Genomic DNA, 461373 nt, shown 5'->3' with positions numbered 1-461373 from the left:
GTGCGGCGGTCATCGACAGCAGCGGCAAACTGATTGGTCGCCTGACGATTGATGAGATCGTTGATGTGGTTTACGAAGAAACCGACAATGATTTGCGCCGGATGGGTGGCTTGAGCGCAGAAGAAGATGTGTTTGCCCCGGTGAGTAAAGCGGTTAAAGCGCGCTGGGCGTGGCTGGCAATAAATTTGTGTACCGCGTTTGTCGCCTCACGCGTTATCGGCTTGTTTGAACACACCATTTCCCAACTGGTGGCACTGGCTTCTCTGATGCCCATTGTTGCAGGTATCGGCGGTAATACCGGTAACCAGACTATCACCATGATTGTGCGGGCGCTGGCGCTGCAACATATCCAGCCGGGGAACTTCTCCTTTTTAGTGTTACGTGAACTGGGCGTTGCCTTGTTTAACGGGATTATCTGGGGCGGTGTAATGGGATGCGTGACCTGGCTGCTTTACGACGATATGGCGTTGGGCGGTGTGATGACGCTTGCGATGGTACTCAATCTGCTGGTGGCATCGCTAATGGGCGTGCTGATCCCGATGATCATGATGCGTCTGGGCAAAGACCCGGCTGTCGGTTCAAGCGTGCTGATTACCGCTATCACCGACACCGGTGGTTTCTTTATATTCCTGGGGCTGGCGACAATATTTTTATTGTAGCCACAGCCACTTGAACTTCTCCTGTGGGTAAACTTTCCGCCCATCTTGCCGATAAGATCTGTAAATTCCGCCTTAGCATCGTTATATTATGCGCTACATAACGAAACCAAGTGGAGTAACAAATGGCTAAGCAATGGGTACGTCTGGCATTAGGTGCCGCGTTGAGCGTCACAATGGCAGGGCAGGCATTTGCCGATAACAGCAAAATTACCGTTTTCGCCGCGGCATCCTTAACCAATGCGATGCAGGATATTGCTACGCAATATCAGAAAGGTAAGACTGTTGAAATCGCATCTTCTTTCGCCTCATCTTCAACGCTCGCGCGCCAGATTGAAGCGGGTGCTCCTGCTGATTTATTCATTTCTGCTGACCAGAAATGGATGGATTACGCAGTAAGTAAAGATGCTATCAAAACTGACACCCGCGAAACGCTGCTCGGCAACAGCCTTGTGGTCGTTGCACCGAAAGCCAGTAAAATTGGTGATGTAGCCATTAACGCGAAAACCGATTGGGCTTCATTACTGAAAGGTGGCCGTCTTGCTGTTGGCGATCCTGACCATGTTCCTGCTGGCATTTACGCTAAAGAAGCGCTGCAAAAGTTAGGCGCGTGGGATACCCTATCGCCAAAATTAGCTCCGGCAGAAGATGTTCGTGGCGCACTGGCTCTGGTTGAACGTGATGAAGCACCACTTGGTATCGTTTACGGTTCCGATGCGGTTGCCAGCAAAGGCGTGAAAGTAGTGGGCACTTTCCCGGAAGACTCCCACAAGAAAGTTGAATACCCAATTGCCATTGTAAAAGGCCACGACAACCCAACCGTTAGCGCGTTTTACACCTATCTGAAAGGACCGGAAGCGGCGGCTATCTTCCAACGTTACGGATTTACGACTATCAAATGATATTGACCGATCCCGAATGGCAGGCGGTACTGCTGAGCCTGAAAGTCTCCACCCTTGCGGTGCTATTTAGTCTTCCTTTTGGGATCTTCTTTGCCTGGGTGCTGGTGCGTTGCCGGTTCCCGGGTAAAGCTTTACTCGACAGTATTATCCATCTCCCATTAGTTCTCCCCCCTGTAGTCGTTGGTTATTTATTGCTGATTGCGATGGGTAGACGTGGCGTGATTGGCGCCTGGATTTACGATGTTTTCGGTATCACCTTCGCGTTTAGTTGGCGCGGTGCGGTGCTTGCCGCAGCGGTGATGTCCTTCCCGCTGATGGTGCGAGCGATTCGCCTTGCGCTTGAAGGTGTAGATATGAAACTCGAACAGGCTGCTCGCACATTAGGTGCCGGGCGCTGGCGAGTGTTCTGCACCATTACGCTCCCTCTGACGTTACCCGGCATTATTGCCGGAACCGTGCTGGCATTTGCGCGTTCACTCGGTGAATTCGGTGCCACAATCACCTTCGTTTCAAACATCCCCGGCGAAACGCGCACCATTCCTTCGGCGATGTATACCCTGATTCAAACCCCTGGTGGCGAAAATGCAGCGACGCGATTGTGTGTGATTTCCATCGTGCTGGCGCTGGTCTCTTTGTTGGTAGCCGAATGGCTGGCACGACAGAGCCGTAAACGGATAGGGGCATTCTAATGCTGGAGCTGAATTTTGTTCAGACGCTGGGCGACCATCGTCTGGCGATTAACGAAACCTTGCCGGGACAGGGGATTACTGCGGTATTTGGCGTTTCAGGCGCGGGGAAAACCTCACTGATTAACGCCATTAGCGGCCTGACTCGCCCGCAAGAGGGGCGAATCGTTCTTAATGACCGCGTGTTAAGTGATGCCGAAAACAAGCGTTTCCTGGCTCCTGAAAAACGTCGCATTGGCTATGTTTTTCAGGATGCGCGTTTGTTCCCGCACTACCGTGTGCGCGGCAATTTGAAATACGGTATGCACCGATCCGCCGCCGGGCAGTTTGATAAATTAGTCGCTTTACTGGGTATTGAACCTTTACTGGAGCGCTTTCCTTGGAGTTTGTCTGGTGGCGAGAAACAGCGTGTAGCGATTGGCCGCGCTCTGTTGACGTCGCCAGAGTTGCTGCTGCTGGATGAACCGCTCGCCTCGTTGGATATCCCGCGTAAGCGCGAATTGCTGCCGTATCTGCAACGCCTGGCGCGTGAAATTAACATTCCGATGCTATATGTCAGCCACTCGCTGGAAGAGATCCTTCATCTGGCGGATAAAGTACTGGTGCTCGACGGCGGAGAAGTGAAAGCGTTTGGCAATCTGGAGGAGGTATGGGGTAGCAGTGTTATGCACCCATGGTTGCCAAAAGAGCAGCAAAGTAGCGTGCTGAAAGTGACAGTGTTGGAACATCATCCGCATTACGCGATGAGCGCGTTGGCGCTGGGCGACCAGCATTTATGGGTGAATAAACTGGAAAGCCCATTGCAGGCAACATTGCGCATTCGCATTCAGGCGTCAGATGTTTCATTGATTCTCCAGCCGCCGGTCAACAGCAGTATTCGTAACGTGCTGCGTGCCAGGGTTGCACAGTGCTACGACGATGAGGGGCAGGTTGAAGTGCAGTTGGAAGTGGGTTCAAGAACACTTTGGGCGCGTATTAGCCCGTGGGCGCGGGATGAGTTAATGATTAAGCCAGGCCAGTGGTTGTACGCGCAAATTAAGAGTGTTTCGATAACCGCGTGATTTTGTCGAATGACGAGACTGTTTTGTAGGGTGGATAAGCGAAAGGGTCATCCACCCTTTTCATAAAACTAAATCAAATGCTTATAAATCGTCTCGGCAATGCCTGTTTCCAGGTTAGTACCAATCACCAAATCCGCGCGTGCTTTAATCGCGTCATCAGCGTTACCCATCGCCACACCCAAACCTGCGCTTTCCAGCATGCTCAGGTCGTTAAAGTTGTCACCAAAAGCCATCACCTGACTCATAGATAAACCTTGTGATTCAACCCATTTCGCCAGGCGATTGCCTTTACTGTTACCGTTTTGCGCCACATCGACCTGATCGTGCCAGGACCATTCGCACGTCAGTCCAAGCTGCTGCTCAACGACCTGGGTAAAGTTTTGCAGTTTCACCGTATCTTCATCGGTAAGTGCAAATTTCCAGATTGCATCAACTTCATAAGCCGCTTCGCGCAGTGAATTCACATGGCGGAACACAGGACGTTGCGATTCAGGTAAAGATTTTGCCCAGTTTTCGGCACGCAAAACGTGGCCGGTTGGCTCTTGATACAGCATGGCATCATCAACATACATCAGCCCATGAACGTTGTGGGTATCCAGTAAGTCAATCAACTGATTGGCCTGCTGCGGTTGTAATGGATCGGACTCAAGAACCTTTTTCGCATGATAATCATACAAATAAGTGCCATTACAGCAAATTGCAGGTGTATCCAGGGTCAGTGCCTGATAAAAAGGATGGATGGCAACGTGATGACGGCCCGTCACGATGACAACTTTCACGCCAGCGTCACGTGCGCGTTGTAAAGCTGTCAGTGATTCAGGAAGAATGGTTTTTTGCGGTGTCAGCAATGTGCCGTCAAGATCAAGGGCGATTACACGATAAGTCATTTAGGGTTCCAGTCAAATTCAGAATCATAAGGCTTGTGTCGATGTTACACCGCTTGCCGCGTTGTTCAAAATGGCAACACGCACTACCCTTGTGACTATTACTCAAGACGTTGGGAGGAGAGAGATTTCATGAAACAAACAGTCTATACCGCCAGCCCGGAAAGCCAGCAAATTCACGTCTGGCAGCTTAACCCAGGTGGTGAGCTTACGCTTGTGCAGGTCGTTGATGTCCCAGGCCAGGTTCAGCCAATGGTTATTAGCCCTGACAAACGTTACCTGTACGTGGGTGTGCGCCCTGAGTTTCGCGTTATCGCCTATCGTATTACACCAGATGACGGCTCGCTCACCGAGGCGGGTGTCACTGCCATTCTAGGCAGCCCAACGCATATTTCTACCGACCACCAGGGCCGCTACCTGTTCAGCGCTTCTTATAATTCAGGCAGCGTGAGCGTTGTTAGTCTTGCCAATGATGGCCTGCCAGGTGAAGTTGTTGATGTAATGGAAGGGCTGGAAGGTTGCCACTCAGCCAATATCACCCCTGATAACCGCACACTTTGGGTTCCGGCACTGAAACAAGATCGCATTTGCCAGTTTACCTTGTCTGACGATGGCCATCTGGTGGCGCAGACCCCGGCAGAAGTCACCACCGTGGAAGGGGCTGGTCCGCGCCATATGGCGTTCCATCCAAATCAAAAATATGCTTATTGCGTCAATGAGCTCAATGGTTCTGTTGATGTCTGGGAACTGAAAAACGCTAACGGTAAAATTGAATGCGTGCAGACGTTGGACATGATGCCTCCGGGCTTCTCAGATACGCGCTGGGGCGCAGATATCCACATTACACCAGATGGTCGCCATCTCTACACTTGTGACCGTACTGCCAGCATCATCACGGTATTTAGCGTGTCAGAAGATGGTAGCGTTCTTGCGGTGGAAGGCTATCAGCCGACTGAAACGCAACCACGTGGCTTCAATGTAGATCACAGTGGTAAATATCTGATTGCAGCAGGCCAGAAATCGCATCACATCGCGGTTTATCAAATTACCGGTGAACAAGGTTTACTGGAAGAGAAAGGCCGTTATGCAGTAGGGCAAGGGCCGATGTGGGTTGTGGTAAACGCAGTATAAATTTATAATTATGCTGATAAAAAAAACCTCGCGATTGCGAGGTTTTTTATTTTGTGCACAGCGCTGATTTTACTCGGCAACCACCGAGCTACCTACGCCACGGTTGTTGAACTCCCATAGACGGTTAGCATTCGCATCATTCAAATCGCGTTGGATTTCGCCTTTCTCGCCTTTAGTACCGATATTGCCAGCGAATGGACGCTTAGAACCAGCGGCATCGCCCCAAGGTTTTGCACTGTTAAAACCTTCATTAATCACGCTGTCACGGATAACAACCTGACCGTTAGAGGTCTGGCCTGCGGTATAACCATTTTCACTTGCTTCAACATCCCAGGCGCGGCCCAGTTGTGCGACGTTATCGCCTGCTGCAGTGAAGCGGCTATTGATCGCCAGGAAACCGTAATAAATATTCGGCAGTGTAGCTGGCGCAAACACGGTCCCTTCTTTTGTACGGCTGTTAACCAGACGGAAGTCGGTATTTTCGAACACCACAGCACCACGACCTGCAACCACATCCACATCACCTTCAATGTAGCTGTTAGTCACTAATGTGCGTGTCTGGCGGTCATTTAACAGGCGGTTTTGCACATCGCTGTTAGTGACGAAGAAGGTATTCTGGCGGCCCAACAGGTGAACATTGTTCAACTGTACTTTATCGCCATCAGTACGCAGTGCTACAGCCTGATGATTACCGGCATCTACGCTGTCACCCAGAGTGTTAGCGATAGTCAGGTTTTGCATCTGCAAGCCGCTGTTCTGAGACCAGACAGCAGCAGAACACATAATACCTACGGTGGCATTACGCTTGTTCTGGCAGCTATCAAACATGTACCAGGCAGGTTTACCCGGCATATATTTACCACCTGGGTTAACTGCACGACGCCAGGTATTCGCATCGATTTCAGAATCCAGTGGCATAGTGATTTTCACATCACTTGCATTATCGGTGGTGCCGTACAGCGTTACGCTGCCAGAAGCGGCCGGAATATAAACTGTGCCAACATACTCACCTGGCTGAATAGCGATGTATTGACGGGTGTTGCTATGTTTCATGATGGCTGCATCAACGGCAGCCTGGACAGATGTATGGGTCACACCTTCGCCACCGGCTGCACCAACAACAAAGTCAGGCTGCTGCGGAATACGAATGGATGACGGAGTCCAGGGGGCTTCATTTTTATTTTTAGATGAGAAGTAACGTGCCTGAACAAAGTTCTGGGCTTCATCGGACGATAAAACTGGACGAGATTGGGTGCCTGGTGCCACTTGCGTGGACGGTTTATCTTCTGGCGGTGTAGAGCTACAAGCCGATAGCGCCACAGCAAAAGCGAGCACAGCTGCCCGACGAGAAACAGAGAAGGTGTTCAAGGGTTGCTCCTTGCAGTGCAAATTTAAAAGGGGATCTTAAAGCCTGCTTTTTTATACTAAGTTGGGGGAAACTGGAAGCCGATTGTGCAAATCGGCTTCATATACCCGTCATTCTTCGAGTTGCAAGGTTGTTGGCTACGCTCAATGGCCCGAATCACTTACTCAAGTAAGCTCATCGGGACTCTTTCTCTTGCCGTCTACCTGCAACTCGAATTATTTGGGTATAAAAAGATAGGGTTAATTAAACTTCGCGGTGATTGAAGCGCTGCCTAATGAATGGAAATGGACGTTGTAGCCCACCATTGCCCCGGATGCATTTTCCGTCACCTCTAGCTTTTCAACATCAAGCGCGTGAACTGTGAAAATATAGCGGTGTACTTCACCCTTCGGTGGTGCTGCACCACCATAACCCGGTTTACCAAAGTCGGTGAGTGTCTCCACAGCAGGTTCTGGCAGTTCAGACAGGCCTGAACCTGCACCTTGCGGCAGAACGCGTGTATCGGCTGGCAAATTGATTACCACCCAATGCCACCAACCTGAACCAGTTGGTGCGTCAGGATCGTAGCAGGTCACGACAAAGCTTTTGGTTCCCGTAGGAACATCATCCCACGCTAAGTGAGGCGAAATATTATTGCCATCGTAACCCATTCCATTAAGTACCTGACGCCATGGGAGTTTATCCCCATCGTTGAAATCCTGACTGACCAGTTTCATCTCAACTCCTCGCGTTTAGATATTCAGTAACTTCAGCAACTCTTCGGCCGCAATCGCAGAAGATGCCGGGTTTTGCCCGGTAACTAAGTGCCCGTCGACTACAGCATACTCGCCCCAGTCATCGGTGCGCTCATATAAGCCACCTGCTTTCTTCAGTTCATCTTCTACCAGGAAGGGCACCACTGAGGTTAAACCTACACCTTCTTCTTCGCTATTGGTAAAGCCGGTGACCCGTTTGCCTTTGACCAACGGTGAGCCGTCGGGTTTTGTTACTTTGCGCAAAACCCCAGGGGCATGGCACACCGCAGCAACGGGTTTGCCAGCGGCCCAAAATTGCTCAATCAGTTTGATGGAATGGCCATCTTCGGCGAGATCCCACAACGGGCCGTGGCCGCCAGGATAAAACACCGCGTCAAAATCATCTGCATGGATGTTTTCAAGCTTTTCGGTGTTGGCTAACAGTTTTTGTGCGGCGGTGTCGCTGCGAAAACGGCGCGTGTCGTCGGTTTGCGCATCCGGTTCATCGCTTTTGGGATCAAGCGGCGGTTGCCCACCTTTTGGTGAAGCAAGGGTGATTTTCAACCCGGCATCGTGAAAGACATAATACGGCGCGGCAAACTCCTCAAGCCAAAAGCCTGTGGGTTTACCGGTGTTGCCGAGCTGATTGTGCGAGGTTAAAACCATGAGGATTTTCATCTGAATCTCCCTGTTTGGGACGTGAAAAGATCCTCGAAGTGTAGTGCATACCCGTAAGGCTTGCTGGCTCTCAGCTTCTGAAAAATGCCGGATTTTGTACCGCAAGCGTTACGGCTTGGATCAATTTATCCAGTTGCTCAGGGTTGATAACGTACGGCGGCATCAGGTAAATCAGCCTGCCGAACGGGCGAATCCAGACACCTTGTTCAACAAAGAATGCCTGAAGGGCCGCCATATCTACCGGATGAAGAGTTTCTACCACGCCAATGGCGCCAAGCACGCGAACATCTGCCACCAGTTCACAGTCGCGTAAAGGTTTCAGCCCTTCCAGCAACTGCTCTTCAAGCGCTTTGACCTGCTGCTGCCAGTGGCCATCTTCGAGTAACGCAAGGCTTTCGGTCGCAACAGCACAGGCCAGTGGGTTGCCCATAAACGTTGGGCCATGCATAAAGCATCCGGCCTCACCGTCGCTAATGGTTTCTGCGACCAGGCGGGTAGTGATAGTTGCAGAAAGTGTCATTGTGCCGCCCGTCAGCGCTTTGCCGAGGCACATAATATCCGGTGAAATTCCCGCGTGTTCACAGGCAAACAGCTTGCCTGTACGGCCAAAGCCGGTCGCAATCTCATCGGCAATCAGCAAAATGCCTTCGCGATCGCACATGCGGCGAATACGCTTTAGCCATTCCGGATGATAGAACCGCATACCGCCAGCCCCCTGAACAATAGGCTCAAGGATCACTGCTGCAATTTCCTGGCGATGAGCGGCCATTAAACGTGCAAATGGCACGATGTCCATCTCATCCCATTCATCGTCAAAACGGCAATTTGGCGCGGGAGCAAACAGGTGCTCAGGCAGGTAACCTTGCCAAAGGCTGTGCATCGAATTATCCGGATCGCACACCGACATGGCACCAAAAGTATCGCCGTGATAACCGTTGCGGAAAGTGAGGAAACGCTGACGAGGTTCGCCTTTGGCGTGCCAGTACTGCAATGCCATCTTCATTGCGACTTCTACGGCGACAGAACCGGAGTCTGCAAGAAATACGCATTCGAGGTTTTCCGGCGTCATGGCGATCAGTTTACGACACAATGCCACTGCGGGTGGGTGCGTGATCCCGCCAAACATGACGTGCGACATCTGGTCAATCTGGTCTTTCATTGCCTGATTTAAGCGCGGGTGATTGTAGCCATGAATTGCCGCCCACCAGGACGACATCCCGTCAACAAGGGCTTTACCATCAGCAAGTTGTAGTTCGCAGCCTGTTGCCGCCACAACCGGATAAACCGGTAACGGTTTAGTCATGGAGGTGTAAGGGTGCCAGATATGTTGTTGGTCGAACGCTAAATCAGCAGGGGTCATAGGGTGACTTGTAAACCATTTGAAAAAGATTTAGGTTTACAAGTATAACGTCAATCAATGGCTAACAACACCCTTTTTGGAGACGCCCCATGGCTCACCACGCACGCTGGTCAATGTCGCAGGTCACTGCTTTATTTGAAAAACCTTTCCTCGAACTGATGTTTGAAGCACAAACGGTGCATCGTCAGCACTTCGATCCCCGCCACGTTCAGGTCAGTACGCTGCTGTCGATTAAAACTGGCGCATGCCCAGAAGACTGCAAATATTGCCCGCAAAGTGCGCGATACAAAACCGGGCTGGCTTCCGAGCGCTTGATGGAAGTTGAGCAAGTGTTGGACTCCGCACGTAAAGCGTTAAATGCGGGTTCTACTCGTTTCTGCATGGGCGCTGCCTGGAAAAACCCTAACGATCGCGATATGCCGTACCTTGAACAAATGGTGCAGGGCGTGCGCGAGATGGGGCTTGAAACCTGTATGACGCTCGGCACATTAACCGATACGCAAGCACATCGCCTGGCGGCAGCAGGGCTTGATTACTACAACCATAATCTCGACACCTCGCCAGAATTCTACGGCAATATCATCACTACGCGTACTTATCAGGAACGTCTTGATACGCTCGATAAAGTGCGTGATGCCGGGATTAAAGTCTGCTCGGGCGGAATTGTCGGTTTGGGTGAAACGGTAACCGATCGTGCCGGGTTGCTGCTGCAATTAGCCAATTTGCCAACGCCACCAGAAAGCGTGCCAATCAACATGCTGGTGAAAGTCAAAGGTACCCCGATGGCAGATAACGAGGACGTCGATGCGTTTGATTTTATTCGCACTATTGCTGTCGCGCGTATCATGATGCCGACCTCTTTCGTACGGCTTTCTGCCGGGCGTGAACAGATGAGCGAGCAGACTCAGGCCATGTGCTTTATGGCTGGTGCAAACTCGATTTTCTATGGCTGCAAACTACTGACTACGCCAAACCCGGAAGAAGACAAAGACCTGCAATTGTTCCGCAAGCTTGGGCTTAATCCGCAGCAAACAACCACTCATGCAGGCGACAACGAGCAGCAACAACAACTAACCGATCAATTGCTCAACGCGGATACGGAGAATTACTACAACGCGGCGGCTGTATGACCTGGCAGCAACGCATTGATAGCGCGCTTGCCAGGCGGCGGGAAAACAACAGTTTTCGCACCAGGCAGGCCAACCAACAAGGTAGCGGGCGCTACCTTGTTCAAAACGATATCCGTTATCTAAATTTTTCCAGTAACGATTATCTGGGAATCAGTCACCATGCTGAAGTGGTTAATGCCTGGCAGCAGGGTGCTGAGATTTACGGTATTGGGAGTGGTGGTTCCGGGCATGTCACCGGGTATCACGAAGCCCATCAGCGATTTGAACAGCAGTTAGCTGACTGGCTGGGTTATCCGCGCGCATTACTGTTTATTTCAGGTTTCGCGGCTAACCAGGCGCTTATCGCGGCACTGACTGAAAAATCAGACCGGATTGTTGCCGATAAACTTAGCCATGCTTCACTTCTGGAAGCCGCAATGCACAGTCCAGCGCAGTTACGGCGTTTTGCCCATAACGATATCGCATCGTTGCAAACGCTGTTGGCCTCGCAAACTGACGGTCAACAACTGGTTATTACCGAAGGAATTTTCAGCATGGACGGAGATGCCGCTCCGTTGGCTGGAATTGCGCAGGCTACCCGGGAAGCACAGGGCTTGTTGATGGTTGACGATGCCCATGGCATTGGCGTGATAGGTGAAGAAGGGCGCGGTAGCTGCTACCAGCAACACGTCAAACCAGACTTGCTGGTCGTAACGTTCGGCAAGGCATTTGGTGCAAGTGGGGCCGCAGTTCTGTGTAGTGAATCGATGGCTGATTATCTGCTGCAATCCGCCCGGCATCTTATTTACAGCACCTCTATGCCACCTGCACAGGCGTGTGCGTTATCGGCAGCATTGAATGTTATCCGCCGTGAGGATTCCCTGCGTGCTCAATTACACGCCAATATTGCCCATTTCCGTGCGGGAGCCGCACAGCTACCGCTGCAATTAATGGCCTCACAAACAGCCATCCAGCCATTGATCGTGGGGGAAAATCAGCCTGCGGTGAACCTTGCCACTACCTTACGCGAACGCGGATTCTGGCTAACAGCGATTCGTCCACCAACCGTGCCACCTGGTACGGCGCGGTTGCGTGTGACGCTTACTGCAAGCCACACCAGCGAAGACATCAACAAGCTTTTGGAGGCGCTGTATGACGCGACTCGTTGATAAAGCGGCTATTGCCGCAGCATTTGGCCGCGCGGCAAGCACCTACGACAGCCACGCCGAATTGCAACGCACCAGCGGAGACTTGCTGCTGAGAATGCTTGAAGGCCGTCAAATCAGCAACGTGTTGGATGCTGGATGCGGTACGGGTTGGTATAGCCGCGCCTGGCGTGAAAAAGGCTGCCATGTTACGGCGCTGGATCTCTCCCCCGCGATGCTGAACCATGCTGCACTTCAAGGTTCAGCTGATAACTATCTCGAAGGCGATATTGAAGCCATCAACCTTGCCGACCAGCAGGTGGATCTTGCATGGAGTAACCTCGCGGTGCAGTGGTGCAATGATTTGCGCAGTGGTTTAAGTGAGCTTTACCGTGTCACTCGCTCGGGCGGTTGCCTGGCATTTACTACGCTTGCGGCAAATTCACTTTGCGAACTGCATACCGCCTGGCAGGTGATAGATGAACGGTCTCATGCCAACCGATTTATGACATTTGAGCAGATTCAGGATGCGTGCGAAGGGTGGCGCTACAGTCTAGAAATTCATGAAATCAGCCAGTCTTACGATAGCGTATTGAGTGCCATGCAATCGCTAAAAGGTATTGGTGCGACACATCTTCATGATGGACGTAAAGCATCGCTGATGACCCGCCAACAATTACAAAAATTAAGTCTCGCCTGGCCACAGAAACAGGGTCAATTCCCTCTGACCTGGCAACTCGTTTGTGGAGTGATTGAACGTGATTAAAAAATGGTTTGTAACCGGAACGGATACGGAAGTGGGTAAAACTATTGCCAGCTGTGCTTTGCTTCAGGCCGCAGGAGATGCGGGTTACCGTACTGCAGGATATAAGCCGGTGGCCTCTGGTAGTGAAATGACTGCTCAGGGTATTCGTAACGGTGATGCGCTTGCCCTACAGCGCAACAGTAACGTCAAATTAAGCTATGCACAGGTCAACCCGTTTGCGTTTTTGGAGCCAACATCGCCGCATATCGTTAGTGCGGAAGCATTGCAGCCCATCGAATTTTCGCAGATGTCAGCAGGCCTTGAAGCGCTTGCTTCTCAGGTCGACTGGTTACAGGTTGAAGGGGCGGGAGGTTGGTTTACACCACTTTCAGCAACAACAACTTTTGCAGATTGGGCAATACAAGAGCAGTTGCCTGTAATTTTGGTCGTGGGGGTAAAACTCGGCTGTATCAACCATGCCATGTTAACTGCGCATGCAGTGCAAAATGCGGGTCTGCGCCTGGCGGGCTGGATTGCTAATGACGTTCAACCTACCGGGAAGCGCCATGCTGAGTATCTCGCAACGTTACGTGATGTTTTAAAAGCCCCCATGTTAGGTGAAATCCCGTTCTATCCGCATATAGACGATGAAACCTCGCTCGGTCGTCACCTGGATATCTCCCTTCTTTCACAGTAATTCGCAAATCCACAGCTCATTTTTGTAACGCCCGATAAATCTTGCGGGCGCTCTTCCAGATACCGCTAATTTTCAAATCTTCTCCTTGAAGAAAAATACCTCGCAGGTAAATTGTTTCTCAATTTAAAGTTGTCATATGACAACTTATTTGCGAGTATGGACAGGAGGTTTTATGAAGCGGCGTATACACCCCAATAAGGACATTGAAGCAGCATTAAGTTATGCCGAATGTCAGGGCTGGCAAGTGCGGCCCGGTGGGGCACATTGTTGGGGGAAAATGTATTGTCCGTGGAACGACAAAGCCTGCCGCTGCAGTGAGTTTTGCATTAGCTGCATCTGGAGCACACCGCGCAGTGCTTATAACCATGCAAGGCAGATACGTCGTGTCGTCGATAACTGTAGCCAGCAAGGCTCGCCACCTGCCATCAGACATTAATTTTCAAGGAGCAGAATATGTCAGAATTTAGCTTCACGTTGATTTTCACCCTGCCAGAAAATGGCCAGAATCCGGAACAATGGATTGAAGCTTTGGGTGCGCAAGGTTGCGATGACGCGCTGGTTGGTGTGGGTGTCACAGGGCGAATTGCACTGAATTTCATCCGCGAAGCATCGGATGCAAAACTAGCCGTTGTTTCAGCGATTCAGGATGTAAAACGCATTATTCCAGGTACTGCGTTGGTCGAAGTGATGCCAGATCTGGTTGGGTTAACAGATATTGCTGAGTTGCTGGGGTTTTCACGGCAGTATATTCGCAAAGTGATGGTAAGCCGCGAGGCTTTTCCGCAACCAGTACATGACGGTAAAACCGCTATCTGGCATTTGGAACCGGTGCTGCGTTGGATGCGTGAAACAGGAGTTTCAAAAGTACCTTTGCCACTGGTGGAGTTATCTGCTGTAACCCGGCAATGCAACTTACAACGGGAGCTCGCCAGTCTTGATAGAAATATGCAGAAGCAACTTGGTAAGTTGTGACGGCAGAACCTGAGAGGCTGTTCATGCCGTCGTTCGGCGCACCATCATGGATCTATCCAACTGGATACCAGCTTATCATCCAGAAGCGCGACATTTCCCTGAGCAACATTACGGCCCCGGTGTAGTAAGCAGAAACGGTCCGCCACACGGCGAATGAACGATAAGCGTTGCTCTACCAGCAATATTGTCAGGCCAAAATCACGGCTCAGACGGCGGATAATATTGCCCAGCTCATTGATAAAACGTTGGCCGCTGCCAAAAGTGGGTTCATCAAGAATCAGCAGTTTTGGTTCTGTCACCAGCGCTCTTGCCAATGCCAGTTGCTGCTGAAGATCGCTTGATAGCTCCCCACCGCGCATGTGCCTTAAGCTGTACAGTTCAGGGAACAGTTCATAGATCATGCCTGGAATGCTACGGGAACGCACGCGAGCAGCCAATAGCGCAATTTGCAGGTTTTCCTCAACGCTTAGTTGGGAGAATATTCGGCGGTCCTGCGCGACATAACTCATTCCCAGTGCGACTCGGCCTTCTATAGGTTGGGTGAGAAGATCCTGTGGTGGATGGCCTGCTTCAAGCCAGGTCATACTGCCACTTTGTACTGGCAAGTAACCCGTAATACAGTTTACAAGCGTTGTTTTCCCCATCCCTGGTGCGCCAAGAACACAGGTGCACTCTCCAGGTGCCAGCTCAAGATCCAGATTCCACAGGATATGGCTTTCACCGTAAAACTGATTAACAGCACGCAGGCTCAACATCGACATTCTCCTTCTGGCAGGGTTAACGACCCAGGCTGCTTCTGCAACACGAAGCAAGAGTTACAAACTTTGCAATTACCTTGCCATTAACTCGTTTGCTGACCAGAACAATGCAACTTTGAGAAAAGCCTCATGAAAATGGTTGAATAAGCCTTCGGCTTCTACGACTCGGAAATCAGAATGCACTTTGTCGGTGCCTGATTTTTGGTGTGTTTGGTGCAACACCAGACTACTGCTCCATAGAAATGCGCAATTCGTGAGCAGGATCATAAGAAATGGCAGGCATCAGGTAAGTCCAAAAAGAGTAAAAATAATGATGAAAAATATTTTTGGGCCCCGGCACAGAGAATTTATGGTTTTTTGCGGTGTGCGCTGCAAAAGGGCTGAGAGCACTTATCCACTATTCCTGTGGATAACCATGTGCATTAGAGTTAGAAAACTTGTGGTAAGCGAGAGCCGGCGCGGGTTGCGCATGAATTGGCGCGAAACCAGACTTTCTTAAATAACTGCTTTAAATCAATCAGTTGAATAAAATCAATCGTTGCAATAAAAGTGCCACAGATGTTCCTTACGCTTTTATGACACTGCTTGACAAATGTTAAAAGGTAAAAAAATCTGGGGATAACCATTTTGGTCAGCTGAAATATCTGTGAGTAGAGTATTTTACCGGCAAACCAGACGGTAAAGCGGGGAAGTATCTTAAACGCGCTAGTGAGGAACTGGTTTTTCATCCAGTATTATTTTCTGGCAAAATTTTCTGTGCCGAGTAAAATTATCCTCCGGCCCGCTCGTTTCTTCATCAGGTAGCCTCTTCATGAGTAAAGCGTTCAAATTAAATTCAGCATTTAAACCTTCTGGCGATCAGCCAGAGGCCATTCGTCGCCTTAAAGAAGGTCTGGAAGACGGGCTTGCCCATCAGACTTTATTGGGTGTGACGGGCTCTGGTAAAACCTTTACCGTGGCAAATGTGATTGCTGATTTACAACGCCCCACTATGGTGTTGGCTCCTAACAAAACGCTGGCCGCGCAGCTGTATGGTGAGATGAAAGAGTTCTTTCCGGATAACGCGGTAGAGTTCTTCGTCTCTTATTACGACTACTACCAGCCAGAAGCCTACGTCCCAAGTTCCGATACATTTATCGAGAAAGACTCTTCGGTTAACGAACATATTGAGCAGATGCGGTTATCGGCAACCAAAGCATTGCTTGAGAGGCGGGATGTGATTGTGGTGGCGTCTGTGTCGGCAATTTACGGCCTGGGCGACCCGGATTTATATCTGAAGATGATGCTTCACCTGACCAAAGGGATGATCATCGATCAGCGCTCTATAATACGTCGCCTGACTGAACTGCAATATACCCGCAACGACCAGGCATTCCAGCGTGGTACTTTCCGTGTGCGCGGTGAAGTGGTTGATATCTTCCCGGCCGAATCAGACGACCTGGCATTACGCGTGGAACTATTCGATGAAGAAGTAGAACGGTTGTCGCTGTTTGACCCCCTGACCGGGCAGGTTGACCAGGCCATCCAGCGTTTCACAGTCTATCCAAAATCGCACTACGTCACACCGCGTGAACGTATTCTGCAAGCCATGGAAGAGATCAAAGTTGAGCTTGCAGATCGTAGAAAAGTGCTGCTGGCGAATAACAAATTGCTTGAGGAGCAACGCCTCTCGCAACGTACCCAGTTTGATTTAGAGATGATGAACGAGCTGGGATACTGTTCTGGTGTCGAAAACTATTCGCGGTTCCTTTCGGGGCGCGGTCCTGGCGAGCCACCTCCTACGCTTTTCGATTACCTGCCAGCAGATGGTTTGCTAATTGTTGACGAGTCCCACGTGACAATTCCGCAAATCGGCGGAATGTACAAAGGTGACCGTTCGCGCAAAGAAACACTGGTGGAGTATGGCTTCCGTTTGCCATCAGCACTTGATAACCGCCCGCTGAGATTTGAAGAGTTTGAAGCTCTGGCACCGCAAACAATTTATGTTTCGGCAACACCAAGCCATTACGAGTTAGAAAAATCGGGCGGCGATGTTGTCGATCAGGTCGTCAGACCAACTGGCTTATTAGACCCGATTATCGAAGTTCGCCCGGTCGGTACTCAGGTTGACGATCTACTTTCTGAGATTCGCAAACGCGTTGAGGTTAACGAACGCGTGTTGGTCACCACGCTTACCAAGCGCATGGCCGAAGACTTAACCGAATATCTCGAAGAGCACGGCTCGCGGGTGCGTTACCTGCACTCAGATATCGATACCGTAGAGCGTATGGAAATCATCCGTGATTTGCGCCTTGGCGAGTTCGACGTGCTGGTGGGCATCAACTTGCTGCGTGAGGGGTTGGATATGCCTGAAGTGTCGCTGGTAGCGATTCTGGATGCCGATAAAGAGGGCTTCCTGCGTTCCGAGCGTTCGCTAATTCAGACCATTGGCCGTGCGGCACGTAATATCAACGGGAAAGCGATTCTGTACGGCGACAAAATCACAGCATCAATGGCTAAGGCTATCGGTGAAACTGAACGTCGCCGTGAAAAACAGCAGCGTTACAACGAAGAAAACGGTATTACGCCGCAAGGACTGAACAAGAAAGTCGTCGATGTCCTTCAGCTTGGTGAAGGCATGGCGAAAACCAAAGGCCGGATGAAGAGTAAAGCTCGCAGCGTGATTGAAGATGATGAAATCATCCTGACGCCAAAAGCCTTGCAGCAGAAAATTCACCAGTTGGAAGGGAAGATGCTGGAGCATGCGCAAAACCTGGAATTTGAAGAGGCCGCGCAGATCCGTGACCAGCTCCATCAGTTGCGGCAGTTGTTTATTGCAACGTCGTAGTAAAAACGCCTTCGTGAAGAAGGCGTTGTTTTATCCGAGCTGCTGAATAGCTTTTTCCAACGCCTGGCGTAGCAGATGCCGGTCGTGGCGATAACGAATATCAACCGCTTCCAGCGGCTCTTGAATGACTAGACGATCGGTAATTTCAGATACGTCGGTCTGCGGGCCAACCACCACCGCATCAACAATACGTTTCCCGATGCGCTGCTCCATGATGTCCAGTGTCTGCCCAAGCGACAGGCTGGCGGCCGCGGTGCTTAGTTCTTTACCCAGATTGCCGATAAACACTACTGGTGCAGGAGTCCTGCGCAATGCTTGATCCATATCTTCCAGCAAAAGTATCGGCATTAAGCTTGTGTAAAAACTACCGGGGCCAATCAGAATAAGATCTGCTTCGGAGATAGCCTGAACAGCTTCGCGGGTAGCATGCGCTTTTGGGTATAGCGATAACTCCTGGGGAGGTGAAGAAAGCTGGTCAATATTCACTTCACCATAAATAAAATGGCCATCTGCGTCTGTTGCCATCAAATCCACAGGGTGTTCAGACATCGGGATTAGAAACGCATCCACTTTTAGCAGGTTACGAATTAAATTAATGGCTTCTAAAGGCCTTACGCTTAGGTGATCCAATGCCTTTAACATCAAGTTTCCTAGGTTATGCCCGGAAAGTTCACCATTACCGCCAAAACGGTACTCAAACATAGCAGAAGCAACGCTTTGTTCAGTAATTAACTGATTTAAACAGTTGCGCATATCGCCCCAGGCAATGCCTCCCTCAGAGCGCCTGATACGACCTGTCGAGCCACCATTATCGGTTGTGGTAACAATGCCGGTTAAGCGTGAACCAAGAGAGGATAGGGATGACATAACCCTGCCCAGACCGTGCCCACCGCCAAGGGCGACCACCCGGTCTAAATCCGCAAACGTACGATTGCGCATAACTATTCCTTATGACGAACTATCGAAATAAGGTAGCGCAAAAGAGTGCGGAATACGATTCAGCCTCGGAGGATAATGATGTATATCAAAGCAAAAGTTCACTTTTCGCGTAGTCTGTGGCGAAATTGAACGATTAGCTCGCTATATATATATTTATATAACGAAAGCTGCTATGGCGAATAATTGCCCCACGCGCTACTATCGTTCTAAACACACTAAGCCTCTGGACCTAAGTCGAAAGATACGGTGCTTTGGCCGTGACCTTGAGTCACCAGGGTGCAGAAAGAAATGACTGCATCTCCCGTATTTGGAAGGTGTACATGGCTAGCCAACTTACCGATGCATTCGCTCGTAAGTTTTTTTACCTGCGTCTATCTATTACCGACGTTTGCAATTTTCGTTGCAACTATTGCCTGCCAGATGGCTACAAGCCTCATGGTGTGGCGAACAAAAGTTTCCTCAACGTCGATGAAATTCGCCGTGTAACCCGCGCTTTTGCCGCCCTGGGTACTGAAAAAGTACGCCTGACAGGTGGTGAACCCTCTTTGCGTAAAGACTTCACTGACATTATCGCCGCTGTGCGTGAAAACCCCGGTATTCGCCAGATTGCGATGACCACAAATGGTTATCGCCTTGCGCGTGATATTCAGCAGTGGCGTGATGCCGGACTGACTGCGGTGAATGTTAGCGTCGATAGCCTCGATGCCCGCCAGTTTCACGCCATTACCGGGCAGGATAAATTCCGCCAGGTGATGGATGGCATTGATGCCGCTTTTGCCGCAGGTTTTGAACGTGTAAAAGTGAACACCGTGCTAATGCGCGATGTAAATCACCACGAACTCGATACCTTCCTTGCGTGGATCAAAACCCGTCCAATCCAGCTACGCTTTATCGAGCTGATGGAAACCGGCGACGGCGGCGATCTGTTTCGTAAACACCACATTTCGGGCAAAACCATTCGCGACCAGCTTCTGACTCGCGGCTGGGTTCACCAGCTTCGCAGCCGCAGCGATGGCCCGGCGCAGGTCTTTTGCCATCCGGATTATCAGGGTGAAATTGGCCTGATCATGCCGTATGAAAAAGATTTCTGTGCCAGCTGCAACCGTCTGCGTGTGTCATCGGTCGGCAATTTGCATCTGTGTTTGTTTGGCGAACAGGGCATTTCCCTGCGCGACCTATTAGCGGATGACGGGCAAATCGACGAGCTTGAGGCGCGCATCGCTGAAGCTTTAACGCACAAGAAACAGACCCATTTCCTGCATGACGGTGATACCGGCATCACTCAAAACCTGTCTTATATCGGCGGCTAAAACCCGCTGTACCCCAATAATTTTGGGTATAAAAAGGAAGATAACAATGAGCCAGATAAGTAGCGAATTTGTCCCGGTAAATATTGCCATTCTGACCGTCTCAAGCCGCCGTGGCGAAGAAGACGACACCTCCGGTCATTATCTGCGTGAAGCGGCAACTGACGCCGGCCACCACATTGTTGCCAAAGCGATTGTGAAAGAAAACCGTTACGCGATTCGCGCTCAGGTTTCCCAGTGGATTGCTGATGATGAAGTTCAGGTGGTGTTGATTAACGGTGGCACTGGTTTTACCGATGGTGACCAGGCTCCAGAAGCATTACTGCCGCTGTTTGACCGCGAAATCGAAGGTTTTGGTGAAGTGTTCCGCATGCTCTCTTTTGAAGAAATCGGCACCTCAACGCTGCAATCGCGCGCGCTGGCAGGCATCGCTAACCGTACGCTGATTTTTGCTATGCCAGGTTCAACCAAAGCATGTCATACCGCGTGGGAAAATATCATTCAGCCACAGCTGGATGCCCGCGTGCGCCCTTGTAATTTCCACCCACATCTCAAGAAATAAACTATGTCGCAACTGACTCATATTAATGCGCAAGGCGAAGCGCACATGGTTGATGTTTCCGCCAAAACTGAAACGGTGCGCGAAGCACGTGCTGAAGCGTTTATCACTATGGAAGCTGCAACGCTCTCCATGATTATTAAAGGTAGTCACCACAAAGGTGATGTATTTGCCACGGCGCGTATTGCCGGGATTCAGGCTGCGAAGCGCACCTGGGATTTAATCCCCCTTTGCCACCCGCTGATGCTCAGCAAAGTCGAAGTGAATTTAGCCGCTGAACCAGAACATAACCGCGTGCGCATTGAATCTGTATGCCGTTTGACGGGTAAAACCGGCGTGGAAATGGAAGCGCTGACTGCCGCATCGGTCGCTGCGTTAACCATCTACGATATGTGCAAAGCCGTGCAAAAAGATATGGTGATTGGCCCGGTGCGTTTGCTGGCAAAAAGTGGCGGCAAGTCTGGCGACTTTAAGGTTGAGAGCAATGATTAAGGTCCTGTTTTTTGCCCAGGTGCGTGAATTGGTCGATTGTGACCAACTGCAGCTAGACGCCACTTTTGGCGATGTTGAACAGCTGCGTGAGAGCCTTGCAGCCAAAAGCGAACGCTGGGCGCTGGCTCTGGAGTCGGGGAAATTGCTCGCCGCCGTGAACCAGACGCTGGTGAGTTTCGACCATCCACTTACCGACGGTGATGAAGTCGCTTTCTTCCCACCGGTTACCGGAGGCTGAAATGGAAAACACCCGAATCCGCGTAAGCCATGAAAACTTCAACGTTGGCGACGAGTACCAATGGCTTGCTCAGTGCGATGAAGATGGTGCGGTAGTGACCTTCACCGGCAAAGTGCGCAATCATAATCTTGGCGATAGCGTGAGTGCGTTAACTCTCGAACACTATCCGGGTATGACGGAAAAAGCGCTGGCTGAAATTATCGAAGAAGCGCGCCTTCGCTGGCCGCTGCAACGCGTAAGCGTGATTCACCGCATCGGGGAATTATGGCCTGGCGACGAAATTGTTTTTGTCGGTGTTACCGGAGCTCATCGCAGCTCAGCGTTTGAATCTGCACAATTCATTATGGATTATCTGAAGACGCGAGCGCCGTTCTGGAAGCGTGAAGCCACAGTTGACGGCGATCGTTGGGTCGAAGCGCGTGAGACTGACAAGCAAGCGGCAAAACGCTGGTAACAGGCACCTTCGCGCAGTTGTGTTAATCTTAAGGCACAGGCTTTAAAGCCTGAAATTCGGTCAACGTAATTCACTTAAGGAAGCATCATGGATCGATTCCCACGCTCCAATGGCACCATCGTGCAGCAGGCCCGTACCGGCTTGCAGGCATATATGGCACAAGTTTATGGCTGGATGACCTGCGGCCTGTTACTGACGGCATTTGTCGCCTGGTATGCGGCGAATACCCCAGCAGTAATGGAATTCGTTTTTTCCAGTAAAATCACTTTCTTCGGGCTTATCATCGTGCAGTTGGGTTTAGTGTTTGTGCTCTCGGGCATGGTGCATAAGCTCAGCGCAGGTATGGCAACCAGCTTGTTTATGCTCTATTCGGCATTAACGGGCCTGACGCTTTCCAGCATTTTTATCGTCTATACCTACTCGTCCATTGCCAGCACCTTCGTCGTCGCAGGCGGGATGTTCGGGGCCATGAGCCTGTACGGTTACACCACCAAGCGTGATCTCAGCGGTTTTGGCAATATGCTGTTTATGGCGCTGATCGGTATTGTGTTGGCTTCACTGGTGAACATGTGGCTGAAAAGCACGGCGCTGATGTGGGCTGTAACCTATATCGGCGTGATTGTCTTTGTTGGTCTGACGGCTTATGACACCCAGAAGCTGAAAAATATCGGTGAACAAATTGATACCCGTGATACGCAAACTATGCGCAAATATTCAATTCTTGGCGCATTGACCCTGTATCTCGACTTCATCAACTTGTTCTTGATGTTGTTGCGTATTTTCGGCAACCGCCGTTAATTTCGATGATTATGTAGGGTGGATGCGCGTAAGCGACATCCACCCTAATTCTTACGAACTCTCCTGAATATTCTTCTCGTTCTTCACTCGCATCTTCTTCGCCCGACTCTCAAGCCCTAAATAGCAAACAATCGCCAGCAGCAGTGGTGCGATAAAATAGAGCATTCGATAGGCGAGCAGGGCGGCAATAATAGTGCCGTTGCTAACATGCTCCCCTGCCAGTAGCGCGATAAACACCGCCTCTAGCACGCCGATCCCGGCAGGAATATGCACAATTACCCCGGCAATACTGCTGACCAAAAGCACGCCTAACACGAAGAAGTAATTCACATCCTGACCAAGCAATAGCCAGATAATCGCGCCCATAACCATCCAGTTGGCACCTGAAATTGCCAGTTGCAACAGAGCAAACTTAAATGATGGCAGCACCAGGCGCTGGCCTTTTATCGTCATATGGCGATGTTTAGCAAAGGCGCAGAACCACAAATACACCGCGATGATCGCCAGTAGAACGGCACCTAAAATCCGTAATGTCGTCTCATCGATGTACCAGTGCTCCGGTAGTTGCACCACGCCGACGGTAAAAATCATGCCGGCCAGCAGAATATAACCGAGCCAGTTAGTCGAAATACTTAACGAAAAAATGCGCGTAATAGTGGCACTGGGCAGACCAAGCCGTGAATAGAGCCGGTAGCGCATGCCAATGCCGCCAACCCAGGTGCTCAACGTTAAGTTAAAGGCATAACAGATAAAAGATACCAACATCACCTGGCGCTTTGCCAGTTTATGCCCGCAATACGACCGCGCCAGTAAATCGTAACAGCCGTAAATCAGGTAGCTCAAAATGACCAGACCGACTGCGCTAAACAGTGCCAGGCGGTTGTAGTTGCGGATAACCTTCCAGACTTCTTCCCAGTCAACCTTCGTTGCATACACCGTCAGTAGCACGATAACGGCGATGAAAAATAGCCAGGTGAGTATCTTCTTCGCTTTGCGCCATTTGGGATGCGAGTGCGACATCAGTATTTCACCCCCGGATTATCTGTCTCAACCCGATCCTGCGTTTCCATATGTGGTTGCGCTGGTGGCATCACTTGCGCAAGTTTTGGCGTATGTGCGGGTAACCAACCGACCATCGCCGGGAAGTGGCGCAAGAAGTGGAATGCCAGCACGCTCTTACCCAAATTCCACCAGGTGCGTTTTGGCAGCATCGACTCAACAACCGGGTGGCAATCTTCGGCAATCAACCCGGTTAGATTGGCACGCAGCGTGTCATTGAATGTGCGGTCGTGAATAATCAAATTCGCTTCAAGATTTAGCGACAAACTCAGCGGGTCAAGGTTGCTGGAGCCGACCGTTGCCCAATGGTCATCCATGATGGCGACTTTGCCGTGCAGGGGGCGGCGGTGATATTCAAAGATTTTCACACCGGAACGCACTAAGTAGTTGTACAACAGGCGTGCGCCGACTTTGACAATCGGCATGTCAGGCTCGCCCTGCACAATCAATTTCACCGAAACGCCACGACGAGATGCAGTTCGCATTGCGTGAAGCAGCCTGTAGCCTGGGAAGAAATAGGCGTTGGCAATAATCACTTCACGCTTCGCTTTACTGAGCATTTTCAGGTAATAACGCTCGATATCATCGCGATGCTGGTTGTTATCACGCCAGACAAACAACGCTTGTGCTTCACCGGGCGTCAGGTTTTCTTGTGCCGGATTACGGCGGCGTCGCCACCAGTGGCGTTTATTGTCGTGGCCGGGCAGGTTAGAAATCACGTACTGGTGAATATCATCCACCACCGGTCCTTCAACTTTGACCGAGTAATCTTGCTTCGCCTCCGGGCCGTAATCACTCATCTGTTCCGCGGAATAATTAATACCGCCGACAAATGCAATGATGCCATCCACGACCACGATTTTGCGGTGCATACGACGGAACAAATTAGTACGCATGCCAAACACCAACGGGCGCGGATCGTAATAGCGGAACATCACTCCGGCGGTAGTCAGTTGGCTGACAAAATCATCGCTTAAATCTGGCGAACCATAGCCATCAAGCAAGACTTCGACACTCACGCCACGACGGGCAGCAGTAAGCAAAACTTCATGTAATTGCTTTCCAACATCATCTTCAAACCAGATGAATGTCTCGAGGATCACTTTGCTGCGTGCATTTTCGATGGCTTTAAATACCGCCGGGAAAAACTGGTCACCGTTTTCGAGTAATGTAATTCGGTTCCCGTCACGCCAGTTATTTTTCATATATGAATCTCCACGGCTAATGGCGCATGGTCGGAGAGATGCCGCCACTGTCGCAATGGCAGCGCCGTTGGTTCACTCGCGGACGCATTTTTCACATAAATTCTATCGAGGCGAAGTAGCGGAAAGCGGGCAGGGAAGGTGCGTGCCGGGCGGCCAGATGCGCGGGTAAATACCTCATCCAATCCGGTTTGCTTTAATTGCCGGTTAGCGCGTTGCTGCCAGTCGTTAAAATCGCCAGCCACTATTACTGGCTCGCCTTCTGGCAGTTCATTCACCAGTTGGCAGAGCATATTGAGTTGCGCCTGGCGGTGAGCGTCATGCAAACCGAGATGCACACAAATAACATGCGCACGAATATTGGCACCCGGTAGGTTTATCTGGCAGTGCAGCATGCCGCGCTTTTCGTGGCCTTCTACAGAAATATCGCGATTTTCATACTGGCTGATAGGGAAGCGAGATAATACGGCATTGCCGTGATGGCCTTCGGGATAGACCGCGTTGCGACCATAGGCAAAATCGCTCCACATTGTATCGGCGAGATATTCGTAGTGGCTGGTATCCGGCCAGTTATCAACATGCAGTGAGTGTGCTTCGTGAGCCCCCATCACCTCCTGCAAACAGACAATGTCAGCAGAAACTGCACGTACTGCATCACGCAACTCCGGCAAAATGAAACGTCGGTTGAGTGCGGTGAAGCCTTTGTGTGTATTAATTGTGAGCACTTTAAAGGATAGGTGCTGAGACTTATTACTCATGCTTCTCCCGGCATTGTTAACATCCTGATGAAAATAAAGTGTAGTCTCTGTCACAAATAGGTGCCGGGTTACGGAATTTTCCGCATACTGCGGTACTCTGAATGACAGGAAATAGCGGCCAGGAGAGAAATAATGAAATGGCAACAACGTGTACAAGTGACAACAGGCCTAAGCTGCTGGCAGATAATGCTGCATCTTTCTGTGCTTTGTTTACTGCTCGTTGGCTGGAAAACTGCCTCCCTCATACCGGTCGGGATTGGCTTATGTTTGCTGTATGCAGCAACAGTAATTTTAATGTTCGCCCTCCAGCGTGTACGCTCTGGGCGGTTACGTGACATTGGTGATTTTCTTGAAGAGCTGACTACCACCTGGTATTTCGGCAATGCGATGATCGTGCTGTGGCTATTATCACGCGTGGTCGAAAACAAATTTCTGCTGGCAGGCGCAGGCCTGGCAATGATTGCCGGGCCGATTATTTATTCACTGCTGGTTAAAGATAAGGCATCAGGCGATTTTGCGCCGAAACATCCAGTACGCCGCTGAACCCGTTGTGGCCGCTATAACCAATAGTGGCCACACACTTCCCCACACAATGTCAAAACTCGCGTTCTTCAAATAAATCTGCTTAGTGATATCGGTGAAATGCCGTATCGGATTTACCCATGTCAGATTCTGCAACCACACTGGCATATTCTCGACAGGCGACACATAGCCTGACAACAAAATCGCCGGCATCATAAAGACAAATACCCCGATAAATGCCTGCTGTTGTGTTGAGCACAGGGACGAGATAAGCAAACCAAACCCCACCAACGACAAGCCATAAATCAGCATCGTGAAGTAAAACAGCAGCAGCGAGCCGGAAAACGGAATGTGATAACCCCATATCCCAACCCCTAGCACGATGGTTGCCTGGCCAATCGCCACAATTTGCGCAGGCACCGCTTTGCCGACAAATATTTGCCAGGTTGCCAGTGGGGAAACCAGCAGTTGGTCAAGCGTGCCTTGTTCACGTTCGCGAGCCACGGAAAGCGAGGTAACAATCATCACGCCGATGGTGGTGATCATGGCAATCAGCGACGGCACCACGAACCATTTGTAATCCAGATTAGGGTTGTACCAATTGCGAACCACCAATTCGCTGTTATTCGGTTTTGGCTGCCCAGAGACCAGTTCCTGTTGGTAATTCTTGACGATCTGTTGCAGGTAATTTGCCGCAATCTGCGCGCTATTGGAGTTACGCCCATCGAGAATAATTTGTAGTTTTGCCGGTTGCTGGCTGGCGATATCGCGTGAAAACTCTGCCGGGAAGCGAATCAGCAGCAGCGCTTTTTGGTTGTCGATTGTCGGCTGGATCTCCTGCGGGCTTTTCAGCAGCAATACATGGCTAAATGCTTTAGCACGGGCAAAGCGTTGGGTGAGTTCAACCGAATGGCTGCCGTTATCTTCGTTATAAATCGCGATAGTAGCGTTAGTGACTTCAAGCGTTGCGGCAAACGGGAACAGTACGACCTGCAATACCACAGGCAAAATCAAGATCGCTCGCGTTTGCGGTTCGCGTAGCAGGGATTGCAGTTCTTTGCGAATCAGTGTCCAGAGTCGATATAGCATCACTTTCCCCATTAACAGGCTATTTTATTTGCCATTTTGGGTTTGATCAGTGCTCGGAATCCTCACGTACTTCATGTACGCTCCGGTTCCTCCGCGCTGTCCGCGCCCAAACTGGCTGCAACAATTACGCCTTTAGTCAGTTGTACCTAATCAAGGCGGCGCTTGGTTTTAAGTGCCGTCAGGCCGATAAACATCACCGCCGAGGCAATTAAAAACAACACGTTGATGACTAACACGGTCGTAATATTTCCCGCCAGAAAGAGGCTTTGCAGCGTACTGACGAAATAGCGCGCCGGAATGATATAAGTCACCGCGCGGATAATCGCCGGCATACTGTCAATCTGGAAGATAAAGCCAGACAGCATAATCGACGGTAGAAACGCGGCGTTTAACGCGACCTGCGCTGCATTAAACTGGTTGCGAGTAATCGTGGAAATCAGCAGCCCCATGCCAAGCGTGCTCAGTAAAAATAGGCTGGTGATAAAGAACAGAATCAGCAGCGAACCGCGAAAAGGCACGTCAAGAATAAACACCGATACCAACATACACAGCAGCATCGCCAGCATACCCAGCACGTAATAAGGCAGCAGTTTGCACAGCAGCAACTCGGTGCGTGTCACTTGGGTTGAGAGTAGCGCTTCCATAGTGCCGCGCTCCCATTCGCGCGCTACCACCAGCGAGGTCAGGATCGCGCCGATCACCGTCATGATGATGGTAATGGCTCCAGGAATAATAAAATGCTGACTGATAGCCGCCGGGTTAAACCAATAACGTAGTTGCACGTCAATTAACGGCTCAAACTTTTCACCGCGATCTTCCGCCCGCTGTTGCTGCCAAATTTGCCAAATCCCCTCCATGTATCCCTGCACGAAGTTGGCGGTATTGGGCTCGCTTCCGTCGGTAATCACTTGCACAGGTGCCGTAGCCCCAGCTCGTGCCATGTTCTGCGCAAAATCAGTAGGGATAACCACCAGACCGCGAATTTTCCCTGCCTGCATCAGTTGAATAAGATGCTGGCGGTTGTCGCTAATGGTTGGGTCGATATAGGGTGAGGCCGTAATGGTATGGGCGAAATCCAGCGCTTCTTCGCTTTGCTGCTCCAACAGCACACCAACCCGCAGACGGCTGGAGTCGAGGTTGATGCCATAGCCAAAAATAAACAGCAACAACAGTGGGATAACCACTGCAATCAGCCAACTGCTTGGGTCACGCACGATTTGGCGTGTTTCTTTCACGCACAGAGCGCGTACGCGCCGCCAGGAAACGGCTTGATTATGCTCGCTCATTTTCGTGCTCCTTATCCCATTGATGGATAAGCGTAATAAATGCCTGCTCCATAGTTGGGTCAGTTTGCTCGTCGTCGGCGGCTTGTTCTTTCAGGTCATCCGGTGTGCCGCTGGCTATTAACTTACCGCGATACACCAGCCCGATGCGGTCACAGTATTCGGCTTCATCCATAAAGTGCGTGGTCACCATAACGGTCACGCCTTTTTCCACCATGCTATTGATATGCAGCCAGAACTCACGGCGGGTGATTGGGTCAACGCCCGATGTTGGTTCATCAAGGAACAAAATATCTGGCTCGTGCATCAGCGAACAGGCCAACGCCAGACGCTGCTTAAAGCCGAGGGGTAGCGCATCTGTTGAGCTGTTCATGATGGGTTTTAGACTGAAAGCTTCACTCATTCGGTTAATTTTCTCCTCCTGAGCTTTGCCGCGAAGGCCATACACGCCGGAGAAAAATCGCAGGTTTTGTTCCACGGTAAGGTTGCCGTATAACGAAAATTTCTGTGCCATATAGCCAAGATGCTGGCGAGCTTTTCCTGAGCTGGTTTTTAAGTCCATATCCAGCACCAGAGCCTTGCCTGAAGTTGGCACCAGCAGGCCACACATCATTTTAAAAGTGGTGGATTTTCCAGCACCATTTGGCCCTAACAGGCCAAAAATTTCCCCGCGCTGGACGGTGAAATCAACGTTATCCGTGGCAGCAAAATCACCGAATTTTTTGGTGAGTGATTCGGCTTTGATAACGGTTTCCCCAGACTTTCCTTCCACAGTATGCAGAATTTTCCCTAGCGGAGATTCCTGGGTTGCCGCGCCGCCTAGCAGGTCGATAAACGCATCTTCAAAGCGTGGCTCGGTTTGTGAAATATTTTCTGGCGGCACATTCAGCGCCTGGGTGAGTTGTTCAACGGAGGCGTCTTTGGCGAGTATCAGACGCACCGAACGGCCCTGAATCACGCCATCGCTGACCTGCGGCAATTTAAGCGCACGTTGCAGCAACTTGCGGTTATTCTCATCACTATGAGTTATCAGCAGCGAGCGTCCAGCCATTTGCTGCGTCAGTTCTTTAGGGGCACCGTGATACAACAGCTCGCCTTCGTTCATCAGTAGCACATCGCGGCACTGTTCGGCTTCGTCGAGGTATGAAGTACTCCAAAGAATCAGCATGCCGTCGCCTGCCAGTTCATGCACCATTTGCCACAATTCACGGCGTGAAATCGGGTCGACGCCAACGCCGGGTTCATCAAGCAGTAGTACTTTTGGCTGGCCGACTAGTGTGCAGGCGAGGCCGAGTTTCTGCTTCATCCCGCCGGAGAGCTTCCCTGCAAGCCGCGTGGTAAAAGGGCCAAGGGCGGTAAATTCCAGCAGCCGCTTAAAGGTTTTTTCGCGTTCCTCCCCGGTTACACCACGTAAGTCGGCGTACAGCGTCAGGTTTTCCATCACGGTTAAATCTTCGTACAGGCCAAACTTTTGCGGCATGTATCCCAGAACCGCATGTAACGCGCGGTCATCTTCTATGGGATCGAGGCCGATTACGCTGGCATTCCCTTCGCTTGGTTTTAACAGCCCCGCCAGCATGCGCATCAGCGTGGTTTTCCCCGCGCCATCTGGGCCGACGAGGCCTGTCACTGAACCAGTATGAATCTCGCACTCAAGGCGTGCCACAGCCGGTTTTTCCTGGCCGGGGAACTGCTTCATTATCCCTTGCAGGCGAATGATACCGTCCTGGCTACTCATGTGCTTTCTCGTCATTGAATTTCACGGTGACCGGCATTCCCTGGCGCAGGGCGTCGTCGGCATCGGTGACAATAATTCGCAGGCGATAAACCAGGTCGGTGCGTAAATCAGGTGTTTCAACAGTTTTCGGAGTAAATTCAGCTGTTGGGGAGACAAAGCCAATCTTGCCGTGATAGGGCTTATCCGGGCGACCATCGGTGTAAACCAGCAGTTCTGTGCCTGGTTTTGCCTGATTCAGACTCACCTCGTTGACGTAAGCCCGCACCCAAACCGGGCGGGTGAGGGAGAGGGTTAACACGGTGCTTCCGGCGTTCAACATGGTGCCAGGTTCAACCGCGCGGGTCAGCAGCGTGCCGTCAGATGGCGCGATGAGTGTGGTGTCTTGTAAATCCAGTTGCGCCTGAGCGAGCTGCGCTTTCGCCTGTTGCAAGCTGGCTTGTGCCTGGGCAATTTCCTGTGGGCGGTTACCGGTGCGGTACTGGCTTAACTTATCGCGCGCGGCTTTCAGCGTCGCTTTCGCCTGGTCGCTTGATGAACGGGCATTTTCAAGTTCGTTGGCAGAAATAACCCGGCGCGCCCACAAACCTTGCTGGCGCTGATAAAAGTTTTGCGCGTAATCAAAAGCGGCCTGTGCCTGGTTTACCTGCGCTGCGGCCTGAGCTATTTCTTCGTCACGGTAACCGGCGATGATCAAATCAAATTTTGCCTGGGACGCTGCGACATTCGCCTGCGCTTGCAGCAATGAGTTTTGATACGGCCCTTGATCCAACTCGCCCAGCGTTTCCCCGGCTTTGATTGCATCACCTTCGTCAACCTGTAACGCCGCAAGACGCCCGCCAACGCGGAAGCTCAAATTAACGGTGCGAATATCCACGTTTCCATACAGTGTCAGGCCTTGGTCTTGCTGGCTTTTGTACCAGTACCAACCGCCAAGTCCCGCCGCGATAAGCGCCACCAGCGCCACAATAATTATTGGCATTTTACTTTTCATTGCTGGCATTTCCTCGTTCCATTGATAACCCCTGCAAAATGAAATCGATATGGCTGCGTACCACATCGCTGATTTGTTTCACGTTCTCTTTATCAAACGTTGGCCACCCGGCGCGCAGCAGAATGGTTTCTCGCCCGAGTCGAAAAGCCAGTATCTGTCCGAGCAGCGCATGGGTATGCAGAATTGTTTCAGTATCATCCGGGTGGCGCCCGGTATATCGCCCGACCAGGCATGTCAGATGCGTATGCATTGGTGCAATCACTTGGTCGTGAATCAGTTGATAAGCGGGAGTCGGCGAGAGCTGTTCGCGGGAAATAAACTTGCTGAGGTTTAGTGTTTCATCGGCGGTCAGCAGGACAATCATATGTTCGCAAGCTGTATGAATGAGCTCGCGAATTTGTGATTTATCGGGCTGTGGCTGGTTGAGAATAGCCTCGGCGCGTTCGACATGAGGCTTGAAATTTTGCGTAATAAAGTCGGCTATCCATTGCGCGGATGCCATATACAGCTCTTCTTTTGAACCAAAATAGTAGGTGATGGCGGCAATATTTTGCCCGGCAAGGGCGGCAATATCGCGAGTGGTGGCGTGTAGACCATACTCACCAAACTGGGCGATAGCGGAAGCAATCAGCGTATTTTTTGCGTGCTCGCCGCGGGAAGTTGCAGGCGTCGGTGTTGCATTCATACCGACCTCTTAAGAAGTTAATCAATCGATTGATTAAGAGTAGGCTCCTGATACCCAAGTGTCCAGTTCCCAACAATTATCTTGTGAATGTGTCGAAAAATAGAATTTGTGCGCAAAGTCACAAAACCTGTTACACTGCGCGGCTTACGGCACCGTGGTTTGTGCCCCTCTCTCGCGCCAGAATGACTGGCGTCATATGAACCCCTGGAAACTACACCGCACCTCGCGGTCAGGGCGATTCTGGAGTACCTATGTCTTTTGATTCTCTCGGCCTGAACGCCGATATTCTGCGTGCAGTGGAAGAGCAGGGCTATCGTGAGCCTACCCCTATTCAACGCCAGGCGATCCCGGTCGTCTTAGCAGGTCGTGACCTGATGGCCAGTGCCCAAACCGGCACCGGTAAAACAGCTGGCTTTACCTTGCCGCTCTTGCAGCGCCTGGTCGACAATCAGCCGCATGCCAAAGGTCGTCGCCCGGTTCGTGCGCTCATCCTGACGCCAACTCGTGAGCTTGCCGCTCAGATTGGCGAAAACGTGAGTGACTACAGCAAGTATTTAGATATCCGTTCGCTGGTGGTTTTCGGCGGCGTGAGCATTAACCCGCAGATGATGAAACTGCGCAGCGGTGTAGATGTACTGGTGGCAACACCTGGCCGTCTGTTAGATCTGGAACACCAGAACGCTGTGAAACTCGATCAGGTAGAAATCCTGGTGCTGGATGAAGCTGACCGCATGCTGGACATGGGCTTTATCCACGATATCCGTCGTGTGCTGGCTAAATTGCCTGCGCGTCGCCAGAACTTGCTGTTCTCCGCGACCTTCTCTGATGAGATTAAGGGTCTTGCTGAAAAGCTGCTGCATAATCCAGAAGAAGTGTCTGTTGCGCGTCGTAACACCGCATCCGAGCAAGTGACTCAACACGTTCATTTCGTTGATAAGAAACGTAAAAGAGAACTGCTGTCTCAGATGATTGGTGAAGGTAACTGGCAGCAAGTGCTGGTGTTTACCCGTACCAAACATGGTGCAAACCACCTGGCAGAACAGCTGGGCAAAGACGGTATCACCGCAGCGGCTATTCACGGTAATAAGAGCCAGGGCGCGCGTACACGTGCATTGGCTGACTTCAAAAACGGTGGCATTCGTGTGCTGGTGGCAACTGACATCGCCGCGCGTGGTCTTGATATCGAAGAACTGCCACATGTTGTGAACTACGAACTGCCAAACGTACCGGAAGATTACGTGCACCGTATTGGCCGTACTGGCCGTGCAGCAGCAACGGGTGAAGCGCTGTCTCTGGTTTGTGTTGATGAACACAAACTGTTGCGTGATATCGAACGCGTGCTTAAACGTGAAGTTCCGCGTATGGCGCTGCCAGGTTATGAAGTGGACCCATCCATTCCAGCCGAGCCTATCGTTAACGGTCGCCAGCAGCAACGTGGTGGCGGTCGTGGCAACGGCGGTGGTCAGGGCCAGGGTCAACGTCGTGGTGGCAATGCCGGTGCATCATCCGATCGCAGCAGCGCACCACGTCGCCCATCACGCCCACAGGGTGATGGTGCCGCTAAACCTGCTGGTGCAAACGGCCGTCGCCGTCCAGCTCGTAAGCCTGCGTCCGCATAATTAATTAGGCTTTGCCAACTCATAAAGAGGCGCTAACATAGCGCCTCTTTTTTTACCGGAAAAACGCTATGCGTGTACTACTCGCGCCGATGGAAGGGGTTCTCGACTCGTTGGTTCGTGAACTGCTGACAGAGGTCAATGACTACGACTTGTGTATCACCGAGTTCTTGCGTGTGGTCGACCAGCTTTTGCCGGCAAAATCCTTCCATAAACTTTGCCCAGAACTTCATCAGTCGAGCCGTACATCATCCGGTACGTTAGTGCGTATTCAACTCCTGGGGCAACATCCACAATGGCTGGCTGAAAACGCTGCGCGTGCGGTGGAGCTAGGTTCCTGGGGGGTTGATCTTAACTGCGGCTGCCCATCCAAACTGGTGAATGGTAGCGGCGGCGGTGCCACACTGCTCAAAGACCCCGATCTGATTTACCGTGGTGCGAAAGCGATGCGTGAGGCCGTGCCTGCGCACTTACCCGTAACCGTTAAGATTCGACTCGGATGGGACAGCGATGCGCGGCAGTTTGAAATTGCCGATGCGGTGCAGCAGGCCGGTGCTACTGAACTTGTTGTTCACGGACGTACCAAAGAAGATGGCTACAAAGCCGAGCGTATTAACTGGGCAGCAATTGGTGAAATCCGCAAACGGTTATCGATTCCGGTGATTGCCAACGGCGAAATCTGGGACTGGCAAAGTGCGCAAGATTGCATGGCGGCAACGGGCTGTGATGCCGTGATGATCGGCCGCGGCGCGTTGAATATCCCCAATTTAAGCCGCGTGATTAAATACAACGAGCCGCGTATGCCATGGCCGGATGTAGTGAAACTTCTGCAAAAATATAGCCAGCTCGAAAAGCAGGGCGACACCGGTATGTATCACGTTGCGCGCATCAAGCAGTGGCTGGGGTATTTGCGTAAAGAATATGTTGAAGCGACGGATGTTTTTGCTGAAATTCGCACATTGAAAACATCGAAAGATATTGCATCATCTATTCAACGGCTTTGATTTGTATTTGAAGTATCCAGCATAATTGTGACTAGCATTGCAGACCCTGGAAAACGAAATGTTTATGGCATTAACGCTTTGGTGTCATCACCAGAATTAATCGGCTAATAAGGTTTAAAGGCATTGCATTGTTCGGCATGGGTGTCGGCATCGACTATGCTCAGTTTTGTTAGACCTGAGCATAGTGCGGGTACTGTTGCATCACAAAAATGGTAGCAATGTCTACAGCACAATCTCTCGCTGAAGTTTCTGCAACGCGGATCGTTATTCATGATGATATTCCCGCTTAATTGGCATTGACCTTTAGTTCCATCAATCGGGCAAAAGTGATTGCAGTGGGTATGGTTAAGCTTGCTCATGGTTAATACCTTTATTTGCAATGAATTTTCCATGCAGAAAGATAATCAAGGGCATACAGCATGAAATTTCTTATAGCCTGGGAGAGTTGGTTAGCTCTTAGTGATGAATATAAATTAAGGGTTTTCATAATCAATAATTCCGCATATTAAAACCGGAATTATCCCGGTGCATAAAACTAATACGTTCGGCAATGAAACCTTCTGTAATAAAATTGAAATTGCGAATGACTCCATACTGCACACCCATCAACAATAATATTCTGTCACCGGTTAATATAGTTCACACCAACGCCAAAGGGTTCGGGTAAGTCATAACCTTTAACTCGCGTATTACCACCACAAATAGGTAAAAATTCAGCGGATTTATTTGTAGAGAGTGAGTTGTAAAAAAAGTACAGGGAGAGAAATCTTACCCCAGGGATTAATATTAAAAATGCTGGATTTTTCTTTATCAATGAAAGTATTAAATAATGTTGTCATTATAATAAGGTGAAGAGAGTGATTCAGATTTATCACTATAATTATGGAGCGCATTGATATCGTAAGGATCATCAGTGTGCGGAATAACCATTTCTCCCTCGTTACTTTGGGAGGCGTTAAAGTTATTGGGTTGTTCCGCCAGAATGTTATTCGATGTCAGTAGAAGAATGACAAACAAAACAAAACTTTTCATAACCCCTCTTTCTATCTACCGCTTAAGCGATGGAATGCATTGAATGTGGTATGCGGAGGAAATACATTTCCTCTGCGCGTTCTACGTGCGCAATACGGTATCTGTGCGGTGGTACGGAAAAAAAGTTTTTGAAGGCGCGCGTGAGAGATTGTTGTGATTCAAACCCATAAAGATAGGCTAAATGGATAATTGACCCATCGTTTTGTTTGAGTCTGCGGGCTATCTCCGTCAGTTTACGGTTGCGGATGTATTGGCCTAATGAATAGCCAGTCTCTTTTTTAAACATCCTTTGCAAGTGCCACTTCGAATAGCCTGAACGATCTGAAACCCTTTCAATTGACATTGAAGCTTCCAGGTTCTCTTCTATCCAATCCAAAATGCAATCAATTGTCATTGCATCGTTGTTTCGTCTGGACATCACTACAACTCCAGTCAAGCTAAAAATCGCTTTTCAATTTGATTAGTTGGCTTCTAATTTGATTGAGATATTATTACCACGCTAACCATTTGTCAATGTTATGAATGCTCTGACGAAAACAAAGCTTAAGATCTGATATACCGTGTTCCTACAGGGAGGCATTAAGCCGCGATCTTCGTCACGATTTTCAATACATTCATTTGAGTGATATTTCGAAGCTGATAGAGTGTCCCAGTTGGATTGTTACTGCTGCGGCAGGCAAAACCTGATTTTCTGGCTCCTGCCGGATGTCAGGTTTTTTTGTTTCTGGGGTACTGATGAAAATCGCCAAAATACTCAATAACAATGTAGTGGTGATTCTTGACGAACACGGACGTGAACAAGTGGTTATGGGGCGTGGTCTGGGCTTTCAGAAGCATATCGGCGACACCCTGGAAAACGACAAGATAGAGAAAGTGTTTGCCCTGAAAAGTGATGAACTGGTAGCGCGTTTAGGTGAGCTGTTAAGCCAAATCCCGCTGGAAGTGATGACTACCTGCGATCGCATCATCGAGCTTTCGCGCCAGAAGTTGGGGAAGTTACAAGATAGCCTCTACATCACGTTGACCGACCACTGCCATTTTGCCATCGAGCGGCAAAAGAAGGGGGTGACAATCCGTAACGTGCTGCTTTGGGAAATTAAGCGCCTTTATCCCAAAGAGTTTTTGCTGGGTCAGGAAGCCGTAGAGCTGATTGGAAAACGGCTTAATGTGCAGCTCGCTGAAGATGAGGCCGGGTTTATCGCGCTGCATCTGGTCACCGCGCAGCTAAACAGCGAAATGCCCGAAGTGATGCATGTTACCCGGGTCATGCAGGAGATTTTGCAAATCGTAAAATACCAGCTACGGTTTGAGTATGACGAAGATAGTTTGAGTTATCAGCGCTTTGTTACGCATCTTAAGTTTTTCGCCCAGCGGATGCTAAGTCGTAACGTGGTGGCAGATGATGACTTAACCCTCCATGCGGCGGTGAAAGACAATTATCCCCACGCATGGCGCTGTGCTGAAAAAATTAGCCGTCATTTGGTGACTGAATACCAGCGCGAACTGACGACGGAAGAGATTATGTTTCTCGCTATTCACATTGAGCGAGTGCGTAAAGAGAGCCTTAAAGCTTCATAAAAGCGCGTCGTAAGACGTGTGATAAAAACGGATTGTTACTGCTGCGGCAGGCAAAACCTGAGCACTGGCTTCCCTTCACGGGAGGCTGGTCTCAGGTTTTTTTTTACTCAAGACACACATGCCGAAAGGTGAAAGGAAAGCATTATGGGATATCAAGAGGTTGCCAAAGACATTCTGACCCATGTTGGTGGGCGCGAGAATATAGCAAGCCTGGTGCATTGCGCTACACGGCTGCGTTTTAAGTTAAAAGACCAGAAAAAAGCCGCAGCGGAGGCGCTCAAAAAAAATCCTGGCGTCATTATGGTGGTGGAAAGCGGCGGGCAATTCCAGGTGGTGATTGGTAACCACGTCCATGATGTTTACAACGCCGTTTGCGCTGAAGCGGGGATTACGGAAGATACGGCCCAACAAGAACAAGAATCAGGTGAAAAAGTCACTCTGCTCAACCGGTTGATTGATATTGTCTCGGCAGTTTTCACCCCGTTTATTGGCGTGATGGCGGCCTCCGGTATTCTCAAAGGCTTACTGGCTATGGCGGTGGTGTTCGGCTGGTTGGCGACCGACAGCGGTACTTACAAACTGTGGTTTGCGGCAAGTGACGCACTGTTTTATTTCTTCCCGCTGGTGCTCGGTTATACGGCAGGCAAGAAATTTGGCGGAAATCCATTTATTACCATGGCCATTGGTGGTGCGTTAACCCACCCGGTGGTGATGCAGGCACTAGATGCGGGTGCTGCGACTGAATATTTCCTCGGCATACCCATTACTTTTATTAACTACAGCTCATCTGTTATTCCCATTATTTTTGCTGCATGGGTAAGTTGCTGGGTGGAAAAGCAGGGCAACAAGCTACTGCCTTCTGCAGTGCGTAATTTCTTTACCCCACTGTTTTGCCTCGCGATTACCGTACCGCTGACTTTCCTGTTGATTGGCCCGGCGGCAACCTGGCTTAGCCAGATGCTGGCGCATGGATATCAGGCGATTTACGCCTTTGCCCCTTGGCTTGCAGGTGCGGTGATGGGTGCTATCTGGCAGGTGTGCGTTATCTTCGGCCTGCACTGGGGCATGGTGCCGCTGATGATTAACAATTTATCGGTATTTGGGCACGACACACTGTTGCCGCTACTGCTTCCGGCGATTATGGGCCAGGTTGGCGCATGTCTCGGTGTCTTCCTGCGAACTCATGATACACGCCTGAAAATGCTGGCGGGTTCAGCGGTGAGTGCCGGGATCTTTGGTATTACTGAACCTGCAGTTTATGGCGTCACGCTACCGAATCGTCGCCCGTTTATTTTTGGCTGTGTAGCAGGAGCGTGTGGTGGTGCCATCGTTGGGCTCAGCCACAGTAACGTCTACTCATTTGGCTTTGCCAATATCTTCACCATCGCGCAAATGATTCCGCCAGGTGGTATTGATGCCAGCGTTTGGGGCGCGGTTATTGGGATGGTTCTGGCTTTGGTGCTGGCTTGCGCGCTGACCTATATTGCGGGATTACCTCGCAGCGAAGCCACAGAGAATGTCGCGACGAACACGAGTGAAAACGACATTCTTGCGCCAATGAGCGGCACCGTTCTGGCGATGGATCAGGTCCCTGATTCTACCTTCGCCAGTGGTTTGCTCGGTGAGGGGGCGGCAATCATTCCACTCACTGGCAAGGTTATCGCACCTTTCTATGGTGAAGTAGCTTCGCTATTCCAGACACGTCATGCCATTGGTTTACTTAGCAATAGCGGTATTGAAGTACTGATTCACATTGGTATTGATACGGTAAAACTGAATGGTCAGCACTTCACGACCCATGTGAAAGTGGGGGACAAAATTAAGCCAGGCGACCTGCTCATTGAATTCGACAGACAGGCTATCCTGGATGCTGGATACGACCTGGCCACGCCGGTGATTATCAGCAATAGCGATGAATACACAGCAGTGACACGCTTAACTAATAGCCATTCAATTGATTCGGGTATGCCGTTCCTGACGGCCACTCGCTAAACAAAGGAGAAGTAGATGAAAGCATTTCCTGAGAAGTTTCTGTGGGGCGGCGCGATTGCCGCAAATCAGGTAGAAGGCGCGTGGCAGGAAGACGGGAAGGGAATTTCAACGTCCGACGTTCAGCCGCATGGCGTATTTGGTGATGTCGCCGAACGCAAACCAGGTGATTTTGGCATTAAAGATGTCGCCATTGATTTCTACCACCGCTATCCAGACGATATCGCGCTGTTCGCAGAAATGGGCTTTAGCTGCCTGCGCGTCTCTATTGCCTGGACGCGTATTTTCCCGCAAGGGGACGAAACTCAGCCAAATGAAGCGGGCCTTGCCTATTACGACCGTTTGTTTGATGAATTGGCGAAACATAACATCACGCCAATGGTGACGCTGTCCCACTATGAAATGCCGTGGGGCCTGGTGAAAAATTATGGCGGTTGGGGCAATCGTGAAGTCATCACATTCTTTGAGCGTTACGCCCGCACAGTGTTCACTCGTTACCAAAACAAAGTAAAACTGTGGCTGACCTTTAACGAAATCAACATGTCACTGCATGCGCCAATGACGGGTGTTGGGCTAAGTGAAAGCAGCAGCAAAGCAGAAATTTACCAGGCGATTCACCATCAACTGGTTGCCAGTGCGTTGGCCGTGAAAGCCTGCCACGAAATCATTCCTGATGCGCGTATCGGTAACATGCTGCTTGGTGGCCTGGTTTATCCACTGAGCTGTAAGCCAGAAGACGTGCTGGAAACCATGCAGGAAAACCGCAACTGGTTGTTCTTTGGTGATGTGCAGTGCCGGGGCGAGTACCCGGGCTATATGCTGCGTTACTTCCGTGACAACGGCATTAAGCTTGAGATCTCAGATAGCGACCGCGAAGCGCTGAAAACCACCATCGACTTTATTTCGTTCAGCTATTACATGACGGGTTGTGTCACTTCTGATGAAGCTCTGAATGAGAAGGCGCGTGGCAATATCCTCAATATGGTGCCAAACCCGCACCTGCCGAGTTCTGAGTGGGGCTGGCAAATTGACCCAGTTGGCCTACGTATATTGCTCAACAAGCTGTGGGATCGTTATCAGAAACCGCTGTTTATTGTTGAAAACGGCCTCGGTGCTAAAGACAAACTCGAAGCCGATGGCACAGTGCATGACGACTACCGCATTAGCTACCTCAACGACCACCTGGTGCAAGTGCGTGAAGCAATTGAAGATGGCGTGGAAGTGCTGGGCTACACCTGTTGGGGGCCAATTGACCTGGTGAGCGCATCGAAAGCCGAGTTATCTAAGCGCTATGGCTTTATCTATGTCGATCGCGATGACCAGGGCAACGGTACCCTTGAGCGCCGCCGTAAGAAAAGCTTCAACTGGTATAAAGAAGTGATTGCCAGTAATGGGGCAAGTCTGAAGTAGGCCGGATAAGCTAGTGCCATCCGACATTTGGCGGATGGCACTTATTTTAAATAAACTTATCCCACCAGGCGCTTAATAAACCCACGAACCCACATCAGCGCCGCGTCACTGTTATGGCGCTGATGCCATAGCAATGCCACATCAAACGGGGCCATCTCCAGCGGAACTGGGCTGCTGCATAATCCCCATGTTTTCTGCCAACTCTCACAAAGCCCCTGCGGCACGGTCGCAAGCACAGGCATCATGCTTAACAAACCCGGTAATGCGGAGAAATGTGGTGTGGTGTAGCTAATCTCACGTTTTAGACCCTGCCTGGCTAACAATGTGTCGATATGGCTACTGGAGGCTTCACGGTAACTCACCAGGACATGTTGTTGCGCGGCATATGTCTCAGCGCTTAGCGGTGCCTCAAGCTGTAGCTGAGTGGGATTCCAGAGAGTGACAAACTCCATTGCACTCAACTGTTCACGCTCCATCCATCGCGCTGACTGATTCGCCACGCTAATGATCATATCCAGTTCGCCACCTTCCAGACGCTGTGCATCAGTGAAAGGATCGCTTGCCACCACGTTAAGGCGCACGCCCGGGGCATGCTCGCGCAACGCAGGAACCAGTTGCGGCATCAGCCACATCTCTACCCAATCGTTCATGCCGATGGTAATGGTTGCTTTCGCATGCGCAGGGTTGAACTCTGCCTGTTGGAACAGTGCGCTCTGCAATTGCTCCAGCAATGGCATCAGCTCGGTGTGCAGTTCTGTGGCCCGTGCAGTTGGTTGCATGCGATGCCCGCTACGAATAAATAGTGGGTCGTCAAACATCTCACGTAGACGAGCGAGCGAGCCGCTCACCGCAGGCTGCCCCAGGTGCAGCTTATCAGCCGCCAGCGAGACACTTTGTTCGCGAAATAAAACCGCGAAGGCAATCAGCAGGTTGAGGTCAATTTTGCGAAAATCACTTTCTTTGATAGTCATTATTTCTCCAATCAATTGGAGTGATAATAATGCTTCGCCACCAGAGTTCGCAAGTGCGGGGGATTTAAATCGAAGGAAGGGATAAGCAAAGGGGTGCCACCATGGTGGCACCCGCAGATATCAGAAAATCATTTTAAACACGCCAGTCACGACCAGTAAGCCAATAATAAAGATAATCAAAACTGCCCATAGAATAATTTTCATCAATGCTTCCTATTTTATGACTCGTGTTTAAAGAGTATAGGCAAGGATGGAAAACGTGGGGGGAGTGACCTCCCCTTGAGCGGAAAATGAGAATAGTTGAAGGCAATTAGATAAGTGGTTTACGCGCCGCCAGCAGAAAAATCATCGGGCGTTCTTTTTCTTCATCAAGCGCTGGGTTTTGCGCGATTTGCTCGGCACTCGGGCCCCACTCATCAAGTTTCTCGATGACAAAACCGCGAGCGGTCAACGTATTTATCCAGCTCGAAAGTTTGCGATGCTGCTTTTTAACACCGTCGGCAAACCAGTTACTAATGCGCTCGCCTTCTTGCTGATAGTGATTCACTGGCCAGGATTTTTGCCCGCTCTGGTCAGCCAGCCAACCCTGTTGCATTGGTGCGGTATAAATTGGATGTTCTGCTGAAAACACCAGCATGCCACCGGGCACCAGCGCCTGATGAAGCGTTGCAAACAGCGCGTCTATATTTTCCAGGTAATGCAGGGCAAGTGAGCTGTAAAACAGATCGACACTTTGTGGCTCAAGCTGCAACTGTTCGAGATCTTCACGGCGATACACAATACCTTCGCCAGTTGTCATCTCCCGAGCCTTCTCCAGCATTTTTACGGAGACATCCAGCCCCAGTACTTTTGTGGCACCCTGGTCATGTGCGTAACGGCAAAACCAGCCGTAACCGCAACCTAAATCGACCACCGATTTGCTTTGCAATTCAGGTAACAGTATTTGCATTGCTGCCCATTCAGGTGCGCCATCCAACCCTTTAATCGAGCGGTCGAGCGTGGCGTATCCTTCAAAAAAAGCCGGGTTATCATAGATATTTTGTGTCATTGCAACTCCTGTTCGCAAAGCCGTGATTGGCAGGCTATCAGCAGGTAGAAATCTGCGTTGCTGAGCTGATAGTGAGACATTGAACTGCTCAAATTATACCTTTAGAAAATCCATGCCTCTGGGTGTAATTTCATTCTTTCTGTGACCATAACCAGAATAGCAAAGCTGCCGCACTGATTCCTGCACCTAACGCGCATACTGCGTACCAACCCGAAAGCGAGTAAAACTGGGTTGAGGCAATGGCGCCCAGTGCGCTGCCCAAAGAATAAAAGCACATATAGGCCCCGACCAGGCTGCTGTGTCATTAGGTATTGCGGAAAATATAAGACTCTGGTTTGTCACGTGTACCGCTTGTACGGCGAAATCCAGAACTATGACACCAACAATTAGTAACAGGAGGGATCTTTCGGCGAATGCAATGGGTAACCAGGAAAGCAGCAATAAGATCAGTGATAACCCCGTAGTACGTTGTCCCATGCCCCGATCGGCCCACTTCCCGGCTTTTGACGCAGCTAATGCCCCAGCAATACCTGCCAGGCCAAACATACCTATTTGAGTATGTGAGAGCGATTGCGCGCTTAGCGGTAATACCATGGATGTCCACAATACGCTGAAAGCGGCAAAAATAAGCAGGGCAAATATCCCTCTGGCTCTTAGCGTTGGTTCAGTTATAAAAAGCATAAATACTGACTTTATCAGCACCCAGTAAGAACTCTTAACCCGTGGCTGTGGCAAGGAGGGGATTGCTTTGTAAAGTACGCCAGCCATCATCAGCATGAGGCAGGCAGCGCTCAAATACACGGCACGCCACCCAGCAAGGTCGGCAATGACACCTGATGTAAAACGAGCCAGGAGAATGCCCAGTACCACGCCACTTGTCACAGTACCGACGGCTTTTCCTCTCTGATGTGCTGCCGCCAGCGAAGCCGTATAGACCACGACTATCTGAACGACCACTGCCATTAATCCGACAAAAACCATCGCCCCCAGAAATGTTGCCCAGTTTTGAGAGAAACCAGCAATGAATAATGCTGTCGCTAAAAGCACCATCTGGGTAATGACGAGATATTTACGATTAACGATATCGCCAAGGGGAACGATAAAAAGTAGGCCAGCCCCATATCCGACCTGAGTCATTGTCACAACCATACCGATCGCAGCTGACTGTACGCTGAAGCTTTTTGCCATAGATTCGAGGAGAGGCTGCGCAAAATAAACATTCGCGACGGCAAGCGCAGACGTCAATGAAAAGAGAAATGTTAGAGCTGGTGTTAACAAAGGAGCAGCCAGCGCGTGATTTTGACTATTATTTTTTGTTTTAGAAACAGTACTGCCAGCTGTTATTTCTTTTTTAATGACTGATACGACTGGTTTCATATTCATAGCTAGTTTCCAGTGACATTGTAGTTGCTTTTAGCAACCAGATTATTTGTTTTTATCAGTGGTGGTTTTATTTTGCAACCAGTTTGTTATGCGATTATGCTCTCGAAATATAAGTAGGCGATTAAAAGGAAGCTCAAATGGCTAAACAGGAATCACTCACAGGCAGCGAATGCCCTGTCGCAAGGACTTTAGAGGCGATTGGCGAGCGATGGTGTTTGATGATAATTCGCGAGGCATTTGACGATGTTCGCCGGTTCAGCGAGTTTCAGAAAAACCTGGGTCTGGCAAAAAATATTCTGGCTGCGCGGTTGAAGCAGTTGGTCGAACTTGGGGTGCTTGAGATACGTCCAGCTTCAGACGGTAGTGCCTATAAAGAATATGTGCTCACAGAATGCGGACGTTCCGTCTTTCCTATCGTTGTCGCTATGCGCCAGTGGGGCGAGCGTTACATGTTCGAAAAAGGAGAGACGCACTCTGTGTTGCTGGATAACGAGCTTGAGCAGACCATTTTGCCACTAGAAGTACGTTCCGCTCGGGGGAAAAAACTCGAGGCGGGAGACTGCCACAGACGCCTGGTGGTCAAAACCGCAGACAGCGCATAAAGAAGATGTAGTAACTATAATTATATTTAGCATGATAATAATAAGTGACATAAATCAATTTCAAATTGTATCCCTTATTAACCTTATGTGTATTGCCACTGATACCTAAACTTTTCATTCCCGGAATACGTAACCTGAGCCCTTTCTATTACTCTGTGGCTAATTATGACTTCCTCACGTTTCCCTCTCGCGGCGACTGGCGTCGCGTTAATGCTCGTTTTGTCTGGCTGCGCGCCAATGCATGATGACGATGCACCTCTCGCTCAAAAAACTCCTCCACAACAGCTAGATACTAAACTTCCGCCTGAGTTGGCTCACGGCTGGCCGGGCAGCGATTGGTGGCGTGGTTACCACGACAGCCAGATAGACAGTTTGGTAGAACGCTCACTCAAAGACTCACCAGACCTCGCCGTGGTGCATCAGCGCATTAAACTTGCCCAGGCTCAGACGCAAATGCAGGAGGCAAGCGACGGGCCGCAGATGGATTTCTCAGCCAACATTGAGCGCCAGAAAATGTCTCAGGAGGGGGTGATGGGGCCATTTGCCCTGACTGATCCCGCCGCGGGTACTACAGGCCCGTACTACACCAACGGTAACTTTGGGTTGACCGCCAGTTGGGATCTGGACTTGTGGGGTAAGAACCGCTCGGAAGTGGAAGCTAAAGTGGGGGTTATGAGGGCGAAACAGGCGGAACTGGCCCAGGCGAAACAGGTTATTTCGGCAAATGTCGTGCGTTTGTATTGGGATATGCAGACCCTGTTGGCATTAAAAGATGTGAAACAACAAATGCTTGCTGCGCAGAAGAAGATAGTAGATGTAGAAACAAGTCTGTATGCCGAAGGGATTAACTCATCTGTGGACGGCGTAGAACCCAATATCGATTTTGTGAAAACTCAGCAGCAGATTGATGAAATAGATGGGCGTCTCAACATGGCTAAAGCGCAGCTCGCCGCAATTACCGGTGATGCCCATGCCGCATCAAATATTAAACGGGTACCGTTGCCGAGCGTGAAAAGCCACGTACCTGATCACATGGGTTATGAACTGTTAGCACGTCGCCCAGATCTTCAGGAGGCGCACTGGTACATCGAATCCTCACTGAGTAGTGTTGATGCAGCAAAAGCCGCTTTCTACCCGGATGTAAACCTGAGTGCCTTCTTGCAAAATGATGCTCTGCACTTGAGTGATTTGTTCCGCGGTTCCGCTCAGCAAATGGGCGTGATAGGGGGCTTTACGCTGCCAATCTTCGACAGCGGCCGTCTCAATGCCAACCTCGATATTGTGCGCGCGGAAAGTAATTTGTCGATTGCCAGCTACAACAAAGCTGTTGTTGGAGCGGTAAACGATGTGGAGAAAGCAGCCAGCCAATTAAATGCTATTGCAGCTGAAAACCAGCATCAGGTTACCGTTTTGCAAGACACGCAAAAACTCAAGACGCTAGCTCAAGCTCGTTATAAAGCCGGTATTATTTCCGGTGCGAAGATGAGTGCCGCGTTGCTTCCAGATCTCTCCGAGCAGGCTAAAGCCATTCAACTCCACGGCCAGTGGCTGAACGCTGATGTGCAGTTAGTCTCTGCATTAGGTGGTGGTTATCGAGCAGGAAAAGCGTAACGAACACATATTTTTCTCCACCTCCTATAATTACGTACAGGTCAAAAAGTAGTCTGGAGGTGGTGATGTCTGGGGCTAATAAAGTCGTTATCGTCACGGCGTCGGATTCAGGAATTGGCAAAAAATGCGCGTTGCTTCTCGCGCAGCAGGGCTATGACGTGGGTATTACCTGGCATTCCGATGAACAGGGCGCGCAAGAAACAGCAGAGATGGTCAGAGGTTTTGGGCGACGAGCCGAAACGGTGCAGCTTGATTTAGCCAACCTCCCACACGGAGCCGCAGGTATTGATGCGCTGATTAGCCGCTTCGGACGTGTCGACGCGCTGGTGAATAATGCGGGAGCGATGAGCAAAAATCCTTTCCTTGATGTCACTCTCGAAGAGTGGCGTAAGCTTTTTACTGTCGATGTAGACGGCGCATTTCTCTGCTCGCAAAAAGTGGCACGGGCGATGATTTCGCAAGGTGAGGGTGGGCGAATCGTGAATATCACCTCTGTTCATGAGCACACGCCGCTTCCTGAAGCCTGCGCGTACACGGCGGCAAAACATGCGTTGGGTGGGTTAACTAAATCAATGGCAATGGAGTTGGTTCACCATAAAATTCTGGTCAATGCCGTGGCGCCTGGAGCCGTCGCCACGCCGATGAATGACATGAAAGAAGGTGACGGCGCGGGGAGCAAAATCCCGGAAATCCCGCTAGGGAGAGCGGGGGATACCGAGGAAATAGCCAGCCTGGTTGCATGGCTTTGTTCAGAAAGCGCCAGCTATACCACCGGGCAATCGTTTATCGTCGACGGTGGTTTTATGTTTGCCAACCCGCATTTTAAACCGAAAGGTTAGTCTTGCTGTTTATTCTCGCGGTGTTTAAACCACAAGCGCACCAGCCACACTAAGGCGACCACGCCGAGCAGCCAAATCCAGTGCTTAATATGTTGGTCCAGGTTATGCAGCCATGGGCCAACAACTTCACCGCCCACGTAACCCAGGGTGGTGAAAAGCGTTGCCCAAATTAATGCGCCAACAATATTAAGAGGCAGGAAAATTTTCGGGGGAAGGCGGCTGGCTCCGATTAAAATCGGCCCAATCACACGAAAACCGTACATAAAGCGCGAACCTATCACAAACCAGTAAGGGTGGCGGTTAATCAGCTTCTGCGCCTTAGTGATTTTCTTCTGATGCTTTTTAAAACGCTGTGAAATTGAGCCACCAAAACGCCTGCCAACCAGATATAGCAGTTGGTCGCCAATCATGCCGCCGAGTGCGACAGACAGCACCACAAGCGGGAATTTGAGCAGCCCCTGGTGTGCTACAACACCGCCTAGCAGCGTAATTGTTTCCCCTTCCGCCATGCTACCCACAACCAGTGCGGCATAGCCGTAATGCTCAATCAGATTATTAATATCCACAATGATGAATCTAACTCCTTGTTCTTTTACAACATCAGTATAGCGGCTGTTGCGCCACATCTGTGTGCAGCCGGTGACTTATGTTCCGGCTATTTCGTTGTCGCTAATGCTTATTCTGGGGAATATGTCATCACCTGATAAGGCACACCGCCACGACAGGCGGCGTGCTTTCTTGCTTATTGCTGCTCAGGTCGGAAATTTACCGACTTTTGTTTTAGCCAACGCTCGCCTAAAGAAAGCATAACAATCAATACAAACCCCGTTCCGCTGAATAAATACAGTGAATAAACCACGCCAAAATACTGCGCACAGTAACCTGCACCTATGGAAACCAATGCCGTTACCATCATTTGTAACCGGTAACTTTTTGCCATTGCGGCCGAGATATGAACCTCATCAAACTTCTTCAGGATGGTATAAATCGCCAATGAAAACACCACGTTTGAGAACAGGTGAGCCATAAAAATGAACGCCAGCGCCAGATATTTTGACGGTGAAAAGGGGACTAAACCGTAGCAGATGATAAAGGCGAACAGACAACTGACCATCAGCACATTACTGCTACTGTTTTTCTCAAATTTCTCAGGATTTAAGATTAATGGGCCCGCTAACTGCCCGAGACTACGGGCGAAAAGTAACGCCAGTGCCATGCTTTGCGCTTCAGAACCTGAAAATGTTGGTGGAACCAGTGCGGGTAGCAGTGCCATGGCAGGGGCTGCAGCTAACGCCAGCAGGGGTAAAAGTAAAATCCCACGCCGCTGTACGCCTGACAATGTTCGCCAATTAATCTGCGCTTGTGAGGGGGAAACTTTAATGAAGGTTTTAGCGAAACGTGACTGCGACAATCTTAACAATATTAGTGCGATGACAAAGCTTAAAGCATCGAGAGCCAGTAGTGACATTACGCTGATATGCCCTAGCAGCAACAGACCCAGGCAAACGCCAAAAATCACATAGCAGGCGAAAATGATGGTTTCGAGTGTGGTGGCAACCGGCAGTTCTTTCTCGGTCAGTCCCGTTTTAAAAATCTTACTGATTGCCGGGAATGTCATCCCGATAGTGAATGCTGAGGCGGTCTGAGCAATGAGAAACAGCGGAATAGAACCCGTCATTACAGCGCTGAGTGGCGCGAGAAGACCTAGCATACCCAAACATTCCCCCACTATCAGAATCTTGAAGGGGTTTGCACTTTGGCAGTAGCGCTCGCCTATTTTGCTGCCAATTAAACCAGGAACGGTAGAAAGAACGTAGGCGAGGGCTAGTGAGGTTGTCGGTGCTGCCAGGCGAATGAGTTCGCTGAAAATGACGATGTAGGTTATGCCATTTCCGATAGATGAAACAACAAAAGAGAACCCAAGAAGTAGTAGCCACGGCTTGTCAGCCAGGGCCTGGTATAGTGCTTTTAGCATGATTGTTTCCGTAATAATCCAATAAGTGCACATTTCTCAACAGAGGTGAGAAATGACAAAGTCATCGTGTAGATACAGGCTTATTGGTTACGGAATTACATTGGGGAGCTGTCCTGATAAAGCATTATTGGGCGGTGTTATTTAAATATGACTCTTTCGCCGTTTCGTCAACGTGGCGGCATAAATTTTGCTATTTGCAGCATGCAGATATTTTCAGATGATTAAAAAACAATCAAGCCGCTGTGCATTATACTTTGACTGTGCTCAATCGATTTTTTTGACATGTCAGGAGGCGTTATGAGTCATGTCTGGGGGCTTTTTTCCCATCCTAATCGTGAAATGCAGGACATAAAACGCGAGAACGAAACGGTAACGCATCACTACACTCACCATGTATTAATCATGGCAGCCATTCCGGTTATCTGTGCGTTTATCGGCACAACCCAAATTGGCTGGAATTTTGGTGATGGTACCTTCGTTCAATTAACGATGTTTAACGGCTTCTATCTAGGAGTACTGTTTTATGCCCTGATGCTGGCTGGTGTGGCCGTCATGGGGCGGGTCATCTGGTGGATGGCGCGTAACTACCCGCATCGTCCGTCGCTTGCTCGTTGCATGGTGTTTGCAGGTTACGTAGCAACTCCGCTGTTTATCAGCGGCTTAGTCGCATTGTATCCATTGGTGTGGTTGTGCGTGCTGGTAGGGGCCGCAGCCCTTATTTATACCGGATACCTGTTGTATGTAGGGGTGCCTGAGTTCCTTGGCATCAACAAAGAAGAGGGGATGAGCTTTTCCAGCTCAACACTCGCCATTGGCGTGCTGGTGCTTGAGGTACTGTTAGCCCTGAGTGTTATTCTTTGGGGTTATGGCTACCGTCTATTTTGATACTTGTTTACGAATCAATAGTGGCAGTTTTCAGGGGCGTCAGCGTATTATGCTGGCGCCTCATCTATTCATACGCGCTGTGAAGAGATTCGAAGGACACATTATTTTTTTGAATAATTACAGAAGTGTCACCATGCCGACAAAAATCCGTCTATCGTTGCTCAGCCTTGCGCTGATGATTGCCGTACCATTCGCTTCCCAGGCTGCGAATAATACCACCGTACAACAGGTCAGTGCCGGGCAAGAGATCGCCTCTGGCAGTGCCATGATCGTCGATCTGCAAACTAATAAAGTTCTCTATTCCAGCCATCCTGATCTGGTACGCCCGATTGCCTCAATTACCAAATTGATGACGGCGATGGTAGTGCTTGATGCGAAGTTACCGATGGATGAAATGCTGAGTGTCGATATTAGCCAAACGCCGGAAATGAAAGGAATTTATTCCCGCGTGCGCCTGAATAGTAAAATCGACCGTAAAGACATGATGCTATTGGCATTAATGTCTTCAGAAAACCGTGCGGCAGCGAGCCTGGCACACCATTATCCTGGTGGCTATAACGCATTTATTCGCGCCATGAATGCTAAAGCGAAATCTCTTGGCATGACACATACACGTTATGTTGAGCCGACCGGGCTTTCGATTCACAACGTCTCTACGGCACGTGACTTGTCTAAGCTGCTGATTGCCTCGAAGCAATATCCGATGCTCGGCCAGTTGAGCACCACTAAAGAAGATATGGCTACTTTCAGCAATCCGCCATACACGCTGCCATTCCGTAATACCAACCATTTGGTTTATAACAATAAATGGAATATCCAACTGACCAAAACCGGCTTTACCAACAATGCCGGACATTGTTTAGTGATGCGCACCATGATTAACAATCGCCCGGTGGCGCTGGTGGTACTGGATGCGTTTGGAAAATATACGCACTTTGCGGATGCAAACCGTCTGCGTTCCTACCTGGAAACTGGCAAGGTGACCCCAGTTCCAGGCTCGGCATTAGCGTATAAAAAGCAAAAGGCTGCGCAGATGGCGAGTAACAGTATTCAAGGCAACGCGATCGACGATTAAGGCATTTAAAATCATTCCCTAAATAGTTCGAGTTGCGGCGAGGCGGCAAGTGAAAGAGTCCCAATGAGCTTAGTTAACTAAGTGATTTGGGCGAATGAACGCAGCCAACGCAGTAGCAGTTTGAACTATGAAGGGAATTTCGGCAGCGTCCTGTCTCCTGCATTGAGCGGACGCTGCATAATTATCGTATCCCGCCATCCGCCAAGCTTAAACCCCACACTACGTAATTGACCGACCACTTCGAAACCGAGTTGACTGTGCAGGCGACATGAACCGGTATTGTTCTCGCCATCGCCAATTACCGCCACCATTTGCCGCCACGGCCCATTTTCACAACGCTCTATAAGATGGCTTAAGAGTTCGCGTCCAATACCTTGCCCGGTCATGCTGGCGTCGATATACACTGAATCCTCAATTGTGAAACGATACGCCGGACGAGGGCGATAGGCAGTTGCGTAGCAATAACCCACCACAATTCCGCTATACAGTGCCACCAGCCAGGGAAGTTCCTGCTTGCGTATGGCTTGCAAACGTTCTTCCATTTGGCTGAATGTTGGAGGAGACTCCTCAAAAGATCCCCGACCGTGCAGGACGTGCCATTCATAAATAGCAGTGATGGATGGGATATCATCGTTAGTGGCATCACGAATCTGTATCCGAGCGGACGGCATTGTTTCGAGGACAGACATTTCTCGCTCCTGTACGTAAAAAATCAAAGTGGCATGAGGTCACACCACTTTTCGTATTTTAATTTAGTACGAAAAACAAGCGAAAAACAGCGCGAGTTCTGGCAGTTGACAGCTTCACTTAATGGGGATCGTGGTGATGCGTATGGCTACAAGCCTGCTCTTCCCACCACTTGTGCTTTGTAGTTTTGCCAATCCCTGGGTTCATGCTGTTGGTCGGGTCATTCGCCTTATAAAATTGTTTTAAACTTTCAGGTGCTTCATACAAATGTCCGACATTATGTTCTGCCGGATATTGCGCACCACGTGTACGCAGCAACTCAAGCATCTGCTCCTTCAATGCATGAGCATCAACCCCTTTCTTAACAATGTAATCCTGATGGAAAACATGGCACATAAAGTGGCCGTAATAGAGGCTGTGGCTTATCTGGCTGCTGATTTCTGGCGGTAGATGCTCAAACCAATCCTGGTCGTTACGACGCAGGGCAATATCGAGTGCCAGAATGTCTTCCACTTCATTGGCGTGCACTGCGTGATAACGCACGGCGGCACCGGCGGCGGCAAAACGATGTAAAAAGGCTTTCGCCCCTTCGGTTGGTGTGCAGACGAAAAAGCCACCTTCAGCCTGCTCGAAATAGCTCTCCAGCCAGTTACGGGCCTCGGCAATGCCTTCCCCAGACATTTTCAATAACAGGTGGTGTTCGTATTTACTGCGCCACTCTTTCATACGTGGAGGTAAGTGGCTTGGGCTCCAGCCGCTCAGGCGTTGCAATACGCGGTCAGTGAAGTGGGGTTTTATAAACGGGACTTTTTCAATCCACACATCGGTGCGGCCTTTCAGGGTGAAGAACAGCGGCATTTTATCGGTGCCGAGTTTGTCGATCATCATGAAGGTGTCTTTGCCATACACTTCGGCAATATCGTAAATATCGCGATGCATGTATTCACCCGCCACCGGCAGGTTTTCAAAGTTGGCCAGAATATGGCGGCGTATTTCAGTCAGCACTTCTGGTTTATTGGTGCCGATGTAAAACACTTCGTTTTGTTTTTCTGCCACAAAAGTATCGAGGCGCACAGCAAATACCGCGAGCTTTCCGGCGCAGCCAGAGGCTTCAAACAGGCGGCTTGGGTCGGCGTTAAAGCGCGATGGGGTATCAGCGTCTACATCACGTACACGCTCGGCATAATCCTTATCAGAGGCCTGGCGTTGGTCATGGAGCACATTTTCAGGTTTGACGCGCTCATCATCGAGCTTGCCAAGGATTTGTTCAGGCGTCACACCCAAGTCGATTCCCAGGTGGTTGACCAGCGTTAATTTGCCTTGTTCATCAATACGGGCATATAGCGCCATCTCGGTATATGCCGGGCCACGTTTGACCAGTGAACCACCGGAGTTATTACAAATCCCGCCAATTACCGACGCGCCAATGCACGATGAACCAATCACTGAATGGGGCTCACGACCTAATGGTTTTAGGGCTTTTTCTAATTGATAGAGCGTACTTCCAGGGAAGGCCAGCACCTGCTTTCCGCCATCTAACAGCTGCAATTTATCCAGGCGCAACGTGCTGATAATGACAATTTCGCGGTCGTAATCGGTGCCGTTCGGCGTTGAGCCTTCGGTCAGGCCAGTATTGGCGGCTTGCATCAGGATAATTTTATCGGTGCTGACGCAAACGCTCAGAACACGCCATAACTCAAGCAGTGTTCCGGGGAACACTACTGCCAGCGCATCGCCCTGGCCTGAACGAAAACCCTTACGATAACGTGCCGTTTTTGCCGCATCGGTTAATACATGTTGGCTGCCCACCAGACGGTTCAGCTCATTTATAAATGTTTGTTTTTGGGATGGCGTAGGGTTAGACATTTATCCGCTCCTTGGGAAAATATTGACGACTACAAGCATAGCTCGCAAATCGATAATGAATCGTCTTAAAGGTTCGAAAAATCAGCACATAACACCGAAGCGACACTTCTTACAGCAGTAACCTTGTGGCACACTGCTCGTCTTATCACTTCGTGCGGCCCTCTGTGGCGGCTTGAGCAAGAGAGTAATGTCGATGAAATGGCTCTGTTCTGTAAGTATTGCAGTTAGCCTTGCGCTGCAACCCGCGCTGGCTAACGAAATGTTTGGTCCACACCCGTTAACACCTGAGGCGCGTGACGCATTCGTCACTGATTTGCTGAAGAAAATGACCACCGACGAGAAAATCGGCCAGTTGCGGTTAATCAGCGTTGGGCCAGATAACCCGAAAGAAGCCATTCGCGAGATGATCAAAGATGGGCAGGTCGGGGCGATTTTCAATACCGTGACTCGTCATGACATCCGCAGCATGCAAGACCAGGTGATGAGTCTTAGCCGCCTGAAAATCCCATTATTCTTTGCTTACGATGTGGTTCACGGCCAACGTACTGTGTTCCCAATCAGCCTCGGTTTAGCTTCTTCTTTCAATCTTGACGCCGTGAAAACGGTGGGCCGCGTCTCTGCTTATGAAGCTGCAGATGATGGCCTGAACATGACATGGGCACCAATGGTGGATGTGTCTCGTGACCCACGCTGGGGCCGTGTCTCCGAAGGTTTTGGTGAAGATACTTACCTGACTTCCATCATGGGTCGCACCATGGTTGAAGCGATGCAGGGCAAAAGCCCGGCAGACCGTTATTCGGTCATGACCAGTGTGAAACACTTCGCGGCCTATGGCGCAGTTGAAGGCGGCAAAGAGTACAACACCGTTGATATGAGCCCGCAGCGACTGTTCAACGATTATATGCCGCCATACAAAGCCGCACTGGATGCCGGCAGTGGTGGTGTGATGGTGGCGCTCAATTCCCTTAACGGCACTCCGGCCTCTTCCGACTCATGGCTGCTGAAAGATTTGCTGCGCGATGAGTGGAAATTTAAAGGCATTACCATTTCAGACCACGGTGCCATTAAAGAGCTGATTAAACACGGTGTGGCGAGCGATCCGAAAGACGCAGTGCGCATAGCATTGAATTCCGGCATCAACATGAGTATGAGCGATGAGTACTACAGCAAGTACTTGCCGGAGCTGGTGAAAAGCGGCGATGTGCCAATGGCTGAACTTGATGATGCCACGCGCCATGTGCTTAACGTGAAATATGATATGGGCTTGTTTAATGACCCATACAGCCACTTAGGGCCGAAAGAATCTGACCCTGAAGACACCAACGCTGAAAGCCGCCTGCACCGTAAAGATGCTCGTGAAGTTGCACGTGAAAGCATGGTGTTGCTGAAAAACCGTCTGGACGTATTGCCACTGAAAAAATCCGGCACCATTGCCGTGGTTGGCCCGTTGGCTGACAGCAAACGTGACATGATGGGGAGTTGGTCAGCTGCAGGTGTTGCCGATCAAACCATCACGGTACTTCAGGGCATCAAAAGTGCCGTGGGTGACAAAGCCAAAATCGTGGTTGCCAAAGGCGCTAACGTCACTGATGAAAAAGGCATTGTTGATTTCCTGAACCAGTACGAACCAGCCGTTACGGTTGATACCCGTTCTGCACAGGCGATGATCGATGAAGCGGTTAATACTGCGAAATCTGCTGATGTTGTTGTAGCTGTTGTTGGTGAGGCTCAGGGGATGGCGCACGAAGCCTCTAGCCGTACCGATCTGGTGCTGCCACAAAGCCAGCGTGATTTAATTGCCGCGTTGAAAGCGACCGGTAAACCGCTGGTGCTGGTGTTGATGAACGGCCGCCCTCTGGCATTGGTGAAAGAAAATCAACAGGCTGATGCGCTGCTGGAAGCCTGGTATAGCGGCACTGAAGGCGGGAACGCGGTGGCCGATATCCTGTTTGGCGATTACAACCCGTCAGGCAAATTGCCGATGTCCTTCCCACGTTCTGTCGGGCAGATCCCAACCTATTACAGCCACCTGAATACAGGGCGTCCGTACAATCCGGAAAAACCAAACAAATATACATCTCGCTACTTTGATGAAGCGAACGGCCCGCTGTTCCCATTCGGTTATGGCCTGAGCTACACCACTTTCAGCGTGTCTGATGTGAAAATGTCTGCACCATCAATGAAAGCGGATGGCACAGTCGAAGCTTCTGTTGAAGTGAAAAACACCGGCGACCGCGCAGGCGAAACCGTGGTGCAGATGTATTTGCAGGACGTCACCGCATCGATGAGCCGCCCGGTCAAAGAGCTGAAAGGCTTTAAGAAAGTTTCACTCAAACCTGGTGAATCGCAGACTGTAAGCTTCCCGATTGATGTTGAAGCGCTGAAGTTCTGGAACGCGCAGATGAAACATGTTGCCGAACCTGGCAAGTTTAATGTGTTTATCGGTCTGGATTCTGCCCGTGTGAAACAGAGCGAGTTTGAACTCAAGTAATTACCCTTCATATTTGAAGCTGCACCTGCGTTGGCTGCGCCCATTCGCCCCAGTCACATAGTTATCTATGCTCCTGGGGATTTATGGACTTGCCGCAACTCCAACTATTTTGGGTAATGGCTATAACACCCCCCATCAAGAGCCGGTTTTCCGGCTCTTTTCTTATTCTGCACCTCATCCCTCACCAACCTGTCAATTCTCGTCTAAACTTTTGCGAGTTCATGATTTTTAAGCAAAGAAAAACAGTGAGGAAGCACGATGAACGTATCAGCGCGTTGGGGCATGGCGGGGTTAGTCTTACTGGCCGCAGGGGCACAAGCTGCGGAGCCGGTGAAAGTAGGTTCAAAAATTGATACCGAAGGCTCACTGCTCGGCAATATCATTTTGCAAGTACTGGACAGCCACGGTGTCAAAACGGTCAATAAAGTGCAGTTAGGCACCACCCCGGTCGTGCGTGGCGCGATTACGGCGGGTGAACTGGATATTTACCCGGAATACACCGGTAACGGGGCATTTTTCTTCAAAGATGAAAAAGATGCTGCATGGAAAAATGCGCAGCAAGGTTATGAGAAAGTCAAAAAGCTCGATGCTGAAAAAAATCATCTCGTGTGGCTGACTCCTGCTCCCGCGAACAATACCTGGACCATCGCAGTACGCAAAGATATGGCCGAAAAAAACAAGCTCACCTCGCTTGACGATCTCAGCGCGTACCTGAAAAAAGGCGGTGAATTCAAACTTGCGGCTTCCGCCGAATTTATCGAACGCTCCGATGCGCTTCCTGCCTTTGAAAAAGCCTATGGCTTTAAACTTGAACAGCCGCAACTGCTCTCGCTGGCTGGCGGCGACACGGCTGTGACCATAAAAGCTGCGGCGCAGCAAACCTCTGGCGTGAATGCGGCAATGGCCTACGGCACTGATGGCCCGGTGGCGGCACTTGGCTTGCAAACGCTGAGCGACCCGAAAGGTGTGCAGCCAATTTATGCGCCAACGCCTGTTGTTCGTGAAGCGGTACTAAAGGCTTATCCGCAGATGGACGAGTGGCTAAAACCGGTATTTGCATCACTTGATGAGAAAACCTTGCAGCAGCTTAACGCCAGCATTGCAGTCGAAGGGCTGGATGCCAAAAAAGTGGCTGCGGATTACCTGAAGCAAAAAGGCTTCGTGAAGTAGGTTACTGATCTTCTGGTGGATGTCGCTTACGCTAATCCACCCTACAGGTTGAAGTAGGCCGGATAAGCGCAAGCACCATCCGGCAAGACAATAATTACAGGATGTCTGTTTGCTCAAAATTCATAATCGCGTCCTGTTACTGCTGGTGATTTTGCTGGTGGTAGCAGGCGCAGTTCTGCCATTTATCAACTTTGCACCCAACCGCCTGGTTTCCGGGGAATCTATCGCGCTTAGCCGGCTTCCTGAACATGTTGGTCTGATTCTCTCTCTCCCAGTACTTATTCTGGCATGCCTGACTCTGGCACCTTCCCGGCGACTGTCATTAACACTGACGCTTATCACGGGCGAGCTGTTGTTTATCGCCATATTGTGGGTGATGGGTCACACCGCCTCGCAATTTGCTGAACAAGGGAGCGCGCTTGCGCGAACGTCTCCCGGTAGCGGGTTATGGCTGTCTTTAACTCTGTGCCTGCTGCTTTGTGCCGATACCATCAACCGCCTGACGCCCACAGCGCTCTGGCGTTTACTGCTCAATTTGCAGGTCTGGATCGTACCGGTAGCGCTGCTGTGGAGCGGGTACTTTGCCGATCTTTCGCTGCTTAAAGAGTATGCCAATCGCCAGGATGTGTTTGATGATGCGCTAACTCGCCATCTGGCTTTATTGCTAGGGACTTTGCTACCCGCTCTGATAATTGGCGTGCCGTTGGGCGTGCTGTGCTACACCCGTCCGGGCTGGCAGTCTTCGGTGTTCTCCGTGCTTAATGCGATTCAGACGGTACCGTCTGTTGCACTGTTCGGGCTGTTAATTGCACCTTTGGCAGGGCTTGTGAAGTTAGCTCCGTGGCTCAGCTCGCTTGGCGTGAGCGGGATTGGCGTGGCTCCGGCACTCATTGCACTGGTTTTATACGCACTGCTGCCATTGGTGCGTGGTGTCGTCGCAGGTTTGCAGCATGTCCCGCGCAATATCATTGAAAGTGCCGAAGGTATGGGCATGTCACGCTGGCAGATTTTCTGGCGGGCCGAAGTGCCGCTGGCGTTGCCCGTTTTGCTGCGTAGCTTGCGTGTTGTTTGCGTGCAAACCATTGGTATGACGGTGATTGCAGCTCTGATTGGTGCCGGTGGGTTTGGGGCGATTATTTTCCAGGGATTACTCAGTAGTGCGCTGGATTTGGTCTTGCTCGGTGTGATCCCAGTTATCGCGCTGGCGGTCATACTCGACGCGCTTTTTAAACTGTTTATCTCATTACTTGAGGAAAAACAGCCATGATCGAATTTGAAAATGTCAGCAAGTTCTTCCAGGGTGAAGCCGCTGTGAGTGACTTGACGCTAAACATCAAGGAAGGCGAGTTTACGGTACTGATTGGCACTTCCGGTTCCGGAAAATCCACCACGCTTAAGATGATTAACCGCCTGGTTGAACACGATACCGGGTGCATTCGCTTTGCGGGAGAAGAGATCCGCAGCTTTGACGCCAAAGTGCTGCGCCGCCGTATGGGGTACGCGATTCAGTCTATTGGGCTTTTCCCTCACTGGAGCGTTGCGCAGAATATTGCCACCGTTCCGCAGCTGCTGAAATGGCCGAAAGCACGTATCAGTGCGCGTATCGACGAATTACTTGCTTTACTCGGTCTGGAAGCGGAGCAATTTCGTGACCGTTACCCACATCAACTTTCCGGTGGGCAACAACAGCGTGTGGGGGTAGCGCGTGCGCTGGCCGCCGACCCGGAAGTGTTACTGATGGATGAGCCGTTTGGTGCTTTGGACCCGGTAACACGCGGTGCGCTTCAGCAGGAGATTATTCGCATCCACCAACTGCTTGGACGCACCATCGTGCTGGTGACGCACGATATCGATGAGGCACTGACGCTGGCTGACCGCATTGTGCTAATGGACGGGGGAAAGGTGATTCAACAAGGTACACCGCTGGAGTTGCTAACTCACCCAGCGACAGATTTTGTGCGCGACTTCTTTGGGCGAAGCGAGTCAGGCGTGCGGTTGCTATCGTTGCGCCAGGTTGCGGACCGCGTACGAACGCAGGAACGTTTAGAGGGCGAACCGATCAGTGAAATGATCACTCTGCGTGAGGCGCTATCGTTGTTTGTTGACCGCCAGTGCCAACAGTTGCCGGTAGTTAATCAGCAAGGCGAGCCCTGTGGCGTACTGCATTTTAGTGATTTAGTGCGTGGTGAAGAGCTGCGAGGTGAAAATGCGCCTGTTACGTGACCCGCTACTGTGGCTGATTGCACTCTTTATCGCACTGCTGGTGTTGATGCCATACAGCAGCGCGTTGTTCAGTTGGCTGTTTCCAGAGCTGGAAAGGCCGCTTTATCAGCAAGATAGTTTTATTGCGCTGGCGTTAAAGCACTTCCTGCTGGTCGGGGTTTCAAGCGTAGTAGCGATTGCCGTGGGTGTAGGCTTGGGTATTGTTGTGACTCGTCCGGCGGGGCTTGAATTTCGTTCATTAGTCGAAACCATTACTGCTGCAGGGCAAACATTTCCTCCGGTAGCGGTACTGGCTATTGCGGTTCCTGTGATGGGGTTTGGTCAGCAGCCTGCGATCATCGCCCTGGTGCTATATGGCTTGCTGCCGATTTTACAAGGAACATTGGCTGGAATTGGCTCAGTGCCGGAAGCGACTAAAGAGATTGCGTTGGGTGCCGGAATGAGCCGCTGGCAGATGTTGAGAAAAGTTGAGTTGCCACTGGCAGCGCCGGTGATTCTGGCAGGGATCCGCACTTCGGTGATTATTAATATTGGTACTGCGGCGATTGCATCCACCGTGGGGGCCAGCACGTTGGGCTCGCCGATAATCATTGGCTTGAGCGGTTTTAACACCGCTTATGTGATTCAGGGGGCTCTGCTGGTCGCGATGGCGGCAATTGTTATTGACCGCCTGTTTGAGCGTCTTTTGCGCTACATCACGCGTTATGAAGGATGACGATATAACCCATCAGCATCACGCCGCCAATTCCGCCGATAGCCATTACCAGCATGCCGCCTACCAAGGCTATTTTACTTAGTTTCATCTTTATGTCCGCTCCATACGTTACGCAGGCGATTATAAGATGAAGCGGGCTTGTTAATGAACTATTAACTTTGCCTTATGCGCGTTCAGTCGACTGCCCGTTGCTCATGAGTGGGAAAATTTGCATTCCTGCACAGCGCCAAAGCTCCAGTTGGTCGAGCTGATTGGTGGTCGGCGTATCACCACACCACACTAGCAATGTCTGTTGAGCAAAAAGCTCAGGTCGCAGTTGATGCAGCGGGTGCGCCAGCACATCAATCCGCCAGCCTTGCTGGATTGCCATCCACGCAGCCATCCACAAGCGTGTGGTATCGGGCGTGTCCCAACCTACAAGTAACGCATCTTTTCCGCTGCGTTTGCGCGCTGAGGCAAGGCATAGTGCAATGTAGTTGATCAGTGCGCCATCCAGTAGGCTAAGTAAGGTATTCAATGTGACTTGATGGCATTGCAGGCGGCGACGAAGGGGAGTGTAAAGCTGGTGGACGAGGGTTTCTGCGGGGTAATCACGGCCAATGTCAGCCATCCAGGTACGCAATCGGTTCGGGCTGCCGCTTTGCAAATGGTGGAGCAGCAGTTCCTGGCGCTCACGCCAACCACTTTCCAGATCCTGGCGCTCGCCGCCCAATAAGGCTTTCACCTTGCCGACCTGAACGCCATTTTCAATCCAGCGTTTGATTTCACGGATACGTTCGATGTCGTCATCATCAAACAAGCGATGCCCGCCATCCGTGCGCTGAGGTTTTAATAACCCGTAACGTCGTTGCCAGGCACGCAATGTCACGGGGTTAATATCGCAAAGCACAGCCACTTCACCGATGGTATAAAGCGCCATGTTAAATCCACTGTCTGCCCGGGAAGCCCCCGTATAACTGTAGTCAGTGGACCCAGGTTTGCAGGATTATTTAGTCGTCGAAATACCAGTAGCCCTGATTAACCAGCTCAGTCAATACGTTAACAAATTCCTGGTTCTCTAACGCATCGCCCAGCTCTGTTTGACCAAGGGTGGTGTAACGGCACAATGCGTCCGCTGCTGCTGGAACAGGTGCTTCCATTGCTTCGCTATTCACGAAGAACTCACCGTCAACATTCAGCACTCGTAAACCGCTCAGACGTGTCAGGCTTTCACCGCCCAGTAACGCATCAAGGATTTCATCTTGCTGATATGGCGGCTCTGCTGGAGCAACATCCAGTTCGTGGCGCGGTGTGGTAACAAAGCGGCCGAACCACTGTTTGAAATCTTCAGGCTGGCTGATGACTTCCATCATCATGTCACGCAGGCGATTAAGCTCGTAGCCTTCAACTTTGCCAGGATGTTCGCGGACGGTTAAGTCAGGATCGCTATAGTGCTCGCCACCCAGATCGTTTTCCAACGCGTAATCAGCAAAGCTGCTGATCAAATCACGGCCATTTGGGCCACGGAAACCAACGGAATAGTTGAGTGCAGTTTCGTGCGTGAAGCCATCGTGTGGGAAGCCCGGTGGAATGTACAGAATGTCTCCACGTTCCAGGTCTTGATCAATGATTGGCTCGAACGGATCAACGTGCAGCAACGCGGGATGTGGGCAGAACTGGCGCATTGGCAGTTTGTCACCCACTCGCCAGCGACGGCTCCCCATGCCCTGAATAATAAACACATCGTACTGATCGATATGTGGACCAACACCGCCACCAGGTACGGAGAAAGAGATCATCAAGTCGTCTAAACGCCAGTCTGGCAATACGCGGAATGGGCGCACCAGTTCAGCAGAAGGCGCATGCCAGTGGTTCACGGCTTGCGCCAGTAATGACCAACCGGTATCACCGAGATTGTCAAAATTCTCGAAAGGACCGTTGGCTGCCTGCCATTGACCATTGGTATGGCTAACCAGTCGGCTATCCACCTCTGCTTCCATCGCAAGACCGGCTAATTCATCCGGGGTAATCGGATCGACAAAATCAGGAAACGCATTTTTTAAGATGACCGGCTTTTTTTGCCAGTATTTCTCTAAGAACTCAGGCCAGTCTAAATTAAGTTGATAATCCATTTTTTGATACCAGTGGAGGATAAACGGGCTCGATTATAGAGAAGAGCGGCTACAGGCCGCCTTGTCATGAGTCAAGGCAAGCGGTAAGAGGGCTTAGAAAAAACAATACAGCCTCACGGTAAAAAGTGGGACAATAGTGGCTGTTTATATAGTAGAAGTGGTTTTTATGGCCTTGTCCTCCGCTCAAAAAGAGCAAATCGCCGCCTGGTATAAGGCGCTACAACAGCAGATCCCAGACTTCATTCCGCGCCCACCGCAACGGCAAATGATTGCCGAAGTGGCAAAAACGCTTGCGGGTGAAGCCGGGCGACATCTGGCGATCGAGGCTCCCACCGGCGTGGGGAAAACGCTTTCATACCTGATCCCCGGTATCGCTATTGCGCGCGGCGAGCAAAAAACCCTGGTGGTCAGTACGGCAAACGTTGCCCTTCAGGATCAAATATTCAGCAAAGATTTGCCGCTGCTGCGCAAAATCATTCCCGATCTGAAATTTACCGCCGCGTTTGGCCGTGGGCGTTACGTTTGCCCGCGCAACCTTGCCGCTTTGGCGACAGACAACGCCTCACAGGGCGATTTGCTGGCTTTTCTCGAGGACGAGATGGCGCCGACCAGCAAAGACGAACAGCAGCGTTGCGTAAAACTGAAAACCGACCTTGATGCCTATAAATGGGACGGGTTGCGTGACCACACTTCGCAAAATATTGAAGACGATCTCTGGCGGCGCCTAAGCACTGACAAGGCCAGTTGCCTGGGGCGCAATTGCCACTGGTATCGTGAATGCCCGTTCTTTGTGGCTCGCCGTGAAATAGACGACGCCGAAGTGGTGGTCGCCAACCACGCGCTGGTGATGGCCGCGATGGAAAGTGATGCGGTGCTGCCCGAAGCCAAAAACCTGCTGCTGATTTTAGATGAAGGCCACCATTTGCCGGATGTGGCGCGTGACGCGCTGGAAATGAGTGCCGAAGTTACGCCGGGTTATAGCCGTTTGCAGTTCGATCTCTTCACCAAATTGGTCGAAACCTGCATGGCGCAGTTCCGCCCAAAAAGTCCACCGCCGCTGACTAATCCAGAACGTTTGACCAATCATTGTGACGAAATTTTTGAGCTGCTCAGCTCATTTAACAGCATTGTTTCATTGTGGTTGCCGGGCGAAAAAGAGGCTGAGCATCGTTTTGAAATGGGTGTGCTGCCCGAAGAAATTATGGTGATCTGTAAGCGACTGGCGAAGCTGATGGAAGGGCTGCGCAGCCTGTCAGAGGCCTTGCTTAACGATCTTGGCGAAAAAACCGGAACGCACGATATTGTGCGTTTGCACCGTTCACTGCTGCACATGAACCGGGCGTTAGGCTATTTCGAAACGCAGAGCAAATTGTGGCGGCTTTCGGCAATGGAAAAGGCATCGGGAGCGCCGGTGTCGAAGTGGGTGACGCGTGAAATCCGCGAAGGGCAGCCACATCTGTATTTCCATTGTGTGGGCATTCGTGTTTGCGATCAGTTAGAAAAACTGGTCTGGCGCAACGTTCCACATGTGATTGTGACCTCGGCAACGTTGCGCTCGCTGAATAAATTCGACCGACTGCAAGAGATGAGCGGGCTGGATGAAGATGCGGGCGATCGGTTTATTGCGCTGGATTCCCCATTTAACCATGTCGAGCAGGGTAAGCTGGTTATCCCGCAGTTAACCGTTGAACCGACCATGGAAAATGAAGCTCAACACTTGGCTGAGATGGCCGCATTTTTCCGTGCTGAACTGGCGAAAGGCGAGCATAAAGGCATGCTGGTGCTATTTGCCAGCAACCGCGCAATGCAGGTGTTCCTGACACACGTCACCGATTTGCGTCTCACATTACTGGTGCAAGGGGATATGCCACGTTACAGGCTGGTGGAACTGCACCGTAAACGTGTTGAACAGGGCGAAACCAGCGTGCTGGTTGGTTTACAATCCTTCGCTGAAGGGCTTGATTTAAAGGGTGATTTACTCAGTCAGGTACACATCCATAAAATCGCTTTCCCACCTATCGACAGCCCAGTGGTGCTGACTGAGGGGGAATGGTTAAAAACCCTGAAACGCTATCCTTTTGAAGTACAGAGTTTACCAAGTGCTTCATTTAATCTTATCCAACAAGTTGGGCGTTTAATTCGTAGCCATGGCTGTTATGGTGAGGTAGTGATTTATGACCGCCGCCTGTTGACCAAAAATTATGGTCAACGTTTACTGGGTGCGTTACCGGTGTTTCCGATCAGTCAACCCGAGGCGCCAGCAGCTAAACTGATTGATACAATGCCGAAAAAGACGGTGCGGCGCAAACGTGTGAGCAAGAAATAGAAAGGAGACTCTGAGTGGATTACCGTAAGATCATTAAAGAAGTCGGGCGCGGTAAAAACCACGCACGCGATTTGGATTTTGACACCGCTCGCGGCTTATATGCCCATATGCTCAGGGGAGAAGTGCCGGAACTGGAGCTGGGTGGAGTGCTGATTGCATTGCGCATCAAAGGGGAAGGCGAGGCGGAAATGCTCGGTTTCTATGACGCGATGAAGCACCACATGATTTCACTTACGCCTCCTGCCAACAAACCGATGCCAATTGTTATTCCTTCTTACAATGGTGCGCGCAAACAAGCTAACCTCACGCCATTGCTGGCTATTTTGCTTAATCGCCTTGGATTTCCGGTGGTTGTACACGGCGTTAGCCACGATCCAACTCGTGTATTAACAGAAATCATTTTTACACTGATGGGCATTGAACCAACGTTACATGCGGGTCAGGCGCAAGCCAAACTGGATTTACATCACCCGGTTTATATTCCTGTCAGTGCGCTTTGCCCACCGATGGAAGATCAACTCGCGATGCGCTGGCGTATGGGTGTACGTAACAGCGCGCATACACTTGCCAAACTCGCGACACCCTTTGAAGAAGACGCCGCATTACGTCTTGCCAGCGTTTCTCATCCTGAATATGTCCCGAAAGTAGCAAAATTCTTTGCCGATATTGGCGGCCGTGGCTTGCTGATGCACGGTACAGAAGGGGAAGTGTATGCCAACCCGCAACGCTGCCCGCAGATAACGCTTATCGACAGCCTCGGCTCGCGCGTAGTGAGTGAGCGTCAGACGGAAGTCAGCGACGAAGAAGTGATGCTGCCTACTGGGAAAGAACCGGAAGTGACCGCCCGCTGGATTGAACGTTGCGTTGCAGGCGTTGAACCCGTACCGCAGTCATTAAAAACACAAATGGCATGTTGTCTTGTGGCAACGGGTGAAGCTGTGACATATGAGGAAGGTTTAACCCGCGTTAATCAGCTCTTCTGATTCATGGTTGTTTGACAGAAAAAAGACAAAAAAAAAGCCCGCGATAAATGGTCGCGGGCAACAAGGGTCATAACAGAGTCAAACAGGGTGGAGCAGAGCTCCAAAATGAGGGTGTATCAGGGCAATACAGCAGTCTTACTTGTAGATAACCGCAGTACCGCTCATTTTGCCGTTAGTGTTAGCTGAAGTGATGGAATACGCACTTGCACCAGCTTCTTGTGCTTTTGCAGCCAGTTTTGCTTCCAGGCCATCCAGTGTTGTTGCGCCAACCGCTGAAACCACACCCACTTTATTTAAGTTCTGAGCTTCAGATGGGTTGATGGATTGTGCAGCGAAAGCACCGAAAGAGAGAGTAGAAAGGGCGATGGCCGCTAAAGCATATTTGATGGTTTTCATAATTAATTCTCGCAGGTTATTCTGTTTAAGGTGACGTTGTTCCGTCGATGTGATTATGGTCACACTTTTGAGCAGAATAATAAATCGAATAGAATTGACCACCTTATTCAAAATTTTTGAATCTAAGCTAACTCATTGAAATGAGTAATGATTAGCACGCGAATTATCATCCATGTTTATGTGACACAAATCCCGCTTCGCTTTTCGCATCTTTTGCTACTCTTTTTTGCCATCACTGGTGAGCTCTGTTGTGCAATCGCTTGCGCGTAGTTTTTGTTATTAATTTGGGATTTACCCTTTTCGCCTGCTAACTTGCTTTTATAATGAAGACGTTACTTAACCGGATACCAGAAGAGGTTAGATGGAGATTAAGCTGCACTCCAACGCCACCACCACGCCGCGAACTCGCAAGTACATTCAGAAATCTGATAAATCCGACAGTGAGCTGGCGGAGGAGCTGAATATATCTGTCGATACCGTCAGGCGTTGGCGTAAGCGAGATGACTGTTTTGACAAATCTCATCGGCCTAATACCATTCATCGTGCTTTGAGCCATGAGCAGGAGGCGATGTTAGTTTTTCTGCGCGTGCGTTTGTCACTTTCCCTCGATGAACTGCTGGAAGCAGCACAGCTGCTGGTGCAGCAAGGGATTTCCCGAGCAAGTGTCAGCCGGACACTGCAAAACTGGCAGCAATCCCGTTTATCAAAACCTGATTTGAAACAACCTGTCGGCCATTTGCGTCTGGATGTCTTCCCGCTGCCACAAAGCATTAGCCATAAGCACGGCGCTTTGCTGGTGTTTAGCGACCCGGTATCGGGTTTTATTGCCGTAGCGCTGCGTGAGCGTGATGATGAACAGTCGCTTGATGCGCTGGTGGGCTTTTTGCAGCAGGGTTTGTTGTTGCAGGTGCGTTCCATCACGGCAAAAACGACGCCGCTTTCTCAACACCTGGCAGAAAAACTCGGGGTTCCGCTCTATGAGCCACAGTCAGAAGCCTGGCAACAGCAGGCGGCGAACGGTGAGTGGGGGCGGCCGTTGGAGCAACTTCTTAACGGCGAGCGTTATGATAAGCGTTTGGGTTTTGGTGCGGTTTTACTGGAGTTTGAAGATTTGCTGAACAAGAGAATTATCCGCAGCCGACTAAAGAATCTCACCCCGGCTGCGTGGCTAAAAACTCGTTAGTTAATCAGGCTCAGCGCATGGTCGAGGATTTTCTCCCCGTTGACCATGCCGTAATCCATCATATTAATGGTTTCCACGCGCTTATTAAGCGGCGCGGCAATCTGTTTGCAGTCTGCGAGCTTATAGGCGATTTGCGGGCCAAGCAGTGCGCAGTCAAAAGTAGTAATCGCATTTTTAAAATCGCTCATTCCTTTCGCCTGAATCTCCACTTCAAGCTGGCGTTTCACCGCCGCTTCCTGCATTCGTTTCACGACCAGACTGGTCGACATGCCTAAATCACATACCAGTAGAATTTTTTTCATTTGTCTTTCCTTTACTGATGTCGAGTAAGAATTGCGTCAGTAACAGAGCAGGGCGGCCGCTGGCTTGGGTAAATTTCCCACGGCTTAGCGCGGTTCCACTGACATCCAGATGTGCCCACGCTACCTGATGGCAAAACTTACTTAAAAAATGGGCAGCGGACACGGCGATTGCCGCGTTATTCGGTGGGGTATTCGTGAGATCGGCAATATGGCTTTTAACCTGGGGATCAAAACTTTCATCCAGCGGTAGCGGCCAGACTCTGTCCTGAGTAAGGTCGGCAGCCTGTTGCAGTTGCTGGCTGAGTGCCGGGTTATTGCTCATCAGGCCGGAGATATCGTAACCCAGCGCTTTCACTACCGCTCCCGTCAGCGTGGCGACGTCAATTAATGCCGCCGGGTTAAAGCGTGTGGCGGCATAGCTAAGGGCGTCGGCCAGTACCAGGCGGCCTTCGGCATCGGTATTGATAATCTCGACACTGTGCCCAGCATGGGATTTCACAACGTCGCCGGGGAGCATCGCGTCAACGCCCGGCATATTTTCGGCCAGCGCCATTACCGCCACAACATTGAGCGGCAGTTGCAGCGTTTTGACTGTCTCCATCAGCCCGAACACCGTCGCCGCACCACACATATCATATTTCATGGTGCGCATCCCTTCGCCCTCTTTGAGCCACATCCCGCCGGTATCGAAGGTAATGCCTTTGCCCACAAATGCGTAAGTCGGTGCGCTTTGCGCCGCACCTTGCCAGCGCAGAGTCACCAGGCGTGGCGGGTTATGGCTGCCTTTCCCGGTGGCATCCAGGCAACCCATACCCAATTCACGGATGGCGTTTTCATCGAGGATTTCACAGTGCGTTTGTGGATGAGCGGAAGCCCAGTCTGCGGCCTGCTGCGCGACATCCTGCGGGCGGCAGTCGTTGGCTGGCGTATCGGCAAGGCGGCGGGAAAGTAACATGCCCTGAGTAATGGCCTGGGTTTGTGCCGCCAGTTCAGTTGCTTGCGGGCTGTGCTCTGCGGTTAATAACCAAAGTTGCCGGTTGCTGACGGGTTGTTTTGCTTTGTAACCCAACTGCGGCAGTTGATAGAAACGGTTGATCACCGCCACTAAAAGCGTGCGTAGGCGGGCAAACACGAAACGATTTGCCAGATCAAAACCGGAAATATCAATGGCGATAGGATGTGAAGCCGGGCTTACCAAAACGGCATTCAGATATTCCGTCAATTGGCGCAGCACGTCGGGGCGTTCGATGTCAGCCGAAGATAAAAGCGTCAGTTGTTGGCAAAGGCTACTTAAACCGAAGGTGGTGGTTTGCGATTCACTGGAGAGCGCCATTTCATCAAGCAGCGGGCGCAGCGCTTGCGGCCACGCATTGGCGTGAGTTTTCCACAATATTAAATGCGCATCTGTCGGACATTGCGTATGGGTTGTTAACTGGCATTTCATACGATCACCTCGGCGGTAATACGTTCGATATAGGCCTCAAGCCACGCCTGGTCTGCTGGGCGAATCAGCGTGTGTTTTCCTTCGCGTGTCGTCAAAAATACCGCTGGCGTTTGTGTTGTCGTGGCGACGGAAAACGAGAAGTTATCAATGGTCGTGGCTGCACCGTATTCACCACGGTTATTCATACACACCACCGACAAATCACCGGCGCGACCATAGCGAGCAATCAACTGGCTTTCGAGGTCGTAAACTGCTGATTCAGCCGCCTGTTGCGGTGACATTCCACGCCCCATGCGGCTGACAATTTCATAGCTGATGCAGCCTTTCATCAGATCTTCGCCAAGGCCCGTTGCTGTTGCTGCACCAATCTGGCTGTCGGCATAAAAACCGGAGCCAGAAACCGGGGAATCACCAACTCGGCCAGGGCGTTTCATAAACAACCCGCTGGTGGAGGTGGCGACACACATTTGCTGATTTTGGTCGAGCGTAATAACGCCGACGGTATCGTGACCGGTATACGGACTGAGACCGCGATCGAGGGTTTCACGTTTACGTTTCAGGTAATGCTGGTGGGCACGGTCAGTCAGCATGTTTTTGCGCTCAAAACCTTGCGCGAACGCCCAGGTTTGAGCACCTTCACCGACCATAAAACTATTGAAGCGCTCACGGCTCAGCGCTTGGGCCACAAGAATTGGGTTGGCGATGTCGCGAATGCTGGCGACCGCACCGATGGCAAGCGTTGAACCGTCCATAAACGCGGCGTCTAGTTCAACTTCACCTTGTTCGTTAGGTAAACCGCCGTAACCAACTGATTTATAGAATGGGTAATCTTCAACGCAGGTTACTGCGCGAACCGCAGCGCCACTGGCGTCGCTGTTCCCTTGCAATAACTGCGCGGCTTCACTGACTCCTTCCAAGGCCATACGCCAGGTCGCTATCACGCCCCAACTTTTCGATAACGTCATGTTTTACTTACTCCGCGGCGGGTTTAGTGGTGACAGAAATTTCCGGGGTTTCATTTGCACGGTATTGCTTGTCCACGACTTTAAGGAACGGCAGGTAGATGATGGCGCCAATCAAAAGATTGATGAGCTGAATAACAGCGCCACTGAGGTGCCCTGTAACGATAAATCCGCTTAATACAGGCGGCAGCGTCCACGGGATATATACCCCGGTGGTGGTGGCGACCCAACCAATCGACATGGTGATGTATTGCACCGTCACGAGCACTAGCGGTACCAGGTTGAATGGGATAAGCATTATCGGGTTCATGATTACCGGCAGGCCAAACAGTACCGGCTCGTTAATGTTGAAAATGGAAGAACCGGCAGCGAGACGCGAAACATTCTTAATATGCTGGCTGCGGGCAAATAACAGCATAGCAATCACTAGAGACAAGGTGGCTCCCGCGCCACCCATCCAAATCATGTCGTAGAACTGCTCAGTGACCACATGCGGAGGCAGCAAACCTGCCTGTGTTGCGGTCAGGTTCTCCATTTGGTTTTCCATCCAGAATGGACGCAGGATGCCGTTGACCATCGATCCTGAGTTAATCCCTACTGACCACAGGCTGGTAATGCTAAAGCAAGTAAACAACGCGCCAACATAAGAGGTCCCGAAGTGGCGAATTGGTGTAGCCAGCACTTCGTAAACAAACTGGTGAATAGTGTGGTAGTCCGTGCGGGCGAACAGCACGCGAATCGCGAGCGCAATCACCAGAATCAGCAGTGATGGAATCAAAGCCGCGAACGATTTTTGTACCGCAGGTGGCACGCCATCCGGCATACGAATCACCCAGTTGCGGCTTAGCATCCACGCAAATATTTCAGTGCTGGCAATCGCGCCGAGCATCGCGACAAACAAACCCTTTGAACCCAGCCATTCCATCGGAATTAGGTTGCCAATTTCCGGGGTTTTAGCGAAGGGGGTAAGAATCAGGAAGCAGGAGAGAGACAAAATCCCGGCGGACATTTTGTCGATGTCATAGCGCTCCGCCAAACGATAAGCGACCAGGAAACTAATGAACACCGCCATAGTCGAGAAGATGGCATTAAACGGGATTTCGATAGTTGCAGACCAACCCTCACCAAAAATCGACGCCATAAATTGTTGATAGGCAGTGCTTGGGAAAGAGGAAATAACCAGCAGTATTGAACCGACAATAATAAAAGGCATAAACGAGATATACGCATCGCGAATGGCCCCGAGGTGGCGCTGTTGCGCCATTTTCCCTGCAAGTGGCATCAGCTTTGCTTCTATTGCGGCCATCAGGTTTTTCATTGTTACCGCTCCGTAAGTCATCACAAGAGACAATTCTTGTGCTGCATACAGTAGACATTGTTAGCGGCTAATAAAGTGAGTTAATTCACAGATGATTAATAAAAGTATCAGGTGATTGCTTATGTTGGGTTAACGAGTAAAAGCGACCCGTAAGTCGCTTTCAGAAGGTACGATTACATCAATCCCAGAAGTTTAGGAATAAACAAGGAAATTTCCGGGATATAGGTAATCATCATCAGTGAGACGAATAGGGCAGCGTAGAAGGGTAACAGCGGTTTAATGAGGTTCTGGATTTTAACCCCAGTGATGGAGCAACCGACAAACAGCGCACTACCCACTGGCGGCGTCAACAGCCCGACACAAAGGTTTGCCACCATCATGATACCGAAATGAACCGGGTCCATACCCAACTCTTGGGCAATCGGCAGGAAGATTGGTGTGAAAATCAATACCGCAGGGGTCATGTCCATAAAGATGCCGACAATCAGCAGGACAATGTTGATAAGCAGCAGAATAATCAGTGGATTATCTGAAATGCCCATTAGCGTGTCGCTAATCATGTACGGGATATCGGCGTTGGTCATCGCCCAGGACATGCCGACGGAGAAGCCAATCAGTAACAGCACAATTGATGTCGTGACGACAGAATCAAGAATGAGTTTCGGTAAATCGCGCCATTTCACTTCACGGTAGATAAGAACCGAAAGCACAAAGGTATAAACCACCGCGATTGCCGATGCTTCTGTAGCGGTGAAAATACCTCCGAGAATGCCGCCCATCACAATAATGACCAGCAATAAACTTGGCAAAGCATCGAGGAAGGCTATCGCCGCTTGCTTGCAAGTTGGGCGTTCTGATACCGGATAACCGCGTTTTTTAGCAATAATCCAGCATACCACCATGATAGACAAACCCATCAGGATGCCAGGCAGGTAACCTGCCATAAACAGTGATGCTACTGAAACACCGCCGGCAGTCAACGAGAAAACAATCAGCACGTTAGAAGGCGGAATCAGCAGACCGGTAATACAAGATGAAACGTTAACCGCCGTTGAAAATGCCGGATCGTAACCCTCTCTTTTCTGAATCGGCGAAAGTGTGCCGCCAACAGCTGCGGCTGCTGCCACCGCTGAGCCAGAAATGGAACCGAACATCATATTAGCTAACACATTCACGTGGCCTAATGATCCAGGCACACGGCCAACCATAATCTGGGCCAGATTAATTAAGCGTATCGCAATTCCCCCGCTGTTCATCAGTGTTCCGGCAAAGATAAAGAACGGAATTGCAAGCAGCGCGAAGCTATCCAGACCGTTTGCCAGGCGTTGCGACACGGTAATGATGGCAACATCCCACGGGAACATCAGAAGCATCGAGGCAACAGTCGCAATACCGATGGCGAAGGAGATTGGTAGGCCAATAAATACCAGTACGAAGAATGCACCAAAGAGGGTGAGGGCAATGTAACTTTCCATTATTTGACCCCTTTGCCAGCTAATGTCTGGACGTCGCTACAGATAAAGTACAATGAATAAAACATCATGATGGCTCCGCTCAAAGGCAGCACGATGTAGACATATCCCATCGGAATTTGCATGGCGGCGGAAAGTTGCGCGGTCGCCAATGTCTTATCAATCAGTTTCAGTCCGCCATTAACAATTACCAGACCTGAAAAAAGCAAAATCAGGGTATTGATAAGAATATTCAACAGTGGCTTTTTCCCATCAGGAAGCATCATGTTGAGGAAATCGATGGACAAATGGCGCTGCGCCCCCACGGTATAGGACGCGCCTAATAACCCGACCCAAATCATCAGAAAACGGGCGAGTTCATCGGTCAGTGTGCTGGGTTGGCTGAGGACATAACGGCTAAAAACTTGCCAGACTACGCATACCACCAGGGCTATCATCACCAATACTGAAATAGTGGCAATAGTCCGGTCTACCGCAAGCTTTATGGGCTTAAGTATCATTTTGGTTTACCTGAAAACGAGCTTTTGGTTATGCCGGGCGCTTACTGCACGCCCGACATGTTCAAACTAAAAACTTAAGGGTTATTGTGCGGCGGCTTCAAATTTCTCGAGCAGCGCAGCCTGTTTCGGATCTTTCGCAAAGTCGTCATACAGCGGCTTCACAACGGCACGGAACGGGGCTTTATCGACACTGATGATGGTGGCACCCATGGCTTTGGCCTGAGCACGTGAATCGCTGTCCACTTTTTCCCAAAGTTTTTGCTGATAGGCTTCTGAATCTTTGGCGGCTTTCATCAGAATTTGCTGCTGGTCTGGCGTGAGTTTGTTCCAGGTTTTGGTGGAGATCACCAGGAAGTCCGGAATGGAGGTATGTTCGTCTTCAGAAAACACTTTGGCAATTTCAATATGACGGGTCTGAACCCATGATGGCACGTTATTTTCTGCGCCATCGACAACGCCTTGTTGCATAGCGGTGTACACTTCGCCAAATGAAATTGGTGTCGGGGAGCCGCCCATTAACTCAACCATTTTCAGTGTGGTTGGACTCGCCTGAACACGAATTTTCAGCCCTTTTAAATCTTCTGGTTTGGTAATAGGTTTTTTTGCATAGAAACTACGCGTGCCGGCAACATATGCGGAAATAGCAAAGAAACCTTTCTCCTTGGTCGATTCCATAATTTCTTTTCCGACTTCACCGAAGACCACTCGATTAAAATGTGCCTGGTCTTTAAAGAGGTACGGTAAATTATAAATCGCGTAAGTATTATCGAATGATTCCAGATCGCTTGCTGAACCTTTGGTCATATCCAAAGCGCCGTTCTGTAACAGTTCCAGAGTTTCTCGGGCGCTGCCCATTTGGCTACTTGGATATATCCGAACGCGCATATTGCCGTTTGAAAGCTGTTGGACCTCTTTTGCCATTTCTTCAAAAGCTTGATGGACGACATGGCTGCGGTCCAGGTTGTGAGCGAGTTTTAAGGTCACTTTTTCAGCGGCAATAGCGCCACTAGCGCACAGTGTTAATAATGAAGCACCCAGTAGATGGCGAGATAATGATGACAATTTCATAACAAATAGCTCCCTGCAAAATTGAAATGATGAATGTAGTCGTTACATGCATTGCTGTATGACAGCTTATTGTATTTGTCCGATATCTATGAAGGACTGACTTCACACTTTTGATTTTTATATGCGAATAATCCTGTTTTTGTGTTCTGACGCATTAATTTATTAAGCATGCTAATAATTACAATGAAATGGTATTTGTGAGGGTGTGTGATTATCGTCCAAAAGCAAGGAATGCTCGAATGGAATGCTCGGAAATAGTTGTGTATTTATTAATGGCTGGGGAAAGGCGAATAGTAATTGCACTAAAATAATAACGGCTTCCTGTAAAGGAAACCGTTATTGAACATATCCCGGAGATAATCGTTTGGGGCTATTTATAAATAGTTGCGCTACCAAACATCTTATTTTGACCGCTAGCTGAGTTAACAACAAAGCCTTTTGCCCCTTCTTCTTTCGCTTTCTCTCCAAGCTTGGTTTGTAGATCGTCAAGGTTGCTTGCACCGGTAACAGTGACTGTTCCTGCGGGGCGAAGCTGACCAGTGTTTCCCGCAGACAATTCCTGGGCTGCCATGGTTGCAAACGGTAATGCCGCAAGGGTGACAACCGCAGAAAAATACAGAAATTTTTTCATAATCACATCCTCATCGCTTTTGGGAGCCGATTTAAAAACCATCGGCACTAAAAGTGTAGGTGCAATGTGGTAAACAATAGCCGCAAAAAACTGATGGACTTGTGCTTGTTTTTTGAACAACAAAACTTGACGAAATACTTACAGATCAGTGAGATACAGGTTCATGATTTTGCTGATTTTATCGTGCGTCAGGGCGAATCATATCGAAGCGGTGAGTCTCATCAATCGTGTAATAAGCTGATGGTCCGCCCGCTCGTAGCACGGGTTTTGCCAGCGCGGTCTGGTAAATGCCATCTTTAAGCAGTGATTCATCAATATGAACCGCGACCACTTCACCAAGTACCAGCCAGGTATCAATTGCCGTACCGTCGGCAGTTGTAAGCTGAATGCACTGCGACAAACGGCATTCAAAGTTGACCGGGCTTTCGGCAACGAGGCTTGCTTTGACTTTACGCCCTGCAACGGCGGTTAGCCCTGCGCGGAGAAACTCATCTTCACCGTGGGGTACTGAGGCAGAAGTTTCATTCATCTGCTCTGCCAGTTCACGCGTGGCGAGGTTCCAGACGAACTCTTTTGTCTCAACGATATTGCGCACGCTGTCTTTCCAGCCGCTGCTGGCAAAACCGATAATCGGTGGACGATAATTAAAACAGTTAAAGAAACTGTACGGTGCAAGATTGCGCACGCCCTGCTGGTTGTATGAAGCAATCCAGCCGATAGGGCGTGGGCCGATAATGGCGTTAAGCGGGTCATGTGGCAAACCGTGCCCATCGGCAGGTTCGTAGTAATAGCGTTTAGACATAGTGCACCTTATGTTGATTTATCTCAGGCGAAAATCACGCGGTGTATTTACCCCGCAGGGTTCACAGAGTATCTTACGCGCCCACACAAGGAGAAGCCGCAATGAAAACCCCTGCCACCATTAAACCAGGTTTGCACCCACGCAACCGTCACCGTGACCGTTATGATTTCCCCGCGCTGACACAAAGCAGCCCGGCACTCGGCGCGTTTTTACGCCCAGGCCCTCACGGTGAAACCACGGTTGATTTTGCCGATCCTCTGGCGGTGAAAGCGCTTAATCAGGCGCTGCTGGCGCATTTCTATGGTGTGAAACAGTGGGATATTCCTGAAGGTTTTCTTTGCCCTCCCGTTCCAGGCCGTGCTGATTACATTCACCATCTGGCTGATTTGCTGGCTGACAGTAATGGCGGTGTGGTGCCTTCTCAGGCTTCAGTGCTGGACGTGGGTGTTGGCGCAAACTGTATTTATCCGCTGATTGGTCAACACGAATACGGCTGGCGTTTCACCGGAACAGATGTGGATCCTGAAGCGCTGACCAATTCAACGGCAATTATTGATGCCAACCCAGGGCTTACACGCCTGATTCGTTTGCGTCGCCAGAAAACCCCAGGCGCCATTTTGCCAGGTGTGATTCATAAAAATGAAATGTTTGATGCCACATTGTGTAACCCGCCGTTCCACGATTCCGCGCAGGCGGCACGCAGTGGCAGCGAACGTAAACGCGTCAACCTTGGCCAGGCTAAAGATGGCGCGCTGAACTTTGGTGGCCGCGAGCAAGAGCTGTGGTGTGAAGGCGGCGAAGTGGCATTCGTCAATCAGATGGTTGAAGAAAGCAAAGCATTTGCTCGCCAGGTTCAATGGTTCACCTCGCTGGTTTCTCGCGGCGAAAACCTGCCGTTGATTTATCGTGCGTTGCAGGAAGCAGGTGTTGAGAAAGTCGTGAAGAAAGAGATGGCCCAGGGTCAGAAGCAAAGCCGCTTCGTCGCCTGGACCTTTATGAATGACGCACAACGCGCTCGTTGGGCTGCTACGCGTTACAAGTAGTCAAATTGTAGGGTTGGCAGGCGGCAGCATCCCCGCCGCTGCCTGTGACTCCTGAAGCGCCTGAGCAGCATCGCCGCCAGGCTGTTTCACCTGCACGGTTTGCACGGGCGGGCGAACCCCCGCCGCATCGAAGTGCTTTTTCACCATCCCATCTAACGCAAATCTTACCGTCCACTGTTTCAGTGGTTGGGTGGTAAACGATACGCGCACCGTAAAGGCCTGGTTGGTCAGCCCGACAATACCCGCAAATGACGGCTCTCCAATCACCAGCATACGAATCTCATCCTGCTTCATCAGCTCATCAACGGCTTCTTTCAAAATACGATTGGCTTTATCGACATCTTCTTGCCTGTCGACATCATAGTTCGCGACAAACGAACCGATACCTCGCACAAAGTTGGCGAAGGTGGTTATCGAGGACCACGGAATGATGTGATAAGCACCGGTATCCTGGCGCACGCCTACGGAGCGAATTGACATACGTTCAACGGAACCGGTAATCGGCCCGATGGTGACTAAGTCACCGGTATTCATCCCATTTTCAAACTGTATGAAGACGCCGGTAATAATATCTTTCACCAGGGTTTGCGCACCGAAACTGATGGCTAAACCCAATGCGCCAGCCCCGGCTAGTAATGGGGCAATATTCACTCCAATCTCTGAAAGCAAAATCATGATAGTGATGGTGCTGATAACCACCGCCAGAGCGTTGCGGAACAGGGTTAACAGCGTGCGGGTACGCGCGCTGGGCATCGGGCGGCCATGAATATCCGACGCCAGACGGTTTTCAATCAGGCTTGCCAGCAATGTCCAGCCAACGGCTGAAAACAGTAAGATGAGCACGATACGAATCATAATATCGATAGTTTTCTCACCGGTATCGTTGGCAATCCACGCCCAGAAATCAAACAGCCCCCAGGCGTTGAGCAGCAACATTACCGCCACGCAAACCGTCAGCACTCGCGCCAGTTTCAGCGAGGCAGATATCCAGCCGTTGAGGCGTTTTTGCAGCTCAGGGTAGTTGCGCTGCACTTGTGGTGACAGCGTGATGGTTTTCGCCAGCCAGCGCGAAAGCATGCCAGAGACAAAGGCGGCGATGCTGATAATGGCGAGGCTATGAAGTGACGCCGCCATCATCCATTTCAGGCTGTTTCCCGGATCGAATAACGAAAAGAAAAACAACGCTACAAAGTAGGCACTTGCCAGCCAGTGCCACACCAGCGCGAAGGCTCGAATAAACAGACTAAAAAACGCCATTGAGCGGTCGGCCAACTGGATCAGGTTTTGTTGGATCTGGCGTTTATTATGGAAAATCAGATACAGCGCCCAGAGCGTGATGCACAGCATGATCCCCACATTGGCGATTGCACCTGCCTGCACATTCACCTGGTTGGAGATAATCGGCACCGCGACCAGAATGCCGTAACCAATCAGGCTGCTTAAGCCCGCGAGGCGAATATTCCAGTATTTTGCGCTTTGGTCGGTCACCGGGAATGGGCGCAGGTCGGGGAAGCGTGGGCAGAAAATCAAACGCAGCGTCGCTTTAAAGAACTCGATCAGCGCAAAAGCATTCAGAAACAGCCCTTGCTGACGGGCGATGGTGCGATTGCCCGCGTTCATCATGTCGCTAAATATTTGCCCTACGAAAAGAGTCAGCGCCAGTAATAACAAATCAATAATAAACGCGCCGATGATCATGAGCGGCAGATGGAACCAGCTTGAGCGGTCGCGATTCTTTTTGCGGCCCCATTTCCCCATACGCGCCCAGACTGGCGTCATGCAGGCGCGAATCAGCAGGTAAAAGGCAAAGACCGAGACAACCAGCATCGTAAAGTGGGTCAGGGCGTTATAAAAAGTTTGCGGGTTAAATGCTTTGTGCGGGGCGCCTGCGATATTGCGATGCAGCTGAGCGAAGCGTTGGGCAAGCTCACCGCCATAATAGCGGCTTACATCGGTCACATTTTCGAGAACGGTTTTGTCTTCACTCAGTTGTTCTGGTGGAACGATAGCGGGCACGGGTTCTGGCGGTGGCGTGGCGGCCACTTTGCGCAATTGCCCAATCAGTTCATCACGCGACTGCGAGTTATCCAGCACATCGGCCAGGGCTGAATAGGCTCTCTTTTTTTCTTCGAGATTGGGTTCAGCGGGCGGGGTGGTCGCGTTCTGTTGAGCAGACGCAGCAACTGCCGCAGCCGGTAGAGTGACGGCCTGCGTTTGAAAGCTAAACATGCACAGCAGTAGCAAGAGTAGCGGCACGGCGTTCCTCCGAACTGAAAAGTCAGACAAAGGAATAAGTATAGAGCGCGGGGATTTGTGGTCGGGAAAACAGGAATTATCTGGAGGGTCGCCCCTCACCCCGGCCCTCTCCTGGGGGAGAGGGTTAGGGTGAGGGAGAAAACTCAGGAAACGTGCTGCAAGAATTCCTGCAAACGCTGGCTTGGCGGGTTATCAATCAGCTCTTGCGGATTGCCATCCTCAGCGATGCGGCCTTTATCAATGAAGATCAGGCGTGAAGCAACTTTGGCGGCAAAGCCCACTTCGTGAGTCACGATAACCATCGTCATACCTTCTTCAGCCAGATCCTGCATAACCTTCAGCACTTCGTGACGAAGTTCAGGGTCAAGGGCTGAGGTTGGCTCATCAAACAGCATCATTTTTGGCTTAACTGCCAGCGCACGAGCAATCGCTACACGCTGTTGCTGTCCACCGGAAAGCTCTGATGGATAGTGATGTGCACGCTCTGCGAGACCCACTTTTGCCAGCAACTCTTTCGCCAGTTTATCGGCGGCATCTTTACTTAAGCCACGCACACGAATCGGGCCAAAGGCGACGTTTTCAAGCGCAGTCAGGTGTGGGAACAGGTAGAACTGTTGGAACACCATTCCTGCTTCCTGACGAATCAGGCGCTCATCAACTTTCGGATCGTTGACCTTAAGGCCATCAACAAACAGGTCACCGCTAGTGATGTCTTCAAGTTTGTTGATGCAACGCAGCAGCGTAGATTTACCTGAGCCTGACGGCCCGATAATGACAACCACTTCGCCCTGTTTGATATCGAGATCGATGTTATGTAGCACCTGGGTTTTGCCAAAGTGCTTAGAGACGTTTTTAAATTCAATCATAGGATTTTCATCCTTCTTTCAAGGCGACGCAGCACGAAGCTCAGCACCAAAGTAATAATCAGATAGAAGACCGCAACGGCGCTCCAGATCTCCAGTGCACGGAAGTTCCCGGCAATGATTTCTTGCCCCTGACGGGTCAGCTCAGCTACACCAATAACGATGAACAGCGAGGTATCTTTAATGCTGATAATCCACTGGTTACCCAATGGCGGCAGCATACGGCGCAGCGCCAGCGGCATAATCACGTGGCGAATGGTTTCGCGCTTAGATAGGCCGAGAGCCAGGCCTGCTTCCTGAAAACCTTTATGAATCGACAGCACCGCGCCACGGGTAATTTCCGCAATGTAGGCACCGGAGTTGATCATAATGGTGACAACCGCTGCGCTGAACGGGTCGATGCGCAAGTCGGGGATGGCCATTGGCAGGGCGAAGTAGATAAACATCACCTGCACCACAATTGGCGTGCCGCGAATCACTTCAATGAAAACTAATGCGATGTGGTTGGCAATCCAGCCGCCGTAAGTACGGGCGAAACCAGCGACCAGACCAATTATCAGACCGCCAAACAACCCGATGACCGAAATCAGCAAAGTCATTTTGGCGCCTTCAATCAAAAGCGGGATTGCAGGCCAAATGGCACTCCAGTCGAACTCCATGATTCTTTCCTATTGTTAACCCTTCATACTTCAAGCTGCCACTTTGTTGGCTGCAATCACTCACCCGAATCACTTACTTATGTAAGCTCATCGGGACTCGCTCTTTTGCCGCCGCGATGCAACTCGAATTATTTGGGTTGTTATACCGTGGTTCAAAAATAGCAGGGGCGAAAATGGTCGCCCCTGAGTTACTCATAAAACTTTAGAATTATTATTTTGGCTCAGTGCCGAACCATTTTTTGTAGATTTCGTTGTACTTGCCGTTCTCTTTCAGCGTTTTCAATGCACCGTTAACTTTCACACGCAGGTCGTCGCTGCCTTTAGGGAAGGCGATACCATATTGCTGTGCTTCCAGAGACTCACCAACAGCTTTGAATTTGCCCTGGCCTGCAGTTTTGATGAAGTACAGGATGTTTGGCGTGTCATGCAGAACTGCATCAGCACGGTTGGTGCCCAGTTCCATATATGCGTTGTCGATGTTCGGGAACTGACGCAGGTCTTTAGTTTTGATGTTGGCTTTCGCGTAATCAACAGAACCGGTGCCGCCCTTCACTGCAACCACTTTACCGTCGAGATCTTTGACGCTTTTAACAGTGTTGTTGTCAGCTTTAACCATCACTAACAGGCCGCTTTTGTAGTAGCCGTCAGAGAATTCGATCGCTTTTTTACGTTCTTCAGTGATGGTGATACCCGCCAGCGCCAGGTCAATATTTTTAGTTTGCAGCGCAGGAATGATGCCGCTGAAATCCATTGGCTTGAGGGTGTAATCAAGTTTTAATTCTTTTGCTACTGCATCCCATAAATCGATATCAAAACCGACGTATTTGTCGCCTTGTTTAAATTCGAAAGGAACGAATGCGGTGTCGGTCGCAACGACCAGTTGCTTCTCAGCAGCGTGGGAAGAAACCGCAAAAGCCAGGGTGAGTGCAGCCAGTGAAACTTTCAAAATCGACTTCATAGCATTTCCTTGTTTATCCATGGGGCAATCCCCTGCATCAGTAAGCCGCAACATGGAAAAATCATGCCAGGTTTTCAACCTACTGTTTTTGCAAGGATGTGAATATGTAACATTGCACAATAAGGGTTGCAAGCGGGTTGCAGCGCACCGTAATGGTGCCCAATTATGGTGCGTGAAGTATTGCGAGAGGGCGAAGTGTAGTTTTACCGCATATTAAGGCGGCAAAACAATCGCCCGTTAACGATTGTGTGAAGTGATTATTACAATTTAGTAACTTATGCGGCAGGGATAAACAATTTCATGCGCTAAAATAGTGCAACCATCCTCCTTGAAAAAGGAGGATGGAGTAACAAACTGCTAGCAATTATTCGATATTTGACTCGATAAACCACAGGAACTTATCCAAATCGCGCGATGCGGCAGTCAGAATATCGGCAGTATCTTCGTCTTTCGCTTCACTAATTGCCTTACGCACATCGTTTGCCACAATCGCGTAACGGTCAGCCAACTCTTTCAGGTGATCTTGCACGCTGTGAATATCCAGCGGATAGCTCTTCAGCGGGGTTTTGCTATTAATGACCTGTGTGGTACCCAGTGCGACACCACCGAGCTGAACAGCGCGTTCTGCCATGGTATCAAGGTGGTCTGTGAGTGCTGTACGGAAGCCGTCGAGCATTTCATGAACGGCAATAAAGTTAGCACCACGCATGTTCCAGTGCGCTTGCTTGGTAATTAACGACAAATCAATGAACTGAATGACCTGGCGATTAAGCAGCTCAACGGTAGCTTTCTTTTCGCTGTCTGCAACATCATTACGGGTATGCAGTAGGTTAGTAGATTTGGTTTTTACCAGTTTAGCGGTAGTCATAATCTTTCTTCCTCTTGATGTTATGTCTAATTGAATTACCGGAAATAAGTATAGCACCGGATTTTGATTTTAATGGAGCAGGTTATACCTATCAGACAAATAGCATTTTCAGGATGGATTTTAGTAACTGATTGTTAGTAGTGGATTTTAAACTTATTGTTGCAAGGCGTTACTTAAATAAACAAAGCGTGATTATTAAATGGGAATAATTTTTGTTTGTATCTAAGAATAAGTCTAAATATTAATACTTGATTGCGAGAGAATATTTACCGTGGTCACAATAACCACGGTATATAATATGGGTAATTAATTTACGTCAACGCTGGTAATCTGAGCTTCACGTTTGATGGTCAGTGTTGAACCGATGGACGCTGCGATAATTGACAGTAGTGCAAGCCATTGTACAAGCGTCAGATGTTCACCAAGGAAGAGCATGCCAGACAGCGCCGCAAGTCCAGGCTCCATGCTCATCAACGTACCAAAAGTGCGTGTGGGTAAGCGTGTAAGAGCGATCATTTCCAGAGAGTAGGGCAGAGCCGTCGATAAAATCGCGACACCCAGACCGAGCGGTATTAGTGACCAGTGCCAAAGCGCTTCACCCGCCTGCCAGGCGCCAATTGGGACAAAAATAACAGCCGCGATTAACGACCCGAAAGCCACTGTTGCCGGGCCGTGATCGGCCCCCGCTTTTTGGCCAAATAGAATGTAAATCGCCCAGCAAGCACCTGCACCCAAAGCAAAAGCGGCCCCCGCTAAATCAACGCTCGAAATCGACTGCCCGAGCGGCAGCAGGAACCACAAACCCAACACCGCAAGAATTACCCAGACAAAATCAACGGCACGGCGCGAAGCAAACAACGCTACGGCAAGCGGGCCGGTGAACTCCAGGGCGACGGCAATACCCAAGGGAACAGTCTGAATAGATAAATAGAAGAGGTAGTTCATTCCACCAAGAGCCAGGCCATACATCAGCAAGGGGAAACGTTGCTCTGCTTTAAAACGCAAACGCCATGGTTTGAAAATCACCACCAAAATTAGCGTACCCAACGCAAGACGCAGTGCTGTAACACCTGGCGCACCAACCAATGGGAACAAAGATTTCGCAAGTGAAGCGCCACTTTGAATTGAGGTCATAGCAATTAAAAGAACGACGATGGGTAACCAAACTGGGGTTTTACGTGGCGATAGCGGCATCCTGCTTCCTGTCAGTCAGTGTCTAATTCGGTCAAGAAAATAAAAGTAACCCCAGTGTAAATGAATAAGTTATGGCTGGTTGAGAATTCATTGAAAAAAATAATTGTCTGATGCAGTACCATAACAGCCTGATTGCGTAAGTTTTGTTCAGGTGAGTTTAAGAATTATCTGGATGACGATGTTGCGATTCATGCCAATAATTAGCGCGTTTTTGGTTAAAAGCGCTGCAAATTGAAGGGACTACGATGTAATGGAAATGTTCTGTTACAGGAAAGGAATCGTTAGACAACGTAAATGTCGCAGAGTTTCTTACACAATTTTGATATATTAAAAACTTAGAAGTTACTTGAAGCACATTTGAGGTGGATTATGAAAAAAATTGCATGTCTTTCAGCACTGGCTTGTGTTCTGGCCGTTTCCGTTGGTACCGCATCTGCAGCTAGCACCGTAACTGGTGGCTACGCACAAAGCGATATGCAGGGCAAAGCTAACAAAGCTGGCGGTTTCAACCTGAAATACCGTTATGAAAACGACACCCCGCTGGGTTACATCGGTTCTTTCACTTACACCGAGAAAAACCGTAGCGAAGCTGACGTTTATAACAAATCACAATACTACGGCATCACTGCTGGTCCAGCTTACCGCATCAACGATTGGGCAAGCATCTACGGTGTAGTCGGTGTTGGTTACGGTAAATTCCAGACTACTGGCGCAACTGATACAAACACCAGCGACTACGGTTTCTCCTACGGCGCAGGTATGCAGTTCAACCCAATTGAAAACGTTGCTCTGGACGTTTCCTACGAGCAGAGCCGCATCCGTAATGTTGATGTTGGCACCTGGATCGCAGGCGTGGGTTACCGCTTCTAATTTCACTTTAACTAGTGAAAATAAAAATCCGCCCATAGTGGCGGATTTTTTTATCTCTGCAATTTGAGTTAGCGCGTTTTAGTTTCAAACACATCCGTCTGCAAATGAGTATAGTCCACCTTCTTAAGCTTAAAGTTGGTGATGTAGACAGGCCCCGCGTTCTGCTCAGAAATGAACTTGTACTTTGGCGTTAACTCTTTGGTTTTAATCCCCGTCCAGGCTGAGAAGAAATTCAGGAAATCGTTCGCTGAACGCCGTGCTTTTATCTGGCGATGTTCTTTATCATCACTTGATAGCACCATAAACGGCACCTGGAAGTTTTGCTGGAACTCATCATCATGCGCCAGATATTGCACCTTGGTGCCGCGTTCTTTGATGGCAAGACCGTGATCGGAGAAGTAAGCCATCGAGAAACTTTCACCGCTATTTTGCAGCTGCTGATAGAGTTGTTTTAGCAGGTCGTCGGTTTGCGTCATGCTGTAGATATAACAAGAGGTCTCTTTCGACTGAACGAAATCTTTATATTTACCCTGAGTACGGTCGCAAGCCTGTGGGTGTGAACCCATCAAATGCAACACAATCAGCTGTGGAGTGGTGCGCGGGGTGGCAAATACTTGTGCCGTCATCTTAAGCAGCGCTTCGTCACGGGTGTTTTTATCCGCTTCAAAATCCCCACTTTTCAGGAACTGTACTTCATCAGCACGCTTGGCGATGCTGGCGATGGCAGTGTCGTATTCACCAATTTGCCCCTGGTTTGAGAACCACCAGGTCTGGAAACCAGCACGGTTTGCCAGCGTAATAATGTTGTCCTGATATTGCGGTTTGCCATCAATGACGCGGTTAAGCGTCATGCCCAGCGATTTCTGTGTGGAACCACTGGCCGATACATAATCCATGAAGATATTGCCATTCACCTTGCTTGCGAACGGGGTGTTATCCCAGTGACCGCCGAATGCACCTAACGCATCGCGACGCGCGCTTTCACCAATCACCACTACATAAATTTGGTACTTTGGTTTAACCGCCAGCACATTCCAGGTGTCCTTCATTTGTGAGAAGGCCTGCATACGAGTTTGTTCGTCAATGACTTCCTGGTTGTTAACCACTACATCTTTAACAAAGCGGAATACTGGATAACCAGAGTCTTTGATTTTGAACACGCCACCGTAAGCCAGGTTTTGTACTGGTGCGACAAAGAAGCAGACCACGCTCACCACCAGACATAAACTGTCGAAATGGCACCATGATCTTTTTTTCGGTGTGACTTTGCGCCGTACGGCGATAACACCGAGCACCAGAATAAACACCGACACCAAATAGCTGTACCACGGGAAAATAGTCATCAATTCCGTGGATTCTTCGAAGTTGGTCGAATGCAGGGCAAGCAGGGTATTAAAGTTCGGCGAGCCGTAGGCCTGACCAAAAGGGAAATACATTGCAGCAATCAGGCTGCAAATCGCCAGCAAACCTTTTTGTAATTTGGGCGCGCTGCGCCACAACAGCATTAATACGCAACTAAATGCGACTGCGTAGAGAATGCTAAATTCATAACCGAGTGCGAAGTTAATCAGTAATGACTGCAGGAAATAAAAGCCAGTCCACGGATTGAGCGCAATTGCGCGGGTCGTCAGGGTATCTTTAACCGTTAAATTCATGTTTATCGAGATCTACTAAACGCCATGCGAAAACCCTGGCGACGAGGGTAAGAACCTGCCTGACAGACGGAAAAGAAAGGAAACTGGACCGCATCTGCGGGCCGCTTCATGTTCAGGGCTGCAAGAAGATAGAGCGGTACGATAAGAAGATCAACTGATAAGCGAAATGTGTTTTGCGAAGCCGGTAACAAATCCGACAAATGATAGGGTTAAAGCCCGAAAACGCGGGATACTCACTGAATCTATTTAAATGAAAAATGACAAACAGGCGAAAGAAACCATTCAGAGAGACTGAAGGAGAAGAAGGCAGGGCGACTGCCTACGACTTCGGTTTTTCGCCCTGCTGTGGTTTCCCGGAAACCCAATCACACAACATATTGAGCAGCATTAGCCGCACTTGAAACGGGGAATGTGTAAACACGCTCATACACCTCTTAAATTCGTTCATTTTTTCCTCCTCTTAACATCTGCTGCCCTTAGATCCTTTAAAGGCTGACTGCATTACATACAGATATAGCATAGGCTATATTGTATAGCTATTGCTAATTCGTTAAATTTTTGTGCTTCCGAGCTGCTGGTTTACAATGGGGCCAAATGTCGTCATTGGACGATGCCGTGCCACTGTTAGAGGAAGCATCATGAGCCGTACTACGGGCCAAAAAAATAAACAGAAAGTGATGCCGTTGGTAAATGTTGAAGAGCATGTCGAAGGCTTTAGGCAGGTGCGGGAAGCGCATCGCCGTGAATTAATTGATGATTATGTTGAGCTGATTTCTGATTTAATTCGCGAGGTTGGAGAGGTGCGCCAGGTTGATATGGCCGCACGTCTGGGAGTCTCCCAACCTACGGTTGCAAAAATGTTAAAAAGACTCGCCTCGGTTGGGCTTATTGAACAAATTCCATGGCGCGGTGTGTTTCTGACTCCGGAAGGGGAGAAACTGGCGCAAATGAGTCGTGAACGTCATCAGATCGTCGAAAACTTTTTCCTCGCGCTGGGTATTAGTGCAGAAACTGCAAGAATTGACGCCGAAGGTGTTGAGCACCACGTTAGTGAAGAGACGCTGGAAGCATTTCGCCTGTTTAGTGAGAAGCGAGGGTTCACGCAGTAATGTTGCTCAACCTGGTTCGTCCCTTTGCGCGCGACCGCTTTCTTCATCTATTGCTGCTTGTCGGTGTGGCGCTGAGTTTTGTTGCGCCATTTCAGCCGAAGAGTTGGGTCCATGCTATCGACTGGCACACCATCATTACGCTCGCAGGTTTAATGATGTTGACCAAAGGCGTGGAGCTAAGCGGTTATTTCGATGTGCTGGGCCGCCGCATGGTGAAGCGTTTTGATAACGAACGAACCCTGGCGATGTTTTTGGTCAGCGCAGCGGCTCTGCTTTCTACATTTCTGACTAACGATGTCGCTCTGTTTATTATTGTTCCGTTGACCATTACGTTGAAGAAACTATGTGCGATACCGACCAGTCGGCTCATCATATTTGAAGCCCTGGCGGTGAATGCCGGGTCGCTGCTCACACCGATTGGCAATCCGCAGAATATTTTGTTGTGGGGGCGGTCGGGTTTATCGTTTGGCGAATTCACCTGGCAAATGGCCCCGCTGGCGCTGGCGATAATGGCCAGTTTGCTTGTGTTGTGCTGGTTCTGCTTCCCCACTAAAAAGCTTATCTATCAGACTCACGATAAACGCCATGACTGGCAGCCGCGATTAGTGCTGAGCTGCTTGGTACTTTACGTTGTATTTATTGTTTCACTGGAGTTAAAGCAGGAGATCTGGGGACTGGCTGTGGTGGCTGTAGGCTTTTTGCTACTGGCGCGCCGGGTGTTACTGAGTATCGACTGGAGTTTGCTGCTGGTGTTTATGGTGATGTTTATCGACGTTTACCTGATAACGCAGTTGCCGGTGTTACAGCATGCGCTGGCGGGGATTAATCAGCTTTCAAGCGGCGGGTTGTTTGCTCTGGGCATAGGTTTATCGCAATTTATTAGCAATGTTCCATCGACCATTTTACTGCTCAATTACGTTCCGGCCTCGGTGTTACTCGCTTTTGCGGTAAACATCGGCGGTTTTGGCCTACTACCGGGCTCGCTGGCAAATCTGATAGCTCTGCGCATGGCTAACGATCGCCGCATCTGGATACGCTTTCACTACTATTCATTGCCGATGCTGTTGTGGGCGGCTGCGGTAGGTTACGGTCTGCTGGTGCTACTAAAACAACTGTAGGGCGGCAGAGGAGAGGGGCTTTACCGCCCCTCGCTTCGTATTACGCGTTAAACGGCGCTTCTTTCTTCAACACTTTTTCAATCACATCCAGCACACCTTGCTGGTTGCAATGCCCAGCCTGAAAAGAGGCAATTTGTTTGATTTTTTCAGGGGCATTTGCCATCGCAAAACCATATTTGGCCTGGCGCAGCATTTCTATATCGTTGCCGCCGTCGCCAAAGGTCACGACTTCGCTGTCATCAATACCCCATTTTTCCTGCAATATCCGCAAGCCATTGGCTTTATGAATACCTGGAATAATCAGATCAATCGAGCCGTGACCGCTGGTGACTGGGACCATCACACCATCAAGAATTTCAGACAGGGAGTTCATGGTGTCATCTAATAGGCTATCAGGCAGATTCAGCGCGAACTTAAAGAACACATCGTCAAGATTCGCGAAGTTTTCTACCAGCTCCAGGCGGTGATAGTAGCTACGCGCCATGGTGATAAAGGCATCGTCATAGCTTTTCAGGGTATAGCCGTTACGTTTGCCACAGGCGATGATATCCACATGCGGCAGTGTCAGCAGGTGGTCAATAACCGTATTGAATTGTTGCTTTGTTAGCTCGCCATTGAAGGTGTCTTTTTCTTCACTCACTACCCAGCCGCCATTATCGGCAACGAACGAGATCTCGTGGGCAATCTCCGGGAAAAATGAAATCAACTGGAAATACTGGTTGCCACTAGCGACCACAAAACGAATCCCTTGCTCTTTCATCTGTGCATAAAGTTCAGCAAAGCGTGCGCGGTTGTACTCTTTGTTATCGTTCAGGAACGTACCATCCATGTCGACGGCAATTAATTTCACACTCATCGAACTCTCCCTTCAAGCGAGTTAGTAACAAGGTCTGTAGGTTTTGCGACCGCTTTCGCGACCAGGGCTGCGACGACCATCAAACTTAATACGACTAACATGGCAAGGCGCAGGCCGTAATGCTCACCGAGGAAGCCAAGCAGCGGTGGCCCCACCAGGAATGCAATATAACCCGATGCAGCAACCACGCTTACGCGAGTCGCCGGATCTGGGCCGGTATCGCCTGCGGCCGAAATGGTTAATGGGAAACCGAGCGAGGTGCCCAATCCCCATAAAATGACAGAAATACCCGCCACAAAGGCGTTATCGACAAAGATGATTAGACCAATACCCAAAATGCCCATCAACGCGCAGGCCCGCACTACCGTCACGCGGCTATAACGGTCAATAAACCAGCCGCCTGTAAAACGCCCGACTGTCATGCCCAGAGTAAAGCCGACATAAATCATCGAGCCAGATGTTGGGTTAAAGCCATGGCCATCCACCATCAAAAGCGGCAGCCAGTCATTCGCTGAGCCTTCGGCAAACGCCATCGCCAGCACAATGGTGCCGATTAATATCAGTTGGAGATCTTTATAAAAGGGCGGGTGGGGCTCGTGCGGGTTTTCTGCATCTAAGGCTGTGTTGCTCTTACCTACTCCATGCGGAATGGCGGTAATGGCAATAACAATTGGCGTAATGACGAGCAGGCCAATGACCAATAAGTGCCCATAGGCGCTGAAATTGAGGGCAGTTAAACTCATGCCGATACCCGCGCCTACAAGAGTGCCGAGGCTATAGAAACCATGCATCATCGGTAACACGGTCTTTTTCAGCAACCCTTCAACAATGGCACCTTCGACGTTCATCGCCACTTCCGCTGAACCAAGTCCGGCTCCCAAAATGGCTAAGCCCAGAGCAAATAGCACCGGTGAGGAAAGGTATAGCGCAATGCCCATAACCAGCATGCCGGTTACCATTAATGTCATACCACTGCGGATGATATTGCGAGTCCCAAAACGCTTAACCAGCCAGCCGGAGCATAAAATTCCGCTCATCGAGCCCACCGATAGGCCAAACAGCACAATCCCCATACCCGCAGTCGAAACACTTAACGTGTCGCGAATGGCTGGAGTTCGTGTGGCCCAGGAGGCCATAACCAGACCGGGCAGAAAGAAGAAGGCGAACAGCGCCCAGGTGCGAAGTTGAGTGGCTTTGCGATGGCTAATGGCGGCGGACATAGAAATACCGGTTGGCGGTGAATACAAATTACACTAGCAAGTTTGTGTACATTTGTACATATTGCCTGGTAAACTCTTTTAGTTAGTTATTACCGAGCGAAAATGATGAGCAAAGCCCCAAGGCGCAACGATCCAGACCGGCGAGCCCGCATTGTGGAAGCCACGCTGGATATGCTGGTAGAACACGGTATTAGCCATATCACGCACCGTAAAATTGCCGAAGCAGCGGGCGTTTCTTTAGGGTCAATGACCTATTATTTTGACGGCATCGAATCGCTACTAAGTGAAGCGTTTACGCAGTTTGCATATCAGATGTCGGACGATTACCGTCACCGCATGGAACAAGCCCGCAATCGTGATGAAGCCTGCGAGGCGATAGTCGATATGATTTGCGGGGAGAAAATTGCCACTTCGTACAACATGCAGGTGATGTATCAGCTTTACGCTTACGCCAACCGCAACCCGGCGCTAAAAATCATCATGCAGGACTGGATGTGCCGCAGCCAACAAGTGCTGGAAGCCTTCTTTGACCCGATTACCGCGCGCGCGTTGGATGCTTTTATCGAAGGTATGACGCTACATTATGTGACCGACAGGAATCCGCTGAGTCGTGAAGACCTCAGAAGAATGCTGGCGAAAATTGTAGGCTAGAGTTTGAATTTCAAACCCGTTATGTCGTTGTTGTGCCCGCCGTCATGTTGATCACCGTTGCTGTCATTGCACCTGCATGATCTGACGCCAGAAAAGCCATAAGTTCCGCTACTTGTGAAAGCGTTGGCAGGCGTTTCAACATGGTGCTTTGCGCCGCACCTCCCACCCACTGCTCCACGGTTAACCCCATTGCTTGCGCCTTAGAAGCGAACACTTCGTTGGTGTAGGAACCTGCCTCAACCGCGCCGACAAGCGCATGCGAACGCACGCAGAGAACTCGAATATTTTTGGGAGCAAGTTCGCAGGCAAGAGCTTTGACAAACGCTTCAATACCCGCGCAGCCGACAATATGGCCAGAGTGACCCGCAATCACCATTACGCCTGCGGGAGGGACAACCGTCAGGATACTTCCCGCTCGTTCGCCACCCATATGCGGAGCAACTGCTTTTGAAATGTTGAATTGAGCTGTGAGGAACGGGTCAAACCCTTGTCTAAATTGCGCCAGGGATAATTCAATAACACTCTTTCCCTGGTCATGCACAAAACCGGTTGTGTTTATCACCACATCAAAGCCACCGGTCTGCTGGGCCAGTTGTGCAATTCGCTCGATAGTTGATTGTTCATCGAGCACGTCGATATTGAATGTTTCGGCGCTACCTCCCGCTGCGCGGATATCATCAGCAATCTGGTGCAACCTTTCCTGGCTGCGTGCGCCCAAATATACATGCGCCCCCTCGCGCGCTATCACATGCGCAACCGCTCTGCCGATGGCACCACTACCACCGAAGATCACCACGATTTTGTTTTTAAGTAGCATCACGAATCCTCGCTCATCAACTCTCAATCTTCAAATTATGAACGATGGATTTAAATTTGGTGGTGATTAAAGCGTGAATGGAACAGAGGATGGTAAGAAATTGATTTGAAAGAGAACTCAAATTTCAGGCAATAAAAAACCCATCAACCTTGAACCAAAGAGGCGGGGTTGATGGGCTCCACAAATTGGGGACATCAAAGAAAAGCAGTGGCACTAATTAAGACTTTGCCCCAGGCAAAAAGTTCGCACTGTCATAAAAAAATCTTTTTTCTTTGTCTGCGGCACCGATCACAAACCGGGCCATATGATTACGATAAGCGTCCCCGCCAGCGTTAACAACACGTTAGCGATAGCGTAAGTCCCGGCGTACCCAAGTGCTGGAATGTTGCTGCGCGCAGTGTCGCTGATGATTTCCATCGCTGGTGCGCAGGTACGTGCACCCATCATTGCCCCAAATAGCAATGCGCGGTTCATACGTAAAACATATGCACCGAACAGGAAGCAGATAACAACGGGCACCAGGCTTACGATAAGTCCAGCAATCAACATTTGCCCGCCAACGGCACCCAGGCCGTTGCCAATGCCGCTACCGGCGCTTAGGCCGACGCCGGCCATAAACACCATCAGGCCAAACTCTTTCACCATATTCAGCGCACCTTGCGGGATATAGCCGAATGTCGGGTGGTTGGCTCGCAGGAAGCCAAGCATGATACCTGCGAATAGCAAGCCTGCGGCGTTGCCGACGCCAAAACTGAACGAGCTGAACTGGAAGGTGATCATGCCAATCATCAGGCCAATAATGAAGAAGGCACAGAAGGCGAGCAGGTCAGTTATCTGGCTGTGAATCGAGATAAAGCCAATACGTTCAGCAACGGTTTTCACGCGACGGGCATCACCGCTGACCTGTAAAACATCACCTTTGTTCAGCACGATATTATCGTCTATTGGCATTTCAATCTGGCTGCGGATAACACGGTTTAGGAAGCAGCCGTGGTCGGTCAGCTTTAATTGCCCAAGACGGCGGCCGACAGCATTGTGGTTCTTCACCACAATCTCTTCAGTAACGATGCGCATATCCAGCAGGTCGCGGTCGAAAACCTCTTTACCATTACGGAAACTTGGATCGAGGCGTGAATGCGCATCCGGGTAACCTACCAGTGCGATTTCATCACCCTTTTGCAGCACGGCGTCACCATCCGGGTTTGCAAGGATGCCGTTACGGCGGATACGTTCGATGTAGCAACCGGTCTGGCGATAAATTCCCAGCTCACGCAGGTTTTTACCATCAGCCCATGCAACCAACTCAGAACCTACGCGATAGGCGCGAATAACAGGAAGGTAAACTTTACGTGCGGCATCGGTGTCCAGGCCACGTTCGCGAGCAATTTGCTGCGCGCTGGTCTGCAAATCCTGGTGCTGGAGTTTTGGCAGGTAGCGTGCGCCAACAATCAGACTCACCAGGCCGATAAGATAGGTCAGTGCGTAGCCGAGGCTCAAGTTGTCGAGCGATGTGGCTAACTGGGCTCCGGCAGCACCGGAATGGCGCAAGGTATCACCTGCACCGACCAACACTGGCGTTGAGGTCATTGAGCCTGCGAGCATCCCCGCCGTGAGGCCAATATCCCAGCCAAAGAGTTTCCCCAACCCTAAGGCAAGCAACATGGCGGTTCCCACCATCACCAGTGCCAGCATCAAGTAATTTTTGCCATCGCGGAAGAAAATTGAAAAAAAGTTTGGCCCAGCTTCCACTCCGACACAAAAAATGAACAGCATAAAACCCAGATTTAGGGCGTCTGTGTTAATGGAAAAATGTTGTTGGCCGAGTAATAAAGAGACTACTAAAACACCAATGGAATTACCCAGTTGGACTGGACCAAGGCGTAATTTACCCAGGCATAAACCTAAGGTCAGAACAACAAATAATAACAGGATGTAATTCCCGCTTAACAAATCTGCGACGTTTATATTCACGAAGGATAACTTCTTGTTTACTAGTAACTTGTTGAAAGAAATGGTTTTTTGCGTTAGGGTTTCTACTAATTACGACGCAATTTAATGTATTTCTAGTGCATTAAAATATCCAGTGCGCAGACCTGATAATAGCCGTTAGTTTAATCTTTATGAAGTTTTACGGCTAGTAAGAATATTGTGCTAATTACACTATCTATTTTTTTAGCAGGGATGGCTGAGACTTTATCTGACTGGGGCAAGGTTCGGCGTGCGGAGCTGAAAATTTAAGTTCGATACAAGCGATCGTCAGGGGGATGTGTGTTCATGCGTGGACAACGTTGGTTTGGAGTCATTTGCTGCTTCGTGTTGTTTGTTGGCGTATTTCTCTCGCAGAAACTAAGTGCTGCCAGCAGCTACCCGGGTGACAGACATTCCGAGTGGGGATTGTTATTTTTTATCCTGCCGGGTGTCATTGCTAGCGTGTTTTCACGCCATGGGCGAGTGATCAAACCGCTGATGGGCGCAGTGCTGGCTTCACCATTTTGTCTGTTAATCATTCATTTTTGGTTGTCGCCAACGCGAACGTTCTGGCAAGAAATGGCCTGGATGTTTAGTGCTGTGTTTTGGTGTGCTCTTGGAGCATTGTGCTACTTATTTGTACGTAGTGTGCTCCGCCGTCAGCGGCGATAAAAAAACCGGCTCATTGAGCCGGTTTTTTTATATCTAAATTTTTTCAGCTTATTGCGCGTTCTGGAACAAGCTTAGGTGTTCTTTAGCATACGCTTCAAAATCAGTGCAACCGCCAATGTGTTTCTGGTCGAGGAAAATCTGCGGTACGGTTTCAACAGGTTTACCAACAGTTTTTTCCAGGTCGGCTTTGCTGATGCCCTCAGCATGGATATCAACATAACGGAAGTTGAAGTCGTCACGCTCAGCGGTCAATTTCTCAGCCAACTCTTTAGCACGAACACAATATGGGCAGCCAGGGCGACCAAAGATTACTGCAAACATGGAATCTCCTTTATTTTTTGTGGCCGATACGTACCGGCGAATGGCAACTATAATGCCGCTAACTGTTGCGAATGGAAAGAAGGTCTTACCTGTTAGTCTGATATTCCTCGCCTATATACCCGTCATACTTCAAGCTGCTGGTGCGTTGGCTGTCCTCGCTCACCACGGTCACTTACTTGAGTAAGCTCCCGTGGATTCCCTGCGTTGCCGCCTGCCCGCATCGTGAATTATTTAGGGTATAAAATGTAGATTACAAAGATGCAGCCTGAAATATGTCGGGTGTATAATGAATCGATAATTGCTTTGGAGACAAGTGGATGCGTTCACTCGGTGCGTTACCGAAACCTGTGTTAATCCTCGAAGTTATCGGTATCGCTTTTTTACTGCTGTCATATCTTTCCCTGAACAGCTACGTGACTTTACCCGCACCCTTTGGGAATGCCACGGCGGCTATCATCATGGTATTTTTAGGCATTGCGCTGATGCTCCCGGCGGCAGCATTTATGGTTTGGGCGATGGCTCAAAACGTTGCGCCGCTGCTGACCAAACGCCAGGCCCCACTCGATAAATCTCATTCAAACAAGCCAAAGGATAAACGCGATGACGCCGACCATTGATCTGCTGCGTTCACACCGTTCCATTCGTCGCTTCACCGACGAGCCGATTACAGACGAGCAGCGTGCAGCGATTGTTGCCAGTGCCCAGGCGGCCTCGAGTTCCAGTTTTTTACAGTGCACGTCGATTATTCGCATCACGGATAAGTCGCTGCGTGAGCAACTTGTTCCGCTGACCGGTGGCCAACAGCATGTGGCACAAGCGGCAGAGTTTTGGGTATTTTGCGCCGACTTTAACCGCCATTTGCAAATTTGCCCCGAAGCGCAGCTCGGCCTTGCAGAGCAGTTGCTGCTTGGCGTTGTTGATACAGCAATGCTTGCACAAAACGCGTTTACTGCAGCTGAGTCGCTGGGTTTAGGTGGCGTTTACATTGGTGGTATTCGTAACGGCATTGAAGCCGTAACGGAATTACTGGCTTTGCCAAAGCACGTGCTGCCGCTATTCGGCCTGTGTCTTGGCTGGCCTGATGAAGATCACGGTATCAAACCGCGTATGCCAGCCGCGATGCTAATGCATGAGAACAGCTATCAACCAGTGGATGAAAACGTTCTGGCTCAGTACGACGAAGAGATGGCGCAGTATTATCTCTCACGTGGCAGTAACACGCGCCGCGACACGTGGAGTGACCATATTCGTCGCACCATCATTAAAGAAAACCGTCCTTTCATTCTCGATTATCTGCATAAGCAGGGTTGGGCAACGCGCTAGATCATTAAGCGGTGGCACCTGCCACCGCTAATCAATACATTTTCACTATCAATCAGCCGCCTAAACGGTATTGGTTGAGGGTACTTATCAGTCGGTATAACAGTTTCAGAATTTTTACTCTGTTACTTCGACCTTCTGATAAGGAACTCCCGATGCCGATGACAACACTTGATAACTCCCCGTATTACGCCGCAGATATTATTCGTTCTCGTATTAACGGGCTTGTGCCACGCGTGGCTTTCATTCTGGGTTCTGGCCTTGGCGAGCTGGCTGAGAAAATCGAACAGGCGGTTGTGTTCCCATACGATGAGTTGCCTGGTTTCCCGGTTAGCACCGTGCATGGCCATGCGGGTGAGCTGGTTGTCGGTACGCTGGCGGGTGTTCCTGTCGCTTGCATGAAGGGGCGCGGTCACTTCTACGAAGGGCGCGGTATGTCGGTGATGACCAACGCGATTCGTACATTCAAACTGCTCGGTTGTGAAATTCTGTTCTCCACTAACGCCGCCGGTTCATTACGCCCTGAAGTTGGCCCTGGTCAACTGGTGGCGCTGAACGACCATATCAACACCATGCCTGGCACACCGATGGTTGGTCCGAACGATGACCGCTTTGGTGAGCGCTTCTTCTCGCTGGCGAATGCTTATGACGCGGACTACCGTGGTGTTTTGCAAAGCGTGGCAAAAGAGCAGGGCTTCCCGTTGACTGAGGGTGTGTTTGTTTCTTACCCTGGCCCGAACTTTGAAACAGCAGCAGAAATTCGCATGATGCAAATCATCGGAGGCGATGTGGTCGGTATGTCTGTGGTGCCTGAGGTTATCAGCGCGCGCCATTGCGGCCTGAAAGTTGTTGCGGTTTCGGCAATTACTAACCTCGCTGAAGGCCTTGGCAGTGTGCAGCTCTCCCACGCGCAAACACTGGCGGCGGCGGCACTATCACGCCAGAACTTTATCAATCTGATTTGCGGTTTCCTAGGCAAACTCGCCTGAGGCACTTCCAACACACCGGGTAAAACACATGGCTATTAACTCTATGGCGATTAAACATCGCTTGAAAATCATGTTGTTTTTGCAGTACTTCATTTGGGGAGCCTGGCTGGTCACGCTGGGTTCGTACATGATTAATACCCTCGGATTCCGAGGGGCTGATGTGGGCATGGTGTATAGCACCAAGGGTATTGCTGCGCTATTAATGCCAGGTATTGTCGGTATTATTGCCGACAAATGGCTGCCCGCGAATCGTGTCTATGCTCTATGCCACCTGGTGTGTGCGCTAATGCTTGCCTGGGCGGCCAGCATTAATCAGCCGGGGTTGATGTTCTGGGTTATGTTGGGCAACGCCATGGCGTTTATGCCAACAATTGCACTGTCGAATACTATTTCTTATGCCAGCCTCGAAAAAGCAGGGCTGGATACTGTCAGCCATTTCCCACCGATCCGCGTCTTTGGCACTATTGGGTTTATTGCGGCAATGTGGACCGTGAGTCTGATGCGCTTTGAACTTAGCAATATTCAGCTTTATATCGCAGCTGGGGCGTCATTAGCGCTGGCTCTCTACTCACTAACTTTGCCAACTATTCCAGTGGTGAAAGGTGGGATCTCTCGTACTTGGGTAAGCCGTCTGGGGCTTGATGCTTTTGTATTGTTCAAGAACCCGCGCATGGCTGTTTTCTTCTTATTCGCCATGTTGTTAGGTGCAGTACTACAGATAACGAACACTTTCGGCAATCCGTTCCTGCATGATTTCGCCCGCAACCCTGAGTTTGCCAATAGTTTCGTGGTGCAATATCCGTCGATTCTGTTGTCTGTTTCTCAGATGTCGGAAGTGGCATTTATCCTGACCATTCCGTTCTTCCTGCGCCGTTTTGGTATCAAGCAGGTGATGTTGATGAGTATGGTGGCCTGGGTGCTGCGTTTTGCACTCTTTGCCTGGGGTGACCCATCGGCGTTTGGTTTTGTATTACTGCTGCTTTCGATGGTGGTGTACGGCTGTGCCTTCGATTTCTTCAATATCTCCGGTTCTGTGTTTGTAGAACAAGAAGTGGATTCGCGCATACGTGCTAGTGCTCAGGGGCTGTTTATGACAATGGTCAACGGAATTGGCGCCTATCTCGGTGCGATTCTCAGCGGATATGTCGTCGACTACTTCAGCGTTGATGGAGTCAAAGACTGGACCACAATCTGGTTGGTGTTTGCCGGATATGCGTTAGTACTGGCGGTTATCTTCCACTTTAGTTTCCAGTATCGCCATAACCCAACGCTTAAGGCTTCGGCACCGGTCGCACATTAACAGTCGGCCGGATTACATCGAGCAGCAGGAGTGATAACGTATGGGGCTGCCAGAACATAGGGAGCCCCATGACTATTTCACAGCGAACTTACCGTACCGACTTAAAACTTCTGCGCTATTTCCAGGCAGTGGCGGAAGAGTTGCACTTTGGCAAAGCGGCCTTGCGGCTAAACATGTCCCAGCCACCACTGAGTTTTCATATCAAAGAGCTTGAGTCTCAACTCGGTACCGTTTTGTTTATTCGTCATTCACGGAGTGTTGCGTTGACACATGCGGGAGAAATCTTGCTTGAAGAGACCCGTCGATTGCTCGACAGCGCAAACCTTGCATTGGCCCGGGTAGAACAAATTGGGCGTGGTGAAGGCGGGCGCATTCATCTGGGAATTGTTGGTACGGCGATTTGGGGTGGATTACGTCTTGGGTTACAACAGTTTATCGCCGATTTTCCGGCCATTGATATTCTATTTCGCGAGAAGTCGCCGGGAGATCAAATCTCCTTGATTGAGCGTCACGAAATTGATGCCGGTATCTGGCGTATGGAAACCAATCCTCCCCCGGGTCTACGAAGTGAAAAACTACATGACGCTACGTTCCTCGTTGCTTTGCCAGAAAAACATCCGCTGACGAAACAATCCGCCATTGATATTGAGTCACTGCGTCATGAGCCATTTGTCACTATGACTGCGGTGCATTCTGACTGGACTTTTTTGCAAGGTGTCTGTCGCGAAGCGGGTTTTTCGCCTCGTATTGTCAGAGAAGCTGTTGAGCCGCAGACCGTACTGGCGCTGGTCAGCATCGGCATAGGGCTGACTATTATGGCCGATAGTTACGCGCAGATGAGTTGGCCGGGCGTCACCTTCCGTCCGCTGACAAAAGCGATCCCGGCAGATCTTTATGTGGTGTACGATCCGCATCATCTGGCATCTACAACGCGTCATTTAATCGACGTGTTAAAGCAGTCGCCAGACACATTGCCCGTTCGTTGAAACCAGATGGCAGTGATATGATAGTTGCGCTGTCATTATTGGACTGGAAACGCTGAGGTGCAGGGTGAAAATCGCCATTTTATCCCGGGATGGAACGCTTTATTCTTGTAAACGCCTACGTGAAGCGGCGTCACGCCGTGGTCATGCAGTCGAAATTATCGATCCCCTTTCTTGTTACATGAACATCAATCCGTCTGCACCATCAGTGCACTATAAAGGTCGCCAGCTTCCCCATTACGATGCGGTAATTCCACGTATCGGCTCCGCGATCACTTTCTACGGCACGGCGGTATTGCGCCAGTTTGAGATGTTAGGTAGTTACCCGCTCAACGAATCAGTTGCCATTACGCGCGCGCGTGACAAGTTGCGATCGTTGCAGTTGATGGCGCGTCAGGGGATTGACCTGCCGGTCACAGGGTTTGCTCACTCTCCAGATGACACCAGCGATTTAATTGATATGGTAGGCGGTGCGCCGCTGGTGGTGAAACTGGTGGAAGGCACCCAGGGAATTGGTGTGGTGTTAGCCGAAACGCGCCAGGCGGCGGAAAGTGTAATAGACGCGTTTCGCGGTCTGAATGCCCATATTCTGGTGCAAGAATATATAAAAGAAGCGCAAGGCAGGGATATTCGTTGCCTGGTAGTGGGTAATAAAGTCGTTGCCGCAATTGAACGCCAGGCAAAACCGGGAGATTTCCGCTCCAATTTGCACCGTGGTGGGGTAGCGAATCAGGTCTCAATTACGGAACGTGAGCGAGAAATCGCCTTACATGCGGCGGCGACCCTGGGTCTGGATGTCGCAGGGGTGGATATTTTACGTGCTGAACGTGGCCCGCTGGTGATGGAAGTCAACGCTTCACCGGGTCTTGAAGGCATTGAAAAAACCAGTGGCGTGGATATCGCGACGCTGATGATCAAGTGGATTGAGCAGCAAGCACAGCCAGGATTTTGCCTGAAAACTGGCGGCTAAATTCGAGCGAATGCGCCATTGGGCGCATAAAATTAGTATGAGCCGCCATTTTTGCGTAAGCTATGGCGCGACTTAATCACTCCCTTTAAAGAGGCTACGGCATTTATGGATTCACTCGTTGTCCCTACTCTGGACATCTTACGCCGCTGGCTTGATGAAATCGGTGTGACCATTTTCGAGTGCGATACTTGCCAGGCGCTCCATCTGCCGCATATGCAGAATTTCGATGGTGTCTATGATGCCAAAATCGATCTGGTCGACGATATCGTTTTGTTTTCAGCGTTGGCTGAAGTAAAGCCATCTGCTTTACTGCCACTGGCATCCGATCTGTCATCAATTAACGCAAGCTCGCTAACCGTGAAAGCGTTTTTAGATATTCAGGATGATAACCTGCCAAAATTAGTGGTTTGCCAGTCATTGCAGGCGTCGGTGGGAATTACCCGCGAACAGTTTGCGGCTTTTGTGAAACAGAGCGAAGAGCAAATCTCGATGGTGATTCTGGAAGCCTGCGCAAACCAGCTGCTCTATATCTCTGAAGAAGAAGAGCAAGACGGCACCATTATTCAAACTCACTTTCTTCACTAATTGTTTCATTCTTAACCGCAGCGGCTACTATACCCGCTGCGTTCCACGTTTTTTTATTCTGCCTTCTTAGCCTCCGACCAGAATTATTCTCGCCACTCCTGCCAGTTTTGCGCCATACCATAGATGTTTTATGGTTAAAAAATTGATAAAAGTCACTTTTCTGCTTGGGCTATAGTCTCGAAGTCTGGCTACAGTTATTCTTGCGGGACGCTACAAGCGTGCAACATCTGCAGCAAGGCGTCTGTACTTTTTTTACTGCAGTTTGCATAGAGATGCATGATTCTTGCATGTGCCAGAAGCGAGAAGAAAATGCGTAAAAGTATGATTGAGTAAATTATGCTCGCGAAAGCGGGAATTAGACTTTTTCAGAAGGAATCACATATGTTTACCCAACGTAAAAAATTGTTGTCGGGTGTGGTGGCAGGTGCGCTGATGACAGCGCTAATGGCTGTTTCTGCTACCACATTTGCTGCGGAACAAAAGACGCTGCACGTTTATAACTGGTCTGATTATATTGCGCCGGATACGCTGGCAAACTTCACCAAAGAAACTGGCATTAAAGTGGTTTACGACGTTTTCGATTCTAACGAAGTGCTGGAAGGGAAGTTGATGGCGGGGAGCACCGGTTACGACTTAGTGGTACCGTCTTCGCAATTCCTCGAGCGCCAGGCTCAGGCCGGTATTTTCCAGCCTCTCGATAAGAGCAAACTGCCGAACTATAAAAACCTCGATCCGGAAATGCTCAAGCTGGTGGCCCATAACGACCACGACAATAAATACGGCATTCCGTACATGATGGTAACCACAGGTATCGGCTATAACGTCGAGAAAGTGAAAGCGGCATTGGGCAAAGACGCTCCGGTTAATAGCTGGGATCTTATCCTGAAACCAGAAAACCTTGAGAAGCTGAAAAGCTGCGGCGTTTCCTTCCTTGACGCACCAAGCGAAGTTTACGCATCCGTGTTGCATTACCTGGGCAAAGATCCTAACAGCACCGATCCGAAAGATTACACCGGTGCGGCGAATGATCTGCTGCTGAAACTTCGCCCGTCTATTCGTTATTTCCACTCATCTCAATATATCAATGACCTGGCTAACGGCGATATCTGTGTAGCGATCGGTTGGTCCGGCGATATTCTCCAGGCAGCAAACCGCGCCAAAGAAGCAAAAAATGGCGTGAATATTGCTTATACCATTCCTAAAGAAGGGGCGATGGTGTACTTCGATATGTTCGCAATGACGGCTGATGCGAAAAACAAAGACGAAGCGTACCAGTTCCTGAACTATCTGATGCGCCCGGATGTGGTGGCGAATATCAGTAACCACGTTTATTACGCGAACGCGAATAAAGAGTCGCTGCCATTGCTGAACGCGGAGATTCGTGACAACCCGGGGATTTACCCACCGGCTGATGTGCGCGCCAAGCTGTTTACTCAGGGCGTGCAATCACCAAAAGTTGATCGTGTAATTACCCGCGCGTGGACTAAGGTTAAGACAGGCAAATAATACCCGTCATACTTCAAGCCGCAGATGCGTTGACTGCACCCGTGCACCCCAGTCACATAGTTATCTATGTTCCTGGGGACTTACGGCCTGGTCGCCTTTGGGCAACTCGAATTATTTTGGGTATAAGTGTTATCTAATTAGATTTGCAACGCAGCGGCGCACCGAAATAGTGCATGCGCCCCAACACGGACAGAGGCACAAGCCTCTGTCACGTCATTGGTACGGCAACCGGGTCGTACATCTTTTTGTTTATGCCGGAGAGCAACATAATTGAACGACGTCACTCCTCGTCCGCATGCGAAAACGCGTAAAGCGCTCACCCCGCTGCTTGAAGTTCGCAACCTCACTAAGTCCTTTGACGGGCAACATGCCGTTGATGATGTCAATCTCACTATTTATAAAGGCGAAATTTTTGCACTGCTCGGGCCGTCTGGTTGTGGCAAATCCACGTTGTTACGCATGCTGGCAGGTTTTGAACAGCCAAGTGCCGGGCAAATCATGCTCGATGGCGTGGATTTATCGCACGTGCCGCCGTACCAGCGTCCGATCAATATGATGTTCCAGTCGTATGCGCTTTTCCCACATATGACCGTGGAGCAGAACATTGCGTTTGGCCTCAAGCAAGACAAACTCCCGAAAAGTGAAATCACTCAGCGCGTACAGGAAATGCTGGCGCTGGTGCATATGCAAGAGTACGCGAAACGTAAACCACACCAGCTTTCTGGCGGGCAGCGCCAGCGTGTGGCGCTGGCAAGGAGCCTTGCAAAACGGCCAAAACTCTTGCTGCTTGATGAGCCAATGGGCGCACTGGATAAAAAATTACGCGACCGTATGCAACTCGAAGTGGTGGATATTCTTGAGCGCGTGGGGGCAACTTGCGTCATGGTAACCCACGATCAGGAAGAAGCGATGACCATGGCGGGGCGTATTGCTATCATGAATCGCGGCAAGTTCGAGCAAATTGGCGAACCGGAAGAAGTGTATGAGTACCCGGCAACCCGCTACAGCGCTGAATTTATCGGCTCGGTGAACGTCTTTGAAGGGTTGCTTAAAGACCGCCAGGACGATGGTCTAGTGATTGATAGCCCAGGGCTTGTACATCCGCTAAAAGTTGACCCTGATATTTCTGTTGTCGATGGCGTGCCGGTCTACGTCGCCCTGCGCCCGGAAAAGGTCATGCTGTGCGAAGAACCGCCTGCCGACGGTTTCAACTTCGCGGTCGGTGAAGTGGTACACATTGCTTATCTTGGCGATCTGTCGATTTATCATGTGCGCCTGAAAAGCGGCCAGATGATCAGCGCACAGTTACAAAACGAGAACCGCAATCGTAGAGGGATGCCAACATGGGGCGATGAAGTTCGCCTGTGTTGGGATGCTGAAAGTTGTGTCGTTCTGACTGTTTAAGGGGGCGAAATGAGCACGATCACGGAACGCCCGGCTGAGCCACCGGCAAGCAGTTTTAAATTGTGGCTGGGGAAATTGCAGATGCGCCATGGCCGCAAGCTGGTTATCGCTTTGCCTTATCTCTGGCTGATTTTGTTGTTTATGCTGCCATTCTTGATTGTCTTCAAGATTAGCTTTGGTGAAATAGCCCGTTCAATTCCACCCTATACCGACTTAATCACCTGGGCTGACGATCAGATAACCTTCGTACTTAATCTGGCGAATTATCTCCAGTTAACCGACGATCCGCTCTATGCCGAAGCCTATTTGCAGTCGCTGCAAGTGGCAGGTGTTTCTACCATTTGTTGTTTGCTAATGGGCTATCCTTTGGCATGGGCGGTGGCCCACAGTAAGCCATCAACCCGCAATATTCTGTTGCTGCTGGTTATTTTACCTTCATGGACATCGTTCTTGATCCGCGTTTACGCATGGATGGGGATCCTGAAAAATAACGGTGTCCTGAACAATGTGTTGATGTGGTTAGGCGTTATCGATCAACCGTTGGTGATTCTGCATACCAATCTGGCGGTTTACATCGGTATCGTTTATGCCTACTTACCATTTATGGTATTGCCGATTTATACCGCGCTGACACGACTCGATTATTCATTAGTGGAAGCCTCCTTGGATCTGGGCGCACGTCCGTTGAAAACGTTCTTCAGCGTCATCGTACCTCTGACTAAAGGCGGCATTATTGCCGGTTCGATGCTGGTATTTATCCCGGCGGTAGGCGAGTTTGTTATCCCAGAACTGCTCGGAGGGCCAGATAGCATCATGATTGGTCGCGTATTGTGGCAGGAGTTCTTCAATAACCGCGACTGGCCGGTGGCGTCAGCGGTGGCGATCACCATGCTTATCTTGCTGATTGTGCCGATTATGTGGTTCCACAAATACCAGAATAAAACGGCGGGGGACCACGCATGAACAATTTACCGATAGTGCGCTCACCCTGGCGCATTTTGATTTTGGTGATCGGCTTCACCTTCCTTTACGCGCCGATGCTGATGCTTGTGATCTACTCATTCAACAGCTCAAAACTGGTGACGGTATGGGCGGGATGGTCAACGCGTTGGTATGTTGAGTTGTTCCAGGACTCAGCAATGATGAGCGCCGTTGGGCTTAGTTTGACCATTGCGGCGGCTGCGGCCACGGCGGCGGTTATTCTCGGAACAATTGCGGCAGTGGTAATGGTGCGTTTTGGTAAATTCCGTGGCTCGACGGGGTTTGCTTTCATGCTCACGGCACCGTTGGTAATGCCTGATGTCATCACCGGTCTTTCATTGCTGCTGCTGTTTGTGGCATTGGGTCACGCTATTGGTTGGCCAAGCGATCGGGGCATGCTAACCATCTGGCTTGCGCATGTTACCTTCTGTACCGCGTATGTTTCGGTGGTGATAAGCTCGCGTTTAAGAGAGCTGGACCACTCTATCGAAGAAGCAGCGATGGATTTAGGGGCGACACCGCTGAAAGTTTTCTTTGTGATAACCGTTCCGATGATAGCTCCAGCGATTATCTCTGGTTGGTTGTTGGCATTCACTTTATCCCTTGATGACTTGGTTATTGCCAGTTTTGTTTCTGGGCCAGGGGCAACAACCTTGCCGATGCTGGTATTCTCAAGCGTAAGAATGGGAGTGAATCCTGAAATTAACGCATTGGCGTCTATAATTTTGGGAGTCGTCGGGGTTATTGGTTTAATAGCCTGGTGGTTTATGGCTCGAGCAGAAAAGCAACGTCTGCGTGATATCCAGCGTGCAAGGCGTACAGCTTAGATAATTCGGGTTGCAGCCAGCACCCTTGCAACTTAAAATCTGCAGCGATAATTCCCATAGTGCCGCGTCAGACGCGGCACTATGTCGTATGGAACACGAGGTTTGCGGAAATTCTCAGGAAACGAAGTCAAACACAAGCTAAATTGAACGCTCCCACTTTAGTGCTGGTGGCGGCAATTGCTATTCTTTCAACGCGTGTCCTCGATCTTATGTTGCTTTTCAACATGCTCGGGGTTCGTGGCGTTATTGATTTTGTTCACCGCAGTGTGCAAACGTGGAACTTGACGCTGATTTTTCTCGGCAGTCTGGTGATGCTGTGTATCGAATTACGTTGTGCGTTTGTCATTATGAAAGGGCGTAATTGGGGGCGCTGGGTATTTCTTGCCACGCAAGTTATTGCAGTTGGATATCTGTGGTCGGCGTCGCTTGGTTGGGGGTACCCCGAGCTATTCAGTATCCCTGGTGAATCAAAGCGTGAAATATTCCGTTCGTTGATGACGCAAAAACTTCCCGACCTGTTAGTGCTATTTCTGCTGTTTATCCCCACGCGGAGCCGGCTTTTTTTTAAACTTCAATAACCGCGTAGTGCTACAATCTGTGCCCCCGGTTTCCAGGACTTAATTATGTATTGCGCGCTCTATCAGGCAAATCGCTGCCGCTCTTGTCAGTGGATTGAACAGCCGATTTCCGAACAGCTCACCGCCAAAATGAACGAACTTCAGCACCTGCTGGAGGGTATTGTGGTGCATGACTGGCGTGAGCCGATGAGTGGCCCTGAACAGGCATTTCGCAATAAAGCCAAAATGGTGGTCAGCGGCAGCGTAGAAAAACCCTTGCTGGGGATGCTGCATCGCGATGGAACACCGGAAGATTTAACCGAGTGCCCGCTTTATCCTGCTTCATTCCAGACGGTGTTTGCCGTACTGAAGCCTTTTATCGCCCGTGCTGGCTTGACGCCTTATAACGTGTCGCGCAAACGTGGCGAGTTGAAATACCTGTTGCTGACTGAAAGCCAAATAGATGGTGGCATGATGCTGCGTTTTGTTCTGCGATCAGAAGCTAAGCTGGAACAACTGCGTGCAGCGATACCCTGGTTACAACAGCAGCTTCCGCAGCTCAAAGTGATTTCTGCCAACATCCAGCCAGTGCATATGGCGATTCTGGAAGGCGAGCAGGAGATCCCATTTACTGAGCAGCAGGCGCTGGAAGAACAATTCAACGGCGTGCCGCTGTTTATCCGTCCGCAAAGTTTCTTCCAGACCAACCCGGCCGTTGCTGCTTCATTGTATGCAACTGCACGTGACTGGGTGCGCGAATTGCCAGTCAAACATATGTGGGATTTGTTCTGTGGAGTAGGCGGGTTTGGCCTGCATTGCGCCACGCCGGAAATGAAACTAACGGGTATTGAAATTGCGCCAGAAGCGATTGCTTGTGCGCGCCAGTCGGCGGAAAAACTCGGGTTAACGGATATTCATTTTCAGGCGCTGGATTCAACGAAATTTGCCACCGAGCAGCAAGATATTCCTGACCTGGTCTTAGTGAACCCGCCAAGGCGCGGTATCGGTCAGGCGCTGTGTTATTTCCTCAATAACATGGCCCCGAAATACATTATCTATTCAAGTTGTAATGCGCAGACCATGGCGCAAGATATCTCGTCACTGGCGGGTTATCGTGTAGAGCGCGTGCAGTTATTCGATATGTTCCCGCACACGGCGCATTACGAGGTTTTGACGTTGCTGGTGCGCGGGTAGTTTTCCCCTCACCCTAACCCTCTCCCCAGGGAGAGGGAACTGTCTGGTATCTCCCTCTCCTGTGGGAGAGGGCAGGGTAAGGGCAATATTTACTGCGGGAACCACTGATCACTAATCTTCTGATAAGTCCCGTCAGCTTTAATCGCTGCCAGCGCGGTATTCAATTTGGTCAACAAAGCCTGGTTGTCAGGGCGTACAGCAATACCCAAACCTGTGCCAAAGTATTCTGCATCAGTAACATGCTCGCCAACTGTGCCTAATTGCGGGTTTGTTTTCAGCCACTCGTTTACCACTGCAGTGTCACCAAATACCCCATCAATACGGCCGTTTTTCAGGTCAATAATCGCATTCTGGTAGCTATCGTAAGAGACGGTTTTAATTTCCGGATGTTTGTCCTGGAGATATTTTTGGTGCGTGGTCCCATTTTCCATACCAATACGTTTGCCTTTAAGCTCTTCAAAGGATTTGAATGCACCTTTTTTGGCAATGACGACGGCTGAATTAGCGTAGTACGGCGTGGTGAAAGAAACTTGTTTGCTACGCTCAGGCGTAATATCCATACCTGAAATTACCGCGTCATATTTACGGAATTTCAGCGACGGAATCAAACTGTCAAATGCATGGTTAGTGAAGGTGCATTCTGCCTGAATTTGTTTGCATAAAGCTTTAGCCAAATCGATATCGAAACCGACAATCTGATTGTTGGCATCAAGTGATTCAAATGGCGGATAAGTGGCCGAAGAACCAAAGTTGATTTTGTCTGCGGCAGCCACGTTGAATGCGGCTGTAGCGAACATTGCGGCCAAAATAAACTTCTTCATGTGTGTTGCTCCCGTCTGTCATGTTTTGTTGTATTCGCCGTTTCCCGGCGTCAAAAAAGCATGCCACCAAGTGAATTTATATGCAATAAAAATGTATAATTATATTTATACGGGCGTAAAAAAGGCGGGGAAGTCCCCGCCTGATTCGACTGATTTTTACGTTTTAGTTACGGCGTTCAAATGCCAGCGCACGGCGTTCTATCACACGCATCAACAACGTTAATAGTCCGTTAACCACCAGATAAACCAAGCCCGCAGCCCCGAACACCATCACATCGTAAGTGCGACCATATAGCAGTTGCCCGTGGCCCATCACTTCCATCAGCGTAATGGTGTACGCCAGTGAGGTACTTTTAAACACCAGAACCACTTCATTCGAATAAGAAGAAAGTGCGCGTTTAAATGCATAAGGAAGCAAAATGGCGAGCGTATCTTTCTTACTCATCCCTAATGCACCGCATGACTGCCACTGGCCTTCAGGAATGGCACGGATTGCTCCGTAAAACAGTTGAGTAGTGTATGCCGCACTGTTTAACGACAGCGCAATCAACGCACATAGCCATGGCTCAGAAAGCAGATGCCACAGAACAGGGTAGTTCTGAATGGACGGGAACTGACCCGGGCCGTAGTAAATCAGGAAGATTTGCACCAGCAACGGCGTACCGGTAAAGAGAGTGATATAGGCACGCACAATGTAAACCAGTACCGGTGTTTTCAGCGTCAAAACGATGGTGAAAAGCAGCGATAAAACCAACGCGACCACTATAGATGCCGCGGTGAGTGTCAGACTGGTATGCAGGCCTTTAAACAGCTCCGGTAAATACTCGAGCATCAGCCGGGTCTCCGTTCAAAACGCGTCGCTCTCAGGTCAATACGTTTGAGAACATACTGGCTTATGAGGGTGATCACGAGGTAGATCGCGGCGGCAACCACATACCAGGTAAACGGCTCCTGAGTACGAGTGGCAATACTCTTGGTCTGTAGCATCAAATCGTTAACGCTTATCAGCGATACCAACGCGGTATCTTTGAGCAATACCAACCACTGATTACCTAAACCTGGCAGCGCATGGCGCCACATTTGCGGCATCACCAGGCGGAAGAAAATGGCCGCCTTCGACATGCCTAATGCCTGGCCAGACTCCCATTGCCCAACTGGCACGGCTTTAAGTGCGCCACGCAAAGTTTGTGAGGCGTAAGCCGAGTAGAGCAGGGAAAGGGCAATGACGCCGCACAGGAACGGGCTGACATCGAAATTCTCAATCTGCAATTGGATAGGAATTTGTGCAAAACCGAGGTTGAGGACAAAACCATCTGAGAGAATCAGCAATAACTGGGAGGAGCCGAAATAAATAAACAGCACCACCAGGATTTCAGGCAGACCGCGTAGCACCGTAACCAAAGCTGAACCCAGCCAGGCTATCGGACGCCATTTCGCAGACTCCCATACGGCAAAAATCATCGCCAGAGCCAGGCCGATGATCAGCGCACAAACGGCAAGGCCGACGGTCATCCCGGCGGCGCTCGCTAAAGGAAACATTTCGTTCATTCAGATTACTTCTGGAACCATTTTTCGTAGATGGTCTGGTATGTACCATCTTTCTTCACTTTTTCCAGCGCGGTATTGAACTTCGCCTGCAAATCAGTGTTGCCCTGACGAACCGCGATGCCCAAACCGGTACCGAAGTAGCCTTTGTCTGTCACTTTGTCGCCAATCGCGGCCAGTTTAGGTTCTGCTTTCAGCCACTCAGTCACCACAGCTGTATCACCAAATACCGCATCGATACGACCATTTTGCAGGTCCAGCTTCGCGTTCTGGTAGCTATCGTAAGGAACTACGGTGATTTCTGGATGTTTATCCATGATGAATTTCTGGTGCGTAGTACCGTTCTGCACGCCAACTTTCTTGCCTTTAAGGGCAGCGATATCAGCCACTTTGCCTTTCTGACCGACAAACAGAGCTGAGTTATCGTAGTAAGGGTTGCTGAATAGAACTTGTTTTTCACGCTCAGGAGTGATGTCCATACCCGCCATGATTGCGTCGATACGACGGAATTTCAGGCTTGGGATCAGGCTATCAAAAGACTGGTTGGAGAATGTGCAAGTAGCATCAATCTCTTTACACAGCGCATTAGCCAAATCGACATCAAAACCAACGATCTTGTTGCTGGCATCCATAGATTCAAACGGAGGGTAAGAAGCTTCCGTTGCGAAACGAATAGTTTGTGCAGCCGTCGCGGAAAGGCTCAGGCTGGCTAATAATGTGGCAAGCAGAACTTTTTTCATGGTTATTTTCCCGGATACATCAGTGTGACAGATAGAATTTAAACGCTTCGGTCTGTGGTTTTGCGAAGCAACTCGCATCACCTTGTTCGACGATGTGGCCATTTTCCATATACACCACGCGACTTGCGGTTTTACGCGCAACTTCCACTTCGTGGGTAACGATGACCTGAGTGATGTTGGTTTCAGCCAACTCACGAATAATGCTGACGATTTGTGCGGTGATTTCCGGGTCCAGTGCTGCGGTCGGTTCATCAAACAGCAGAATCTGTGGTTCCATCATCAATGCTCGTGCAATCGCGACACGCTGCTGCTGACCACCAGAAAGGTGGAGCGGGAAACGGTCCTGATAAGGTTTCAGGCGTAAACGCTCAAGCAGTTTGTCGGCACGAACGCGTGCTTCATCTTTGCTGATACCCAGGACACGACAAGGCGCTTCCATCAGGTTTTGCAACACAGTGAGATGAGGCCAAAGATTATATTGCTGGAACACCATGCCAACGTTGCGACGTAATTCGCGAATGGCTTTATCGCCAGGCGCTTTTGCAAAGTCAAAATGGTTGTCTGCAATGGTGAGTTGCCCAGAGCGCGGCATCTCAAGCAAATTGAGTACGCGCAGAAGCGAGCTTTTACCTGCGCCACTTGGACCAAGCAGCACCAGCGTTTCGCCCTGTGGGCAACTAAGGGTGATATCGAACAGCGCCTGATGAGCGCCATAAAAACAATTAATGCCGTTTAGTTGAATACTCATGCGCATAAGTTGAATAGCAATTGAAGCCGCAAAGGGTACCTTTAACAGAATAGTTATGCAATCTTTGTGCGTTAAAACCTAAAAATAACTACTCCCATGCATTAAAGGTAGCACAATATAGCGAGGCGGGAGGGAGGCAAGAATAAATGTCGGAGTTATGCAAAAATTCCAGACTATTTACAAGGGTTACCTTTCCCGCCAGATGGTGAATGTAAATATTAGTTTGTTTCTATCGCCTGACGCAGACTGCCTGAAGGCGCATGGCTGTTCTCGCCTAAGTAACGCACGTCATCAACTGCCCAACATTGGCCCTCACGAATCATCAGCACTTCGTCTTGCCAGCTTTGACTGCCTTTCGTGAGTTTTACACGCAGCGGAATATTGCGTGCATCAGTATTAAGAATGGTTGATGCGGAGGCAACTTCGGCACTGTCTGCGCCATCGGCATTGCTGGTGAACATATTGCTTCGCATAAACTCATTCTGCGCGTTCGGTGAGGCGCTGGCTTTTTGCATTTGTTGTGCCAACGCGTCACTCATATAAGGACGTAAGCCGGTAATCGCGCTGCTGCCCTGGGTTTTATGGCTAATTTGGTAATCGTAAAACTGTTGCGCCACGCTATCCGGGCCACCATCAATACAAGGGCCGCTGCGGGTGCCAATATCTTTAAAAGCGGGAGTGACGCTGGTGGTACAGGCCGTGAGTAACATCGCGCACGGAAGAAGAACCAAAACTGAGCTGCGCATTTATATTTCCTTATCTTCTCAGGAGGACTAACTTAGCATAGCGTATCGCTGTCAAAATGCGTGGCGGGTTTATGCGCTAAGATGTTGATACAAAGAGAGGAGAGGCTTATGCAATTTACAACAACCCCTACGCTTGAAGGGCAGAGCATCACGGAATATTGTGGCGTGGTGACTGGGGAAGCGATTCTGGGTGCCAATATTTTCCGTGATTTTTTTGCTGGCGTGCGCGATATCGTCGGTGGCCGTTCCGGTGCTTACGAAAAAGAGTTGCGCAAAGCGCGTGAGATAGCGTTTAGAGAATTGCAGGAGCAGGCAGAAAGCCTGGGAGCTAACGCCGTGGTGGGTATTGATATCGACTACGAAACAGTGGGCAAAGATGGCAGCATGTTGATGGTAAGCGTCACCGGCACTGCGGTGAAAACGAGTCGATGAAAGGTCGCCTAGCCGCATTTTTAATCGCGCTTTTGCTCGCGGGGTGTGCCAGCAAGCCTGAAGTTGCTGAAAAAACCGTTGTCGACAAAGGCGATTTTAAAGTCGACACCAGCCACACTGCACGGGCTGCCTATCCACGTGTGAAAGTGTTGGTTATTCACTATACGGCAGATGATTTTGCCGGTTCGTTATCCACTTTGACTGACCAAAATGTCAGTTCCCACTACTTGATCCCCGATACACCACCCACCTCCGGCGGCAAACCGGTTATCTGGCAACTGGTGCCTGAAAGTGAGTTAGCCTGGCATGCCGGGGTGAGTTTCTGGCGTGGCGCGACGCGGATTAATGACACGTCGATTGGTATTGAACTGGAGAATAAAGGTTTTACGCGCCAGGGCCGCGTAAAGCAGTTTTATCCGTTCAACCCGGCGCAGATCTCGGCGCTGGAGAGATTGGCGAAAGTGATTATCGCTCGTTATCAAATCCAACCGCAAAACGTGGTCGCACATGCGGATATTGCCCCGCAGCGTAAAGTTGATCCTGGCCCACTATTCCCGTGGCAAGAACTGGCGCAGCAGGGTGTAGGTGCCTGGCCGGATGCTAACAGAGTGGCCTTTTATCTGAATGGCCGTGGACCATACCAGCCTGTGGATAAGCGAGGTTTGCTCGATTTGCTATCGCGTTATGGTTATCAGGTGACGCCTGAAATGTCGTCGGAACAGCAAAAAAGAGTGATTCAGGCTTTCCAGATGCACTTCCGGCCAAAAGAATATTCGGGCCTGCCGGATGCGCAAACTGAATCCATTGCACAAGCGTTGCTCGAGAAATACGGCCAGGGTTAGTCCCTGGCAGCAACTCGAAGAATGGTGGATCTAGCGGTGCAGCGTACCGTGGTCACGTAACCAAAGCGCCGTACGACGAATACCTTCATCAAGGGTGACAATCGGTTTATAGCCTAGTTCGGTTTCAGCTCGACTCGTATCCAGCGTTAAATCAAAATTCAGCTTCGACACACCGTAGTGAGTCAGCACCGGTTCTTTTGCTGACTTGCTACCCAGACGCTCCATGCTGCGGGCAATGACATCCAGCATAGGGTAGGGCACAGAACGAATCCGGCACTTAATCTCTAACTCATCAATCAGTTTCTGCACGATAACGCGTAGCGGGCGAGCTTCCATATTCGTGATGTTGTACGCCCTGCCTGACGGTTGCGTTTCGCACTGCGTGGCAAGCCACATCGCATGCACCGCATTTTCGATATACGTCATATCAACCATCGCTTCGCCGCCGCGTGGCAACAGTACGCTGCCGTAGTGGCGCATCATCTGCACCAGGCGTGGGAAAAAGACTTTATCATGCGGGCCAAATAAGCTTTGCGGGCGCAGAATCGTGAAACGTGTATGGGGGTTTGACTGCGCTAACAGTTGAATCACTTCTTCGCTGGCGGCTTTGCTGCGCGCAAATTCGTTAGCAAAACGCACCGGACGAAACTCTTCGCTGATATTGCGATGGTGATGGTAATCAAAATAGAGCGACGGCGAGGAGATATGCACGAAGTTGCGCACGCCCCAGGCAACGGCCCATTCACCTAAACGGCGAGTGGCGCGGACATTGGCGAGATCGAATGCTTCCTGCGTTCCCCACGGAGAAGTAAAGCTTGAACAGTGCCAAAGCGTATCGACATCGGCCAGCATCAATTTGGCTTGCGAAGAAACCAGATCGGTTAGGTCCGCATGAACAAACTCTGCACCCATTTTTTCCAGCAGTTTGCCCATGGCCTCATTACGACCAGTTGCCCGGACGCTGATGCCTTTTGCGCGAAGAAATTCGACCGCGTTTCGGCCTAAACCGCTGGTGGCGCCCGTTACCAGTACCTTCATGTCGACCAACTCATGATAATTGAGATTTACGCTGCGCATTTTTCCGTGAAATGGCGGCGCTTGCAATGGGGAAAGCCAAAGATTAGGAGGAGTTAACGATGTTTCTCTGACAATTGTTCGCAAACCTGGCAAATCCGGCGGGCCATACCCCGAAAAATGAACAGATGAGCGGGGATCATTATCAACCAGTAGAACAAACCTGCGCTTCCATGGGGGTGCCACCAGGCACGAACATCCAGAGTTCGATACTTACCGTGGTCACGCAGCGTGAAGGAAAGCCGCCCAAGTCCTGGCGCTTTCATACCAAACAGCAATGTAAGCTCTTTTTGTGGCTCAACAATAATCACTTTCCAGCTATCTACATGGTCGCCTACTTCAAGCATTGGCCGCTCAGGGCGACCCTTTGCCAGCCTGTGGCCCACCAGCAGGTCCATATAGCCGCGCGTTTTCCACAGAGCGTTGCCGAAGAAATACCCCTCTTTTCCACCTATCTGATTAACTACTTGCCACAAATCTGCCAACTCAGCGCTTGTTTTTAGCGTGCAGCCCGCTTGCTTGGGGAAGTAACCGTAATCTGGTCGCCAACGCGCAAATGCCTGGGCGTCATAACCCCAGTCCTGCGAGTTAGCGAGTTTGTGTTCATCTTCAAGCGTTGCACGAACGGCATCATCAAAGGTAAGTAGCTTTTGCGGGATCAACGCGCGAAGTTCACGATCGTCGGCCAGAAGATCGTGCTTCAACCCTTGGATCAGCGCTTTAGCAATCGTTGGTGGCACCGAGGTGATCATGTTGAGGAACCACGCTGAGATCCAACTGGTGGGTAACGGAATAGGGATAAGTGGGCGATGTTTACCGCTAATTGCCATAAAGCGCTCGAACTGCTGCTGATAGCTCAGTACTTCCGGACCCGCGGCTTCGAAAACACGATTTTCCTGTGATGGATGATTGAGCAGTTCAGTTAAATAATGCAGCAAGTTTACGAGTGCGATTGGTGTGGTGCGTGAGCGTACCCAGCGTGGGGGCGTGAGTACCGGTAGGTTATAAACCATATCGCGCATGACTTCGAAGGCGGCAGAACCTGCGCCAACAATAATGCCAGCCCGAACTTCAGTTACCGGAACTCCTGCATCACGCAGAATATCGGCGGTGAGCTGGCGAGCACGAAGGTGTGCGGAATCACCGTCACCTTCGGCAGCCTGCAGTGAACTCAGAAAGATAAGCTGTTTTACCGGATGTTCTCGTAGTGCATCACGCAAATTGAGCGCAGTCTGGCGTTCATGGGCAACAAAATCAGCACCGTCGCCCATGCTATGTACCAGGTAGTAAAGGGTATCGATGTTTTCCAGAAGTGCGGGAAGCGTTCCTGGCCACTGTAAATCGACATGGCGACAAACGACCCCCGGCCAGGGTTGTTTCTCCAGCCACTCGACACGTCTTGCCGCAGCAGTAACATGATGCCCGGCAGCGGCAAGCTTTGGCACCAGATGTTGGCCTATGTAGCCGCTAGCACCGAGCACCAGAATGTTTTGTGGCTGTGTCATCGTCCGTGACCTCTGTTTAGCGTTGTAAAAAAGTCTGCCAGTGAGAAACCACTTCGGCCAACTGATCACGGTTCACATCTAGGTGAATCACCAGGCGAGTTACCGGGCCTGCACTCATCAAAACACCGCGTTCTTTCATGAATTTACCGAGGCTTTCTGCTTGTTCAACCGGCACGCGTACAAACACCATATTGGTATCCTGACGAGAGACATCAACACCGATTTCACGCAACTCGCCTGCCAGCCAATGGGCGTTGTCGTGATCCTCTTTCAGGCGCTGCACGTTATTCTCCAGCGCGTATAAACCCGCTGCCGCCAGAATTCCAGCCTGACGCATGCCGCCACCGACCATTTTACGCCAGCGCGTCGCACGCTTAATGTACTCATGGCTGCCGACTAACAGTGAACCAACCGGTGTTCCCAGACCTTTAGAGAGGCAAATCGTGAAGGTGTCGCAATAGCGCACCACTTCTTCAAGCGTGCAGCCATATTCCACCACGGCGTTAAAGATACGCGCACCGTCAACGTGCAAAGCCAGGTTGTGATTGCGGCTAAATTCCCAGGCCTGCTTCAAATACTCACGCGGCAAAACTTTGCCGTTATGGGTGTTTTCGAGGCTAAGCAATTTGGTGCGTGCAAAGTGGATATCGTCAGGTTTGATTTTCGCGGCCACTTTATCAAGCGGCAGCGAACCGTCCGGGTTGGCATCAATAGGCTGCGGCTGAATACTGCCTAAAACCGCAGCACCACCGGCTTCGTAGAGATAATTGTGCGCAAGTTGCCCAACAATATACTCTTCACCACGTTCGCAATGGCTCAGCAGCGCCACCAGGTTTGCCTGAGTGCCGGTTGGCAGAAATAGCGCGGCTTCTTTGCCGCTGAGTTTGGCGGCGTAATCTTGTAGTTCGTTGACCGTTGGGTCATCACCGTAAACGTCATCGCCAGTGGGTGCTGCCATCATGCGTTTGAGCATTTCTTCGCTCGGGCGGGTTACGGTGTCGCTGCGCAAGTCAATCACGGTGGATCCTTATTATTGTTCAAAATTATCCTTACTTTTACCGGAACCAGTTCGTTTTCGCCAGTTCGATAACTTCATCCCCACGCCCGCTAATGATGGCGCGCAGCATATACAGACTGAACCCTTTGGCCTGTTCAAGTTTGATTTGCGGTGGAATCGCCAGCTCATCTTTCGCCACCACGACATCCACCAACACCGGGCCATCAATACTTAAAGCGCGTTGCAGGGCGTTGTCGAGATCGGCGGCTTTTTCCACCCGAATACCAGTGATTCCGCAGGCATTGGCGATACTGGCAAAGTTAGTATCGTGAAGTTCCGTGCCGTCTGTCAGGTAACCGCCAGCTTTCATTTCCATTGCCACAAAACCCAGCACGCTATTGTTAAACACCACAATTTTGATGGGCAGTTTCATCTGCACGACCGAGAGAAAATCTCCCATCAACATGCTGAAACCGCCATCGCCGCACATGGCGATAACTTGCCGGTCGGGTGCCGTCGCTTTTGCGCCCAGCGCTTGTGGCATGGCGTTCGCCATTGAACCGTGGGTAAACGAACCAATCAGGCGGCGTTTACCGTTCATTTTCAGATATCGCGCAGCCCACACGGTGGGTGTGCCAACATCGCAGGTGAAAATGGCATCTTCATCAGCATACCGGCTGATTTGCTGCGCGACATATTGGGGATGGATGACGTTGCCGTCACCGGGTTGAGCCAGTTCATCGAGGCTTTCACGCGCTTCGCGATAATTATCCAGCGCTTTATCAAGGAAACTGCGGTCGGTTTTTTCTTCCAGTAGCGGAATGAGTGCCGCAAGGGTGGCTTTAATATCGCCGACCAGCGCCATATCCACTTTACTGTGCGCGCCGATACTGCCGGGGTTGATATCAATCTGAATGATTTTTGCATCGGTCGGGTAGAAGGCGCGATAGGGGAATTGGGTACCGAGCAGGATCAGCGTGTCGGCGTTCATCATGGTATGGAAACCTGACGAAAAACCGATTAGCCCGGTCATGCCAACATCGTAAGGGTTATCGTATTCAACGTGTTCTTTGCCACGCAGCGCGTGAACAATCGGCGCTTTAAGCGTGGCCGCAAACTGCACCAGTTCTTCATGCGCACCCGCACAACCGCTGCCGCACATCAGCGCGATGTTGTCGTTATAACGCAGCAGCTGTGCCAGTTTTTTGAGTTCGTCATGTGGTGGCACAATAATCGGCTGCGGTGCCGGGTACCAGTGGGTACTGGCGGTTTCCGGGGCAGGTTTAAGCGCCACATCGCCGGGTAAAACCACGACCGAAACGCCACGGTTCAATACCGCTTTACGCATCGCAATCGCCAGTACCTGTGGAATTTGTTCCGGGGATGACACTAGCTCGCAATAATGACTGCATTCGCGGAATAACTCTTCGGGGTGGGTTTCCTGGAAATAGCCACTACCAATTTCGCTTGATGGAATATGCGCTGCAATAGCCAGTACCGGAACGCGATTTCGATGGCAGTCGAACAGGCCATTGATTAAATGCAGATTACCGGGGCCACAGGAACCCGCACACACCGCCAGTTCACCTGATAGATGGGCTTCTGCGCCTGCGGCAAAAGCGGCAACTTCTTCATGTCGTGTCGGCATCCATTGAATAGTGCCCATGCGGTTCAGACTGTCGCTTAGTCCGTTGAGGGAGTCGCCCGTGACGCCCCAGATTCGTTTTACGCCTGCACTTTCAAGTGTTTTTGCCAGGTAAGCTGCTACGGTCTGTTTCATTGGTTCTCCTTGTCACGATTCAGTTAACGTAAACAAGCTTAGTCAAGGAAACAGAAGAGGCTGGGCAGAAAGTGCCACTCAGAGTCTGAGTGGCATGAGTGGATCAAGCGAGAACTAAGTCCCCTTGCGGGTGGCAGCAACAAGCCAGCACATAACCGTTGGCAACTTCTGCGTCGGTCAATGTCATGGTGCTGCTTACGATGTAATCACCGGACTCAACTTTGGTTTTACAGCTGCCGCACACACCAGCACGACAAGCTGCATTCACTTGCACTTTATTGCTTTCCATTACCGCCAGCAGCGAGCTGCCCACCGGCGCGTAGAACTCGCGCAGCGGTTTTAGCGTCGTGAACTTCAATCCACTTTCGACAGGTGCGGCGACCGGCGTAAAGAATTTCTCCGCATAAAACGCGCTCACGCCCAATGCCTGAACTTCTTTTTCCACCCATTCCATATACGGAGCAGGGCCGCAGGTCATGACGGTGCGCGAGGTAATATCCGGCACGCAAGCCAGAATTTCGCGAGCGATGCGCCCGGAAATGAAACCGTGCGTCGCGTTATTCTCGGCCACCAGTGTCACCGGGTAATCACGCCATTCATCGGCAAAAATCACATCTTCTGGCGTTCGAACGTTATAAATAACCTGCACGTCGGCTTGTGGACGGTGCTTTGCCAGCCAGCGGCGCATCGACATAATTGGCGTTACGCCACAACCAGCAGCCATCAACAGATAGTGGTCTGTCGGCAGGTTTTCGCAGGTAAATTCCCCTTGTCCTTCTGACAGCCACAGGTAGTCGCCAGGTTTTACATCCTGGGTCAGCCATTGCGAACCAACGCCATTTTCGATACGGCGGATAGTCAGCGTGACGAATGGGCTGAGTCCTGGCGTGGATGAAATGGTGTAAGCCCGTAGCGTTTCATCGCTATCACGAATACTCACCAGCGCATATTGCCCGGCCTTGTAAGGATAAAAGTCGTGATTGATCAGCGACAGCGTCCAGACATCCGACGTTTCCTGATGAATATGATGCACCTGCATGCGGTACGGGCACAGTGGCGTTGGCATTGTCATGACTTCTCCTTATGCGCCCATCAGCTGTTTAATATCGTCTTCAACGGTGGTAATGGCGCGCAGGCCAAACTTCTCATTGAGCACAGCCAACAGATTTGGCGTCAGGAAGGCCGGTGTAGTAGGGCCGGCGACAATATTGGTCACACCGAGCGACAGCAGGGTCAGCAGGATAACAATCGCTTTTTGCTCAAACCAGGAAAGCACCAGGCTCAGCGGCAGGTCGTTCACGCCACAACCGAGTTTTTCAGCAAGCGTTACAGCAAGAATGATTGCTGAGTATGCATCGTTGCACTGACCGGCATCGATCAGGCGCGGCAGGCCTTCGATATCGCCGAAGTCCAGTTTATTAAAGCGGTATTTACCGCAGGCAAGCGTCAGGATCAGGCAGTCTTTTGGCACGCTGGTGGCGAAATCGGTGAAGTAGCTACGCTCGCCGCGTTCACCGTCGCAACCCCCTACCAGGAAGATGTGGCGCAGTTTTTCACGGCTGACCAGGTCAATCAGGGTATCGGCAGCGCCCAGTAAAGTCTGGCGACCAAAGCCCACGGTGATCAGATGTTCGATTTCGCTGTATGGGAAGCCCGCCATTTGCGTAGCCTGGGTGATGACTGATGTGAAATCATCGCCTTCGAGGTGGCTTACACCCGGCCAGCCGACAATGCTACGCGTCCAGATGCGATCAGTGTAGGAGCCGACTTCCGGATTGATGATGCAGTTTGAGGTCATCACGATTGGGCCAGGGAAGCGGGCGAATTCGCTTTGCTGGTTCTGCCAGCCGCTGCCGTAGTTGCCGACCAAATGTTTGAATTTACGCAGTTCCGGGTAACCATGGGCTGGCAGCATTTCGCCATGGGTATAGACGTTTACGCCGGTACCTTCAGTTTGTTCCAGCAGGTTATACAGATCTTTCAGATCGTGGCCGGAAATCAAAACACATTTGCCTGCGACCGGGCGCACGTTAACTTGCGTAGGTGTTGGGTGACCGTATTTCTCGGTTTCCCCCCGGTCCAGAATGCTCATCACTTTGAAGTTCATCTGGCCGATTTCCATGGAGCACTCAAGCAGTGCGCCCATGTCAGCAGGCCAGGTGCCGAGCCACGCCATAATTTTGTGGTATTGCGCGTAGATGTCGTTGTCGTACTGGCCGAGAACGTGGGCGTGTTCCATATAGGCAGCAGCACCTTTCAGGCCGTACAGGCACAGCAAGCGCAGGCCGAGAATATCGTCACCAATTTCTGCTTTGTCGCGGTTTGGCGCGAACTCAGCCGCCTGGCGTTGCAGGTCGCCCAAATCGTTGCTGACAAGTTGCAGTTCAGCCATTGGATTGGTGACGGTAATGTTTGGGTTAATCGCGAGGGTGCTAGCTTTCAGGCTTTCGCGCGCGATTATGGCTTCGCGGGCATAGCCAACGATGCGTGGGGAATCGAAGTTGACGTTGGTCAGCGTTGAGAAAAAGGCACGCGGTGCAAAGTGATCAATTTCATGACTGATAATGCCAACTTCACGTGCGGCCACTGCCCATGCGGATAAACCCTGAAGTGTTGCGATCAACAAATCTTGTAGGTCTGATGTTTCAGCCGTTTTCCCGCACATGCCCTGAGCATAAGAGCAGCCGTTGCCCGCAGGGGTGCGGATTGTTTGTTCACATTGCACACAAAACATGATCGTACCTTTTAAAGTTATATTTGATATACATGTTTAAGGTTATGCTCAGTGCAACACAGGGAAAAGGTATTTCTTATACAACTTAAAAGGAGATTGATTTAGCGCAAATTTGGCGGCAGAAACCTACCGCCAATGAGGTATCAGGAGGCGAAAAATGCCATGAGAAGCGGGGTCAGTAAGCTGAGGATGAACCCGTGAACAATCGCCGCTGGAACAATTTCCAGCCCTCCGCTGCGCTGTAAAACAGGCAGGGTGAAGTCCATCGACGTTGCGCCAGACAACCCGAGGGCGGTTGAGCGGCTACGGCGTACCAGTCCGGGAATCAACATGATGGCAATTAGTTCTCGCGCCAGGTCATTAAAGAATGCTGCACTACCAATTACTGGCCCGTAGGATTCCGTCATCAAAATACCCGACAGTGAATACCAGCCGAATCCCGATGCCATCGCTAAACCAGTTTTAATCGGTAGGTCGAGAATAAAGGCGTTGATAACACCACCGGCAAGTGAGCTCAATGCCACGACTACAGCCACGATCATACCGCGCCGATTAAGCACAATCTGTTTTAACGTCATGCCGCTATTACGCAGTTGGATACCGACCAGCAGCAACAGGAATATAAGGGTGTATTCACTGGCGTCGGTCGCGTGATGCAGAATTGGCCAGCCAGTCAGGCCAAGCAGAAAACCAGCTATCACCACGAAGCATAGTTTTAGTGATTCCAGCGCCATCGCAATTCGTGAAGGGAGTTTTTCTTGCTCGTGATTGTGTCGCCATGGCATGGAACGCTCAAGCCAAAGCAGTGCAGCAGCATTGCAGAGCAATAACACCACAACAGTGACCGCAGCGTAATGAAGGATTGCCAGCAGGTTACTTGCCAGGTTATCGAGAAATGCGAGGCTGATGCCCATGAAAAATAAAATCACATACACAATCCAGCTCAATAGGCGATTAATGAGCTTTAACAGACTGGTTTGTTTCAGAGGAATCAGATAACCGATAATCAGCGGCACTAAGATAATTAACAATCCCGAAAACATGGTGCGGACAATCCTTGCGATAGAAGTAACGGCGTATGTCACACTACCCAAAGAAAGAGAATGAGTAAAGCTACGAAAAAAAAGGATTTTTATGCAGGTTGAGAATTTGGAGTAGGGCAAGTAAATACAGCGCCACCAGCCAAATTGAAGCCAGTGACGCTTGAATCAAATTAGTTACGTTTTTCCAGCAATGTCCGGTAGATAACGCCACCCAGGATACCGCCAATGATTGGCATCACCCAGAACAGCCACAGTTGCTGTAATGCCCAACCGCCCTGGAAGATAGCAACGGCAGTACTACGTGCTGGGTTCACAGAGGTATTGGTGACTGGGATGCTAATCAGGTGAATCAAGGTTAACGCAAGGCCAATAGCAATAGGTGCAAAGCCCGCTGGTGCAAACTTATCAGTTGCGCCATGGATCACAATCAAGAAGCCGCAGGTCAAGACGATTTCAATAATGATTGCTGACAGCATGGAATAATGGTCTGGCGAATGTTCACCATATCCATTAGAAGCAAAACCGCTTGCCGCTGCATCAAAGCCACTTTTGCCGCTGGCAACTAAATAAAGAATACCGGCTGCAACAATACCGCCAATCACTTGCGCCACAATATAACCAATAACATCTTTAGCTGGGAAACGACCGCCAGCCCACAAGCCCAGAGTGACTGCTGGGTTAAAGTGGCCGCCGGAAATATGACCTACGGCATAAGCCATAGTTAATACGGTTAAACCAAATGCTAATGCCACACCGACAAAACCAATCCCTAGCTCAGGATATGCCGCTGCCAACACTGCACTCCCACAACCACCGAATACCAACCAGAATGTGCCAAAGAATTCTGCCGCTAATTTCCTAAACATAACCACCTCTGCATTTCAAAAACAGTGAATCCCGGGTGATGTAAATAAAGGCATCTACCCGATTATTGTTTGTTACAACCGTTTAAGACGTAACGTAAATAATAAAAGAGCAGCAATGTTAATGATTTCACTTAGTTAGAGCCACACTATAAAATCCTAAAAAATTGATTTAGGGCAATGAGATGGCATTCCTTTCAAGAATAAACACGTTGGAAGTATAGAAGAGTTTTTAATAAAGTAAGAATTGTCTTGTATTAAACGCACTTTTTATCAGTTGGTGGAATTACAAGTGATAGCAATAAAATTATTTGTTTATTTTTGGAGCGAATAAAAATGGAAAAATTAATACTATCCTGCTATGCCACAAATAACTCGATGGGCTAACCTGTCGCCAGAGGGGGAAGGGTATATACTCGAGCTATGCAGGCTGTGGCGTGTAGCTAAAGGAAAGCATTAACCAATCTGGAGGGAATATGTTTCTCGAGCGTGTAGAAATTGTCGGATTCAGGGGTATTAACCGTCTATCGTTAATGCTTGAGCAAAATAACGTGTTGATTGGCGAAAACGCATGGGGTAAATCCAGCTTGCTGGATGCGCTCACTTTGTTGCTGTCACCGCACGAAAATCTCTATCACTTCGGTCGTGACGATTTCTATTTCCCTCCGGGCGATTTACAAGGCCGGGAACACCATTTACATATTGTGCTGACCTTTCGGGAAACAGCACCTGGTCATCATCTCGGACGGCGTTACCGCTCTCTGGCGCCTGTATGGGTGGAAGGGAATGATGGCTTCCATCGCATCATGTATCGTCTGGTCGGTGAGCTTGCTGAAGATGGCACAATTCTGACGCTACGCAGCTTCCTTGATAACAACGGCCACTCCGTTGAGCTTGATGATATTGATACGCTTGCCCGGCAAATTATCCGTCTTAACCCCGTGTTACGCTTACGTGATGCGCGATTTATGCGCCGCCTGCGCAACGATAGCATCCCGGTAATGCCAGACACTGAGATGACGGCCCGTCAGCTTGATTTCCTCGCTCGTGAACTGGTGTCTCGCCCGCAAAATCTCACAGATGCACAGTTGCGCCAGGGGTTGTCGGCCATGGTGCAATTGCTTGAACACTATTTTTCCGAGCAGGGTGCTGCCGCACATCAGCGCCTGTTACGACGTCGCTCGCACGATGAGCAACGAAGCTGGCGTTATCTGGATGTCATCAACCGCATGATAGACAAACCCAATAGTCGTGCTCATCGCATGATATTACTGGGAATGTTTTCAACACTTCTGCAAGCAAAAGGTACCGTAGCGCTGGATAAAGACGCGCGGCCCCTGTTGCTGGTGGAAGATCCCGAAACGCGACTGCACCCTATTATGTTGTCAGTGGCCTGGCATTTATTAAACCTGCTGCCGCTGCAAAAAATCACCACCACCAATTCTGGTGAATTGTTATCACTCACCCCGGTTGAGAATGTCTGTCGCCTGGTGCGTGAATCTTCGAAAGTTGCCGCCTGGCGGCTCGGTCCTGGCGGAATGAATGCTGAAGATAGCCGCCGCATTGCGTTTCACATCCGTTTTAATCGGGCCTCATCACTGTTTGCTCGCTGCTGGTTGTTAGTCGAAGGGGAAACAGAGGTGTGGGTGATGAACGAACTGGCGCGCCAGTGTGGGCACCATTTTGACGCCGAAGGGGTGAAGGTCATTGAGTTTGCACAGTCTGGCCTGCGCCCATTGATTAAATTTGCGAGGCGTATGGGTATTGAATGGCACGTGCTGGTTGATGGCGATGAAGCGGGCAAAAAATATGCGTCTGTGGTGCGCGGCATTCTTGAAAATGATCGTGATCAGGAACGCGACCATCTGACGACATTGCCTGCGATGGACATGGAGCATTTTATGTACCGCCAGGGGTTTGCTGATGTTTTTCACCGTGTGGCACAGCTTCCGGAAAACGTGCCGATGAATATGCGGCGCATTATTGTAAAAGCCATCCACCGTTCTTCTAAGCCTGATTTAGCTATTGAAGTGGCGATGGAGGCGGGCAGGCGTGGCGTTGATGCCGTGCCGTCGTTGTTGCGAAAAATGTTCTCACGCGTGTTATGGCTGGCACGTGGCCGGGCTGATTAGCCCGGCAGTTGCTTAATAAAACTGCTGCTCAATATGCGTTGTCATCTCATCTAACAAGCTGTAGCGGCGGCGATACTCCGCGCGTTTTTTGCTGGCGATATCCTCAAGGGGTTTGCGCGCCACGCTCAAAGGCATGCTAAAGAAACCTTCTGGCAATAACTCACCGCTCATTGATTGCCAGAAGCTGTCGTAATCAGCATGGATTTTATCTTTCTTCTTTTTCGCATAACGCCATGAGCGATAGATATGCGAGCTGTTGCTCACCGCCAGGATTTTTTCCGCTCCCAAATGGCGTGCAAGTTGGCAGGCAGCTTCAAGAACCAGGCGTTTTGGGAACAATCCGTGACACGCTTTCGTGGCGACCTGGATATATTCATGGGGTATGTCGCTTTGGGCGCCCTGCAATCCGCCGATAAACAGTGTCTTTTGGCCCTGATGCTGGCACAAAGTGAAGGTTAATCCAGCAAGCGCAATCCCATCCTGACGGGTGAAAGTCAACGTCGCTTCACCTTCTTTGTCGAGATTGGCGATGGCGCAAAAATTCAGGTAGTAGAAGCATTCATCTTTACCCATTATGGTTGCCAGGTGGGCACCTTTTTCTGAAAAGTGCTGCTGTAGTAGGGTTACAGGCAAGGCATTGGTTAGCTCGTTGTAGTGGAAAGACAATGCATTCGCCACAGCCTTGCGGTTAAAATTCGTTGTTAAATAAGGGCGATGGGTTTGGCAGGGTAAACCAGGCTGCACGTTAAGCAGTTTTTCAAGCCAGGGCTGATGAGATAAATCGCTCAGTAAACGTGCCGTAGCCCATGGATTTACCAGCGACCGCAGGACAAACTTGCGGCGGTAAGCCGGATTTTTCCACGCGCTACCAGGCGTCCACTGTCCCTTTGCCAGACAAAGAAATAGCTGCCATCCACTAAGTTGCGGTGTTGAAATAAGTTCGTCTACGGTAATTGGCGACATGATTGAAACCTGGTTGATAAAGAATGGTGTAATTTCACCACTCTTAAGTTCAATGAATGTTCAATCAGTAGCCATAGAGCCGTAGACTCGCGGTTTTTGTTGAGACTTTATTTAATTAGCCAGTCAGTTTGCAGGATACCTATGAGATTCAAGGGAAAAATAAAAAAACGTTATTGGCTTCTGGGCCTGTTGGTATTGCTGTTCGTCATTTGGCTCTGGAAATTTCTGAATGCGCCAGCGCCGGTTTATCAGACCATGATTGTGCGCAAAGGCGAGCTGCAACAAAGTGTGCTGGCAACGGGTAAACTCGATGCTTTGCGTAAAGTTGACGTGGGTGCTCAGGTGAGTGGGCAGCTCAAAACGTTGTCGGTAAATATCGGCGATAAAGTGAAGAAAGATCAGCTGTTGGGAGTTATCGATCCCGAACAAGCACAAAACCAAATTAAAGAAGTAGAAGCGACGTTAATGGAACTGCGTGCTCAGCGTCGCCAGGCACAGGCGCAGGCTAAACTCGCGCAAGTGACGTTAAGCCGCCAGCAGGCACTGGCCAAAACACAGGCAATATCACAACAGGATTTGGACACCGCCGCGACCGATCTGGAAGTCAGGCAGGCACAAATCGGCACTATTGATGCGCAAATTAAACGTAATCAGGCCTCATTAGATACGGCAAAAACTAACCTTGATTACACGCAAATAGTGGCGCCAATGGCGGGTGAAGTGACGGAAATCACCACTAAGCAAGGTCAGACGGTGATTGCTGCTCAACAAGCGCCGAACATTCTGACACTTGCCGATCTCGGCACAATGCTGGTGAAAGCTCAGGTTTCTGAAGCTGACGTGATTCACCTGAAGCCCGGCCAAAAAGCGTGGTTTACCGTGCTTGGCGATCCGCTAACGCGCTATGAAGGGCTGCTAATTGATATTTTGCCGACGCCGGTTAAGGTCAACGACGCGATCTTTTATAACGCCCGTTTCGAAGTCCCGAACCCTAAAGGTGTGCTGCGTCTGGAAATGACGGCGCAGGTGCATATTCAGCTTGGTGGCGTGAAAGACGTGTTAACCATTCCACTTGCCGCACTAGGCGAGCCGGTTGGCGATAACCGCTATAAAGTTTCGGTTTTACGTAATGGTGAAACCCGTGACCGCGAAATCACCCTCGGTATGCGTAACGATACCCAGGCGCAGGTTGCCACAGGCCTCACCGAAGGTGAAGAAGTTGTGATCGGCAAAAGCACCGCCGGGAGTGCGCCATGACAGCACTGCTTGAGCTACGGGATATTCGCCGTAGCTATCCGTCGGGAGACGAACAAGTTGAAGTGCTTAAGGGCATCAATATCACTATTGAAGCCGGTGAGATGGTGGCGATTGTCGGGGCATCAGGCTCTGGCAAATCCACGCTGATGAACATTCTTGGTTGCCTCGATAAACCCAGCAGTGGCAGCTACACAGTGGCCGGGCAGGATGTCGCGCTGCTTGATAGCGACGCACTTGCCACATTACGCCGTGAGCACTTTGGTTTTATCTTCCAGCGCTACCATTTGCTCTCGCATCTTAATGCGACCCAAAACGTCGAAGTGCCAGCGGTGTATGCCGGTACGGCGCGGGTTTATCGCCAGCAACGCGCACGAGCGTTACTGATGCGTCTGGGGCTTGCTGAGCGCGTTGACTACCTACCTTCCCAGCTTTCAGGCGGACAACAGCAGCGCGTCAGTATCGCCCGTGCGCTGATGAATGGCGGGCAAGTTATTCTTGCTGATGAACCAACTGGTGCACTCGATAGCCATTCGGGTGAAGAAGTGATGGCGACGCTCAAGCAACTGCGTGAGCAGGGGCATACGGTCATTATTGTGACCCATGACCCGACGATAGCCGCGCAAGCACAGCGTGTTATCGAAATTCGTGATGGGGAGATTATCAGCAATCCTCCTTCTGTGGTCCAACAGGCAGGCGCGCCGAAAGAGGTGAAACCTCAGCCTGTAAACTCGGCATTTCAGCAAACGCTAAGTAGTTTCCGTGAAGCATTTACCATGGCCTGGCTTGCGCTGGCGGCGAACAAAATGCGCACGCTGTTGACGATGCTTGGGATCATTATCGGCATCGCTTCGGTGGTGTCGATTGTGATTGTCGGGGATGCGGCAAAGCAGATGGTGTTGCAGGACATTCGTTCGATAGGCACCAATACGATTGATATCTATCCTGGTAAAGATTTTGGCGACGATGACCCGCAATATCAGCAGGCGCTGAAATATGACGATCTGGCAGCAATAAGCCAGCAACCGTGGGTCAGCTCAGCCACACCTGCGCTTTCAAGCAACTTACGTTTACGTTATGGCAATGTTGATGCTGCCGCCAGCGTGAACGGTGTCAGCAGCCAGTATTTTAACGTCTACGGCATGACTTTCAGTGAAGGTAACACCTTTAACGAAGAGCAGCTGGCAGGGCGCGCACAGGTGGTGGTGCTCGACAGCAACACCAAACGTCAGTTGTTCCCCGATAAAGCCAAAGTGGTGGGTGAAATCGTGCTGGTGGGGAATATGCCCGCGACGGTAATTGGTGTAGCGCAAGAGAAGCAGTCGATGTTTGGCAGCAGTAAAATTCTGCGTGTCTGGCTGCCGTATAACACCATGGCCGGGCGAGTGATGGGGCAAAGCTGGCTCAACTCTATCACGGTGCGCGTCAAGGAAGGCTACAACAGCCATGAAGCTGAGCAGCAGCTCAATCGTTTGTTGCAGTTACGTCACGGTAAGAAGGATTTCTTTACCTACAATATGGACGGCCTATTGAAAACGGCGGAAAAGACCACACGTACTCTTCAGATGTTCCTGACTTTGGTGGCGGTCATTTCGTTGTTGGTAGGTGGTATTGGCGTGATGAACATCATGCTGGTGTCGGTAACCGAACGCACCAAAGAGATTGGTATTCGCATGGCGGTTGGCGCACGAGCCAGCGATGTATTGCAGCAGTTCCTGATTGAAGCGGTGCTGGTGTGTCTGGTGGGCGGTGCGTTAGGGATTTCGTTATCTCTGCTGATTGCCTTTACGCTGCAACTGGTGTTACCGGGCTGGGAAATTGGTTTCTCGCCGATGGCATTGTTAACCGCATTTGCCTGTTCGACTGCGACGGGAATTATTTTTGGCTGGCTGCCAGCGAGAAATGCCGCAAGATTGAACCCGATTGATGCGCTGGCGCGTGAATGATTTTAATCTGAGGTATTACGTTTGGTTATAAAAATGCCAGCGTACAAGCTGGCATTTTGATTTAGGCATGTACACAATGAAACAAAAGGTCAGGCGACCGCGGCTTCGAGCTCCAGAGGTACAATCAAGCTAGCGTGATTGCCTTTTGGCCCCTGATGTACATCAAACCTGACTGTTTGCCCGGCTTTAAGCGTTCTGTAACCATCCATCTGAATGGTGGAGTAATGAGCGAAGATATCTTCGCCGCCGCCTTCAGGGCAGATAAAACCGAACCCTTTGGCGTTATTGAACCATTTAACTGTACCCGTCTCCATGCTTCTACATCCTTCGAAAATCTTATAAGTGAGATGGAATGAACCGGTGGGTGAGGGCGGGCTGTTCAAAACCTCGCCAACTCACGCTTGTACAATGTAGATAATTTAACCATGTCGTCAAGCGTTGCACGGGGGGGATCGATTGAAAATGAATCAAAAATTTGAAGCAGTTAACGCTATTGTGATTAATGTGACACAGCTCTCGATCACGATTTACTGTCCCTTTTGAACTCAATGAGTCACGTTAACTGAAAGCGTATTACACTCAACCTATGGGCTTCGCCTTAATGATAACGGGCGATTTAACATGATGACGATTTGCAATGGGTAAGACGAACGATTGGTTGGATTTTGACCAGCTAGTGGGTGATAAACTGCGCGAAGCGCTTAAACCACCCTCCATGTATAAAGTAATGTTAATGAACGATGACTACACGCCGATGGAATTTGTTATTGACGTGCTGCAAAAGTTCTTTTCTTATGATGTAGAACGTGCGACGCAATTGATGCTCACTGTGCACTATCAGGGTAAAGCTATCTGTGGCATTTTTACTGCAGAAGTAGCGGAAACCAAAGTCGCGTTAGTGAACCAGTATGCAAGGGAGCATGAGCATCCGCTGCTGTGTACGCTAGAAAAAGCCTGAAGAAGGCAAAATTTGGGGGAGGTGCCTATGCTCAATCAAGAACTGGAACTCAGTTTAAACATGGCTTTCGCCAGAGCGCGCGAGCACCGACATGAGTTTATGACTGTCGAGCATCTGTTACTGGCTTTGCTCAGTAACCCATCGGCTCGTGAAGCGCTGGAAGCGTGTAGCGTAGATCTGGTGGCGCTGCGACAGGAACTCGAGGCCTTCATCGAACAAACCACACCGGTTCTGCCAGCCAGTGAAGAAGAGCGTGACACTCAACCTACGCTTAGCTTCCAGCGCGTGCTGCAACGTGCGGTGTTCCACGTCCAGTCTTCTGGTCGCAGTGAAGTGACTGGCGCAAACGTGCTGGTGGCTATCTTTAGCGAGCAGGAATCCCAGGCAGCGTACTTGCTGCGTAAACATGAAGTCAGCCGCCTTGATGTGGTGAACTTCATCTCTCACGGTACACGTAAAGACGAACCTAATCAGGCACCCGGTGCAGAAAATCCGGTCAATGAAGAGCAAGCAGGCGGGGAGGAACGTATGGAAAACTTCACCACCAATCTCAACCAGCTTGCACGCGTGGGAGGGATCGATCCGCTGATTGGTCGCGATAAAGAGCTCGAGCGCGCCATTCAGGTTCTGTGTCGTCGTCGTAAAAACAACCCGCTGTTAGTGGGTGAATCGGGTGTCGGTAAAACCGCGATTGCCGAAGGGCTTGCCTGGCGTATTGTGCAGGGCGATGTTCCGGAAGTGATTGCCGATTGCACCATTTACTCGCTGGATATCGGTTCGCTGCTGGCGGGCACAAAATACCGTGGTGACTTTGAAAAACGTTTCAAAGCGCTGCTTAAACAGCTTGAGCAGGATCAGAACAGCATCCTGTTTATTGATGAGATTCATACCATCATCGGTGCGGGTGCTGCATCGGGTGGGCAGGTTGACGCCGCAAACCTGATTAAGCCGCTGCTCTCGAGTGGCAAGATCCGCGTTATCGGTTCTACCACTTATCAGGAGTTCAGCAATATCTTCGAAAAAGACCGTGCTTTGGCGCGTCGCTTCCAGAAAATTGATATTACTGAGCCAAGCGTTGAAGAAACCGTTCAGATTATTAACGGCTTGAAACCGAAGTACGAAGCGCACCACGACGTGCGTTATACCGCAAAAGCGATTCGTGCCGCGGTGGAACTGGCGGTGAAATATATCAACGATCGTCATTTGCCAGATAAAGCCATTGACGTTATCGACGAAGCGGGTGCTCGCAGCCGCCTGATGCCGGTGAGCAAGCGTAAGAAAACGGTCAATGTTGCTGATATCGAAACCGTGGTCGCCCGTATTGCGCGTATTCCGGAGAAGAGTGTTTCAGCAAGCGATCGTGACACACTGCGAAGCCTTGACGATCGCCTGAAAATGCTGGTGTTTGGCCAGGATAAAGCCATTGAGGCGTTAACCGAAGCCATCAAAATGAGCCGTGCCGGTTTAGGGCATGATCATAAGCCAGTGGGTTCATTCCTGTTTGCCGGGCCTACGGGTGTCGGTAAAACCGAAGTGACCGTTCAGTTGGCGAAATCGCTTGGTATTGAGCTGCTGCGCTTTGATATGTCGGAATACATGGAACGCCATACGGTGAGCCGTTTGATTGGTGCACCTCCAGGATACGTTGGTTTCGACCAGGGCGGCCTGCTGACGGATGCGGTCATTAAACATCCTCACTCTGTGTTGTTGCTTGATGAAATCGAAAAAGCGCACCCGGATGTATTTAACCTGTTATTGCAGGTGATGGATAACGGTACGCTGACAGATAACAACGGGCGTAAAGCGGATTTCCGTAACGTGATTCTGGTGATGACCACCAACGCCGGTGTGCGTGAAACCGAGCGTAAGTCTATTGGCCTGATTCGTCAGGACAACAGCACTGATGCAATGGAAGAGATCAAAAAGATCTTTACCCCGGAATTCCGTAACCGTCTGGACAACATTATTTGGTTCAACCATCTGTCTACCGATGTGATCCACCAGGTTGTCGACAAGTTTATTGTTGAGCTACAGGTGCAGTTGGATCAGAAAGGTGTCTCTCTGGAAGTGAGCCAGGAAGCGCGCGATTGGCTGGCAGAAAAAGGCTACGACCGTGCAATGGGCGCTCGTCCAATGACGCGTGTTATTCAGGACAACCTGAAAAAACCACTCGCTAACGAACTGTTATTTGGTTCACTGGTGGATGGGGGCCAGGTATCTGTGGCACTGGATAAAGAGAATCAGAAACTGATTTATAATTTCCATAGTGCGCAGAAACATAAACCGGAAGCGGCTCATTAATTTATCCGTATGACGGAATAAAAAAAGGCCAGGTCATCGACCTGGCCTTTCTATTACTAATTTGTACTTAATTGTTCACGCCGCCTGTTGTTGCCGCAGCGCTAAATAAAACTATCAGCGACTACGGAAGACAATGCGGCCTTTGCTCAGGTCGTACGGGGTCAGCTCTACAGTGACTTTGTCACCCGTCAGGATGCGGATATAGTTTTTACGCATTTTACCGGAGATATGAGCGGTAACCACGTGCCCGTTTTCCAGCTCAACGCGGAACATGGTGTTAGGTAACGTATCAAGTACGGTACCCTGCATTTCAATATTGTCTTCTTTGGCCATCTAATCCTCGAGGGTATCACTACCATAGTTTTGAACCGGCAAGATAATGCCCAAGTTCACGTATCATGTAAAGAATTGTTGGTGAAATCACCAGCGAAAGTGCAATTTGCGCATTACCCAAAACCCACTCAAAAGCTGCACTAATGGCGCTTAGGATGAGGGCTGCGAAGAGATAAACGATGGGTTGTCCCTGTTAAAGCTAATCCCAAACGGCGGCGGGGTAATGAGCAGAGCTCACTCTGCGGGGCTAATTATAACACTCTTAACAGTAATGTGCCGTAAACATTATCGTTACGACAGGATTTGTGGCACCCAACAATAAGATGCAAGTTGTTGTGGACGAAATATGGACAGATGTTCCAGATATTCACGGCGAGGAATTTCAATTGCTCCTAGCGATGCGGTATGGGCATTAAGTACCTGGCAATCTATAAGTTTGCCGCCATAACTTAGAAAGTGTTGGCAGAACACCAGCAGCGCCGTTTTTGATGCATTTTCCCGGCGACTGAACATTGACTCTCCACAAAACAGAGAGCCTTGCGCTACACCATATACTCCACCCACCAATTCTTTATCTTCCCAGACTTCTATCGAATGAGCATGGCCCAGTTCATGGAGTCGTTTATAGGCGTCGATGATTTCAGGTGTAATCCAGGTTCCTTCGTCGCGATCGTCTGCGCACTCGGCGATAACACGCTCGAATGCGTGGTTCAGCGTCACTCGGTACGGGGAGTTGCGGTGGAAACGCTTCATGCTGCGACTCAGGTGAAACTGATCCGGGAAAAGCACCGCGCGCGGGTCTGGCGACCACCATAAAATAGGGTCGCCTGGTGAAAACCAGGGAAAGATGCCCCGCTGGTAAGCCATCAACAAACGAGCCGGGCTCAAATCGCCCCCGAGCGCCAGTAACCCATTAGGTTCACGCAACGCGCCTTCCGGTGAAGGGAAGGCGATTGAGTCACGGGAAAGCTGAATAAGGCGCATGACTTGTGAACTCCGCAGTACAGCAATAATTATTGATAATAGACTAAGTGCTCATCCCATTAGGGCTATTTAATTTGCCATTTTGAAACTAGGCTGTGCTCAGAATGTTCCTGCGCGCTGTCCCTGTTCAAACTGACTGCAACAATAACGCCTATTGGGATGGCATTCATTACATAGACTACAAACGCTGATGGAAATGATAATAACGCCCACCGCTGGCCATCAAATCCGGGTGATTACCTTGCTCAATAATTTGCCCGTTATCCATCACAATTATGCTGCCGAAATTGGCCAGCCCACGCAGGCGATGCGTCACCATCAGCACGGTTTTTTCTTTAGTCACTTCAGTCAGCAAATCAAGTATCTGGCGTTCAGTTTCCGCATCTAAACCTTCGGTCGGCTCGTCGAGTAAAAACAGCGGGGCATCATGCAGCAAGGCTCGGGCAATCGCCAGACGGCGCAACTCACCACCTGATAACTGCCTGCCACCTTCGCCAAGCCAGCTATTAAGGCCCGCGTCGTCTAACAACTTCTCAAGACCTACACGCGTCAGGGCACGACTCAGTTGTTCATCGCTTGCCTGGGGGGCAGCGAGCAAAAGGTTGTCGCGCAGCGTGGCACTAAATAGATGGACTCGCTGAGAGACGACGCTAGTAGCCGAACGCAAAGCCGTTTCATCAAACTGGCTTAACGCTTCGCCATTAAGATTGATCTCGCCTTGTTGTGGTTCCCATGCACGGGTAAGCAACTGAAGCAGCGTTGATTTACCACAGCCTGTGCGCCCGAGAATCGCGACATGTTGCCCAGCCTCGATTCTGAGAGAAATGTCTCGCAACGCCATTTGAGACTGTTCAGGATAGGCAAAGCTAACGTTGTTAATATCCAAAGCTACGCTTTCAGGGATGGAGTGAGGTTGTTCGGTGAAAACGACTTCTGGTTTTTGACTGGTGATTTCAGTTACGCGTAACGCGGATGCGATAACCTGACCTAAATGTTGAAACGCTCCGGTCACCGGGGCCAGTGCCTCAAAGGCGGCCAGGGCACAGAACACAAACAACGCAATAAGCGCACCAGGTGTTGTATTTCCACCTACACCAGCCGCAGCCATCCACAGCATCAATATGACGGCAACACCGCTGATAAGCAGCATAACGGCTTGTGAAAGAGCTGTAAGCTCCGCCTGGCGGCGCTGTGCTTCTTGCCAACTGTCTTCAGTCGCTTCGAGTTGCTGGCGATAGCGCTGGGTAGCACCAAAAATGGTTAATTCTGCGTGGCCCTGTAGCCATGCTGTGAGTTGCTGACGGTATTGTCCACGTTGGACGGTAATCGCCTCACCGGTTGATTTTCCCGCGTAATAAAATAAGGGCGGTAATATGAGTAATGTCGCAAGCAAAACACCGCCGAGCGTTAGAGCTAACTGCACATCCAGGAAGCTCAAACCAAACGTGACAACGGCAATGACGACAAATGCACCGACCATCGGCGAAATCACGCGCAGGTAAAGGTGATCAAGGGTGTCGACATCCGCAACTAGGCGATTAAGCAATTCACCCTGACGAAAATGAGCAAGCCCAGCAGGGGAGAGTGGAAGCAGTTTGCTAAAAGTGGAAACGCGCAGATGCTGAAGCACGCGGAACGTCGCATCGTGGCTGACTAAGCGTTCAAAATAGCGCCCTGCGGTACGCGTAATTGCGCCACCACGTACACCCGCGGCAGGCAACATATAGTTAAAACTATAAATACCTGCAACGCCGACCACAGCCGACGCGGAGAGGAACCAGCCTGAAAGCGTAAGCAGCCCAATGCTTGCCAGCAGTGTGATAATCGCCAGCACCACGCCAAGTGTCAGTAGCCATTTATGACGGCAATAAAGCGCCAGATAGGGCAGTAAAGCGCGCATTAAATCTCCTCCTGGCGATGAGCCAGTAACGTAGCAAACGGGCCTTCCTGAGAGGCAAGCGTTGCGTAATTTCCTTGTTGCACGATACGACCCTCACGCATCACCCACACTTCATCCCAGTCGCTGATGTAGTCCAATTGGTGCGTTACCATTAACGTCGTTTGTTGGCGGGAAGCGTCACTCAAAGCATCCATCACTCGCTGCTCGCTGTGAGCGTCCAGGCTTGCGGCTGGTTCATCCAGCAGTAACAATCCGCATGGCATCAGCAAGGCTCGTGCTACGGCAACACGTTGTGCCTGGCCGACCGATAAGCGCGCTGCGGCTTCGCCAAGCGGTGTATCAATACCTTGCGGTAACAACGGCAGGAATTCGCTGATAGAGGCTTTTTCCAGTGCAGTAGCTAATTGTTCAGAGCTCGCATCTGGAGCACTCAACAGCACGTTTTCACGGATGGTTAGAGCCGGAAGTTGTGGGTTTTGCCCAACCCAACTGAGTTGTTCGCGCCACCATTTAGGGTCAAGCTCTGAAAGCTCAACACCGTTGATTAGCAAGTGCCCTTGATAAGGTAAAAAACCAGATAACACATTGAGCAGTGAGCTTTTACCAGCACCACTTTGCCCAACCAAAACGACGCGTTGGTTGGCTGAAAGGGTGAAATTCAGAGGCCCTGCAAGAACTTTTTCTTCGGTCGACAGGATAACTAAATCACGCGCTTCAATGCAGATTGGCTCGTTGCAATTAAATTGCGCACTGCCTTTTTTACGTTCCTGCAATGGCGCATCGAGGAATGTCATCAGACTATCAGCTGCTCCCACGGCTTGTGCTTTAGCGTGATAGAAAGTGCCTAAGTCGCGTAGCGGCTGGAAAAATTCAGGTGCCAGAATCAGCGCCAGGAAACCCGCAAACAGCGTCACGCCAGTACTATAATGGCCAAAGTTCAGCTCGCCAAGGTAGGAGAAACCAAAGTAAACCGCGACCACGGCAATAGACAGCGAGGCGAAAAACTCCAGCACGCCGGAGGAGAGGAACGCAAGGCGTAATACTTCCATTGTCCGCTGGCGGAAATCCTGCGAAGCAACGCGGATATTCTCTGTTTCTGCATGGCCTCGGTTAAACAAACGCAAGGTTTCCATGCCGCGAAGGCGGTCAAGGAAATGGCCACTAAGGCGAGCCAGCGCATGGAAGTTACGGCGGTTCGCATCAGCAGCGCCCATACCTACCATCGCCATAAACAGCGGGATTAGCGGTGCGGTGCAGAGCAAAATCAATGCGGCGACCCAGTTAAATGGGAAAATTACGATTAAAATTAGTACCGGAACCATCACTGCAAGCGACATTTGCGGCAGGTAACGGGCGTAATAATCGTGCATATCTTCAATCTGTTCGAGAACCATCGTTGCCCAACTGCCGACAGGTTTACCCTGAATCCAGGCAGGCCCTGCTTCGTGAACGCGATCGAGCACTTTACGGCGTATTTCCTGCCGAATGTGCAGCCCGGCATAGAAACCGACCTTTTCACGCAGCCATACGACCCAGGCTCGTAATACAAAAATCAGAATCAGGATAACGAACAACAGAAGCAAAGCTTCACGCGGTATGTTTTCCATAATCATATGCTGCAACATCCTGGCTAAAATCCAGGCCTGTGCAACGATCAACAGCCCACTGACCAAACCCAAAAAACGGGAAAGCCCCAGCCAGCGGCGCGAGATAATGCTTTGTGTTTTTAGCCAGCGGCTAAGTTCTTGTTGACGGGTTTTATTCATGGTTGCCAGTGCAGGTAAATGATGAATTATCAGGCAAAATTTGCGGGCAATGTTACAACGCAGGCAAAAGAAAGGCGACTTATTCAGTCGCCTTTACGTATCTTCAAACTGTCGCTATGGGTTACGAGAGTTACTTATTCTGTTCAGCGAGTCCGTCCAGGTAACGCTCAGCATCTAATGCAGCCATACATCCTGTGCCTGCAGAGGTAATTGCCTGGCGGTAGATATGGTCCATAACATCACCAGCTGCAAATACACCAGGGATGCTGGTTTGCGTGGCATTACCGTGGATACCGGACTGCACTTTGATGTAACCATTCTCCAACTCTAGCTGACCGTCAAAAATCCCAGTGTTCGGGCTGTGACCGATAGCAACAAACAGACCCGCAACTTCTAACTCTTCCGTCTGGTCAGTATTATGCGCATCGCGCAGACGCAAACCACTAACACCCATTTGATCGCCAGTTACTTCATCCAGCGTGCGGTTAGTGTGAAGTACGATATTGCCGTTCTTCACCTTATCCATCAGTCGATTAATCAGGATTTTCTCAGCCCGGAAGCTGTCACGGCGGTGAATTAAATGCACTTCAGAGGCAATGTTTGCCAGATAAAGCGCTTCTTCAACTGCGGTGTTACCACCACCGATGACCGCCACTTTTTGATTGCGATAGAAGAAACCATCACAGGTAGCACAGGCAGAAACACCACGGCCTTTAAATGCCTCTTCTGAAGGCAGACCCAGGTAACGTGCTGAGGCGCCGGTTGCGATGATCAATGCATCACAGGTGTATTCACCGCTGTCACCCGTCAGTCGGAATGGACGATTCTGAAGATCAACTTTAGAGATGTGATCAAACAGAATTTCGGTTTCAAATTTGGTTGCGTGCTCGTGCATGCGCTCCATCAGAGCTGGGCCAGTCAGGTCATTTGGATCACCCGGCCAGTTCTCGACTTCAGTCGTAGTGGTCAATTGGCCACCTTTTTCCATCCCGGTAATTAAAACGGGCTTGAGGTTGGCGCGCGCCGCGTAGACTGCTGCGGTGTAGCCCGCAGGGCCGGAGCCAAGAATTAGCAATTTACTGTGTTTAGCGGTGCCCATGAGATCCTCATTGTTCGTTGGCAGACAATCGAGGGATTGTAGGGAATTTGGCGGGGTAAAAAAAGGGTGCAGCGATTTTGTTAACTATATGTGCAATAGCTGTACTCAATCAGCCGTAGAACAATTCACTGAAAGCGCATAAAAATCCATCTGAACAGGGTAATTAGTCACGCAGGTAAAGTGATGAATAATCGTCAACTGTCCCGGATATATGGCACGTTCCACTAAATTTCGATGTTTTGCTTTGACAATCCGCTAAGCATTTGCGAAAACATTCGAGGAAGAAAAACATTTGGTATGAGAGCTGCAAAATAATCACGCATACCTGATGCAATTTTACCGGGTTATTGAAATCTACTCATGGCGTGGACAGACGCCATAAGTGATGTCGATGGCGGCCATTGGGCACCGGTCTTCTCACGTACACTCGGAACATTGACGTTGCCCGGGTTATGGCAGGTGAAGGAAGGAACACAGAGAGACAATAATAATGGTAGATAGTAAGAAGCGCCCTGGCAAAGATCTCGACCGCATCGATCGTAACATTCTAAACGAGCTGCAGAAGGATGGACGTATTTCCAACGTCGAGCTTTCGAAGCGAGTAGGGCTTTCACCGACTCCGTGCCTTGAGCGCGTGCGTCGCCTGGAACGACAGGGTTTCATTCAGGGCTACACAGCTCTGCTGAACCCGCATTATCTGGATGCATCACTTCTGGTTTTTGTTGAGATTACTCTGAATCGTGGCGCACCAGATGTGTTTGAGCAATTTAACGCCGCTGTTCAAAAACTTGAAGAAATTCAAGAATGTCATTTGGTATCCGGTGATTTCGACTACCTGTTGAAAACCCGCGTACCTGATATGTCAGCGTACCGCAAATTACTAGGCGAAACCTTGTTGCGACTGCCGGGTGTGAACGATACCCGTACCTATGTGGTCATGGAAGAGGTCAAACAGAGCAATCGTCTGGTTATTAAGACCCGTTAACACGGGCCAGGTGCAAAATCTGCGTATTTTGGTTACACTCCTGGTAATTCATACAGCAACAGTGCCGGGAATGCCCGGCACTGTTGCTCTCCATAGTTATTAAGGACCTGGAGAGTCTTACTTGAGCCAGGAATACACCGAAGAAAAAGAAGTTACATTGAGGAAACTCAGCAGCGGGCGTCGGGCATTAGAAGCCTTACTGCTCCTTGTTGCCATTTTTGCCGTCTATTTGATGGTGGCGTTGCTCAGTTTTAATCCTTCCGATCCCAGTTGGTCACAAACCGCATGGCATGAACCTATCCATAATTTAGGTGGGATGCCAGGTGCGTGGTTGGCCGATACACTGCTGTTTATTTTTGGCGTAATGGCCTACACCATCCCGGTTATCATTATCGGTGCGTGTTGGTTTACTTTCCGCAATCGGGATAACGAAGAGTTTATTGATTATTTTGCCGTTTCCTTACGCCTGATAGGCGTGTTGGCTATGGTTCTTACCGCCTGCGGCCTTGCTGCAATTAACGCCGATGATATTTGGTATTTTGCCTCCGGTGGGGTAATTGGTAGCTTGCTGAGTACAGCAATGATGCCATTGCTTAACAGCAGTGGCGGCACTATTGCACTGTTGTGCGTGTGGGCGGCAGGGTTAACGTTGTTTACTGGTTGGTCTTGGGTCGGGATCGCTGAGAAAATTGGTAGCGCGACTTTAAGCGTGCTGACGTTTGCCAGCAACCGCACTCGTCGGGATAACACCTGGCAGGACGATGATTACGGCGACGAAGAAGAAAATGATGACGAACACGCGCCAGCAGTAGAAAAGCGTGAGTCTCGTCGTGCGCGTATTTTGCGTGGCGCACTGGCCCGCAAGCAACGCATCTCAGAAAAATTCGCTAATCCAAACGCACGCAAAACAGATTCAGCGCTGTTTTCTGGTAAGCGTATGGATGATGCCGAGGATGATGTTCTGTTCTCGTCCAACAAAGCCACTCAGCCGGAAGATGACGTACTGTTCTCTGGTAATAAAGCAACGCTGCCGGAAAGCGATGAGTACGATCCGTTATTACACGGGCAGTCTATCGTTGCGCCAGTCGCTGCTGCGGCCGCTATGGCGAACCCAGCTTACGCCGCCCCGGTGATGCCGACAGGTACCGTATCTCCTGTTGCTACGCCTGCGCCGGAAGTAGTAGAGACTCCGGCTATTGCCTGGCAGTCGGCACCGACTACGGTAACACCTGAGCCTGTGCTTGCGCCGACACCTGAAAGTTATCAAGCGCCTCGCTCCGCGGAACAATACAACCCTCAACAGGTGACCAGCCATTGGTCAGAGCCAGAAATGGTGCAGCCTGTTGTTGAACAAGCTCCGGTTCAGCCAATTTATTATGATCCAACCCCAGCGCAACCAATTGTTGAGCCTGAGCCGGTTGAAGAGATAAAACCGGCCGTTCGCCCGCCTCTCTATCATTTTGAAGAAGTCGAAGCGAAACGTGCTCGTGAGCGTGAACAACTAGCTGCCTGGTATCAACCGGTTAATGAGCCAAAACCTGATCCTTACGGTTATGACAGCTCTCCTGCTTTTGCCTCAACGTCTGTAACCGATTCTTCACGCTTTGAAGCGACAGCTATTCCTCAGGGCTTCTCTGGCGTTTTGCCTGAGATTCCTGTTGTAGCGGCTCCATCTGTTCCTCAAAGTGTCAAAGATGCGGCAAAAGTTGCGAGTGCTGTGGCTGCCTTTAGTCCGGTATTCAGCATTGCCAGCGATGCGCCGCGCCCTCAGATTAAAGAGGGGATTGGCCCTCAGTTACCACGTCCAAATCGTGTACGTGTGCCGACACGTCGTGAACTCGCCTCTTACGGAATTAAGTTACCGTCGCAGCGTATGGCTGAAGAAGAAGCGCGTCGCCAGAATGGTATGGATATTGAAGAAGACTATGCTGACGATGCCGAAGAAATGGAACAGCATGAACTTGCTCGCCAGTTTGCAGCCCAGCAACAACAGCGTTACGGCGAAGAGTATGAAGACGACTCTTTGCAGCAAGACGAAGATGAGGCTGAGCAGGTTGAATTAGCGCGCCAGTTCGCTGCACAACAGCAACAGCGTTATTCAGCACCCCAGCAGCAACCGAATCAACAACAGCCAAATAATGTTCCGTTCTCATTGGATGATTTTGATTTCTCGCCAATGAAAACGTTAGTGAACGATGGACCTAGTGAGCCATTGTTTACGCCGGGTCACGTTGAAGAACCGGTTCCTGTGCAGCAATCGCAAAATTGGCAGGCTGTTCCGCAGCCGCATGTCCAACAACAACCGACACCTGCACCAGTTACCGCCCCGTCATTCAAAGAGAGTTTGATCCATCCTTTCTTGATGCGTAATGGTGATGACCGTCCGTTGCAGCGCCCAACCACGCCGTTGCCATCTCTGGACTTGCTGACGTCTCCACCTGCGGAAATTGAGCCAGTAGATACCTTTGCTCTTGAGCAAATGGCGCGTCTGGTTGAAGCTCGTCTTGCGGATTATCGTATTAAAGCCGATGTGGTGGATTACTCTCCAGGCCCTGTAATCACGCGCTTTGAACTTGATTTAGCGCCGGGAGTTAAAGCTGCACGTATTTCTAACCTGTCTCGTGACCTGGCGCGTTCGTTGTCGACTGTCGCGGTGCGTGTTGTAGAGGTTATTCCGGGTAAACCATACGTGGGCCTGGAATTACCAAACAAAAAGCGCCAGACCGTTTACCTACGCGAAGTGCTCGATTGTGCCAAATTCCGTGAAAGTACTTCGCCGCTAACAGTGGTGTTGGGCAAAGACATCGGCGGCGAGCCGGTGATTGCCGATCTTGCAAAAATGCCTCACTTGCTGGTAGCTGGTACGACCGGTTCCGGTAAGTCCGTTGGCGTTAATGCCATGATCCTCAGCATGTTGTATAAAGCCACACCTGACGAAGTGCGCTTTATTATGATCGACCCGAAAATGCTTGAGTTGTCAGTGTATGAAGGCATTCCACATCTGTTAACTGAAGTCGTAACAGATATGAAAGATGCTGCCAATGCATTGCGCTGGAGCGTTAACGAAATGGAACGTCGTTACAAGCTGATGTCCGCGCTAGGCGTGCGAAATCTGGCGGGTTATAACGAACGCGTGCTGGAAGCTGAACTTATGGGTCGCCCAATCCCAGATCCATTCTGGAAGCCGGGCGACAGCATGGAAGTTTCTCATCCAATGCTTGAGAAACTGCCGTATATCGTCGTGCTGGTAGATGAGTTTGCCGACCTGATGATGACGGTCGGCAAGAAAGTGGAAGAGTTGATCGCTCGTTTGGCGCAGAAAGCGCGTGCTGCGGGTATTCACTTAGTGCTGGCTACTCAGCGCCCATCTGTAGACGTGATTACCGGCTTGATTAAGGCCAATATTCCTACGCGTGTGGCGTTTACCGTGTCGAGCAAAATTGACTCCCGCACTATTCTTGACCAGGCCGGTGCTGAGTCACTGCTGGGGATGGGCGATATGCTCTATTCCGGGCCAAACTCTACGCTGCCAGTGCGTGTGCATGGTGCGTTTGTTCGTGATCAGGAAGTGCATGCAGTTGTTCAGGACTGGAAAGCACGTGGCCGCCCACAATATATCACCGGTATTACTTCAGATACCGAAAGTGAAGGCGGTGCAGGTGGCGGTCTTGACGGTGATGAAGAACTCGACCCGTTATTTGATCAGGCTGTCGCGTTTGTGGTTGAAAAGCGTAAAGCTTCAATTTCTGGTGTTCAGCGCCAGTTCCGCATTGGTTATAACCGTGCGGCGCGAATTGTTGAGCAGATGGAAGCGCAGGGTATCGTGAGTCCACAGGGGCATAATGGTAACCGCGAAGTGCTTGCGCCACCGCCATTTGAGTAACCCTGTGCAAAAGAGTAGTGATTGAGACTCTTTTGCAAAGATGGGTAAATTACCGGAAAATCAGCTTATTCTTCTGTTGCTACAGAATGGCTCTCGACTAGAGTGGGCAGCAGAAATGCCACTGTGTATTCGTTTTGTGGTGCGTGTATTTAAAGGGATCATAATGAAAAAAATCGCTATTACTTGTGCTTTGTTGACCGCTCTTACCGCAACCGCTGCCTGGGCTGATGCCGCAGGCGACCTGAAAACGCGTCTGGATAAGGTCAGCAGCTTCCACGCCAGCTTCACGCAGAAAGTGACCGATGGTAGTGGCGCGGCTGTTCAGGAAGGCCAGGGGGATTTGTGGGTTAAACGTCCAAACCTTTTTAACTGGCACATGACTCAACCTGATGAAAGTATTCTGGTCTCTGACGGCAAAACATTGTGGTTCTACAACCCGTTTGTTGAGCAAGTCAGTGCGACCTGGCTGAAAGATGCCACCGGTAATACACCGTTTATGTTGATTGCGCGCAACCAGAGCAGTGACTGGCAGCAATACAACATTAAACAAAGCGGTGATGATTTTGTACTGACTCCAAAAACCAGCGCCGGCAATCTCAAGCAATTCACTATTAATGTCGGAAGCGATGGCACTATCCATCAATTCAGCGCGATTGAGCAAGACGATCAACGCAGCAGCTATGCGCTGAAAACCCAGCAAAATGGTGCGGTTGATATGAGCAAGTTTACGTTTACCCCGCCTGCTGGCGTGACGGTGGACGACCAACGTAAGTAGAGGTATGAGTGAGCAACCTGTCGCTCGATTTTTCTGAGAATACCTTCAAACCTCTGGCTGCGCGTATGCGGCCAGAGAACCTCGCGCAATACATCGGCCAACAACATCTGCTCGCTCCAGGCAAACCGCTTCCTAAAGCAATCGAAGCGGGGCATCTCCATTCGATGATTTTATGGGGACCTCCAGGTACGGGCAAAACTACGCTTGCTGAAGTGATTGCTCACTATGCTGACGCCGATGTAGAACGCATTTCGGCTGTCACTTCAGGCGTCAAAGAAATCCGCGAAGCCATAGAGCGTGCGCGCCAGAATCGCAACGCGGGGCGGCGAACGATTCTATTTGTCGACGAAGTCCATCGCTTCAACAAAAGCCAGCAAGATGCTTTTTTGCCGCACATTGAAGACGGCACGATTACGTTTATCGGCGCAACCACAGAAAACCCGTCATTTGAACTGAACTCAGCACTGCTTTCGCGTGCACGCGTTTATTTGCTTAAATCGCTGACCACTGAAGACATTGAAAAAGTCTTGAGCCAGGCGATGAGCGATTCTGCGCGTGGGTATGGCGGGCAAAACATTGTCCTGCCCGATGACACGCGTCTTGCTATTGCAGAACTGGTCAACGGTGATGCCCGGCGTGCATTGAACACGCTGGAAATGATGGCTGATATGGCTGAAACCGATGCGAGCGGCAACCGCGTTCTACAAATTGCGCTTTTGACCGAAATTGCTGGTGAACGCAGTGCGCGATTTGATAATAAAGGCGACCGTTTTTACGATCTTATCTCCGCCTTACACAAGTCGGTGCGGGGTTCTTCACCTGATGCAGCTCTGTACTGGTATGCGCGTATTATCACCGCGGGTGGCGACCCTTTATATGTCGCTCGCCGTTTGCTGGCGATTGCCTCGGAAGATGTCGGTAATGCTGACCCTCGTGGCATGCAGGTCGCTATTTCTGCCTGGGATTGCTTTACCCGCGTAGGCCCTGCCGAAGGTGAGCGTGCTATCGCTCAGGCAATTGTTTATCTGGCCTGTGCGCCGAAAAGTAATGCGGTTTATACAGCATTCAAGGCGGCCATGGCGGATGCCCGTGAACGCCCGGATTATGACGTTCCTGTCCATCTTCGCAATGCACCAACCAAGCTGATGAAAGAGATGGGGTACGGTCAGGAGTATCGTTATGCTCACGACGAAACCAATGCCTATGCTTCCGGCGAGGTCTACTTCCCGCAGGAAATGGCACAAACGCGCTATTATCGGCCGACAAACAGAGGTCTTGAAGGCAAGATTGGCGAAAAGCTGGCCTGGCTTGCTGAACAGGATCAAAATAGCCCGACAAAACGCTACCGCTAAAGCAGACGTTGCGGTAAGGTTAGGAAAACTATCACTGTGGTTGCAATCTGTGGCCGCATCCCCTTCATTTAATTCGATAAGCACAGGATAAGCATGCTCGATCCCAATCTACTGCGTACAGAGCCAGACGCAGTCGCTGAAAAACTGGCACGCCGAGGCTTCAAGCTGGATGTAGAAACGCTGCGCTCTTTAGAAGAGCGTCGTAAAGTATTGCAGGTGAAAACTGAAAATCTGCAAGCTGAACGTAACTCGCGATCGAAATCCATTGGCCAGGCGAAAGCGCGTGGAGAAGATATCGAGCCGTTGCGTTTGCAAGTCAACCAGTTGGGTGAAGAGCTGGATGCAGCGAAAACTGAACTTGATATCCTGCTTGCAGAGATCCGCGACATCGCGCTGACGTTGCCTAATATCCCGGACGATTGCGTGCCGATGGGTAAAGATGACAGCGAAAACGTTGAAATCTGCCGCTGGGGTGAGCCGCGTAAATTCGATTTTGAAGTGCGTGACCACGTGACGCTGGGCGAAATGGCTAAAGGTCTGGATTTCGCATCTGCTGTTAAACTGACCGGTGCTCGTTTTGTTGTGATGCAAGGGCAAATTGCTCGTCTGCACCGCGCCCTGAGCCAGTTCATGCTTGACCTGCATACTGAGCAGCATGGTTATATTGAGAACTATGTTCCGTATCTCGTAAACCACGACACGCTTTATGGTACAGGCCAATTGCCTAAATTTGCTGGTGACTTGTTCCATACTCGTCCGCTGGAAGAAGAAGCTGATGCAAGCAACTACGCGTTGATCCCAACCGCAGAAGTGCCGTTGACCAACTTGGTGCGTGATGAAATTCTCGATGAAGATGCTCTGCCGCTGAAAATGACCGCACATACCCCATGCTTCCGTTCTGAAGCGGGTACTTACGGTCGTGACACGCGTGGTCTTATCCGTCAGCACCAGTTCGATAAAGTTGAGATGGTGCAGATTGTGCGTCCGGAAGACTCTATGGAAGCACTGGAAGAGTTGACCAGCCACGCGGAGAAAGTGCTGGAGTTATTGAATCTGCCATACCGCAAAGTTTTGTTGTGTTCTGGTGATATGGGCTTTGGCGCGGTCAAAACTTATGATCTGGAAGTGTGGTTGCCTGGGCAGGATACTTACCGTGAAATCTCCTCTTGCTCCAACTGCGGAGATTTCCAGGCGCGTCGTTTGCAGGCTCGCTGCCGCAGCAAATCAGATAAGAAAACTCGTTTGGTGCATACCCTGAACGGTTCTGGTCTGGCTGTAGGTCGTACACTGGTTGCGGTACTTGAAAACTACCAGCAAGCAGATGGTCGTATCGAAGTTCCGGAAGTGCTGCGTCCTTACATGAAAGGGCTTGAGTACATCGGCTAATGTATTAGTGCTATTTAATTGCTTAAAAGCGCCTGCGGGCGCTTTTTTTATGCCGTAAATATTCTCATTCCCATAGATAATCTGCCTTTATTGACACCAGACAATAACAAATACCCCTATATGAGTATTATCTCTCCCAGAAAGAGAGTGGTGATTATTAATACAATTCATTCGGCGTCCTTATCAATTGATGGTTTCAGATTACATGATGTAACTGGACTACCAATTGTGGCCCTGACATAAACCAATACACTCCTTTCTCTTTTGGGCTGAGCAATGGATACGCATGCCGCAATTTAGTCAGCAACCGTTGCCAGCTTGTTTAAATGTGAGCACTAAACAAGTGGGTCATTATGAAAGAGAAAACTTCTAATGCGGTCCTTACCGCACAAGTGAGTCGCCGTAAGCTGGTGAAAACTACAGCTATCGGTGGTCTTGCTGCTGCGAGTGGAGCATTAACACTTCCCTTTAGCCGCCTGGCTTTTGCACAGACTGCCGCTGATACACAAACAGATGCTGAGAAAGTTATCTGGAGCGCCTGTACAGTAAACTGCGGTAGCCGTTGCCCACTTCGTATGCATGTGGCGGATGGCGAAATCAAATATGTTGAGACAGACAACACCGGTGATGACAACTACGAAGGGTTGCATCAGGTCCGCGCGTGCCTGCGTGGTCGCTCAATGCGTCGTCGCGTCTATAATGCCGACCGCCTGAAATATCCGATGAAGCGTGTTGGTGCGCGTGGAGAAGGGAAGTTTGAGCAAATCAGTTGGGATGAAGCCTACGATACCATCGCCAATAGCATGAAAGGCATTATCAAAGAGTACGGCAACGAAGCTATTTACCTGAATTACGGCACCGGTACGCTGGGTGGCACCATGACCCGCTCCTGGCCACCAGGGTCAACATTAATCGCCCGTTTGATGAACTGCTGCGGCGGTTATCTCAATCATTATGGCGACTATTCAACTGCACAAATTGCCGCTGGCCTGAACTATACCTACGGCGGTTGGGCGGATGGCAATAGCCCATCTGATATTGAAAACAGCAAATTAGTCGTGCTGTTTGGCAATAACCCTGGCGAAACGCGTATGAGTGGCGGCGGGGTGACTTACTATCTTGAGCAGGCTCGCGAAAAATCTAATGCTCGCATGATTATCATCGATCCTCGTTACACCGATACTGGTGCCGGGCGTGAAGATGAGTGGATTCCAATTCGTCCGGGTACTGATACCGCCCTTATCTCAGCTTTAGCATGGGTAATGATCACTGAAAATCTGGTTGATCAGCCATTCCTCGATACATACTGTGTCGGTTACGACGAAAAAACTCTTCCAAAAACGGCTCCTGCTAACGGACATTACAAAGCCTATATTCTTGGCGAAGGAGCCGATGGCCAGGCCAAAACGCCACAATGGGCGGCCCAAATTACCGGTATTCCTGCCGACCGCATTATTAAACTTGCTCGTGAAATCGCCACCGCGAGACCTGCTTTTATTAGCCAGGGCTGGGGGCCACAACGCCACTCAAACGGTGAACTGGTTTCACGTGCCATCGCCATGTTGTCGATCCTGACGGGTAATGTGGGAATCAATGGCGGTAATAGCGGCGCACGCGAAGGCTCTTATAGCCTGCCATTTGTGCGTATGCCGACGCTGGAAAATCCGGTGCAAACCAGTATTTCGATGTTCTTGTGGACGGATGCCATCGAGCGCGGCCCAGAAATGACCGCAACTCGTGACGGTGTGCGCGGCAAAGATAATCTCGATGTGCCAATCAAAATGGTCTGGAACTATGCCAGTAACTGCCTGATTAACCAGCACTCAGAAATTAACCGTACTCACGATATCCTACAAGACGACAAGAAATGCGAAATGATTGTGGTGATCGATAACCACATGACTTCCTCTGCTAAATACGCAGATATATTGCTGCCTGATTGCACCGCATCTGAACAGATGGACTTCTGCCTCGATGCGTCATGCGGCAACATGGCTTATGTGATTTTTGCCGATCAGGTGATTAAACCTCGTTTTGAGTGCAAAACTATTTATGAGATGACTACTGAACTGGCAAAACGCATGGGGGTTGAGCAACAGTTCACAGAAGGGCGCACGCAAGAAGGCTGGATGCGTCATCTCTATCAGCAGTCTCAGGAAGCGATTCCTGACCTACCGAGTTTTGATGAATTCCGAAAAGTTGGCATCTTCAAGCAGCGTGACCCTGAAGGCCACCACGTGGCGTATAAAGCCTTCCGTGAAGACCCAGCGGCGAATCCACTGACGACACCATCAGGGAAAATTGAAATCTATTCTGAACAGTTAGCCGAAATTGCAGCCACCTGGCAACTTAATGAAGGAGACGTCATCGATCCGCTACCAGTTTACAGTGCGGGCTTTGAAAACTTTGGCGATCCGCTGGCCGAGAAATGGCCATTGCAGATGACGGGCTTCCATTACAAAGCGCGTACCCACTCAACCTACGGCAATGTGGATGTGTTGAAAGCAGCCTGTCGTCAGGAAATGTGGATCAACCCAATTGATGCACAGCAACGTGGGATTAAGAACGGCGACATAGTGCGTATCTTCAATGGGCGTGGGGAAGTTCAAATCAATGCGAAAGTGACACCGCGCATAATCCCTGGCGTTGTCGCGATGGGGGAAGGGGCCTGGTATAGCCCGGATGCCAATAAAGTTGACCACTCGGGTAGCATTAACGTGTTAACCACGCAGCGGCCGTCGCCACTGGCAAAAGGCAACCCATCCCACAGTAACCTCGTCCAGGTCGAGAAGGCGTAAGGAATAGCTGATGACTACCCAATACGGATTTTATATAGACTCGAGCCGCTGCACTGGTTGTAAGACCTGCGAGCTGGCTTGTAAAGATTACAAAAATTTAGGCCCGGACGTCAGCTTCCGTCGCATTTATGAATATGCTGGCGGTGACTGGCAACAAGACAACGGGGTTTGGCAGCAAAACGTCTTCGCCTACTATCTGTCGATTGCTTGTAACCATTGTGAAGATCCGGCTTGTACCAAGGTCTGCCCAAGCGGTGCGATGCATAAGCGTGAAGACGGTTTTGTGGTCGTTAATGAAGATGTTTGTATTGGCTGCCGCTATTGCCATATGGCCTGCCCATACGGCGCACCACAGTACAACGCTGAAAAAGGTCACATGACTAAGTGTGATGGCTGTCATGAGCGTATTGCTGAGGGCAAGAAGCCTGTCTGTGTCGAATCCTGCCCATTACGTGCGCTAGATATGGCACCGATTGCTGAACTACGCGCGAAGTATGGTGAACAGGCAGCCATTGCTCCGCTGCCATCAGCACATTTCACTAAGCCAAATATTGTCATTAAACCTAACGCCAACAGCCGCCCATGTGGGGATAAAACCGGTTATCTGGCAAACCCGAAGGAGGTGTGAGATGGGTAACGGATGGCATGAATGGCCACTAATGGTCTTTACGGTTTTAGGGCAGTGCGTCGCGGGTGGTTTTATTGTTATGGCATTAGCATTGCTGACCGGTGTTTCCGACCGTGTACAGCAAAAGCGTGTGCATTGGGCAATGATCGTGCTGTGGGTGTTGATGGGCATTGGTTTTATGGCCTCAGTACTGCATCTCGGCTCACCACTACGCGCCTTCAACTCGCTTAATCGCATCGGGGAATCAGCACTCAGTAATGAAATTGCCAGCGGCTCAGTCTTCTTCGCGGTGGGTGGTTTCTGGTGGCTGGTTACCGTGCTGGGCAAAATGCCGCAGGCACTGGGTAAAATCTGGATGATGCTGACGATGATTCTGGGTGTGTTCTTTGTCTGGATGATGTGTAAGGTCTACCTGATTGATACCGTACCAACCTGGTATAGTGTTTATACTCCGCTCAGTTTCTTCCTGACGATGTTTATAGGTGGGCCGCTGCTCGGTTACTTACTGCTACGCGTTGCAGGCGTAACGGGTTGGGGAATGCGTCTTCTTCCTGCAATTTCATTGCTGGCTGTTGTAATAAGTACCGTGGTTGTGATGTTACAGGGTATGGATTTAGCGACAATCCACAGCTCAATCATGCAGGCATCTGCACTGGTTCCTGAATATGGTGCATTGATGTCATGGCGCTTGTTGGTGCTGGCGCTTGCATTAGCTTGTTGGATTATCCCGCAACTTAAAGGTGGCCAGGCAAACCCTGCAGTTCTGACATTCGCCTTCGTGTTGGTTATTGTTGGTGAGCTAATAGGCCGCGGTGTGTTCTACGGTCTGCATATGACGGTTGGTATGGCTATCGCAAGTTAATGCCATCGCGATTAAATGCGCTTTCGGGCGCATTTAATCTTTTCGGATAAAAAATATCATGCAATTTACCATGAAATTTTTCATCCAACCCGCTTCGATTCCCAATACCTGATCCCATCAAAAACAGAGAGATAGCATTTCGTCTATATGCTTTGCTCACAAGTAAGATAAGTTTTTCAAATCGACAGTTTTCAAATCGTGCCAGGCCCCGTCAGCACTCGATTGACAATCATTTTTCCAGTGGCATGATGCGCACAAATTATTCTCTTCCTCGCGGTTTCTACATGTCCACCTATACCCGGCCAGTGATGCTTTTGCTCTGTGGTCTGATGCTTTTGACCCTGGCGATAGCGGTTTTAAATACGCTGGTTCCACTTTGGTTAGCTCACGAAAATCTTCCAACCTGGCAAGTCGGGATGGTGGGTTCATCGTACTTTACTGGAAACTTGGTGGGTACTTTGCTGACCGGATGGCTAATTAAACGTCAGGGTTTCAACCGTAGCTACTATCTTGCCTCGCTGATTTTTGCTGCGGGTTGTGCAGGATTGGGGCTGATGACCGGTTTCTGGAGTTGGATGATGTGGCGTTTCATCGCGGGTATCGGCTGTGCGATGATTTGGGTGGTGGTTGAAAGCGCCTTGATGTGCAGCGGCACTTCTCACAATCGTGGGCGCTTGCTGGCAGCCTACATGATGGTTTATTACGTTGGCACGGTGTTAGGCCAATTGATGATCAGCAAAATGCCGACCGATTTAGCCAGCGTCCTACCATGGGTGACGGCGCTTATTTTAACCGCGATTCTTCCGCTGTTGTTTACTCGCATTGTGAATGATCGGAGTGAAAACCAGGAAGTGACGCCTGTCTGGCCAATGCTGCGCCTGCGACATGCACGTCTTGGCGTGAACGGCTGCATTATTTCCGGGATCGTACTCGGCTCCCTTTATGGGTTGATGCCGCTGTATCTAAACCATCAGGGCGTCAGCGATGCCGGTATTGGTTTCTGGATGGCGGTGATGGTCAGTGCAGGTATTGTCGGACAGTGGCCGGTAGGGCGCCTGGCAGATCGTTTTGGCCGTTTACTGGTGCTGCGTGTTCAGGTATTTATTGTGATTCTGGGTTGCTTGGCAATGCTAAGCAATGCGGCGATGGGGCCTACGTTGTTTGTGCTAGGCGCGGCAGGGTTTACTCTTTATCCAGTAGCAATGGCTTGGGCCTGTGAGAAAGTTGAGCACCATCAGTTGGTAGCAATGAACCAGGCTCTCCTGCTCAGCTATACCGTAGGTAGCTTGCTTGGCCCAACGTTTACCTCAATGTTGATGCAAAATTTCTCGGACAATTTGCTGTTCGTTATGATAGCAGGCGTCGCGTTTGTCTACTTACTCATGCTGCTACGCAAAGCAGGGCCTCATTCAACACCAGTTGCCCACGCCTGAAATTGAAGATACAAAAAAGCCCCTCGAAGGGGCTTTTTGCATTGAGCGACGAATCGGATATCTAAAACTTAGTACATCACCTTGTGACCATACTGTTCCAGAATGCCTTTTACGCGTTCCATTGTCTCTTTCTTCGGCGGGTGTACGCCATCAAGTTTGTACTCTTCACCCATCGCCACCCATTTGTGTTTACCCAGCTCGTGGTAAGGCAGTAATTCGATCTTCTCTACATTACCCATATCACGTGTGAACTCACCCAGTCGATGTGCTGAGTCGTCATCGTCAGACCAGCCCGGTACCACAACATAGCGAATCCAGACGTTAACGTTCTTATCAGAAAGGTAGCGTGCAAATTCCAGCGTACGATGATTAGAGACGCCAACCAGATTCTGGTGAATTTCGTCGTTCATCTGTTTTAAATCGAGCATGACCAGATCGGTCACTTCCAGCAATTCATCAATTACCGGATCGTAGCGGCGCACAAAACCGTTGGTATCAAGACAGGTATGAATCCCTTCTTTACGGCAGGCCCGGAACCAGTCACGTACGAATTCTGCTTGCAGAATAGCTTCGCCGCCTGAGGCCGTTACACCACCACCAGATGCATTCATAAAGTGGCGATAGGTCACCACTTCTTTCATCAGTTCTTCAACACTGACCTCTTTGCCACCATGCGTATCCCATGTATCACGATTGTGGCAATACAGGCAGCGCATCAGGCAGCCCTGGAAAAAGGTAATAAAACGAATACCGGGACCATCCACGGTACCGCAGGATTCAAAGGAATGAATTCGGCCAATTACTGACATTGCGGTGTTCTCTCCAGTATTGGTCCATGCCTTAAAAGCAGGAACCAGGTTGAGCGCGGTCGAATAGAGTCTTGCCGCGTCGAATCAATTTTGCGAGATAACCTAAACGTAGCAGTTATCTTGCAAAACTGGTTCTGACATAAGAAAAGGCCCCACCGAGGTGGAGCCTTCATTGTACGCCTTTTCAGACAAACCGTGAATTACATGGTTTGAGTGAAGGTGCGGGTAATAACGTCCTGCTGTTGTTCTTTAGTCAGGGAGTTAAAACGTACAGCGTAACCAGAAACACGAATGGTCAGCTGAGGATATTTCTCAGGGTGTTCCATCGCATCCAGCAGCATTTCACGGTTCATTACGTTCACGTTCAGGTGTTGACCACCTTCGATGGACGCTTCGTGATGGAAGTAACCATCCATCAGACCCGCGAGGTTAGTTTTACGAACTTCGTCGTCTTTACCCAGTGCGTTAGGAACGATAGAGAAGGTGTAAGAGATACCATCTTTAGCGTAAGCAAACGGCAGTTTAGCAACGGAAGTCAGAGAGGCAACAGCACCTTTCTGGTCGCGACCGTGCATTGGGTTAGCACCTGGACCGAATGGAGCGCCAGCGCGACGACCGTCTGGGGTGTTACCGGTTTTCTTACCATAAACCACGTTAGAGGTGATGGTCAGAACAGACTGAGTCGGGATAGCGTTACGGTAAGTAGTCAGTTTCTGAATTTTCTTCATGAAACGTTCTACCAGGTCAACAGCGATATCATCTACGCGAGAATCGTTGTTACCGAACATTGGGTATTCGCCTTCGATTTCGAAGTCTACAGCCAGGCCGTCTTCGTCACGAACAGGTTTAACTTTCGCGTATTTGATTGCAGACAGGGAGTCAGCTGCAACAGACAGACCCGCGATACCACAAGCCATGGTGCGAACAACGTCACGGTCATGCAGAGCCATCAGAGACGCTTCGTAGCTGTATTTATCATGCATGTAGTGAATGATGTTCAGCGCGGTGACGTACTGTTTAGCCAACCAGTCCATGAAGTGATCAAGACGGTCAAGAACGTTATCGTAGTCCAGAACGTCAGCCATGATTGGCGCTTCTTTAGGACCGATCTGAATTTTCAGTTTTTCATCAACGCCGCCGTTGATTGCATACAGCATGGTTTTCGCGAGGTTAGCGCGAGCACCGAAGAACTGCATTTGCTTACCAACAATCATTGGGCTTACGCAACATGCGATTGCGTAGTCATCGTTGTTGAAGTCAGGGCGCATCAGATCATCGTTCTCGTATTGCAGAGAAGAGGTATCGATGGAAACTTTAGCTGCGAACTTCTTGAAGTTCAGTGGCAGTTTTTCAGACCACAGAATAGTGATGTTCGGCTCCGGAGACGGCCCCATGGTGTACAGGGTGTTCAGGAAACGGAAGCTAGATTTGGTAACCAGAGTACGGCCATCTACACCCATACCGGCGATAGATTCAGTCGCCCAGATTGGGTCACCAGAGAACAGCTCATCATACTCAGGGGTACGCAGGAAGCGAACCATACGCAGTTTCATGACCAGGTGGTCAATCATTTCCTGTGCTTCAAGCTCAGTAATTTTGCCTGCTTTCAGGTCACGTTCGATGAATGCATCCAGGAAGGTGGAAACACGACCGAAGGACATTGCAGCGCCGTTCTGAGATTTAACCGCAGCCAGGTAGCCGAAGTAAGTCCACTGAATTGCTTCTTGAGCATTTTTAGCAGGACCAGAGATATCGCAGCCATATTTAGCAGCCATTTCTTTGATCTGACCCAGAGCACGGTGCTGTTCAGAGATTTCTTCACGCAGACGGATTGTTGCTTCCAGATCTTCGCCGTTTTCCAGTTTGCTCTGCAGAGAGTTGAACTGAGCGAATTTGTCTTTCATCAGGAAGTCGATACCGTACAGTGCTACGCGACGGTAGTCACCAATGATACGACCACGACCGTAAGCATCCGGCAGACCGGTGATTACGCCTGATTTACGGCAGTTCAGGATGTCTTTGGTATAAACGTCAAACACACCCTGGTTGTGAGTTTTGCGGTATTCGGTGAAGATCTTCTTAAGCATTGGGTCAAGTTCACGACCGTATACTTTGCAAGAACCTTCAACCATTTTGATGCCACCAAACGGAATAATTGCACGTTTCAGTGGAGCATCAGTTTGCAGGCCGACGATAGTTTCGAGGGACTTGTTGATGTAACCAGCATCGTGGGAGGTGATGGTGGATGCGAGGTCAGTGTCGAAGTCAACAGGCGCGTGAGTGCGGTTTTCCTGTTTAACGCCTTCCATAACGTTGTCCCACAGAGCGGTAGTTGCATCTGTAGCACCTGCCAGGAAGGACTCGTCGCCCTCGTAAGGGGTGTAGTTTTTCTGAATAAAGTCACGCACGTTGACTTCATTCTGCCAGTCGCCTTTAGCAAAACCTTCCCAAGCGGTGGCTAACTTTTCATTAAGTTCGGACATTTAACACCTACCTTCTAATGTGGATTTCTTATTCCCTACACGACAGTTAGCACTTAGTGCTTATCGCCACCGCGCAGATAAATTACCCAGTACGTCAACCCAACCAGTAAACCACCACCGATGATGTTCCCGATAGTTACGGGGATTAAGTTATCGGTGATGAAGTTCAACACGGTCAAGTGTGTGAAATTGTCCGGAGACGACCCAACTGCGGTCCAGAATTCCGGGCTTGCAAAGTTGCGTACTACGATACCCATAGGGATCATGAACATGTTTGCGATACTGTGCTCAAAACCACTAGCAACAAACATGGCGACCGGGAGGATCATAGCAAACATCTTGTCCATCAAACTGCGACCGGAGTAGCTCATCCAGACAGCCAGACAGACCATCAGGTTAGCTAAAATACCGAGGCACACAGCTTCAATAAAGGTGTGATGCATTTTGTGGTCCGCGGTTTGAAGCACATTCAGACCCCACGCACCATTTGCTGTCATATACATGCCTGACAACCAAATCAACACCACAAACATCAAAGCGCCGCACAGGTTACCGATATAAACGTTAACCCAGTTCTTGGCTAACTGACCCCAAGTGATACGTCCACTGGCTTTAGCAACAACGATTAACACTGTAGAAGTGAAAAGGTCTGCACCGCAGATGACACACAGGATAAGTCCTAAGGAGAAGCAAGTACCGCCAATCAGTTTTGCAATACCAAACGGAATTGTTGCAGTACCGGTAGTAGCAGTGATGTAAAAGACAAAGGCAATCGAGATGAACATACCCGCGGTTATCGCTAAATAAAACGTGGTTAGCGGGTGTTTTGTTGCTTTATAGACGCCAGCATCTTCGGCAACTTTCGCCATAGCAGCTGGGAGCAATAGATCAAAAGGGTTGTCAGCTTTCACACTAACTCTCTCTTATTTAATTCGGCGACGAGATACTAACAAAGCATTATAGAGTAAAATTTGATATGGATCATATCTCGCCAAGCTTATAGGCCTGAAAAAAGCAGGTTTTTAGCTATTTTTCAGTTCAGATTATTGATTTTTATGATAAAAATAAAGTTTAAAGTTTATAGTGTAATTTGATATTTAACCTCGAAGCTCCTGTGTTTGATTAATTAGAATGGAGTATTTCAGTAATTTGGCAACATTATTTGTAGTTTCACTTAATAATATTTCACCAATATTTAACTATTGAGTCACAAGTGAAATTATTACGCTGCCAATAAATACACGGGGCGATAAAAATCGCCCCGTAATATAGCGTAAACATTATGGTTTACGCACCTTTGAGTTTCTTTTTGTTACTTTATTTCCAAAATGCCGCTTTTGCGCGTTGCAATTTTTCATACGCGCTTAACAGCGCCTGATGAGCAGGGAAGGCTTTTAAATCGCTATCTACAGCTTGCAGGCCATAGAATGCAGCTTCGCCACTCAGGGCAGCACTCGCCGCTTCAACAGTTTCTGCACCGTACATGCGTACGAAGGCATTCAGGTATTGCAGCGGCTGGCGGTCTTCTTCCATTGCCAAAAGCAGTAATGTTTGCAGGCAGCGGTAATAGTTTGCACGTTCGGCGCTGAAAATAGACGCATTGAATTCCATTGTCCATTCAGTCCAGATAAGCGCTTGTTCGGTATCGCCGCCAGCCAGAGCCAGCATGGCTTTTAACTCGCCAATACGCAGCGTGTACCAACCGTTATCTTTACCTGTCGCCAGACCCAGCAATTCGCGCACACGGGTGAAGTCATCGTGGCCTTCTTCATCTAACTGAGAAATCAGGCCCAGATAATCTTGTTTCTCCCACTCGCTACCCGGCAGAGCCAGAATCGTATCGCGCAGGTGATAGCCCATATTGTTGTTTGCGAGCAGCAGGTCTTCAGCCGGGTAAATATCGGACATGCCTGGCACGATGATGCGGCAAGCATAAACATCCAGATGCTGATAATCAGCGATGTAGACTTCCTGGTCTTCTGCATCAAAAATTGCCATCAACGTGGCGAACTCTTCTTCTGTTGTGCCGGAGAAGCTCCAGTCAACAAATGGATAGTCAGCATCTTGCTTGAACATATCCCAGGAGATCAGACCGCTGGAATCAATGAAGTGAGTTTCCAGGTTTGCATGCTCAGCCACTTCTTCGTCGTCAAAGGTTGGTGGAGTAAACACATCCAGGTCTTTCAGACCGCGGCCCTGAAGCAGTTCTGTCACGGTACGTTCCAGCGCAACACCAAAATCAGGGTGAGCACCAAACGATGCAAAGCAAGTGCCGTTAGCTGGGTTGAACAATACCACACAGATAACGGGGTATTTGCCGCCTAATGAACCGTCATACGCGAAGATTGGGAAACCTTCGGCTTCAAGGGTAGCAATTGACTCAACCACGCCCGGATAACGAGCCAGCACTTCTTGTGGAATTTCTGGCAGGCTGATGCTTTCGGCAATAATACGGTTCTTGATGTGGCGCTCGAACACTTCGGAAAGTGCCTGAACGCGCGCTTCATTGGCAGTGTTACCTGCGGACATTCCGTTTGATACGTACAGGTTGCCGATAATGTTCATCGGAATGTAAACGGTTTCTTGATCTGACTGGCGGGTGAATGGCAGCGCGCAAATCCCACGCTCTTCATTACCTGATTGCAGGTCGATAAGCATACCTGCAGTCACTTCGTTTTCTGGATCGTAAAACGCGCGCAGGCGATCGTCGAGAATACCTTCCGGCAGTTGCTCATCTTCTGGGATTGGGAACCACTTCTCGTTTGGATAATGCACAAATGGGCCATTAGCGATGGTTTTGCCCAACCAGAAATCAGCAAAGAAATAGTTAGTCGAGAGACGTTCGAAATATTCACCCAGTGCTGAAGCTAAAGCAGCTTTTTTAGTTGCACCTTTACCATTGGTAAAGCACAGCGCGCTGTCTTTATCACGGATATGCACTGACCAGACGTTCGGTACAGGGTTTAACCAGGAGGCTTCTTCTATATTAAAGCCAAGATCGGCGAGTTTGGTCTGAAAGCGAGCGATGGAGTCTTCCAGAGCGGCATCTTTGCCAGGAATAAAGGTTTGAGTCATGAGGTTTCACTTTTGTCGTACGCAAAGCGCGCAATGATACGGGTTTTAGCAGACTGACGCCATCGTCAGCAGCATGCAGGCGGTTCTAGCATAACAGGCTATGCTTATTGTCAGTAACCTACTGTTATGGCGGTATAAATGAAGTCCTTTGATCTCCAGCGGATGGCATTAAATGACGTTCCCCTCGATTTTCTTTGGGAAGTCGCTTTACGCAGTCTCTACACCTTTATATTGGTATTTCTATTTTTGAAGATAACGGGGCGGCGCGGTGTTCGGCAGATGTCGCTATTTGAAGTATTGATCATTCTGACACTCGGCTCTGCGGCAGGCGATGTGGCGTTTTATCATGATGTCCCCATGTTGCCCGTCTTGATTGTGTTCGTCACGCTGGGGCTGCTTTATCGCCTGGTGATGTGGTTGATGAGCCACAGCGAAAAACTTGAAAACCTGCTTGAAGGCAAACCTTCGGTTCTGATTGAAGAAGGCGAGTTTGCCTGGGAAAAAATGAAGTCGCAAAACATGACTGAATTTGAGTTCTTTATGGAACTACGATTGGTGGGTGTTGAACATCTTGGGCAGGTACGGCTAGCCATACTGGAAACTAACGGTCAAATCAGCGTCTACTTTTTCCCCGATAAACTCGTCAGGCCGGGGTTACCTATTTTACCCGAACCCTGCTGCGAACGGTTTCTTAAAGTCCCTGAAGATGCAGATTACGCCTGTATTCACTGCAGCGAAGTGGTGACACTTAATGCCGGGGATGAAACGCCTTGCCCACGTTGTGAACACAAGTTCTGGGTCAAAGCCTGTACCGCCACGCGAGTGACGTGACGGGTGGTTATCGGGCATTTAATTCAGCCACTAGTTGATTATGTTGTGTGATTTTGCGCACATTACCCAGCCATGCCTGATTAACCGTTGCAGCCTCTGCATCTGAGTGATAAAACCGATAGCGTGATAAAACTTATTGCTTTAAGCGTGGTGAGGGGAAATGGCTCAGGTATACAATTTTAGTTCCGGCCCGGCAATGCTGCCGGCTGAAGTGCTTCGTCGTGCGCAACTTGAACTCTGCGACTGGCAAGGCTTAGGCACCTCCGTAATGGAGATTAGCCATCGTGGTAAAGAGTTTATTGAGGTCGCTGAAGAAGCTGAAAAAGATTTTCGTGATCTCCTGCAAATCCCCTCAAACTACAAAGTTTTGTTCTGTCACGGCGGTGGTCGCGGCCAATTTGCTGGTGTACCGTTAAACCTGCTGGGCGACAAAACTACCGCTGATTATGTTGATGGCGGTTACTGGGCGAGCAGTGCTGTAAAAGAAGCGCATAAATACTGCACTCCGAATGTTATTGATGCCAAAGTTACCATCGACGGCCTGCGTGCCATCAAACCGATGAGCGAGTGGCAGGTTTCTGAAAACAGTGCCTACCTGCACTATTGCCCGAATGAAACTATTGACGGTATCGCGACTCATGAAACGCCGGATTTCGGCGATAAAGTCGTGGTAGCTGACTACTCATCCTCTATTTTATCGCATCCAATGGATGTCAGCCGCTTTGGTGTGATTTACGCAGGCGCGCAGAAAAACATTGGTCCTGCGGGTTTGACGTTAGTTATTGTGCGTGAAGATTTGCTCGGCAAGGCGCATAAAGCGTGTCCGTCAATTCTTGACTACACCGTGCTAAACGAAAACGACTCCATGTTTAACACCCCACCTACGTTTGCCTGGTATCTTTCCGGCCTGGTATTTAAGTGGCTGAAAGAGCAGGGTGGCGTCGAAGTAATGGACAAAATCAACAAAGCAAAAGCTGAGTTGTTATATGGTGTTATCGATAAAAGCGACTTCTACCGTAACGATGTTGCTTCAGCTAACCGTTCGCGCATGAACATTCCGTTCCAGTTAGCTGATAGCGCACTTGATAAAGTCTTCCTGGAAGAGTCGTTTGCCGCTGGTCTGCATGCATTGAAGGGCCACCGTGTTGTGGGTGGAATGCGCGCATCCATCTACAATGCGATGCCGCTCGAAGGCGTACAAGCGTTAACCAATTTTATGGTCGACTTCGAACGTCGCCACGGTTAATCGTTGCTCGTTGTTATTCTCCCCGCGACTTGCTTCGCGGGGTTTTTATTCTGTTTGAGTTGAGAGTATTTTCCCCATGCTGGAATCCCTGACGTTACAACCCATCGCCCTTGTCGACGGCACAATTAATCTTCCTGGTTCAAAAAGTGTCTCTAACCGAGCTCTGTTGCTGGCAGCGCTGGCTAATGGCACCACTGAACTGACTAATTTGCTGGATAGCGACGATGTGCGTCATATGCTTAACGCGCTGAAAGCACTGGGCGTGAACTATACGCTTTCTGCTGACCGCACGCGTTGCGAAGTGACTGGCATGGGTGGTCCACTGCAAGCGTCAGGCGAGATGGAACTGTTCTTAGGAAACGCAGGTACGGCGATGCGTCCACTGGCGGCGGCACTGTGTCTGGGCAGCAATAACATCGTGCTGACGGGTGAACCGCGCATGAAAGAACGTCCAATTGGTCATCTGGTTGATGCATTACGTCAGGGTGGTGCTCAGATTGATTATCTGGAGCAGGAGAATTACCCGCCGCTGCGTTTGCGTGGCGGTTTTAGCGGCGGCCAGGTTTCGGTTGATGGTAGTGTATCCAGCCAGTTCCTGACGGCGCTGTTAATGACTGCTCCACTGGCGGCAAGCGACACCGAAATCACCATTAAAGGTGAGCTGGTATCGAAACCGTATATCGATATCACCCTACACCTGATGAAAACTTTTGGTGTTGAAGTCGAAAACCGTGATTACCGCAGCTTTGTTATTCGTGGCGGCCAGCAGTACATTTCACCGGGCGCGTATCTGGTGGAAGGCGATGCATCTTCTGCTTCTTACTTCCTCGCGGCTGGTGCAATTAAAGGCGGTACGGTAAAAGTCACGGGTATTGGCCGTAACAGCGTACAAGGCGATATCCGCTTTGCTGATGTGCTGGAAAAAATGGGTGCAAAAATTACCTGGGGCGATGATTTCATCTCCTGTGAGCGCGGGGAACTTAACGCCATTGATATGGATATGAACCATATTCCAGATGCTGCGATGACAATCGCAACGGCGGCCTTGTTTGCCAGAGGCACTACCACGCTGCGTAATATTTATAACTGGCGTGTGAAAGAGACTGACCGCCTGAGCGCGATGGCAACAGAGTTGCGTAAAGTCGGAGCGGTGGTGGAAGAGGGCGAAGATTACATTACTGTGACGCCACCTGCTCAGCTCCAAGTTGCTGAAATCGGCACTTATAACGATCACCGTATGGCGATGTGTTTCTCGCTGGTGGCGTTGTCAGACACACCAGTAACTATCCTTGACCCGAAATGTACCGCGAAAACTTTTCCGGACTATTTTGAGCAGTTAGCGCGTATTAGCACCCTCAAGTAATGCACCACCATTTGCTCCGGTAACGTTGAGTGCCGGAGTAAATTCTCAATATCCCGCATAAGATCAACTCCGTTTTCGTACCTCCGCTTTTATTGCACCTGCTTGTACCACTGTTAATCTCACGTCCGATTTGATCAACAAATCGATGATTTGTTTCATGTATAGCTCATCAACGGAAGATAACTATGAAGACTTTCAAAAAGGTAGTATTGGCAGTGTTAATGGTGGGATCTTTGGTAGCGTGTAAGAACATGAATGGCGATAAACTGGTATCGTCCGGAATGTCGGCCTTCAAAGCCGCAACACTCAGCGATGCGGATGTTAAGGCAGTGGCAAACCAGTCCTGTAAACAAGCAGATAGTGAAAACCAACTCGCGGGTAAATCCAGCAAATATGCCAAACGCTTGAACAAAATTGCCAAGGCCCTTGGGGATCAGGTCGACGGTACACCAGTAAATTATAAAGTGTATTTGACCAGCGATATAAATGCCTGGGCGATGGCCAACGGCTGTGTACGTGTCTACAGCGGCTTAATGGACATGATGACCGATAACGAAGTTGAAGGTGTTCTTGGTCATGAAATGGGTCACGTAGCCTTGGGTCATTCAAAGGAAAAACTGCAAACGGCCTATGCCACTATGGCGGCCAAGGACGCAGTTTCTGCAACCAGCGGAGTGGCATCACAGTTATCTCAGTCACAACTTGGTGATTTAGCCGAAGCGGCGGTTAATGCGACGTTCTCGCGCAGTGAAGAGTCAGAGGCTGATGATTTCTCATATGATCTCCTAAAAAAACGCAAAATCAATACTCAAGGACTGGCAAGCAGTTTTGATAAGCTTGCAACGCTTGATGGTGGTACATCGAAGTCTATGTTTGATTCACATCCACCATCAGCTGAACGTGCGCAACATGTCCGTGACCGCATAGCAGCAGATAAAAAATAAACTACCTCTCTGAATTTGGGGCTGGTTTTTTCCAGCCCCACCTCAAGTTGCGCAATTCTTCTACACTCAGCCTCATTAACTACGATAATTGGCAGGAAAGATAACGGTCAGTAATCTGGCGGCGTATAATATGCGGCGTTGATATTTTAGATCCGCAATTCCAGCGAGAGGAGAGTACGATGACGGCACCCGCCCCGGTAATAACGATTGATGGCCCAAGCGGCGCAGGAAAAGGCACGCTTTGTAAGGCCATGGCGGAAGCGTTGCAATGGCATCTTCTTGATTCTGGAGCCATTTATCGAGTTCTGGCATTAGCGGCTTTGCATCACCAGGTTGACGTTACATCTGAAGATGCCCTGGTTCCACTGGCGGCACATCTTGATGTGCGCTTTGTTGCCAACAATGGCGAGCTGGAAGTCATTCTTGAAGGAGAAGACGTCAGCGCGGAAATCCGTACGCAGGACGTGGCAAATGCAGCTTCTCAGGTTGCCGCTTTTCCTCGTGTACGTGAGGCGTTGTTACGCCGTCAGCGTGCGTTCAGAGAGGCTCCTGGCCTGATTGCTGATGGACGTGATATGGGAACAGTCGTTTTCCCTGATGCACCGGTAAAAATCTTCCTTGATGCCTCATCTGAAGAGCGTGCCCAAAGGCGTATGCTGCAGTTGCAGGAGAAGGGCTTTAGTGTTAACTTTGAGCGCCTTTTGGCAGAAATTAAAGAACGTGATGATCGTGACCGTAACCGTGCAGTAGCACCGTTAGTGCCAGCCGCAGATGCGTTGGTGCTGGATTCAACCAGCATGTCAATTGACGAAGTCATCAAACAAGCGCTGACATACGCGCAGAAAATTTTAACACCAGCTCAATAGTCAATATTGTGCTGGTGTCTGTTTTGTCATATTTGTCATGATATTGCCATAGTGGTATCCTGACATATCGGGTAGATTTTTACCCCTGTAACCTAAACCCTGTCGGCATGGAGCCAATGGCGGGGTATGTGAAACAACCCCATTCGGCGGGATGCTAAATGGACGTTAAACTAAAGAACCTTGAAGATTAACAACATGACTGAATCTTTCGCTCAACTCTTTGAAGAATCCCTTAAAACAATCGAAACCCGTCCGGGTTCCATCGTTCGCGGTGTTGTAGTTTCTATCGATAAAGACGTAGTACTGGTTGACGCCGGTCTGAAATCTGAATCTGCAATTCCGATTGAGCAGTTCAAAAATGCTGCTGGCGAACTGGAAATCCAGGTTGGTGACGAAGTTGATGTTGCTCTGGACGCTGTTGAAGATGGCTTTGGCGAAACTCTGCTGTCCCGTGAAAAAGCTAAGCGTCACGAAGCTTGGATCACGCTGGAAAAAGCTTACGAAGAAGCTGAAACTGTGGTCGGTATCATCAACGGCAAAGTTAAGGGTGGCTTCACTGTAGAGCTGAACGGTATTCGTGCGTTCCTGCCAGGTTCACTGGTAGATGTTCGTCCGGTACGTGACACTCTGCACCTGGAAGGCAAAGAGCTTGAGTTCAAAGTCATCAAGCTGGACCAGAAGCGTAACAACGTTGTTGTTTCTCGTCGTGCAGTTATCGAATCCGAAAACAGCGCAGAACGTGATCAACTGCTGGAAAACCTGCAAGAAGGCATGGAAGTTAAAGGTATCGTTAAGAACCTTACTGACTACGGTGCATTCGTTGATCTGGGCGGCGTTGACGGCCTGCTGCACATCACTGATATGGCATGGAAACGCGTTAAGCATCCAAGCGAAATCGTGAATGTTGGCGATGAAATTACCGTTAAAGTACTGAAGTTCGACCGTGAGCGTACTCGTGTGTCTCTGGGTCTGAAACAACTGGGCGAAGATCCATGGGTCGCAATCGCTAAGCGTTATCCAGAAGGTACCAAACTGACTGGTCGCGTGACTAACCTGACTGATTACGGCTGCTTCGTAGAAATCGAAGAAGGCGTTGAAGGCCTGGTTCACGTTTCCGAAATGGATTGGACCAACAAAAACATCCACCCATCCAAAGTTGTTAACGTTGGTGATGTAGTGGAAGTTATGGTTCTGGATATCGACGAAGAACGTCGTCGTATCTCCCTGGGTCTGAAGCAGTGCAAATCTAACCCATGGCAGCTGTTCGCTGAAACCCACAACAAGGGCGACCGCGTTGAAGGTAAAATCAAGTCTATCACTGACTTCGGTATCTTCATCGGCCTGGACGGTGGCATCGACGGCCTGGTTCACCTGTCTGATATCTCCTGGAACGTTGCAGGCGAAGAAGCAGTTCGTGAATACAAGAAAGGCGACGAAATCGCGGCTGTGGTTCTGCAAGTTGACGCAGAACGTGAGCGTATCTCCCTGGGTGTTAAACAACTCGCAGAAGATCCGTTCAACAACTACGTTGCACTGAACAAGAAAGGTACTATCGTTACTGGTAAAGTAACAGCAGTTGACGCGAAAGGTGCTACAGTTGAATTAGCAGATGGCGTAGAAGGCTACCTGCGTGCTTCTGAAGCTTCCCGTGACCGCGTTGAAGATGCAACTCTGGTTCTGAGCGTAGGCGACGACGTTGAAGCTAAATTCACCGGCGTTGACCGTAAAAACCGTGTTGTGAGCCTGTCTGTTCGTGCTAAAGACGAAGCTGACGAGAAAGATGCAATCGCTACTGTTAACAACAAACAGGAAGATGCACCGAACTTCTCTAACGCTATGGCTGAAGCATTCAAAGCAGCTAAAGGCGAGTAATCGTCCGAGCACTAAATCAGGGCGGCTACGGCCGCCCTTGTTCGATTGATAGGTGTAAGTTAATTTTCCTGAAAGGAAACCGGAGGAATCATGACCAAGTCAGAATTGATAGAAAGACTTGCAACTCAGCAATCTCACATCCCTGCGAAAGCTGTAGAAGATGCAGTTAAAGAGATGCTGGAGCATATGGCCTCTACTCTCGCCCAAGGTGAGCGTATTGAAATCCGGGGTTTCGGCAGTTTTTCCTTACACTATCGCGCACCTCGCACCGGACGTAACCCTAAAACTGGCGATAAAGTGGATCTGGAAGGCAAATACGTTCCGCACTTTAAACCAGGTAAAGAATTACGTGACCGCGCCAACATTTACGGCAATTAAATCTTCGGATTTGATTCTTAAGAACGGCACCTTCGGGTGCCGTTTTTTTATATCTGAATGGGCTGTTTTCGAGGCCACTCGCAAAACTCTGTAATATTTTTTCATCCAGCATTAAAGCTCTGGAACCCTTCTCGTAGAGTTAAGAACCCCCTACAGACGCCAATACCAGGATGCCTCAAACTCCTTGTAACAAGGAGGTGCATGTGAGGAATCTAACAGGGTTCTGCTTTTGCTCAATTATCGGCATCGCGCCATTAATGTGGTTAGCCGCTATCCCACAATTTCCAGTTATAGCCGCGCTGCTCGCTGCCTCTTTATGCATTGCCTTTATTCCGTACCGCTTAGCGCGTTATGTCGCGTTTATTCTGCTGTGCTTTTGCTGGGCGCTAATCAATGCAAAAGAAAGCCTGGCACCCTTCGAAAAGTGGACAGGCAAACCCGTAACTGTGGAGGCGGTTATGGACCGCAGCGATGGCAAAGAGAATCATGAGTTGAGAATAGTATCGTTGGAAGGGCTAAGAGTTTTCCCATCTGTTGGTATTCGAGTTCGGGGAGAATACTTCCCGAATAGCACATGCGCAGGACAGCGCTGGCGCATGAAAGTGCATCTGCGCCCTGTGCACGGGCAACTCAATGTTGGGGGTTTTGATAGTCAACGCTATGCGCTTGCTCAGCGCCAACCGCTCAGTGCGCGTATTATCTCGGCCCAAAGCGTGACAGGAAGCTGTAATTTGCGTGCCCGTTGGCTTGCTCATGTCACCGCCATAACCCAGTCGTTGCCTTATCAGGGCATCATTCTGGCGCTGGTATTTGGAGAGCGGTCTGGAATGAGCGACGAGCAAAAGAACCTGTTGCGCCAGACGGGAACCGCACATCTGATGGCTATTTCAGGGATGCATATTTCACTGGCAGCGATGATGGGGTGGTTAGTTGCACGTTTAGTGCAACTGAGTTTCCCGGCGCACCGTATTCATTTCAGGTTACCGTTAATCGCCAGTGTTTTCGCCGCAGGGATTTATACCTGGCTTGCAGGAGGAAACCCACCCGCGATAAGGGCATTCATTGGCGTAATCATATGGCTATTGCTCCGGCTAAAAGGCAGAAACTGGTCTGGTTGGGAGGTCTGGCTCTGCTGCATAAGCGGGATTTTGATATCCGACCCACTGACGGTTTTGTCAGATAGCTTTTGGTTATCGGCACTGGCCGTAGCCGCACTGATTTTTTGGTATCAGTGGATACCACTACCTAGAAGCCTGAAGACCGCAAAATGGTTTTATCGATATCCATTAGCCTTATTGCATCTGCAAATTGGCATCATGTTTTTACTGATGCCGCTGCAGATATTAATTTTCCATGGGATGAGTCTTAGCGCATTGATCGCGAACCTATTCGCAGTGCCACTGATTTCATTTGCCGTGGTCCCAGCGTTGCTGGCAGGCCTGGTCATTACCGATATTCCGTGGGCAGGAGAATATCTCTGGTGGGGCGTCGATCGCTTGCTGGCTCTACTTTTCAAGGCTCTTTCTCTGCTGCCTGAAGGTTGGCTGGACGTTGATAAACGGTTTCAGGTTCTGAGTTTGAGTGGTTGGCTAGCTGTTGTTATTCATCGTTTAGCCTTGTGGCGCAGTTCGTGCCTGTCAATAATGGCTCTGATGGTGTCATTGGTTATGCCCACTTTGCGAACAGAAGAAAAAGATGGTTCGTGGCAAGTCACTATGCTGGACGTAGGGCATGGGCTGGCAATTGCTATTGTCCGGCAGGGAAAAGTATTTCTGTACGATACCGGCAACGCCTGGCCTGACGGTGACGTAGGCCAGCAAATTATTATTCCCTGGTTGCGCTGGCACCATTTATCGCTCGAACAAGTGGTCATCAGTCATGAACATCTTGACCACCGTGGTGGTTTGCCCAGTTTGCAACGTGCATGGCCAGCACTAAAAATTCGCAGCCCGCTGCGCTGGGAAGGGCATCACTCATGTTTTCAAGGGGATCAATGGCAATGGCAGGGTTTACAATTTACCGTCCAGTGGCCTCCTGCACAGCCAGCCATGAAAGGTAATAATGGTTCATGCGTGGTGATGGTCAGTGACGGTAACGTTCGCATTTTATTAACCGGAGATGTGGAAGCGGAAGCGGAATTAGCTATGCTGAAGAGGCGATGGGGTACCTTATATGCTGATATTATTCAGGTCCCTCATCATGGTAGCCGTACATCTTCGAGTGCACCTTTGTTACGTGCCGTCGCTGGAAGTGCTGCGTTATCTTCTTCATCGCGCTATAACGCCTGGCATTTGCCATCTGCAAAAGTAGTTCAACGTTACCAGTCGCAGGGGTACAAATGGTATGACACCGCGCAATCGGGCCAACTCACTATCGACATAAATAGTGATAAATGGCAAATCAATAGCTTCAGAGCACAAATTTCACCCCGTTGGTATCATCAGTGGTTTGGTGTATCTCGGGATAATGGGTAGAATATGCGGCTATTTCATCAAATGCTGGTTCGACTTAATGCAGAACGATAAAGATCTCTCCACATTGCAGACCTTCCGCCGTCTATGGCCGATGATTGCGCCTTTTAAAGCTGGTCTGATCGTGGCTGGGATTGCGTTAATCCTCAACGCAGCCAGCGATACGTTTATGTTATCGCTGCTCAAACCGTTACTGGATGATGGTTTTGGTAAAACGGATAAATCCGTTTTGTTATGGATGCCACTGGTTGTCATCGGGCTTATGGTGATGCGCGGTATCACAAGCTATGTCTCAAGCTACTGCATTTCCTGGGTTTCAGGGCAGGTAGTAATGAACATGCGTCGTCGCTTGTTCAGCCATATGATGGGAATGCCAGTTTCGTTCTTTGATCAACAGTCCACAGGTACACTGCTTTCCCGTATTACCTACGACTCTGAACAAGTTGCGTCATCTTCATCTAGCGCATTGATAACAGTTGTACGTGAAGGCGCCTCCATCATTGGCCTATTCGTGCTGATGTTCTGGTATAGCTGGCAGCTTTCGCTGATCCTGATAGTCCTTGCGCCTATCGTTTCCTTTGCTATTCGCATGGTCTCCAAACGTTTCCGTAATATCAGCAAAAATATGCAAAACACGATGGGGCAGGTAACGACCAGTGCAGAGCAGATGCTGAAAGGCCACAAAGAAGTATTGATTTTTGGCGGTCAGGAAGTGGAAACCGAGCGTTTCAACAAAGTCAGTAACCGTATGCGTCGCCAGGGTATGAAACTGGTATCTGCTTCGTCTATTTCTGACCCGATTATTCAGCTGATTGCATCTCTGGCGCTGGCGTTCGTGATTTATGCGGCAAGCTTCCCAAGTGTCATGGAAACGCTGACAGCGGGTACTATCACCGTTGTGTTCTCTTCTATGATTGCCCTGATGCGCCCACTGAAATCGCTGACTAACGTCAACGCCCAGTTCCAGCGCGGTATGGCGGCATGCCAGACTCTGTTCTCAATTCTCGATTCCGAGCAAGAGAAAGACGAAGGAACTCGCGTCATTGAACGTGCGAAAGGTGATGTTGCATTCCGTGACGTGACCTTTACCTATCCTGGTCGTGAAATACCTGCTCTGCGTAAAATCGACCTGACCATTCCAGCTGGTAAAACAGTGGCACTGGTGGGGCGTTCCGGCTCAGGTAAATCAACAATCGCCAGCCTGATGACGCGTTTTTACGATATTCAGGAAGGTAGCATTACCATTGATGGCGTAGATATTCGTGAATACACCTTATCTTCTTTGCGTAACCAGGTTGCTCTGGTTTCACAAAACGTCCATTTGTTTAATGACACGATTGCCAACAACATTGCTTACGCACGTACTGAACAGTATAGCCGTAGCGATATCGAGAATGCCGCGCGCATGGCCTACGCCATGGACTTCATCAATAAAATGGAAAATGGCCTCGATACTGTCATTGGTGAAAATGGCGTGTTGCTTTCAGGTGGTCAGCGTCAGCGCATCGCTATTGCCCGTGCATTGTTGCGTGATAGCCCAATCCTGATTCTGGATGAAGCGACCTCTGCGCTGGATACTGAATCAGAACGTGCTATTCAGGCGGCACTTGATGAACTCCAGAAAAACCGTACTTCGCTGGTTATTGCTCACCGCCTATCAACCATCGAACAGGCTGATGAGATCGTGGTTGTTGAAGATGGCCGTATCGTGGAACGTGGCCCACACGCAGAACTGATTGAGCATCGCGGTGTTTACGCGCAATTGCACAGGATGCAATTCGGCCAATGATAGAGCGCATTTGGTCGGGGAAATCTCCTCTCTACCTTTTGCTCTTACCGCTCTCCTGGCTTTATGGCCTGGTGAGCGGTGCTATTCGTCTTAGTTATCGATTAGGTTTTAAAAAAACCTGGTGTGCGCCGGTACCTGTGGTGGTCGTGGGTAACCTGACTGCCGGAGGTAACGGTAAAACGCCGGTTGTTATCTGGCTTGTCGAACAGCTACAGGAGCGCGGAGTTCGCGTTGGTGTTGTTTCTCGCGGTTATGGCGGTAAATCTGAGCATTATCCGTTGTTACTTGACCAGAACACGACGACGTTGCAGGCAGGCGATGAACCCATCCTTATTTATCAACGCACTGGTGCTGCTGTAGCGGTTGCGCCCCGTCGAAATGATGCTGTGCAAATGCTGGTGGAAAAAGTACAGCCACAGCTGATTATTACAGATGACGGCTTGCAGCATTACGCCCTCGGGCGTGATAAAGAAATTGTGGTTGTTGATGGTGTCAGGCGGTTCGGTAACGGCTGGTGGCTTCCTGCCGGTCCAATGCGTGAGAGAACGGGGCGCCTTGCTTCTGTCGATGCAATTATCACCAATGGTGGCAATGCTCAGGCTGGTGAAATAGCCATGACGCTGCGCCCGGGCGATGCGGTTAATTTACTTACTGGTGAGCACCGACCTGTACACACACTGGAAAACGTGGTCGCCATGGCAGGAATTGGCCATCCGCCTCGTTTTTTTGCTACTTTGCAGCAATGTGGCGTGACTCCAGTTAATACGGTTAGCCTCGCAGACCATCAGGCTCTGAGTGAAAGTGATGTGGTTAAATTAGTCCAGCCGGGGCAAACCTTACTGATGACTGAAAAAGATGCAGTTAAATGCCGTGTTTTCGTTACAGGGCACGATAACTGGTGGTATTTGCCGGTCGACGCACATCTTGCACAACCCCAGGCCGACGAATTATTGCAGTTACTATTGGCGCTGGTGCGATAAGTCTACGTTACTGCATCAGCATTTGAGTTTGCTGACGACAGGTATCCTCCATGTCTGTACCGCAACTGACTTTACGTGCCGCACGTCATCTGCACCTTGCGGCACAAGGCTTATTAGTAAAGCCTCGTCGCCGTGCTAAACCCGCCGATGTTGTTGCCACTATTTCCCGCATGTCCCTTCTGCAAATTGATACCATCAATATTGTTGCGCGCAGCCCTTACCTGGTGCTGTTCAGCCGATTAGGCAGTTACCCACAAACCTGGCTTGATGATGCGCTGGTGAATGGTTATTTGATGGAGTATTGGGCGCATGAAGCCTGTTTTTTACCGAGAAAAGATTTTTCGCTGATACGCCACCGCATGCTCAATCCCGAAAAAATGGGCTGGAAATACCGCGCGGAATGGATGGTGGTGCACGCCGATGAGATCGAAAAACTCTTAACACACATCGAGATCAATGGCCCGGTGCGTTCTGTCGATTTTGAGCACCCTCGCAAAGGTGCCAGCGGCTGGTGGGAATGGAAACCGCATAAAAAGCATCTTGAAGGCCTGTTTACCGCAGGGAAAGTGATGGTGGTCGAGCGCCGCAATTTCCAGCGTGTATACGATCTTACCTCACGGGTGATGCCGAACTGGAATGACGATTTGCACCTCATACAGCAAGCCGATGCCGAACAGCAAATGCTGGAAAACAGCGCGCGCAGCCTTGGCATTTTTCGTACTGAATGGCTGGCTGATTATTATCGCCTGAAGCATGTCTCAATCAAGCCACTGCTAGCTCAATGGCAGGTAAAGGGCATCGTCATTCCCGTTGATGTCGAGGGAATTGGCGAAATGTGGTTGCACCGCGATCTATGGCCTTTGCTGGAAAAAGCTGAGAAAAATACCCTGCGCGCCACTCATAGTGCGGTGCTATCGCCGTTCGATCCTGTCGTCTGGGACCGCAAGCGTGCAGAAGTGCTGTTTAACTTCTCTTATCGCCTCGAATGTTATACCCCGGCGATTAAGCGCAAGTTCGGATATTTTGTCCTGCCGCTGTTACATCAAGGCGCGTTGGTGGGAAGAATGGACGCCAAAATGCATCGCAAGAGTGACGAGCTGGAAATTATCAGTCTCTATCTTGAAGAAGGTATTAAGCCTGAGCAATCATTGATTAACGGCTTACACAAGGCACTAAACGATTTTGCTCATTGGCAGGGTGCAACCTTGATTCGCCTCGGGAATATTCCCGCCACGTTAGCGGCATCCTGGGGTGAAGGCTGGGAAATTAGCCCGGAGAGCGAGTAAGTTATGTTATTCTGCTGCCTTTGATGGCAGCCATTCTGGAGTAACCATGGATCATCGATTACTTGAAATCATTGCTTGTCCTGTTTGTAACGGCAAGCTCTACTTTAATCAGGAAAAGCAGGAGCTTATCTGCAAACCTGATCATCTGGCGTTTCCACTGCGCGATGGTATTCCAGTGCTGCTGGAGACTGAAGCTCGAGTTCTGACCTCTGACGAGAAAAATCCATGAGTTTTGTGGCCATAATTCCTGCTCGCTACGCGTCTACACGCTTGCCGGGAAAACCGCTAAAAGATATCAATGGCAAACCGATGGTCGTTCACGTTATGGAACGTGCTCGCGAATCGGGTGCTGAACGTATCATTGTGGCAACCGATCATGAGGATGTTGCTCGTGCAGTGGAAGCCGCGGGCGGCGAAGTTTGTATGACTCGCGCTGATCATCAGTCCGGCACCGAGCGTCTTGCTGAAGTCATTGAAAAATGCGGTTTTAGCGATGACACCGTGATTGTGAATGTGCAGGGCGATGAGCCAATGATCCCACCGGCGATCATTAGCCAGGTTGCCAGCAATCTTGCGAACAGTCAGGCGGGTATGGCAACGCTTGCTGTGCCAATCGACTCCGCTGAAGAAGCGTTTAACCCGAATGCAGTAAAAGTGGTGATGGATGCGCAGGGTTACGCGCTCTATTTCTCTCGTGCGACCATTCCATGGGACAGAGACCGCTTTGCACAATCGCGTGAACAGATCGGTGATTCCCTTTTACGTCACATCGGTATCTACGGCTATCGCGCAGGTTTCATCCGCCGCTACGTGACCTGGGAGCCAAGCCAGCTTGAGCAAATCGAAATGCTCGAACAGTTGCGCGTACTGTGGAATGGTGAAAAAATCCATGTTGCGGTTGCGAAAGAAGTCCCGAGTATTGGTGTTGATACGCCGGAAGATTTAGAACGTGTACGACAAGCGATGATTTAATCTGCAGGTATCAATGCTTAGAAAAAAACCGGTGCTGAGCGCCGGTTTTTTATTATCTGAAGGCATATTGATCTGAGGTGATGACAACTTTCGTGCGCAGGCTCATTATAAAACCACCAGTGTTGTCAGGGGTAATGAGTCATGGAGTTGCTACGCAAGGAATTGAGTCATCTGCTGGGTGAAAAACTAAGCCGGATTGAATGTATCAATGAACAGCCAAATAGCACCTTGTGGTCGCTGTATGACAGTGACGGCAATGCGATGTCATTGCTGGCTAAAAGTTTTAGTACTCCGGGGCTCGCAGCTCAGCTAGCCTGGAAAATATCCATGCTAGCGCGTTCCGGAACGATTCGCATGCCTGTGGTTTATGGCGTGGTGACTCATGACGAGACGCCGGGGCCAGATGTGCTGTTAATGGAGCGTCTACGGGGTGTTCCTGTTGAAGCGCCAACTCGCACCCCCGATCGTTGGGATCATCTAAAAGATCAAATTGTTGAAGGGCTTCTCGCCTGGCATCGCGTCGATAGCCGTGGATGTGTCGGCAACGTCGACAACACACAAGAAAATATCTGGCCATCATGGTATCGGCAGCATGTTGAAACATTGTGGGCAACCATCAATCAATACCCCAATAATGGCCTGACGATGCAAGACAGGCGCATTTTATTCCGCACCCGCGAGTGTTTGCCGCGTTTATTCGAAGACTTTAACGACAACTGTGTACTGGTGCATGGCAACTTTACGCTTAGCAGTATGTTAAAAGATGGGCGTAGCGATCAGCTTCTGGCGATCGTCAATCCTGGAACCATGCTTTGGGCGCCGCGTGAATATGAAATATTTCGTTTGTTTGAGCCCGGCCAGTCAGAAAGCCTGCTGTGGCATTATTTACAACGAGCTCCGGTTGCGGAGTCATTTCTGTGGCGACGTTGGTTGTATATTCTGTGGGATGGCGTAGCGCAATTACTACAGACGGGCCGACTTAATCGACCCGCCTTCGATGTGGCTGCGAAAAACTTACTTCCCTGGATCGCCTGACGGCCCTTTCAACCACTGCCATATGCGACCGAGGGTTTCGTAGCCAACACGGTCGCTATGCATTAACCAAATTGGCGATGGAATTATGCGCTCCCAAGGATTTAGCGGTGATTCAATTGCCAATTGGTTAGCTGGTGCAGGAATAGGGTGCAAACCGGCATTGCGGAAGAAAATCATCGTCCTTGGTAGGTGGGAAGCTGAAGTCACCAATAAGAATGGTTGCTGGCCAATCGTTTTTGCCACCGCAGCGGCTTCTTCCTCAGTATCTTTTGGTTCATCAAGGGTAATTATTTGCGAGCGCGGTACACCTAAACTTTCGGCAACTCGCGCACCCGCTTCAGCGGTACTCACCGGGTTGGTCATTGCTCTGGCGCCCGTGAAGATCATTTTCGCACCTGGATTTGCCTGCCATAAGCGCACCCCTTCGGCCAGACGAGGCAAACTATTGCTAATGAGATTGGAACTTGGTGCCCATTCTGGGTTCCATGTATAGCCGCCGCCGAGTACCACGATATAGTCCACTTTCTCAGAACCACGCCAGGTTGGGTAGGTATCTTCTATGGGTTTGAGCATTTTGTCGGCCACCGGTTGCAGGCTAATTAGCAGTAAAACTAACCAGCTCACGCTTAATAGCGCTTTGGCGCTTTTTTGCCAACGAGTGAACCACAACAAGCAAAGTGCCACCCCCATCATCAATAATAAAAAAGGGAGAGGCAGCAGTAGCCCACCAATAAATTTTTTCAGGATAAAAAGCATGAATTATGGGTCCTTTTTAGCCATATAGTAGGCAAACGCTGGTGATATTACACCAGACGGGTTCATTCCTGGCGCAGCTGTGCCAAAATACCCACTTTCTCGTATGAACCCTTTTCCCCCATGGAGCCGTACCCGTGCGTGACCGCAATTTTGATGATATTGCTGAGAAGTTCTCACGCAACATTTACGGTACAACCAAAGGACAGCTCCGCCAAGCCATCTTATGGCAAGACCTTGATGCTTTGCTGGCAACCATGCCTGAAAAAATCCGCGTTTTGGATGCGGGTGGCGGCGAAGGGCAAACGGCGTGTGGTCTTGCGCAGCGGGGCCACGAAGTTCTGCTTTGTGATGTTTCCGCTGAGATGATTTCCCGGGCTCAGGCTCAGGCCGAAGAGAAAGGTGTGAGCGACAACATGCATTTCGTTCATTCCTCCGCTCAAGATATTGGCCAACATTTGGAAAAACCGGTTGATCTGATATTGTTTCACGCGGTGCTGGAATGGGTCGTAGATCCGCAAGCCGTACTCAAAACATTATGGGATTGCCTTGCACCCGGCGGTGCATTATCCCTGATGTTCTACAATGCTAACGGCTTGCTGATGCGGAACATGTTTGTCGGCAACTTTGAATATGTTCTTCAGGGTATGAAAAAGAACAAACGGAAAACGCTTTCGCCTGACAATCCGCTACAGCCAGAACAGGTCTATCACTGGCTGGAGCAAATTGGCTGGCAGATTACCGGTAAAACCGGTGTGCGAGTATTCCACGATTACTTGCGTGATAAGCATAAACAACACGATGGTTTTGAGAATTTGCTTGAACTGGAAACGCGTTATTGCCGCCAGGAACCTTTTGTTAGCCTCGGCCGCTATATCCACGTGACAGCAATCAAGCCGCTTGAGCCAAGGAAAAATTATGAGTGATGTTTCCCAGACAGTGCCGGAGCTGGTTGCCTGGGCCAGGAAAAATGACTACTCGATTTCGCTACCTACAGAGCGTCTGACGTTTCTGTTGGCGATCGCGACCCTAAACGGTGAGCGGCTAGACGGCGAAATGAGTGAAGGCGAGCTGATTGACGCTTTCCGTTACGTGAGCGAAGGCTTTGATCAGACCAGCGAAACAATTAACGTTCGTGCCAACAACGCCATCAATGACATGGTGCGCCAGCGTTTGATCAACCGTTTCGTCAGTGAAATCAATGAAGGCAATGCCATTTATCGCCTTACGCCCCTCGGTATTGGCATTACCGATTACTACATCCGCCAGCGTGAGTTTTCAACGCTGCGTTTATCTATGCAATTGTCGATAGTTGCAGGCGAATTGAAACGTGCAGCCGACTCTGCGGATGAAGGCGGTGATGAGTTCCACTGGCACCGCAACGTTTTCGCGCCATTGAAATATTCCGTCGCCGAGATTTTTGACAGCATCGATCTCACACAGCGCATCATGGATGAACACCAGCAACAGGTTAAAGATGATATCGCGCAACTGCTGAACAAAGACTGGCGTGCGGCCATCTCCAGCTGCGAAATGCTGTTGTCGGAAACTTCTGGCACGTTGCGTGAGTTGCAGGACACCCTGGAAGCTGCGGGCGATAAATTGCAGGCAAATTTATTGCGTATTCAAGATTCGATTCTGGGCCGCGACGATCTGCACTTTGTTGACCGTCTGGTGTTTGATCTGCAAAGCAAACTCGACCGCATCGTCAGTTGGGGCCAGCAGGCTATCGACCTGTGGATTGGCTATGACCGCCATGTTCATAAATTCATTCGTACCGCCATCGATATGGATAAAAACCGCGTCTTTGCGCAACGCCTGCGTGTGTCGGTTCAAAACTATTTCGATGCGCCATGGGCTCTGACCTACGCTAACGCCGATCGTCTGCTGGATATGCGCGATGAAGAAATGACGTTGCGTGACGATGAAGTTATGGGCGAACTGCCAAGTGATCTGGAATTTGAAGAGTTCAATGAAATCCGTGAACAACTCGCCGCAATGATCGAGGCTGCACTTCAGGTCTACAAAACCAGACAAGTGCCACTAGATTTAGGCGTTGTCATGCGGGACTATCTGGCGCAATACCCACGCGCACGCCATTTTGATGTGGCGAGAATCGTAGTCGACCAGGCAGTACGTCTGGGTGTGGCTGAAGCAGACTTTACTGGCTTGCCGCCACAGTGGCAGGCAATTAACGATTACGGAGCCAAGGTACAGGCGCATGTCATCAACAAATATTGAAAAAGTGATGCCAGTAAAACTGGCACAGGCGTTGGCCAATCCGTTATTTCCAGCACTCGATAGCCAACTGCGCGCAGGTCGCCATGTTGGGCTCGATGAACTGGATAATCATGCTTATTTGATGGACTTCCAGGATGAACTGGAAGAGTTCTATACCCGTTATAACGTGGAGTTGATTCGCGCGCCGGAAGGTTTCTTCTATTTGCGTCCGCGCTCCACCACATTGATCCCGCGCTCAGTGCTATCTGAGCTGGACATGATGGTGGGTAAGATTCTCTGTTACCTCTATTTGAGTCCGGAACGTCTGGCGAACGAAGGTATTTTTACGCAGGCTGAGCTGTACGATGAGCTGCTGACGCTTGCGGATGAAAACAAGCTGCTTAAGCTTGTGAATAACCGTTCTACTGGCTCAGATCTTGACCGTCAAAAGCTGCAAGAAAAAGTCCGTGCCTCATTAACGCGTTTACGCCGTCTTGGTATGATCTGGTTTATGGGCCATGACAGCAGCAAATTCCGCATTACCGAATCAGTATTCCGCTTTGGTGCCGATGTACGTGCTGGCGACGATGCGCGTGAAGCGCAACTCCGCATGATCCGTGATGGTGAAGCGATGCCGGTAGAGACTCGTTTGCAACTCAATGATGAAACTGAAGAGTCGCAATTGGCTTCAGATAACGCGGAGGATGAACAGGAATGATTGAACGCGGTAAGTTTCGCTCACTAACGCTGATTAACTGGAACGGTTTCTTCGCGCGTACTTTTGATTTAGATGAACTGGTGACCACGCTTTCTGGCGGTAATGGTGCCGGTAAATCCACTACTATGGCGGCGTTTGTAACTGCGCTAATCCCGGACTTAACACTGTTGCACTTCCGTAACACCACCGAAGCGGGGGCTACATCAGGTTCACGTGATAAAGGTCTGCACGGAAAGTTAAAAGCTGGTGTCTGCTACTCCTTGCTCGATGTGGTCAACTCACGTAATCAGCGTGTTGTGGTCGGTGTGCGTCTGCAACAAGTGGCTGGCCGCGACCGTAAAGTCGATATTAAGCCGTTTGCGATTCAAGGTTTACCGTCCTCTATTCAGCCGACTCAGTTGCTGACGGAAACGCTAAACGAACGTCAGGCTCGCGTTCTGAGTCTGCAAGAACTGAAAGATAAAGTGGAAGCCATCGAAGGCGTTCAATTTAAACAGTTCAACTCGATTACTGATTACCACTCGCTGATGTTCGATTTGGGTATTGTCGCGCGTCGTCTGCGCAGTGCCTCGGACCGTAGCAAGTACTATCGCCTGATTGAAGCCTCGCTGTATGGCGGGATTTCCAGTGCCATTACTCGTTCACTGCGTGACTACCTGTTGCCAGAAAACGGCGGTGTGCGTAAAGCCTTCCAGGATATGGAAGCGGCTTTGCGTGAAAACCGTATGACGCTTGAAGCGATTCGCGTCACCCAGTCTGACCGTGACCTGTTTAAGCATTTGATTTCTGAAGCCACCAACTATGTGGCTGCGGACTACATGCGTCATGCCAACGAACGCCGCATTCATTTAGATAAGGCGCTCGAATTCCGCCGTGAATTGTTGACCAGCCGTAAGCAACTGGCTGCTGAACAATACAAACATGTCGAGATGGCGCGTGAGCTTGCTGAACACAGCGGCTCGGAAGGGGATCTGGAAACAGATTACCAGGCGGCCAGTGACCACCTGAATCTGGTGCAAACGGCGATTCGCCAGCAGGAAAAAATCGAGCGTTACGAAGCTGATCTCGATGAACTGCAGATGCGCCTCGAAGAACAAAATGAAATTGTTGCCGAAGCCTCAGAGCAGCAAGAAGAGAACGAAGCCCGCGTGGAAGCTGCCGAGCTGGAAGTCGACGAGCTGAAAAACCAACTGGCCGATTACCAGCAAGCACTTGATGTGCAGCAGACGCGTGCTATTCAATACCAGCAAGCATTGCAAGCACTTGAACGCGCGCGTGCGCTTTGTCACTTGCCAGATTTGACTGCTGAAAGCGCGGAAGAGTGGCTGGAAACATTCCAGGCGAAAGAGCAGGAAACAACTGAAAAACTTCTGACACTTGAGCAGAAAATGAGTGTGGCACAAACGGCGCATAGCCAGTTTGAGCATGCTTATCAGCTAGTCACTGCTATTAATGGTCCAGTGAGCCGTAGTGAAGCCTGGAATGTTGCGCGTGAATTACTACGTGACAGCAATAACCAGCGTCACCTGATGGAACAAGTTCAGCCGCTCAGAGCGCGCCTTAATGAACTTGAACAACGCCTGCGCGAACAGCAAGAAGCCGAACGCATGTTTGCTGAGTTCTGCAAGCGTCAGGGCAAACACTTCGATCCTGAAGATTTGGAAGTGTTGCACGAAGAACTTTCTGAACGCATCGAGACATTACAGCAACGCGTTTCTGACGCCAGCGACCAGCGTGCCAACTTGCGTCAGGAACAAGAGCAGATTCAGTCTCGTATTAAACGCCTCCAAAGCCGCGCGCCAATCTGGCTTGCGGCACAAACCAGCCTCACACAGTTGTGCGAGCAGAGCCATGAGCAGTTTGAAAGCAGCCAGCAAGTTACTGAATACATGCAGCAACTGCTTGAGCGTGAGCGTGAAGTTACGGTTGAGCGTGATGAAGTTGGTGCGCGTAAACGTGCTATCGACGATGAAATTGAACGTCTTAGCCAACCTGGTGGCGCTGAAGATCCACGTTTAAATGCCTTGGCTGAACGCTTTGACGGCGTGTTGTTGTCAGAGATTTATGACGACATTAGCATCGATGACGCACCGTACTTCTCTGCGTTGTATGGCCCATCGCGTCACGCAATCGTGGTGCCAGATTTGTCACTGGTTCGTGATCAACTGGATAATCTCGAAGATTGCCCGGAAGACCTGTATCTGATTGAAGGGGACCCATCTTCATTCGATGACAGCGTGTTTACCGTTGAAGAGCTTAATGCTGCTGTTCTGGTAAAAACTGCCGAGCGCCAGTGGCGTTATTCTCGTTTGCCAGTGTTGCCTCTGTTTGGCCGTGCAGCACGTGAGAATCGCCTTGAAAACCTCCATGCCGAGCGTGAAACCCTGGCGGAACGTTTCGCGACTTTGTCGTTTGATGTTCAGAAATCTCAGCGTTTACACCAGTCATTTAGCCGCTTTATTGGGCAACATTTGGGTGTGGCATTTGATGATGATCCAGAAGTGGAAATTCGTCAGCTCAACACTCGTCGTGGTGAAGTTGAACGCGCTATCAACAACCACGAAAATGAAAATCAGCAACAGCGTCAGCAATTTGAACAGGCTAAAGAAGGGGTTGATCAACTTAACCGTCTGTTGCCTCGTATCAGTTTGCTCAATGACGAAACTCTGGCCGATCGCTGTGACGAAATTCGTGAACGTCTGGATGAAGCAGATGAAGCTGCGCGTTTCCTCCATCAGTTCGGTAATCAGTTGGTTAAACTCGAAGCTGTGGCTTCGGTATTGCAAAGTGACCCTGAGCAGTTCGAACAGCTAAAAGAAGATTATCAGTACGCGCAACAAGTTCAGCGCGATGCGCGCCAGCAGGCGTTCGCATTGACCGAAGTGGTGCAGCGTCGTGCGCACTTTGGTTACTCTGACTCAGCCGCTATGCTCGATGGCAATAGCGATTTGAATGAAAAACTGCGTAACCGCCTTGAGCATGCTGAAGCTGAGCGTACCCGTTCGCGTGAGGCACTACGTAGCCATGCACAGCAACTGAGTCAGTTCAGCCAGTTAATGGCGTCGTTGAAAAGCTCCTTTGACACCAAAAAAGAGCTGTTAACCGACCTGCATAAAGAGCTGCAGGATATCGGCGTTCGTGCGGATATCGGGGCAGAAGAACGTGCACGCGCCCGCCGAGATGAACTGCACACGGCGTTGAGCAATAACCGTTCACGCCGTAATCAGCTCGAAAAAGCGCTGACCATGTGTGAAGCGGAAATGAACAACCTGATCCGCAAGCTCAAGCAACTTGAGCGCAGCTATTTCGAAATGCGTGAGCATGTTGTCACCGCGAAAGCAGGCTGGTGTGCCGTGATGCGCATGGTGAAAGAAAATGGCGTAGAGCGTCGTTTGCATCGCCGCGAGTTGGCCTATGTCACCGGCGACGAGCTTCGTTCAATCTCGGATAAAGCGTTGGGTGCTTTGCGCCTTGCTGTTGCGGATAACGAACACCTGCGCGATGTGCTTCGTATGTCAGAAGATCCAAAACGACCTGAGCGCAAAATTCAGTTCTTTGTCGCGGTTTATCAGCATCTGCGCGAACGTATTCGTCAGGATATTATCCGTACCGATGATCCTGTCGAAGCTATTGAGCAGATGGAAATTGAGCTGAGCCGTCTGACGGAAGAATTGACCTCTCGTGAGCAAAAACTGGCAATCAGTTCGCGCAGTGCGGCGAACATCATTCGCAAGACGATTCAGCGCGAGCAGAACCGTATCCGTATGCTTAACCAAGGGTTGCAAAGCGTCTCCTTTGGCCAGGTAAACAGCGTGCGTTTAAATGTGAACGTGCGTGAAACGCATGCAACATTACTGGATGTACTGTCAGAACAGCATGAGCAACATCAGGATCTGTTTAACAGCAACCGTCTGACCTTCTCGGAAGCATTAGCGAAACTGTATCAACGCCTGAATCCGCAAATTGATATGGGCCAGCGGACGCCACAAACTATTGGTGAAGAGCTGCTCGATTATCGCAATTACCTGGAAATGGAAGTTGAAGTAAACCGTGGTTCAGATGGCTGGTTGCGTGCGGAAAGTGGCGCATTGTCGACCGGTGAAGCTATCGGTACCGGTATGTCTATACTGGTAATGGTTGTTCAGAGTTGGGAAGAAGAGTCGCGCCGACTGCGTGGTAAAGATATCTCCCCATGCCGTTTACTTTTCCTCGATGAGGCGGCACGACTGGATGCGAAGTCAATTGCTACGTTGTTTGAGCTGTGTGAGCGACTTGAAATGCAACTGATCATTGCAGCGCCAGAGAACATCAGCCCGGAAAAAGGCACCACCTACAAGTTGGTACGTAAGGTTGTTCAGAATCATGAACACGTCCATGTTGTAGGACTCAGGGGCTTTGCACCACCGCCTCCCGAGCCGGTTGCCGGCACAATAGAGGCATCATAAAAATCGCGGGCTACGGCCCGCGTTTTCTTTTCTCAGAATTCTTAATCTTTAATTTTATTTACATTTATACGGGCAAATAATATTCGCTGTTTATATACTGATTATTAAAACCCAGCGACAAAAGCTGGGTGATGTAAAAACAGGTATAAACAGGGGGCAAGGGATGTTGCTAACAAAATTGCACGGTTTTAAGCTGTCAGCGCTCGGTTACGGGCTGGCACTGAGTTTCGCTCCACTGTTTATGGCGCAGGCCGATGAGCCAGCGGTCGTTCCTTCTGACAGCTCTGCTGTGAGCATTGAACCTACCAGCTCGCCAGACCAACCATTACCGCAATCTGCTGCTACCGCTACCATGGTGGGAGTGTTGCCGCTAAATTCTACCGGCATGTCTGCCGCACAAAGCCGTTCTCAGCTCGTGGCGCATTTACCTGCGGGCTACACCCCGGTTTATCTAAATGCGTTGTCTGCATTTTACGCTGCCCGCGAGATGAAACCGATGTGGGAGAATCGCGATGCCGTGAAGGCCTTCCAGCAGCAACTTGCCGAAGTTGCCATTTCTGGCATCCAACCACAGTTTACTACTTGGGTAGAACTGCTTACCGATCCGTCTGTCACGGGGTTATCGCGCGATATTGTATTGTCTGATGCGATGATGGGTTATTTGCAATTTGTTTATGGCATTCCGACGGAAGGCAATCGCTGGTTGTACAGCGCTAAGCCTTACAAGCTGCAAACCCCGCCTATCTCGGTAATTAACCAATGGCAAGTGGCGGTAGATCAAGGGACGCTAGTCAGTTTTGTTGAAACGCTAGCCCCTCAGCATCCGCAATACGCCAAGCTGCACCAGTCGTTGGTGCACTTACTCACTGACTCGCGCCCATGGCCTCAATTGACCAGCGCTGAAACTCTGCGTCCCGGCCAGTGGAGCAATGATGTTCCAGCGCTACGGGAAATACTCGCGCGTACTGGCATGTTGCAGGCCGAACCTTCGATTCCCCTTCCTGAGCGCGACAGTGCTTCTAAGAATGCGGTTGCCGTTAGCCCGTCAGCTATTCAGATAGACGGCGAGCAAACCACGCAACAGACGCCAGATGCAGTGGCTGGGAAGAAAAAGAAATCAACTCCAGCGGTACGAAGTGCCTACAGCAAAGAGCTGGTTGAAGGTGTAAAACGTTTCCAGAAGTGGCAAGTCTTGGGTGTTGATGGCTCAATCGGGCAATTAACACGCGACTGGCTGAACGTCACACCGCAACAACGTGCGTCGCTGGTGGCGTTAAATATTCAACGTTTGCGCTTACTTCCGAAGAAACTCGATACTGGCATTATGGTCAATATTCCTAACTATTCGTTGAGCTATTACCTTAACGGTAGTGAAGTATTGGCTTCGCGGGTGATTGTTGGGCGACCTGATCGCAAAACGCCAATGATGAGCAGTGCGCTTAATAATGTGGTCGTTAACCCGCCGTGGAATGTTCCACCAACACTTGCACGCAACGATATTTTGCCCAAAGTGCGCCAGGACCCAGGCTATCTCGACCGTCATGGTTACAGTGTGCTTCGCGGTTGGAGTAATAATGCAGAAGCAATCGACCCATGGCATGTTGATTGGGAAACTATTACTGCCAGCAACTTGCCTTTCCGCTTCCAGCAAAAACCTGGGGTACATAACTCGTTAGGGCGTTACAAGTTTAATATGCCGAGTTCTGATGCTATCTATTTGCATGATACGCCAAACCACACCTTGTTCCAGAAAGATGCGCGAGCGTTGAGTTCAGGTTGTGTACGAGTCAACAAAGCCTCTGAGCTGGCAAGCATGTTGTTGCAAGACGCAGGATGGAACGATGCCCGGATTTCAAGTCAACTGAAAGATGGCAATACTAAATACGTGAATATTCGTCAAACCATCCCGGTGAGTCTCTATTACCTGACTGCTTTTGTTGGTGACGACGGACGCACACAGTTCCGTACAGATATTTACAATTATGATCTCACCGCGCGATCAGGCGCACAAATCCTTTCAAAAGCTGAACTATTAATACGCTAAATGCAGTAATTCTAATGAATTAGCGGTCGTAATAATTGCTTAGCCCTTCCGGGTCCTCTACAGGGCCCGGTTTTACTGGGTTTTGCACGCCTTGACTCGCTTTGTTTTGGCGGTTAAGGTGCCCAGCAGTGCGCCCAAAGTGCATATTATTCGATCGTTTTTTACCTGTAGACCTGGACATCATGGACAAATTTGACGCAAACCGCCGCAAGCTGCTGGCGTTGGGTAGCGTGGCTTTAGGTGCCTCGCTGTTACCAACACAAGCGTTTGCCATGCTATCAACACCGCGCCCACGCATTCTGACTCTTAATAACCTGCATACCGGGGAGTCATTGAAGGCTGAATTTTTCGATGGTAAAGGCTATATTCAGGATGAATTAGCAAGGCTTAATCATTTCTTCCGTGATTATCGCGCAAACAAAATCAAATCCATCGACCCTAAATTATTTGACCAACTTTATCGCCTGCAAGGTTTGTTAGGAACCAACAAACCGGTGCAACTGGTATCTGGTTATCGCTCCCTGGACACGAACAATGAGTTACGTGCCCACAGCCGAGGTGTAGCTAAAAAGAGCTATCACACCAAAGGCCAAGCAATGGATTTTCATATTGAAGGGATTTCGTTAAGCAATGTTCGCAAAGCAGCATTATCTATGCGCGCTGGTGGTGTAGGATACTACCCAAGCAGCAACTTTGTGCATATTGATACCGGGCCACTAAGGAACTGGTAAAACAACGGAATCCGGCGAGTGTTGCCGGTATTGGAGCGTCATGAATTATCACATTATTCCGGTCACCGCATTCGCCCAAAACTGTTCTCTGATTTGGTGCGAAGAAACTCAGCAGGCAGCATTGGTTGATCCAGGCGGTGAAGCCGAAAAGATCAAACAGCAAGTTACTGCGAAAGGCGTGACAATTACGCAGATCCTGTTAACTCATGGCCATCTTGATCATGTTGGAGCCGCTGCTGAACTGGCTGAGCATTATGGTGTTCCTGTGGTTGGGCCGGAAAAAGAAGACGAATTCTGGTTGCAGGGTTTGCCGGCACAAAGCCAAATGTTTGGCCTCGAAGAGTGTTTGCCGCTGACGCCAGATCGCTGGCTGAACGAAGGCGACACGGTGTCGGTAGGGAATGTGTCCCTCCAGGTTCTGCATTGCCCGGGCCATACACCTGGCCACGTTGTTTTCTTTGATGCTCAATCCCAGTTACTGATTTCCGGTGATGTGATTTTCAAAGGTGGAGTGGGGCGTAGCGATTTCCCGCAGGGCAATCATGCAGCACTCATCGACTCAATTAAACGTAAGCTATTGCCACTGGGCGATGGTGTGACGTTTATTCCCGGTCATGGGCCATTATCGACACTCGGTTACGAACGCCTGCACAACCCCTTCTTGCAAGACGAATTACCTGTCTGGTAAATCAGGCCGGAGAAATAGAAAGAGCCGCATTGCGCGGCTCTTTTTTTATCTATTCTGGCTTACAGTACAGCGACAATCGCTTCGCACAGTGGCGCCATGTTGTCTGGCGTCATACCTGCTACGTTTACTCGGCCGGATGCTACTGCATACACACCAAACTCTTCACGTAAACGCAGTACCTGCTCTTTAGTCAGGCCGCTGAACGAGAACATGCCGTTCTGGTTGATGATGAAGCTGAAGTCGCGATTAGCGCCTTTCTCTTGCAGGGTATTTACAAACAGGTGACGCATACGCTGAATACGTTGGCGCATGTCGGACAGCTCTTGTTCCCAAAGAGTACGCAGGGCATCGTTGCTAAGAATCGTTGCTACAACCGATGCACCGTGAGCTGGTGGGTTAGAGTAGTTCGCACGAATCACAGATTTCATCTGGCTGAATGCACGGTCAACGGTATCTGCATCAGCAGCAACCAGCGTACAGGCACCTACACGCTCATTGTAGAGGCCGAAGTTCTTAGAGTAGGAACTTGCCACAATCAGCTCTTGATGGCTTGCTGCGAAGATACGCAGGCCTTCTGCATCTTCTTCCAGACCACGGGCAAAGCCCTGGTATGCAAAGTCAAACAGCGGTAACCATCCTTTGGCCAGAGACATCTGTGCCAGGACTTTCCATTGCTCAGCTGTTGGGTCGATACCGGTCGGGTTATGGCAGCAACCGTGGAACAACACCACGTCGCCAGCTTGTGCAGCTTGCAGGCTGTTGACCAGGCCATCGAAATTCAGAGAGTGGTTCTGTGCATCGTAATAATCATACTCGCACACTTCCAGGCCAGCGGAGTTAAAGACGCTTTTGTGGTTCGGCCAGCTTGGGTTGCTCACCCACACACGTTTGGTTGTGGTGTTTTTAGCGAGGAAGTCAGCGGCAACACGCAGCGCGCCAGTACCACCAGGGGTTTGTGCCGTACGAGCGCGCTTGTTAGCACTCAGAGCATTGTTTTTCCCGAACAGCAATTCCTGGGTGCAGCTACCAAACTCTGGAATACCGTCGATGCCGAGGTAGTTCTTGGTGTTCTCATTTTCCAGCAGATACTGCTCCGCCTTCTTAACACAGGTTAAAACCGGAGTTTTACCCGTTTCATCTTTATAAACACCAATGCCGAGGTTAATTTTTGTCGGACGGTCATCGGCGCGAAACAGATCGGCCAAACCAAGAATTGGATCAGCTGGAGCAGCGGTAATGTTCTCAAACATGACGAGTTTCCATTGTGATATCGAGGGAGTAACGCTCTCAGGTTAACTGCTGTTTTAGCAAATGCCAACCGTTTGCAACAAAAAGAAACAGCCCCCGTCACAAGATAAGTTTTTCTACTTTTCAGGCATAAAAAAACAGGGCCGAAGCCCTGTTTTTAAATCATCCTTGCAACAACGTTGCCGGATAATTAGAACTGGTAAACGATACCAACTGCTGCGGTGTTGTCAGAAGCTACACCCAGTTTATTGTTGTCATCGATCTGGTTGATGATGTAATCAACATAGGTAGACATGTTTTTGTTGAAGTAGTAAGTAGCGCCTACTTCAATGTAGTTGATGTAAGTTTCGCTACCAATACCTTCGATATTTTTCGCTTTAGATTTGTAGTAAGCAACGGATGGACGCAGACCGAAATCGAACTGGTACTGAGCTACAACAGAGAAGTCTTGAGTTTTGTTAACAAAATTGTCGTTAACAACGGCTGCATTATGGGTTTCACCGTAAAGTGCTGCCAGGTAAATGTTGTTCGCATCGTACTTCAGACCAGTAGCCCACTGCTCAGCTTTCTGACCAAGGCCATCAGCTTCTTGACGATTCGTGCGATCTGCTGCGCCGTAACCACCAACAATACCGAAACCTTCGAAGTCATAGCTCAAAGAAGTTGCCCAGCCGTCACCGTTTGCACGGTTCACGTCAGTACGTTCGTTTTTGCCCAGATACTGAACGCCGAAGTTCAGGCCGTCAACCAGACCGAAGAAGTCGCTGTTACGGTATGTAGCCAAGCCACCTGTACGACCGGAGAAGAAGTTATCGCTTCCGCTGGTGTCGCCACCAAACTCTGGCAGCATATCGGTAACACCGATTGCGTCATAAACCAGACCGTAGTTACGACCGTAGTCGAAAGAGCCTGCATCACCGAATTTCAGACCAGCGAAGGCCAGACGGGTTTTGTTGCCATTCTGCGCGTCAGCACCTTCAGAGTTGTTACCCTGGAAGTTGTATTCCCACTGGCCGAAACCGGTCAGTTGGTCGTTGATTTTGGTTTCCCCTTTGAAGCCAAGACGTGCGTAGGTTTTGTCGCCGTTGGCTCCGTAGCTATTTGCACCATTGTCTTTAGAGAAATAATGCAGGCCTACCGCTTTACCGTATAAATCAACTTTGTTGCCGTCTTTGTTATAGATTTCTGCAGCGTTAGCTGCACCGGCTACCAGCAGAGCAGGGATTACCACTGCCAGAATATTGCGCTTCATCATTATTTATTACCCTCATTAGGTTTTTTTGTAACACCTGCCACTGCCGTCAATAATTCTATACGGAACTATTGATGAGAGTTTGGTGTCTTTCTGTATCTGTCAGGCATCTTTCCATCCATGAAACCGTTTCGCTAGTCTGAAAGTGCTACAAACATCGAGAGTGAGTTACAATAAGAAACTATGTGTAACTAAATGTGTATTTCATGGAACTTTGTGAACTAACTCAAACTTCTTAGCCGCTTCGTATGAAATTCGACCTTTCCATTCCTATATATATGAATTACTTATGTTTAATCCGTATAAGGAGAAACTTAGTGAATTCTTCGCTTACATTTGCACATTTCTCGAGTGTTTTTTGGATGTCCAGACGCCTGTGTAAATTTTGGCCGAATGTGCTAAGTCAAACATCAGAATGAGGATGCAAGCGGAAAGTAAGGTTATTTTGTGTTTGTCTGTTTCATGGACACAATTGGTAACGGGCAAGTTGCAGGAAGGGGTTGAAATTGACGTTTGTTTAACTTTCGTTGAAGAAAAAAGACGTTTGTACGACAGGCAGAAAAAAGGCCAGCAATGCTGGCCTTAGAAAAACGACTACTTAGAAGCTTGCGTTACGCGGTGTACGTGGGAATGGAATCACGTCACGAACGTTCTGAACACCGGTTACATAGGCAATGAGGCGCTCAAAACCAAGACCGAAGCCCGAATGTGGAACGGTGCCGTAACGACGCAGATCGCGGTACCACCAGTAGTCTTCTTTATTCAGACCCATCTCAGCCATGCGCGCATCCAGCACATCCAGACGCTCTTCACGCTGAGAGCCACCGATGATCTCACCGATGCCCGGAGCTAATACGTCCATTGCGGCAACGGTTTTACCGTCTTCGTTAAGGCGCATATAGAACGCTTTAATATCTTTCGGGTAGTTTTTCACAACTACTGGCGCTTTGAAGTGTTGTTCAGCAAGGTAACGTTCATGCTCGGAAGAAAGGTCAACACCCCAGTAAACTGGGTTTTCGAATTTCTGGCCACAATTCTCGAGAATTGTAACTGCGTCGGTGTAATCAACTTGGGCAAAGTCAGCATCGATGAAACGCTGTAAACGTTCTACTGCATCTTTGTCAACGCGCTCTGCGAAGAACTCCATGTCATCCATGCGCTCATCAAGCACCGCTTTGAAGACATATTTCAGCATGGCTTCAGCCAGACCTGCTACGTCGTCCAGATTTGCGAAAGCGACTTCCGGTTCTAACATCCAGAACTCAGCCAGGTGACGGCTGGTGTTAGAGTTTTCAGCACGGAAGGTTGGGCCGAAGGTATAAACCTTGGACAACGCGCACGCATAGGTTTCACCGTTCAACTGACCCGATACGGTCAGGAACGCTTCTTTACCAAAGAAGTCTTTATCGAAATCGACTTTGCCTGCGTCAGTGCGTGGCAGGTTTTCCATATCCAGCGTAGACACGCGGAACATCTCGCCTGCGCCTTCGGTGTCTGAGGCAGTAATCAGTGGTGTAGAAACCCAAAAATATCCTTGCTCATGGAAGAAGCGATGCAGCGCCTGGGCCAGAGTATGACGAACGCGTGCAACAGCACCGATCATGTTGGTACGCGGACGCAAATGGGCAACTTCACGCAGATACTCAATACTGTGGCGTTTTGCCGCCATCGGGTATGTATCAGGATCGTCAACCCAACCGGTCACTTCAACTTCAGTTGCCTGAATTTCAAAGCTCTGACCCTGACCGAGAGACTCTACAACTTTACCTGTGACAACGACTGAACAGCCAGTGGTCAGGCGCAGTACGTCTTCATTGTAATTAGGCAGAGTATTATTAATGACGGCCTGTACAGGAGAGAAGCAGGAACCGTCATAGACGGCAAGGAAGGAGATACCAGCTTTTGAATCTCTACGAGTACGCACCCATCCGCGCACGGTGACTTCTTGGTCAACGGCTACACGGCCCTGGAGTACGTCGGCTACAGGCACAACGCTCATATTTTTCTCTCTATTAAATAGTCAGTGGCAAAAAATAATTACCCACAAACGGGGGGTTATCTATGTTACCTGTAGCGAGCCTACAGACAAGCAGAAAAATCAAAGGAGATGAAGAAATACAATAAAGAAAGGAACCCATAAACAAGTTGAATATTGTTTATGGGTTTTATCAGGACTAACTGGCTTTCTTAACCTGTGGCAAATCGAAGGCTTTACGCAATGCGCGGACGAACGCTTTATCATGGCAAATCGTTTTGCCCGGGCTGTCAGAAAGTTTCGCCACCGGCTTGCCGTTACACTCCACCAGCTTGATAACAATATTCAGCGGCTTCACCTGTGGAATATCGCAGGTCAGGCGAGTACCGATACCAAAACTTAAATTGATGCGCGCATCGAAGTGGCGATACAACTCAATAGCTTTTGGCAAATCCAAATTATCAGAGAACACCAATACTTTGGTTTTAGGATCGATACCCAGTTTCTGATAATGAGCGATAGCTTTTTCGCCCCATTCGACCGGATCCCCGGAGTCGTGGCGCAATCCCTGGTACTGGCTGGCAAACGAGAGGTCAAAGTCGCGCAAGAAGGCATCCATAGTGATGCAATCCGTTAATGCGATACCGAGTTTGTCAGGGTACTCGTCAAGCCATGCCTGAAGTGCTGCACGTTGACTGTTCGCCAGCGTCGGGCTTATTTGCTGATGTGCCTGGAACCACTCATGTGCCTGAGTACCCATTGGGGTTAAATCCAGGCGGTGAGCCAGATCGTAATTGCTGGTGCCCACAAACCACGCTTCTTGTTGCAGACGGCTGACGATAGCCTCCTGCACTTCACGCGAGAAGCGGCGGCGGGTCCCAAAATCCATCAGACGGAATGTGGAAAGGTCGATATCCGCTGTCAGTTCTTTGAATTGAACCAGCTTACTTTCCAGACTCTCTAGCGCCATTTGCGGCGTGACGCCAGGTGAACGGTGTTGATGCACCACCTCACTGATCACGGCCAGCAGCGGCACTTCCCACATAATCACTTCCAGCCAAGTGCCGGTCAGACGAATGTCTAAATGACCATTGTTATTGCGGATATGGACTGTCGAGGGGTCGTAGCGAAAAGTACGCAGCCACGCAAGATAATCTGCTTTAAAGAACGGCAGACTTTCCAGGAAGGTAAATTCCTCGTCGCTCAGCGCGAGGTGCTGCATTAAATCAACCTGTTCACGGATGTCATCTGCATAAATGCCCAGCAGATCGTCACCGCGGCAACGGAACTCGGCCGCGACGCTCACGTCGTGATAACGGTGGAAAACCGCCTGCTGCATATGAAGCTTATAGGCGTCAGTATCCAGAAGCGTTTGCAAAATCGGGGAAGCGTATCGTGTCATGGCGCGTTGCAGCATCCTCTCACAGGAGCGTTTCCATCAAGGGCTAAGCAGATAAAAGACGCAGGAGTATACCCTGATTATCTGTTTATTAAACCTGGATCACAACATACGCTGGGAATCTGGTCGATGGCGATTCGTGCCACTTGTTATATATATGTAGCAATTCGAGTGAATTGCCCAGAAAAGTTGAAGATTCTGCATAGCAACATTCAGGCAACAGGGTATAGACTGAACACCGCAAACTTACGGATGATGTATAAGGTTTTTTATGACACAACAGCCACAAGCCAAATACCGCCACGACTACCGTGCGCCGGATTACACGATTACCGATATCGATTTGACCTTTGACCTTGATGCCACAAAAACCCTGGTCACTGCCATTAGCCAGATTACCCGCCAGGGCGCCGCTGGTGCGCCGCTGCGTCTTGATGGTGAAGATCTGACGCTGGTTTCAATTGATGTCAATGGTGCTACCTGGGACGATTATCGCCAGGAAGAGGGCGCATTGATTCTTGAATCGCTGCCAGAAGCCTTCACGCTGACCATCGTTAATGAAATCAGCCCGGCAACTAATACCGCGCTCGAAGGGCTTTATCTTTCAGGCGATGCGCTTTGCACTCAGTGTGAAGCTGAAGGTTTCCGCCACATTACCTGGTATCTCGACCGACCAGACGTTCTGGCACGTTTCACCACCAAAATCATTGCCGATAAATCCAAATATCCTTTCCTTTTATCTAACGGCAACCGCATTGCCGAAGGTGAACTGGATAACGGCCGCCATTGGGTTCAGTGGCAAGATCCATTCCCGAAACCGTGCTACCTGTTTGCGCTGGTGGCGGGTGATTTCGATGTATTACGTGATTCCTTTAAAACGCGTTCTGGCCGCGATGTCGCGCTGGAGTTGTTCGTCGATCGCGGCAATCTCGACCGTGCAAGCTGGGCGATGACCTCGCTCAAAGCATCGATGAAATGGGATGAAACCCGTTTCGGTCTCGAATACGACCTCGACATCTATATGATTGTTGCTGTCGACTTCTTCAATATGGGCGCAATGGAGAACAAAGGGCTTAACGTCTTTAACTCCAAATATGTGCTGGCACGTGCTGAAACGGCGACCGATAAAGACTACCTCGATATCGAACGTGTTATTGGCCACGAATACTTCCATAACTGGACCGGCAACCGCGTGACCTGCCGCGACTGGTTCCAGCTAAGCCTGAAAGAAGGGCTGACTGTTTTCCGCGATCAAGAATTTAGTTCTGACCTTGGTTCACGTGCAGTAAACCGCATTCAGAATGTGCGCACCATGCGTGCTGCGCAGTTTGCTGAAGACGCAAGCCCGATGGCGCATCCGATTCGCCCGGACAAAGTCATTGAAATGAACAACTTCTACACACTGACGGTGTACGAGAAGGGTTCAGAAGTTATCCGTATGCTGCACACCTTGCTGGGTGAAGAGAACTTCCAGAAAGGGATGCTGCTGTACTTTGAACGCCATGATGGCAGCGCAGCAACCTGTGATGATTTCGTGCAGGCGATGGAAGATGCGTCGAACGTTGACCTATCGCACTTCCGCCGTTGGTACAGCCAGGCCGGTACGCCAGTAGTCACCGTGCATGATGATTACGACCCGGAAAACGAGCTGTATACACTGACCATCAACCAGACTACGCCGCCAACTGCTGAGCAGCAGGAAAAGCACCCGTTACATATTCCGTTCGACATTGAACTGTATGACAACGAAGGCAAAGTGATTCCGTTGCAGAAAAATGGTCACCCGATTCACCATGTGCTGAATGTGACTCAGGCAGAGCAGACATTTGTTTTCGATAACGTCTATTTCCAGCCGGTTCCGTCTTTGCTGCGTGAGTTTTCAGCGCCAGTGAAACTGGAATACAAATGGAGCGACCAGCAGCTGACGTTCCTGATGCGCCATGCGCGTAACGATTTCTCTCGTTGGGATGCTGCGCAAAGTCTGCTGGCGACGTACATCAAGCTGAACGTCAATCGTAGCCAACAGGGCCAGCCGTTGTCGCTGCCGCTGCATGTTGCTGATGCGTTCCGTGCGATTTTGCTGGATGAGAAAATCGACCCGGCACTGGCGGCAGAGATTCTGACGCTGCCATCACAGAATGAAATTGCCGAACTGTTCCAGAAAATCGACCCGCAGGCGATTGCCGCCGTGCATGAAGCCTTAACGCGCACGCTGGCAAATGAGCTGGCTGATGAGTTCCTGGCAGTTTATAACGCCAACAAACTTGATGCTTATCGCGTAGAACATGCGGATATCGGCAAACGCGCGCTGCGTAATACTTGCCTGCGTTATCTGGCCTTCGGCGAGAAACAGCTTGCTGAGCAACTGGTGCGTAACCAGTTCGCAAGCGCTGATAACATGACGGACTCTATTGCTGCTTTATCTGCATCGGTTGCGGCGCAATTGCCTTGCCGTGTAGAACTGCTGGCCGCATTTGATGAGAGATGGCATCAGGACGGTCTGGTGATGGATAAATGGTTTGTGTTGCAAGCCACAAGCCCGGCAGTAGACACGTTAAGCAAAGTGCGTGAGTTACTGAACCACCGTTCGTTTAGCATGGGTAACCCGAACCGGGTCCGTTCTCTGATTGGTGCATTTGCTGCGGGCAACCCGGCTGCGTTCCATGCACTGGATGGTAGCGGCTATCAGTTTATGGTGGAAATGCTCAGCGAGCTTAACCACCGTAACCCGCAGGTTGCATCACGCCTGATTGAGCCGTTGATTCGACTGAAGCGTTACGATGCAAAACGTCAGGAAATGATGCGTGCGGCGCTGGAACAGCTGAAAGGGCTGGAGAATTTGTCAGGCGATCTGTTCGAGAAGATTTCTAAAGCGTTAGCTTAATATCACTTTTATAAGGTGGATGTCGCTTACCGCTAATCCACCCTACAAAAGTTTGAGTAGGTCGGATTAGCGTAAGCGACATCCGACATAATTTAACCGGTGCGCACCACGCGTGCCGGTTCTTCTATAACCTGCCGTTTCATCACTCGCTCTAACACCTGAGCTTCCAGTTCAGCCAGCCGGACAGAGCCGAGCTTACGGGGACGTGGCAAATCAACCGTCAGATCCAAACCGATCTTTCCTTCTTCAATCAGTAACACTCGATCTGCCATCGCAACGGCTTCGCTAACATCGTGCGTCACCAGCAATACCGTAAAGCCATGTTCCTGCCACAAAGAGACAATCAACTCCTGCATTTCGATACGCGTCAGGGCATCCAGCGCACCCAATGGTTCATCAAGCAATAACAGGCGTGGGCGATGAATTAGCGCTCGAGCCAGCGCCACGCGTTGTTTCTGGCCGCCGGACAGGGCAGCCGGCCATTCGGTAGCGCGATTGGCAAGCCCAACGGCTTCCAGCGCTTTCATTGCCGATTCTTTCCAGTTTCCTTTCAGACCCAGACCGACATTGTTAATCACCGACTTCCACGGTAACAGTCGCGCATCCTGGAACATTAAGCGCGTTTCATCCTGGCTTTCGCGCAGTGGTGCGTTTCCGGCAATCAGCGAACCACCGTTGGCATTTTCCAACCCTGCCAACAAACGCAGCAACGTACTTTTACCGCCGCCACTGCGCCCAACTACTGCAACAAATTGCCCGGCAGGAATATGTAACTCCAGCTCATCAAGAATCGTTTTATTACCGTAGCGTTTGGTCACGCTGTTAAGGAGCAGGGGAGTCCCCTGGTTTAAACGGGCAGTATTCATGCGTTCTCCTCCTGCAACTGATAAGCCGGATGCCAGCGTAGCCAGACACGTTCGAGTAATTGCGCGCTGATATCAGCGAGTTTGCCGAGCAGGGCGTAAAGAATAATAGCGACGACGACGACGTCGGTTTGCAAGAACTCACGGGCGTTCATTGCCAGATAACCAATTCCTGAGTTGGCAGAAATAGTCTCGGCCACGATTAAGGTCAGCCACATTAAGCCGAGCGCAAAACGAATACCGACCATAATCGAAGGTAACGCACCGGGCAGAATCACCTGGGCAAACAGGCTAAAGCCTGACAACCCATAGCTGCGGGCCATCTCCAACAAACCCTGGTCGATATTACGGATGCCGTGCCAGGTATTGATGTAAATCGGGAACAGCGTGCCGAGTGCTACCAGGAAAATTTTCGCTGATTCATCAATGCCGAACCACAAAATCACCAGCGGAATCAGTGCCAGGTGCGGAACGTTACGCAGCATCTGAATCGAACTGTCCAGCAGGCGCTCTCCCCAGCGAGACAGGCCGCTTATCAACCCGAGCACTAACCCCAGAGAACCGCCAATGCTAAAACCAATCACCGCACGCCATGAGCTGATAGCCAGGTGCTGCCATAATTCACCGCTGGCTGAGAGGTTCCAGAATGCAATTACCACCCCTTCCGGAGAAGGGAGGATGCGCGACGAAAGCCAGCCTGCGCTCGAAGATAGTTGCCAGATTGCGATAACCGCAACCGGCAAAAACCACGGTGCCAGCCTCAGTAACAGTTTATGCGTTGAAGGGGTCATTGGCTGCTCCTTAGCTTTGCGCCACTTTGCGCGGAATAAAGTCATTGGCTACCACTTCGCCCCTTTCATGAACCAGGCGCGGTTGTGGAATTTGTGGAATCGCGACATCCAGATGCGGGAACAGCAACTCCCCAACACGATAAGCCTCTTCGAGATGCGGGTATCCCGATAGAATAAAGCTGTCGATACCAAGCGCTGCGTATTCGTTGATGCGCTCCGCAACGGTTGGGCCATCACCTACCAATGCAGTACCCGCACCGCCACGCACCAGGCCAACGCCTGCCCATAGATTCGGGCTAATCTCCAGGTTGTCGCGTTTGCCGCCGTGCAACGCCGCCATGCGGTGCTGGCCGACGGAATCGGTACGCGCAAATGCTGCCTGCGCTTTGGCGATAGTTTCATCATCCAGCTGAGAAATCAGGCGATTAGCGGCATCCCACGCTTCTTCGTTGGTTTCACGCACAATCACATGCAAGCGAATGCCGAAACGTACCGTGCGGCCATGAGCTGCGGCTTTCGCACGGACTTGCTCAATTTTCTCTTTCACCAAATGCGGTGGCTCGCCCCAGGTCAGATAGAGATCCACTTGTTCGGCGGCAAGATCCTGCGCTACATCCGATGATCCGCCAAAGTAAAGCGGTGGGCGAGGCTGTTGCACAGGCGGGAATAACAGTTTTGCCCCTTTGACCTGAATATGTTTGCCTTCGTGATCTACCGTTTCGCCTTCCAGCAAACGACGCCAGATATTGGTAAATTCTGCGGAGGCTTCGTAACGCTCTTTATGATTGAGGAACACGCCGTCTGCAGCTAACTCTTCAGGGTCGCTACCAGTAACCAGGTTAAATAAAGCGCGCCCGTTGGAAAGTCGGTCGAGCGTTGCGGCCTGGCGTGCAGCCACGGTTGGCGAGGTCACGCTTGGACGCAGCGCGACCAGAAATTTCAAACGCTGCGTCACGGGAATCATAGATGCGGCAACCAGCCAGGCGTCTTCACAAGAGCGGCCTGTTGGGATGAGTACGCCGGTAAAGCCAAGTCTGTCCGCAGCCTGCGCAATCTGTTGCAGGTACCCGTGGTCAACCGGGCGCGCTGCATCATTGCTGCCTAAGTAGTGGCCATCGCCATGGGTAGGTAGGAACCAGAACATATTTAAACTCATGATTTATTTCCTTAATCCCCTTCATACTTCAAGTTGTCTCTTTGTTGGCTGCGTTCACTCACCCTAATCACTTACTTAAGTAAGCTCATTGGGATGCGTTCTCTTGCCGCCGCGATACAACTCGAATTATTCGGGTATTTCTGTGGTTAGGGTTGCCAGATGCGGGTGCGAATATCGACTTTCTTAGGCACTAAATGGTTGTCATAAAACAGATCTGCGGTTTGCTGCTGTTTTGCCGCAGTCTCGGCGCTGACAGGTGTAATCACCGTTGGGGGGCGGTGATCGAAATAGGTGGCAATCACGTTTTCCGGCAGCCCCATGGTTTTTGCCAGCAGCGCAACGCTTGCATCGCGTTGGCTACGGGTTAACGCATCGGCGTCGCTAAATGTTTTCAGAACGTGTTGCAGGAACGGACCGTTTTGTTCGGCATAAGGGCGTGAAGCAAGATAGAAAGAACCCGTCTGATTCAGCTCGCTGCCGTCGGTTAACACGCGCACGCCACCGTTTAACAAGACTGCAGAATAGTAGGGGTCCCAAATTGCCCAGGCATCAACGTTGCCCTGCTGGAATGCGGCACGCGCATCCGCTGGCGTTAAATAAGCAGGCTGGACATCGGTAAATTTCAGCCCAGCTTTTTGCAGCGCTCGTAGCACCAGGTTGTGGGAGCTGGAACCTTTCTGGAAAGCAATTTTGTGCCCTTTAAGGTCCGCCACGGTTTTTATTGGGCTGTTTTCCGGCACCAGAATCACTTCGGCTTTTGGTTTTGCCGGCTCAGACCCGACATACACCAGATCTGCGCCCGCAGCCTGCGCGAAGATTGGCGGAATATCGCCGGTGCTGCCGAGATCGATGCTGCCGATGTTCAGCGCTTCGAGCATTTGCGGGCCCGCCGGGAATTCAATCCACTGGAATTTTGTGTTTGGATACTCTTTTTCCAGCAGCTGGTGGCTTTTCGCCAGCACCATGCTGACCGAGCCTTTTTGATAACCAATGCGTAGCTGCTCAGGCCCAGTATCAGCCGCATGAAGTGTAGCGCTCAGGCTTAATGTTCCTGCGAGTGCAAGCCACGGAGCGGTTCGTTTCAGAAAGTTAAACATGAGCAACTCCTTGCGTCTTAAAAGGGGAGGAGACAATGAAATCCCGGCGGTGCAGAGCCTGCCAGAAGGTTTCCAGCGAGTTATCGAGGCGTTGTTGTAAGTTGTTGCTGAACACCGGTTTGTGCTGGTAATCCGCAATCTGGCTGTCATCAGCAAACACGCCATGCAGGATTTCCTGAGCTTTTAGCGCATTAAGGACAGGCTTTAATGCGTAATCTACTGCCAGCATGTGCGCCACCGTGCCACCAGTGGCTAAAGGCAGAACGACTTTCTTATCCAGTGCACGTTCAGGCAGCAGGTCGAGCAGCGTTTTCAGAGCGCCAGAAAATGAAGCTTTATAAACAGGTGTTGCGATGATCACGCCATCGGCTTGCTGCAATTGCTCAATGAGCGCTAAAAGAGCCGGACTATCGAAACGTGCGTACAGCAAATCTTCAGGCGCGAAATTCTGTAGATGCCAGTGACACACCTCGATATCCAGAGCGCTCAGTTTTTCGCGGGCATATTCCAGCAGTGCACTAGAACGGGATGGGAAGCGCGGGCTTCCAGCAAGGGTAATCACACGCATATCGTTTCCTTATAACTAATTGTTTGCTTTTAGATAACATTGATAACAATTGACTGTGATATTCGCGCAGAACTCTTATTCCACTAAATGATTTATCTGGAAAAGAATTGCTAAAAAACGCATAACAACAGGGCGTAAGGGAAACGATTGCGCTGATTCAGCCTTTTTTGTCACAGGTCAATTCCATTCAATGACGTTATCGACGATAATACGGCCCCGGTTTGCATACCGGGAATCCAGGAGAGTTCATGTACTACCCCTTCGTTCGTAAAGCCCTATTCAAGCTCGATCCAGAGCGCGCTCATGAAGTGACATTCCAGCAATTGCGTCGTGTATCAGGTACACCTCTCGAATGGCTGGTGCGGCAAAATGTGCCGTCGAAACCTGTCACTTGTATGGGATTGACCTTTAAGAACCCATTAGGCCTGGCTGCAGGTCTGGACAAAAATGGTGAGTGCATAGATGCGTTGGGTGCAATGGGCTTTGGCTCCATTGAAATTGGCACTGTAACGCCTCGCCCACAGCCTGGAAATGACAAGCCAAGAATCTTTCGTCTTGTAGAGGCTGAAGGATTAATTAACCGTATGGGTTTCAATAACCACGGTGTTGATAACTTGGTTGAGAATGTCAAAAAATCCCATTTTGATGGGGTTCTTGGCATCAATATTGGTAAGAATAAAGACACTCCAGTTGAACAAGGCAAAGATGACTATTTGATCTGCATGGATAAAATTTATCCGTACGCGGGTTATATAGCGATTAATATTTCATCACCAAATACCCCTGGATTACGCACGCTGCAATACGGCGATGCGCTGGATGATCTGTTATCTGCAATCAAAAATAAGCAGCAAGCGCTTCAGGAATTGCATCATAAATATGTACCTGTGGCGGTGAAGATCGCGCCGGATCTTTCTGAAGAGGAGTTGATCCAGGTAGCTGATAGTTTGGTACGCCATAATATTGATGGGGTAATTGCGACCAATACGACATTGGATCGCAGCCTGGTTCAGGGCATGAAATATTGCGATGAAATGGGTGGCTTAAGTGGCCGTCCGGTTCAGTTAAAAAGCACAGAAATTATTCGCCGCTTGTCGCAAGAATTAAATGGTCACTTGCCGATTATTGGCGTTGGCGGTATTGATTCATTGATTGCTGCACGCGAGAAGATGGCAGCGGGTGCCTCTTTAGTACAAATATATTCCGGGTTCATATTTAAAGGCCCACCTCTGATTAAAGAAATTATTTCAGGTTTGTAATCTCTGAATGTTTTACTTTCGGACAACCGGGGCTTTATTTTGAGTCCCGGTTGTTTTATATTCCGTCATTGTTGCTAATTTGAACATATTGGTCTTTTATTAATGTGTTCATTTACGAAGCGGTGATAAGGATATTTCTAATCGCAGGTATATGGGGATAAGGGCAAATAATTATGCGGATTAAACCGGACGATAATTGGCGTTGGTATTATGATGAGGAGCATGATCGTATGATGCTCGATTTAGCCAATGGCATGCTTTTCCGTTCCCGTTTCCCTCGTAAAATGCTTACTCCCGATGCCTTTGAAAATACTGGGTTTTGTGTTGATGATGCAGCTCTATTTTTCTCTTTCGAAGAAAAATGTCGTGATCTCATATTAAGCAAAGAGCAGCGCGCTGAACTGGTATTAAATGCACTCGTAGCGATTCGTTATCTCAAGCCGCAGATGCCAAAAAGCTGGCACTTTCTCTCTCATGGGGAATGCTGGCAGCCAATACCTGGCGATGCAGCCTGTGTGTGGTTAAGTGACGATATGCAGCAGGTGAATCTGCTGGTGGTAGAAACAGGTGATAACGCTGCACTTTGTTTATTAGCGCAGCCAGGCTTGCAACTTGCTGGCCGTACCATGCAGCTCGGTGATGCGATTAAAGTGATGAATGACAGATTAAGGCCGCAACCAACAAGTCTCGCCCTTAACCTTGATCAGGCAGTTTAGTTTCCCGCTAACTCTACATCTCCTGCAGGAATACAACTACAGCAAAGGATTGTGCCATCATCATTGATAGCATTTTTCTTCAACGCTTTGACTTCCCCACTGACTAACTTTATCCGGCAGCTGCCGCAAATCCCGGCCCGACAAGAATAGGGCACGCGAATTCCTTGTTGTTCGAGTTGTTCTAGTAAAATTTGTTGGTTGTTACCGCGAAATTGTTGGCCCTGCCAGTCAATCGCCACCATGCTTTCTTGCTGCTCTAAAGGCTCAAGAGTTTCTTCGGTCACTCCTGCGCCATAAACTTTCGCAGGTTTTGTCGCCAGTACTTCGAGTTCATCACCCACACGAATCACACCGCTATTGCGGGCAATCAGATTTTGGCCGAAATCGACATCACCATTATCCAGTGCGGTCCGGAATTTTTGTAATGTCGCGAGAGGTTCACCGCTCGGGTGTTTTCGGCCACGCTCCGGGCTGACGGTGGTGAAAATACAGCGGCTACAAGGTTTGGCGACATCAAATGTTACGCCGCCAATCCGTACTACTTGCCAGCTATCTTCGTCCCAGGCTTGTGCGCCGGTGACTACAATATTCGGGCGAAATTGTGTCATTTTTACACTCGCCGGGCAGCGATTTTGCAAATCGCGCAGCGATGCTTCATTTGCCAGCAAGAATGGGAAACCGTCGGCAAAAGAGAGTGGTACCTCTTCATGACGTTTAACGCGGCGCGTTAAATTTTCACCCAGCCAGCGCAGTTGTACCGGGCGTGAGAAAAAACCGCTCAGCCATTGGTTGATATCATCGGGAGCAATTTGCGCGGTGAAATGGTTTCCCCAGACTTCCGTTGGCGCGGCCTCAGGCCGGAAATCGCTAAAGCGTATTGTGGCGGAACTGCCGTCTGGCGCGCTCAAAAATAGACCATCGTGAATAATGGCCGGAGTAAATAGCACCATCTGCGGGAACTGGCGTGCGGTAATAAAAGTGCCGTCAGGTTCTGTCACCATAAAGATGCGGTCAAAAGCTAAACCGCTGGTAGTTGCCTGAGCATGGGAGAGCGCAAGGCCGCGCATCGATTTCACCGGGTGAATATAAAGCTGAGATAGGGTGATCATGATACGCACGCGCTCCTTGCATAAATGAAGAAAAAGAGAATATAAGAGGCCAACTTTATGACATGCGTGGCGGATTGGCTATAATGCGCCACAATTTTCTTTTTATACCTGATTAAGTGACGATATGAATTCTCTGTTTGCCAGTACGGCGCGTGGGCTTGAAGAGCTATTAAAAACTGAACTGGAGGGCCTTGGTGCGCAAGCATGCCAGGTGGTTCAGGGCGGCGTACATTACCAGGGGGACTCACGTCTGCTCTATCAAAGCTTGATGTGGAGCCGTCTTGCGTCCCGCATTTTGCTGCCATTAAATGAATGCAGTGTTTATAGCGACCTGGATTTATATCTGGGTGTACAGACCATCGACTGGCCTGCATTGTTTGGCTCGGATGCCACATTTGCAGTGCATTTCAGTGGTCTGAATGACGTTATCCGTAACAGTCAGTATGGCGCGTTAAAAGTGAAGGATGCGATTGTTGACTCCTTCACCCGTAAAAACTTGCCGCGTCCGAACGTTGAACGTGAACAACCAGATCTGCGCATTAACGTTTGGCTGAACAAAGATACCGCCAGCATCGCGCTGGATTTAAGCGGCGAAGGTCTACATCAGCGCGGTTACCGCGATAGCACTGGTGCTGCTCCTATTAAAGAAACGCTGGCATCAGCTATTGTTATGCGTTCAGGCTGGCAGCCGGGTACTCCGCTGCTCGATCCAATGTGCGGTTCCGGCACGCTGTTGATTGAAGCTGCGATGATCGCCACCGATCGTGCGCCTGGTTTACATCGCAAACATTGGGGCTTCCTTGGTTGGGCGAACCATGATTTCGATCTGTGGAAAGAGATCACCACCGAAGCACAGGTTCGCGCTCGCAAAGGCCTTGGCGAATATACTTCGCGTTTCTATGGTTCGGATAACGATTCACGCGTTATCGAACGCGCTCGTGCCAATACCCGTCGTGCGGGTCTGGGCGATATCATCAGTTACGAAGTCAAAGACGTGGCTAAATTAACCAATCCGCTGCCGGAAGGCCCGGTTGGTACGGTTGTCAGTAACCCGCCATACGGCGAGCGTCTGGATAGCGAACCTGCGCTGATTGCATTGCACAGCCTGCTTGGCCGCAATATGAAAAACCATTTTGGCGGCTGGAATTTGTCACTGTTTAGCGCATCTCCGGATTTGCTTAGCTGCCTGCAACTGCGTGCCGAACGCCAGTTTAAAGCGAAGAACGGCCCGCTGGATTGTGTTCAGAAAAACTATCAATTATCTGCCACCAGCACGGGTGCGCAATCAGGCCAGATCGCTGATGATTACGCGAACCGCCTGCGCAAAAATATCAAAAAACTCGATAAATGGGCGCGTCAGGAAGGCATCGAATGCTACCGAATTTACGATGCCGATTTGCCAGACTATAACGTTGCTGTTGACCGCTACGGCGAGTGGGTTGTGGTTCAGGAATACGCGCCGCCTAAAACGGTTGATGCCAATAAAGCACGTCAGCGTCTGTTTGACGTGATCGCTGCAACAATGTCTGTACTGGAATTGCCATCCAACCGACTGATCCTGAAAACCCGTGAACGCCAGAAAGGGAAAAGTCAGTATCAGAAAATGGATGAGAAAGGCGACTTCATGGAAGTGAGCGAATATAACGCTCGTCTATGGGTCAACCTGACTGACTATCTTGATACCGGTTTGTTCCTCGACCACCGTATTGCGCGCCAAATGCTGGGCAAAATGAGCAAAGGGAAAGATTTCCTTAACCTGTTTGCTTATACCGGCAGTGCGACAGTTCACGCAGGTTTAGGTGGTGCTAAAACGACGACCACCGTCGATATGTCTCGTACTTACCTGGAGTGGGCTGAGCGTAACTTGCGTCTTAACGGCTTGAGTGGCCGTGCACACCGCCTGGTTCAGGCTGATTGCCTGGGCTGGTTGCGTGAAACCGATGAACAGTTTGATCTGATTTTTATCGATCCACCGACGTTCTCAAACTCAAAACGTATGGAAGAATCTTTTGATGTCCAGCGCGACCATATCGTGTTGATGAAAGACCTTAAGCGTCTGTTGCGCCAGGGCGGCACCATTATGTTCTCCAACAATAAACGTGGCTTCAAAATGGACTTTGACGGGCTGGCTAATCTGGGCCTGAGTGCTCAGGAAATCACGCAGAAAACCTTGTCACCAGATTTTGCCCGTAATCGCCAAATTCATAACTGCTGGCTCGTTACTCACGTAGCCAAGGATTAATTGTCATGTCATTGATTAGTATGCACGGTGCCTGGTTGTCGTTTAGCGACGCACCGTTGTTAGATAACACCGAACTCCATATCGAAGAAAACGAACGCGTCTGTCTGGTTGGCCGTAACGGTGCAGGTAAATCCACACTGATGAAAATCCTCAACCGTGAAGTGCCGCTTGATGATGGGCGCATGGTTTACGAACAGGATTTGATTGTCGCGCGTTTGCAACAAGATCCTCCGCGTAATGTCGCGGGCACGGTTTACGACTTCGTTGCAGAAGGCGTGGAAGAGCAGGCCGAGTACCTCAAGGCCTATCACGATATCTCCCACAAAGTGATGACCGACCCGAGCGATAAAAACCTCAATGAAATGGCGCGTATCCAGGAGATTCTTGATCACCAGAATCTCTGGCAACTGGAGAGCCGCATTAATGAAGTGCTCGAACAATTAGGTCTGGAAGCTGACACTGAACTGTCGGCACTTTCTGGCGGCTGGTTGCGTAAAGCGGCACTGGGCCGTGCGCTGGTGAGTTCTCCACGCGTTCTGTTGCTTGATGAGCCAACTAACCACCTGGATATCGAAGCTATCGACTGGCTGGAAGGTTTCCTGAAAGAGTTCCAGGGCAGCATTATTTTCATCTCGCACGACCGTTCATTTATTCGCAATATGGCGACGCGTATCGTCGATCTTGATCGCGGCAAACTGGTTTCTTACCCTGGCGATTACGATCAGTATCTATTGGCAAAAGAAGAAGCACTGCGTGTTGAGGATCTGCAAAACGCCGAGTTTGATCGCAAACTTGCGCAGGAAGAAGTGTGGATCCGTCAGGGCATTAAAGCACGCCGTACGCGTAACGAAGGCCGTGTGCGTGCCTTGAAAGCGATGCGTAACGAACGTAGTGCTCGTCGTGAAGTGTTGGGCAGCGCCAAAATGCAAGTTGGTGAAGCGGCGCGTTCCGGCAAGATAGTCTTTGAAATGGAAAACGTGTTTTACCAGATCGCTAACAAAAACCTGGTGTCGGATTTCTCAGCCCAGGTACAGCGCAGCGACAAAATCGCGTTGGTGGGGCCAAACGGCTGTGGCAAAACCACATTGTTGAAACTGATGTTAGATCAGTTGAAAGCGGACAGCGGGCGCGTGCATTGCGGTACCAAGCTTGAAGTGGCGTACTTTGACCAACACCGCGCGGAGCTTGATCCTGATCGTACGGTAATGGACAACCTGGCGGAAGGTAAGCAAGAAGTGATGGTGAACGGCAAGCCACGCCATGTACTGGGTTACTTGCAGGACTTCCTTTTCCACCCGAAACGCGCCATGACTCCGGTTCGTGCGTTGTCTGGTGGTGAGCGTAACCGTCTTTTACTGGCGAAGTTATTCCTAAAACCTAGCAACTTGATGATTCTCGATGAACCGACGAATGACCTGGATGTCGAAACGCTCGAATTACTTGAAGAGTTGATTGATGGTTACCAGGGCACGGTTATGTTGGTGAGCCACGATCGTCAATTTGTGGACAACACTGTTACCGAATGCTGGATTTTTGAAGGCGAAGGCAAGATTGGTCGTTACGTCGGTGGTTATCATGACGCCAAAGGCCAACAGGCATCTGCGCAAACTTTACGCCACTCTGTGGCAGATAAGGCGCAAAACAACCAGCCTGCAAAGGCGGAAGTTGTTAAACGTGCAAGTAGCAAGCTAAGCTATAACCTGCAACGTGAATTAGAGCAATTACCACAACGTCTTGAACAACTTGAGGCGGAACTGGAAGCTATCCAGGCTAAGGTCGGGGATGGTGATTTTTTTAACCAGCCACACGATGTCACACAAAAAACATTGAGCGACCTGACCACGGCAGAAAAAGCACTGGAAGAGGCTTTTGAACGCTGGGAATATCTCGAAGCTCTGAAAAACGGCGCGTAACACAAGGAGACACGATATGTGTGCCACGCATCATCATCGTTCACACATATTATGCTCACAATGTGACTTACTGGTCGCGCTACCAGTATTGGAGGACGGCCATAAGGCCGTCTGTCCACGTTGTGGTACAACACTTCTTACTCAGTGGTCCTCACCACGTCAACGTCCTACAGCTTATGCGCTGGCAGCTCTGTTTATGTTGCTACTTGCCAACCTATTTCCCTTCATCAACATGAAAGTAGCAGGACTCAGCAGTGAAGTTTCGCTGCTTGAAATTCCAGGCGTCATGTTCAATGAAGACTACGCGAGCCTCGGCACTTTCTTTATGGTCTTTGTGCAGGCGGTGCCTACGTTCTGTTTAATCACGATTTTGTTATTAGTTAACCAGGTGGCATTACCACTAACTCTTAAAAAGCGCCTGGCACGAATCCTATTCCAGCTAAAGTCCTGGGGTATGGCCGAAATTTTTCTTGCTGGCGTCTTGGTGAGTTTCGTCAAATTAATGGCTTATGGCGATATTGGTGTCGGGAGCAGTTTTATTCCGTGGTGCCTGTTCTGTGTGTTGCAACTCCGGGCTTTCCAGTGTGTGGACCGGCGTTGGCTGTGGGATGATATTGCGCCTGAGCCGGCGATTTCGGTGCCGCTTAAAGTCGGTGTATCAGGCCTTCGTCAGGGGTTGCGTTCTTGTTCATGCTGCACAGCAATCGTGCCAGAGGATCAGGAAATTTGTCCGCGCTGCGAAACCAAAGGGTATGTTCGTCGCCGTCATAGCTTGCAATGGACACTCGCTCTGCTGCTGACTTCAATTATGCTTTACCTACCCGCAAATATATTGCCCATCATGATAACTGAAGTACTGGGCAGCAAAATCCCGTCGACGATTATTGCCGGGGTTATTTTGTTGTGGAGCGAAGGCTCTTATCCAGTGGCTGGAGTTATTTTCATCGCCAGTATTTTGGTTCCGACACTGAAAATGTTAGCGATTGCCTGGTTGTGCTGGGATGCTAAAGGCCACGGTCGGCGTGACAGTGAAAGAATGCATTTGATCTACGAGGTGGTCGAATTTGTCGGGCGTTGGTCAATGATCGATGTGTTCGTTATAGCAGTATTATCGGCCCTGGTGCGTATGGGAGGATTGATGAGTATCTACCCGGCGATCGGAGCCGTGATGTTTGCATTAGTAGTGATTTTGACAATGTTTGCAGCGATGACCTTTGACCCTCGCTTGTCCTGGGATCGCGCACCGGATTCAACTCATGAGGAGTCGTCTGAGCATGGAAAATAAAAGCGGGGAAGCAAAAGTAGCAAAGGTGAAAAATTGGTCCCCGGTATGGATTTTCCCTATCGTAACCGTGCTAATCGGCGCGTGGATCTTATTTTATCACTACAGCCATCAAGGGCCCGAAGTCGCGCTGATTACCACTAATGCCGAAGGCATCGAAGGTGGGAAAACCATGATTAAAAGCCGTAGTGTTAATGTGGGCGTGGTGGAAAGCGCGGTGCTGTCAGACGATTTGCTTCATGTCGAAATTACAGCCCGGCTGAATTCGGGCATGGAAAAACTTCTGCATAATGACTCGGTGTTTTGGGTCGTTAAGCCGCAAGTCGGGCGTGAAGGTATTTCCGGGCTTGGTACTCTGCTCTCCGGTGCATATATCGAACTGCAACCGGGCAATAAGGGGTCGCAATCTGCTAAATATGATTTGCTGGATGCTCCTCCATTGGCACCACCTGATGCTAAAGGTATTCGCGTTACCCTCGACAGTAATAAAGCAGGGCAGCTTTCTCCAGGTGACCCGGTGCTGTTCCGTGGCTACAGAGTTGGTTCAGTAGAAACGAGTACCTTTGATGCGGCGAAACGTAGCATCAGTTATCAGCTATTCATCAGTGCGCCGAACGATCGCCTGGTGACCAGTAACGTACGCTTTTGGAAAGACAGCGGTATTGCCGTTGATATGTCTTCGCAAGGTATGCGCGTAGAGATGGGGTCTCTTACAACGCTGTTTAGCGGCGGTGTAAGCTTTGACGTACCAGAAGGCTGGGAGCTTGGTAAACCTGCGAAACCGGGTAGCGAGTTCAACCTCTTCGACGATCAAAAAAGTATTCAGGATTCTCTGTATACCGATCATATTGACTACCTGATGTTCTTTAAAGATTCAGTGCGTGGCCTGCAGCCAGGAGCACCAGTTGAGTTCCGCGGTATTCGATTGGGAACCGTGGCTAAGGTGCCATTCTTTACCGATGGGATGCGCCAGAAGATCAATGATGATTTCCGTATTCCGGTTCTGATCCGTCTTGAACCTGAGCGTTTGCAAAATCTGGTCGGTGATGATGTTCACATTCAGGACAACATGACAGCCCTGATTAAACGTGGTTTACGAGCGTCTATGAAAACGGGAAGCATTGTTACCGGGGCACTGTTTATCGACCTGGATTTCAATCCTAAAGCGCCGCCGGTAACCGAATTACCGACATTTGCGGGTTACCCGATAATCCCAACGATGAGTGGTGGACTGGCGCAAATCCAACAACGCTTGTTGGAGACACTGGATAAGATTAACAACTTGCCGCTCAATCCGATGATTGAACAAACCACCAATTCGCTTGCGGAAAGTCAGCGAACCATGAAGCGCTTGCAGCAGACGCTCGATAATCTGAATAAGATTACCGCGAATAAGTCTATGCAATCTTTGCCTGAAGATATGCAGTCAACACTGCGTGAACTTAATCGCAGTATGCAGGGCTTCCAGCCGGGTTCTGCGGCCTACAACAAGATGGTGGCCGATATGCAGCGTCTTGACCAGGTTCTGCGTGAATTGCAACCTGTACTGCGCACGTTGAACGATAAGAGCAATTCGCTGGTCTTTGAAGCGAAGGATAAAAAAGATCCCCAGCCGAAGAGGGCGAAAGAATGAAAAAATGGCTCCCACTCTTTGCTGCATTGGCTCTAACGGCCTGTAGCAGCAGCGATAATGGAAAGACCTATTACCAGCTACCTCAGAGCTCCGCACCTGCCATGCAGGCTGTGAGCCAGCCTGGAACTCATTTATTGTGGGTAGAGCAGGTTGCAGTTCCTGATTACCTCGCCGGCAATGGCGTGGTTTATCAGACCAGTGAGGTGCAGTACGTCATTGCCTCCAGCAATTTGTGGGCAAGTCCGTTGGATCAGCAATTGCGAAATACTCTTGTCAGCAATCTGAGTAGCGCGTTACCTGGTTGGGTGGTGGCATCACAACCACTTGGCAACGATCAGGATACTCTGAATGTTAACGTGACCGGTTTTCACGGACGTTATGACGGGAAAGTAATTGTAAGTGGCGAGTGGTTGCTCAAACATCAGGGGCAATTGATTAAACGTCCGTTCCATGTTGAGTTGAAGCAAGAAGCTGATGGTTATGATGCCATGGTGAAAACCTTAGCTCAGGCCTGGCAGCAAGAAGCGAAAAGTATCGCTGGTGAGCTGACTCGCTTTAACTAATCATCTCAGTAGCACAAAAAAGCTGCGTCATTCGCCTACAAAGCGGAACGCAGCTTTTCTTTTGGCATTAATTTGTTAGCCATGCGTTCTCACACTTTTTGTACAAAACAAAACTCTTGTAGCTCACATTTATGACATTGGCGTGAATTTTGCGCATTGACGATAGAGCCTTTAGGAGTTATTGCTTATATGTGGTTGCACGTTTTGTGGCCACTGTTTTCTTTCCACCAGATTATATAGAAATGAGGGAAACGAGGCATGAAGAGACAAAAACGAGATCGCCTGGAACGGGCTCATCAACGTGGTTATCAAGCAGGTATCGTCGGACGCTCCAAAGAGATGTGTCCCTATCAGACACTGAATCAAAGGTCGTACTGGATGGGAGGCTGGCGAGAAGCCATGGAAGACAGGGCGGTTACCGCGTAATCACTGTCTCTTTAGAAGAAGAAACCTCCGCATAGCGGAGGTTTCGCGTTTATACCCGTCATCTTTCAAGCCGCAGGGGTGTTGGCTGCACTCACTTACCCGAATCACTTACCTAAGTAAGCTCATCGGGATAAACTCCCTGGCCGCCTATCTGCAACTTGAATGCTAACGGGTATAGAGGACTAGAAAGCGGTAGTGTCTTTGAACAGACCGACTTTCAGATCGGTCGCGGTGTAGATCACACGGCCATCAACCAGCACTTCACCATCAGCCAGGCCCATAATCAGGCGGCGATTGATAACGCGTTTGAAGTGAATACGGTAGGTGACTTTCTTCGCTGTAGGCAAGATCTGGCCCGCGAGTTTAACTTCACCCACGCCCAGTGCACGGCCTTTACCTTCACCGCCTAACCAGCCGAGGTAAAAACCTACCAGCTGCCACATCGCATCCAGACCCAGGCAACCAGGCATTACTGGATCGCCGATAAAGTGGCAACCGAAGAACCACAGGTCAGGATTAATATCTAATTCTGCTTCAACGTAACCTTTATCGAAGTTACCGCCGTCTTCGGTCATCTTGACGACGCGGTCCATCATCAGCATGGATGGCGCAGGCAAACGTGGGCCTTCAGCACCAAACAGTTCGCCACGACCAGAGGCAAGAAGATCTTCTTTTGTATAGGATTCGCGTTTATCTACCATGTTTACAGTAAGCCTTATTGTAATGAAGCACGCATGTTAGCTAACACGTGTACGCTCAACAAGTCCGATCAGTTTTGATTGAACCAATTGAGCCAACGCAGTGGCCATGGATAGCGGTGCCGAATATCTTGCGCGGATGCCTGAGCGATTCGCTCTTGTACCGCGCGCATGAGTGTATTTTGCCCTTCGCCATCCCATGGCAGATTTGTTAATAAGGGTAGTGCATCAGTGACATCATCGATGGCCCAAATGGTGAATTGCCCTTGTTCTACAGCATCCAGAACGTCCTGGTGCAGGCAAAGGTGACGCACATTGGAAACAGGAATAATCACCCCTTGCTTGCCGGTAAACTCGCGTTGCTGGCAAATACGGAAGAAACCTTCAATCTTCTCATTCAGGCCGCCAACCGGTTGTACACGACCAAACTGGTCGACTGAACCCGTCACTGCGATGTGCTGATAAATCGGTACATTCGCCAGCGCACTGATTAATGCACACAGTTCGGCCATTGAGGCGCTGTCGCCATCCACCTCACTATAAGACTGTTCAAAAGTCAGAGATGCAGAGAAGGGGATTTGTTGGTCAAGCTGCAGTTCAGACATCAAAAATGCCTGCATGATCATCATGCCTTTCGCATGAATATTGCCGCCTAACTCAGCTTTGCGTTCAACGTCAGTAAATTCACCATCACCGACATGCACCACACAGCTGATACGGGAAGGTTCACCAAATGCACGTGGATGCCCTGGGAACTCAATCACCGACAAGGCGTTGATCTGGCCAACCATTTCCCCTTCGGTTTCGATGAGGATTTGCTCAAGCAGAATTTCATCCTGCATGCGTTCAGCAAGATAACCTTCACGCCATTCACGCTGTGCCAGCATTTGCGTCAGTTCTTCAGCACCGAAGCTGTCTTCTTCAGTGAAGGCTGCGACTTCGCGCAACTGACGGCTTATCCATGATGGACACAGTGGCAGCGTTTCCTGGTCGCCGGTATAACGCACGGCTTCACGGATTAACGCTGGCCATGCATCAGTTGCAGGGGCAGGCAGAGATTTTGATTTGGCGACTGCGTAAATCCACTGGCACCACAACGCCATATCGTCAGCAGAAGCAATCTGCAGGTTTTCTTCAAATTCGCTATAAATCGCCGAAGTAGCCAGCTCAGGTTCCATATCCTGGAAGTCTGCCAGCGATTCGCGCTCGCCAACCAGAACCAGTTTCAGGCTCAATGGTAACGAAGGAATATTGATTGGAAGAGGACGCGTTTCGTCGGGTGAAATCCAGTCGAAGCGACCCTGAATGACCATTTGCTTCAGGCGCAGCCACAACAGCGGTTGTGCTAATACGCTACGCAACGATAGCACCAGAATGCCACCGTTGGCACGGTGAACCAGGCCCGGAGTCAGAGTAATTTCACCTGCAAACTGACGCACGCAGCCAAACAGCTGGTCCGCTTCAATCCAGTCGGCAGCGACAACATCAGACAGTCCTGCAAAATTGTCTTCTGCGGACTCGGCCGGCCGTAACGTTGCCTGACTGCCTTCTACTAGGTAGTGGCCGCCCGTCAGAGCGTTGTCTTGCGACCAGCACTCACGTGCTGCTTCGGTAATAAGATTAAGGTATTCGGCTTCTTCAGCGGCTTTTACCAGCATCAGATCGGCCGAGGCTACCGGTTGGCTGAGCTGCACCAGTCCGTACGACAGACGGGGTTGCACAGCGGAGAAAGGGGCAGTTTCGGAATCATAAGGCTGTGCGAAAATTTCCTGATAGCTTTCGGTATCAGGTACAAGAGCACGCCATTCAAGTCGATTAGTCGTCAAAGTCGCTATTTATTAATTAGATGTCAAAGGCGCGATTATACAAGAATAGGGAAGGTAGCACACGGTTTATGCGGAGCGGCAAGTTTACTTAGCTCACAGCTTTCATTTTTCAGGTAAGCGAAAATAAAAAAAACTGTTATTCTGAAATGAGTTACACGGTCACACTGAGATCGCAATGAAATATCAACAGTTGGAAAATCTCGAGAGCGGCTGGAAGTGGAAGTATCTGGTCAAAAAACACCGCGAAGGCGAATTAATTACACGTTACATCGAAGCTAGTGCGGCGAAAGAAGCCGTTGATGAACTGTTACGCTTCGAAAATGAACCTGTGCATGTGTTGAGCTGGATTGAGAAACATATGAATCCAGAGCTTCATAATCGTATGAAGCAAACTATCCGCGCGCGGCGTAAAAGGCACTTTAATGCCGAGCATCAACATACCCGTAAGAAGTCCATCGACCTTGAATATTTGGTTTGGCAGCGGTTAGCAGGGCTTGCTCATCGACGAGGGTGTACCCTCTCAGAAACTATTGTGCAATTGATTGAAGATGCTGAGCGTAAAGAGCAATACGCCAATCAGATGTCATCGCTCAAACAGGATCTCCAGGCTTTGCTAGGCAAAGAGTAGAGGGGCGGTTGTATTGACCCTGAGCTCTGCTTTTCGGTTCTGTGCATTCACCAAAGAATAAAAACAAAAAACCCCGCCTAAGCGGGGTTTTTTTATAACGGTAACTTATGCCGCAGGCTGAGTTACAACGTCTTTGATACCTTTAACTTCGATCTCTACGCGACGATCTGGAGCCAGGCAATCAATCAGTTTAGCTTTAGGAGCTACGTTATCACAGGTGTTGCCAGTAACTGGGTTAGATTCGCCCATACCGCGTGGGGAGATCTTGTTAGCTGGGATACCTTTAGAGATCAGGTAATCAACAACAGACTGTGCACGTTTGTCAGACAGTTTCTGGTTGTACTGGTCAGAACCGATACGGTCGGTGAAGCCCAGAACTACAACAGAACCATCTTTCGGGTCGAGGTTGCTCAGCTGAGTATACAGCTGATCCAGTGCCTGCTGACCTTCTGGTTTCAGAGTTGCTTTGTTGAAGTTGAACAGAACATCAGACTTCAGAGTGAAGTGCTTGGTCTGTACTTCTGGAGCTGGTGCTGGAGCTGGAGCTACTACTGGAGCTGCAACTTCGCCCTGACCGAAACGGTAAGAAACACCCAGGCTCAACAAGCCGTTGTCTGGACGAGTACCAACGGTAGCAGCGTCACCAATGTTGTTAGTCCACTGGTATTCCAGACGGGTAGCGATATCGCGGGTAACTGCCCACTCGATACCACCAGCAGCCAATGGAGATACGCCAGTGTCGTGATCGCTTACACGGTTACCAGCAGCATTCATAGCTGTAGAATCTGCACGCCATACCATACCACCCAGACGAGTGTAGATGTCCAGATCGTCAGTGATTGGGTAGCCCAGTTTAGCGGTCAATTGAACGCCTTGCGCTTTGAAAGCACCGTTTTCTACGCTGCCTTTATATGGCATACGACCTAACCAGTCATAACCCATTTCAAAACCAACGTACGGGTTAACCTGGTAACCACCGAACGCACCAGCACCCAGTTGGCTGTCATGAGTTGGGCCATTACCGATGCCGTTATCATAGCCGTTCTGGTTAGAGAAACCGGTGTCGTGGAATTGGGACCAACCCAACTTACCACCTGCATACCAGGTGTTATCTTTCGGTGCGGCCTGCGCTACGGTAGCGAAGCCAGCCAGTGCCACTGCAATCGCGATAGCTGTCTTTTTCATTTTTTGCGCCTCATTATCATCCAAAAAGGCCATGAGCTTTAAAATCGCTCTAAAGCCCAGGGTTAAATCCTTCGCCCGAGTTTATGCTCACTTGTTACTCTACCGATCAATCGGTGTTATGAAGAGCAACCCTGGCGAGCTAAAGTCTACAACGTAGTTTAAAACTTACAAGTGTGAAGTCCGTCAGGCATATGAAAAAAAACGACTTGTATACACATTTTCTAACATTTTTGCGCGTAATTCACACTCTAAAGATTTGCTGGAAGGCCGCCTGGAGCGGCTTGGGACGCGGATTCTTGATAATTCACAATGAATTGTCAAGGGTTCATAAAAAGTTCCAAGAATTCTCTTAAATTTACTTAATGATACAAACTAGAATGAATTTTTAGCTCACTTCGTGGTCGACACCCTGTTTCCGAGATACGGGTCGGTCGCATAATGAAGCCGATTGCATTCCCCATTTCGGCAGCAGATGACAATTGCAAATGCTCTTCATCCGTCAATTCTTCAGGTAACCAACCGATAACAACGCTGTAATTTCCTGTCTGCAATGCTTTTACCATAGCATCTACGGTGAAAAGTGGATCTAACTGGCTCACTTGCATAACTTTTGCCAGCGGAAGACCTGCCGATTGTAGCCACTGACGACTTAATTTCTGCTGTGGTGTTAGCCACAGCTGCCAACGTGACTGTTGCCCCAGTTGTTGAAGCAGTGGCAATAAAACCAGTTGTGTAACCCATGGCTGATCTTCGCTGTAGATCACTTCACTGATCAACCCTTTAATGTTGTTACCCGCAGATGACTGGGCCGTAGAAGGCACAGCATTTGTAACAGTGGCAACCTGAGTTCGAACGTTATGTGAATGCATCGTTAATCCCGCCTGATGGGTTACTGTATGGATATACAGTAATGCCTGTTTGGATAAAGATCAATCTAAATTTCGGAAAGTGTCTCGCAATTTCATCATGTAATTCGACGGAAAGTGAGAATGTGATTGCGGTGAGTGATTAGGTTACTTATTTTCGTATTACAGGGAGCGCTAATAAACCGTATCGATAAATTACTGCATGATATTTAAGGATATATTCATGAAAAGAAGATCTTATGCGAGGATTCATCAATCTAAAGAATACTTATCCCCACTGGGAGAAATTGGCTGCCGGTCACTATTTGGTGGGTATAGCTTGATGGTACAAAACGTTGTGTTTGCCATGGTTTCAGAAGGGGAGCTTTATCTGCGAGCATGTGAACAAACGGAAGTCTATTTTGTTAAACGAGCCTCGCAGCCTCTGCTTTACAATAAACGTGGACGTACTATCGAACTCAATTATTACCGCGTTGATGAGGGGTTGTGGAGCGATCGTGAAAAGTTAGTTCAACTGTCAATGGATGCTCTATTCAGTGCCCGGCGCGAAAAATCCCGGCAGCGTGCTCAGCAAAGGCTTAAAGATTTACCCAATTTAACGCACAGTCTGGAGATGATGTTGTGGGAAGTCGGTATTGCTGATGTGCGTACCCTTCATGCCTTCGGCGCAAAGCGCTCTTGGATAAAGCTCAGAGGCGTTAAGAAAGGGCTTGGCGTACAGGTATTGCTGGCATTAGCTGGCGCTATTTGCGGAATTCATGAGGCCGCACTCCCGGCGGCAACACGCCAGGAGTTGGTCGAGTGGGGACATCATTACGAGAAACGCCAAAGACGTTAATTGTGTTGTTGTGACACAAGTTGTTGAAGGCGCGATATTTCTGGTAATAGCGCAACCAGCAGACCAATCTGCTGAAGCACCAGTGGCTCTTTGGAGTCTGGTTGCGGTTCAAGTGTGGTTATACGTTCAGATAGTCCCTGAAGTGCTTTTTGTACTCGCTCTTCATCTGCTGGCAGGTGATGAAGTGCATCGTCGACGTAGCACACAGCATCATCAAGCAGTAGCAAAATATCCTCGTTGATCAGTTTTTCACGATGTGCACCCAACGCTGAGATATAGCTGTTGAAGGTGTGATTCAGACACAATAGGCGAAATGCTGTTTCCCGCATCTCCGCTGAAACACGCGGTTCAGACGACATATTCGACACAACTGAAGCCAGTTCAGCATCTTTATTATGTGCGTCCCGGCGTGCAATACGGTACTCAAGCCTATTGTCACGACCCTGGTGATATTGCTCAAGAATCGCATCCAGATAACGGCAGTTAGCGTTAAATGCACGCTCCACCACTAATGGCAACCGGCGAAAACGCCAGTCAGGCCAAATGAAACTTACGGCGGCCCAGGCGATGGCACATCCTAATAAGGTATCGAAGATACGTGGCATTGCGACTTCAAATCCTTCGCCCAACAGGTTGAAACAGAGCAACACCAGCAAGGTGATAAACATGGTGGCGTGCGCATATTGCACATTGCGAAAAGCAAAGAAGAGCACGCCAGTAATCACAATTAAAACAAGCTGTCCTTCAATTGATGGCACAAAGAACAATACCGGAAGCCCGACGGCCACACCCACCAAAGTACCAATAATACGCAAAGCCAGGCGTCGGCGAGTGGCGCTGTAGTTAGGTTGGCAAACGAAGAGACTGGTCAAAAGTATCCAGTAGCCATGTTTTAACCCGGTGAATTGAATAAATGCATAGCCGACGCACAGTACAACGGACATGCGCACCGCATGGCGGAATAACGCTGATTCTGGTGTTAAATTGCGTTTTAATCGCTGCCAGATATCTCCAAAGCCAGTTAAGCGATCATCCAACAGGCGGTTTTCAATATCGCTGTGCGGAGCGGCGAGGGCTTGTTCAGATTCAATAGTGGCTAACTGAGCATCAATGGCGCGCAAATTACTCACCAGGAAGCCAAGTGCTTTTAATTCACTCGCCAGATACTGATCCGTTTTTAATCTCTCAATTGCGGCGTCAAGATGGGTAAACGCGCGCTCGAACCGTGGGTCATGTTGATATTTCACGCGTAATAAAACGGAGCGTGAAAGCTGCAAGCAGGCCTGAGATTGCATAGTTAACAGGCGTTGAAAGCGAAACATAATGTCGCTGTAGCGAAACTTATCGCGCAGTGCTTGGTACTGGATGTGGGAAGAGCTGGCGCGCTCGTGAATATCCTGAGCGACAAAATAGTAGTGCAGAGTCCGCCGAGTGCCTCTCTGTCCACGATCTCCGCGTAAGCGTGTCAGCAACGAACCTTTGGTTTGATTCAGCACTGTCACAAGCTGGCTATTTGCCATCGCGAGCTCAAGCATTGGTGCCTGGCTTTCTTCTTCGATATCCGGGTCAAATAGGGTTGCTTTGACTTCGAGATAACGCGCGAGGCTTTCATAACAGCGAGCCAGGTTATCCTGAAGCGGTCGAATTGGGAATATAAGATGCCCGGCAAGCGTCAGTAAGTTGTACCAGATGGCACCTGCCAGCAGCAAAATGGGTTGTTGATACCAGTGATCGTACAAAGAAATGCCGAGCATGGTATAGATGGCGATAAGCAACGCCCCAAATGCGATAGTGGCGTACCGCTGACCTAACCCACCCAGAAGAATGAACCCGCTGGTAGAAACCATTAGCCCAATACCAAACAGCACAGGCCATGGATATAACAACTCCACCGAAGCGGAAGCGATGAAGAAACTAACCAAAGTAATCAGAAGATTACGTAAACGGCCGGTGAGACGGTCATCTAAATCTGCAAGAGCTGCTGCAACAACGCCAAGCGTTAACGGAATAGTTAGCTTGACCTCGCCCAACCACCATGGGAACGCAGCAGTGCCTGTAAGCGCAATGAAAATACGTAAGTTATAGAGCCAGGTGCTGTTCCAGGTATAGCGGCGCAAAATTGGGCTAAGCATTAATACTCACTATTCTTGTCAAATTTACTGGAAACGACGTCGTGCATTAGCTTCACGCGCAGCCTGTGCAGTTTCTACAGAAACGACACGGCGACCCACAGGCCAAAGTGCAATCGCTGCTATCTTGAAGTTAGCGATTCCTACAGGAATGCCGATAATAGTGATGCACTGTGCAATCCCGGTACAGATGTGCAGCACACAGAGCCACCAGCCGAAAAACACCAGCCAAAGAATGTTTAGCAGCGTACCGCCGGTGTTCAGGATGGCGCTTTTACCCTGCGGATTGAGATCATCAACATGGACAGCTTCGTTGCCGTACGGAACGAATGAGAGTTTAGTTATCTCCCAGCAGGAACGAGTCAGCGGGAGAGTGAAAATAAAAATGATACTGACGAGAGTGGCCAGCAACCAAGAGAGAGTGGTGAGAAAACCACCCAGTACAAAGTTCAATACATTAAGGACTGTACGCATAATCACTCTTTGTTGGTATGAATGTTGATAAATGAATAACCACAGCAATTGTAACGCGTTTTTACTCTGGAGCGTCATTCCTTCGGCGGGTAAACTTAACCACAACCATTTTTTGGATCAGGCAAAGCGTAATGGAATTGAAAGCGACCTCACTTGGCAAACATTTAGCACAACATCCCTACAATCGGGTGAGATTACTGACTGCGAGTGTAGAGGTAAAGGGTGATCGTCATGAATACCTTATTCCATTCAATCAGTTAATCGCAATTAATTGCAAGCGCGGTCTGGTTTGGGGCGAGCTGGAATTTGTCTTGCCCGATGATAAAGTCGTGCGTTTGCATGGTACGGAATGGAGTGAAACGCAACACTTCTATCATCACCTGAACGAACTGTGGCAGAACTGGAGCACTGAAATGAGCGAAGTGGCAGCTCAGGTGCTACAACAGCAATATGCCGAAATAACACGCAGGGTTCAGCAAGAGAAATGGTTTAAACGCAGTGATATGCAGGCGTTACAGCAAAATGTTCGCGCTGCGTTTTCAGCGCTACCGCTGCCATTAGCACGGCTTGATGAATTCGAAAATTGCCGCGAACTTTGGTTTCATTGTAAAGCCTGGCTTGAACAAGGTGATACGCGCCGCCATCAACGCAATACCGCTTTTACCAATCACATGCTGGAAAAGTATGCTGATTTTTTCCAGCACATCGAAAGTTCTCCGCTGAATCCTTCTCAGGCTCGTGCTGTCGTCAATGGCGAAGATTCGCTATTAGTGCTCGCGGGGGCGGGGAGTGGCAAAACCTCCGTTCTTGTTGCACGTGCCGGTTGGCTATTACAACGCGGCGAAGCCAGTGAAGAGCAAATCCTGTTGCTGGCATTTGGGCGCAAAGCTGCGCAGGAGATGGATCAGCGAATTGCCGAACGCTTGAATACCGATGCTATCTCCGCTCGTACGTTTCATGCTCTTGCACTGCATATCATTCAGCAAGGTAGTAAAAAAGTACCGCGGGTTAGCGAACTGGAATCCGATACTTCGGCACGTCACAAATTGCTAATTGAAAGCTGGCAACAGCAGTGTCGTGAGAAAAAAGCGCAGGCAAAAGGCTGGCGTGAGTGGTTACGAGACGAGCTGCAATGGGACGTGCCGGAAGGGGAATACTGGAAAGATGAACGATTGGCAAAGCGTCTGGCAAGCCGGTTAGATCGCTGGTTGGGATTAATGCGTATGCATGGTGGTTCGCAGGCAGAAATGATTGCCGAGGCGCCTGAAGAGATCCGCGATCTCTTTGCCAAACGCGTCAAGCTGATGGCCCCTTTACTGAAAAGTTGGAAAACTGCGCTGAAAGCTGAAGAAGCAGTCGATTTTTCAGGCTTGATACATCAGGCTATTAATGTGCTGGAAAAGGGGCGGTTTATTAGCCCGTGGAAGCATATTTTAGTGGATGAATTTCAGGATATCTCGCCGCAGCGTGCAGCACTGCTGGAGGCACTCAGAAAACAAAACTCGCATACTTCTCTATATGCGGTGGGTGATGACTGGCAGGCAATTTATCGATTCAGTGGTGCAGAAATGTCGCTGACCACCGCTTTTGCTCACCATTTTGGCGATGCAGACCAGTGTGCGTTAGATACCACTTATCGCTTCAACGATCGTATAGGTGAAATAGCGAATCTGTTCGTACAGCAAAATCCGCATCAGTTGGCTAAGCCATTAAATAGTCTATCTAAAGGCGATAAAAAATCCGTCACATTATTGGCTGATGACCAGCTCGAAGCGCTGCTGGATAAGATGAGCGGGTATGTGAATCCGCAGCAGCGCATTCTCGTTCTGGCCCGTTACCATCATTTACGCCCGGCGATTCTGGAAAAGGCAGCAACACGCTGGCCAAAACTCGCCATTGATTTTATGACTGTTCATGCCAGTAAAGGGCAGCAGGCTGACTACGTTGTGGTGTTAGGCTTACAGCAGGGTAAAGATGGTTTCCCGGCTTTGGCTCGAGAATCGGTAATGGAAAAAGCATTATTGCCGCAGCCGGAAGATTATCCAGATGCTGAAGAAAGGCGATTATTGTATGTGGCGATGACGCGGGCCCGTCATCGAGTCTGGCTTTTATTCAACAAACAGGAGCCGTCCAGTTTTGTCGATATCCTGAAACATCTTGGCGTGCCCGCAGCAAACCGACCGTAATTACTTCAGTCGTTCTGCCAGATAACGTGCGTAATCGGGGATTAAAATTTCAACTGCCTGATTAAAGCCCGGCGACTGAATAATAAAATCGGCGGTTGATAAGTTAGTTGCAACAGGTATGTTCCACACAGTTGCCAGACGTAGTAATGCTTTAACGTCAGGATCGTGTGGAACTGCATTAAGCGGGTCCCAGAAGAAAATCAGCACATCAATTTTCCCTTCGGAAATCAACGCACCGACTTGCTGATCGCCGCCCATCGGGCCACTAAGCATAGCGTTGACATCAAGACCGCTGCCACGCTGGATGAGATTTCCGGTGGTGCCGGTCGCGTACAACACGTGATGTGAAAGATTAACTTTATGGCGCTCCACCCATTTCAATAAGGCGTCTTTACAGTGGTCATGTGCAACCAGCGCAATATGTTTTTTTTCCCCCAGGGTGCGGGTCGTTAATTCCATTGGTTAATCCTGATTGATTTATATTGGCTACAGCTTACTGGAAGCCACTGATGCTGCAAGAGAAGGGTGTCAAAAATGCGGGGTTTGGAAGCCAATTATTGCGTTGGATTATCTTTTGCCCATTGCAAGAAACGGTCGCGGGTAGGTTTATCTGCTTGTAGAAACCAATATCTGAGGCGCTGCTCGATTAACGTATCGGATTGACGAGGCGGAGCGTCGAGTTCAGATGTTTTCGAGAGTAGTTCGCTGTCGTCTGCCATCATCGTGGCGAATCCTTTTACCGCCGCCGTTTTCCCCGATTTGTTGTAAACCTGAGTATCCCGCTCGTAGTCGATTCCCTGTGATGCGTTTTTAACCGGCAAAATATCCACTTTCGATGGGATGACTCCAGCATCACCATCGAGCAGCTGAAGATGAGGTGCCAGGTCAAATTCATCGCTGTCTTTATCATTTTCAATACGTGGAATATTGAAATTTACCTGGCTGACTTCTTTGGTATCGAAACTCACCACTAAAGGTGGGGAAATATAAAGGCGCTGTTCTCGCGTATTAGTTCTGATATTTTTTTCTACACGAAATACTAACTGATGCGGACCATTGTCCAACTCAATGCTATCAGCACCTCTTAGCAAAGAACTGGAAACTTTTTTCCCATCCAGTACCAGCAAGTCGATCTCTGTTGATAGGCGCAGAGTTGTCGCCCTCGATTCACAAGGCAAAAGAAGGACCCAACATAGTGCGATTAAGAACACGGTTCTCATCAATTTCTCCTGCCTGAGGGTAAATAGGACCATCCCTTACTGAATGTTTCAAAATTTTTCATACGGGTGCCTCATTAACATATAGACATATTCCCAATAATTGCTCTACTACCTGCGTATGGGAAAGATGGTGAGACAGTAACGGATGGCATACACTTTTGATTACTGAGTCCCAGCGGAGAGAGTGATGAAACAGGCTGATATCGAAACTATTCTAAAAGATACCCGAACAATTGCGCTGGTCGGTGCCAGTGATAAGCCAGATCGCCCAAGCTATCGGGTGATGGCGTATTTGCTCGATCAAGGATATGAAGTGATCCCTGTGTCCCCAAAAGTGGCGGGTAAAACCCTGCTAGGGCAGCAAGGTTATGGCTCACTTGCGGAAATCCCTAAGAAAGTTGATATGGTCGACGTGTTCAGAAATTCGGAAGCAGCATGGGAAGTAGCACGCGAAGCGATAGCCATTGGCGCCAAAACGTTATGGATGCAGTTAGGCGTGATTAATGAGCAAGCTGCTGTCCTTGCACAAGATGCCGGTTTAAACGTGGTGATGGATAAATGCCCGGCGATTGAAATCCCGAGACTAGGTCTGGCTAAATAATAAAAACCCCGCGATTGCGGGGTTTTTGCTAATTACGCAGGCGAGGTGCCTGAAGCTGTTGCCGTATCGAAGCCGCCAATTCATCCATCGACGGTTGTTCGGGATGCTCGTCTTGTGACTCCCCACTTAACTGGGCTTCAGCAAGATAGGTGTGCACGGCCTGGCCATCATCATCTTCCATCACTACATGATACCAGGGGGCACTACGGAGGACATCATTGTCGGCCAGTTCATCTTCTGCCGGTTCATCCAGAGAATATTCCGGGTCGATATCGACCACTACCCCAAGATAACCCAACAAAGAGTGTCGTACTTGCTGGCCTATGCCGAATTTGCTGGCAATCATAGTCACCTCCTGAGAAACATTACCTGCCATTAATGTGCGGGCAAGTTTTTGTAATTCAAGTTACATGATGCGACAGGCAAACCCTTTCAGATACAGCCCTTCCGGGTAGGTGGCGATCACTGGGTGATCGGCGGCCTGACGGAACTGCTCTATAAATTGTACATCACGCCCGGCATCTACGGCGGCATCAGCGATGATTTTCTGGAATAAATCTGTCGTCATTAAACCAGAACATGAGAACGTCATCAGAATGCCACCCGGATTCAACAGCTGAATTGCCAGCATATTGATATCTTTGTAGCCACGGCAGGCACCCATCAGCTGGTTCTTATTCTCGACGAATTTTGGTGGATCCATAATGATAACGTCGAACTTCTCACCCTGATCGCGGTATTTGCGCAGCAGTTTGAATACATCATCACGCACGAATTCAGCTTTGCTCAGGTCGAGTTTGTTCAGCTCAACGTTTTGCTTCGCAACATCTAATGCATCCTGAGATGTATCAACACTGACAACCTGGCTGCAGCCACCCATTAATGCGGAAACTGCAAAACCGCCGGTGTAAGAGAAGCAGTTCAGCACGCGCTTATCTTTCACGTACTGGCGAGTTGCAAAGCGGCTATCGCGCTGGTCAAGGTAGTAACCCGTTTTATGGCCGCCTTTAATATCGACCAGCAACTTCATGCCGTGCTCTTCGATTGGCAACAAATCAGGTGGGAGTTCACCGCTTACTGGACCTTGCGTCAGTTCCATTCCTTCTTTCTTACGCACCGCAACATCGGAACGGTCGTAAATAGCGCATTCTGGATAGAGATTTTGCAAAGCAGCAATCAGCGCAGGGCGTTGATATTCCGCGCCAGCGGAAAGTAATTGCAGCACAAGGAAGTTGCCGAAGCGGTCAATCGTCACACCTGGCAAACCATCAGATTCGCCAGCAATCAGACGATAACTATCCAGTCCGTCACGAGCCGCGAGCCATTCACGCCAGACCTGTGCCTGCTGCAAACGACGAGTGAAGAAATCGATGTCGATGCTTTCATTAGCATCGAAAGTCCAGACGCGTGCACGAATTTGCGAAGATGGTGAATAAGCGGCGCGTGCCAGCCATTTGCCATTGCTGTCGACAACATCAATTGTTTCACCGAGATTGGCTTTGCCTTCCATGCGTGCAACAGCACCAGAAAACACCCACGGATGACGGCGCAATAACGATTTTTCGCGCCCTTTGGTTAACACTAAACGTACACTCATAATTTGCTATGCTTTCTTGCTAAGAATTTGGCGCCATTTTCCGGGTTAGACCGGCTAAATGCAACGCAAGAACCCGAAACGGAGGAAGTTATGGCCACAGTATGCACACTTGCCTGGGTCCACGGCCTGGTTCAGGGGGTTGGGTTCCGCTACAGCACCCAGCGTGAAGGGTTAAAACTGGGATTAACCGGTTATGCCCGTAACATGGATGATGGTAGCGTTGAGATATTAGCCTGCGGCGAAGCGCAGCAGGTTGATAAACTTATCGCGTGGCTAAAAGCGGGAGGGCCACGCAGCGCTCGGGTCGATAAAGTGCTGACTGAGCCGCATCAACCCGATTGCCAATGGAGCGATTTCAGTATTCGCTACTAAATGCACTTCACTGGTTTTGGCAGGCCAGCAATTTTTGTTGCCTGCTTAGCCGGCCCTTTTGGGAACAAACGGTACAGATAGCGGCTATTGCCTTTCTCTTCGCCAAATTTGTTAGCCATCGCTTTGACTAACATACGAATCGCCGGGGAGGTATTAAATTCGAGGTAAAACTCGCGCACGAATCTCACTACTTCCCAGTGTTCAACTGCAAGGGTAATACCTTCATTGGCGGCGATTGCTTCGGCAAGCGGCTCACTCCACTCCTGGCTGTTTTTCAGATAGCCATCGGCATCTGTTTCTATTTCTCGGCCTTCAAACATCAACATAATTATTCTTTGCTCCAGACAAACTGGCGGCAGTGTAGCAAATTTTGGAGTATCAGAAAAAACAAAGCCCCGCGATAGCGAGGCTTTGGATAGGGAACAAGCAACGATTAGTCGCGGCTTGCGAAGCCCAGGATGCTCAACAGGCTGATAAAGATGTTGTACAGGGAAACATACAAGCTCACCGTTGCGCGGATGTAGTTGGTTTCACCGCCGCGGATGATATTGCTGGTCTCAAACAAAATCGCGCCAGAAGAGATCAGAATAAATACCGCGCTGATTGCCAGATGCAGAGCAGGCAGTTGCAGGAAGATGTTCGCAACCATACCCACCAACACCACGACTACGCCTGCCATCAGCATACCGCCGAGGAAGGACATGTCTTTTTTGGTGGTCAGCACATAAGCCGAGCAGCTAAAGAACACCAGCGCCGTACCGCCTAATGCCATCCCAATCACATCGCCCATACCGGCAGAGATGTAGGAATTAAGCATTGGGCCGAGGATGTACCCCAGGAACCCGGTGAACGCGAAGGCAGCAAGGATACCCGTCGGTTTATCAGCCAGACGGTAAGTTAAAAACATCAGACCATACATACCAACCAGCGTCAGAATCAGACCTGGAGATGGCAGCATCAACACGGTGCTTGCGGTTGCGGTAATCGCAGAGAACGCCAGCGTCAGGCTGAGCAAGAAATAGGTATTACGCAGTACCTTGTGGGTACTTAGCAGTGACGAACGGTCACGCGAGGAAGTAATTATGCGATCCATTCAGAAACTCTCTCTTATTACAGGTGTATATGGTGACTGAGAATAATAGCCTCCTTTATTGCAAGGAAGCCCTTTTACCCATCTTTACCTTGCTCTGATTTAATTCACAGATTCGATATCTGTCATAAAACTCACTTATATGTGGCTGAAAATTATTGCTTTAATCATTTCGAATGCTAAGAGTGTTAACCGTACCGTCGTTAATAACTCAAATAAGGCGTGTTTAATGAAAGCAAATAACCACATCACAATTATCAGATCGTTTGTCGCTATTGGCGTAGCGTGTGCAATTTCTGGAGCCTGGGCTGCCAATGTGCCAGCAGGAACAGAGTTGGCAGCAAAACAGGAATTAGTTCGTAACAACGGCAGTGAGCCCGCCTCGCTTGATCCTCATAAAGTCGAAAGTGATGTTGAGTTCAATCTTATTAGTGACTTCTTTGATGGGCTAGTGGCCGTGCGTAACGATGGTTCGATTGAACCAAGGCTTGCTGAAAAATGGGAAGAGAAAGACAACACCGTCTGGACGTTCCATCTTCGGCCAGGCCTTAAATGGTCCAACGGTGAGCCGATTACTGCCGAAGATGTAGTCTGGAGCTGGCAACGCCTGGCTGACCCAAAAACAGCCTCCCCATATGCCAGCTATCTCGGTGGTATGCATATCGCGAATGCTGCGGAAATAGCACTGGGAAAACAAACTCCTGATACTCTGGGTGTTAAAGCGCTCGATACCAACACGCTACAAATTACTTTGACACAACCGACGGCTGCTTTCCTCGCCATGTTGGCGCACCCGTCTTTGGTACCAGTCGATAAAACGGTAGTTGAGAAGTTTGGTGATAAGTGGACGCAGCCGGGTAATTTCGTTAGCAGCGGTGCATATACACTTTCACAATGGGTAGTGAACGAAAAAGTTATTGGCTTGCGTAACAAGCAGTACTGGGACGACAGCCACACAGTCATCAATAAAGTGACTTATTTGCCGATCGCGTCTGAAACTGCGGATATCAATCGCTATAAAGCGGGAGAGATAGACATTGTTTATACTTTGTCGCAAACACAGTTCGGCTCGTTAAAAAAATCCATTCCTGACCAGGTTCACGTTACGCCCAAACTGGCGACATATTATTACGAATTCAACACCACCAAAGCGCCTTTCAATGATCAGCGTGTACGCCGGGCACTGAACATGGCGCTCGATAAAGACATTATTGCCGAAAGAGTATTAGGACAGGGGCAAATCCCAGCATGGGTGGTTAGCCAGAAGAAAATTGGCGGTGTGGAGATAAAATCCCCTGAGTACGCAAGCTGGACCCATGAGAAACGCGTTGCCGAAGCCAAAAAGCTGCTTGAAGAGGCGGGATTCAATGCTTCGCATCCATTGAGCTTTAATTTGCTCTACAACACCTCTGAAAACCATAAGCGTATAGCCATTGCGGTCAGCTCGATGTGGAGCAAAAATCTGGGTGTTGAAGCGAAGCTGCAAAATCAGGAATGGAAAACCATGCTCGATACCATGCACAACGGGACTTTTGACGTCGTGCGCTATGCGTGGGTTGCTGATTACGACGATGCCTCCACCTTCCTAAATACCTTCCGTACCGGTAATAGCGAGAATAACTCAAAGTATAGTAATGCGGCTTACGATGAGGCGCTGAATAATGCGGCTAAGGCAGACAATCTTGCAGATCGCGGCAAGTTCTACCAGCAAGCCGAAGACCTGCTGGCGAAAGATGTGCCGGCCATTCCTGTTTATCACTATGTTTTAGCCCAATTAGTGAAACCTTTTGTTGGCGGATACGCACCAAACAACCTCGGCCAGTACTTTACTAAGGATATGTACATCAAAAAGCACTGATGGTGGGGCAGGACCAACGATAAAGTCGCTGTAAACCTGCTATTAAACCAATCAAATTGTTGGAGTTTTACCCAAACAATACCGAATTGGTGATTAATCAGGCGAACGAACAAAATCGTGCTTTACATGAAGTATGGGGATGTTTATAGTTCGCCTCGTTGGAAGCGTGGCCGAGTGGTTGAAGGCACCGGTCTTGAAAACCGGCGATCCGAAAGGGTTCTAGAGTTCGAATCTCTACGCTTCCACCAACATTTTAGCCCCAGCTTAGAAATAAGCTGGGGCTTTTTCGTTTCTGTTTGTTGGTGTTTCAAACAAATAAACCATATTTGATGATTTTTCAGGCGAACGAACAAAATCACTCTTTACATGCAGTTTGGGTATGTTTATAGTTCGCCTCGTTGGAAGCGTGGCCGAGTGGTTGAAGGCACCGGTCTTGAAAACCGGCGATCCGAAAGGGTTCTAGAGTTCGAATCTCTACGCTTCCACCAACATTTTAGCCCCAGCTTAGAAATAAGCTGGGGCTTTTTCATTTCTGTCGCTTATCACTCCAGACTTACCCTTTCATCATCAACGCTCCACCCACCAGTCCTGCAACCAGCACTTTTTAAATCCTCTACAAACGGGTAAAGCGGATATTGTTACATCGACGCTTTTAGTCACGCCATAGCGAGCAGAAGTCATTGATTGCACCAGTGCGTATGCTGGTTTGCGTTCAGTCATCGCGGCGCGACGCAGGACTCCATGCTAAGCAAAGATGCTAACCGTTCAGCGCTATGATGACGATGCAACGTTGGTCACCGCAGCCGTCAGCGGGCAAGCATACGCCGTTGCAACTTCAGCGACTCTCGTCAATCAGATAAAAAACAGAATCCAAAACTGAATTTTGAACCAAAGATGACGCTGACCGTTTTTGATTTGGCGATTGGGCTGCAAAAAAACCAGCCTGAGTTAAAAGAAAAACTTAATGCGTGGATTGAAACCAATATTAAAAATGGAAAGTTAAATGCTATATACGAAAAGTATCATGGCGAACCAATTCCGCAAGAAATATTGAATCGCTAAGATATATATGCAATTTATAGTCAGGCTGTAATTGCAGGCGTAATATTGCTTGCACCCATATTTAAGCTAGCTGGATATATCTGGCAGTTAACAGTATGGGCGCTATTTACTCTATCAATACGAATGTTCCAAATCCATATTATCAGTAAGAGTCATCACTTCTTGTCGGTGTTCTAGTAAAATATTAACCAGTTCGCTATCAAGAGAATTATTTTCGGCTTCCTGATGAAGGATTTCGCTCACTCTCTTCGCAGGCATTGCAGTGCGATATGGGCGGTTTTCAGTGAGTGCCACAAACACATCGGCTACCGAAATAATCCGACACTCTTGCCCAATCTCATCACCAGCCAGACTAAATGGATAACCATAACCGTTGGGTTTCTCATGATGTAGTGCTGCCCAACGCGCTATATCAGTGATAGCGCCGATGGATGAAAGCAGCTCAAAGGTATGATAACTGTGGCTTTTTAATATCGCGATATCTGCATCATCAAGTTTGCCTTCTTTGTGTAATAAACTCATCGGAATGGCCAGTTTCCCGATATCATGCAGATAGCCTGCCAATTCAATTTTCTTACACTCAACTTCAGAATAATGGCATTTCTCAGCAAGAAATCTGGCAACAATTCCCACGTGCAGTGAGTGGCGACAAGTGAAATTACAATGCATATCAATAATGGTATTCAGCAATAAGCCAAAATCCATTAGCTCATCGAGGCTGATTGTTTTATCAGCTATCGGTGAGTACATTCTCAAGAGATGTAATGGCAATGGTCTGGTTAATGCCAGCCAAAAATAGGTTTTATTTGCCAGGCGAAGAAATGCATCAACGACTAACGGATGAAAACGTGTTTCTACTTCATCTTTTATCAATTCAACGCAGCGTTCAACTGGCGACTCATGCCCACTATTTCTTAATTTAAGATATTGAATATCGATGCGGTCAGCCAGGTAAATGATATGGCTGGCGAACGGAATGCGCTCATCATCCTGATACTCACCCTGCCCATAACCCCATTTCCTATGGTGATGGAGGATGATTGATGCTTTATCCGCCAATAAAGGAACCATCTTAAAAATGGAAGCACCATAGGTTGCATGAGCGTGGCTATAAGGTTCTTGATCATCGATGGCGATTAAATAATCTTTCTTTACCAGACCACCAATATCATGCAGCAATGCAGAAATAAAAACATCTTCGCGGTATTTAGGCACTAGCTTGAGCTCAGCCGCCAGTTCATTAGCGATGAACGCCGTCCGTTTATGATGACCGTTCAATTCAGGTGCACTGGTTTCAATCGCTAATGCGATCGTTGATAAAACCTGAAAGAGATTTATTTCCACATTTATTCCTGTTGCACACAAAAAGAAATACTTGTTGATATATAAAATAAACATCCTGCCATTAACGATGTTTTATTTTATATAGACAAGTTTCATTAAGTAATGATGTGTTTATCTAAAGCATTTTATTGTTAATCGTGTTCACATTTTTTTGACAAAATGTTTTGTTTTCATCATGGAAAATATAAATTAGCCGCGGCTTTAGATTGTTGCGCGGTGATTTAAACCAATAACGAAATGAAAAGCAATGCGTAAGTTGCTGATGATACATGAGCTTGATAGAGACGTTCTAATACAGCAGTAATTTGCGCAGCTTATGACTACAGAATTAATTAGTGCCGGGAGCAGCTAATCACTGCTCCCGGCAAGCATCAGGATTTAGGGAAAATCCAGACATGTTCCTCAGGTAATGCCAGATGGCAGTGCTGGGGATCGCGAAGGCTGGTGCCATAGGCGCGAATGACAAAATCATCGCCCGAAGTACGGAACAAATACTCCCAGCGATCGCCAAGATACATGCTGGTCAGCAACGGGAGTTCAAGTTGGTTTTCGCCAGGGCCGTCAACCAGCATTACGCGTTCCACGCGGATAACAGCCGTCGCTTCCTGACCACTTAGCACACCTTCACCAGCTTGTCCCCACAACATCCAGCCTTTGCCTTCGATACGCGCTTTTCCATCACGTACCTCGGTGACTTTGCCGTGCAGACGGTTGTTACTGCCCATGAATTCTGCGGTAAATAGGGTCTTTGGTGAGCCGTACATTTCCTGTGGAGTACCTTGCTGTTCAATTTTGCCGTTATTAAGCAACAAAATTCGGTCAGATATCGCCATCGCCTCATTCTGATCGTGCGTGACCATGAGGGCTGACAAGCCCAATTTGATAATCAACTCGCGCAGGAATACACGAGCTTCTTCACGCAATTTGGCATCAAGGTTTGATAGTGGTTCATCAAGCAGAATCACCGGCGGGTTGTAGACCAGCGCTCGGCCAATCGCTACGCGCTGTTGCTGACCACCAGAGAGTTGATGCGGATGGCGTTTACCCAGATGCCCAAGACCAAGTTGGTTCAGCACGTCTTGTACGCGTTGAGTGATTTCAGCGGCAGCGACTTTGCGCAGCTTCAGCGGATAGGCCACGTTTTCGAATACGGTTTTGTGCGGCCACAGTGCGTAAGACTGAAATACCAGCCCAAGGTTGCGCTCTTCAGCAGGGATCTCGCTACGCGGTGTGCCGTCGTAAACTTTGTTTTGCCCAATGGTAATCGTGCCCTGGGTGGGTTTTTCCAGCCCGGCAACGGCGCGTAATAATGTGGTTTTGCCGCTGCCTGATGGCCCGAGCAAAGAGACCACTTCGCCACGTTTCAGATTCATGGAAACACCCTTTAGTACCGGGTTATCACCGTAGGTTAAGTGCAGGTTCTCGACCGTTAATTCAATCATGCAATTTGACTCCAAAACGAAGGGCAATCCCCAGACCTACCACCACCAGCAGGATGTTAATAAACGAGAGAGCGGCAACAATATCAATGGCTCCGGCGGCCCACAGGGAAACCAGCATTGAGCCGATGGTTTCTGTGCCTGGCGCAAGTAGGTACACGCCGGTTGAATATTCGCGCTCAAAAATCAGGAACATCAGCAACCAGGATCCAATCAGACCGTAGCGCGATAACGGAATAGTGACGTGGCGAGTGATTTGCCCGCGTGTCGCACCGGTGCTGCGCGCAGCTTCTTCCAGTTCTGGCCCGACTTGCAGCAACGTTGAGGAAATCAACCGCAGACCGTACGCCATCCATACGACGGTATAAGCCAGCCAGACGCTGAAAATGGTACTGCGCAACGAACGCAGCCACACCACCAGGTTATCGCGCAACCACTGCGACCACGGCATTCCGGAAAGCCAGCCGGATTTGAGTGCATTGTCGAGCCACATCGGCAAAAACAGGAAAACCCACAGGAATGCCAGACCCGCCAGTAGCCCTGGAACCGCGCGTGGCACCAGCACGCTGTAGTCGAGGAAACGCGTGATGTTGTCTGGTTTGCGGTGCATAGCGATGCCGATAAACAGATAACAGGCAACAGCCAGTGCGCCGCCAATAACACCAATCGCCATCGAGTTAACAATGGCGCGCAGCAGGTTTGGCTGCTCCCAGATAGTGCGGAAAGTTTGAAACGACAGTTCATCCCAGATGGATACGCCTACGCCCCAGTTAGAAATAAACGCGCGCAGCATTACGCCAATTAACGGTACACCGATAGTCACTGTTAGCCAGAATGCCACTACCGCACCGGCTACCCAGCGCCATTTCCCCAGTGGCAATGCGCGTGCCTGTGATGCTTTGCCTTTAACCGTTACGAAGCGGTTAGCGGTACGCATCAGGCGACGCTGCAACATCACCAAGGGAATGGTGATACAAATCAGCACCACGGCAACCGCGGCCATCAGGTGATAGGAAGGCGTGCCGAGTTTATTGGTCAACTGATAGAGGTAAGTGGCCAGAACCATATTGCCTTCCGGGTCGCCCAGCACCAGCATCAGGCCGAACACTTCCAGTCCAAGGAAGAACAGCAACACGGTGGCGTACAAAATAGAAGGGCGCACCATCGGCAGACTCACGGCGGTCATTACCTGTAACGGCGAGGCACCGGCTATACGAGCAGCTTCTTCGACATCAGACCCCACGCTGCGCAGTGCTGAGGAAATATAGAGATATGCGTGTGGGACATGCGTTAGCCCGGCGATTACCACGATGCTCGACATGTCGTAGATATTCCACGGCACGAAACCAAGAATGGATTGGGCCCACAGCGAGAAGAACCCTACCGGCCCGGCGGCAACCACATACCCAAACCCCAGAACCATCGGCGAGACAAAAATAGGCACCAGGATCAGCGGTTCAATCAAACGTCTGCCTGGCAAATCGGTGCGCACCATCAAGAACGCCAGAATTCCACCCAACGGGATGGCAATAACCACAAGGCCGATGGCCAGAATAAATCCGCTTTTCAGTGCCCTGTAGAAATCAGGATCGGTAAAGATGAAGCCAAAAGATTCCAGGCTCCACTCTTTTGACGGCGAAAAGAACGGTGCAGAGAGGAAACTTTGTATCACGATGAACGACAGCGGTATGTAGATAACCAGCGCTGTTATTAACACCACAATGCCGCGTGGCAGGCTGTGCCACTTTCTTAGCAATGCACTCATACGACTTCCTTTTTTCAACGACTGATTTACCCCAGTCATTCGCGCTACAGGCAGGCGGCAATCGAGCAAATCCCGAATCACTTACTCGAGTAAGTGATTCGGGTGAGCGAGTGCAGACAACTCACCTGTAGCGTGAAATGCGTAGGGGAAATTTACTTAGCTGCGGCAGTGCGCCACTGTTTGATGTAATCCAGACGTTTTTTCTGTTGCAGATATTCCAACAGCGTTTCATCCACAGGGATTGGTTTGAGTGCACTACCTAACATTTTCGTCATGCCGTCGATATCATTTTTGCCTTCGATATCGTTGCGGATGGACGGGATGTCTGCCTGATTGGCCAGGATGCTTTGCCCTTTTTCAGACAGAACGTAGTCCAGCCACAGTTTCGCGGCATTACTGTTTTGCGCTTGCTGACTGATGAACGACACGCGCGACAGCACCAGGGTGTAATCCTTCGGATAGGAAATTCCCAGAGACGGGTCGGTTTTGGCGCGGGCTTCAGCGTAGGAACCCAGAATGTTAAAGCCGATCAGGTTTTCGCCTGATGAGACCCTCTCCATCATGGTGCCGGTGGACGACTGCACAGACAGGCCGCCTTTAGCGATATCAGCCAGAGTTTTGAAATAATTCGGGTCGGCTCTGAAATCCTGTACAGAAAGCATGAAGCCGAGACCGGATTTCTCAATGTCGTAAGTGGTGACTTTTTTGCTGAATTTATCAGGCTGGCTGGCGATAAGTTTTGCCAGAGCGGTGTGGGAATCTGGCACTTCATTCGCCGGAATCAAACGTTTGTTATAGATAAACACTACCGGCTCGTAAGTTGTTCCGTAGGCTTTGTCTTTCCACACAGCCCATTTCGGCAATTGACCTTGCTCAGGGGATTTATATTCCTGTGCATAGTCGACTGCTAGTTTCAGCGCGGTGTCCATCGAAGAACTCCAGACCACATCGCCGCTGGTGCCGCCCGCTGCCTGTTCGCTGATATAACGGTTATACAGTTCGGTACTGTTCATATCGTTATATTCAACTTTAATACCAGGGTATGTAGCCTCAAACCCCTGAATCAGCGGGCCCGCGGCTTTGGTATCGGTGGTTGAATAGATGACCACTTTGCCTTCTTTAGTCGCCGCATCAACGACTTTTTGGTAGTCAGCCGGGTAGCCTTGAGGAAGTGCAGACATTGCAGAGCAGGACATCAGTACAGCGGTAGTGATTACAGAGAGATGTATTTTATTTAACATTATTATTAACCTTTAGCTGCGTTTGGGTAACTAATGGTCAACATAGCGCATGGGGTTTGACAGACAATGGGGGGGAGTTTTTTAACTTTCCGAATTGTGATTCGGGGCTTTTTTTAGGCAATTAACACCATTAAAACCGCGAATGCGTGCGGCTATATCGGATGACGCTACGCTGATTCACGCTACAAAAATATGCATTTACCCACCGTTGGCGGTGGGATAGGCCGTAGGCGTTATCCACCAATTTTGCGGTATAGACGTCGCGGATGACCGATATTTCCGTATTGCATCTCGACGCCGATAATACCCATCTCCACGCAATACTCGAGATAACGGCGCCCGGTGGTTTTACTAATCCCTACTTCTTCTACCACTTGTTCTACCGACCAACTGATATCAGGTCTGCTCGTAAAAATGCGCTGAACTTTCTCCAGCGTGTTCGGCTCAATTCCCTTCGTGGAAGGGGCTGAGGCCGCATTGATGGCGGGTAGGTTATACAATCGGTCCAGCGCATTCTGATCAACCGTCTTCACATGACGCAACGTTTTGACCAGTTGCATAAAGCGCTCCAGCGAACTGCGCAGGCGGTGAAATGAGACGGGCTTAATGATGTAGTCAAACGCGCCGCTGCGCATCGCCTGGCTGCAAGTTTGCATATCGCTGGCAGCAGTAATGAAAATCACCGAACAGTCGAAGCTCTTAAGCAGCGGGCTGTCTATCAAATTTACCCCCTGGCCATCCGGCAAAAAGTTGTCGAGCAATATCAGTCGTGGCTGATGTAACTCAAGCAGGGATCGCGCCTGCTCAAGTGTCGCGGCAATTCCCACGACGCGCAGGTGAAAATTTTGCTTAATGAAATCGCGATGCAAACCAGCAAGGTGGGGTTCATCTTCCACAATGACGACATCAAATGAGTTGCTGTTATTCATGGTTTTACCCTGCTCAAACATTTACCGGAAAGGGGATAAAAACAGAAAATATTGTACCTTGCGGCGTATTGTCTGTGATTTCGATACTGCCGTGAGCTTGATGGACGTAACTGGCAACCAGATATAGACCGATGCCATGTTCTGAGCCTGCCATCTCATGAATGCTTGACGGTTTAGTGGTGACGCCTTGCTCAAAAAGGTGGGGTTTTAGTTCGTCATTCACACCGCAGCCCTGGTCGGCTACTTCAATCACCAGTTCCTGATTCCTGTCTGAAATATAGAGCTCCACAGGCGCTGAATGTGTTGGGGCTTTCAACATGGCGTCCACGGCGTTATCGAGTAAATTGCCGATTACCGACATGAGTTCAGTTTCACCCATTGTCGCGGGAATCCGGGTTAACTGGCAGGCCGGGTCAAATTTAAGCTCAATACCTTTTTCGCGTGCGCTGACGTATTTCCCTAATAACAGGCCACAAAGGGCAGGGGAGGTGAAATGCGATGAGACAAAATCCAGCACATTCTGTGCACCCTCGGATTGCGCCTGGATATAGCGTATCGCATCGTCATAGCGCTGCATCTGCAACAAACCGGCGAGTGTTGCAGTCCAGTTCAACTGTTCATGGCGCATGATGCGCAGGTTGTCTGCGTAGCGCTTCACCTGGCTTAATTGGCTGCTGAGAGTGTTCATATCGTTTTTGTCGCGGAAGCTAAAAACCCAGCCGCTTTCAGCCCCTGGTTCGAGTTCAATCGGTACACGGTTAACAATCACCTGCCGTTGATTCAGCACGGTTATTTGATCGTGATGGCTGTTATTTTCTGTCACGCCATGTTGATTAAAAAATGTCGGTGGCGTTTGTAATATCTCTTCGAGTGGTTTGCCGAGTAGTTCATTTTCAGGCTGGCGAATATCCAGCAACTCGCGCGCGGCACGGTTAATTAATATCAGCTGCCTCTGCGCGTTAACGGCAAATACACCTTCATACATCGCTTCGAGCAACGCTTTTTGTTGGAGCACTAGCAGAGCAATATCCTTTGGCTCCAGCCAGAACATTTGTTTTTTGACATTGCGGGTGAATATCCATGAAAAAATAAACAGCAGAATCAATAGCAGCAGACCATATAAACCCGCTTGCCAGAGCCGGTTGGCATTAATATTGGCGATATATGAAGTGAGATAACCAACAGAGACAATACCAATCACTTGGTTTTTAGCATTAAAGATTGGTGCCTTGCTGCGTAATGAAACACCGATGCCACCTTTACGCATAGAAATAATCGTTTTGCCTTGCAAAACTTCGGCGTTATCTCCACCAATCATTGGCAGGTTAATGCGTTCCGGGGATTCAGAGTGGTAAAGATGCTGTTCGCGCGCATCGCCTATCACAATGTAACTGGCGTCACTTTGTTTACGTAATGGCTGGATTAAACGGGCAATTGCAGCCATGTCACGGGTTGCTACCATTTCCGCCAGCCCCGGTATCAGTGCGATTTCACTGGCCTGAACACGTGCGCGTTGACCCAGGTCATGTTGTATTTGCCGGTCCATAAAGTGGAACAACATCACGCCCAGCAAAGCTAATAGCAGGCACGAAAAGAGCACCAGAGATAAAAAGAGTTTTACCTGAAAAGGTAGTCTACGCTTCATATAACCTGCCGTAATGGAAATAACGAAAACAGACTTGGGAAGCGTATCATGCAAAAAACACTGTTGTACTCTGGCAAGAGGTGAGTTGTGAAGTCACCAGAGAAACAATCATTAATTCTCACATATAAATCAGGGTTAATGGCCATATGAACTCCCATCTTTTAATTTTTATTAATCAGACAGGATTAACCTTATTAAAACCTTAGTTTGCGATATTAATTGCGAGAGGCTATTCGGGGGATTTTACAATTACTGGTAGTCAGAAACTCATAGCCAGGCCGATACCATAACCCGTTGTGTTATTACCGAACATATAGCGAGCCACCACGCGAGTTCGGGTAATAAAAACATTATACTTACTGCTATCAAGTTCAAAGCCCAGCCCCACAGACGAAAGACTATTAAAACCGAGTTGGCCGCGTTGATCGCCAAGATATTCAGTATGTGCCCCTTCGAGCACATAGCGAACCGGGCTTTGAAGTAACGTCCAGTCAAATAAAGGTGCCCGACGACGCAGATAAAGCCCCAGATTTTCCGTGCTGGCGTGCCCTTTGACGGCACTTGAGGTATTACCGAAGGTTTGCAGGCTCATTCCGGAATAGCGCAATTCAATATCGATGTCCTGAGGCCTGGAAAATAGCTCGTAGTCGAGCATCAAAGAGCCTCCCAGACCATACGCATTGAGGCGCCCACCATCAAGAAAATCAAAATCATTATCTCTACGCTGCTCAAGCACGTAAGTGCCAACCCGTAAATCACTCACCATGGTGCCCAGCATGACATTGGCAATAGGGCGCAGTACCAGATTTCCCCCGCGTTTATCGGTATAAAGATGAAAATCCCAGCCAATACCTCCACTTGCGGTAACACTGTTCCATTTTGTTGGGATCTTGCGGCTTTCTTCACCGTTGGTCAGGATAAATTGCGGGTCATAACGGCTGTAGCTCATCGCCCCTTCAAGATAAAGGGGAAAGGATTCACTGAGTGTTGCTCCGCCCCCAAATTGGGTGATGGAAAGTTCATGGCTCTCGTTGTTACCGCTGCCAATATTAAGATCGCTGGCGGTGATGTCGGGCACAACGGTGTAGCTCATTAGAGTGAGAACCGCATCTGCGCGCTGCTTAAGACGATTGCCGTCTAATGCAAAACAAACCGGGCTGAACAGCAGTGCCGCCAGCAGGATGTGAGCGCCAGGTAACGGAACAGTCATAAGTGACTTGTAGCCTCCGATGGTCTTGACGACATGACAGGCAGAAGTAAGCAAACATAAAAGTCCTGCTAACAGACCCAGCTTTAAAGTTTAGAACTGATAACTGTAATTGACACTAGTAAACCAGAGATAAGGTGGGCATAACTCCTCGCGAGGATCTCAGGTGAGTGTAATAGCGCTAGTACTTCAAGCCAGCGGATTGATAAACAACATTAATCAACAGTCATTAGAGATGATGTATTTTATCGTAACCACTTACATGATGTGCCATTAGTGGATCGTATGTGTTGTGAACAATATTTGTTATAGCCAATTCTATTTTGACACTACAATTTGTAGCAGGTAGGTTGCGCTTTCGCCAATGTCTGGAGGGATTATTGAGGTCTGGCCCTGGTGATTTTTTGGGTATTTAGAGTGCAGGAAAATATAAACAGAAAAGATTTATCTTAATCGCGTAAAAATTAATCAACTTCGGTTTTAACCATCTTTTCAATCAAATGCAGGCTTTCAGAAATATGATGGAGAATATTGCCCGTATCAAAAAGTATTGCAAGCCATAGCAGGATAACCAGGGCAAGTGCGCCCATCGCAGAATAATTGAAAATTTCATTACATTATTGGTAATAAGGGATTACTGATACTAATTATAGCAATCTGACTACAACCTCAATTAAACAACTCATCTTTTACAAAATTATGCAGAAAAGCGGGACGAATCCCGCGCTTTACACTTATTGTTTCTGATATCGCGGAGCAGGAATTCCTGTCCGGGAAGCAGCGAAAATCGCCAGTCGTGCAGATTCGTAGGCTTCCCATAAAGCCAGATCGTGCAGTGGTGGCACCGTCACCTCCTCGCCTTGATCCAATCCCACCAGTGCGGCATCAACCATATTTTCAGCGGTCATAATAGAATCCGGGGCCAAATGATCCATTGATACACCTGAGACTTCCCAGATTTCCGTTGCGGTGACCGCAGGCAATACCGCCTGAATGCGCACATTGCTGCCCGCAATCTCTTGCTGCAAACCACGCGTGAAATTCAGCACATAGCCTTTGGTGCCGCTATACACGGCGCTCCCCGCGATGGCGTGGAGTGAGACGACTGAGGCAATGTTGATAATGGTGCCTCTATTTTGTGCCTGGAAACGGCCGAGGACGGCGAGGCTTAGACGAGTGAGCGCGGTGATATTGAGCATTATTTCTGTCTGGTGTAATTCAGCGCTGCCTGCGGTGAAAGGAGCAAGGTGCGCGGTTCCGGCATTATTGACCAGCACACTGATTCGCTCGTTACTGCGCAGCGCTTTTTCAACCACCTGAATACCGCTTTCTGCCGCCAGATCGGCCGGCAGTATCTGGACGGTGATGCCATGCAGAGCTTCAAGCTTACTCGCCAGTTCGCGCAAACGTTCTTCACGGCGTGCGACTAATAACAGGTCGTAACCGCGAGCGGCAAACCGCTCTGCGTATATCGCACCAATACCTGAAGATGCGCCCGTGATGACTGCAACAGAAGGGGAAGTGGTCATGGTAAAGCCTCGTCGTGAAAGTTGATTTTTGGTTTCATAATGAAACTAAATTAAAGTTAGGCTTATTGGTTCTATAATGCAACCACATTGCGTGCATTTTTTTATTTCTGCATTGAGATGAACGCTTGCTGGTGGATTATGGGATTAATAATAAAAGGGAATCGGCGAATAGTGGATGCCGTTGCACTAGTCGCCCAGGAAACCTCGTTCTTAAACTAACTCAGGGCGCTGTGCTATCACCTCATCAGGCGCAAGCGTGCGGCCATCCTGCGCTTGTAGCTGGAGTTTACGCAACGGCTGTTGGTGTACATCATCAACAAGCACGCTGCACTTTTCATGGCTATCAAACAAGTAATCACCTCCCCATTGGGCGAGGGCAACCAGCACGGTTTGCAATGCTCGTCCTTTTTCGGTCAACACATACTCATTCCAGGCGCTGCCGTCAGTGGCAGGACGCACGGTCAAAATACCTTGTTCCACCAGATGTTTGAGTCGCTGAGTCAGCATGTTTTTGGCGATGCCGAGGTTTTTCTGGAACTCACCAAAACGTGTCAGGCCGTTTAAAGCATCGCGCACGATAAGCAATGACCACCAGTCACCGATGATATCCAGTGAACGGGCAACCGGGCAGACGCTACCCTCCATACTTTTGCGTTTCATTAATCCTCCACAGGCTTAGGGCCTTTATTAGTTTTATTATAAAACCTCCTGCCGGGCTTGAGTAGTTTTCCTTCAACTTACTGTTTTGCGAGCGGCCCGGAAGGCGGTGTCAGTTTTTTCTGCCAAACTGAATGCGGCACTTTTGTGCAATAGCATCTTGAGGATGAAGAGATGAATAAAAAAACGATTACGGCATTACTGGCAATGGCTTACTTCGCTCCTGCGTTGGCTCAAGCCGAAACAGCACCACAGGGTTACCAGCTTCAACAGGTTTTACTGATGAGTCGTCACAATCTGCGTGCGCCGCTTGCCAATAATGGCAGCGTACTGGAACAGTCGACTGCGCAATCATGGCCCGAGTGGGACGTGCCAGGCGGTCAACTCACCACCAAAGGTGGCGTGTTGGAAGTGTATATGGGCCATTATTTGCGTGAATGGTTTGCGGAGCAGGGGTTGGTGACCAGCGGTGAATGCCCAACGCCACAAAGCATTTATGCCTACGCGAACAGTTTGCAACGCACCGTTGCGACAGCACAGTTCTTTATCACTGGTGCGTTCCCTGGTTGCGATGTGCCTGTCCATCACCAGGAGAAAATGGGCACGATGGACCCAACGTTTAATCCGGTCATCACCAATGGTTCACCAGAGTTTCAACAAGCAGCTGTGAAGGCGATGGAAACCCAGCGTGAGCAGTACAAACTGGGTGACAGCTATCAGCTGCTTGAGCAAATAGTTGCTTTTAAAGACTCGCCGAGCTGTAAAGAAAAGCAGCAATGCGATCTCACGGCTGAAAAAGATAAATTCACTGCTAATGCCACTGAGGAGCCAGGAGTCAGTGGCCCACTAAAAGTGGGGAACTCGCTGGTAGATGCGTTCACATTGCAATATTACGAAGGGTTCCCACTGGATCAGGTTGCCTGGGGGCAAATCAAAACGGATCAGCAGTGGAAAGTGTTATCGCAGTTGAAAAATAGCTATCAGGACACGTTATTCACCTCGCCACAGGTTGCTCAGAATGTGGCGGCACCGCTGATTAAATATATTCAGAAAGCGTTGGCGGGAAGTAATAATAAAGGGCCAAAAATCACTTTGCTGGTGGGGCATGACTCGAATATTGCATCGCTTTTGACGGCATTGGATTTCAAACCTTATCAGTTGCCTGAACAGTATGAACGCACGCCAATTGGCGGGAAAATTATGTTCCAGCGCTGGCATGATACGAATAACAATCGTGAATTGATGAAAGTCGAATATGTGTATCAAAGCGCGGAACAACTACGTAAAGCTGATGTGCTAAGTCTGCAGCAGCCTCCGCAGCGGGTTACGCTCCAGCTTAATGGTTGTCCAACTGATGCGAATGGTTTTTGTCCGTGGGATAAATTTACGCAAGTATTGGCGCAGAGCGTGAAGTAGGGAAGTTACTGTCTCCCCCGCGTGCTGCGGGGGAGGTAGTGCAGACTAAACGTTTCTGCGTTCTATCGTCTGTTCGCCCCAAAATAGCGAATCTTTATCTGTTTTTTCAAATGCCAACGCCAGTACCTCGTCGTTGCCATCTTCCCAAATTTTCTCCGCCATTTTTTCGTCGTATTTAGCCACTTCAAAAATAGCCTCAGCGATTTCAGGAGAGGTGTTACGTAAACTCGCCCATTCACCTACGTGATGAACTTTTGATTGTTGATTCTGCATGTACTCCTCCAGAATTATTTAACCATTTAGTTTAACGGCAAGGCCCGCTACGTGTTCACCTTGATAGCGAGCAATGGAAAGCTCTTCCTGGCTTGGCTGACGCGAACCATCAGCCCCGGCAATGGTTGTTGCACCATACGGCGTCCCGCCACGAACCTGAGAGACATCAAACAATTCTTGCGCGGCATAGCCGATGGGAACAATGACCATCCCGTGGTGAGCAAGAGTTGTCCAGGTTGATGAGATAGTGTGTTCCTGGCCGCCGCCGGTGCCTGTCGAACTAAACACGCTGGCAAGCTTGCCGTGCAAAGCGCCTGATGCCCATAAACCACCAGTTTGGTCGAGGAATGTGCGCATCTGGCCGGCCATATTGCCAAAACGAGTGGGAGTGCCAAAAATAATAGCGTCATAATCGGCAAGCTCTTGCGGTGTGGCTTGCGGGGTATTTTGCGTCTTACCCCCGGCTTTTAAGAAAGCTTCACCTGACATGGTTTCCGGGACTCGCTTCACCGTTACTTCCACGCCATCTACTTTCTGTGCACCCTCTGCCACAGCACGTGCCATGGTTTCGATGTGTCCGTACATTGAGTAATAAAGCACCAGAACTTTAGCCATTTCGCTTCACTCCTACCTATGACGCAGCGATTTGCTGCACTCATCTAAAGATATGTGCTGTGGCCCAGAGTGCAACTCAGAGACCTGTTTCCTTGATTCTGCACAAGAGGGGGGCCTATTTTCGTAAAATTACGTCACATTTTCATTAGGTGACTATTTCATTAAAAATAAGAAAGTCTTATGGATTAAGCGGCAAAAAAATCACCCATTTTGGCGATTACATGTTGCAAAATATTACGGTTAACTGGTCAATTGCCCTGACTGCACTAAGCTTAGTTCCACGTAGCGGTACTTAAGCTGCGCGGTGAAAGAATCTTCTTTGACTGAATGCAATATGATGACTTAACTATTTCACCAATCCGGAGGTTAGAAATGGCAAACCATCGTGGTGGTTCAGGTAATTTCGCTGAAGACCGTGAAAGAGCATCAGAAGCAGGTCGTAAAGGTGGCCAGCATAGTGGCGGGAATTTCAAGAATGACCCGCAACGCGCCTCAGAAGCAGGCCAAAAAGGGGGCAAAAATAGTCACGGCAAAGGCAGCAGTAAGTAGTCACTCGCCAGACTAACCCCAACCGCCGGTTTTCACCGGCGGTTTTATTTTGACTATCCCATTGCATGGCTCAGCACCTCATCGCACACTATCCGGCTTGCTTATATCGTCCAGGTCATGTCATGTCCGCCTTACTTCGTCGTTACCAACTATCCGTTAAACCTCAAGAAGCGATTTTGATCCTCATCACCATGTTCTGGGGAGGAACTTTCCTCGCCGTGCAATATGCAATGACAATGAGCGGGCCATTCTTTTTTGTTGGTGTACGTTTTGCGACGGCCGCGTTAGCTGTTGGGTTGCTGTCAATAAAATCGCTGCGTGGCCTGACCTGGCTTGAAGTGAAGGCAGGTGTATTTATCGGCGTTTCTATTGCCATCGGTTACAGCATGCAAACCTGGGGTTTGCAGACTATTCCCAGCAGTAAATCAGCGTTTATCACGGCGATGTATGTCCCGCTGGTGCCTGTGCTGCAATGGATTTGTCTCGGCAAAATGCCTGGGGTGATGTCCTGGGTGGGTGTGGTGCTGGCATTTATTGGCTTGGTCTTCCTGGCCGGGCCGGAAAATACCTCACTCACGCTCGGTGCGGGCGAAATTATCACGCTGATAAGCGCTCTTGCGATTGCCGCAGAAATTATCCTCATCAGCGCCTGGGCGGGCAAAGTGGATATTAAGCGTGTCACCATTGTCCAGCTCGCTACTGCCTCGATTGTGGCGTTTGCCACTATGATCCCCGCTGGGGAAAGCGTGCCATCGTTTACCCCCGGTTTGCTGGTGATTGCATTAGGGCTAGGCATTTTCAGCGCCATTATTCAGGTGACTATGAACTGGGCGCAACGCAGTGTTTCACCCACCCGCGCGACGGTGATTTACACCGGCGAACCGGTATGGGCGGGGATTTTCGGGCGTATAGCAGGGGAGCGCTTACCCGTTTTAGCTCTGCTTGGCGGCGCATTGATTGTGTTGGGCGTGCTGGTGAGTGAGTTGAAGCTTAAACGTAAGAAGAAAGAGGTATCGTTATCAGTTTTGTAGGGTTGCGCCATCCACCCACTACGGCAGTTGTGTCGGATGACGCTTCGCTTATCCGGCCTACGGAATGACTGTACTTTGGCCGATAACCACCGGGCGGCGGCTCAGAATAGCGTTCAATATAATCGCGCCGAACGTGGCCGTGCCAATCCCGCCAAGCGTGAAGCCGCCCAGTGTTAAGGCGAAATCTCCGGCGCCCAAAACCAGTGTTACCGCCACCATAATCAGGTTGCCGTTCTGGCTTAAATCAACATTGTGCTGCACCCAAATGCGTGCGCCTGCAACGGCAATCAAGCCAAATACCACGATAGACGCACCGCCAATCACCGGGCCTGGAATGGTGTGAATCAGTGCGCCAAATTTTGGTGAAAAGCCCAATAACATGGCGATGCCGGACGCGGCGACAAACACCAGTGTTGAGTAGACTTTGGTTACCGCCATCACGCCGATATTTTCGGCGTAGGTTGTTACGCCGCTGCCGCCAACGGAACCCGAAAGCATCGTTGCAAGGCCATCGCCAACAAAGGCTTTGCCGATATATGGGTCCATATTTTTTCCCGTCATCCCGGCGACGGCTTTCAGGTGCCCAAGGTTTTCGGCCACCAGAATCACTGCAACGGGAGCAATCAACATCATCGCCTGTGCGTTAAATGTCGGGGAGGTGATTTGCGGAATGCCAAACCAGGCGGCCGAACTTAACAGGGCGAAATCGACCGGTTTGCCAAAGCCAAACCCATTCGCCAGAACCGCATAAATGGCGCAGGCGAGGATCAGGCCAATGAGAATCAGCAAGCGTTGAATCATGCCACGGGTAAACACTGCGACCAACCCGATACACAACACCGTCATGACTGCCATCCAACTATCAAAACTGCTGGCTGAAACGCCGCGCACCGCGATTGGCGCGAGGTTAAGGCCGATTGCCATCACCACCGCACCGGTAACAACCGGTGGCATTAAGCGCTCAATCCAGGCTGTTCCGGCCTTCATCACCACAAAACCAATCAGCGTATATACCAGGCCGCAGGCGATAATACCGCCGAGCGCAACGCTCAAATGTGGGTTCAGCCCTTGCCCGTTAAACCCTGTAACGGCTATCACTACACCAACAAACGCAGCACTTGAGCCTAAATAACTCGGCACCCGTCCGCCAGTCACCACAAAGAACAACAATGTCCCAATACCCGACATCAGTATCGACAGATTCGGGTCAAGCCCCATCAGTAGCGGCATTAGCACCGTGGCACCAAACATCGCTACCGCATGTTGCACACCCATCACCAGCGTCTGGCCGAGGGGGAGTGTTTCGTCTGGAGCTACCACACCACCTTCTACCGCAGTTTTTTTATGCCATTGTGGAAACCAGGTATTCGCCATATTTATCTCCAGCAGATATCGTGTCGGCTAACAGGCAGGCCGCATCAGTTGATGGTAGCCACGGTCAAACCACACCAGGCCATGGGTATCGTCGTTACGTTCAAGGGCAACTAATTCACAAAATAAAATGTCATGCGTACCAACACTGACGACCTGGCTAATGCGGCAGTCGAACGACACGAGTGCGCCTTCCAGTTGCGGGCAGCCGGTTACACCGTGCCGCCAGCGAGCCGCGGAAAAACGTTCGGTCATCGCTGTCTTTCCACCAAATAAATTCGAAAGATCTTCATGCCCTGCCGCCAGCGTGTTCACACACAGCGCCTGATTGCGGCTAAAAATCGGCCATACGGAAGCGCTACGATTCAGGCAAACCAGCAATGTTGGTGGCTCATCCGTTACGCTACATACCGCCGAGGCGGTAAACCCGGCGCGTCCGGCAGGACCATCGGTGGTGACGATATTCACCGCCGCGCCAAGGCACGACATCGCATCGCGAAAGGCTTGTTTTTCGATCATCTTTAACTCCTCAGGCGAGAACACATGCTTCTTCAAATGCTAAACGTGGCAAGCGTGAATGGGTTTTCGCCGGGTCACCGTAGCCAATATTAATCAGCAAATTGCTTTTCCAGCCGCTTGTGGCAAAAAACTCGGCATCCACTTTTTCACGGTCAAAACCAGACATTGGCCCGGTATCTAAACCGAGTGCCCGGCAGGCAGAAATCAGATACGCCGCCTGCATCGAGCTATTGCGAAACGCGGTTTCCTGCGCCAGTTCCGGGCTTGAGGTAAACCACGCGCGGGCATCGGCGTAAGGGAATAGTTTCGGCAGTTGCTCAAAGAATGCCGGGTCCCAAGCCACAATCGCAGTGACGGGGGCTGTCATGGTTTTTTCGATGTTGCCCGCAGAAAGAGTGGGTTTCAGGCGCGCTTTCGCTTCAGTACTGCGCACAAACACAAAGCGGGCAGGCGAACAGTTGGCTGATGTTGGGCCAAGGCGCAGCAGGTTATAAATCTCAGCAATTTGTTCATCACTCACAGGGGTATCCAGCCACGCGCTGTGGGTATGTGCGCCAGTGAACAAGGTTTCCAGTGCCTCGGACGTAATAGCATGACTCATACAATTTCCTTGTGATAAGCAGGTTCGGTTGCCAGCAAACTCAGTAGTCGCTGGTTAAAATCACTGGCCGCGGTGACGTTACAGGCGTGACCACCCCACGGCATGATTTCCAGCAGGCTGTCTGGTAGCGCGTGGTGCAATTCTTCAGAACAATTCCACGGCACCAGCAGATCGTCACGGGAACAAATCAGCAGCACCGGCTGGTGGATATGTGCCGCTGTGGCATGAAAGTCAGCGGCCTTCAGCGCATTCAGGCGGCGAGTAAGATTTTCTTGCCCTTGAAAGTGCGCGTTATGCATCGCTTCTTCGGCTTCCAGCCGTGGCTGGTTGGCGGCCATCCAGTCTGCCGGGTAAAGAAACAGCGGTTGAGCCTGCAAATAAGCCCCTGGTCCGCTATCGTGCAACAGCGTTTCGCGAACCGCAAAGCAGCGCCGGGTATGGGCATTGAGCTGCAACCAGCCGTTGATTATCGCCAGCTTGTCGATGGCTGCGGGGTAATCCAGCGCCAGCTGCATCGCGACCAGACCACCCAGCGCATGTCCAAGCACGTTGTAATGCACGATGCCCTGTTGCAGCATGGCGGTGTGGATTTCATGTGCCATATCCGCGAGGCAATAATCATTGGGCAACGGCTCTTTATTCACACCAGTGCCGCGCTGGTCATAAACCACCAGTTGGTAGTGTTCAGCCAGTGCCGCACGTTGTGGCAGCCAGTAACTGCCCATGCCACCGAGCCCGGCTATTAGCAGCAAGACCGGGGCGTTGGGGAAGGGCGCTTGAGTCAGCTCAATCTGCATAAGCTATTTCCCGATGTGCGCGATGCTTGCGATTTCGACCAACGCATCTGGTTTCACCAGACCACACTGAATGCAGAACCGTGCAGGCTTATCACCTGGGAAAAACTCGGCATACACTTCGTTGATGGCGGCGTAGTTCGTCCAGTCGGTAATAAAAATGGAGTTAAACGTCACGTCGTCCATGGTGCCGCCTGCGGTTTCAATCACCGACTTAATGGTTTCCAGCACATGGCGCGTCTGGGCTTTAGCGTCGCCGACATACACCACATTGTTTTGTTTATCGAACGGCAGCGTACCGGAGACATACACCACGCCATCGGCGAGGGTGCCTGGCACAAACGGTGCGATAGGCGTTGTGGTTCCTGGCGGAATGATTACGGATTTCGGCATGGGTTATTCCTTATCAGGCAATGCGGGCGAAGGATTGTGGCTGCAAGGCCTGGCAAAATGTGCCGACGTCGCTTACCCAACCAAAGAAGGTTTCGATATTGAATAATGCGGCCTGCTGCACAAAAGTAGGCCCGGCCTGATGGGTGGCATCGGCAAGCACCACGCCAAAATATTCAAGGAAAAACCCGTCGCGCAGCGTCGACTCCACGCAGACGTTTGTGGCGATACCGGTGAATACCAGGTGGCGAATGCTGCGCGAACGCAAGATGCTGTCGAGCTGCGTGTTAAAGAAACCGCTGTAACGAGGCTTGGGCAGAACGATGTCACCTGCCTGTGGTACCAGTTCGTCCACCAGCTGGTAGTCCCAGCCGCCTTTTGCCAACAGCGTTCCCTGTAATTCCGGCTGCTTGCGCATGGTTTTCAATGCATTGGATTTATGGAAGTTTGGCGAGCCTGGGCCACCCGCTTCGACGTAATCGCTATCCCAACCGTTCTGGAACCAGACAATCAACATCCCCGCTTCACGAGCGGCGGCAACAGCAGTTTTGATGTTTTCGATAACCGGTTTCGTTGCCGAAACATCGAACCCGGCAAGATCGAGATAGCCACCTTTGCTTGCATAAGCGTTTTGCATATCCACGACAATCAGTGCCGTCTGTTCAGGTGCGAATGTAATGGCTTCCGGGCGTGCATCAAGGGTGATGTTTTTCATTACGCCACCTCGCGAGCGGAAGGGGAAAGATGGGCGCGCGACTGCATCAGCGGCTGGATTTTTTCGCCAAAGGCTTCAATACCACTCAGGAAATCATCAAAGGTTAGTAGTACCCCTTCAGCGCCCGGCACGGTCGCCACTTCATCCAACAGGCGGGCGACCGTGGCATAAGAGCCAACCAGGGTGCCCATATTGATATTCACCGCTGAAGTGGGGTCAGCCATTTGCCGCACGTTAGTATTAGTGCCTGAACGGGTGTCTTTCTGGCTCTGTTCAGTGAGCCACGCCAGCGCTTCTTCGTCGGCACCCGCTTTGTAATGCTCCCATTTCGCGCGAGCGGCTTCGTCGGTTTCATCGGCGATGATCATAAACAGTACGTAGGAGCCGACATCGCGCCCGGTTTTCTCCGCCGCTTCCATCATGCGCGCGGCGGTAGGGGCAAAAGCAGTTGGCGTGTTAACGCCTTTGCCAAAGCAGAAGTTATAGTCGGCGTATTCGGCGGAGAACGCCATCCCCGCGTCGCTTTGCCCGGCGCAAATCATTTTTACCGGTTGAGCAGGGCGCGGGCTTAAACGGCAGTCGTTCATGGTGAAAAATTCACCTTTTAAATCACTTTGCCCGGTTCCCCACAAATCGCGCAGCACGGTGGCGTATTCGGCGAGGTAGTCGTAGCGGCGTGCGAAGTATTCGTCCCCCGGCCAGATCCCCATTTGCTCGTATTCAGGTTTTTGCCAGCCGGTGACCAGATTGACGCCAAAACGGCCAGGGGCGATGGAGTCAATGGTCGAGGCCATGCGCGCCACAATGGCGGGTGGTAAGGTTAGCGTGGCGGCCGTGGCGTAGATTTGAATTTTGGAGGTCACCGCTGCAAGGCCTGCCATCAGGCTGAACGACTCGAGGTTGTGATCCCAGAACTCCGTTTTGCCGCCAAAGCCGCGCAGTTTGATCATCGAAAGGGCAAAGTCGAAATCGTAGTATTCCGCTTTTTGCACAATCGCTTTATTGAGCTCAAAAGTGGGCATGTATTGCGGCGCGGTGGTAGAAATTAACCAGCCGTTGTTACCGATAGGAATGAATACGCCAATTTTCATCGCAGACCTCTCATCACAGGTGATATACCCATCATCCTTCAAGCCGCAGCTGCGTTGGCTGCAAACGCTCGTCCCAGTCACTTACTCAAGTAAGCTCCTGGGGACAATCGTCCTTGCCGCCTTGCTGCAACTCGAATGCTAATGGGTATTGATTTGTCATTTCAGTCTTTGCAAACCTGATGCCAGGTTAAGAAAGTCATTTGTTATCATTGCGTTATTTATTGGTTACTGTTTTTAGGTGATGAAAACCAGACTGTTTGGTCAAAACTGGTGCACAAAAAACAGGCGTTCGTGCGCGTTCAGGGTGCATACAACGCGCACTTCTGGCGTGGTCTTTGCTATGCTGTCGGGCAAAACAGAACGATGAGAGGGCGCATGGCACAAGGTGCGGCAGCAACGAAAGAAACCGGACGGCGTTCAAAAGCGGTAGCGGCGAAAAAGCAGGCTATTCTGGCGGCAGGACTGGAGTTCTTTTCCCAATTTGGCATTCACGGCACCAGCATCGAACAGGTAGCTGAGCGTGCGGAAGTGTCAAAAACAAACCTTCTCTATTATTACCCTTCCAAAGAAGCACTCTATATTGCAGTGCTTAAGCAGATCCTTGATATCTGGCTTGCCCCTTTGCGTGCATTTCGCGAGGATTTGCAGCCGCTGGTGGCGATAGGCGAATACATCCGGTTAAAACTGGAAGTTTCTCGAGATTACCCGCAAGCCTCGCGTCTGTTCTGCCTTGAGATGCTGCAAGGTGCACCATTGCTGAAAGAGGAATTGACTGGCGATTTGAAAGCGCTGGTTGATGAGAAATCGGCAATTATTGCCGGTTGGGTTGAGAACGGGAAGTTGGCGGCGGTCGATCCGCATCATCTGATCTTTATGCTGTGGGCCACCACACAACACTATGCTGATTTCGCAAGCCAGGTTGAAGCAGTGGCAGGTAGCAATTTAAACAATGAAGTATTTTTCCGCCGCACGGTGGAAAACGTGCAGCGGATGATTATTGAAGGTATTCGAGTGCGTTAATTCGCGCTTGAATGGAAGACACAGCTCACATCGCCTTCTTCGCACTGGAGCGTGCTTTTCAGCAGTTCAGTGCGTTCGCGGGTTTTATCCGTCATACATTGCGCGTGAACCATCGGTGCGACTGATGCGCCGTCAGCACCAGAGGTTAAGAATGCACAGTCGGCGTCGCGAAACGCTATCCACGCATTTTGCGCCGCTTTGAGCTGGGTTTTCTGTGTGTCCGTGGCGAGTTTCATCGCCTCTTTGTAAGCCTGATTAAGTAAATCATCCTGCTTTTTATATTCGTTACTGGCGCATTCGTTGAGCCCAGCTTGTGAAGTTGCCGAGTCGCAACTATCGGCCAGAACGTTTGCGCTTAGCAACAGGCCCATCATCAGTAAACAAAAGCGTTTCATCATCAATCCTCGAAGAAAAGGGCCTTTGTAGAGGTGGATGACGCTTTCGCTTATCCACCCCTACAAGACCTTGCAAATTGTTCCCGAAAGCTTAGTGAAACCTTAGCCGATTGTCATCAAACTGGCGTTACCGCCTGCTGCTGCCGTGTTCACGCTCAGTGAGCGTTCAACGTATAAACGCTCCAGCAACAGGTTAGTTTCGCCGCGTGCGAAGCCTTGCACCGAAACAATGGCCCCATCCCGCGCCGCTACCTTTTCACACAATGCGCGTAACTGGTCGGAATCACCGTGGTAAATCACCGCATCAAACGGCTGGTTCAGCAACGTATCTTCTTTCGCGAAGTCGATATGCTTCTGTACCAAATCCGGTAGCGCTTTTGCCAGTTCGCGATGAAGTTTGTCATCAGCCCATAGCGCACGGCTGCCCACACTTGTGACCGCTGCCAGTTGCACCAGTACATCCTGCTCATTATCTGCGATACACAACACGCGTTCACGCGGCATTAATGCGTAAGTGTTACGTTCACCCGTTGGCCCCGGTAACTGGCGTAACGTGCCGCTTTGTGCCAGTTGCGCGAAGCGTGCGCAGATAGCAGGCAATTCGCCTTTTTTTACCGCCCATTGTGCGAACGCTTGATGAGCTTCCTGAAGGCTGGCTTTAAGCGTGGAATCCACCGGTAGCTCAGCATCCTGGCGGTTAAAGGTAGTTTGCAGCGCGTTGTCCGGGCGGTTTGCCAGCAGGCGATACAGATACAGTGGGCCACCGGCTTTCGGACCGGTGCCCGATAAACCTTCGCCACCAAATGGCTGCACACCGACGACTGCACCGACCATATTGCGGTTGACGTACATATTGCCGACATGTGCAGAACCGGTAACTTGGCCAATGGTCTCGTCAATACGCGTATGTACACCTAGCGTCAGGCCATATCCCGCCGCATTGATTTGGTTAATCAGCGTTTCCAGGTTGCTGCGGTTGTAACGCACCACGTGCAATACCGGGCCAAACACCTCTTTTTGCATCTCATCAAAGCTTTCTAGCTCAATTAATGTAGGCGCGACGAAAGTACCGCTCTGCCACTCTTTCGCATCCACGCTGTTTTCACGAGCCGCCTGGAATACTTTGCGGCCTTTACTGCGCAGCGTTTGAATATGCTTCTCGATATTCTCTTTTGCTTCGGCGTCGATAACCGGGCCGATGTCCGTGGTTAAGCGGCCTGGGTTGCCCATGCGGCATTCCGCCATGGCACCGCGCAGCATTTGCAGCGTGTGCTCGGCGACATCTTCCTGAATGCACAGTACGCGCAGTGCGGAACAACGTTGGCCTGCGCTATCAAAGGCCGAGGCCAGCACATCAACCACCACTTGTTCGGTAAGCGCTGAAGAATCGACGATCATCGCGTTCAGACCGCCGGTTTCTGCAATCAGCGGCGTCGGGCGACCTTGTGGATCAAGGCGGTCGGCAATATTGCGTTGTAGAAGCGTCGCCACTTCCGTGGAGCCGGTAAACATCACGCCACGTACGCGGGCATCGCCTGTTAACTGTGCGCCAACGGTTTCACCACGGCCTGGCAGAAGTTGCAGCACGCCTGCAGGCACACCGGCTTCCAGCAGAATATTAATACCGAGGGCGGCAATCAGCGGGGTTTGCTCAGCCGGTTTTGCCAGCACACTGTTACCGGCGGCGAGGGCTGCAGCAATTTGCCCGGTAAAGATAGCCAGAGGGAAGTTCCACGGGCTGATGCAAACGACTGGGCCCAGTGGACGGTGAGTTTCGTTATCGAAATCATCGCGTACCTGGCCTGCGTAGTAGTGCAGGAAGTCTACGGCTTCACGCACTTCGGCAATGGCATTGCTAAAAGTTTTACCGGCTTCACGCACCAGAACGCCAATCAGCTTCTGCATCTGGCCTTCCATCATCACGGCCGCTCGCTCAAGAATCGCGGCGCGTTCTTGTGGCGGGGTGGCGAACCAGATTGGTGCATTGTTAACGGCACTCACGAGTGCTTGTGAAACCTCTTCGTGCGTGGCTTCACGCGTATAACCAACGACATCTGTCGGTTCCGCTGGGTTTTTCACTGCCACCATATCGCCTGGTGTGACGGCATTCTCCAGAATCGGCAGTGCCTGCCATTTTTGTGCCGCACTATTAAGCAGGGCAGAGGAGAGGGAGGCGAGGCGATGCTCGTTCGCCAGATCCAGGCCGCTGGAGTTGGTGCGGTTCGCGCCGTATAGCTCTTTCGGTACAACGATTTTTGGATGTGGCAGACCGAGTTGGCCTTCTTTAACCGCGATAGCTTCAATGGCGGTAACCGGGTCGGCAACCAATTCATCTAGTGGCAAGGTGTTGTCGGCAATACGGTTAACAAACGAGGTGTTCGCGCCATTTTCCAACAGGCGGCGCACCAGGTACGCCAGTAGCGTCTCGTGGGTGCCAACAGGTGCATAAATACGGCAAGGGCGGTTCAGTTTACCATCGGCAATTTTACCCACCACTTGATCGTAAAGTGGTTCACCCATGCCGTGCAGGCACTGGAATTCATACTGGCCTGGATAGTAGTTCTGCCCGGCCAGATTGTAGATTGCTGCCAGCGTATGGGCGTTGTGTGTCGCAAACTGCGGGTAAATCAAGTTTGGTACTGCCAACAGTTTTTTCGCGCAGGCGAGATATGAGATGTCGGTGTAAACCTTACGGGTATAAACCGGGTAGCCTTCCAGGCCGTCCATCTGGGCGCGTTTGATTTCGCTGTCCCAGTACGCACCTTTCACCAGGCGAATCATCAGGCGGCGACGGCTGCGGGTAGCGAGATCCACCAGGTAATCAATCACAAACGGACAGCGTTTTTGGTACGCCTGAATCACAAAACCGATACCGTTCCAGCCGGCCAACTCAGGTTCGAAGCAGAGTTTTTCCAGCAGATCGAGTGAGATCTCCAGACGATCGGCCTCTTCTGCGTCGATATTAATGCCGACATCATACTGGCGTGCCAGCAGCGTCAGGAATTTCAGGCGTGGGTACAACTCTTCCATGACGCGATCGTACTGCGCACGGCTGTAGCGCGGGTGCAGTGCGGAAAGCTTGATGGAAATGCCAGGGCCTTCGTAAATGCCACGCCCGTTAGAGGCTTTACCAATCGCGTGAATCGCTTGCTGATAAGAAACCATATAAGCCTGTGCATCGGCTTCAGTAAGTGCTGCTTCACCCAACATATCGTAGGAGTAGCGGAAACCCTTCTCTTCGAGTTTACGTGCGTTAGCTAATGCTTCGGAAATGGTTTCGCCGGTCACAAACTGCTCGCCCATCAGGCGCATCGCCATATCCACACCTTTGCGGATTAACGGCTCACCGCTTTTCCCGATGATGCGGTTCAGGGATGTCGACAGACTCGCTTCATTGTGGGTGGACACCAGTTTGCCGGTAAACAGCAGACCCCAGGTGGCAGCGTTCACAAACAGTGATGGGCTACGGCCAATATGCGAGTGCCAGTTGCCGTTGCTGATTTTGTCGCGGATTAACGCATCGCGCGTCGCTTTGTCCGGGATGCGCAGTAATGCTTCGGCCAGACACATCAACGCCACACCTTCTTGCGATGAAAGTGAGAATTCTTGCAGCAAACCTTGTACCATGCCCGCCCGGCCTGATGCGCTCTTCTGATTACGAAGCTTTTCAGCGAGTTGGTACGCCAGTTTGTGAGTTTGTTCCGCAATATTCAGAGGCAAACGCGCCTGTTCCAGAATCATCGGCACCGCATCGGTTTCCGGGCGGCGCCAGGCTGCGGTAATAGCTGCGCGAGTTACGGACTGAGGAAGAATTTGTTCTGCAAAATCAAGGAACGGCTGGTGTGTTTCTTCAATGTGCGGGGCAGCCTCTTCGCTTTCATTCGCGGCACCAGCCAGCATGGCCGGAAGTTCTGGCAGTTCATCGTTATTTTCCAGGCGTTCGAGATAATTAAATATCGCCTGTTTAATTAGCCAGTGTGGTGTGCGGTCAATACGTGAAGCGGCGTCTTTTATACGCTCGCGGGTAGCGTCGTCCAGTTTTACGCCCATGGTGGTGGCCATGTCAGTAACTCCCATACCCGTTATCACTCGGGTAAATATTGAAGGGTTGATAAAAGTTATCGGGCAATATCTATCATGTTGCAACTTTGTGCAACCTTGTTAAATGTGAGCCAGATAGCAAGCTGGGAAATAGATTGAATTGTTAAATTTGGAATTAGAAAACAAGCGGGCTAATTATTCGCAGACAGGGTGAATTAACTGACAGAGTTAACACTTTCTAAGGGTGCAACCGTGAAAAGCGTGAGCGAGTGCAACCTGGTGAAAAAAGCTATTTTTTGTACGGTGAATTTATTGTGAATAGTGTGTTAAAACGCTTGTGAATAAAAAATACTAACCCCCCTAAATAATTCAAGTTGCAGGAAGGCGGCCAGGCCGTAAGTCTCCAGGATCATAGTTAACTATGTGACTGGAGCGCGCGGGTGCAGCCAATGCATCTGCGGCTTGAAGGATGACGGGGGAAATAATCTGGAGAACTTGCATGAACATGAGTACACCAATGCTGGTGACCTTCTTTATCTATATCTTTGGCATGATATTGATTGGGTTTATCGCCTGGCGTTCAACGAAAAACTTTGATGACTACATTCTGGGCGGTCGCAGCCTGGGTAGTGTGGTTACTGCATTATCAGCGGGCGCATCCGACATGAGCGGCTGGCTACTGATGGGATTGCCGGGTGCCATTTTCCTTTCCGGTATTTCGGAAAGCTGGATTGCCATCGGTCTTACGGTTGGCGCATATATCAACTGGAAACTGGTCGCCGGACGCCTGCGTGTTCACACCGAAGTGAACAACAACGCGCTGACGCTGCCAGATTATTTCTCCGGGCGTTTTGAAGATAAAAGCCGTGTTCTGCGCATTATCTCCGCGTTAGTGATTCTGCTGTTCTTCACCATCTATTGTGCATCTGGCATCGTGGCCGGTGCGCGTCTGTTCGAAAGCACCTTTGGCATGAGCTACGAAACCGCACTTTGGGCGGGTGCTGCGGCAACCATCATTTATACCTTTGTCGGTGGGTTCCTGGCAGTAAGTTGGACGGACACCGTTCAGGCGAGTTTGATGATCTTTGCTCTGATCCTGACACCTATCATGGTGGTGATTGCGGTTGGTGGCTTTGACGATTCGATGGCGGTTATCAAGCAAAAGAGCATTGAAAATATCGATATGCTCAAAGGGCTGAACTTCGTCGCGATTATCTCTTTGATGGGGTGGGGTCTGGGCTACTTTGGTCAGCCACATATTCTTGCGCGCTTCATGGCGGCAGATTCACACCACACAATCGTTAAAGCGCGTCGCATTAGTATGACGTGGATGATTTTGTGCCTGGCGGGCGCGTGTGCTGTAGGCTTCTTTGGTATCGCGTATTTCAACAACAACCCGGCGCTTGCGGGTGCGGTAAACCAAAACGGCGAGCGCGTATTTATCGAGCTGGCGCAACTTCTGTTTAACCCATGGATTGCAGGCATCTTGTTGTCAGCAATTTTAGCGGCAGTTATGTCAACGTTAAGCTGCCAGTTACTGGTGTGCTCCAGCGCAATTACCGAAGATTTGTACAAAGCATTCTTCCGTAAAGATGCGGGGCAAAAAGAGCTGGTTTGGGTCGGGCGCTTTATGGTGCTGTTAGTCGCTCTGATTGCCATCGCGCTGGCGGCTAACCCTGAAAACCGTGTGCTTGGCCTGGTCAGTTACGCATGGGCAGGCTTCGGTGCCGCGTTTGGCCCGGTTGTGCTGTTCTCGGTAATGTGGTCACGCATGACGCGTAATGGTGCGTTGGCAGGAATGATCATTGGGGCGCTGACTGTTATCGTCTGGAAACAGTTCGGCTGGTTGGGGCTGTATGAAATCATCCCAGGTTTCATCTTCGGCAGCATCGGTATTGTCGCGGTCAGCCTGCTTGGCAAAGCGCCAAGTGCGACTATGCAAAAACGCTTCGAACAAGCGGACGAAATTTACCACTCCGCGCCACCAAGCAAATTACAACCTGAGTAATTCACAACATCCATTGAAGGCCGCTTATCGCGGCCTTTTTTACAGCTGTACACAAATATCCAAATTCTCTGCTTGTGTTTATTTTTGCGGTAATGATAATCACAATCGTTCTGGTTTACTTTTCTTTACGCCATTTGACCTGAGTTCACAGTTGGGGTGTCAGTAATGTTTGTCCCGTTTCTCATTATGTTACGCGAAGGCCTGGAAGCCGCGCTGATTGTTAGCCTGATTGCTAGCTATCTGAAGCGTACTCAACGCGGCCAATGGATTGGCGTCATGTGGATTGGTGTTGTGGCGGCAGCTGCGCTATGCCTGGCGCTGGGCATCTTCATCAACGAAACCACCGGTGAATTCCCGCAAAAAGAGCAGGAGTTATTTGAAGGCATCGTGGCAGTCATCGCGGTCTTCATCCTGACGTGGATGGTGTTCTGGATGCGCAAAGTATCGCGCAATGTGAAAGGGCAGCTCGAGCAGAAAGTGGACGAAGCGCTGCACAGCAAAGGCAACCACGGTTGGGCGCTAATTTTAATGGTGTTCTTCGCGGTCGCCCGTGAAGGTCTGGAGTCAGTATTCTTTCTGTTGGCAGCATTCCAGCAGGATGTGGGCATTATGCCGCCACTCGGCGCGATGCTTGGCCTGGGTACCGCGATTGTGCTCGGCTTCTTACTTTACTGGGGCGGTATCCGCCTGAACCTGGCCGTGTTCTTCAAATGGACCAGCCTGTTTATTCTGCTGGTGGCCGCAGGGCTTGCAGCGGGTGCAGTACGTGCTTTCCACGAAGCGGGACTTTGGAATCACTTCCAGGATATCGCTTTTGACCTCAGTAATGTTCTTACCACTCATTCTCTTACCGGTACGCTGCTCGAAGGTATTTTTGGATATCAGGAAACACCGACCGTAAGCGAAGTAGGAATGTACTTTATTTACCTGATCCCCGCGCTGGTGCTGTTCTTAATGCCACCGCGTTTGAGCGCTCAGGCGACAAATAACGTTCGTTAAATATCTTGCGGCAGATTATCGCCACTTAGTTACAACATACTCTTGTTTTATAGGGATTGGTCATGACTACACATTTTCGCCGTAAAGCCTTGCATGCTGCGTTGTTTGCGTTTGCTTCTTCTGCCTTTGCCGTTCAGGCGGCTGATGTTCCTCAGGTAAAAGTTACTGTGACTGATAAACAGTGCGAACCGATGAACATTACGGTAAACGCCGGTAAAACCCAGTTCATCATTCAAAATAACAGTCAAAAAGCGCTGGAGTGGGAAATTCTGAAAGGGGTGATGGTAGTTGAAGAGCGTGAGAACATTGCACCTGGTTTCTCACAGAAAATGACGGCTAACCTGCAAGCGGGTGAATACGACATGACCTGTGGCTTGCTAAGCAACCCTAAGGGCAAGCTTATCGTTAAAGCGGCGGGCGATCAGACTGCACCGAAAAACGACCTGATGGCATTGGCCGGACCAATCACCGAATACAAAGCTTATGTGACTGCGGAAGTTGCAGAGTTGGTTAAAGGTACAAAAGCCTTTACTGACGCAGTGAAAGCCGGCGATATCGAAAAAGCCAAATCTCTGTATGCGCCAACTCGCCAGCATTACGAGCGTATCGAACCTATTGCTGAACTGTTCTCTGATCTCGACGGCAGCATTGATGCCCGCGAAGATGATTACGAGCAGAAAGCCAATGATCCAAAATTCACTGGTTTCCACCGTCTGGAAAAAGCGCTGTTTGGTGACAACTCCACTAAAGGCATGGAAAAATATGCCGATCAGCTCAACAGCGACGTGCTGGATCTGCAAACACGTATTTCTGAGCTGGCATTCCCGCCAAGCAAAGTTGTCGGCGGTGCTGCGGGCCTGATTGAAGAAGTCGCGGCCAGTAAAATCAGTGGTGAAGAAGATCGCTACAGCCACACTGACCTGTGGGACTTCCAGGCAAACGTTGATGGCGCACAGAAAATTGTTAACTTGCTGCGCCCGTTGCTGACTAAAGACAATGCGCCATTGCTGGCAAAAGTGGATGCCAACTTCAAGAAAGTGGACACCATTCTTGCTAAATACCGAACTAAAGACGGCTTCGAGACTTACGACAAACTGACCGATGCAGACCGCAATGCGCTGAAAGGGCCGGTAACGGCGCTGGCAGAAGACTTGTCACAACTGCGTGGCGTACTAGGTCTGGACTAGTTTTTATGGAAGATAAAAATAAAAACGGCGGGCATATTCCGGCTCGCCGCCGCTTACTGAAAGGTTTGGGCGCGCTCGGTGGCGCCCTTGCCGTTGTGGGCGGATGCCCAGTGGCACATGCGGCGAAACAAGAGACTTCTCCTGGCACGTTACCACCAGATGCGCGCATGGAAAAACAACCGTTTTACGGTGAACATCAGGCAGGTGTACTGACGCCACAGCAAGCGGCCATGATGTTGGTTGCATTTGATGTGTTGGCCAGTGATAAAGCTGACCTTGAGCGTTTATTCAAGTTGCTGTCTGCGCGTTTCGATTTCCTCACTACAGGTGGCCCTGCTCCGGATACCCCTAATCCACGGATGCCACCGATGGACTCAGGGATTCTTGGTGCGCAGATTTACCCGGATAACCTGACTTTCACCCTCTCTGCGGGAACATCGTTGTTTGATGAGCGCTTTGGGCTGAAAGGGCAGATGCCGAAAAAGCTGCAAAAGATGGAGCGCTTCGCTAATGACTCGTTGGATGCCAGCTTGTGTCATGGTGATTTGCTTCTCCAGATTTGCGCGAATACTGCGGATACGGTTATCCATGCCTTACGAGATATCATCAAACACACGCCGGATTTGCTAAGCGTGCGTTGGAAGCGCGAAGGGTTTATCTCCAACCATGCAGCGCGTTCACGCGGCAAAGAGACGCCTATCAATTTGTTAGGGTTTAAAGACGGTACGGCGAACCCTAACAGCGAAGATAAACCGCTGATGAATGATGTGGTGTGGGTGACGGCAGATCAGCAAGAACCAGCATGGGCGGTAGGTGGCAGCTATAAGGCCGTGCGTATTATTCAGTTCCATGTTGAGTCCTGGGATCGAACGCCGCTAAAAGAGCAGCAGACTATTTTTGGCCGCGATAAACACAGTGGTGCCCCGCTTGGCATGAAGAATGAGCACGACGAGCCCGATTACGCAGCCGACCCTGACGGTAATATGATTGCGCTGGATGCTCATATTCGTCTGGCGAACCCGCGCACTAAAGAGACGCAGTCCAACCTGATGATGCGCCGTGGTTACAGCTATTCACTGGGTGTATCAAAGTCTGGGCAACTGGATATGGGATTGTTATTTGTCTGCTTCCAGCATGACCTTGAGAAGGGCTTTTTGGCTGTGCAGCAACGTCTTAACGGCGAAGCGCTGGAGGAGTACGTGAAGCCAATTGGCGGTGGGTACTTCTTTGTATTGCCGGGTGTTGTGGATAAGCAGCACTATTTAGGGCAAGGGCTTCTGGAAGCTTAATTCTGTAATCTCGAAATCATTTCATCCTAAGCATCTCCTTCTTCTACATGAGAAGGAGATGCTTAACTTTCTCTTCTGACTATCTGAGAGAGGGGGCGTTGTACGCTTACTTGAAGCACGTTTTTTCCTACAATTCTTCCCCTGCTAATTTTTCATTTGCTAACTATTTGCCTGCCAGGTATTCATTCAATTTCTATATGACTACCCCATTGATATAAAAGTGTAATATTTTTATGTCATAAATTTGATAAGCGCATGACGAAACGCGAATGTTGATTTAAAGTAAAATAAAAGTTGCAATTTAGATAATTTTTGATGTAATTAAAGCACGAGCGGTAGTTCCCGGCTGTGAATCTTAATCACAATGGAGATCGCGAATGGTAGGGTCCTGTACTGGCCGATTGAACAAACATCTTACCCGCACAAATCAGCGCGGAGGCATCTCCTCCGGCTTCGCTATCTTCACCGCTAAAAACCCTGAATCCACAACCAATCAATGTATTAACGATGCGCTAAGCGGCGTAATTCGTCTAACTGGTGCATCCTCTCAACCGGCAGTTCATGGCTTAAAAGGAAGCCAAACCTCATCCGTTAGTGAACATAATCGCGCACTGTGTTGTGGCGCGGGAAATGAAACCAACTGTAAGGTGCCATCCATGGGAAGACAGAAAGCAGTGATCAAAGCTCGTCGCGAAGCAAAACGTGTGCTGAGACGGGATTCGCGTAGCCATAAACAACGCGAAGAGGAATCGGTCACAACGCTTGTGCAGATGAGCGGCGTTGAATCTATCGGTATGGCAAGAGATTGCCGTGATAACTCACCGATTGCGGCGCGAAATGAGGCTCAGGAGCACTATCTTAACGCCATCGAGAAAAAGCAGCTGATATTCGCCACCGGTGAAGCCGGGTGCGGCAAAACGTATATCAGTGCGGCGAAAGCCGCTGAGGCCCTGATACATAAGGATGTCGACAGGATAATTGTCACCCGCCCGGTCCTGCAAGCTGATGAAGATCTCGGTTTCTTACCCGGGGATATTTCGGAAAAATTCGCTCCTTATTTCCGCCCGGTGTATGACATCCTGGTGCGACGTTTAGGGTCGTCTTTTATGCAGTACTGCCTGCGTCCCGAAATTGGCAAAGTAGAGATTGCGCCGTTCGCCTATATGCGTGGACGTACCTTCGAAAATGCGGTGGTTATTCTTGATGAGGCGCAGAATGTCACCGCAGCGCAAATGAAAATGTTCTTAACGCGCCTTGGGGAAAACGTGACGGTCATCGTCAATGGCGATATCACGCAATGCGATTTGCCACGGGGTGTTAAGTCCGGCCTGAGTGATGCTCTGGAACGTTTTGAAGAAGATGAAATGGTAGGTGTGGTCCGCTTTGGCAAACAAGATTGTGTGCGCTCGGCCCTTTGCCAGCGCGCATTGAATGCCTACGACTGATTTCCGGTGTGAAAGAATTGTAAAGCCCAAACTCTGTTTGGGCTTTTTTCTTTGCGCGAATTATTTACCCAAAATGTGAAGGGTATCAAAACGGATAGTCAAGGAGAGACAATTTTGGGCTCCGCAATATTATTCCCCGCCGACGTGTTGCCGTATACTTCTCTCAACAAGAAACAATCAGAACTTTCCAATCAGTCCCTTTTGCAGGCGTGGGTTGTGCTGATTTCAGACATGCAGGCTATTGCAACGTGAGGAATTTATTATGACTAAAAGACGTATCTACCTATTTTGTTCTGCCGGGATGTCCACCTCATTGCTGGTATCAAAAATGAAGGCGCAGGCAGAGAAGTATGAAGTGCCTGTAATTATCGAAGCCTGGCCTGAAACTCTGGCTGCTGAAAAAGGCAAGGATGCAGATCTGGTATTACTTGGACCACAAATCGCTTATATGCTGCCAGAAATTCAGAAAGTATTACCCGGTAAACCGGTAGAAGTTATTGATTCAGCAATGTACGGCAAAATTGATGGGTTAGGCGTGCTGAAAGCAGCAGTCGCATCGATCAAGAAAGCAGCAAGCAACTAATTTTTTATTTTGTTTTATTTTTCCGTCAAAGAACGACCTTACACAACCTGGCCGCAAGAATCTTGCGGCAATAAAGGAAATTCCAAATGAGTAAAGTCATTGATTCACTTGAAAAGATATTGCTTCCTTTCGCAGTGAAAATTGGGAAGCAACCGCACGTCAACGCAATTAAAAATGGTTTCATCAAATTAATGCCATTGACCCTTGCCGGGGCCATGTTTGTATTAATCAATAACGTATTTCTGAGTTTTGGCGCTGGTTCATTTTTTTATTCTTTAGGTATTCGTTTAGATCCCTCAACCATTGAAACCCTTAATGGGTTAAAAGCCATTGGCGGCAACGTATATAACGGTACGTTAGGTATTATGTCGCTAATGGCTCCTTTTTTCATTGGTATGGCGCTTGCTGAGGAACGTAAAGTTGACCCTCTTGCGGCCGGTTTATTATCCGTTGCCGCATTTATGACCGTTACACCCTATAGCGTAGGTGAAGCTTATGCAGTGGGCGCTAACTGGTTAGGTGGTCAGAATATTATTTCCGGTATTGTTATTGGTCTGGTTGTCGCGGAGCTATTTACTTTTGTTATCCGCCGAAACTGGGTAATTACTTTGCCAGATAGTGTGCCAACTTCGGTATCACGTTCATTCTCTGCGTTAATTCCAGGTTTCCTGATTCTGTCTATTTTCGGGATTATTTCCTGGGTGCTGGCGAATCATGGTAGCAACTTCCACCAGATCATTATGGATTCCATCTCTACGCCGCTGGCTTCGATGGGTGCGGTAGTGGGCTGGGCGTATGTTATCTTCAACTCCCTGCTGTGGTTCTTCGGTGTGCATGGTTCGCTGGCGCTTACCGCGCTGGACAACGGCATCATGACCCCATGGGCGTTGGAAAACATCGCTCTCTACAACCAGTATGGTTCAGTTCAGGCTGCGATTGATGCAGGTAAACAGTTCCACTTCTGGGCGAAACCAATGCTCGACTCCTACATCCTGTTGGGTGGTTCTGGTGCGACACTGGGCTTAATTATCGCAATCTTCATGGTTTCACGTCGCGCCGACCACCGTCAGGTTGCGAAACTGGCACTGCCGTCAGGCATCTTCCAGATTAATGAACCAATCCTGTTCGGTCTGCCAATCATCATGAACCCAGTTATGTTCATCCCGTTTGTGCTGGTTCAGCCGATTCTGGCAGCTATCACACTTGCGGCTTACTCTCTGGGAATTATTCCACCGGTTACCAACCTTGCTCCATGGACGATGCCTACCGGTCTGGGCGCCTTCTTCAACAGTAACGGTAGTATCGCAGCATTGTTAGTTGCGCTGTTCAACTTAGGTGTCGCGACATGTGTCTACATACCGTTCGTTATCCTGTCTAACAAAGCACAGGCTGTAATCGAAGAAGAAGAAAGCGAAGAAGATATTGCTAACGCACTGAAATTCTAATCTTAATTTTTGTACCCAAAATAATTCGAGCGGCAGGAAGCCAACGCACATGCGGCTTGAACTCTGAAGGGTAGTAGTTTTGGTTGGGGATGGCCCCCTATCCCCAACCACTTTAAATATACCGGGAGATTGAAATGTTTGATTTGGATAGCGCAGTCGATAACGAAGTGGATACCGACGATCTTGAAGAAGTGGTGATGGGTTTAATCATTAACTCAGGTCAGGCTCGCAGCCTTGCATACGGCGCACTGAAAATCGCGAAAACAGGTGATTTTGAAAAAGCCAGGGAGTTGATGGCGCAGTCTCGTGAAGCACTGAATGCAGCGCACCTGGTGCAAACCAAATTGATTGAAGGTGACCAGGGCGAAGGCAAAACTAAAGTTAGCCTGGTGCTGGTTCATGCACAGGATCACCTGATGACTTCTATGCTGGCGCGTGAGTTGGTTACAGAACTTATTGAGCTTCACGAAAAAATAAAATAAGTTGGAGTCCCTATGCAGCCACCGGTAATCAGTATGGAAATCAACACGGCACGCGAGAGCCAGCTTTTTGATGGTCAACATTTCCACATGTTCATCCACAACAAAGTCGAAAGTGTCTCCGGGCTGCACCAGCATGATTATTACGAATTTACGGTAGTGCTGACAGGGCGTTATTATCAGGAAATCAACGGTAAACGTGTGCTGCTGGAAAGAGGGAGTTTTGTTTTCATTCCACTCGGCTCTTATCATCAAAGTTTTTATGATTTTGGTGCGACCCGAATTTTGAATGTTGGTATTAGCAAGGCTTTTTTTGAACAACATTATTTACCGTTATTCCCAGCATATTTTATTGCGTCACAGGTTTATCAAATTAAGAATGAATTTTTGACTTATATTGAATCTGTGACTGCTTCATTAAACTTCCGTCAGGGTGAGTTTAATGAGTTTCTTGAAATGGTGACGTTTTATATTGTGAACCGTCTGCGCCATCATAAAGAATCTGAGTCCGGCGGTGATATTCCTGGCTGGCTGAAAAATGCTGTTGAGCAGATGCATGGCAAGTTGATGTTTGGCGATAAAGCATTAGTGAATATGGTGGAGTTGTCCGGTAAGTCACAGGAGTACTTAACCCGTGCTACACAGCGCCACTATGGCAAAACACCGATGCAAATTATTAATGAGATAAGAATTGATTTTGCTAAGAAGCAACTGGAAATTACCAACTATTCTGTCACCGACATTGCTTTCGAGTCAGGTTATAGTAGTGCCAGTATGTTTATTAAAAACTTTAAGAAGTTAACGTCATTTACACCGCAGCATTATCGGAAGCAGTTATACAGCATTAAATAGTCATTATTCATTTCCATTGTGAATGTATTAGTGAAGGTTGGTCAATATACCCCATATTATTAGTGCGGCATATAACCTTCAATAATACATCTATATCGCTGTCTTAATTTACAGTGCAATAAACTTGTACCGGAGTCCTCATGAGTAAAAAATTGAAAGTCGTCACAATCGGTGGTGGTAGCAGCTATACCCCTGAATTACTCGAAGGTTTTATTAAACGTTACGAAGAATTGCCGATAACTGAATTATGGCTGGTTGATGTTGAAGCCGGAAAAGAGAAACAAGATATTATTTTCGATCTCTGCTTGCGTATGATTGAACGCGCGGCAGTGCCAATTGCACTGTATAAAACCCTCGATCGCCGCGAAGCGCTGGTAGATGCCGATTTTGTTACCACGCAATTGCGTGTCGGGCAGCTTAAAGCCCGTGAACTTGATGAGCGTATCCCGCTAAGCTACGGCTATTTGGGCCAGGAAACTAACGGTGCGGGTGGTTTGTTTAAAGGTCTGCGTACTATTCCGGTGATTTTCGACATCATTAATGATGTGAAAGAGATCTGCCCAGACGCATGGGTTATCAACTTCACTAACCCGGCTGGCATGGTCACCGAAGCAGTTTATCGCCACACTGACTTCAAAAAATTCATCGGTGTTTGCAACATTCCAGTGGGCATGAAAATGTTCATTAAGGATGTGTTGAAACTCGCACCAACGGACGAACTGAACATTGACCTGTTCGGCCTGAACCACATGGTCTTCATCAAAGATGTCATTGTTAACGGGACTTCCCGTTTTGATGAACTGCTTGATGGCGTGGCGTCCGGTACGCTAACCGCAGGTTCGGTGAAAAACATCTTTGATCTGCCATTCAGTGAAGGTCTGATTCGTTCACTTCGACTGTTGCCGTGCTCTTACTTGCTTTATTACTTCAAGCAAAAAGAGATGTTGGCCATCGAAATGGGCGAGTTCTACAAAGGTGGTGCACGTGCCACGGTTGTTCAGAAAGTCGAAAAGCAACTGTTCGAGCTTTATAAAGATCCGGCCCTGAATGTGAAACCAAAAGAGTTGGAACTGCGTGGCGGAGCTTACTACTCTGATGCGGCTTGTGAAGTTATCAGCGATATCTATAACGACAAGCAAAGCGAGCATTACGTTAACGTGCCACACCACGGGCATGTTGATAATATTCCTGCTGACTGGGCGGTTGAAATGACCTGTACCATCGGCCGTGAGGGTGCTACCCCAAGCTCGCGCATCACTCATTTTGATGAAAAAGTGCTGGGCCTGATTTACACCATCAAAGGGTTCGAAGTGGCAGCCAGTGAAGCCGCACTTAGCGGAAACTTTAATGATGTTCTGCTGGCGTTAAATCTAAGCCCGCTGATTCATTCTGATAAAGATGCCGAGAAAATTGCCCGCGATATGCTGTTAGCTCACGAAGCTAATCTGCCAAACTTTGCAGAAGCTATCGCTGCACTTAAATAACTGGAGGCCTTCCCTGCAAAGGGAAGGCAGCTTACCGAGGCGACAATGGATAAGTTATTAATTGTTAACGCGGATGATTTTGGGCTGTGTAAGGCGCAAAACTACGGAATTATCGACGCATTCACCAACGGTGTAGTGACGTCTACCACCGCGATGGTTAACGCCGCAGGTATTGAACATGCTGTTGCACTCAGTGCAAAACATGCAGGTCTGGCTATTGGGATGCATTTTGTACTGACGTTGGGTCGACCGTTATCTGCAATGCCAGGCCTGGTTGATGAAAAGGGCAAATTGGGTAAATGGATTTGGCAGCGAGCGGAAGAAGACACTCTGCCACTTGCGGAAATTGAGCAAGAATTGGCGTGCCAGTTCGCGAGATTCATCGAATTATTTGGCCGCAAACCTACGCATCTCGACAGCCATCACCATGTACATATGATCCCGCAGATCTATCCGATAGTTGAAGCCTTTGCGAAAGAGCAGGGCGTGGCAATCCGTTTTGATTACGATGCTGCCATAGCTGGCGGGCTTGAGTGCCGGGGAGTAAAAACGGCGGAAGGTTTTGACAGTGGTTTTTATGGTGAGGCGATATCGGAAACGTTATTCCTCGATACACTCGACCGCTCCATGGCGCGTGATGAGCAATCGTTAGAAATAATGAGTCACCCTTCCTTTATTGATAACACCATTCTTAACAGCAAATATTGCTATCCGCGTCTTGCTGAACTGGATGTTTTGACTTCTGCGTCGTTAAAATATGCGATTGCGGAACGTGGTTATCGGTTGGGTTCGTTTGCGGATTTATAATCCGCATGAGTTCACTTTAATCTGGCGGGTGGCGTGCTGCGCTTACTCGTACAGCGAAAGATGTAGACAGTTGATCTTAGCCCGAACTTAGGTTCGGGTTTTTTTATGGACAAAGCGGTATCGGATGACAAATTATGGACGAAAAAAAAGTCTGAACGTGAGTTCAGACTTTCTCTTTAAAGATGGCGGTGAGAGAGGGGCTGACTGCGCTGCGCTTGCCCTACGGGCGTCATGGCTGCAAGCATCCCTGACGTCCAAATGCTGGCGCATTTGTCGAACCTCGGGTCGAGGGTTCTCGCCCATCTCTCCACGGGTTTCGGGCGAAAAAAAAAGCCCGCATTTGCATGCGAGCTCTTCTTTAAAGATGGCGGTGAGAGAGGGGCTGACTGCGCTGCGCTTGCCCTACGGGCGTCATGGCTGCAAGCATCCCTGACGTCCAAATGCTGGCGCATTTGTCGAACCTCGGGTCGAGGGTTCTCGCCCATCTCTCCACGGGTTTCGGGCGAAAAAAAAAGCCCGCATTTGCATGCGAGCTCTTCTTTAAATATGGCGGTGAGAGAGGGGTTCGAACCCTCGATACGTTGCCGTATACACACTTTCCAGGCGTGCTCCTTCAGCCACTCGGACACCTCACCGTTTTGAATCTGTTGCCAATATCATGGGGCAACGGGGCGCTACTATAGGGAGTAGACCGCATTCGGTCAAGTTTAATCTTCTGTTTCTATACCGTTTGGTCAAGGCGTGAACGATACCTGGACTTTAAGTTAGCGTCATTCATTCGCGATATTAGCAGTGCCGAATTACGGGCGAAAAAAAAGCCCGCATTTGCATGCGAGCTCTTCTTTAAATATGGCGGTGAGAGAGGGGTTCGAACCCTCGATACGTTGCCGTATACACACTTTCCAGGCGTGCTCCTTCAGCCACTCGGACACCTCACCGTTTTGTTGTTCCCTGACATCTGGAACGGGCGCTAATGTAGGGAAAAGAACGGCCTGCGTCAATTCACTTTTGAGTAAATCTGGTGCGTTCAGCCAAACTTCAAGCAACTTGCTTCTTAAAACAGCATTACACGCTGATTTTTTATTACATTCATCTCATGTATTGTTTAGGGCTGCGCGTAAGCCTAAGAATAAATGGAGAAAGCATGGACATTATTTTTCATCACCCAACATTTAATACGCAACTTTGGCTGGAAGGTATGCAGCAGCAACTTCCTGGAGCCACGGTTCGCCAATGGCATCCTGGTGATAACCAGCCTGCGGATTACGCCCTGGTGTGGCATCCCCCGGTGGAAATGCTCAGTGGGCGCGAGACGCTGAAAGGGGTATTTGCATTGGGAGCAGGTGTAGACTCCATTCTGAGTAAGCTTCAGGCTCATCCGGATATGCTGCCAGCAGGTGTTCCGCTATTTCGTCTGGAAGATACCGGTATGGCGCTGCAGATGCAGGAATACGCGGTGAGTCAGGTATTGCACTGGTTCCGTAGGTTCGATGATTATCAGGCATTAAAGCTGCAGTCAAAATGGCAGCCGCTGGATGATTATCGCCGTGAAGACTTCACTATCGGCCTGCTTGGTGCGGGTGTACTGGGTGGGAAAGTAGCAGAAAGCCTGGCGGCCTGGGGGTTCCCGGTGCGTTGCTGGAGCCGCAGCAAAAAAGAGTATCCGGGCGTAACCAGCTTTGCGGGCGCTGAACAATTGGGTGACTTCCTTAAAGGCACTCGTGTGTTGATTAACCTGCTGCCGAATACTCCGCAAACTGTGGGCATTATCAACAGCCAGTTGCTCAATCAACTAGCGGATGAGGCTTTCGTTATGAACCTTGCGCGTGGTGTGCATCTGGTTGAAAGTGATCTGCTCGCCGCTCTTGAGAGTGGAAAAGTGAAAGGGGCCATGCTCGATGTCTTCGCCAAAGAGCCACTTCCTGCGGAAAGCCCGCTATGGAAACACCCGCGAATTGCCATAACACCTCATCTGGCAGCCGTTACCCGTCCTCAGGAGGCAATGGAATATATTGCCAAAACGATTCGCCAGATTGAAAACGGTGAGTCGCCGAGTGGTCAGGTTTCATTGCATCACGGTTATTAATGCACAGCCCGGCTTGAGCCGGGCTAAAAAACCACGGTGATAACTGCTATCCTTGCGAGAAAGACATATAAGGAGAGAGCCATGTATCCCGTTGACCTGCATATGCACACCGTCGCCAGCACCCACGCCTATAGCACCCTTTATGACTACATTGCGATTGCTAAAAGCAAAGGTATCAAGTTGTTTGCTATCACCGATCACGGCCCGGATATGGCTGATGCGCCTCATTACTGGCACTTTGTGAATATGCGCATCTGGCCGCGAGTGGTCGATGGTGTCGGTATTTTGCGTGGTATCGAATCTAATATAAAAAATACCGCTGGTGAAATTGACTGCACCGGGCCGATGTTGGACTCACTGGATCTGATTATTGCTGGTTTCCATGAGCCTGTTTTCCCGCCTCAGGATAGTGCTACTCACACCGAAGCGATGATTGCTGCAATGGCGAGTGGCAATGTCCACATCATTAGCCACCCCGGCAACCCGAAATTCCCGGTCGATATTCCTGCTATAGCGCAGGCGGCAGCAAAATATAATGTCGCGCTGGAGCTCAATAACTCCTCATTTACTCATTCACGTAAGGGCAGCGGCCCGAACTGCCGTGCGATTGCTGCCGCAGTGCGTGATGCCGGTGGTTGGTTATCGTTGGGTTCAGATTCCCACACTGCCTTTACCCTTGGGGATTTTGATGAGTGTCGCAAAATTCTGGACGAAGTTGAGTTCCCGGAAGATCGTATTCTGAATGTTTCAGTCGCCCGTATGCTTGGCTTCCTCGAAGCTCGCGGTATGGCGCCAATCGAAGAGTTCGCCACACTTTAATTTCTGTTTTTAATCTCTACTAAATGGATCGTTAGCATGAATGAGTTTTCAATTATTTGCCGCATTTTAGGATCACTTTATTATCGTCAGCCTCAGGATCCGCTTCTGGTTCCGTTGTTGACGATGATCCGCGAAGGCAAACTAGCAGAGCACTGGCCGCTGGAGCAAGATGAGTTACTGACTCGTCTGCAACAGAGCTGCGATCCTCAACAGCTGGCTGCTGATTACAATGCGCTGTTTGTTGGTGAAGAGTGTAGTGTGCCGCCTTATCGCTCAGTATGGGAAGCTGGCAGTAATGAGGGTGATGTGCGCGAGTTTCTAAAACAGCGCGGCATGCCGCTTGCCGAAACACCTGCCGATCATTTTGGTACTTTGTTGCTGGCAGCCTCCTGGCTTGAAGACCAGTCACAGGAAGATGAGTTTGAAGCGCAAGTTCGCTTGTTTGATGACTATCTGATGCCGTGGGCTGGCACTTTCCTTGGCAAAGTCGAAGCGCATTCTACAACGCCGTTTTACCGCACACTGGCGTTAATTAGCCGTGAAGCCATTCAGGCAATGCGCGATGAACTTGAAGAATCCGACGATGAGTAATGTGATTTAAATCACATATAAAGTGCAACTTGGATTTTTAGTTTACAAAAAATGTGCGGCAGATCGTGGTCGAACTATAAGGCTCTGCTATGATGTGCCGCTATGAACATACTTATCTCTCTTGCATTGACCACCGGTATTCTCTCTGGCCTTTGGGGTTGGGTTGCGGTGAGTCTTGGTTTAATCAGTTGGGCAGGTTTCCTTGGTTGCACCGCATATTTTGCGTGTCCGCAAGGCGGTATCAAAGGTCTTTTCATTTCTGCATGCACATTATGTAGCGGCGTATTATGGGCTCAGGTCATCATTCACGGTAGCGCGGTAGCGCCTCACCTGGAGATTTTGGGCTACATGGTTACGGGTGTTGTGGCATTCCTGATGTGTATTCAGGCCAGGCATGTATTGCTCTCGTTTGTGCCGGGCACATTTATTGGTGCTTGCGCGACCTTTGCAAACCAGGGTGAATGGCGGATTGTCGTGCCTTCTTTATTGCTCGGTCTGGTGTTTGGTTTTGCGATGAAAAATAGCGGACTGTGGCTTGCAGCACGGAAAACGAAGTCTGAATCTCAAGTGATAGCCGAATAAATAAAAAAAACCAGCCGAGGCTGGTTTTTTATTATCTGTTGATCATCAAGATTCAGGAGGGACGGACATCTCTCTGTATTTAGCCAGTATCGGATTGTTAATATCTTTTGGATTTTCTAAATCCCACAAGCCGCGATTAATACCATCATTAACCAGATAAATAACCCCTGTTTCTATTGCTGACATCAGACACATCATTACAGGTTCATTGGTGGTGTAGCCGATTTCACCTTCCAGTAATCGTTGATAATCAACGAAACGGAATACCCCGGCCTGAACTTCATAAGACAAAATTGTTTTGCTGGTATTGACCGATGACAATACTTCACCGGTACTAACATTTACTACTCGTAAGTTCACTGCTATTTGATCAAGCTGATATTGTGTCTCGCCACCGATACCAAAGTAGCGTGCACCAACACCGCCCGATTTCACGTTGCTTTCATAACCGATAATTGAACCTTCAACCATCACGTTTGCCGCTATTAGAGAATCTAGTGGTCTACGGTTGTTCTCTGCAACGGTGCCATTTTCCTGTGCTGCACGAATGATCTTACGTTCGTTTAACAGGTTTTGCAGGCCCTGACGTTCCAATGGAACAAACCAGCGTGAATCTTTTAAAGCAGTAACCAACATAGAGGTTGCGCTCTGTGGTACCGCGGTTGAGAAGTTACTTGCAGGATAGGGTTTAAATTGCCCTGTTTCATCCTGAATATTATAAACCGAGACAAACAGCTTACCTTTTGTCGGTGGTAAGTGGGTTAAGTCACGGTAACTTTGTGCCCGAGGCAAAAGTGTAGGTTTCGCAGCTTCTTTAGGTGGTGCGGTTAAACAACCACTTAATAAACACACTGCTACGATGAGAAGTAAGCGCTGCATAATGTTTATCCTTAAATACTTTTTTGTCGTTTAATGCCCACTAAAAATTAGTAGCGTTGTTTTGTAATCCTGAAACATCAATTGTTGAAACCTGGCCAGTTTTACGGTCAGTGACGTTAAGTCGTAACTGCCCATCAACGTTAGCAATATCTACGATAAAGTCGTTTGTGACCATCCTGCCCGGTTTCCCGGTATTTATATTGGTCAATAGCCCACCGAGCAGTTGCGACTGAATAGCGGAAGTAAAACTATCCAGTGCGGAAGGCGCGGTATAACCAAAATCACTTGAGCTAGGGTCTTTATAGGAATTCTGAGCCTGTGCCTCATTAAGTAAAAAGGACCCATTATTGGGGTTACCACCAAAATTAGGGTTTATAAACTGAAAAGTCATATTTCCTCCCCAGGACAAAGGGGATATCAGCAGTAAAGATAAAACTGCATGAGTGATACGCATGACAGCCTCCTAAAATTCGTCGCTGGTTAAATCACCGGTACTCAATAATGCTTTATCAATTTGCCGGCGTTTAATTGCTTCATCAGTCTGGATTAATGCAATAGTGACATTTCGGTCAAAATCACGTTTTGAGGGGAATAAAAAAGCCTGGTAGATGACATCCTGATCAACAGTAATGGTTATCCAGCTTCCCCAACGGGCACTGGGCCGCTCATTTATCGTTAAGTTTCCGGTAAAACTGCTTTCCCACTTGTCACTAAAGGCACGATAAAACTCATGCCCTACAGATGAAACGGTGTGATCCGTCAACAATCCAGGAACTTCCACTTCTACGGCGCGAGCACCCCCGGAGGCGCAGACTAATACTGACGCCAGCAGTAAAGCAGCTTGTAATTTCATCGCCTTATCGCCTGAGATTATCGTTTGCCCAGGAAACCGCCTGAGTGCGATTTTTTACGGATATCTTTTTGAAAAGGTTATAGAGATGTGTTTTGACCGTATTTTCACTTATAAATAGCGACTGAGCGATTTCGATATTCGAGGCACCAATACGCAATTTATTAAGTATTTCCTTTTCACGGTGAGTCAGAAGGGAGGACTCAACATTATTGAAGCGATAATTCCCTGAGTGATTAATAAGATAGCTGGCTAACTTTTGCGAGAAGTAGCATTCCCCATCCATTACACCACGGATACCTTCTACCACGCGCGGTTCTTCCTCTGACATATAAAATACGCCATTAATATGTGGCCAGTTTTCTATGTCTCGGAATTGATACTCTTCAGGAGTGTTTAATAACAACAACTTAATGCTGTTATGTTTACGACTTAAGTTATCTTGCCAATAGTTAATCAGCTTTTTATCAGCCTCTACCATATCGAAAAGGACCACAACATTTCCAGCGACATCTTCAAGAGAGCGTTGAATATTATGAAGTTTCCCATTTATAGATAGTGAGGATTTTAAATGCTGTAATAACGCAGTAGCTTGTAGCGAGGGTTTTGTGATCAACAATAAACTTTGAGCACTTAACGCCTGACTATTTATTGTATGGACTTCATTAAACATGATGAAACTCCGTCCGAGTTTGCGCATCAATCAGCTGAATTAACAGAAAGTTAATTCACCAGAGGTACTGATAGGTGCTGCAGTGCTGTGTTTGAAATTAATATAACACTGTCAAATATCGTTAAGTTACGATCTGACTTAATGTGTTAAACAAAATGTTACTGCTGATTTCAATCTAGCGGTTACTAATCTTAAAGCAAGTGTTAAAGATGTTACAAAATGTAACTGTAGATATTCAAATGTTTCGGCTTGAGATTTTTTCTATTTAGTTTTAGCACTAAAGTTGTACATAAATTATAAATTGCATAGTTTTAAAAATCATACAAATAACTTTATTTCGTTGATTTGTATGGGTTATATATTTTTTTCTTTATGCGTTTTGCAACTTAACACATGTAAATTGTTGGCATTACATTCGCAGTTGTTAGCAGTCTTAAGAAAACTCATTACCGTGACATGGGCACGCTAAAAATTGCCAAATAGCAGTCTTTCAAACCAACCAGACGGCAAATCCATGCTTGATAAATGTGATGAATTTAAAAAACATACGCTAATTAAAATAATCGTTTTTGAACCCTTTGTTGTATTTGGTTTTTTTTATTCCACTAATACTTTGTAATGAGTGGAAATATAAAAATACAACATGCGGGTGAGATATTTTAAATGTTTCGACGGACATACTCATTTCCGTAACGCAGAGATAACATTTCTTCTCAACGTTAACGGCAAGTGTGATGAGTGAGTTTTATTAGTAGAAGTATTTAGACCCAGGGTGACAACATGAAGAACAGATCGTTACTTGTGATGTTAGCATTGTTGGGAGCGCCTGGTTATGTTCTTGCAAATAATCCCGATCTTGCCAGATCAGAATATAACTTTGCGATGAACGAATTAAGTCGAACATCGCTAAATCAGGCAGCAATTATTGGTCAGGCTGGCAATTACAATAATGTCAACGTTGACCAGCATGGAAGCAAGCAATTAGCACTGGTCTCTCAGACAGGTTCTTCTAACAGAGCTAATGTTGAACAATCAGGGAGTTATAATCTTGCTTATATCTCACAAGTTGGCAGTGCCAACGATGCGAATATTGAGCAAACAACTTCGGGTAATACTGCTTTAATTAAACAGATAGGCTCTGGTAATAAAGCAAATATTATCCAAACGGGTACTGGTTATACCGCAGTTGTAGTGCAAGTAAGGTCACAAATGGCAGTCCGTGTTGTCCAAAGATAATACACTAGCTATTTGGGCTTAAATTATCAATCCGATGGGAGTTTCACCATGAACTTTATTAAAGTAGCAGCAATCGCAGCAGCATTGGTGGTTTCGGGAAGTGCACTGGCTGGTCAAATCTATCAGGGCGGACATGGTAGTAGTGGTGGCTATGGTAATTATGGCGATACCAATCAAGGTCTAACTGTTACTCAACTTGGTAATTTTAACGGCGCTAACGTTAACCAAAGTTCAAAATCCAGCAGCCTTGATCTACTGCAAAGCGGTAATAATAACCAGGCTAATCTTGTTCAGGCAAGTACTCGTGCCGACCTGGATGTTAAACAATTCGGCAACTTTAACGGTGCCAATGTGACACAAGCTACAACTGGCGCTTCGGCAGCTGTAACTCAGTCTGGCTGGGGTAATCAGGCCAATGTCTATCAGCACTAATTGCTAAACTAGACAAAAAAAGAACAGGGCCTTTATGCCCTGTTCTTTTTATTGGGGGAAACCATGCACACATTAGTTTTATTAGTCGCGCTCAGTAATCAGCTTGCTTTCGATACTCAGCAGCAGGGAGATATGTACACCATCGTGCCTGTCGCTACGCTCACTCAAGACTGCCAGTGTTCCTACAAATTTACCGCGCTACGTTCCGGCTCAGGAGGGCAAAGCAACAGCAGCCAAAGCGGGAACATTTTTATAAAAGCGAATGAACCTGCCCGGCTTACACGGATGAGTATGAATATCTCTCCTGGAGATAATGTGACCATTACGGTGACCGTGTCGGATGGAAAAGATATTCATCTGGAAAAAGAGTGGGCTCCGCCGGGCAATGTTTAATAAATGTAGCGGTTATGTGGATTTTATTTCTTATATATACCAGGTTTTAACTGTAGCGTTCACCGTTTTGTGCCGATAACCCTCATACCACTTCAGTTGAGGAGTCCGTAGCGTGAAAACAGTAAGCTTGAGACGTTCATTTCTTTTGCCTGTTTTTGTTCTTGCTTTCCCTTTACTTAATGCTCATGCCAGTGGTGGTGTGATTCATTTTCAGGGGGCAATAGTAGAAGAAGGTTGTCGTTTATCGAATCAGGAACATTCTGTTAAATTTTCCTGTACCCAAAACGGGGAGCCAGTTGTTCAGACCATCGCACTTAATAAGCTGAATAATTATACGGCTGGTGGCGATGCTCCGTTTTCTACCAAAATGCGCTACATTGACGCGCAACATCAACTGGCAGTTCTGGAAATCACATACCGTTAGAATCCGCGGCCTGTGATTAGCAGGCCGTTGGAATCGATGTATGAATATTTATTTCCCAGTCATTTTGATACTATTCCCCGCCGTTGATGAATTCATTGCGCGCAAAATATAAGCGGCTTAAGAAAAATCCCGTAAAATTAAGACTTATTTTATAGTCGGCATAAATTCGAAGATATATATCTGACGGGACGTCGCAGATGATTGATGGTACAGAGCATGAAGTTAGCGTTTAACGTTGTCGACTGGCAGGCCAGTGCACCAGGTTTGTCTGAACATGATGACTGGCAGGCATGGGGAAAAACCGCAGCTATTATTGATGTTTCATCCCCGCTTGCCAAAAGTCGCCATCTACCTATGATGACCGCGCGCCGTCTGGCATCAGGTAGCCGTCTTGCTGTTGACTGTGCCCTTGCTATTTTGTCCCGACAAAATGTTGATGCGCTGGTCTTTTCCAGCCGCCATGGTGAGCTGGAGCGAAATTTTCGGATTTTAACTGCATTAGCGTGCGAAGAGAGTCTCTCACCAACTGATTTTGCGATGTCAGTACACAATTCAGCGGTAGGGAATACCACGATTGCGGCCCAACAAGCACTGGTTTCGTCCTCTGTTTCCGCAGGCTTTGACAGTTTTGCGCAGGCATTAATCGAAGTGGCATCGCTGCATCACTGTGGGTATCAACGCGTGATGTTGGTGGATTTCGATGGGCTGATTCCTGATTTTTATCACTCTCATCTTCCAGGTGAGACGGTCAGCATGCCATTTGCGGTGGCACTGTTGCTGGAAGCTGGATCGCAGATCCAGTGTGAAACAACACCGAGCCAAACCCCTGGTGCGCAAGGTTTACCGCAGGGGCTGGCATTTTTGCACGGCTGGCTCAGTGGCGAGCAGACATTCACTCTTCTTGGTGAACGGCTGTGCTGGCGTTGGAGTCGTCATTAATGTGGGGGCGCATAGAGTGGTGCTGGCGCGTGCTGATGACCGGTTGGTTGTTCATTCTATTTGGTAGCGGTGGCCTGGTATTGTCACTGGTATGGTTTAACTTGTTGTTACTGTTTGTTCGCGATAATGGCAAACGCCGTCAGATTGCTCGCCGTAGCATCTCCGCCAGTTTCCGGCTATTTTTACGCATCGGACGCGGGCTGGGCGTGTTTGATTATCGCTTCGAAAATTGCGCGCAATTAGCAAACGACCATGGATGCTTGATAGTCGCTAACCACCCGACGCTGCTCGATTATGTGTTTATTGCTTCTCAGGCACCGCATATTGGTTGCCTGGTGAAAGCAAGCCTGGTGAACAATCCCTGTTTTCGCGGCGTGATTAAAGCCGCGGACTATCTGGTTAATAGTCAGGGCGAAACATTACTTCCTGAAAGCCAGAAACGCATAGCGGCAGGGGAGGCGATTCTGATTTTCCCGGAAGGGACGCGTACCCGTCCGGGTGAACCGCTGGTTATCCAGCGAGGTGCTGCGAATATTGCTGTGCGTTGTAGATGTGAATTGCGTTTGGTGCATATTCACTGTGACCAGCGTTATCTGGACAAACACAGCCGCTGGTACCAGATACCTCAGCGCAAGCCGATGATTACTGTGAGTGTCAAACAGCGGATCGACAGCCAAAGCTTTATGGAAAATCAAGACGATGCCCCCACGATTGCGGCGCGCCGTCTTAGCCAATATTTAAGTCAGGAATTGGTTCCTGACCCTTTTTAAAAGTCTACTCAGATAGACTCTAAGACTCGGATGGTGATATGCAATCTCTAGAGACCGATATTAAACAACTCATTATCGACACCCTGAATCTCGAAGAGATAAGTGTCGATGAGATTGAAAGTGAGGCTGCGTTATTTGGTAACGACGGCCTTGGCCTTGATTCCATCGATGCTCTGGAATTGGGTCTGGCGGTTAAAAAACGTTATGGTGTGGTGTTATCCGCAGAAAACGAAACGATGCGTGAACATTTTTACTCGGTCGCGAATCTGGCCGCATTTATTAATAGTCAAAACCCTGCGCACAGCGCCTGATTGAAACCACGAGTACGCTATGAATAAAGAAGATATTTATCAGGAAGTCACCGGGTTACTGGTTAAGTTATTTGAACTCTCTCCTGAGCAAATCACCCCGCAATCTCGTCTTTACGAAGATTTGGATCTCGATAGTATCGATGCGGTAGATATGGTTGTGCATCTGCAAAAACGCACCGGTAAAAAAATCAAACCGGAAGATTTCAAAACGGTTCGTACCGTACAGGATGTCGTAGACGCAGTTGAGCGTCTGCATAGCGGGTCTTAAAGCGTGCTGGCAAAACGTGCGCTAAGTATTGTCGGAGGGCTAGCCGTAATAGGTTGGCCCTTTGCCGTCTGGTTAGCCCTTTCGTATCCAAAATTACATATTTTGCTGCCTATTCTGGCGTTGTGCTTTGTACTGCGCTTGTGCGCATTGCGTGGCAAAACGGGTGCTTTGAGTCGTGCGTTCAAAGGGCTGGCCATTGCGGGGGCGGTGTTATCTATTGCCAGTATTTGGATGCGTGAAGCACAGCTGTTGTTGTGGTATCCGGTGGTGGTCAATGTGGTGATGCTGGCACTATTTGGTGCCTCACTGTGGAGTAGCCAGTCTTTGATTGAACGCCTGGCTCGTTGGCGTGAAGGGGATCTACCGGCTGCAGGTGTGCGATATACCCGTCGCGTAACGCAAGTATGGTGCATTTTCTTTATCCTGAATGGCAGCATGGCACTATTCACCTGCCTTGCGGGTAACATTCACTGGTGGACATTGTGGAATGGAATGGCGAGTTACCTGCTGATGGGGGCGTTATTTGCCGGTGAATGGTTGGTGAGGCAGCGGGTGAAACGTCGCTATGAATAATCCTTTACCTCTGAAGCTGTGGCTAAGCGGTCGCCATCCGCAACATATTGTGGCGTTTGAAGGGCCGCAGCTTCGGACGCAGGCCGATTTAATCAATGATGTTCAGCGTATCTATGGCTGGCTAAAAACGCAGCCTGGCGATCGCTGGGCGCTTTGCCTTGATAACAGCTACGCCTTTATTACCGCGCTTTTGGCGACACTGCATGCGGGTAAAACACCTGTGATCCCTGGACATTGCCGGGAAGCACAGCTTCGCGAACAGCAAATGCATTTTTGCGGCGTCATTAGCGATGTGCCACTCAACCTCAGCTGTACGGTGATAAACCCGCAAACCCTGGCGTATCCGGCAGTCCAACCCTTTGAACCGGTTCCTGTCGATGCTGGTGTGGTGCTATTTACCTCGGGGTCTACTGGTGAGCCTGCGCAGATTTTTAAAACGCTACAAGCGTTGGATGAAGAGATCGCCTGGCTTGCGGCATTGTGGGGCGAACAGATTCGCGATTGTCGCGTGGTGGGCTCGGTGTCACACCAGCATCTCTATGGTTTTACTTTCCGTGTGATGCTGCCAATGGCGCTTGGTCTTGCCGGTGATGCTGCAATGATTCACTTCCCTGAGCAACTGGTGGCGCATTCGACCCATCCTTTATTGTTTATCAGCAGTCCGGCATTTTTAAAACGCCTCGATGCGAACCTCACGGCTCCGACTTTTAAAAGCGTGATTTCTGCCGCCGGGAAACTCGATGACGATACCGCGAAAAATGCACGAGCGTGGCTTAAAACACCGGTATCAGAAATTTATGGCACCACCGAAACGGGTGTGCTGGCGTGGCGGCAACATTCGCAAATCTCGCCCGAATGGCAGCCCTTCCCGGAAGTGCGTTTTACCCCGCACGGTGATGGCTGGCAGGTTGAGTCAGCATTGATTCATCACCGATGCGTGCAGTTAGACGATATTCTCGAATTTGGCCCGCAGGGGAGTTTTCGCTTATTAGGTCGCCGCGATCGCATTGTAAAAATCGAAGAAAAGCGCATTTCACTGAGTGAAATTGAGCGCCGATTACTGGCGCTCCCTGGTATTGAGGATGCCGCTGTCGTTCCCATTACGCGTGGTAACCGAATTGCGCTGGGCGCGGTCGTGGTTGCTTGTGAACAAACGGCTAATAAACAACTCTGGCGTGAAGCACTCCGCGCCTGGCTTGAGCCAATAGCCATTCCTCGTTATTGGCGCATCGTCGAGCTTATTCCACACAATAGCCAAGGCAAGCGTTCGTGGGTGCAATTACAGGAGTTATTTGATGAAACCCGTTGAGTTACAGCGCTCGCAGCCCGAAGCAGGAAAACTGTGCCTACGTTTAGCTGTTCCGGCGACGGTAGGCTGGTTCGCAGGCCATTTTCCCACTCAACCATTATTACCTGGCGTGGCGCAGCTCGATTGGGTCATGGCTTATGGAGTCACACTTGCGCCGGGAATGCGCTTCTGTTCGATTGATAGCGTTAAATTCCAACGCCCGATTGTGCCGGGAAGCGAACTTGAGCTGAATCTGCAATGGGATGCTACGCGCTGTGTGTTGAGTTTCACTTATACCCTGTTAAGCGAAGAGGGTGGTGTTGCTGCCAGCAGCGGGAAAATTAAGCTATGTCCATAACAGCCTCGGCTTTTCACCCTTGTGTGGTGATCCCATGTTATAACCACGGCGCGACAATGGCGGTGGTGCTGAAACGTCTGCAACCTTTTGCACTGCCGGTGATTATTGTTGATGACGGTAGTGATGCTGCAACCAAGCAGGAACTGGCGCAGTTAACTGGCGTCACCCTTATCCATTTGGAAAACAATCGGGGAAAAGGGGAGGCAGTCATTACCGGCCTTAAAGCGGCGTCACAGGCAGGGTTTAGCCATGCTATTCAACTTGATGCTGACGGGCAGCACTGCATTGAAGATGTCCCTCGTTTTTTAGATGAAGCGCGCAAGCATCCTGATTGCCTGATTTCTGGAATGCCGGAATACGATGATTCTGTTCCAAAATCGCGTCTTTACGGGCGCTATGTCACGCACGTTTGGGTGTGGATTGAAACTCTGTCACTGTCTTTAAAAGACAGCATGTGTGGTTTCCGTGTTTATCCGTTGGCGGCAACGCTTGCGGTTATTGCGAAACATTCCCCAGGTAAACGCATGGATTTCGATACCGAAATTATGGTGCGTTTATATTGGGCTGGGACCAACAGCCATTTTTTGCGCACGCGAGTGATTTATCCAGTAGATGGCCTGTCGCACTTTGACGCACTTCGCGACAATCTGCGCATCTCGTGGATGCATACGAGACTCTTCTTCGGCATGTTACCGCGCATTCCGGCATTACTCTCGCGCCGTCGAAAGAGCACTCATTGGGCGCAAGTGCCAGAACGTAAGGGGCTGGCGGGAATGCGCTTAATGCTGAATATCTACCAACGTCTGGGGCGGCGTGCATTTAACGCATTGCTCTATCCGGTGGTGGCGTGGATGTGGTTAACCGGCGGCACGCAGCGAAAGGCATCACAGCAGTGGCTAGCTCAGGTTCGTCAACAGGCACAATGCCTGGGCGTTACACTGCCAGCCGGGTTAAACAGCTATCGCCACTTCTTACGCTTTGGCGATGCAATGCTAAACAAAATTGCTGCCTGGCGCGGCGATATTCTCTGGGGGCGTGATATCGAGTTTGCCCCCGGCAGCCGTGAAGTTTTACAACCGCAGGCCGGGCAGGGGAAGTTAATCCTCGCCGCACATCTGGGTGATATCGAAGCCAGCCGCGCACTGGCTCAGGTTGAGGCCGGGCTTGTGATTAATGCGCTCGTCTTCACCGATAACGCTCAACGCTTTCGTCAGATTATTGAAGAAATTGCTCCACAGGCCGGTGTGAATCTGCTGCCGGTTAGCCATATTGGCCCGGAAACTGCCATGCTTCTACAAGAAAAACTCGATGCCGGAGAGTGGGTGGCGATCGTCGGTGATCGGGTTGCTGTTAATACGCAACGTGGCGGTGAACGGCGCGTATGCTGGAGCCAGTTTATGGGCAACCTGGCCCCTTTCCCGCAAGGGCCGTTTATTCTTGCCGCCGCATTACGATGCCCGGTCATTTTGATGATGGTTTTGCGTGAACAGGGCAAACTGCGCATTCATGCTGAGAACTTTGCCGATCCTTTGGTGTTGCCACGTGCAACTCGGCAACAAGCACTACAAGAACATATTGATAATTACGCGCGCCGTCTGGAGTGTTATGCACTGCGTTCGCCGCTCGATTGGTTTAATTTTTATGATTTCTGGCAATTACCTCCAGAAAAGGAGTCCGGATGTTAAATGACCCACGTTTTACTGTGGAGGTCAGCATCAAAGTCCCATTCCATGATGTCGATGCGATGGGAGTTGTGTGGCATGGCAACTATTTCCGCTACTTTGAGGTGGCGCGCGAAGCATTGCTCAACCAATTTGATTATGGCTATCGTGCCATGAGTGAGTCTGGCTTTGTCTGGCCGGTTGTCGACACTCGAGTTAAATACCGTGATACGGTGAAATTTGAACAACAGATTCTGGTGCGCGCAACGGTACTCGAGTATGAAAACCGCCTAAAAATCGGCTATGAAATTGTTGATGCCCAAACTGGCAAACGCGCGACTTCGGGTTACACCATCCAGGTTGCCGTTGAGGCAACAAGCGGAGAACTTTGTTTCGTCTCCCCTCAGATACTTTTTGAACGCATGGGCTTGAGTCATGAATAAGATTATTTTAATGGCCTTGCTGTGTATCAGCTTTATGGCGAACGCAATTACCCTCGATGACGTGCAACGTAGCTTTGCATCGCAGCCGGTGGTGCGGGCTAAATTCCAGCAAGACCGTCAAATTAGTGGGATGGCGCAACCGCTGCATTCCAGCGGTGAAGTGTTGATCGCTAAAAGCAAAGGTTTGTGGTGGCAGCAACAACATCCATTCCCGATGACGCTGGTCCTTGATGATAGCCACATGGTGCAGGTCATGGGCAGTCAGGCCCCGCAAATCATTACCGCAGACAGCAACCCGCAAATGTTCCAGTTCAATCATTTGCTACGCGCTCTATTCCAGGCCGACCGTAAAGTGCTTGATGAAAACTTCTCCAGCGCTTTTACCGACCAGGGCAATGGCAAATGGCAACTGGTCTTAACGCCGACTACGACGCCGCTCGATAAGCTGTTTAGTACGATTACCCTGGAAGGCGATAAATACCTTAATCGCATTGCGCTGAATGATTTGCAGGGCGATTTTACGGAAATCACCTTTAGCGACCACCGACTAAATCCACGAAAATTGACTCATGAAGAGCAGCAGCGCTTCGCTTTCTAATATGCATCGTCGTCTGGCATGGGGTTGGCTTGCGATAGTCACTGTGCTGGTGGTGTTGCTCGCAACGTTGTTGCCAAAGGCTCGGCTCGACAGCAGTGTGCTGTCGCTGCTGCCTGCCAGCAGCCTCGGTAAAGTTCCGCCACAAATCGAGAACGGTTTTTTGCAACGTCTCGATAGACAAATGATGTGGATGGTCAGCCCCGGCAATCAACCCGATCCAGCTGCCGCGCAATGGTGGCAAACGCAACTGCAACAGCAGCCATTCCTTGCGGGTGTGCAGGGGCCGATGGATGCAAAGGGTCAGCAGGAGTGGGGGAAATTCTACTTCGAGCATCGCAACGGCCTGGTTGATAACCAAACTCGCGATCGTTTACAAAATGGTGGCGAAGCCCAGGCTCAGTGGGTGTTGTCGCAACTTTACTCGGCGTTTTCTGGCGTCAGTGGTAAAGAGCTGACAAACGATCCGTTGATGCTGGTGCGTGGGTCACAACTGGCGCTGCAACAAACGGCCAGTCAGATGCGATTGATGAACGGCTGGCTGGTGGCACGTGATAAACAAGGACGTTACTGGTATTTGCTACACGGTGAACTAAAAGGTTCATCGTTTGATATGCAGCAGGGGCGCGAAGCGGTTGAGCAACTGCAAGCCTTGAAGCAAAACCTGAAACAGCACTTCCCGCAGGCTGAAGTGATGTCGCGTGGCACACTTTTCTACAGTGATTACGCAAGTCAGCAGGCAAAGCATGATGTTTCAACGCTTGGCCTGGCAACGGTGATTGGCGTGTTGCTACTGGTGCTTGCGGTGTTTCGCTCGGTACGGCCTCTACTGTTGTGTGCCACATCGGTTGCTATCGGAGCACTGGCTGGCACCGCTATCACACTACTTTGCTTTGGTGAACTGCACCTGATGACGCTTGTTATGAGCATGAGCATCGTTGGTGTTTCGGCCGATTACACGCTCTATTATCTCACTGAACGCATGGTGCATGGCCGAGAAAACTCGCCCATCACGAGTTTACGCAAAGTGCTTCCTGCTTTACTGCTGGCGCTGGCGACAACCGCTATTGCTTACCTGATTATGATCCTCGCGCCGTTCCCCGGCATTCGCCAACTCGCCGTCTTTGCCGCCAGTGGTTTAATTGCCTCCTGCCTGACGGTCGTGTGCTGGTACCCGTTTGCGGTGCGCGGCTTGCCGGTTAAGGCTGTGCCTTGTAGCCGGTTACTTACTGCCTGGCTTGATGCATGGCAGAACAAAAAAGCAGTGCGCGTTGGCGTGCCGCTCGCCTTGTTGGTGGTTAGCCTCACAGGAATTGCCTCCTTAAAAATCAATGACGATATCGCCAGTTTCCAGGCATTGCCGCAGGATTTGGTAAGTGAAGAGCAGGCCATTACCGCTTTAACCGGGCAGGGTATGGACCAGAAATGGTTCGTGGTTTATGGCGATACCGCCGAGCAAACGCTGCAACGCCTGGAAAAACTGGCTCCTGAACTTGCAGAGGCTAAAAAGCAAAAAGCTATCGAGAGCTATCGCCTGATTCCTTTAGCCTCTCTTGAGCAGCAACAGGCGGATTTGCTTCTGCTGCGCGAAGCCGCCCCTATATTGCAAAAACGTCTTGCCGAAAGCGGCATTCCGGTGACTGCACCTAATTTACAGCAGATGGCAGTGACTCCGGATCTTTGGCAAAAAAGCGTGATTAGTAGCGGCTGGCGCTTGTTGTGGGTATCGCTGCCTGACGGTAAAAGCGGCGCGCTAGTGCCGGTAAATGGCGTTCACAATAGTGAATTACTTGCCAACATTGCAGCAAAGTTGCCTGGCGTAAGTTGGGTCGACAGAAAAGTGATGTTTAATGAATTATTCAGCCACTTCAGTAGTTTGTTGACTATTTTACTGGCTGCGGCAGTCGTGGCGATTGCCATCAGCTATGTGCTGCGACTCGGTGTAAAACGCGGGTTATTAAGTGTTGTACCTTCGCTGTTATCGCTGGGTTGTGGGCTTGCAGCACTTGCCTTCAGTGGACATACATTAAACCTGTTCTCACTATTGGCGCTGGTGTTAGTCCTCGGGATTGGCATCAATTACACGCTGTTCTTTAGTAACCCACGCGGCACCCCGTTGACGTCGCTTCTGGCAATAAGTGTGGCATTGCTGACCACACTCTTCACATTAGGCATGTTGGTCTTTAGCCAGACACAAGCCATCGCAAGCTTTGGCATTGTGCTCAGTTGCGGCATCTTCTGTGCATTCCTGACAGCCCCCTTAGCCCTACCTACTCAGGGAAAGAGAGAATAATGAAAATACTACCTACACTGGCATTGTTGCTTGGCTCCTTATTATTGAGTGCGTGCAGCACAACAAAACCAGATAGCTCAAGGCCGCAGGCCTGGTTAAAAGCCGGCACTTTAGTGACGTTGCCCCCGCCTGGGATTTCGCCGTCAATTACCCAACAACAATTGCTGACTGCGCAAGTCAAAGGCAAAACCCAATCATTGATGGTGTTGCTCAATGCCGACCAGCAGAAAATCATGCTGGCTGGTTTGTCGCCGTTAGGGATTCGTTTATTCCGGCTGACCTATGACAGTCAGGGCGTGAAAACCGAGCAGTCATTGACGCTGCCAGAATTGCCTCCAGCAAGTCAGGTTCTTGCCGATATTATGTTGAGCTACTGGCCGATAAGCGCCTGGCAGCCGCAGTTACCTAAAGGCTGGACATTAAAGGATATCGATTCCCGCCGCGAACTGCGAGATGACCAGGGGGAGTTGATTGAGACAATCCATTATCTGATGCGTAACGGCAGTCGTCAGCCGGTGAGTGTGCACCACCATCGTTTCGGTTATGTCATCAGCATTCAGCATCTGGACAGCTAATTATGATTACTCTATCTGCTGCCGGAATGGTCAACGCGTTAGGTAACAACCTTGACGAAATCGCAGCAAATTTGCAGGTCAACACGGCACCAGGTATGGGGCCAGGTACCGATGACTGGTTGCAGCAGGGCGAATGTTGGGTCGGGCGTGTTTGTGGAGAATTACCAGAAATAGCGCCAGAAATGGCGCAGTACAACAGCCGAAATAACCGTCTGTTATTGGCTGCTCTGGCGCAAATTCGCCCGCAGGTGGATGACGCCATTGCACGATACGGAAACGAGCGCGTGGCAGTCGTGTTGGGGACCAGTACTTCAGGGCTTGATGAAGGTGACCGTATGGTCAGCGGCAGCCACGAAGGTTCTCCACCCGCTTCTTATTATTACGGCCAGCAAGAGCTTGGCGATCCCTCACGTTTTCTGAGCGACTATTTGCAACTGTTTGGTCCGGCGTTGACGATTTCAACCGCCTGTTCTTCCAGCGCGCGAGCAATGATTACCGGTAAAAGGCTAATTGAGTCGGGAATGGTGGATGCTGCGATTGTGGGTGGCGCAGATACCCTCAGCCGCATGCCTATCAACGGTTTCAATAGCCTGGAGTCATTAAGTAACGTGCGCTGCAAGCCGTTTAGCGCCGAGCGCAACGGCATTACCATTGGTGAAGCCGGTGCATTGATATTACTGACCAAAGAGCCGGGTAAAGTCTGTTTACTGGGAGTGGGTGAGTCGTCTGATGCCTGGCATATGTCAGCCCCACATCCGGAAGGTCTTGGGGCTATTCGCGCAATTGAAATGGCGCTGCGTGAGGCCAGAATCGGCGCGCATGATATTGGCTATATTAATATGCACGGTACTGCCACGCGTCTGAATGACGAAATCGAGGCGAAAGTGGTAAATCAACTTTTTGGCGAAAGCGTGCCTGCCAGTTCCACTAAGCACCTTACCGGGCATACGCTAGGCGCTGCGGGTGCTTGTGAAGCGGTGCTCTGTTATTTGCTGCTAGCACGCGACTTACTGCTGCCTGCACAAGATTTCACTGACGCGCATCAAGACATGAGCCTTGCGGCCTGTGGTCTACTCACCGCGCCAAAACCATTCCTCAAACCGATAATGCTATCGAACTCATTTGCTTTTGGCGGCAATAATGCTTGCCTGATTTTTGGAGTTTCTCATGACTGATTTTCTTGCCCCACAACACTACCTGCCGCACGAAGCACCCATGTGCTTGCTTGAATCGGTAGTGGCGGTGGAACAAGAAAGTGCGCATTGTCGGGTCACGGTGAGAAACCCTGGTGTGCTTGCACCTTGTCTAGATGCCGAAGGCAATTTACCGGGCTGGTTTGCTATTGAATTGATTGCCCAGACGGTCGGCGTGTGGTCAGGCTGGCATGCGAAAAAAAACGGTGAAGAAGAAAGCCTGGTTGGAATGCTGCTGGGTGGGCGGGGAATACGCTGCCCGGCAGGCATTTTCCCACAAGGTACGCTACTGGAATGCCACGTCACGCTGCTGATGCGTGATGAGAAGATTGGTAGTTTTGAAGGACAAATTCTCGCGGACGGCAACGTACTGGCGAGCGGGCGAGTTAATACATATCAGCCTGATAATAATGAATTAAAACAATTATTTTGATGGGATAGCAAGATGACACAGACGGTATTAGTAACCGGCGCTAGCAAGGGGATTGGCAAGGCGATTGCTCTGGGGCTTGCCGCCGATGGATTTGCGGTGGTGGTGCATTACCATCGTGACGAAGCGGGCGCACTGGATACGCTTGAGCAAATTACGGCTCAGGGCGGAAAAGGGCGCGTGATGCAGTTTGATAGCTCAGACCGTAGCCAATGCCGCAGTGTCCTTGAGGCTGATATCGAAACCCACGGTGCATATTGGGGGGTGGTCAATAATGCGGGTATGACTCGCGATGGCGCATTCCCGGCGTTAAGCGATGAAGACTGGGACGGCGTGATTCGTACCAATCTCGACAGCTTTTACAATGTGATACAGCCGTGCGTCATGCCGATGATTGGTCTGCGCAAAGGTGGTCGCATTATTACACTTTCTTCGGTTTCTGGCCTGATGGGCAACCGTGGTCAGGTGAACTATAGCGCGGCAAAAGCGGGCATTATCGGCGCAACTAAAGCGCTGGCGATAGAACTGGCAAAGCGCAAAATCACCGTAAACTGTATTGCTCCGGGTTTGATTGATACCGGCATGATTGAGATGGAAGAGGCGGCGCTTACTGAAGCAATGCGTATGATTCCATTGCAACGTATGGGCCAACCCGAAGAAGTGGCGGGGCTTGCGCGTTACCTGATGTCACCTATTGCGGGCTACGTTACGCGCCAGGTTATCTCCATCAATGGAGGTATGCTGTGATTAAGCGTGTAGTAGTAACCGGAATGGGTGGCGTGACGGCATTTGGCACTAACTGGCAGGATGTAGCAGCGGGCTTGAAGTCTGGTAAAAACGCGGTCCGTCATATGCCAGAGTGGCAGGTTTACGATGGGCTGAACACCATGCTCGGTGCGCCGGTCGATAATTTTACTTTACCGGAGCACTACACGCGAAAGCGTATACGGGCGATGGGGCGCGTTTCGCTGCTGGCGACCAGGGCCACGGAACTTGCGCTAATTCAGGCGGGTTTGCTCGACGACCCTATTCTTACCAGTGGCGAAACTGGTATTGCCTACGGTTCTTCGACCGGAAGCACCGGGCCGGTGAGCGAGTTCGCTACCATGCTCACTGAAAAACACACCCGTAATATTACCGGCACCACTTATGTGCAGATGATGCCACATACCGCGGCGGTCAATACCGGATTGTTTTTTGGCTTGCGTGGACGGGTGATCCCAACCTCCAGTGCTTGCACGTCAGGTAGTCAGGCGATTGGTTATGCCTGGGAAGCGATTCGCCATGGTTACCAGACAGTGATGGTTGCGGGGGGAGCAGAAGAGTTATGTCCTTCGGAAGCGGCGGTATTTGATACGCTTTTTGCCACCAGCCAGCGTAACGATCGGCCAAAGAGCACACCGTCCCCGTTTGATAAACAACGAGATGGGCTAGTAATTGGTGAAGGTGCGGGGACATTGATCCTTGAAGATCTCGATCATGCCCTGGCACGTGGCGCGACAATCTATGCTGAAATTGTCGGCTTTCATACCAATTGTGATGCAGCACATATCACGCAGCCGCAGAAAGAAACCATGCAAATCTGTATCGAGCGCGGCTTGGTTTCCGCTGGGCTTGAGGCTCGCGACATTGGATACATTAACGCCCATGGCACCGCAACCGATCGTGGTGACATTGCGGAAAGTCACGCTACGGCGGCAATTTTTGGTGCCAATACGCCTATATCTTCACTGAAAAGTTATTTGGGCCATACGCTCGGTGCATGTGGTGCGCTGGAAGCGTGGATGAGTATCGAGATGATGCGTGAAGGTTGGTTTGCCGAAACACTCAACTTGACTGAACCTGATGAGGCGTGCGGCGAGCTCGATTACATCATGGGTGGAGCGCGCAAAATCGACACTGAGTTTGTGCAGAGCAATAATTTCGCCTTTGGTGGAATTAACACGTCACTGGTGATGCGCCGTTGGTAGTCAACGGCTATCACCTGGCATTTGCCGATGCGGCGTGTTTAGCGGGTGATGTACTCGCTACACGCTGGATGTCACCTGAATTGCTGGAAGAGGCACCCGTGGGGTTACGCCGCGCAGAATGGCTGGCTGCCAGAATTTTGCTGGCGATGCTGCTCAATGACGGCCCGTTACCGAAATTAGATCGGGGCGCTCACGGCAAACCGTTTCATCCGGCACTGCCTGCTTTTAATATCAGTAACACGGGTTCATCTGTTGCGGTGCTGGTGGGTGAAGGAGATGTGGGTTGCGATATTGAGTTCATTCGCCCGCGTGCGCGTTTCATGGCGATTGCCCGGCATAGTTTTGGTGCGCCACTTTGTGATTGGCTAGAATCGTTGCCTGAAGATGAAAAAATGGTGTCGTTCTGGCGCTTGTGGACGGCGCACGAGGCGGTGCTCAAGCAGCGTGGAGGAACGGTCTGGCAAATGAATCAGCTCAATTTACCGCTGGAGTCACTTTGCCCGCCAGACCGATATCTTCATCATGCTTGCGTCGAAAACCGGCTGATCGCGTGTTGCGGCGAGCAGCCGTTTCCCGATAGTTTTGCACCCGTAATGATTATTGTCTAAGCGCCCAGATGTGATAAACCCCATCAATCAATTCTGCGCCCTCTAGTTCTTTCTCAAAACCTGGGAATTTCTCTCCCCACTGGGCAATACTGCGAATGTATTTCAGCCACGGACCGTCCGCTGCGCCGAAGCTTTCACCAGGCATCACAATCGGAATGCCCGGAGGGTAGGGAATCACCCCGACGGCAGAAATACGGTTCGGTAATTGGTCGATAGGTAAATGGTCTGCTTTGCCTGCCATATGTTGTTGGAAGGCAATGCGCGGGCGTTTTGCCGGAACGGGAATATTGCTAAATGCCTCTGCCTGCAGTTTGTCCATCTGGCTGGTTTTCATGTAGTTAAACATCTCATCGCACAGATCTTTTAGCCCCATACCCGCATAGCGCGCGGCGTCGGCACTGATAAGGTCGGGCAAGCAGCGTTTGAGTTGCGTGTTGTTGTCGTAGTCATCTTTAAACTCCAGCAACACGTTAATCAGCGTGCCCCACTTGCCTTTTGTTACGCCGATTGAGAACAGGCACAGCACCATAAAATCGGTGGTACGCGAGGGGACGATCCCACGCTCGCCAAGGTAGGCGGTCACCATCGCGGCAGGAATACCTGACTCAAGTAAGTTGCCATCATCTCCCATCCCGGGAGCAAGGATCCCGGCTTTGATCGGATCAAGTAAACACCATTCATCTTCCAGTTGCTCAAAGCCGTGCCATTTATCGCCAGGCTTCAGTGTCCAACAGGCGGGATCGGTGGTGAGTTGCTCACGTGAGGCTTGAACAAACTGTACTTCAGCACCGGATGCATCGGTAATGGTTGGTGCATTCCACGGGGTGAAAAACCACTCGCCTTTTTTGGCAAACGCAGCATGCACTTTCGCCAGCGCAAGACGGAAATCCACAGCTTCAACGATCACTTCCTGGGTCAGCGCTTCACCCTGGCCGCCATCCATCATCGCAGCACCAATTTCGTTGGAGGCGATAATCGCATACAGCGGGGAAGTAGTGGCTTGCAGCATATATGACTCGTTAAACCGCGAATGCTCGACGGGCTTTTTGCCGTTGCGAATATGGATGTATGAGGCTTGCGACAGTGCTGCCAATAGTTTGTGTGTTGAGTGAGTAGCAAAAACCGTTGGCCCATTGCGGTCAAAATCTTTCGGATCTCCACGCATGGCAAAGCGACCTTTGTACATCGGATTGAAGCGGGCATAGGCATACCATGCTTCGTCGAAGTGAATCTGGTCAACGCTTTGCGCCAGCAACTCCTGCGCCGCTTCGGCGTGATAACACATACCGTCATAAGTACAATTAGTCACCACGGCGTAAACGGGTTTATCGCTCACTACTTCATGCTTGAGTGGGTTGGCATCAATGGCTGCACGAATGCTTTCTGGCGTGAACTGGCGCTTAGGAATCGGCCCGATAATGCCAAAACGGTTGCGCGTCGGCACAAAATATACCGGCAGCGCTCCCGTCATCACTAACCCTTGTTCGATGGACTTATGGCAGTTGCGATCGCATAGCGCAATCTCCAGTTCGCCAACTACGGCCTGCATAATGGCGCGGTTAGAACCGGAGGTGCCATTCAACACCGAATAGCTTTGATGTGCACCAAACACCTCGGCTGCGTAAGTTTCTGAGGCTTTAATTGGTCCGCTGTGGTCAAGCAACGAACCCATGGCTGCGCGTTCAATACCGGTATCTGTGCGGAACAAGTTCTCACCGAAGAAATCGAGAAACTCTCGTCCAACCGCCGATTTAGTAAAAGCAACGCCACCCTGATGCCCCGGCGCCGCCCACGAGTATTCCGGGTTTTCCAATGTGTAATTAAACAGTGCGCGGGTGAAAGGTGGGAGCAGTTGCTCGTAATAACGCTGGATCAACGAACGTGCACGGGCGGCAATAAATTCGGCAGTATCTTCGTGCATCCAGACGAATTCATTCACCAGCCGCATGGAATCGAGCGTTAATGTATCGACGCAAGAGTGCTCGGCCATTAACAGCACCGGCACACTCTTATTGCGGCGGCGAATAGTTTGCAACAACGAGAAAGCCTGGCTGTGGGATTCGTCGTCATTGCCGCCTGAAGTCCAGTCCACAAAGATGCAGCACAGTGAGGCATCGGAGGTGACCGTTGCGATACCATCTTCAAATGTTGCCGCTGAAATCACGGCAAAGTTGCTCTCTTCCAGAGCCTCAATTAGCTCTGCCACTGCGCGCCCGTTGGCGGTGTTAACGTCCTGAATACTGCTATCGACCACCAGAATTTTACGTTTTTGATGCGTGCCTAAATCAAGCATAGCGCTCTCCAGTTAGTCGTTAACCACAGGTTTATCCAGCGGGTAGGGGTTTTTATGACGACGGTTGTAGTTAACGGTGTACATCGCAGTAATCACCATGATGGCGACAAACGACCACATCACTTCGGTCGCACCAGTGCCAACGACGGCCCAAATACAGTAAATGAAAGCAATCAGCGTGATGAACAGGAACGGCAAACGTTGGTTGCCCAAATGCCCCTGACCGACCAGCATTAAAGCCGCGCAGGTGTAGATATATGGCACCAGAGTGAATATCACTGAAACTGACGAAACGACGGCAAATTGCGATGTGGCATCAGGTGAAATACTGGCAAGCTGGAAGATGGTCATCAGCACGCCAACAATCAGCAAACCTGCGACCGGAGTCTGATCTTTATTCACTTTGGCAAAAATAGGTGGGAACAGACCATCGTCGGCGGCGGCTTTGGCCGTTTGCCCGGCGAGTAGCGTCCAGCCGCCGAGGCTGCCTAAACAACCCGCTGCGGCACAGAACGAAACAATAGCCCCGGCAGTTGGCCCCATCGCCATGCGTGCGGCATCGCCAAATGGCGACGCAGAAAGTCTCAGCTCGGCGTTAGGGATCATGCCCATAATGGCAGTACTGGAAAGCACGTAACAAACAGCGGCTATCAATACCCCACCAATGGTGGCGATGGGTACGTTGCGTTTGGGATTTTTCACTACCGCTGCGGCAACCGAGGCGCTCTCAACACCGATAAATGACCACAGCGTGACGCTTAAAGTACTCTGAATCGCGCCAAAAGTGCCTTTGCCGCTGACGTTCCAGGCTTCCATATAGGTGTCGCTTTTAAACCAGAACCAGCCGAGCACAGCGACGGCAACGATCGGGATCAGTGCCAGAATAGTGGCGACTGCCTGCACGCGGGTGATCATTTTCGGGCCAACAATATTGAGTCCGACAAACAGCCACAAAATGGCAATACAGGTCACGGTAAGCGGCCAGGGCTGGTTGAGCATCGGGAAGAAATAGCTGAGATAACCGACGCCAATCACCACCATCGCGACGTTACCTATCCAACAAGCAAGCCAGTAAAGCAGATTGGTTTGATAGCCGAGGAAGGGGCCAAATGCGCGGCGGGCATAAGCGTAAGAACCACCGGGGCTGTCATCAAGTGATGACATTTTGGCGTACACCATCGACAAAGACAGTGCGCCGATAATTGTCACCATCCAGCCAAAAATGGCAATCCCGCCTGTTGCTGCAAGGTTTGCCGGAAGCAGGAAAACCCCGGAACCCATGATATTGCCTGCCACCATTAACATCACCGGGACCAACCCGACTTTTTGCGCTTCACTAGCCATAGAACCTCTCCTGAAACGAAAGTAACTACTGAAATGCATAAAACGCACATTTCAGATCCCATTTTTCGCAGCGAAAACGCCTTCTACAGATGCGGCTGCAGATAAAAAATGTGTCAGGTCTAACGGATCTTTTTAGTAGATAACGAGAAAAAATCAGAGGTTAGGTGATGTCGTGAAATCCTCAGGAAGTGATATACGTCTGCTGTTCGGTAAGTTTAGACTACTATCAAAGACTAACTGGAGAATTCCCAATGAGTGAAAGAATGTCGGTGATACAAGGTGATATCACCTGCGTTGAAGTTGACGTGATAGTAAATGCCGCAAACCCATCCTTGATGGGAGGCGGTGGTGTTGATGGGGCTATTCATCATGCCGCAGGGCCTTCTTTGTTGGCAGCTTGTGAAGTTATTCGTCGCCAGCAGGGTGACTGCGCGCCAGGACATGCTGTCATTACCGAGGCGGGAAATATTCCGGTTAAGGCCGTGATTCATGCAGTTGGCCCGGTATGGCAGGGCGGTGAAAAACATGAAGCTGAATTACTTGAACAGACCTACCGCAATAGCCTCGACTTAGCGGCAGCTAATAGCTATCGCACTATTGCGTTCCCGGCGATTAGCACCGGTGCGTATGGTTATCCTAAAGAGCTGGCAGCGAAAATAGCCGTTGATACCGTCTACCGTTATATCGGCCTGCGCCCGTTACCCGAACAGGTAGTTTTTGTCTGCTTTGACGATGAAAACACCCATATTTACGAGCAACTACTTGCCCAACTCTAAAGTGAATAATCCTCACACCACTCGTCTGGGTCGAGCGATTGCCCCGGCTACAGCTGGGCATCCAGGCCTTAGCGGGATTCATCCGCTTGCGGATAGCCTTGATGCGTTTGCCGCGCGCTATCTGCTGTGCGGGATGGCGGAGAAAACCCTCGATGTGCAGTACTACATCTGGCAGGACGATATGTCCGGGCGGCTGATGTTTAGTGCATTATTGGCGGCGGCAGATCGCGGAGTGAAAGTTAGACTGTTGCTTGATGATAACAACACCAACGGCCTTGATGATACTTTAGCGCTTCTGAACGCCCATCCTCAGATAGAAGTTCGTCTTTTTAATCCCTTTTCATTTCGCCTGTTTCGCGCCATTGGCTATTTGACCGACTTTGCCAGGCTTAACCGTCGTATGCACAACAAATCATTCACTGTTGATGGTGAAACCACGATTATTGGCGGGCGAAATGTGGGGGATGCGTACTTTGGTGTGGGCAAACAACCGCTGTTTTCAGACTTAGATGTGCTGGCCGTGGGTCCGGTTGTCGAGGATGTCAGCCAGGATTTTGAGCGCTACTGGAACAGCCAGTGTGTCTCAACCTTGGAAAAGGTGCTCGATGTTGATAACGATGCCTTACAGCAGCGGGTACAACTTCCTGACGACTGGCGTGATGATCCGACGGCGCGTCGTTATCTTGATCGACTGACAACCAGCCAGTTTGCCACCAATCTGGTCGCCCGCACGCTGGAAATGTATTGGGCGAAAACACGCTTACTCAGCGATGACCCGCGTAAGGGGCAGGGCAGAGCCCGCAACCACACGTTACTGCCGCAACGCCTGATGAATGTGATTGGTATGCCTGAGCGTGAGATAGACATTATTTCAGCCTATTTTGTGCCCACTCGCGCTGGCATTGCGCAAATCTTGGGGCTTGTGCGTAAAGGGGTAAAAATAGCAATCCTGACTAACTCACTGGCCGCCAATGATGTGGCGGTAGTTCATGCTGGTTATGCGCGTTGGCGCAAAAAACTGATGCGCCACGGGGTCGAGCTTTATGAGTTAAAGCCCGAACAAGATGTCCTGCGCAGACCACATGACCGTGGCTTAACAGGGAATTCAGGTTCCAGCTTGCATGCCAAAACGTTTAGTGTGGATAAACAAAAAGTGTTTATCGGCTCCTTTAATTTTGACCCACGTTCCGCAATGCTCAATACCGAGATGGGTTTTGTGATTGAAAGTGAGGCGCTGGCACAGGATATTCACCAGCGTTTCACCCAAAGTCAGAAAGAGAATGCCTGGGCGCTGCGTCTGGATAAGTGGGGGCGAGTGAATTGGGTGGAGCACAGTGAAGGCAAAGAGATTGTCTGGAAGAAAGAACCGCACACCCGCTTTTGGCAGCGGGTGTTGGTGAGGTTGGTTTATCGACTACCGATTGAATGGCTTTTATGAGAAGTGTCGGATGTCGCTACGCTAATCCGACCTACAGTTTCGGTTTTGTAGGGTGGATTAGCGTAGCGACATCCACCATTTTGAAGTGAACCCTCAGCGCTAACTCGTCACCTTAACCGCCACATTCTGCGGCTTGCCGGAGAACAGGAAGCGCAGCAACGCAATGCGCAGGTGGATTTCATACAGAATCACCGCGACACCAATCACGAAAATTAACCCGGTGATAAAGCCCAGCGCATTTGAAGCAATATGCGGTGTGATGTACGCGCCAAAGAACAGCGTCAACGGATGGTGCACCAGGTAAATAAACAGTGAGGCATTCACGAAATAGGTGACACGCTTTGAATGGAAATTTAATAGCTTATGGCCAAGGGAGAACACTACGTTGACCATCCACAAACCCAGCACCATGGTAATCACGCTCTCAGTTTCATACATCCAGGCGTCACCGCTACCGTAACGTTGGTTAAGCAGATAGGCGAAAAATGCCAGTGCCGCTCCTACCGCACACCATGGCGACGGTGTGGTAAATAGCGCTTTTAACTGTGGGCGTACAAACACCAGAGCCCCAAGCATGAAGAATGGTAGATAAAACAGCGTTTGCATCACTACGAAGTTAAATAATCCATCACTTAATATCGGTGAGTAAATAATAAAAATAGTCCGGCGAATAACGCCGTATAGAATACCGAACCCCAGGAAGGCGACTGAGAGCTTTCCTAAAGTAATAGAAGATGGAATATTTTCTGATTTTTCAGCAATGCGTGCTTTCATCTGTTGAAACAAAAATAAACATACGGTTGTAAGTACCACCATCACTAACAAGAACCACAAATGAGAAACCAGCTCCCAAACCAGGGTGTTGTATTTTTCATAGGGAGTGAGGCCGGGCCAATTTTTTGCTTTGTCATTAACGTGTTGCAGCATTAAAAATTGCGGCAGTGTGAGCAATGGTATCGCGGTGAGCATCGGGATGCCGACCCGCTCTACACGCACTTTCCACCAGCGTTTAAGCGGGTAGCGCAAAAAAAGCATGTAAGAGAAATATCCCGAAATGACAAAAAACACCTGCATACGAAATGCGTGAATAAAATCATTAAACAGGGTTAAACCCCACGATGCTTCGGTGCTATTGACGTGCCAGTGATGGCTTGAATAGATGAGCGAGATATGGAACGGGATGCCTAAGAGCATTAACCAGGCCCGGATAGAATCCAGGAAAAACTCGCGTTGTTGTGGTGCTTTACTCATAATACTCCAAACATTATCGGACGAATCGCCTTATCCTTAAGAACATATCCCAATAGGCTTAAAGTCCCGAACGGTATCAATTCCGTGGCAACCCTACACTAACCATGACATCCTGTCTCCAGGATGGATGCTGAAAGCGTAAGCAGTTGTCTTTTTTTGCTTAAAGGCTGAGCCGGCGCGCTGAACAATGCGGGTATTTGGTTGTCGGAAAGCAGAAGTTTCCATTAAAATGGATTGGATTGATTTAAGCACACAAAGGGGGATGTGCTGGTTAATATGAAACATAAACTAAAAATGATGAAAGTGTGTGGGCTCGGTGCTGCAGTAATGCTGTCACTTTATACCACCTCAGTTTGGGCCTTCAATATCGATGATGTCGCAAAACAAGCGAAAACATTAGCGGGCAAAAGCTACGAAGCACCGAAAAGCAATCTGCCTTCGCTCTTCCGCGACATGAAATATGCGGATTATCAGCAGATCCAGTTCAATCACGACAAAGCCTACTGGAGCAAGTTAAAGACCCCATTTAAGCTTGAGTTTTATCATCAGGGTATGTACTTCGACACCCCTGTTGCTATCAATGAAGTGACGGCAACTGCGGTTCATAAGATCAAGTACAACCCGGATTACTTTAATTTCGGTGATGTGAAACACGATAAAGACACCGTGAAAGATCTCGGCTTTGCCGGGTTCAAAGTGCTCTATCCGATCAACAGCAAAGATAAGAACGACGAAATTGTCAGCATGCTCGGGGCGAGTTACTTCCGTGTGATTGGCTCAGGTCAGGTTTATGGCCTGTCTGCTCGTGGTTTGGCTATTGACACTGCTTTGCCATCTGGCGAAGAGTTCCCACGTTTCCGTGAGTATTGGATTGAACGCCCGAAAGCTGGCGACAAAACGCTGACCCTCTACGCGTTGCTCGATTCCCCACGTGCAACCGGTGCGTATCGCTTTGTGATTACCCCAGGGCGCGACACAGTGGTGAACGTACAGTCAAAAGTTTATCTGCGCGATAAAGTTGGCAAACTGGGCGTGGCACCACTGACCAGTATGTTCCTGTTTGGGCCAAATCAGCCGTCACCAAGCACCAACTTCCGTCCGGAATTGCATGACTCCAACGGTTTGTCTATCCATGCCGGTAACGGTGAATGGATTTGGCGTCCGCTGAATAACCCGAAACATCTGGCGGTGAGCTCGTTTGCAACCGAGAATCCAGTTGGCTTTGGTTTGCTGCAACGTGGCCGTCAGTTCTCTCGTTTTGAAGATATTGACGATCGTTACGATCAGCGACCAAGTGCATGGGTTGCGCCGCAAGGTGATTGGGGTAAAGGTCGCGTTGAACTGGTTGAAATTCCAACCAATGACGAAACTAACGACAACATCGTTGCTTACTGGACTCCGGATCAGCTCCCGGAACCAGGCAAAGAGATGAACTTCAAATACACTATTACCTTCAGCCGTGATGAAGACAAAATGCATGCGCCTGATAACGCATACGTTGCGCAGACTCGCCGCTCAACCGGTGATGTGAAGCAGTCGAATCTGATTCGCCAGCCAGACGGCACTATTGCGTTTGTCGTGGATTACGTCGGCGCGGACATGAAAAAACTGCCGCAAGATACGCCGGTTACCGCGCAAACCAGCATTGGTGACAACGGTGAAATCGTTGACAGCCAGGTACGTTACAACCCGGTCACTAAAGGCTGGCGTTTGACTGTACGTGTGAAAGTCAAAGATGAGAAGAAACCGACTGAAATGCGTGCAGCGCTGGTCAATGGTGATCAAACGTTGAGTGAAACCTGGAGCTACCAGCTACCTGCCAATGAATAAGTTTACTGATACCGCGTCTGATTATATTGATGCACTCCCGCTTTCTGCTGAGCAGAAGGCGGCTCTTCCTGCATCAGATCTGCAAGCGGTGCATGAAGCGCTTGATGCGCAAGGGCACCACTATGACAGAGCCGATGATTCCCCTTTAGCCTCGGTAAAGGCCCGGCTTGAAGCAAGCTGGCCTGGATCGTTGGGCGGTGATCAACTGATTGAGGACGAAGAGGGGCGCACCCAGCTGCAGGCAATGCCTAAAGCTACGCGTTCTTCTATGTTCCCCGATCCGTGGCGCACCAACCCGATTGGTCGTTTCTGGGATCGTTTACGCGGGCGGGAAGTAAATCCTCGCTACATGTCGAAAGAAGAGGCTGAAGCTGAGCAGAAATGGCGTACCGTCGGAACAATCCGCCGTTACATTCTGCTGCTGCTGACCATTTCTCAGACGGTGGTTGCAACCTGGTATATGAAGACAATTCTGCCTTACCAGGGCTGGGCGCTGATCAATCCATCCGACATGATCGGCCAGGATCTTTGGGTGTCCTTTATGCAGCTTCTGCCGTATGTGCTGCAAACCGGCATTTTGATCCTTTTTGCGATTCTGTTCTGTTGGGTTTCAGCCGGTTTCTGGACTGCGCTGATGGGCTTCCTCCAGCTACTGATGGGCAAAGATAAATACAGTATCTCTGCCTCAACAGTGGGTGATGAGCCAATCGACCCGGCGCATCGCACCGCGTTGATTATGCCAATCTGTAACGAAGACGTAGACCGCGTATTTGCGGGCCTGCGCGCGACGTGGGAATCGGTAAAAGCAACCGGCCAACAGCAGCACTTCGACGTTTACATCTTAAGCGACAGCTACAACCCGGATATCTGTGTTGCCGAGCAGAAAGCGTGGATGGAACTCATCAACGAAGTGCAGGGCGAAGGGCAGATTTTCTACCGTCGTCGTCGTCGTCGTGTGAAGCGTAAAAGTGGCAACATCGATGACTTCTGTCGTCGTTGGGGTAATCAGTACAGCTACATGGTGGTTCTGGATGCCGACTCAGTAATGAGCGGTGACTGTCTGACTAACCTTGTGCGTCTGATGAATGCTAACCCGAATGCGGGCATCATTCAGTCTTCACCAAAAGCGTCAGGCATGGACACTCTGTATGCGCGTTGCCAGCAGTTTGCGACACGTGTATACGGGCCGCTGTTTACAGCGGGTCTGCACTTCTGGCAATTGGGTGAATCCCACTACTGGGGCCACAATGCGATTATCCGCGTTAAGCCATTCATTGAGCACTGTGCGTTAGCACCGCTGCCAGGTGAAGGTTCATTCGCCGGTTCCATCCTCTCTCATGACTTCGTAGAAGCAGCGCTGATGCGTCGTGCGGGTTGGGGTGTGTGGATTGCCTATGATCTGCCGGGTTCTTATGAAGAGCTGCCGCCGAACTTACTGGATGAACTCAAGCGTGACCGCCGTTGGTGCCACGGTAACTTGATGAACTTCCGTCTGTTCCTGGTAAAAGGTATGCACCCGGTACACCGTGCGGTGTTCCTGACGGGCGTTATGTCTTACCTGTCTGCGCCGTTGTGGTTTATGTTCCTCGCATTATCAACTGCCTTGCAGGTGGTGCATGCGCTGACAGAACCGCAATACTTCCTGCAACCGCGCCAGTTGTTCCCGGTGTGGCCGCAGTGGCGTCCGGAGCTTGCGATTGCGTTGTTCGCGTCCACCATGGTGTTGCTGTTCCTGCCGAAGCTTCTGAGCATCATTCTGATTTGGTGCAAAGGCTCGAAAGAGTTCGGTGGCTTCTTCCGCGTAACGGCTTCTTTGTTGCTTGAAGTGCTGTTCTCCGTGCTGCTGGCACCGGTGCGTATGCTGTTCCACACCGTGTTTGTGGTGAGCGCGTTCCTCGGTTGGGAAGTGGTATGGAACTCTCCACAGCGTGATGACGATTCAACCCCTTGGGGCGAAGCGTTTATGCGCCACGGTTCTCAGCTTCTGCTGGGTCTGGTGTGGGCAGTCGGCATGGCGTGGCTGGATTTACGTTTCCTGTTCTGGCTTGCACCAATCGTGTTCTCACTGATTCTGTCGCCGTTTGTGTCGGTGATTTCGAGCCGTGCGACCATCGGTTTGCGTACCAAACGCTGGAAGTTGTTCCTGATCCCGGAAGAGTATTCTCCTCCACAGGTGCTGGTGGATACCGACAACTACCTGAAGCTGAACCGCAGCCGTACGCTGGATGATGGCTTTATGCACGCGGTGTTTAACCCGTCGTTTAATGCCCTGGCAACCGCAATGGCAACGGCGCGTCACCGTGCCAGCCAGGTGCTGGAAATCGCCCGTGATCGTCACGTTGAGCAAGCTCTTAACGAAACGCCTGAGAAACTTAACCGCGACCGTCGCTTGGTGCTGTTAAGCGACCCGGTAACAATGTCTCGTCTGCATTACCGTGTGTGGTCTAACCCGCAGCGTTATTCCTCATGGGTTGATAACTACAAAACGGTTAGTCTGAATCCTGAGGCATTGCCGACTAAATAACGGGTAATACGCGTTATCAATGCCGACCTTCGGGTCGGCATTTTTTTGCGCTCAAGCGATGGGCAGTTATACTCAGCCGGAAAAATCAGGAGAGAAGATTTGTTTAGAGCGATTGTGGTCGTAATGATGGCGTGTTTGCTGAGTGGTTGTGGCAGTATTATCAGCCGTGCAGTTCCGGGGCAGGGACATGGTAATCAGTATTACCCCGGAGTGCAGTGGGACGTGCGTGACAGTGCATGGCGCTATATTACAGTGCTCGACTTACCATTTTCGCTGGTCTTCGACACACTGTTGTTGCCCATTGATGCCAGCCATGGGCCATACGAATAAACGTTTTATCGTTCATCCCATTCATCAGCCGCAGTTTGCCCTTCCTCGGTATCCAGCGGCGGCTCAAGTTGAAATTCACCTTCGTCCCACTCATGCAGCGTGTTTTCCTCAATCCACTCCTGGCGTAACTCGATTTCATCGTAGTCACCGTCGAACACACTTTGGGCTGCCTCACCACTGAGCATCGGTAAACAATCGCCATCTTCGCTGTCATCTGCGAAGAACTCAGCTTGCCACATAATGTCGCCATCCTGAAGAATGTACTTTTGGATGTTCAATTGCTGAACACTGGCACTCTCTTCTTCAAGTTCCGGATTATCTACAAGGAAAAGCTCGCGTGCGGCATCAATGGCCTCTTCCAGCGTCGCGTACAGACTCATATTCATCTCCTTTTGTTACAGGTCAGGGAGCGCGCTACAGCGCAATTTCAAGTTAATTGTTGACGCTGTTTGCAAAGTTGCAAGTATGAGATTTAATCCTCGTCGTACTTCGAGGATTAGAGGGTCACTCTTCCAAAATACGGGTACGAGCGGTTGGGCGGCGTAGGGTAATCCATGAGTAAAGCGCGTTGAAGAGTACGACACCTGCGGTGACTAAAAACACCGTGCGGAAGCCGTAACTGGCTGAGACTGCCGCCCCAACTAACGGGCCGGTAACGTTGCCAATATCACGGAAAGATTGATTGTAACTAAAGATACGCCCGGCAATCTGGTTGCTGGAGTTATAGATAAGCAGAGTTTGTACCGCAGGCAATAGCGCGCCGTCGGCGGCACCGAGCAGGAAACGCAACACGCCCAATTGCCATGGCGTTTGTACCATCGACATTGGAATGAGCAGAAGCACTGAGATAACCAGTGCGCAGATTAAAATCCGCTCCGGCCCGATTCTATCCCCCAGTTTCCCTAAGCGCGGTGCACTTATCAACGCCGCCACACCAGGAACAGATGCTATCATACCGCTGATAAACGCCAGGTTGCTGACATTACCCGCCAGCTCGCGCACGTAGAGCGTTAGAATCGGGGCAATCGAACCGGTCGCGACCTGAATAATCATGGTGGTGACAAACAGGCTCAGCACCAGTTTTGGGTTTTTAAGTGAAGTGAATACCTGGCGCGCGTGCAGCATGTCTTTTTTGTTCACGGGGGTGAATTGTTCGCGAATACAGAAGAGCGTAAAGACAAAGCAGGTAAACAACACGGCTGCGGTAATGAAAAATACCGGTCGTAAGCCGTAAGTATCCGCCAGAAAACCACCGATCATCGGCCCGAGAAGCGCACCACTCACGCCTCCCGTTGATAATGTGCCCAGAGCCCAGCCACTTTTATGGCGTGGGACCTGTGTGGCAATCAGCGCATTGGCGTTAGGCACAAACCCGCCCAACAAGCCTAGCAGTGCGCGAAGCGCCAGAAACTGCCAGATATTGCTCGCAAAGCCCATCAGCACCATCACGATGGACATACCCAACGCTGAACGCAGCAGCATGATTTTGCGGCCTTTACGGTCGGCAAGCCCGCCCCAGAAAGGTGATGCAATCGCTGAAAACAAAAAGGTGATGCTGAAAACGATACCGGACCACATGTTTAATGCGCTGTGGCCTGTTACGCCAAGGTGTTCGACATACAAGGGTAGGAATGGCATTACCAGACTAAATGCAACACCAGTCAGAAAACATCCAAGCCATGCGACGGTAAGATTTCGTTTCCAGTTGATGGTGGTGCTCTCGGCGAGAGTCATAACGCTCCAAATTGGGCAGAAAAGATATGCGGGGAATTATTACCTTACTAATTATGCGCCTGTTGGCGTTGGAGTGGCAACATTTCTGAAACACAATTTTAGAACGAATAAAGGCGACCAGAAGCCGCCTTATGACTTTAATGAAGGATAGCTAGTAGCGTGAAGGCGTGCCTTCAGGGCGCGTTTTAAAACGACGGTGTAGCCACATATATTGCTCAGGCGCCATCATGATGCATTCTTCGATGATTTTGTTCATCCACAGCGCTGTGCCTTCCGGGGTTTCCAGCGGTGGTGAAAACTCCGCAGGCAGAATAATCAGCTCGTAGCCTTTTCCGTCAGGTTTGCGGCGCGGCACCATCGGGACAATTGCTGCACCCGACATACGAGCCAGAGTATAGGTACCGCTGGTTGTAGCCGCTTGATCAACGCCAAAGAATGGTACAAAAACGCTACCGCGTGGGCCGTAGTCATGGTCAGGTGCGTACCAGATAATCTCGCCCTGTTTTAGCGCCCGGATCATGCCTTTGAGATCTTTACGGTCGATCATACTTTTGTTTGAACGCATGCGGCCCCAGGTTTGCAGCCAGTCCAGCAGGGGATTGTCATTCGGGCGGTAAACGCCAATGCCCGGCGTATTCATGCCGAACATGCGCGCGCCTAATTCAAGCGTCAGGAAGTGAATACCAATCAGGAGTACGCCGCGGTTGGCTTCTTGTACCGCATGAATCTGGTCGACGCCGCTAACGTCGCACCAGCGCTGGATACGCCATGTTGGCCAGAACCAGGCGATACCAGTCTCCATCAAGCCAAGGCCTACGGACTCAAAGTTTTTTTCCAGATAGTGTTCTCGCTCCTCGACGGTTTTGTTCGGGAAGGCGAGCTCAAGATTGCGGCGTGTAATTCTGACGCGACGTTTCATAAAGCGTCTGGCGAGTTGGCCAAGGCCACGGCCAAGTCGATAAATCACAGGGTAAGGGAGGAGAGTAATTAAGTAGAGTAAGCCAATCCCAAACCAAATTCCCCAATATCGGGGATGAAGCAATGCGCGCGAGAATTGCGGTAAGTTCGTCATGTAAAACCTATTGTGACGGCAAATGCCGGATCTTCTTGAGTAAGACTATTGTGACACTTTTTGAGAGTCAGCCAAAATCAACGGGTGCGGAGTGACTGATAATCAATCAATTGTTGATTGCGGTGCGGCTAGATGAAGAAAATGTAGCGCAAAATGCGTGGATGTAAATTAACGATAATTGCTTTATGATGCTGCCCAGTTTTTTTCTTATCAACGATAGCCGAGCGAACACCATGCCAGTGTTACACAACCGTATATCGAATGATGAACTGCGCGTGCGTATGTTGGCTGAAACCGAGCCACGCACCACAATCTCATTCTATAAATATTTCCATATCGAAGATCCTAAAACCACGCGTGATGCTCTGTATCAGGCTTTTACCGCGCTAAATGTTTTTGGCCGTGTCTATCTCGCCCATGAAGGGATTAACGCGCAAATCAGCGTACCGCAAAGCCGTGTTGAGGTATTCCGTGAAGCGCTTTATGCCTTCCATCCGGCGCTCAATGGCGTGCGTCTGAATATCGCACTTGAAGATGACGGCAAGTCGTTTTGGGTGCTGCGCATGAAAGTGCGTGACCGTATTGTTGCCGATGGGATTGATGACCCGTCGTTTGATGCCAGCAATGTCGGTTCTTACCTTAAAGCGGCAGATGTCAACGCCATGCTCGATGACCCTGAAGCCGTATTTATCGACATGCGTAACCATTACGAATATGAAGTAGGCCATTTTCAGGATGCTTTAGAGATCCCGGCTGATACGTTCCGTGAACAGCTGCCGAAAGCGGTAGATATGTTGCAGGATGACAAAGAAAAGAAAATTGTCATGTATTGCACTGGCGGGATCCGCTGCGAGAAAGCCAGCGCCTGGATGTTGCACAACGGTTTTAAGAACGTCTATCACATCGAAGGTGGGATTATCGAATATGCGCGCCGCGCGCGTGAGCAAGGTATCCCGGTGCGTTTTGTCGGCAAAAACTTTGTCTTCGATGAGCGTATGGGCGAGCGTATTTCCGATGATGTGATTGCCCATTGCCATCAGTGTGGGGTTTCTTGTGATAGCCACACCAACTGCAAAAATGATGGCTGTCATCTGCTATTTATTCAGTGTCCATCCTGTGCAGAGAAGTTTGCAGGCTGTTGCAGCGACATTTGCCGCGAGGAGCTAGTGCTGTCACCAGAAGAGCAGCGCCGTCGCCGCGCTGGTCGTGAAAACGGTAATAAGATCTTCAATAAATCGCGTGGTGCGCTCAATACCACGTTGGGGATCCCTGATCCCGAGTAACTTTTCTGGTGGATGTTGCTTATGTGAATCCACCTGCCAAAAGCACTTCGTAGGTCGGATTAGCATAAGCGACATCCGACGTTACGTGGTTTTAATTAAAGCGCGAAAGCGAGAATGGTGTCAGGTCGAAGCCAGGTTCTTTGCCCAGAGCGAACTTGCAGGCAATCTCCCCCAATACCGATGCAAATTTAAACCCATGCCCACTCAGCCCGGTGATCACCAGTGTATTGTCATGGCCTGGTAGGGTATCAATAATAAAATCTTCATCTGGCGACATATCGTAGGTGCAGGCTGCGCCGTGCATGCAGACACCCACGCCCGGCATGACCTGGCGTAAGAAACTGAATACTTCACTGCCATCGGTTGCGATAGCGCCAAATGGTTTGCGATGCTGCGGTTCACTGATGACTTGTCCGCCATTATGTTTCCCGAGTTTCAGCTCGTTATCTTCTCCGGCAGGGAAACCATAGTACTGGGTACCATCGGGTAACTCGGCCGTGAATGCAGGGAAATTGTTCTTTTCGCTGTAACGTCCGTCAGCCTGATGCCAGCTAAAGATTTTGCGCACAGGCGTAACCGGCAGTTCGGGTAATAATTTAGTGACCCAGGTTCCTGCGCTCACCAAAAGTTTATCGGCGGTAAACTCGCCTTCTGGGGTATCGACTACCACACCGTCTGCGGTATGGCGGATGTCCGTCACCGGGCAATTAAATAACTGCGCGCACCCACCCTGGTTTGCCAGACGGATATAAGTTTCCACCGCCAACTCGCTGCGCAGCACACCAGAATCTGGCTCAAATAAGCCAAGATAGTTTTCTGGAACGGTAATTTGTGGCCAGCGTGTCATCACTTGTTCAGCCGTCAGTGTTTCAAGCGGTAGTGACCAGCTTTGCGCACTGCTTTGCACCGTTGAGATAAATGCTGAATCCGCAGGGCCGAGGTTAATCACACCTGTGCGATGAAAGACTTTCTCACCACTAATTTCCTGCAACGCATCCCATAATGTCTGGGCGCGTAACACCAGTGGGACATATTTTTCCCCTTCGCCATAGGCATGGCGCATCAGGCGAGTATCACCATGATGGCTACCTTGCTGGTGGGGAGGGTGGTTGCTGTCGATCATAAGCACGTTTAAGCCGGAGTGAGTGGCATAGCATCCGGCGGCTGCGCCAACGGAACCACTACCGACGATGATAAGGTCATAATGCATGATGCTTTTCTCTTCTCTCTGGCAAAAAGTATATAGCAGGTTAATTAATTCTCGGCCGACTGGCAATTGAGCGAAACCTGAATAATAAAAAAGGCACCTTTAGGTGCCTTGCGTTATTTGAGTAGCATCGACAATCAATGCTTACGATAATCGTTTACCTGGTAATCACTAGATTCAATCTTAGCAATCCCGGCTTCTAAAATAGAAATAAATTGCCGGGCAACATCCGTGGTCAGCCATAAAGTTTGACCGATTTCAGTTTCGTCGTGCTTTTGCGTATTCGAGGTCAGGTAGTGCAGGCGAAGCATCAGCGCATCGTAGCTATCAACGGTGCTGATGTCCCATCCGATAAGGGGATGGGTCTGGATAACATCACTATTTTTTTCCATCATAACCCCTTTTATACGTGTGTTTGAGACAACGGTTCGTGAGGTTTAATGCTTGTTTAATGTGAAGCCAGTTAAGTATATCAATGATTAAGCTATTTCGACGGAGAAATAAATACCCTGCAACACTTTTTTTACAACAAAGCGCTTAATTGCACAATAAACCGCCATGATATTCTTTATTGAATCAGATGATTCTGGGTAATGTACAAGAAGGGAAATTATTTAAATGAGCGAATTTCATACAATTAAAAAAAACCGGATGGCGACACCCGGTATAAAGATAACAACGAGGGAATTTTTACCTGAAATGAGCGGCAAAATGATCTAAAGCCAGCCCATTCCCATTATGTTTTTTAATCCGCAGCAAACCAGTCGTCAGCGCTTTCCCAGGTCTCTTGCAATATTTCGCTAATGCGATCGCGGTCTTCTTTGGTAGCCCCTAAAACTGACAGGTTATTTGCAGCGGCATAACGCACCTGAACGTGGTTAACGTTTTCAGGATAGTGTTGAGTAATACGGCGTGAAAATTCATTGGCAAGCGCATCAATAGCGCCTGGTGGCAGAGATGTAGTTTTGGCAATAGTGACTTCAATACGCATAACAGCCCCCTGTAGAACCCGTCATACTTCAAGTTGCCCCTTTGTTGGCTGCGTTCACTCACCCGAATCACTTGCCTATGTAAGCTCATCGGGATTCGTTCTCTTGCCGCCGCGATGCAACTGGAATTATTTAGGGTTAATAATATACTGGATATTTATACAGTCATATCGCCAGTGATGCAACAGGGGGCGGTAAAAATTATGCTTTAACTGACCAGGCTACTTTCTCACCGGCCAGGAATGGCACGATGCTGTCATCGGATGTTTCGATGGTTTCTGGCATTTCAACCGGAGTGCGAACCAGTTCGATAGTCTCTTGGTTAACAGGTAAACCGTAGAAACGCGGGCCATTGAGGGATGTGAACGCTTCGAAGTGCTGCATTGCATTCATCTCTTCAAATACCGTCGCGTAAGCACCCAAAGCAGAAGGGGCGTTAAAGCAGCCAGCACAACCACAGCTTGCTTCTTTGCGATGGCGTGCGTGTGGTGCGGAGTCAGTCCCCAGGAACACACGGTCGCATCCGCTTGCAACCAGTTCGCGTAACGCTTCCTGATGCACACTGCGTTTTAAAATAGGCAGGCAGTACAGGTGAGGGCGCACGCCGCCAACCAGCATGTGGTTGCGGTTAAACATCAGGTGTTGCGGGGTAATAGTTGCACCTAACAGGGAATTGCCTTCCTTCACATACTGTGCGGCATCTTTGGTGGTGATGTGTTCAAACACCACTTTCAGTTCCGGCAGTTGCTTACGCAGCGGTTCCATGACAGTTTCGATAAAGCGTGCTTCACGGTCAAAAATATCAATGTCAGCGTGAGTTACTTCACCGTGAATCAGCAGCGGCATACCGATTTTTTGCATACGCTCAAGCACAGGTAGGATTGCGGCGGTGCTGGTCACGCCATGGCTTGAGTTAGTTGTCGCATTTGCCGGGTAGAGTTTTGCCGCAGTAAACACACCTTCATTAAACCCGCGTTCAACTTCGTTCGGGTCCAGAGAATCAGTCAGGTAGCAGGTCATTAAAGGCTCAAAACTATGCCCTTGCGGTACGGCGTCGAGAATACGCTGGCGATAAGCGATGGCAGCTTCAACCGTTGTCACTGGCGGCGCCAGGTTTGGCATCACAATCGCGCGACCATAAATTTCGCTGGTATAAGGCACAACCGTTTTAAGCATCTCACCATCACGAAGGTGAACATGCCAGTCATCTGGGCGGCGAATTTTTAATACCTGAGGTAATACGGTCATGAAAGTGCTCCGGCGTAGGAAGGAAATAACGATGATTTATGCCGGGCACAAAGGATAAGCGCAAACGTTTAGCTTTGCACCATTTTCGTTGAGATTTTCTTGGGGAGGATGTGCCTCCCCAGTGTTTCAGAGCTTACTCGGTGAACGGGATAATGATTTCGCCTGGTTTGATCTCAATCCCTTTGGCATATTTCTTCGCCAGTTTTTCGCCTGCACTATTATCTTCACTCAACACGTAAGCGGGCTGTTGGTTGAAGTAATTGCGTAGCGACTGATTGAGATATGGAATCAGTGTCTGGACAATCGTCTGCATTTTCTCAGGCTCGACGGTTGCATCTACCACTTCCATTTCTTGCAAATAGATAGCACCTTGCTCTTTATTAAAGGTCGGCAAGGCTTTGAGTTTAAGTTTGATATTAGCTTTTTGATTGCCGAACAAAGATGTCATATCCAGTTTGGCATCGCCAGTCAGGGTGATTTTGTTCGGTTCTTCGCGGCCAATCGCACTGGCTAAATTAGTTAAGACAATATGGGCATCGGCAACGCCTGGCAGGCCAATATCTTTAGAGAAATTATTTCGTTTGTGCAGCGCCTGGTTGATTTCCTGTTCGCTGACGGTGTATTGCGTTAGCTGGTTACAACCCACCACTAATCCGCTGAGCATCAAGGCTGCGGCTAATACTATTTTTTTCATGAATATCCTTAACATGCTGCATCGGTCACAGATCCTGACATAAAGCATCATGATGTACTAGTACCGGGCGTGCTACAGGAAAAGGCTTAATTTTTTATTCGACAGAATAAGTTTTTGAACCATGAGATAAAGGCGGGTTAACTTACCCGCCGTAGAACCATTAACAATCTTTAAATGGCGTGGGATGACAGCAGGTTAATTTGCGTCTGTTTGGCCATATTATCCCGGTATGCCGCGACACGACTCGGCCACTCAATTCCGGCAACCAGCGTCAGGTTACGCAGCAGTGGGAAGAGGTGGATATCGTCATCAGACAACTCACCGTTGACGGCATTGGGCTGCACGATAAGTTTATCGAGCTTACGTAAATCATCGCTGATTTTTTTGGTCAGACCCGGTGAATGCGTCAGATGGTCAGTAAAAGAACCGATCATTGCCTCTTTCTTCTGTGCGAAGTAAGCCCGGGCTGCAGGTATGGCAAACTCATCAAAAGGCGCTTTCGCAATACGCGGCAATAACAGGTGTTGGACATAGCTATTGACGTGGCGTAACCAGTCGCTGATAGCTGAATTAGCAGCGCCGGTCAAAAGTGGTTCACCATCAATTTTGTCGACGTAGTGCACGATATCCATGCTTTCAGGCAGGTAGTGACTGTCATCTTTTTGCAGGATTGGCGCCATTTTCTTGCCAATCATTTTCGTCGGGGTTGCTTCATCGTCGTTTAGCAAGACGACCAGCTCAACGGGGATATTCTTTAAGCCAAAAATCATTCGTGCTTTAAGGCAGAAAGGGCAGTGATCGTAAATATAAAGCTTCACGTTACTCCTCCATATCAATCGTCAGGAAAAATCCGTCAATTTTTGAGTATGGAGGAGAATACCAGGGGCTGCAAACTAGTTGCCGGGTTCAAGCATAGAGGGGTCTATCGGTTTCGGGCTAAATTGCCACCACAAGGCGATGAGCGTGATGAAGCCTATAATCCCTAACATCACCCACGGAAGTTCCGGTTGGTTGATACTTTTCCCAGCATCGAATAACCAACCCCCACCGGCGTAACCAAATGCGCCGCCAATCGCCAGACCCAGTCGGCTAAAGCCCATATAACTTCCACGCGCACGGGAATCAGCAAGTGATGCCCCCAGCGTTTCGCGGGCAGGTTCGGCAATGATTGAACCGATATAAAACACGCAAATTAGCGTGAACAGTTGCTGAAGGTTATTGGCAAGGCCAATCGGCAACATGGCCAGGGACATAAGGAACAAACCCGCCATCAGCCGCTGCTCGAGACGGAAACGTTTTTCGCTCCAGCGTGCAATAGGGTAGAGCAGCGTTAAGGATAGTGCCGCTTCAATGGCATACATCCACTTTACTGCGGCAGGCGTACCGGCAATTTCGTTCACCATAATCGGCAGCATTAACATCACCTGCACCGCCAGCATGTAATATCCGGCCAGCGTTAACACATAAGTGATGAAACGTTTGTCGCGCAGCACGCGTCCCATGCCTTCGAGCATTGGCGTGCGAATGGTAGAGAGTTTATACGCAGGAAGCAGCCAGGCATTGACGATGGCGCAAATCACAAACATCACCGCGCCCGCACCGCACACCAGACGAAAATCGTATTGTAGCAACCAACTGCCGAGCAGCGCCCCAATGACGGCACCAGCGCTGTCTTGCATCATTAATATCGAGAAGAAACGGCCGCGTTGATGTGGACGCACCAGTTTGACGACAAGGGCTGCGCGAGGTGGGTCGAATAGTGTGCCCCCGATAGCAGAAATAAAACATGATAACCACAAAACCCAGGGTTCATGAGCGATGCCCATCAGCGCAAAACCGACGGCGCGCAACAGCATTCCGGTGACAATCATCGGTTTGGCACCTAGCCGGTCGGCGATGGCGCCACCGAAAATACCTAGCCCTTGCTGAGTAAGCTGACGTAGGCCCAGCGCAATGCCGACCATTAATGCCGCCCAACCCATTTGGTCTACAAAGCGAATGGAAATAAGAGGGAAAACCACGAAGAAGCCTAATACAACTAACATATTATCGAGCAATAAGAAGTATTTACCCAGGCTCCTGGCCTGCGCGACCCGTGACATCTCCCCTCCAGGGAACTTAAAAGTGTGACAAACCTCTATTCTCCACTGCTCTCAGGGTTTTTGACAGGGCGTACGGCGACAATATTTTTTTATCAATCCGGCGCTTTGATTTAACTCGTTAATCGAAAAAAGTATGGCCGAATGAGAAATCTGCATGTTGTTGTTTTCCTTCCATCGCAAGGGGCAGGTATAGTAATTACGTTGGCTCAAAAATACGTGGGATGTGAGGAGTAGGGTGAACATGTTTGGCTACCGCAGTAACGTGCCGAAAGTACGCTTAACAACGGACCGCATGGTGGTGCGTCTGGTGTACGAGCGAGATGCCTGGCGTCTGGCAGATTATTACGCCGAAAACCGTCAGTTCCTGAAACCCTGGGAACCCATTCGTGATGACAGCCATTGCTATCCTTCCGGCTGGCAGGCGCGGCTTGGCATGATTAGCGAAATGCATAAAACCGGTAGTGCTTATTACTTTGCGCTGCTCGACCCGGAAGAGAAAGAGATCCTTGGCGTTGCCAACTTCTCAAACGTAGTGCGGGGCTCATTTCATGCCTGCTATCTCGGCTACTCACTTGGTGAGAAATGGCAGGGGCAGGGAATGATGTTTGAAGCACTGACCACGGCTATTCGCTACATGCAGCGTAGCCAGCATATCCATCGCATCATGGCGAACTACATGCCGCATAACCAGCGCAGCGGTGACCTTCTCGCTCGCCTTGGTTTTGAAAAAGAAGGCTATGCCAAAGAGTATTTACTGATTGATGGCGTGTGGCGGGATCATGTTTTGACCGCACTGACCACCAAAGAATGGACCCCTGGCCGTTAAGGACAATAAATGAAATATCAGTTAACTGCGGTTGAAGCACGAGTTGTAGGTAGCCTGATGGAAAAGCAGGTGACCACTCCCGAACAGTATCCGATGTCGGTCAACGGTGTGGTCACGGCATGTAACCAGAAGACCAACCGCGAACCGGTGATGGATCTGAAAGAGCATGATGTTCAGGAAACGTTGGATATTCTGGTCAAACGCCACTTTTTGCGCACCGTCAGTGGGTTTGGCAATCGGGTTACTAAATACGAGCAACGTTTCTGCAATTCTGAGTTTGGTGACCTTAAACTTTCTGCGGCAGAAGTCGCGGTGGTCACCGCCTTACTGCTACGTGGCGCCCAAACGCCAGGCGAATTGCGTACCCGCTCCGGAAGAATGTTTGAGTTCAGCGATATGGCGCAGGTTGAAGCGACTCTTGAACATCTCGCCAATCGTGAAGACGGTCCTTTTGTGGTGCGCTTACCGCGTGAACCAGGCAAACGCGAAAGCCGCTATATGCATCTTTTCAGCGGTGAGGTTGATGCGGCGCAGGTTGTATCATCAGCACCGGAAAGCAGCATTGCCCCTGCTGGTGATTTAACAGCGCGTGTCGAACAGCTCGAAAATGAAGTTGCTGATCTTAAGCAACGCCTGGATTCACTGCTCGCTCATCTCGGAGATTAATTAATGACTAAACTTCGCGTAGGCGTTGTCGGTTTAGGGGGTATTGCCCAAAAAGCATGGTTACCCGTTCTGGGAGCCTCCAGCGACTGGACACTTCAGGGCGCATTTTCCCCAACACAGGCGAAAGCTCAGAAAGTCTGCGACACCTGGCGTATCCCCTATATTCCTTCTATTGCTGAACTGGCGGCACAGTGTGACGCCGTGTTCGTTCACAGTGCGACCAGCAGTCATTACGCGGTAGTGAGCGAGTTATTGCAGGCAGGTGTCCATGTTTGTGTGGATAAGCCGCTGGCTGAAAACCTTGCCGATGCTGAACGTTTAGTGGAAATGGCGCAACGTCAAAAGCGTACGCTGATGGTTGGTTTTAACCGCCGTTTTTCACCGTTGTACCAGGGTCTGAAAGCGACACTGGCGAATGGTTTATCAGTACGGATGGATAAACATCGAGCAGACAGCGTTGGTCCAAATGACCTGCGTTTTACCTTGCTTGATGATTATCTGCATGTGGTTGATACCGCACTGTGGCTGTCTGGCGGTGAAGCGCAATTGCAAAGTGGGACTCTCTTGACCAACGACCAGGGGCAGATGCTTTTTGCTGAGCATCACTTTGCCCGAGGCAACCTTCAAATCACCACCAGTATGCATCGCCGGGCGGGTAGCCAACGTGAGTGGGTTCAGGCGGTCACAGAGGGTGGTTTGTACGACGTTACAGATATGCGCGAATGGCGTGAAGAGTGCGGCAATGGCGTGGTGAACCGTCCAATCCCGGGCTGGCAAACTACACTCGAACAACGCGGTTTCGCTGGATGTGCGCGTCATTTCCTTGATTGTCTGGCAAATCAGACAGTTCCTGAAACTTCCGGTGAGCAGGCGTTAATGGCCCAGCGGGTAGTAGAGAAACTGTGGCGCGATGCGATGAGCGAATAATGCGGTAACATCTGATAGTAGTAATTCGGCTGGGTATCGGTAGACTAAGCGCCTGATCGAAATGCCCTTAACAACGCCTGCCTTGCAGGCGTTGATGTTTGTGGAACCATATAATAAATGAATCTATTAAAATCGCTGGCCGCCGTCAGCTCGATGACGATGTTTTCTCGCGTGCTCGGATTTGCACGTGATGCCATTGTGGCAAGGGTTTTTGGGGCAGGGATGGCGACGGATGCCTTTTTTGTGGCATTCAAATTACCGAACCTTTTGCGCCGTATTTTCGCCGAAGGTGCATTTTCGCAAGCGTTTGTCCCGATTCTTGCTGAATACAAAAGTAAGCAGGGTGAAGATGCGACTCGCGTATTTGTCTCGTATGTTTCCGGGCTGCTGACGCTTGCACTGGCGGTTGTTACTGTTATCGGGATGATTGCGGCACCGTGGGTTATTCTGGTCACAGCACCTGGCTTTGCGGATACGGCCGATAAATTCGCTCTCACCTCCAGCCTGCTACGAATTACTTTCCCGTATATTTTCCTGATCTCTCTGGCCTCGCTGTGTGGGGCGATACTGAATACCTGGAACCGCTTCTCTGTTCCGGCGTTTGCTCCGACATTCTTAAACCTCAGCATGATTGGCTTTGCACTCTTTGCCGCACCGCACTTTAACCCGCCGATTCTGGCGTTGGCCTGGGCGGTAACCGTTGGCGGTGTGTTGCAGTTGGCGTATCAATTACCGCATCTGAAAAAGATTGGCATGCTGGTTTTACCGCGCGTGAACCTGAAAGATGCAGGTGCGATGCGTGTGATCAAACAGATGGGGCCTGCGATTCTTGGTGTATCCGTCAGTCAGATCTCATTAATCATCAACACCATTTTTGCTTCATTCCTCGCTTCCGGTTCAGTTTCCTGGATGTACTACGCCGACCGTCTGATGGAGTTCCCATCTGGGGTGCTGGGTGTGGCACTGGGTACCATTTTGCTGCCTTCACTGGCGAAGAGTTTTGCCAGCGGTAATCACGATGAATATTCACGCCTGATGGACTGGGGTTTACGTCTGTGTTTCTTGCTGGCGCTGCCAAGTGCGGTTGCATTGGGGATTCTGGCTAAGCCGCTCACTGTTTCACTGTTCCAGTACGGCAAGTTCACCGCTTTTGATGCCTCTATGACGCAACGTGCGCTGGTGGCTTATTCCGTCGGTTTGATGGGGCTGATCGTAGTGAAGGTGTTGGCACCCGGTTTTTATTCGCGCCAGGACATCAAAACCCCGGTTAAAATCGCCATCGTGACGCTGATTTTGACCCAGGTAATGAACCTTGCGTTTATTGGCCCGCTCAAGCACGCCGGGCTGTCGCTGTCGATTGGTCTGGGGGCATGTCTGAATGCCAGCCTGCTATACTGGCAACTGCGTAAACAGGATATTTTCCAACCTCAGCCGGGCTGGAGCGCATTCCTCTGGCGCCTGTTTGCTGGTGTCATTGTGATGTCAGCGGTATTGGTTGGCATGATGCACATTATGCCGGCCTGGGATCTGGGCACCATGCCGTATCGTATACTGCGCTTAATGGCCGTTGTCGTGGCCGGTATCGCAGCTTATTTCGCAACGCTTACGGTGTTGGGATTCAGAGTGAAGGATTTTGCCCGACGCACAATGTAGCGTGATGGCAATTTATCGTGCTGACACGTGCCAAAGGCATAGTCGGCACGCGCATTCTGCATTAAACTGCGCGCTGCAAAATTTGACTTATTGAACGATTAATTAGGCGGTAATAGCGATGCACGGGACAATCACAACCTGGTTTGAAGATAAAGGTTTCGGTTTTATCAAAGATGAAAACGGTGACAATCGTTATTTTCATGTGATTAAGGTCGCCAACCCTGAACTGATTAAGAAAGATGCTTCAGTCACTTTCGAGCCAACCACGAACAACAAAGGCCTGTCGGCATTTTCTGTGAAGGTTGAACCAGACAGCAAGTACATTTATATCGCAGGCGAGCGCATGAAAATCACCTCGATTAAATCCTTCCTGGTTTACAGCGAAGAAGTGCCTGCCGAAACCAAGATTGATAAAGAGAATGCGGTGCTGTCTGTGGGCGCATTGATGAATAGCATTCGTCCGAAGGTTGACCCGAAACAGGGGCAGATGCGTACCTTGAAAAAGCTGGCAGTGACCACTTTCCAGGGCACAACGTTAATCTTTTCTGAAGATGAAATTGATGTAGAAGCGACAATGAAGATTCTGAAGGGTCTTTAACGCGTTACTTGGGCGGTGCTTTGAAACCGCCCTTATTCTTTCTGGCACTAAATCGTTATTTTCTTCCCACCACGACTGACCGTGGTCGCCTGCCCATCAGCCCCATAAAGATTAGGTTCCTGATGCGGTTTGAGTACCGCCAGCGCTTGTTCATTACGCGCTAACTGATCCTCTAATAGCCAACCGTTATGCTGGTTGATATCACGTAAGTGCTGCGTTTTCTGCGTAATCGTCTGCCAACGCTGGGTAATATCCGTGCTGCTGGTATTTTCGGCTTTCTGTGCGTCACGGCGAAGCTGTTCGAGATAATCTAACGTCGCAAGTAGCGAGCTTTTATCTTCAGTAATGCGCTGCAACGCACTGCCATTCACATGGCCTGCGGATAGTTGTTGCTGCTCGGCGTCCATCACCTCTTTCAGAGAGTTGAGCACCACAGTCATTTGATCCATTACTTCTAACAGACGATTCATGCAATTATTTACTCTGGATATATACCCGTCATACTTCAAGCTGCTGGTGCGTTGACTGCACCCGTGCGCCCCAGTCACATAGTTATCTATGCTCCTGGGGACTTACGGCCTGGTCGCCTTCCCGCCACTTAAATTATTTTGGGTATCGCTGAGAGCTTCCTGGATTAATGCATCGGCGATTTTGCCGGTATCCATTTTAAGCTCGCCGTTACGGATCGCAGTTTTGAGTGCTTCAACGCGTTCCATATTAATATCACCGCTGCCTGGCTGTATTAACTTAGCCTGCGCGTCACTGAGTGTCACGTTGGTGCTGGTTGGCGTGGTACTTTTTTCCAGACGGCTCTTTTGAATCGGAGCTTCTGATGTTTCACGTGGTTGTACGGTACTTACCGGTTTCAAAGGAGACGTGCGATCAATGCTCATTATTCTATCCTCATCGAGGTGGCTCGCAGCATTTGAGCCTGCCAATATCTATCATCTGTTAACACACTATCGGCAGTCGCCGCAGAACCTTTATACCCTTCTTAATCGCCAGTTGAATATTACAAGTTAATCAGAATATTCCCATCAACATCTACTGTCCCGCTTACAATCTGACCAGAATCCATTCGTACACGCGCATTCTGCGCGACAGCCGCATTGTTGAGTGCTTTGCCTTCGCTATTCACACTAAAACCTTCACCTGCAGCAACAACTTGGACTCGTTGCCCGGCTTTCACTCGCCATGACTGGCGCACCATCGACAGCATAATTGGCTGATTGGGTGCGATGTCGCGCAGTGTTACAGCATCGTTTGCCTGGCGAATATCCAACATGGCACGCGGAGGAAGTTGATCCAGTCTCCCGCGTTTAAGTTGTACCTGGCTTTCATTAATGACACTGCCACGTGGTAGCGCCTGGGCTGCAACGACGTAATTTCCAATAGCCTGCACTTCTGCCTGAATAAAGCGTTTGGTATCACCACATCGAGCTAACACGCTCACGGTTCCCCACAGGCGACCATTACCCGGCATTGAAAAATCGGGAAGCGGGCAGGAGGGTAATTGTGCATCGGGTGTTTTCACTTTTACCGATACTTCATCGCTTATTCCCGCCAGACGCTGCTGAAAAAACTGGTTCAAAGGTGCATCCAGAATACTGGCGAATGCCGGTGGGCATGCCAGTAAAAGCGCAATCGTGCTCCAGGTTTTCAGACCGTTCATAACGTCTCTCCTTGTTCAGGTTGCAGTGATTTTAACCGCACACGGAATTGATCAAGGCGACAAATAGCGACGCATTTTGTGTCTATTCCAACGATAACGCACGCGTAAGGGGCTTTAAGCTGTCGGACAAATCCTAATTATGCGGAGGGAACATGCTAGACAAACTGGATGCCGCGCTGCGATTTCAGCAAGAAGCGATAAATTTGCGCGCCCAGCGTCAGGAAATTCTGGCAGGGAATATCGCTAATGCCGATACCCCAGGTTATCAGGCTCGCGATATAGATTTTGCCAGTGAAATGAAAAAAGTGATGGACAGAGGACGTGTTGAAGGTAGCGGCGTATCGCTTGCTCTTACCTCTTCGCGCCATATTCCGGCACAAACTCAAACTGTCCCACAGCTTGATCTCCTCTACCGCATTCCTGACCAGCCATCCATGGATGGCAACACCGTCGACATGGACCGCGAACGTACACAATTTGCCGATAACAGCCTGAAATACCAGTCAGACCTGACGGTTCTCGGCGGCCAAATCAAGGGCATGATGTCAGTGCTGCAACAGGGTGGCTAATAGATGGCTTTACTGAATATTTTTGATATTGCCGGTTCAGCGATGGCCGCGCAGTCCAAGCGTATGAACGTGGCGGCGAGTAACCTGGCTAACGCCGATAGCGTCACAGGTCCCGATGGTCAACCGTACCGTGCCAAGCAAGTTATTTTCCAGGTGGATGCAGCTCCTGGTGCTGAAACCGGTGGTGTGAAAGTGACTGGCGTTGAAGAGAGCCAGGCACCAGACAAGCTGGTATTTCAGCCAGGTAATCCGCTCGCTGACGCTAAAGGTTACGTGCGGATGCCAAACGTTGATGTGGTAGGTGAGATGGTCAACAGCATGTCTGCCTCCCGTAGCTACCAGGCAAATGTGGAAGTACTCAACACTGTGAAAAGCATGATGTTGAAAACCCTGACTCTTGGTCAGTAAAGGAGTGACTGATGGGCATAGCCGTTAATATGAACGACACCACGACCAGTGGTGTTAATACTTTATCGGGTAATAGCAGCATTACCGGGAATAATGCTGCCGATCTTCAGAGTAGTTTCCTGACGCTACTGGTTGCGCAGCTCAAAAACCAGGACCCGACCAACCCTCTGCAAAATAACGAACTGACTACGCAACTTGCGCAAATCAGCACCGTGAGCGGTATTGAAAAACTCAACACCACGCTCGGTTCAGTGTCAGGCCAGTTAAACAATAACCAGTCAGTTCAGGCAAGCGCCCTGATTGGTCATGGCGTGATGATCCCTGGTTCTAAAATTCTGGCAGGCAAAGAGGCGACCACGCCATTTGGTGTGGAGCTGCAACAAGCCGCCGATAAAGTTACCGCTACGATCACGGATAACACCGGCAAAGTGGTACGCACGCTCGATATTGGTGGCCTAAGCGCAGGCGTTCATACCTTTACCTGGGATGGCACGATGACGGACGGTTCGACGGCGCCAGACGGTGCTTATAACGTCGCTATCAATGCCACAAATGGTGGGACACAACTGGTTGCTCAGCCGCTCAATTTTGCGATGGTCAACGGTGTGACACTCAGTAATGGCAAGACCTTGCTCGACCTCGGTACTTACGGCACCTCCACTCTCGACGACATCAGGCAGATTATTTAAGCCTATAACCCTTTGCAGGAGTAAGACATGGCCTTTTCTCAAGCGGTCAGCGGCCTGAATGCCGCCGCCACCAACCTGGACGTGATTGGTAACAACATTGCCAACTCAGCCACCTATGGCTTTAAGTCCGGCAGCGTATCTTTCGCTGACATGTTTGCAGGTTCTAAAGTGGGTCTGGGCGTTAAAGTCGCAGGTATCACGCAGGACTTTGGCGACGGTACTACGACCAACACCGGGCGTGGCCTGGATGTGGCGATTAGCCAGAATGGTTTCTTCCGTATGGTGGACACTAACGGTTCGGTCTATTACAGCCGTAACGGCCAGTTCAAACTGGATCAAAACCGCAATCTGGTGAACATGCAGGGTATGCAACTGACGGGTTATCCGGCAACCGGTACACCGCCAACGATTCAGGAAGGGGCAAACCCGGTAGGGCTTTCAATTCCTAATACTTTGATGGCGGCGAAAATCACCACCACGGCCTCAATGCAGATTAACCTGAACTCTACCGATAAGGTGCCTGCCAAAACAACTTTTGATCCAGCAGATTCAGAGAGTTACAACAAAAAAGGCTCTATCACTGTCTATGACAGCCAGGGTAACTCCCATGATATGAACGTCTTCTTTGTGAAGTCTTCTACGGCAAATACCTGGGATGTTTATACCCAGGACAGCAGCGTTGCGGGGAGCCCGATTCAAAAAGGGACATCTCTGGAGTTCAGTAGTAGTGGTGTCTTAACCAACGGTACCGCTAGCGATTTTAAGACTGAGGCTATTAATGGTGCAACGCCTGCGACATTCAATCTCAGCTTCCTCAACTCCATGCAGCAAAACACCGGCTCCAACAATATCGTTGCCGCGAATCAGAATGGCTATAAGCCAGGCGATTTGGTGAGCTATCAGATCAATGAAGATGGCACCGTAGTCGGTAACTACTCCAACGAACAAAACCAATTGCTCGGGCAGATTGTGTTGTCCAACTTTGCGAACCCGGAAGGCCTGTCCTCTGAGGGTAACAACGTCTGGGCGGCGACTAATGCTTCAGGTGTTGCGCTGTTGGGTACGGCAGGCTCAGGTAACTTCGGTACGCTGACTAACGGTGCGCTGGAAGCCTCAAACGTCGATCTGAGTAAAGAACTGGTCAATATGATTGTTGCACAGCGCAACTACCAGTCTAACGCGCAGACCATCAAAACCCAGGACCAGATACTTAACACCCTGGTTAACCTGCGCTAAGCACTGACGGGAAAGCTTAATGGATCACGCAATTTATACCGCCATGGGCGCGGCCAGTCAGACGCTGAATCAACAAGCGGTGACGGCCAGCAACCTGGCGAATGCTTCAACCCCCGGCTTTCGTGCACAGCTAACGGCTTTGCGCGCAGTTCCGGTGGAAGGGCTTTCTTTGCCAACGCGTACGCTGGTGACCGCGTCAACGCCTGGCGCTGATATGTCTCAAGGTCAGCTTGATTACACCCAACGCCCGCTGGATGTTGCCCTGCAACAAGATGGCTGGCTGGCGGTACAAAGTGCTGATGGTACAGAAGCTTATACCCGTAACGGCAATATGCAGGTGAGTCCTGCCGGGCAACTGACCATCGGGGGGCAACCGGTGATGGGTGAGGGTGGCCCGATTGCCGTGCCTCAAGGCGCACAGCTAACTATCGCGGCTGATGGCACCATTTCTGCACTTAACGCGGGCGACCAGCCTAATACCGTGGCACCGATTGGCCGCCTGAAACTGGTGAAAGCGACAGGCCTGGAAGTGGTACGTGGTGACGATGGATTTTTCCGTTTGAGCCCAGCCGCACAGGCTACGCGTGGCGCGACCTTGCAAGCTGACGCCAGCATCTCTTTGATGCCAGGCGTGCTGGAAGGCAGCAACGTGAAACCCGTAGAAGCCATGGCTGACATGATTTCCAACGCCCGTCGTTTTGAAATGCAGATGAAGATTATTTCGAGCGTGGATGAAAACGAGCAACGGGCCAACCAATTGCTGTCGATGACTTGATAATCAGCCGCGAAACTAACAGGAATTCAAAATGATCAGTTCTTTATGGATCGCCAAAACCGGTCTTGATGCCCAGCAAACCAACATGGATGTGATTGCCAACAACCTGGCAAACGTCTCCACCAACGGTTTTAAGCGTCAGCGTGCTGTGTTTGAAGATCTTCTTTACCAGACTATTCGCCAGCCTGGTGCGCAATCTTCTGAGCAAACCACGTTGCCGTCAGGTTTGCAGATTGGTACGGGTGTGCGTCCGGTCGCCACTGAGCGTCTGCATAGCCAGGGTAACCTTTCTCAGACTAACAATAGTAAAGATGTGGCTATCAAAGGTCAGGGTTTCTTCCAGGTGCAACTGCCGGATGGTACCAGTGCCTACACGCGCGATGGTTCATTCCAGGTTGATCAAAACGGCCAATTGGTGACGGCGGGTGGTTTCCAGGTTCAGCCTGCTATCACCATTCCTGCTAACGCCCTGACGATTACTGTTGGACGTGACGGCATCGTGAGTGTGACTCAGCAGGGTCAGGCGCAACCCGTGCAGGTAGGCCAGCTTAACTTGACCACTTTTATGAATGACACGGGTCTGGAAAGCCTGGGCGAGAACTTGTATGCCGAAACCCAGTCCTCCGGTACGCCAAACGAAAGCACCCCAGGGCTTAACGGCGCGGGGCTTTTGTACCAGGGGTACGTTGAGACCTCTAACGTGAACGTGGCTGAAGAACTGGTGAATATGATCCAGGTTCAGCGCGCTTATGAAATCAACAGTAAAGCCGTTTCTACCACCGATCAGATGCTGCAAAAACTGACGCAACTGTAAGGCGTTTGCCGGTGTGCAGTTTCGCACCGGCTGTCTTTATCTGAATGACCTGAAGATGAAAGCAATGCAAAACCCAATAGTTCTCCGTCCTATCGTGATGTGTCTGGTGCTCGCCTCAACGGGCTGCGCGCTGATACCAACTAAACCGCTGGTGGAAGGGGCGACAACGGCCCAGCCAGTGCCAGGCCCTGCGCCTATCGTCAATGGTTCAATTTTCCAGACGGCGCAACCGGTGAACTATGGGTATCAGCCTTTGTTCGAAGACCGCCGTCCAAGGAATGTCGGCGATACCTTGACTATTCAGCTCCAGGAAAATGTCAGTGCCAGTAAAAGCTCGTCGGCTAATGCCAGCCGTGATGGCAAAACAAACTTTGGCTTTGACGTAACGCCTCGTTATCTCGAGGGGCTATTCGGCAACGACCGCGCGTCAGTGGATGCCTCTGGCGGCAACAGTTTCAACGGTAAGGGTGGGGCAAACGCCAGTAATACCTTTAGCGGAACCTTAACCGTGACGGTGGATCAGGTGCTGGCAAACGGCAACCTGCACGTCGTGGGTGAAAAACAGATAGCCATTAACCAGGGCACCGAATTTATTCGTTTCTCCGGCGTGGTGAATCCTCGCACTATTAGCGGCTCCAATACCGTGCCGTCTACGCAAGTGGCGGATGCACGCATCGAATATGTCGGTAATGGCTATATCAACGAAGCGCAAAATATGGGTTGGTTACAACGCTTCTTCCTTAATTTATCGCCGATGTAAGCGAGGAAACTCATGACCAAATATTTATTCGGATTACTGATGCTGGTGGCAACCTTTGCGCAAGCTGACCGTATCCGCGACCTGACAACGGTTCAGGGCGTGCGTGAAAACTCCCTGATTGGTTACGGTCTGGTGGTCGGGCTCGATGGCACAGGCGACCAAACCACACAAACACCTTTCACTACCCAGACACTCAACAACATGCTTTCGCAGTTGGGGATCACTGTTCCTGCAGGGACCAACATGCAGCTTAAAAACGTCGCTGCGGTCATGGTGACGGCAAAATACCCGGCATTCGCACGCTCCGGGCAGAATATTGATGTAGTGGTTTCATCCATGGGTAACGCTAAAAGCCTGCGTGGCGGCACTTTGCTGATGACGCCGATGAAAGGTGTTGATAACCAGGTTTATGCGCTCGCGCAGGGTAACATTCTGGTTGGCGGCGCCGGGGCTTCGGCGGGCGGTAGCAGCGTTCAGGTTAACCAGCTTAACGGCGGTCGTATTACTAACGGTGCGGTTATCGAACGTGAATTACCGGGCACTTTTGGCACCGGGAATATGATTAGCCTGCAACTCAACAACGATGATTTCACTCTTGCGCAGCAGATAACGGACACCATCAACCGCTCACGTGGTTTTGGCAGTGCTTCAGCTTTAGATGCGCGCACTATTCAGATCCGTGTACCAAGCGGTAACAGTTCGCAAGTTCGTTTGTTGGCTGATATTCAGAACCTTGAAGTCAACATGCCTGCGCAGGACGCGAAAGTGATTATCAACTCACGTACCGGCTCGGTGGTAATGAACCAGGAAGTGACACTGGACACTTGTGCAGTGGCGCAGGGTAACTTGTCTGTGACGGTTAACCGCTCAGCGCAGGTAAGCCAGCCGGATACACCTTTTGGTGGCGGTCAAACAGTGGTCACGCCGCAAACCCAAATCGATTTGCGTCAGAACGGCGGTGCGCTGCAACGGGTTAACGCCAGCGCCAATCTAAATAATGTGGTTCGTGCACTGAATACGCTGGGCGCTTCACCAATGGAGTTGATGTCGATTCTGCAATCGATGCAAACCGCCGGATGTCTGCGTGCCAAAGTGGAAATCATCTGATGCTTAACGATACCCAGTCACTGGCGAATGCTGCATGGGATGCTAACTCTCTTAACGAGCTAAAAGCGAAAACCGGGCAAGATCCAAAGGGCAACATGAAATCGGTTGCCCGCCAGGTGGAGGGGATGTTCGTGCAAATGATGCTGAAAAGCATGCGTGAGGCGCTGCCAAAAGATGGCTTGTTTAGCAGCGAGCAGACACGCATGTACACCAGCATCTATGACCAGCAAATTGCGCAGCAGCTAAGCTCCAAAGGGCTTGGTCTGGCCGATATGATGGTGGAGCAAATGGGCGGCAATGCCGACCCATCGGAAGATGCTGGCAAAGTGCCGATGAAGTTTGATCTACAAACTGTGACCAGTTTCCAGAACCAGGCGTTAACGCAAATGGTGCGCCAGGCCATACCGAAAGCGCCTTCTAACGAAGAGCCGCTAACCGGGGATAGCAAAGACTTCCTGGCTCAGCTTTCGTTACCAGCAAGGCTTGCCAGTGAACAGAGCGGTATTCCTCATCACTTGATTCTGGCGCAAGCTGCGCTGGAGTCAGGATGGGGCCAGCGGCAAATCCTCACTGAAAAAGGTGAACCAAGTTTTAACTTGTTTGGCGTGAAGGCGTCAGGAAGTTGGAAAGGCCCGACGACGGAAATCACCACTACGGAGTATGAAAATGGTGAAGCCAAAAAGGTAAAAGCTAAGTTCCGCGTGTATAGCTCTTACCTCGAAGCACTTTCTGATTACGTAGGCTTGCTGACGCGTAACCCGCGATACGCTGCAGTCACTAATGCCAATACCGCAGAACAGGGTGCACAGGCATTGCAAAATGCCGGTTACGCAACCGATCCGAACTATGCCCGCAAGCTGACGGGTATGATTCAGCAGATGAAGGCGATGGGTGAGAAAGTGGCGAAAGCTTATAGCAATGACTTATCCAATTTATTCTGAAGCTCATCATACTTCGAGCCGCAGGTGCGTTGGCTGCACTCACAAACCCCAGTCACTTACTTTATGTAAGCTCCTGGGGATTTGCTCCCTTGCCGCCTTCCTGCAACTCGAATTATTTAGAGCTAACACCTCAAGTGTTGCCAGACGCTGCCGATACTTACCAACAGGAATCGTGATTAACGCGCTAAGGAAATTTCATGTCCAGTAGCCTGATTAACAGTGCCATGAGTGGCCTGGGTGCTGCCCAGGCGGCACTGAATACTGTCAGTAACAACATTTCTAACTATAACGTCACAGGCTATACCCGCCAGACTACCGTGTTGTCGCAGTCGCAAAGTACGTTTGGTGCAGGTGGCTGGATTGGTAATGGCGTACAGGTCAGCGGTGTGCAACGTGAATATGATGCGTTCATCACTAACCAACTGCGTGCGGCACAAACGCAAAGCAGTGGTCTGAATACTCAGTACCAGCAGATGTCTAAAATTGACAATATTCTGTCTGGCACTACAAATACCCTCGCTACAACCATGCAGAGCTTCTTTAGCGGCTTGCAGACTCTGGTTAGTAACTCCGAAGATCCGGCGGCACGCCAGGCATTGCTTGGAAATGCCAACGGCTTGGTTAACCAGTTTAAGGTGACCGATCAGTATCTACGCGACCAGGATAAGCAGGTGAATACCGCAATCCAGAGTAGCGTGGAGCAAATCAACAATTACGCCAGCCAGATCGCCAATCTGAATAACCAGATTTCGCGCCTGACGGGTGTGGGGGCAGGTGCAGCACCGAACGATCTGCTCGATCAACGCGACCAGTTGGTTAGCGAGTTAAACCAGATTGTCGGTGTTGAAGTCAGTGTTCAGGATGGTGGTACATATAACGTCTCCATCGCGAATGGTTTGTCCCTGGTACAGGGTGATAAAGCCAATAAACTGGCGGCAGTGGCTTCCAGCGCTGACCCTTCACGTACCACAGTTGCGTATGTTGACCCTGTTTCAGGCACTAAGGAAATTCCGGAAAACCAGCTGAGCAGCGGCACGCTGGGCGGCATGTTGACCTTCCGTTCTCAGGATCTGGATAGCGCTCGCAACCGCTTGGGGCAGTTGGCTCTGACATTTGCCGATTCGATAAATCAGCAACATGGCAAAGGGGTTGATGCTGGTGACCCGCCGGAGGCTGGCGGTGATTTCTTTTCAATCGGCGGGCCGACAGCCTGGGGGAACGCCAACAATGTCGCTAAAGATACCTCGCTTAAAGTAAGCATGACGAACAGTTCGGAAGTGCAGGCAAGCGACTATAAAGTGACCTATGACGGTAAGGATTGGCAAGTCACACGCCTGGCGGATAATAAGCAATTCAAAGCCACGCTCTCCACTGATGGTAAAAGCATGAGCTTCGATGGCCTGAAACTTGATATTAGCGGTACGGCGCCGAGCAAAAATGACAGCTTCATAGTTAAACCTGTTTCTGACGCTGTTGTGAACATGGGCGTGCTGATTACCGACGAAAGTAAGCTGGCCCTGGCGGGTGACCCTAATGGTGGCACTGGCAATACCAGCGGTGGCGCAAGCGACAACCGTAATGCCCAGGCAATGCTAGACTTGCAAAGCGGCAAACTCGTTAACGGCAACAAATCGTTTAACGATGCATATGCAAGCCTTGTGAGCGATGTTGGTAACAAGACCAGCACCCTGAAAGTCACCAGCACAACGCAAAATAACGTGGTTACGCAGTTGAGTAACCAACAGCAGTCTATCTCGGGAGTCAATCTCGACGAAGAGTACGGTAACTTGCAGCGTTTCCAACAATATTATCTGGCTAATGCCCAGGTACTACAGACGGCATCAACTCTGTTTGATGCGTTACTGTCCATTCGTTAATTAAGGAATCTGGCGTATGCGTATCAGTACCGCAATGATGTACCAACAGAACATGCGCGGCATAACCAACTCGCAAAGTGAATGGTTGCGTTATGGCGAGCAGATGTCGACCGGTAAGCGTGTTACTAAACCTTCTGACGATCCGATTGCTGCATCGCAGGCTGTAGTGTTGTCTCAGGCTCAGGCACAAAACAGCCAGTATGCGTTGGCGCGTACCTTTGCGACTCAAAAGATTTCGCTGGAAGAAAACGTGTTAGGGCAGGTGACAACAGCCATCCAGTCAGCACAAGAAAGAATCGTTAACGCCGGTAACGGTACGTTAAGCGATGATGACCGTGCATCACTGGCGACCGATCTGGAAGGTATTCGCAATCAGATATTGAACCTTGCCAACAGTACGGATGGCAACGGGCGCTATATTTTTGCGGGTTACAAAACGGATTCGGCACCGTTTAGCGGTGGGGCCAACAGCATCACTTATACCGGTGGTAGTACATCGGTAACTCAGTCTGTAGACGCATCGCGTACCATGACCGTAGGGCATTTGGGCTCACAGATTTTCGAGTCACTGACCAGTAATGCGGTGCCTGAACCGGGTACCGGTACGTCTGAGAAGAGTCTTTTCAATATGCTTGACTCAGCTATTGCGACGCTGAGAACACCGACAGAAGGCCTGGATGACACTCAGAGGGCTGACTTGGGCGCGGCTATTGATAAAACCAACCGCGGGTTGAGAAACTCCCTCAATAACGTGCTGACTGTGCGTGCTGAACTCGGTACGCAACTGAACGAGTTGGATAAGCTTGATGAGTTAGGTAGCGATCGCGCGTTGGGTCAGGCTCAGCAAATGAGTGATTTGGTGGATGTTGACTGGAACTCAGCAATCTCTTCCTATGTGATGCAACAGGCAGCCCTTCAGGCTTCATATAAAGCGTTCAGCGATATGCAGGGGATGTCCTTGTTCCAGCTAAACAAATAAGTTTTACCATTTTGGGTGTGCCATGAAACTGGGCACGCTTTATATGCCCACTTCTGCACCCCAGAGTGGGCTTTTTTTTGCCTGAAAATAGAGGGTAAGGGGGACGTTATCGCTGGCAATTTCCCTATGAATAGACAAATTGTTTTTGTAGGTAGGATTAGGGTTGCCACATGACAGCACACGCATAAATAAAAAAGCCGACCAGGAAACTGGTCGGCTTTTTAGCAACGCTTAGCGATTAGTCATTGCTTTGCGGGCGTGTTGCTGGTGCTGCTGCCTGGTGAGTTGCACTGCTACCACCGGCAGAACCGCGACCACTAAAGTCATAAGTTGGGCGTACCCAATCACTTTGACGTGGTGATTCTGGAGCATATTCCGGTGCTGGAGCACGAGTCATCGGTGCAGTCGCATGCTTAACGACGTGAGCGACTACGGCTACTTGTACAGGCGCTGCTTTTACTTCTGGTACAATTTCAGCGGCAGTTTCTGGAACAGCTGCTTCTTGAGTAACCGGAGTTTGCACTTCAACCACTTCGACTGGTTTTGTTTCTTCAACCGGAGCCATTGGCACAGTTTCTGCAACAACAACCGGCGCTTCCTGTGCAACTTCAGCGACCTGCTGCGGATGAGTTTCTACATTTACTACTTCATCTTGTGCAGGTGCAACTTCGTCAATCACTTGTTCAGCGACAACGTCATCTTCAGAAGCAATCAGATGTGGCTGCTCGCTGACTGGCGTAGCAATCACTTCCGGGTGTGTCGTTTCAACATGTGCAGTCTCAACAACTGGTTGCGCTGCCAATACTTCCTGAACAACACGTTGCTCGGTATACACAGCTACAGGCTCTTGCTCATGAGGAACAAACGCAGGAGTTTGCTCAACGTGGTCGTACTGCGACTCTTCTTGCGAACGGGCAACCGGATAACTAATCCAGGCTTTACCAGAGGCCAGTTCAGGAGATGCACATGCTACGGTCAACGGCATTGGCGACTGTGCAGGGTAACGCTCATCACGATAGCGACGACGACGCTGACCACTAACACGTAAATGACGTGGAGAGCGGCGAGAACGGCGCGGCATACCATTAGAGTCGTTACGTGAATCGTTGTTGTCTTCTTGCTCAACAACTGGCTTCTCGATAACGGCTGGTAACGGAATAGTTGCCAGTTCAGTGTGGGTAGCTGGTGCTGCAACTGTTTCAGCGATTTCAGGCGTTGCCACAACTTCAACAGCAGAATCTTGAGCTGATTCAAAGCGAACTTTCTGGCTCAGCTGACGCTGTTTACGACGAGGCATAACCTGGACGCGTTCTTCCTGCTCGGTCTCAGCTTCAACTTCAACCACTTCATCACGTTGCAGAACTTTAACTTCTTGTTGTGCCTGACGCTTGTCATCGCTACGACGACGGTTGCGCTCACGACGTGGCTGCTGCTCGTCACGTACTTTAGGCTTCTCAGCTTCTTCAACAACAACGTTCGGGCGGTTTTCACGCACTTCAGTATTTTGCTGCTGACCCTGACGGCGGTTACGGCGGTTATCGTCGCGGTCGCGGTTTTCACGCGGCTCACGGTTGTCACGATTTTCGCTGCGGTTTTCGCCACGCCCTTCACCACGATTATCACGATCGCGGTTATTGCGATCGCCACGATCGTTACGGTCACGACGGTTATTCTGGCGACGGTTATTACGGCGATCCTGATTTTGACGTTGGCCTTCACTCTCAGCAGGTTTTGCTTCCTGAACTTCTTTGCTTTCAGTCGTAGGTTCACCTGCGAACAGGTTTTTCAACGCACCGAAGAAGCGGCTAAGCAAGCCAGGCTGCTCAGTTGTTGCTACTTTCGCATCTACTGGTTTAGTAACTGGAGTTTGCACCGCGGTTGCTGCAGGAGCTGACTCAGGCGGAGCTGGCGGCTCGTCAGGCATCACGAAGGTTGCCAGTGCAGGTTGCTCAGGGCGTTTACGCTCTGCGTACTCTTCTTCAGACGTCACAGCCATCTCTTCTTCATACCGCTTCGGCAGCATGTAGCTCAGAGTTTTGCTTTCTTCGCCTTTACGTACGCGCAATACGGAATAGTGTGGAGTTTCCATCTGATCGTTAGGAACGATGATAGCTTTCACACCACCCTGACGGGTTTCAATCGCGCTTACCGCATCACGTTTTTCGTTCAGCAAGTAAGAGGCAATTGGTACAGGAACAATCGCGTGAACTTCCTGGGTATTCTCTTTCAGCGCTTCTTCTTCAATCAGACGCAGAATGGAGAGTGCCATGGATTCGTTGTCACGTACCGTACCTGTTCCGCTACAACGCGGGCAGACATGGTGGCTGGACTCGCCCAGAGAAGGGGAGAGGCGCTGACGGGACATTTCCAGCAGGCCAAAGCGTGAAATATGGCTAATCTGGATACGAGCACGGTCCTGGCGTACCGCTTCGCGCAGACGGTTTTCTACCGCACGCTGGTGGCGCACAGGCGTCATGTCGATGAAGTCGATAACAATCAGGCCACCGAGGTCACGCAAGCGCAGTTGGCGTGCGATTTCATCAGCTGCTTCAAGGTTGGTATTGAATGCCGTTTCTTCGATATCACCACCACGAGTTGCGCGCGCGGAGTTAATGTCGATTGCGGTTAATGCTTCGGTGGAGTCGATAACAATCGAACCGCCGGAAGGCAGGCGAACTTCACGCTGGAAAGCGGATTCAATCTGCGATTCAATTTGATAGTGGCTAAACAGCGGGATTTCACCGGTGTAGAGCTTAATTTTGCTGCTGAAATCAGGACGACCCAAAGCACCGATATGCTGGCGAGCCAGTTCGAGCACTTTCGGGTTATCGATAAGAATTTCACCGATATCCTGACGCAGATAATCACGGAAAGCACGGACGATAACGTTGCTTTCCTGATGGATAAGGAATGGAGCCGGGCGATTTTCTGCCGCTTTCTGAATGGCTTCCCAATGCTTCAGACGGAAACTTAAGTCCCACTGCAGTGCTTCGGCGGATTTACCCACGCCAGCCGTACGTACAATCAGACCCATGCCATCTGGCAGTTCAAGAGAAGACAGTGCTTCTTTCAGTTCGGTACGATCGTCACCTTCAATGCGGCGTGAAATACCACCAGCGCGCGGGTTGTTAGGCATCAGTACCAAATAACTACCTGCCAGGCTAATAAAGGTGGTTAAGGCTGCGCCTTTATTACCACGTTCTTCTTTATCAATCTGGACAATCACTTCCTGGCCTTCGCGCAAAACATCTTTAATGTTTGGACGACCATGTGATGAATAATTCGACGGGAAATATTCGCGGGCAATTTCTTTAAGGGGAAGGAAACCATGACGTTCCGCGCCGTAATCTACAAATGCCGCTTCCAGACTAGGTTCAATACGGGTGATTTTGCCTTTATAGATGTTGGCTTTTTTCTGTTCGTGTCCAGGACTTTCAATATCCAGATCGTACAGGCGCTGCCCATCTACAAGGGCGACACGCAACTCTTCTTGCTGAGTCGCGTTTATTAGCATTCTTTTCATCGTAACTTACTCATTATTCTTACATTGGTGACAGAGCTACGGGCATGGTGACGCTGACCGGGAGTGAACCGATGGCCTCGTGACTAAACGCATTAAGTCGCCAACCTCACGGTTGTCGCTTGCTGAGAGGCGCAAAGTGTCGGTAGCCTGTATTTCATACGGAAATACAGCGCAATTATCGTGGGAATAACCTTAGAAAATATCTTAAGAGTTGATTCCATTTTACCGGTCAGGCTGCAACCCGCAGCCCGCTAACTGCCTGAAAGTACAATACGTCTTACGCCATTGCTGCGTGGATGAACATTCAGGCAAAACTGGTAATTCCGCAAAATTCCTTGTTCTAACAAGTATCAACACGGAAAACCGCAACATTATTCCATTGCTAACCTTATTATAGCAAGATGACTTTTGCCTTTGATGCCTCGTTTCTTACAGTTTTTTAACTCACTTTTTCGCTGTGCGTCGCAGAAATTTGAAAAAGGAGAGTCAGGCGACTTAAAACCAGGCAATTTCTCAGTTAAGCACATAAAAATGAGTGGCGCTATGCGCGCACGCTATTTAGAATCGCCGACCATGAAAACTCAGACTCCTTCAGTACAAATCGTTGCCATTTCGTCCGACGAAGCCGGGCAGCGTATCGATAACTTTTTGCTCGCGCGCTTAAAAGGCGTACCGAAAAGTATGATTTATCGCATTTTGCGTAAAGGCGAAGTGCGCGTGAATAAAAAACGCATCAAGCCTGAATATAAAATTCAGGATGGTGACGAAATTCGTATCCCACCAGTTCGCGTTGCTGAACGTGAAGAAGAGGCGGTTTCCCCGCATCTGCAAAAAGTGGCGGCATTGACTGATGCGATTCTCTATGAAGACGACCACATTCTGGTGCTAAATAAGCCATCGGGTACAGCCGTTCACGGCGGCTCCGGTTTAAGCTTTGGTGTGATTGAAGGTTTACGTGCGTTACGCCCTGAAGCGCGTTTCCTTGAACTGGTTCACCGTTTGGACCGTGATACTTCCGGGATTTTGCTGGTTGCGAAGAAACGTTCTGCATTACGTTCGTTACACGAGCAATTGCGTGAAAAAGGAATGCAGAAGGACTACCTGGCGCTTGTTCGTGGCCAATGGCAATCGCATGTGAAAGCAGTGCAGGCTCCGTTGCTTAAGAATATTTTGCAAAGCGGTGAGCGCATTGTGCGCGTAAATAGCGAGGGGAAACCTTCAGAGACGCGTTTTAAAGTGGAAGAACGTTACGAATTTGCCACTCTTGTGCGTTGTAGCCCGATTACCGGGCGTACTCACCAGATTCGTGTGCATACGCTGCATGCAGGCCACCCGATTGCGTTTGACGATCGTTATGGCGATCGTGAGTTTGATAAGCAACTCGCAGGAACGGGGCTGAATCGCTTGTTCTTGCACGCTGCGGCCTTGCGCTTTACCCATCCAGGCACCGGTGAAATTATGCGAGTTGAAGCACCGCTGGATGAGAAGCTAAAACGTTGCCTTAATGTGTTGCGTAACGCACGCTAGTTTGTTGTCTACTTGCTAAGCATTGCGGTTGACGAAATAAAGAAGGGTGGATCAAGCTGTCGCTTTTCCACCCTTTTTTCACATCAGTAATGGGCTACACCCTTCATTACGCAGCATTTCGCACAAGCTAATCAGCGGTAGTCCTACTAACGTATTCGGATCTTTTCCAGACAAGCGTTCGAATAATGTGATCCCCAAACCCTCACTTTTAAAGCTTCCCGCGCACTGTAAAGGTTGCTCTTTATGCACGTAATTGCGGATTTCTTGCTCACTCAGATGACGAAAATGCACATCAAAGGGTTCGCAAATCACCTGTAAATTGCCCACGGAAGAATTATAAAGTGCAAGGCCGGTATAAAAAGTAACAATACTGTTGCTCGCAATCAGCAATTGTTCGAATGCTTTCTCTTCTGTGTGCGGCTTGCCGACGATCTTTGCATCTAATACGCAGACCTGATCCGAGCCAATAATCAAATGATTTGGATATTCCTTGCTCAATGCCTGTGCTTTGGCTTGTGCCAGTCGCATGACGAGCTGGCGGGCATCCTCTCTGGGAATTGGCGTTTCATCGACCAGTGGAGCCGCGGTGATAAAGGGCATGCCGAGCTTTTCAAGCAGCTCTCGACGGTATGGCGAAGTTGAGGCCAGAACAATTTGCGTCATATTTTTTTCATTAATGATAGCGATCCGAGAAAAGGCATTTTAAACTATGCCACCGCAATGTGTGCGAATAAGTAGAAAAGGCACTGTTTACAGGCTTTTTCTTTGACTCTATGACGTTACAAAGTTAATATGCGCGCCCTATGCAAAAAGTAAAATTACCCCTGACTCTCGATCCGGTTCGTACGGCTCAAAAACGCCTTGATTACACGGGTGTTTACACCCCTATTCAGGTGGAGCGTGTCGCCGAGTTTGTAGTCAGTGTAGACAGTGATGTGGAATGCGATATGTCATTTGCCATCGATAACCAACGCCTCGCAGTTATTACTGGTGATGCGAAAGTTTCGGTAACATTGGCGTGTCAGCGTTGCGGAAAGCCATTTGCCCATCAGGTTTACACACAGTATTGTTTTAGCCCGATCGTCAAAGACGAGCAGGCTGAAGCACTCCCGGAAGGATATGAACCAGTTCAGGTCAACGAATTTGGTGAAATCGATCTTCTGGCGTTGGTTGAAGATGAAATTATCCTCTCCTTGCCAGTTGTTCCGGTGCATGATTCTGAACACTGTGAAGTGTCCGAGGCGGACATGGTTTTTGGCAAACTTCCTTCCGAGGCGGAGAAACCAAACCCATTTGCCGTATTAGCCAGTTTAAAGCATAAGTAATTAAGGAGTAAGGTCCATGGCCGTACAACAGAATAAACCAACCCGTTCTAAACGTGGCATGCGTCGTTCCCATGACGCGCTGACCACAGCAGCAGTGTCCGTGGACAAAGTTTCTGGCGAAACTCATCTGCGTCACCACATCACCGCCGACGGTTTCTACCGCGGTCGCAAGGTTATCGCTAAGTAATTGGCGATACCTTGAGACGTCTAACCCTTGCGTTAGATGCCATGGGTGGGGACTTCGGTCCTTCCGTGACAGTGCCTGCAGCATTGCAGGCACTGGACTCTAACTCTCAGCTAAACCTTCTATTAGTCGGCGACCCCGACGCCATCACGCCATTACTTGCCAAAGCTGATTTTGAAAAACGCTCACGTGCGCAGATAGTTCCTGCGGAGTCGGTTATTGCCAGTGATGCAAGACCTTCGCATGCGATCCGAAATAGTCGCGGATCCTCGATGCGAGTGGCGCTTGAGTTAGTAAAAGAAGGGCGAGCAGAAGCTTGCGTCAGTGCAGGAAATACTGGTGCACTGATGGGCCTGGCGAAATTATTACTCAAACCCATTGAAGGGATTGAGCGACCGGCGTTGATGACGGTATTGCCGCATCAGCAAAAAGGTAAAACCGTCGTGCTGGATCTTGGCGCGAATGTGGATTGTGACAGTAATATGCTGGTGCAATTTGCGATAATGGGATCAGTGATGGCTGAGGAACTTCTCGGCATCAACTCTCCACGTGTCGCATTGCTGAACATCGGTGAAGAAGAGACTAAAGGTCTTGATAGCATTCGCGATGCTTCAGCTTTATTAAAAACAATGCCTTCTATCAACTATATTGGTTATCTTGAAGCGAACGAGTTGTTGACGGGAAAAACCGACGTGCTGGTCTGCGATGGTTTTGTCGGTAACGTCACCCTCAAGACGATGGAAGGGGTTGCAAGGATGTTCCTCTCGCTTTTGAAATCACAGGGCGAAGGGAAAAAAAGGTCGTGGTGGCTAATTATATTGAAGCATTGGTTACAAAAAAGCCTGACAAGGCGATTCAGTCACCTCAACCCCGACCAGTATAATGGCGCCTGTCTGTTAGGATTGCGCGGCACAGTGATTAAGAGTCACGGAGCGGCCAATCAGCGAGCGTTTGTTGTCGCGATAGAACAGGCAGTGCAGGCGGTGGTGCGGCAAGTCCCTACACGGATTGCTGCCCGCCTGGAATCTGTATTACCCAAGAGTGACTGACGTACATGTATACGAAGATTATTGGTACTGGTAGCTATCTGCCAGAACACGTGCGTACCAACGCCGACCTGGAAAAAATGGTGGATACTTCTGACGAGTGGATTGTCACCCGCACAGGTATTCGTGAACGTCGAATTGCTGGACCAGATGAAACCGTCGCAACAATGGCTTTTGCTGCGGCTACGCGTGCGCTTGAAATGGCAGAAATCGATAAGTCTGAAATTGGGCTGATTATCGTTGCCACAACTTCTTCAACTCACGCTTTCCCAAGTGCTGCCTGCCAGGTACAGGCAATGTTAGGGATTAAAGGCTGCCCTGCATTTGATGTTGCAGCCGCTTGCGCAGGTTTTACCTACGCACTAAGCGTGGCAGATCAATATGTGAAGTCCGGCGCAGTAAAACATGCGTTGGTTATTGGTTCTGACGTGCTGGCACGTACTTGCGATCCTACCGATCGCGGCACAATTATTATTTTTGGTGATGGTGCAGGGGCGGTTGTACTGAGTGCTTCTGAAGAGCCTGGTATCATTTCAACCCACCTGCATGCTGATGGTAGCTATGGTGAACTGCTGACGCTACCGAATGTCGATCGCGTGAATCCTGAAAATTCGATTCACCTGTCGATGGCCGGTAATGAAGTCTTTAAAGTTGCAGTTACAGAGCTTGCACACATTGTTGATGAAACCCTTGAGGCTAATAATCTGGATCGTTCCGATCTTGATTGGTTGGTCCCGCATCAGGCTAACCTGCGCATTATCAGCGCGACTGCGAAAAAACTTGGCATGTCACTCGATAATGTAGTCGTTACTCTTGATCGTCACGGTAATACCTCAGCGGCTTCTGTTCCGGCAGCGCTGGATGAAGCGGTACGCGACGGGCGGATTAAACGTGGCCAACTAGTATTGCTCGAAGCCTTCGGCGGCGGCTTTACCTGGGGTTCAGCACTGGTTCGTTTTTGATTATTAGGGATTTAACCATGACTCAATTTGCTTTTGTTTTTCCAGGGCAAGGTTCGCAAGCAGTTGGTATGCTGGCAGAAATCGCAGCAGCTAATCCTGTTGTTGAAGCAACCTTCCGTGAAGCTTCTGATGTGCTGGGCTATGATTTGTGGGCTCTGACTCAACAAGGTCCAGCTGAAGAACTAAACAAGACCTGGCAAACTCAGCCAGCACTGCTGGCAGCCTCTGTCGCATTGTGGCGTGTCTGGGAGCAGAAGGGTGGCAAAACCCCTGCAATGATGGCAGGGCACAGCCTGGGTGAGTACTCCGCTCTGGTTTGTGCTGGCGTCATTGATTTCGCAGATGCAGTGCGTCTGGTTGAGTTACGCGGTAAATTGATGCAAGAAGCGGTCCCTGCTGGAACCGGCGCAATGTATGCCATCATCGGACTTGATGATGCGTCTATTGCAAAAGCCTGTGAAGAAGCAGCCCAAGGCGAAGTGGTTTCTCCGGTGAACTTTAACTCACCAGGCCAGGTTGTGATTGCGGGTAACAAAGACGCCGTAGAGCGTGCTGGTGCAGCTTGTAAAGCCGCCGGTGCAAAACGCGCTCTGCCACTGCCCGTTAGCGTGCCATCTCACTGTGCATTGATGAAACCCGCGGCTGATAAACTTGCTATAGCGCTGGAAAATATCACTTTCAATGCGCCTGTTGTTCCTGTTGTGAACAACGTCGACGTGAAATGTGAAACCTCTGCGGAAGCTATTCGTAGTGCTCTGGTACGCCAGCTCTACAGCCCGGTACAGTGGACTAAATCAGTAGAATTTATGGCAGCGCAGGGTGTAGCCCAGTTGCTGGAAGTAGGGCCAGGTAAGGTATTGACTGGCCTAACAAAACGTATTGTTGACACACTGACTGCATCGGCCATTAACGAGCCGGTAGCGATGTCAGCAGCGCTCGAGCAATAAGACGAGGAAAACCATGAGTTTTGAAGGAAAAATTGCGCTGGTAACCGGCGCAAGCCGCGGTATTGGCCGCGCAATCGCGGAAACCTTAGTGGCCCGTGGTGCGAAAGTTATCGGTACTGCTACCAGTGAAAGCGGTGCGCAGGCGATCAGTGATTATCTGGGCGATAACGGCAAGGGTTATATGCTGAATGTCACCGATCCAGCTTCTATCGAAGCTGTTTTAGGAAATATTCGCGCAGAATTTGGCGAAGTCGACATTCTGGTTAATAATGCCGGTATCACTCGTGATAACCTGTTAATGCGCATGAAAGATGACGAATGGAACGATATCATCGAAACCAATCTGTCATCAGTTTTCCGTCTGTCAAAAGCGGTAATGCGCGCTATGATGAAAAAGCGTCATGGTCGTATTATCACTATTGGTTCTGTGGTTGGTACCATGGGAAATGCTGGTCAGGCTAACTACGCTGCGGCGAAAGCGGGTCTGATCGGTTTCAGTAAATCTCTGGCACGTGAAGTTGCGTCACGAGGTATTACTGTAAACGTTGTTGCTCCGGGCTTTATTGAAACGGACATGACGCGTGCGCTGTCGGAAGACCAGCGTGCGGGTATACTGGCGGAAGTTCCAGCGGGTCGTTTAGGCGACGCAAAAGAAATCGCCAGTGCTGTTGCATTTTTAGCCTCTGACGAGGCGGGTTACATCTCTGGTGAGACCCTGCACGTCAATGGCGGAATGTACATGGTTTAACCGCAAGATAAAACTATTTGCGTTATTTGGGCGAATGCCCGCAAAATAGCGTAAAATCGTGGTATGACCTGCCGGGATTTAGTTGCATCTTTTTCAACATTTTATACACTACGAAAACCATCGCGAAAGCGAGTTTTGATAGGAAATTTAAGAGTATGAGCACTATCGAAGAACGCGTTAAGAAAATTATCGGCGAACAACTGGGCGTTAAGCAGGAAGAAGTTATCAACTCCGCTTCCTTCGTAGAGGACCTGGGTGCTGATTCTCTTGACACCGTTGAGCTGGTAATGGCTCTGGAAGAAGAGTTTGATACTGAGATTCCGGACGAAGAAGCTGAGAAAATCACCACCGTTCAGGCTGCCATTGATTACATCAACGGTCACCAAGCGTAAGTGAACATCTCCAGGCGGTCATTCGACCGCCTGAGTTTTATCTAAGTGTCCCACTAGTATTATTTTTTCCCTCCCTGGAGGACAAACGTGTCTAAGCGTCGTGTAGTTGTGACCGGACTGGGCATGTTGTCTCCTGTCGGCAATACCGTAGAGTCTACCTGGAAAGCTCTCCTTGCCGGTCAGAGTGGCATCAGCCTAATCGACCATTTCGATACTACCGCCTATGCAACGAAATTTGCTGGCTTAGTAAAGGATTTTAACTGTGACGACATCATTTCGCGTAAAGAACAGCGCAAAATGGATGCCTTCATTCAATATGGAATTGTTGCTGGCCACCAGGCCATGCTGGATTCTGGTCTGGAAGTAACGGAAGAGAATGCAATCCGTATCGGTGCCGCAATCGGTTCTGGTATTGGTGGTCTGGGTCTTATCGAAGAGAACCACGCCGCGCTCGTTAAGGGTGGCCCGCGTAAGATCAGCCCATTCTTTGTACCGTCTACTATTGTGAATATGGTGGCAGGTCACCTGACCATTATGTTTGGCCTACGTGGTCCTAGCATTTCCATCGCTACAGCGTGTACTTCTGGTGTGCATAACATCGGTCAGGCAGCGCGTATCATCGCTTATGGCGATGCAGACGCAATGCTTGCAGGTGGTGCAGAAAAAGCCAGTACTCCGTTGGGCGTGGGTGGCTTTGGTGCCGCACGTGCACTTTCTACCCGTAATGACAATCCGCAAGCGGCAAGCCGCCCGTGGGATAAAGACCGTGATGGTTTTGTGTTGGGTGATGGTGCGGGCATGATGGTACTCGAAGAGTACGAACATGCTAAGAAACGTGGCGCGAAGATCTACGCAGAAGTCGTTGGTTTTGGTATGAGCAGCGATGCTTATCACATGACTTCTCCACCAGAAACAGGGGCAGGTGCTGCACTGGCTATGGAAAATGCTCTGCGTGATGCAGGTATTACTCCAGGCATGGTGGGCTATGTCAATGCACATGGCACTTCAACGCCAGCTGGTGACAAAGCCGAAACACAAGCGGTTAAGACTATTTTTGGTGAAGATGCCTACCGTGTTCTGGTGAGCTCAACCAAGTCTATGACCGGTCACTTATTAGGTGCTGCAGGGGCTGTAGAGTCAATCTACTCTATCCTTGCACTGCGTGATCAAGTGGTTCCACCAACCATTAACCTCGATAATCCTGACGAAGGTTGCGATTTGGACTTTGTTCCTCATGTTGCACGCCAGGTAAAAGGAATGGAGTACACCCTGTGTAACTCCTTCGGGTTTGGTGGTACAAACGGCTCGTTGATCTTTAAAAAGGTCTGATTGGCTGATAATAAAGGGCTCGCTTGCGAGCCCTTTATACATCTTAAATATCCCTCTTTTGCTGCACCATTCTCACTGGCACTCTTAATTCACGGAACATTGAGGAACGATGATGTATTTAATCAATGGTGAGTTGACGGCAAATCTTCCGGCAAACGATCGCGGCGTGCAGTTTGGTGATGGCTGTTTCACAACGGCAAGGGTCAAAGACGGTAGTGTGCGCTTTTTGGCGCAGCATCTTGACCGTTTAAAACAAGCCTGTGAAAAACTCCTTATCCCGTTTGTCGAATGGTCACTGCTTGAAAGTGAAATGCAGCAGCTTGCATTGTCACAATCACAAGCCGTACTAAAAGTGTTGATCACTCGTGGTAGCGGTGGGCGCGGTTACAGTGCAGCAAATTGCCAACATCCGACACGGCTACTCAGCGTTTCAGCTTACCCTTCGTTTTATCCACAATGGCGTGAGCAGGGGATTACCCTGGCATTAAGCCACATTCGATTGGGCATCAACCCGTATCTTGCCGGAATTAAACACCTGAATCGACTTGAGCAAGTGCTGATTCGTACGCATCTTGAACAGACGCAAGCCCAGGAAGCACTGGTTCTTGACAGTGATGGGTGGCTTACGGAATGCTGTGCCGCTAATTTATTCTGGCGTAAAGGATCTCAGGTCTTTACCCCTTATATGGATAAATCTGGTGTAAACGGCACGATGCGCCAGCATATTATTGCTTGTCTTGCAGACTCACCCTGGCAAGTAACGCAAGTGCGGGAGCGTCCTGAAAGTCTGGCTCAAGCCGACGAGTTACTCATTTGCAATGCATTGATGCCGGTTGTCCCTGTGAACCAGGCTGAATTATGGCGATTTGAATCTCGCGAGCTTTATCAATTTTTAGCACCACTTTGTGAGTAACCGATTAACGATGAAAAAGATGCTACGTTTCTTTCTGCTGCTGTTGGTTGTATTTGGCGTGGCGGCAGGCGTTGGCTTATACAAAGTCCGCCAGCTCGCTAACAGTCACCTGACCATTGCGCAAGAAACCATTTTCACCCTTAAACCTGGCACCGGTCGCCTGGCTTTGGGTAAACAATTGTATGACGAAAAATTGCTTAATCGCCCACGCGTATTCCAGTGGCTGCTGAAAGTTGAGCCCGATCTAGCTAATTTCAAAGCGGGTACCTACCGCTTCACGCCGCAAATGACAGTGCGTGAGATGCTCAAACTGTTAGCGAGCGGCAAAGAAGCGCAATTCCCGATTCGCTTTGTGGAAGGGACTCGCCTGAGCGACTGGCTGAAGCAATTGCGCGAAGCGCCATACATTCAGCACACGCTTAAAGATGATAGCTACGCCACGGTTGCCGAAGCCTTAAAATTTGAACACCCTGAATGGGTCGAGGGCTGGTTCTTCCCTGACACTTGGCTATACACCGCAAATACGACAGATATCGCACTGCTAAAACGTGCTCATGAGCGGATGGTCAAAGCGGTTCAGGCTGCGTGGGATGGCAAAAAAGAAGGGCTGCCGTATAAAACTCAAAATGATTTGGTGACGATGGCCTCGATCATTGAGAAAGAAACGGCTGTCGCAGCAGAGCGCGATCAGGTCGCATCGGTATTCATCAATCGTCTGCGTATCGGCATGCGTTTACAAACTGACCCGACGGTAATTTACGGTATGGGTGAAAGCTATAATGGTAAACTGTCACGTAAAGACCTCGAAACGCCTACGCCGTATAATACCTACGTGATTAGCGGTATGCCGCCTGGACCGATTGCGATCCCTGGCAACGCCTCGCTACAGGCTGCGGCTCACCCGGCGAAAACACCGTATCTCTATTTTGTCGCGGATGGAAAGGGCGGCCACACATTCAATACCAACCTTGCAGGTCATAACCAGGCTGTGCAGGTGTATATCAAAGCGCTGAAGGATAAGAATGGTCAGTAAATTTATCGTCATTGAAGGGCTCGAAGGAGCAGGGAAAACTAACGCGCATAACGTGGTCGTTGCGACTTTAAAAGAGCTGGGTGTAACCGATCTGGTGTTCACGCGTGAACCCGGCGGCACACCTCTTGCGGAAAGATTGCGCGAGCTGACGCTGAACAACAAAGGTATCGGTGACGAAATCGTTACTGATAAAGCTGAAGTGCTCATGTTCTACGCAGCACGCGTGCAGTTAGTTGAAACAGTTATCAAACCGGCGCTATCACGTGGCGCATGGGTGATAGGCGATCGGCATGATCTCTCTACACAGGCTTATCAGGGCGGTGGTCGCTGCATCGATCAGGAATTACTCATGGCGCTGCGTAATACAGTGCTTGGTGATTTTTACCCGGACCTGACCATTTATCTCGATGTCACGCCAGAAGTGGGCCTGACACGTGCGCGTGCGCGTGGTGAGCTAGACCGCATCGAACAAGAGTCTGTCGACTTCTTTAACCGCACCCGTGCGCGTTACCTTGAGCTCGCCGCAGCCGACAGCCGTATTCATACGATTGATGCAACACAATCGTTGGATGATGTGTCGCAAGACGTGCGTAACGCCGTACTTGAGTGGGCTAAGGGGCTGGCGTAATGAAATGGTATCCATGGTTACGCGCGCCTTTTGAGCAAATCCTCAGCCAGTATCAGGCCGGGCGTGGGCACCATGCATTACTGCTTCATTCATTAGCCGGTATGGGTGACGACGCGTTAATTTACGCGCTCACCCGCTGGTTGATGTGCCAGAAACCGCAAGGGAGTAAAAGCTGCGGCCAGTGTCGCAGTTGCCAGTTGATGCAGGCCGGTACACATCCGGATAGCTATGTCGTTGCGCCTGAAAAGGGCAAATCAAGCCTTGGCATTGATGCCATCCGCGAAATTACTGAGAAGCTCTACAGCCATGCTCAGCAGGGTGGGGCAAAAGTCGTCTGGCTTGAAGATGCCGGGCTGCTTACTGAAGCGGCCGCCAATGCGCTGTTAAAAACGCTTGAAGAGCCGCCCGCGAACACCTGGTTTTTCCTGGGTAGCCGCGAACCGGCTCGTTTACCCGCCACGCTCAGAAGCCGCTGCCTGTACTGGTATTTGACTCCACCTGACGAGAATTTTGCCCTTGCCTGGCTGGCACGGGAAATCACGCTTGATAATGAACAACTGCGTGCCGCATTGCGTTTGAGTTCAGGCGCACCTGCAGGGGCTCTGGCTCTTTTGCAGCCAGAACAGTGGAAACACCGCCAGTTGCTATGCGACAAACTTAATGAAGCCTGTGCGACTAAAAATATGCTGGTGTTATTGCCTGCGTTGAATAGTGATGATGCAGCTGTCCGTGTCCACTGGTTATGCTCTCTTTTGGTTGATGCACTAAAATGGCAACAAGGGGCTACACCGTGGTTGACCAATGATGACCAACACGCATTGGTAGCAAACCTTGCCTCCAGCGCAACACCCGCGATGCTACAAGCTATACTGCATAGTTGGTTTTCATGTCGTGAAACACTGTTAAGTGTTGTGGGCGTGAACCGAGAATTAATGCTGACTGAACAATTGCTCACTTGGGAGCGTTTAATGCAACCGGGTGCGGTCCTCCCTACCTTCCATCTTTAAAGAGTATTTGTATGTTCCTGGTTGACTCACATTGCCATCTCGATGGCCTCGATTATCAATCTCTTCATAAAAGTGTTGATGATGTTCTGGAAAAAGCTGCCGCGCGCGATGTGAAGTTTTGCCTTGCAGTTGCGACGACGCTTGAAGGTTATCGCGATATGCGTCAGTTGGTAGGCGAACGCCAGAACGTTGCTTATTCATGTGGTGTGCACCCGCTAAACCAGGCCGAAGCTTATGATGTCGAGGAACTTCGCCGTCTGGCTGCTGATCCTGGCGTTGTGGCAATGGGTGAAACGGGTCTGGATTATTTCTATACCCCAGAAACCAAACCACGCCAGCAGGAATCATTCCGTCATCACATTCAGATTGGCCGCGAGCTCAACAAACCGGTCATTGTTCATACCCGTGATGCTCGTGCCGATACCCTGACCATTCTGCACGAAGAGAAAGTGACAGACTGCGGTGGGGTACTACACTGTTTTACGGAAGACAGAGAAACTGCTGGAAAATTGCTCGACATGGGCTTTTATATCTCTTTCTCCGGCATTGTGACCTTCCGCAATGCTGAACAACTCAGGGATGCGGCGCGTTATGTGCCACTGGATCGCATACTGGTGGAAACTGATTCACCTTACCTTGCGCCAGTGCCGCATCGTGGTAAGGAAAACCAACCGGCAATGACGCGCGATGTGGCGGAATATATGGCGGTACTGAAAGGTGTTTCACTTGAGGAATTGGCCGTTGCGACGACAAAAAACTTCGCTACATTGTTCCATATTCCTGACTCCCGCTTGCAATCCGCCTGATAAATCTGACTTATTTTAAAGCTCGTAATTAATTATCTAAGCGAGTAAAGTTCACCGCCATAAAAATGGCGGTGAAGGCTGTTTTTGTAACATTCAGATACGCATAATGTAAACTTATGAAAGTTTTTCACTGGGCTGTTTGAGAAACGTGATAGCCGTCAAACAAACTTTCTTCGATTTATTTTACTCTGCGTAATAAATCAAAAGGCACTTAGATGCCTGTTTATGGACCGGATCTCCCCCCAGTCCGATGCGCATAACGCGTAAAAAAAGCACAAATACTCAGGAGCACTCTCAATTATGTTTAAGAATGCATTTGCTAACCTGCAAAAGGTGGGTAAATCGCTGATGCTGCCAGTATCCGTACTGCCTATCGCAGGTATCCTGCTGGGCGTCGGTTCTGCAAACTTCAGTTGGCTGCCAGCAGTGGTTTCTCATGTTATGGCGGAAGCGGGCGGTTCAGTATTCGCCAACATGCCGCTGATTTTTGCTATCGGTGTGGCATTAGGCTTCACAAATAACGATGGCGTTTCTGCATTAGCCTCTGTGGTTGCATACGGCATCATGGTTAAAACCATGGCAGTTGTTGCGCCATTGGTACTGCATATCCCTGCAGAAGAGATCGCCTCAAAGCACCTGGCTGATACCGGTGTTCTGGGCGGTATTATCTCGGGTGCAATCGCAGCCTACATGTTTAACCGTTTCTACCGCATCAAGCTTCCAGAATACCTGGGCTTCTTCGCCGGTAAACGTTTCGTACCGATCATCTCTGGTCTGGCTGCGATCTTCATGGGCGTTGTGCTGTCCTTCATCTGGCCTCCAATCGGTACGGCTATCCAGACCTTCTCTCAGTGGGCTGCTTACCAGAACCCGGTTGTGGCATTCGGTATCTACGGTTTCGTAGAGCGCTGCCTGGTACCATTCGGTCTGCACCACATCTGGAACGTTCCATTCCAGATGCAAATTGGTGAATACACCAATGCTGCAGGTCAGGTATTCCACGGCGATATCCCACGTTACATGGCAGGTGACCCAACTGCGGGCAAACTGTCTGGTGGCTTCCTGTTTAAAATGTATGGTCTGCCTGCTGCTGCTATCGCAATCTGGCACTCAGCTAAACCTGAGAACCGTGCAAAAGTCGGCGGTATCATGATCTCCGCTGCACTGACCTCGTTCCTGACCGGTATTACCGAGCCAATCGAGTTCTCCTTCATGTTCGTTGCTCCAATCCTGTACATCATCCACGCGGTGTTGGCAGGCCTGGCGTTCCCAATCTGTATCCTTCTGGGTATGCGTGACGGTACTTCCTTCTCTCACGGTCTGATTGACTTCATCGTGCTGAGCGGAAACAGCAGCAAACTGTGGTTGTTCCCAATTGTTGGCCTGTGCTACGCGGCGATTTACTACACCGTGTTCCGTGTGCTGATTAAAGCGCTGGACCTGAAAACTCCAGGTCGTGAAGATGCAACAACCGAAACCAGTACCACTTCCACAAGCGAAATGGCACCGGCTCTGGTTAGCGCTTTCGGCGGTAAAGAAAACATCACTAACCTGGATGCGTGTATTACCCGTCTGCGTGTTAGCGTGGCCGACATTTCTAAAGTCGACCAGGCTGGCCTGAAGAAATTGGGTGCGGCAGGTGTAGTAGTAGCTGGTTCAGGCGTTCAGGCAATCTTCGGTACTAAATCCGATAACCTGAAAACTGAAATGGATGAGTGGATCCGTAACAGCTAAGAAGTCGTTGGGGAGAACTGAGGGAGGCCATTGGCCTCCCTTTTTTATTGCCACCCCATAGCCGTCATATTTCAAGTTGCAGGGGTGTTGGCTGCACTCGCTCACCCCAGTCACTTACTTTAGGAAGCTCCTGGGGATTCGCTCATTTGCCGCCTACCTGCAACTTGAACTATTTAGGCTATGATTTGAAACCAATTTTGCATGGTGAATAATCTTGCGCCATCCACCATTAAGACGATTAGAAAGCGTAATTAGCGCTGACAGAGTAGTTGCGCGGTGCGCCGTAGACGATGGAACGGCTGTCGATGTTGCTGTCGTAAGTTTTGTCGAACAAGTTATCGATGTTCGCCTGTAACGAGAACGCTTTCGTAACCTGATAACGGGCAAACAAATCAACCAACGCATAACTGCCTTGTTCCGCACGGAAAGTACCACCCGGTACTGGAACATCCGCCCACACATGATCTTGCCAGTTAACACCGCCACCCACTGTTAGCTCGCGCAGTGTTGGGATGCGGTAACTGGTGAACAATTTAACTGAAGTGCGAGGCAGATTAGGGTTAACAGCTTTACCGTCGCTGTCTTCTGCAATATAACGTGTTGCACCAAATGTCATCTGCCAGTCATCAGTCAACGCGCCGTTAATCTCAAACTCCACACCCTTACTCACGGTACCATCAGCTTCACGGTAGGCCGTTTCACCGTTGCTGTCTGGAATTACCATGCCGGTCGATTGCGCGAGGTTATCTTGCTCAATACGGAAGATGGCAAGAGACGTGGTCAGACGGCTATTCATCCAGTCTGATTTCACGCCTGCTTCATAGTTGTTACCTGTGATTGGGGTAAGGTAATTCCCTTGCTCGTCACGCTCGGTTTGCGGCTTAAAGACGGAGGTATAACTTGCATATGTTGACCAGTCATCATTGATATCAAACACCACGCCGGCATAAGGCGACGTGTTATTTTTCTCAAGCTCCTGGGTTAGCGTATGCAGATTGTATTTGGTGTAACGCGCACCCACGATGACGTGCAAAGGGTCGGCTAGAGTAATACGAGTCGCCATATAAGCAGACTTCTGGCGAACCGTATCTTCCTGAGCGAGACTCAATGGCGTCCAGTTGGTTTCCGGGAAGTTGCCGTCATAGTCATTGTAATTGCCTAACTGGGTATCGCTGATGTTTTCCCACGAGCTGTAATAAGTATTGTTCTGTTTGGTGTAGCTGGTTCCAACCATGAGTTCATGCTGCTGGCCGAAGAGTTCATAAGAGCCATTGGCAAAGGTATCGAGAGCATCCACTTTGCGCTTACCGGTGTTATAACCCGTGCCACCTACATATGGGTAGGATGCGCCATATGGGCTAACCATCATGCCGCTGTTTTTATCTACTAGTCCATCCAGGTAAAGTTGCTTACTCTCGAGGTCCATTTCCGTGTGCGTGCCGTTAACCGTGAGCTGCCAGTCATTGCCCAGTTTTTGCTTCAGAGTGACGAAAGTACGCTGCGATTCTTTGTCGTTGTAAGCCCAGTCAGGGGCCGTGCTGTAGCTGCGGTCCGGGTCAGTTTTGCTGCCATCGGTGTACCAACGTGGAATACCGCCCCAGGTCGGGCTATTCACGTTGGTTTCCTGATAGTCATAACCGACTGAGAAACTGGTGGCCTCGGTCAAATCCGCATCGAGCACACCATAGAAGAATTTTTTCTTCTGGTTGTAGCGGTCAAGCCAGCTGTCGTTATCCTGATAACCTGCAACCATGCGGCCGCGAACATTACCATTGTCGGTCAGTGGCGTAGACATATCAGCAACATAGCGTTGTTTATTCCAGCTCCCATACTCTGCCGAAACGTTGGTCTGGAATTCACGGCTATCGGCATGTTTGCGCACCATATTGACGGCGGCTGAAGGGTTACCGGAACCAGTCATCAGGCCATTAGCACCACGGACAACTTCAATCTGCTGATACATCGCAGTATCGGTCAAGGCATCGCCCAGGTTCCAGCGCGATTCAAACAGCGTTGGGATGCCATCGACCATATAGTTGTCTATTAAAAAACCACGCGAGTAGAAGTTGCTGCGGTCGGAGTCGGCAACACTTTCAGATATACCCGTGGTGTTTTTCAGGACATCGCCCAGTGACTCAAGATTCTGGTCCTGCATGCGCTGCTCGCTGATGATGCTAACGGATTGCGGAATATCACGCGGCACCAGCAACATTTTCGTACCGCTGGTGGTGGTTTTAACACTGTAATCGCTCTCTTCTGCATCGGATGTGTTAGATACCGAGTTTTCGACAACCAGCGTTTCTTCTGCATTTTGAGTGGCGGAGAAAGCGGTTGAAGGAACGAGTGCGAAAGCAATACAGGATGCCAGCATAGAAATAGCGCTGGCAGGTGCGCGTTGCCCATCCCTGGTAGAAATGGTTAAAGACATCTTAAACCCTTATGAATTATTGGAGGTTGTGTCTCAGTGCCAAAGGAGTCCGGTCACAGAGTACATTGATTGTTTGCGATTTTATTTGTGACACACGAATGAAAATGCAAATGAGAAATATACTCATTCATTGATAAGCTGTAAACATATGTTACAGCTCAAGTGAAATATGGTTTTAATCACGAGAAGTGCAGGGTTTACGAAAGATCTGAGAAGCAGGTTGCCCAAAGAGTGATAAAGAAATAATGGGTTAAGGTTGAAAGAGCACGAGTAACTCGCTCATACTCTTACGTTATGCCTTTAAGCCTGTGCGCGCAGCGACTTAAACGAGCAAATAGCCAGCAATTAATGAATAAAGGTAACGTCATGGCCGAAGAAACTATTTTCAGTAAAATTATTCGCCGCGAAATTCCGGCAGATATCGTTTATCAAGATGAGTTAGTTACTGCATTCCGTGACATATCGCCGCAGGCACCTACCCACATCCTTATTATCCCTAATATCCTGATCCAAACAGTTAACGATGTCACCGCTGAGCATGAATTGGCGTTGGGGCGCATGTTGACCGTTGCTGCAAAAATTGCTGAGCAAGAAGGGATTGCTGAGGATGGCTATCGTCTGATCATGAACTGCAATCGTCATGGTGGGCAGGAAGTCTATCATATCCACATGCATCTGTTGGGCGGTCGCGTGCTGGGTCCGATGCTGACGCATAAAGGATAAGTTGATGAAAAATAACCCGCTGTTAATGCTATTGGCCGTCATTGTCATGGCAGGGTGTAGCTCCAAACCTGCTATCCCTGTTAATGATGGGCAAACGCTGGTCATGGAGGCATCTGTGTTGGCGGCGGGAGTCAGTGCTGAAAAGCCTGAAATTTCAACTGACAAGGGCGCCACTGTTTCTCGCAGCCAGCTATATAATGAACAGTCTAACCCAGTCATCATCAACTATCGTTTCTATTGGTATGACGAAAAGGGTCTTGAGATTCATCCTCTCGAGCAGCAACGCACGATTACGTTACCAGCGAAATCAAGCGTTTCGGTGTCATCCATAGCCAGTTATCCAGACGCACGTAAAGTACGTCTTTCTCTCTCTTTGTAAGGGGTGAATTTTGATTAAGGGAATCTATCGTTATCTGGTTATTCTCGCTGCGGCGATGATTTTATCCGGGTGTATTAACCGTGGTGAAGCGCCTGCACCTGTGGAAGAAGTAAAACCTGTTCCGCAGCAACCAGTAGAGCCGCAACCAACTGTTCCAACAGTGCCAACTGTACCCACTCAGCCAGGCCCGATTGAACAGCCACAACCAACCATTCCTGCGACACCAAAAGTGCGCAGTTACGATTGGGGTAGCACCATGCAGCCAATGGTTGGCAAAATGCTTCAGGCCGAAGGTGTAACAGCCGGTGGCGTATTGCTGGTGGACAGCGTAAATAACCACACTAATGGTTCACTGCAAACCAGCAAAGCGACAGAAGCACTACGTGGTGCGCTGGAGAACAATGCCAAATTTACCCTTGTTTCAGCACAGCAGCTTTCGCTGGCGAAACAGCAATTAGGGTTATCACCGCAAGACAGTCTTGGATCGCGCAGTAAAGCGATTGGCATTGCCCGTAATGTTGGCGCGCAATATGTGCTCTACAGCAACGCCAGCGGTAATGTGAATGCACCGACGCTGAAAATGCAGTTGATGTTGGTACAAACTGGCGAAATTATCTGGTCAGGAAGCGGTGCTGTACAACAAACTCAATAATTCGACACTGCAACGTGTGATTGAGAAATATCTTCCGGCGGCTCAGGCCGCCGGTTGCTTTTCTCATCTTCAGGGATTAAGCGGCGGCAGCCTGCATTTCAACCTTGGTGGGCAAGAGTATGTTGCGCGGCATCAGCTTGCAGCGCAAATGCCTGGGGTTTCTCTCAGTAGACAATATCGGGCACTGAGACACCTTCCTACCGGAATAGGGCCTCGGCCCGTTTGTCTGGCAGAAGGCTGGCTTATCGTTGAATGGCTGAATGGGGAGGTGAAATCGGAACTCCCCTCACTGCAAACGCTCACTTCGTTGCTGTATGATTTGCATCGTCAACACTGTTTTGGCTGGCGAATCAGTCTGTTGCCATTGCTTGAGCATTATTGGCAAAACGCCGCATCACAACGGAGAAGTTTGCTCTGGTTGCGGTTGCTGAAACAAATGAAGCGGCAGGGTGAACCTAAGCCACTGCGTCTGGCACCACTGCATATGGATGTTCATGCCGGAAACCTGGTAAATCAGCCAGACGGTATCAAGCTTATCGACTGGGAATATGCCGGTGATGGGGATGTGGCGCTGGAGTTGGCGGCAATCGCGCTGGCTAGTAACGTTGATAGTGAGCAGTTGGTTCATGCTTACGCGCAGTTAAGTCATATTCCGCCAGAAGCGTTAGCCCGACAGGTCGCGTGTTGGCAACCTTGGGTCATTATGCTGATGGCATCCTGGTATGAATGTCGTTGGTCGCAAACGCAGGATAGAACATTTATAACTCTTGCAGACGAGGCCTGGAGCCAGTTGCGGGATTAGAATTGATAAAGAGAGGTTGATGTGGGTCCGGTAATGTTAGATGTGGCAGGCTTTGAGCTGGATGCCGAAGAGCGTGAAATACTAAAACATCCACTGGTTGGTGGGCTGATTCTGTTTACCCGCAACTATCACGATCCCGAGCAACTGCGTGAACTGGTGCGTCAAATCCGCGAGGCTTCCCGCAACCGTCTGGTGGTTGCCGTTGATCAAGAAGGCGGACGCGTTCAGCGGTTCCGTGAGGGTTTTACCCTTCTACCGGCGGCTCAATCATTTGCTGCGTTACATGGGCTTGAGCAGGGCGGCAAACTGGCTCAGGAAGCGGGCTGGTTGATGGCGAGCGAAATGATTGCCATGGATATCGACATCAGCTTCGCGCCAGTGCTGGATATTGGCCATATCAGCGCAGCCATTGGCGAGCGTTCATATCATGAAGATCCGCACAAAGCGTTGGCTATGGCGACACGCTTTATCGACGGTATGCATGCTGCTGGCATGAAAACTACCGGCAAACACTTCCCGGGGCATGGTGCGGTAACAGCAGATTCGCACAAAGAAACGCCGCGTGACCCGCGTGATGAAGTGCTTATCCGCGAACACGATATGCAGATTTTCCGTACGCTTATCACCGATAACAAACTTGATGCCATTATGCCTGCGCACGTTATCTACACTGACGTTGACCCACTTCCGGCGAGTGGTTCCCCGCACTGGCTGAAAACCGTGTTACGTGGTGAGCTTGGTTTTAACGGCGTTATCTTCTCTGACGACTTGTCGATGGAAGGGGCGGCGATTATGGGCAGCTATGCGGAACGTGGCCAGGCGTCACTGAATGCAGGTTGCGATATGATCCTGGTCTGCAATAATCGTAATGGTGCGGTGAGCGTGTTAGATAACCTGTCTCCGGTCAAAGCAGAACGTGTTACAGGTTTGTATCATAAAGGTTCATTTACCCGTCAGGAGCTGAGGTCATCAGCGCGCTGGAAGGCAGCAAGCCAGCAACTTGAGGCGCTGCATGAGCAGTGGCAAGCCCACAAGGCGGGTCTTTAACTCCTCAGGCCAGAAGGCCTGAATTCGTGTGGTGAGGATGCAATGATTATCTATTTACACGGTTTCGACTCTAACAGTCCTGGTAACCATGAAAAGGTGCTGCAACTCCAGTTTATCGACCCGGACGTGCGGCTTATCAGTTACAGCACGCGGCATCCGAAACACGACATGCAGCATCTGCTCAAAGAAGTCGACAAGATGCTGCAACTCAGTGACGATGAACGCCCACTGATTTGTGGCGTTGGGCTTGGAGGCTTTTGGGCCGAACGTATCGGTTTCTTGTGCGATATTCGTCAGGTGATCTTTAACCCGAATTTGTTCCCGCAAGAGAACATGGAAGGGAAAATCGATCGCCCTGAAGAGTACAGCGATATTTCGACCAAGTGTGTGCAAAACTTCCGCGAGAAAAACCGCGATCGTTGCCTGGCGATTTTGTCGCGTAATGATGAAGCGCTCGATAACACCCGTGCTGCAGAATTGCTGCATCATTACTATGAAATCGTATGGGATCAGGAACAGACCCATAAATTCAAAAATATCTCACCACATTTGCAACGTATAAAAGCGTTCAAAACCCTCGGCTAGCCGGGGCTTAAAGACGTAAAAGTGAAAGGGTCAGCTATGTGCTGGCCCTTTTTGTTTATCTTTTCGGCATAAAAATTTGACGCACATCAATTTTGGTATGACCAATACACCATCCATGTTATTCTTTGGTCACATTAGTGAGTTTGTTTAGGTAACTTGTTGTTAATTAAATGCTATTTACATAACCTTTAATTAACAATTGGTTAATATTTTAAGGGGGTCACTTTGACTACGCCATTAAGAAAGATTGTCATTGTCGGTGGTGGTGCTGGCGGACTTGAACTGGCCACTCAGCTCGGTAAAAAACTAGGCCGTGGTAAAAAAGCGAAAGTTACGCTTATCGATCGTAACCATAGTCATTTGTGGAAACCGCTGTTGCATGAAGTCGCAACCGGTTCACTGGATGAAGGTGTGGATGCGCTGAGCTACCTGGCTCATGCCCGTAACCATCACTTCCAGTTCCAGCTTGGTTCAGTGGTTGATATCAACCGCGAAAGCAAAACGCTGACGCTGTCAGAACTGCGTGACGATAAAGGCGAGCTGCTGGTTCCTGAACGCAAAATCCCTTACGACACGCTGGTGATGGCGCTGGGTAGTACTTCCAACGACTTCAACACGCCGGGAGTGAAAGATAACTGTATCTTCCTCGATAACCCGCATCAGGCGCGTCGTTTCCACTCCGAAATGCTGAATCTGTTCCTCAAGTATTCTGCAAATCTGGGTGCCAGCGGCAAAGTGAATATTGCTATCGTTGGTGGCGGGGCTACCGGTGTTGAGCTGTCTGCGGAACTGCACAATGCGGTGAAACAGCTGCACAGCTACGGCTACAAAGGCCTGACGAACGAAGCGCTAAATGTAACGCTGGTGGAAGCCGGTGAACGCATTCTGCCTGCGCTGCCACCACGTATTTCAGCAGCGGCTCACAGCGAGCTGACTAAACTTGGCGTGCGTGTTCTGACGCAAACCATGGTGACTTCTGCGGATGCTGGTGGACTCAATACCAAAGATGGCGAATATATCGCAGCAGATCTGATGGTTTGGGCTGCAGGTATCAAAGCACCAGACTTTATGAAAGATATCGGTGGTCTTGAGACTAACCGTATCAACCAACTGGTGACTGAGCCTACGCTGCAAACTACCCGCGACCCTGATATTTTCGCGATTGGTGACTGTGCATCCTGTGCACGTCCTGAAGGCGGCTTTGTGCCTCCACGTGCACAAGCGGCACACCAGATGGCCTCATTGGTTCTGACCAATATTCTGGCGCAGATGAAAGATAAACCGCTGAAGTCCTATGTTTATAAGGATCACGGTTCACTGGTGTCGCTGTCTAAGTTTTCAACTGTTGGCAGCCTGATGGGTAACCTGATGCGCGGTTCGATGATGGTAGAAGGGCGTATGGCACGTTTCGTCTATATCTCTCTTTACCGCATGCACCAGGTCGCACTGCATGGCTACTTCAAAACTGGCTTGATGATGTTGGTGGGTAGTATTAACCGCGTGATTCGTCCGCGCCTGAAGCTGCACTAATCGCGATTAAGATTGATATTCAAACCCGGCCTTGAGCCGGGTTTTTTTATACATGGCAGCATAAAAATCCATAAATGAACATTTCATGCTTAGGATTTCTCTCAAACACATGGTTCCAGCCTATGAATCCGCATTTTTCATCCGTTGTCTGATTTGTGGAAAGCCTCCTTTGGCTGCAAAATTGTAAGCAATTGCACAATCAGGAGGATGTCCTGTGAATAAATCAATGTTAGCGGGTATAGGTATCGGTGTGGCCGCAGCACTGGGTGTGGCAGCGGTTGCCAGCATGAATGTTTTTGACCGTGGCCCTCAGTACGCACAGGTAGTGTCAGCGACACCCATTAAGGAAACAGTAAAAACGCCACGCCAGGAGTGCCGCAACGTAACGGTAACTCACCGCCGTCCTGTCCAGGATGAGAACCGCATTCTTGGTTCTGCGCTGGGAGCTGTTGCAGGTGGTGTTATTGGCCATCAGTTTGGTGGTGGGCGTGGTAAAGATGTTGCAACGGTTGCCGGTGCATTAGGTGGTGGTTACGCAGGTAACCAGGCTCAGGGCGCAATGCAAGACCGCGACACCTACACCACTAGCCAGCAGAAATGCAAAACCGTCTATGACAAATCAGAGAAAATGATCGGTTATGACGTAACTTATCGCATTGGCGATCAGCAGGGCAAAATCCGTATGGATAAAGACCCTGGCACGCAGATTCCGCTCAATGACAATGGCCAGTTAGTTTTAAACAAAATCTAACGGTTTTAAATTGATCGCTAAACGCCCGGATCATCGATGACTCGGGCGTTTTAGTTACGATTCAGTAGATTAATTCCATCCCTGTTTTCCACGGCGTGCATAAGGTAAAACAGACAATAAAGCCAGAATAGCTAATATCAGACCAATCCATAAGGCCGATCGTAATCCATACCCAGATGAAATAGCCATTCCACCTAAATAAGAACCGCCACCCAAACCAATATTAATTACCGAGGTATGAACCGCATTTACCATCGGACCTGGATGAGCCACACTAACAATACGTGCCATCATTGCTGGATTCATAGGAACGCCAGATAAACCGATAAATATGACTGCCAGAATTGCGATCGATTGATATTGTGCAAATAAGGCCATGCCTAATAATGAAATGCTTAGAACAATTAACCCGACGACCATAATGGCTAAGCTATGACGATATGCCAGCCTTCCGGTTATCATATTACCCACAATGTTCGCCAGGCCATAGAGCATCAAAATAAAGGGGACTGTCTGCATATTAAAATCAGCTACATCAACCAATACGGGTACGAAATAACTAAAGGCGGCAAAACTGGCACCTAAAATTAAGCAGCTTGTGGTACAGGCTTTCCAGTAAGCTTTGTTTTTGAATGCTTTTATTTCTTCAGCCATTTTGATGGTACTACCGCCAGCCATAGGCGGTAATAGACGCACTAATGCGCACAGGCATATGAAGACAAGAATGGCGACCAATCCAAAGCTCATTCGCCAGCCCCATTGCTGATCGATGATAGTCGCAAGCGGGACGCCAAAAACGTTAGATACCATAAAGCCAGCGATGACGATTGAAGCCGCGCGTGGACGACTCTCCACAGGCACGAGTGCCATGCTTGTTGCTAAAGACAGACTCAAACAACCCGCGCACAAAATACCCGTCACAATTCGGATTGCGACCAGAACATTGTAATCCGAGACAAACGCACTAAATCCTTGAACAATAACATACAGCCCTAATAGCCATAATAATGTTGTTCTATAGGGAGCTTTAAATTTTAGAAAAACATAGGTTAATACTGGGCCGCCCAACATCACGCCAAAAGCATAATAAGAGATGAGATGCCCGACTTCACCCACCGTAATATCGAATGCGTCTGATAGGGTAGACATCATACCCGCTACCATTAATTCAGCAGTGCCAAGCGAAAAAATAGCCAATCCTAAAATATAAACAACTAACGGCATAATTTTTAATTTTCTCCATGTATTGGAATGATCGTTACAAAATGAAAGGCAAAAATAGATGAGATTTTTAGATGGAAATTACAAGTTGATTAACAGGCCAACGACGACATCTTCGAGGGTTTTTCTATCTGAAATATTTTTGCTTAGAACACGTAAACCATAGTAACCCGCCATAAAACCTCTTGCCATTTCTATAGCTGAAGCTTTATTGCTTAGTTCACCATTCTGTTGACCCTCGGAAAATACCAATACCAAAGTTTGTTCTAAACGCTGGCGATATTCCCTGTTCAGGTTGGCAACTGTTCCGTCTTTACTGCCTTGCTCCAGAGCAGAAAAAAGGACCATTGCATCATGTTGTTCTGGTTGCGAGAGATCTTCGGTAATACCCCAGAGCAGAAGGGTATGTAATCGTTCTTTCACCGGACCAGATTGTGTAAGAATTGCTAGCTGTGCCGACATTGTTTGCTCATGGCTACGCAACAAAGCTTGCTCATACAGAGCCTGCTTGCTACCAAAGGCATTATATAAGCTTCCCCGCCCTAATCCGGTGCCATTGCATAAATCTTGCGCAGAGGTGCCCGCGTAACCATGAGTACTAAAAACAGCTACAGCGGCATCAATGACATCCTTGTCTTCGAACGTTCTTGGACGACCAGGATAAGTTGGTTTTTCGACACTCATAGGGAAGGGTGACTCGAAATGAGTTGAAGCGGCATAGTATTGATTATGGAACGATCAGTCAAATATTTTCCACAAACAAATGGCCGTTCTCTGGCAATCCATAAAGTTGTTCTTTTGTGCCGTGAAAATCCCATCAATGTGGGCCGCGTAACTGCTGTTGCAACCCCAGCAAGGCAGTAACTTCTGCTATCCGGCGCTGAGTGTAGGCTGGTATTTCTTCAGGTGTGCGCAAGAACAACCTTTGCTCGCCAAAGACAACATCATGTAAACAACGGTCGTAAAGCGGCCCCGCCAAGGTGCTGCACTCGGTTCCCTGTTCAGAAATCCGTTCAACTACCTCATTCAAACCTTGACGATCGATATTGATAATTTGCCCGTTATGAAGATGAATTCGCATCCCTTTTTGGCCGCCAGCAGGCCCGGCATATTTATTGAGATGGAGCGTAAAGGGAATGCCGCTCATCGTTCCGGTTAACAGCGCTTCACCTTCCGCGGTAGTGAAGTCACCCGCCGCAATTGCATTCCCCAGGCGGTCGCGTGCGTAACTGAGTTCCACGGTGAGCTGGTCATTGCCACCTAACTGATGGACAGTTTCACGCATCATGGCGAGAGTATGAGTACCGATATCGACAATTACACCGTCAGGATGACGCAACTGGCGGGTGTCCGCTTCACCCGTTGCAAAGTTCAGGGCAATCGGCTCACCTGCGGCATTAAAACCACTTGGCTCCATTAAAAAACCTTCGATGCACTTTATCTCATTGATGTTGTGAATGTGATTACAGGCTTGAGTACGAATCATCCAGTGATCCAAAGCCAGAACACGCACGGCATTTTGTGGTTGCGCGAGCAGTGTTTTAAGTGTCTCAAGTTGTGCAAGTGTGGCAGCAACCGGTTTTTCTACCACAATCGCAGGCACATCACTTTGCAAGACTCGCTCAAGAACGGGAAGGTGATGAAGAGACGATGTCGTGATAAGCACCACGTCGAGCGGCATTGCTAAAAGTGCATCCAGGGAATCACAACGGGTAATGCCGTCAATCTCACGCGCCGGGTCAGCGTCATAACCGTAACATTTGAGCAAGGGAGTAGAGATGCGGCGTAGCGCCGGGAGATATGCTGTTTCGATGACTGAACCTAAACCGATTAAACCTGCCAACATAAGCTAATCCTACCAAATATAAGCCGTACCTATCATTAGAGTCCCTATGTTTTAAATGACTACTGGGTTTTGGTCGAGAAGGATTTTGTGTATGAGAGTAAAAAAGCAGGCTGGTTTTTAGCCAGCCTGCTGTGATCAATTTAGAATTGCAGGGAGTAATTCACACCGTAAGTGCGCCCACGCCCTTTATATTCGTACAGCGAAGGGCTGCCGTACGTTGGACTGTAAAGCAATGGTGCGCGCTGGCCCCACACGGTGGTGTAGTCTTTATCAAGCAGGTTTTCGATGTTGAAGCTCAGCTTGCCTAGTGGTAGAGCGTAGCTTCCAATAAAGTCGACGGTGTTATAACCATTAATCTTATTGTCGCTGGCATCGGTTAAATCAAAGGTCTGCTGGCTTTGAACTCGCAGGCTCCACGGGTCTGGTGCCCAGCCAACATACGCGGTGGCTTTTGAAGGGCTTGCGTAAATCACGTCCCATTTCTGCCATTTGCCATCCACTTTAGTTTCGGACTTAAGCACGTTAAAGTTAAAGCCGGTGCTCCAGTTCGAGTCTGGAATAAAGTAATCCACAGCACCTTCAACACCGTAAATACGACGCTTGTCATCTTCCACATTGATGGTCATATCTGCGCGGTTGATGGAGATCGACTTGTCAGACAACGAGTAGTACGCCGCAATTTGGCTTCGCAGGCTATCACCGGTATAACGCCAACCCAACTCATAAGAATCGACTTTGATCCCCTGAAGTTTTGACTGCCCGACGTTCACGCTATTTACCAGTTGGTAATGGCCATTCACCAGTCGGTAAGTGCCATTACCGTAGTATTTGCCTGGATCAGGAAGCTCTACACCTTGTGAGAAGTTAAACCACGCTTGCTGGCGGTCAGTAATATGCATTAACAGACCAGCATTGAATAACGCGTTGTCGTAATCCGTGCTGCCGCCAGGGATTGCGTCCGCAGACTGAGCGATACCGTTTGCAATACCTTGTTGCTGAGTAAAGCCAACAAAATCATCGACTTTGTTCTCAGTCCATTGGTAACGCACGCCGCCGCTCAGGGTAAACAGATCGTTGATGTCATAACTGCTTTGCAGGAACGGAGCGAGGTTAGTGATGGTGTAACCTGGATAGCGGCCAGTGGTGTAAATGCTCTGATTATTCAGACCACCTGAAGCATTGGCTTTTGCGAGATCAAAGAACATTTGGTTCGAGGTAAAGCTCTCGTGATCGGCATCGACGCCATAGGTAATCTGCCAGCCATCCAGCGGTTGGCTGGTAAGAGCCAGTTTCGCCCCGTACTGATCGGTATCCTGCTGGGAGGCCGAGAAACTGGTTACGGCTCCACGCGTGAGCGTCGGGAAAGGATAGAAGGTCAGAGACTCATCACGATAGTAAATCTGCCCAACCACTTCCTGGCCGAGGAAGTCGCTGTTGGAGTATTGCAGGCTAATCAGATGGCGTTCGGTACCAGGAATGCGGTCAGAATTAAGATTGTCACTGACAAACGCTTTGCCATTACCGGTCACTGCAGAGAAATTTTCACCCAGATTCAGCCCGTAATCACCGTCTCCCTGGCTCTTATAATATTGAGTCACCACCTGCAGTTGCTGGGTTTCATCAATATTTATCGTGCCGGTACCCATGACATCCAGACGGTCGGAATACTGTAAACCGGTTTGCGTGTTATCGAGCAAAGTCTGGTCGCCATTGCCATCAAACCAGCCACCAAATTTCTGATAAGCCACAGATAAACGGCCAGAGGCATTATCGTTACCGCCAGAAATGGAGCTGGCGACACGTTCATCATGATCTTTACTGCTGTTAAAACCAGACTTAATCCCGGTTTCAAATTCGGCCTGAGTGTCAGGCTGGCCCTTTTTCGTCACGATATTAATCAGACCACCAGTACTACCACCGCCATACAGCGAAGTTGCACCAGAGATAACTTCGATGTGTTCAATGTTGAAAGGGTCAATAGAGTCGAGCTGGCGGCTATCGGTACGGGAAGAGTTCAGACGAACGCCATCCACTAAAACCACGATAGAACGGCCGCGCATGTTCATGCCGTAGTTGGTACGGCTTTGGCTACTGACATCCAGACCGGGAATTAACTGTGCAAGTGCGTCTTTCAGCTCCTTGCCTCCCTGAATCTGTTGCTCAAGCTCGGTGCCTTCAATAACCCAAGTGGTCTGCGCCATTTCAGCCACCGTACGATGCATACGGTTCGCAGAAACCAGAATATTTTCTTCGGAAGTTTGCTGCGCGAAAGCCGGAGCCATCATCGCCAGAAGCAACGGGTTAAGCACCCAGCGTGCGTTTTTATGCATCATCATCATTCCTTGGATGGGAAAATATTAACATTTGAAAATGTTTTGAAATAAGAACGAGCTGAATTCTGCCGATAACGGTTCTCATTATCAATCTCAATTGATAGTATTTCTCAAATTAATCTTATGAATAATCATATGATTTCTGTGGGTAATTTTTTTGGCGATGGCAAGACAAGGCAAAGGAGCTGAAATGGCAGAGGTACAAAGCTACAGATTGTTTAATGTGCAGCTAATGCATAAATCACACGTTTCACCTTCGCTGTTGAGTCTGGTATTTGGCGGTCCGGATGTGGCAAACATGAAATGTGATTCGCCCGACCAGCGAATCAAAATGTTGTTCCCGTCTGAAGATGGTTCAATTCCGAACTTGCCAGAACATGGGCAGTGGTATTCGTTGTTGCAAGAATTACCCAAAGAAAAGCGGCCGATTGTGCGTACTTATACCTTGCGGCACGTTGACCGCGAGCGTCAGCAAGTGACTGTTGAATTCGTCAGTCACGGCACGGAAGGGCCTGCCTCCGCATGGGCGATTAGCTCGCAATCCGGTGACAAAATACAAATTGTCGCGCCGAATGCCGATTACCCGGCAGACAGCGGCGGTTATGAATGGACGCCACCTGCGGATTTGCGCCAGGGATTAATTGTTGCGGATGAAACTGCATTGCCTGCGGCGCGAGGCATACTTGAACTGCTATCGAAACTGCAAAATCCTCCAAAAATTCAGGCGTTTTTTGAAGTCCCTGAGCAGGGGGATTGCGTGGATTTAAGTGAATTTGGTTTTGCGAAAATTCATTGGTTGCCGCGAAAGGCTGTCAACGCAAGGCATGGGGAGTGCTTACTCAAGGCGGTAAGTGAATGTGCCCAACTCCCTAAAGCTGCGGGGATTACAGAAACAGTTAATGAAGAGGCTGAAGGTGAACTGTTGTGGGATAAAGCCACAACGGCCAGTAACGCTTTTTACGGCTGGGTTGCGGCGGAATCATCGGTTGTGAAAATGCTGCGCCGTTACTTAATTGGAAAATGCGGTGTGAGCCATGACGCCATCAACTTTATGGCCTACTGGAGCAAAGGGCGAGAGCGTTAATACAAAAAGGGCGGTAAAGCCGCCCATGGTTAGATTTTCTTTAGTTCCGGTAACAATCGTAGTGTGGTTTTCACGATCTGCATCAGCTCTTCATAGCTGGCATTTTCGATTGCGCTGATCGACATCCCCTGAATGATACAACAGAGATATTTCGCCAGATTGCGTACGCTTGTGGTTGCCGGAATTTCACCTTTTTGCTGTCGCTGCTCCAGGAAGTGAACCAGAGTCGCTTCCTGCATCGACTGACGCATTTTTATCATCGCGGAGATATCTTCCGAAGAGACGGCCAACACCGCAGAGGTACATATCATAAAGCAGCCTGATGGTGTCTCTTTGTCAGTAAACATCTCTGCCAGCAAAGAGAGATAATCTTCCAGGGTCTGTTCCAGAGTACGATCTTCGCAATAAAGGCAAGCCTCACGCTGCTGCGTTACTCGTGCGATATAGCGATCTAATACTGCCTTGAACATACCTTCTTTGTTGGTGAATTCTGCATAAAGCGTTGGCGCTTTTGCACCTGTTGCTTCAACTAAATGTGCCATAGAAGTGGCTTCGTAGCCGTGTTTCCAGAACAAAGCCATGGCCTTGTCAAGTGCAGCTTCCCTATCAAACACCTTCGGTCGGCCACGGCTTTTTTTAACGCAACTAGTGTCAGTGGACATGGGAACCGTTTAACCTTTGTCTGTTTAATAAACGATCATTATAAAAATAATAACACGTGTAAGCTATAGGTTGATTATTAAAAATAATTTAATCCTATGCTTATGAAAAATAGTGCGTTTATAAAATAATTAACGAGCGTTATAAAAATAGTTTGACGCGTGATGCAGATCACATCTATGATTTAGTTATCGATCGTTAAGTAAAGAACTTAACGGCCTACTAAATCATCTGCTCAAGGTAAATAACATGAAAAACGTAAAAACTCTTATCGCTGCTGCTGTTCTTAGTTCACTCTCTTTCGCAAGCTTTGCCGCTGTTGAAGTGCAGGCAACGCCAACCGGTCAACAGAAAGTCGGCACAATCACCGCAACAGCTGGGACAAACCTGGGTTCGCTGGAAGATCAACTGGCTGAGAAAGCCGAACAAATGGGTGCCAGCTCATTCCGTATTACTTCAGTTACCGGCCCGAACACTTTGCACGGTACTGCGGTAATTTATAAATAAGCATACCCTTCATACTTCAAGTTGCAGCGGTGTTGGTCGCGCCCATTCAATAAAAAAGGCCCTGTTGAAAAACAGGGCCTTTTTTCTATCCGAACTAGCGTGATAATCAGATTTCGTTGGTCGCTACAGTATGCGCGTTGACTTCAATTGGCATGCCAGAGCGGTGCAGCATCGCCTGTTCCATAACTGTCGCGTCAGTTTCAGGGGCGGCCTGGAACTGTTTCATTTGTTCAGTCAGCGTAATCGGCAGCACTTGAGGATCATCATTAATATTTTTCGACAGTGGCTGATGCACCTCAACTAAACGTCTGCCATCTGGCTCGATGGACGTTTTAATCGCGGTATTAATAATGCGAACTGGCGTTCCGACAGGCATATCTTTGTACAGCGCTTTGATATCGCCATCACGCAGACGAATACAGCCTGAGCTGACACGCATGCCGATGCCGAAATCTGCGTTAGTTCCGTGCAGTAGATAAACTCCGCCAAAGGCTGCGAGACGAATCGCATGATGGCCCATTGGGTTCTCAGGCCCGGCAGGAACAACAGCTGGCAGCTTGATGCCATTTGCCAGGTAACGAGCGCGAATATTTGCGGTTGGGGTCCAGGTAGGATTGGCCCTTTTATCTGAAACACTGGTCACCATCGTTGGCGTTACCGTATCACCACCAAGCTGGCCGATACCAATCGGGTAAACCGTCACGCTGTTCTTTCCTTTGGGATAATAGTAAACGCGTAGCTCGGCAAGATTGAGAACCAGCCCTTCACGTGGCGCATCCGGCAGTATCATCTGACGTGGAATGGTCAAAACACTGCCCGCACGGGGAACATAGGGATCGACGCCAGGGTTGGCCTGTAATAAAGCAAGGAAGCCCACATTGTATTTTTTGGCGATAGCCTCAAGTGAACCACCGTCATCTTTTACCTCATGGAAAAAATTCTGACCGATAAGACGGCTGCCTTCTGCTGGTAGAGGATAAGAGTTGGCATTCGCGTTAAAAGCGGTGAGTGCTGCGCTAACCAGCATAATCGACGCCAGCCACCGCATAGCGCGTGCCTTGCGAGATGATAAAACGCTCAAAGAGGTAATCACGATAAACCCTATAAGTATTATGGTTAATGTTATAAAAAAGTTAATCGATGATTATGGCAGGGGGAGATGTCGGGAAATCCTGGCGGATTGAAAGGATGTGTAAATGTTACGATGAAATGGAGGAGGACGGGTAAGCGCATGCGCCACCCGCCACCATGAGAACTACGCTATAGCGTTCTGCGCCAACTGATGCATAAAGTTACGTACCCATTCCATACGCGCTTTACGATCTGCGAGGTCTTCAATAAATTTGAGTCGCGTTGGCCCATCCAGACGGTAATGTTGCGGCTGTTTTTGCAGCAAACCAATCAACCAAACTGGGTTAACGTGGTTTTTCTCAGCAAACTCAATCACACCACCTTTGTCATGACCTTCAATCTTACGCACGCCAAGTTTTTGCGCCTGCTGACGCAATGCCGCAATATCCAGCAGATTGCGAGCGGCATCCGGCAGCAGGCCAAAGCGATCAATCAATTCCACTTTTAATTCATCAAGCTCATGTGCCGTTTTGGCACTGGCAATGCGTTTATAGAACGACAGGCGGGTGTTGACGTCCGGGATGAAATCATCTGGTAACAACGCGGGCATACGCAGTTCAACTTCGGTTTGGCTACTGGTCAAATCTTCAAGCGACGGCTCGCGGCCCTCTTTGAGCGCATCGACGGCGTTTTCCAGCATCTCCATGTACAGCGAGAAACCGATAGTTTCCATCGAACCACTCTGGCCTTCACCAAGTAATTCACCCGCACCGCGAATTTCAAGATCGTGAGTCGCCAGCGCAAAGCCCGCACCCAGGTCTTCTAACGACGCAATAGCTTCCAGGCGTTTCTGCGCATCGGTGGTCATTGCTTTCGGATGTGGCGTCAGAAGCCATGCATAAGCCTGGTGATGCGAACGCCCCACGCGGCCACGCAACTGGTGTAACTGTGCAAGGCCGAAATGGTCTGCACGTTCAATAATAATGGTATTGGCAGTCGGAATATCGATACCCGTTTCGATGATCGTGGTACACACCAGCACGTTAAAACGCTGGTGGTGGAAGTCGTTCATCACTCGTTCCAGCTCACGCTCACGCATTTGGCCATGGCCGATAGTAATACGCGCTTCCGGTACAAGCTCGGCGAGGCGATCGGCTGCTTTCTGAATGTTTTCTACATCGTTATAGAGATAGTAGACCTGGCCACCACGCAGCACTTCACGCAAGATTGCTTCGCGAACCACCAGGCTGTCGTACTCGCGAACGAATGTTTTAACTGCCAGTCGGCGTGCCGGAGGCGTTGCGATAATCGACAAATCGCGCATTCCGCTCATTGCCATATTCAGCGTACGTGGAATTGGTGTGGCAGTTAGCGTCAGGATATCGACATCGGCACGCATGGCTTTAATGCGCTCTTTATGACGCACGCCGAAGCGGTGTTCTTCGTCGACAATCAGCAGGCCGAGATCTTTCATCTTCACGTCATTCTGTAATAGCTTATGCGTACCGATCAGAATATCGACTTTCCCTTCTCGTGCTTCTTCGAGAATTTGCGCCTGCTCTTTAGCCGTACGGAAACGTGACAGCATTTCGATGCGCACTGGCCAGTTGGCGAAACGGTCGCGGAAGTTATCCAGGTGCTGCTGCGCAAGCAGGGTGGTTGGCACCAGCACCGCAACTTGTTTGTGGTTTTCAACCGCAAGGAATGCGGCGCGCATCGCAACTTCGGTTTTACCAAAGCCCACGTCACCACATACCAACCGGTCCATCGCCAGCGGCCGGCACATATCGCTTAATACCGCGTTAATGGCTTGTGCCTGATCCGGCGTAGTTTCAAATGGGAAGGCGTCGCAGAACAACTGATACTGCTCGCGGTCATGCTTAAAGGCAAAGCCCTCTTTGGCTGCGCGTTGCGCGTAAATATCCAGCAATTCAGCAGCAACATCTCGCACTTTTTCTGCCGCTTTCTGGCGTGCACGGGACCACGCATCGCTGCCGAGTTTATGCAGTGGCGCGTTTTCTTCGGCACCGCCCGCATAGCGGCTAATCAAATGGAGAGACGAAACCGGCACGTACAGTTTTGCATCGCCATGATAGGTCAGCATCAAATATTCAGCGGTGATGCCGCCCGCTTCCAGGGTGGTTAAACCGGCATAACGCCCAACGCCATGTTCAAGATGCACGACTGGTTGCCCGGCACGCAGCTCTGCGAGGTTACGAATCAGGGTATCTGGGTTAATGGTGCGACGGCTGTCCTGACGTCGACGACTAACGCGCTCGCCCAACAAGTCGCTTTCGCAAATTAATGCCCGGTTACGCAGGGTGTCGATAAAGCCGTGTTCGCTCGAACCCAACATCAGGTATCGGCCTTTATCTACCGCGTCATCAAGACGATAGATGCGTTTTGGCGCCACTTTAATGCGTGACAATAGCTCGCCCAACGCTTCGCGGCGGCCTTCACTTTCTACGGAAAACACTACCGGGCCGGCGAAAGACTCAAGGAATTTACGCAAATTATCGAGCGGTGCTTTCTGTTGCGCCTGAACCGAAAGGTCGGGTAATACGCGATAACCCAGATTGGTAAACGCGGCTTTGTCGGCCAGAGATTCGGTTTTTAACTGGATTCGCGGCCAGGCTTTTAGCTCACTGAAGAGTTCATCCACGCGCAGCCACAGACTTTCTGGTGGCAGCAGAGGGCGCATTGGATCAACACCACGGTTTTCGAAGCGGGCGAACGTATCCTGCCAGAAGCGCTCGGCGCTGGTTTCAATATCGCCGGTGTTTATCAGCAAGGTATTTTTTGGGAAATAGCTGAACAGCGGCGGTAATGGTTCGCTAAAGAATAACGGCTGCCAGTATTCAATCCCGGCCGGCAGCATGCCTTTACTGACTTGCTGATAGATATGTTCAGGTTCGCGCTTCACGTCAAACTTGTCGCGCCACTGGCTACGGAACAATTCAATAGCCGTTTTATCGGTCGGGAATTCGTGAGCGGGGAGTAAGTTGATGGCATCAACTTCCTGAAGTGTGCGCTGAGTATCGACATCAAACACACGCAGGCTGTCGATTTCATCATCAAAAAAGTCGATGCGATAAGGCTGCTCACTGCCCATCGGGTACAAATCTAGTAATGCGCCACGGGTAGCAAATTCACCGTGTTCCATAACTTGATCAACGCTGCGATAACCTGCCTGTTCTAATTGGCTACGCAGGTTATCACGCGATAAACGTTGACCTTTTTTCATCACCAGCGCGTGGCCATGCAAATAACTATGCGGGCAGAAGCGTTGCATCAAAGTGTTGACTGGCAATATCAGTACGCCGCGCTGCATGGTTGGCAATTGATACAGCGTGGATAAACGCGAAGAGATGATTTCCTGATGCGGTGAAAAACTGTCGTACGGCAGCGTTTCCCAGTCAGCAAGATTCACCACCAGGCTTTCCGTAAACTGGCTAATTTCGTCATGCAGGCGTAGAGCATTCTGCATATCAGGAGCAATCAGCACCACCGGCCCACTATGGCGCTCGACGATCTCGGCAACTTCGGTCGCACAAGCTGAACCGGTGAGTTCTCCAAGCTGGCGCTGATCGCCAGCTTTAACAGGTAAGGAATAGCGATAATTTTCAGACATGGTGGACGTCAGCATCTCTCAGGTTGCGCCGTGTTTACCCTTCATCTATCAAGCTGCAGGGTATTGATAAGCACTCGAAAACAATGTTGTTTATTATCCGCGATCGTTTTGTATTAGCAACCCAATCGCAACGCCTCCTGAGAAAGAACGTTTAGCGGATGTCAGTCGCGAACACCATTTTGGTGGGAGGGGTAAAAAGCATATCGCCCAATAGCGCACGCGATAATTTCCTGAATCCCAAACCTATTAGAGTGCACGTTGCCAGGCTGACAAACGGATAAACCAGTAAAACGGCGATCAGCAGGTTATCGGAGATTCTGTCTGCATTAATTTGCCCGATCATAAACAAACTCAACGCTTCGATGATGATGCGGTGGGTGGTGTAAATGGCAATGGTGTTAGAACCAACGATATTCAGAAATGCATCGGAACGGCTCTCGCGCCAACTATCCAGAATGTAAAACAGCTTCATGATGACAAAAATCGACACCACGGAAATCACTACTGGGACATTCACCAGATACAGCGCTACGGAGAGCAGAGCGCCTGCAGTACAAAGCAGCGGATGTTGGCGGAAATGGGTCGTTTTCATCCACGTCATCAATTGTGGGCCAAACCATGCGCCCAAACCGTAATAACACATATTGCGCACCACGCTGTTCATGCCCCACCACGGCAACGGCATAAAGCTGATTGCCACGTTTACTCCAAGCAGCATGATGATTACCGGAACTTTATAGCGACGCAGACTTTTGAATATCGCGAAATAGATTATTAGCGCATAGAGATACCAAAGACTGGTGCTGGCTTTTGCCATGCTGGTGGCAAATTGCAACAGGGTTTCCGAGTACGCGGCATTAGACGTGGGGTTACGTACCAGATCGGGGGCTAGCCACTGATTGATAAGCGAAATTCCCAACCATTGCAAAACACCCCACAGCACCAGGACATAGAAAATATTCCAGATGCGCTTATCCACGCAGTCACGCCATTTCACCGACTCGATATAGCGGGTGATTAAAAAGCCAGAAATAAAGAAGAACACTGGCATACGAAAAGGTGCCAGATAGAGATTCAGGTAGATCCAGCTTTTCGCAATGTATTCAGGCAGACCAGCTTCAAGTTGCGTCAAATGCGGGTAAAAGGTGATCACCGAGTGATAGATAACGACAAGGCAGATACATAGCCCCTTGATATGGTTGATCCACAGTTGTTTATTTTTCATGCGCGGGCTTAATCTTCTGTTGGCCGGTATTTGCTTTCAGGGTGGAAGATCGCCGGGCAATTTTTTACCTGATTTGTCTGTTTTTGTAAGAATCAGGCACATTTCAGAAATTCCGCATGATTAATTAATAACCGAATTGATGCGGCTTTACAGCGAAAACAAGATGTTATGAGTTTGATTTAATTGGTATTTCACATGTTCTGAAATATCAAAAAAACGTTACGTTTCATTTACTTGATGCGGTATCGCTTATATACTTCTTGCCAACTTTGCATCCGCAACTGCCACAAGACGGAATACATGTATCAACCTGTCGCGTTATTTATAGGCCTGCGCTACATGCGTGGGCGAGCAGCTGACCGCTTCGGTCGCTTCGTCTCCTGGCTGTCGACTATTGGCATTACGCTTGGCGTAATGGCGCTGGTCACGGTGCTTTCCGTGATGAACGGCTTTGAACGTGAGCTGCAAAACAACATTCTTGGCTTGATGCCACAAGCTGTAATCACCTCAACCAGCGGCTCTATTAACCCCGAAACACTTCCTGCGAAAGACCTAAAACTCGAAGGTGTTACGCGCATTGCACCGATTACTACGGGTGACGTAGTACTGCAGAGTGCGCGCAGCGTTGCAGTGGGTGTCATGCTAGGGGTTAACCCGGAAGAAAAAGATCCGCTTTCGCCGTTCCTGGTCAACGTGAAGCAAACAGACCTGGTCGCTGGGCAGTACAACATTATTCTTGGTGAACAACTTGCCGGGCAATTGGGCATTAAGCGTGGCGATAGCATCCGTGTAATGGTGCCTTCTGCCAGTCAGTTTACGCCTATGGGTCGTTTGCCAAGTCAGCGTTTGTTTAATGTGATTGGTACCTTCGCGGCTAATAGCGAAGTCGATGGTTATCAAATGCTGGTGAACCAGCAAGATGCATCACGCCTGATGCGTTATCCGTTAGGTAATATTACCGGCTGGCGCTTATGGCTGGCTGAACCACTCAAGGTGGATGTCCTGAGCCAACAAACCTTGCCTGCGGGTACCGAGTGGAAAGACTGGCGCGAGCGTAAAGGTGAGCTGTTCCAGGCTGTGCGCATGGAAAAAAATATGATGGGGCTGCTGCTGAGCCTGATTGTGGCCGTTGCTGCATTTAACATCATTACCTCGCTCGGTTTGCTGGTGATGGAGAAACAAGGCGAAGTTGCCATTCTCCAGACTCAGGGGCTGACGCGTCGCCAAATCATGGCAGTGTTTATGGTGCAGGGGGCGAGTGCGGGAGTTATTGGTGCGCTGCTCGGTGCGCTGTTAGGCGCGCTACTTGCCAGCCAGTTGAACAACTTGATGCCGATTATTGGCGCGTTGCTCGATGGTGCTGCGCTGCCGGTCGCTATCGACCCTGTACAAGTTATTGTGATTGCGATTATTGCTATGGCTGTCGCTTTGTTATCCACGCTTTATCCATCGTGGCGTGCCGCCGCGACACTTCCCGCTGAGGCTTTACGTTATGAGTAATTCTGTCCTGTTGCAGTGTGACAAACTGTGCAAACGCTATCAGGAAGGCAAAGTGCAAACGGACGTGTTGCATGATGTCAGCTTCAGCATCAACACCGGCGAGCTAATGGCGATTGTCGGCAGCTCCGGTTCTGGTAAAAGTACCTTGCTGCACCTATTGGGTGGCCTGGATACGCCAACGTCAGGCGATGTCATTTTTAACGGCAAAGCAATGAGCTCAATGTCCTCTTCTGCGAAAGCCGAGCTGCGCAACCGGGAGCTGGGGTTTATTTATCAGTTCCACCATTTGCTGCCTGATTTTACCGCGATGGAAAACGTCGCCATGCCACTGCTCATCGGCAAAAAGAATACCGATGAAACAAAGCAACGTGCGCTGGATATGCTAAAAGCGGTAGGGCTTGATCACCGCAGTAATCACCGTCCGTCAGAGTTGTCCGGTGGCGAACGCCAGCGTGTGGCGATAGCTCGTGCGCTGGTAAATAACCCGCGCCTTGTGTTGGCCGATGAACCGACCGGGAACCTCGATGCACGTAATGCAGATAGCATTTTCGAACTGCTTGGCGAGCTGAATGTGCGTCAGGGAACCGCATTTTTGGTGGTGACTCACGACCTCAAACTGGCCAAACGCATGTCTCGCCAGTTAGAAATGCAAGATGGTCGGCTGACTCATGAGCTGACTTTGATGGGAGCCGATTAATGGCTTCGCCACTGTCACTGCTGATTGGTTTACGTTTTAGCCGCGGGCGTCGTCGCAGCGGCATGGTGTCTCTTATCTCAATTATTTCCACGTTAGGTATCGCATTGGGTGTAGCGGTCCTGATTGTGGGTTTGAGTGCGATGAACGGTTTCGAGCGCGAGCTGAATAATCGCGTGCTTGCGGTTGTGCCACATGGTGAAATCGAGCCGGTTAATCAGCCATTCCACGACTGGAAAGGTGTGTTGCAACGTGTCGAGAAGGTTAAAGGCATCGTCGCTGCCGCACCATACATCAACTTCACTGGCCTGGTGGAAAGCGGTGCTAACCTGCGCGCCATCGTGGTAAAAGGCGTCGATCCAGAACAGGAAACTCACCTGAGCGCGTTGCCTGAATATGTGCAGAACAATGGCTGGAAGGACTTTAAAGCGGGTCAGCAGCAAATCATTATTGGTAAAGGTGTTGCCGATGCGCTGAAGGTGAAGCAGGGCGACTGGGTCTCCATCATGATTCCGAACAGTGATGGTGGCACTAAACTTCTGCAACCCAAACGTGTTCGCCTGCATGTCACTGGAATCCTGGCTCTAAGTGGTCAGCTTGACCACAGCCTGGCAATGGTGCCAATGGCTGATGCGCAGAGCTATCTGGATATGGGCGATAGCGTTACCGGTATCGCTATCAAGGTCAATGACGTCTTCAATGCCAATAAGCTTGTGCGCGATGCCGGCGAAGTTACCAACGCTTACGTCTATATCAAAAGCTGGATTGGCACCTACGGCTATATGTATCGCGATATTCAAATGATTCGCGCCATCATGTATCTGGCGATGGTGCTGGTTATCGGCGTTGCCTGTTTTAACATCGTTTCCACGCTTGTCATGGCGGTTAAAGACAAGAGCAGCGACATTGCTGTATTGCGTACCCTTGGGGCAAAAGATGGTCTGATTCGCGCCATTTTCGTCTGGTACGGTCTGCTGGCGGGGTTGCTGGGTAGTGTAAGTGGTGTGATTGTTGGGGTGCTGGCCTCCTGGCAATTGACCAATATTATCCACGTGATTGAAAAATTAATCGGTCACCAGTTCTTGTCAGGCGATATCTACTTCATTGATTTCTTGCCATCTGAACTGCATTGGCTGGATGTATTTTATGTCCTGATCACAGCATTGCTACTGAGTTTACTTGCCAGTTGGTATCCGGCGCGCCGAGCCAGTAATATCGATCCGGCGCGAGTATTAAGCGGACAATAAATTCTTCACCAAAATATATACCCTGAGTACTTCAAGTTGCAGGTAGGCTGCACCCCTGGAGCTTGAAGTATGACGGATATAGGGAGAAACGATGTATTACGGATTTGACATTGGTGGCAGTAAGATGGCTCTTGGGGTCTACGACAGTGAGCGTCGTTTGCAATGGGAAAAACGTGTTCCCACCCCGCATGACAGTTATGAGAACTTTTTAGCGGCTATCGCTTCCATGGTACAGGAAGCCGATAGCCGTTTTGGTATTCAAGGCTCGGTGGGTATTGGTATCCCCGGAATGCCCGTCACAGATGATGGCACGTTATACGCGGCGAATGTCCCAGCAGCCAGCGGGAAACCGGTACAGGCCGATCTGAGCGCGATGCTCGGGCGTGAAGTACGCATGGACAACGATGCGAACTGTTTTGCGCTCTCTGAGGCCTGGGACGATGAGTTTCGTGATTACCCGGTGGTCATGGGCCTGATTCTCGGCACGGGTGTTGGTGGTGGCATCATCGTCAACGGTAAATCCATTACCGGGCGCAACTATATTACCGGCGAGTTTGGTCATACCCGCCTGCCAGTTGATGCACTGAATGTGCTGGGCCGTGATATTCCCCTCACGCGCTGCGGTTGCGGGCAACATGGCTGTATTGAAAACTATCTTTCTGGCCGTGGATTTGCGTGGGTTTATCAGCACTTCTACTCTGAACCACTGGACTCTAAAGAAATTGTTGCCCGCTATCGCGCAGGTGATGAAAAGGCTGTAGCCCATGTCGATCGCTTCGTTGAGCTGCTGGCCTGCTGTCTTGGCAGCCTGTTAACGGCAATTGATGCGCATCTGGTCGTGATTGGCGGTGGGTTGTCTAACTTTACTGAGATGTACCAGCAACTGCCTGAGCGTCTACCTAAGTATCTTCTGCCTGTGGCAAAAGTACCGCGTATTGAACCTGCGCGACATGGTGATGCCGGTGGTATGCGTGGTGCGGCATTCCTCCATCTCACGGAGTAAATTATGCTATCGCGTCGTCAACATCGGCTAAGCCGGTTTCGCAAAACTAAGCGTCTGCTCCGTCAGCGTTTACGTCAGCGTGCTTTTTTCAGAGATATACCTGGACCCGAAGCGATGGAAAAACCCAGAGTTGTGGTTCTGACCGGCGCGGGAATTTCCGCTGAGTCAGGCATTCGAACTTTCCGTGCCACTGATGGTTTGTGGGAAGAGCATAGGGTTGAAGATGTTGCGACGCCTGAAGGCTTCGCTCGCGACCCTGAATTGGTACAGGCGTTTTATAACGCTCGCCGCCAGCAACTTCAGCAGTCGGAAATTAAACCGAATGCTGCCCATCTGGCACTGGCTCGTCTGGAAGAAGAACTGGGTGATCACTTCCTGTTGGTGACGCAGAATATTGATAACCTCCATGAACGAGCTGGCAATAAAAACATCATCCATATGCATGGTGAACTGCTGAAAGTTCGCTGTGCGCGCAGTGGGCAAGTGCTGGAGTGGAAAGGGGATATTACCCGCGAAGACCGCTGCCATTGCTGCCAGCTTTCTGCACCGCTGCGCCCACATGTGGTGTGGTTTGGCGAAATGCCACTGGGTATGGATGAGATTTATCAGGCTATTGCTACAGCTGATTACTTTATTGCTATCGGCACCTCGGGCCATGTGTACCCAGCTGCCGGGTTCGTACACGAAGCCCGTTTACAAGGCGCGCATACTGTTGAGCTGAACCTTGAACCGAGCCAGGTTGGCAGTGAGTTCGAGGAAAAATTCTACGGCTTAGCCAGTGAAGTGGTGCCGGAGTATGTCGACCGCTTGTTGAAAGGTCTATAACAAATAGCGGGTAGCCGATACTGCCCGCCTATTAATGTCAAAAAATTACGCTCTCGCCGCGACAAATAACTTCTCTTCCCGCAAAGCCACTATTATCAAAAATAGCGAAATATACGCGCAGCAAAGTAATGCCAATGCACTGATAAACCAGGGCCATCGGGTGACATACACTGCGCTGCAAGAGAGGATCACCATAATGATTCCAGCGTACATCGGGTGAGCTATCCACGAAAAGATCCCGCTGTGTATACGCGGTGCTTGCGGAAGGTAGTATCCCGCCCAAGTATGATGTGCCCCTAAATCGATTTTTCCTTTCACCACCAGAACGGTTCCTGCAATTGCTATCAGCAAACAAACCCAATCCAGCGGCGTAACGTATTCCACAAGGAAAAGGCTCCAGGCGAAGGCGATTATTGGTAGTAAATAAGTCAGCCGTAAGAGTTGTATCGCTCTGATATCAATCAGTGGTTTAGCCTCAGGCTTATCTTTCCTCGCGAGAATAAACGCGGTGAAAATACCAAGGTTGAGTAGTTGGGCCAGTATAAAGAATGTATTCATCACGATTTTCACTCAGTCTGCAATGAGCGGGGGTAGTGAGATGACGGCAATAGTCAGGCGCTCATTCAAGCTTAGAAAGAGAGGGAAGCGATGCTATAAGACGAAAGGATGAATTAAAAGGCGGGACGACGGCCCCGCCAGGTATAAAAATTAACGTCCCGCCTTCAACTTCTGATAGTAATTCTCATAAATCGTGCTGGCATCACCAACATCGTTTTGCCACTCACCATTTTTCAGCACCGCTTCATCCGGGTAGAGCGTCTTATCACCAGAGACTTCTTTCGGCAGCAGTTTGCGTGCTTCAAGATTTGGCGTCGGGTAGCCTATGGTTTCAGCCACCTGTTTTGCCACGTCCGGGCGCAGCAGGAAGTTAATCAGTTTCAGCGCACCGTCGACGTTTTTAGCATTTGCCGGAATAGATAGGTTATCCATCCAGAAAATTCCGCCTTCTTTTGGCCAGACAATTTCCAGTGGCGTACCTGCCTGACGTGCGACATACGCAGAACCGTTCCACACCATACCGAGATTCACTTCGCCTTCCATAAACGGATTGGCTGGGTTATCTGAGTTAAATGCCGCCACGTTTGGCATCAGTTTTTGCAGCTCGTGGTAAGCCGCCTCAATCTCTTTTGGATTGGTGGTATTGCCGGAATACCCCAGTTTACGCAGCGCAACCTGGAACACTTCACGTGCATCATCAGTCATCAACAGGCTTTGCTTATATTCTGGTTTCCATAAATCGGCCCAACTAGTGATGGTTTTCGGGTCAATGGCGTCGCTATTAACGCCAATCGCCGTAGCACCCCAGATATAAGGAATGGAGTAGTCGTTATTCGGGTCAAACGGCTTGTTGAGCATCTCCGGATCGAGATTCTTGAAGTTGCTCAGTTTGCTTTTGTCGATCTTCTGGATCATGCCTTCATTGCGCATTTTCGCGACAAAGTAGGTCGATGGCACTACTAAATCGTAGGCACCTTCTTTATAGGTTTTCAGCTTGGCGTACATGGTTTCATTCGACTCGTAAGTCGAATAAATCACCTTAATACCGGTTTCTTTAGTGAACTGCTCAAGCAGGCCTGGCGGCACATACTCGGTCCAGTTATAGAAGTAGATCGTCTTGCTATCGTCGGCATGTGCAGCGCCCATACCCAGTACCAGAGCGCCCGCAGCGAGCAGGTGGCGTGGCCATTTAGTCATTTTAACGTCCCCTGAGTTTTATCACGAAGAATAAGCTGACTGGCAACGACCAGGACCAGCGAGAGTACCAACAGAATGGTAGCAAGTGCATTCACCTCGGGTGAAACACCGACCTTCACCATTGAGTAAATCTTCAACGGTAAAATTTCATAACTTGGCCCGGTGACGAACGACGAAACCACTACATCGTCCATCGAGAGCGTAAAACTGAGTAACCAGCCTGCGGCAACGGCAGGCATCGCGAGTGGCAAGAGGATCTTGCGCAGAATCGTCAGCTCGCTGGCACCTAAGTCTTTCGCCGCTTCTAACATGCGTACATCAAACCCTTTGAGGCGGGAATAGACGGTCACCACCACAAACGGCAGGCAAAAGGTGATGTGCGAGAACAACAGCGACCAGAAGCCGAGCGAAACGCCCAGCAGCATAAACAGCACCAGCAGTGAAATCGCCATCACGATATCGGGCGACATCATCACTACAAACAGCATACCGCTGACGAAAGGCTTGCCGCGAAAACGGTAGCGGTATAACGCCACCGCCGTTAACGAGCCAATTAACGTCGCCGCAGTGGCAGAAAACACCGCCATAGTCAGCGAGTGTTGAGCAGCTTGCAGCAGACTGTCATTGTTCAGCAGCAGGCTATACCACTTGCCGGTAAAGCCTTGCCAGTTGATACCGAAACGCGAACTGTTAAATGAGTTTACGATCAAAATGATAATCGGAATGTACAGATACGCGTAAATGGCGGTCATAAAGCCGCCACGGAGCAGGCGACCCATCATTCTAATTCCACCTTTTTATTCAGCAATCTGGCGGCACGCCAGTAAATCAGCAGCATCAGACCCATCACAAGTGTCAGTGTAATGCTGGTGGCCGCGCCAAACGGCCAGTCACGAATATTCAGGAATTGGCTCTTAATGACGTTGCCAATCAGCAGGTTTTTCGCGCCACCCATCAGATCTGAAACGTAAAACAGCCCCATTGCAGGCAGCATGACCAGCAGGCAACCGGCAATAATTCCCGGCATCGTGAGCGGGATAATAATCCGGATAAAGGTCTGTAGTTTGCTGGCACCCAAATCACGCGCCGCTTCCAGTAGCGGTTTGTCGAGCTTTTCGATGCTGGAGTAGAGCGGCATCACCATAAACGGCAGCAGGATATAAACCAGGCCGAGGATGACCGCGCTTTCGGTGTACATGATTCGAATCGGGGTATCAATCACGCCGAGCCACAGCAGGAACGCATTCATATAGCCTTTGGTGCTGAGGAAAATCTTCAGCCCATAAATACGAATCAGCGAGTTAGTCCAGAAGGGAACAATCAGCAAAAACAGCAGTAGCGGGCGCACGCGTTCTGGCAGGCGAGCAAGGAACCAGGCAAACGGATAGCCCAGCACCAGGCAGGCGAGGGTGGCTATCACCGCCATATTTAGCGAGTGAAGCAGCACTTGCGCATACAGCGGGTCGGCAAGCCGGGTGTAGTTATCCAGCGTGAAAACCATGCTGACGAAATTAGCATCATCACGCGTCAGGAAACTTGTCCCGATGATCATCAGATTGGGCAAGAATACAAACAGCAGCAGCCAACCGACGATGGTGGCGATCACCAAATTCTGGAACTTACGTGAGCTCTTCATCTGCCAGCACTACCTCCCAGCTTTCAACCCAATTCACAGCCATCTTTTGATCAAGTGTATGGTCAAAATCAGGGTCGTCTTCATTGAAGAATTCGCTGACCATCACCATTTTGCCGTTTTCCAACTCAACGTTAGATTCCAGCGTCATGCCTTTATAGTTTCGTTCACGCACATAGCCAATCAAGCCATCGGCAACGTGGGTATCGTTGATCTCTTCAACACGCAGATCTTCCGGGCGCAGCAGCACTTTTAATCGTTGGCCTGCGGTGACGGGCATCGTTACGTAAATATGGCATTCGCGGCCTTCGACGTTCGCCAACACGCGCTGTTCATCTACGCGCTCAACGACGATTGCATCGAAGATATTGATTTCACCGATGAAACTCGCCACAAACAGGTTTTTCGGCTCTTCGTAGATTTCACGCGGCGTGCCGTCTTGCTCAATGTGACCATCGCGCATCACCACAATCCGGTCGGACATGGTTAATGCTTCTTCCTGGTCATGAGTGACGAAGACAAAGGTGATACCGAGTTTACGCTGCAACGCCTTTAATTCGTTCTGCATCTGCTTGCGTAATTTGTAATCGAGCGCGGAAAGTGACTCATCAAGCAGCAACAAATGGGGTTTGTTGACTACCGCACGCGCAATCGCCACGCGCTGTTGCTGGCCGCCAGAAAGCTGATGCGGTAAACGTTGCGCAAATTCCTCAAGCTGCACCATTTTCAACGCGTCATTCACGCGCGGAGGTATTTCGGCGGCAGGTGTTTTCTGCATTCTTAAGCCGAATGCCACGTTTTCAAAAACGGTCATATGAGGGAAGAGAGCGTAGCTCTGGAAGACGGTGTTGACGTGGCGATGCTCAGCCGGAACCCGCGTAATGTCCAGGTCCTCAAGACAGATAGTCCCGGAATCAACGCTTTCCAGCCCGGCAATTAAGCGCAGCACAGTGGTTTTGCCACAGCCGGAAGGGCCAAGGAGTGTCAGAAATTCACCATCATTAATGGTGAGAGATAAATCAGAAATAACGGTTTTGCCATCAAAGCTCTTTCTTACTCCCACCAGTTCTACCAGCGGAGAGAGCGAACATTGCTGTTTATTCAATTTTTTACGCTGTCCCATATAAGACGCATCAAATTGCGGGCTGATGCGGGGTTTGTGATTAACCACCTTGCGGTTTCTGCACGTTTAAGTAAGGGCAGGCATTCTACGGCAAAGCATTGAAATCGCCAATCCTTGATGTTTTCCTGGGGATTGATTATGAAGATGTTTAAAGCAGCAAACACCAAATCCTCTCGCATTGCATTACATTCGTGACTATTTTCAACACTACCAGGCTAAAAGTGACCTAACGCAATATTTGCATCTGTGGCTTACTGATAATGAAGTCACAAAAATTGAGGGTAGCGCGACATGGATAAATTACTTGAACGTTTCTTACATTATGTCTCTTTGGATACGCAGTCCAAATCCGGCGTAAAACAAGTTCCCAGCACTGAAGGCCAGTGGAAGTTGTTGCGGTTGCTAAAAGAACAAATGGAAGATATGGGTTTAGTGAATGTGACTATTGCTGAGCATGGCACAGTCATGGGAACACTTCCGTCTACCGTCGATAAAAAAGTCCCGGCTATTGGTTTTATCTCTCATGTGGATACCGCGCCTGATTTTTCGGGCAAGAACGTCAACCCGCAGATTGTCGAAAATTATCGTGGTGGTGATATCGCGCTAGGCATTGGCGATGAAGTGTTATCACCGGTGATGTTCCCCGTACTACACCAGTTACTTGGGCAAACGCTGATTACCACCGATGGCAAAACGCTGCTCGGCGCGGATGATAAAGCCGGTATTGCTGAAATCATGACGGCTCTGGCTGTTCTGCAAGAGAAGAAGATCCCGCACGGTGACATTCGTATTGCTTTCACGCCGGATGAAGAAGTGGGCAAAGGTGCTAAGCATTTTGACGTTGAAGCATTCGATGCGCGCTGGGCCTATACCGTAGATGGCGGTGGTGTTGGCGAGTTGGAGTGTGAAAACTTCAATGCCGCATCGGTCACTATCAAAATTGTTGGCAACAATGTTCACCCGGGTTCTGCTAAAGGGGTGATGGTCAACGCACTTTCGATTGCCGCGCGTATTCACGCTGAAGTGCCTGCCGATGAAAGCCCGGAATTTACCGCAGGCTACGAAGGTTTCTATCATTTGCACGGAATTAAAGGCTCGGTCGATAAAGCGGAGATGCACTACATCATTCGTGATTTTGACCGCGAACAATTTGAAGCTCGTAAGCGCAAAATGATGGATATCGCCAAGAAAGTCGGCAAAGGCCTGCACCCGGATTGCTATATCGAGCTGGTGATCGATGACAGCTATTACAACATGCGCGAGAAAGTGGCCGAGCATCCTTACATTATTGAAGTGGCGCAGCAGGCGATGCGTGACTGCGACATCGAACCCATCATGAAACCGATTCGCGGTGGCACCGATGGCGCACAACTGTCGTTTAAAGGTTTGCCATGCCCGAACCTGTTCACTGGCGGCTACAACTACCACGGCAAACACGAGTTTGTGACGCTGGAAGGAATGGAAAAAGCGGTAGCGGTGATTGTGAGAATTGCGGAGCTGACGGCGAAGCAGGGTTGATATAACCAATTGCTGGTGGGGCAGTCGATAATAAAGGGGCGGAAGCCCCTTTATTATTAGCTTATGAGTAATATGACAGTCTGTTTAGTGCCAGGAGCGGACGTTCCGTGGTTCTAGAAATGCTCTCATGTCGTGGCCAATTTTTGTCGGCCACTTCAAACAAAGCCATTGAAATAGTAAAATTCTTTTCTATCCGCTAGAAAAAAATAGCCACGCTAAAATGTGATCCACATTCACAAAACTTTCATCGGCATGCCATTTTTTTGTGGGGAATATCATCCTCCCTCGCTACGCCTCAAGCCGCCATAATTAACATTCATTCCACAGAATCAATCTGCAACAAGGCTGATAAAGTTTCATACCTCGTATTGCCCCCCTATTAACTACAGAGTTTTCCAACTTCTCCCTACTCAATAATCACGAATAAATCATGAGACTCATTCTCTAAGACAATACCAGCCATCCAACGACGTGATTAGTCGCCACCGTTGCTCTATGTGACAGTGCGTCCAGTACAGATTTTATTCTGTATAAAGCGACTGACCGTTGAAGGATAACTTTATGTTTCGCTACTTCCCAAAAAACTATGTTTGGAATCTCTCGGTGGATCTCTCCATTGAGATGGGCGCGCGTATTGGTGAGATAGAAGAGATGTGCGCACCTTTACTTTCAGCTTCAGATCATCCTGACAGTGAAGGGACTCAAGCTTTCCGACGAACGTGGTCCGCGATGGCCGATAAACTTTGCTCACTGGCAGATGAAGATGAAACACGTGGCCGCTTATATTCTGCGGGTGAAAAGTATCTGCGAGCTGCCAATTATTATCTTACATGTGAACGTTTACAGGCACAGGGAAGCCCTGGACGAGAGGCTTTGTATAAGCGTTTTCTGGAAGTATTTGCGAAAGGTTGCTGTTACAGCCAGGCAAATTGCGAACGCGTAGAAATCCCCTACGAAGGCACGACTTTATCCGCACTTTACGTTCGGGCGGAAGGTCAGTGTACGCAAGCGCCTCTGCTGGTTCAGGTTAATGGCCTCGATTCAACGAAAGAGATGAAATACCTCGTAGGATTACCTCAATGGTTAGCAAAACGTGGTGTGTCTTCACTGATTGTTGATCAACCAGGCACTGGGGAAGCATTGCGTTTGCATAACCTTAAAGCCCGTTACGACAGCGAACACTGGGCCTCACGTATTTTTGATTGGCTGGAAGACCGACCAGAAGTCGATTCAACGCGTATTGGTATGGAAGGAGTCTCTCTGGGTGGATATTACTGCCCAAGAGCAGTCGCATTTGAACCCCGATTTGCCTGCGGTGTGGTATGGGGTGCGAATCATGACTGGCGCGAAGTTCAGAAACGTCGTTATGAAAACGAAGGCAATTTCCCGGTACCCCATTATTGGGAGCATGTTCGTTGGGTCTGGGGAGGGGAAGATACTGAGGCATTTATGCGTATTGCGGAAAACGTACATCTGGATGGTGTGCTTGATCGCATCCGCGTCCCTTTCCTTGTGACTCATGGAGAAAAAGATTCTCAAATCCCACTGAAATGGGCGCAGCGTACCTATGAACAACTGATCAATAGCCCCCAACGCGAACTGAAAATATTCACCTCTCGAGAAGGTGGAGTACAGCACTCCAGCTTTGATAACTCAATTAACGCCGGGCACTACATTGCGGATTGGGTAGCTGAAGTTCTCGGTGGCCGAGTGTCCTGAATAAACTGAAAGACTGGAGATGCTACATGAATATTATTGGTCCTGATTATCTCGTTTTTGGTGTGGAAGATTTGCAAGGCTGCCGTCAATTTATAAGCGATTACGGCCTGAAAGAAACACACGATGGATTTTTTGAAGCCCTGGACGGTACGGGTGTGAAACTTTGTCAACGCGGTGATACTAATCTTCCGCCTGAACTTGCCAGTGGTAGTCAACTTCGGGAAACCGTGTATGGCGTTGCGGATAAGCTAACCCTTACGGAAATTGAGCACGAACTGCGTAAAGACCGGGAAGTATCCGTAGGCCATGATGGTGTTTTACGTTGTGTCGATGATATGGGCTTTGCCCTGGGTTTTCAGGTAACCCAGCGTCGTGAGATAACCGCAGCCGCAGAAAAAGTGAATGCGCCTGGCGATTTAATTTCACGTCCGTTAAATCATCTGGGTGCCGGTGCAACAATGCCCGCAGAACCCCGCTCTCTGTCTCATGTTGTGTACTTTGTTCCTGATTCTCAACGTGCAGAAGCGTTTTATCAGCGCCTTGGTTTCGTCTGTACCGATCGTTTTACGCATGTCGGCCCTTTCCTGAGACCTGCGGGAACGAATGATCATCACACCTTGTTTTTGATTCAGGCACCTACGTTCATGACGGGGATAGAACACTTCACCTTCCATATGGGAGGCCCGACTGAACTCATGATGGCAGGTAGCCGTTTTGTGGAAAAAGGATATCAATCGTTCTGGGGGCCTGGCCGCCATCAATTAGGTTCAAATTGGTTCTGGTACTTCAACAGTCCGTTAGGCTGCCATATCGAATATGACGCTGACATGGACCTCCATGACGACACCTGGCAGCCCCGCGAAGCGCTGCCTGGCGCGGATAACTCACAATACTTTTTACTCCAGCACCGTGAAAAATGGGCTCCAGGCCCTGATACCGCCCATTAATGATGCATCAGCCAATAGCCCTTTTTCAGGTAAATACATTGCAAGAAGGCGAAGCCCGAGGATTGGATCCCCAACAAACGGGTCAACAGACACTGCTCGCCGTACGTTACTCAGGGAAGCTGTATCTATGGCGAAACAACTGTCCACATCAAAATGTGCCCATGAACTGGCAGCGTGATGCTTTTCTAAATGCCAAAGGCAACAAAATCATGTGCTTTGCTCATGGTGCATTGTTTGAGCCTGATAGTGGCTTGTGCATACAAGGCGCCTGTTATGGACAGCGTTTGACGCCCGTTGATTTTGCAATCAATACCGAAGGATGGGTGACTATAAGAGACCCGAAAGATGAAACTGGCAACCCGTAAAAATGGTCATCGCGATGGGCAGCTTGTCGTTGTTTCCAGAGATTTACTAACAATAGCCGCCGCGGACGATATCGCCCCAACACTGCAATATGCGGTTGAAAACTGGAAGGATGTCGTTGTTGAGTTAGAAGAACGCTATAGCGTATTGAATAACCGGAACTGGCTTCACTCCGAACCGTTCGAAGAAGAACACCTCCTCGCCCCCTTCCCGAGAGCCTGGCAGTGGCTTGATGGTTCAGCGTTCCTGAGCCATGGGGAACGTATGCAGCAAGCTTTTAATCTTCCAGCCGTTGAAGGCGCAGACAGCATTCCACTGATGTATCAGGGCTGTGGCGACGACTTTTTGAGTTGTAGAGATCCGATAATTTTCCGCGATGAAAGCGATGGTCTGGATTTTGAGGGGGAATACGCGGTCGTTGTTGATGATGTCCCACTGGGCTGCGATGAACAAACTGCGTTGGGTCATATACGCCTGGTTTTACAGCTCAACGATGTCAGCCTGAGAACACACGGGCCAAGAGAAATGAAAACAGGATTTGGTTTTATTCATGCCAAGCCGTCCAGTGCTTTTGCTCCTGTGGCCATTACCCCTGACGAACTTGGCAATACCTGGCATGACGGGCGTATCCATTTACCCATTGTTATCCGACGAAACGGTGAAGTTTTTGGTTGCCAGTCAGGCAGTGAAATGAACTTTCATTTTGGGCAGCTTATTGCTTACGCCGCAACAACCCGGCGTTTACGGGCTGGAACGTTGATTGGATCGGGCACCGTCTCCGGACAAGATATTTCGCTGGGTGCGAGTTGTATTGCAGAAGTACGAGCACTGGAAACCATTGAATACGGAACACCTAAAACCTCCTTTTTACGTCAAGGAGAAAAGGTTTTTATGGAAACAACGACTGCGGAAGGAAAACCGTTATTTGGCTCAATTGAACAATATGTCGAGCTGCTGCCACAGAACAGGAACAATAACGTATGAATCTCTTAGAAGGCCGTCGTTTAATCGATTTATCCGTCACGCTTGATAATAACCCTTTTACTGATCCGCCCCCGCTGTTGCCCAAAATTGAATATATCGATCACCAACAAGGCTGGCCGGAAATGGCGGCGATGTTTCCGGGTCTGGAAAAAAGCCAGATGCCTGGAGATGAGTCCTGGGCAAGCGAACGACTGACTGTCACACCGCACAATGGCACACATATGGATGCGCCATGGCACTACAGCTCAACCACCAATGGTGGTGAGCCCGCCTTTGGCATAGACGAGCTGCCTCTTGAATGGTGCCTTCAGCCGGGAGTAAAACTGGATTTTCGCCATAAAGAAGATGGTTCGATTATTCAGCCTGAAGATATTCAGCAGGAGCTTGAACGTATCAGTCACCAACTGATGCCGCTAGATATAGTGTTAATCAATACCGCTGCAGGTGCGTATTACGGCAAAGAAGAATATTTACAACGCGGCTGTGGCATCGGGCGTGAGGCCACCTTGTGGATGCTGGAACGTGGCGTCAGAGTGGTCGGTACGGATGCCTGGAGCTGGGATGCACCTTTCAGTTATACCCGCGAACGTTTTCGCCAAACAGGTGATGCATCGCTGATTTGGGAAGGCCACAAAGCCGGGCGCGATATTGCGTATGGTCAGATGGAAAAATTAACCAATCTCCACTTGCTACCAGACCATGGCTTTTGGGTGAGTTGCTTCCCTTACAAAATTCATCACGCTTCTGCTGGTTTTATTCGTGCTGTCGCAATCGTGGAGGATTAAATGGGCGGATTAGACAAACGCGTCGCCACTATCGAAGCCGCCATGGAAGGGCTGACCGATAACATGATCGTTCTGGCAGGCGGCTTCGGTTTATGTGGTATTCCCGAAAATCTCATCAGCGAAATCCGCCGCCGTGCAGTGGGTAATCTTACAGTGGTATCAAATAACTGCGGTGTCGATGGGTTTGGGCTCGGCATACTGCTTGAGAACCGGCAAATTCGAAAAATGATCGCTTCCTATGTTGGGGAGAACGCTTTATTTGAACAACAACTCATGAGTGGTGAGCTGGAAGTTGAGCTTACCCCTCAGGGAACGCTTGCTGAAAAGATTCGGGCAGGCGGTGCCGGTATACCCGCATTTTATACTGCCACAGGCTACGGAACACCGGTGGCTAAGGGTAAAGAGTCCCGCCAATTTGGCGAGCGGCACTATATTCTTGAACCTGCAATCCAGGGTGATTTCGCCATCATTAAAGGCTGGAAAGCTGACTGGTTTGGTAACGTAATCTATCGCCATACAGCCCAAAACTTCAATCCGTTAATGGCTACTGCGGCACGTATAACGGTGGTAGAAGTCGAGGAAATTGTGCCGCCCGGGGAACTTGACCCGGCACATGTCCACACCCCGGGTATTTATGTCCAGCGCGTCATCCAGGGAACATTCGAAAAGCGTATTGAAAAACGCACGCTTGCAAGCGGGGGTAACCATGCTAACGCGTGAACAAATGGCTCAGCGTGTGGCGCGTGAACTGCGTGATGGATATTACGTCAATCTGGGTATTGGTATTCCGACCTTAGTCGCAAACTATGTGCCACAAGGTGTAGACGTCATGTTGCAGTCGGAAAATGGTTTGCTCGGCATGGATGCTTTCCCTACGCAAGAGACTATCGATGCCGATATCATTAATGCGGGAAAACAAACCGTCACTGTCAGGCACGGCGCTGCAATTTTCGATTCTGCACAATCATTTGCCATGATTCGTGGAGGCCATGTGGACTTGACCGTATTAGGGGCCTTTGAAGTTGATGTGCAAGGAAATATTGCCTCCTGGATGGTGCCGGGAAAACTGGTGAAAGGTATGGGGGGAGCGATGGATTTGGTCGCTGGTGCCCGCAACATCATCGTCACCATGACCCACACCTCTAAGTCAGGAGAATCCAAGCTGCTTGATCAATGCTCGTTACCCCTCACCGGAGTGAACTGTATCAATCACGTTCTGACCGAACTTGCCTTGCTCGATATAAAAGAAGGCCAGTTTATTCTTCGGGAACGTGCCCCCGGGGTCAGTATCGATGACATCGTCGCCAAAACAGCCGGTAAATTACATATCCCTGCGGTCGTACCTGAAATGACATTCTGAGGAGGGTATATGAGAGAAGTGGTGATTACTGCGGCTACCCGTACACCAACCGGAAAGTTTCAGGGCGATATGGGAAATCTCAGCGCTGTCGAATTGGGTGCTGTTGTCGTCAATGCATTGCTTAAACAAAGTGGAATCGAGCCGCACATGGTCAATGAAGTGATCATGGGACAGGTATTGACCAGCGGTTGCGGGCAAAACCCGGCACGGCAAACAGCCTTACGTGGCGGGCTACCCGTTAGTGTATGTGCAACAACCGTAAATCTGGTTTGTGGGTCGGGGCTGAAAGCCGTGCAACTGGCAACACAAGCCATACAAAGCGGCGTTGCTGAAATTGTCATTGCGGGTGGGCAAGAGAGTATGAGCCAGGCCCCTTTTCTACTGCCTGATGCAAGGTCAGGTATTCGACTTGGCCAGGGAAAGCTCGTTGATAGCGTAATGCATGATGGGTTGTGGGATGCATTCAATGATTATTCAATGGGTATTACGGCAGAGAATCTGGCCAGTAAGTTCAATATCACTCGCCAGGCTCAGGATGCATTCGCTGTTGAATCACAAAGGAAAGCCGCGATTGCCCAGGAAAAAGGTTTATTTAGTGATGAGATCACTCCCGTAAGTGTGAAAGCAGGTAAAGGGAAAGTGAGAATCATTGATACGGATGAACAATTGCGGAGTGATACAACAGCCGATTCACTGGCCATGCTAAAGCCAGCATTTATTTCTGAAGGTACGGTGACAGCAGGAAATGCCTCAACGCTAAATGATGGCGCTGCCGCGGTACTGATAATGAGCCGCGAAAAGGCACTTGAATTAAACCTACCCATTATGGCAACGATAGTCTCCAGTGCAACGGCGGGCGTTGACCCTGCTATTATGGGCATTGGGCCTGTAGCAGCGTCCAAACGATGTTTGAAAGATGCTGGTTGGATGATGGATTCACTGGATTTGATTGAGGCTAACGAAGCATTCGCAGTCCAGGCATTGGCTGTGGGGCAATTACTGGGCTGGAATAATGAGAAAGTTAACGTCAACGGCGGAGCTATCGCTCTTGGTCACGCCATTGGAGCATCTGGCTGCCGGATACTCGTCACTTTACTGTATGAGATGAAGCGACGTGATGTTTCCCGAGGACTTGCAACGCTCTGTGTTGGCGGTGGACAAGGTATCGCATTAGCCCTTTCGCGCACCAAGTAGACTCAATACTCCTGTTGATATCGCTGCTTAAATTTTAATATCCCAATATGGCAATACAATTCACGCCCGAGAATAATGTTGATATTTTCGGGCATGAGAGCATCAATAATCACAAAGCCGTTTAACTAATCTTCGCGCCTGGTTAGCACCGGTGTCTATATGAATATCAATAACAGGCTGATGACCAAAGCGAGTCATATTTATAAACTGTGATTCAATAACTCCTTTATCTTCGTCAAATGTTAACCGTGTTTGATCAACCACTTTCGTCTTGATATTTTCTTTATCATGCACTGGATTGGTTGCCATACTCCAGAAATAGTGGCAGGTTGTTGCCGTTTCAGGAGTAACACCATGGAAACCGCGCATGTGAAATCCCTGGCGATCGTTATTATTTATATCATCACTATTTGCATCAATTGCGCCAGTCCAGATTCTTATATGTGACATCATAAATTCAATTTCTTGCCAGCGATCAATATTCCCTTTAAATGGCCATGCTGCTTTATAGGTCGGCGGTGGTGTTGAATCAAGCATATGCCTGACTACTTTTACTTTGTTATCTTCAACATCAACACGCATTTTTGCATTCATATGAGTATTCGCATCGCCACCTATCGTTTTAAGGTGAACATATCCCAGATGACTTAAGTCCATAAGATTGTCATGTATTAACTGCCATGGGGCTTTGTAGTGATATTTACCCATGTCATAAAGAAACTCAGGCGTGCTATGGAAAATATATTGTGGGGGAAGGGTTGTGGGTTTTGACGTGGTATCTTTTCCAAACCAAATCCAGATAATATTATCCTGTTCGCACACCTCATAAGTTTTCACGCAGGCTTTAGAAGGGATTTTATCCTGTCCCGGAATTTGTACGCACTTGCCATGGCTATTGAACAGTAAACCGTGATAACCGCAGCGCACCTTTCCGGCTTCAAGTAGCCCGTCGGAAAGGGGGAGCATTCGGTGGCAGCACTTATCCTCAAGGGCTGCGATATTACCCGTTTCGTCTCTAAAAAAAACGATCGGTTGACCCAATAACGTACGCGCTAAAAGTTGTGTAGTGAGTTCACTACCAAAACCAGCAACATACCATTGGTCAAGAGGATATTCGGTACTGACCAATGTGTTAGTACTTGTTTCAATAATCGACATTATAATCACCAGTATTTGTAGGGTATCAATTTATTATTAGAGATCTAAAATCAGCTTCAGACTTTTGGCGCGGGAACAGCATGGAAGAAAAGATTTATTTTCTGATTTCTCCTTAGCTGTCAGATAAGCATCATTATGAATAGCTTCTCCTTCAATAATCGTTGTTAAGCAGGAACCGCAAATACCTTGTTCGCAAGAGAAATTCATATCAATACCTTCTCTTAATAAGGCTTCAAGCGCACTTTCATTTTCATTGACCTCAATAGCTAATCCGCTGCGGGCTAAATAAAGCGTAAAGCTATTACTGGAGATATGACTATGGTCAACACGTGCAAAATCCTCACGGTGTATTTTTCCCTCCTGCCAGCCACTCATTTTAGCCATCTGTGAGATATCATTCATAAAGCTTTCAGGACCACACATAAATATTCTGTTTTCTGGCATTGAAGGTGTCAGAATATTTCTGAGGTTTATGCGTTTATTTATGTCCCCTTCTGTAATATGGAGTGTGATGTTGTCAAAAAATGGCAAATTATGAATAGTTGACATAAACGCCATGTTTTCTGATTTTCTCCCACAGTAATGCAAGGAAAACTTGTTACCACTATTGTACAGCGCCCACGCCATAGAGAGGATCGGTGTTATGCCGATCCCTGCAGCAAACAAAATCGTATGATCTGAGTCGGGGCTAAAATTAAACATATTACGAGGAACATTGATTTGTAAAATGTCGCCAATGTGAATGTTCTCATGCATTCGTTTAGACCCCCCACGGGAAACCTCACTCAACAAGACGGCAATACAGTAGCGGTGCTGTTCAGCCGGATCGTTGCACAGCGAATATTGTCTGATGACTCCCTCTCCCGTATCCACATCGATGTGCGAGCCGGGGCTAAATGCTGGCAATATTCCACCGTTTGGATCAGTGAGTTCGAAATAGTATATCTGCCCGGCAATTTTTATTTTCTGGCTGACACGTATCTCTTGCATATTCCACCTTATTGGGCATATTAATCCCACGCTAATGGCTCGCGACTTCTGTAATATTTGAGTCTTAAATACAGAATTTAAACTCTATAATTCAAGTTATTATGAAGTAATGTGAGCGATTATTTTTAACGTGTGATGGTGTGTTTTTATAAGACTAGCCACAATGGTTGACATGTCAACTAAGTGCCCTAAAGGATGTGATCGTGATGTCAGATTTACCCGTAATGGATTTAAGCAACTATATACCGGCCCTGTTAACATCATTGAATAACAAACTGTCTGCCGGTGCTTCTGCATGCTATCGGGAACACTTCGGCATTGGTGTCGTTGAGTGGCGAGTTTTGGCAATGCTCGCAGTGGAAGATAATATTCCCGCCAATCGTATTTGCCAGGTGGTGGGTTTAGATAAAGCAGCAGTTAGCCGGACACTGCAAGCTATTGAAAAAAAAGGATACATCTCTTCTCTGTTAGATAAAGAGGATGCGAGAAGAATGGTGCTTTCCTTGACCCCCGCCGGCCAAGCTTTATATACAGAGGTGTGGAAAGTCGCCAGCCAACGAGAGCAGTTATTGCTGGCAACTTTATCGCCAGATGAAATTTCCGCTTTTGTGAAAACGTTAAATAAAATGTATGCACAACTTGATGCAGTGAATGCCGTCTCCCCTGACTGATGCCAGGGGATCCGTAGGGCGAGTTTTGAAGATTTGAGCGCTAATCAGAACCAGATTTCCGCCTGAACACCAAAGTTCCAGGTTCCACCTGAGGTAAAGCCGACACTACCGAAGTCATCATTCAATGAGTAGCGATCAAGCTCTTTGTCCCAGTTCATATAAGTTGCGAACAGACGAATTTCCGGACGGGCCTTAATATTAAAGACATCACCCACTTTAAATGTTGGGGCGAAGGTCAGCTTATAAAAATCGCCTTTCACTGCCTGGTACTCATTCACGCCGCTGTCTGAATTATAGGTACGCCCATTCGGGTCAAGATCCATATACTGCCATGAGGCTTCGTAGAGCAAAGCAAAGTGTTGCGTCAGTGCTTGTGAGGCTCGTAAGTTAAACGTTGCCCAGTCATACCGGTCTCCCTCGCGGTAGCGGTTTTCACTGTGTTGAGCTATGACCGACGGGGCAAACTCCCAGTTTCCGAAGGCGGGTAAAATGCCATAAGAGGCGAAGCGCAAAGACCTGGCGTTTTCAGTTAAATCACCATCACTACCCGGTTGGCGTGCTTCCGCTCCTAACCCACCACCATATTGTAAAGCGGTTTCAGATATCCCTTTGGCCAGGCCGTAAAATTGCTCTTTATCGCGATATGCCAGCATTCCCAGATAACCGTTGGTCGCTGAATTATCACTGCGTAAGGCATAACTACCGGTTGTCGAGGTATTGTCTTTTAAGTCATCGTTACCTTGGGCTGTCATTCCTGTCAGCATCAACTGCCAGTTGTTGTAGAAGTGGTTGGCGGTAAACATGATGTTTTGGATATTATTATCCTCATATCTGTCTGATCCTAAATCGCCAAAATTACGGCCATACACAGAATAAGCACCTTTTAAGGTGTCACCCCATTTGACATCGTAAATACCGCCGCCGGTACCACCGAGGAACATAATATCGCTATCGGTAAAGTGAATATCGAAGTTATCCCGGTCAAAACGTTTCCCGGCCCATAAATAAGAGTCTCTAAACGCCCCCGAAAACTCCTGGAAGCCACCCATCTCAACATATAACTGGCGTACGTTAATATGGTGACTATTGTTGTCCTGCACCCATGGGTCAGGATTGTTCGCACCATCGGCAATCATGGTTTTAAAATGTGCCCATGAGCCGTCATTAAAGGTCATTCGCTTACCCAGGCTCAGCTCGAGGTAATTGTCTTTTTCGTTCCCCAGACGTCCGGTATGAGCATCATCATTTAATGAACTTGCAGGTGAAACACCCGGGCCACCCCGCGCACCTTTACCATGGGAGTTAACTAATAAACCGGAGCGGGCATAAGCACTAAATTCCATGCCATCAAGCTGGCTATTGCTCTGTTGCTTTTTACTGACCTCTTCAACTTTATTATTTGTCACTTGAGTTTCTTGAGTCAGAGTTGCCAGTTTACTTTCAGCCTGGTCTGCTCTTTTTTCTGCAACAGCACTCCTTTTTTCCGCTTCATTTAAACGTTGTTCGAGTAAAATCAGCCGCTGATTAACGGTTAATTCTGCTGCATGAACAAAAGAAGTTGAAAAAAGGGCGCAGCCTACCGCTGCGCTAATCATAGAGATACGCATAAGTGTCCTTTCTATCAGAGGTATTAAATTGTTATTGTTTGATTTTCTTTTTTACTTTCTTGCTGTGCATTACGGCCGGCATCTAAATCAGCCCTAATCGCATCGTAATTATCGTCAAGTTTATAGAAGCGTCCGATCCATAGCATGGAGAGCATAATCAAACCGGCTGGGATATATAAATAACAGGTCTTAATTGCCAGTAATGCTTCCGGAGTTTGTACACTGTTGGCAACATAACCTCCTGAGGAGAGTAAAAATCCGATTACGGCACCGGCACCGGCCATCGCGACTTTACCAAAGAAGCCATTAATAGATGTCAAGATACCTGCTGTATTAATACCCGATTTCCATACACCGTAATCAACAGGATCAGCCTGCATCGAGAAGTAAATTGCCGTACGTTGACCCGCACCAAGGGATAATATAACCGCACCGATAATAAGTCCGATATGATTAACTCCCGCAACCATCATCACAGCCATGCCGATTAAGTTTATGCAACTGGCAATAAGATAGACATGACGCTTTTTCATTCTATTAGCAAGTAGAGGAACAGTCAGAGTACCCAGCAATGGAACAAATGTTGAGATCCCTGCGATCACGGCCGTGAGTTCTGTGCTTCCAACGTAATAATGGAAGAAGTAGACCAGTGCACCGGTCTGGAAGAAAAATGCACCCCACATCAGGAAAATATTAGCTGCGAATATCATCCATGGTTTGTTTGATTTCAGTCCAGTCCACGCTCTGGCGAGCGTCATTTTTTCCTGGGTGATGGTGATTTTTTCTTCAACATTACGGAAACTAATTAATAAGAAGAAGGTAGCAATAACACCAAATACGATAGCCGTATAAAGGAAGCCCTGAGACTGATCTCCTTTTCCGAGTGTCGCGACCAATGGCAATGTTGCCACCGCCACAATAGTGGAGCCGAGTGAGCCCAGCAATATACGGACAGACGATAAGGTGGTACGTTCTTTAGAATCTGCAGTCAGGAAAGGAAGCATCGCACAAAACGGGATGTTGACGATGGTGTAGAGGAACGACAAGCACAGATAAGTGATAAACGCATAAATTAACTTACCAGTGGTACCTAAGTCGGGCACATAGAAAGCTAAAATACAAAGTGCACCAAACGGTACTGCGCCAACCAGCAACCACGGGCGGCAACGACCCCAGCGAGTTGACGTATTATCAATGACCAGCCCCATCAATACATCAGCAACCCCATCCACTAAACGGGTCACCAGGAACATAAGACCAACATAATAGGCCGGTAGCCCCATGACATCGGTATAGAAAAACATCAGGTATAAAGATATTAACTGCCACACTAAATTGCAGGAAAGATCGGCAATGCCGTAACCGACCCTTTGTTTCCACACCTTGAAGGTAGATTCAATCATTTTATAATACCTTAGATAGGTTATTAGAGACCGAACTGGCGAATAAACCAGGCCGGTGTGCAACTCCAGGCGTGGCAGTAACTATTAATTAATTTACTACCATATGGAGAAAAACCAGGGTTCTTAGGATCAAATAACTCCCAGAATGTATCAGCACCAAATTCAACCATTGCCCCCCAATACTGTTTAATTTCTTGAATGGCTTCATTACGCAAACCGCATTTAATGAGGGCATCAATGAAATGATGGCGTAAATAAGGGGTATTCATTTCGATACTTGGTGGATTTTTGAGTAGGTTTAGCATGATATTTTTACGATGGACTAAATCGCCCATTTCAGCCAAGACCATCCATATTTGCGATGCATAACTAAATTGATATTTATTCCCGCTAAAATAGTATCCAGTTTCTTCATCAAATAAAGTTGATGCTGCATTTTTAAGCGTCAGCAATTGCTTTTGCAAACTCTCGCCATGTTCCGGTTGACAAATCATGGCAAGCTGAATGGCTTTTTCAACGCAATAAATCAGAACCCCTTGTGAGGGAGCTTGTTTATTAAGGGAATCATTCCAGTCAATAAATGACCACCAGTCGTCACTGTCTCTCACCAGACCGGTGTGATCACATCGCTCCAGTGCCAATTCAACCTGGCGAATAGCTACAGGCCACAACTCTTTTGCTGTTGCTATATCCTGCGTCGCCATTAAATAGTTGTATAAAGTGTCGACAAAAAATAATGAATAATCGAACAGATAGGTATCGTCTGCTTTTACTTCAGGACGGGCAAAAATATTAGCAGCAACCATTCCGTCTTCTCTTCTATGGCCTGCAAAGAGATAAAGACAGCGTTTTACAAGATCATGTTTCGCGAAGGTGACATCATTGACCAACGCCTGAAGGCGGAGATCGCCTAGCCAAAGACGACGGTCACGCTTAGGTCCATCTTCAAAAACGTTCTGCATACAATTGCGCAAGGTTTGAACCGAAACCTCATCTATCTTTTTTAACAGTGCATCGTGCGTATGGTACTCAGGATAACTGTGCGGAGCTGAGCTCACTGTGGTGGCGCTCAAGCGAGTAAATCGAATGGTATATTTCGGTGAAAGTGATACGACTCGCACTTTGATATAGCGGAAACAGTAACGTCTGGGCAACGTTTTCTCTTCAGGTAAGATATCGATGTATTCATCATGTTGTTGCAGCCAACTGCTACTTAACCAGCCCTGGTACTCGCTGAAAGGCTCGGAAACTTCACACAGCGTTTCGCCAAAGATGAACTGCAGATGTGCTGGCGCATCAGGAGGGCTCCCGGTGGAATCACATGAAAAATTGAGTGAACCGACACAATGCTCACCAAAATCAATGATAAAGGTGTCACCCGGTGAAAATGACTGCTGTAGAAAAGTCGTTGCATCTGCAATGTGCTCGGCACGCCAGCCAAGCGCTACATTTCCGTCCTCAATACTTTTAACAATTGAACGCGGTTGTACTTCGCGACTGTAGACTGTTGGAATGAGTTTCTCTGCCACAGCAAGTAAATGCTCATCTCTGATCATGTTGAGATTTATATGCTGTTGGATTGCTTGAGACATGCTGCCTCCTGGTAGTAAATGATGTTATCAGTTTATTACCAGAGATAATTTTCAGACTACATTCACAGTGCCATTGATGAAGTGAAACTGGCAATTTGTTGTAGATCAATCAATCCATGTTCACAATTTTAAAAATCAGTCTTTCCCCTAAACAGCAAGTGAACTATTGTATTGATAATTTCAACGCGGTTTAGATAAATGAATACTTTAACCCTGGCTCAGTATTTCGATTCTATTGAATCAAAGTTAGCAATATACAAAAGTGACCCCGAGGACAATTGTTGCGAGCATAGTCATGAGTTTGACGAGTTTGTAATAGTAGAAGAAGGCTATGGCTTACATGTTATAAATTCAAAGCCGATTTATGTTCGAAAGGGGGATGTCTTTTATGTGCAAAGATCAGATCATCATTTCTATGATGAGCTCGGTGTACTAAAACTAACCAATATTTTAATCAATCCTTCAGTAGAATTTACCTATCTGAAACAGATAGATATCCTACTGAAACAATTTTCTGCCAGGGATGCAAATTGCTATGCCTGGTTATCCCCTGCACAAAGAAGCGAGTGTGGCGATTTAATCAATCAAATTTTTACTGTTAACAAAAGTAACCCTGCATTATGGGAGTCTTCATTTTTCACACTGCTCACAACTATTTTAAAAGCGCAATCAATTTCTCAAAATAGTGACACTAACTATAAGCTTAATAAGTTGCTTAACTATTTACAGGATAACTGCTTTCAGGATTATGACTGGAATACATTGGCCAATACTTTCCATCTTACGAGCAGAACCATGTTCAGACATATCAAAGCCGCAACAGGGCTGACACCAGATAGCTATCTAAAAAGGTTACGGATGCTGTCTGCCAGAACAAAAATAGTTGAGACAGATCTTAAAATAACGGAAATTGCATTTTTATGCGGCTTTTCAAATAGTAACCACTTTTCGTCGCTGTATAAAAAAGTGTTTGGTGTTTCTCCAAGCGAAGAGCGGAAAAATCATAAACCCCACGATTAATATCCTGATGGTGATATTGTAAATGGCATTCAGAGTCATGTCGTTAGCATAGGCTTAGGTAACTCGCCGAGTGCGGAGTATTTCACATTCATCACCGACCGATATCGACTATGAATTATGCCAATACCTATAATGATTATCCTCAATAGTCGCTAAAGTTTATCGCATGATAAAGTGAGCAGTGTGAATAAATTGCCAGAGAGTAGATATGAACACAATGCTATCTTTTAAGCGTGTAGTGACTAAGAATAATTCCCGCGGGTTATCTGTTATTTGCCATGAAGCAGGGGATCATATGCAATTTCCCCTGCAGGCTGTTCCCGGTACCCTATTTCATGAGATATGGAGAACTGACGCATCGCCAGCGCAGATAAATAATAAATTGCTCCCATCCGATCTACCACTGAAGTTAACACCAGAAAAAAATGGGACTGTTTTACGTGTTGTCGATATTTCGCCAGATGCCGATCACCAATCTAGCTCAAATAATTTAGGTGCGGCATTTTCTGAGATGGGGGCTTCCGCAGCCTATACATCGAATGTCACATCTAAACATAATTTGATGCACCGTACCGAGACTGTCGATTATGGCATCGTTTTGGAGGGTGAAGTCTGGCTGATTCTTGACGATGAAGAAGTTCACTTGCAACGTGGTGATGTTGTTATTCAACGAGGAACAAATCACGCCTGGAGCAACAGAACAGAATCGATGGCCAGAATGGTATTTATCTTAATCGACGGGCAATATGCTGTTTAGGAGAAAACCTGGTGAACATACTTATTACTGGGGCTAATGGCTTTCTGGGACGTAATTTAGTTTATGCATTACTCAATAAAAAATATCTCAATTGGCAAAAAATCACACGTATTATAATTTTTGACCAAACCTTAGAGGATTTCCCTGACGACCCTTTGCTCCTTCCTATTCAGGGAGATATCACAGACAGTCGAGTCATCAAAAAAATATTTGATTATCCTATTGCGACTATTTTTCATCTGATAAGTTTAGCTGGCGGTGCGGCACAGGAAATGCCGCTAAAAGGGTTGCGGGTTAATTTAATCTTTTCACTCAGTCTGTTTGATATCGCCGCCGCGCAATCTATTAGGCCAACCCTCATTTACAGTAGTAGCATTGCTGTTTATAGCGAAATGGGGGAAGAGATATTTCAGGAAGAACGTAATCCTAACCCGGTCTCTTCATATGGTAAGCATAAATGGCTTTGTGAAGTAGCCCTTCAGGATCTCCATCAACAGAAACTGTTATCTGCGCGTATTATTCGTTTCCCCGGACTTGTCGCTCGCCCTGAATTTTCTGTGGCTTTAAAGTCAGCTTTTATGAGCAACATTATTAACTGTATGGCGAAAGGTATTCCCTGGACTTGTCCTGTTTACCAGTTGGTGGATGTCTGTGAGTTGTGCTGTGGATAATTTAATTATTGCCGCAGAATTACCTCATAGCGACGAAACTGCCAGAGCCTGGTTACTTCCTGCGTTGTCATTGAGTGTCGGGCAAGTAGTAGATTATCTTGCGACGATGTATCCAAAAAATAAGGGAATAATCATCTTCGATCCCGACCCTAACCTTGAGTGTGACTTTGGCCATTTACCCCCTATTCATACCCCGTGTGCTATAAAAGTTGGTTTCCGCAGTGATGATAATATTGCTAATTTAATTAGTAATACCTTATCAACAAAATAAAATTAAACGCTGCTGTAAACACCAGGTCGTGTTGGCCTGGTTTCGTTCTGCTCTGCCTTTGTACATTCCTGTTACTTTTTATTCCAGACGCAAAATTGGGTGATTGAATTCATCACAAAACACGCGATGGCTCACAAAACAGGGATGGATGAATTTCACCATATTTAACAACAGATGTGTCTTCATCTTAGTATTGTGAGGTTGTTGGTATTTTATGCTGCAGCATCGTGTTCTTCAGTAATAAATTTCTATTGTTAAAATTCCCACTGGGTTGTCGTATTCATGCCGAGACTAATAGCTATCATGTTGCATGATGATTGCTTTCAGATCTTTTTATTATTTTATAAGGGTACCTGCATAAAATAATAAAACCCAATGGGAGCATGAAATGAAACCTAGCCTTACAACCAAGGTGCTTCTCGCTACAGCACTTTTCACTTCGAGTGTACCTTCATTTGCTACAGAAAATGGAGGTACGGTCGTACCGGTAGGTGTTCAATCAGTACTACCGGGAATGCTGGCAGCACCAGGAACTTATTTATATAACTATAACGCGTATGTAAAAGGTTTCAGTGCACGAGATGAACATGGTGATGACACTGGCATGGGTTTAAAGATGGCGACATCGGCGAATGCTTTCAGGTTCTTACATGTCTTTGATGAGAATGTTCTCGGTAATGGTAATTTGGCTTTTGAAACGAGTATTGTTTATACCGACAACCGTATGAAAATGCACTATGTCGGGGATTCAAGAAACTCTGGCATCAGTGATATTACCTTTGGCCCATCCCTCGGTCGCCATTTTGGCAGTTATAACGATATTTTCGTATTATTATTCACAGCCCCTACCGGCGATTACGATAAAAACCGTCTGGCGAATGTGGGGAGAAATTATTGGGGTATTCAGGGTAGCTACGCCTGGACCTGGTATCCGATGCAAAACTGGGACGTGAGTGGATTATTTAAAGTTATTTATAACACCGAGAACGAAGATACCCATTACCAGTCTGGTATGGAAACCAACTTTGAGTATTCGTCTAACTACTATTTCTCAAACGGCATGTTTGTCGGCGTAGGTGGCTTCTGGCATGGTCAGTTTACTGATGATAAGCAAAATGGACATGTCGTGGGTGAGAACGGCAATAAAGTTAATGAAATTGCTTTAGGTCCGCAGGTCGGTTGGGGTACACCGCAATACGGTGCTTATTTCTCGTGGAAAAGGTCCGTGCTTGCTAAAAATACCATGGATATTTCTCAGCTATGGTTGAATACATTCCTGACGTTCTAGCGAACAATGATTTTACTTAATATGGTCGCTATTTCAGAAAAAATGAAATGCGACTATTTTTTATTTTATGTCGCAGCGGACAAAATTTTATCACGCAGCCATGCCGCAGGCTGATCGTTATTATGGGTTCTATTCCAGCACATAAATTCACGCATCACCGGCAGATCCACCGGTGAAGAGAGCATCCGCAGTGGCATGCGTTTGGCAAACTGAGCAGCCAGACGGCGATGAATGGTGGCTATACGGTTAGTGCCAATTAACATCTGTGGCAAGGAATGATAGCTATGGGCAACCACTTCAAGGCGACGCTGGATGCCATATTCATTAAGTAGCCATTCTTCAAGTCCAGATGTCCTTTCCCGGCCAAATGAAACAGTGGTATGGCCAAGCTCGAGATAATTCTCAAGTGTTAAGGTATCGCCGACGAACTCATTATTTTCACAGACCAGGCAAACATATTGCTCTTCAAATAACAGCTGCATTTCGTGATCAGGAAGCATGAATTTTTCTGGCGCCAGCATCAAATCCAGCTCACCGCGCAGCAGCAAATCCACCGAATGCTGATCCGGTGAGAAAAATTCAAAAGTCATACCTGGTGCTTCTTTATTTACCACCCGCAGAACGTCACATAACAGAACATTTATCATGTAATCGGAGGCCATTATTCGAAAATGGCGCTTACTGGTCAGAGGGTCGTCGGCCGGTCTGCGCGCAATGGTGGTGTTTATTTTGAGTAACACTTCACGCGTCGGTTCTTGTAATTCTTTTGCTAATGCCGTGGGCACCATCTTGCGCCCCACCTGGCTTAGCAGTTCATCATCAAAGTAGTTACGTAGCCGGTTTAACACCCCACTCGCAGCAGATTGAGTCATATGTAACCTTGCCGCGGCGCGAGTAATATTTTGTTCAGCCAGCAGGACATCAAGAGCTACAAGCAAATTGAGGTCGAGATGTTGGAAACGCATTTAAACCACCCTGATTAGTGCCTTGAATCTTCATTTAACAATAATCTTACATTTATTGAGCAATTGACCAACAATTCTTCCCTTATTATTGATTTTTGAGATAGCGATCATCCTGTGTTGTGATTGGTCTGCTGTTGTTGCACTCATTACTCTTGAGATGAAGTCTTACCCGACCTGCATAATCACTATAAGAGAGACAATATGAGCGCAATACAGAGAGTACTTATCGTTGGTGGCGGTATTGGTGGTTTATGTTCGGCCATTGCGCTTCGTCGCATTGGTATCAACGTTGATTTGGTGGAATTGCAAACCTCATGGCGCGTCTATGGCGTGGGTATTATTCAGCAAAATAATGTTGTCCGCGAAATGCAGCGCCTTGGTGTACTGGAGCGTTATCTCGATGCTGCTTATGCTTTTGAAAAGGTCTCCATTTATTCCAGTAGCGGCAATATGCTTGCCAGCTTCCCGGGCCAGCGATTAGCCGGGGAGCAATTTCCCGCTAACGTCGGTATTTCTCGTTTAGCCTTGCACAATGTTCTTTGCCAAACGGCAACTGAACTTGGCACCCATATCCTCACCGGAGTGACCGTTAAGGCTCTCCAGCAGGATGATGAAAAAGTGCAGGTCACGTTAACCAACGGCCAGGTGTCTGACTACTCTCTGGTCATTGGTGCCGATGGCGTGTATTCACAGATTCGAGGAATGCTTTTCGGTGATAAATATCAGCCGCGCTTTACCGGGCAGGGTGTATGGCGATACAACTTCCCACGCAAAAGCGAAGTCGACCATTTAGTCTGCTTCATTAGCGATGCGTGTAATTGTGGCCTGGTGCCATTAGCTGAAGATCTTATGTATATGTATGTCACCTCCTTTGAGCCCGGAAACCCACGCTTTGCTGAGAATGAATTAGCAGAACGTATGCGCGAACGTATTAATACCCAATGGTCATTAACCGAAGATCTTAAAAGCCAAATTACTGATAATCATCAGGTAGTCTATAAACCATTGGTCGAATTGTTTGTCGATGAACCCTGGTATAAAAACCGCGTGTTATTAATCGGTGATGCAGCCCATGCCACCACGCCGCATTTAGGTCAGGGTGCGGGTATGGCAATCGAAGATGCTCTCGTACTTGCAGAGGAGCTTGAGAAATCAGGAACGATGGATCAGCAGTTATCCCGATTTTATAAAAGACGAAATTCACGTTGTAAACAAATATGGGAAGACTCATTACGAGTGGGTGAGAGCGAGATCAATAAAGAGCATGACTTCGATAGGTTAAGTGTGATCCGTCGCACGATTGAACTTACGGCTCAGCCGATATAGGAGTTACATTTATTTTATCTTGAAAATCATTTGTATTAGCTCAGGTTTGAACTGATACAGCTATGGCACAGAGTAAAACCTAATCTGACAGGCAGCTCTGTGCCAAGAGCGGACGTTTGTAAGTCCACACTGTATCGACGTTAAGGGAGCAGTTCAGCACATTATCCTTGGCATAGTCCGGTACTGACTTGAAGGGGCTGTTTGGTTGAATTAAAAATACGAACTAAAACCAACAAGAGTCGGAAAAAACTTCAAAATGCTGCTTATGGATAATAGTCATCTTAAAAATGTACGGTAAAAGAGACTAAAATCAGAAAAACATCTGTTATACATTGACTTAAAGTCATCATCTCCGCTATGAGTCCTCAATCCAAGTTGACAAATGTTTAGCCAGGAGTTCCCGTGAACGAGCATCTCTCTCATATGGATGTACATACCTTGTTTGAAGAAATGGACGAGCAGGCTGATGGAATAACGCTTAAATACTCATTTGATGACATAGCAAAGAGCAACGCATTGGTTGTCACTGAGTTTGTCAATTTTGAGCGTGACAGCACGGTAGCTTTACTCGCCAGCCTTCTTACTCTCCCGGCACACCAATCTCAGTGTTTGCGCTTTGAGCTTCTGACGAGCCTTGCACTAATTCACTGCAAAGGTCAGCAGATAGCAAATATCGATGACGTGAAACGCTGGTATGTCACTATTGGGGAGTCGAGTAGTATCGTTGGAGAAGATCCTGCTGAGGACGTCTTCGTCGCCCTTGTTGATAATAAAAAAGGTGATTACCGTGTGCTAGAGGGGGTTTGGGAGGCGGCAGGTTTTTATACACAATTAATGGTCGAAATTGTATCCGACATGCCGGATACGCACCGCTATCGCTCGCTGAAACTTGCTATACAGGCAATTCTCCGTCTCTCAGATGTCATTTGTGCTCGCTCTGGCCTTTATCGTTTTCAGGAAGGCGCAGACGAATTCCCTGACTCTCTTGACACCGCTGGTCTTGATGAGAAAACGCTCTGTTCAAGGGTAACGTTGTCCGAGCGTTCTCTTCGAGCTGAGGGGATCAAACTTGCTGACTTAGCACCTTTCATTCTTGAACCTTCTCATATAAGTATGCTTGGAAATCAGGTCCCTGGGGAGGGAATGCTTGAACAACGGCCATTGCTCCGCACACGCGATGGTATTGTGGTTGTAATTCCTACTGCCATGACCATTGCACTTCGCCAGGCAGTGATAACATTTGCAAAGCGCACAGAAGAATTGAGCGAGCTAGACAAAGCGTTAGCTAACGTCTACAGCCTTACTTTCTCCGAGATGCCGGTCTTCGGTAATGGCGGAAGGTTAAGAAGACTGACATGGGAGAAGTACAAAATGAGCCGAACAACGATGGTAACCTCCATCGTGGATACTGGTCATTTGATGGTACTTCAGTTCGTTTTGCCTTCCATACAGCAATATGCCGATACCGGTTTCAACAACTTGCTACAGCTAGATGAAGAGACCACGCAATTTCTAGATAACTCTGTTGAACAAATTACAGCTGACCTCGCCAAACAACCCGGCTTTCAGCGTGGCATCGTCGTGCGCATTGCATGTGGGTGGGGGGCGGGTTTTATGGGGGTCCCTCCCCAACTGCCAGATGGTTGGGGATTTGAATGGATGTCTGGTGCGGACTTTGTCCGGTTCGGGGCATTACCCGATATGTCACCAATTGCCTTCTGGCGTGTGCAAGACGCAGTCGAAACGATCAGGCAAGCTGGTGTTCGCTTAATCAATATGAGCGGAACTCTCAATCTTCTTGGGTGGATACGTGCCAATGATGGCCATATGGTTCCTCATGACCAGTTACCAGATGACCGTATCACACCGGAACACCCGCTAATGTTAATGATTCCCACGAATTTACTCCGTGGTATACGAATAGCGGCAGACACAGGATATGACCGGCATCGCGTTAGTGACAACAATGGTAAATGGCATCGAGTGATGAGGCCTTCGGCAGAAGATTTCTTTCCCACCGAGCGTCAGAGCAAGTGCTACGCATCAATTGATGATCTTGAAGCGCAACGGCTGACCTGTGTATATGAGGGGCAGGGTAATCTTTGGGTAACGCTCGAAGCTCCAGAAATGGAAGATTGGATGCTCCTCGTTGAGCTTGCCAAAATGGTTCGAACATGGATTGGGCGGATTGGCGAGGCACTGGAGGTCTTGAGTGAGCAACCAATAAAAAAATCATTAAAGGTGTATCTGCATTTTGATGGTAACGACAATATCGGCAGATTTGATGGTGAGAAATTTTCTGATGATATGAATACATTTTGGCGACTTGAACGAATCCATGAGCATGGGGCGATTCGTGTGGTTCTTCAAGATGGGTATCTTGCAGGTTTTCGTCTACCGGATAACCGTGCAGAACGAACTCTGGTGCGCGCACTCGGTACGGCGTTTGCCACACTTCTTCGGATGAAAGAGCCAGTAGACAAAGGGGTCACTGTTGAGCAGATAGCGGTGCCCAATGACAGAGCGCGCAGCTTCCACATAATGCAGGCTTATGACTTCAACCAATATTTAGGCCGTTCACTAACTAAACGTCTTTTAGCTATTGAAGATATCGACTCAGCCGCAGCCCGAATTGAGCTAGCATGGCGTGCTGTTTCGACAGATGCACCATCACGATATCAGGGTAAAAAGGAAGTTGGAAAGCTCCTTAATGATGTGGTTGATGTGCTGATCCAAGACTTACTAAGCGAACTTTCAAGATTTGACCGTAAACAGACAGTAATGCGATTACTTGAAAACGTTGTAAAGGCCCGTTGTGAAGAGGCGCACTGGCGTAGTACTGCAGCAGCGGTCCTTGGCTTGCATGCAGGAGAAGAGGGTGTCGAAGAGACGATAGCTCAAGAAATGAGCCGTTATGCGGGCGCAGCGTTAACTTCCCGGCTAATCATTGAACTTGCCATCTGTGTGTGCCCGACAAGCGGTGGAATTGAACCTTCTGATATGGCACTCAGTAAACTTCTTGCACGGGCATCACTGCTTTTTCGCATAGGTGGTATGTCAGATGCCGTACGTTTCGGTGCTTTGCCTGCTGATATTCGCATCTCCCCCTTAGGTGATCTCCTCTTTCGCGATGAACTCGGCAAAATGGTGCTTGAACCAATGCTTTCAAAAGTTACTAACGAACGGTTTGAGGAACAAGCGGCACAATTCGAGCAACACTATGTGAAAACTGCCGGAGGGGATGATGAGAATAGCAAACAAGATAGTGTTGCGGCTGAAACCACCGAGGACCAAACCGATATTTTCCTTGCATTCTGGAAAGCAGAAATGGGCTTCACTCTCGAGGATGGAATGCGATTTATCCAGTTCCTTGAGTCCATCGGAATAGAGCAAGAATCAGCAATCTTCGAGATGCGAAGAAGCCAATTAGCGGATGCTGCTAAATCGGCTGGGCTCGCAGATGAAACTATTGATGCGTTCCTCAACCAGTTTATCCTTAGCGCGCGTCCGAAATGGGATGTAGTGCCCGATGGATTTGACCTTTCTGATATATATCCCTGGAGGTTTGGCCGACGCCTTTCAGTTGCTGTACGTCCCTTGTTACAGATTGAAGAGAGTCACGATCCACTAATTGTTATCGCACCAGGACTCTTGAATCTGTCCCTTAAATACGTTTTCGATGGCGCATACACTGGGCAATTTAAGCGTGACTTCTTTCGCACAGAGGGTATGAGAGACACTTGGTTAGGTGGAGCGCGGGAAGGACACACATTCGAAAAAACTTTGGAGAGAGAACTTCGTGAAATAGGCTGGACAGTTCGACGTAGCATAGGCTTTCCTGAAATTCTTCGCAGGAATCTACCAGGTGATCCGGGGGATATTGATCTTCTTGCCTGGCGCTCAGACCGCAATCAAGTTCTCGTTATCGAATGTAAGGACCTCTCACTTGCTCGTAATTACTCAGAAGTTGCCTCGCAACTATCTGAATATCAAGGTGATGACATAAAGGGCAAACCAGATAAACTCAAGAAACACCTTAAACGCGTATTACTAGCCAAAGAAAACATCGATAATTTTGCCAAGTTCACTTCGATAGCGAATCCCGAGATTGTATCGTGGCTCGTTTTCAGTGGAGCATCTCCCATTGCCTATGCTCAATCCAAGATTGAGGCTTTGGCAGGAACTAATGTTGGCCGCCCAAGTGATCTTCTGAACTTTTGATAGATATGCTGTGCGATAAGACGCCCTGGCAACTAAGTTAATCGTTCCTACTACTGATAGTTTTAAATCAAGGATGATCTTACATGCTCAAAATGATTTTTTTTTTGCACCGAGAGGAAAACAGACAAAATTGCTGACATCACGGCGGTCAGCGCGTTCAAAAACATATATCACGTTTTAGATTTCAAGGGGTATAAAAATCATGGCACAAATTACTCATTACGGAGGGAAAACCCCGGGAGGTATAAACACTTTCCGAGGCACAGTGTGCCCTCACCTTAGACGGTTGCCAGCGGATGTTGAGCTGTACGCGTAGCCAGAAGTGATGATTTGCCAGCGCTGGAGAGAATAATCTGAACGTCCAGACGAGCGATTGCATTGACACTGGCATGGCGTCAATGAAGGTTCGCTCTGTGCCAGGAGCGGACGTTATCTACTTTCAAAGCATCACTTCTGAGGCTGACCATAACCGCATTCAACTACACTTGTTCATATTTTTCGCCCAGAACAACTACATCAGTCAGGTACGTTTGGTCTGAAAGATTTTAAATCAACAAGATGCATGGCCCTCTTACGATGAAAGTGATATTTGTTCGACACGCGGAAACAGAGTGGAATGTGAGAGGAATTATTCAGGGGCAGAGTGATAGCAAGTTAACCCATCGGGGGTTGCATCAAACCTCAGCCCTACTGGCAGCATTTGGTGCAAGTGATTACCGGGTAGAATGTGTTTACGCTTCTCCGCTTGAGCGTGCCAGGCAAATGGGACAGAGCCTAGCTGAATGCTTTCGTTGCCCATTGATGGCTGAACCGGCCCTTAAAGAACAGGCATTTGGTCAGTTTGAAGGAATGTCATCAGCACAGTTCCTTAAATACCATCCGAACGATGCAAATGCGCTATTCAATCTTGATGCAGAGTATTGTCCACCAGGTGGTGAATCTCTCTCACACGCTTCTCAGCGAATTATGCGTTTTTTATACAATCTGGAAGAAACACGACTTCATCAAACAATATGTATCGTGTCTCACGGACACGTCAGTCAGGGTGTTCTTGCGATTCTAAAAGGAGGGGTTGTCGATGATTTCCCCAGGTATGCACAACCCAATGCGAGTTACTCCGTTTTCGAACTGATAAATGGAAGATGTGTCGCACTCAGATGGGGGATTGCTACACACTTACGTCACCTGAAATAGTCGTTACCTTTAATCCTGCAAGGCCCATCCGACCTGAGCTATCCTGATTCAAACACAACGTCTGCTCCTCGCTGTGAGTTCAACGGGTCGATGCAACGCTATCCTTGATCAAGGGGGACGTTGCCATGAAACGAAGAACTCGCATTTACTACACGCCAGAACAAAAGGCGATTATCTGGGACAGATACAAGCAAGGTGATTCTCTGCATGATATCGCCAGAATGTTCGACAGATACCATTCTTCTATTATGCCCACTATCCATCAGACTGGTGGATACCGTCCCCCTGTCCGAAAGCGGCACCGGTTAGCACTTTCGCTTGATGAAAGAGAGGAGATATCCAGAGGACTGGTAGCAAAACGAAGCATCAGGGACATCGCTGACAAATTATCAAGAGCCCCCTCAACGATTAGCCGCGAGATCAAGAGACACGGAGGTGCAAAACAATACCGGGCAGCAAAAGCGGATACTGTAGCGTGGGAAAGTGCTCTGAGACCAAAACCTTGTAAGCTAATTGAAAGCCCTACGTTGTGTAAAATCATTGCAGAAAAGATGCATCAGGACTGGTCGCCGGAACAAATCGCCGGTTGGCTGAAACGCTGTTATCCAGATAATCAGGAAATGCATGTGTCACATGAAACGATTTATAAAACGCTTTTTATACAAACCCGGGGAGCATTAAAAAAAGAACTGCAGCAATGTCTCAGAACCGGTAGAGCGGTGCGTAGGTCCCGAACGTCATCACTTAAAGGGAAAGGATTAGGGAAAATCCCGAATGCGATACCTGTCAGCGAAAGGCCACCGGAAGCCGCAGACAGAGCCATACCAGGTCACTGGGAAGGTGACCTGATCCAGGGTTCAAAAAACTCCTATATCGTCACCCTCGTAGAACGTCATTCCCGTTTTGTTATGTTGGCCAAAGTCAGGGACAACAAGACCATTACGGTTATATCTGCACTCATCAAACAAGCGCGGGAATTACCTGCTGAGATATATAAAACATTAACATGGGATCGGGGCGCTGAAATGACCAGCCACACCCGGTTTACTGTAGCAACAGATATTCAAATTTACTTCTGCGATCCTCAATCCCCCTGGCAACGCGGCTCCAATGAAAATACAAACAGATTGCTCAGGCAGTATTTTCCAAAAGGAACTGACTTATCGGTTCACAGCCAGCAAAGACTAAACAATGTTGCCAGGCAGCTCAACGAGAGGCCAAGAAAAACGCTAGACTATGAATCACCCGCAGAGCGTTTTAACCAATGTGTTGCATCCATCGGTTGAACTCACAGCTCATAGCTGACGTTCGTTCATGGCTTTCATCTAGTCTCGCCAAGGCGAACTCCAGGCAACTGAAGCGCCTTCCAGACATATAGTATTCCCTTTGGCAATAAGTCTTGGTAGTGGCTAGATCTATGTTTTTTGGCACCAAATTAAAACGTACATTCTAAGTAGCCACCATCAAAAATAATTGCCCCATAACGAAATATAAAAAATATAACTCAGTAACTCATTATTTATATAAAATTAAAAACGCTTAAAGCAGTCATTAATTCTTCTGAAATTTCCACTGCTAGTTTTCCTTTAATTGTGACCTGTGCCGAAGACTTTTGGTTTCTAATAATTAAGCACAGCTCCACTGTTGACTTGTACAGTACTTTTAGCCGAGAGTAGGTGGATAGAAAACAATATTATCCTATACCCAAAATAATTCGAGTTGCATTGAGGCGGCAAGTGAATGAATCCCGCTGAGCTTACTCAAGTAAGTGATGCGGGTGAGTGAGCGCAGCCAACAAAAATGCAGCTCAAAGTATGAAGGGTATTAAATGAAACGCCCCCGCCTGGTGCAGCAACACCAAACGAGGGCTAACCACAACGTTAACTTCACAGGAGTCACGCTATGGCTGTTGCCAATAGTAACACATTTGCTCGCGCTGAAATTACTGCTACTCAATCCATTATTGCAGGGGATATCGCAGCTTTATTAAAATTACCGTTGGGTGCCACGCATGATTTATTTCAGGTTGTGGATATTTGCCAACGTTATGCTGATGAATTAATCGAAGTTGATAATCACGCTGAATATATGGCGCTGTGTGGGCGTTTACTGGCGGGGTTGAATGTATTGAAAGTGGTTTTGAAATCGCCGTTGCCAAAGCATCTTATTGAGCAATTAACGGTGAATGAAAATAATGCCGATGAATATCGCAGTCAACTTTCCACAGATTCAGAGACTACCTGCGAATATTGCTCCGCATTAACCATGGTATTACTGAATCAACAGGTCACTGAGGATCAGCAGGAGCATATAGAAGAATTGCTGTTTGAATTACTGACCATGCTGGCTGAGGATTTGAAAGCGCCGCGCTTTATCCGTACGGCATGCGGGTTGGCGATGATTGGTGGAGAAGTCATTCCAGCCATTCATTAAAACTGTGTTAACTCCTTCTCAGCCAATAAGCGGCTGAGAAGGCGGGATAGACGTTAATCCTCGAAATACCAGTATCCGCTGTTAACCAGCGCGGCCAGCATGGCAAGGAACGACGGGTCTTCGAGCGCATCACCAAACATTTCTGCTTTCAGTGTGATATGGCTCGCCAGTGCTTCAAGCGCCGGGCGATGCGGGCTGTCAATTTTCTCGCCGTTGACGTAAATCTCATCGGCGATACGCAGCACACGTAGTCCACCGAGGCGAGTAATAGCATCACCTTGCTTCAGGGCGTCATAAATCTCGTCAGGCTGATATGGCGGCTCTGGTGGCGCGACGTCAAGTTCGTGGCGTGACTGGGAAACAAACTCACCGAACCAGGTTTTAAAATGCTCCGGCTGGTTGATGAGCTCCAGCATCATTTCGCGTAACTTGTCCATTTCCTGCGGCAGCACATCGGCAGGGTGCTGGCGTACAGGCACGTCAGGGTCGGTATAACGCTGGCTGCCCAGTTCGCGTTGCAGCACGTAATCGGCAAAACCACTGATTAACTCGCGACCGCTTGGCGCACGGAAACCGACTGAGTAGTTCATCGAGTTTTCCAGCGAGTAACCTTCGTGCGGGAAACCAGGCGGAATATAGATAATATCGCCCGGCTCTAACTCTTCGTCGATGATGGCGTCGAACGGCTCCACTTGCAGTAAATCAGGATGCGGGCAGTGTTGTTTCAGGGCGACTTTTTCCCCGACACGCCAGCGGCGGCGGCCAACGCCCTGAATGATAAACACGTCGTACTGGTCGAAATGCGGGCCAACGCCGCCGCCTGGAACCGAGAAAGAGATCATCAGATCGTCAATTCGCCAGTCGGGCAGAGCGCGGAAGGGGCGCATCAGGCGGGCACTTTGTTCATGCCAATGGTTAACTGCCTGAACCAGTAAAGACCAGTTGTTTTCGCCCAGATGATCGTAGCTCTGGAACGGGCCGTGGCTGACTTGCCATCTGCCGTCGTTATGGCTGACCAGGCGGCTGTCCACCTCGTTTTCCATGGCAAGGCCTGCGAGTTCATCCGGGGAGATAGGGTCGATGAAATTTTTGAAGCCACGTTTTAGAACCACCGGGCGTTTTTGCCAGTAGTTCGCGATGAAATCGGGCCAATTTAGGTCGAGTTGATAGTCCATATTATTATCCGGCAGGTGAAGGAGCCTGCCGAGGATTATAACGGATGGCGCCCGCTGTTACGGGAGTATTTTCAATCTTCTTCCCGGTCTGGACGCTGGCGCGCAAAAATCACTTCCATGCGTGCGCCACCGAGTTCACAGCTCGAGGCCAGAATCTCACCGTCGTATTGTTCGACGATTTCACGTGCAACGGATAAACCCACGCCCTGGCCGGGTCGCAAGGTGTCGGCGCGTTGCCCACGGTCAAACACCATGCTGCGTTTGCTTTCAGGAATGCCCGGTCCGTCGTCATCAACGATTAAATGCAGCGCGTCATCGAGCTGGCGGCCTGAGATCTCAACAAATTCAAGGCAGTATTTGCAGGCGTTATCGAGAACATTGCCCATCACTTCCATAAAGTCATTTTTCTCGCCCACAAAGGTGATTTCCGGTGAAATATCGAGTGTGATATTCACCCCTTTACGTTGGTAAACCTTGTTGAGTGCGGAACACAGACTGTCGAGTAGCGGGGCGACCGGATGAAGCTCGCGGCTGATAAGGGCGCTGTCGCCGCGCATGCTGGCGCGATGCAGGTAATAGCCAATTTGCTGCGAGATACGGCTGATTTGTTCCAGCATCAACGGTTCCGCTTCTTCAATATTCAGCTTCTTCGTGCGCATCGATCGCAAGGTGCTCTGTAAAACCGCCAGGGGTGTTTTCAGACTGTGCGTTAAGTCGGTAAGTGTGGTGCGGTATTTATCGTAACGATCGCGTTCCGTGCGCAGCAGGCGATTGAGGTTGCGCACCAGGCTGGTCAGCTCGCGTGTTGTTTCTGGGTTCAGGCTGTCGCGGTCATGTTTTTCCAGCTCCCGCACTTCTTTTGCCAGTTCTTCGATGGGGCGCAAGCTCCACCGCGCGGCGACCCAAAGTAACGGTATGACTAACAGCAGGTTGGCGAGGAAAACACAGGTAAACAAACTCCAGACCGTATATGAGCGTTTTAGCTCAATAGGAATGGTGTCGACAACCACAATGGTTAAGGCGGGCATTTTGCCCATTGCCGGGTATTTGTTGACTGCAACGGAGTGGCTGACTTCATCGCTATAGTCGCCATCATAAAAATCTTTTAGCTGGTTCTGGAGATTTTGGTCGTTGCCCAACAAGTCATGGCTGGTATCAAAATTGGCTTCCAGGTCGTGAAAACCATCGGTGGTGAGCCACTCTTTTTTAATTTGCTGCGCGACATGCGGCAAATCACGCTGAGCCCACATCAGCTTGCCTTTAGCATCGTAGATAAGGGCCATAGTCGGAGTTTTCAGATTCAGGTTTTCAGGAATCACTACATTTATCTTGCCGTTCTCGTAGGTCGCAAGGGTATAAAACAGGTTGCTCTCGCCGCGCAGCAGACGGAAAGTCGTTTTATCAAAACTGATGTTATAACCCACCAGTGCCACAACGCCGTAGGCCAATGACAGCACCAAAACTACGGCGGCGGTTGCGAGTAAAAAGCGAACTCGTAACGATAACGGTAAAAAATGGCGGATGAATTTCATGGTTAACGCAAATCGAAGCGGTAACCCTGACCGCGCACCGTTGTGATGGCTTCGTGGGGATATTCAGCCAGGATCTTCTTGCGCAGACGTCCCATCAATACATCAATGGTGTGGCTTTCACGCAGTTCGGCATCGGGGTAAAGCTGAAGCATGAGTGAATCTTTGCTAACCACTTTGCCATTGTTACGAATCAGCGTTTCCATAATGGTGTATTCAAAGGCGGTCAGCTTGATGAGGCTGTCGTTGATAAGCAGCTCGCGGCGTGACAAATCGACCTGAAAAGGGGGCAGGGAAATAACCTGAGACGCCAGGCCGCTGTTGCGGCGCATTAACACCTGCATGCGGGCGACCACTTCTTCGAGATGAAACGGCTTGGTCACGTAATCATCAGCACCCGCACCCAGCACTTCGACCTTGTCTTGCCAGCCTTCACGCGCGGTCAGAACCAAGATAGGAATCGTCACGTCATGGCTGCGCCAGCGGCGAATCAGGCTCAGGCCATCTTCATCGGGCAGGCCTAAATCGACTATGGCAATATCGGGGGTATGTTCATTCAGGAAATAGTCAGCTTCTTTGGCATCTTCAGCAGCATCGACCTGATGCCCGGACTCACGTAGCTGAACCTTGAGATGGTGACGTAACAGAGCATTATCTTCTACAACCAGAACTCGCATTCTTTATCCCCCAGAATATAAACGGCATTGATAGTTTAACGCTAATTATCAACGAGGGGGCATAAACCATGTATAAACAGCCGGGGATGAAAAAAACGCCACCGCGAAGGGTGGCGTTGGAAGGTTATTTCAGTTCGTCAACCATGGTGATGGCGCGGCCAATATAGTTAGCCGGGGTCATCGCTTTCAGGCGAGTTTTTTCCTCTTCTGGCAGCTCAAGGCTGTCGATAAACTGCTTCATGCCTTCCGCATCAACACGCTTACCGCGAGTCAGCTCTTTGAGCTTCTCGTATGGCTTCTCAATGCCGTAACGGCGCATCACGGTCTGAATTGGCTCAGCCAACACTTCCCAGTTGAGATCCAGTTCTGCCAGCAGGCGGTCACGGTTCACTTCCAGCTTACTCACACCTTTCAGGGTGGACTGGTATGCAATCAGCGCATAGCCAATACCCACGCCAAGGTTACGCAGCACGGTGGAGTCAGTTAGGTCGCGCTGCCAGCGTGAAACAGGCAGTTTGCTCGCCAAGTGTTGCAGCATTGCGTTAGACAGACCCAGGTTGCCTTCGGAGTTTTCGAAGTCAATTGGGTTAACTTTGTGCGGCATAGTGGAAGAGCCAATTTCGCCGGCAATCGTTTTCTGCTTGAAGTGGTTCAGCGCGATGTAACCCCAGACGTCACGATCGAAGTCGATAAGAATGGTGTTAAAGCGTGCCATGCAATCAAACAGCTCAGCGATGTAATCGTGCGGCTCGATTTGCGTGGTGTACGGGTTCCACTGAATGCCCAGTGAAGTCACGAACTCTTCGCTGAACTGGTGCCAGTCAACTTCCGGGTAAGCAACCATATGGGCGTTATAGTTACCCACCGCGCCGTTGATTTTGCCCAGAATGTCCACTTTCTCTAACTGACGGAACTGGCGCTCCATGCGGTACGCCACGTTTGCCATTTCTTTACCCATTGTTGATGGGGTGGCTGGTTGGCCGTGGGTACGGGAAAGCAGAGGAATATCACGATACTGAACCGACAGGTCTTTCACCGCGTCGATCACTTTGCGCCAGTACGGCAGCACCACGTCCTGGCGTGCAGTTTGCAGCATCAACGCGTGGGACAGGTTGTTGATATCTTCAGAAGTACAGGCGAAGTGAATAAATTCAGATACCGCATGCAGGGCAGGGACGGCCTCTACTTTTTCTTTCAGGAAATACTCAACCGCTTTTACGTCGTGATTGGTGGTGCGTTCAATGGTTTTGATGCGCGCGGCATCTTCTACACTAAACTCAGCAACAATTTTATCAAGGTAACCGATTGCGTCTGCGTCAAAAGCAGGAACTTCCTTGATCGCTGCGTGCGTGGCCAGTTTTTGCAGCCAACGTACTTCGACTTGTACGCGGAATTTCAGCAAACCAAATTCGCTGAAAATAGCGCGCAGAGCGCTGACTTTGTCGCCGTAACGTCCATCAACGGGGGAAACGGCGGTCAGTGAGGATAATTCCATAAGTTACAACTCCAGAGAGGTTAACATTGAGCAAGAATTTGTTTGGCCTGAGCACACAGGCGACTACGAGAAAACATTAACTGCAAGCGGCCGCCGCCAACTTGATGCCACAATACGGCGGCACGAATACCGGCCAATAATGAGGCGCGGACTTTGCTCTGCACCTGCGGGCTTTGCAGCACAGCAGGGGAGCCGGTGACCTGAATACGTGGGCCTAATGGACTAATCACATCCACATAAATCCCGGCCATGGCGCTAAGCAGTGTGTCGGACTCAAGATCAAAATGATCAAGCTGGCGCTGCAACCCGGCAATGCTTGAGCCAAGTTTATCCATTGCGCCTTTGCTGCCGTGAAGTTTACGTTCGAGCACCATCAGGCTTAATGTGTAGCGCGTCAGTTCAGCGTTCAGACCCTGGCGATTACTGGCGTTCAACACGCCGAGCAAGGTTTCCAGACCGAGTTTAAGATTGGCTTCGTTGCCACCAAAAACATCCAGCGTGGAGCCCGGGTTTTGATCGATAACGCTGTTCAACGAGACATGCAGCGCATCGTTATCGCAATGCCCCTGGTGTGCCAATTGCTGAACCAGACGGGCAGACTGGCAGATCCCTGCCAGTGCGATGGTGATGTCATAGTAATTCTTGGCCACGGAGCTTCTTCCTTGCTGACAATTTTTAAACAGTGAGCGGCAGACGCTGCTCAATAACACCACCACCGAGGCATACTTCACCGAGATAGAACACGGCAGACTGGCCTGGTGTGACGGCAGCAACAGGTACATCAAAACGCACTTCAATACGGTCTGCATCCAGCGGCGTAATCACGCATGGAAGGTCAGTCTGGCGATAGCGGGTTTTGACCGTACACTTCAGTGGTTCGGTCAACGTTTCACGGTCAACCCAATGAAGTTGCTGTGCAATTAAGCCAACGGACATCAGGCGTGGATGCTCACTACCCTGAGCCACAACCAGGATATTGTTCTCAACGTCTTTATCGACGGTGTACCACGGCTCTTCGCTACCGTCTTTGGTGCCACCGATGCCCAGGCCTTTACGCTGGCCCAGAGTGTGGTACATCAAACCCTGGTGCTGACCAATGGTTTCACCATCAACGGTGACAATTTTACCCGGTTGTGCAGGCAGGTATCGGCCAAGGAATTCGCGGAATTTGCGCTCGCCGATAAAGCAGATACCGGTGGAGTCTTTTTTCTTCGCGGTGATCAAATCTAACTCTTCAGCAATGCGGCGAACTTCTGGTTTTTCCAGTTCGCCGACCGGGAACAGACTTTGTGCGATTTGCTCGTGCCCCAGCGTATAAAGGAAGTAGCTTTGATCTTTGTTGCTGTCTAAGCCGCGCAATAGGCGACTTTTACCGTCCACATCTTCGCGACGCACGTAGTGACCGGTAGCGATGTAATCGGCTCCTAAATCTTCGGCTGCAAATTCGAGGAAGGCTTTAAATTTGATCTCTTTATTGCACAGAATATCCGGGTTAGGTGTGCGCCCGGCTTTGTACTCTTCCAGGAAGTGTTCAAATACGTTATCCCAGTATTCTGCGGCAAAGTTTACGGTATGCAGTTCAATGCCGAGCTTGTCGCAAACGGCTTGCGCGTCAGCTAAATCAGCAGCTGCGGTGCAGTACTCCTCGCCATCATCCTCTTCCCAGTTCTTCATGAACAGGCCTTCCACCTTGTAACCTTGTTGCTGCAACAGGTAAGCGGAAACGGAGGAATCGACACCGCCGGACATCCCGACAATCACTTTTTTTGGGCTTTCAGACATTGGAGTAACTCACGACATTGAACTTATAAGGCGGCGTATTCTATCACGCATCCCCAAAGCTATCACCCCTAACTAAACGGCCAGTTAAATGCGCCCAGAATGCTGAGTGGATAACGTTCCGCACGTAGGTAGCAGCGAATACTTTCGGCAACCAGCGGTGAGCGCAAATTATCAGCGTTAACAATTTGTTGCGCATCGAGCCATAAACAACGATCGATGTCGGTATCGTGGGGCGTTGTCGGGAGTTGCTCGTCGAGATCGATGGAAAACAGGAATCGCAGGAAAGGGGTTTTATCCGGGGCTATCCATTGGTGCATGCGGATAAAGGTTTGCGGTTGCGCACAAATACCGGTTTCTTCATATAATTCGCGCGTAGCCGCTTCTATTAACGTTTCGTCAGCTTCCAGGTGCCCGGCAGGCTGATTCCACGTGGCTTTGCCATTGATTGTTTCTTCAACAACCAAAAATTTCTCTTGTGCCTGAACCACGCAGGCGACGGTAACGTGCGGCTTAAACATCGTTATTTTTCCTGTCTCAAATTCGTTAGTACGATCATTAGAAAGTGATCTGGATCACATATTTTTACTGTGACCTATACTCTGTTGGATTTCAAAAATCCCACGAGGGCACCATCATGCAGCTTACCACGCGTATTATGCCGCAACAGAAACGTATCGCTTTAGTAGCTCACGATCCTTGTAAACCCGACTTGCTGAACTGGGCGGTTGATAACCAGACGGCTCTTAGCCAACATATCATTTACGCAACAGGCACCACTGGAAACCTATTGCAGGCACACACTCGGTTATCCGTTCTGGCGTTGATGAGTGGTTCGATAGGGGGCGACCAACAGCTAGGATATCTGATTGCATCAGGCCAGATAGATGTACTGATTTTCTTCTGGGACCCGCTCAGCGCAGTGCCACATCATTCTGATGTCAAAGCTTTGATGCGGCTGGCGACGGCCTGGAATATCCCGATTGCCAGCAACGCATGTAGCGCCAATTTCTTGATTCATTCATCGCTCTTTGAGCAGGCGCTGGAAATCACCGTACCTGATAGCGATGCTTTCCTCAGTAGCCGTGTTTCGCATGTCACTCAACACGGCGTGAATACCCAGCACCTTTTATAGCGTGTCCATTGGGATTTCGCGCCATTCACCTGGCGCTAAATCTGCCAGTTCCAGCGTACCCATTGCATAACGCACCAGGCGCAGCGTCGGGTAACCGACATGCGCCGTCATCCGCCGAAGCTGGCGATTACGGCCTTCATATAAAGTGATCTTCAACCAACTGGTTGGAATGGCCTTACGCTCACGAATTGGAGGGTTACGCGCCCATATCCATGTTGGCTCATCAACTAACTCCGCACCTGCTGGCAGGGTAGGGCCGTCATTGAGCGTCACGCCATTTCGCAACAATTCCAGCGCTTCTTCCGTCGGCACACCTTCAACTTGCACGAAATAAATTTTACCGGTGCGTTTACCAGGCTCCGTCAGTTTTGCCTGCAATGCGCCGTCATTGGTTAACACCAGCAAACCTTCGCTATCTCTGTCCAGACGTCCCGCCGCGTAAATTCCTTGTAACGGTATGTAATCTTTCAGCGTGCTGCGCCCGGATTCGTCGGTAAATTGCGGTAGCACATCATAGGGTTTATTGAAGATAACCAGCCGCTTCGGTCCGCTATGCTGTGGTTTTTTGGCAGGTCGTTGTGTGCTGAATCGTTTAACTTGCTGGTTTCTAAAAGAAGTTTTATTCATAGTGTTTTCAGATGTTAGGTATTAACGCATTATAACGGAAATCACCAGTGATTGGCGCGGGCCTGATATTCAAGTAGTATTGACACGCACATTACAAATCATTAACAAAAAGAAGCGCTCGAAGGAGAAGGTTAATGGAAAGCAAAGTAGTTGTTCCGGCGGAAGGTAAAAAGATCACCCTGCAAGATGGCAAACTGAATGTTCCTCACAACCCAATCATTCCTTTCATTGAAGGTGATGGTATCGGTGTGGACGTGACGCCAGCTATGATTAAAGTGGTTGATGCCGCCGTGCAGAAGGCCTACAAAGGCGAGCGGAAAATTTCCTGGATGGAAATCTATACCGGCGAAAAATCTACCCAACTTTATGGCCAGGATGTCTGGCTGCCAGAAGAAACTCTGGACCTGATTCGTGATTACCGCGTGGCGATTAAAGGGCCACTGACCACGCCAGTTGGTGGCGGCATTCGTTCCCTGAACGTTGCTCTGCGTCAGCAACTCGACCTGTACGTATGCCTGCGTCCGGTGCGTTACTACCAGGGCACGCCAAGCCCGGTTAAACACCCAGAGCTGACCAACATGGTTATCTTCCGTGAGAACTCAGAAGATATTTATGCGGGCATCGAGTGGAAGGCTGACAGCGCAGAAGCTGAAAAAGTCATCAAATTCCTGCGTGATGAAATGGGCGTAACGAAAATTCGTTTCCCAGAACATTGCGGCATCGGCATCAAGCCTTGCTCTGAAGAAGGCACCAAACGCCTGGTTCGTGCAGCCATCGAATACGCAATCACCAACGACCGTGATTCCGTGACCCTGGTTCACAAAGGCAACATCATGAAATTCACCGAAGGTGCTTTCAAAGACTGGGGCTACCAACTGGCGCGTGAAGAATTCGGCGGCGAGCTGATCGATGGCGGTCCATGGGTGAAACTGAAAAATCCTAACACCGGCAAAGAGATTATCGTTAAAGACGTGATTGCTGATGCATTCCTGCAACAGATCCTGCTGCGTCCTGCTGAGTATGACGTAATTGCATGTATGAACCTGAACGGTGACTACATCTCCGACGCCCTGGCAGCTCAGGTTGGCGGTATCGGTATCGCACCAGGCGCTAACATCGGTGACGAATGCGCACTGTTCGAAGCCACCCACGGCACAGCACCAAAATATGCAGGCCAGGATAAAGTGAACCCAGGTTCCATCATCCTGTCCGCAGAGATGATGCTCCGTCATATGGAATGGTTCGAAGCGGCTGACTTAATTGTTAAAGGTATGGAAGGCGCGATTAACGCGAAAACCGTAACTTACGATTTCGAACGCCTGATGGAAGGCGCTAAGCTGCTGAAATGTTCAGAGTTTGGCGACGCAATGATCGAACACATGTAATTCGATTTATTGTTAAATCTATTAACGGGAGCTTAACGCTCCCGCTGTTTTTTGTTAGCTTGCTAATGGTTATCAAAATTTTATCAAAATAAGTTATCAAAATGGCTTTGGGATGGGCCAGATAAATGTTTAAAACTCTATCATGTGCACTACTGGTGATTTTTGGGATCTGCCTGGCATATGGATATTTTATCTTTAATGCTGATGCATATTTTCATGAAGCAGATTTTGCTAAAACAGGAACTTTTGGAGACTCTTGGGGAGCACTAACTTCAATTTTCTCGGCTTTGGGGTTTTGTGGTGTATTAATAACTCTAAAGCTGCAAAATGATGCTATGAGTAAGATTGATTCTGAATCAAAAAAGAGGGATGAATCTGAGAAAATGCGTGATTTTGAAAACTCATTTTTCAACATGTTAAATATTCTGCAAACAATAATAAAAGATATGAGAGTCGGTGGTGATGATAAAAAAGTAAAAAAAGAAGGCCGCTCTATTTTTACTCACTATTATTCTAGGTTCAAAAATGATTGCTTAAGGAAAGGTGATATTGAACATCTTGAGTATATTGAAGAGAATGATTTTTCCAGAGAAAATGAAATGAAAAAACTCTCAAAGCTCTTCGATAATTATTTTTCGGGAAGATCTGGTAACTTTTCACATTACTATAGATTTTTATATAACATGTTTAAGTTTATTAGTGATGCAGCTATTGATGATGACTCAAAGAAAAAATATGCAAACATACTTCGAGCTCAGATTTCCAATTATGAACTTCTGATTTTAATTTATAATGGTAATGCTACACATGGTAAAAATTTCAAGAAATACTTCGATGAATATGCAGTGTTAGATAATCTACCTGTTGATAAACTAATTAGCAATGTACATGTTTTATTTTTTGATAAAAAAGCTTGGGGTAATAATTCAGCTGCTCTGTCTGTTTTTGAGCAAGCTGAATTAAAAGGCCTTATTTAATACTTCAAGGGCATGCTATTTTGTATGCCCTAATATTTAGTATGCAACAGTTACCCAATCTTTTCCTCTGTCATCATGGTAACGATCGGTTTGTTGTTGTGTTTTATGGCCTAACAGCATTCGAGTATTTATTCCCTGTTCTTTGTAAAGCCGTTCAGCAAGAGAACGTTGTTCGTGGAATGTCGCAGGGGTTCCATCCCCCCAATCTATATTTGCTTTGTCTCGGGCTTTACTGAAATTCATTGTGATGGTATTGGATTTTACCTGAGCCCCACGTTCGGCCTGCGAAGTTGCTCTGAAAAAATGAATTAGGTATGGGCTGACTGCATAATCGCGACAGCGAGCAATCACATCCTTAAGCTTCCAGCCAATTGCATCGCAACGCAAGGAAAGTGGGATAGCTACTTTACTACCCGTTTTTTCCTGCACAACATGTAAGTGATCGTCCCAGACGTCGGAAAACTTCATTCTCGAGATATCGCCAAGGCGTTGGCCTGTGACAATCGCCAGAAGCATCGCGTTACCCAGATATTTATGATGGGTGTCGGCGAACTCAAATATTGTCTTCCATTCATCTAAGCTTAAACGTTGACGAGTGATCCTGCGGCGTGGCTGCTTAGTAGCAAGTGCAGGGTTATATCCCGGTGGTACCTCGCCAAAATGCTGGGCTTCCTTAAATACATCGATTAATACCGACCGTATTACTTGCGCCATTCTGGGTTGTCCAGCAGATATGGAATCATCAAGAATCTGAGCAATATCTCTTACATCGACAGATGAGATTAATTTCATAGCCGTTCTCTCACGAAGTATTGCTACAGGCTTGGCCTTTTGTTTGAATGTATTCGGTTTAATGTCACCTGATTTAACCCTTTCTTCCTGTATAACCCAGTAGCGATCCAGCCAGGTAGAAACCGTTATTGCTTTCCCTTTGCTGGTGGCAATACGATCACTAATTGCTAATACCTGGCGTGTGCGTTGTTCAGCAAGTCGAGAGTTGGCTTCTGTTGCAATGGCAATGGCCTCTTCTTCATTATCACCCAGAGCGTGAAACTTTCCGGTGATTGGGTGCTTATACCGCCAGTAAACCTTATTAACCTTTCTGCTATAGAGAGGGTAAAGATTTGGGACAGAAACATTATTTTTACGGGGTCTCGCAGCCATCGGACAATATCCTCAGAAGTGCTGGTGAATCAGTTTTTTTGATCACCGGTTGAGTAATATTCCCGGTTAATTCTGCATCTTCTCTCACTCGCCAGTAACGGCCTTCTTTTCGTGCTGGTGGAGTGAACATGCTTTCCTTTGCGTACCGGCGCAGAGTGCTCATACTTGGCGGATTGCTCCGGTACTTTTCTGCGGCCCACTCTTCAAGAGTTAATGTCTGAATCATGGCAATTTCTCCATAAAGCCCGGCTGCATCCGGGCCAGTAGGTTTAAATGTCGGGGCTTGTTGCTGGAACTAACTTCTGCCAGATAGCAGACACATATTTAGCCTGATGTTTAGCATCGGCCAGCGCGTTATGCATATCGCCGTCAAATGGCATATCGCGTTTTGGGTCAAATCCAATAGCGCGACCGAGATCGACAATTGTCCGGACATCCTGATCATTCCAGAATTTCCATGGGGTCACATGTCCAGCGCGTTCGTAAGCACCACGCAGAATGACATTGTCAAAGCTGGCACCATTACCCCAGACTTTCAGGTATTTAGGGTTATCGGCATGACGATTAATGAAATGGCTTAATTCAGAGAGTGCTGCCGAGATAGATATTGCATCATCTGCGCAAATGGCTGCTCTCGCTTCTGTACTTTGCTTCATCCACCAGATGATGGTATCTCCATCTGGTTGTGCCCCCTGAGCCATTGCGCTTTCAAGCTGGACCGCTGTGTAAAACTCCTCGCCAATCTTTCCGCTTTGCGGATCAAAGAATACAGCGCCGATGGAGACGATCGGAGCGGTGGGTTTATTACCCATGGTTTCTAAATCAATCATCAAATGGTTCATATATGACCTTAAATTAAAAATATTTCACTTATCAGCTCACATATAACCTGAAATTCAAGTAATGGTTCATATAAGAGCTTTTTCGATGCTAAATATAAGGAAGTGGTTCATTTGTGGTCTTTATCTGAAAAACAGACTCAGCCATCATTCTTCTGCTGGTTTGCTTCAGGCATTGGCTTCCAGTGAGTTGCCTCTCGACTACCGAACCTGTTTATATAAGCCCAGTCATCAGGGTAAATAGTGCCGTCCTGTACTTCTGCACCCCAAACGACACCCTCGCAATCTGCAACGAGGATAGCTGTCTCGTTATCGGGAAAACGTTCACTGATCGGTATCCATTCACTGGCCTTCCTGTGCGCCAGCAGTTCATTAATGGCTTCAGCTGCATACGCATAACGCAATGTATCAAGAGAGCCAGTGTATGAGTCCATCAGGAATGCGCTCAAATCTCGCAAGTTATCATCTGTCATCTTGCTTCCCTGTTGTAATCCCATGCGATTAGTATTCATAGTTCCTCCGGCCCTTCTGGAATAGGTGCCCAGTGGGTAATGTCGAGGTCTGTCATGCCTTCGATCTGGAACGACCATTCCCACTCGCCAGTTTCGACTTGACCCGGACCATACCAAAGAGAGCGCCATCCAATAATCCAGCCTTCGCCATTAGCATCAAACAATAAAACCTGCTGATTACCAGGAGGAAGGCAGTCATGCACGCAGTTACAGCTGCCCTCATCATCAAGCGCAATAACATCCAGCCAGGCTACGCGACAGAGACGGCCGCCAAGAATTTCAGTGTGGCCATTTACTGCCGGTTCCTTCCCGTCTTCAAATTCAACAACAAAAGTTACTTTTCCCATATCACTCGGCCCCTTCCACTGAAACCTGCTTTGCCAGGCGCTCAGCTTCTCGAAAATCCCAATCTACGCGATGAGCGATATCGATAGCCGACCGGACGGCGTGTTCCACCATGATGTCTAATTTCTGGATAGTCATTGCTATGTCAGGATTGCGAGCCAGCAGTTCTGCTCTTTGAATCTGCCAATTGTTACAGCTTTCCAGTAATGAATTAGCCATTGCTGGTCTCCACTATCAGTATTTCGCGCTGATTGCAGGTGCAAAGGCGAAGATCATCAGCGATGCCGTACCAACGAAGGAATTTTCGACCGTCACTTGCCACTGTTTTCCACATCTTCCCTAGGTAAACACCTGATGGCACTGAGCTCGAATAATCGGCAAGGGCGCCGAACGTTTGGCTATCCATAACGGCAAACGTATCATCGATTAGAATCGCTTCTGCAGCAGGCTGTTGCCAGTGGCGACCTAGTGGGTCGGTCATGGGTGGAATATGCACGTCGATGTTATTGCTCATTGCCGGCTTCCCTTGCTTCGCTTTTAAATGCCGCATTATCAACAGCAAGGTTAACTACCTGCAGGTTCAACGCATCGCGCTCTTTCGTGAGAGCTTTACGCAGTTCTAAAGATTCAGTTAGGGCAGTAAAAGTCACACTTAGCCTAGTGGCGACTTCGCGCATTAACTTGGCTTCTGCTGGTGGCAGAGTTGGTACCGCAGCATAAGCGGCGGCGACCAGGTCTTTTACTTTCAGATGCATGTGCATGTGCGAAGCTCCATCAGTTCGTTGAAGCGGGTCATGAACAATCCAAAAGCCTGTCCAGGACGCAGTGGCACAATCTGGATCATGTCGCTGGTAGGGATACCCTCAAGTACAGGCCATTTGGTACCGTCATCAATGTCCAGATCCCGGCGTTCGGTAGCCAGCATTGTCAGGTCGGCATATTTCACGATAGCGGACTGTGTCAGTGGCAATTCGTACTTAAATCGAATAAGGCCGTCTACGAACGTTTCGATCCGTTGGTAGTCTGGAAGCAGGGCTTTAAGTGGCGCGGGAATATCCTGGCAATATGCCTCAGCCGCATCATGCATCAGCGCTTCAAATGCGAACTCAGGCGGTACCAACTGGCTGCACAATACGGAGTGTTGAGCCACGGAATAGAACTCTGGTAAATGACCAGCGAAGCGGCAAATATGCGATAACGCGGTGGCGATATCTTCAATCTCGATATCGTCAACGGTGGCGTTGGTATAATGAAAATGCTTGCCGGATAACGTCTGTATAAAACTCATCGGTATATTTCTCCATATATTCGCAGCTGCATCTGCGGTTGATTTTGGTTGCACGAATCCCTCGCCGGGTGGCGATTAAAAAAGGAATTACGCTTCACTAATTGCCCCAAACTGCAGGGCAATTAAGGCAGAGCAATTACGCTTTGAAGTTACCGATGAATGTTTCCACTGGTTTTTCGTTGAACTTGCCAATCAGCAGGTCACGGAATTCATTAGCGATAGCTTCTTCCTGGGCTTCCAGTTGGACGATACGCAGTACGAAACACGGCTCGCTACTTTTCAGCAGACTGTTACGCATGCTGAAGGCACGTTCACCCAGGCCTTCGTACGGGACACATTTGAACTCAAAGGCCACTGGCATAACGTCTTTGCTGCTGGCTTCGATGCTTTGCATCAGGGACTTTTTACCGCTGAAATCACCGTCTTCATGGTCAGCCTGTGTTGCCTGCTGGATAGTAATGCGGCGAACAGCTTGCGCGGCCTGGGCGATCGACATTGTCTTACCGTCAGCATCGAACGCAGTCAGGTAGTCACTCCAGTCTTCCAGCCACTCAGCGATTTGCTTCTGGCTCAAGCGGTCGCCATCGATAGTCAGTAGTGCGCGGAATGGGGCTGTTTTTTTCAGCTTGATGGTTGAAACGTTATCGGCGTGACCAGGATTATCGAGAGTGCCGATATTGAAGACAGAGCGGGCGCTCATGTTTTCCGCATCAATAAAGCAGCGTGCCGGTTCTTCAGCACTGGCATAACCAACAGAGTAACGAACAAAGTCATCGATGCTGGTCGTATCCATGGCGCCACGGAAGCGGAAACGCTCCAGGCGTAAATGCTCCAGACTTTGAATCTTTGTACCTTCAGGAAGAATGGCTGTTGGGCATGCAGCATCCTGAATATCATTAAGATGATAACCAGAAAGGACCAGGTCTTTTACTTGCTGGATAGCGCCGCCGTCTAATTGAGACATACAAAATTCCTTATAAATAAATTGGTAGAAGTAATGGCAGTGAATTAGTCAGTCGCGGTTCACTGAGCCGCTTTAAGCTTTCCGTCAGTAGCGCCGTTGATCCCGAAGAGTTGCCCCTGATCTTCCTGCAAGATGGTGAGCTTGCCGCCACGGTTAACCCACATAGGGGTTTCAGTGGTGTCTTCTTCCGTCGCCTTGCCGCGTGGAGTAGGGGTGGTGTACTGCAATTTGTGTTTGATTTTGACGCGCTTTTCTTCGACAGAGTTACCCATGCGTTCAATATCAAAAGTCAGAACCACTTTGCCTTTTCCGCCGTTATTCAGCGTGCCGAGTGCAGTGGTATTGAGTGAGGCGGCGATCTTATTCATGAATACGCCAGCATCCAGTTCGCCCAGGAAGTCGGGCACTACAGTCATGCGGTCATTGCTCATCGTTTTACCCTCGTAATGGCAGCTGCAACTGCCAGTTAGAAATCTCCATACACACGATTAGGTTGTGGTGCCGGGTGCCTCCCGGTGCTGTCTGGCGGCAAACCATCCAGCGATGACCTATACCGATAATGACTTGATGTTTTGCCTTTCATCGCGAGCGCTGAGCCGCATTCACCACAACGAAGAGAGCACTGCCGGTGTCCGAATTGAACGGACTTTTTCTCTGCCCATTGCCACTGTATCGTGGTGTCTGGAATCGAACCGGACATTAAACCTTGCTCGTCAATGCTCTCATCGTTGTGAAATCCGTTAACGGGGATCAGGCGACCTGTTTTTACGATTCATCCACCCCGGTTTAGCGGCGCCACCTCGCCGGGGTAGATGTAAAGTGCAGTTACGCTGCAAGACGGCTTGTTGGTATGCTCAGGCAATCATGTCCTGAATCGCGGGGTTTGCTCTCCGCCCCAGGTTCTCCCCGCTATGCTTTAGCGCGTAACCTGAGAAAAACGCCTTCAAGTCTTTCGGCTTTCGCCATGTTCTGTTCGAATCATTCGGTTTTCCATATGCCGCTGGCGCTACTTCTTGGGCGTCCTGCCTGTTCGTTTTGGTTGATTTGAAGTTTAATGATTCAAACAAAACTGTCAAGAATTAAGTTTGAATGATTAAACTTTATTGTTTGGGGCGAAAAAAAACCAGCTAGAAGCTGGTTTCTGGATGAGGAAGTTTGAAGTGTTAAAGCAAGTCCATCTCAACGCGAACGCAAACGCCAACTATTTCACACGTTGAATCAAGTGGGATGGGCCTAAACGCTGGATTTAGAGGCATCAAGTACATATTTGGGCCATCGATTGCCAGTTTTTTTACTGTTGTTTCATTGGTTCCATTGATGCGTGCAACCACAATTCTTCCATTGGCCGGTTCCACTTCAGGATCGACAATGACTATGGAGCCATTTGGTAATGACATTCCGCTACCAGAAGGCGCAGACATTGAATCGCCCGATACACGTAATGAGAAGGAGTAAGGGGATACCTTGGCTGTTGTTTCAATCCAGTGAGTAACCTCATCCCAATTATTTTCTATCATTTCTTTCCAACTACCAGCCTGAACTGAGGAAATTAAAGGTACGCGACGGCGCAAATCAGGGCCGGGCTCAGCATTACCAATAGTTTCTTCTACCAACCCACCCTCAGTTAACCAGCGTTCACTAACCCCGAGTACGTCTGCGAGTTTGCTTATGTATTTTGCAGATGGTTCTGTGCCTCCATTCACCCATTGGCTCACGGTGCCTTTTGACGCGCCTGTAGCAGCCATCAAATGAGTGCTTTTCAGCTTTAATGCCTTCATGCGCCGTGTAATGCGGTCGCTCATAGATTCAGTCTTCATGTTTAAAGAATTAAACAAAACAAGGTTTAAAATCTTGACTATTTTTAGTTTGAAACATTAAACTGTTTGTCATTATTCCCATCCTGGAGAGGGCAATGTTAAAGCAAGATTTAATTAATCATTTCGGTACAGCTACTGCGGCGGCAAAAGCTCTGGGCGTATCCAAGTCAACAGTGAGTCTTTGGAAAGAAATTGTTCCTTGGCAGTACGCACTACTCGCAGAAAAGCAAACCGATGGGGCACTTAAATACGACTCGGTGACTTATCACAAGCCTAGCGATTCAGCGGCATAACAGTAACCACAGAAATAAGGAGTGAACCGTGGGTAATGAACCTAAATGGAAATTTGAGAAACAGCCGCTTTGGCTGGTGGCAGCAATCAGGAGAACTATTGCTGATCTCCCGGGCGGCTACGAAGAGGCAGCTGAAATTCTGGGGATCTATAAGTCAGATGATGTAACCCCATCAGTTGATGCGCTGCATAACCGTTTACGCACTGATAGCGATCAGATATTTCCGCTTGGTTGGGCGATGGTTTTACAGCGTGCTGGTGGTACTCATCATATTTCCAATGCACTTGCTCGTGACGCTAATGGTGTTTTTGTCTCCCTCCCTGATACAGAAGAAGTTGAAAACGGGGATATCAATCAGAGATTGCTGGAGGCCATTGAACAAATTTCTCGTTATTCACAGGAGGTGAGAGAGGCAATTGAAGATGGAGTTATCGATCAGAGAGAAAGAGTAGCGATAAATGACGAACTTTATCTAGCGATTGCGAAGCTTCAGGAGCATTCAACGCTAGTTTATCGAGTGTTTTGCACCTCAGAAAAGAGTGACGCCCGCGAGTATGCAGCTCCGGGCGCCTTGGCGAAAAACTCTACGTTGTGTATGGAGAAATAATCCGCATGAGCAATTTAACCGAAAATTGTCATTTACCGCAACTAAGGATGCATCCGGTACCGGGCGCCCCGTCGTTTCGGTATGTATGCATGGTACGTGGCCAGTGGGTTTCATGTAACCACAGTAGCGCTTACATGATTGTGGGGGTATTCAACCGGAGGGCTGCGCAATGGTTCAGCAAATGAGTAACGCTGCGGCGTCTGCAGCGGTGTCTGTATTTTCTTCCGGCCTGGTAACTATGAGCAGTCGAGAAATCTCCGACCTGGTTGAATCGCGTCATGCTGATGTTTGCCGAACCATTGAGAGATTAGCGGCAGCTGGGGCCATTCAGGGGTATGCGCCAACGCCGTATACCCACCTTCAGAACGGGCGAACCTACAAAGAGTATCTGATTGGCAAACGCGACAGCTACGTAGTCGTTGCCCAATTATCTCCACAATTTACCGCTCGTCTTGTGGATAGATGGCAGGAGTTAGAAAACATAACTGCAGTCCCGCAAACTTTACCCGAAGCTCTTCGCCTGGCTGCCGATATGGCAGAGCAGAACGCACAGCTGGCTAACAAGGTTCAGCAGGACGCGCCAAAGGTCGCGTTCGTAAACCAATACGTCGAAGCCGGTGGCAATAAAAGCCTGCGTGAAACGGCGAAAATCCTGAACATGCCAGAGAAGGCGATGATTGACACTCTGGTCCGTGACAAGGTGCTGTTCCGTCAGTCGGGAAACCTGCTACCCCATGCCCTTCGTCAACGCGATGGTCTGTTTACGGTGAAAACTGGTACTTCTGATTTTGGTCACGCATTCACGCAGACTCGAGCTACGCCAAAAGGGGTTCAGTGGATAGCAGAACGCTACGCCTCTGAACTAATGGGGGATAGATAATTGAGTACGTTGATTCAATTATTAGACCGACCGATCGCCTACAACCCAGCTTTTGCAAAATTGAAGGTTGGCAAGGTGAAAGCGGGTCCGGTCGCTGCTGTTTTTCTTTCCCAGATGGTGTACTGGCATAACCGCATGGGTGGCGCGTGGATGTACAAAACTCAGGCTGATATTACTTCCGAAACAGCATTGACCCGTGATGAGCAGGAAACAGCCCGCAAGCGTCTTGTTGCGCTTGGCGTACTGGAAGAAGATCGCCGAGGCGTGCCAGCTACAATGCACTACCGTATCGATGCGGAACGTCTTGAAACTCTGCTGCTTGAAACTACGAAGTCTGTAAAAAAGGTAAGCCAGGACAAAACCAGAACGGGGAACTTCCAGAATGTGGAAACCCCGCAATCTGGATTGGTGCAACCCCGCAATCAAGAATGTGGCAATGCCGCAAACAAGATTGTGGAAACCCCGCGAACAAGTATGGGCGAACACCCCGAACAAGCCTGTGGGGATCCTGCAATCTTTCCTACAGGAGATTACACAGAGAGTACTCAGGAGATTACACAGGATAAAAAACCTCTTGGTCAGTCGCCGAAGGCAACAGACCCACAGCAGGTTGATACTCTGAAAATCGATTACCCCGCTGTGCTGGAGGCGTACCACACCACGCTGCCTGAAATGCCGAAGGTTCTGAAACTGACGGACAAACGCCGTAAGCACTTGCGCAAACTCTGGAAAGACTACGAGCTAACCGAGGACCGCTGGGGTGCATATCTGCGTTACATCTCCAAAAAATGCCGCTGGATGCTGGAAGACCGACCGGATATGACCTCTGGCAAGACTTGGCGCAAGAAAGATTTCGATTACCTGATAACCGAGGAATGCTACCTAAAAGTCAAAGAAGAGCGCGCTAACGACCTGCCAAAGGTAGCCAAAATCGATAGCGCAGAACGTGAAGAGGCTTTAAATCGGTTGGTTTCTCTGGGGCGCAAACCGAAGGGGCGTGTTGAAGAGCTGGCGATGATTGCATTTGGCAAATCACGTCTCCAGCGTGCCAACGAGGTAGTAGTTCGTGCCGCCTGGAAATCCATCTGGGCACAAGCATTAACTCAGGCTAGCGAAGAAGATCTTGCGAGGATTGCATCATGAAAGTGCAAATTCAAAACCTGATCCTTAATTTCATCAGTGAAAACCCGGGCACCCAGATCTCTGCGGTCGTTAAAAGCATGCCTGATGTTGATCGATCCTCGGTGTCTTCTGCGCTTACCCGCCTGACTATGCAGGGAAAAATTAACCGAAGGACGGGCAGTAATAACCGATTCTGCTACACCATCGCTGCAGGTGAACCTGTTCCTGTAGTTGCCATCTCTGCACCTGTCCATGTTCCAGCTGCGGTACCGAAACAGCAAATCATCAGCCCTGAAGAGTGGGAGCGCCGCTTTAGCAAAGCAGAAGAGCTGCAGCTCAAAGGATTATCACGCCGCGCAAACCAGGCATTTCTGGAATTACTCGATGTGACATCGGAAACAACGTTACGCGAGAAAATTGTTAGCTGCCGGAGCCGCTGTGGAAGCCGACCTTCTGGCGATAGCTCAACTGTGGCAGGTCACTTTGTGGGAGTGGGGTTGATATGACGAGTAATTATTGCAAAAACCTTGAGGCCCTTCGTTCAAAGGCGGCTCATGAGCTTAAAGAAGTGGGCGATCAGTGGCGTACACCAGATCACCTCTTCTGGGGTATTAACGCCATGTTTGGCCCGTTGGTTCTGGATCTGTTTGCAGACGATAGCAACGCAAAGTGTCCGACCTGGTATACAGCAGAAGACAATGCCCTGACGCAGGACTGGGCCGAAAGCCTCGCCGAGCTTGGAGGTGGTGCATATGCAAACCCGCCATACAGCCGCTCGCAGTATCACGAAAAACAGGCCGTTACTGGAATGACTCACATCATCAACCATGCCCTGGCGATGAGAGAAAAGGGTGGACGTTATGTGTTCCTGATCAAAGCGGCTACGGGGGAGGCATGGTGGCCGGAAGATGCGGACCATGTGGCATTTATTCGCGGGCGTATTAGCTTCGACCTTCCTTATTGGTACCGACCAGATGTAGGGCAACCGACCGAATCATCTGCAGGTTTTGGCGCAGTGATCGCCATCTTTGACAAGTCATGGCGCGGTGAGCGTTTCAGCTATATCCAACGTACGGAACTGGAGGCAAAGGGGCGGGCATTCATGGCACTGGCTCATTTTGCTGTAGGTAAGCCAGATGCACTAACCACTGTCCTTCCTGTTTCCGAACCAGCTCAGGTAGAAACGGAACTACCCCTGACCCAACGGGCCATTCTTGAAACCAGTGGTATCGAAACATGGGCATGCATTGTGGCTGCGTTCGGCAATAAAGAAGAATATACCTTCAGTGAGTCTAAATTTGCACATACCTGGGCTGCGGATTCAATCGATGCACCTGAATTCGCGAGGGTGTCCCCAATAACGATCGACAGGGCGAAACAGCTCATTTGTGAAAACATCCTCGTTGGCGTAAATGCCTGGCTGGAATCTTTGACATTCGATGATGAAGAAACCCGTGCAGATATGTCAGAGCGAATCCGCACAGTAGCTCTTGAATCATCGAGAGAGCACGGGATGTCTCATGCTGACTTTATATCGATCATGGAAAGTTTGGAAAAGGATAAATGGTCAAATATCCGCAATATCCGGGCTCACTTCCGCGAGAAAATCGAACCAAAGAAAGAACCTTTACATGAATCGCGCATCTGGCCACTGGAAGTAGGATTGATATTCAATCAACTGGTTGATACTGAAAATCTTTCAGTCCCACAACATGACATCGTTAAAGCGCGCATAAATCAGCTGTGGCTTGAGCGAAAGGATGCTGGCGAAATTATTGAGTCTGCTGGTGGCCTGATCTTAAGTATGCAGCCGGAGGTGGCATGAGGGTGATCCTTACCCCTGAAATTGCCCCGCGTCTCGGCCTGGCGCTATTCCGTCCAGGCTCTGATGTGATGGCTCTTTTCCATCAGGGGCGCGTGCTGATTGAATCTGTTCCCGAGCATTTAAAGCATCTGCCATCCGGTATTGTACCGGCGGCACCACAACCGCTATCTGGTGATATAGCGCTACTACCTTTTTTCACCAATGCGCGAGTGATTCAGGCTGCTGGTGGCCTTTCGACCCTTAACGCATCCCTCCTCAGGGAGAATGGTTGTCAGTATCCGCACGGTGATTACCACCACCCCGAAATGGTCATCATGTCTTATCCACCGGGTTCAATTCGCGTTTGCTGGCATTGCGATAACAAGGTGCGAGAGCAGGCAACAGAGCTACTTGCGGACCTAGCGCATCGGAACGTGGTGGAATTCGTCATTGCTTCAGCACTGCGTAACCTTGGTTTTGATGATACTCACCAGCTGACGCTGCCGGAACTCTGCTGGTGGGCGATACGCTATGACCTGGTTGATTGCCTGCCTGAAGGGATGGCTCGTAAAGCATTGCGAAAGCCGGAAGAGCCGTTCCTGTCCGTATATAAAGAGAGTGACATTGTGCCCTCACTTCCGGCCACCAGCATTGTGAAGGAGAAAGTGAAAGCGGTCAGTGCAGTAGTTAGAGATCACGCAGATACTCTCGAAGAGCCGGTTAAACCCGTCCTGAAACTTATCGCTGATCCGGAAAGCCCTGAATCATTCATGCTGCGACCGAAGCGGCGTCGCTGGATAAATCAGGTATATACCCGATGGGTGAAAACTCAATCCTGCGAATGCTGCCGCCGACCTGCTGACGATCCCCACCATATCATCGGGCATGGTATGGGTGGTACAGCCACAAAAGCCCACGACCTCTTCGTGATCCCTCTGTGCAGAGAGTGTCACGACGAATTGCACGCCGACTTAGCAGCATTCGAACTTAAGTATGGAACCCAGCTTGAACTGGTGTTTCGTTTTCTGGATCGCGTGATGGCAATTGGCGTAATAGTTAAAGCGTAAGTGTATGGAGACCGTATGAACCTTGAATCATTACCAAAATTTTATTCCCCAAAGTCACCAAAGCTGAATGATGTCGCACCGGCTACTGGCGGTGATGCACTGACTATTACAGATGTTATGGCAGCGCAGGGGATGGTGCAGTCTAAAGCGCCGCTGGGCTTTAATTTGTTCCTAGCGAAGATGGGGATTCAGTCACCAGAGCCAGCTATTAAAGGCCTATTTGATGCAGCCAGTACTATGGAGTCCTGCCGCGCGGTATCAGCGTTACCGGAAGACAAGCGGCACAATGTGCTTAATGTGTTGGCTATTTTTGCCTTTGCTGATTACTCGAGAAGTGCGGCCAGTGTCCGTAAATGTGTATGTTGCTGTGGTGAGGGATTTATTGAGTCCCGTAAGTTCGTTATGAACCAGCTAGCCGCAAAGCGTGAAACTGTCACATCGTTCGAACGTGGGGATCTCCCAGCGAGTATTACGCAGATGGATGGTCGTGAAATGATCGCCCGCCACTCATATTACGAGATAACCAAATGCTTATGCCCATCTTGCCAGGGTAAGAAGACGATAAGTAATTCCTGCCGGTGCCATGGAAAGGGCAAGGTACTGGATGAAGAACAAACGACATTGCGTGGGGGTGTCCCTGTTTTGAAAGACTGTGATAAATGCTCCGGAAGAGGGTATAGCCGCCTGAAGTTTTCAACCGTAATGGAGGCATTAGTTTCCGTCTGGCCTGAGCTAAAGAGAAAAGTGGCATATGAACAAGTGCGGCCTTTCTTTGAGTCATTGGTGACGCGCTGCCTTCAGGAAGAGGCCGGAGCAGAACAGGCACTGAATCAGGTGACAAAATAACTCATGCCCATATAGCAATAATAATTAAATACTATTGCTTTTAGGGGAAAAATAGACTAGATTTCTCCCAACGATGGGCTTTGTATGTCTAACGTTAATCAACCCGCTTCGGCGGGTTTTTTGTTTTGTCTCACTTTATCTTTTCTTTTTTTAGGTTAAGTTGTTAGCAGGGAAAACCATAAATTATAAAGGTCTATCTGTGTTATCAACTTATGAAAGATGGGTGTCATTTTTCGATTTTGCATTTAAACCGACGCACGCAGCGGCACCGGACATCCCAATTACAGAAACGCTGAAGCGACTAAAGCTTCTGGTTGACGCTGGGAATGCAGTCAAACTTTACAACGTTCGAACGCGGGCTGTCCGCATAACGGAAATGACCTATAACGAAGGTGATACAGAGGCAGTTTTATTGCTTCAGCTTTGCGACCAAAATGGTTCGGACCCTGTGTTTGGAGAATTAAACACCGGAAACCTTAGGGTTGAACCCAAACTTGCTGGTGAAGGTATTGCAGTTTCAAGCCATATCATTATTTCGACTGCGATAGTTCAGCACACGGCTGATCATCATAAGACGCTGGTTGAATCCGTTCCCGGTATTAGCAAGTCAATTATTGAGCCATTTCTCAATGCGCTGCTGCGTGAGGCATTTGTTGGGCAGGAGTTTAAAAACCCAGCAACGAAAGCTATGTGCCGGCTTCGTCCGAAGCTAGAAATTTTATCTCATGGCTCTCAAACACTCCTGGATACCCTTAATGGCGCTCGTTTGCATAACGTTAAATTAGTTAGCACGCGTAAATTAGGGGGCATGGATAAAACAGCTTACACTGAGCTTTCAGAGCGCTCGGTAAGATATAAAATTATTAAACAGCCGCCGCTGCAAGATAAAAAAAGATTGCTTGAGATCTTGAGAAAGAAGGGTCAGCAATCTGGCTATACCAAGGTTTCCATCAGTTACTCTAAAGATGGTCGACAGGCTAGTCTTGACTTAGATAGAAACGAAGATGCGGCAACTAAGCTTTTCACCAAAAGCGAAAAAGTACTCTTGGGTAGTGGGATCAACCAATGCGAAAGCACCATTCATCCGGAGCTGGAAACTAAAATGAAAGGATTGCTATAAGTTGAGGTTTCGTTATGAAACTTTTTTCACCGTTAAGCTATCTCCGCATAGAACATGAAGAAAAGAGATGGTACGACTATAAAATCCCTGTGATCGGGGCATTGATAGTGATGCTCATATACTATTTTTGTCCTAATCAGATACCCTTAGTGGGTAGTAGTGGTCTCTTGGTTCAAGTGAACGGGCTGTTACAAGTGCTCATCGGATTTTATATCGCTGCCCTTGCTGCCGTATCTACGTTTACCAATTCTACAATCGATGAGGTCATGGCTGGAGATCCTCCGACACTGGTTGAAGAATACCGCGGTACGAAATTGAGGGTGGAACTTACCAGAAGACGATTTGTTTGTTATCTCTTCGGGTACCTAGCCTTAGCAAGCTTTGTGTTATTTTGCTTAGGGTTAGTTTCTATTCTCATTGGTAAAACTGTCTCTATCTGGTTGGCCGGTTCTACTTCCGTAGAATCCTTACTGGTATTGAAGACCGTATTTATTGGATTGTACTCAGTTATCCTCATCAACATTATTACCACTACGTTGCTTGGCTTGTATTTTCTTTCTGTCAGGTTTCATCAGTCTTCGTTGTAACGCCCCATCACCATTTAGAGGCCACCCAGTAGGGTGGCCTTTTTTATTCCCACCACACAGCACCCGCAACTAGCGAGGTGAGAGATGCACAGAATCATGCCTGATAAAATTTTCTCAGCGGCCACGTATTGCACCTCCGGTGGCCTGATTTGCACAGGGCTCGCGCAGGCATACGACTGGTTTCATGGTCTGGACTGGAATTTTATTGCGCTGGTCAGCGGTATCCTCATCGGTGCCGTCACTTACTTCACCAATCTCTATTTCAAGCGCCGCTGGACGAAGGCTTACGAAAAGGCTCTGACTCGCGGGAATCTGGTTCCCCCTCCTCAGGATGACTGACCATGGCCACAACGAAAAGCAAACTCAGCGTAGCCATGCTGGGCCTGCTGGCTGCTGGAGCAACCGCTCCGGTGTTAATGAGCCAGTTTCAGGATGAAAAAGAGGGTACCAGCCTGGTTTCTTATCCTGATGCTGGTGGGGTGTGGACTATTTGCGGTGGCGTTACTCGCGTTAATGGTAAGCCGGTGGTCAAAGGCATGAAGCTGACTCGAGAGCAATGCGGCAAGATCGATAAGGTTGAGCAAGCAAAGGCTTTAGCGTGGGTTGATAAAAATATCCATATACCATTAACCGAACCTCAGAAAGTTGGAATAGCTTCATTTTGTCCGTGGAATCTTGGTTCTGGAAAATGCTTGCCGTCTGGTTTTTTACGCAAGCTAAATGCTGGAGATCGCCTTGGTGCATGTGAAGAGATAAAGCGCTGGATATGGGATGGCGGGAAAGATTGCCGCATCAAATCAAATAACTGTCGTGGTCAGGTTGAGCGCCGCGAACAGGAATCAGAATTGACATGCTGGGGGCTGGATAAATGAAACCCAGTTACCAGCTTATGATTGCATTGTTCGTTGTTAGCCTGGCTGGTGGCTTGATCTGGAGTGCTGACCACTACCACACCAAATATCAGGATGAGAAACAGCGTGCTGATAAAGCAGAGAAAAGCCTCGACCTGGCGAAGCAGACAATTAGTGATATGCAGACGCGCCAGCGTGATGTTGCTGCGCTTGATGCGAAATACACGGGAGAACTGGCTAATGCCAAAGCGACTATTGAACAGTTGCAGCGTGATGTTGCTGCTGGTAATAAGCGGCTGCGCCTCGCCGCCACCTGCCCAGGTGTGTCCTCAACCAGCAGCACCACCAGCGTGGATGATGCTACCAGCCCCCGACTTACTGACGCCGCTCAACGGGATTATTTCACCCTCAGAGAGCGAATCGAAACCAGCGGCAAAATGATTGCTGGATTGCAGGACTACATCGCGCAGCAGTGCCAGAACCAAAAGGGGAAATGAATGGTGTTGTGTTCACATTCCATAGCGGGAAAATGCAATTTGTGAAAATGCTTTATTAGGATAAATCCCATGTGTAATCTGTAATCTCTTATTTTAAAAAGGAGATTGTTATGTCTGAGATGAACTTTGAAGCCATTGGGCGTTGTGAGTATTTACGCAATGAGTTATCAAATATAGTTAGCAAAAGGCATACCGCCTATAGTCGAATGACTAGCGCCTATAATGCGCGTGGTAGTAGCCATGTGTATGATTCAATTACAACAACTGATATTGAGAAAATGCAATCAGCATTTGAAGAGTTGAAGTCTCTAGAAGTTGAAATGCTTAAATTAGTTGCTGAATACAACGAATGGGCCCCTCAAGCGGGTAAGAGTCTGATAAGGCAATCAAAGTATTAACCCCCTCAGAGAACACTTCAAAAATTGAGCCTCGCAATAGCGGGGCTTTTTTACGACCAAAGAGAGAAAATATTATGATCGTAGTCCTGACAGCCGAGCAGATTGAAGAGCTAGCCACGTTTGCAAAAGAAGATGGCCAGCCACGCTACACGATTACTCACGGCACCATCCCGGAGTTTGAAGCTGACGATGGGACTATGGTTCCGGAGTATAAAGGCTTAATTGCTTATTCCGAATCGACACAACACGGCGTACTGCAGTTGGACGAATAGGCCATTCCAAAGCTCATCTGCGGGCGGGCTTGATAATGACATTAAAAATTTTGGGCTCAACTATAATGAGTTTTAAGTGCTAACAGCGTAAATTAACTCTATTCAAGTTGTTGGAGAGAGTTATGTCTGTTGATTATCTTGCATACGAGACGATGCAAGCGGCAAAGGAAACCGCACTATATACTTACTGGATTATGCTTGGGACATGGTTAGCCGGGATCGCTACATCAGCAGCAGTAATTATAACGCTTTATGTGACTTACAATCAGAAGCGTGTGAGATTGAAGTTTGATGTTGCAGAGAGAGTTGTTGTTAGCCCGTTATCTGTTGTTGGAGACGCTAACTCCACAGGTATTTCTTTTACAATTACCAACTTATCCAGTTTCCCTGTAACTGTTAGTAAGATCGGTTTAGGCAACTTCAGATTTCCATGGCAAGAAAGCAAATATTGGTTTCTTAAAATCGATAGACATCCATTGGGTAACCAATTGCTCATGAAAATTGAGCAAGGTGAGCAATGCCACCTATGGATTCCATTAGATGACCGTGAAGATGACTGGTATAAATACTTATCTGAGATTATTTCGAAGGCTGATTTAACGCCTAATAAAATGCGAGTATTAATTTCGACTACTTTTGGAAGAACACCTCGCTTTAAATTTTCAAAACAAATACAAGAGAAGTTGAATGATGCTCAAAAGCAAATTCCGAAGCCAAACGTTTAAACCAATAAAATACTCGCTGTAATAAATTAAATTCTCTATGAGCCACCAGCTAACCCTGGTGGCTTTTATGTTTCTGTCATTCAAATCAAGGTATATCTCGCTAGAGGGCAACACTATGGCTAAGAACTACTATCAGGATGGATCCACTATGGACTGGAAGAACGGTACCACAAAGGATGTGGTATCTGGACAGCCCGTCGTTGTCGGGGCGATTATCGGCATCGCACAGCATGATATCCCTGTCGGTGTCAGCGGTGTGCTGATGATGACCGGAGTATTTAACCTGACCAAAGTCACCACTGAAACATGGCAGCGCGGCGCGCGTCTATACCTTACTGCTGATGGCAATCTGACTGCACAGGATAAGGATGGCAGCAACCCTAACACCTTCGCTGGCACGTCGTGGATCACCACTAACAATGGCGATACCGAAGGTCACGTCCGCCTGGGCTTCTGACCTCGCCAATCCCAAAAGTCAATCAAATGATATTCATCCTCACTTGAAAAGGTACTCCGGGGATCCGGCCTGCCACGAGGCGGCGGGCACGCGGAAAACGGCTAGTTTTCATGTTTTAGGGTCATCATCATCATGTGCGTAAGTTGCTGTTTTCTAAGAATGGCAATTTGCAAAGATGTCGAAACGTTCAGAAAGTGTTCACCATCATGGACCAGGAAGTAGCTACCCAGAAACTCAACATCAATCAGCTCGCGGGAATTACTGGCGTTCATCGCCAGACCGTCGCCGCCCGTCTTAAAAACGTCCCTCCGGCACCCGGCAGTAACAGCAAACTGAAGCTCTACCTCATCACCGATGTGTTAACTGAGCTGATGATCCCGAGCGTTTCAGTATCCACTGAAGATATGCAGCCATCCGACAGACTCTCGCACTGGAAAGCCGAAAACGAACGTCTCAAGTTTGAACAGGACACAGGCCAACTGATTCCGGCTGACGAGGTGGCGCGTGAATTTTCAGTTATGGCAAAAGCCGTGGTGCAGGTTCTCGAAACACTGCCGGATATCCTGGAGCGTGACTGTGCGCTGACGCCTGTCGCGGTGAGCCGGGTGCAAAGCGTTATTGATGATTTACGTGACCAGATCGCCCAACGCGTTCTGGACGCTGAACCGGAGGAGGAAGAGCCAGAGGAGGACTGATGGCGAAGCGGGCATCTGCCCGGGGCATCCGTAGGGATGTGCCTGGAATACTTCGTGCCCCAAGCCGCATGCTGGTGGCCGATGCGGTCAGTGAATACATGCGCGTGCCGATGGGAGCCGGTAACTCTGTCCCATGGGACCCGAACTTAGCCCCGTATGTCATCGAGCCAATGAACTGCCTGGCGTCGCGTGAATATGATGCGGTGGTATTTGTCGGCCCGGCGCGAACCGGCAAGACGATTGGCCTGATTGATGGCTGGGTGGTTTATAACGTTGTCTGTGACCCGTCCGACATGCTGATTATTCAGATGACGGAAGAGAAAGCGCGTGAGCACTCCAAAAAGCGTCTCGATCGTACTTTTCGCTGTAGTCCACAGGTAGCGAAACGACTCAGCCCAAGGCGTAACGATAACAACGTTTACGACCGTACATTCCGGGCGGGCAATTACCTCAAAATAGGCTGGCCGTCAGTCAATATCATGTCCTCATCGGACTACAAATGCGTAGCGCTCACTGATTATGACCGTTTCCCGGAAGATATTGACGGGGAGGGTGATGCCTTTTCACTGGCATCGAAACGTACGACCACCTTTATGTCCTCTGGGATGACGCTAGTGGAAAGCTCACCAGGGCGTGATATTCGCGATACCAAATGGCGTCGCAGCTCAGAGCATGAAGCGCCACCTACAACCGGGATTTTATCTCTTTATAACCGCGGCGATCGCCGTCGCTGGTACTGGCCTTGCCCGCATTGCGGTGAGCATTTCCAGCCCGAGATGAAGGCCATGACCGGGTATCGCGAAATCAGCGATCCGGTGAAAGCCAGTGAAGCTGCTCATATTATCTGCCCGTCTTGTTCAGGTGTGATTACTGCGGATATGAAACGCAGTCTGAACATGAAGGGCATCTGGTTGCGGGAAGGTCAGGAAATAGACCGTGAGGGCAACGTAACGGGTGAGGCCCGTCGTTCTCGTATCGCTTCGTTCTGGATGGAAGGCCCGGCAGCCGCATACCAGAGCTGGCAGCAGTTGGTTTACAAACTTCTGACCGCCGAGCAGGAATATGAAGTCAACGGCAGCGAAGAAACACTCAAGACGGTCATCAATACCGACTGGGGATTGCCCTACCTGCCGCGCGCCAGCCTCGAGCAGCGCAAAGGCGACGAACTTCAGCTGCGTGCGGAGTTGGTCGAGAAACGCAGGGTTCCGGCTGGTGTGCAATTTATGGTGGCGACCGTCGATGTTCAGGGCGGTAAGAATCGCCGCTTCGTTGTTCAGGTCATTGGCTATGGCGCCCAGGGTGAGCGCTGGATTGTCGATCGCTACAACATCACGCAATCCATGCGCTGTAACCCTGAGGGTGAAAGTCTGCACATTGACCCCGGTAGCTATCCAGAAGACTGGGATTTATTGCGCACTGATGTCCTCGATAAAACCTGGGCGCTTGATGGCGAACCCGGAAAGCGGATGAGCCTGCTGGCAATGGCAGTGGATTCCGGTGGTGAGGATGGTGTTACCGACAACGCCTATGAATTCTGGCGCCGCTGCCGCCGTGACGGTATGCAACGCAAAGTCTGGTTATTTAAAGGTGACAGCCAGACACGCAGCAAACTGATCACCCGCACATTCCCGGACAATACCGGCCGCTCAACCCGTAGGGCAAAAGCGGCTGGCGATATCCCACTTTACCTTCTCCAGACCAATGCTCTTAAAGACCGGATCAACAATGCGCTGTGGCGTGATGTGCCGGGGGCGAACTATGTCCACTTCCCGGACTGGCTGGGCAGCTGGTTTTACGATGAACTGACCTATGAGGAGCGTTCTGTAGATGGCAAATGGACGAAGCCCGGTAAGGGCGCTAACGAAGCGTTTGACCTCATGGTGTATGCGCATGCTCTGGTCATTCTCCACGGCTACGAAAAGATTAAATGGCCTGATGCGCCGGAATGGGCGCGTCGTGAAACCTATCTTGTGGATGAACCCACAACAGATGCGCCGGTTGTGGCGGCAGTTGCGAAACCGCTACCGCCAGTATCTGCAACAAAGACAAAGAAACCTGCCAGTGAATCGGCATGGGCACCATCTAATTCAGGAGGCTGGGTGTGACGCTTAATGATATTCAGGACATGATCCGACGCTACACCGAAGCTGAAATGGCAATCCTTCAGGGTAAGTCCATCGTTTTCAACGGTCAGCAGATGACAATGGAAAACCTGAGCGAGATTCGCAAAGGTCGCCAGGAGTGGGAGCGAAAATTAGCTACGGCCAATGCGACTAATAGTGGTCGAAGTGGATTCAAACTGGCGAGGTTCTCGCGATGAGTTCACTCGACAATCTGATCGGTTTGTTCTCTCCTGGCTGGAAGGCCGATAGGCTCAAGTCCCGCATGATGATCCAGGCTTACGAGGCGGCATTACCCACTCGTACACACCGGGCAAAACGGGAAAATCGTTCGGCTAATCAGCTTACTCAATTTGGCGGACGTTCTCTGCGAGAGCAGGCCCGCTGGCTCGACTGTAACCATGATTTGGTTATAGGGCTGCTCGACAAGCTCGAAGAGCGCATTGTGGGAGCAAAGGGGATCATCGTTGAACCTCAGCCATTACTGAAAAACGGAGGGCTTGCCAACGCGCTGGCTGCTGATATTCGTGCTAAATGGGCCGAGTGGTCAGTTTCACCTGAGGTAACGGGGCAATTTACACGTCCGGTACTCGAACGTCTGATGGCGCGAACCTGGTTACGTGACGGGGAAGTTTTTGCGCAGTTGGTGAGTGGCACCGGAAATGGCCTGGAGCCGGTTGCGGGTATTCCTTTCTGGCTGGAAGCGCTGGAGCCTGATTTTGTGCCGATGGAGCGTAGCGAACCGGCCAACAAATTATGCCAGGGTGTCTATCTCAACGACTGGGGCCGACCAACCCGGTACCTGGTATATAAAAACCTGCCAGCCGAAGGTATGAAGCAGGGCGACACCAAAGATATTGGTGCTGACAAAATGTTGCACCTCAAATTCATGCGCCGTCTTCATCAAATCCGTGGGAATTCATTGCTCGCTGGTGTCCTGATGCGCCTGTCCGCACTCAAAGAATATGAGGATGCGGAATTAACGGCGGCACGTATTGCCGCTGCGCTGGGTATGTTCATCAAAAAAGGTGACGGACAGTCCTACCCGGACGATGACGTCGGCTCACGTGAACTGAACATTGAGCCGGGCATGCTGTTTGATGATCTTCGCCCTGGTGAAGATATCGGGATGATTAAATCAGACCGGCCAAATCCTAACCTTGAAACATTCCGAAACGGCCAGCTGCGTGCAGTAGCAGCAGGTTCTCGCGGCAGCTTTTCCAGTATCGCCCGTAATTATGATGGCACCTACAGCGCCCAGCGACAGGAGCTGGTGGAGTCCACGGAAGGGTATTTCATTCTGCAGGATGCCTTCATTGCCGCTGTGACCCGTCCGATGTACCGCGCCTGGCTGAGTATGGCAATTGCCTCCGGGCAAATCACCGTCCCGGCTGGTGTGGATAAAGAATCGCTCTACAGCGCGGTATTCTCCGGTCCGGTGATGCCATGGATTGACCCGGTTAAAGAGGCTAATGCCTGGAAAATACTGCTACGCGGTGGGGCTGCAACCGAAAGTGAATGGGTGCGTGCCCGTGGCGCGAATCCGGATGATGTGAAACGACGCCGTAAAGCGGAAGTCGATGAAAACCGTAAACAGGGGCTGGTGTTCGATACCGACCCGGCTAATGACAAAGGAGCCACCAGTGGCCAGGAAGAAAAACCGGGTAATGAACCGCCCGAAAGCCAGCGCAAAAAATAGCTGGTTCCGGATGCAGGCACAGGAAGGTAACTCCGCCGACATCTATATCTACGATGAAATCGGCTACTGGGGTGTGACGGCAAAACAGTTCGTGGCCAACCTCAAAGCGCTGGGTGATATCACTCATATCAACCTTCACATTAACTCCCCTGGTGGCGATGTCTTTGATGGCATCGCCATTTTTAATGCCCTGAAACACCATGGCGCGTCGATTACCGCTTATATCGATGGCCTGGCGGCATCGATGGCATCAGTCATCGCCATGGTGGGCAATCCGGTCATTATGCCGGAAAACACCATGATGATGATCCACAAGCCGTGGGGCTTCACGGGTGGTGACGCGAACGACATGCGTGATTACGCCGACTTGCTGGATAAGCTCGAGGGCGTACTTATCCCGGCTTATATGGCAAAAACCGGAAAGTCTCAGGAAGAGATTGCCGCCATGCTGGAGGACGAAACCTGGTTATCCGGTGCTGAATGTCTGGCGCTGGGTTTTGCCGACGAAGTTACTCCATCCCTTCAGGCAATGGCCTGTATTCAGTCAAAACGTATCGAGGAATTCGAGAAGATGCCACGCACAATCCGCAACATGATCACCCCACCACGTAATACAGCGCAGCGTGACCCGCAGCCAACTATCACCCAGCCGGTGACCACTGCACCGGAGAACGCCAACGCAACTGACATTCGCCAGCAGGTGATTGCCGAGCAGAAGGCCCGCGTAAACAATATCCAGGATTTGTTTGCTATGTTCGGCGGTAAACACCAGGAACTTCAGGCTCAGTGTGTGGCTGATGTTGAATGTTCGGTTGAGCAGGCGAAAGATAAGCTCTTAGCAGAGCTGGGCAAGAGCGCGACGCCTTCCAACAAGTCGACGCAGACTCAAACCCAGGCACATGTGTACGCTGGCAACGGTAATTTTGTCGGTGATGGTATTCGTCAGGCACTGATGGCGCGTGCAGGTTATGAAGACATGCAGCGGGATAACGTCTACAACGGCACAACTTTGCGTGAGCTGGCGCGTATGTCGCTGACTGAGCGCGGTTTCGGTGTGGCCTCCTATAACCCGATGCAGATGGTTGGCTTTGCGCTGACTCACAGCACCTCTGATTTTGGCAATATCCTGCTGGATGTGGCGAATAAGGCACTGTTGCAGGGCTGGGATGAATCAGCTGAAACCTTCGAGCAGTGGACCAAAAAAGGCCAGCTGTCTGATTTCAAAACAGCACATCGTGTGGGCATGGGCGGCTTCCCGTCGCTGCGACAGGTCCGTGAAGGTGCCGAGTACAAATACATCACTACCGGTGATAAAGGTGAAACCATTGCGCTGGCCACCTACGGTGAGATTTTCTCTGTTACCCGTCAGGCGATCATCAACGATGATCTCAATCAGCTGACCGATGTGCCGATGAAAATGGGCCGCGCAGCGAAGGCCACCATCGGCGATCTGGTTTACGCGACTCTTACCGCCAATGGCAAATTGTCTGATGGTAAAACGCTGTTCCATGCCGATCATAAAAACATGGCCACCGGCGCTATCGATATCAGCAACCTCGACAAAGGTCGTCAGTTGATGCGCACCCAGAAAGAAGGGGAACGAGCTCTCAACATTCGCCCGGCTTATATTCTGGTACCAGTGGCGCTGGAAACTACCGCTAACCAGACCATCAAGTCTGCGAGCGTAAAAGGGGCTGATGTGAATGCCGGGGTGATTAACCCAATCCAGAACTTTGCTGAAGTTATTGCCGAAGCGCGTCTGGATGATGCTGATCCGGCAGCATGGTATCTGGCTGCCGCTCAGGGAACGGACACCATTGAGGTGGCATATCTGAATGGTGTTGATGCTCCGTACATTGATCAGCAGGAAGGCTTTACCACTGACGGTATCGCCACCAAAGTGCGTATCGATGCGGGTGTGGCGCCACTGGATTATCGTGGTCTGGTGAAATCCTCCGGTAAGTAATCAACACTACCCTCCAGTGGCCCGAAAGGGCTTTTTTTATATCTGAAAAACGGCTCCCGAGCGGAGCCGTGGAGAAACCTCATGAAAAATTACCTTCAGGATGGTCACACCATCACGATTAAGAACACCGGGACCGACGCCATTCTTAGTGGCACGCCGGTTCCTGTGGGCGATTTGCTGGCAGTAGCCATTGCAGATATTCCAGCGGGTGGATCGGGTGAAGGCGTAACCAGCGGCGTCGTCGTGTTGCCAAAGCTTGCCACTGACAACATTCCTCAGGGCAAAGTACTCAACATCAAAGATGGAAAAGTCCAGATTGATGGAACTGGCGCGACACCTGCGGGCAAAGCGTGGGAGGCGGCAGCCGCGAACACGACCACGGTTGCCGTTCGTCTGAATGGCTAGCCCTTTTGCCCAGCTTGCCGCCCGTATGGACGCCGCCACGGTGACCGTTATGGGAGAGCCGGTACTGATTAATGGTGAACCTACCCGCGCTATTGAAAGCCAGTTTGAGGCCGAAATGGGGCCGCTGGCTGGTGAGGGGCTGTCGCTGGTGGTGTTCTCCACCACACTGAAACCCCGCAAAGGGGATGAAGTTGTGTGGCAGGAGAAAACGTACAAGGTGACTCGCCAGAAAACCTTTAACGGTAAACCCCAAATCTGGCTCGAGTAGGAGGCAGTATGTCTATCAAGGGGCTGGAGCAGGCTATTGCCAATCTCGACAGTATCAGTAAAACCGCCGTTCCCCGCGCATCCTCCCAGGCGATTAACCGTATAGCTACTCGAGCAATAAGCCGCAGTACCCGTGAGGTGGCAAAAGAAACAAAGGTCCAGCGTAAGCTGGTAAATCAACGCGCCAGATTAAAGAAAGCCACGGTGCGTAAGCCACAGGCCACCATCAGGGTGAATCGCGGTAATTTGCCCGCCATCAAGTTAGGTACCGCAAGCGTCCGTTTGTCACGGCGTAAACGGGATAAGCGCGGTGTGCGTAGTGAGTTACGGGTGGGGAGATTTCGTTTTCCGGGGGCATTCATCCAGCAGCTCAGTAACGGTCGCTGGCATGTTTTGCAACGTACAACAGCGGCACGCTATCCCCTGAAGGTAGTCAGTATTCCGATGGCTGAACCTCTGACCACTGCATTTAAAGAGCAGAGCACAAAGCTCACCGAAACTTATCTGCCAAAAGAAATGGCCGTAGCACTTCGTAAGCAACTCCGACTGGTACTGATTAAATGAAACATCCGCAAATCCGTACGGCGATCCTCACTGCACTCAAAGCTGGCATCGCGGGCCCGGTGACCTGGTTTGATGGGCGACCTGCAGTGCTCGATCCCGAAGACCTTCCCGCTCTGGCGGTCTACTTAACTGATGCGCAGGCAACGGAAGATTCCATTGATGAGGATATGTGGAACGCAACCCTGCATATCGAGGTTTTCCTGAAAGCTACCGAAACTGACTCTGCTCTGGATGAGTGGATGGAAAGTCGTGTTTATCCCAACTTAAGCAATATTCCCGACCTGAACACTCTTATCGAAACCATGGCAGCACAGGGCTATGACTACCAGCGCGATGATGAAATGGCGACCTGGGGCTCAGCTGACATGAAATATTCTCTCTCTTATACAATGTGAGGCTTTTATGCCAACCCCTAATCCTCTTTTACCCGTCAAGGGTGCTGGTACCACGCTCTGGATTTATACCGGTACTGGCGATGCGTACGCCAACCCGACCAGTGATACCGACTGGACCCGAACGGCAAAGATTAAAGACATTACGCCTGGCGAGCTGACGGCTGAATCGTACGATGACACCTACATTGATGACGAGGATGCCGACTGGGCAAACACGGCTCAGGGTGAGAAATCAGCGGGCGAAGCCAGTTTTACTCTCGCATGGAAACCCGGTGAAAGTGGGCAGCAAGGTCTGGTGGACTGGTTCTACGCAGGTGATGTTCGCGCCTACAAAATCAAGTACCCGAACGGCACCGTTGATGTATTCAAAGGTTGGGTGAGCAGCCTGGGTAAAACTATCCCGGCGAAAGAAGTGATCACTCGTTCGGTGAAAATCAGTAACAACGGTAAACCATCGCTGGCTGAAGAAACCCGCGCACCTGTTGTGGCAGTAACCGGCGTGACGCTCGATAAAACCACCTCGACTGTTGCTGTCGGCGCAACTGACACCGTTAACGTTACGGTCAATCCCGTTGGTGCTACGGATAAAACCTTCCGTGTTTCCAGTTCTGACCCAACCAAAGCGACGGTCGCAGTCAATGGTGATGTGTTAACGATCACTGGTAAAGCGACTGGCTCAGCTGAAATTATCGTGATGACCAATGACGGTCTGTTCGTTGGCATCGATAAAGTCACCATTTCCTGATTGAAGGGGCTGCGGCCCCTGTTTCCTGGAGTCACCCATGTTTCTGAAATCAGCACCGTTTGAATTTAATGGTCATACCGTCACGCTCTATGAATTGTCAGCGTTGCAGCGAATTGAACACCTGAAGTATTACGCCGATCTGAATAAAAACCTGCCTGAGAATGATGATGAAGCAGGAAATTATCACTTGCTGGTGGCGCGGAATATTCAAGCAGCAGCTCGACTTGTAGCGATGTCTCTCTGGCAGGCTGACATTACCGGGCCTGATGTAGAAACCTTGCATCAGCAGGTTATGAGTGGTTGGTCGCCTGAAATGATTGGCGCGGCTGAATTTATGGTTAAAAAGCTATCCGATATGCTCCCGCCAGAGCCTGAAAAAACGTCAGAGGATGAAAATCAGCTTGAACAAGAAGAGATCACAGCGGAAAAGCCTGGGCCGGTGAGCTGAACTTTGTCATGAAGCTGGCGAGGGAATTCAACCGTCCGGACTGGCGAAACATGCTCGCCGGCATGTCATCTTCTGAGTTTGCTGAGTGGGGCCGATTTTACAGCCATCAGTATTTTCAAACTGATCAGCTCGATACCCACTTTTCCCGCTTGAGCCATCTTGTCGTGTCAATGCTCTGCAAGGATACCGATGCCACCCCTCGTGATTTTAGTCTTCTTAATCCGCCTGTTGAAATGCAAACACCTGGTGAGATGGATGACGACACCATCATGTCAGTTGCTGAAAGTTTAGGAGGTATGCGCTATGGCCCAGGCAGTGGGTGATCTGATTGTCGACCTTGACCTGGACGCAGCGAAGTTCCAGGAGCAGGTCGAACGAGTCAAAAAATCATTTGGTAAAACAGAAGCTGCCGCGAACGATGCTGCTCTTCAGGTTCAGCAATCATTCTCGAAGCAGGAAATCGCGGCGAAGAAAGCAGGTTTGTCTGTCGGTCAATACAGCAATGCCATGCGTATGTTACCGGCGCAGTTTACTGACGTGGCCACGCAGCTGGCTGGTGGGCAAAACCCCTGGCTAATCCTGCTTCAACAGGGTGGTCAGGTTAAAGATATGTTCGGTGGTATCCGGCCGATGTTTTCGGCGCTGCTGAGTACCATTTCTCCGGCAGCGCTGGGAATTGGCGCGCTGGCCGCCGCAACCGGAACGTTGGCGTATTCGTTCTATCAGGGTTCTGCCACCCTTTCCAATTTTAATAAAACGCTGGTGCTGTCGGGTAATACTGCCGGATTAACAGCACTGCGCATGCAGAGCATTGCCGAAGCAGGTGAAAAGTCCGGACTGACGTTCAGCAAGACCAGTGAGGCGCTTACCGCGCTGGTGAATTCTGGTGTGCGTGCCGGGGCGAACTTTGAAGACCTGTCCGTTTCTGTCGCGAAATTTACCGACGCTTCCGGATTGCCGGTTGAAAAGGTTGCTGAAGCTTTTGGCAAGCTGGTGAATGACCCTGCGTCGGGACTGCTGGCAATGGCGCAGCAGTTTCATAATGTCACCGCCGAACAAGTTGCCCACGTCGCCGCGCTTCAGCGTGCCGGGGATGCTGCGGGCGCGTTACAGGCAGCAAATGAATTAGCCACGAAGGGGTTTGATACTCAGACCAAATCTATTCGCGACAATATGGGGTCGCTGGAGTCAGCTGCGGATTCACTGTCCAAAGCATTTAAATCGATGTGGGATGCGGCGCTGGATATCGGTCGCCCGGATACATCCGAGCAGATGCTGAAGAAAGCGCAGGATGCTTTCGATAAAGCGGATAAAATCTGGAGTCTGCGAAAGAACGATCCATTCGTTAAAGATGATGCCCGCGCAAGTTACTGGACCGACAGAGAACAGGCTCGCGTGGCGCTCGATATGGCGCAACAGCAAGCCCGTAACTCCCAGTTGGGTCTGGAAAATTCGAAGCGTGAAGCGAACGCAGAAGCCGATAAGCTGAAATATGCTCAGCAGGCTCAGGCGAATTACACCAAATCACAGTCTGCGATTGAGAAGTACACCGCACGCCAGAACGAACTGAATAAAGCGCTTAAAGAAGGGCGAATCGTTCAGGCTGACTACAACGTCAACATGGCTGCCGCCAAAAAAGAGTACGAGGATTCGTTAAAGAAACCCGCGAAAACCCGCACACCTGGCGGCACTAAACTGACCGATACCACCAATGCGCAAACACTTGAGCTTCAGGCTCAGCTTGAGGTTCTCGGTAAGCATTCCGGTATCAACGACAAAATCAGCCAGCAGCGCCAGGAGTTATGGAAGCAGCAGGCAAAGTTCACCATCCTCGAGCAGGCATCCCGGACCCGCACACTCAGTGATGATGAAAAGTCTTTGCTGGCCAACAAAGATAAGGTATTTGCGCAGGCTGAGATAAACGCCCGTCTTGGTGATCAGATCGTTATTCAGGAAAGGCTTAATCGCCTCCAGGATGCTTCGCAGAAATATGTCACGCAGATGGGGGAGAAGACCAAAGCGTTAACTGAAAGCGCGGGGCAGAGTAGCCGCGCCACCCAGCGACGCCTTGAGGAAGCTCAGTTATTACAGGGGTGGAAAAATGCGGGCGGTTCCGAGAATGATCAGGGTTACCAGAATGAGCTTGTAGCGCTGAGAAACTATTACGGCGAACAGGATACGCTGCGTAACAACTGGGAGGCTGGCGCCAAAACCGCGTGGGCTGATTATGCGGACTCTGCTGATGATGCTTACGGACAGATGAAGTCGGTCGCTTCGGCAACCTTTGACGGTTTGGGCAAAGGGTTATCAGACGTGTTGATGGCCGGGAAATCGAATTTTGGCGACTTCACCAAATCGATTCTGGGTATGTTGAGCCAGATCCTCGTTAAACAAGCTATGGTCGGGATGGTTGATTCTGCCACCACGGCTATGGGTTGGGCTGACGGTGGTTACACAGGTTCAGGTGGAAAATACGATCCTGCCGGCGTTGTCCATCGTGGGGAATTTGTTTTCACCAAAGAGGCAACCAGCAGAATAGGTGTCGGAAATCTTTATCAGATGATGCGCGGGTATGCATCTGGTGGTTACGTTGGAAGCGGCGGCGGGACGAGGTCATCTTTGGTTGCTGGTGTATCAGTTTATGCACCTGTTTCTGTACAAACTGGAAATGGCCAGACTCAATCTAATAGCAATAATGATGCTGTGGGACGAGCATATCAGCAGACTGTTGATTCAAGTATCCAGGAAGGGATCCGAAAGGCATTACGCCCAGGTGGGATAATCTGGAGTGCGAATCAGAAGCGGTAGTTGCTTTCATTCACCCCCTGGTTAGTATGTGCAAAACATATTAATCAAAGGGATAACGATGAAAGTTTTAATTCTGGCTCTTACTTTGATTGGTTTAGCTGGATGTTCTTCTACAGTAACTCCGCCCAACCAAGCTAAATTAGCACCTTCTGAACGATTATTTAAATTTCAAGATCCCACTAAAGAGAAGGCTAGCCTGACAATCATTCGTGACCGCGGATTTGGTGGGGCGGGTTGTTTCGCATCTGTTTATATTGATGGTGAGGTAGCCGCGAAACTTGATCCAGGTGAGAAGGCAACCTTCTATGTTAAAACTGGCGAAAGTGTAGTTGGTGCGGGTCTTGAGGGGCGAGGACTCTGTGGTGCCAGCGGAGAACGACAGGAACGCTACATTAGCTTAAGACCCGAAGAGCACAAATATCTCAGAGTGTTTACCAGTGCTGATGGTGATATGGATATTCGACCCACAACTCTCAATTAAACAATTATCTAACCACCTTCGGGTGGTTTTTTTATGGGCGGTTTATGGCAATAGAAACTTTCAACTGGCCTGTTCAGACTGCTACACAGCCTACGCTCGATGTAAAAGACCGAATCCGCAAAGCTCAATTTGGTGATGGCTATGAGCAAGTAACGGGCGATGGGTTGAACCCCTCGCAATTTTCCTTTCCTTATTCTTTTACTGGGAAAGCAGCGCGAGCGATGGAAATCTACAACTTCCTTTCTCGTCATAAAACAAAGGCTTTTATTTTCACGCCACCATACGGAGAGAAGGGGCTTTATCGGGTTGCAGCTGATTCCCTGAAGCGAGCCGTGAAAGGCAAGACACTGTTAATTGTTACAGCAACATTTGAACAGGCATTCGCACCATGATTAATAATGATGTTCAGAAACTTGAACCCGGTAATACAATCCGGCTCGTTGAAATAGATGGCTCGGCCTTTGGTGCGGGCCATCTTTATTTTCACGCTAATACTATTCCTCATACGCCTGAAGAAATTGATGCTGCTGGTGGTGATGAAGACAAGCTACCCGCGAAATCCGTCTGGTTCGGTGGGCTGGAATACAGCGCCTGGCCGTTTGAAATTACGGGCCTGGACACTTCCAGTGATGGTCAGACTGCGGAGCCGTCACTAAAGGTTGCAAACATCGATGGTGTGGCGACCGCGTTGTGCCTTCGGTTCGATGATATGGCACAGGCGAAAGTCTCAGTTCTCGATACCTTCACGCACTATCTCGATGCCAAAAACTTCCCCGAAGGTAACGCAACTGCTGATCCTCAGCAGGTGAAAAAGCAGGTCTGGTATATCGACAGCAAGACCAGCGAAGACGATGAAGTTGTTGAATTTAAGCTATCAAGCCCTATGGATTTGCAGGGGCTACTTATCCCAACACGACAAATAACGGCAATCTGCACGTGGGCTTGCCGTAATCAGTACCGTTCAGGTGATGGCTGCTCTTACAACGGTTCTCTCATGTTTGATCTTAAAGATAATCCGGTTACTGACCCGTCGCAGGACAAGTGCCCCGGATTGATGATTTCGTGTAAAAAACGCTTTGGTCCTGATAATCCGCTCGATTTTGGCGGCTTCCCCGGCGCAAGTCTCCTGAGGAGATAGTCATGCTTGAAAAAATCACAGAAGCTATTTTTGCGCACGCTGCTGCCGAATTCCCGAATGAATGCTGTGGCCTGGTTATCCAGAACGGGCGAACAGAGCGCTACATTCCCTGTAAGAACATCACCTCGGTACCAACAGAACAATTTGAGCTTTGCCCGGAGGATTACGCGGCAGCGGAAGATCGTGGAACCATCACTGCTATCGTGCATAGTCATCCGGGTGATGGCGCGACCACACAGCCGAGTGAGCTGGATATGCTTCAATGTGATGCGCATGGTGTGCCATGGGTTATTGCTTCATGGCCGGAAGGCGACATTCGTACCATTTACCCTCGGGTAGAACGTGAACTGATTGGTCGCGGTTTTGTGCTCGGCCATGCTGACTGTTGGTCGCTGATCATGGACTGGCACAAACGGCAGGGCATCGAGCTTAAAAACTACAGCGTGGATCGCCCCTGGTGGGAGTCCGGAGAGGAAAATCTTTATCTCGATAACTGGTACGCCGAGGGTTTTCGCCAGGTTAATACCCCGCGCCCAGGCGATATGGTGCTGATGCAGGTATCCGCGCCGGTGGTGAATCATGCCGGTATTCTGCTTGAAGATAACCAGCTTCTTCATCATCTCTACGGGCAATTGTCCTGTAAAACCCCCTATGGTGGCTACTGGCGTGAACGCACCGCCCTGATTGTCAGACACAAGGATTTGCCATGAATCAGTATAAAACGGTTTTGCTGAGCGGAAGCCTGGCGGCACTATTTGGTCGTGTGCATCGACTTGTTATCGATACGCCAGCGGAAGCGTGCCGCGCCCTGTCTGTCACCATCCCCGGATTTGAAACGTTTATGCAAAACGCTCATCTTAAAGGGCTTCGCTTTGCCGTCTTCAAAGGCAGACACAACATCACTAAAGAAGAGCTGAAGCATAACAGCGGCGATGAAGTGATCCGCATTGTACCGGTGATCGCCGGGAGCAAGCGGGCTGGAGTTTTGCAAACTGTTCTTGGGGCGGTACTGGTAGTTGCCGGCGTGCTTATTGGATATTTCTCCGCGGGCACAATGTCTGCATTTGGTTACGGAATGGCGAAGTTTGGAGCGGCCATGATGATTGGCGGTGTCGCTCAGATGCTTTCACCGCAGGCCAAGGGCCTCGCTTCTCGCCAGGATCCGGACAACATGCCGTCGTATGCGTTCGGCGGCCCGGTAAACACGGTCGCGATGGGTAACCCGGTGGGTGTGGCTTACGGTTTACGTGAACGCGGTGGGGCTATTATCTCTGCGGGTATTTATACCGACGATTATCAATAACCACTTTCATTCACTACAGGGTCGCTCAGGCGGCCCTTTTTTGTGGGCGCAATATGGCACATATCCAGGGACGCAAGAGCGGCAGCAGCAAACCCAGTTCCCCGAAAGAATCACCCGATTCACTGCATTCGGTGGCCACAGCAAAAATCCTTCTGGCACTCAGCGAAGGGGAGTGTGTTGGTGGGCTGAGCGATAAAGATATCTATCTCGATGGTACGCCAGTTCGGGCGCAGGACGGGACACTGAACTTTCCCGGTGTGACGTGGGAGTATCGCCCCGGCACTCAGGCGCAGGAATATATCCAGGGTATTCCCTCAGTTGAAAATGAAATCTCGATCAACACGCCATTAAAACAAACCCAGCCATGGACCCGCGCCATCAGCAATACGCAACTTTCCGCGCTGCGTATTCGTCTTGGCCTTCCCGCGCTGCAAAAGCAGAAAGATAACGGTGACGTTGTTGGCTCGCGGGTTGAGTACAAAATTGAACTGGCCACCGATGGCGGCGCATACCAGGTCGTTGTGAATGGTGCCTTTGATGGCAAAACGACTTCGCTTTATGAGCGCTCACACCGCATTGACCTGCCAAACGCCACCACGGGCTGGCAGGTTCGCGTTACCCGCATTACTGTTGATTCAGTTTCTAACCGCCTGGCTGATGCCACGAATATTGAAGCGTACGCTGAAGTTATCGATGCCAAGCTTCGCTACCCGAACACCGAGCTGTTGTTCGTCACCTTTGATGCAAAGCAGTTCAGCAATATTCCACAAATCAGTGTTAAAGCGCCGGGGCGGCTGATTCGCGTACCAACAACTTATGATCCGGTACAGCGCATTTATGCCGGTACCTGGGACGGTTCATTCAAATGGGCATATTCCAATAATCCGGCCTGGGTGTTTTACGACATGGTCCTCAATCCTCGCTTTGGCCTGGGTGACCGTCTTGATGCGACTCAGGTCGACAAATGGGAGCTCTACCGCATTGCGCAGTATTGCGATCAGTTAGTTCCCGATGGCCTTGGCGGGAGTGGTACCGAACCGCGTTTCCTCTGTGACGTGTACATTCAGAGCCAGAACGAAGCGTTCAACGTACTACGCGATCTGGCGAGTATCTTTCGCGGTATGACGTACTGGGCCAATAACCAGCTTTTTGCCCTGGCTGACCAGCCACGCGACATGACTTATGTTTTCACCCGGGCAAATGTCATCGGTGGGAAATTTGTTTATGCCGGTGGCAGCGAGCGTAACCGCTATTCGACAGCAATGGTGTCCTGGTCCAACCCCGACAATCATTATGCTGATGAAGTGGAAGGCGTGTTTGAACAGGACCTGATTCGTCGTTACAAAGTGCGTCAGACTGAAATTACCGCCATTGGCTGCACCCGCAGGACCGAGGCAAATCGTCGTGGTCGCTGGACACTACTGACGAACGCCAAAGACCGTCTTGTGACATTTTCCACCGGGATGGAAGGGATGATCCCATTGCCTGGGTATATTATCGGCGTGGCTGATCAGAACCTATCTGGCAAGGTGATGGGTGGACGTATCAGCGCAGTAAATGGGCGGGTTATTACGCTAGACCGTGTTGCTGATGCCAAACCGGGTAGCCGTCTGATAATCAACTTACCCTCCGGTACATCTCAGGCACGTACGATTCAGTCGGTCACTGATAAGCAGGTCACCGTCACCACGGCTTACAGTGAAACGCCGGAAGTGCAGTCGGTGTGGGTTGTGGATGCTGATGATCTGTTTATTCAGCAGTATCGGGTGACGGGTGTCACTGATAATGACGATGGCACATTTACCATCGCGGCCATAAACCATAATCCTGATAAATATGCTGCCATCGATACTGGCGCACGCCTTGATGAGCGACCAATATCTGCCATTCCTCCTGGTGTGCAAGCACCGCCAGCCAGCGTAGCCATTTCCAGCTACAGCCGGGTGGTACAGAACATCAGCGTTGAAACGCTGCGTGTGAACTGGGATGCGGTACCGAACGCTATTGCGTACGAATGCGAATGGCGTAAAGATAATGGCGACTGGGTTAATGCACCGCGCACCAGTTCGCTGGGGTTTGAAGTCCCGGGCATCTATTCCGGACGGTATACCGCCAGGGTCCGCGCTATCAATTCCAGTGACATCTCCTCAGTCTGGACTTCATCACCTGAAATTGAACTCACGGGCAAGGTTGGCCAGCCCCCAAAACCTCTTAATTTTCGCACCACGCCGATAAACTGGGGTATCCAGATCGACTGGAATTTTCCGGACGGTGCAGAAGACACCCTGATGACGGAAATCCAGTATTCAGCAGCGTCTGATGGGGCAAGTCCACTTCTTCTATCTGATGTGCCATACCCTGCAAAATCCTACACCCAGCTTGGTTTACGTGCGGGGCAGGTGTTCTGGTACCGGGCACGGTTAATCGACCGTATCGGTAATCAGTCTGACTGGACCGACTGGGTTCGTGGCATGGCGAACGATAACGCTGATGATTACCTGGGCGATATTGCTAAAGACTTCCTGACCTCAGCTGATGGCGAACGACTCTCCAGCCAGATTGATACAGGCATCGAAGGTCTGCTGCAGAATGCGCTGAATAATAATTCTTCGGTTGATCACCAGTTCAGGCTCTTTGGGCAGAACCGTGCCGATATTCTGACGGTAAAAACGACCATCGCGGATCTGGATCAATCTTTCGCGGAACAGTCGACATTAGTATCAGCTCAGTTCCAGACAGTTGGCAATCAGTTGATATCTAACATGAATGGACTTGATGCTGTTGGTAAGCAACTGGTGACGAATACTGCTGCGCTCGAGCAGAAAATGACATCTGTATTTAACGCCAGTGGTGGCTCCGCAATTTACAGCATGAAAGCAGGCGTGAATCTGAATGGCAATTACTACGACGCCGGGATGACTATCGCTGTTTTAGCGCCATCCGGTCAGCCGGTTACCACGCGTATTGGTTTTAATGCCAATCAGTTAGTCGTCATGAGTGGCAGCGGTGGCAATGCTTATTCGCCGTTTGCAATCGTTAATGGCCAGGTATTTATCAGCGATGCATTTATTCGGGACGGGACTATTACCAATGCGAAAATTGGTGATTTTATTCAGTCGAATAATTACTCACCAGGTGCCACCGGCTGGCGGCTGGATAAAGGTGGCACTTTCGAGAACTACGGCTCTACACCAGGGCAAGGCAGCATGACTCAAAATAATCAAAAAATCATTATCAGGGACGGCTCTGGGGTCGCCCGTGTCGTGATGGGGAATCTTTCATGAAGCGTGTTATTTGCAGTGTCTTTGGGATGCTAATGGTGGGGTGTGCGAGTGCCCCGGTACAGACGGTAGATTGTACCGCGACTTATCGCACCATGATTAATGGTGTGCGGTATGAGAATAACGTTCAGATTTATCAGATAAAAACTGACCATACGGGCAAGGAATACGTCAGGCCAAAGCATGCTAAGCACCTGATGTTTTATGGACAGTGGTACCCGCGTAACCAGTTCATCAATTATCAGTGCAAAAAGGAATAAAGATGAGTTATGGCGTGCAGATTTTTGACGAGAAAGGCAGAAACTTACTGGCGCTATTATCTCCGACATTTGTTCTTGATTATATTTCCTCCCCGGCTTCTGGTTCCCGTAACTATTCAGATACAGGTGGCCGCAATCTTAAAGTTTGTGTGCTGCATTACGTGAGTATTGCGGGAATAAAGACAGCCATACCCGCAACCGCAACAGTTTCGGGTAATACGGTGAGCTGGGCTAACGTCAGTGTTGAGCAGCCTGTCATAGTGGTGGCGGAATAATGAGTTACGGATTACAGATAACTGGCGACGATGGCCGGCTTTGGATAAGCCCTGATTTTGTACCGCTCAATTTCCAGGGAAAAATAGCTTTCTCGGGTAATGGGAGTTACGACACAGGGGTTTCTGCATCCAACAGAATGATGTTTTTTGTCAGAAATAGCGCAGCCTTTATCGCTGCGGATTTCACATTATCCCAGTCAGGTACCTGGATAATTAATGTTTCCTCTGCCAACGGTGGTGGAACTTTTTATATTTTCGCCGATATTGCCACCATAAAGAGCACTTACGGAATTGCGGTATACAGCGCATCTGGAAAACTCTTGTGGTGCACTGACATGCTGCCGCTGATGCTGCGACGCATCAACAATCCTCAGGCGATAACCAATACCAATTACACCGTTGAAACGGGTATCAATCTTGCGGTCTATCCGGGTATTGTCAGCACCTATCGCCAGGTACTTAACCCTGGTCAGAATATTTTCATTTACGGTTATATGGGGTGCGGCGCATACGGAACAACCGTAACAATCAGTAAAATGTACACAGAGCAGCTCAGCGGTGGCACACCCGAGCCCGCGAGGTTTAAACAAGAGTTCCTGTACATCGATGTTTCGCTGTACGACTAATTAGCATCAGCAAAATAAACCCGTTTCGGCGGGTTTTTTATTACCTGAATTCAGGAGAGAACCATGCCAGCAGGCACTATCACCCTAACGAATAACTCTACCGCGGTTACCGGCTCCGGTACCGCATTTCCGACTGAACTCAAAGCCAATGATTTCCTTGTCGCCGTAGTGGGTGGCACAACCTACACGCTGGGTGTGAAATCTGTCGAATCAGCAACCGCACTAACACTCACAACAGCCTATGGTGGCCCAACAACGGGCGGTCTTGCCTGGACACCGATTCCTAATGGCACGCTGGTGGGGATTACGGCACAGATTGCCGCAGATACGGCGCGCGCCATTCGTGGGCTGAACTACGACAAACAGAACTGGCAGCAGGTTTACAGTGCGAGCGGAAATATCACCGTCATGCTACCGGATGGTTCAACCTGGGCTGGGCCGTCATGGAATGGAGTAAGTACAAAATTAAACGGGAAATTAGATAAATCAGAAAACCTGAATGATTTAGGTGATAAAGCTCAGTCTCAAAAAAATCTGGGCTTAGGTGATTCAGCAGTCCGCGATGTTAATAAGTTACTTGTTTCAGATTCGAGTCCATCAGTACCCGTCATGCTTCAAATGAATAGTGATTTTAGAAATGTCATCTCATATGACACTCTTGGCGAATATCCGTTGGGATTGAGTGCGGGATTGGCGACGGGTAAGCAGCTTCCAGGGTCAGGAGTAGCACAAGGCGGGTTTGTGGGGCTAATTAACGCCAGAACCTGGGGAAATAACAGTGCGGGGCAGTGTAGTTTTCAGATTGCTGTGAACGACAATGTAGCGGGATTTCGCCGCACGTATATTGCTAACGGTACATGGTTTTATTCTAACTTCCTTAGCTGGTATCACTCAGGAAATACAACCAGAGCTTCTGACGGAACATTAAAAGCCGCCTCGCCTGTTGTAAAAATCTTCGCTAACGGCAATGCGGAAACAAATGAAGAATCAGAGGGAGTAACGGTCACTCGCCAGGCTCCCGGGGTATATCTTGTTGAAGG

General features: G+C 49.6%; 444 protein-coding genes, 4 tRNA genes, 1 pseudogene and 1 riboswitch (1 of these 450 only partly in view). Of the genes and pseudogenes, 266 read left to right on the top strand and 183 right to left on the bottom strand.

Features of this window, described 5'->3' with window-relative positions:
* From mgtE to modC, 4 genes are all read left to right on the top strand, one after another.
* Positions 1-659: the 3' end of a magnesium transporter gene (gene mgtE, locus EDF88_RS06960; RefSeq protein WP_064517167.1), read on the top strand. The gene continues 769 nt to the left of window position 1, outside the view; only the last 659 of its 1428 coding nucleotides appear in the window; the start codon falls outside the window, past its left edge; its stop codon occupies positions 657-659.
* Positions 660-781: 122 nt separating this feature from the next.
* A complete protein-coding gene (gene modA, locus EDF88_RS06955) occupies positions 782-1558 on the top strand; it encodes a molybdate ABC transporter substrate-binding protein (RefSeq protein ID WP_064517169.1) in 777 nt (258 codons plus the stop codon).
* On the top strand, positions 1555-2247 hold the full coding sequence (modB, locus tag EDF88_RS06950; protein ID WP_134183701.1) for a molybdate ABC transporter permease subunit: 693 nt from the start codon (positions 1555-1557) through the stop codon (positions 2245-2247). The genes modA and modB overlap by 4 nt, the downstream gene beginning before the upstream one ends.
* Positions 2247-3305, top strand: coding sequence for a molybdenum ABC transporter ATP-binding protein ModC (modC, locus tag EDF88_RS06945; RefSeq protein WP_134183699.1), 1059 nt, complete (start codon positions 2247-2249; stop codon positions 3303-3305). The genes modB and modC overlap by 1 nt, the downstream gene beginning before the upstream one ends.
* 68 nt (positions 3306-3373) lie before the next feature.
* Here modC and EDF88_RS06940 read toward each other — a convergent pair whose 3' ends face one another.
* Positions 3374-4192 carry a pyridoxal phosphatase gene (locus EDF88_RS06940; protein WP_134183697.1) on the bottom strand — a complete coding sequence of 273 codons (819 nt, stop codon included), beginning with the start codon at positions 4190-4192 and terminating at the stop codon, positions 3374-3376.
* A 129-nt stretch (positions 4193-4321) separates the two neighbouring features.
* Here EDF88_RS06940 and pgl point away from each other — a divergent pair, with 129 nt between their 5' ends.
* Positions 4322-5320, top strand: coding sequence for a 6-phosphogluconolactonase (gene pgl / locus EDF88_RS06935; protein ID WP_134183695.1), 999 nt, complete (start codon positions 4322-4324; stop codon positions 5318-5320).
* A gap of 69 nt (positions 5321-5389) precedes the next feature.
* Here pgl and EDF88_RS06930 read toward each other — a convergent pair whose 3' ends face one another.
* The 4 genes from EDF88_RS06930 to bioA all read right to left on the bottom strand — a co-directional run bounded on the left by EDF88_RS06930 (position 5390) and on the right by bioA (position 9458).
* Positions 5390-6688 (bottom strand): putative acyl-CoA thioester hydrolase, encoded by a 1299-nt coding sequence (locus EDF88_RS06930; protein WP_134183693.1) that lies wholly within the window; start codon positions 6686-6688, stop codon positions 5390-5392.
* 237 nt (positions 6689-6925) lie between these two features.
* Positions 6926-7402, bottom strand: a complete 477-nt coding sequence (locus EDF88_RS06925) for a kinase inhibitor (RefSeq protein WP_064517184.1) — start codon at positions 7400-7402, stop codon at positions 6926-6928.
* A 15-nt stretch (positions 7403-7417) separates the two neighbouring features.
* Positions 7418-8098, bottom strand: coding sequence for a type 1 glutamine amidotransferase domain-containing protein (locus EDF88_RS06920; RefSeq protein WP_064517186.1), 681 nt, complete (start codon positions 8096-8098; stop codon positions 7418-7420).
* A gap of 70 nt (positions 8099-8168) precedes the next feature.
* Complete coding sequence (bioA, locus tag EDF88_RS06915; protein WP_064517188.1) at positions 8169-9458, bottom strand: adenosylmethionine--8-amino-7-oxononanoate transaminase; 1290 nt, start codon at positions 9456-9458, stop codon at positions 8169-8171.
* 89 nt (positions 9459-9547) lie between these two features.
* Between bioA and bioB the strand changes: the two genes are divergently transcribed.
* The 6 genes from bioB to EDF88_RS06885 all read left to right on the top strand — a co-directional run bounded on the left by bioB (position 9548) and on the right by EDF88_RS06885 (position 14126).
* Positions 9548-10588, top strand: coding sequence for a biotin synthase BioB (bioB, locus tag EDF88_RS06910; protein WP_064517189.1), 1041 nt, complete (start codon positions 9548-9550; stop codon positions 10586-10588).
* Positions 10585-11736, top strand: coding sequence for an 8-amino-7-oxononanoate synthase (bioF, locus tag EDF88_RS06905; protein WP_064517192.1), 1152 nt, complete (start codon positions 10585-10587; stop codon positions 11734-11736). Before bioB ends, bioF begins: the two co-directional genes overlap by 4 nt.
* Entirely contained in the window at positions 11720-12478 is a 759-nt protein-coding gene (gene bioC / locus EDF88_RS06900) for a malonyl-ACP O-methyltransferase BioC (protein WP_134183691.1), read from the top strand. The genes bioF and bioC overlap by 17 nt, the downstream gene beginning before the upstream one ends.
* Positions 12471-13154 carry a dethiobiotin synthase gene (gene bioD, locus EDF88_RS06895; RefSeq protein ID WP_064517199.1) on the top strand — a complete coding sequence of 228 codons (684 nt, stop codon included), beginning with the start codon at positions 12471-12473 and terminating at the stop codon, positions 13152-13154. Before bioC ends, bioD begins: the two co-directional genes overlap by 8 nt.
* 172 nt (positions 13155-13326) lie before the next feature.
* Positions 13327-13590 (top strand): hypothetical protein, encoded by a 264-nt coding sequence (locus EDF88_RS06890; RefSeq protein WP_134183689.1) that lies wholly within the window; start codon positions 13327-13329, stop codon positions 13588-13590.
* Between the two features lie 17 nt (positions 13591-13607).
* Positions 13608-14126, top strand: a complete 519-nt coding sequence (locus EDF88_RS06885) for a hypothetical protein (protein ID WP_064517201.1) — start codon at positions 13608-13610, stop codon at positions 14124-14126.
* 44 nt (positions 14127-14170) lie between these two features.
* Here the strand turns inward: EDF88_RS06885 and EDF88_RS06880 are convergent, their stop codons facing one another.
* Positions 14171-14881: an ATP-binding cassette domain-containing protein gene (locus EDF88_RS06880; protein ID WP_134183687.1), complete on the bottom strand. Its 711-nt coding sequence runs from the start codon at positions 14879-14881 to the stop codon at positions 14171-14173.
* 814 nt (positions 14882-15695) lie between these two features.
* Here EDF88_RS06880 and uvrB point away from each other — a divergent pair.
* A complete protein-coding gene (gene uvrB / locus EDF88_RS06875; protein WP_064517207.1) occupies positions 15696-17711 on the top strand; it encodes an excinuclease ABC subunit UvrB in 2016 nt (671 codons plus the stop codon).
* 30 nt (positions 17712-17741) lie between these two features.
* Here the strand turns inward: uvrB and yvcK are convergent, their stop codons facing one another.
* Positions 17742-18650 (bottom strand): uridine diphosphate-N-acetylglucosamine-binding protein YvcK, encoded by a 909-nt coding sequence (yvcK, locus tag EDF88_RS06870; protein ID WP_064517210.1) that lies wholly within the window; start codon positions 18648-18650, stop codon positions 17742-17744.
* A 201-nt stretch (positions 18651-18851) separates the two neighbouring features.
* Positions 18852-18983, top strand: a riboswitch (molybdenum cofactor riboswitch).
* On the opposite strand from yvcK, the gene moaA reads away from it, so the two are divergent.
* The 6 genes from moaA (at position 18971) to EDF88_RS06840 (ending at position 22498) form a co-directional block, all read left to right on the top strand.
* The gene (gene moaA, locus EDF88_RS06865) at positions 18971-19960 is read left to right on the top strand and encodes a GTP 3',8-cyclase MoaA (protein WP_134183685.1); all 990 of its coding nucleotides are present in this window, start codon (positions 18971-18973) and stop codon (positions 19958-19960) included. Its footprint overlaps the riboswitch before it by 13 nt.
* Positions 19961-20006: 46 nt before the next feature.
* Entirely contained in the window at positions 20007-20519 is a 513-nt protein-coding gene (moaB, locus tag EDF88_RS06860; protein ID WP_064517216.1) for a molybdenum cofactor biosynthesis protein B, read from the top strand.
* A gap of 3 nt (positions 20520-20522) precedes the next feature.
* Positions 20523-21008 carry a cyclic pyranopterin monophosphate synthase MoaC gene (gene moaC / locus EDF88_RS06855; protein WP_134183683.1) on the top strand — a complete coding sequence of 162 codons (486 nt, stop codon included), beginning with the start codon at positions 20523-20525 and terminating at the stop codon, positions 21006-21008.
* The gene (gene moaD, locus EDF88_RS06850; protein WP_064517222.1) at positions 21001-21246 is read left to right on the top strand and encodes a molybdopterin synthase sulfur carrier subunit; all 246 of its coding nucleotides are present in this window, start codon (positions 21001-21003) and stop codon (positions 21244-21246) included. The genes moaC and moaD overlap by 8 nt, the downstream gene beginning before the upstream one ends.
* A 1-nt stretch (position 21247) precedes the next feature.
* Positions 21248-21700, top strand: coding sequence for a molybdopterin synthase catalytic subunit MoaE (gene moaE / locus EDF88_RS06845; protein ID WP_134183681.1), 453 nt, complete (start codon positions 21248-21250; stop codon positions 21698-21700).
* Between the two features lie 87 nt (positions 21701-21787).
* Positions 21788-22498: a Bax inhibitor-1/YccA family protein gene (locus EDF88_RS06840; protein ID WP_134183679.1), complete on the top strand. Its 711-nt coding sequence runs from the start codon at positions 21788-21790 to the stop codon at positions 22496-22498.
* A gap of 51 nt (positions 22499-22549) precedes the next feature.
* On the opposite strand, the gene EDF88_RS06835 is transcribed toward EDF88_RS06840, so the two are convergent.
* Genes EDF88_RS06835 through EDF88_RS06825 form a run of 3 tightly spaced genes read right to left on the bottom strand, consistent with a single transcriptional unit; the run spans position 22550 to position 25517 of the window.
* A complete protein-coding gene (locus EDF88_RS06835; RefSeq protein WP_064517228.1) occupies positions 22550-23518 on the bottom strand; it encodes a YbhN family protein in 969 nt (322 codons plus the stop codon).
* Entirely contained in the window at positions 23518-24762 is a 1245-nt protein-coding gene (gene clsB, locus EDF88_RS06830) for a cardiolipin synthase ClsB (RefSeq protein WP_134183677.1), read from the bottom strand. Before clsB ends, EDF88_RS06835 begins: the two co-directional genes overlap by 1 nt.
* Positions 24759-25517 carry an endonuclease/exonuclease/phosphatase family protein gene (locus EDF88_RS06825; RefSeq protein ID WP_064517234.1) on the bottom strand — a complete coding sequence of 253 codons (759 nt, stop codon included), beginning with the start codon at positions 25515-25517 and terminating at the stop codon, positions 24759-24761. The genes clsB and EDF88_RS06825 overlap by 4 nt, the downstream gene beginning before the upstream one ends.
* Before the next feature lie 132 nt (positions 25518-25649).
* Here EDF88_RS06825 and EDF88_RS06820 point away from each other — a divergent pair, with 132 nt between their 5' ends.
* Positions 25650-26060 (top strand): YbhQ family protein, encoded by a 411-nt coding sequence (locus EDF88_RS06820; protein ID WP_064517237.1) that lies wholly within the window; start codon positions 25650-25652, stop codon positions 26058-26060.
* Here the strand turns inward: EDF88_RS06820 and EDF88_RS06815 are convergent.
* From EDF88_RS06815 to cecR, 5 genes are all read right to left on the bottom strand, one after another.
* Positions 26022-27128, bottom strand: a complete 1107-nt coding sequence (locus EDF88_RS06815; RefSeq protein WP_064517240.1) for an ABC transporter permease — start codon at positions 27126-27128, stop codon at positions 26022-26024. The genes EDF88_RS06820 and EDF88_RS06815 overlap by 39 nt on opposite strands.
* Before the next feature lie 146 nt (positions 27129-27274).
* Positions 27275-28414, bottom strand: a complete 1140-nt coding sequence (locus EDF88_RS06810; RefSeq protein ID WP_134183675.1) for an ABC transporter permease — start codon at positions 28412-28414, stop codon at positions 27275-27277.
* Complete coding sequence (locus EDF88_RS06805) at positions 28401-30149, bottom strand: ATP-binding cassette domain-containing protein (protein ID WP_134183673.1); 1749 nt, start codon at positions 30147-30149, stop codon at positions 28401-28403. The genes EDF88_RS06810 and EDF88_RS06805 overlap by 14 nt, the downstream gene beginning before the upstream one ends.
* Complete coding sequence (gene hlyD / locus EDF88_RS06800; RefSeq protein WP_064517248.1) at positions 30142-31140, bottom strand: secretion protein HlyD; 999 nt, start codon at positions 31138-31140, stop codon at positions 30142-30144. The genes EDF88_RS06805 and hlyD overlap by 8 nt, the downstream gene beginning before the upstream one ends.
* Entirely contained in the window at positions 31130-31825 is a 696-nt protein-coding gene (gene cecR / locus EDF88_RS06795; RefSeq protein WP_134183670.1) for a transcriptional regulator CecR, read from the bottom strand. Before cecR ends, hlyD begins: the two co-directional genes overlap by 11 nt.
* Positions 31826-32076: 251 nt before the next feature.
* Between cecR and rhlE the strand changes: the two genes are divergently transcribed.
* Both rhlE and dusC read left to right on the top strand, forming a co-directional pair.
* On the top strand, positions 32077-33444 hold the full coding sequence (gene rhlE, locus EDF88_RS06790) for an ATP-dependent RNA helicase RhlE (RefSeq protein ID WP_134183668.1): 1368 nt from the start codon (positions 32077-32079) through the stop codon (positions 33442-33444).
* A 68-nt stretch (positions 33445-33512) separates the two neighbouring features.
* The gene (gene dusC, locus EDF88_RS06785; protein WP_134183666.1) at positions 33513-34445 is read left to right on the top strand and encodes a tRNA dihydrouridine(16) synthase DusC; all 933 of its coding nucleotides are present in this window, start codon (positions 33513-33515) and stop codon (positions 34443-34445) included.
* Between the two features lie 822 nt (positions 34446-35267).
* Here the strand turns inward: dusC and marB are convergent.
* The gene (marB, locus tag EDF88_RS06775) at positions 35268-35477 is read right to left on the bottom strand and encodes a multiple antibiotic resistance regulatory protein MarB (RefSeq protein ID WP_064517260.1); all 210 of its coding nucleotides are present in this window, start codon (positions 35475-35477) and stop codon (positions 35268-35270) included.
* Between the two features lie 22 nt (positions 35478-35499).
* Complete coding sequence (locus tag EDF88_RS06770) at positions 35500-35895, bottom strand: helix-turn-helix domain-containing protein (RefSeq protein WP_134183662.1); 396 nt, start codon at positions 35893-35895, stop codon at positions 35500-35502.
* Positions 35896-36212: 317 nt separating this feature from the next.
* Between EDF88_RS06770 and bglG the strand changes: the two genes are divergently transcribed.
* The 3 genes from bglG (at position 36213) to ascB (ending at position 40454) form a co-directional block, all read left to right on the top strand.
* Positions 36213-37055: a transcriptional antiterminator BglG gene (gene bglG / locus EDF88_RS06765; protein WP_134183660.1), complete on the top strand. Its 843-nt coding sequence runs from the start codon at positions 36213-36215 to the stop codon at positions 37053-37055.
* A gap of 144 nt (positions 37056-37199) precedes the next feature.
* Entirely contained in the window at positions 37200-39047 is a 1848-nt protein-coding gene (bglF, locus tag EDF88_RS06760; RefSeq protein WP_134183658.1) for a PTS beta-glucoside transporter subunit IIABC, read from the top strand.
* A 15-nt stretch (positions 39048-39062) separates the two neighbouring features.
* Positions 39063-40454, top strand: coding sequence for a 6-phospho-beta-glucosidase (gene ascB / locus EDF88_RS06755; RefSeq protein ID WP_134183656.1), 1392 nt, complete (start codon positions 39063-39065; stop codon positions 40452-40454).
* A gap of 56 nt (positions 40455-40510) precedes the next feature.
* Here the strand turns inward: ascB and EDF88_RS06750 are convergent, their stop codons facing one another.
* From EDF88_RS06750 to EDF88_RS06735, 4 genes and pseudogenes are all read right to left on the bottom strand, one after another.
* Positions 40511-41425: a LysR family transcriptional regulator gene (locus tag EDF88_RS06750; RefSeq protein ID WP_134183654.1), complete on the bottom strand. Its 915-nt coding sequence runs from the start codon at positions 41423-41425 to the stop codon at positions 40511-40513.
* A gap of 120 nt (positions 41426-41545) precedes the next feature.
* The gene (yohP, locus tag EDF88_RS06745; protein WP_072009412.1) at positions 41546-41629 is read right to left on the bottom strand and encodes a small membrane protein YohP; all 84 of its coding nucleotides are present in this window, start codon (positions 41627-41629) and stop codon (positions 41546-41548) included.
* Positions 41630-41735: 106 nt separating this feature from the next.
* Complete coding sequence (locus tag EDF88_RS06740; RefSeq protein WP_134183652.1) at positions 41736-42473, bottom strand: class I SAM-dependent methyltransferase; 738 nt, start codon at positions 42471-42473, stop codon at positions 41736-41738.
* Positions 42474-42603: 130 nt separating this feature from the next.
* A pseudogene (locus tag EDF88_RS06735) lies at positions 42604-43751 on the bottom strand (MFS transporter).
* Positions 43752-43993: 242 nt separating this feature from the next.
* Here EDF88_RS06735 and EDF88_RS06730 point away from each other — a divergent pair.
* From EDF88_RS06730 to EDF88_RS06720, 3 genes are all read left to right on the top strand, one after another.
* Entirely contained in the window at positions 43994-44458 is a 465-nt protein-coding gene (locus EDF88_RS06730; protein ID WP_064517279.1) for a helix-turn-helix domain-containing protein, read from the top strand.
* 165 nt (positions 44459-44623) lie between these two features.
* On the top strand, positions 44624-46069 hold the full coding sequence (gene mdtQ / locus EDF88_RS06725) for a multidrug resistance outer membrane protein MdtQ (protein ID WP_134183650.1): 1446 nt from the start codon (positions 44624-44626) through the stop codon (positions 46067-46069).
* Positions 46070-46134: 65 nt separating this feature from the next.
* Complete coding sequence (locus EDF88_RS06720; RefSeq protein ID WP_134183648.1) at positions 46135-46908, top strand: SDR family oxidoreductase; 774 nt, start codon at positions 46135-46137, stop codon at positions 46906-46908.
* Here EDF88_RS06720 and EDF88_RS06715 read toward each other — a convergent pair.
* Both EDF88_RS06715 and EDF88_RS24655 read right to left on the bottom strand, forming a co-directional pair.
* Positions 46905-47474, bottom strand: a complete 570-nt coding sequence (locus tag EDF88_RS06715; RefSeq protein ID WP_064517288.1) for a DedA family protein — start codon at positions 47472-47474, stop codon at positions 46905-46907. The two genes, EDF88_RS06720 and EDF88_RS06715, sit on opposite strands and share 4 nt — an antisense overlap.
* A gap of 176 nt (positions 47475-47650) precedes the next feature.
* Positions 47651-48883: an MFS transporter gene (locus EDF88_RS24655; protein WP_166671952.1), complete on the bottom strand. Its 1233-nt coding sequence runs from the start codon at positions 48881-48883 to the stop codon at positions 47651-47653.
* Between the two features lie 297 nt (positions 48884-49180).
* Here EDF88_RS24655 and EDF88_RS06705 point away from each other — a divergent pair, with 297 nt between their 5' ends.
* Together EDF88_RS06705 and pbpG are read left to right on the top strand one after the other, a co-directional pair.
* On the top strand, positions 49181-49768 hold the full coding sequence (locus EDF88_RS06705) for a Yip1 family protein (RefSeq protein ID WP_134183646.1): 588 nt from the start codon (positions 49181-49183) through the stop codon (positions 49766-49768).
* A gap of 133 nt (positions 49769-49901) precedes the next feature.
* Complete coding sequence (gene pbpG, locus EDF88_RS06700) at positions 49902-50843, top strand: D-alanyl-D-alanine endopeptidase (RefSeq protein ID WP_134183644.1); 942 nt, start codon at positions 49902-49904, stop codon at positions 50841-50843.
* Positions 50844-50968: 125 nt separating this feature from the next.
* On the opposite strand, the gene EDF88_RS06695 is transcribed toward pbpG, so the two are convergent.
* Positions 50969-51532: a GNAT family N-acetyltransferase gene (locus EDF88_RS06695; protein WP_134183642.1), complete on the bottom strand. Its 564-nt coding sequence runs from the start codon at positions 51530-51532 to the stop codon at positions 50969-50971.
* Between the two features lie 118 nt (positions 51533-51650).
* Positions 51651-53396, bottom strand: coding sequence for a D-lactate dehydrogenase (gene dld, locus EDF88_RS06690; RefSeq protein ID WP_134183640.1), 1746 nt, complete (start codon positions 53394-53396; stop codon positions 51651-51653).
* A 193-nt stretch (positions 53397-53589) separates the two neighbouring features.
* Here dld and bglX point away from each other — a divergent pair, with 193 nt between their 5' ends.
* From bglX to EDF88_RS06665, 5 genes are all read left to right on the top strand, one after another.
* Positions 53590-55887 (top strand): beta-glucosidase BglX, encoded by a 2298-nt coding sequence (gene bglX / locus EDF88_RS06685; RefSeq protein ID WP_134184183.1) that lies wholly within the window; start codon positions 53590-53592, stop codon positions 55885-55887.
* 258 nt (positions 55888-56145) lie between these two features.
* Positions 56146-57057: an ABC transporter substrate-binding protein gene (locus EDF88_RS06680; protein WP_134183638.1), complete on the top strand. Its 912-nt coding sequence runs from the start codon at positions 56146-56148 to the stop codon at positions 57055-57057.
* 109 nt (positions 57058-57166) lie between these two features.
* Positions 57167-58324 (top strand): ABC transporter permease, encoded by a 1158-nt coding sequence (locus tag EDF88_RS06675; protein ID WP_134183636.1) that lies wholly within the window; start codon positions 57167-57169, stop codon positions 58322-58324.
* On the top strand, positions 58321-59280 hold the full coding sequence (locus tag EDF88_RS06670) for an ABC transporter ATP-binding protein (RefSeq protein WP_134183634.1): 960 nt from the start codon (positions 58321-58323) through the stop codon (positions 59278-59280). The genes EDF88_RS06675 and EDF88_RS06670 overlap by 4 nt, the downstream gene beginning before the upstream one ends.
* Positions 59264-59995 (top strand): ABC transporter permease, encoded by a 732-nt coding sequence (locus EDF88_RS06665; RefSeq protein WP_134183632.1) that lies wholly within the window; start codon positions 59264-59266, stop codon positions 59993-59995. Before EDF88_RS06670 ends, EDF88_RS06665 begins: the two co-directional genes overlap by 17 nt.
* Here EDF88_RS06665 and EDF88_RS24925 read toward each other — a convergent pair.
* From EDF88_RS24925 to EDF88_RS06655, 3 genes are all read right to left on the bottom strand, one after another.
* Positions 59976-60083 (bottom strand): membrane protein, encoded by a 108-nt coding sequence (locus EDF88_RS24925; RefSeq protein WP_034456488.1) that lies wholly within the window; start codon positions 60081-60083, stop codon positions 59976-59978. The two genes, EDF88_RS06665 and EDF88_RS24925, sit on opposite strands and share 20 nt — an antisense overlap.
* A 75-nt stretch (positions 60084-60158) precedes the next feature.
* Positions 60159-60914 (bottom strand): MerR family transcriptional regulator, encoded by a 756-nt coding sequence (locus EDF88_RS06660; protein ID WP_134183630.1) that lies wholly within the window; start codon positions 60912-60914, stop codon positions 60159-60161.
* A gap of 70 nt (positions 60915-60984) precedes the next feature.
* Entirely contained in the window at positions 60985-62106 is a 1122-nt protein-coding gene (locus EDF88_RS06655; protein ID WP_134183628.1) for a cupin domain-containing protein, read from the bottom strand.
* Between the two features lie 166 nt (positions 62107-62272).
* Between EDF88_RS06655 and dinG the strand changes: the two genes are divergently transcribed.
* The gene (gene dinG / locus EDF88_RS06650) at positions 62273-64432 is read left to right on the top strand and encodes an ATP-dependent DNA helicase DinG (protein ID WP_134184181.1); all 2160 of its coding nucleotides are present in this window, start codon (positions 62273-62275) and stop codon (positions 64430-64432) included.
* A gap of 14 nt (positions 64433-64446) precedes the next feature.
* A complete protein-coding gene (gene ybiB, locus EDF88_RS06645) occupies positions 64447-65415 on the top strand; it encodes a DNA-binding protein YbiB (protein WP_134183626.1) in 969 nt (322 codons plus the stop codon).
* 135 nt (positions 65416-65550) lie between these two features.
* Here ybiB and ybiJ read toward each other — a convergent pair whose 3' ends face one another.
* Positions 65551-65811 carry a DUF1471 family protein YbiJ gene (gene ybiJ, locus EDF88_RS06640; protein WP_134183624.1) on the bottom strand — a complete coding sequence of 87 codons (261 nt, stop codon included), beginning with the start codon at positions 65809-65811 and terminating at the stop codon, positions 65551-65553.
* Between the two features lie 361 nt (positions 65812-66172).
* Here ybiJ and EDF88_RS06635 point away from each other — a divergent pair, with 361 nt between their 5' ends.
* Positions 66173-66994, top strand: coding sequence for a helix-turn-helix domain-containing protein (locus EDF88_RS06635; protein ID WP_134183622.1), 822 nt, complete (start codon positions 66173-66175; stop codon positions 66992-66994).
* Here EDF88_RS06635 and EDF88_RS06630 read toward each other — a convergent pair.
* The 9 genes from EDF88_RS06630 to EDF88_RS06590 form a co-directional block, all read right to left on the bottom strand.
* The gene (locus tag EDF88_RS06630; protein ID WP_134183620.1) at positions 66991-67296 is read right to left on the bottom strand and encodes a PTS sugar transporter subunit IIB; all 306 of its coding nucleotides are present in this window, start codon (positions 67294-67296) and stop codon (positions 66991-66993) included. The two genes, EDF88_RS06635 and EDF88_RS06630, sit on opposite strands and share 4 nt — an antisense overlap.
* Positions 67271-68740 (bottom strand): leucyl aminopeptidase, encoded by a 1470-nt coding sequence (locus EDF88_RS06625; RefSeq protein WP_134183618.1) that lies wholly within the window; start codon positions 68738-68740, stop codon positions 67271-67273. The genes EDF88_RS06630 and EDF88_RS06625 overlap by 26 nt, the downstream gene beginning before the upstream one ends.
* A complete protein-coding gene (locus EDF88_RS06620) occupies positions 68737-69705 on the bottom strand; it encodes a N(4)-(beta-N-acetylglucosaminyl)-L-asparaginase (protein ID WP_134183616.1) in 969 nt (322 codons plus the stop codon). The genes EDF88_RS06625 and EDF88_RS06620 overlap by 4 nt, the downstream gene beginning before the upstream one ends.
* A gap of 7 nt (positions 69706-69712) precedes the next feature.
* Positions 69713-71020, bottom strand: coding sequence for a PTS cellobiose transporter subunit IIC (gene celB, locus EDF88_RS06615; RefSeq protein ID WP_134183614.1), 1308 nt, complete (start codon positions 71018-71020; stop codon positions 69713-69715).
* Between the two features lie 173 nt (positions 71021-71193).
* The gene (locus tag EDF88_RS06610; RefSeq protein ID WP_064517329.1) at positions 71194-72495 is read right to left on the bottom strand and encodes a TRAP transporter large permease subunit; all 1302 of its coding nucleotides are present in this window, start codon (positions 72493-72495) and stop codon (positions 71194-71196) included.
* Complete coding sequence (locus tag EDF88_RS06605) at positions 72495-72992, bottom strand: TRAP transporter small permease (RefSeq protein WP_134183612.1); 498 nt, start codon at positions 72990-72992, stop codon at positions 72495-72497. Before EDF88_RS06605 ends, EDF88_RS06610 begins: the two co-directional genes overlap by 1 nt.
* Before the next feature lie 81 nt (positions 72993-73073).
* Positions 73074-74060, bottom strand: a complete 987-nt coding sequence (locus EDF88_RS06600) for a TRAP transporter substrate-binding protein (RefSeq protein WP_064517336.1) — start codon at positions 74058-74060, stop codon at positions 73074-73076.
* 370 nt (positions 74061-74430) lie between these two features.
* Complete coding sequence (gene mcbA / locus EDF88_RS06595; RefSeq protein ID WP_034456479.1) at positions 74431-74691, bottom strand: DUF1471 family periplasmic protein McbA; 261 nt, start codon at positions 74689-74691, stop codon at positions 74431-74433.
* Positions 74692-74869: 178 nt separating this feature from the next.
* Positions 74870-75493, bottom strand: coding sequence for a flavin reductase family protein (locus tag EDF88_RS06590; RefSeq protein WP_134183610.1), 624 nt, complete (start codon positions 75491-75493; stop codon positions 74870-74872).
* 101 nt (positions 75494-75594) lie between these two features.
* Between EDF88_RS06590 and rlmF the strand changes: the two genes are divergently transcribed.
* Positions 75595-76536, top strand: coding sequence for a 23S rRNA (adenine(1618)-N(6))-methyltransferase RlmF (gene rlmF / locus EDF88_RS06585; protein WP_134183608.1), 942 nt, complete (start codon positions 75595-75597; stop codon positions 76534-76536).
* On the opposite strand, the gene ybiO is transcribed toward rlmF, so the two are convergent.
* From ybiO to rhtA, 6 genes are all read right to left on the bottom strand, one after another.
* Positions 76537-78792, bottom strand: coding sequence for a mechanosensitive channel protein (gene ybiO / locus EDF88_RS06580; RefSeq protein WP_134183606.1), 2256 nt, complete (start codon positions 78790-78792; stop codon positions 76537-76539).
* A 143-nt stretch (positions 78793-78935) separates the two neighbouring features.
* A complete protein-coding gene (gene glnQ / locus EDF88_RS06575; protein ID WP_064517349.1) occupies positions 78936-79658 on the bottom strand; it encodes a glutamine ABC transporter ATP-binding protein GlnQ in 723 nt (240 codons plus the stop codon).
* Positions 79655-80314, bottom strand: coding sequence for a glutamine ABC transporter permease GlnP (glnP, locus tag EDF88_RS06570; protein WP_034456474.1), 660 nt, complete (start codon positions 80312-80314; stop codon positions 79655-79657). Before glnP ends, glnQ begins: the two co-directional genes overlap by 4 nt.
* 211 nt (positions 80315-80525) lie before the next feature.
* The gene (gene glnH / locus EDF88_RS06565; RefSeq protein ID WP_064517672.1) at positions 80526-81272 is read right to left on the bottom strand and encodes a glutamine ABC transporter substrate-binding protein GlnH; all 747 of its coding nucleotides are present in this window, start codon (positions 81270-81272) and stop codon (positions 80526-80528) included.
* Between the two features lie 364 nt (positions 81273-81636).
* Entirely contained in the window at positions 81637-82140 is a 504-nt protein-coding gene (dps, locus tag EDF88_RS06560) for a DNA starvation/stationary phase protection protein Dps (protein WP_064517352.1), read from the bottom strand.
* A 306-nt stretch (positions 82141-82446) separates the two neighbouring features.
* Entirely contained in the window at positions 82447-83334 is an 888-nt protein-coding gene (gene rhtA, locus EDF88_RS06555) for a threonine/homoserine exporter RhtA (RefSeq protein ID WP_064517354.1), read from the bottom strand.
* 369 nt (positions 83335-83703) lie between these two features.
* On the opposite strand from rhtA, the gene ompX reads away from it, so the two are divergent.
* On the top strand, positions 83704-84204 hold the full coding sequence (gene ompX / locus EDF88_RS06550) for an outer membrane protein OmpX (protein ID WP_064517357.1): 501 nt from the start codon (positions 83704-83706) through the stop codon (positions 84202-84204).
* A gap of 68 nt (positions 84205-84272) precedes the next feature.
* Here ompX and EDF88_RS06545 read toward each other — a convergent pair whose 3' ends face one another.
* Entirely contained in the window at positions 84273-85859 is a 1587-nt protein-coding gene (locus tag EDF88_RS06545; RefSeq protein ID WP_064517360.1) for a phosphoethanolamine transferase, read from the bottom strand.
* A gap of 319 nt (positions 85860-86178) precedes the next feature.
* Entirely contained in the window at positions 86179-86307 is a 129-nt protein-coding gene (gene mntS / locus EDF88_RS06540) for a manganase accumulation protein MntS (RefSeq protein WP_034456469.1), read from the bottom strand.
* A 190-nt stretch (positions 86308-86497) separates the two neighbouring features.
* Between mntS and mntR the strand changes: the two genes are divergently transcribed.
* Together mntR and EDF88_RS06530 are read left to right on the top strand one after the other, a co-directional pair.
* Entirely contained in the window at positions 86498-86968 is a 471-nt protein-coding gene (gene mntR, locus EDF88_RS06535; protein WP_064517362.1) for a manganese-binding transcriptional regulator MntR, read from the top strand.
* Positions 86968-88086 (top strand): SLC13 family permease, encoded by a 1119-nt coding sequence (locus tag EDF88_RS06530; protein WP_064517364.1) that lies wholly within the window; start codon positions 86968-86970, stop codon positions 88084-88086. Before mntR ends, EDF88_RS06530 begins: the two co-directional genes overlap by 1 nt.
* Positions 88087-88126: 40 nt before the next feature.
* Here EDF88_RS06530 and EDF88_RS06525 read toward each other — a convergent pair whose 3' ends face one another.
* Together EDF88_RS06525 and EDF88_RS06520 are read right to left on the bottom strand one after the other, a co-directional pair.
* Positions 88127-88942 (bottom strand): Cof-type HAD-IIB family hydrolase, encoded by an 816-nt coding sequence (locus tag EDF88_RS06525; RefSeq protein ID WP_064517366.1) that lies wholly within the window; start codon positions 88940-88942, stop codon positions 88127-88129.
* Positions 88939-90162, bottom strand: coding sequence for an MFS transporter (locus EDF88_RS06520; RefSeq protein ID WP_134183604.1), 1224 nt, complete (start codon positions 90160-90162; stop codon positions 88939-88941). The genes EDF88_RS06525 and EDF88_RS06520 overlap by 4 nt, the downstream gene beginning before the upstream one ends.
* 105 nt (positions 90163-90267) lie before the next feature.
* Between EDF88_RS06520 and EDF88_RS06515 the strand changes: the two genes are divergently transcribed.
* Entirely contained in the window at positions 90268-90813 is a 546-nt protein-coding gene (locus EDF88_RS06515; protein ID WP_134184179.1) for a TetR family transcriptional regulator, read from the top strand.
* A gap of 19 nt (positions 90814-90832) precedes the next feature.
* Here EDF88_RS06515 and EDF88_RS06510 read toward each other — a convergent pair whose 3' ends face one another.
* Positions 90833-91630: an SDR family oxidoreductase gene (locus tag EDF88_RS06510; RefSeq protein ID WP_064517371.1), complete on the bottom strand. Its 798-nt coding sequence runs from the start codon at positions 91628-91630 to the stop codon at positions 90833-90835.
* 288 nt (positions 91631-91918) lie between these two features.
* Complete coding sequence (locus tag EDF88_RS06505) at positions 91919-93601, bottom strand: aspartate:alanine antiporter (protein ID WP_064517374.1); 1683 nt, start codon at positions 93599-93601, stop codon at positions 91919-91921.
* 303 nt (positions 93602-93904) lie between these two features.
* On the opposite strand from EDF88_RS06505, the gene EDF88_RS06500 reads away from it, so the two are divergent.
* Complete coding sequence (locus EDF88_RS06500; protein ID WP_034456461.1) at positions 93905-94270, top strand: inner membrane protein YbjM; 366 nt, start codon at positions 93905-93907, stop codon at positions 94268-94270.
* A gap of 48 nt (positions 94271-94318) precedes the next feature.
* On the opposite strand, the gene EDF88_RS06495 is transcribed toward EDF88_RS06500, so the two are convergent.
* Positions 94319-94591 carry a GrxA family glutaredoxin gene (locus EDF88_RS06495; RefSeq protein WP_064517377.1) on the bottom strand — a complete coding sequence of 91 codons (273 nt, stop codon included), beginning with the start codon at positions 94589-94591 and terminating at the stop codon, positions 94319-94321.
* 317 nt (positions 94592-94908) lie between these two features.
* On the opposite strand from EDF88_RS06495, the gene EDF88_RS06490 reads away from it, so the two are divergent.
* The 13 genes from EDF88_RS06490 to rlmC all read left to right on the top strand — a co-directional run bounded on the left by EDF88_RS06490 (position 94909) and on the right by rlmC (position 107207).
* Positions 94909-95208: a YbjC family protein gene (locus tag EDF88_RS06490; RefSeq protein WP_064517381.1), complete on the top strand. Its 300-nt coding sequence runs from the start codon at positions 94909-94911 to the stop codon at positions 95206-95208.
* Entirely contained in the window at positions 95192-95914 is a 723-nt protein-coding gene (gene nfsA / locus EDF88_RS06485; protein ID WP_134183602.1) for an oxygen-insensitive NADPH nitroreductase, read from the top strand. The genes EDF88_RS06490 and nfsA overlap by 17 nt, the downstream gene beginning before the upstream one ends.
* A 152-nt stretch (positions 95915-96066) precedes the next feature.
* Positions 96067-96900 (top strand): xanthosine phosphorylase, encoded by an 834-nt coding sequence (gene xapA / locus EDF88_RS06480; RefSeq protein ID WP_064517387.1) that lies wholly within the window; start codon positions 96067-96069, stop codon positions 96898-96900.
* 43 nt (positions 96901-96943) lie between these two features.
* Positions 96944-98200: a nucleoside permease gene (locus EDF88_RS06475; protein ID WP_064517676.1), complete on the top strand. Its 1257-nt coding sequence runs from the start codon at positions 96944-96946 to the stop codon at positions 98198-98200.
* 68 nt (positions 98201-98268) lie between these two features.
* Positions 98269-99186 (top strand): LysR family transcriptional regulator, encoded by a 918-nt coding sequence (locus tag EDF88_RS06470; RefSeq protein WP_064517390.1) that lies wholly within the window; start codon positions 98269-98271, stop codon positions 99184-99186.
* Between the two features lie 64 nt (positions 99187-99250).
* Complete coding sequence (gene rimK / locus EDF88_RS06465) at positions 99251-100153, top strand: 30S ribosomal protein S6--L-glutamate ligase (protein WP_064517393.1); 903 nt, start codon at positions 99251-99253, stop codon at positions 100151-100153.
* 105 nt (positions 100154-100258) lie between these two features.
* The gene (locus tag EDF88_RS06460) at positions 100259-100738 is read left to right on the top strand and encodes a YbjN domain-containing protein (protein WP_064517395.1); all 480 of its coding nucleotides are present in this window, start codon (positions 100259-100261) and stop codon (positions 100736-100738) included.
* Between the two features lie 381 nt (positions 100739-101119).
* Positions 101120-102244: a spermidine/putrescine ABC transporter substrate-binding protein PotF gene (gene potF / locus EDF88_RS06455; RefSeq protein ID WP_064517398.1), complete on the top strand. Its 1125-nt coding sequence runs from the start codon at positions 101120-101122 to the stop codon at positions 102242-102244.
* Positions 102245-102514: 270 nt separating this feature from the next.
* Positions 102515-103648, top strand: a complete 1134-nt coding sequence (gene potG / locus EDF88_RS06450; protein ID WP_134183600.1) for a putrescine ABC transporter ATP-binding subunit PotG — start codon at positions 102515-102517, stop codon at positions 103646-103648.
* A gap of 9 nt (positions 103649-103657) precedes the next feature.
* Entirely contained in the window at positions 103658-104611 is a 954-nt protein-coding gene (gene potH / locus EDF88_RS06445; RefSeq protein ID WP_064517401.1) for a putrescine ABC transporter permease PotH, read from the top strand.
* Complete coding sequence (gene potI / locus EDF88_RS06440) at positions 104608-105456, top strand: putrescine ABC transporter permease PotI (RefSeq protein ID WP_064517404.1); 849 nt, start codon at positions 104608-104610, stop codon at positions 105454-105456. The genes potH and potI overlap by 4 nt, the downstream gene beginning before the upstream one ends.
* A gap of 110 nt (positions 105457-105566) precedes the next feature.
* Positions 105567-106034, top strand: coding sequence for a YbjO family protein (locus EDF88_RS06435; RefSeq protein WP_064517678.1), 468 nt, complete (start codon positions 105567-105569; stop codon positions 106032-106034).
* Positions 106035-106079: 45 nt separating this feature from the next.
* Positions 106080-107207 (top strand): 23S rRNA (uracil(747)-C(5))-methyltransferase RlmC, encoded by a 1128-nt coding sequence (gene rlmC / locus EDF88_RS06430; protein WP_064517408.1) that lies wholly within the window; start codon positions 106080-106082, stop codon positions 107205-107207.
* A gap of 89 nt (positions 107208-107296) precedes the next feature.
* On the opposite strand, the gene artJ is transcribed toward rlmC, so the two are convergent.
* The 6 genes from artJ to EDF88_RS06400 form a co-directional block, all read right to left on the bottom strand.
* Positions 107297-108028 (bottom strand): arginine ABC transporter substrate-binding protein ArtJ, encoded by a 732-nt coding sequence (gene artJ, locus EDF88_RS06425; protein ID WP_134183598.1) that lies wholly within the window; start codon positions 108026-108028, stop codon positions 107297-107299.
* Positions 108029-108191: 163 nt separating this feature from the next.
* A complete protein-coding gene (gene artM, locus EDF88_RS06420; RefSeq protein ID WP_064517414.1) occupies positions 108192-108860 on the bottom strand; it encodes an arginine ABC transporter permease ArtM in 669 nt (222 codons plus the stop codon).
* Positions 108860-109576, bottom strand: coding sequence for an arginine ABC transporter permease ArtQ (gene artQ, locus EDF88_RS06415; protein ID WP_064517418.1), 717 nt, complete (start codon positions 109574-109576; stop codon positions 108860-108862). The genes artM and artQ overlap by 1 nt, the downstream gene beginning before the upstream one ends.
* A gap of 5 nt (positions 109577-109581) precedes the next feature.
* Positions 109582-110313 carry an arginine ABC transporter substrate-binding protein ArtI gene (artI, locus tag EDF88_RS06410; RefSeq protein ID WP_064517421.1) on the bottom strand — a complete coding sequence of 244 codons (732 nt, stop codon included), beginning with the start codon at positions 110311-110313 and terminating at the stop codon, positions 109582-109584.
* Between the two features lie 19 nt (positions 110314-110332).
* Positions 110333-111061: an arginine ABC transporter ATP-binding protein ArtP gene (gene artP / locus EDF88_RS06405; RefSeq protein WP_134183596.1), complete on the bottom strand. Its 729-nt coding sequence runs from the start codon at positions 111059-111061 to the stop codon at positions 110333-110335.
* Between the two features lie 218 nt (positions 111062-111279).
* Positions 111280-111807, bottom strand: coding sequence for a lipoprotein (locus EDF88_RS06400; RefSeq protein WP_064517424.1), 528 nt, complete (start codon positions 111805-111807; stop codon positions 111280-111282).
* A gap of 108 nt (positions 111808-111915) precedes the next feature.
* Here EDF88_RS06400 and EDF88_RS06395 point away from each other — a divergent pair, with 108 nt between their 5' ends.
* Together EDF88_RS06395 and EDF88_RS06390 are read left to right on the top strand one after the other, a co-directional pair.
* A complete protein-coding gene (locus EDF88_RS06395) occupies positions 111916-112239 on the top strand; it encodes a heavy metal-binding domain-containing protein (RefSeq protein ID WP_064517426.1) in 324 nt (107 codons plus the stop codon).
* A complete protein-coding gene (locus tag EDF88_RS06390) occupies positions 112236-113081 on the top strand; it encodes an N-acetylmuramoyl-L-alanine amidase (protein ID WP_134183594.1) in 846 nt (281 codons plus the stop codon). Before EDF88_RS06395 ends, EDF88_RS06390 begins: the two co-directional genes overlap by 4 nt.
* Positions 113082-113111: 30 nt before the next feature.
* Here EDF88_RS06390 and EDF88_RS06385 read toward each other — a convergent pair whose 3' ends face one another.
* The 8 genes from EDF88_RS06385 to aqpZ all read right to left on the bottom strand — a co-directional run bounded on the left by EDF88_RS06385 (position 113112) and on the right by aqpZ (position 123080).
* A complete protein-coding gene (locus tag EDF88_RS06385) occupies positions 113112-114119 on the bottom strand; it encodes an NAD(P)-dependent oxidoreductase (RefSeq protein WP_064517682.1) in 1008 nt (335 codons plus the stop codon).
* Between the two features lie 92 nt (positions 114120-114211).
* Positions 114212-115660 (bottom strand): SDR family oxidoreductase, encoded by a 1449-nt coding sequence (locus EDF88_RS06380; RefSeq protein ID WP_064517432.1) that lies wholly within the window; start codon positions 115658-115660, stop codon positions 114212-114214.
* Between the two features lie 16 nt (positions 115661-115676).
* Positions 115677-116678: a low-specificity L-threonine aldolase gene (gene ltaE / locus EDF88_RS06375; RefSeq protein ID WP_064517435.1), complete on the bottom strand. Its 1002-nt coding sequence runs from the start codon at positions 116676-116678 to the stop codon at positions 115677-115679.
* A gap of 37 nt (positions 116679-116715) precedes the next feature.
* Entirely contained in the window at positions 116716-118437 is a 1722-nt protein-coding gene (gene poxB / locus EDF88_RS06370; protein WP_064517438.1) for a ubiquinone-dependent pyruvate dehydrogenase, read from the bottom strand.
* Between the two features lie 103 nt (positions 118438-118540).
* Positions 118541-119509 carry an NADH oxidoreductase gene (hcr, locus tag EDF88_RS06365; protein WP_134183592.1) on the bottom strand — a complete coding sequence of 323 codons (969 nt, stop codon included), beginning with the start codon at positions 119507-119509 and terminating at the stop codon, positions 118541-118543.
* Positions 119510-119518: 9 nt separating this feature from the next.
* Complete coding sequence (gene hcp / locus EDF88_RS06360) at positions 119519-121171, bottom strand: hydroxylamine reductase (protein WP_064517443.1); 1653 nt, start codon at positions 121169-121171, stop codon at positions 119519-119521.
* A gap of 143 nt (positions 121172-121314) precedes the next feature.
* Entirely contained in the window at positions 121315-122214 is a 900-nt protein-coding gene (locus tag EDF88_RS06355; protein ID WP_064517446.1) for a lysine exporter LysO family protein, read from the bottom strand.
* A 170-nt stretch (positions 122215-122384) separates the two neighbouring features.
* The gene (gene aqpZ, locus EDF88_RS06350) at positions 122385-123080 is read right to left on the bottom strand and encodes an aquaporin Z (protein ID WP_034456414.1); all 696 of its coding nucleotides are present in this window, start codon (positions 123078-123080) and stop codon (positions 122385-122387) included.
* Positions 123081-123553: 473 nt separating this feature from the next.
* Between aqpZ and EDF88_RS06345 the strand changes: the two genes are divergently transcribed.
* Positions 123554-125209, top strand: coding sequence for an ATP-dependent endonuclease (locus EDF88_RS06345; protein ID WP_134183590.1), 1656 nt, complete (start codon positions 123554-123556; stop codon positions 125207-125209).
* Between the two features lie 12 nt (positions 125210-125221).
* On the opposite strand, the gene EDF88_RS06340 is transcribed toward EDF88_RS06345, so the two are convergent.
* Positions 125222-126172 (bottom strand): VirK/YbjX family protein, encoded by a 951-nt coding sequence (locus EDF88_RS06340; protein ID WP_134183588.1) that lies wholly within the window; start codon positions 126170-126172, stop codon positions 125222-125224.
* A gap of 141 nt (positions 126173-126313) precedes the next feature.
* Here EDF88_RS06340 and macA point away from each other — a divergent pair, with 141 nt between their 5' ends.
* Positions 126314-127429 (top strand): macrolide transporter subunit MacA, encoded by a 1116-nt coding sequence (macA, locus tag EDF88_RS06335; RefSeq protein ID WP_134183586.1) that lies wholly within the window; start codon positions 126314-126316, stop codon positions 127427-127429.
* Positions 127426-129372 carry a macrolide ABC transporter ATP-binding protein/permease MacB gene (gene macB / locus EDF88_RS06330; protein WP_064557480.1) on the top strand — a complete coding sequence of 649 codons (1947 nt, stop codon included), beginning with the start codon at positions 127426-127428 and terminating at the stop codon, positions 129370-129372. Before macA ends, macB begins: the two co-directional genes overlap by 4 nt.
* Positions 129373-129461: 89 nt before the next feature.
* Here macB and cspD read toward each other — a convergent pair whose 3' ends face one another.
* Positions 129462-129686: a cold shock-like protein CspD gene (gene cspD, locus EDF88_RS06325; RefSeq protein WP_034456407.1), complete on the bottom strand. Its 225-nt coding sequence runs from the start codon at positions 129684-129686 to the stop codon at positions 129462-129464.
* 323 nt (positions 129687-130009) lie between these two features.
* On the opposite strand from cspD, the gene clpS reads away from it, so the two are divergent.
* The gene (gene clpS / locus EDF88_RS06320) at positions 130010-130330 is read left to right on the top strand and encodes an ATP-dependent Clp protease adapter ClpS (protein ID WP_034456405.1); all 321 of its coding nucleotides are present in this window, start codon (positions 130010-130012) and stop codon (positions 130328-130330) included.
* 27 nt (positions 130331-130357) lie between these two features.
* Entirely contained in the window at positions 130358-132631 is a 2274-nt protein-coding gene (gene clpA / locus EDF88_RS06315) for an ATP-dependent Clp protease ATP-binding subunit ClpA (protein WP_064517462.1), read from the top strand.
* Positions 132632-132745: 114 nt separating this feature from the next.
* Here clpA and infA read toward each other — a convergent pair whose 3' ends face one another.
* The 5 genes from infA to trxB all read right to left on the bottom strand — a co-directional run bounded on the left by infA (position 132746) and on the right by trxB (position 138713).
* Entirely contained in the window at positions 132746-132964 is a 219-nt protein-coding gene (gene infA, locus EDF88_RS06310) for a translation initiation factor IF-1 (RefSeq protein ID WP_002211347.1), read from the bottom strand.
* Positions 132965-133255: 291 nt separating this feature from the next.
* Positions 133256-133948: a leucyl/phenylalanyl-tRNA--protein transferase gene (gene aat / locus EDF88_RS06305; RefSeq protein WP_064517465.1), complete on the bottom strand. Its 693-nt coding sequence runs from the start codon at positions 133946-133948 to the stop codon at positions 133256-133258.
* Positions 133949-134126: 178 nt separating this feature from the next.
* Entirely contained in the window at positions 134127-135848 is a 1722-nt protein-coding gene (gene cydC / locus EDF88_RS06300) for a cysteine/glutathione ABC transporter ATP-binding protein/permease CydC (protein WP_134183584.1), read from the bottom strand.
* Complete coding sequence (gene cydD, locus EDF88_RS06295; RefSeq protein WP_134183582.1) at positions 135848-137614, bottom strand: cysteine/glutathione ABC transporter permease/ATP-binding protein CydD; 1767 nt, start codon at positions 137612-137614, stop codon at positions 135848-135850. The genes cydC and cydD overlap by 1 nt, the downstream gene beginning before the upstream one ends.
* Before the next feature lie 130 nt (positions 137615-137744).
* Entirely contained in the window at positions 137745-138713 is a 969-nt protein-coding gene (trxB, locus tag EDF88_RS06290) for a thioredoxin-disulfide reductase (protein ID WP_064517474.1), read from the bottom strand.
* Positions 138714-139203: 490 nt separating this feature from the next.
* On the opposite strand from trxB, the gene lrp reads away from it, so the two are divergent.
* From lrp to EDF88_RS06240, 9 genes are all read left to right on the top strand, one after another.
* Positions 139204-139698 (top strand): leucine-responsive transcriptional regulator Lrp, encoded by a 495-nt coding sequence (gene lrp / locus EDF88_RS06285; RefSeq protein ID WP_000228469.1) that lies wholly within the window; start codon positions 139204-139206, stop codon positions 139696-139698.
* A 121-nt stretch (positions 139699-139819) separates the two neighbouring features.
* Positions 139820-143581: a DNA translocase FtsK 4TM domain-containing protein gene (locus EDF88_RS06280; protein WP_134183580.1), complete on the top strand. Its 3762-nt coding sequence runs from the start codon at positions 139820-139822 to the stop codon at positions 143579-143581.
* A gap of 163 nt (positions 143582-143744) precedes the next feature.
* Positions 143745-144356, top strand: coding sequence for an outer membrane lipoprotein chaperone LolA (gene lolA, locus EDF88_RS06275; protein WP_064517684.1), 612 nt, complete (start codon positions 143745-143747; stop codon positions 144354-144356).
* A gap of 8 nt (positions 144357-144364) precedes the next feature.
* Positions 144365-145708 carry a replication-associated recombination protein A gene (locus tag EDF88_RS06270; RefSeq protein ID WP_064517481.1) on the top strand — a complete coding sequence of 448 codons (1344 nt, stop codon included), beginning with the start codon at positions 144365-144367 and terminating at the stop codon, positions 145706-145708.
* Positions 145709-145801: 93 nt separating this feature from the next.
* On the top strand, positions 145802-147094 hold the full coding sequence (serS, locus tag EDF88_RS06265; RefSeq protein WP_064517484.1) for a serine--tRNA ligase: 1293 nt from the start codon (positions 145802-145804) through the stop codon (positions 147092-147094).
* Between the two features lie 353 nt (positions 147095-147447).
* Entirely contained in the window at positions 147448-149892 is a 2445-nt protein-coding gene (gene dmsA, locus EDF88_RS06260; RefSeq protein ID WP_064517487.1) for a dimethylsulfoxide reductase subunit A, read from the top strand.
* Positions 149893-149902: 10 nt separating this feature from the next.
* Positions 149903-150520: a DMSO/selenate family reductase complex B subunit gene (locus tag EDF88_RS06255; RefSeq protein WP_064517490.1), complete on the top strand. Its 618-nt coding sequence runs from the start codon at positions 149903-149905 to the stop codon at positions 150518-150520.
* 1 nt (position 150521) lies between these two features.
* A complete protein-coding gene (locus EDF88_RS06250) occupies positions 150522-151382 on the top strand; it encodes a dimethyl sulfoxide reductase anchor subunit family protein (RefSeq protein ID WP_064517491.1) in 861 nt (286 codons plus the stop codon).
* A gap of 284 nt (positions 151383-151666) precedes the next feature.
* Positions 151667-152815: an MFS transporter gene (locus tag EDF88_RS06240; protein WP_064517495.1), complete on the top strand. Its 1149-nt coding sequence runs from the start codon at positions 151667-151669 to the stop codon at positions 152813-152815.
* A 68-nt stretch (positions 152816-152883) separates the two neighbouring features.
* Here EDF88_RS06240 and pflA read toward each other — a convergent pair whose 3' ends face one another.
* The 4 genes from pflA to ycaO form a co-directional block, all read right to left on the bottom strand.
* Positions 152884-153624 (bottom strand): pyruvate formate lyase 1-activating protein, encoded by a 741-nt coding sequence (gene pflA / locus EDF88_RS06235; protein ID WP_064517497.1) that lies wholly within the window; start codon positions 153622-153624, stop codon positions 152884-152886.
* A 200-nt stretch (positions 153625-153824) separates the two neighbouring features.
* Complete coding sequence (gene pflB, locus EDF88_RS06230) at positions 153825-156107, bottom strand: formate C-acetyltransferase (RefSeq protein WP_064517500.1); 2283 nt, start codon at positions 156105-156107, stop codon at positions 153825-153827.
* Between the two features lie 53 nt (positions 156108-156160).
* A complete protein-coding gene (focA, locus tag EDF88_RS06225; RefSeq protein ID WP_064517504.1) occupies positions 156161-157018 on the bottom strand; it encodes a formate transporter FocA in 858 nt (285 codons plus the stop codon).
* Positions 157019-157424: 406 nt separating this feature from the next.
* Positions 157425-159182 (bottom strand): 30S ribosomal protein S12 methylthiotransferase accessory factor YcaO, encoded by a 1758-nt coding sequence (ycaO, locus tag EDF88_RS06220; protein ID WP_064517507.1) that lies wholly within the window; start codon positions 159180-159182, stop codon positions 157425-157427.
* A 138-nt stretch (positions 159183-159320) separates the two neighbouring features.
* Here ycaO and EDF88_RS06215 point away from each other — a divergent pair, with 138 nt between their 5' ends.
* The 14 genes from EDF88_RS06215 (at position 159321) to EDF88_RS06150 (ending at position 175215) form a co-directional block, all read left to right on the top strand.
* Positions 159321-160013, top strand: coding sequence for a DUF421 domain-containing protein (locus tag EDF88_RS06215; RefSeq protein WP_064517511.1), 693 nt, complete (start codon positions 159321-159323; stop codon positions 160011-160013).
* Between the two features lie 160 nt (positions 160014-160173).
* Complete coding sequence (gene serC / locus EDF88_RS06210) at positions 160174-161259, top strand: 3-phosphoserine/phosphohydroxythreonine transaminase (RefSeq protein ID WP_134183576.1); 1086 nt, start codon at positions 160174-160176, stop codon at positions 161257-161259.
* A gap of 79 nt (positions 161260-161338) precedes the next feature.
* On the top strand, positions 161339-162622 hold the full coding sequence (gene aroA / locus EDF88_RS06205; protein WP_134184177.1) for a 3-phosphoshikimate 1-carboxyvinyltransferase: 1284 nt from the start codon (positions 161339-161341) through the stop codon (positions 162620-162622).
* A 185-nt stretch (positions 162623-162807) separates the two neighbouring features.
* The gene (locus EDF88_RS06200; protein ID WP_134183574.1) at positions 162808-163566 is read left to right on the top strand and encodes a M48 family metallopeptidase; all 759 of its coding nucleotides are present in this window, start codon (positions 162808-162810) and stop codon (positions 163564-163566) included.
* A gap of 179 nt (positions 163567-163745) precedes the next feature.
* Positions 163746-164432 carry a (d)CMP kinase gene (gene cmk, locus EDF88_RS06195; protein WP_064517519.1) on the top strand — a complete coding sequence of 229 codons (687 nt, stop codon included), beginning with the start codon at positions 163746-163748 and terminating at the stop codon, positions 164430-164432.
* A gap of 195 nt (positions 164433-164627) precedes the next feature.
* Positions 164628-166304 (top strand): 30S ribosomal protein S1, encoded by a 1677-nt coding sequence (gene rpsA / locus EDF88_RS06190; protein ID WP_064517522.1) that lies wholly within the window; start codon positions 164628-164630, stop codon positions 166302-166304.
* Positions 166305-166394: 90 nt separating this feature from the next.
* Entirely contained in the window at positions 166395-166682 is a 288-nt protein-coding gene (gene ihfB, locus EDF88_RS06185; protein WP_034456367.1) for an integration host factor subunit beta, read from the top strand.
* 203 nt (positions 166683-166885) lie between these two features.
* Positions 166886-169156 carry a ComEC family protein gene (locus tag EDF88_RS06180; RefSeq protein ID WP_279586329.1) on the top strand — a complete coding sequence of 757 codons (2271 nt, stop codon included), beginning with the start codon at positions 166886-166888 and terminating at the stop codon, positions 169154-169156.
* A 37-nt stretch (positions 169157-169193) separates the two neighbouring features.
* Positions 169194-170942, top strand: coding sequence for a lipid A ABC transporter ATP-binding protein/permease MsbA (gene msbA, locus EDF88_RS06175; RefSeq protein ID WP_064517525.1), 1749 nt, complete (start codon positions 169194-169196; stop codon positions 170940-170942).
* The gene (lpxK, locus tag EDF88_RS06170) at positions 170939-171922 is read left to right on the top strand and encodes a tetraacyldisaccharide 4'-kinase (RefSeq protein ID WP_134183570.1); all 984 of its coding nucleotides are present in this window, start codon (positions 170939-170941) and stop codon (positions 171920-171922) included. Before msbA ends, lpxK begins: the two co-directional genes overlap by 4 nt.
* Before the next feature lie 50 nt (positions 171923-171972).
* Positions 171973-173208, top strand: coding sequence for a winged helix-turn-helix domain-containing protein (locus tag EDF88_RS06165; RefSeq protein ID WP_064517532.1), 1236 nt, complete (start codon positions 171973-171975; stop codon positions 173206-173208).
* A gap of 46 nt (positions 173209-173254) precedes the next feature.
* Entirely contained in the window at positions 173255-173437 is a 183-nt protein-coding gene (gene ycaR, locus EDF88_RS06160; RefSeq protein WP_034456356.1) for a protein YcaR, read from the top strand.
* A complete protein-coding gene (kdsB, locus tag EDF88_RS06155; RefSeq protein WP_064517535.1) occupies positions 173434-174180 on the top strand; it encodes a 3-deoxy-manno-octulosonate cytidylyltransferase in 747 nt (248 codons plus the stop codon). The genes ycaR and kdsB overlap by 4 nt, the downstream gene beginning before the upstream one ends.
* Positions 174181-174321: 141 nt before the next feature.
* Entirely contained in the window at positions 174322-175215 is an 894-nt protein-coding gene (locus EDF88_RS06150; RefSeq protein WP_064517538.1) for a YcbJ family phosphotransferase, read from the top strand.
* Here the strand turns inward: EDF88_RS06150 and elyC are convergent.
* A complete protein-coding gene (gene elyC / locus EDF88_RS06145) occupies positions 175195-175971 on the bottom strand; it encodes an envelope biogenesis factor ElyC (RefSeq protein WP_134183568.1) in 777 nt (258 codons plus the stop codon). The two genes, EDF88_RS06150 and elyC, sit on opposite strands and share 21 nt — an antisense overlap.
* Before the next feature lie 134 nt (positions 175972-176105).
* Here elyC and cmoM point away from each other — a divergent pair, with 134 nt between their 5' ends.
* From cmoM to EDF88_RS06110, 7 genes are all read left to right on the top strand, one after another.
* Positions 176106-176894, top strand: coding sequence for a tRNA uridine 5-oxyacetic acid(34) methyltransferase CmoM (cmoM, locus tag EDF88_RS06140; protein WP_064517542.1), 789 nt, complete (start codon positions 176106-176108; stop codon positions 176892-176894).
* The gene (mukF, locus tag EDF88_RS06135; protein ID WP_064517543.1) at positions 176887-178209 is read left to right on the top strand and encodes a chromosome partition protein MukF; all 1323 of its coding nucleotides are present in this window, start codon (positions 176887-176889) and stop codon (positions 178207-178209) included. Before cmoM ends, mukF begins: the two co-directional genes overlap by 8 nt.
* On the top strand, positions 178190-178906 hold the full coding sequence (gene mukE / locus EDF88_RS06130) for a chromosome partition protein MukE (protein ID WP_064517544.1): 717 nt from the start codon (positions 178190-178192) through the stop codon (positions 178904-178906). Before mukF ends, mukE begins: the two co-directional genes overlap by 20 nt.
* The gene (gene mukB / locus EDF88_RS06125; protein ID WP_134183566.1) at positions 178903-183351 is read left to right on the top strand and encodes a chromosome partition protein MukB; all 4449 of its coding nucleotides are present in this window, start codon (positions 178903-178905) and stop codon (positions 183349-183351) included. The genes mukE and mukB overlap by 4 nt, the downstream gene beginning before the upstream one ends.
* 163 nt (positions 183352-183514) lie before the next feature.
* Positions 183515-185395, top strand: a complete 1881-nt coding sequence (gene ldtD, locus EDF88_RS06120; RefSeq protein WP_134183564.1) for a L,D-transpeptidase — start codon at positions 183515-183517, stop codon at positions 185393-185395.
* 182 nt (positions 185396-185577) lie between these two features.
* Positions 185578-186126 (top strand): YcbK family protein, encoded by a 549-nt coding sequence (locus EDF88_RS06115; RefSeq protein WP_064557545.1) that lies wholly within the window; start codon positions 185578-185580, stop codon positions 186124-186126.
* A gap of 40 nt (positions 186127-186166) precedes the next feature.
* Positions 186167-186814, top strand: a complete 648-nt coding sequence (locus tag EDF88_RS06110; protein WP_134183562.1) for an MBL fold metallo-hydrolase — start codon at positions 186167-186169, stop codon at positions 186812-186814.
* A gap of 59 nt (positions 186815-186873) precedes the next feature.
* Here EDF88_RS06110 and EDF88_RS06105 read toward each other — a convergent pair whose 3' ends face one another.
* From EDF88_RS06105 to pncB, 4 genes are all read right to left on the bottom strand, one after another.
* Positions 186874-188064, bottom strand: coding sequence for an amino acid aminotransferase (locus EDF88_RS06105; protein WP_134183560.1), 1191 nt, complete (start codon positions 188062-188064; stop codon positions 186874-186876).
* A 188-nt stretch (positions 188065-188252) separates the two neighbouring features.
* A complete protein-coding gene (ompF, locus tag EDF88_RS06100) occupies positions 188253-189317 on the bottom strand; it encodes a porin OmpF (protein WP_279586328.1) in 1065 nt (354 codons plus the stop codon).
* Positions 189318-189912: 595 nt separating this feature from the next.
* Complete coding sequence (asnS, locus tag EDF88_RS06095; RefSeq protein WP_064517561.1) at positions 189913-191313, bottom strand: asparagine--tRNA ligase; 1401 nt, start codon at positions 191311-191313, stop codon at positions 189913-189915.
* A 175-nt stretch (positions 191314-191488) separates the two neighbouring features.
* Entirely contained in the window at positions 191489-192691 is a 1203-nt protein-coding gene (gene pncB, locus EDF88_RS06090; RefSeq protein ID WP_064517690.1) for a nicotinate phosphoribosyltransferase, read from the bottom strand.
* A gap of 268 nt (positions 192692-192959) precedes the next feature.
* Between pncB and pepN the strand changes: the two genes are divergently transcribed.
* Complete coding sequence (pepN, locus tag EDF88_RS06080; protein WP_064517564.1) at positions 192960-195572, top strand: aminopeptidase N; 2613 nt, start codon at positions 192960-192962, stop codon at positions 195570-195572.
* A 92-nt stretch (positions 195573-195664) separates the two neighbouring features.
* On the opposite strand, the gene ssuB is transcribed toward pepN, so the two are convergent.
* The 5 genes from ssuB to ssuE form a co-directional block, all read right to left on the bottom strand.
* The gene (ssuB, locus tag EDF88_RS06075; protein WP_064517568.1) at positions 195665-196438 is read right to left on the bottom strand and encodes an aliphatic sulfonates ABC transporter ATP-binding protein; all 774 of its coding nucleotides are present in this window, start codon (positions 196436-196438) and stop codon (positions 195665-195667) included.
* Entirely contained in the window at positions 196435-197226 is a 792-nt protein-coding gene (ssuC, locus tag EDF88_RS06070; RefSeq protein WP_064517571.1) for an aliphatic sulfonate ABC transporter permease SsuC, read from the bottom strand. The genes ssuB and ssuC overlap by 4 nt, the downstream gene beginning before the upstream one ends.
* Positions 197227-197236: 10 nt before the next feature.
* The gene (gene ssuD, locus EDF88_RS06065; protein ID WP_064517574.1) at positions 197237-198382 is read right to left on the bottom strand and encodes an FMNH2-dependent alkanesulfonate monooxygenase; all 1146 of its coding nucleotides are present in this window, start codon (positions 198380-198382) and stop codon (positions 197237-197239) included.
* A 146-nt stretch (positions 198383-198528) separates the two neighbouring features.
* Positions 198529-199479: a sulfonate ABC transporter substrate-binding protein gene (locus tag EDF88_RS06060; protein WP_064517577.1), complete on the bottom strand. Its 951-nt coding sequence runs from the start codon at positions 199477-199479 to the stop codon at positions 198529-198531.
* A complete protein-coding gene (gene ssuE / locus EDF88_RS06055) occupies positions 199472-200047 on the bottom strand; it encodes an NADPH-dependent FMN reductase (RefSeq protein ID WP_064517580.1) in 576 nt (191 codons plus the stop codon). Before ssuE ends, EDF88_RS06060 begins: the two co-directional genes overlap by 8 nt.
* Before the next feature lie 248 nt (positions 200048-200295).
* Between ssuE and pyrD the strand changes: the two genes are divergently transcribed.
* Both pyrD and zapC read left to right on the top strand, forming a co-directional pair.
* Positions 200296-201306 (top strand): quinone-dependent dihydroorotate dehydrogenase, encoded by a 1011-nt coding sequence (gene pyrD, locus EDF88_RS06050; RefSeq protein WP_134183556.1) that lies wholly within the window; start codon positions 200296-200298, stop codon positions 201304-201306.
* 173 nt (positions 201307-201479) lie between these two features.
* Positions 201480-202022: a cell division protein ZapC gene (gene zapC / locus EDF88_RS06045; RefSeq protein ID WP_064517585.1), complete on the top strand. Its 543-nt coding sequence runs from the start codon at positions 201480-201482 to the stop codon at positions 202020-202022.
* Here the strand turns inward: zapC and EDF88_RS06040 are convergent.
* Positions 202019-203131: a YcbX family protein gene (locus EDF88_RS06040; protein WP_134183554.1), complete on the bottom strand. Its 1113-nt coding sequence runs from the start codon at positions 203129-203131 to the stop codon at positions 202019-202021. The two genes, zapC and EDF88_RS06040, sit on opposite strands and share 4 nt — an antisense overlap.
* Before the next feature lie 124 nt (positions 203132-203255).
* Here EDF88_RS06040 and rlmKL point away from each other — a divergent pair, with 124 nt between their 5' ends.
* The 6 genes from rlmKL to rmf all read left to right on the top strand — a co-directional run bounded on the left by rlmKL (position 203256) and on the right by rmf (position 211190).
* Positions 203256-205373: a bifunctional 23S rRNA (guanine(2069)-N(7))-methyltransferase RlmK/23S rRNA (guanine(2445)-N(2))-methyltransferase RlmL gene (rlmKL, locus tag EDF88_RS06035; protein ID WP_134183552.1), complete on the top strand. Its 2118-nt coding sequence runs from the start codon at positions 203256-203258 to the stop codon at positions 205371-205373.
* A gap of 5 nt (positions 205374-205378) precedes the next feature.
* Positions 205379-207286, top strand: coding sequence for an ABC transporter ATP-binding protein (locus EDF88_RS06030; RefSeq protein WP_064517592.1), 1908 nt, complete (start codon positions 205379-205381; stop codon positions 207284-207286).
* A gap of 16 nt (positions 207287-207302) precedes the next feature.
* A complete protein-coding gene (pqiA, locus tag EDF88_RS06025) occupies positions 207303-208571 on the top strand; it encodes a membrane integrity-associated transporter subunit PqiA (protein ID WP_064517594.1) in 1269 nt (422 codons plus the stop codon).
* Positions 208561-210201 (top strand): intermembrane transport protein PqiB, encoded by a 1641-nt coding sequence (gene pqiB / locus EDF88_RS06020; RefSeq protein ID WP_064517596.1) that lies wholly within the window; start codon positions 208561-208563, stop codon positions 210199-210201. The genes pqiA and pqiB overlap by 11 nt, the downstream gene beginning before the upstream one ends.
* Complete coding sequence (gene pqiC / locus EDF88_RS06015) at positions 210198-210764, top strand: membrane integrity-associated transporter subunit PqiC (RefSeq protein WP_064517598.1); 567 nt, start codon at positions 210198-210200, stop codon at positions 210762-210764. Before pqiB ends, pqiC begins: the two co-directional genes overlap by 4 nt.
* 258 nt (positions 210765-211022) lie before the next feature.
* Positions 211023-211190, top strand: coding sequence for a ribosome modulation factor (rmf, locus tag EDF88_RS06005; RefSeq protein ID WP_034456319.1), 168 nt, complete (start codon positions 211023-211025; stop codon positions 211188-211190).
* Between the two features lie 182 nt (positions 211191-211372).
* On the opposite strand, the gene fabA is transcribed toward rmf, so the two are convergent.
* On the bottom strand, positions 211373-211891 hold the full coding sequence (gene fabA / locus EDF88_RS06000; RefSeq protein ID WP_034456318.1) for a bifunctional 3-hydroxydecanoyl-ACP dehydratase/trans-2-decenoyl-ACP isomerase: 519 nt from the start codon (positions 211889-211891) through the stop codon (positions 211373-211375).
* Positions 211892-211959: 68 nt separating this feature from the next.
* Positions 211960-213714, bottom strand: coding sequence for a Lon protease family protein (locus tag EDF88_RS05995; protein WP_134183550.1), 1755 nt, complete (start codon positions 213712-213714; stop codon positions 211960-211962).
* A gap of 175 nt (positions 213715-213889) precedes the next feature.
* Here EDF88_RS05995 and matP point away from each other — a divergent pair, with 175 nt between their 5' ends.
* On the top strand, positions 213890-214342 hold the full coding sequence (gene matP / locus EDF88_RS05990; protein WP_064517602.1) for a macrodomain Ter protein MatP: 453 nt from the start codon (positions 213890-213892) through the stop codon (positions 214340-214342).
* Positions 214343-214447: 105 nt separating this feature from the next.
* Here the strand turns inward: matP and ompA are convergent, their stop codons facing one another.
* Positions 214448-215527: a porin OmpA gene (gene ompA, locus EDF88_RS05985; RefSeq protein ID WP_134183548.1), complete on the bottom strand. Its 1080-nt coding sequence runs from the start codon at positions 215525-215527 to the stop codon at positions 214448-214450.
* A 359-nt stretch (positions 215528-215886) separates the two neighbouring features.
* Positions 215887-216396, bottom strand: coding sequence for an SOS-induced cell division inhibitor SulA (gene sulA / locus EDF88_RS05980; RefSeq protein WP_064517604.1), 510 nt, complete (start codon positions 216394-216396; stop codon positions 215887-215889).
* A 220-nt stretch (positions 216397-216616) separates the two neighbouring features.
* On the opposite strand from sulA, the gene EDF88_RS05975 reads away from it, so the two are divergent.
* Positions 216617-217231 carry a TfoX/Sxy family DNA transformation protein gene (locus EDF88_RS05975; protein ID WP_064517606.1) on the top strand — a complete coding sequence of 205 codons (615 nt, stop codon included), beginning with the start codon at positions 216617-216619 and terminating at the stop codon, positions 217229-217231.
* Here the strand turns inward: EDF88_RS05975 and yccS are convergent.
* A complete protein-coding gene (gene yccS / locus EDF88_RS05970) occupies positions 217228-219363 on the bottom strand; it encodes a YccS family putative transporter (protein WP_134183546.1) in 2136 nt (711 codons plus the stop codon). The genes EDF88_RS05975 and yccS overlap by 4 nt on opposite strands.
* A gap of 24 nt (positions 219364-219387) precedes the next feature.
* Entirely contained in the window at positions 219388-219834 is a 447-nt protein-coding gene (locus EDF88_RS05965) for a YccF domain-containing protein (RefSeq protein WP_064517694.1), read from the bottom strand.
* Positions 219835-219965: 131 nt separating this feature from the next.
* Here EDF88_RS05965 and helD point away from each other — a divergent pair, with 131 nt between their 5' ends.
* Positions 219966-222020 (top strand): DNA helicase IV, encoded by a 2055-nt coding sequence (gene helD, locus EDF88_RS05960; RefSeq protein ID WP_134183544.1) that lies wholly within the window; start codon positions 219966-219968, stop codon positions 222018-222020.
* Here the strand turns inward: helD and mgsA are convergent, their stop codons facing one another.
* Positions 222021-222479 carry a methylglyoxal synthase gene (gene mgsA, locus EDF88_RS05955; RefSeq protein ID WP_064517611.1) on the bottom strand — a complete coding sequence of 153 codons (459 nt, stop codon included), beginning with the start codon at positions 222477-222479 and terminating at the stop codon, positions 222021-222023.
* A gap of 95 nt (positions 222480-222574) precedes the next feature.
* Positions 222575-223240 (bottom strand): DUF2057 family protein, encoded by a 666-nt coding sequence (locus tag EDF88_RS05950; protein WP_064517613.1) that lies wholly within the window; start codon positions 223238-223240, stop codon positions 222575-222577.
* Between the two features lie 187 nt (positions 223241-223427).
* On the opposite strand from EDF88_RS05950, the gene EDF88_RS05945 reads away from it, so the two are divergent.
* A complete protein-coding gene (locus EDF88_RS05945) occupies positions 223428-223841 on the top strand; it encodes a CoA-binding protein (protein ID WP_064517615.1) in 414 nt (137 codons plus the stop codon).
* 28 nt (positions 223842-223869) lie between these two features.
* Here EDF88_RS05945 and hspQ read toward each other — a convergent pair whose 3' ends face one another.
* On the bottom strand, positions 223870-224187 hold the full coding sequence (hspQ, locus tag EDF88_RS05940) for a heat shock protein HspQ (protein ID WP_064517617.1): 318 nt from the start codon (positions 224185-224187) through the stop codon (positions 223870-223872).
* A 60-nt stretch (positions 224188-224247) separates the two neighbouring features.
* Entirely contained in the window at positions 224248-225438 is a 1191-nt protein-coding gene (gene rlmI, locus EDF88_RS05935; RefSeq protein ID WP_134183542.1) for a 23S rRNA (cytosine(1962)-C(5))-methyltransferase RlmI, read from the bottom strand.
* Positions 225439-225528: 90 nt separating this feature from the next.
* On the opposite strand from rlmI, the gene yccX reads away from it, so the two are divergent.
* Positions 225529-225810, top strand: a complete 282-nt coding sequence (gene yccX / locus EDF88_RS05930) for an acylphosphatase (protein ID WP_064517635.1) — start codon at positions 225529-225531, stop codon at positions 225808-225810.
* Here yccX and tusE read toward each other — a convergent pair.
* Together tusE and yccA are read right to left on the bottom strand one after the other, a co-directional pair.
* The gene (gene tusE / locus EDF88_RS05925; protein WP_064517637.1) at positions 225807-226136 is read right to left on the bottom strand and encodes a sulfurtransferase TusE; all 330 of its coding nucleotides are present in this window, start codon (positions 226134-226136) and stop codon (positions 225807-225809) included. The genes yccX and tusE overlap by 4 nt on opposite strands.
* Positions 226137-226243: 107 nt before the next feature.
* Positions 226244-226903: an FtsH protease modulator YccA gene (gene yccA, locus EDF88_RS05920; protein WP_034456301.1), complete on the bottom strand. Its 660-nt coding sequence runs from the start codon at positions 226901-226903 to the stop codon at positions 226244-226246.
* Positions 226904-227129: 226 nt separating this feature from the next.
* On the opposite strand from yccA, the gene EDF88_RS05915 reads away from it, so the two are divergent.
* The 4 genes from EDF88_RS05915 to EDF88_RS24805 all read left to right on the top strand — a co-directional run bounded on the left by EDF88_RS05915 (position 227130) and on the right by EDF88_RS24805 (position 229820).
* Positions 227130-228758 carry an ABC transporter substrate-binding protein gene (locus EDF88_RS05915; protein WP_134183540.1) on the top strand — a complete coding sequence of 543 codons (1629 nt, stop codon included), beginning with the start codon at positions 227130-227132 and terminating at the stop codon, positions 228756-228758.
* Between the two features lie 160 nt (positions 228759-228918).
* Positions 228919-229006: transfer RNA gene (locus EDF88_RS05910), tRNA-Ser, on the top strand.
* A gap of 152 nt (positions 229007-229158) precedes the next feature.
* Positions 229159-229246, top strand: a tRNA-Ser gene (locus tag EDF88_RS05905).
* 406 nt (positions 229247-229652) lie between these two features.
* Entirely contained in the window at positions 229653-229820 is a 168-nt protein-coding gene (locus EDF88_RS24805) for a transporter substrate-binding domain-containing protein (RefSeq protein ID WP_208326129.1), read from the top strand.
* A gap of 114 nt (positions 229821-229934) precedes the next feature.
* Here the strand turns inward: EDF88_RS24805 and EDF88_RS05895 are convergent, their stop codons facing one another.
* The 9 genes from EDF88_RS05895 to EDF88_RS05855 form a co-directional block, all read right to left on the bottom strand.
* Positions 229935-231164, bottom strand: coding sequence for an HD domain-containing phosphohydrolase (locus EDF88_RS05895; RefSeq protein ID WP_064517698.1), 1230 nt, complete (start codon positions 231162-231164; stop codon positions 229935-229937).
* Positions 231165-231535: 371 nt separating this feature from the next.
* On the bottom strand, positions 231536-232606 hold the full coding sequence (locus EDF88_RS05890; protein ID WP_134183538.1) for an ABC transporter ATP-binding protein: 1071 nt from the start codon (positions 232604-232606) through the stop codon (positions 231536-231538).
* Entirely contained in the window at positions 232599-234368 is a 1770-nt protein-coding gene (locus EDF88_RS05885) for an iron ABC transporter permease (RefSeq protein ID WP_134183536.1), read from the bottom strand. Before EDF88_RS05885 ends, EDF88_RS05890 begins: the two co-directional genes overlap by 8 nt.
* Before the next feature lie 152 nt (positions 234369-234520).
* Positions 234521-235609 carry an ABC transporter substrate-binding protein gene (locus EDF88_RS05880; RefSeq protein ID WP_134183534.1) on the bottom strand — a complete coding sequence of 363 codons (1089 nt, stop codon included), beginning with the start codon at positions 235607-235609 and terminating at the stop codon, positions 234521-234523.
* A gap of 233 nt (positions 235610-235842) precedes the next feature.
* On the bottom strand, positions 235843-236538 hold the full coding sequence (locus EDF88_RS05875) for a response regulator (RefSeq protein ID WP_134183532.1): 696 nt from the start codon (positions 236536-236538) through the stop codon (positions 235843-235845).
* Positions 236539-236551: 13 nt separating this feature from the next.
* On the bottom strand, positions 236552-238183 hold the full coding sequence (locus tag EDF88_RS05870; RefSeq protein ID WP_134183530.1) for a sensor histidine kinase: 1632 nt from the start codon (positions 238181-238183) through the stop codon (positions 236552-236554).
* Positions 238184-238442: 259 nt separating this feature from the next.
* Positions 238443-239393, bottom strand: coding sequence for a hypothetical protein (locus EDF88_RS05865; RefSeq protein ID WP_064517706.1), 951 nt, complete (start codon positions 239391-239393; stop codon positions 238443-238445).
* Positions 239394-240124: 731 nt separating this feature from the next.
* A complete protein-coding gene (locus EDF88_RS05860) occupies positions 240125-240919 on the bottom strand; it encodes an SDR family oxidoreductase (RefSeq protein WP_134183528.1) in 795 nt (264 codons plus the stop codon).
* Positions 240920-241129: 210 nt separating this feature from the next.
* Positions 241130-241579 (bottom strand): helix-turn-helix domain-containing protein, encoded by a 450-nt coding sequence (locus EDF88_RS05855; protein ID WP_134183526.1) that lies wholly within the window; start codon positions 241577-241579, stop codon positions 241130-241132.
* A gap of 171 nt (positions 241580-241750) precedes the next feature.
* Here EDF88_RS05855 and agp point away from each other — a divergent pair, with 171 nt between their 5' ends.
* Positions 241751-242992 (top strand): bifunctional glucose-1-phosphatase/inositol phosphatase, encoded by a 1242-nt coding sequence (gene agp / locus EDF88_RS05850; RefSeq protein WP_064517712.1) that lies wholly within the window; start codon positions 241751-241753, stop codon positions 242990-242992.
* A 45-nt stretch (positions 242993-243037) separates the two neighbouring features.
* Here the strand turns inward: agp and EDF88_RS05845 are convergent, their stop codons facing one another.
* Both EDF88_RS05845 and wrbA read right to left on the bottom strand, forming a co-directional pair.
* Complete coding sequence (locus EDF88_RS05845; RefSeq protein ID WP_064517714.1) at positions 243038-243265, bottom strand: YccJ family protein; 228 nt, start codon at positions 243263-243265, stop codon at positions 243038-243040.
* An 18-nt stretch (positions 243266-243283) separates the two neighbouring features.
* A complete protein-coding gene (wrbA, locus tag EDF88_RS05840) occupies positions 243284-243880 on the bottom strand; it encodes an NAD(P)H:quinone oxidoreductase (RefSeq protein ID WP_064517716.1) in 597 nt (198 codons plus the stop codon).
* A 372-nt stretch (positions 243881-244252) separates the two neighbouring features.
* Here wrbA and EDF88_RS05835 point away from each other — a divergent pair, with 372 nt between their 5' ends.
* Positions 244253-244429, top strand: a complete 177-nt coding sequence (locus EDF88_RS05835; protein WP_034456279.1) for a general stress protein — start codon at positions 244253-244255, stop codon at positions 244427-244429.
* Between the two features lie 122 nt (positions 244430-244551).
* A complete protein-coding gene (locus tag EDF88_RS05830) occupies positions 244552-245460 on the top strand; it encodes a DMT family transporter (RefSeq protein WP_064517718.1) in 909 nt (302 codons plus the stop codon).
* A gap of 57 nt (positions 245461-245517) precedes the next feature.
* Here EDF88_RS05830 and rutG read toward each other — a convergent pair whose 3' ends face one another.
* The 7 genes from rutG to rutA are packed head-to-tail and all read right to left on the bottom strand — an operon-like array spanning position 245518 to position 250941.
* Positions 245518-246834, bottom strand: coding sequence for a pyrimidine utilization transport protein G (gene rutG / locus EDF88_RS05825; protein WP_134183524.1), 1317 nt, complete (start codon positions 246832-246834; stop codon positions 245518-245520).
* A 27-nt stretch (positions 246835-246861) separates the two neighbouring features.
* The gene (gene rutF / locus EDF88_RS05820) at positions 246862-247350 is read right to left on the bottom strand and encodes an NADH-dependent FMN reductase RutF (protein ID WP_064517722.1); all 489 of its coding nucleotides are present in this window, start codon (positions 247348-247350) and stop codon (positions 246862-246864) included.
* A 10-nt stretch (positions 247351-247360) separates the two neighbouring features.
* Complete coding sequence (locus EDF88_RS05815) at positions 247361-247951, bottom strand: malonic semialdehyde reductase (protein WP_064517723.1); 591 nt, start codon at positions 247949-247951, stop codon at positions 247361-247363.
* Positions 247948-248748: a pyrimidine utilization protein D gene (gene rutD, locus EDF88_RS05810; protein WP_134183522.1), complete on the bottom strand. Its 801-nt coding sequence runs from the start codon at positions 248746-248748 to the stop codon at positions 247948-247950. Before rutD ends, EDF88_RS05815 begins: the two co-directional genes overlap by 4 nt.
* A gap of 3 nt (positions 248749-248751) precedes the next feature.
* Entirely contained in the window at positions 248752-249138 is a 387-nt protein-coding gene (gene rutC, locus EDF88_RS05805) for a pyrimidine utilization protein C (RefSeq protein ID WP_064517727.1), read from the bottom strand.
* A gap of 13 nt (positions 249139-249151) precedes the next feature.
* Positions 249152-249850, bottom strand: coding sequence for a pyrimidine utilization protein B (rutB, locus tag EDF88_RS05800; RefSeq protein ID WP_134183520.1), 699 nt, complete (start codon positions 249848-249850; stop codon positions 249152-249154).
* On the bottom strand, positions 249850-250941 hold the full coding sequence (rutA, locus tag EDF88_RS05795; protein ID WP_134183518.1) for a pyrimidine utilization protein A: 1092 nt from the start codon (positions 250939-250941) through the stop codon (positions 249850-249852). Before rutA ends, rutB begins: the two co-directional genes overlap by 1 nt.
* Before the next feature lie 375 nt (positions 250942-251316).
* On the opposite strand from rutA, the gene rutR reads away from it, so the two are divergent.
* Positions 251317-251961, top strand: a complete 645-nt coding sequence (gene rutR / locus EDF88_RS05790; protein ID WP_064517733.1) for an HTH-type transcriptional regulator RutR — start codon at positions 251317-251319, stop codon at positions 251959-251961.
* Here the strand turns inward: rutR and EDF88_RS05785 are convergent.
* Positions 251958-252356, bottom strand: coding sequence for a lysozyme inhibitor LprI family protein (locus tag EDF88_RS05785; protein WP_064517734.1), 399 nt, complete (start codon positions 252354-252356; stop codon positions 251958-251960). The two genes, rutR and EDF88_RS05785, sit on opposite strands and share 4 nt — an antisense overlap.
* A gap of 102 nt (positions 252357-252458) precedes the next feature.
* Positions 252459-256418 carry a trifunctional transcriptional regulator/proline dehydrogenase/L-glutamate gamma-semialdehyde dehydrogenase gene (gene putA, locus EDF88_RS05780; RefSeq protein ID WP_243839594.1) on the bottom strand — a complete coding sequence of 1320 codons (3960 nt, stop codon included), beginning with the start codon at positions 256416-256418 and terminating at the stop codon, positions 252459-252461.
* 478 nt (positions 256419-256896) lie between these two features.
* Here putA and putP point away from each other — a divergent pair, with 478 nt between their 5' ends.
* The 11 genes from putP to chbG all read left to right on the top strand — a co-directional run bounded on the left by putP (position 256897) and on the right by chbG (position 268975).
* Positions 256897-258405: a sodium/proline symporter PutP gene (gene putP, locus EDF88_RS05775; RefSeq protein ID WP_064517738.1), complete on the top strand. Its 1509-nt coding sequence runs from the start codon at positions 256897-256899 to the stop codon at positions 258403-258405.
* 165 nt (positions 258406-258570) lie between these two features.
* A complete protein-coding gene (efeU, locus tag EDF88_RS05770) occupies positions 258571-259404 on the top strand; it encodes an iron uptake transporter permease EfeU (RefSeq protein ID WP_134183514.1) in 834 nt (277 codons plus the stop codon).
* A gap of 62 nt (positions 259405-259466) precedes the next feature.
* Positions 259467-260591 carry an iron uptake system protein EfeO gene (gene efeO, locus EDF88_RS05765; RefSeq protein WP_064517741.1) on the top strand — a complete coding sequence of 375 codons (1125 nt, stop codon included), beginning with the start codon at positions 259467-259469 and terminating at the stop codon, positions 260589-260591.
* 5 nt (positions 260592-260596) lie between these two features.
* Positions 260597-261880, top strand: coding sequence for an iron uptake transporter deferrochelatase/peroxidase subunit (gene efeB, locus EDF88_RS05760; RefSeq protein WP_134183512.1), 1284 nt, complete (start codon positions 260597-260599; stop codon positions 261878-261880).
* Between the two features lie 656 nt (positions 261881-262536).
* Positions 262537-263325 (top strand): phosphate starvation-inducible protein PhoH, encoded by a 789-nt coding sequence (gene phoH / locus EDF88_RS05755; RefSeq protein WP_208326128.1) that lies wholly within the window; start codon positions 262537-262539, stop codon positions 263323-263325.
* Positions 263326-263587: 262 nt separating this feature from the next.
* Positions 263588-263908 (top strand): PTS sugar transporter subunit IIB, encoded by a 321-nt coding sequence (locus tag EDF88_RS05750; RefSeq protein WP_064517748.1) that lies wholly within the window; start codon positions 263588-263590, stop codon positions 263906-263908.
* An 86-nt stretch (positions 263909-263994) separates the two neighbouring features.
* Entirely contained in the window at positions 263995-265353 is a 1359-nt protein-coding gene (gene chbC / locus EDF88_RS05745; RefSeq protein ID WP_064517750.1) for a PTS N,N'-diacetylchitobiose transporter subunit IIC, read from the top strand.
* A gap of 134 nt (positions 265354-265487) precedes the next feature.
* Positions 265488-265835 (top strand): PTS N,N'-diacetylchitobiose transporter subunit IIA, encoded by a 348-nt coding sequence (chbA, locus tag EDF88_RS05740; protein WP_064517752.1) that lies wholly within the window; start codon positions 265488-265490, stop codon positions 265833-265835.
* Positions 265836-265847: 12 nt separating this feature from the next.
* A complete protein-coding gene (gene chbR / locus EDF88_RS05735; RefSeq protein ID WP_064517754.1) occupies positions 265848-266684 on the top strand; it encodes a transcriptional regulator ChbR in 837 nt (278 codons plus the stop codon).
* Between the two features lie 140 nt (positions 266685-266824).
* Entirely contained in the window at positions 266825-268168 is a 1344-nt protein-coding gene (locus tag EDF88_RS05730; RefSeq protein ID WP_064517755.1) for a 6-phospho-beta-glucosidase, read from the top strand.
* Between the two features lie 45 nt (positions 268169-268213).
* Positions 268214-268975: a chitin disaccharide deacetylase gene (chbG, locus tag EDF88_RS05725; protein WP_134183510.1), complete on the top strand. Its 762-nt coding sequence runs from the start codon at positions 268214-268216 to the stop codon at positions 268973-268975.
* 547 nt (positions 268976-269522) lie between these two features.
* Here the strand turns inward: chbG and EDF88_RS05720 are convergent.
* Both EDF88_RS05720 and EDF88_RS05715 read right to left on the bottom strand, forming a co-directional pair.
* Positions 269523-269610: transfer RNA gene (locus tag EDF88_RS05720), tRNA-Ser, on the bottom strand.
* Positions 269611-269825: 215 nt separating this feature from the next.
* Positions 269826-269913: transfer RNA gene (locus EDF88_RS05715), tRNA-Ser, on the bottom strand.
* A 206-nt stretch (positions 269914-270119) separates the two neighbouring features.
* Here EDF88_RS05715 and ghrA point away from each other — a divergent pair.
* From ghrA to EDF88_RS05695, 4 genes are all read left to right on the top strand, one after another.
* The gene (gene ghrA / locus EDF88_RS05710) at positions 270120-271061 is read left to right on the top strand and encodes a glyoxylate/hydroxypyruvate reductase GhrA (protein WP_134183508.1); all 942 of its coding nucleotides are present in this window, start codon (positions 270120-270122) and stop codon (positions 271059-271061) included.
* A gap of 81 nt (positions 271062-271142) precedes the next feature.
* Entirely contained in the window at positions 271143-271880 is a 738-nt protein-coding gene (locus tag EDF88_RS05705) for a phosphatase (protein WP_134183506.1), read from the top strand.
* A gap of 36 nt (positions 271881-271916) precedes the next feature.
* Positions 271917-272471: a molecular chaperone gene (locus tag EDF88_RS05700; protein ID WP_064517763.1), complete on the top strand. Its 555-nt coding sequence runs from the start codon at positions 271917-271919 to the stop codon at positions 272469-272471.
* A gap of 102 nt (positions 272472-272573) precedes the next feature.
* Entirely contained in the window at positions 272574-273053 is a 480-nt protein-coding gene (locus tag EDF88_RS05695; protein ID WP_134183504.1) for a DUF1097 domain-containing protein, read from the top strand.
* Between the two features lie 45 nt (positions 273054-273098).
* Here EDF88_RS05695 and csgG read toward each other — a convergent pair whose 3' ends face one another.
* Genes csgG through csgD form a run of 4 tightly spaced genes read right to left on the bottom strand, consistent with a single transcriptional unit; the run spans position 273099 to position 275455 of the window.
* The gene (csgG, locus tag EDF88_RS05690; RefSeq protein WP_064517767.1) at positions 273099-273932 is read right to left on the bottom strand and encodes a curli production assembly/transport protein CsgG; all 834 of its coding nucleotides are present in this window, start codon (positions 273930-273932) and stop codon (positions 273099-273101) included.
* 40 nt (positions 273933-273972) lie between these two features.
* On the bottom strand, positions 273973-274386 hold the full coding sequence (gene csgF / locus EDF88_RS05685) for a curli production assembly/transport protein CsgF (RefSeq protein WP_064517768.1): 414 nt from the start codon (positions 274384-274386) through the stop codon (positions 273973-273975).
* Between the two features lie 9 nt (positions 274387-274395).
* Entirely contained in the window at positions 274396-274785 is a 390-nt protein-coding gene (gene csgE, locus EDF88_RS05680; protein ID WP_064517770.1) for a curli production assembly/transport protein CsgE, read from the bottom strand.
* A 4-nt stretch (positions 274786-274789) separates the two neighbouring features.
* Positions 274790-275455 carry a biofilm master transcriptional regulator CsgD gene (csgD, locus tag EDF88_RS05675; RefSeq protein WP_064517772.1) on the bottom strand — a complete coding sequence of 222 codons (666 nt, stop codon included), beginning with the start codon at positions 275453-275455 and terminating at the stop codon, positions 274790-274792.
* Between the two features lie 780 nt (positions 275456-276235).
* Here csgD and csgB point away from each other — a divergent pair.
* The 21 genes from csgB (at position 276236) to EDF88_RS05570 (ending at position 292215) form a co-directional block, all read left to right on the top strand.
* On the top strand, positions 276236-276691 hold the full coding sequence (gene csgB / locus EDF88_RS05670) for a curli minor subunit CsgB (RefSeq protein ID WP_064517776.1): 456 nt from the start codon (positions 276236-276238) through the stop codon (positions 276689-276691).
* A 48-nt stretch (positions 276692-276739) separates the two neighbouring features.
* Complete coding sequence (locus EDF88_RS05665) at positions 276740-277123, top strand: hypothetical protein (protein WP_064517778.1); 384 nt, start codon at positions 276740-276742, stop codon at positions 277121-277123.
* A 63-nt stretch (positions 277124-277186) separates the two neighbouring features.
* Positions 277187-277516 carry a curli assembly chaperone CsgC gene (gene csgC, locus EDF88_RS05660; protein WP_134183502.1) on the top strand — a complete coding sequence of 110 codons (330 nt, stop codon included), beginning with the start codon at positions 277187-277189 and terminating at the stop codon, positions 277514-277516.
* 112 nt (positions 277517-277628) lie between these two features.
* Positions 277629-277940 (top strand): hypothetical protein, encoded by a 312-nt coding sequence (locus EDF88_RS05655; RefSeq protein ID WP_064517782.1) that lies wholly within the window; start codon positions 277629-277631, stop codon positions 277938-277940.
* Positions 277941-278156: 216 nt separating this feature from the next.
* Entirely contained in the window at positions 278157-278879 is a 723-nt protein-coding gene (locus EDF88_RS05650; protein WP_064517784.1) for a beta-ketoacyl synthase chain length factor, read from the top strand.
* Positions 278879-279649 carry a lysophospholipid acyltransferase family protein gene (locus EDF88_RS05645; RefSeq protein ID WP_134183500.1) on the top strand — a complete coding sequence of 257 codons (771 nt, stop codon included), beginning with the start codon at positions 278879-278881 and terminating at the stop codon, positions 279647-279649. Before EDF88_RS05650 ends, EDF88_RS05645 begins: the two co-directional genes overlap by 1 nt.
* Before the next feature lie 38 nt (positions 279650-279687).
* Positions 279688-279960, top strand: coding sequence for a phosphopantetheine-binding protein (locus EDF88_RS05640; protein ID WP_064517787.1), 273 nt, complete (start codon positions 279688-279690; stop codon positions 279958-279960).
* 19 nt (positions 279961-279979) lie between these two features.
* On the top strand, positions 279980-280228 hold the full coding sequence (locus tag EDF88_RS05635) for an acyl carrier protein (RefSeq protein ID WP_064517788.1): 249 nt from the start codon (positions 279980-279982) through the stop codon (positions 280226-280228).
* A 3-nt stretch (positions 280229-280231) separates the two neighbouring features.
* Positions 280232-280801, top strand: coding sequence for a hypothetical protein (locus EDF88_RS05630; protein ID WP_064517790.1), 570 nt, complete (start codon positions 280232-280234; stop codon positions 280799-280801).
* Positions 280794-282110 carry an AMP-binding protein gene (locus EDF88_RS05625; RefSeq protein WP_134183498.1) on the top strand — a complete coding sequence of 439 codons (1317 nt, stop codon included), beginning with the start codon at positions 280794-280796 and terminating at the stop codon, positions 282108-282110. Before EDF88_RS05630 ends, EDF88_RS05625 begins: the two co-directional genes overlap by 8 nt.
* Positions 282097-282447 carry a hydroxymyristoyl-ACP dehydratase gene (locus EDF88_RS05620; protein WP_134183496.1) on the top strand — a complete coding sequence of 117 codons (351 nt, stop codon included), beginning with the start codon at positions 282097-282099 and terminating at the stop codon, positions 282445-282447. The genes EDF88_RS05625 and EDF88_RS05620 overlap by 14 nt, the downstream gene beginning before the upstream one ends.
* Complete coding sequence (locus EDF88_RS05615) at positions 282438-284132, top strand: glycosyltransferase family 2 protein (RefSeq protein WP_134183494.1); 1695 nt, start codon at positions 282438-282440, stop codon at positions 284130-284132. Before EDF88_RS05620 ends, EDF88_RS05615 begins: the two co-directional genes overlap by 10 nt.
* Entirely contained in the window at positions 284126-284551 is a 426-nt protein-coding gene (locus EDF88_RS05610; RefSeq protein ID WP_064517797.1) for a thioesterase family protein, read from the top strand. Before EDF88_RS05615 ends, EDF88_RS05610 begins: the two co-directional genes overlap by 7 nt.
* On the top strand, positions 284544-285149 hold the full coding sequence (locus EDF88_RS05605; RefSeq protein WP_064517799.1) for an outer membrane lipoprotein carrier protein LolA: 606 nt from the start codon (positions 284544-284546) through the stop codon (positions 285147-285149). The genes EDF88_RS05610 and EDF88_RS05605 overlap by 8 nt, the downstream gene beginning before the upstream one ends.
* Positions 285121-287439 carry an MMPL family transporter gene (locus EDF88_RS05600; RefSeq protein WP_134183492.1) on the top strand — a complete coding sequence of 773 codons (2319 nt, stop codon included), beginning with the start codon at positions 285121-285123 and terminating at the stop codon, positions 287437-287439. The genes EDF88_RS05605 and EDF88_RS05600 overlap by 29 nt, the downstream gene beginning before the upstream one ends.
* Positions 287439-288014 carry a DUF3261 domain-containing protein gene (locus EDF88_RS05595; RefSeq protein WP_134183490.1) on the top strand — a complete coding sequence of 192 codons (576 nt, stop codon included), beginning with the start codon at positions 287439-287441 and terminating at the stop codon, positions 288012-288014. Before EDF88_RS05600 ends, EDF88_RS05595 begins: the two co-directional genes overlap by 1 nt.
* A gap of 2 nt (positions 288015-288016) precedes the next feature.
* The gene (locus EDF88_RS05590) at positions 288017-289189 is read left to right on the top strand and encodes a beta-ketoacyl-[acyl-carrier-protein] synthase family protein (RefSeq protein ID WP_134183488.1); all 1173 of its coding nucleotides are present in this window, start codon (positions 288017-288019) and stop codon (positions 289187-289189) included.
* On the top strand, positions 289182-289640 hold the full coding sequence (locus tag EDF88_RS05585) for a hotdog family protein (protein WP_134183486.1): 459 nt from the start codon (positions 289182-289184) through the stop codon (positions 289638-289640). The genes EDF88_RS05590 and EDF88_RS05585 overlap by 8 nt, the downstream gene beginning before the upstream one ends.
* Positions 289641-289652: 12 nt before the next feature.
* Positions 289653-290384: a 3-ketoacyl-ACP reductase FabG2 gene (locus EDF88_RS05580; protein ID WP_134183484.1), complete on the top strand. Its 732-nt coding sequence runs from the start codon at positions 289653-289655 to the stop codon at positions 290382-290384.
* Complete coding sequence (locus EDF88_RS05575) at positions 290381-291607, top strand: beta-ketoacyl-ACP synthase (RefSeq protein WP_064517810.1); 1227 nt, start codon at positions 290381-290383, stop codon at positions 291605-291607. Before EDF88_RS05580 ends, EDF88_RS05575 begins: the two co-directional genes overlap by 4 nt.
* Complete coding sequence (locus EDF88_RS05570) at positions 291601-292215, top strand: 4'-phosphopantetheinyl transferase superfamily protein (RefSeq protein ID WP_064517813.1); 615 nt, start codon at positions 291601-291603, stop codon at positions 292213-292215. The genes EDF88_RS05575 and EDF88_RS05570 overlap by 7 nt, the downstream gene beginning before the upstream one ends.
* Here EDF88_RS05570 and EDF88_RS05565 read toward each other — a convergent pair.
* Positions 292205-294508, bottom strand: a complete 2304-nt coding sequence (locus EDF88_RS05565; RefSeq protein WP_134183482.1) for an Orn/Lys/Arg decarboxylase N-terminal domain-containing protein — start codon at positions 294506-294508, stop codon at positions 292205-292207. The genes EDF88_RS05570 and EDF88_RS05565 overlap by 11 nt on opposite strands.
* A gap of 12 nt (positions 294509-294520) precedes the next feature.
* Entirely contained in the window at positions 294521-295852 is a 1332-nt protein-coding gene (gene adiC, locus EDF88_RS05560) for an arginine/agmatine antiporter (protein WP_064517817.1), read from the bottom strand.
* Positions 295853-296103: 251 nt separating this feature from the next.
* Here adiC and ymdB point away from each other — a divergent pair, with 251 nt between their 5' ends.
* Both ymdB and EDF88_RS05550 read left to right on the top strand, forming a co-directional pair.
* Positions 296104-296628: an O-acetyl-ADP-ribose deacetylase gene (gene ymdB, locus EDF88_RS05555; RefSeq protein WP_064517819.1), complete on the top strand. Its 525-nt coding sequence runs from the start codon at positions 296104-296106 to the stop codon at positions 296626-296628.
* Positions 296579-298066: a phospholipase D family protein gene (locus tag EDF88_RS05550; RefSeq protein WP_134184173.1), complete on the top strand. Its 1488-nt coding sequence runs from the start codon at positions 296579-296581 to the stop codon at positions 298064-298066. Before ymdB ends, EDF88_RS05550 begins: the two co-directional genes overlap by 50 nt.
* Positions 298067-298165: 99 nt before the next feature.
* On the opposite strand, the gene mdoC is transcribed toward EDF88_RS05550, so the two are convergent.
* Positions 298166-299317 carry a glucans biosynthesis protein MdoC gene (gene mdoC / locus EDF88_RS05545; protein ID WP_064517820.1) on the bottom strand — a complete coding sequence of 384 codons (1152 nt, stop codon included), beginning with the start codon at positions 299315-299317 and terminating at the stop codon, positions 298166-298168.
* Positions 299318-299611: 294 nt separating this feature from the next.
* Between mdoC and mdoG the strand changes: the two genes are divergently transcribed.
* The 3 genes from mdoG to EDF88_RS05530 all read left to right on the top strand — a co-directional run bounded on the left by mdoG (position 299612) and on the right by EDF88_RS05530 (position 304001).
* Positions 299612-301147 carry a glucans biosynthesis protein MdoG gene (mdoG, locus tag EDF88_RS05540; protein ID WP_134184171.1) on the top strand — a complete coding sequence of 512 codons (1536 nt, stop codon included), beginning with the start codon at positions 299612-299614 and terminating at the stop codon, positions 301145-301147.
* Positions 301140-303671 carry a glucans biosynthesis glucosyltransferase MdoH gene (gene mdoH, locus EDF88_RS05535; RefSeq protein WP_064517822.1) on the top strand — a complete coding sequence of 844 codons (2532 nt, stop codon included), beginning with the start codon at positions 301140-301142 and terminating at the stop codon, positions 303669-303671. Before mdoG ends, mdoH begins: the two co-directional genes overlap by 8 nt.
* Positions 303672-303782: 111 nt before the next feature.
* Complete coding sequence (locus tag EDF88_RS05530) at positions 303783-304001, top strand: YceK/YidQ family lipoprotein (RefSeq protein WP_279586333.1); 219 nt, start codon at positions 303783-303785, stop codon at positions 303999-304001.
* 5 nt (positions 304002-304006) lie between these two features.
* Here the strand turns inward: EDF88_RS05530 and EDF88_RS05525 are convergent, their stop codons facing one another.
* From EDF88_RS05525 to EDF88_RS05515, 3 genes are all read right to left on the bottom strand, one after another.
* Positions 304007-304381, bottom strand: a complete 375-nt coding sequence (locus EDF88_RS05525) for a MysB family protein (RefSeq protein ID WP_064517824.1) — start codon at positions 304379-304381, stop codon at positions 304007-304009.
* 124 nt (positions 304382-304505) lie between these two features.
* The gene (gene mdtG / locus EDF88_RS05520) at positions 304506-305735 is read right to left on the bottom strand and encodes a multidrug efflux MFS transporter MdtG (RefSeq protein WP_134183480.1); all 1230 of its coding nucleotides are present in this window, start codon (positions 305733-305735) and stop codon (positions 304506-304508) included.
* 151 nt (positions 305736-305886) lie between these two features.
* Positions 305887-306807 carry a Kdo(2)-lipid IV(A) acyltransferase gene (locus EDF88_RS05515; RefSeq protein ID WP_134183477.1) on the bottom strand — a complete coding sequence of 307 codons (921 nt, stop codon included), beginning with the start codon at positions 306805-306807 and terminating at the stop codon, positions 305887-305889.
* A gap of 233 nt (positions 306808-307040) precedes the next feature.
* On the opposite strand from EDF88_RS05515, the gene EDF88_RS05510 reads away from it, so the two are divergent.
* Positions 307041-308090 (top strand): rhodanese-related sulfurtransferase, encoded by a 1050-nt coding sequence (locus tag EDF88_RS05510; RefSeq protein ID WP_134183475.1) that lies wholly within the window; start codon positions 307041-307043, stop codon positions 308088-308090.
* A gap of 91 nt (positions 308091-308181) precedes the next feature.
* Here the strand turns inward: EDF88_RS05510 and solA are convergent, their stop codons facing one another.
* From solA to mdtH, 7 genes are all read right to left on the bottom strand, one after another.
* The gene (gene solA / locus EDF88_RS05505; RefSeq protein ID WP_134183473.1) at positions 308182-309300 is read right to left on the bottom strand and encodes an N-methyl-L-tryptophan oxidase; all 1119 of its coding nucleotides are present in this window, start codon (positions 309298-309300) and stop codon (positions 308182-308184) included.
* Between the two features lie 134 nt (positions 309301-309434).
* Complete coding sequence (gene bssS / locus EDF88_RS05500) at positions 309435-309689, bottom strand: biofilm formation regulator BssS (RefSeq protein WP_034456211.1); 255 nt, start codon at positions 309687-309689, stop codon at positions 309435-309437.
* 353 nt (positions 309690-310042) lie between these two features.
* Positions 310043-310288 (bottom strand): DNA damage-inducible protein I, encoded by a 246-nt coding sequence (dinI, locus tag EDF88_RS05495; RefSeq protein ID WP_134183471.1) that lies wholly within the window; start codon positions 310286-310288, stop codon positions 310043-310045.
* A 199-nt stretch (positions 310289-310487) separates the two neighbouring features.
* Positions 310488-311534 carry a dihydroorotase gene (gene pyrC, locus EDF88_RS05490; RefSeq protein WP_064517860.1) on the bottom strand — a complete coding sequence of 349 codons (1047 nt, stop codon included), beginning with the start codon at positions 311532-311534 and terminating at the stop codon, positions 310488-310490.
* Between the two features lie 133 nt (positions 311535-311667).
* Positions 311668-312228 carry a lipoprotein gene (locus EDF88_RS05485; RefSeq protein WP_134183469.1) on the bottom strand — a complete coding sequence of 187 codons (561 nt, stop codon included), beginning with the start codon at positions 312226-312228 and terminating at the stop codon, positions 311668-311670.
* 170 nt (positions 312229-312398) lie between these two features.
* Complete coding sequence (gene grxB / locus EDF88_RS05480) at positions 312399-313046, bottom strand: glutaredoxin 2 (protein ID WP_134183468.1); 648 nt, start codon at positions 313044-313046, stop codon at positions 312399-312401.
* 75 nt (positions 313047-313121) lie between these two features.
* On the bottom strand, positions 313122-314330 hold the full coding sequence (gene mdtH / locus EDF88_RS05475) for a multidrug efflux MFS transporter MdtH (protein ID WP_134183466.1): 1209 nt from the start codon (positions 314328-314330) through the stop codon (positions 313122-313124).
* A 241-nt stretch (positions 314331-314571) separates the two neighbouring features.
* Between mdtH and rimJ the strand changes: the two genes are divergently transcribed.
* From rimJ to EDF88_RS05450, 5 genes are all read left to right on the top strand, one after another.
* Entirely contained in the window at positions 314572-315156 is a 585-nt protein-coding gene (gene rimJ / locus EDF88_RS05470) for a ribosomal protein S5-alanine N-acetyltransferase (protein ID WP_034456200.1), read from the top strand.
* A 9-nt stretch (positions 315157-315165) separates the two neighbouring features.
* Positions 315166-315822 carry a YceH family protein gene (locus EDF88_RS05465; protein WP_134183464.1) on the top strand — a complete coding sequence of 219 codons (657 nt, stop codon included), beginning with the start codon at positions 315166-315168 and terminating at the stop codon, positions 315820-315822.
* 3 nt (positions 315823-315825) lie between these two features.
* Complete coding sequence (locus tag EDF88_RS05460; RefSeq protein WP_134183462.1) at positions 315826-316749, top strand: Gfo/Idh/MocA family oxidoreductase; 924 nt, start codon at positions 315826-315828, stop codon at positions 316747-316749.
* Between the two features lie 117 nt (positions 316750-316866).
* Positions 316867-318402 carry a murein biosynthesis integral membrane protein MurJ gene (murJ, locus tag EDF88_RS05455; RefSeq protein ID WP_064517872.1) on the top strand — a complete coding sequence of 512 codons (1536 nt, stop codon included), beginning with the start codon at positions 316867-316869 and terminating at the stop codon, positions 318400-318402.
* A gap of 112 nt (positions 318403-318514) precedes the next feature.
* On the top strand, positions 318515-319000 hold the full coding sequence (locus EDF88_RS05450; RefSeq protein WP_064517874.1) for a cold shock domain-containing protein: 486 nt from the start codon (positions 318515-318517) through the stop codon (positions 318998-319000).
* Positions 319001-319047: 47 nt separating this feature from the next.
* Here EDF88_RS05450 and flgN read toward each other — a convergent pair whose 3' ends face one another.
* From flgN to flgA, 3 genes are all read right to left on the bottom strand, one after another.
* The gene (gene flgN, locus EDF88_RS05445) at positions 319048-319470 is read right to left on the bottom strand and encodes a flagella biosynthesis chaperone FlgN (protein ID WP_064517876.1); all 423 of its coding nucleotides are present in this window, start codon (positions 319468-319470) and stop codon (positions 319048-319050) included.
* A 102-nt stretch (positions 319471-319572) separates the two neighbouring features.
* Positions 319573-319893 (bottom strand): flagellar biosynthesis anti-sigma factor FlgM, encoded by a 321-nt coding sequence (gene flgM, locus EDF88_RS05440; protein WP_064517878.1) that lies wholly within the window; start codon positions 319891-319893, stop codon positions 319573-319575.
* Between the two features lie 119 nt (positions 319894-320012).
* A complete protein-coding gene (gene flgA / locus EDF88_RS05435) occupies positions 320013-320672 on the bottom strand; it encodes a flagellar basal body P-ring formation chaperone FlgA (RefSeq protein ID WP_134183460.1) in 660 nt (219 codons plus the stop codon).
* A gap of 152 nt (positions 320673-320824) precedes the next feature.
* Here flgA and flgB point away from each other — a divergent pair, with 152 nt between their 5' ends.
* The 11 genes from flgB to flgL all read left to right on the top strand — a co-directional run bounded on the left by flgB (position 320825) and on the right by flgL (position 330827).
* The gene (flgB, locus tag EDF88_RS05430) at positions 320825-321241 is read left to right on the top strand and encodes a flagellar basal body rod protein FlgB (RefSeq protein WP_064517881.1); all 417 of its coding nucleotides are present in this window, start codon (positions 320825-320827) and stop codon (positions 321239-321241) included.
* A gap of 3 nt (positions 321242-321244) precedes the next feature.
* Positions 321245-321649: a flagellar basal body rod protein FlgC gene (flgC, locus tag EDF88_RS05425; protein ID WP_034456187.1), complete on the top strand. Its 405-nt coding sequence runs from the start codon at positions 321245-321247 to the stop codon at positions 321647-321649.
* Positions 321650-321660: 11 nt separating this feature from the next.
* Positions 321661-322338 carry a flagellar hook assembly protein FlgD gene (gene flgD / locus EDF88_RS05420; RefSeq protein WP_064517883.1) on the top strand — a complete coding sequence of 226 codons (678 nt, stop codon included), beginning with the start codon at positions 321661-321663 and terminating at the stop codon, positions 322336-322338.
* 27 nt (positions 322339-322365) lie between these two features.
* Positions 322366-323574: a flagellar hook protein FlgE gene (gene flgE, locus EDF88_RS05415; RefSeq protein WP_064517885.1), complete on the top strand. Its 1209-nt coding sequence runs from the start codon at positions 322366-322368 to the stop codon at positions 323572-323574.
* A gap of 19 nt (positions 323575-323593) precedes the next feature.
* Positions 323594-324349, top strand: a complete 756-nt coding sequence (locus tag EDF88_RS05410) for a flagellar basal body rod protein FlgF (RefSeq protein WP_064517887.1) — start codon at positions 323594-323596, stop codon at positions 324347-324349.
* Between the two features lie 31 nt (positions 324350-324380).
* Complete coding sequence (flgG, locus tag EDF88_RS05405) at positions 324381-325163, top strand: flagellar basal-body rod protein FlgG (protein WP_064517889.1); 783 nt, start codon at positions 324381-324383, stop codon at positions 325161-325163.
* A 64-nt stretch (positions 325164-325227) separates the two neighbouring features.
* Complete coding sequence (flgH, locus tag EDF88_RS05400; RefSeq protein ID WP_134184169.1) at positions 325228-325923, top strand: flagellar basal body L-ring protein FlgH; 696 nt, start codon at positions 325228-325230, stop codon at positions 325921-325923.
* 12 nt (positions 325924-325935) lie between these two features.
* Positions 325936-327030 (top strand): flagellar basal body P-ring protein FlgI, encoded by a 1095-nt coding sequence (locus EDF88_RS05395; RefSeq protein WP_064517891.1) that lies wholly within the window; start codon positions 325936-325938, stop codon positions 327028-327030.
* Positions 327030-327971, top strand: coding sequence for a flagellar assembly peptidoglycan hydrolase FlgJ (gene flgJ, locus EDF88_RS05390; protein WP_064517893.1), 942 nt, complete (start codon positions 327030-327032; stop codon positions 327969-327971). The genes EDF88_RS05395 and flgJ overlap by 1 nt, the downstream gene beginning before the upstream one ends.
* Positions 327972-328168: 197 nt before the next feature.
* Positions 328169-329848 carry a flagellar hook-associated protein FlgK gene (gene flgK / locus EDF88_RS05385; protein ID WP_064517895.1) on the top strand — a complete coding sequence of 560 codons (1680 nt, stop codon included), beginning with the start codon at positions 328169-328171 and terminating at the stop codon, positions 329846-329848.
* Positions 329849-329864: 16 nt separating this feature from the next.
* Positions 329865-330827, top strand: coding sequence for a flagellar hook-associated protein FlgL (gene flgL, locus EDF88_RS05380; protein ID WP_064517897.1), 963 nt, complete (start codon positions 329865-329867; stop codon positions 330825-330827).
* 238 nt (positions 330828-331065) lie between these two features.
* Here the strand turns inward: flgL and rne are convergent, their stop codons facing one another.
* Positions 331066-334350, bottom strand: a complete 3285-nt coding sequence (gene rne / locus EDF88_RS05375; protein WP_134183458.1) for a ribonuclease E — start codon at positions 334348-334350, stop codon at positions 331066-331068.
* A 573-nt stretch (positions 334351-334923) separates the two neighbouring features.
* Here rne and rluC point away from each other — a divergent pair.
* Positions 334924-335877, top strand: a complete 954-nt coding sequence (gene rluC, locus EDF88_RS05365; RefSeq protein WP_166671951.1) for a 23S rRNA pseudouridine(955/2504/2580) synthase RluC — start codon at positions 334924-334926, stop codon at positions 335875-335877.
* Positions 335878-335955: 78 nt separating this feature from the next.
* Here rluC and EDF88_RS05360 read toward each other — a convergent pair whose 3' ends face one another.
* Positions 335956-336540 (bottom strand): nucleoside triphosphate pyrophosphatase, encoded by a 585-nt coding sequence (locus EDF88_RS05360; RefSeq protein WP_134183456.1) that lies wholly within the window; start codon positions 336538-336540, stop codon positions 335956-335958.
* A 140-nt stretch (positions 336541-336680) separates the two neighbouring features.
* On the opposite strand from EDF88_RS05360, the gene yceD reads away from it, so the two are divergent.
* The 14 genes from yceD to ptsG all read left to right on the top strand — a co-directional run bounded on the left by yceD (position 336681) and on the right by ptsG (position 348931).
* A complete protein-coding gene (gene yceD, locus EDF88_RS05355) occupies positions 336681-337202 on the top strand; it encodes a 23S rRNA accumulation protein YceD (protein ID WP_064517903.1) in 522 nt (173 codons plus the stop codon).
* 16 nt (positions 337203-337218) lie between these two features.
* Positions 337219-337389, top strand: a complete 171-nt coding sequence (gene rpmF / locus EDF88_RS05350; RefSeq protein ID WP_034456167.1) for a 50S ribosomal protein L32 — start codon at positions 337219-337221, stop codon at positions 337387-337389.
* A gap of 11 nt (positions 337390-337400) precedes the next feature.
* The gene (gene plsX / locus EDF88_RS05345) at positions 337401-338435 is read left to right on the top strand and encodes a phosphate acyltransferase PlsX (protein ID WP_134183454.1); all 1035 of its coding nucleotides are present in this window, start codon (positions 337401-337403) and stop codon (positions 338433-338435) included.
* Between the two features lie 5 nt (positions 338436-338440).
* Positions 338441-339394 (top strand): beta-ketoacyl-ACP synthase III, encoded by a 954-nt coding sequence (locus tag EDF88_RS05340; protein WP_064517907.1) that lies wholly within the window; start codon positions 338441-338443, stop codon positions 339392-339394.
* Positions 339395-339411: 17 nt separating this feature from the next.
* Positions 339412-340341 carry an ACP S-malonyltransferase gene (fabD, locus tag EDF88_RS05335; protein ID WP_134183452.1) on the top strand — a complete coding sequence of 310 codons (930 nt, stop codon included), beginning with the start codon at positions 339412-339414 and terminating at the stop codon, positions 340339-340341.
* A 13-nt stretch (positions 340342-340354) separates the two neighbouring features.
* Entirely contained in the window at positions 340355-341089 is a 735-nt protein-coding gene (gene fabG, locus EDF88_RS05330; protein ID WP_064517911.1) for a 3-oxoacyl-ACP reductase FabG, read from the top strand.
* A gap of 155 nt (positions 341090-341244) precedes the next feature.
* Positions 341245-341481, top strand: coding sequence for an acyl carrier protein (gene acpP / locus EDF88_RS05325; protein WP_034456161.1), 237 nt, complete (start codon positions 341245-341247; stop codon positions 341479-341481).
* A gap of 87 nt (positions 341482-341568) precedes the next feature.
* Entirely contained in the window at positions 341569-342810 is a 1242-nt protein-coding gene (fabF, locus tag EDF88_RS05320) for a beta-ketoacyl-ACP synthase II (RefSeq protein ID WP_064517913.1), read from the top strand.
* A 112-nt stretch (positions 342811-342922) separates the two neighbouring features.
* Entirely contained in the window at positions 342923-343723 is an 801-nt protein-coding gene (pabC, locus tag EDF88_RS05315; protein ID WP_134184167.1) for an aminodeoxychorismate lyase, read from the top strand.
* Positions 343724-343733: 10 nt separating this feature from the next.
* Entirely contained in the window at positions 343734-344756 is a 1023-nt protein-coding gene (gene yceG / locus EDF88_RS05310) for a cell division protein YceG (RefSeq protein ID WP_064517917.1), read from the top strand.
* Entirely contained in the window at positions 344746-345384 is a 639-nt protein-coding gene (gene tmk / locus EDF88_RS05305; RefSeq protein ID WP_064517919.1) for a dTMP kinase, read from the top strand. The genes yceG and tmk overlap by 11 nt, the downstream gene beginning before the upstream one ends.
* A complete protein-coding gene (gene holB, locus EDF88_RS05300) occupies positions 345384-346391 on the top strand; it encodes a DNA polymerase III subunit delta' (protein WP_064517920.1) in 1008 nt (335 codons plus the stop codon). The genes tmk and holB overlap by 1 nt, the downstream gene beginning before the upstream one ends.
* Positions 346392-346402: 11 nt before the next feature.
* Positions 346403-347197 carry a metal-dependent hydrolase gene (locus tag EDF88_RS05295; RefSeq protein WP_064517922.1) on the top strand — a complete coding sequence of 265 codons (795 nt, stop codon included), beginning with the start codon at positions 346403-346405 and terminating at the stop codon, positions 347195-347197.
* A 300-nt stretch (positions 347198-347497) separates the two neighbouring features.
* Positions 347498-348931 carry a PTS glucose transporter subunit IIBC gene (ptsG, locus tag EDF88_RS05290; RefSeq protein ID WP_064517924.1) on the top strand — a complete coding sequence of 478 codons (1434 nt, stop codon included), beginning with the start codon at positions 347498-347500 and terminating at the stop codon, positions 348929-348931.
* Positions 348932-349169: 238 nt separating this feature from the next.
* Here the strand turns inward: ptsG and fhuE are convergent, their stop codons facing one another.
* Positions 349170-351359: a ferric-rhodotorulic acid/ferric-coprogen receptor FhuE gene (fhuE, locus tag EDF88_RS05285; RefSeq protein ID WP_064517926.1), complete on the bottom strand. Its 2190-nt coding sequence runs from the start codon at positions 351357-351359 to the stop codon at positions 349170-349172.
* Between the two features lie 366 nt (positions 351360-351725).
* Between fhuE and hinT the strand changes: the two genes are divergently transcribed.
* The 8 genes from hinT to EDF88_RS05245 all read left to right on the top strand — a co-directional run bounded on the left by hinT (position 351726) and on the right by EDF88_RS05245 (position 357828).
* Complete coding sequence (gene hinT, locus EDF88_RS05280) at positions 351726-352082, top strand: purine nucleoside phosphoramidase (RefSeq protein ID WP_134183450.1); 357 nt, start codon at positions 351726-351728, stop codon at positions 352080-352082.
* 4 nt (positions 352083-352086) lie between these two features.
* Positions 352087-352461 carry a DUF1425 domain-containing protein gene (locus EDF88_RS05275; RefSeq protein ID WP_064517930.1) on the top strand — a complete coding sequence of 125 codons (375 nt, stop codon included), beginning with the start codon at positions 352087-352089 and terminating at the stop codon, positions 352459-352461.
* A 55-nt stretch (positions 352462-352516) separates the two neighbouring features.
* A complete protein-coding gene (gene lpoB / locus EDF88_RS05270) occupies positions 352517-353113 on the top strand; it encodes a penicillin-binding protein activator LpoB (RefSeq protein WP_243839599.1) in 597 nt (198 codons plus the stop codon).
* Positions 353091-353915, top strand: coding sequence for a thiamine kinase (gene thiK / locus EDF88_RS05265; RefSeq protein ID WP_134183446.1), 825 nt, complete (start codon positions 353091-353093; stop codon positions 353913-353915). The genes lpoB and thiK overlap by 23 nt, the downstream gene beginning before the upstream one ends.
* 21 nt (positions 353916-353936) lie before the next feature.
* The gene (gene nagZ, locus EDF88_RS05260) at positions 353937-354962 is read left to right on the top strand and encodes a beta-N-acetylhexosaminidase (protein WP_134183444.1); all 1026 of its coding nucleotides are present in this window, start codon (positions 353937-353939) and stop codon (positions 354960-354962) included.
* A gap of 42 nt (positions 354963-355004) precedes the next feature.
* Positions 355005-355547 (top strand): alpha/beta hydrolase YcfP, encoded by a 543-nt coding sequence (gene ycfP, locus EDF88_RS05255; protein WP_064517936.1) that lies wholly within the window; start codon positions 355005-355007, stop codon positions 355545-355547.
* Between the two features lie 225 nt (positions 355548-355772).
* Positions 355773-357077, top strand: a complete 1305-nt coding sequence (locus tag EDF88_RS05250) for an NAD(P)/FAD-dependent oxidoreductase (RefSeq protein WP_034456136.1) — start codon at positions 355773-355775, stop codon at positions 357075-357077.
* 214 nt (positions 357078-357291) lie between these two features.
* Positions 357292-357828 (top strand): glycine zipper 2TM domain-containing protein, encoded by a 537-nt coding sequence (locus EDF88_RS05245; protein WP_064517940.1) that lies wholly within the window; start codon positions 357292-357294, stop codon positions 357826-357828.
* A gap of 69 nt (positions 357829-357897) precedes the next feature.
* Here the strand turns inward: EDF88_RS05245 and EDF88_RS05240 are convergent, their stop codons facing one another.
* From EDF88_RS05240 to EDF88_RS05225, 4 genes are all read right to left on the bottom strand, one after another.
* Positions 357898-359052, bottom strand: a complete 1155-nt coding sequence (locus tag EDF88_RS05240; protein WP_134183442.1) for an MFS transporter — start codon at positions 359050-359052, stop codon at positions 357898-357900.
* 78 nt (positions 359053-359130) lie between these two features.
* The gene (locus tag EDF88_RS05235; protein WP_064517944.1) at positions 359131-359733 is read right to left on the bottom strand and encodes a TetR/AcrR family transcriptional regulator; all 603 of its coding nucleotides are present in this window, start codon (positions 359731-359733) and stop codon (positions 359131-359133) included.
* Positions 359734-359866: 133 nt separating this feature from the next.
* Entirely contained in the window at positions 359867-360895 is a 1029-nt protein-coding gene (locus EDF88_RS05230) for a Gfo/Idh/MocA family oxidoreductase (RefSeq protein WP_134183440.1), read from the bottom strand.
* Between the two features lie 140 nt (positions 360896-361035).
* Complete coding sequence (locus tag EDF88_RS05225) at positions 361036-363225, bottom strand: TonB-dependent siderophore receptor (protein ID WP_134184165.1); 2190 nt, start codon at positions 363223-363225, stop codon at positions 361036-361038.
* Positions 363226-363418: 193 nt separating this feature from the next.
* On the opposite strand from EDF88_RS05225, the gene EDF88_RS05220 reads away from it, so the two are divergent.
* On the top strand, positions 363419-364312 hold the full coding sequence (locus EDF88_RS05220; protein ID WP_134183438.1) for a siderophore-interacting protein: 894 nt from the start codon (positions 363419-363421) through the stop codon (positions 364310-364312).
* Between the two features lie 29 nt (positions 364313-364341).
* Here EDF88_RS05220 and EDF88_RS05215 read toward each other — a convergent pair whose 3' ends face one another.
* The gene (locus EDF88_RS05215) at positions 364342-364974 is read right to left on the bottom strand and encodes a TetR/AcrR family transcriptional regulator (protein ID WP_134183436.1); all 633 of its coding nucleotides are present in this window, start codon (positions 364972-364974) and stop codon (positions 364342-364344) included.
* A gap of 247 nt (positions 364975-365221) precedes the next feature.
* Between EDF88_RS05215 and bhsA the strand changes: the two genes are divergently transcribed.
* The gene (gene bhsA, locus EDF88_RS05210; protein WP_064517952.1) at positions 365222-365479 is read left to right on the top strand and encodes a multiple stress resistance protein BhsA; all 258 of its coding nucleotides are present in this window, start codon (positions 365222-365224) and stop codon (positions 365477-365479) included.
* A gap of 106 nt (positions 365480-365585) precedes the next feature.
* Here the strand turns inward: bhsA and EDF88_RS05205 are convergent, their stop codons facing one another.
* The 3 genes from EDF88_RS05205 to EDF88_RS05195 all read right to left on the bottom strand — a co-directional run bounded on the left by EDF88_RS05205 (position 365586) and on the right by EDF88_RS05195 (position 371406).
* The gene (locus EDF88_RS05205) at positions 365586-366527 is read right to left on the bottom strand and encodes a L,D-transpeptidase family protein (protein WP_064517955.1); all 942 of its coding nucleotides are present in this window, start codon (positions 366525-366527) and stop codon (positions 365586-365588) included.
* A gap of 207 nt (positions 366528-366734) precedes the next feature.
* On the bottom strand, positions 366735-370181 hold the full coding sequence (gene mfd, locus EDF88_RS05200) for a transcription-repair coupling factor (RefSeq protein WP_134183434.1): 3447 nt from the start codon (positions 370179-370181) through the stop codon (positions 366735-366737).
* 151 nt (positions 370182-370332) lie between these two features.
* On the bottom strand, positions 370333-371406 hold the full coding sequence (locus EDF88_RS05195; protein ID WP_064517957.1) for an acyltransferase family protein: 1074 nt from the start codon (positions 371404-371406) through the stop codon (positions 370333-370335).
* Positions 371407-371706: 300 nt separating this feature from the next.
* Between EDF88_RS05195 and lolC the strand changes: the two genes are divergently transcribed.
* The 5 genes from lolC (at position 371707) to cobB (ending at position 376675) form a co-directional block, all read left to right on the top strand.
* Positions 371707-372906 carry a lipoprotein-releasing ABC transporter permease subunit LolC gene (gene lolC / locus EDF88_RS05190; RefSeq protein WP_064517959.1) on the top strand — a complete coding sequence of 400 codons (1200 nt, stop codon included), beginning with the start codon at positions 371707-371709 and terminating at the stop codon, positions 372904-372906.
* Positions 372899-373603, top strand: coding sequence for a lipoprotein-releasing ABC transporter ATP-binding protein LolD (gene lolD, locus EDF88_RS05185; protein WP_064517961.1), 705 nt, complete (start codon positions 372899-372901; stop codon positions 373601-373603). Before lolC ends, lolD begins: the two co-directional genes overlap by 8 nt.
* On the top strand, positions 373603-374847 hold the full coding sequence (gene lolE / locus EDF88_RS05180; RefSeq protein ID WP_134183432.1) for a lipoprotein-releasing ABC transporter permease subunit LolE: 1245 nt from the start codon (positions 373603-373605) through the stop codon (positions 374845-374847). The genes lolD and lolE overlap by 1 nt, the downstream gene beginning before the upstream one ends.
* 91 nt (positions 374848-374938) lie before the next feature.
* Positions 374939-375850 (top strand): N-acetylglucosamine kinase, encoded by a 912-nt coding sequence (gene nagK / locus EDF88_RS05175; RefSeq protein ID WP_064517965.1) that lies wholly within the window; start codon positions 374939-374941, stop codon positions 375848-375850.
* Between the two features lie 3 nt (positions 375851-375853).
* Positions 375854-376675, top strand: coding sequence for a Sir2 family NAD+-dependent deacetylase (gene cobB, locus EDF88_RS05170; RefSeq protein WP_064517967.1), 822 nt, complete (start codon positions 375854-375856; stop codon positions 376673-376675).
* A 45-nt stretch (positions 376676-376720) separates the two neighbouring features.
* On the opposite strand, the gene EDF88_RS05165 is transcribed toward cobB, so the two are convergent.
* The 5 genes from EDF88_RS05165 to potA form a co-directional block, all read right to left on the bottom strand.
* Complete coding sequence (locus EDF88_RS05165; protein WP_134183430.1) at positions 376721-377233, bottom strand: methyltransferase; 513 nt, start codon at positions 377231-377233, stop codon at positions 376721-376723.
* 150 nt (positions 377234-377383) lie between these two features.
* Positions 377384-378430 (bottom strand): spermidine/putrescine ABC transporter substrate-binding protein PotD, encoded by a 1047-nt coding sequence (gene potD / locus EDF88_RS05160; RefSeq protein WP_064517970.1) that lies wholly within the window; start codon positions 378428-378430, stop codon positions 377384-377386.
* The gene (potC, locus tag EDF88_RS05155; protein WP_064517972.1) at positions 378427-379212 is read right to left on the bottom strand and encodes a spermidine/putrescine ABC transporter permease PotC; all 786 of its coding nucleotides are present in this window, start codon (positions 379210-379212) and stop codon (positions 378427-378429) included. Before potC ends, potD begins: the two co-directional genes overlap by 4 nt.
* The gene (potB, locus tag EDF88_RS05150) at positions 379209-380066 is read right to left on the bottom strand and encodes a spermidine/putrescine ABC transporter permease PotB (RefSeq protein WP_064517974.1); all 858 of its coding nucleotides are present in this window, start codon (positions 380064-380066) and stop codon (positions 379209-379211) included. Before potB ends, potC begins: the two co-directional genes overlap by 4 nt.
* A complete protein-coding gene (gene potA, locus EDF88_RS05145) occupies positions 380050-381186 on the bottom strand; it encodes a spermidine/putrescine ABC transporter ATP-binding protein PotA (RefSeq protein ID WP_134183428.1) in 1137 nt (378 codons plus the stop codon). Before potA ends, potB begins: the two co-directional genes overlap by 17 nt.
* A gap of 291 nt (positions 381187-381477) precedes the next feature.
* Between potA and pepT the strand changes: the two genes are divergently transcribed.
* From pepT to EDF88_RS05100, 9 genes are all read left to right on the top strand, one after another.
* The gene (pepT, locus tag EDF88_RS05140) at positions 381478-382704 is read left to right on the top strand and encodes a peptidase T (protein WP_134183425.1); all 1227 of its coding nucleotides are present in this window, start codon (positions 381478-381480) and stop codon (positions 382702-382704) included.
* Between the two features lie 561 nt (positions 382705-383265).
* Positions 383266-384423, top strand: a complete 1158-nt coding sequence (locus EDF88_RS05135; protein WP_134183423.1) for a prolyl oligopeptidase family serine peptidase — start codon at positions 383266-383268, stop codon at positions 384421-384423.
* 26 nt (positions 384424-384449) lie between these two features.
* On the top strand, positions 384450-385370 hold the full coding sequence (locus EDF88_RS05130; protein ID WP_134183421.1) for a VOC family protein: 921 nt from the start codon (positions 384450-384452) through the stop codon (positions 385368-385370).
* The gene (locus EDF88_RS05125; protein WP_243839593.1) at positions 385370-385735 is read left to right on the top strand and encodes a Rieske (2Fe-2S) protein; all 366 of its coding nucleotides are present in this window, start codon (positions 385370-385372) and stop codon (positions 385733-385735) included. The genes EDF88_RS05130 and EDF88_RS05125 overlap by 1 nt, the downstream gene beginning before the upstream one ends.
* Positions 385716-386717, top strand: coding sequence for a fumarylacetoacetate hydrolase family protein (locus EDF88_RS05120; RefSeq protein WP_134183419.1), 1002 nt, complete (start codon positions 385716-385718; stop codon positions 386715-386717). Before EDF88_RS05125 ends, EDF88_RS05120 begins: the two co-directional genes overlap by 20 nt.
* A complete protein-coding gene (locus EDF88_RS05115) occupies positions 386714-387502 on the top strand; it encodes a cyclase family protein (protein WP_134183418.1) in 789 nt (262 codons plus the stop codon). The genes EDF88_RS05120 and EDF88_RS05115 overlap by 4 nt, the downstream gene beginning before the upstream one ends.
* Complete coding sequence (locus EDF88_RS05110; RefSeq protein ID WP_134183416.1) at positions 387503-388222, top strand: CoA transferase subunit A; 720 nt, start codon at positions 387503-387505, stop codon at positions 388220-388222.
* Complete coding sequence (locus EDF88_RS05105) at positions 388209-388862, top strand: CoA transferase subunit B (RefSeq protein WP_134183414.1); 654 nt, start codon at positions 388209-388211, stop codon at positions 388860-388862. The genes EDF88_RS05110 and EDF88_RS05105 overlap by 14 nt, the downstream gene beginning before the upstream one ends.
* Positions 388863-388871: 9 nt before the next feature.
* Positions 388872-390056: an acetyl-CoA C-acetyltransferase gene (locus tag EDF88_RS05100; protein ID WP_134183412.1), complete on the top strand. Its 1185-nt coding sequence runs from the start codon at positions 388872-388874 to the stop codon at positions 390054-390056.
* 102 nt (positions 390057-390158) lie between these two features.
* Here EDF88_RS05100 and EDF88_RS05095 read toward each other — a convergent pair whose 3' ends face one another.
* On the bottom strand, positions 390159-391214 hold the full coding sequence (locus EDF88_RS05095) for an aromatic ring-hydroxylating dioxygenase subunit alpha (RefSeq protein WP_134183410.1): 1056 nt from the start codon (positions 391212-391214) through the stop codon (positions 390159-390161).
* 36 nt (positions 391215-391250) lie between these two features.
* Positions 391251-392204, bottom strand: a complete 954-nt coding sequence (locus EDF88_RS05090) for a PDR/VanB family oxidoreductase (RefSeq protein WP_134183408.1) — start codon at positions 392202-392204, stop codon at positions 391251-391253.
* 206 nt (positions 392205-392410) lie between these two features.
* Here EDF88_RS05090 and EDF88_RS05085 point away from each other — a divergent pair, with 206 nt between their 5' ends.
* Entirely contained in the window at positions 392411-392875 is a 465-nt protein-coding gene (locus tag EDF88_RS05085; RefSeq protein WP_134184161.1) for a MarR family winged helix-turn-helix transcriptional regulator, read from the top strand.
* Between the two features lie 44 nt (positions 392876-392919).
* Here EDF88_RS05085 and EDF88_RS05080 read toward each other — a convergent pair whose 3' ends face one another.
* From EDF88_RS05080 to EDF88_RS05070, 3 genes are read right to left on the bottom strand one after another with little or no spacing between them, the layout of a single operon-like run.
* Entirely contained in the window at positions 392920-394482 is a 1563-nt protein-coding gene (locus EDF88_RS05080) for a carbohydrate porin (protein WP_134183406.1), read from the bottom strand.
* 23 nt (positions 394483-394505) lie between these two features.
* On the bottom strand, positions 394506-395885 hold the full coding sequence (locus EDF88_RS05075; protein ID WP_134183404.1) for an MFS transporter: 1380 nt from the start codon (positions 395883-395885) through the stop codon (positions 394506-394508).
* A gap of 23 nt (positions 395886-395908) precedes the next feature.
* On the bottom strand, positions 395909-397477 hold the full coding sequence (locus EDF88_RS05070) for a family 78 glycoside hydrolase catalytic domain (protein ID WP_134183402.1): 1569 nt from the start codon (positions 397475-397477) through the stop codon (positions 395909-395911).
* 198 nt (positions 397478-397675) lie between these two features.
* Between EDF88_RS05070 and EDF88_RS05065 the strand changes: the two genes are divergently transcribed.
* The 5 genes from EDF88_RS05065 (at position 397676) to EDF88_RS05045 (ending at position 401484) form a co-directional block, all read left to right on the top strand.
* Positions 397676-398497 carry a helix-turn-helix domain-containing protein gene (locus tag EDF88_RS05065; protein ID WP_134183400.1) on the top strand — a complete coding sequence of 274 codons (822 nt, stop codon included), beginning with the start codon at positions 397676-397678 and terminating at the stop codon, positions 398495-398497.
* A 295-nt stretch (positions 398498-398792) separates the two neighbouring features.
* Positions 398793-399254, top strand: coding sequence for a cupin domain-containing protein (locus EDF88_RS05060; RefSeq protein WP_208326126.1), 462 nt, complete (start codon positions 398793-398795; stop codon positions 399252-399254).
* 11 nt (positions 399255-399265) lie between these two features.
* Positions 399266-399925 (top strand): NAD-dependent epimerase/dehydratase family protein, encoded by a 660-nt coding sequence (locus EDF88_RS05055; RefSeq protein WP_166671950.1) that lies wholly within the window; start codon positions 399266-399268, stop codon positions 399923-399925.
* Positions 399918-400196 (top strand): hypothetical protein, encoded by a 279-nt coding sequence (locus EDF88_RS05050; protein ID WP_134183393.1) that lies wholly within the window; start codon positions 399918-399920, stop codon positions 400194-400196. Before EDF88_RS05055 ends, EDF88_RS05050 begins: the two co-directional genes overlap by 8 nt.
* A gap of 388 nt (positions 400197-400584) precedes the next feature.
* Positions 400585-401484 (top strand): transporter, encoded by a 900-nt coding sequence (locus EDF88_RS05045; RefSeq protein ID WP_134183391.1) that lies wholly within the window; start codon positions 400585-400587, stop codon positions 401482-401484.
* Between the two features lie 65 nt (positions 401485-401549).
* On the opposite strand, the gene EDF88_RS05040 is transcribed toward EDF88_RS05045, so the two are convergent.
* Positions 401550-402449, bottom strand: a complete 900-nt coding sequence (locus EDF88_RS05040) for a LysR family transcriptional regulator (protein ID WP_134183389.1) — start codon at positions 402447-402449, stop codon at positions 401550-401552.
* Positions 402450-402650: 201 nt separating this feature from the next.
* Between EDF88_RS05040 and EDF88_RS05035 the strand changes: the two genes are divergently transcribed.
* The 5 genes from EDF88_RS05035 (at position 402651) to EDF88_RS05015 (ending at position 411623) form a co-directional block, all read left to right on the top strand.
* Positions 402651-403775, top strand: a complete 1125-nt coding sequence (locus EDF88_RS05035) for an FAD-dependent oxidoreductase (RefSeq protein ID WP_134183387.1) — start codon at positions 402651-402653, stop codon at positions 403773-403775.
* 402 nt (positions 403776-404177) lie between these two features.
* Positions 404178-407996: an anti-phage protein Upx gene (upx, locus tag EDF88_RS05030; protein ID WP_134183385.1), complete on the top strand. Its 3819-nt coding sequence runs from the start codon at positions 404178-404180 to the stop codon at positions 407994-407996.
* Between the two features lie 576 nt (positions 407997-408572).
* Positions 408573-409190, top strand: a complete 618-nt coding sequence (locus tag EDF88_RS05025) for a histidine phosphatase family protein (protein ID WP_064518890.1) — start codon at positions 408573-408575, stop codon at positions 409188-409190.
* Positions 409191-409315: 125 nt separating this feature from the next.
* Complete coding sequence (locus tag EDF88_RS05020; RefSeq protein ID WP_134183383.1) at positions 409316-410476, top strand: IS30 family transposase; 1161 nt, start codon at positions 409316-409318, stop codon at positions 410474-410476.
* Between the two features lie 616 nt (positions 410477-411092).
* Entirely contained in the window at positions 411093-411623 is a 531-nt protein-coding gene (locus EDF88_RS05015; protein ID WP_064518003.1) for a hypothetical protein, read from the top strand.
* A gap of 53 nt (positions 411624-411676) precedes the next feature.
* Here the strand turns inward: EDF88_RS05015 and EDF88_RS05010 are convergent, their stop codons facing one another.
* The 7 genes from EDF88_RS05010 to EDF88_RS04980 all read right to left on the bottom strand — a co-directional run bounded on the left by EDF88_RS05010 (position 411677) and on the right by EDF88_RS04980 (position 418799).
* On the bottom strand, positions 411677-412798 hold the full coding sequence (locus EDF88_RS05010) for a cupin domain-containing protein (protein ID WP_134183381.1): 1122 nt from the start codon (positions 412796-412798) through the stop codon (positions 411677-411679).
* 71 nt (positions 412799-412869) lie between these two features.
* A complete protein-coding gene (gene phoQ / locus EDF88_RS05005) occupies positions 412870-414330 on the bottom strand; it encodes a two-component system sensor histidine kinase PhoQ (RefSeq protein ID WP_064518008.1) in 1461 nt (486 codons plus the stop codon).
* Positions 414331-414332: 2 nt separating this feature from the next.
* The gene (gene phoP / locus EDF88_RS05000) at positions 414333-415004 is read right to left on the bottom strand and encodes a two-component system response regulator PhoP (protein WP_064518010.1); all 672 of its coding nucleotides are present in this window, start codon (positions 415002-415004) and stop codon (positions 414333-414335) included.
* A 124-nt stretch (positions 415005-415128) separates the two neighbouring features.
* Positions 415129-416499 (bottom strand): adenylosuccinate lyase, encoded by a 1371-nt coding sequence (gene purB, locus EDF88_RS04995; protein ID WP_134183379.1) that lies wholly within the window; start codon positions 416497-416499, stop codon positions 415129-415131.
* A gap of 20 nt (positions 416500-416519) precedes the next feature.
* On the bottom strand, positions 416520-417149 hold the full coding sequence (gene hflD, locus EDF88_RS04990; protein ID WP_134183377.1) for a high frequency lysogenization protein HflD: 630 nt from the start codon (positions 417147-417149) through the stop codon (positions 416520-416522).
* A gap of 25 nt (positions 417150-417174) precedes the next feature.
* Entirely contained in the window at positions 417175-418281 is a 1107-nt protein-coding gene (mnmA, locus tag EDF88_RS04985; protein ID WP_064518017.1) for a tRNA 2-thiouridine(34) synthase MnmA, read from the bottom strand.
* A gap of 68 nt (positions 418282-418349) precedes the next feature.
* Complete coding sequence (locus tag EDF88_RS04980; protein WP_134183375.1) at positions 418350-418799, bottom strand: NUDIX hydrolase; 450 nt, start codon at positions 418797-418799, stop codon at positions 418350-418352.
* Between the two features lie 116 nt (positions 418800-418915).
* Between EDF88_RS04980 and EDF88_RS04975 the strand changes: the two genes are divergently transcribed.
* Complete coding sequence (locus EDF88_RS04975; protein WP_064518021.1) at positions 418916-419413, top strand: methylglyoxal synthase; 498 nt, start codon at positions 418916-418918, stop codon at positions 419411-419413.
* Here the strand turns inward: EDF88_RS04975 and rluE are convergent.
* Positions 419408-420040, bottom strand: coding sequence for a 23S rRNA pseudouridine(2457) synthase RluE (rluE, locus tag EDF88_RS04970; RefSeq protein WP_134183373.1), 633 nt, complete (start codon positions 420038-420040; stop codon positions 419408-419410). The two genes, EDF88_RS04975 and rluE, sit on opposite strands and share 6 nt — an antisense overlap.
* Before the next feature lie 134 nt (positions 420041-420174).
* Here rluE and icd point away from each other — a divergent pair, with 134 nt between their 5' ends.
* Positions 420175-421425 (top strand): NADP-dependent isocitrate dehydrogenase, encoded by a 1251-nt coding sequence (gene icd / locus EDF88_RS04965; protein ID WP_064518026.1) that lies wholly within the window; start codon positions 420175-420177, stop codon positions 421423-421425.
* A 125-nt stretch (positions 421426-421550) separates the two neighbouring features.
* Complete coding sequence (locus EDF88_RS04960; protein WP_134183371.1) at positions 421551-422402, top strand: putative phage abortive infection protein; 852 nt, start codon at positions 421551-421553, stop codon at positions 422400-422402.
* A 36-nt stretch (positions 422403-422438) separates the two neighbouring features.
* Here the strand turns inward: EDF88_RS04960 and EDF88_RS04955 are convergent, their stop codons facing one another.
* From EDF88_RS04955 to EDF88_RS04900, 12 genes are all read right to left on the bottom strand, one after another.
* Positions 422439-423566, bottom strand: coding sequence for a site-specific integrase (locus EDF88_RS04955; protein WP_134183369.1), 1128 nt, complete (start codon positions 423564-423566; stop codon positions 422439-422441).
* Entirely contained in the window at positions 423547-423792 is a 246-nt protein-coding gene (locus EDF88_RS04950) for an excisionase (RefSeq protein WP_134183367.1), read from the bottom strand. The genes EDF88_RS04955 and EDF88_RS04950 overlap by 20 nt, the downstream gene beginning before the upstream one ends.
* Positions 423793-423835: 43 nt before the next feature.
* Entirely contained in the window at positions 423836-424408 is a 573-nt protein-coding gene (locus tag EDF88_RS04945) for a 3'-5' exonuclease (protein WP_134183365.1), read from the bottom strand.
* A gap of 137 nt (positions 424409-424545) precedes the next feature.
* A complete protein-coding gene (locus tag EDF88_RS04940) occupies positions 424546-424917 on the bottom strand; it encodes a DUF551 domain-containing protein (RefSeq protein WP_166671949.1) in 372 nt (123 codons plus the stop codon).
* Positions 424914-425264, bottom strand: coding sequence for a DUF551 domain-containing protein (locus EDF88_RS04935; RefSeq protein WP_134183361.1), 351 nt, complete (start codon positions 425262-425264; stop codon positions 424914-424916). Before EDF88_RS04935 ends, EDF88_RS04940 begins: the two co-directional genes overlap by 4 nt.
* 1 nt (position 425265) lies before the next feature.
* Positions 425266-425481 carry a hypothetical protein gene (locus EDF88_RS04930; RefSeq protein ID WP_134183359.1) on the bottom strand — a complete coding sequence of 72 codons (216 nt, stop codon included), beginning with the start codon at positions 425479-425481 and terminating at the stop codon, positions 425266-425268.
* On the bottom strand, positions 425474-425776 hold the full coding sequence (locus tag EDF88_RS04925; RefSeq protein WP_134183357.1) for a hypothetical protein: 303 nt from the start codon (positions 425774-425776) through the stop codon (positions 425474-425476). The genes EDF88_RS04930 and EDF88_RS04925 overlap by 8 nt, the downstream gene beginning before the upstream one ends.
* A complete protein-coding gene (locus EDF88_RS04920; RefSeq protein ID WP_134183355.1) occupies positions 425766-426023 on the bottom strand; it encodes a hypothetical protein in 258 nt (85 codons plus the stop codon). Before EDF88_RS04920 ends, EDF88_RS04925 begins: the two co-directional genes overlap by 11 nt.
* Positions 426008-426550 carry an HD family hydrolase gene (locus tag EDF88_RS04915; RefSeq protein WP_134183353.1) on the bottom strand — a complete coding sequence of 181 codons (543 nt, stop codon included), beginning with the start codon at positions 426548-426550 and terminating at the stop codon, positions 426008-426010. The genes EDF88_RS04920 and EDF88_RS04915 overlap by 16 nt, the downstream gene beginning before the upstream one ends.
* A gap of 136 nt (positions 426551-426686) precedes the next feature.
* Positions 426687-427514, bottom strand: coding sequence for a DUF2303 family protein (locus EDF88_RS04910; RefSeq protein WP_134183351.1), 828 nt, complete (start codon positions 427512-427514; stop codon positions 426687-426689).
* A 59-nt stretch (positions 427515-427573) separates the two neighbouring features.
* The gene (locus tag EDF88_RS04905) at positions 427574-427945 is read right to left on the bottom strand and encodes a hypothetical protein (RefSeq protein ID WP_064511909.1); all 372 of its coding nucleotides are present in this window, start codon (positions 427943-427945) and stop codon (positions 427574-427576) included.
* A gap of 732 nt (positions 427946-428677) precedes the next feature.
* Entirely contained in the window at positions 428678-429316 is a 639-nt protein-coding gene (locus tag EDF88_RS04900) for a LexA family transcriptional regulator (protein WP_134183349.1), read from the bottom strand.
* A gap of 110 nt (positions 429317-429426) precedes the next feature.
* On the opposite strand from EDF88_RS04900, the gene EDF88_RS04895 reads away from it, so the two are divergent.
* The 40 genes from EDF88_RS04895 to EDF88_RS24790 form a co-directional block, all read left to right on the top strand.
* On the top strand, positions 429427-429624 hold the full coding sequence (locus EDF88_RS04895; protein WP_134183347.1) for a Cro/CI family transcriptional regulator: 198 nt from the start codon (positions 429427-429429) through the stop codon (positions 429622-429624).
* A 28-nt stretch (positions 429625-429652) separates the two neighbouring features.
* Positions 429653-430231: a YmfL family putative regulatory protein gene (locus EDF88_RS04890; RefSeq protein ID WP_134183345.1), complete on the top strand. Its 579-nt coding sequence runs from the start codon at positions 429653-429655 to the stop codon at positions 430229-430231.
* A 181-nt stretch (positions 430232-430412) separates the two neighbouring features.
* Positions 430413-431111 (top strand): phage antirepressor KilAC domain-containing protein, encoded by a 699-nt coding sequence (locus tag EDF88_RS04885; RefSeq protein WP_243839592.1) that lies wholly within the window; start codon positions 430413-430415, stop codon positions 431109-431111.
* Positions 431112-432254 carry a hypothetical protein gene (locus EDF88_RS24920; RefSeq protein WP_243839591.1) on the top strand — a complete coding sequence of 381 codons (1143 nt, stop codon included), beginning with the start codon at positions 431112-431114 and terminating at the stop codon, positions 432252-432254.
* Positions 432251-432739, top strand: coding sequence for a hypothetical protein (locus EDF88_RS04875; RefSeq protein WP_134183341.1), 489 nt, complete (start codon positions 432251-432253; stop codon positions 432737-432739). The genes EDF88_RS24920 and EDF88_RS04875 overlap by 4 nt, the downstream gene beginning before the upstream one ends.
* On the top strand, positions 432736-434058 hold the full coding sequence (locus EDF88_RS04870) for a phage N-6-adenine-methyltransferase (protein ID WP_134183339.1): 1323 nt from the start codon (positions 432736-432738) through the stop codon (positions 434056-434058). Before EDF88_RS04875 ends, EDF88_RS04870 begins: the two co-directional genes overlap by 4 nt.
* The gene (locus EDF88_RS04865; RefSeq protein ID WP_134183337.1) at positions 434055-435104 is read left to right on the top strand and encodes a DUF968 domain-containing protein; all 1050 of its coding nucleotides are present in this window, start codon (positions 434055-434057) and stop codon (positions 435102-435104) included. The genes EDF88_RS04870 and EDF88_RS04865 overlap by 4 nt, the downstream gene beginning before the upstream one ends.
* A gap of 15 nt (positions 435105-435119) precedes the next feature.
* Complete coding sequence (locus EDF88_RS04860; protein ID WP_134183335.1) at positions 435120-435950, top strand: antitermination protein; 831 nt, start codon at positions 435120-435122, stop codon at positions 435948-435950.
* 199 nt (positions 435951-436149) lie between these two features.
* On the top strand, positions 436150-437070 hold the full coding sequence (locus EDF88_RS04855) for a hypothetical protein (RefSeq protein WP_243839590.1): 921 nt from the start codon (positions 436150-436152) through the stop codon (positions 437068-437070).
* Between the two features lie 14 nt (positions 437071-437084).
* Entirely contained in the window at positions 437085-437657 is a 573-nt protein-coding gene (locus EDF88_RS04850) for a hypothetical protein (RefSeq protein ID WP_134183333.1), read from the top strand.
* Positions 437658-437753: 96 nt separating this feature from the next.
* On the top strand, positions 437754-437996 hold the full coding sequence (locus tag EDF88_RS04845; RefSeq protein WP_243839589.1) for a class II holin family protein: 243 nt from the start codon (positions 437754-437756) through the stop codon (positions 437994-437996).
* A 2-nt stretch (positions 437997-437998) separates the two neighbouring features.
* Entirely contained in the window at positions 437999-438529 is a 531-nt protein-coding gene (locus EDF88_RS04840; RefSeq protein WP_134183329.1) for a lysozyme, read from the top strand.
* A 219-nt stretch (positions 438530-438748) separates the two neighbouring features.
* Positions 438749-438949: an Rz1 family lipoprotein gene (locus EDF88_RS25090; RefSeq protein ID WP_208326125.1), complete on the top strand. Its 201-nt coding sequence runs from the start codon at positions 438749-438751 to the stop codon at positions 438947-438949.
* Between the two features lie 166 nt (positions 438950-439115).
* Positions 439116-439403 (top strand): hypothetical protein, encoded by a 288-nt coding sequence (locus tag EDF88_RS04830; RefSeq protein WP_134183325.1) that lies wholly within the window; start codon positions 439116-439118, stop codon positions 439401-439403.
* Positions 439404-439477: 74 nt separating this feature from the next.
* The gene (locus EDF88_RS04825) at positions 439478-439675 is read left to right on the top strand and encodes a hypothetical protein (RefSeq protein WP_134183323.1); all 198 of its coding nucleotides are present in this window, start codon (positions 439478-439480) and stop codon (positions 439673-439675) included.
* Between the two features lie 122 nt (positions 439676-439797).
* The gene (locus tag EDF88_RS04820; RefSeq protein WP_134183321.1) at positions 439798-440400 is read left to right on the top strand and encodes a hypothetical protein; all 603 of its coding nucleotides are present in this window, start codon (positions 439798-439800) and stop codon (positions 440398-440400) included.
* A gap of 115 nt (positions 440401-440515) precedes the next feature.
* Positions 440516-440857 carry a DUF2190 family protein gene (locus EDF88_RS04815; protein ID WP_166671947.1) on the top strand — a complete coding sequence of 114 codons (342 nt, stop codon included), beginning with the start codon at positions 440516-440518 and terminating at the stop codon, positions 440855-440857.
* Between the two features lie 206 nt (positions 440858-441063).
* Positions 441064-441552 (top strand): DUF1441 family protein, encoded by a 489-nt coding sequence (locus EDF88_RS04810; protein ID WP_134183317.1) that lies wholly within the window; start codon positions 441064-441066, stop codon positions 441550-441552.
* The gene (locus EDF88_RS04805) at positions 441552-443657 is read left to right on the top strand and encodes a phage terminase large subunit family protein (RefSeq protein WP_134183315.1); all 2106 of its coding nucleotides are present in this window, start codon (positions 441552-441554) and stop codon (positions 443655-443657) included. Before EDF88_RS04810 ends, EDF88_RS04805 begins: the two co-directional genes overlap by 1 nt.
* The gene (locus EDF88_RS04800) at positions 443654-443872 is read left to right on the top strand and encodes a hypothetical protein (RefSeq protein WP_134183313.1); all 219 of its coding nucleotides are present in this window, start codon (positions 443654-443656) and stop codon (positions 443870-443872) included. The genes EDF88_RS04805 and EDF88_RS04800 overlap by 4 nt, the downstream gene beginning before the upstream one ends.
* Complete coding sequence (locus EDF88_RS04795; protein WP_134183311.1) at positions 443869-445371, top strand: phage portal protein; 1503 nt, start codon at positions 443869-443871, stop codon at positions 445369-445371. Before EDF88_RS04800 ends, EDF88_RS04795 begins: the two co-directional genes overlap by 4 nt.
* Entirely contained in the window at positions 445340-447337 is a 1998-nt protein-coding gene (locus EDF88_RS04790; RefSeq protein WP_347876564.1) for a ClpP-like prohead protease/major capsid protein fusion protein, read from the top strand. The genes EDF88_RS04795 and EDF88_RS04790 overlap by 32 nt, the downstream gene beginning before the upstream one ends.
* A gap of 81 nt (positions 447338-447418) precedes the next feature.
* Entirely contained in the window at positions 447419-447742 is a 324-nt protein-coding gene (locus EDF88_RS04785; RefSeq protein WP_134183307.1) for a capsid cement protein, read from the top strand.
* Positions 447735-448010 carry an ATP-binding protein gene (locus EDF88_RS04780; RefSeq protein ID WP_134183305.1) on the top strand — a complete coding sequence of 92 codons (276 nt, stop codon included), beginning with the start codon at positions 447735-447737 and terminating at the stop codon, positions 448008-448010. Before EDF88_RS04785 ends, EDF88_RS04780 begins: the two co-directional genes overlap by 8 nt.
* An 8-nt stretch (positions 448011-448018) precedes the next feature.
* Positions 448019-448573 carry a phage tail protein gene (locus tag EDF88_RS04775; protein ID WP_134183303.1) on the top strand — a complete coding sequence of 185 codons (555 nt, stop codon included), beginning with the start codon at positions 448019-448021 and terminating at the stop codon, positions 448571-448573.
* Positions 448570-448968, top strand: coding sequence for a phage tail terminator protein (gene gpU, locus EDF88_RS04770; RefSeq protein WP_134183301.1), 399 nt, complete (start codon positions 448570-448572; stop codon positions 448966-448968). The genes EDF88_RS04775 and gpU overlap by 4 nt, the downstream gene beginning before the upstream one ends.
* A gap of 7 nt (positions 448969-448975) precedes the next feature.
* Positions 448976-449713, top strand: coding sequence for a phage tail protein (locus EDF88_RS04765; protein WP_134183299.1), 738 nt, complete (start codon positions 448976-448978; stop codon positions 449711-449713).
* A 37-nt stretch (positions 449714-449750) separates the two neighbouring features.
* On the top strand, positions 449751-450161 hold the full coding sequence (locus tag EDF88_RS04760) for a phage minor tail protein G (protein WP_134183297.1): 411 nt from the start codon (positions 449751-449753) through the stop codon (positions 450159-450161).
* A gap of 8 nt (positions 450162-450169) precedes the next feature.
* Positions 450170-450484 (top strand): phage tail assembly protein T, encoded by a 315-nt coding sequence (locus EDF88_RS04755; protein ID WP_134183295.1) that lies wholly within the window; start codon positions 450170-450172, stop codon positions 450482-450484.
* Positions 450465-452969 (top strand): phage tail tape measure protein, encoded by a 2505-nt coding sequence (locus tag EDF88_RS04750; protein ID WP_134183293.1) that lies wholly within the window; start codon positions 450465-450467, stop codon positions 452967-452969. The genes EDF88_RS04755 and EDF88_RS04750 overlap by 20 nt, the downstream gene beginning before the upstream one ends.
* A 58-nt stretch (positions 452970-453027) precedes the next feature.
* A complete protein-coding gene (locus EDF88_RS24795) occupies positions 453028-453450 on the top strand; it encodes a hypothetical protein (RefSeq protein WP_243839588.1) in 423 nt (140 codons plus the stop codon).
* Between the two features lie 44 nt (positions 453451-453494).
* Positions 453495-453842 (top strand): phage tail protein, encoded by a 348-nt coding sequence (locus EDF88_RS04740; protein WP_134183291.1) that lies wholly within the window; start codon positions 453495-453497, stop codon positions 453840-453842.
* Entirely contained in the window at positions 453839-454588 is a 750-nt protein-coding gene (locus EDF88_RS04735; RefSeq protein ID WP_134183289.1) for a phage minor tail protein L, read from the top strand. Before EDF88_RS04740 ends, EDF88_RS04735 begins: the two co-directional genes overlap by 4 nt.
* Positions 454589-454590: 2 nt before the next feature.
* On the top strand, positions 454591-455298 hold the full coding sequence (locus EDF88_RS04730; RefSeq protein WP_134183287.1) for a C40 family peptidase: 708 nt from the start codon (positions 454591-454593) through the stop codon (positions 455296-455298).
* On the top strand, positions 455295-455891 hold the full coding sequence (locus EDF88_RS04725) for a tail assembly protein (RefSeq protein WP_134183285.1): 597 nt from the start codon (positions 455295-455297) through the stop codon (positions 455889-455891). Before EDF88_RS04730 ends, EDF88_RS04725 begins: the two co-directional genes overlap by 4 nt.
* Before the next feature lie 53 nt (positions 455892-455944).
* Entirely contained in the window at positions 455945-459175 is a 3231-nt protein-coding gene (locus EDF88_RS04720) for a host specificity protein J (RefSeq protein WP_134183283.1), read from the top strand.
* Positions 459172-459432 carry a hypothetical protein gene (locus EDF88_RS04715; protein ID WP_134183281.1) on the top strand — a complete coding sequence of 87 codons (261 nt, stop codon included), beginning with the start codon at positions 459172-459174 and terminating at the stop codon, positions 459430-459432. The genes EDF88_RS04720 and EDF88_RS04715 overlap by 4 nt, the downstream gene beginning before the upstream one ends.
* A gap of 2 nt (positions 459433-459434) precedes the next feature.
* The gene (locus tag EDF88_RS04710; RefSeq protein ID WP_134183279.1) at positions 459435-459707 is read left to right on the top strand and encodes a hypothetical protein; all 273 of its coding nucleotides are present in this window, start codon (positions 459435-459437) and stop codon (positions 459705-459707) included.
* Positions 459707-460333 (top strand): hypothetical protein, encoded by a 627-nt coding sequence (locus EDF88_RS04705; RefSeq protein ID WP_134183277.1) that lies wholly within the window; start codon positions 459707-459709, stop codon positions 460331-460333. Before EDF88_RS04710 ends, EDF88_RS04705 begins: the two co-directional genes overlap by 1 nt.
* Before the next feature lie 63 nt (positions 460334-460396).
* The coding region (locus EDF88_RS24790) for a phage tail protein (RefSeq protein WP_208326123.1) at positions 460397-461373 on the top strand (977 nt) is incomplete at its 3' end.

The sequence above is a fragment of the Buttiauxella sp. BIGb0552 genome (assembly GCF_004366275.1).
Taxonomy (GTDB): domain Bacteria; phylum Pseudomonadota; class Gammaproteobacteria; order Enterobacterales; family Enterobacteriaceae; genus Buttiauxella; species Buttiauxella gaviniae.
The sequence above is the reverse complement of the archived record's forward strand: the minus strand, read 5'-3'. Positions and strand labels throughout refer to the sequence as shown.

Excerpts from the sequence above, each read along its gene's own strand:
- EDF88_RS04805 (WP_134183315.1), top strand. The coding sequence starts at position 441,552 with ATGGCGAAGCGGGCATCTGCCCGGGGCATCCGTAGGGATGTGCCTGGA.
- flgC (WP_034456187.1), top strand. The coding sequence starts at position 321,245 with ATGGCTTTACTGAATATTTTTGATATTGCCGGTTCAGCGATGGCCGCG.
- moaD (WP_064517222.1), top strand. The coding sequence starts at position 21,001 with ATGATTAAGGTCCTGTTTTTTGCCCAGGTGCGTGAATTGGTCGATTGT.
- macA (WP_134183586.1), top strand. The coding sequence starts at position 126,314 with ATGAGATTCAAGGGAAAAATAAAAAAACGTTATTGGCTTCTGGGCCTG.
- ompX (WP_064517357.1), top strand. The coding sequence starts at position 83,704 with ATGAAAAAAATTGCATGTCTTTCAGCACTGGCTTGTGTTCTGGCCGTT.
- fabG (WP_064517911.1), top strand. The coding sequence starts at position 340,355 with ATGAGTTTTGAAGGAAAAATTGCGCTGGTAACCGGCGCAAGCCGCGGT.
- EDF88_RS05625 (WP_134183498.1), top strand. The coding sequence starts at position 280,794 with ATGAATAATCCTTTACCTCTGAAGCTGTGGCTAAGCGGTCGCCATCCG.
- EDF88_RS24805 (WP_208326129.1), top strand. The coding sequence starts at position 229,653 with ATGACGCTGACCGTTTTTGATTTGGCGATTGGGCTGCAAAAAAACCAG.
- cydC (WP_134183584.1), bottom strand. The coding sequence starts at position 135,848 with ATGCGCGCTTTACTGCCCTATCTGGCGCTTTATTGCCGTCATAAATGG.
- lolD (WP_064517961.1), top strand. The coding sequence starts at position 372,899 with ATGAGTAATTCTGTCCTGTTGCAGTGTGACAAACTGTGCAAACGCTAT.
- rutD (WP_134183522.1), bottom strand. The coding sequence starts at position 248,748 with ATGCAGATTGAGCTGACTCAAGCGCCCTTCCCCAACGCCCCGGTCTTG.
- holB (WP_064517920.1), top strand. The coding sequence starts at position 345,384 with ATGAAATGGTATCCATGGTTACGCGCGCCTTTTGAGCAAATCCTCAGC.
- EDF88_RS06340 (WP_134183588.1), bottom strand. The coding sequence starts at position 126,172 with ATGTCGCCAATTACCGTAGACGAACTTATTTCAACACCGCAACTTAGT.
- lrp (WP_000228469.1), top strand. The coding sequence starts at position 139,204 with ATGGTAGATAGTAAGAAGCGCCCTGGCAAAGATCTCGACCGCATCGAT.
- lpoB (WP_243839599.1), top strand. The coding sequence starts at position 352,517 with ATGATTTTATCCGGGTGTATTAACCGTGGTGAAGCGCCTGCACCTGTG.
- EDF88_RS04850 (WP_134183333.1), top strand. The coding sequence starts at position 437,085 with ATGAAACTTTTTTCACCGTTAAGCTATCTCCGCATAGAACATGAAGAA.
- EDF88_RS05090 (WP_134183408.1), bottom strand. The coding sequence starts at position 392,204 with ATGCAAGAGATACGTGTCAGCCAGAAAATAAAAATTGCCGGGCAGATA.
- EDF88_RS06880 (WP_134183687.1), bottom strand. The coding sequence starts at position 14,881 with ATGTTGAGCCTGCGTGCTGTTAATCAGTTTTACGGTGAAAGCCATATC.
- EDF88_RS04715 (WP_134183281.1), top strand. The coding sequence starts at position 459,172 with ATGAAGCGTGTTATTTGCAGTGTCTTTGGGATGCTAATGGTGGGGTGT.
- EDF88_RS05110 (WP_134183416.1), top strand. The coding sequence starts at position 387,503 with ATGGGCGGATTAGACAAACGCGTCGCCACTATCGAAGCCGCCATGGAA.
- artI (WP_064517421.1), bottom strand. The coding sequence starts at position 110,313 with ATGAAAAAAGTTCTGCTTGCCACATTATTAGCCAGCCTGAGCCTTTCC.
- csgE (WP_064517770.1), bottom strand. The coding sequence starts at position 274,785 with ATGAAATTACAAGCTGCTTTACTGCTGGCGTCAGTATTAGTCTGCGCC.
- EDF88_RS06805 (WP_134183673.1), bottom strand. The coding sequence starts at position 30,149 with ATGAGTAGCCAGGACGGTATCATTCGCCTGCAAGGGATAATGAAGCAG.
- EDF88_RS06680 (WP_134183638.1), top strand. The coding sequence starts at position 56,146 with ATGAACGTATCAGCGCGTTGGGGCATGGCGGGGTTAGTCTTACTGGCC.
- lolE (WP_134183432.1), top strand. The coding sequence starts at position 373,603 with ATGGCTTCGCCACTGTCACTGCTGATTGGTTTACGTTTTAGCCGCGGG.
- fhuE (WP_064517926.1), bottom strand. The coding sequence starts at position 351,359 with ATGTCTTTAACCATTTCTACCAGGGATGGGCAACGCGCACCTGCCAGC.
- flgG (WP_064517889.1), top strand. The coding sequence starts at position 324,381 with ATGATCAGTTCTTTATGGATCGCCAAAACCGGTCTTGATGCCCAGCAA.
- serS (WP_064517484.1), top strand. The coding sequence starts at position 145,802 with ATGCTCGATCCCAATCTACTGCGTACAGAGCCAGACGCAGTCGCTGAA.
- flgD (WP_064517883.1), top strand. The coding sequence starts at position 321,661 with ATGGGCATAGCCGTTAATATGAACGACACCACGACCAGTGGTGTTAAT.
- pepT (WP_134183425.1), top strand. The coding sequence starts at position 381,478 with ATGGATAAATTACTTGAACGTTTCTTACATTATGTCTCTTTGGATACG.
- EDF88_RS05080 (WP_134183406.1), bottom strand. The coding sequence starts at position 394,482 with ATGCGTATCTCTATGATTAGCGCAGCGGTAGGCTGCGCCCTTTTTTCA.
- rutA (WP_134183518.1), bottom strand. The coding sequence starts at position 250,941 with ATGAAAATTGGCGTATTCATTCCTATCGGTAACAACGGCTGGTTAATT.
- phoQ (WP_064518008.1), bottom strand. The coding sequence starts at position 414,330 with ATGAAATTCATCCGCCATTTTTTACCGTTATCGTTACGAGTTCGCTTT.
- EDF88_RS04945 (WP_134183365.1), bottom strand. The coding sequence starts at position 424,408 with ATGAACCATTTGATGATTGATTTAGAAACCATGGGTAATAAACCCACC.
- rlmC (WP_064517408.1), top strand. The coding sequence starts at position 106,080 with ATGTATTGCGCGCTCTATCAGGCAAATCGCTGCCGCTCTTGTCAGTGG.
- hinT (WP_134183450.1), top strand. The coding sequence starts at position 351,726 with ATGGCCGAAGAAACTATTTTCAGTAAAATTATTCGCCGCGAAATTCCG.
- pepN (WP_064517564.1), top strand. The coding sequence starts at position 192,960 with ATGACACAACAGCCACAAGCCAAATACCGCCACGACTACCGTGCGCCG.
- EDF88_RS25090 (WP_208326125.1), top strand. The coding sequence starts at position 438,749 with ATGCCAAAGCGACTATTGAACAGTTGCAGCGTGATGTTGCTGCTGGTA.
- EDF88_RS05275 (WP_064517930.1), top strand. The coding sequence starts at position 352,087 with ATGAAAAATAACCCGCTGTTAATGCTATTGGCCGTCATTGTCATGGCA.
- cobB (WP_064517967.1), top strand. The coding sequence starts at position 375,854 with ATGCTATCGCGTCGTCAACATCGGCTAAGCCGGTTTCGCAAAACTAAG.
- EDF88_RS05705 (WP_134183506.1), top strand. The coding sequence starts at position 271,143 with ATGTATCCCGTTGACCTGCATATGCACACCGTCGCCAGCACCCACGCC.
- EDF88_RS04935 (WP_134183361.1), bottom strand. The coding sequence starts at position 425,264 with ATGGGAAAAGTAACTTTTGTTGTTGAATTTGAAGACGGGAAGGAACCG.
- EDF88_RS06625 (WP_134183618.1), bottom strand. The coding sequence starts at position 68,740 with ATGAAATGCCAGTTAACAACCCATACGCAATGTCCGACAGATGCGCAT.
- EDF88_RS04860 (WP_134183335.1), top strand. The coding sequence starts at position 435,120 with ATGAACCTTGAATCATTACCAAAATTTTATTCCCCAAAGTCACCAAAG.
- EDF88_RS05360 (WP_134183456.1), bottom strand. The coding sequence starts at position 336,540 with ATGACGCAAATTGTTCTGGCCTCAACTTCGCCATACCGTCGAGAGCTG.
- EDF88_RS06590 (WP_134183610.1), bottom strand. The coding sequence starts at position 75,493 with ATGTCTAAACGCTATTACTACGAACCTGCCGATGGGCACGGTTTGCCA.
- fabD (WP_134183452.1), top strand. The coding sequence starts at position 339,412 with ATGACTCAATTTGCTTTTGTTTTTCCAGGGCAAGGTTCGCAAGCAGTT.
- mukF (WP_064517543.1), top strand. The coding sequence starts at position 176,887 with ATGAGTGATGTTTCCCAGACAGTGCCGGAGCTGGTTGCCTGGGCCAGG.
- EDF88_RS06820 (WP_064517237.1), top strand. The coding sequence starts at position 25,650 with ATGAAATGGCAACAACGTGTACAAGTGACAACAGGCCTAAGCTGCTGG.
- lolA (WP_064517684.1), top strand. The coding sequence starts at position 143,745 with ATGAAAAAAATCGCTATTACTTGTGCTTTGTTGACCGCTCTTACCGCA.
- EDF88_RS05060 (WP_208326126.1), top strand. The coding sequence starts at position 398,793 with ATGCAATTTCCCCTGCAGGCTGTTCCCGGTACCCTATTTCATGAGATA.
- mdoG (WP_134184171.1), top strand. The coding sequence starts at position 299,612 with ATGATGAAAGTGTGTGGGCTCGGTGCTGCAGTAATGCTGTCACTTTAT.
- EDF88_RS05890 (WP_134183538.1), bottom strand. The coding sequence starts at position 232,606 with ATGATTGAATTAACGGTCGAGAACCTGCACTTAACCTACGGTGATAAC.
- EDF88_RS05095 (WP_134183410.1), bottom strand. The coding sequence starts at position 391,214 with ATGTCGATTATTGAAACAAGTACTAACACATTGGTCAGTACCGAATAT.
- potB (WP_064517974.1), bottom strand. The coding sequence starts at position 380,066 with ATGAAGAGCTCACGTAAGTTCCAGAATTTGGTGATCGCCACCATCGTC.
- clsB (WP_134183677.1), bottom strand. The coding sequence starts at position 24,762 with ATGAAAAATAACTGGCGTGACGGGAACCGAATTACATTACTCGAAAAC.
- modB (WP_134183701.1), top strand. The coding sequence starts at position 1,555 with ATGATATTGACCGATCCCGAATGGCAGGCGGTACTGCTGAGCCTGAAA.
- EDF88_RS06630 (WP_134183620.1), bottom strand. The coding sequence starts at position 67,296 with ATGAAAAAAATTCTACTGGTATGTGATTTAGGCATGTCGACCAGTCTG.
- EDF88_RS06400 (WP_064517424.1), bottom strand. The coding sequence starts at position 111,807 with ATGCGCAGCTCAGTTTTGGTTCTTCTTCCGTGCGCGATGTTACTCACG.
- EDF88_RS04795 (WP_134183311.1), top strand. The coding sequence starts at position 443,869 with ATGAGTTCACTCGACAATCTGATCGGTTTGTTCTCTCCTGGCTGGAAG.
- acpP (WP_034456161.1), top strand. The coding sequence starts at position 341,245 with ATGAGCACTATCGAAGAACGCGTTAAGAAAATTATCGGCGAACAACTG.
- EDF88_RS05085 (WP_134184161.1), top strand. The coding sequence starts at position 392,411 with ATGTCAGATTTACCCGTAATGGATTTAAGCAACTATATACCGGCCCTG.
- EDF88_RS06385 (WP_064517682.1), bottom strand. The coding sequence starts at position 114,119 with ATGAAGGTACTGGTAACGGGCGCCACCAGCGGTTTAGGCCGAAACGCG.
- flgM (WP_064517878.1), bottom strand. The coding sequence starts at position 319,893 with ATGAGCATTGATCGCACGTCTCCTTTGAAACCGGTAAGTACCGTACAA.
- EDF88_RS05870 (WP_134183530.1), bottom strand. The coding sequence starts at position 238,183 with ATGAAGCGTAGACTACCTTTTCAGGTAAAACTCTTTTTATCTCTGGTG.
- EDF88_RS04765 (WP_134183299.1), top strand. The coding sequence starts at position 448,976 with ATGCCAACCCCTAATCCTCTTTTACCCGTCAAGGGTGCTGGTACCACG.
- EDF88_RS04825 (WP_134183323.1), top strand. The coding sequence starts at position 439,478 with ATGATCGTAGTCCTGACAGCCGAGCAGATTGAAGAGCTAGCCACGTTT.
- EDF88_RS04895 (WP_134183347.1), top strand. The coding sequence starts at position 429,427 with ATGTTAAAGCAAGATTTAATTAATCATTTCGGTACAGCTACTGCGGCG.
- EDF88_RS05460 (WP_134183462.1), top strand. The coding sequence starts at position 315,826 with ATGACTAAACTTCGCGTAGGCGTTGTCGGTTTAGGGGGTATTGCCCAA.
- EDF88_RS05635 (WP_064517788.1), top strand. The coding sequence starts at position 279,980 with ATGAATAAAGAAGATATTTATCAGGAAGTCACCGGGTTACTGGTTAAG.
- rluE (WP_134183373.1), bottom strand. The coding sequence starts at position 420,040 with ATGAATAAAACTTCTTTTAGAAACCAGCAAGTTAAACGATTCAGCACA.
- EDF88_RS05610 (WP_064517797.1), top strand. The coding sequence starts at position 284,126 with ATGTTAAATGACCCACGTTTTACTGTGGAGGTCAGCATCAAAGTCCCA.
- EDF88_RS05215 (WP_134183436.1), bottom strand. The coding sequence starts at position 364,974 with ATGTCCACTGACACTAGTTGCGTTAAAAAAAGCCGTGGCCGACCGAAG.
- EDF88_RS06105 (WP_134183560.1), bottom strand. The coding sequence starts at position 188,064 with ATGTTTGAGAACATTACCGCTGCTCCAGCTGATCCAATTCTTGGTTTG.
- rne (WP_134183458.1), bottom strand. The coding sequence starts at position 334,350 with ATGAAAAGAATGCTAATAAACGCGACTCAGCAAGAAGAGTTGCGTGTC.
- EDF88_RS04725 (WP_134183285.1), top strand. The coding sequence starts at position 455,295 with ATGAATCAGTATAAAACGGTTTTGCTGAGCGGAAGCCTGGCGGCACTA.
- EDF88_RS05045 (WP_134183391.1), top strand. The coding sequence starts at position 400,585 with ATGAAACCTAGCCTTACAACCAAGGTGCTTCTCGCTACAGCACTTTTC.
- EDF88_RS06250 (WP_064517491.1), top strand. The coding sequence starts at position 150,522 with ATGGGTAACGGATGGCATGAATGGCCACTAATGGTCTTTACGGTTTTA.
- chbC (WP_064517750.1), top strand. The coding sequence starts at position 263,995 with ATGAGTAAAGTCATTGATTCACTTGAAAAGATATTGCTTCCTTTCGCA.
- EDF88_RS05020 (WP_134183383.1), top strand. The coding sequence starts at position 409,316 with ATGAAACGAAGAACTCGCATTTACTACACGCCAGAACAAAAGGCGATT.
- wrbA (WP_064517716.1), bottom strand. The coding sequence starts at position 243,880 with ATGGCTAAAGTTCTGGTGCTTTATTACTCAATGTACGGACACATCGAA.
- EDF88_RS06500 (WP_034456461.1), top strand. The coding sequence starts at position 93,905 with ATGCGTGGACAACGTTGGTTTGGAGTCATTTGCTGCTTCGTGTTGTTT.
- EDF88_RS06670 (WP_134183634.1), top strand. The coding sequence starts at position 58,321 with ATGATCGAATTTGAAAATGTCAGCAAGTTCTTCCAGGGTGAAGCCGCT.
- EDF88_RS06395 (WP_064517426.1), top strand. The coding sequence starts at position 111,916 with ATGCAATTTACAACAACCCCTACGCTTGAAGGGCAGAGCATCACGGAA.
- moaE (WP_134183681.1), top strand. The coding sequence starts at position 21,248 with ATGGAAAACACCCGAATCCGCGTAAGCCATGAAAACTTCAACGTTGGC.
- EDF88_RS05410 (WP_064517887.1), top strand. The coding sequence starts at position 323,594 with ATGGATCACGCAATTTATACCGCCATGGGCGCGGCCAGTCAGACGCTG.
- EDF88_RS06530 (WP_064517364.1), top strand. The coding sequence starts at position 86,968 with ATGTTGCTCAACCTGGTTCGTCCCTTTGCGCGCGACCGCTTTCTTCAT.
- aat (WP_064517465.1), bottom strand. The coding sequence starts at position 133,948 with ATGCGCCTTATTCAGCTTTCCCGTGACTCAATCGCCTTCCCTTCACCG.
- modA (WP_064517169.1), top strand. The coding sequence starts at position 782 with ATGGCTAAGCAATGGGTACGTCTGGCATTAGGTGCCGCGTTGAGCGTC.
- EDF88_RS04735 (WP_134183289.1), top strand. The coding sequence starts at position 453,839 with ATGATTAATAATGATGTTCAGAAACTTGAACCCGGTAATACAATCCGG.
- rutB (WP_134183520.1), bottom strand. The coding sequence starts at position 249,850 with ATGAAAAACATCACCCTTGATGCACGCCCGGAAGCCATTACATTCGCA.
- EDF88_RS05580 (WP_134183484.1), top strand. The coding sequence starts at position 289,653 with ATGACACAGACGGTATTAGTAACCGGCGCTAGCAAGGGGATTGGCAAG.
- aqpZ (WP_034456414.1), bottom strand. The coding sequence starts at position 123,080 with ATGTTTAGGAAATTAGCGGCAGAATTCTTTGGCACATTCTGGTTGGTA.
- EDF88_RS05885 (WP_134183536.1), bottom strand. The coding sequence starts at position 234,368 with ATGAGTGCATTGCTAAGAAAGTGGCACAGCCTGCCACGCGGCATTGTG.
- ompA (WP_134183548.1), bottom strand. The coding sequence starts at position 215,527 with ATGAAAAAGACAGCTATCGCGATTGCAGTGGCACTGGCTGGCTTCGCT.
- EDF88_RS05220 (WP_134183438.1), top strand. The coding sequence starts at position 363,419 with ATGGCAGAGGTACAAAGCTACAGATTGTTTAATGTGCAGCTAATGCAT.
- tmk (WP_064517919.1), top strand. The coding sequence starts at position 344,746 with ATGGTCAGTAAATTTATCGTCATTGAAGGGCTCGAAGGAGCAGGGAAA.
- rutC (WP_064517727.1), bottom strand. The coding sequence starts at position 249,138 with ATGCCGAAATCCGTAATCATTCCGCCAGGAACCACAACGCCTATCGCA.
- rimJ (WP_034456200.1), top strand. The coding sequence starts at position 314,572 with ATGTTTGGCTACCGCAGTAACGTGCCGAAAGTACGCTTAACAACGGAC.
- yceG (WP_064517917.1), top strand. The coding sequence starts at position 343,734 with ATGAAAAAGATGCTACGTTTCTTTCTGCTGCTGTTGGTTGTATTTGGC.
- rlmKL (WP_134183552.1), top strand. The coding sequence starts at position 203,256 with ATGAATTCTCTGTTTGCCAGTACGGCGCGTGGGCTTGAAGAGCTATTA.
- potA (WP_134183428.1), bottom strand. The coding sequence starts at position 381,186 with ATGGGACAGCGTAAAAAATTGAATAAACAGCAATGTTCGCTCTCTCCG.
- rlmI (WP_134183542.1), bottom strand. The coding sequence starts at position 225,438 with ATGAGTGTACGTTTAGTGTTAACCAAAGGGCGCGAAAAATCGTTATTG.
- EDF88_RS06660 (WP_134183630.1), bottom strand. The coding sequence starts at position 60,914 with ATGGCGCTTTATACCATCGGTGAAGTGGCTGTGCTTTGCGATATTAAC.
- tusE (WP_064517637.1), bottom strand. The coding sequence starts at position 226,136 with ATGTTGATGTTTGAAGGCCGAGAAATAGAAACAGATGCCGATGGCTAT.
- EDF88_RS05225 (WP_134184165.1), bottom strand. The coding sequence starts at position 363,225 with ATGCATAAAAACGCACGCTGGGTGCTTAACCCGTTGCTTCTGGCGATG.
- kdsB (WP_064517535.1), top strand. The coding sequence starts at position 173,434 with ATGAGTTTTGTGGCCATAATTCCTGCTCGCTACGCGTCTACACGCTTG.
- flgN (WP_064517876.1), bottom strand. The coding sequence starts at position 319,470 with ATGAATCGTCTGTTAGAAGTAATGGATCAAATGACTGTGGTGCTCAAC.
- cmk (WP_064517519.1), top strand. The coding sequence starts at position 163,746 with ATGACGGCACCCGCCCCGGTAATAACGATTGATGGCCCAAGCGGCGCA.
- dld (WP_134183640.1), bottom strand. The coding sequence starts at position 53,396 with ATGTCTAACCCTACGCCATCCCAAAAACAAACATTTATAAATGAGCTG.
- ssuC (WP_064517571.1), bottom strand. The coding sequence starts at position 197,226 with ATGACCCCTTCAACGCATAAACTGTTACTGAGGCTGGCACCGTGGTTT.
- serC (WP_134183576.1), top strand. The coding sequence starts at position 160,174 with ATGGCTCAGGTATACAATTTTAGTTCCGGCCCGGCAATGCTGCCGGCT.
- mntS (WP_034456469.1), bottom strand. The coding sequence starts at position 86,307 with ATGAACGAATTTAAGAGGTGTATGAGCGTGTTTACACATTCCCCGTTT.
- EDF88_RS05525 (WP_064517824.1), bottom strand. The coding sequence starts at position 304,381 with ATGAGTCTGTACGCGACGCTGGAAGAGGCCATTGATGCCGCACGCGAG.
- EDF88_RS06110 (WP_134183562.1), top strand. The coding sequence starts at position 186,167 with ATGAATTATCACATTATTCCGGTCACCGCATTCGCCCAAAACTGTTCT.
- lolC (WP_064517959.1), top strand. The coding sequence starts at position 371,707 with ATGTATCAACCTGTCGCGTTATTTATAGGCCTGCGCTACATGCGTGGG.
- mdtH (WP_134183466.1), bottom strand. The coding sequence starts at position 314,330 with ATGTCACGGGTCGCGCAGGCCAGGAGCCTGGGTAAATACTTCTTATTG.
- ycaR (WP_034456356.1), top strand. The coding sequence starts at position 173,255 with ATGGATCATCGATTACTTGAAATCATTGCTTGTCCTGTTTGTAACGGC.
- EDF88_RS06345 (WP_134183590.1), top strand. The coding sequence starts at position 123,554 with ATGTTTCTCGAGCGTGTAGAAATTGTCGGATTCAGGGGTATTAACCGT.
- EDF88_RS05830 (WP_064517718.1), top strand. The coding sequence starts at position 244,552 with ATGTCCGCCTTACTTCGTCGTTACCAACTATCCGTTAAACCTCAAGAA.
- EDF88_RS04905 (WP_064511909.1), bottom strand. The coding sequence starts at position 427,945 with ATGAGCAATGACCGCATGACTGTAGTGCCCGACTTCCTGGGCGAACTG.
- EDF88_RS04810 (WP_134183317.1), top strand. The coding sequence starts at position 441,064 with ATGGACCAGGAAGTAGCTACCCAGAAACTCAACATCAATCAGCTCGCG.
- csgF (WP_064517768.1), bottom strand. The coding sequence starts at position 274,386 with ATGCGTATCACTCATGCAGTTTTATCTTTACTGCTGATATCCCCTTTG.
- potC (WP_064517972.1), bottom strand. The coding sequence starts at position 379,212 with ATGATGGGTCGCCTGCTCCGTGGCGGCTTTATGACCGCCATTTACGCG.
- rlmF (WP_134183608.1), top strand. The coding sequence starts at position 75,595 with ATGAAAACCCCTGCCACCATTAAACCAGGTTTGCACCCACGCAACCGT.
- EDF88_RS05835 (WP_034456279.1), top strand. The coding sequence starts at position 244,253 with ATGGCAAACCATCGTGGTGGTTCAGGTAATTTCGCTGAAGACCGTGAA.
- infA (WP_002211347.1), bottom strand. The coding sequence starts at position 132,964 with ATGGCCAAAGAAGACAATATTGAAATGCAGGGTACCGTACTTGATACG.
- cecR (WP_134183670.1), bottom strand. The coding sequence starts at position 31,825 with ATGAATGCAACACCGACGCCTGCAACTTCCCGCGGCGAGCACGCAAAA.
- matP (WP_064517602.1), top strand. The coding sequence starts at position 213,890 with ATGAAATATCAACAGTTGGAAAATCTCGAGAGCGGCTGGAAGTGGAAG.
- EDF88_RS04710 (WP_134183279.1), top strand. The coding sequence starts at position 459,435 with ATGAGTTATGGCGTGCAGATTTTTGACGAGAAAGGCAGAAACTTACTG.
- EDF88_RS06695 (WP_134183642.1), bottom strand. The coding sequence starts at position 51,532 with ATGTCTGTCCTCGAAACAATGCCGTCCGCTCGGATACAGATTCGTGAT.
- EDF88_RS05205 (WP_064517955.1), bottom strand. The coding sequence starts at position 366,527 with ATGCGGTGGCTGGCGTCGATTATGCTGGTTAGCGCAGCACTCACCGCT.
- bioF (WP_064517192.1), top strand. The coding sequence starts at position 10,585 with ATGACCTGGCAGCAACGCATTGATAGCGCGCTTGCCAGGCGGCGGGAA.
- zapC (WP_064517585.1), top strand. The coding sequence starts at position 201,480 with ATGCGGATTAAACCGGACGATAATTGGCGTTGGTATTATGATGAGGAG.
- EDF88_RS05015 (WP_064518003.1), top strand. The coding sequence starts at position 411,093 with ATGGCTGTTGCCAATAGTAACACATTTGCTCGCGCTGAAATTACTGCT.
- EDF88_RS05595 (WP_134183490.1), top strand. The coding sequence starts at position 287,439 with ATGAAAATACTACCTACACTGGCATTGTTGCTTGGCTCCTTATTATTG.
- EDF88_RS05645 (WP_134183500.1), top strand. The coding sequence starts at position 278,879 with ATGTGGGGGCGCATAGAGTGGTGCTGGCGCGTGCTGATGACCGGTTGG.
- artJ (WP_134183598.1), bottom strand. The coding sequence starts at position 108,028 with ATGAAGAAGTTTATTTTGGCCGCAATGTTCGCTACAGCCGCATTCAAC.
- macB (WP_064557480.1), top strand. The coding sequence starts at position 127,426 with ATGACAGCACTGCTTGAGCTACGGGATATTCGCCGTAGCTATCCGTCG.
- EDF88_RS05785 (WP_064517734.1), bottom strand. The coding sequence starts at position 252,356 with ATGAAACGCTTTTGTTTACTGATGATGGGCCTGTTGCTAAGCGCAAAC.
- ldtD (WP_134183564.1), top strand. The coding sequence starts at position 183,515 with ATGTTGCTAACAAAATTGCACGGTTTTAAGCTGTCAGCGCTCGGTTAC.
- EDF88_RS06885 (WP_064517201.1), top strand. The coding sequence starts at position 13,608 with ATGTCAGAATTTAGCTTCACGTTGATTTTCACCCTGCCAGAAAATGGC.
- EDF88_RS05855 (WP_134183526.1), bottom strand. The coding sequence starts at position 241,579 with ATGAAACGCAAAAGTATGGAGGGTAGCGTCTGCCCGGTTGCCCGTTCA.
- ymdB (WP_064517819.1), top strand. The coding sequence starts at position 296,104 with ATGAGTGAAAGAATGTCGGTGATACAAGGTGATATCACCTGCGTTGAA.
- EDF88_RS06470 (WP_064517390.1), top strand. The coding sequence starts at position 98,269 with ATGACTATTTCACAGCGAACTTACCGTACCGACTTAAAACTTCTGCGC.
- csgB (WP_064517776.1), top strand. The coding sequence starts at position 276,236 with ATGAAGAACAGATCGTTACTTGTGATGTTAGCATTGTTGGGAGCGCCT.
- EDF88_RS06925 (WP_064517184.1), bottom strand. The coding sequence starts at position 7,402 with ATGAAACTGGTCAGTCAGGATTTCAACGATGGGGATAAACTCCCATGG.
- EDF88_RS06655 (WP_134183628.1), bottom strand. The coding sequence starts at position 62,106 with ATGGATTATCAACTTAATTTAGACTGGCCTGAGTTCTTAGAGAAATAC.
- flgE (WP_064517885.1), top strand. The coding sequence starts at position 322,366 with ATGGCCTTTTCTCAAGCGGTCAGCGGCCTGAATGCCGCCGCCACCAAC.
- mcbA (WP_034456479.1), bottom strand. The coding sequence starts at position 74,691 with ATGAAAAAATTTCTGTATTTTTCTGCGGTTGTCACCCTTGCGGCATTA.
- mdtG (WP_134183480.1), bottom strand. The coding sequence starts at position 305,735 with ATGACTCTCGCCGAGAGCACCACCATCAACTGGAAACGAAATCTTACC.
- EDF88_RS06240 (WP_064517495.1), top strand. The coding sequence starts at position 151,667 with ATGTCCACCTATACCCGGCCAGTGATGCTTTTGCTCTGTGGTCTGATG.
- efeU (WP_134183514.1), top strand. The coding sequence starts at position 258,571 with ATGTTTGTCCCGTTTCTCATTATGTTACGCGAAGGCCTGGAAGCCGCG.
- EDF88_RS04975 (WP_064518021.1), top strand. The coding sequence starts at position 418,916 with ATGCAGCTTACCACGCGTATTATGCCGCAACAGAAACGTATCGCTTTA.
- EDF88_RS06720 (WP_134183648.1), top strand. The coding sequence starts at position 46,135 with ATGTCTGGGGCTAATAAAGTCGTTATCGTCACGGCGTCGGATTCAGGA.
- EDF88_RS05040 (WP_134183389.1), bottom strand. The coding sequence starts at position 402,449 with ATGCGTTTCCAACATCTCGACCTCAATTTGCTTGTAGCTCTTGATGTC.
- csgD (WP_064517772.1), bottom strand. The coding sequence starts at position 275,455 with ATGTTTAATGAAGTCCATACAATAAATAGTCAGGCGTTAAGTGCTCAA.
- flgA (WP_134183460.1), bottom strand. The coding sequence starts at position 320,672 with ATGAACGGTCTGAAAACCTGGAGCACGATTGCGCTTTTACTGGCATGC.
- pflB (WP_064517500.1), bottom strand. The coding sequence starts at position 156,107 with ATGTCCGAACTTAATGAAAAGTTAGCCACCGCTTGGGAAGGTTTTGCT.
- yvcK (WP_064517210.1), bottom strand. The coding sequence starts at position 18,650 with ATGCGCAATCGTACGTTTGCGGATTTAGACCGGGTGGTCGCCCTTGGC.
- chbG (WP_134183510.1), top strand. The coding sequence starts at position 268,214 with ATGGATAAGTTATTAATTGTTAACGCGGATGATTTTGGGCTGTGTAAG.
- EDF88_RS06495 (WP_064517377.1), bottom strand. The coding sequence starts at position 94,591 with ATGTTTGCAGTAATCTTTGGTCGCCCTGGCTGCCCATATTGTGTTCGT.
- EDF88_RS05875 (WP_134183532.1), bottom strand. The coding sequence starts at position 236,538 with ATGAATAACAGCAACTCATTTGATGTCGTCATTGTGGAAGATGAACCC.
- artP (WP_134183596.1), bottom strand. The coding sequence starts at position 111,061 with ATGAGTATTCAACTAAACGGCATTAATTGTTTTTATGGCGCTCATCAG.
- EDF88_RS05650 (WP_064517784.1), top strand. The coding sequence starts at position 278,157 with ATGAAGTTAGCGTTTAACGTTGTCGACTGGCAGGCCAGTGCACCAGGT.
- EDF88_RS06840 (WP_134183679.1), top strand. The coding sequence starts at position 21,788 with ATGGATCGATTCCCACGCTCCAATGGCACCATCGTGCAGCAGGCCCGT.
- EDF88_RS05130 (WP_134183421.1), top strand. The coding sequence starts at position 384,450 with ATGAATATTATTGGTCCTGATTATCTCGTTTTTGGTGTGGAAGATTTG.
- EDF88_RS06940 (WP_134183697.1), bottom strand. The coding sequence starts at position 4,192 with ATGACTTATCGTGTAATCGCCCTTGATCTTGACGGCACATTGCTGACA.
- potH (WP_064517401.1), top strand. The coding sequence starts at position 103,658 with ATGAGCACGATCACGGAACGCCCGGCTGAGCCACCGGCAAGCAGTTTT.
- EDF88_RS06815 (WP_064517240.1), bottom strand. The coding sequence starts at position 27,128 with ATGCTATATCGACTCTGGACACTGATTCGCAAAGAACTGCAATCCCTG.
- EDF88_RS04820 (WP_134183321.1), top strand. The coding sequence starts at position 439,798 with ATGTCTGTTGATTATCTTGCATACGAGACGATGCAAGCGGCAAAGGAA.
- yccX (WP_064517635.1), top strand. The coding sequence starts at position 225,529 with ATGGCCACAGTATGCACACTTGCCTGGGTCCACGGCCTGGTTCAGGGG.
- elyC (WP_134183568.1), bottom strand. The coding sequence starts at position 175,971 with ATGCTTTTTATCCTGAAAAAATTTATTGGTGGGCTACTGCTGCCTCTC.
- phoP (WP_064518010.1), bottom strand. The coding sequence starts at position 415,004 with ATGCGAGTTCTGGTTGTAGAAGATAATGCTCTGTTACGTCACCATCTC.
- EDF88_RS06835 (WP_064517228.1), bottom strand. The coding sequence starts at position 23,518 with ATGTCGCACTCGCATCCCAAATGGCGCAAAGCGAAGAAGATACTCACC.
- moaA (WP_134183685.1), top strand. The coding sequence starts at position 18,971 with ATGGCTAGCCAACTTACCGATGCATTCGCTCGTAAGTTTTTTTACCTG.
- glnH (WP_064517672.1), bottom strand. The coding sequence starts at position 81,272 with ATGAAGTCGATTTTGAAAGTTTCACTGGCTGCACTCACCCTGGCTTTT.
- efeB (WP_134183512.1), top strand. The coding sequence starts at position 260,597 with ATGGAAGATAAAAATAAAAACGGCGGGCATATTCCGGCTCGCCGCCGC.
- EDF88_RS06520 (WP_134183604.1), bottom strand. The coding sequence starts at position 90,162 with ATGTCCGCCGCCATTAGCCATCGCAAAGCCACTCAACTTCGCACCTGG.
- EDF88_RS04885 (WP_243839592.1), top strand. The coding sequence starts at position 430,413 with ATGAGTAACGCTGCGGCGTCTGCAGCGGTGTCTGTATTTTCTTCCGGC.
- mukB (WP_134183566.1), top strand. The coding sequence starts at position 178,903 with ATGATTGAACGCGGTAAGTTTCGCTCACTAACGCTGATTAACTGGAAC.
- EDF88_RS04960 (WP_134183371.1), top strand. The coding sequence starts at position 421,551 with ATGTTTAAAACTCTATCATGTGCACTACTGGTGATTTTTGGGATCTGC.
- EDF88_RS06255 (WP_064517490.1), top strand. The coding sequence starts at position 149,903 with ATGACTACCCAATACGGATTTTATATAGACTCGAGCCGCTGCACTGGT.
- EDF88_RS05075 (WP_134183404.1), bottom strand. The coding sequence starts at position 395,885 with ATGATTGAATCTACCTTCAAGGTGTGGAAACAAAGGGTCGGTTACGGC.
- EDF88_RS05065 (WP_134183400.1), top strand. The coding sequence starts at position 397,676 with ATGAATACTTTAACCCTGGCTCAGTATTTCGATTCTATTGAATCAAAG.
- potF (WP_064517398.1), top strand. The coding sequence starts at position 101,120 with ATGTTTACCCAACGTAAAAAATTGTTGTCGGGTGTGGTGGCAGGTGCG.
- asnS (WP_064517561.1), bottom strand. The coding sequence starts at position 191,313 with ATGAGCGTTGTGCCTGTAGCCGACGTACTCCAGGGCCGTGTAGCCGTT.
- EDF88_RS04910 (WP_134183351.1), bottom strand. The coding sequence starts at position 427,514 with ATGTCTCAATTAGACGGCGGCGCTATCCAGCAAGTAAAAGACCTGGTC.
- pyrC (WP_064517860.1), bottom strand. The coding sequence starts at position 311,534 with ATGACCGTATTACCTCAGGTATTAAAAATTCGCCGCCCAGATGACTGG.
- ycaO (WP_064517507.1), bottom strand. The coding sequence starts at position 159,182 with ATGACTCAAACCTTTATTCCTGGCAAAGATGCCGCTCTGGAAGACTCC.
- EDF88_RS05120 (WP_134183419.1), top strand. The coding sequence starts at position 385,716 with ATGAAACTGGCAACCCGTAAAAATGGTCATCGCGATGGGCAGCTTGTC.
- EDF88_RS05950 (WP_064517613.1), bottom strand. The coding sequence starts at position 223,240 with ATGAGAACCGTGTTCTTAATCGCACTATGTTGGGTCCTTCTTTTGCCT.
- lpxK (WP_134183570.1), top strand. The coding sequence starts at position 170,939 with ATGATAGAGCGCATTTGGTCGGGGAAATCTCCTCTCTACCTTTTGCTC.
- EDF88_RS05230 (WP_134183440.1), bottom strand. The coding sequence starts at position 360,895 with ATGTTGGCAGGTTTAATCGGTTTAGGTTCAGTCATCGAAACAGCATAT.
- EDF88_RS06030 (WP_064517592.1), top strand. The coding sequence starts at position 205,379 with ATGTCATTGATTAGTATGCACGGTGCCTGGTTGTCGTTTAGCGACGCA.
- rpmF (WP_034456167.1), top strand. The coding sequence starts at position 337,219 with ATGGCCGTACAACAGAATAAACCAACCCGTTCTAAACGTGGCATGCGT.
- uvrB (WP_064517207.1), top strand. The coding sequence starts at position 15,696 with ATGAGTAAAGCGTTCAAATTAAATTCAGCATTTAAACCTTCTGGCGAT.
- hlyD (WP_064517248.1), bottom strand. The coding sequence starts at position 31,140 with ATGAAAAGTAAAATGCCAATAATTATTGTGGCGCTGGTGGCGCTTATC.
- ybiJ (WP_134183624.1), bottom strand. The coding sequence starts at position 65,811 with ATGAAAACCATCAAATATGCTTTAGCGGCCATCGCCCTTTCTACTCTC.
- bssS (WP_034456211.1), bottom strand. The coding sequence starts at position 309,689 with ATGGAAAAAAATAGTGATGTTATCCAGACCCATCCCCTTATCGGATGG.
- icd (WP_064518026.1), top strand. The coding sequence starts at position 420,175 with ATGGAAAGCAAAGTAGTTGTTCCGGCGGAAGGTAAAAAGATCACCCTG.
- EDF88_RS05465 (WP_134183464.1), top strand. The coding sequence starts at position 315,166 with ATGAAATATCAGTTAACTGCGGTTGAAGCACGAGTTGTAGGTAGCCTG.
- hcr (WP_134183592.1), bottom strand. The coding sequence starts at position 119,509 with ATGACAATGCCAACGCCACTGTGCCCGTACCGCATGCAGGTGCATCAT.
- EDF88_RS05510 (WP_134183475.1), top strand. The coding sequence starts at position 307,041 with ATGCCAGTGTTACACAACCGTATATCGAATGATGAACTGCGCGTGCGT.
- bioA (WP_064517188.1), bottom strand. The coding sequence starts at position 9,458 with ATGACCCCTGCTGATTTAGCGTTCGACCAACAACATATCTGGCACCCT.
- clpA (WP_064517462.1), top strand. The coding sequence starts at position 130,358 with ATGCTCAATCAAGAACTGGAACTCAGTTTAAACATGGCTTTCGCCAGA.
- EDF88_RS04845 (WP_243839589.1), top strand. The coding sequence starts at position 437,754 with ATGCCTGATAAAATTTTCTCAGCGGCCACGTATTGCACCTCCGGTGGC.
- EDF88_RS04790 (WP_347876564.1), top strand. The coding sequence starts at position 445,340 with ATGAACCGCCCGAAAGCCAGCGCAAAAAATAGCTGGTTCCGGATGCAG.
- EDF88_RS06355 (WP_064517446.1), bottom strand. The coding sequence starts at position 122,214 with ATGTTTTCGGGATTGTTAATTATCTTAGTGCCGCTGATTATCGGTTAT.
- EDF88_RS06605 (WP_134183612.1), bottom strand. The coding sequence starts at position 72,992 with ATGATACTTAAGCCCATAAAGCTTGCGGTAGACCGGACTATTGCCACT.
- EDF88_RS05605 (WP_064517799.1), top strand. The coding sequence starts at position 284,544 with ATGAATAAGATTATTTTAATGGCCTTGCTGTGTATCAGCTTTATGGCG.
- glnP (WP_034456474.1), bottom strand. The coding sequence starts at position 80,314 with ATGGAGTTCGACTGGAGTGCCATTTGGCCTGCAATCCCGCTTTTGATT.
- bioC (WP_134183691.1), top strand. The coding sequence starts at position 11,720 with ATGACGCGACTCGTTGATAAAGCGGCTATTGCCGCAGCATTTGGCCGC.
- EDF88_RS06705 (WP_134183646.1), top strand. The coding sequence starts at position 49,181 with ATGAGTCATGTCTGGGGGCTTTTTTCCCATCCTAATCGTGAAATGCAG.
- xapA (WP_064517387.1), top strand. The coding sequence starts at position 96,067 with ATGCCGATGACAACACTTGATAACTCCCCGTATTACGCCGCAGATATT.
- EDF88_RS06515 (WP_134184179.1), top strand. The coding sequence starts at position 90,268 with ATGAGCAAAGCCCCAAGGCGCAACGATCCAGACCGGCGAGCCCGCATT.
- mdtQ (WP_134183650.1), top strand. The coding sequence starts at position 44,624 with ATGACTTCCTCACGTTTCCCTCTCGCGGCGACTGGCGTCGCGTTAATG.
- nagK (WP_064517965.1), top strand. The coding sequence starts at position 374,939 with ATGTATTACGGATTTGACATTGGTGGCAGTAAGATGGCTCTTGGGGTC.
- EDF88_RS04865 (WP_134183337.1), top strand. The coding sequence starts at position 434,055 with ATGAGGGTGATCCTTACCCCTGAAATTGCCCCGCGTCTCGGCCTGGCG.
- EDF88_RS04900 (WP_134183349.1), bottom strand. The coding sequence starts at position 429,316 with ATGAGCGACCGCATTACACGGCGCATGAAGGCATTAAAGCTGAAAAGC.
- solA (WP_134183473.1), bottom strand. The coding sequence starts at position 309,300 with ATGCATTATGACCTTATCATCGTCGGTAGTGGTTCCGTTGGCGCAGCC.
- marB (WP_064517260.1), bottom strand. The coding sequence starts at position 35,477 with ATGAAAAGTTTTGTTTTGTTTGTCATTCTTCTACTGACATCGAATAAC.
- ihfB (WP_034456367.1), top strand. The coding sequence starts at position 166,395 with ATGACCAAGTCAGAATTGATAGAAAGACTTGCAACTCAGCAATCTCAC.
- gpU (WP_134183301.1), top strand. The coding sequence starts at position 448,570 with ATGAAACATCCGCAAATCCGTACGGCGATCCTCACTGCACTCAAAGCT.
- EDF88_RS05620 (WP_134183496.1), top strand. The coding sequence starts at position 282,097 with ATGAAACCCGTTGAGTTACAGCGCTCGCAGCCCGAAGCAGGAAAACTG.
- EDF88_RS04870 (WP_134183339.1), top strand. The coding sequence starts at position 432,736 with ATGACGAGTAATTATTGCAAAAACCTTGAGGCCCTTCGTTCAAAGGCG.
- EDF88_RS05815 (WP_064517723.1), bottom strand. The coding sequence starts at position 247,951 with ATGAGTCATGCTATTACGTCCGAGGCACTGGAAACCTTGTTCACTGGC.
- EDF88_RS06215 (WP_064517511.1), top strand. The coding sequence starts at position 159,321 with ATGAAGTCCTTTGATCTCCAGCGGATGGCATTAAATGACGTTCCCCTC.
- EDF88_RS05135 (WP_134183423.1), top strand. The coding sequence starts at position 383,266 with ATGTTTCGCTACTTCCCAAAAAACTATGTTTGGAATCTCTCGGTGGAT.
- EDF88_RS06825 (WP_064517234.1), bottom strand. The coding sequence starts at position 25,517 with ATGAGTAATAAGTCTCAGCACCTATCCTTTAAAGTGCTCACAATTAAT.
- murJ (WP_064517872.1), top strand. The coding sequence starts at position 316,867 with ATGAATCTATTAAAATCGCTGGCCGCCGTCAGCTCGATGACGATGTTT.
- EDF88_RS05165 (WP_134183430.1), bottom strand. The coding sequence starts at position 377,233 with ATGAATACATTCTTTATACTGGCCCAACTACTCAACCTTGGTATTTTC.
- EDF88_RS05100 (WP_134183412.1), top strand. The coding sequence starts at position 388,872 with ATGAGAGAAGTGGTGATTACTGCGGCTACCCGTACACCAACCGGAAAG.
- EDF88_RS05600 (WP_134183492.1), top strand. The coding sequence starts at position 285,121 with ATGAAGAGCAGCAGCGCTTCGCTTTCTAATATGCATCGTCGTCTGGCA.
- EDF88_RS06510 (WP_064517371.1), bottom strand. The coding sequence starts at position 91,630 with ATGCTACTTAAAAACAAAATCGTGGTGATCTTCGGTGGTAGTGGTGCC.
- nfsA (WP_134183602.1), top strand. The coding sequence starts at position 95,192 with ATGACGCCGACCATTGATCTGCTGCGTTCACACCGTTCCATTCGTCGC.
- EDF88_RS06525 (WP_064517366.1), bottom strand. The coding sequence starts at position 88,942 with ATGAGTGTGAAATTAATTGCCGTCGACATGGATGGTACGTTCCTGAAC.
- potD (WP_064517970.1), bottom strand. The coding sequence starts at position 378,430 with ATGACTAAATGGCCACGCCACCTGCTCGCTGCGGGCGCTCTGGTACTG.
- helD (WP_134183544.1), top strand. The coding sequence starts at position 219,966 with ATGGAATTGAAAGCGACCTCACTTGGCAAACATTTAGCACAACATCCC.
- yohP (WP_072009412.1), bottom strand. The coding sequence starts at position 41,629 with ATGAAAATTATTCTATGGGCAGTTTTGATTATCTTTATTATTGGCTTA.
- EDF88_RS05010 (WP_134183381.1), bottom strand. The coding sequence starts at position 412,798 with ATGGACTATCAACTCGACCTAAATTGGCCCGATTTCATCGCGAACTAC.
- yccS (WP_134183546.1), bottom strand. The coding sequence starts at position 219,363 with ATGCTTAGCCCAATTTTGCGCCGCTATACCTGGAACAGCACCTGGCTC.
- purB (WP_134183379.1), bottom strand. The coding sequence starts at position 416,499 with ATGGAATTATCCTCACTGACCGCCGTTTCCCCCGTTGATGGACGTTAC.
- EDF88_RS04915 (WP_134183353.1), bottom strand. The coding sequence starts at position 426,550 with ATGAGTTTTATACAGACGTTATCCGGCAAGCATTTTCATTATACCAAC.
- EDF88_RS06740 (WP_134183652.1), bottom strand. The coding sequence starts at position 42,473 with ATGACACAAAATATCTATGATAACCCGGCTTTTTTTGAAGGATACGCC.
- moaB (WP_064517216.1), top strand. The coding sequence starts at position 20,007 with ATGAGCCAGATAAGTAGCGAATTTGTCCCGGTAAATATTGCCATTCTG.
- mdoH (WP_064517822.1), top strand. The coding sequence starts at position 301,140 with ATGAATAAGTTTACTGATACCGCGTCTGATTATATTGATGCACTCCCG.
- ssuB (WP_064517568.1), bottom strand. The coding sequence starts at position 196,438 with ATGAATACTGCCCGTTTAAACCAGGGGACTCCCCTGCTCCTTAACAGC.
- EDF88_RS06380 (WP_064517432.1), bottom strand. The coding sequence starts at position 115,660 with ATGACACAGCCACAAAACATTCTGGTGCTCGGTGCTAGCGGCTACATA.
- clpS (WP_034456405.1), top strand. The coding sequence starts at position 130,010 with ATGGGTAAGACGAACGATTGGTTGGATTTTGACCAGCTAGTGGGTGAT.
- EDF88_RS05195 (WP_064517957.1), bottom strand. The coding sequence starts at position 371,406 with ATGAAAAATAAACAACTGTGGATCAACCATATCAAGGGGCTATGTATC.
- EDF88_RS04815 (WP_166671947.1), top strand. The coding sequence starts at position 440,516 with ATGGCTAAGAACTACTATCAGGATGGATCCACTATGGACTGGAAGAAC.
- pqiB (WP_064517596.1), top strand. The coding sequence starts at position 208,561 with ATGGAAAATAAAAGCGGGGAAGCAAAAGTAGCAAAGGTGAAAAATTGG.
- EDF88_RS05965 (WP_064517694.1), bottom strand. The coding sequence starts at position 219,834 with ATGCGTACAGTCCTTAATGTATTGAACTTTGTACTGGGTGGTTTTCTC.
- EDF88_RS05615 (WP_134183494.1), top strand. The coding sequence starts at position 282,438 with ATGTCCATAACAGCCTCGGCTTTTCACCCTTGTGTGGTGATCCCATGT.
- adiC (WP_064517817.1), bottom strand. The coding sequence starts at position 295,852 with ATGGCTAGTGAAGCGCAAAAAGTCGGGTTGGTCCCGGTGATGTTAATG.
- EDF88_RS05125 (WP_243839593.1), top strand. The coding sequence starts at position 385,370 with ATGATGCATCAGCCAATAGCCCTTTTTCAGGTAAATACATTGCAAGAA.
- dusC (WP_134183666.1), top strand. The coding sequence starts at position 33,513 with ATGCGTGTACTACTCGCGCCGATGGAAGGGGTTCTCGACTCGTTGGTT.
- EDF88_RS04720 (WP_134183283.1), top strand. The coding sequence starts at position 455,945 with ATGGCACATATCCAGGGACGCAAGAGCGGCAGCAGCAAACCCAGTTCC.
- EDF88_RS06810 (WP_134183675.1), bottom strand. The coding sequence starts at position 28,414 with ATGAGCGAGCATAATCAAGCCGTTTCCTGGCGGCGCGTACGCGCTCTG.
- bglG (WP_134183660.1), top strand. The coding sequence starts at position 36,213 with ATGAAAATCGCCAAAATACTCAATAACAATGTAGTGGTGATTCTTGAC.
- bglX (WP_134184183.1), top strand. The coding sequence starts at position 53,590 with ATGAAATGGCTCTGTTCTGTAAGTATTGCAGTTAGCCTTGCGCTGCAA.
- EDF88_RS05865 (WP_064517706.1), bottom strand. The coding sequence starts at position 239,393 with ATGACTGTTCCGTTACCTGGCGCTCACATCCTGCTGGCGGCACTGCTG.
- EDF88_RS05340 (WP_064517907.1), top strand. The coding sequence starts at position 338,441 with ATGTATACGAAGATTATTGGTACTGGTAGCTATCTGCCAGAACACGTG.
- rluC (WP_166671951.1), top strand. The coding sequence starts at position 334,924 with ATGAAAACTCAGACTCCTTCAGTACAAATCGTTGCCATTTCGTCCGAC.
- rhtA (WP_064517354.1), bottom strand. The coding sequence starts at position 83,334 with ATGCCGCTATCGCCACGTAAAACCCCAGTTTGGTTACCCATCGTCGTT.
- EDF88_RS04730 (WP_134183287.1), top strand. The coding sequence starts at position 454,591 with ATGCTTGAAAAAATCACAGAAGCTATTTTTGCGCACGCTGCTGCCGAA.
- efeO (WP_064517741.1), top strand. The coding sequence starts at position 259,467 with ATGACTACACATTTTCGCCGTAAAGCCTTGCATGCTGCGTTGTTTGCG.
- EDF88_RS04760 (WP_134183297.1), top strand. The coding sequence starts at position 449,751 with ATGTTTCTGAAATCAGCACCGTTTGAATTTAATGGTCATACCGTCACG.
- rhlE (WP_134183668.1), top strand. The coding sequence starts at position 32,077 with ATGTCTTTTGATTCTCTCGGCCTGAACGCCGATATTCTGCGTGCAGTG.
- EDF88_RS05730 (WP_064517755.1), top strand. The coding sequence starts at position 266,825 with ATGAGTAAAAAATTGAAAGTCGTCACAATCGGTGGTGGTAGCAGCTAT.
- EDF88_RS04740 (WP_134183291.1), top strand. The coding sequence starts at position 453,495 with ATGGCAATAGAAACTTTCAACTGGCCTGTTCAGACTGCTACACAGCCT.
- EDF88_RS05590 (WP_134183488.1), top strand. The coding sequence starts at position 288,017 with ATGATTACTCTATCTGCTGCCGGAATGGTCAACGCGTTAGGTAACAAC.
- EDF88_RS04875 (WP_134183341.1), top strand. The coding sequence starts at position 432,251 with ATGAAAGTGCAAATTCAAAACCTGATCCTTAATTTCATCAGTGAAAAC.
- EDF88_RS04940 (WP_166671949.1), bottom strand. The coding sequence starts at position 424,917 with ATGAATACTAATCGCATGGGATTACAACAGGGAAGCAAGATGACAGAT.
- EDF88_RS04840 (WP_134183329.1), top strand. The coding sequence starts at position 437,999 with ATGGCCACAACGAAAAGCAAACTCAGCGTAGCCATGCTGGGCCTGCTG.
- pqiC (WP_064517598.1), top strand. The coding sequence starts at position 210,198 with ATGAAAAAATGGCTCCCACTCTTTGCTGCATTGGCTCTAACGGCCTGT.
- EDF88_RS05115 (WP_134183418.1), top strand. The coding sequence starts at position 386,714 with ATGAATCTCTTAGAAGGCCGTCGTTTAATCGATTTATCCGTCACGCTT.
- EDF88_RS05700 (WP_064517763.1), top strand. The coding sequence starts at position 271,917 with ATGAATGAGTTTTCAATTATTTGCCGCATTTTAGGATCACTTTATTAT.
- EDF88_RS06770 (WP_134183662.1), bottom strand. The coding sequence starts at position 35,895 with ATGTCCAGACGAAACAACGATGCAATGACAATTGATTGCATTTTGGAT.
- pncB (WP_064517690.1), bottom strand. The coding sequence starts at position 192,691 with ATGACACGATACGCTTCCCCGATTTTGCAAACGCTTCTGGATACTGAC.
- EDF88_RS04750 (WP_134183293.1), top strand. The coding sequence starts at position 450,465 with ATGGCCCAGGCAGTGGGTGATCTGATTGTCGACCTTGACCTGGACGCA.
- csgC (WP_134183502.1), top strand. The coding sequence starts at position 277,187 with ATGCACACATTAGTTTTATTAGTCGCGCTCAGTAATCAGCTTGCTTTC.
- mdoC (WP_064517820.1), bottom strand. The coding sequence starts at position 299,317 with ATGAGTAAAGCACCACAACAACGCGAGTTTTTCCTGGATTCTATCCGG.
- fabA (WP_034456318.1), bottom strand. The coding sequence starts at position 211,891 with ATGGTAGATAAACGCGAATCCTATACAAAAGAAGATCTTCTTGCCTCT.
- EDF88_RS04925 (WP_134183357.1), bottom strand. The coding sequence starts at position 425,776 with ATGAGCAATAACATCGACGTGCATATTCCACCCATGACCGACCCACTA.
- ptsG (WP_064517924.1), top strand. The coding sequence starts at position 347,498 with ATGTTTAAGAATGCATTTGCTAACCTGCAAAAGGTGGGTAAATCGCTG.
- chbA (WP_064517752.1), top strand. The coding sequence starts at position 265,488 with ATGTTTGATTTGGATAGCGCAGTCGATAACGAAGTGGATACCGACGAT.
- EDF88_RS05975 (WP_064517606.1), top strand. The coding sequence starts at position 216,617 with ATGAAAAGAAGATCTTATGCGAGGATTCATCAATCTAAAGAATACTTA.
- EDF88_RS06115 (WP_064557545.1), top strand. The coding sequence starts at position 185,578 with ATGGACAAATTTGACGCAAACCGCCGCAAGCTGCTGGCGTTGGGTAGC.
- EDF88_RS05695 (WP_134183504.1), top strand. The coding sequence starts at position 272,574 with ATGAACATACTTATCTCTCTTGCATTGACCACCGGTATTCTCTCTGGC.
- rutR (WP_064517733.1), top strand. The coding sequence starts at position 251,317 with ATGGCACAAGGTGCGGCAGCAACGAAAGAAACCGGACGGCGTTCAAAA.
- pabC (WP_134184167.1), top strand. The coding sequence starts at position 342,923 with ATGTATTTAATCAATGGTGAGTTGACGGCAAATCTTCCGGCAAACGAT.
- EDF88_RS05515 (WP_134183477.1), bottom strand. The coding sequence starts at position 306,807 with ATGACGAACTTACCGCAATTCTCGCGCGCATTGCTTCATCCCCGATAT.
- pbpG (WP_134183644.1), top strand. The coding sequence starts at position 49,902 with ATGCCGACAAAAATCCGTCTATCGTTGCTCAGCCTTGCGCTGATGATT.
- poxB (WP_064517438.1), bottom strand. The coding sequence starts at position 118,437 with ATGAAACAGACCGTAGCAGCTTACCTGGCAAAAACACTTGAAAGTGCA.
- EDF88_RS06490 (WP_064517381.1), top strand. The coding sequence starts at position 94,909 with ATGCGTTCACTCGGTGCGTTACCGAAACCTGTGTTAATCCTCGAAGTT.
- hcp (WP_064517443.1), bottom strand. The coding sequence starts at position 121,171 with ATGTTTTGTGTGCAATGTGAACAAACAATCCGCACCCCTGCGGGCAAC.
- EDF88_RS04775 (WP_134183303.1), top strand. The coding sequence starts at position 448,019 with ATGTCTATCAAGGGGCTGGAGCAGGCTATTGCCAATCTCGACAGTATC.
- EDF88_RS06390 (WP_134183594.1), top strand. The coding sequence starts at position 112,236 with ATGAAAGGTCGCCTAGCCGCATTTTTAATCGCGCTTTTGCTCGCGGGG.
- EDF88_RS06665 (WP_134183632.1), top strand. The coding sequence starts at position 59,264 with ATGCGCCTGTTACGTGACCCGCTACTGTGGCTGATTGCACTCTTTATC.
- putA (WP_243839594.1), bottom strand. The coding sequence starts at position 256,418 with ATGGCCACCACCATGGGCGTAAAACTGGACGACGCTACCCGCGAGCGT.
- EDF88_RS24925 (WP_034456488.1), bottom strand. The coding sequence starts at position 60,083 with ATGAAACTAAGTAAAATAGCCTTGGTAGGCGGCATGCTGGTAATGGCT.
- ascB (WP_134183656.1), top strand. The coding sequence starts at position 39,063 with ATGAAAGCATTTCCTGAGAAGTTTCTGTGGGGCGGCGCGATTGCCGCA.
- EDF88_RS06545 (WP_064517360.1), bottom strand. The coding sequence starts at position 85,859 with ATGAATTTAACGGTTAAAGATACCCTGACGACCCGCGCAATTGCGCTC.
- cydD (WP_134183582.1), bottom strand. The coding sequence starts at position 137,614 with ATGAATAAAACCCGTCAACAAGAACTTAGCCGCTGGCTAAAAACACAA.
- dinG (WP_134184181.1), top strand. The coding sequence starts at position 62,273 with ATGGCCTTGTCCTCCGCTCAAAAAGAGCAAATCGCCGCCTGGTATAAG.
- ssuD (WP_064517574.1), bottom strand. The coding sequence starts at position 198,382 with ATGAGTTTAAATATGTTCTGGTTCCTACCTACCCATGGCGATGGCCAC.
- cspD (WP_034456407.1), bottom strand. The coding sequence starts at position 129,686 with ATGGAGACGGGTACAGTTAAATGGTTCAATAACGCCAAAGGGTTCGGT.
- EDF88_RS05105 (WP_134183414.1), top strand. The coding sequence starts at position 388,209 with ATGCTAACGCGTGAACAAATGGCTCAGCGTGTGGCGCGTGAACTGCGT.
- EDF88_RS06475 (WP_064517676.1), top strand. The coding sequence starts at position 96,944 with ATGGCGATTAAACATCGCTTGAAAATCATGTTGTTTTTGCAGTACTTC.
- EDF88_RS05880 (WP_134183534.1), bottom strand. The coding sequence starts at position 235,609 with ATGTTAAATAAAATACATCTCTCTGTAATCACTACCGCTGTACTGATG.
- rutG (WP_134183524.1), bottom strand. The coding sequence starts at position 246,834 with ATGGCGAATACCTGGTTTCCACAATGGCATAAAAAAACTGCGGTAGAA.
- EDF88_RS06150 (WP_064517538.1), top strand. The coding sequence starts at position 174,322 with ATGGAGTTGCTACGCAAGGAATTGAGTCATCTGCTGGGTGAAAAACTA.
- msbA (WP_064517525.1), top strand. The coding sequence starts at position 169,194 with ATGCAGAACGATAAAGATCTCTCCACATTGCAGACCTTCCGCCGTCTA.
- EDF88_RS06920 (WP_064517186.1), bottom strand. The coding sequence starts at position 8,098 with ATGAAAATCCTCATGGTTTTAACCTCGCACAATCAGCTCGGCAACACC.
- flgJ (WP_064517893.1), top strand. The coding sequence starts at position 327,030 with ATGCTTAACGATACCCAGTCACTGGCGAATGCTGCATGGGATGCTAAC.
- EDF88_RS05485 (WP_134183469.1), bottom strand. The coding sequence starts at position 312,228 with ATGAAAAAAATAGTATTAGCCGCAGCCTTGATGCTCAGCGGATTAGTG.
- EDF88_RS04780 (WP_134183305.1), top strand. The coding sequence starts at position 447,735 with ATGGCTAGCCCTTTTGCCCAGCTTGCCGCCCGTATGGACGCCGCCACG.
- EDF88_RS05845 (WP_064517714.1), bottom strand. The coding sequence starts at position 243,265 with ATGCAGAATCAACAATCAAAAGTTCATCACGTAGGTGAATGGGCGAGT.
- glnQ (WP_064517349.1), bottom strand. The coding sequence starts at position 79,658 with ATGATTGAATTTAAAAACGTCTCTAAGCACTTTGGCAAAACCCAGGTG.
- ssuE (WP_064517580.1), bottom strand. The coding sequence starts at position 200,047 with ATGCGTGTGATTACCCTTGCTGGAAGCCCGCGCTTCCCATCCCGTTCT.
- EDF88_RS04785 (WP_134183307.1), top strand. The coding sequence starts at position 447,419 with ATGAAAAATTACCTTCAGGATGGTCACACCATCACGATTAAGAACACC.
- EDF88_RS04755 (WP_134183295.1), top strand. The coding sequence starts at position 450,170 with ATGAAGCTGGCGAGGGAATTCAACCGTCCGGACTGGCGAAACATGCTC.
- csgG (WP_064517767.1), bottom strand. The coding sequence starts at position 273,932 with ATGCAGCGCTTACTTCTCATCGTAGCAGTGTGTTTATTAAGTGGTTGT.
- EDF88_RS05240 (WP_134183442.1), bottom strand. The coding sequence starts at position 359,052 with ATGCCGTTAGTTGTTTATATTTTAGGATTGGCTATTTTTTCGCTTGGC.
- mukE (WP_064517544.1), top strand. The coding sequence starts at position 178,190 with ATGTCATCAACAAATATTGAAAAAGTGATGCCAGTAAAACTGGCACAG.
- EDF88_RS04955 (WP_134183369.1), bottom strand. The coding sequence starts at position 423,566 with ATGGCTGCGAGACCCCGTAAAAATAATGTTTCTGTCCCAAATCTTTAC.
- pflA (WP_064517497.1), bottom strand. The coding sequence starts at position 153,624 with ATGTCAGTAATTGGCCGAATTCATTCCTTTGAATCCTGCGGTACCGTG.
- phoH (WP_208326128.1), top strand. The coding sequence starts at position 262,537 with ATGGGAAGACAGAAAGCAGTGATCAAAGCTCGTCGCGAAGCAAAACGT.
- EDF88_RS05565 (WP_134183482.1), bottom strand. The coding sequence starts at position 294,508 with ATGCTTGATTTAGGCACGCATCAAAAACGTAAAATTCTGGTGGTCGAT.
- EDF88_RS05585 (WP_134183486.1), top strand. The coding sequence starts at position 289,182 with ATGACTGATTTTCTTGCCCCACAACACTACCTGCCGCACGAAGCACCC.
- EDF88_RS06890 (WP_134183689.1), top strand. The coding sequence starts at position 13,327 with ATGAAGCGGCGTATACACCCCAATAAGGACATTGAAGCAGCATTAAGT.
- ompF (WP_279586328.1), bottom strand. The coding sequence starts at position 189,317 with ATGATGAAGCGCAATATTCTGGCAGTGGTAATCCCTGCTCTGCTGGTA.
- EDF88_RS05070 (WP_134183402.1), bottom strand. The coding sequence starts at position 397,477 with ATGTCTCAAGCAATCCAACAGCATATAAATCTCAACATGATCAGAGAT.
- dmsA (WP_064517487.1), top strand. The coding sequence starts at position 147,448 with ATGAAAGAGAAAACTTCTAATGCGGTCCTTACCGCACAAGTGAGTCGC.
- EDF88_RS05395 (WP_064517891.1), top strand. The coding sequence starts at position 325,936 with ATGACCAAATATTTATTCGGATTACTGATGCTGGTGGCAACCTTTGCG.
- flgB (WP_064517881.1), top strand. The coding sequence starts at position 320,825 with ATGCTAGACAAACTGGATGCCGCGCTGCGATTTCAGCAAGAAGCGATA.
- EDF88_RS24655 (WP_166671952.1), bottom strand. The coding sequence starts at position 48,883 with ATGCTAAAAGCACTATACCAGGCCCTGGCTGACAAGCCGTGGCTACTA.
- agp (WP_064517712.1), top strand. The coding sequence starts at position 241,751 with ATGAATAAAAAAACGATTACGGCATTACTGGCAATGGCTTACTTCGCT.
- EDF88_RS06060 (WP_064517577.1), bottom strand. The coding sequence starts at position 199,479 with ATGTTTAACTTTCTGAAACGAACCGCTCCGTGGCTTGCACTCGCAGGA.
- putP (WP_064517738.1), top strand. The coding sequence starts at position 256,897 with ATGAACATGAGTACACCAATGCTGGTGACCTTCTTTATCTATATCTTT.
- ghrA (WP_134183508.1), top strand. The coding sequence starts at position 270,120 with ATGGACATTATTTTTCATCACCCAACATTTAATACGCAACTTTGGCTG.
- dps (WP_064517352.1), bottom strand. The coding sequence starts at position 82,140 with ATGACTACCGCTAAACTGGTAAAAACCAAATCTACTAACCTACTGCAT.
- EDF88_RS05860 (WP_134183528.1), bottom strand. The coding sequence starts at position 240,919 with ATGACCACTTCCCCTTCTGTTGCAGTCATCACGGGCGCATCTTCAGGT.
- EDF88_RS05640 (WP_064517787.1), top strand. The coding sequence starts at position 279,688 with ATGCAATCTCTAGAGACCGATATTAAACAACTCATTATCGACACCCTG.
- flgK (WP_064517895.1), top strand. The coding sequence starts at position 328,169 with ATGTCCAGTAGCCTGATTAACAGTGCCATGAGTGGCCTGGGTGCTGCC.
- EDF88_RS04830 (WP_134183325.1), top strand. The coding sequence starts at position 439,116 with ATGTCTGAGATGAACTTTGAAGCCATTGGGCGTTGTGAGTATTTACGC.
- EDF88_RS04930 (WP_134183359.1), bottom strand. The coding sequence starts at position 425,481 with ATGGCTAATTCATTACTGGAAAGCTGTAACAATTGGCAGATTCAAAGA.
- pgl (WP_134183695.1), top strand. The coding sequence starts at position 4,322 with ATGAAACAAACAGTCTATACCGCCAGCCCGGAAAGCCAGCAAATTCAC.
- yceD (WP_064517903.1), top strand. The coding sequence starts at position 336,681 with ATGCAAAAAGTAAAATTACCCCTGACTCTCGATCCGGTTCGTACGGCT.
- EDF88_RS05295 (WP_064517922.1), top strand. The coding sequence starts at position 346,403 with ATGTTCCTGGTTGACTCACATTGCCATCTCGATGGCCTCGATTATCAA.
- EDF88_RS05915 (WP_134183540.1), top strand. The coding sequence starts at position 227,130 with ATGAAAGCAAATAACCACATCACAATTATCAGATCGTTTGTCGCTATT.
- ycfP (WP_064517936.1), top strand. The coding sequence starts at position 355,005 with ATGATTATCTATTTACACGGTTTCGACTCTAACAGTCCTGGTAACCAT.
- EDF88_RS06460 (WP_064517395.1), top strand. The coding sequence starts at position 100,259 with ATGGATTCACTCGTTGTCCCTACTCTGGACATCTTACGCCGCTGGCTT.
- trxB (WP_064517474.1), bottom strand. The coding sequence starts at position 138,713 with ATGGGCACCGCTAAACACAGTAAATTGCTAATTCTTGGCTCCGGCCCT.
- rpsA (WP_064517522.1), top strand. The coding sequence starts at position 164,628 with ATGACTGAATCTTTCGCTCAACTCTTTGAAGAATCCCTTAAAACAATC.
- pqiA (WP_064517594.1), top strand. The coding sequence starts at position 207,303 with ATGTGTGCCACGCATCATCATCGTTCACACATATTATGCTCACAATGT.
- hspQ (WP_064517617.1), bottom strand. The coding sequence starts at position 224,187 with ATGATTGCCAGCAAATTCGGCATAGGCCAGCAAGTACGACACTCTTTG.
- sulA (WP_064517604.1), bottom strand. The coding sequence starts at position 216,396 with ATGCATTCACATAACGTTCGAACTCAGGTTGCCACTGTTACAAATGCT.
- EDF88_RS04920 (WP_134183355.1), bottom strand. The coding sequence starts at position 426,023 with ATGCACATGCATCTGAAAGTAAAAGACCTGGTCGCCGCCGCTTATGCT.
- potI (WP_064517404.1), top strand. The coding sequence starts at position 104,608 with ATGAACAATTTACCGATAGTGCGCTCACCCTGGCGCATTTTGATTTTG.
- modC (WP_134183699.1), top strand. The coding sequence starts at position 2,247 with ATGCTGGAGCTGAATTTTGTTCAGACGCTGGGCGACCATCGTCTGGCG.
- dinI (WP_134183471.1), bottom strand. The coding sequence starts at position 310,288 with ATGCGTATTGAAGTCACTATTGCCAAAACTACATCTCTGCCACCAGGC.
- EDF88_RS05665 (WP_064517778.1), top strand. The coding sequence starts at position 276,740 with ATGAACTTTATTAAAGTAGCAGCAATCGCAGCAGCATTGGTGGTTTCG.
- EDF88_RS06730 (WP_064517279.1), top strand. The coding sequence starts at position 43,994 with ATGGCTAAACAGGAATCACTCACAGGCAGCGAATGCCCTGTCGCAAGG.
- EDF88_RS04980 (WP_134183375.1), bottom strand. The coding sequence starts at position 418,799 with ATGTTTAAGCCGCACGTTACCGTCGCCTGCGTGGTTCAGGCACAAGAG.
- EDF88_RS06610 (WP_064517329.1), bottom strand. The coding sequence starts at position 72,495 with ATGGAAAGTTACATTGCCCTCACCCTCTTTGGTGCATTCTTCGTACTG.
- rutF (WP_064517722.1), bottom strand. The coding sequence starts at position 247,350 with ATGATCGAAAAACAAGCCTTTCGCGATGCGATGTCGTGCCTTGGCGCG.
- mfd (WP_134183434.1), bottom strand. The coding sequence starts at position 370,181 with ATGTCTGAAAATTATCGCTATTCCTTACCTGTTAAAGCTGGCGATCAG.
- EDF88_RS04705 (WP_134183277.1), top strand. The coding sequence starts at position 459,707 with ATGAGTTACGGATTACAGATAACTGGCGACGATGGCCGGCTTTGGATA.
- pyrD (WP_134183556.1), top strand. The coding sequence starts at position 200,296 with ATGTACTACCCCTTCGTTCGTAAAGCCCTATTCAAGCTCGATCCAGAG.
- EDF88_RS05025 (WP_064518890.1), top strand. The coding sequence starts at position 408,573 with ATGAAAGTGATATTTGTTCGACACGCGGAAACAGAGTGGAATGTGAGA.
- EDF88_RS06635 (WP_134183622.1), top strand. The coding sequence starts at position 66,173 with ATGGAGATTAAGCTGCACTCCAACGCCACCACCACGCCGCGAACTCGC.
- EDF88_RS05235 (WP_064517944.1), bottom strand. The coding sequence starts at position 359,733 with ATGAGTGTCGAAAAACCAACTTATCCTGGTCGTCCAAGAACGTTCGAA.
- EDF88_RS24795 (WP_243839588.1), top strand. The coding sequence starts at position 453,028 with ATGAAAGTTTTAATTCTGGCTCTTACTTTGATTGGTTTAGCTGGATGT.
- mntR (WP_064517362.1), top strand. The coding sequence starts at position 86,498 with ATGAGCCGTACTACGGGCCAAAAAAATAAACAGAAAGTGATGCCGTTG.
- bioB (WP_064517189.1), top strand. The coding sequence starts at position 9,548 with ATGGCTCACCACGCACGCTGGTCAATGTCGCAGGTCACTGCTTTATTT.
- bhsA (WP_064517952.1), top strand. The coding sequence starts at position 365,222 with ATGAAAAACGTAAAAACTCTTATCGCTGCTGCTGTTCTTAGTTCACTC.
- EDF88_RS06600 (WP_064517336.1), bottom strand. The coding sequence starts at position 74,060 with ATGAAATTGTCATCATTATCTCGCCATCTACTGGGTGCTTCATTATTA.
- EDF88_RS05750 (WP_064517748.1), top strand. The coding sequence starts at position 263,588 with ATGACTAAAAGACGTATCTACCTATTTTGTTCTGCCGGGATGTCCACC.
- EDF88_RS06200 (WP_134183574.1), top strand. The coding sequence starts at position 162,808 with ATGAAGACTTTCAAAAAGGTAGTATTGGCAGTGTTAATGGTGGGATCT.
- mgsA (WP_064517611.1), bottom strand. The coding sequence starts at position 222,479 with ATGGAATTAACGACCCGCACCCTGGGGGAAAAAAAACATATTGCGCTG.
- celB (WP_134183614.1), bottom strand. The coding sequence starts at position 71,020 with ATGAAAAACCTGATGGCCGCAATAGAAGCAAAGCTGATGCCACTTGCA.
- rmf (WP_034456319.1), top strand. The coding sequence starts at position 211,023 with ATGAAGAGACAAAAACGAGATCGCCTGGAACGGGCTCATCAACGTGGT.
- EDF88_RS04950 (WP_134183367.1), bottom strand. The coding sequence starts at position 423,792 with ATGATTCAGACATTAACTCTTGAAGAGTGGGCCGCAGAAAAGTACCGG.
- flgL (WP_064517897.1), top strand. The coding sequence starts at position 329,865 with ATGCGTATCAGTACCGCAATGATGTACCAACAGAACATGCGCGGCATA.
- bglF (WP_134183658.1), top strand. The coding sequence starts at position 37,200 with ATGGGATATCAAGAGGTTGCCAAAGACATTCTGACCCATGTTGGTGGG.
- moaC (WP_134183683.1), top strand. The coding sequence starts at position 20,523 with ATGTCGCAACTGACTCATATTAATGCGCAAGGCGAAGCGCACATGGTT.
- artQ (WP_064517418.1), bottom strand. The coding sequence starts at position 109,576 with ATGAACGAAATGTTTCCTTTAGCGAGCGCCGCCGGGATGACCGTCGGC.
- EDF88_RS05035 (WP_134183387.1), top strand. The coding sequence starts at position 402,651 with ATGAGCGCAATACAGAGAGTACTTATCGTTGGTGGCGGTATTGGTGGT.
- artM (WP_064517414.1), bottom strand. The coding sequence starts at position 108,860 with ATGCTCGAGTATTTACCGGAGCTGTTTAAAGGCCTGCATACCAGTCTG.
- EDF88_RS06040 (WP_134183554.1), bottom strand. The coding sequence starts at position 203,131 with ATGATCACCCTATCTCAGCTTTATATTCACCCGGTGAAATCGATGCGC.
- EDF88_RS06165 (WP_064517532.1), top strand. The coding sequence starts at position 171,973 with ATGTCTGTACCGCAACTGACTTTACGTGCCGCACGTCATCTGCACCTT.
- chbR (WP_064517754.1), top strand. The coding sequence starts at position 265,848 with ATGCAGCCACCGGTAATCAGTATGGAAATCAACACGGCACGCGAGAGC.
- flgH (WP_134184169.1), top strand. The coding sequence starts at position 325,228 with ATGCAAAACCCAATAGTTCTCCGTCCTATCGTGATGTGTCTGGTGCTC.
- EDF88_RS06620 (WP_134183616.1), bottom strand. The coding sequence starts at position 69,705 with ATGACGTTATCGAAAAGTTGGGGCGTGATAGCGACCTGGCGTATGGCC.
- EDF88_RS06750 (WP_134183654.1), bottom strand. The coding sequence starts at position 41,425 with ATGACTATCAAAGAAAGTGATTTTCGCAAAATTGACCTCAACCTGCTG.
- yccA (WP_034456301.1), bottom strand. The coding sequence starts at position 226,903 with ATGGATCGCATAATTACTTCCTCGCGTGACCGTTCGTCACTGCTAAGT.
- EDF88_RS05945 (WP_064517615.1), top strand. The coding sequence starts at position 223,428 with ATGAAACAGGCTGATATCGAAACTATTCTAAAAGATACCCGAACAATT.
- mnmA (WP_064518017.1), bottom strand. The coding sequence starts at position 418,281 with ATGTCTGAAAGCCCAAAAAAAGTGATTGTCGGGATGTCCGGCGGTGTC.